Origin of the sequence: Microbacterium sp. H1-D42 (assembly GCF_022637555.1) — a bacterium.
GTDB lineage: Bacteria > Actinomycetota > Actinomycetes > Actinomycetales > Microbacteriaceae > Microbacterium.
The window spans coordinates 1,241,112-1,698,366 of the sequence record NZ_CP093342.1; the positions used below are offsets into that span (position 1 = coordinate 1,241,112).

The 457,255-nt window shown below is 67.8% G+C and carries 434 protein-coding genes, 8 tRNA genes, 3 rRNA genes, 1 other RNA gene and 1 pseudogene (2 of these 447 only partly in view); 297 read left to right on the forward strand and 150 right to left on the reverse strand.

The annotated features are described in order from the left end of the window. The 5 genes in view from MNR00_RS05860 to rdgB are tightly spaced (at most 31 nt apart) and all read left to right on the forward strand, a layout consistent with a single transcriptional unit that may run on beyond the window. Positions 1–1,023, forward strand: the 3' portion of a protein-coding gene (locus MNR00_RS05860; RefSeq protein WP_241928225.1) for a glycoside hydrolase family 3 N-terminal domain-containing protein. Its footprint begins 492 nt before the window's first position; 1,023 of the gene's 1,515 nt are visible here — the last part of the coding sequence; the start codon falls outside the window, past its left edge; the stop codon is at positions 1,021–1,023. Positions 1,024–1,054: 31 nt separating this feature from the next. Beyond that, positions 1,055–1,990 carry an N-acetylmuramic acid 6-phosphate etherase gene (gene murQ / locus MNR00_RS05865; protein ID WP_241928226.1) on the forward strand — a complete coding sequence of 312 codons (936 nt, stop codon included), beginning with the start codon at positions 1,055–1,057 and terminating at the stop codon, positions 1,988–1,990. Positions 1,991–2,020: 30 nt separating this feature from the next. Then, entirely contained in the window at positions 2,021–2,857 is an 837-nt protein-coding gene (gene murI / locus MNR00_RS05870) for a glutamate racemase (RefSeq protein WP_241928227.1), read from the forward strand. A gap of 19 nt (positions 2,858–2,876) precedes the next feature. Next, a complete protein-coding gene (gene rph, locus MNR00_RS05875) occupies positions 2,877–3,629 on the forward strand; it encodes a ribonuclease PH (RefSeq protein ID WP_241928228.1) in 753 nt (250 codons plus the stop codon). Next, a complete protein-coding gene (rdgB, locus tag MNR00_RS05880; RefSeq protein WP_241928229.1) occupies positions 3,626–4,219 on the forward strand; it encodes an RdgB/HAM1 family non-canonical purine NTP pyrophosphatase in 594 nt (197 codons plus the stop codon). The genes rph and rdgB overlap by 4 nt, the downstream gene beginning before the upstream one ends. 15 nt (positions 4,220–4,234) lie before the next feature. Here the strand turns inward: rdgB and MNR00_RS05885 are convergent, their stop codons facing one another. Continuing rightward, positions 4,235–4,939 carry a DedA family protein gene (locus tag MNR00_RS05885; RefSeq protein WP_241928230.1) on the reverse strand — a complete coding sequence of 235 codons (705 nt, stop codon included), beginning with the start codon at positions 4,937–4,939 and terminating at the stop codon, positions 4,235–4,237. A gap of 202 nt (positions 4,940–5,141) precedes the next feature. On the opposite strand from MNR00_RS05885, the gene MNR00_RS05890 reads away from it, so the two are divergent. Then, entirely contained in the window at positions 5,142–6,062 is a 921-nt protein-coding gene (locus tag MNR00_RS05890; RefSeq protein ID WP_241928231.1) for a cation diffusion facilitator family transporter, read from the forward strand. Positions 6,063–6,079: 17 nt separating this feature from the next. Next, positions 6,080–6,829, forward strand: coding sequence for a hypothetical protein (locus tag MNR00_RS05895; protein ID WP_241928232.1), 750 nt, complete (start codon positions 6,080–6,082; stop codon positions 6,827–6,829). On the opposite strand, the gene MNR00_RS05900 is transcribed toward MNR00_RS05895, so the two are convergent. Further along, positions 6,766–9,300: an ATP-dependent DNA ligase gene (locus tag MNR00_RS05900; protein ID WP_241928233.1), complete on the reverse strand. Its 2,535-nt coding sequence runs from the start codon at positions 9,298–9,300 to the stop codon at positions 6,766–6,768. The two genes, MNR00_RS05895 and MNR00_RS05900, sit on opposite strands and share 64 nt — an antisense overlap. A gap of 78 nt (positions 9,301–9,378) precedes the next feature. Between MNR00_RS05900 and MNR00_RS05905 the strand changes: the two genes are divergently transcribed. Then, positions 9,379–10,209 (forward strand): Ku protein, encoded by an 831-nt coding sequence (locus MNR00_RS05905; RefSeq protein WP_241928234.1) that lies wholly within the window; start codon positions 9,379–9,381, stop codon positions 10,207–10,209. 42 nt (positions 10,210–10,251) lie between these two features. Here MNR00_RS05905 and MNR00_RS05910 read toward each other — a convergent pair whose 3' ends face one another. Both MNR00_RS05910 and MNR00_RS05915 read right to left on the reverse strand, forming a co-directional pair. Then, positions 10,252–10,971 (reverse strand): VTT domain-containing protein, encoded by a 720-nt coding sequence (locus MNR00_RS05910; RefSeq protein ID WP_241928235.1) that lies wholly within the window; start codon positions 10,969–10,971, stop codon positions 10,252–10,254. A gap of 117 nt (positions 10,972–11,088) precedes the next feature. Further along, positions 11,089–11,170: transfer RNA gene (locus MNR00_RS05915), tRNA-Leu, on the reverse strand. 125 nt (positions 11,171–11,295) lie between these two features. Between MNR00_RS05915 and MNR00_RS05920 the strand changes: the two genes are divergently transcribed. Genes MNR00_RS05920 through MNR00_RS05950 form a run of 7 tightly spaced genes read left to right on the forward strand, consistent with a single transcriptional unit; the run spans position 11,296 to position 15,738 of the window. Beyond that, entirely contained in the window at positions 11,296–12,438 is a 1,143-nt protein-coding gene (locus MNR00_RS05920; RefSeq protein WP_241928236.1) for an ATPase, T2SS/T4P/T4SS family, read from the forward strand. After that, positions 12,435–13,292 (forward strand): type II secretion system F family protein, encoded by an 858-nt coding sequence (locus MNR00_RS05925; protein WP_241928237.1) that lies wholly within the window; start codon positions 12,435–12,437, stop codon positions 13,290–13,292. Before MNR00_RS05920 ends, MNR00_RS05925 begins: the two co-directional genes overlap by 4 nt. Beyond that, positions 13,289–14,227 (forward strand): type II secretion system F family protein, encoded by a 939-nt coding sequence (locus MNR00_RS05930; RefSeq protein ID WP_241928238.1) that lies wholly within the window; start codon positions 13,289–13,291, stop codon positions 14,225–14,227. Before MNR00_RS05925 ends, MNR00_RS05930 begins: the two co-directional genes overlap by 4 nt. A 34-nt stretch (positions 14,228–14,261) precedes the next feature. Next, the gene (locus tag MNR00_RS05935; protein WP_241928239.1) at positions 14,262–14,447 is read left to right on the forward strand and encodes a hypothetical protein; all 186 of its coding nucleotides are present in this window, start codon (positions 14,262–14,264) and stop codon (positions 14,445–14,447) included. Between the two features lie 4 nt (positions 14,448–14,451). Next, on the forward strand, positions 14,452–14,859 hold the full coding sequence (locus tag MNR00_RS05940; RefSeq protein ID WP_241928240.1) for a TadE/TadG family type IV pilus assembly protein: 408 nt from the start codon (positions 14,452–14,454) through the stop codon (positions 14,857–14,859). After that, positions 14,849–15,295 (forward strand): TadE family protein, encoded by a 447-nt coding sequence (locus MNR00_RS05945; protein WP_241928241.1) that lies wholly within the window; start codon positions 14,849–14,851, stop codon positions 15,293–15,295. Before MNR00_RS05940 ends, MNR00_RS05945 begins: the two co-directional genes overlap by 11 nt. Further along, the gene (locus MNR00_RS05950; protein ID WP_241928242.1) at positions 15,292–15,738 is read left to right on the forward strand and encodes a pilus assembly protein TadG-related protein; all 447 of its coding nucleotides are present in this window, start codon (positions 15,292–15,294) and stop codon (positions 15,736–15,738) included. The genes MNR00_RS05945 and MNR00_RS05950 overlap by 4 nt, the downstream gene beginning before the upstream one ends. Before the next feature lie 2 nt (positions 15,739–15,740). On the opposite strand, the gene MNR00_RS05955 is transcribed toward MNR00_RS05950, so the two are convergent. Continuing rightward, the gene (locus MNR00_RS05955) at positions 15,741–16,964 is read right to left on the reverse strand and encodes an MFS transporter (protein WP_241928771.1); all 1,224 of its coding nucleotides are present in this window, start codon (positions 16,962–16,964) and stop codon (positions 15,741–15,743) included. Between the two features lie 83 nt (positions 16,965–17,047). Between MNR00_RS05955 and prfB the strand changes: the two genes are divergently transcribed. Next, positions 17,048–18,157, forward strand: a complete 1,110-nt coding sequence (prfB, locus tag MNR00_RS05960) for a peptide chain release factor 2 (protein WP_241928243.1) — start codon at positions 17,048–17,050, stop codon at positions 18,155–18,157. Positions 18,158–18,229: 72 nt separating this feature from the next. Here prfB and MNR00_RS05965 read toward each other — a convergent pair whose 3' ends face one another. Continuing rightward, the gene (locus tag MNR00_RS05965) at positions 18,230–19,207 is read right to left on the reverse strand and encodes a DUF2510 domain-containing protein (RefSeq protein WP_241928244.1); all 978 of its coding nucleotides are present in this window, start codon (positions 19,205–19,207) and stop codon (positions 18,230–18,232) included. 179 nt (positions 19,208–19,386) lie between these two features. Between MNR00_RS05965 and ftsE the strand changes: the two genes are divergently transcribed. From ftsE to smpB, 3 genes are read left to right on the forward strand one after another with little or no spacing between them, the layout of a single operon-like run. Beyond that, positions 19,387–20,466 carry a cell division ATP-binding protein FtsE gene (ftsE, locus tag MNR00_RS05970; RefSeq protein ID WP_241928245.1) on the forward strand — a complete coding sequence of 360 codons (1,080 nt, stop codon included), beginning with the start codon at positions 19,387–19,389 and terminating at the stop codon, positions 20,464–20,466. After that, a complete protein-coding gene (gene ftsX, locus MNR00_RS05975; RefSeq protein WP_241928246.1) occupies positions 20,463–21,377 on the forward strand; it encodes a permease-like cell division protein FtsX in 915 nt (304 codons plus the stop codon). The genes ftsE and ftsX overlap by 4 nt, the downstream gene beginning before the upstream one ends. 52 nt (positions 21,378–21,429) lie before the next feature. Then, positions 21,430–21,906 carry an SsrA-binding protein SmpB gene (gene smpB / locus MNR00_RS05980; protein WP_241928247.1) on the forward strand — a complete coding sequence of 159 codons (477 nt, stop codon included), beginning with the start codon at positions 21,430–21,432 and terminating at the stop codon, positions 21,904–21,906. A gap of 11 nt (positions 21,907–21,917) precedes the next feature. Here smpB and MNR00_RS05985 read toward each other — a convergent pair whose 3' ends face one another. Continuing rightward, a complete protein-coding gene (locus MNR00_RS05985) occupies positions 21,918–23,450 on the reverse strand; it encodes a fatty acyl-CoA synthetase (RefSeq protein ID WP_241928248.1) in 1,533 nt (510 codons plus the stop codon). A gap of 44 nt (positions 23,451–23,494) precedes the next feature. Next, positions 23,495–25,363, reverse strand: coding sequence for a prolyl oligopeptidase family serine peptidase (locus MNR00_RS05990; RefSeq protein ID WP_241928249.1), 1,869 nt, complete (start codon positions 25,361–25,363; stop codon positions 23,495–23,497). 130 nt (positions 25,364–25,493) lie between these two features. Here MNR00_RS05990 and MNR00_RS05995 point away from each other — a divergent pair, with 130 nt between their 5' ends. After that, entirely contained in the window at positions 25,494–26,453 is a 960-nt protein-coding gene (locus MNR00_RS05995) for a methylenetetrahydrofolate reductase (RefSeq protein ID WP_241928250.1), read from the forward strand. An 8-nt stretch (positions 26,454–26,461) separates the two neighbouring features. Continuing rightward, complete coding sequence (gene metE, locus MNR00_RS06000; RefSeq protein WP_241928251.1) at positions 26,462–28,774, forward strand: 5-methyltetrahydropteroyltriglutamate--homocysteine S-methyltransferase; 2,313 nt, start codon at positions 26,462–26,464, stop codon at positions 28,772–28,774. A gap of 69 nt (positions 28,775–28,843) precedes the next feature. Here metE and lexA read toward each other — a convergent pair whose 3' ends face one another. Further along, positions 28,844–29,530, reverse strand: a complete 687-nt coding sequence (gene lexA, locus MNR00_RS06005) for a transcriptional repressor LexA (RefSeq protein ID WP_241928252.1) — start codon at positions 29,528–29,530, stop codon at positions 28,844–28,846. A gap of 320 nt (positions 29,531–29,850) precedes the next feature. Here lexA and MNR00_RS06010 point away from each other — a divergent pair, with 320 nt between their 5' ends. From MNR00_RS06010 to MNR00_RS06045, 8 genes are all read left to right on the forward strand, one after another. Next, positions 29,851–30,249 carry a LysM peptidoglycan-binding domain-containing protein gene (locus MNR00_RS06010; RefSeq protein ID WP_241928253.1) on the forward strand — a complete coding sequence of 133 codons (399 nt, stop codon included), beginning with the start codon at positions 29,851–29,853 and terminating at the stop codon, positions 30,247–30,249. A gap of 43 nt (positions 30,250–30,292) precedes the next feature. Next, positions 30,293–31,384: a histidinol-phosphate transaminase gene (locus MNR00_RS06015; protein ID WP_241928254.1), complete on the forward strand. Its 1,092-nt coding sequence runs from the start codon at positions 30,293–30,295 to the stop codon at positions 31,382–31,384. Further along, positions 31,381–32,016 carry an imidazoleglycerol-phosphate dehydratase HisB gene (gene hisB, locus MNR00_RS06020; protein ID WP_241928255.1) on the forward strand — a complete coding sequence of 212 codons (636 nt, stop codon included), beginning with the start codon at positions 31,381–31,383 and terminating at the stop codon, positions 32,014–32,016. Before MNR00_RS06015 ends, hisB begins: the two co-directional genes overlap by 4 nt. Beyond that, positions 32,013–32,645, forward strand: a complete 633-nt coding sequence (gene hisH / locus MNR00_RS06025; RefSeq protein ID WP_241928256.1) for an imidazole glycerol phosphate synthase subunit HisH — start codon at positions 32,013–32,015, stop codon at positions 32,643–32,645. The genes hisB and hisH overlap by 4 nt, the downstream gene beginning before the upstream one ends. A 112-nt stretch (positions 32,646–32,757) precedes the next feature. Next, positions 32,758–33,504, forward strand: a complete 747-nt coding sequence (priA, locus tag MNR00_RS06030; RefSeq protein ID WP_241928257.1) for a bifunctional 1-(5-phosphoribosyl)-5-((5-phosphoribosylamino)methylideneamino)imidazole-4-carboxamide isomerase/phosphoribosylanthranilate isomerase PriA — start codon at positions 32,758–32,760, stop codon at positions 33,502–33,504. Further along, a complete protein-coding gene (locus MNR00_RS06035; protein ID WP_241928258.1) occupies positions 33,491–34,294 on the forward strand; it encodes an SseB family protein in 804 nt (267 codons plus the stop codon). The genes priA and MNR00_RS06035 overlap by 14 nt, the downstream gene beginning before the upstream one ends. A gap of 45 nt (positions 34,295–34,339) precedes the next feature. After that, positions 34,340–34,756 (forward strand): hypothetical protein, encoded by a 417-nt coding sequence (locus MNR00_RS06040; RefSeq protein ID WP_241928259.1) that lies wholly within the window; start codon positions 34,340–34,342, stop codon positions 34,754–34,756. A 9-nt stretch (positions 34,757–34,765) separates the two neighbouring features. Continuing rightward, positions 34,766–35,518, forward strand: coding sequence for a DUF3626 domain-containing protein (locus tag MNR00_RS06045; RefSeq protein WP_241928260.1), 753 nt, complete (start codon positions 34,766–34,768; stop codon positions 35,516–35,518). Here MNR00_RS06045 and MNR00_RS06050 read toward each other — a convergent pair. Then, positions 35,515–35,907, reverse strand: coding sequence for a DUF1844 domain-containing protein (locus tag MNR00_RS06050; protein WP_241928261.1), 393 nt, complete (start codon positions 35,905–35,907; stop codon positions 35,515–35,517). The two genes, MNR00_RS06045 and MNR00_RS06050, sit on opposite strands and share 4 nt — an antisense overlap. 194 nt (positions 35,908–36,101) lie before the next feature. Here MNR00_RS06050 and infC point away from each other — a divergent pair, with 194 nt between their 5' ends. From infC to MNR00_RS06165, 23 genes are all read left to right on the forward strand, one after another. Continuing rightward, positions 36,102–36,770 (forward strand): translation initiation factor IF-3, encoded by a 669-nt coding sequence (gene infC / locus MNR00_RS06055; protein ID WP_241928262.1) that lies wholly within the window; start codon positions 36,102–36,104, stop codon positions 36,768–36,770. A 72-nt stretch (positions 36,771–36,842) separates the two neighbouring features. Next, on the forward strand, positions 36,843–37,040 hold the full coding sequence (gene rpmI / locus MNR00_RS06060) for a 50S ribosomal protein L35 (protein ID WP_087133207.1): 198 nt from the start codon (positions 36,843–36,845) through the stop codon (positions 37,038–37,040). 33 nt (positions 37,041–37,073) lie between these two features. Beyond that, entirely contained in the window at positions 37,074–37,460 is a 387-nt protein-coding gene (rplT, locus tag MNR00_RS06065; protein ID WP_241928263.1) for a 50S ribosomal protein L20, read from the forward strand. 91 nt (positions 37,461–37,551) lie between these two features. Then, the gene (locus MNR00_RS06070; protein ID WP_241928264.1) at positions 37,552–38,358 is read left to right on the forward strand and encodes an RNA methyltransferase; all 807 of its coding nucleotides are present in this window, start codon (positions 37,552–37,554) and stop codon (positions 38,356–38,358) included. A 93-nt stretch (positions 38,359–38,451) separates the two neighbouring features. After that, positions 38,452–39,201 carry an amino acid ABC transporter ATP-binding protein gene (locus MNR00_RS06075; protein WP_241928265.1) on the forward strand — a complete coding sequence of 250 codons (750 nt, stop codon included), beginning with the start codon at positions 38,452–38,454 and terminating at the stop codon, positions 39,199–39,201. Between the two features lie 34 nt (positions 39,202–39,235). Continuing rightward, positions 39,236–40,147, forward strand: a complete 912-nt coding sequence (locus MNR00_RS06080) for a glutamate ABC transporter substrate-binding protein (RefSeq protein WP_241928266.1) — start codon at positions 39,236–39,238, stop codon at positions 40,145–40,147. A gap of 68 nt (positions 40,148–40,215) precedes the next feature. Beyond that, positions 40,216–40,872, forward strand: a complete 657-nt coding sequence (locus MNR00_RS06085) for an amino acid ABC transporter permease (protein ID WP_241928267.1) — start codon at positions 40,216–40,218, stop codon at positions 40,870–40,872. Then, positions 40,869–41,789 (forward strand): amino acid ABC transporter permease, encoded by a 921-nt coding sequence (locus tag MNR00_RS06090; protein WP_241928268.1) that lies wholly within the window; start codon positions 40,869–40,871, stop codon positions 41,787–41,789. Before MNR00_RS06085 ends, MNR00_RS06090 begins: the two co-directional genes overlap by 4 nt. 42 nt (positions 41,790–41,831) lie before the next feature. Continuing rightward, a complete protein-coding gene (gene pheS, locus MNR00_RS06095) occupies positions 41,832–42,872 on the forward strand; it encodes a phenylalanine--tRNA ligase subunit alpha (RefSeq protein WP_241928269.1) in 1,041 nt (346 codons plus the stop codon). Beyond that, the gene (gene pheT / locus MNR00_RS06100) at positions 42,872–45,385 is read left to right on the forward strand and encodes a phenylalanine--tRNA ligase subunit beta (protein WP_241928270.1); all 2,514 of its coding nucleotides are present in this window, start codon (positions 42,872–42,874) and stop codon (positions 45,383–45,385) included. The genes pheS and pheT overlap by 1 nt, the downstream gene beginning before the upstream one ends. 42 nt (positions 45,386–45,427) lie before the next feature. Further along, positions 45,428–46,012: a pyridoxamine 5'-phosphate oxidase family protein gene (locus MNR00_RS06105; protein ID WP_241928271.1), complete on the forward strand. Its 585-nt coding sequence runs from the start codon at positions 45,428–45,430 to the stop codon at positions 46,010–46,012. Next, positions 46,009–46,437 (forward strand): cupin domain-containing protein, encoded by a 429-nt coding sequence (locus tag MNR00_RS06110; protein WP_241928272.1) that lies wholly within the window; start codon positions 46,009–46,011, stop codon positions 46,435–46,437. Before MNR00_RS06105 ends, MNR00_RS06110 begins: the two co-directional genes overlap by 4 nt. A 69-nt stretch (positions 46,438–46,506) precedes the next feature. Next, positions 46,507–47,463, forward strand: coding sequence for an NAD-dependent epimerase/dehydratase family protein (locus MNR00_RS06115; protein WP_241928273.1), 957 nt, complete (start codon positions 46,507–46,509; stop codon positions 47,461–47,463). Between the two features lie 234 nt (positions 47,464–47,697). Further along, positions 47,698–48,750 carry an N-acetyl-gamma-glutamyl-phosphate reductase gene (argC, locus tag MNR00_RS06120; RefSeq protein ID WP_241928274.1) on the forward strand — a complete coding sequence of 351 codons (1,053 nt, stop codon included), beginning with the start codon at positions 47,698–47,700 and terminating at the stop codon, positions 48,748–48,750. Continuing rightward, positions 48,747–49,904 (forward strand): bifunctional glutamate N-acetyltransferase/amino-acid acetyltransferase ArgJ, encoded by a 1,158-nt coding sequence (gene argJ, locus MNR00_RS06125; RefSeq protein ID WP_241928275.1) that lies wholly within the window; start codon positions 48,747–48,749, stop codon positions 49,902–49,904. The genes argC and argJ overlap by 4 nt, the downstream gene beginning before the upstream one ends. Then, positions 49,901–50,815, forward strand: a complete 915-nt coding sequence (gene argB / locus MNR00_RS06130; protein WP_241928276.1) for an acetylglutamate kinase — start codon at positions 49,901–49,903, stop codon at positions 50,813–50,815. Before argJ ends, argB begins: the two co-directional genes overlap by 4 nt. Further along, entirely contained in the window at positions 50,812–52,035 is a 1,224-nt protein-coding gene (locus tag MNR00_RS06135; RefSeq protein ID WP_241928277.1) for an acetylornithine transaminase, read from the forward strand. The genes argB and MNR00_RS06135 overlap by 4 nt, the downstream gene beginning before the upstream one ends. After that, positions 52,032–52,967, forward strand: a complete 936-nt coding sequence (gene argF, locus MNR00_RS06140; RefSeq protein WP_241928278.1) for an ornithine carbamoyltransferase — start codon at positions 52,032–52,034, stop codon at positions 52,965–52,967. The genes MNR00_RS06135 and argF overlap by 4 nt, the downstream gene beginning before the upstream one ends. Further along, positions 52,967–54,391 (forward strand): argininosuccinate lyase, encoded by a 1,425-nt coding sequence (argH, locus tag MNR00_RS06145; protein WP_241928772.1) that lies wholly within the window; start codon positions 52,967–52,969, stop codon positions 54,389–54,391. Before argF ends, argH begins: the two co-directional genes overlap by 1 nt. An 80-nt stretch (positions 54,392–54,471) precedes the next feature. After that, positions 54,472–55,116, forward strand: coding sequence for a SatD family protein (locus MNR00_RS06150; RefSeq protein WP_241928279.1), 645 nt, complete (start codon positions 54,472–54,474; stop codon positions 55,114–55,116). Further along, positions 55,113–55,865, forward strand: a complete 753-nt coding sequence (locus tag MNR00_RS06155; RefSeq protein WP_241928280.1) for a hypothetical protein — start codon at positions 55,113–55,115, stop codon at positions 55,863–55,865. Before MNR00_RS06150 ends, MNR00_RS06155 begins: the two co-directional genes overlap by 4 nt. A gap of 21 nt (positions 55,866–55,886) precedes the next feature. Continuing rightward, positions 55,887–57,188 carry a tyrosine--tRNA ligase gene (gene tyrS / locus MNR00_RS06160; protein ID WP_241928281.1) on the forward strand — a complete coding sequence of 434 codons (1,302 nt, stop codon included), beginning with the start codon at positions 55,887–55,889 and terminating at the stop codon, positions 57,186–57,188. Positions 57,189–57,194: 6 nt separating this feature from the next. Further along, positions 57,195–58,016 (forward strand): DUF4184 family protein, encoded by an 822-nt coding sequence (locus tag MNR00_RS06165; RefSeq protein ID WP_241928282.1) that lies wholly within the window; start codon positions 57,195–57,197, stop codon positions 58,014–58,016. 24 nt (positions 58,017–58,040) lie between these two features. Here the strand turns inward: MNR00_RS06165 and MNR00_RS06170 are convergent, their stop codons facing one another. Both MNR00_RS06170 and MNR00_RS06175 read right to left on the reverse strand, forming a co-directional pair. Further along, positions 58,041–59,279: a CoA transferase gene (locus MNR00_RS06170; protein ID WP_241928283.1), complete on the reverse strand. Its 1,239-nt coding sequence runs from the start codon at positions 59,277–59,279 to the stop codon at positions 58,041–58,043. A 2-nt stretch (positions 59,280–59,281) separates the two neighbouring features. Continuing rightward, positions 59,282–59,698 (reverse strand): hypothetical protein, encoded by a 417-nt coding sequence (locus tag MNR00_RS06175; protein ID WP_241928284.1) that lies wholly within the window; start codon positions 59,696–59,698, stop codon positions 59,282–59,284. A gap of 556 nt (positions 59,699–60,254) precedes the next feature. Here MNR00_RS06175 and MNR00_RS06180 point away from each other — a divergent pair. The 3 genes from MNR00_RS06180 to rrf all read left to right on the forward strand — a co-directional run bounded on the left by MNR00_RS06180 (position 60,255) and on the right by rrf (position 65,483). Continuing rightward, a 16S ribosomal RNA gene (locus MNR00_RS06180) occupies positions 60,255–61,783 on the forward strand. Positions 61,784–62,152: 369 nt separating this feature from the next. Beyond that, positions 62,153–65,259: ribosomal RNA gene (locus tag MNR00_RS06185) — 23S ribosomal RNA — on the forward strand. Between the two features lie 107 nt (positions 65,260–65,366). Further along, positions 65,367–65,483: ribosomal RNA gene (rrf, locus tag MNR00_RS06190) — 5S ribosomal RNA — on the forward strand. Together the 16S, 23S and 5S rRNA genes form the textbook arrangement of a ribosomal RNA operon. Positions 65,484–65,558: 75 nt before the next feature. Here rrf and MNR00_RS06195 read toward each other — a convergent pair. Continuing rightward, positions 65,559–67,184: a hypothetical protein gene (locus MNR00_RS06195; protein WP_241928285.1), complete on the reverse strand. Its 1,626-nt coding sequence runs from the start codon at positions 67,182–67,184 to the stop codon at positions 65,559–65,561. Between the two features lie 9 nt (positions 67,185–67,193). On the opposite strand from MNR00_RS06195, the gene MNR00_RS06200 reads away from it, so the two are divergent. The 18 genes from MNR00_RS06200 to MNR00_RS06285 all read left to right on the forward strand — a co-directional run bounded on the left by MNR00_RS06200 (position 67,194) and on the right by MNR00_RS06285 (position 84,532). Then, positions 67,194–67,937, forward strand: a complete 744-nt coding sequence (locus MNR00_RS06200; protein ID WP_241928286.1) for a hypothetical protein — start codon at positions 67,194–67,196, stop codon at positions 67,935–67,937. Further along, positions 67,937–68,974 carry an HAD-IIA family hydrolase gene (locus MNR00_RS06205; RefSeq protein ID WP_241928287.1) on the forward strand — a complete coding sequence of 346 codons (1,038 nt, stop codon included), beginning with the start codon at positions 67,937–67,939 and terminating at the stop codon, positions 68,972–68,974. Before MNR00_RS06200 ends, MNR00_RS06205 begins: the two co-directional genes overlap by 1 nt. Before the next feature lie 78 nt (positions 68,975–69,052). Then, the gene (locus tag MNR00_RS06210) at positions 69,053–69,229 is read left to right on the forward strand and encodes a hypothetical protein (protein ID WP_241928288.1); all 177 of its coding nucleotides are present in this window, start codon (positions 69,053–69,055) and stop codon (positions 69,227–69,229) included. Continuing rightward, a complete protein-coding gene (locus tag MNR00_RS06215; RefSeq protein WP_241928289.1) occupies positions 69,226–70,023 on the forward strand; it encodes a TlyA family RNA methyltransferase in 798 nt (265 codons plus the stop codon). The genes MNR00_RS06210 and MNR00_RS06215 overlap by 4 nt, the downstream gene beginning before the upstream one ends. After that, entirely contained in the window at positions 70,020–70,925 is a 906-nt protein-coding gene (locus tag MNR00_RS06220; protein ID WP_241928290.1) for an NAD kinase, read from the forward strand. Before MNR00_RS06215 ends, MNR00_RS06220 begins: the two co-directional genes overlap by 4 nt. Beyond that, a complete protein-coding gene (recN, locus tag MNR00_RS06225; RefSeq protein WP_241928291.1) occupies positions 70,922–72,610 on the forward strand; it encodes a DNA repair protein RecN in 1,689 nt (562 codons plus the stop codon). Before MNR00_RS06220 ends, recN begins: the two co-directional genes overlap by 4 nt. A gap of 17 nt (positions 72,611–72,627) precedes the next feature. Further along, positions 72,628–74,325, forward strand: coding sequence for a CTP synthase (locus MNR00_RS06230; protein ID WP_241928773.1), 1,698 nt, complete (start codon positions 72,628–72,630; stop codon positions 74,323–74,325). After that, positions 74,318–74,908, forward strand: coding sequence for an NUDIX hydrolase (locus MNR00_RS06235; RefSeq protein WP_241928292.1), 591 nt, complete (start codon positions 74,318–74,320; stop codon positions 74,906–74,908). Before MNR00_RS06230 ends, MNR00_RS06235 begins: the two co-directional genes overlap by 8 nt. A 3-nt stretch (positions 74,909–74,911) precedes the next feature. Continuing rightward, entirely contained in the window at positions 74,912–75,814 is a 903-nt protein-coding gene (gene xerD, locus MNR00_RS06240) for a site-specific tyrosine recombinase XerD (protein WP_241928293.1), read from the forward strand. Positions 75,815–75,981: 167 nt separating this feature from the next. Beyond that, positions 75,982–76,815: a ParA family protein gene (locus MNR00_RS06245; protein ID WP_241928774.1), complete on the forward strand. Its 834-nt coding sequence runs from the start codon at positions 75,982–75,984 to the stop codon at positions 76,813–76,815. Further along, entirely contained in the window at positions 76,799–77,632 is an 834-nt protein-coding gene (locus MNR00_RS06250; RefSeq protein ID WP_241928294.1) for a ScpA family protein, read from the forward strand. Before MNR00_RS06245 ends, MNR00_RS06250 begins: the two co-directional genes overlap by 17 nt. A gap of 10 nt (positions 77,633–77,642) precedes the next feature. Next, positions 77,643–78,245, forward strand: coding sequence for an SMC-Scp complex subunit ScpB (gene scpB, locus MNR00_RS06255; RefSeq protein WP_241928775.1), 603 nt, complete (start codon positions 77,643–77,645; stop codon positions 78,243–78,245). A gap of 26 nt (positions 78,246–78,271) precedes the next feature. Beyond that, on the forward strand, positions 78,272–79,042 hold the full coding sequence (locus tag MNR00_RS06260) for a pseudouridine synthase (RefSeq protein WP_241928776.1): 771 nt from the start codon (positions 78,272–78,274) through the stop codon (positions 79,040–79,042). Next, entirely contained in the window at positions 79,039–80,163 is a 1,125-nt protein-coding gene (locus tag MNR00_RS06265; RefSeq protein ID WP_241928295.1) for a prephenate dehydrogenase, read from the forward strand. The genes MNR00_RS06260 and MNR00_RS06265 overlap by 4 nt, the downstream gene beginning before the upstream one ends. Next, positions 80,156–80,842 carry a (d)CMP kinase gene (cmk, locus tag MNR00_RS06270; RefSeq protein WP_241928296.1) on the forward strand — a complete coding sequence of 229 codons (687 nt, stop codon included), beginning with the start codon at positions 80,156–80,158 and terminating at the stop codon, positions 80,840–80,842. The genes MNR00_RS06265 and cmk overlap by 8 nt, the downstream gene beginning before the upstream one ends. A 2-nt stretch (positions 80,843–80,844) precedes the next feature. Continuing rightward, the gene (gene der / locus MNR00_RS06275) at positions 80,845–82,365 is read left to right on the forward strand and encodes a ribosome biogenesis GTPase Der (protein WP_241928297.1); all 1,521 of its coding nucleotides are present in this window, start codon (positions 80,845–80,847) and stop codon (positions 82,363–82,365) included. A 96-nt stretch (positions 82,366–82,461) separates the two neighbouring features. Beyond that, the gene (locus MNR00_RS06280; protein WP_241928298.1) at positions 82,462–83,556 is read left to right on the forward strand and encodes a Glu/Leu/Phe/Val dehydrogenase family protein; all 1,095 of its coding nucleotides are present in this window, start codon (positions 82,462–82,464) and stop codon (positions 83,554–83,556) included. Between the two features lie 52 nt (positions 83,557–83,608). Beyond that, a complete protein-coding gene (locus MNR00_RS06285; RefSeq protein ID WP_241928299.1) occupies positions 83,609–84,532 on the forward strand; it encodes an NUDIX hydrolase in 924 nt (307 codons plus the stop codon). Positions 84,533–84,761: 229 nt separating this feature from the next. On the opposite strand, the gene MNR00_RS06290 is transcribed toward MNR00_RS06285, so the two are convergent. The 5 genes from MNR00_RS06290 to MNR00_RS06310 all read right to left on the reverse strand — a co-directional run bounded on the left by MNR00_RS06290 (position 84,762) and on the right by MNR00_RS06310 (position 89,041). Further along, positions 84,762–86,615 carry an HNH endonuclease signature motif containing protein gene (locus MNR00_RS06290; RefSeq protein WP_241928300.1) on the reverse strand — a complete coding sequence of 618 codons (1,854 nt, stop codon included), beginning with the start codon at positions 86,613–86,615 and terminating at the stop codon, positions 84,762–84,764. A 264-nt stretch (positions 86,616–86,879) separates the two neighbouring features. Continuing rightward, on the reverse strand, positions 86,880–87,260 hold the full coding sequence (locus MNR00_RS06295; RefSeq protein ID WP_241928777.1) for an RNA-binding S4 domain-containing protein: 381 nt from the start codon (positions 87,258–87,260) through the stop codon (positions 86,880–86,882). Between the two features lie 14 nt (positions 87,261–87,274). Further along, positions 87,275–87,937 carry a lysoplasmalogenase gene (locus tag MNR00_RS06300; RefSeq protein WP_241928301.1) on the reverse strand — a complete coding sequence of 221 codons (663 nt, stop codon included), beginning with the start codon at positions 87,935–87,937 and terminating at the stop codon, positions 87,275–87,277. A 38-nt stretch (positions 87,938–87,975) separates the two neighbouring features. Next, positions 87,976–88,425 carry a hypothetical protein gene (locus MNR00_RS06305; RefSeq protein WP_241928302.1) on the reverse strand — a complete coding sequence of 150 codons (450 nt, stop codon included), beginning with the start codon at positions 88,423–88,425 and terminating at the stop codon, positions 87,976–87,978. A gap of 31 nt (positions 88,426–88,456) precedes the next feature. Next, complete coding sequence (locus MNR00_RS06310) at positions 88,457–89,041, reverse strand: GNAT family N-acetyltransferase (RefSeq protein ID WP_241928303.1); 585 nt, start codon at positions 89,039–89,041, stop codon at positions 88,457–88,459. A gap of 145 nt (positions 89,042–89,186) precedes the next feature. Between MNR00_RS06310 and MNR00_RS06315 the strand changes: the two genes are divergently transcribed. Further along, a tRNA-Pro gene (locus MNR00_RS06315) sits at positions 89,187–89,260 on the forward strand. 267 nt (positions 89,261–89,527) lie between these two features. Here MNR00_RS06315 and MNR00_RS06320 read toward each other — a convergent pair. Both MNR00_RS06320 and MNR00_RS06325 read right to left on the reverse strand, forming a co-directional pair. Further along, the gene (locus MNR00_RS06320) at positions 89,528–90,001 is read right to left on the reverse strand and encodes a hypothetical protein (protein ID WP_241928304.1); all 474 of its coding nucleotides are present in this window, start codon (positions 89,999–90,001) and stop codon (positions 89,528–89,530) included. After that, positions 89,973–90,563, reverse strand: a complete 591-nt coding sequence (locus tag MNR00_RS06325) for a dihydrofolate reductase family protein (RefSeq protein ID WP_241928305.1) — start codon at positions 90,561–90,563, stop codon at positions 89,973–89,975. The genes MNR00_RS06320 and MNR00_RS06325 overlap by 29 nt, the downstream gene beginning before the upstream one ends. Before the next feature lie 399 nt (positions 90,564–90,962). On the opposite strand from MNR00_RS06325, the gene MNR00_RS06330 reads away from it, so the two are divergent. The 3 genes from MNR00_RS06330 (at position 90,963) to MNR00_RS06340 (ending at position 92,277) form a co-directional block, all read left to right on the forward strand. Next, on the forward strand, positions 90,963–91,565 hold the full coding sequence (locus MNR00_RS06330) for a VanZ family protein (protein ID WP_241928306.1): 603 nt from the start codon (positions 90,963–90,965) through the stop codon (positions 91,563–91,565). A 92-nt stretch (positions 91,566–91,657) separates the two neighbouring features. Continuing rightward, positions 91,658–92,116 carry a DUF6325 family protein gene (locus tag MNR00_RS06335; protein ID WP_241928307.1) on the forward strand — a complete coding sequence of 153 codons (459 nt, stop codon included), beginning with the start codon at positions 91,658–91,660 and terminating at the stop codon, positions 92,114–92,116. 2 nt (positions 92,117–92,118) lie between these two features. Further along, positions 92,119–92,277 carry a hypothetical protein gene (locus MNR00_RS06340; RefSeq protein WP_241928308.1) on the forward strand — a complete coding sequence of 53 codons (159 nt, stop codon included), beginning with the start codon at positions 92,119–92,121 and terminating at the stop codon, positions 92,275–92,277. A gap of 57 nt (positions 92,278–92,334) precedes the next feature. Here MNR00_RS06340 and MNR00_RS06345 read toward each other — a convergent pair whose 3' ends face one another. Beyond that, positions 92,335–93,780: a DUF1254 domain-containing protein gene (locus MNR00_RS06345; RefSeq protein ID WP_241928309.1), complete on the reverse strand. Its 1,446-nt coding sequence runs from the start codon at positions 93,778–93,780 to the stop codon at positions 92,335–92,337. A 151-nt stretch (positions 93,781–93,931) separates the two neighbouring features. On the opposite strand from MNR00_RS06345, the gene MNR00_RS06350 reads away from it, so the two are divergent. Then, positions 93,932–94,519 carry a dihydrofolate reductase family protein gene (locus tag MNR00_RS06350; protein ID WP_241928310.1) on the forward strand — a complete coding sequence of 196 codons (588 nt, stop codon included), beginning with the start codon at positions 93,932–93,934 and terminating at the stop codon, positions 94,517–94,519. A gap of 38 nt (positions 94,520–94,557) precedes the next feature. On the opposite strand, the gene MNR00_RS06355 is transcribed toward MNR00_RS06350, so the two are convergent. From MNR00_RS06355 to MNR00_RS06375, 5 genes are read right to left on the reverse strand one after another with little or no spacing between them, the layout of a single operon-like run. After that, positions 94,558–94,956, reverse strand: a complete 399-nt coding sequence (locus MNR00_RS06355) for a VOC family protein (RefSeq protein WP_241928311.1) — start codon at positions 94,954–94,956, stop codon at positions 94,558–94,560. Between the two features lie 48 nt (positions 94,957–95,004). Next, positions 95,005–96,297: a DUF1254 domain-containing protein gene (locus tag MNR00_RS06360; protein ID WP_241928312.1), complete on the reverse strand. Its 1,293-nt coding sequence runs from the start codon at positions 96,295–96,297 to the stop codon at positions 95,005–95,007. Positions 96,298–96,340: 43 nt separating this feature from the next. Next, entirely contained in the window at positions 96,341–97,369 is a 1,029-nt protein-coding gene (locus tag MNR00_RS06365; RefSeq protein ID WP_241928313.1) for a TIGR03842 family LLM class F420-dependent oxidoreductase, read from the reverse strand. A gap of 15 nt (positions 97,370–97,384) precedes the next feature. Then, a complete protein-coding gene (hydA, locus tag MNR00_RS06370) occupies positions 97,385–98,821 on the reverse strand; it encodes a dihydropyrimidinase (protein WP_241928314.1) in 1,437 nt (478 codons plus the stop codon). Beyond that, a complete protein-coding gene (locus tag MNR00_RS06375; RefSeq protein ID WP_241928315.1) occupies positions 98,818–99,666 on the reverse strand; it encodes a nitrilase-related carbon-nitrogen hydrolase in 849 nt (282 codons plus the stop codon). The genes hydA and MNR00_RS06375 overlap by 4 nt, the downstream gene beginning before the upstream one ends. A gap of 147 nt (positions 99,667–99,813) precedes the next feature. Here MNR00_RS06375 and MNR00_RS06380 point away from each other — a divergent pair, with 147 nt between their 5' ends. Further along, positions 99,814–100,179: a DUF488 family protein gene (locus MNR00_RS06380; RefSeq protein WP_241928316.1), complete on the forward strand. Its 366-nt coding sequence runs from the start codon at positions 99,814–99,816 to the stop codon at positions 100,177–100,179. On the opposite strand, the gene MNR00_RS06385 is transcribed toward MNR00_RS06380, so the two are convergent. After that, positions 100,163–100,840: a helix-turn-helix domain-containing protein gene (locus MNR00_RS06385; RefSeq protein ID WP_241928317.1), complete on the reverse strand. Its 678-nt coding sequence runs from the start codon at positions 100,838–100,840 to the stop codon at positions 100,163–100,165. The two genes, MNR00_RS06380 and MNR00_RS06385, sit on opposite strands and share 17 nt — an antisense overlap. A 133-nt stretch (positions 100,841–100,973) precedes the next feature. On the opposite strand from MNR00_RS06385, the gene MNR00_RS06390 reads away from it, so the two are divergent. Then, positions 100,974–102,194, forward strand: coding sequence for a globin domain-containing protein (locus MNR00_RS06390; RefSeq protein ID WP_241928318.1), 1,221 nt, complete (start codon positions 100,974–100,976; stop codon positions 102,192–102,194). A gap of 48 nt (positions 102,195–102,242) precedes the next feature. On the opposite strand, the gene MNR00_RS06395 is transcribed toward MNR00_RS06390, so the two are convergent. Further along, positions 102,243–102,965, reverse strand: a complete 723-nt coding sequence (locus MNR00_RS06395) for an NAD(P)-binding domain-containing protein (RefSeq protein WP_241928319.1) — start codon at positions 102,963–102,965, stop codon at positions 102,243–102,245. 60 nt (positions 102,966–103,025) lie between these two features. Between MNR00_RS06395 and MNR00_RS06400 the strand changes: the two genes are divergently transcribed. Then, positions 103,026–103,592, forward strand: coding sequence for an RNA polymerase sigma factor (locus tag MNR00_RS06400; RefSeq protein WP_241928320.1), 567 nt, complete (start codon positions 103,026–103,028; stop codon positions 103,590–103,592). Positions 103,593–103,639: 47 nt separating this feature from the next. Here MNR00_RS06400 and MNR00_RS06405 read toward each other — a convergent pair whose 3' ends face one another. The 6 genes from MNR00_RS06405 to MNR00_RS06430 all read right to left on the reverse strand — a co-directional run bounded on the left by MNR00_RS06405 (position 103,640) and on the right by MNR00_RS06430 (position 111,777). After that, positions 103,640–104,020, reverse strand: coding sequence for a nuclear transport factor 2 family protein (locus tag MNR00_RS06405; protein WP_241928321.1), 381 nt, complete (start codon positions 104,018–104,020; stop codon positions 103,640–103,642). A gap of 83 nt (positions 104,021–104,103) precedes the next feature. After that, positions 104,104–105,579, reverse strand: coding sequence for a SulP family inorganic anion transporter (locus tag MNR00_RS06410; protein WP_241928322.1), 1,476 nt, complete (start codon positions 105,577–105,579; stop codon positions 104,104–104,106). 69 nt (positions 105,580–105,648) lie between these two features. Further along, complete coding sequence (locus MNR00_RS06415) at positions 105,649–107,142, reverse strand: aldehyde dehydrogenase family protein (protein ID WP_241928323.1); 1,494 nt, start codon at positions 107,140–107,142, stop codon at positions 105,649–105,651. After that, a complete protein-coding gene (locus MNR00_RS06420; protein WP_241928324.1) occupies positions 107,139–108,500 on the reverse strand; it encodes a GH1 family beta-glucosidase in 1,362 nt (453 codons plus the stop codon). Before MNR00_RS06420 ends, MNR00_RS06415 begins: the two co-directional genes overlap by 4 nt. Beyond that, entirely contained in the window at positions 108,497–109,663 is a 1,167-nt protein-coding gene (locus tag MNR00_RS06425) for a metallophosphoesterase (RefSeq protein WP_241928325.1), read from the reverse strand. The genes MNR00_RS06420 and MNR00_RS06425 overlap by 4 nt, the downstream gene beginning before the upstream one ends. Next, entirely contained in the window at positions 109,660–111,777 is a 2,118-nt protein-coding gene (locus MNR00_RS06430) for a DUF5054 domain-containing protein (RefSeq protein WP_241928326.1), read from the reverse strand. Before MNR00_RS06430 ends, MNR00_RS06425 begins: the two co-directional genes overlap by 4 nt. A gap of 139 nt (positions 111,778–111,916) precedes the next feature. Between MNR00_RS06430 and MNR00_RS06435 the strand changes: the two genes are divergently transcribed. The 4 genes from MNR00_RS06435 (at position 111,917) to MNR00_RS06450 (ending at position 117,052) form a co-directional block, all read left to right on the forward strand. Next, complete coding sequence (locus tag MNR00_RS06435) at positions 111,917–112,858, forward strand: sugar ABC transporter permease (protein WP_241928327.1); 942 nt, start codon at positions 111,917–111,919, stop codon at positions 112,856–112,858. A 140-nt stretch (positions 112,859–112,998) separates the two neighbouring features. Further along, a complete protein-coding gene (locus MNR00_RS06440; protein WP_241928778.1) occupies positions 112,999–113,805 on the forward strand; it encodes a carbohydrate ABC transporter permease in 807 nt (268 codons plus the stop codon). A gap of 74 nt (positions 113,806–113,879) precedes the next feature. After that, complete coding sequence (locus MNR00_RS06445; protein ID WP_241928328.1) at positions 113,880–115,220, forward strand: sugar ABC transporter substrate-binding protein; 1,341 nt, start codon at positions 113,880–113,882, stop codon at positions 115,218–115,220. Positions 115,221–115,306: 86 nt separating this feature from the next. Then, positions 115,307–117,052, forward strand: coding sequence for a beta-galactosidase family protein (locus MNR00_RS06450; protein WP_241928329.1), 1,746 nt, complete (start codon positions 115,307–115,309; stop codon positions 117,050–117,052). A 28-nt stretch (positions 117,053–117,080) separates the two neighbouring features. On the opposite strand, the gene MNR00_RS06455 is transcribed toward MNR00_RS06450, so the two are convergent. Further along, positions 117,081–118,100 (reverse strand): LacI family DNA-binding transcriptional regulator, encoded by a 1,020-nt coding sequence (locus MNR00_RS06455; protein WP_241928330.1) that lies wholly within the window; start codon positions 118,098–118,100, stop codon positions 117,081–117,083. Positions 118,101–118,153: 53 nt separating this feature from the next. Here MNR00_RS06455 and MNR00_RS06460 point away from each other — a divergent pair, with 53 nt between their 5' ends. Continuing rightward, complete coding sequence (locus tag MNR00_RS06460) at positions 118,154–120,328, forward strand: alpha-galactosidase (RefSeq protein ID WP_241928331.1); 2,175 nt, start codon at positions 118,154–118,156, stop codon at positions 120,326–120,328. A 19-nt stretch (positions 120,329–120,347) separates the two neighbouring features. Here MNR00_RS06460 and MNR00_RS06465 read toward each other — a convergent pair whose 3' ends face one another. From MNR00_RS06465 to MNR00_RS06475, 3 genes are read right to left on the reverse strand one after another with little or no spacing between them, the layout of a single operon-like run. Next, entirely contained in the window at positions 120,348–120,779 is a 432-nt protein-coding gene (locus tag MNR00_RS06465; RefSeq protein WP_241928332.1) for a pyridoxamine 5'-phosphate oxidase family protein, read from the reverse strand. Between the two features lie 43 nt (positions 120,780–120,822). Next, complete coding sequence (locus MNR00_RS06470; RefSeq protein WP_241928333.1) at positions 120,823–121,278, reverse strand: pyrimidine dimer DNA glycosylase/endonuclease V; 456 nt, start codon at positions 121,276–121,278, stop codon at positions 120,823–120,825. Beyond that, positions 121,275–123,491, reverse strand: coding sequence for an MMPL family transporter (locus MNR00_RS06475; RefSeq protein WP_241928334.1), 2,217 nt, complete (start codon positions 123,489–123,491; stop codon positions 121,275–121,277). Before MNR00_RS06475 ends, MNR00_RS06470 begins: the two co-directional genes overlap by 4 nt. 107 nt (positions 123,492–123,598) lie before the next feature. Here MNR00_RS06475 and MNR00_RS06480 point away from each other — a divergent pair, with 107 nt between their 5' ends. Then, a complete protein-coding gene (locus MNR00_RS06480; RefSeq protein ID WP_241928335.1) occupies positions 123,599–124,477 on the forward strand; it encodes a GNAT family N-acetyltransferase in 879 nt (292 codons plus the stop codon). A 47-nt stretch (positions 124,478–124,524) separates the two neighbouring features. On the opposite strand, the gene MNR00_RS06485 is transcribed toward MNR00_RS06480, so the two are convergent. The 3 genes from MNR00_RS06485 to MNR00_RS06495 are packed head-to-tail and all read right to left on the reverse strand — an operon-like array spanning position 124,525 to position 130,348. Next, positions 124,525–127,992, reverse strand: a complete 3,468-nt coding sequence (locus MNR00_RS06485) for an error-prone DNA polymerase (RefSeq protein ID WP_241928336.1) — start codon at positions 127,990–127,992, stop codon at positions 124,525–124,527. Continuing rightward, positions 127,992–129,569, reverse strand: a complete 1,578-nt coding sequence (locus MNR00_RS06490) for a DNA polymerase Y family protein (RefSeq protein WP_241928337.1) — start codon at positions 129,567–129,569, stop codon at positions 127,992–127,994. The genes MNR00_RS06485 and MNR00_RS06490 overlap by 1 nt, the downstream gene beginning before the upstream one ends. After that, entirely contained in the window at positions 129,569–130,348 is a 780-nt protein-coding gene (locus tag MNR00_RS06495; protein WP_241928338.1) for a hypothetical protein, read from the reverse strand. The genes MNR00_RS06490 and MNR00_RS06495 overlap by 1 nt, the downstream gene beginning before the upstream one ends. Before the next feature lie 124 nt (positions 130,349–130,472). Here MNR00_RS06495 and MNR00_RS06500 point away from each other — a divergent pair, with 124 nt between their 5' ends. From MNR00_RS06500 to MNR00_RS06525, 6 genes are all read left to right on the forward strand, one after another. Next, positions 130,473–130,943, forward strand: a complete 471-nt coding sequence (locus MNR00_RS06500; protein WP_241928339.1) for an A24 family peptidase — start codon at positions 130,473–130,475, stop codon at positions 130,941–130,943. Between the two features lie 69 nt (positions 130,944–131,012). Beyond that, a complete protein-coding gene (locus MNR00_RS06505) occupies positions 131,013–131,228 on the forward strand; it encodes a response regulator (protein WP_241928340.1) in 216 nt (71 codons plus the stop codon). Then, complete coding sequence (locus tag MNR00_RS06510; RefSeq protein WP_241928341.1) at positions 131,218–131,850, forward strand: CYTH domain-containing protein; 633 nt, start codon at positions 131,218–131,220, stop codon at positions 131,848–131,850. The genes MNR00_RS06505 and MNR00_RS06510 overlap by 11 nt, the downstream gene beginning before the upstream one ends. Positions 131,851–131,978: 128 nt before the next feature. Further along, positions 131,979–133,142, forward strand: a complete 1,164-nt coding sequence (locus MNR00_RS06515; RefSeq protein ID WP_241928342.1) for a type III polyketide synthase — start codon at positions 131,979–131,981, stop codon at positions 133,140–133,142. After that, a complete protein-coding gene (locus tag MNR00_RS06520) occupies positions 133,132–133,857 on the forward strand; it encodes a methyltransferase domain-containing protein (RefSeq protein WP_241928343.1) in 726 nt (241 codons plus the stop codon). The genes MNR00_RS06515 and MNR00_RS06520 overlap by 11 nt, the downstream gene beginning before the upstream one ends. A 5-nt stretch (positions 133,858–133,862) precedes the next feature. After that, on the forward strand, positions 133,863–134,969 hold the full coding sequence (locus MNR00_RS06525) for an NAD(P)/FAD-dependent oxidoreductase (RefSeq protein ID WP_241928344.1): 1,107 nt from the start codon (positions 133,863–133,865) through the stop codon (positions 134,967–134,969). A 104-nt stretch (positions 134,970–135,073) separates the two neighbouring features. Here MNR00_RS06525 and lpdA read toward each other — a convergent pair whose 3' ends face one another. After that, complete coding sequence (gene lpdA, locus MNR00_RS06530) at positions 135,074–136,471, reverse strand: dihydrolipoyl dehydrogenase (RefSeq protein ID WP_241928345.1); 1,398 nt, start codon at positions 136,469–136,471, stop codon at positions 135,074–135,076. A 118-nt stretch (positions 136,472–136,589) separates the two neighbouring features. Between lpdA and MNR00_RS06535 the strand changes: the two genes are divergently transcribed. The 3 genes from MNR00_RS06535 (at position 136,590) to MNR00_RS06545 (ending at position 138,404) form a co-directional block, all read left to right on the forward strand. Continuing rightward, positions 136,590–137,072: an FHA domain-containing protein gene (locus MNR00_RS06535; RefSeq protein ID WP_241928346.1), complete on the forward strand. Its 483-nt coding sequence runs from the start codon at positions 136,590–136,592 to the stop codon at positions 137,070–137,072. After that, positions 137,072–137,761 carry a MerR family transcriptional regulator gene (locus MNR00_RS06540; RefSeq protein ID WP_241928347.1) on the forward strand — a complete coding sequence of 230 codons (690 nt, stop codon included), beginning with the start codon at positions 137,072–137,074 and terminating at the stop codon, positions 137,759–137,761. The genes MNR00_RS06535 and MNR00_RS06540 overlap by 1 nt, the downstream gene beginning before the upstream one ends. A gap of 97 nt (positions 137,762–137,858) precedes the next feature. Further along, positions 137,859–138,404: a MerR family transcriptional regulator gene (locus tag MNR00_RS06545; RefSeq protein WP_277884367.1), complete on the forward strand. Its 546-nt coding sequence runs from the start codon at positions 137,859–137,861 to the stop codon at positions 138,402–138,404. 110 nt (positions 138,405–138,514) lie between these two features. Here MNR00_RS06545 and MNR00_RS06550 read toward each other — a convergent pair whose 3' ends face one another. Further along, a complete protein-coding gene (locus MNR00_RS06550) occupies positions 138,515–139,327 on the reverse strand; it encodes a ParA family protein (RefSeq protein ID WP_241928348.1) in 813 nt (270 codons plus the stop codon). A gap of 93 nt (positions 139,328–139,420) precedes the next feature. Between MNR00_RS06550 and MNR00_RS06555 the strand changes: the two genes are divergently transcribed. From MNR00_RS06555 to MNR00_RS06565, 3 genes are read left to right on the forward strand one after another with little or no spacing between them, the layout of a single operon-like run. Continuing rightward, a complete protein-coding gene (locus MNR00_RS06555) occupies positions 139,421–142,828 on the forward strand; it encodes a pyruvate carboxylase (protein WP_241928349.1) in 3,408 nt (1,135 codons plus the stop codon). Between the two features lie 43 nt (positions 142,829–142,871). Next, on the forward strand, positions 142,872–144,875 hold the full coding sequence (locus MNR00_RS06560) for a MinD/ParA family protein (protein ID WP_241928350.1): 2,004 nt from the start codon (positions 142,872–142,874) through the stop codon (positions 144,873–144,875). Then, entirely contained in the window at positions 144,875–145,366 is a 492-nt protein-coding gene (locus tag MNR00_RS06565; protein WP_241928351.1) for a peptide deformylase, read from the forward strand. Before MNR00_RS06560 ends, MNR00_RS06565 begins: the two co-directional genes overlap by 1 nt. 97 nt (positions 145,367–145,463) lie before the next feature. Here MNR00_RS06565 and MNR00_RS06570 read toward each other — a convergent pair whose 3' ends face one another. Next, positions 145,464–147,290: an AMP-dependent synthetase/ligase gene (locus MNR00_RS06570; protein WP_241928352.1), complete on the reverse strand. Its 1,827-nt coding sequence runs from the start codon at positions 147,288–147,290 to the stop codon at positions 145,464–145,466. A gap of 116 nt (positions 147,291–147,406) precedes the next feature. On the opposite strand from MNR00_RS06570, the gene MNR00_RS06575 reads away from it, so the two are divergent. Continuing rightward, entirely contained in the window at positions 147,407–148,099 is a 693-nt protein-coding gene (locus MNR00_RS06575) for a lysophospholipid acyltransferase family protein (protein ID WP_241928780.1), read from the forward strand. A 65-nt stretch (positions 148,100–148,164) separates the two neighbouring features. Continuing rightward, on the forward strand, positions 148,165–149,502 hold the full coding sequence (locus MNR00_RS06580) for a 3-deoxy-7-phosphoheptulonate synthase class II (RefSeq protein WP_241928353.1): 1,338 nt from the start codon (positions 148,165–148,167) through the stop codon (positions 149,500–149,502). A 49-nt stretch (positions 149,503–149,551) separates the two neighbouring features. Here the strand turns inward: MNR00_RS06580 and sufU are convergent, their stop codons facing one another. The 4 genes from sufU to MNR00_RS06600 all read right to left on the reverse strand — a co-directional run bounded on the left by sufU (position 149,552) and on the right by MNR00_RS06600 (position 154,786). Next, on the reverse strand, positions 149,552–149,992 hold the full coding sequence (sufU, locus tag MNR00_RS06585) for a Fe-S cluster assembly sulfur transfer protein SufU (RefSeq protein ID WP_241928354.1): 441 nt from the start codon (positions 149,990–149,992) through the stop codon (positions 149,552–149,554). After that, positions 149,992–151,290, reverse strand: a complete 1,299-nt coding sequence (locus MNR00_RS06590) for a cysteine desulfurase (RefSeq protein ID WP_241928355.1) — start codon at positions 151,288–151,290, stop codon at positions 149,992–149,994. Before MNR00_RS06590 ends, sufU begins: the two co-directional genes overlap by 1 nt. Positions 151,291–151,348: 58 nt before the next feature. Continuing rightward, the gene (gene pknB / locus MNR00_RS06595; protein ID WP_241928356.1) at positions 151,349–153,286 is read right to left on the reverse strand and encodes a Stk1 family PASTA domain-containing Ser/Thr kinase; all 1,938 of its coding nucleotides are present in this window, start codon (positions 153,284–153,286) and stop codon (positions 151,349–151,351) included. A 99-nt stretch (positions 153,287–153,385) separates the two neighbouring features. Then, positions 153,386–154,786, reverse strand: a complete 1,401-nt coding sequence (locus MNR00_RS06600; protein WP_241928357.1) for a LysM peptidoglycan-binding domain-containing protein — start codon at positions 154,784–154,786, stop codon at positions 153,386–153,388. Between the two features lie 136 nt (positions 154,787–154,922). Here MNR00_RS06600 and MNR00_RS06605 point away from each other — a divergent pair, with 136 nt between their 5' ends. Continuing rightward, on the forward strand, positions 154,923–155,267 hold the full coding sequence (locus tag MNR00_RS06605) for an Rv2175c family DNA-binding protein (RefSeq protein ID WP_241928358.1): 345 nt from the start codon (positions 154,923–154,925) through the stop codon (positions 155,265–155,267). Positions 155,268–155,318: 51 nt separating this feature from the next. On the opposite strand, the gene MNR00_RS06610 is transcribed toward MNR00_RS06605, so the two are convergent. Continuing rightward, positions 155,319–156,389 (reverse strand): polyprenyl synthetase family protein, encoded by a 1,071-nt coding sequence (locus tag MNR00_RS06610; protein ID WP_347271927.1) that lies wholly within the window; start codon positions 156,387–156,389, stop codon positions 155,319–155,321. Positions 156,390–156,484: 95 nt separating this feature from the next. Between MNR00_RS06610 and MNR00_RS06615 the strand changes: the two genes are divergently transcribed. The 20 genes from MNR00_RS06615 to MNR00_RS06710 all read left to right on the forward strand — a co-directional run bounded on the left by MNR00_RS06615 (position 156,485) and on the right by MNR00_RS06710 (position 175,375). Beyond that, positions 156,485–156,874: a DUF3040 domain-containing protein gene (locus MNR00_RS06615; RefSeq protein ID WP_241928359.1), complete on the forward strand. Its 390-nt coding sequence runs from the start codon at positions 156,485–156,487 to the stop codon at positions 156,872–156,874. Positions 156,875–157,110: 236 nt separating this feature from the next. After that, entirely contained in the window at positions 157,111–157,542 is a 432-nt protein-coding gene (gene mraZ / locus MNR00_RS06620; RefSeq protein WP_241928360.1) for a division/cell wall cluster transcriptional repressor MraZ, read from the forward strand. Between the two features lie 96 nt (positions 157,543–157,638). After that, positions 157,639–158,577: a 16S rRNA (cytosine(1402)-N(4))-methyltransferase RsmH gene (gene rsmH, locus MNR00_RS06625; RefSeq protein WP_241928361.1), complete on the forward strand. Its 939-nt coding sequence runs from the start codon at positions 157,639–157,641 to the stop codon at positions 158,575–158,577. Beyond that, a complete protein-coding gene (locus MNR00_RS06630) occupies positions 158,574–159,143 on the forward strand; it encodes a hypothetical protein (protein ID WP_241928362.1) in 570 nt (189 codons plus the stop codon). The genes rsmH and MNR00_RS06630 overlap by 4 nt, the downstream gene beginning before the upstream one ends. A gap of 26 nt (positions 159,144–159,169) precedes the next feature. Then, a complete protein-coding gene (locus tag MNR00_RS06635) occupies positions 159,170–160,951 on the forward strand; it encodes a penicillin-binding protein 2 (protein WP_241928363.1) in 1,782 nt (593 codons plus the stop codon). A gap of 33 nt (positions 160,952–160,984) precedes the next feature. Continuing rightward, positions 160,985–162,400, forward strand: a complete 1,416-nt coding sequence (murF, locus tag MNR00_RS06640) for a UDP-N-acetylmuramoyl-tripeptide--D-alanyl-D-alanine ligase (RefSeq protein WP_241928364.1) — start codon at positions 160,985–160,987, stop codon at positions 162,398–162,400. Next, a complete protein-coding gene (gene mraY / locus MNR00_RS06645) occupies positions 162,397–163,497 on the forward strand; it encodes a phospho-N-acetylmuramoyl-pentapeptide-transferase (protein WP_241928365.1) in 1,101 nt (366 codons plus the stop codon). Before murF ends, mraY begins: the two co-directional genes overlap by 4 nt. Further along, the gene (gene murD, locus MNR00_RS06650; RefSeq protein WP_241928366.1) at positions 163,494–164,996 is read left to right on the forward strand and encodes a UDP-N-acetylmuramoyl-L-alanine--D-glutamate ligase; all 1,503 of its coding nucleotides are present in this window, start codon (positions 163,494–163,496) and stop codon (positions 164,994–164,996) included. Before mraY ends, murD begins: the two co-directional genes overlap by 4 nt. A gap of 16 nt (positions 164,997–165,012) precedes the next feature. Beyond that, positions 165,013–166,260 carry a putative peptidoglycan glycosyltransferase FtsW gene (locus MNR00_RS06655; protein ID WP_241928367.1) on the forward strand — a complete coding sequence of 416 codons (1,248 nt, stop codon included), beginning with the start codon at positions 165,013–165,015 and terminating at the stop codon, positions 166,258–166,260. After that, complete coding sequence (locus MNR00_RS06660; RefSeq protein ID WP_241928368.1) at positions 166,257–167,330, forward strand: glycosyltransferase; 1,074 nt, start codon at positions 166,257–166,259, stop codon at positions 167,328–167,330. The genes MNR00_RS06655 and MNR00_RS06660 overlap by 4 nt, the downstream gene beginning before the upstream one ends. Before the next feature lie 12 nt (positions 167,331–167,342). Continuing rightward, complete coding sequence (gene murC / locus MNR00_RS06665) at positions 167,343–168,743, forward strand: UDP-N-acetylmuramate--L-alanine ligase (RefSeq protein WP_241928369.1); 1,401 nt, start codon at positions 167,343–167,345, stop codon at positions 168,741–168,743. A gap of 1 nt (position 168,744) precedes the next feature. Beyond that, positions 168,745–169,740, forward strand: a complete 996-nt coding sequence (locus MNR00_RS06670; RefSeq protein WP_241928370.1) for an FtsQ-type POTRA domain-containing protein — start codon at positions 168,745–168,747, stop codon at positions 169,738–169,740. A 150-nt stretch (positions 169,741–169,890) separates the two neighbouring features. Continuing rightward, the gene (gene ftsZ / locus MNR00_RS06675; protein WP_241928371.1) at positions 169,891–171,027 is read left to right on the forward strand and encodes a cell division protein FtsZ; all 1,137 of its coding nucleotides are present in this window, start codon (positions 169,891–169,893) and stop codon (positions 171,025–171,027) included. Then, positions 171,024–171,701: a YggS family pyridoxal phosphate-dependent enzyme gene (locus MNR00_RS06680; RefSeq protein ID WP_241928372.1), complete on the forward strand. Its 678-nt coding sequence runs from the start codon at positions 171,024–171,026 to the stop codon at positions 171,699–171,701. Before ftsZ ends, MNR00_RS06680 begins: the two co-directional genes overlap by 4 nt. 44 nt (positions 171,702–171,745) lie before the next feature. Continuing rightward, the gene (gene sepF, locus MNR00_RS06685; protein ID WP_241928373.1) at positions 171,746–172,228 is read left to right on the forward strand and encodes a cell division protein SepF; all 483 of its coding nucleotides are present in this window, start codon (positions 171,746–171,748) and stop codon (positions 172,226–172,228) included. A 3-nt stretch (positions 172,229–172,231) separates the two neighbouring features. Next, the gene (locus MNR00_RS06690; RefSeq protein ID WP_241928374.1) at positions 172,232–172,531 is read left to right on the forward strand and encodes a YggT family protein; all 300 of its coding nucleotides are present in this window, start codon (positions 172,232–172,234) and stop codon (positions 172,529–172,531) included. A gap of 144 nt (positions 172,532–172,675) precedes the next feature. Then, the gene (locus MNR00_RS06695; protein ID WP_241928375.1) at positions 172,676–173,239 is read left to right on the forward strand and encodes a DivIVA domain-containing protein; all 564 of its coding nucleotides are present in this window, start codon (positions 172,676–172,678) and stop codon (positions 173,237–173,239) included. 94 nt (positions 173,240–173,333) lie between these two features. Continuing rightward, entirely contained in the window at positions 173,334–173,837 is a 504-nt protein-coding gene (lspA, locus tag MNR00_RS06700; protein WP_241928376.1) for a signal peptidase II, read from the forward strand. A 2-nt stretch (positions 173,838–173,839) separates the two neighbouring features. After that, positions 173,840–174,763: an RluA family pseudouridine synthase gene (locus tag MNR00_RS06705; protein WP_241928377.1), complete on the forward strand. Its 924-nt coding sequence runs from the start codon at positions 173,840–173,842 to the stop codon at positions 174,761–174,763. Positions 174,764–174,796: 33 nt separating this feature from the next. After that, positions 174,797–175,375, forward strand: coding sequence for a GNAT family N-acetyltransferase (locus MNR00_RS06710; protein ID WP_241928378.1), 579 nt, complete (start codon positions 174,797–174,799; stop codon positions 175,373–175,375). A gap of 31 nt (positions 175,376–175,406) precedes the next feature. Here the strand turns inward: MNR00_RS06710 and MNR00_RS06715 are convergent, their stop codons facing one another. Beyond that, positions 175,407–175,889 carry an NUDIX domain-containing protein gene (locus MNR00_RS06715; protein WP_241928379.1) on the reverse strand — a complete coding sequence of 161 codons (483 nt, stop codon included), beginning with the start codon at positions 175,887–175,889 and terminating at the stop codon, positions 175,407–175,409. A 70-nt stretch (positions 175,890–175,959) separates the two neighbouring features. Here MNR00_RS06715 and MNR00_RS06720 point away from each other — a divergent pair, with 70 nt between their 5' ends. The 7 genes from MNR00_RS06720 to MNR00_RS06750 all read left to right on the forward strand — a co-directional run bounded on the left by MNR00_RS06720 (position 175,960) and on the right by MNR00_RS06750 (position 185,430). Continuing rightward, positions 175,960–176,538 (forward strand): RNA polymerase sigma factor, encoded by a 579-nt coding sequence (locus MNR00_RS06720; protein WP_241928380.1) that lies wholly within the window; start codon positions 175,960–175,962, stop codon positions 176,536–176,538. A 1-nt stretch (position 176,539) separates the two neighbouring features. After that, positions 176,540–177,631, forward strand: a complete 1,092-nt coding sequence (locus MNR00_RS06725; protein ID WP_241928381.1) for a hypothetical protein — start codon at positions 176,540–176,542, stop codon at positions 177,629–177,631. A 73-nt stretch (positions 177,632–177,704) separates the two neighbouring features. Continuing rightward, positions 177,705–181,223: a DNA polymerase III subunit alpha gene (dnaE, locus tag MNR00_RS06730; protein WP_241928382.1), complete on the forward strand. Its 3,519-nt coding sequence runs from the start codon at positions 177,705–177,707 to the stop codon at positions 181,221–181,223. A 98-nt stretch (positions 181,224–181,321) separates the two neighbouring features. Further along, complete coding sequence (locus MNR00_RS06735; RefSeq protein ID WP_241928383.1) at positions 181,322–182,581, forward strand: hypothetical protein; 1,260 nt, start codon at positions 181,322–181,324, stop codon at positions 182,579–182,581. A 4-nt stretch (positions 182,582–182,585) separates the two neighbouring features. Then, positions 182,586–183,914 (forward strand): histidinol dehydrogenase, encoded by a 1,329-nt coding sequence (gene hisD, locus MNR00_RS06740; protein ID WP_241928384.1) that lies wholly within the window; start codon positions 182,586–182,588, stop codon positions 183,912–183,914. Positions 183,915–183,920: 6 nt separating this feature from the next. Beyond that, the gene (gene nrdR / locus MNR00_RS06745; protein WP_241928385.1) at positions 183,921–184,397 is read left to right on the forward strand and encodes a transcriptional regulator NrdR; all 477 of its coding nucleotides are present in this window, start codon (positions 183,921–183,923) and stop codon (positions 184,395–184,397) included. Positions 184,398–184,407: 10 nt separating this feature from the next. After that, positions 184,408–185,430: a quinone-dependent dihydroorotate dehydrogenase gene (locus tag MNR00_RS06750; protein WP_241928386.1), complete on the forward strand. Its 1,023-nt coding sequence runs from the start codon at positions 184,408–184,410 to the stop codon at positions 185,428–185,430. A 21-nt stretch (positions 185,431–185,451) separates the two neighbouring features. On the opposite strand, the gene MNR00_RS06755 is transcribed toward MNR00_RS06750, so the two are convergent. Continuing rightward, positions 185,452–186,012 (reverse strand): DUF3043 domain-containing protein, encoded by a 561-nt coding sequence (locus MNR00_RS06755; RefSeq protein WP_241928387.1) that lies wholly within the window; start codon positions 186,010–186,012, stop codon positions 185,452–185,454. A 45-nt stretch (positions 186,013–186,057) separates the two neighbouring features. Here MNR00_RS06755 and MNR00_RS06760 point away from each other — a divergent pair, with 45 nt between their 5' ends. The 5 genes from MNR00_RS06760 to MNR00_RS06780 all read left to right on the forward strand — a co-directional run bounded on the left by MNR00_RS06760 (position 186,058) and on the right by MNR00_RS06780 (position 191,090). After that, positions 186,058–187,473, forward strand: coding sequence for a dipeptidase (locus MNR00_RS06760; RefSeq protein WP_241928388.1), 1,416 nt, complete (start codon positions 186,058–186,060; stop codon positions 187,471–187,473). Positions 187,474–187,572: 99 nt separating this feature from the next. Next, entirely contained in the window at positions 187,573–187,935 is a 363-nt protein-coding gene (locus tag MNR00_RS06765; RefSeq protein WP_241928389.1) for an iron-sulfur cluster assembly accessory protein, read from the forward strand. 89 nt (positions 187,936–188,024) lie between these two features. After that, on the forward strand, positions 188,025–188,924 hold the full coding sequence (coxB, locus tag MNR00_RS06770) for a cytochrome c oxidase subunit II (RefSeq protein ID WP_241928390.1): 900 nt from the start codon (positions 188,025–188,027) through the stop codon (positions 188,922–188,924). 3 nt (positions 188,925–188,927) lie between these two features. Then, positions 188,928–190,664 carry a cytochrome c oxidase subunit I gene (ctaD, locus tag MNR00_RS06775; RefSeq protein WP_241928391.1) on the forward strand — a complete coding sequence of 579 codons (1,737 nt, stop codon included), beginning with the start codon at positions 188,928–188,930 and terminating at the stop codon, positions 190,662–190,664. Between the two features lie 3 nt (positions 190,665–190,667). After that, entirely contained in the window at positions 190,668–191,090 is a 423-nt protein-coding gene (locus tag MNR00_RS06780; RefSeq protein WP_241928392.1) for a cytochrome c oxidase subunit 4, read from the forward strand. Positions 191,091–191,158: 68 nt separating this feature from the next. Here MNR00_RS06780 and MNR00_RS06785 read toward each other — a convergent pair whose 3' ends face one another. Further along, positions 191,159–192,238, reverse strand: a complete 1,080-nt coding sequence (locus MNR00_RS06785) for a class I SAM-dependent methyltransferase (protein WP_241928393.1) — start codon at positions 192,236–192,238, stop codon at positions 191,159–191,161. Positions 192,239–192,417: 179 nt separating this feature from the next. Between MNR00_RS06785 and MNR00_RS06790 the strand changes: the two genes are divergently transcribed. Together MNR00_RS06790 and MNR00_RS06795 are read left to right on the forward strand one after the other, a co-directional pair. Continuing rightward, the gene (locus MNR00_RS06790; protein WP_241928394.1) at positions 192,418–193,992 is read left to right on the forward strand and encodes an HD domain-containing phosphohydrolase; all 1,575 of its coding nucleotides are present in this window, start codon (positions 192,418–192,420) and stop codon (positions 193,990–193,992) included. Between the two features lie 123 nt (positions 193,993–194,115). Beyond that, positions 194,116–194,859, forward strand: coding sequence for a hypothetical protein (locus MNR00_RS06795; RefSeq protein ID WP_241928395.1), 744 nt, complete (start codon positions 194,116–194,118; stop codon positions 194,857–194,859). A 6-nt stretch (positions 194,860–194,865) separates the two neighbouring features. Here the strand turns inward: MNR00_RS06795 and MNR00_RS06800 are convergent, their stop codons facing one another. From MNR00_RS06800 to MNR00_RS06820, 5 genes are all read right to left on the reverse strand, one after another. Then, positions 194,866–195,285 carry a rhodanese-like domain-containing protein gene (locus tag MNR00_RS06800; protein WP_241928396.1) on the reverse strand — a complete coding sequence of 140 codons (420 nt, stop codon included), beginning with the start codon at positions 195,283–195,285 and terminating at the stop codon, positions 194,866–194,868. Positions 195,286–195,380: 95 nt separating this feature from the next. After that, positions 195,381–197,195 (reverse strand): cytochrome bc complex cytochrome b subunit, encoded by a 1,815-nt coding sequence (locus MNR00_RS06805; protein WP_241928397.1) that lies wholly within the window; start codon positions 197,193–197,195, stop codon positions 195,381–195,383. Continuing rightward, positions 197,192–198,268, reverse strand: a complete 1,077-nt coding sequence (locus tag MNR00_RS06810; protein WP_241928398.1) for a Rieske 2Fe-2S domain-containing protein — start codon at positions 198,266–198,268, stop codon at positions 197,192–197,194. Before MNR00_RS06810 ends, MNR00_RS06805 begins: the two co-directional genes overlap by 4 nt. 36 nt (positions 198,269–198,304) lie before the next feature. Further along, a complete protein-coding gene (locus tag MNR00_RS06815; RefSeq protein WP_241928399.1) occupies positions 198,305–199,138 on the reverse strand; it encodes a c-type cytochrome in 834 nt (277 codons plus the stop codon). 20 nt (positions 199,139–199,158) lie between these two features. Continuing rightward, positions 199,159–199,716 (reverse strand): heme-copper oxidase subunit III, encoded by a 558-nt coding sequence (locus tag MNR00_RS06820; protein ID WP_347271933.1) that lies wholly within the window; start codon positions 199,714–199,716, stop codon positions 199,159–199,161. 307 nt (positions 199,717–200,023) lie between these two features. Between MNR00_RS06820 and trpD the strand changes: the two genes are divergently transcribed. Continuing rightward, the gene (gene trpD, locus MNR00_RS06825; protein WP_241928401.1) at positions 200,024–201,088 is read left to right on the forward strand and encodes an anthranilate phosphoribosyltransferase; all 1,065 of its coding nucleotides are present in this window, start codon (positions 200,024–200,026) and stop codon (positions 201,086–201,088) included. A gap of 23 nt (positions 201,089–201,111) precedes the next feature. After that, the gene (locus tag MNR00_RS06830) at positions 201,112–202,101 is read left to right on the forward strand and encodes a PHP domain-containing protein (RefSeq protein ID WP_241928402.1); all 990 of its coding nucleotides are present in this window, start codon (positions 201,112–201,114) and stop codon (positions 202,099–202,101) included. A gap of 32 nt (positions 202,102–202,133) precedes the next feature. Here the strand turns inward: MNR00_RS06830 and MNR00_RS06835 are convergent, their stop codons facing one another. Continuing rightward, complete coding sequence (locus MNR00_RS06835) at positions 202,134–203,057, reverse strand: 5'-3' exonuclease (RefSeq protein WP_241928403.1); 924 nt, start codon at positions 203,055–203,057, stop codon at positions 202,134–202,136. A 180-nt stretch (positions 203,058–203,237) separates the two neighbouring features. Between MNR00_RS06835 and rpsA the strand changes: the two genes are divergently transcribed. The 3 genes from rpsA to MNR00_RS06850 all read left to right on the forward strand — a co-directional run bounded on the left by rpsA (position 203,238) and on the right by MNR00_RS06850 (position 206,168). Next, the gene (gene rpsA, locus MNR00_RS06840; protein ID WP_241928404.1) at positions 203,238–204,692 is read left to right on the forward strand and encodes a 30S ribosomal protein S1; all 1,455 of its coding nucleotides are present in this window, start codon (positions 203,238–203,240) and stop codon (positions 204,690–204,692) included. An 85-nt stretch (positions 204,693–204,777) separates the two neighbouring features. After that, positions 204,778–205,380, forward strand: a complete 603-nt coding sequence (gene coaE, locus MNR00_RS06845) for a dephospho-CoA kinase (protein WP_241928405.1) — start codon at positions 204,778–204,780, stop codon at positions 205,378–205,380. Further along, positions 205,353–206,168 carry a GNAT family N-acetyltransferase gene (locus MNR00_RS06850; RefSeq protein ID WP_347271928.1) on the forward strand — a complete coding sequence of 272 codons (816 nt, stop codon included), beginning with the start codon at positions 205,353–205,355 and terminating at the stop codon, positions 206,166–206,168. Before coaE ends, MNR00_RS06850 begins: the two co-directional genes overlap by 28 nt. Here the strand turns inward: MNR00_RS06850 and MNR00_RS06855 are convergent. After that, positions 206,141–206,755, reverse strand: a complete 615-nt coding sequence (locus tag MNR00_RS06855) for a DUF4126 domain-containing protein (protein WP_241928406.1) — start codon at positions 206,753–206,755, stop codon at positions 206,141–206,143. The two genes, MNR00_RS06850 and MNR00_RS06855, sit on opposite strands and share 28 nt — an antisense overlap. A 48-nt stretch (positions 206,756–206,803) precedes the next feature. Here MNR00_RS06855 and uvrB point away from each other — a divergent pair, with 48 nt between their 5' ends. Both uvrB and MNR00_RS06865 read left to right on the forward strand, forming a co-directional pair. Further along, on the forward strand, positions 206,804–208,882 hold the full coding sequence (gene uvrB, locus MNR00_RS06860) for an excinuclease ABC subunit UvrB (RefSeq protein ID WP_241928407.1): 2,079 nt from the start codon (positions 206,804–206,806) through the stop codon (positions 208,880–208,882). A gap of 40 nt (positions 208,883–208,922) precedes the next feature. Continuing rightward, the gene (locus tag MNR00_RS06865; protein ID WP_241928408.1) at positions 208,923–209,276 is read left to right on the forward strand and encodes a TfoX/Sxy family protein; all 354 of its coding nucleotides are present in this window, start codon (positions 208,923–208,925) and stop codon (positions 209,274–209,276) included. Here MNR00_RS06865 and MNR00_RS06870 read toward each other — a convergent pair whose 3' ends face one another. After that, positions 209,277–209,519: a hypothetical protein gene (locus tag MNR00_RS06870; RefSeq protein WP_241928409.1), complete on the reverse strand. Its 243-nt coding sequence runs from the start codon at positions 209,517–209,519 to the stop codon at positions 209,277–209,279. Between the two features lie 44 nt (positions 209,520–209,563). Here MNR00_RS06870 and MNR00_RS06875 point away from each other — a divergent pair, with 44 nt between their 5' ends. From MNR00_RS06875 to MNR00_RS06950, 16 genes are all read left to right on the forward strand, one after another. Next, positions 209,564–210,007: a MarR family transcriptional regulator gene (locus tag MNR00_RS06875; RefSeq protein WP_241928410.1), complete on the forward strand. Its 444-nt coding sequence runs from the start codon at positions 209,564–209,566 to the stop codon at positions 210,005–210,007. Between the two features lie 57 nt (positions 210,008–210,064). Continuing rightward, positions 210,065–210,808 carry a DUF4129 domain-containing protein gene (locus MNR00_RS06880; protein ID WP_241928411.1) on the forward strand — a complete coding sequence of 248 codons (744 nt, stop codon included), beginning with the start codon at positions 210,065–210,067 and terminating at the stop codon, positions 210,806–210,808. Continuing rightward, positions 210,805–211,296: a hypothetical protein gene (locus MNR00_RS06885; protein WP_241928412.1), complete on the forward strand. Its 492-nt coding sequence runs from the start codon at positions 210,805–210,807 to the stop codon at positions 211,294–211,296. Before MNR00_RS06880 ends, MNR00_RS06885 begins: the two co-directional genes overlap by 4 nt. Continuing rightward, a complete protein-coding gene (locus MNR00_RS06890; RefSeq protein ID WP_241928413.1) occupies positions 211,293–212,258 on the forward strand; it encodes a MoxR family ATPase in 966 nt (321 codons plus the stop codon). Before MNR00_RS06885 ends, MNR00_RS06890 begins: the two co-directional genes overlap by 4 nt. Positions 212,259–212,261: 3 nt before the next feature. Continuing rightward, the gene (locus tag MNR00_RS06895) at positions 212,262–213,575 is read left to right on the forward strand and encodes a DUF58 domain-containing protein (RefSeq protein WP_241928414.1); all 1,314 of its coding nucleotides are present in this window, start codon (positions 212,262–212,264) and stop codon (positions 213,573–213,575) included. Further along, positions 213,572–214,099 (forward strand): hypothetical protein, encoded by a 528-nt coding sequence (locus tag MNR00_RS06900; protein WP_241928415.1) that lies wholly within the window; start codon positions 213,572–213,574, stop codon positions 214,097–214,099. The genes MNR00_RS06895 and MNR00_RS06900 overlap by 4 nt, the downstream gene beginning before the upstream one ends. Positions 214,100–214,154: 55 nt before the next feature. Then, entirely contained in the window at positions 214,155–217,049 is a 2,895-nt protein-coding gene (uvrA, locus tag MNR00_RS06905; protein WP_241928416.1) for an excinuclease ABC subunit UvrA, read from the forward strand. Next, positions 217,049–218,959, forward strand: coding sequence for an excinuclease ABC subunit UvrC (gene uvrC / locus MNR00_RS06910; RefSeq protein ID WP_241928417.1), 1,911 nt, complete (start codon positions 217,049–217,051; stop codon positions 218,957–218,959). Before uvrA ends, uvrC begins: the two co-directional genes overlap by 1 nt. Positions 218,960–218,987: 28 nt before the next feature. Beyond that, entirely contained in the window at positions 218,988–219,860 is an 873-nt protein-coding gene (rapZ, locus tag MNR00_RS06915) for an RNase adapter RapZ (RefSeq protein WP_241928418.1), read from the forward strand. An 88-nt stretch (positions 219,861–219,948) separates the two neighbouring features. Further along, on the forward strand, positions 219,949–220,941 hold the full coding sequence (whiA, locus tag MNR00_RS06920; protein ID WP_241928419.1) for a DNA-binding protein WhiA: 993 nt from the start codon (positions 219,949–219,951) through the stop codon (positions 220,939–220,941). 140 nt (positions 220,942–221,081) lie between these two features. Beyond that, positions 221,082–221,708: a superoxide dismutase gene (locus tag MNR00_RS06925; protein WP_241928420.1), complete on the forward strand. Its 627-nt coding sequence runs from the start codon at positions 221,082–221,084 to the stop codon at positions 221,706–221,708. 100 nt (positions 221,709–221,808) lie between these two features. Beyond that, a complete protein-coding gene (gap, locus tag MNR00_RS06930) occupies positions 221,809–222,819 on the forward strand; it encodes a type I glyceraldehyde-3-phosphate dehydrogenase (RefSeq protein ID WP_241928421.1) in 1,011 nt (336 codons plus the stop codon). 4 nt (positions 222,820–222,823) lie between these two features. Further along, complete coding sequence (locus MNR00_RS06935) at positions 222,824–224,041, forward strand: phosphoglycerate kinase (RefSeq protein WP_241928422.1); 1,218 nt, start codon at positions 222,824–222,826, stop codon at positions 224,039–224,041. After that, the gene (gene tpiA, locus MNR00_RS06940; protein ID WP_241928423.1) at positions 224,038–224,820 is read left to right on the forward strand and encodes a triose-phosphate isomerase; all 783 of its coding nucleotides are present in this window, start codon (positions 224,038–224,040) and stop codon (positions 224,818–224,820) included. Before MNR00_RS06935 ends, tpiA begins: the two co-directional genes overlap by 4 nt. 78 nt (positions 224,821–224,898) lie before the next feature. Then, positions 224,899–225,147 (forward strand): preprotein translocase subunit SecG, encoded by a 249-nt coding sequence (gene secG, locus MNR00_RS06945; protein WP_241928424.1) that lies wholly within the window; start codon positions 224,899–224,901, stop codon positions 225,145–225,147. Further along, positions 225,147–225,503, forward strand: a complete 357-nt coding sequence (locus MNR00_RS06950) for an RNA polymerase-binding protein RbpA (RefSeq protein ID WP_241928425.1) — start codon at positions 225,147–225,149, stop codon at positions 225,501–225,503. The genes secG and MNR00_RS06950 overlap by 1 nt, the downstream gene beginning before the upstream one ends. Positions 225,504–225,587: 84 nt before the next feature. On the opposite strand, the gene MNR00_RS06955 is transcribed toward MNR00_RS06950, so the two are convergent. Continuing rightward, a complete protein-coding gene (locus tag MNR00_RS06955; protein WP_241928426.1) occupies positions 225,588–226,763 on the reverse strand; it encodes a hypothetical protein in 1,176 nt (391 codons plus the stop codon). Positions 226,764–226,843: 80 nt separating this feature from the next. Then, positions 226,844–226,917: transfer RNA gene (locus tag MNR00_RS06960), tRNA-Gly, on the reverse strand. Positions 226,918–227,020: 103 nt separating this feature from the next. Between MNR00_RS06960 and MNR00_RS06965 the strand changes: the two genes are divergently transcribed. From MNR00_RS06965 to MNR00_RS07015, 11 genes are all read left to right on the forward strand, one after another. Continuing rightward, positions 227,021–227,097, forward strand: a tRNA-Pro gene (locus MNR00_RS06965). A 58-nt stretch (positions 227,098–227,155) separates the two neighbouring features. Beyond that, entirely contained in the window at positions 227,156–228,625 is a 1,470-nt protein-coding gene (tig, locus tag MNR00_RS06970) for a trigger factor (RefSeq protein WP_241928427.1), read from the forward strand. Between the two features lie 203 nt (positions 228,626–228,828). Continuing rightward, the gene (locus MNR00_RS06975; protein WP_241928428.1) at positions 228,829–229,419 is read left to right on the forward strand and encodes an ATP-dependent Clp protease proteolytic subunit; all 591 of its coding nucleotides are present in this window, start codon (positions 228,829–228,831) and stop codon (positions 229,417–229,419) included. 16 nt (positions 229,420–229,435) lie between these two features. Further along, on the forward strand, positions 229,436–230,077 hold the full coding sequence (locus MNR00_RS06980; protein ID WP_241928429.1) for an ATP-dependent Clp protease proteolytic subunit: 642 nt from the start codon (positions 229,436–229,438) through the stop codon (positions 230,075–230,077). Between the two features lie 263 nt (positions 230,078–230,340). Beyond that, positions 230,341–231,276 carry a sugar-binding domain-containing protein gene (locus MNR00_RS06985; protein ID WP_241928430.1) on the forward strand — a complete coding sequence of 312 codons (936 nt, stop codon included), beginning with the start codon at positions 230,341–230,343 and terminating at the stop codon, positions 231,274–231,276. Next, a complete protein-coding gene (gene deoC / locus MNR00_RS06990; RefSeq protein WP_241928431.1) occupies positions 231,273–232,274 on the forward strand; it encodes a deoxyribose-phosphate aldolase in 1,002 nt (333 codons plus the stop codon). Before MNR00_RS06985 ends, deoC begins: the two co-directional genes overlap by 4 nt. Before the next feature lie 9 nt (positions 232,275–232,283). Then, positions 232,284–233,726, forward strand: a complete 1,443-nt coding sequence (locus MNR00_RS06995; RefSeq protein ID WP_241928432.1) for an aldehyde dehydrogenase family protein — start codon at positions 232,284–232,286, stop codon at positions 233,724–233,726. Continuing rightward, positions 233,723–234,574 (forward strand): aldehyde dehydrogenase family protein, encoded by an 852-nt coding sequence (locus tag MNR00_RS07000; RefSeq protein WP_241928433.1) that lies wholly within the window; start codon positions 233,723–233,725, stop codon positions 234,572–234,574. The genes MNR00_RS06995 and MNR00_RS07000 overlap by 4 nt, the downstream gene beginning before the upstream one ends. Before the next feature lie 138 nt (positions 234,575–234,712). Beyond that, complete coding sequence (clpX, locus tag MNR00_RS07005; RefSeq protein WP_241928434.1) at positions 234,713–235,981, forward strand: ATP-dependent Clp protease ATP-binding subunit ClpX; 1,269 nt, start codon at positions 234,713–234,715, stop codon at positions 235,979–235,981. A gap of 5 nt (positions 235,982–235,986) precedes the next feature. Further along, positions 235,987–236,538, forward strand: coding sequence for an NUDIX hydrolase (locus tag MNR00_RS07010; protein ID WP_241928435.1), 552 nt, complete (start codon positions 235,987–235,989; stop codon positions 236,536–236,538). Positions 236,539–236,586: 48 nt separating this feature from the next. Further along, on the forward strand, positions 236,587–237,711 hold the full coding sequence (locus MNR00_RS07015; RefSeq protein ID WP_241928436.1) for an epoxide hydrolase: 1,125 nt from the start codon (positions 236,587–236,589) through the stop codon (positions 237,709–237,711). A gap of 98 nt (positions 237,712–237,809) precedes the next feature. Here the strand turns inward: MNR00_RS07015 and MNR00_RS07020 are convergent, their stop codons facing one another. Beyond that, entirely contained in the window at positions 237,810–239,864 is a 2,055-nt protein-coding gene (locus tag MNR00_RS07020) for a M3 family metallopeptidase (RefSeq protein ID WP_241928437.1), read from the reverse strand. Positions 239,865–239,892: 28 nt separating this feature from the next. Beyond that, positions 239,893–240,801 carry a LysR family transcriptional regulator gene (locus MNR00_RS07025; RefSeq protein ID WP_241928438.1) on the reverse strand — a complete coding sequence of 303 codons (909 nt, stop codon included), beginning with the start codon at positions 240,799–240,801 and terminating at the stop codon, positions 239,893–239,895. Positions 240,802–240,924: 123 nt separating this feature from the next. On the opposite strand from MNR00_RS07025, the gene tdh reads away from it, so the two are divergent. Together tdh and MNR00_RS07035 are read left to right on the forward strand one after the other, a co-directional pair. Further along, entirely contained in the window at positions 240,925–241,968 is a 1,044-nt protein-coding gene (gene tdh / locus MNR00_RS07030) for an L-threonine 3-dehydrogenase (protein ID WP_241928439.1), read from the forward strand. A 50-nt stretch (positions 241,969–242,018) separates the two neighbouring features. Then, the gene (locus tag MNR00_RS07035) at positions 242,019–243,197 is read left to right on the forward strand and encodes a glycine C-acetyltransferase (protein ID WP_241928440.1); all 1,179 of its coding nucleotides are present in this window, start codon (positions 242,019–242,021) and stop codon (positions 243,195–243,197) included. Positions 243,198–243,207: 10 nt separating this feature from the next. Here the strand turns inward: MNR00_RS07035 and MNR00_RS07040 are convergent, their stop codons facing one another. The 5 genes from MNR00_RS07040 to MNR00_RS07060 form a co-directional block, all read right to left on the reverse strand. Further along, positions 243,208–243,936 (reverse strand): polyphosphate polymerase domain-containing protein, encoded by a 729-nt coding sequence (locus tag MNR00_RS07040; RefSeq protein ID WP_241928441.1) that lies wholly within the window; start codon positions 243,934–243,936, stop codon positions 243,208–243,210. Continuing rightward, positions 243,933–244,634, reverse strand: coding sequence for a DUF4956 domain-containing protein (locus tag MNR00_RS07045; protein WP_241928442.1), 702 nt, complete (start codon positions 244,632–244,634; stop codon positions 243,933–243,935). The genes MNR00_RS07040 and MNR00_RS07045 overlap by 4 nt, the downstream gene beginning before the upstream one ends. Before the next feature lie 78 nt (positions 244,635–244,712). Then, positions 244,713–245,378 (reverse strand): response regulator transcription factor, encoded by a 666-nt coding sequence (locus MNR00_RS07050; RefSeq protein ID WP_241928443.1) that lies wholly within the window; start codon positions 245,376–245,378, stop codon positions 244,713–244,715. Continuing rightward, positions 245,375–246,790 (reverse strand): HAMP domain-containing sensor histidine kinase, encoded by a 1,416-nt coding sequence (locus MNR00_RS07055; RefSeq protein WP_241928444.1) that lies wholly within the window; start codon positions 246,788–246,790, stop codon positions 245,375–245,377. The genes MNR00_RS07050 and MNR00_RS07055 overlap by 4 nt, the downstream gene beginning before the upstream one ends. Next, positions 246,783–247,061 carry a hypothetical protein gene (locus MNR00_RS07060; protein WP_241928445.1) on the reverse strand — a complete coding sequence of 93 codons (279 nt, stop codon included), beginning with the start codon at positions 247,059–247,061 and terminating at the stop codon, positions 246,783–246,785. The genes MNR00_RS07055 and MNR00_RS07060 overlap by 8 nt, the downstream gene beginning before the upstream one ends. 131 nt (positions 247,062–247,192) lie before the next feature. Here MNR00_RS07060 and MNR00_RS07065 point away from each other — a divergent pair, with 131 nt between their 5' ends. Then, positions 247,193–247,801 (forward strand): helix-turn-helix domain-containing protein, encoded by a 609-nt coding sequence (locus tag MNR00_RS07065; RefSeq protein WP_241928446.1) that lies wholly within the window; start codon positions 247,193–247,195, stop codon positions 247,799–247,801. A 2-nt stretch (positions 247,802–247,803) separates the two neighbouring features. Next, complete coding sequence (locus MNR00_RS07070) at positions 247,804–248,025, forward strand: hypothetical protein (protein ID WP_241928447.1); 222 nt, start codon at positions 247,804–247,806, stop codon at positions 248,023–248,025. Positions 248,026–248,039: 14 nt separating this feature from the next. Here MNR00_RS07070 and MNR00_RS07075 read toward each other — a convergent pair whose 3' ends face one another. The 3 genes from MNR00_RS07075 to MNR00_RS07085 form a co-directional block, all read right to left on the reverse strand. Then, positions 248,040–248,255, reverse strand: coding sequence for a hypothetical protein (locus MNR00_RS07075; protein WP_241928448.1), 216 nt, complete (start codon positions 248,253–248,255; stop codon positions 248,040–248,042). Continuing rightward, a complete protein-coding gene (valS, locus tag MNR00_RS07080; RefSeq protein WP_241928449.1) occupies positions 248,255–250,846 on the reverse strand; it encodes a valine--tRNA ligase in 2,592 nt (863 codons plus the stop codon). Before valS ends, MNR00_RS07075 begins: the two co-directional genes overlap by 1 nt. Positions 250,847–250,969: 123 nt before the next feature. Further along, on the reverse strand, positions 250,970–251,620 hold the full coding sequence (locus MNR00_RS07085) for a pentapeptide repeat-containing protein (protein WP_241928450.1): 651 nt from the start codon (positions 251,618–251,620) through the stop codon (positions 250,970–250,972). A 113-nt stretch (positions 251,621–251,733) separates the two neighbouring features. On the opposite strand from MNR00_RS07085, the gene MNR00_RS07090 reads away from it, so the two are divergent. The 9 genes from MNR00_RS07090 (at position 251,734) to ndk (ending at position 261,372) form a co-directional block, all read left to right on the forward strand. Further along, positions 251,734–253,461 carry a carbon starvation protein A gene (locus MNR00_RS07090; protein ID WP_241928451.1) on the forward strand — a complete coding sequence of 576 codons (1,728 nt, stop codon included), beginning with the start codon at positions 251,734–251,736 and terminating at the stop codon, positions 253,459–253,461. 3 nt (positions 253,462–253,464) lie between these two features. Further along, positions 253,465–253,749, forward strand: a complete 285-nt coding sequence (locus tag MNR00_RS07095; RefSeq protein WP_241928783.1) for a cory-CC-star protein — start codon at positions 253,465–253,467, stop codon at positions 253,747–253,749. Beyond that, positions 253,740–254,708 (forward strand): ArsA family ATPase, encoded by a 969-nt coding sequence (locus MNR00_RS07100; protein ID WP_241928452.1) that lies wholly within the window; start codon positions 253,740–253,742, stop codon positions 254,706–254,708. The genes MNR00_RS07095 and MNR00_RS07100 overlap by 10 nt, the downstream gene beginning before the upstream one ends. A 31-nt stretch (positions 254,709–254,739) precedes the next feature. Continuing rightward, positions 254,740–254,889, forward strand: a complete 150-nt coding sequence (locus MNR00_RS07105) for a CopG family transcriptional regulator (RefSeq protein WP_241928453.1) — start codon at positions 254,740–254,742, stop codon at positions 254,887–254,889. Next, on the forward strand, positions 254,886–255,590 hold the full coding sequence (locus MNR00_RS07110) for a hypothetical protein (RefSeq protein ID WP_241928454.1): 705 nt from the start codon (positions 254,886–254,888) through the stop codon (positions 255,588–255,590). The genes MNR00_RS07105 and MNR00_RS07110 overlap by 4 nt, the downstream gene beginning before the upstream one ends. A 230-nt stretch (positions 255,591–255,820) precedes the next feature. Beyond that, positions 255,821–259,198: an isoleucine--tRNA ligase gene (gene ileS, locus MNR00_RS07115; RefSeq protein WP_241928455.1), complete on the forward strand. Its 3,378-nt coding sequence runs from the start codon at positions 255,821–255,823 to the stop codon at positions 259,196–259,198. After that, positions 259,195–260,547 (forward strand): folylpolyglutamate synthase/dihydrofolate synthase family protein, encoded by a 1,353-nt coding sequence (locus tag MNR00_RS07120; protein WP_241928456.1) that lies wholly within the window; start codon positions 259,195–259,197, stop codon positions 260,545–260,547. The genes ileS and MNR00_RS07120 overlap by 4 nt, the downstream gene beginning before the upstream one ends. After that, entirely contained in the window at positions 260,544–260,957 is a 414-nt protein-coding gene (locus MNR00_RS07125; RefSeq protein WP_347271929.1) for a DUF4233 domain-containing protein, read from the forward strand. Before MNR00_RS07120 ends, MNR00_RS07125 begins: the two co-directional genes overlap by 4 nt. 1 nt (position 260,958) lies before the next feature. Beyond that, positions 260,959–261,372, forward strand: coding sequence for a nucleoside-diphosphate kinase (gene ndk / locus MNR00_RS07130; RefSeq protein WP_241928458.1), 414 nt, complete (start codon positions 260,959–260,961; stop codon positions 261,370–261,372). A gap of 72 nt (positions 261,373–261,444) precedes the next feature. On the opposite strand, the gene MNR00_RS07135 is transcribed toward ndk, so the two are convergent. After that, positions 261,445–262,056 carry a vitamin K epoxide reductase family protein gene (locus MNR00_RS07135; RefSeq protein WP_241928459.1) on the reverse strand — a complete coding sequence of 204 codons (612 nt, stop codon included), beginning with the start codon at positions 262,054–262,056 and terminating at the stop codon, positions 261,445–261,447. Positions 262,057–262,341: 285 nt separating this feature from the next. Here MNR00_RS07135 and MNR00_RS07140 point away from each other — a divergent pair, with 285 nt between their 5' ends. After that, positions 262,342–264,732: an Rne/Rng family ribonuclease gene (locus MNR00_RS07140; protein WP_241928460.1), complete on the forward strand. Its 2,391-nt coding sequence runs from the start codon at positions 262,342–262,344 to the stop codon at positions 264,730–264,732. On the opposite strand, the gene MNR00_RS07145 is transcribed toward MNR00_RS07140, so the two are convergent. Next, entirely contained in the window at positions 264,688–264,963 is a 276-nt protein-coding gene (locus MNR00_RS07145) for a DUF4031 domain-containing protein (RefSeq protein WP_241928461.1), read from the reverse strand. The genes MNR00_RS07140 and MNR00_RS07145 overlap by 45 nt on opposite strands. Positions 264,964–265,177: 214 nt before the next feature. Between MNR00_RS07145 and rplU the strand changes: the two genes are divergently transcribed. The 10 genes from rplU to MNR00_RS07195 all read left to right on the forward strand — a co-directional run bounded on the left by rplU (position 265,178) and on the right by MNR00_RS07195 (position 272,135). Continuing rightward, positions 265,178–265,486 carry a 50S ribosomal protein L21 gene (rplU, locus tag MNR00_RS07150; protein ID WP_241928462.1) on the forward strand — a complete coding sequence of 103 codons (309 nt, stop codon included), beginning with the start codon at positions 265,178–265,180 and terminating at the stop codon, positions 265,484–265,486. A 20-nt stretch (positions 265,487–265,506) separates the two neighbouring features. Beyond that, a complete protein-coding gene (gene rpmA / locus MNR00_RS07155) occupies positions 265,507–265,761 on the forward strand; it encodes a 50S ribosomal protein L27 (protein ID WP_241928463.1) in 255 nt (84 codons plus the stop codon). A gap of 86 nt (positions 265,762–265,847) precedes the next feature. Further along, on the forward strand, positions 265,848–267,347 hold the full coding sequence (obgE, locus tag MNR00_RS07160) for a GTPase ObgE (RefSeq protein ID WP_241928464.1): 1,500 nt from the start codon (positions 265,848–265,850) through the stop codon (positions 267,345–267,347). Next, positions 267,344–268,132, forward strand: a complete 789-nt coding sequence (gene proB, locus MNR00_RS07165) for a glutamate 5-kinase (RefSeq protein WP_241928465.1) — start codon at positions 267,344–267,346, stop codon at positions 268,130–268,132. Before obgE ends, proB begins: the two co-directional genes overlap by 4 nt. Positions 268,133–268,196: 64 nt before the next feature. After that, complete coding sequence (locus tag MNR00_RS07170; RefSeq protein WP_241928466.1) at positions 268,197–269,483, forward strand: glutamate-5-semialdehyde dehydrogenase; 1,287 nt, start codon at positions 268,197–268,199, stop codon at positions 269,481–269,483. 49 nt (positions 269,484–269,532) lie between these two features. Continuing rightward, positions 269,533–269,745: a hypothetical protein gene (locus tag MNR00_RS07175; protein WP_241928467.1), complete on the forward strand. Its 213-nt coding sequence runs from the start codon at positions 269,533–269,535 to the stop codon at positions 269,743–269,745. A gap of 5 nt (positions 269,746–269,750) precedes the next feature. Then, entirely contained in the window at positions 269,751–270,353 is a 603-nt protein-coding gene (gene nadD, locus MNR00_RS07180) for a nicotinate-nucleotide adenylyltransferase (RefSeq protein WP_241928468.1), read from the forward strand. Next, entirely contained in the window at positions 270,350–271,573 is a 1,224-nt protein-coding gene (locus MNR00_RS07185; protein ID WP_241928469.1) for a hypothetical protein, read from the forward strand. Before nadD ends, MNR00_RS07185 begins: the two co-directional genes overlap by 4 nt. Next, positions 271,573–271,950, forward strand: a complete 378-nt coding sequence (rsfS, locus tag MNR00_RS07190) for a ribosome silencing factor (protein WP_241928470.1) — start codon at positions 271,573–271,575, stop codon at positions 271,948–271,950. Before MNR00_RS07185 ends, rsfS begins: the two co-directional genes overlap by 1 nt. Before the next feature lie 109 nt (positions 271,951–272,059). Continuing rightward, positions 272,060–272,135, forward strand: a tRNA-Ala gene (locus tag MNR00_RS07195). A 129-nt stretch (positions 272,136–272,264) separates the two neighbouring features. Here the strand turns inward: MNR00_RS07195 and MNR00_RS07200 are convergent. Then, a complete protein-coding gene (locus tag MNR00_RS07200; protein WP_241928471.1) occupies positions 272,265–273,008 on the reverse strand; it encodes an alpha/beta hydrolase in 744 nt (247 codons plus the stop codon). Next, a complete protein-coding gene (locus tag MNR00_RS07205; RefSeq protein ID WP_241928472.1) occupies positions 273,005–273,550 on the reverse strand; it encodes a PadR family transcriptional regulator in 546 nt (181 codons plus the stop codon). Before MNR00_RS07205 ends, MNR00_RS07200 begins: the two co-directional genes overlap by 4 nt. A gap of 208 nt (positions 273,551–273,758) precedes the next feature. Here MNR00_RS07205 and MNR00_RS07210 point away from each other — a divergent pair, with 208 nt between their 5' ends. The 7 genes from MNR00_RS07210 to MNR00_RS07240 all read left to right on the forward strand — a co-directional run bounded on the left by MNR00_RS07210 (position 273,759) and on the right by MNR00_RS07240 (position 283,654). After that, entirely contained in the window at positions 273,759–276,110 is a 2,352-nt protein-coding gene (locus MNR00_RS07210) for a hypothetical protein (RefSeq protein ID WP_241928473.1), read from the forward strand. After that, a complete protein-coding gene (locus MNR00_RS07215; protein WP_241928474.1) occupies positions 276,107–278,791 on the forward strand; it encodes an ABC transporter permease in 2,685 nt (894 codons plus the stop codon). Before MNR00_RS07210 ends, MNR00_RS07215 begins: the two co-directional genes overlap by 4 nt. 29 nt (positions 278,792–278,820) lie before the next feature. After that, entirely contained in the window at positions 278,821–279,810 is a 990-nt protein-coding gene (locus tag MNR00_RS07220; protein WP_241928475.1) for an ABC transporter ATP-binding protein, read from the forward strand. After that, positions 279,807–280,487 carry an ABC transporter ATP-binding protein gene (locus MNR00_RS07225; RefSeq protein WP_241928476.1) on the forward strand — a complete coding sequence of 227 codons (681 nt, stop codon included), beginning with the start codon at positions 279,807–279,809 and terminating at the stop codon, positions 280,485–280,487. Before MNR00_RS07220 ends, MNR00_RS07225 begins: the two co-directional genes overlap by 4 nt. A gap of 95 nt (positions 280,488–280,582) precedes the next feature. After that, a complete protein-coding gene (locus MNR00_RS07230) occupies positions 280,583–282,196 on the forward strand; it encodes a class I adenylate-forming enzyme family protein (RefSeq protein WP_241928477.1) in 1,614 nt (537 codons plus the stop codon). Beyond that, positions 282,193–283,110 carry a MaoC family dehydratase N-terminal domain-containing protein gene (locus MNR00_RS07235; protein ID WP_241928478.1) on the forward strand — a complete coding sequence of 306 codons (918 nt, stop codon included), beginning with the start codon at positions 282,193–282,195 and terminating at the stop codon, positions 283,108–283,110. Before MNR00_RS07230 ends, MNR00_RS07235 begins: the two co-directional genes overlap by 4 nt. A gap of 61 nt (positions 283,111–283,171) precedes the next feature. Continuing rightward, the gene (locus MNR00_RS07240) at positions 283,172–283,654 is read left to right on the forward strand and encodes a TetR/AcrR family transcriptional regulator (protein ID WP_241928479.1); all 483 of its coding nucleotides are present in this window, start codon (positions 283,172–283,174) and stop codon (positions 283,652–283,654) included. A 19-nt stretch (positions 283,655–283,673) separates the two neighbouring features. On the opposite strand, the gene MNR00_RS07245 is transcribed toward MNR00_RS07240, so the two are convergent. Further along, positions 283,674–284,825 carry a calcium:proton antiporter gene (locus tag MNR00_RS07245; RefSeq protein ID WP_241928480.1) on the reverse strand — a complete coding sequence of 384 codons (1,152 nt, stop codon included), beginning with the start codon at positions 284,823–284,825 and terminating at the stop codon, positions 283,674–283,676. Positions 284,826–284,956: 131 nt separating this feature from the next. Here MNR00_RS07245 and MNR00_RS07250 point away from each other — a divergent pair, with 131 nt between their 5' ends. Together MNR00_RS07250 and MNR00_RS07255 are read left to right on the forward strand one after the other, a co-directional pair. Next, positions 284,957–286,102 (forward strand): NAD(P)-binding domain-containing protein, encoded by a 1,146-nt coding sequence (locus MNR00_RS07250; protein WP_241928481.1) that lies wholly within the window; start codon positions 284,957–284,959, stop codon positions 286,100–286,102. 34 nt (positions 286,103–286,136) lie between these two features. Beyond that, entirely contained in the window at positions 286,137–287,294 is a 1,158-nt protein-coding gene (locus MNR00_RS07255; protein WP_241928482.1) for a glycoside hydrolase family 3 N-terminal domain-containing protein, read from the forward strand. Positions 287,295–287,311: 17 nt separating this feature from the next. On the opposite strand, the gene MNR00_RS07260 is transcribed toward MNR00_RS07255, so the two are convergent. From MNR00_RS07260 to MNR00_RS07305, 10 genes are read right to left on the reverse strand one after another with little or no spacing between them, the layout of a single operon-like run. Continuing rightward, a complete protein-coding gene (locus MNR00_RS07260) occupies positions 287,312–288,211 on the reverse strand; it encodes a helix-hairpin-helix domain-containing protein (protein ID WP_241928483.1) in 900 nt (299 codons plus the stop codon). Next, the gene (locus MNR00_RS07265; protein ID WP_241928484.1) at positions 288,208–288,753 is read right to left on the reverse strand and encodes a hypothetical protein; all 546 of its coding nucleotides are present in this window, start codon (positions 288,751–288,753) and stop codon (positions 288,208–288,210) included. Before MNR00_RS07265 ends, MNR00_RS07260 begins: the two co-directional genes overlap by 4 nt. Further along, the gene (locus MNR00_RS07270; RefSeq protein ID WP_241928485.1) at positions 288,750–289,475 is read right to left on the reverse strand and encodes a 4Fe-4S single cluster domain-containing protein; all 726 of its coding nucleotides are present in this window, start codon (positions 289,473–289,475) and stop codon (positions 288,750–288,752) included. The genes MNR00_RS07265 and MNR00_RS07270 overlap by 4 nt, the downstream gene beginning before the upstream one ends. Further along, positions 289,472–289,681 (reverse strand): DUF2997 domain-containing protein, encoded by a 210-nt coding sequence (locus MNR00_RS07275; RefSeq protein WP_241928486.1) that lies wholly within the window; start codon positions 289,679–289,681, stop codon positions 289,472–289,474. Before MNR00_RS07275 ends, MNR00_RS07270 begins: the two co-directional genes overlap by 4 nt. Positions 289,682–289,709: 28 nt before the next feature. Then, positions 289,710–291,332 carry an AAA family ATPase gene (locus MNR00_RS07280; RefSeq protein WP_241928487.1) on the reverse strand — a complete coding sequence of 541 codons (1,623 nt, stop codon included), beginning with the start codon at positions 291,330–291,332 and terminating at the stop codon, positions 289,710–289,712. A gap of 10 nt (positions 291,333–291,342) precedes the next feature. Continuing rightward, on the reverse strand, positions 291,343–292,116 hold the full coding sequence (locus MNR00_RS07285; protein WP_241928488.1) for a hypothetical protein: 774 nt from the start codon (positions 292,114–292,116) through the stop codon (positions 291,343–291,345). After that, positions 292,109–292,906 (reverse strand): hypothetical protein, encoded by a 798-nt coding sequence (locus tag MNR00_RS07290; RefSeq protein ID WP_241928489.1) that lies wholly within the window; start codon positions 292,904–292,906, stop codon positions 292,109–292,111. The genes MNR00_RS07285 and MNR00_RS07290 overlap by 8 nt, the downstream gene beginning before the upstream one ends. 36 nt (positions 292,907–292,942) lie before the next feature. Then, positions 292,943–293,815: a 3-methyladenine DNA glycosylase gene (locus MNR00_RS07295; protein WP_241928490.1), complete on the reverse strand. Its 873-nt coding sequence runs from the start codon at positions 293,813–293,815 to the stop codon at positions 292,943–292,945. Between the two features lie 7 nt (positions 293,816–293,822). Then, the gene (locus MNR00_RS07300) at positions 293,823–294,854 is read right to left on the reverse strand and encodes a phosphatase domain-containing protein (protein ID WP_241928491.1); all 1,032 of its coding nucleotides are present in this window, start codon (positions 294,852–294,854) and stop codon (positions 293,823–293,825) included. Between the two features lie 34 nt (positions 294,855–294,888). Then, on the reverse strand, positions 294,889–295,578 hold the full coding sequence (locus MNR00_RS07305; RefSeq protein WP_241928492.1) for a DedA family protein: 690 nt from the start codon (positions 295,576–295,578) through the stop codon (positions 294,889–294,891). A gap of 42 nt (positions 295,579–295,620) precedes the next feature. Here MNR00_RS07305 and pabB point away from each other — a divergent pair, with 42 nt between their 5' ends. From pabB to MNR00_RS07330, 5 genes are all read left to right on the forward strand, one after another. Further along, positions 295,621–297,024: an aminodeoxychorismate synthase component I gene (pabB, locus tag MNR00_RS07310; protein ID WP_241928493.1), complete on the forward strand. Its 1,404-nt coding sequence runs from the start codon at positions 295,621–295,623 to the stop codon at positions 297,022–297,024. A 130-nt stretch (positions 297,025–297,154) separates the two neighbouring features. Then, positions 297,155–299,647 (forward strand): leucine--tRNA ligase, encoded by a 2,493-nt coding sequence (gene leuS / locus MNR00_RS07315; protein ID WP_241928494.1) that lies wholly within the window; start codon positions 297,155–297,157, stop codon positions 299,645–299,647. Positions 299,648–299,806: 159 nt separating this feature from the next. Next, positions 299,807–300,385, forward strand: coding sequence for a ComEA family DNA-binding protein (locus MNR00_RS07320; protein WP_241928784.1), 579 nt, complete (start codon positions 299,807–299,809; stop codon positions 300,383–300,385). Beyond that, positions 300,382–302,658, forward strand: a complete 2,277-nt coding sequence (locus MNR00_RS07325) for a ComEC/Rec2 family competence protein (RefSeq protein WP_241928495.1) — start codon at positions 300,382–300,384, stop codon at positions 302,656–302,658. The genes MNR00_RS07320 and MNR00_RS07325 overlap by 4 nt, the downstream gene beginning before the upstream one ends. Then, complete coding sequence (locus MNR00_RS07330; protein WP_241928496.1) at positions 302,655–303,113, forward strand: hypothetical protein; 459 nt, start codon at positions 302,655–302,657, stop codon at positions 303,111–303,113. The genes MNR00_RS07325 and MNR00_RS07330 overlap by 4 nt, the downstream gene beginning before the upstream one ends. A 37-nt stretch (positions 303,114–303,150) precedes the next feature. On the opposite strand, the gene MNR00_RS07335 is transcribed toward MNR00_RS07330, so the two are convergent. Beyond that, the gene (locus MNR00_RS07335) at positions 303,151–304,290 is read right to left on the reverse strand and encodes a substrate-binding domain-containing protein (RefSeq protein ID WP_241928497.1); all 1,140 of its coding nucleotides are present in this window, start codon (positions 304,288–304,290) and stop codon (positions 303,151–303,153) included. A 72-nt stretch (positions 304,291–304,362) separates the two neighbouring features. On the opposite strand from MNR00_RS07335, the gene MNR00_RS07340 reads away from it, so the two are divergent. The 8 genes from MNR00_RS07340 (at position 304,363) to holA (ending at position 313,867) form a co-directional block, all read left to right on the forward strand. Next, on the forward strand, positions 304,363–305,679 hold the full coding sequence (locus tag MNR00_RS07340) for an alpha-L-fucosidase (RefSeq protein ID WP_241928498.1): 1,317 nt from the start codon (positions 304,363–304,365) through the stop codon (positions 305,677–305,679). A gap of 83 nt (positions 305,680–305,762) precedes the next feature. Then, positions 305,763–307,772 carry a hypothetical protein gene (locus tag MNR00_RS07345; protein ID WP_241928499.1) on the forward strand — a complete coding sequence of 670 codons (2,010 nt, stop codon included), beginning with the start codon at positions 305,763–305,765 and terminating at the stop codon, positions 307,770–307,772. A 55-nt stretch (positions 307,773–307,827) separates the two neighbouring features. Further along, complete coding sequence (locus MNR00_RS07350; protein WP_241928500.1) at positions 307,828–308,838, forward strand: hydroxyacid dehydrogenase; 1,011 nt, start codon at positions 307,828–307,830, stop codon at positions 308,836–308,838. Between the two features lie 55 nt (positions 308,839–308,893). Then, positions 308,894–310,192 carry an extracellular solute-binding protein gene (locus MNR00_RS07355; protein ID WP_241928501.1) on the forward strand — a complete coding sequence of 433 codons (1,299 nt, stop codon included), beginning with the start codon at positions 308,894–308,896 and terminating at the stop codon, positions 310,190–310,192. 57 nt (positions 310,193–310,249) lie between these two features. Next, complete coding sequence (locus MNR00_RS07360) at positions 310,250–311,173, forward strand: sugar ABC transporter permease (RefSeq protein ID WP_241928502.1); 924 nt, start codon at positions 310,250–310,252, stop codon at positions 311,171–311,173. A gap of 95 nt (positions 311,174–311,268) precedes the next feature. Then, positions 311,269–312,081: a carbohydrate ABC transporter permease gene (locus tag MNR00_RS07365; protein ID WP_241928785.1), complete on the forward strand. Its 813-nt coding sequence runs from the start codon at positions 311,269–311,271 to the stop codon at positions 312,079–312,081. Between the two features lie 4 nt (positions 312,082–312,085). Then, positions 312,086–312,793: a DUF624 domain-containing protein gene (locus MNR00_RS07370; RefSeq protein WP_241928503.1), complete on the forward strand. Its 708-nt coding sequence runs from the start codon at positions 312,086–312,088 to the stop codon at positions 312,791–312,793. A 21-nt stretch (positions 312,794–312,814) separates the two neighbouring features. Continuing rightward, entirely contained in the window at positions 312,815–313,867 is a 1,053-nt protein-coding gene (holA, locus tag MNR00_RS07375) for a DNA polymerase III subunit delta (protein ID WP_241928504.1), read from the forward strand. A 93-nt stretch (positions 313,868–313,960) separates the two neighbouring features. Here the strand turns inward: holA and rpsT are convergent, their stop codons facing one another. After that, the gene (gene rpsT / locus MNR00_RS07380) at positions 313,961–314,221 is read right to left on the reverse strand and encodes a 30S ribosomal protein S20 (RefSeq protein WP_241928505.1); all 261 of its coding nucleotides are present in this window, start codon (positions 314,219–314,221) and stop codon (positions 313,961–313,963) included. A gap of 247 nt (positions 314,222–314,468) precedes the next feature. Here rpsT and MNR00_RS07385 point away from each other — a divergent pair, with 247 nt between their 5' ends. Then, positions 314,469–315,713 (forward strand): MFS transporter, encoded by a 1,245-nt coding sequence (locus tag MNR00_RS07385; protein ID WP_241928506.1) that lies wholly within the window; start codon positions 314,469–314,471, stop codon positions 315,711–315,713. Here MNR00_RS07385 and MNR00_RS07390 read toward each other — a convergent pair. The 5 genes from MNR00_RS07390 to MNR00_RS07410 form a co-directional block, all read right to left on the reverse strand. Continuing rightward, entirely contained in the window at positions 315,664–316,386 is a 723-nt protein-coding gene (locus tag MNR00_RS07390) for an alpha/beta hydrolase (RefSeq protein ID WP_241928507.1), read from the reverse strand. The two genes, MNR00_RS07385 and MNR00_RS07390, sit on opposite strands and share 50 nt — an antisense overlap. Positions 316,387–316,458: 72 nt before the next feature. After that, positions 316,459–318,168 carry an ABC transporter family substrate-binding protein gene (locus MNR00_RS07395; RefSeq protein WP_241928508.1) on the reverse strand — a complete coding sequence of 570 codons (1,710 nt, stop codon included), beginning with the start codon at positions 318,166–318,168 and terminating at the stop codon, positions 316,459–316,461. Between the two features lie 151 nt (positions 318,169–318,319). Then, on the reverse strand, positions 318,320–320,290 hold the full coding sequence (locus MNR00_RS07400) for an ABC transporter ATP-binding protein (RefSeq protein WP_241928509.1): 1,971 nt from the start codon (positions 320,288–320,290) through the stop codon (positions 318,320–318,322). Continuing rightward, positions 320,287–321,219, reverse strand: coding sequence for an ABC transporter permease (locus tag MNR00_RS07405; protein WP_241928510.1), 933 nt, complete (start codon positions 321,217–321,219; stop codon positions 320,287–320,289). Before MNR00_RS07405 ends, MNR00_RS07400 begins: the two co-directional genes overlap by 4 nt. A gap of 2 nt (positions 321,220–321,221) precedes the next feature. Then, positions 321,222–322,205, reverse strand: a complete 984-nt coding sequence (locus MNR00_RS07410; protein WP_241928511.1) for an ABC transporter permease — start codon at positions 322,203–322,205, stop codon at positions 321,222–321,224. A 254-nt stretch (positions 322,206–322,459) separates the two neighbouring features. On the opposite strand from MNR00_RS07410, the gene lepA reads away from it, so the two are divergent. Genes lepA through hemW form a run of 3 tightly spaced genes read left to right on the forward strand, consistent with a single transcriptional unit; the run spans position 322,460 to position 326,270 of the window. Beyond that, positions 322,460–324,310: a translation elongation factor 4 gene (gene lepA / locus MNR00_RS07415; RefSeq protein ID WP_241928512.1), complete on the forward strand. Its 1,851-nt coding sequence runs from the start codon at positions 322,460–322,462 to the stop codon at positions 324,308–324,310. Positions 324,311–324,353: 43 nt separating this feature from the next. Then, positions 324,354–325,004 (forward strand): DUF1990 family protein, encoded by a 651-nt coding sequence (locus MNR00_RS07420; protein WP_241928513.1) that lies wholly within the window; start codon positions 324,354–324,356, stop codon positions 325,002–325,004. A 27-nt stretch (positions 325,005–325,031) separates the two neighbouring features. Then, positions 325,032–326,270 carry a radical SAM family heme chaperone HemW gene (gene hemW, locus MNR00_RS07425; protein WP_241928514.1) on the forward strand — a complete coding sequence of 413 codons (1,239 nt, stop codon included), beginning with the start codon at positions 325,032–325,034 and terminating at the stop codon, positions 326,268–326,270. A gap of 15 nt (positions 326,271–326,285) precedes the next feature. Here the strand turns inward: hemW and MNR00_RS07430 are convergent, their stop codons facing one another. Continuing rightward, entirely contained in the window at positions 326,286–327,704 is a 1,419-nt protein-coding gene (locus MNR00_RS07430; RefSeq protein WP_241928515.1) for a carboxylesterase family protein, read from the reverse strand. A 101-nt stretch (positions 327,705–327,805) separates the two neighbouring features. Between MNR00_RS07430 and hrcA the strand changes: the two genes are divergently transcribed. From hrcA to leuA, 10 genes are all read left to right on the forward strand, one after another. Beyond that, positions 327,806–328,849, forward strand: a complete 1,044-nt coding sequence (hrcA, locus tag MNR00_RS07435) for a heat-inducible transcriptional repressor HrcA (RefSeq protein WP_241928516.1) — start codon at positions 327,806–327,808, stop codon at positions 328,847–328,849. Positions 328,850–328,897: 48 nt separating this feature from the next. Then, entirely contained in the window at positions 328,898–330,010 is a 1,113-nt protein-coding gene (gene dnaJ, locus MNR00_RS07440) for a molecular chaperone DnaJ (RefSeq protein ID WP_277884368.1), read from the forward strand. Between the two features lie 64 nt (positions 330,011–330,074). Then, positions 330,075–330,803 (forward strand): 16S rRNA (uracil(1498)-N(3))-methyltransferase, encoded by a 729-nt coding sequence (locus MNR00_RS07445; RefSeq protein ID WP_241928518.1) that lies wholly within the window; start codon positions 330,075–330,077, stop codon positions 330,801–330,803. A gap of 23 nt (positions 330,804–330,826) precedes the next feature. Next, positions 330,827–331,174, forward strand: a complete 348-nt coding sequence (locus MNR00_RS07450) for an HIT domain-containing protein (RefSeq protein ID WP_241928519.1) — start codon at positions 330,827–330,829, stop codon at positions 331,172–331,174. Positions 331,175–331,241: 67 nt separating this feature from the next. Further along, positions 331,242–332,261, forward strand: coding sequence for a PhoH family protein (locus tag MNR00_RS07455; RefSeq protein WP_241928786.1), 1,020 nt, complete (start codon positions 331,242–331,244; stop codon positions 332,259–332,261). Beyond that, positions 332,255–332,716, forward strand: a complete 462-nt coding sequence (gene ybeY / locus MNR00_RS07460) for an rRNA maturation RNase YbeY (RefSeq protein ID WP_241928787.1) — start codon at positions 332,255–332,257, stop codon at positions 332,714–332,716. Before MNR00_RS07455 ends, ybeY begins: the two co-directional genes overlap by 7 nt. Continuing rightward, on the forward strand, positions 332,713–334,008 hold the full coding sequence (locus MNR00_RS07465) for a hemolysin family protein (protein WP_241928520.1): 1,296 nt from the start codon (positions 332,713–332,715) through the stop codon (positions 334,006–334,008). Before ybeY ends, MNR00_RS07465 begins: the two co-directional genes overlap by 4 nt. After that, positions 334,001–334,906: a GTPase Era gene (gene era / locus MNR00_RS07470; protein ID WP_241928521.1), complete on the forward strand. Its 906-nt coding sequence runs from the start codon at positions 334,001–334,003 to the stop codon at positions 334,904–334,906. The genes MNR00_RS07465 and era overlap by 8 nt, the downstream gene beginning before the upstream one ends. 450 nt (positions 334,907–335,356) lie before the next feature. Beyond that, positions 335,357–335,449: a hypothetical protein gene (locus tag MNR00_RS17225; RefSeq protein ID WP_347271934.1), complete on the forward strand. Its 93-nt coding sequence runs from the start codon at positions 335,357–335,359 to the stop codon at positions 335,447–335,449. A gap of 176 nt (positions 335,450–335,625) precedes the next feature. Next, the gene (gene leuA, locus MNR00_RS07480; RefSeq protein ID WP_241928523.1) at positions 335,626–337,386 is read left to right on the forward strand and encodes a 2-isopropylmalate synthase; all 1,761 of its coding nucleotides are present in this window, start codon (positions 335,626–335,628) and stop codon (positions 337,384–337,386) included. Between the two features lie 89 nt (positions 337,387–337,475). Here the strand turns inward: leuA and MNR00_RS07485 are convergent, their stop codons facing one another. Continuing rightward, positions 337,476–338,165, reverse strand: a complete 690-nt coding sequence (locus MNR00_RS07485) for a TRIC cation channel family protein (protein WP_241928524.1) — start codon at positions 338,163–338,165, stop codon at positions 337,476–337,478. A 36-nt stretch (positions 338,166–338,201) separates the two neighbouring features. On the opposite strand from MNR00_RS07485, the gene recO reads away from it, so the two are divergent. Both recO and MNR00_RS07495 read left to right on the forward strand, forming a co-directional pair. After that, entirely contained in the window at positions 338,202–338,948 is a 747-nt protein-coding gene (gene recO, locus MNR00_RS07490) for a DNA repair protein RecO (protein ID WP_241928525.1), read from the forward strand. Next, the gene (locus MNR00_RS07495; RefSeq protein ID WP_241928526.1) at positions 338,945–339,745 is read left to right on the forward strand and encodes an isoprenyl transferase; all 801 of its coding nucleotides are present in this window, start codon (positions 338,945–338,947) and stop codon (positions 339,743–339,745) included. Before recO ends, MNR00_RS07495 begins: the two co-directional genes overlap by 4 nt. On the opposite strand, the gene MNR00_RS07500 is transcribed toward MNR00_RS07495, so the two are convergent. Beyond that, positions 339,685–340,296 carry an AAA family ATPase gene (locus MNR00_RS07500; RefSeq protein ID WP_241928527.1) on the reverse strand — a complete coding sequence of 204 codons (612 nt, stop codon included), beginning with the start codon at positions 340,294–340,296 and terminating at the stop codon, positions 339,685–339,687. The genes MNR00_RS07495 and MNR00_RS07500 overlap by 61 nt on opposite strands. A gap of 53 nt (positions 340,297–340,349) precedes the next feature. Here MNR00_RS07500 and MNR00_RS07505 point away from each other — a divergent pair, with 53 nt between their 5' ends. Further along, positions 340,350–341,033 carry a DsbA family oxidoreductase gene (locus tag MNR00_RS07505; protein WP_241928528.1) on the forward strand — a complete coding sequence of 228 codons (684 nt, stop codon included), beginning with the start codon at positions 340,350–340,352 and terminating at the stop codon, positions 341,031–341,033. Positions 341,034–341,108: 75 nt separating this feature from the next. On the opposite strand, the gene MNR00_RS07510 is transcribed toward MNR00_RS07505, so the two are convergent. Then, a complete protein-coding gene (locus MNR00_RS07510) occupies positions 341,109–342,296 on the reverse strand; it encodes a metallophosphoesterase family protein (RefSeq protein ID WP_241928529.1) in 1,188 nt (395 codons plus the stop codon). Positions 342,297–342,419: 123 nt separating this feature from the next. After that, entirely contained in the window at positions 342,420–342,914 is a 495-nt protein-coding gene (locus tag MNR00_RS07515) for a glutathione peroxidase (protein ID WP_241928530.1), read from the reverse strand. Between the two features lie 59 nt (positions 342,915–342,973). Here MNR00_RS07515 and dusB point away from each other — a divergent pair, with 59 nt between their 5' ends. From dusB to MNR00_RS07540, 5 genes are all read left to right on the forward strand, one after another. Further along, a complete protein-coding gene (dusB, locus tag MNR00_RS07520) occupies positions 342,974–344,152 on the forward strand; it encodes a tRNA dihydrouridine synthase DusB (protein ID WP_241928531.1) in 1,179 nt (392 codons plus the stop codon). Beyond that, on the forward strand, positions 344,142–345,569 hold the full coding sequence (locus tag MNR00_RS07525; protein WP_241928532.1) for a deoxyguanosinetriphosphate triphosphohydrolase: 1,428 nt from the start codon (positions 344,142–344,144) through the stop codon (positions 345,567–345,569). The genes dusB and MNR00_RS07525 overlap by 11 nt, the downstream gene beginning before the upstream one ends. Next, entirely contained in the window at positions 345,569–347,425 is a 1,857-nt protein-coding gene (gene dnaG / locus MNR00_RS07530) for a DNA primase (RefSeq protein ID WP_241928533.1), read from the forward strand. The genes MNR00_RS07525 and dnaG overlap by 1 nt, the downstream gene beginning before the upstream one ends. Before the next feature lie 33 nt (positions 347,426–347,458). Beyond that, the gene (locus MNR00_RS07535) at positions 347,459–348,226 is read left to right on the forward strand and encodes an ATP-binding cassette domain-containing protein (protein WP_241928534.1); all 768 of its coding nucleotides are present in this window, start codon (positions 347,459–347,461) and stop codon (positions 348,224–348,226) included. 86 nt (positions 348,227–348,312) lie between these two features. Next, positions 348,313–348,385: transfer RNA gene (locus MNR00_RS07540), tRNA-Asn, on the forward strand. Positions 348,386–348,432: 47 nt separating this feature from the next. Here MNR00_RS07540 and MNR00_RS07545 read toward each other — a convergent pair. From MNR00_RS07545 to def, 3 genes are all read right to left on the reverse strand, one after another. Further along, positions 348,433–349,419, reverse strand: coding sequence for a diaminopimelate dehydrogenase (locus MNR00_RS07545; protein ID WP_241928535.1), 987 nt, complete (start codon positions 349,417–349,419; stop codon positions 348,433–348,435). 34 nt (positions 349,420–349,453) lie between these two features. After that, positions 349,454–349,969: a septum formation family protein gene (locus tag MNR00_RS07550; protein ID WP_241928536.1), complete on the reverse strand. Its 516-nt coding sequence runs from the start codon at positions 349,967–349,969 to the stop codon at positions 349,454–349,456. Between the two features lie 93 nt (positions 349,970–350,062). Beyond that, the gene (gene def / locus MNR00_RS07555) at positions 350,063–350,629 is read right to left on the reverse strand and encodes a peptide deformylase (protein ID WP_241928537.1); all 567 of its coding nucleotides are present in this window, start codon (positions 350,627–350,629) and stop codon (positions 350,063–350,065) included. 43 nt (positions 350,630–350,672) lie between these two features. Between def and MNR00_RS07560 the strand changes: the two genes are divergently transcribed. Beyond that, positions 350,673–351,770 (forward strand): DMT family transporter, encoded by a 1,098-nt coding sequence (locus tag MNR00_RS07560; RefSeq protein WP_241928538.1) that lies wholly within the window; start codon positions 350,673–350,675, stop codon positions 351,768–351,770. 13 nt (positions 351,771–351,783) lie between these two features. On the opposite strand, the gene pgl is transcribed toward MNR00_RS07560, so the two are convergent. The 6 genes from pgl to tkt are packed head-to-tail and all read right to left on the reverse strand — an operon-like array spanning position 351,784 to position 359,881. Next, positions 351,784–352,563 carry a 6-phosphogluconolactonase gene (gene pgl / locus MNR00_RS07565; RefSeq protein WP_241928539.1) on the reverse strand — a complete coding sequence of 260 codons (780 nt, stop codon included), beginning with the start codon at positions 352,561–352,563 and terminating at the stop codon, positions 351,784–351,786. A gap of 4 nt (positions 352,564–352,567) precedes the next feature. After that, positions 352,568–353,503 carry a glucose-6-phosphate dehydrogenase assembly protein OpcA gene (locus MNR00_RS07570; protein WP_241928540.1) on the reverse strand — a complete coding sequence of 312 codons (936 nt, stop codon included), beginning with the start codon at positions 353,501–353,503 and terminating at the stop codon, positions 352,568–352,570. Further along, complete coding sequence (gene zwf, locus MNR00_RS07575) at positions 353,500–355,044, reverse strand: glucose-6-phosphate dehydrogenase (protein ID WP_241928541.1); 1,545 nt, start codon at positions 355,042–355,044, stop codon at positions 353,500–353,502. The genes MNR00_RS07570 and zwf overlap by 4 nt, the downstream gene beginning before the upstream one ends. Positions 355,045–355,077: 33 nt before the next feature. Beyond that, positions 355,078–356,682: a glucose-6-phosphate isomerase gene (locus MNR00_RS07580; protein WP_241928542.1), complete on the reverse strand. Its 1,605-nt coding sequence runs from the start codon at positions 356,680–356,682 to the stop codon at positions 355,078–355,080. Next, positions 356,679–357,791 (reverse strand): transaldolase, encoded by a 1,113-nt coding sequence (gene tal / locus MNR00_RS07585; RefSeq protein ID WP_241928543.1) that lies wholly within the window; start codon positions 357,789–357,791, stop codon positions 356,679–356,681. Before tal ends, MNR00_RS07580 begins: the two co-directional genes overlap by 4 nt. Further along, positions 357,788–359,881, reverse strand: a complete 2,094-nt coding sequence (gene tkt / locus MNR00_RS07590; protein ID WP_241928544.1) for a transketolase — start codon at positions 359,879–359,881, stop codon at positions 357,788–357,790. Before tkt ends, tal begins: the two co-directional genes overlap by 4 nt. A gap of 274 nt (positions 359,882–360,155) precedes the next feature. Between tkt and MNR00_RS07595 the strand changes: the two genes are divergently transcribed. Next, positions 360,156–361,076, forward strand: coding sequence for a heme o synthase (locus MNR00_RS07595; protein WP_241928788.1), 921 nt, complete (start codon positions 360,156–360,158; stop codon positions 361,074–361,076). 29 nt (positions 361,077–361,105) lie between these two features. On the opposite strand, the gene MNR00_RS07600 is transcribed toward MNR00_RS07595, so the two are convergent. Both MNR00_RS07600 and MNR00_RS07605 read right to left on the reverse strand, forming a co-directional pair. Further along, positions 361,106–361,558, reverse strand: a complete 453-nt coding sequence (locus MNR00_RS07600) for a hypothetical protein (protein WP_241928545.1) — start codon at positions 361,556–361,558, stop codon at positions 361,106–361,108. 73 nt (positions 361,559–361,631) lie between these two features. After that, positions 361,632–362,753: a COX15/CtaA family protein gene (locus MNR00_RS07605; protein ID WP_241928546.1), complete on the reverse strand. Its 1,122-nt coding sequence runs from the start codon at positions 362,751–362,753 to the stop codon at positions 361,632–361,634. Positions 362,754–362,990: 237 nt separating this feature from the next. Here MNR00_RS07605 and sufB point away from each other — a divergent pair, with 237 nt between their 5' ends. Genes sufB through MNR00_RS07640 form a run of 7 tightly spaced genes read left to right on the forward strand, consistent with a single transcriptional unit; the run spans position 362,991 to position 369,624 of the window. Further along, positions 362,991–364,409 (forward strand): Fe-S cluster assembly protein SufB, encoded by a 1,419-nt coding sequence (gene sufB / locus MNR00_RS07610; protein ID WP_241928547.1) that lies wholly within the window; start codon positions 362,991–362,993, stop codon positions 364,407–364,409. Further along, positions 364,409–365,605 (forward strand): Fe-S cluster assembly protein SufD, encoded by a 1,197-nt coding sequence (sufD, locus tag MNR00_RS07615; protein WP_241928548.1) that lies wholly within the window; start codon positions 364,409–364,411, stop codon positions 365,603–365,605. The genes sufB and sufD overlap by 1 nt, the downstream gene beginning before the upstream one ends. Beyond that, on the forward strand, positions 365,602–365,928 hold the full coding sequence (locus MNR00_RS07620; RefSeq protein ID WP_241928549.1) for a non-heme iron oxygenase ferredoxin subunit: 327 nt from the start codon (positions 365,602–365,604) through the stop codon (positions 365,926–365,928). The genes sufD and MNR00_RS07620 overlap by 4 nt, the downstream gene beginning before the upstream one ends. Next, positions 365,929–366,699 carry a Fe-S cluster assembly ATPase SufC gene (gene sufC, locus MNR00_RS07625; protein WP_241928550.1) on the forward strand — a complete coding sequence of 257 codons (771 nt, stop codon included), beginning with the start codon at positions 365,929–365,931 and terminating at the stop codon, positions 366,697–366,699. It begins immediately after the preceding gene. Positions 366,700–366,708: 9 nt separating this feature from the next. Then, positions 366,709–367,038, forward strand: coding sequence for a metal-sulfur cluster assembly factor (locus tag MNR00_RS07630; protein ID WP_241928551.1), 330 nt, complete (start codon positions 366,709–366,711; stop codon positions 367,036–367,038). A gap of 19 nt (positions 367,039–367,057) precedes the next feature. Further along, positions 367,058–368,233, forward strand: coding sequence for an aminotransferase class I/II-fold pyridoxal phosphate-dependent enzyme (locus MNR00_RS07635; RefSeq protein ID WP_241928552.1), 1,176 nt, complete (start codon positions 367,058–367,060; stop codon positions 368,231–368,233). Next, positions 368,230–369,624, forward strand: coding sequence for an MFS transporter (locus tag MNR00_RS07640; RefSeq protein WP_241928553.1), 1,395 nt, complete (start codon positions 368,230–368,232; stop codon positions 369,622–369,624). The genes MNR00_RS07635 and MNR00_RS07640 overlap by 4 nt, the downstream gene beginning before the upstream one ends. Before the next feature lie 33 nt (positions 369,625–369,657). Here the strand turns inward: MNR00_RS07640 and MNR00_RS07645 are convergent, their stop codons facing one another. Continuing rightward, the gene (locus MNR00_RS07645; RefSeq protein WP_241928554.1) at positions 369,658–370,203 is read right to left on the reverse strand and encodes a TetR family transcriptional regulator; all 546 of its coding nucleotides are present in this window, start codon (positions 370,201–370,203) and stop codon (positions 369,658–369,660) included. 90 nt (positions 370,204–370,293) lie between these two features. Between MNR00_RS07645 and MNR00_RS07650 the strand changes: the two genes are divergently transcribed. From MNR00_RS07650 to MNR00_RS07660, 3 genes are read left to right on the forward strand one after another with little or no spacing between them, the layout of a single operon-like run. Continuing rightward, positions 370,294–370,887, forward strand: coding sequence for a biotin transporter BioY (locus MNR00_RS07650; RefSeq protein ID WP_241928555.1), 594 nt, complete (start codon positions 370,294–370,296; stop codon positions 370,885–370,887). Further along, positions 370,884–371,564: an ABC transporter ATP-binding protein gene (locus tag MNR00_RS07655; protein ID WP_241928556.1), complete on the forward strand. Its 681-nt coding sequence runs from the start codon at positions 370,884–370,886 to the stop codon at positions 371,562–371,564. Before MNR00_RS07650 ends, MNR00_RS07655 begins: the two co-directional genes overlap by 4 nt. Then, entirely contained in the window at positions 371,561–372,157 is a 597-nt protein-coding gene (locus tag MNR00_RS07660; RefSeq protein ID WP_241928557.1) for an energy-coupling factor transporter transmembrane protein EcfT, read from the forward strand. The genes MNR00_RS07655 and MNR00_RS07660 overlap by 4 nt, the downstream gene beginning before the upstream one ends. A 214-nt stretch (positions 372,158–372,371) precedes the next feature. Here the strand turns inward: MNR00_RS07660 and MNR00_RS07665 are convergent. From MNR00_RS07665 to MNR00_RS07680, 4 genes and pseudogenes are all read right to left on the reverse strand, one after another. After that, positions 372,372–373,358 (reverse strand): annotated as a pseudogene (locus tag MNR00_RS07665) (acyltransferase); the annotation flags it as partial. 96 nt (positions 373,359–373,454) lie between these two features. After that, positions 373,455–374,126, reverse strand: a complete 672-nt coding sequence (locus MNR00_RS07670; RefSeq protein ID WP_241928558.1) for a response regulator transcription factor — start codon at positions 374,124–374,126, stop codon at positions 373,455–373,457. Beyond that, positions 374,123–375,397, reverse strand: coding sequence for a histidine kinase (locus MNR00_RS07675; protein ID WP_241928559.1), 1,275 nt, complete (start codon positions 375,395–375,397; stop codon positions 374,123–374,125). Before MNR00_RS07675 ends, MNR00_RS07670 begins: the two co-directional genes overlap by 4 nt. Positions 375,398–375,402: 5 nt before the next feature. Then, complete coding sequence (locus MNR00_RS07680; protein WP_241928560.1) at positions 375,403–376,095, reverse strand: DedA family protein; 693 nt, start codon at positions 376,093–376,095, stop codon at positions 375,403–375,405. Between the two features lie 151 nt (positions 376,096–376,246). On the opposite strand from MNR00_RS07680, the gene MNR00_RS07685 reads away from it, so the two are divergent. Beyond that, complete coding sequence (locus MNR00_RS07685) at positions 376,247–377,845, forward strand: ABC-F family ATP-binding cassette domain-containing protein (protein WP_241928561.1); 1,599 nt, start codon at positions 376,247–376,249, stop codon at positions 377,843–377,845. A gap of 99 nt (positions 377,846–377,944) precedes the next feature. Here MNR00_RS07685 and MNR00_RS07690 read toward each other — a convergent pair whose 3' ends face one another. After that, entirely contained in the window at positions 377,945–380,260 is a 2,316-nt protein-coding gene (locus MNR00_RS07690; RefSeq protein ID WP_241928562.1) for an excinuclease ABC subunit UvrA, read from the reverse strand. Between the two features lie 284 nt (positions 380,261–380,544). On the opposite strand from MNR00_RS07690, the gene MNR00_RS07695 reads away from it, so the two are divergent. After that, on the forward strand, positions 380,545–381,282 hold the full coding sequence (locus tag MNR00_RS07695; RefSeq protein WP_241928563.1) for a WYL domain-containing protein: 738 nt from the start codon (positions 380,545–380,547) through the stop codon (positions 381,280–381,282). 23 nt (positions 381,283–381,305) lie between these two features. Here MNR00_RS07695 and MNR00_RS07700 read toward each other — a convergent pair whose 3' ends face one another. Genes MNR00_RS07700 through MNR00_RS07720 form a run of 5 tightly spaced genes read right to left on the reverse strand, consistent with a single transcriptional unit; the run spans position 381,306 to position 384,003 of the window. Beyond that, complete coding sequence (locus MNR00_RS07700; protein WP_241928564.1) at positions 381,306–381,863, reverse strand: GrpB family protein; 558 nt, start codon at positions 381,861–381,863, stop codon at positions 381,306–381,308. Next, positions 381,863–382,678 carry an SURF1 family protein gene (locus MNR00_RS07705; protein WP_241928565.1) on the reverse strand — a complete coding sequence of 272 codons (816 nt, stop codon included), beginning with the start codon at positions 382,676–382,678 and terminating at the stop codon, positions 381,863–381,865. Before MNR00_RS07705 ends, MNR00_RS07700 begins: the two co-directional genes overlap by 1 nt. After that, on the reverse strand, positions 382,675–382,872 hold the full coding sequence (locus MNR00_RS07710; protein ID WP_241928566.1) for a hypothetical protein: 198 nt from the start codon (positions 382,870–382,872) through the stop codon (positions 382,675–382,677). The genes MNR00_RS07705 and MNR00_RS07710 overlap by 4 nt, the downstream gene beginning before the upstream one ends. Beyond that, a complete protein-coding gene (locus MNR00_RS07715; RefSeq protein ID WP_347271930.1) occupies positions 382,869–383,291 on the reverse strand; it encodes a DUF3099 domain-containing protein in 423 nt (140 codons plus the stop codon). The genes MNR00_RS07710 and MNR00_RS07715 overlap by 4 nt, the downstream gene beginning before the upstream one ends. A 52-nt stretch (positions 383,292–383,343) precedes the next feature. Next, positions 383,344–384,003 carry a DUF4190 domain-containing protein gene (locus MNR00_RS07720; RefSeq protein ID WP_241928567.1) on the reverse strand — a complete coding sequence of 220 codons (660 nt, stop codon included), beginning with the start codon at positions 384,001–384,003 and terminating at the stop codon, positions 383,344–383,346. 214 nt (positions 384,004–384,217) lie between these two features. Between MNR00_RS07720 and MNR00_RS07725 the strand changes: the two genes are divergently transcribed. Next, positions 384,218–384,928, forward strand: a complete 711-nt coding sequence (locus MNR00_RS07725) for a beta-ketoacyl-ACP reductase (protein WP_241928568.1) — start codon at positions 384,218–384,220, stop codon at positions 384,926–384,928. Positions 384,929–384,963: 35 nt separating this feature from the next. On the opposite strand, the gene MNR00_RS07730 is transcribed toward MNR00_RS07725, so the two are convergent. The 3 genes from MNR00_RS07730 to glgC all read right to left on the reverse strand — a co-directional run bounded on the left by MNR00_RS07730 (position 384,964) and on the right by glgC (position 387,643). Further along, positions 384,964–385,659, reverse strand: a complete 696-nt coding sequence (locus tag MNR00_RS07730) for an alpha/beta hydrolase (RefSeq protein ID WP_241928569.1) — start codon at positions 385,657–385,659, stop codon at positions 384,964–384,966. A gap of 90 nt (positions 385,660–385,749) precedes the next feature. Further along, the gene (gene serB / locus MNR00_RS07735) at positions 385,750–386,385 is read right to left on the reverse strand and encodes a phosphoserine phosphatase SerB (RefSeq protein WP_241928570.1); all 636 of its coding nucleotides are present in this window, start codon (positions 386,383–386,385) and stop codon (positions 385,750–385,752) included. A 16-nt stretch (positions 386,386–386,401) separates the two neighbouring features. Further along, complete coding sequence (gene glgC, locus MNR00_RS07740) at positions 386,402–387,643, reverse strand: glucose-1-phosphate adenylyltransferase (protein ID WP_241928571.1); 1,242 nt, start codon at positions 387,641–387,643, stop codon at positions 386,402–386,404. A gap of 46 nt (positions 387,644–387,689) precedes the next feature. On the opposite strand from glgC, the gene glgA reads away from it, so the two are divergent. The 3 genes from glgA (at position 387,690) to MNR00_RS07755 (ending at position 390,035) form a co-directional block, all read left to right on the forward strand. After that, positions 387,690–388,874, forward strand: a complete 1,185-nt coding sequence (gene glgA, locus MNR00_RS07745) for a glycogen synthase (protein ID WP_241928572.1) — start codon at positions 387,690–387,692, stop codon at positions 388,872–388,874. 18 nt (positions 388,875–388,892) lie between these two features. Next, complete coding sequence (locus tag MNR00_RS07750; protein WP_241928573.1) at positions 388,893–389,675, forward strand: ABC transporter ATP-binding protein; 783 nt, start codon at positions 388,893–388,895, stop codon at positions 389,673–389,675. A gap of 102 nt (positions 389,676–389,777) precedes the next feature. After that, a complete protein-coding gene (locus MNR00_RS07755) occupies positions 389,778–390,035 on the forward strand; it encodes a type B 50S ribosomal protein L31 (RefSeq protein ID WP_241928574.1) in 258 nt (85 codons plus the stop codon). Positions 390,036–390,124: 89 nt separating this feature from the next. Here MNR00_RS07755 and MNR00_RS07760 read toward each other — a convergent pair whose 3' ends face one another. Next, the gene (locus tag MNR00_RS07760) at positions 390,125–390,433 is read right to left on the reverse strand and encodes a hypothetical protein (protein WP_241928575.1); all 309 of its coding nucleotides are present in this window, start codon (positions 390,431–390,433) and stop codon (positions 390,125–390,127) included. Positions 390,434–390,486: 53 nt separating this feature from the next. Beyond that, positions 390,487–391,197, reverse strand: a complete 711-nt coding sequence (locus tag MNR00_RS07765; RefSeq protein ID WP_241928576.1) for an exonuclease domain-containing protein — start codon at positions 391,195–391,197, stop codon at positions 390,487–390,489. A 74-nt stretch (positions 391,198–391,271) separates the two neighbouring features. On the opposite strand from MNR00_RS07765, the gene MNR00_RS07770 reads away from it, so the two are divergent. The 6 genes from MNR00_RS07770 (at position 391,272) to MNR00_RS07795 (ending at position 396,040) form a co-directional block, all read left to right on the forward strand. Continuing rightward, positions 391,272–391,895 (forward strand): LysE family transporter, encoded by a 624-nt coding sequence (locus MNR00_RS07770; RefSeq protein ID WP_241928577.1) that lies wholly within the window; start codon positions 391,272–391,274, stop codon positions 391,893–391,895. Between the two features lie 51 nt (positions 391,896–391,946). After that, positions 391,947–392,468 carry a peptide-methionine (S)-S-oxide reductase MsrA gene (gene msrA / locus MNR00_RS07775; RefSeq protein ID WP_241928578.1) on the forward strand — a complete coding sequence of 174 codons (522 nt, stop codon included), beginning with the start codon at positions 391,947–391,949 and terminating at the stop codon, positions 392,466–392,468. 149 nt (positions 392,469–392,617) lie between these two features. Then, positions 392,618–393,166 carry a single-stranded DNA-binding protein gene (locus tag MNR00_RS07780; RefSeq protein ID WP_241928579.1) on the forward strand — a complete coding sequence of 183 codons (549 nt, stop codon included), beginning with the start codon at positions 392,618–392,620 and terminating at the stop codon, positions 393,164–393,166. A 77-nt stretch (positions 393,167–393,243) separates the two neighbouring features. Further along, positions 393,244–393,759, forward strand: coding sequence for a hypothetical protein (locus MNR00_RS07785; protein WP_241928580.1), 516 nt, complete (start codon positions 393,244–393,246; stop codon positions 393,757–393,759). A gap of 107 nt (positions 393,760–393,866) precedes the next feature. Then, complete coding sequence (gene ettA, locus MNR00_RS07790) at positions 393,867–395,546, forward strand: energy-dependent translational throttle protein EttA (protein ID WP_241928581.1); 1,680 nt, start codon at positions 393,867–393,869, stop codon at positions 395,544–395,546. A gap of 14 nt (positions 395,547–395,560) precedes the next feature. Then, positions 395,561–396,040 carry a thioesterase family protein gene (locus tag MNR00_RS07795; RefSeq protein WP_241928582.1) on the forward strand — a complete coding sequence of 160 codons (480 nt, stop codon included), beginning with the start codon at positions 395,561–395,563 and terminating at the stop codon, positions 396,038–396,040. 15 nt (positions 396,041–396,055) lie between these two features. On the opposite strand, the gene MNR00_RS07800 is transcribed toward MNR00_RS07795, so the two are convergent. After that, entirely contained in the window at positions 396,056–396,940 is an 885-nt protein-coding gene (locus MNR00_RS07800; RefSeq protein ID WP_241928583.1) for an acyl-CoA thioesterase II, read from the reverse strand. Between the two features lie 18 nt (positions 396,941–396,958). Here MNR00_RS07800 and MNR00_RS07805 point away from each other — a divergent pair, with 18 nt between their 5' ends. Continuing rightward, complete coding sequence (locus tag MNR00_RS07805; RefSeq protein WP_241928584.1) at positions 396,959–397,621, forward strand: hypothetical protein; 663 nt, start codon at positions 396,959–396,961, stop codon at positions 397,619–397,621. A 7-nt stretch (positions 397,622–397,628) separates the two neighbouring features. Here the strand turns inward: MNR00_RS07805 and MNR00_RS07810 are convergent, their stop codons facing one another. The 4 genes from MNR00_RS07810 to pepN form a co-directional block, all read right to left on the reverse strand. Continuing rightward, entirely contained in the window at positions 397,629–399,293 is a 1,665-nt protein-coding gene (locus MNR00_RS07810) for an FAD-binding dehydrogenase (RefSeq protein ID WP_241928585.1), read from the reverse strand. Further along, positions 399,293–399,742, reverse strand: a complete 450-nt coding sequence (locus MNR00_RS07815; RefSeq protein ID WP_241928586.1) for a globin — start codon at positions 399,740–399,742, stop codon at positions 399,293–399,295. The genes MNR00_RS07810 and MNR00_RS07815 overlap by 1 nt, the downstream gene beginning before the upstream one ends. Then, complete coding sequence (locus MNR00_RS07820) at positions 399,739–400,806, reverse strand: mechanosensitive ion channel domain-containing protein (RefSeq protein WP_241928587.1); 1,068 nt, start codon at positions 400,804–400,806, stop codon at positions 399,739–399,741. Before MNR00_RS07820 ends, MNR00_RS07815 begins: the two co-directional genes overlap by 4 nt. A 72-nt stretch (positions 400,807–400,878) precedes the next feature. After that, positions 400,879–403,449, reverse strand: a complete 2,571-nt coding sequence (gene pepN, locus MNR00_RS07825; protein ID WP_241928588.1) for an aminopeptidase N — start codon at positions 403,447–403,449, stop codon at positions 400,879–400,881. Positions 403,450–403,604: 155 nt separating this feature from the next. Here pepN and MNR00_RS07830 point away from each other — a divergent pair, with 155 nt between their 5' ends. The 6 genes from MNR00_RS07830 (at position 403,605) to MNR00_RS07855 (ending at position 410,131) form a co-directional block, all read left to right on the forward strand. Next, positions 403,605–404,798, forward strand: a complete 1,194-nt coding sequence (locus MNR00_RS07830) for a ferrochelatase (RefSeq protein WP_241928589.1) — start codon at positions 403,605–403,607, stop codon at positions 404,796–404,798. A 39-nt stretch (positions 404,799–404,837) separates the two neighbouring features. Further along, positions 404,838–405,353, forward strand: coding sequence for a ribose-5-phosphate isomerase (locus MNR00_RS07835; RefSeq protein ID WP_241928590.1), 516 nt, complete (start codon positions 404,838–404,840; stop codon positions 405,351–405,353). 1 nt (position 405,354) lies between these two features. After that, positions 405,355–406,386 (forward strand): DNA-formamidopyrimidine glycosylase family protein, encoded by a 1,032-nt coding sequence (locus MNR00_RS07840; protein WP_241928591.1) that lies wholly within the window; start codon positions 405,355–405,357, stop codon positions 406,384–406,386. Positions 406,387–406,488: 102 nt separating this feature from the next. After that, entirely contained in the window at positions 406,489–407,961 is a 1,473-nt protein-coding gene (locus MNR00_RS07845) for a sodium:alanine symporter family protein (protein ID WP_241928592.1), read from the forward strand. A 44-nt stretch (positions 407,962–408,005) separates the two neighbouring features. Beyond that, positions 408,006–408,647: an FMN-binding negative transcriptional regulator gene (locus MNR00_RS07850; protein WP_241928593.1), complete on the forward strand. Its 642-nt coding sequence runs from the start codon at positions 408,006–408,008 to the stop codon at positions 408,645–408,647. After that, positions 408,644–410,131 (forward strand): amidohydrolase family protein, encoded by a 1,488-nt coding sequence (locus MNR00_RS07855; protein WP_241928594.1) that lies wholly within the window; start codon positions 408,644–408,646, stop codon positions 410,129–410,131. Before MNR00_RS07850 ends, MNR00_RS07855 begins: the two co-directional genes overlap by 4 nt. A 54-nt stretch (positions 410,132–410,185) precedes the next feature. Here MNR00_RS07855 and MNR00_RS07860 read toward each other — a convergent pair whose 3' ends face one another. Then, positions 410,186–410,671 (reverse strand): DNA starvation/stationary phase protection protein, encoded by a 486-nt coding sequence (locus MNR00_RS07860; protein WP_241928595.1) that lies wholly within the window; start codon positions 410,669–410,671, stop codon positions 410,186–410,188. A 153-nt stretch (positions 410,672–410,824) separates the two neighbouring features. Between MNR00_RS07860 and MNR00_RS07865 the strand changes: the two genes are divergently transcribed. The 4 genes from MNR00_RS07865 (at position 410,825) to MNR00_RS07880 (ending at position 412,042) form a co-directional block, all read left to right on the forward strand. Next, positions 410,825–411,364 (forward strand): gamma carbonic anhydrase family protein, encoded by a 540-nt coding sequence (locus MNR00_RS07865; protein ID WP_241928596.1) that lies wholly within the window; start codon positions 410,825–410,827, stop codon positions 411,362–411,364. Between the two features lie 28 nt (positions 411,365–411,392). Beyond that, positions 411,393–411,469, forward strand: a tRNA-Ile gene (locus MNR00_RS07870). Between the two features lie 52 nt (positions 411,470–411,521). Continuing rightward, a complete protein-coding gene (locus MNR00_RS07875; protein WP_241928597.1) occupies positions 411,522–411,812 on the forward strand; it encodes a hypothetical protein in 291 nt (96 codons plus the stop codon). Positions 411,813–411,829: 17 nt separating this feature from the next. Next, positions 411,830–412,042, forward strand: a complete 213-nt coding sequence (locus MNR00_RS07880; RefSeq protein WP_241928598.1) for a hypothetical protein — start codon at positions 411,830–411,832, stop codon at positions 412,040–412,042. An 8-nt stretch (positions 412,043–412,050) separates the two neighbouring features. Here the strand turns inward: MNR00_RS07880 and MNR00_RS07885 are convergent, their stop codons facing one another. Beyond that, positions 412,051–412,713, reverse strand: coding sequence for a Type 1 glutamine amidotransferase-like domain-containing protein (locus tag MNR00_RS07885; RefSeq protein ID WP_241928599.1), 663 nt, complete (start codon positions 412,711–412,713; stop codon positions 412,051–412,053). A 55-nt stretch (positions 412,714–412,768) separates the two neighbouring features. On the opposite strand from MNR00_RS07885, the gene MNR00_RS07890 reads away from it, so the two are divergent. Next, the gene (locus MNR00_RS07890) at positions 412,769–413,767 is read left to right on the forward strand and encodes a YihY/virulence factor BrkB family protein (RefSeq protein ID WP_241928600.1); all 999 of its coding nucleotides are present in this window, start codon (positions 412,769–412,771) and stop codon (positions 413,765–413,767) included. 34 nt (positions 413,768–413,801) lie between these two features. Here the strand turns inward: MNR00_RS07890 and MNR00_RS07895 are convergent, their stop codons facing one another. Further along, positions 413,802–415,049: an alpha/beta fold hydrolase gene (locus MNR00_RS07895; protein WP_241928601.1), complete on the reverse strand. Its 1,248-nt coding sequence runs from the start codon at positions 415,047–415,049 to the stop codon at positions 413,802–413,804. After that, on the reverse strand, positions 415,049–417,046 hold the full coding sequence (locus tag MNR00_RS07900) for a DUF262 domain-containing protein (RefSeq protein WP_241928602.1): 1,998 nt from the start codon (positions 417,044–417,046) through the stop codon (positions 415,049–415,051). The genes MNR00_RS07895 and MNR00_RS07900 overlap by 1 nt, the downstream gene beginning before the upstream one ends. A gap of 173 nt (positions 417,047–417,219) precedes the next feature. On the opposite strand from MNR00_RS07900, the gene MNR00_RS07905 reads away from it, so the two are divergent. The 3 genes from MNR00_RS07905 to MNR00_RS07915 all read left to right on the forward strand — a co-directional run bounded on the left by MNR00_RS07905 (position 417,220) and on the right by MNR00_RS07915 (position 419,854). Beyond that, complete coding sequence (locus tag MNR00_RS07905) at positions 417,220–417,993, forward strand: hypothetical protein (RefSeq protein ID WP_347271935.1); 774 nt, start codon at positions 417,220–417,222, stop codon at positions 417,991–417,993. A gap of 168 nt (positions 417,994–418,161) precedes the next feature. Beyond that, entirely contained in the window at positions 418,162–419,205 is a 1,044-nt protein-coding gene (locus MNR00_RS07910) for an NAD(P)-dependent alcohol dehydrogenase (RefSeq protein WP_241928604.1), read from the forward strand. 145 nt (positions 419,206–419,350) lie between these two features. Next, positions 419,351–419,854 carry a DUF3145 domain-containing protein gene (locus tag MNR00_RS07915; RefSeq protein ID WP_241928605.1) on the forward strand — a complete coding sequence of 168 codons (504 nt, stop codon included), beginning with the start codon at positions 419,351–419,353 and terminating at the stop codon, positions 419,852–419,854. Between the two features lie 161 nt (positions 419,855–420,015). Here the strand turns inward: MNR00_RS07915 and MNR00_RS07920 are convergent, their stop codons facing one another. From MNR00_RS07920 to aceE, 6 genes are all read right to left on the reverse strand, one after another. Beyond that, entirely contained in the window at positions 420,016–421,251 is a 1,236-nt protein-coding gene (locus MNR00_RS07920; RefSeq protein WP_241928606.1) for a beta-ketoacyl-[acyl-carrier-protein] synthase family protein, read from the reverse strand. 76 nt (positions 421,252–421,327) lie between these two features. Continuing rightward, positions 421,328–421,576, reverse strand: a complete 249-nt coding sequence (locus MNR00_RS07925; RefSeq protein ID WP_087130211.1) for an acyl carrier protein — start codon at positions 421,574–421,576, stop codon at positions 421,328–421,330. Between the two features lie 65 nt (positions 421,577–421,641). After that, positions 421,642–422,640 (reverse strand): beta-ketoacyl-ACP synthase III, encoded by a 999-nt coding sequence (locus tag MNR00_RS07930; RefSeq protein WP_241928607.1) that lies wholly within the window; start codon positions 422,638–422,640, stop codon positions 421,642–421,644. Further along, a complete protein-coding gene (locus MNR00_RS07935; protein WP_241928608.1) occupies positions 422,640–423,560 on the reverse strand; it encodes an ACP S-malonyltransferase in 921 nt (306 codons plus the stop codon). Before MNR00_RS07935 ends, MNR00_RS07930 begins: the two co-directional genes overlap by 1 nt. Before the next feature lie 124 nt (positions 423,561–423,684). Then, positions 423,685–424,875, reverse strand: coding sequence for a PucR family transcriptional regulator (locus MNR00_RS07940; protein ID WP_241928609.1), 1,191 nt, complete (start codon positions 424,873–424,875; stop codon positions 423,685–423,687). A gap of 28 nt (positions 424,876–424,903) precedes the next feature. Then, on the reverse strand, positions 424,904–427,630 hold the full coding sequence (gene aceE, locus MNR00_RS07945; protein WP_241928610.1) for a pyruvate dehydrogenase (acetyl-transferring), homodimeric type: 2,727 nt from the start codon (positions 427,628–427,630) through the stop codon (positions 424,904–424,906). A gap of 153 nt (positions 427,631–427,783) precedes the next feature. Between aceE and MNR00_RS07950 the strand changes: the two genes are divergently transcribed. Beyond that, positions 427,784–427,856 (forward strand) — tRNA-Val (locus MNR00_RS07950). On the opposite strand, the gene MNR00_RS07955 is transcribed toward MNR00_RS07950, so the two are convergent. Then, the gene (locus MNR00_RS07955) at positions 427,816–429,015 is read right to left on the reverse strand and encodes an AI-2E family transporter (RefSeq protein WP_347271936.1); all 1,200 of its coding nucleotides are present in this window, start codon (positions 429,013–429,015) and stop codon (positions 427,816–427,818) included. The two genes, MNR00_RS07950 and MNR00_RS07955, sit on opposite strands and share 41 nt — an antisense overlap. Beyond that, positions 429,012–429,845: a mechanosensitive ion channel domain-containing protein gene (locus tag MNR00_RS07960; RefSeq protein ID WP_241928611.1), complete on the reverse strand. Its 834-nt coding sequence runs from the start codon at positions 429,843–429,845 to the stop codon at positions 429,012–429,014. Before MNR00_RS07960 ends, MNR00_RS07955 begins: the two co-directional genes overlap by 4 nt. A gap of 103 nt (positions 429,846–429,948) precedes the next feature. Between MNR00_RS07960 and MNR00_RS07965 the strand changes: the two genes are divergently transcribed. The 3 genes from MNR00_RS07965 (at position 429,949) to MNR00_RS07975 (ending at position 434,334) form a co-directional block, all read left to right on the forward strand. Continuing rightward, positions 429,949–430,578, forward strand: a complete 630-nt coding sequence (locus MNR00_RS07965) for a hypothetical protein (RefSeq protein ID WP_241928612.1) — start codon at positions 429,949–429,951, stop codon at positions 430,576–430,578. A 68-nt stretch (positions 430,579–430,646) separates the two neighbouring features. Further along, positions 430,647–431,720 (forward strand): DUF998 domain-containing protein, encoded by a 1,074-nt coding sequence (locus tag MNR00_RS07970; protein WP_241928613.1) that lies wholly within the window; start codon positions 430,647–430,649, stop codon positions 431,718–431,720. Between the two features lie 160 nt (positions 431,721–431,880). Continuing rightward, on the forward strand, positions 431,881–434,334 hold the full coding sequence (locus MNR00_RS07975; RefSeq protein WP_241928614.1) for a LuxR C-terminal-related transcriptional regulator: 2,454 nt from the start codon (positions 431,881–431,883) through the stop codon (positions 434,332–434,334). A 33-nt stretch (positions 434,335–434,367) separates the two neighbouring features. On the opposite strand, the gene MNR00_RS07980 is transcribed toward MNR00_RS07975, so the two are convergent. Next, positions 434,368–434,856: a DUF6325 family protein gene (locus MNR00_RS07980; RefSeq protein ID WP_241928615.1), complete on the reverse strand. Its 489-nt coding sequence runs from the start codon at positions 434,854–434,856 to the stop codon at positions 434,368–434,370. Positions 434,857–435,019: 163 nt separating this feature from the next. On the opposite strand from MNR00_RS07980, the gene MNR00_RS07985 reads away from it, so the two are divergent. From MNR00_RS07985 to MNR00_RS08005, 5 genes are all read left to right on the forward strand, one after another. Beyond that, positions 435,020–436,669: a SulP family inorganic anion transporter gene (locus MNR00_RS07985; RefSeq protein ID WP_241928616.1), complete on the forward strand. Its 1,650-nt coding sequence runs from the start codon at positions 435,020–435,022 to the stop codon at positions 436,667–436,669. A 38-nt stretch (positions 436,670–436,707) separates the two neighbouring features. Continuing rightward, positions 436,708–437,139: a DUF6325 family protein gene (locus MNR00_RS07990; RefSeq protein WP_241928617.1), complete on the forward strand. Its 432-nt coding sequence runs from the start codon at positions 436,708–436,710 to the stop codon at positions 437,137–437,139. 1 nt (position 437,140) lies between these two features. Further along, positions 437,141–437,497, forward strand: coding sequence for an SHOCT domain-containing protein (locus MNR00_RS07995; RefSeq protein ID WP_241928618.1), 357 nt, complete (start codon positions 437,141–437,143; stop codon positions 437,495–437,497). Between the two features lie 80 nt (positions 437,498–437,577). Next, on the forward strand, positions 437,578–438,939 hold the full coding sequence (locus tag MNR00_RS08000; RefSeq protein WP_241928619.1) for a hypothetical protein: 1,362 nt from the start codon (positions 437,578–437,580) through the stop codon (positions 438,937–438,939). A gap of 17 nt (positions 438,940–438,956) precedes the next feature. Beyond that, complete coding sequence (locus MNR00_RS08005; RefSeq protein ID WP_241928620.1) at positions 438,957–439,670, forward strand: GAP family protein; 714 nt, start codon at positions 438,957–438,959, stop codon at positions 439,668–439,670. Positions 439,671–439,681: 11 nt separating this feature from the next. Here MNR00_RS08005 and MNR00_RS08010 read toward each other — a convergent pair whose 3' ends face one another. Continuing rightward, positions 439,682–440,521 carry an aldo/keto reductase gene (locus tag MNR00_RS08010; protein WP_241928621.1) on the reverse strand — a complete coding sequence of 280 codons (840 nt, stop codon included), beginning with the start codon at positions 440,519–440,521 and terminating at the stop codon, positions 439,682–439,684. Between the two features lie 79 nt (positions 440,522–440,600). Here MNR00_RS08010 and MNR00_RS08015 point away from each other — a divergent pair, with 79 nt between their 5' ends. The 4 genes from MNR00_RS08015 to rnpB all read left to right on the forward strand — a co-directional run bounded on the left by MNR00_RS08015 (position 440,601) and on the right by rnpB (position 443,943). Then, positions 440,601–441,008 (forward strand): YchJ family metal-binding protein, encoded by a 408-nt coding sequence (locus MNR00_RS08015; RefSeq protein WP_241928622.1) that lies wholly within the window; start codon positions 440,601–440,603, stop codon positions 441,006–441,008. A gap of 9 nt (positions 441,009–441,017) precedes the next feature. Then, the gene (locus MNR00_RS08020; RefSeq protein WP_241928623.1) at positions 441,018–441,749 is read left to right on the forward strand and encodes a C4-type zinc ribbon domain-containing protein; all 732 of its coding nucleotides are present in this window, start codon (positions 441,018–441,020) and stop codon (positions 441,747–441,749) included. 73 nt (positions 441,750–441,822) lie between these two features. Beyond that, positions 441,823–443,547 (forward strand): bifunctional 3'-5' exonuclease/DNA polymerase, encoded by a 1,725-nt coding sequence (locus MNR00_RS08025; RefSeq protein ID WP_241928624.1) that lies wholly within the window; start codon positions 441,823–441,825, stop codon positions 443,545–443,547. Between the two features lie 29 nt (positions 443,548–443,576). Next, positions 443,577–443,943: RNase P RNA component class A (rnpB, locus tag MNR00_RS08030), an RNA gene on the forward strand. 72 nt (positions 443,944–444,015) lie between these two features. On the opposite strand, the gene ppgK is transcribed toward rnpB, so the two are convergent. Continuing rightward, positions 444,016–444,759 carry a polyphosphate--glucose phosphotransferase gene (ppgK, locus tag MNR00_RS08035; protein ID WP_241928625.1) on the reverse strand — a complete coding sequence of 248 codons (744 nt, stop codon included), beginning with the start codon at positions 444,757–444,759 and terminating at the stop codon, positions 444,016–444,018. Between the two features lie 69 nt (positions 444,760–444,828). On the opposite strand from ppgK, the gene MNR00_RS08040 reads away from it, so the two are divergent. The 4 genes from MNR00_RS08040 to MNR00_RS08055 are packed head-to-tail and all read left to right on the forward strand — an operon-like array spanning position 444,829 to position 450,335. Then, entirely contained in the window at positions 444,829–445,044 is a 216-nt protein-coding gene (locus MNR00_RS08040) for an SPOR domain-containing protein (RefSeq protein WP_241928626.1), read from the forward strand. 2 nt (positions 445,045–445,046) lie between these two features. Continuing rightward, positions 445,047–446,384 (forward strand): glutamine synthetase family protein, encoded by a 1,338-nt coding sequence (locus MNR00_RS08045; RefSeq protein ID WP_241928627.1) that lies wholly within the window; start codon positions 445,047–445,049, stop codon positions 446,382–446,384. A gap of 8 nt (positions 446,385–446,392) precedes the next feature. Beyond that, a complete protein-coding gene (locus tag MNR00_RS08050) occupies positions 446,393–449,374 on the forward strand; it encodes a bifunctional [glutamine synthetase] adenylyltransferase/[glutamine synthetase]-adenylyl-L-tyrosine phosphorylase (RefSeq protein ID WP_241928628.1) in 2,982 nt (993 codons plus the stop codon). A gap of 25 nt (positions 449,375–449,399) precedes the next feature. Then, a complete protein-coding gene (locus MNR00_RS08055) occupies positions 449,400–450,335 on the forward strand; it encodes a diacylglycerol kinase family protein (RefSeq protein ID WP_241928629.1) in 936 nt (311 codons plus the stop codon). Positions 450,336–450,417: 82 nt separating this feature from the next. Here the strand turns inward: MNR00_RS08055 and glnA are convergent, their stop codons facing one another. After that, positions 450,418–451,842: a type I glutamate--ammonia ligase gene (gene glnA, locus MNR00_RS08060; protein WP_241928630.1), complete on the reverse strand. Its 1,425-nt coding sequence runs from the start codon at positions 451,840–451,842 to the stop codon at positions 450,418–450,420. 118 nt (positions 451,843–451,960) lie between these two features. Here glnA and MNR00_RS08065 point away from each other — a divergent pair, with 118 nt between their 5' ends. Beyond that, positions 451,961–452,377: an RDD family protein gene (locus MNR00_RS08065; RefSeq protein ID WP_241928631.1), complete on the forward strand. Its 417-nt coding sequence runs from the start codon at positions 451,961–451,963 to the stop codon at positions 452,375–452,377. Between the two features lie 3 nt (positions 452,378–452,380). Here MNR00_RS08065 and MNR00_RS08070 read toward each other — a convergent pair whose 3' ends face one another. Continuing rightward, on the reverse strand, positions 452,381–452,857 hold the full coding sequence (locus MNR00_RS08070; RefSeq protein ID WP_241928632.1) for a RimK/LysX family protein: 477 nt from the start codon (positions 452,855–452,857) through the stop codon (positions 452,381–452,383). Positions 452,858–452,882: 25 nt separating this feature from the next. On the opposite strand from MNR00_RS08070, the gene MNR00_RS08075 reads away from it, so the two are divergent. Continuing rightward, on the forward strand, positions 452,883–454,070 hold the full coding sequence (locus MNR00_RS08075) for a RimK family alpha-L-glutamate ligase (protein WP_241928633.1): 1,188 nt from the start codon (positions 452,883–452,885) through the stop codon (positions 454,068–454,070). A 63-nt stretch (positions 454,071–454,133) separates the two neighbouring features. On the opposite strand, the gene MNR00_RS08080 is transcribed toward MNR00_RS08075, so the two are convergent. Next, positions 454,134–454,844, reverse strand: a complete 711-nt coding sequence (locus tag MNR00_RS08080; RefSeq protein WP_241928634.1) for a DUF4191 domain-containing protein — start codon at positions 454,842–454,844, stop codon at positions 454,134–454,136. 125 nt (positions 454,845–454,969) lie between these two features. On the opposite strand from MNR00_RS08080, the gene MNR00_RS08085 reads away from it, so the two are divergent. Next, entirely contained in the window at positions 454,970–456,340 is a 1,371-nt protein-coding gene (locus tag MNR00_RS08085) for a hypothetical protein (protein WP_241928635.1), read from the forward strand. A gap of 6 nt (positions 456,341–456,346) precedes the next feature. On the opposite strand, the gene sucB is transcribed toward MNR00_RS08085, so the two are convergent. After that, positions 456,347–457,255: the 3' portion of a 2-oxoglutarate dehydrogenase, E2 component, dihydrolipoamide succinyltransferase gene (gene sucB / locus MNR00_RS08090; protein WP_241928636.1), read on the reverse strand. It continues 828 nt past the right edge of the window; only the last 909 of its 1,737 coding nucleotides appear in the window; the start codon falls outside the window, past its right edge; its stop codon occupies positions 456,347–456,349.

Below are 457,255 nucleotides of genomic sequence, written 5' to 3' on the forward strand. Positions count from 1 at the left end.
GCCGCCTGCGCGAAGCACTACCCCGGCCACGGCGACACCCACACCGACTCGCACCAGGACCTGCCCCGCCTCGAGCTCACCGAAGCCGAGATCGAGGGCGCCCACCTGCCGCCGTTCACCGCCGCAGTGCGGGCGGGCGTGCGCGCCATCATGACCGCCCACATCATCGCTCCGCATTGGGGTGACGCGCCGGCCACGCTTAACCCTGCGGTGCTCGGACGCCTGCGCGAGGACGGCTTCGACGGCGTCATCATCACGGATGCACTGGACATGTCGGCCATCCGCGAGCACGTCGGCATCGGCGGAGGCGCCGTGCAGGCACTCGCAGCCGGCGCCGACCTGCTCTGCATCGGCAACCCCACCAACCCCGGCGCCGCGATGCTGCCCGACCAGGACGAGCAGGACTACCTGGCGGCCCGCGACGCGATCGTCGCGGCGCTGCGCAGCGGTGAGCTCTCGCGGGAGCGCGTCGAGCAGGCAGCGGCACGAGTGGCAGCGATGTCGGATGCTGTTCGCTCGCGTCCCGCCGTGCCGGAGGTACCGTTCGACGCGGGTGCCATCGCCGACCGCGCAGTGCGCGTCGACGGCTCGTTCGCGGCATTCCGCGACGCGCCGACGACGGTGCTCGACCTGCGTCGCCCCTCGAGCCTCGCCGTCGACAGCGCCGCCGCGCACGTCGCGCTCGCACTCGCGGCGGGCGGCAAGATCGTGCGGCTCGATGCCGCGGCGGCTGCAGATGCCGAGATCGCCGACGCGGTGCGCGCGGCGACCGCGGGTGGGCCGGACGCGCAGCGCGTGATCCTCGTCGACCGGATCGATGCCGGCGCGCCGCAGAGGACGGTGCTCGAGCGCATCAGATCGATGCTTCCGGCAGACATCGCCGCGCAGGCCGTGGTCGTGAACGTGGGACTGCCCGCCGGCGTCGCCTCGTCAGATGCTGCTGGCCCTGCCATCACCTCGTCCGCCGCGAGTCTGCTTGCTGCTCGTGCGGCACGGCGCGCACTGCTGAACCCGAACCGCTGACACCGACGTCCGAACAGGAAGAAGAGCCGAAATGACCGACCGTGAAGAGCTGCGCTCCACCCTGGAGACCTTGGCCACCGAGGGCGTCGATCCCGCATTCGCCGAACTCGATCTGCTGAGTACAGCAGACCAGGTGGCGCTGATGGCCGCCCAGGGCGTTGTCGCTGCCCAGGCGGTCGCTGCCGAAGAGGCGAGCATCGCGCGAGCCGTGGACGGCATCGTCGAACGGCTGCACAGTGGCGGGCGCCTGGTCTACATCGGTGCGGGCACGGCCGGGCGCATGGGAGTGCTGGATGCCAGCGAGATCCCACCGACGTTCGGCACCGACCCGTCGCTGGTCACCGGCCTCATCGCCGGCGGCGAGTACGCCCTGCGGAATGCCATCGAGAACGCCGAGGACGATTTCGACGCGGGGGAGCAGGCCGGCCGCGCGCTCGGCCCTGATGACGCGATCGTCGGCATCTCGGCATCAGGGCGCACTCCGTACGTCACCGGCGCACTGCGGGCCGCCCGTGAGCGCGGCGCGTTCACGGTGAGCCTGGCGTGCAACCGCGACGCCGAGATCTCGGTCGGCGTCGACGTCGCCATCGAGGTGGTCGTGGGGCCAGAGGTCGTCGCAGGATCCACCCGGCTGAAGGCCGGCACGGCGCAGAAGCTCGTGCTGAACACCCTCTCGACTCTGGCGATGGTGCGGTCCGGCAAGGTGTACGGCAACCTCATGGTCGACGTGCAGTCCACCAACGAGAAGCTGCGCGTGCGCGCCGAGCGCACCGTCGTGCACGCCACCTCGTGCACCGTCGAACAGGCGGCGGCGGCCCTGGCCGCGGCGGGCGGCTCGGTGAAGCTCGCGATCGCCATCGTCGAGACCGGGGCGGATGCTGTGACCGCGCGCGCGGCGCTGGATGCGGCGGGCGGCAATCTGCGGCAGGCGCTCGCGGCAGCCCGAGCAGGCGGGCTCACGGAGTAGGCCCGGCAATACTGGGTAGGCTTGATGATCATGAACGACGCGCCCATCGGGATCTTCGACTCGGGAGTCGGCGGGCTGACGGTCGCCAGAGCGATCCGCGCTCAGCTGCCGCAGGAATCGCTCGTCTACATCGGCGACACCGCTCACTCGCCCTACGGGCCCAAGCCCATCGCCGATGTGCGCCGGTACAGCCTCGAGGTTCTCGACACTCTTGTCGACCAGGGCGTGAAGATGCTCGTGATCGCCTGCAACACAGCATCCGCCGCCGTGCTCCGCGACGCACGGGAGCGCTACGACGTTCCCGTCGTGGAAGTCATCGGGCCCGCCGTGCGCCGCGCCGTCTCGACCACGCGCAACGGACGCGTCGGAGTGATCGGCACGGTCGGCACGATCGGCTCACGCGCCTACCAGGACATGCTCGAGGTCAACGAGCGGCTGCAGGTCTTCACCGCCGCGTGCCCTCGGTTCGTCGAGTTCGTCGAAGCAGGCATCACCGGCACACCAGAAGTGCTCGCGATCGCCGAGGACTACCTCGCACCTCTCCGGCAGGCCGATGTCGACACGCTCGTGCTCGGATGCACGCACTACCCGTTCCTTCGGGGCGCGATCAGCTACGTGATGGGCGACGGCGTCGCGCTGGTCTCCAGTGACGACGAGACAGCCGCCGATGTCTACCGCCAGCTCGTGCGCGGCGATCTGCTCGCCCCGCCGGGCGCCATCGCGACCTACAAGTACGAGGCCACCGGCGCCTCGGCCGATGATTTCACCGCACTGGCGAACCGGCTGATGGGCCGCGAGGTGCGCGACGTGCAGCTCGTGCAGACCGGTGTCATCGATCTGCCCGACCTTTCACACGCCCCGTCTTGACCCCCTTCGAGAGGACACCATGACCGACATCGTCCGCGCCGACGGCCGCAGCACCGATCAGCTTCGCGAGATCAACATCGAACGCGGCTGGTCCGCACACGCCGAGGGCTCGGCGCTGATCAGCTTCGGCGGCACCAAGGTGCTGTGCACCGCGTCGTTCACCAACGGCGTGCCGCGCTGGCTGACCGGCAAGGGCAAGGGGTGGGTCACCGCCGAATACGCGATGCTGCCCCGCGCCACGAACTCGCGCAACGACCGCGAGAGCGTCAAGGGCAGGATCGGCGGACGCACGCACGAGATCTCGCGCCTGATCGGACGCGCGCTGCGCGCCGTCGTCGACACCAAGGCACTGGGTGAGAACACCATCGTCATCGACTGCGACGTGCTGCAGGCAGACGGCGGCACGCGGACCGCGGCGATCACCGGCGCGTACGTCGCCCTCGCCGACGCGATCGAATGGGGTCGCGAGAAGAAGTTCATCGGCAAGAACGCCACCCCGCTGCTCGACACCGTCGCCGCCGTCTCGGTCGGCATCATCGACGGCGAGCCCATGCTCGATCTCGCATACGTCGAGGACGTGCGCGCCGAGACCGACATGAACATCGTCGTCACCGGCCGCGGACTCTTCGTCGAGGTGCAGGGCACTGCCGAGGGCGCCCCCTTCGACAAGCGCGAGCTGGACGCCCTGACGGAACTGGGACTGAGCGGCTGCGCGACGCTGAAGGACCACCAGCTCGCCGCTCTTGCCGCAGATTCCGAGCCGCAGGGATGAAAGTCGTCCTCGCGACCCACAACCCGCACAAGGTCGTCGAGTTCCAGCAGATCGTCGCGGCGACCCGTCCCGATCTCGAAGTCGTCGGATACGACGGCCCCGAACCGGTCGAAGACGGCGTGACTTTCGCCGAGAACGCCCTGATCAAGGCGCGGGCCGCGGCTGCGCACACCGGTCTGCCCGCAGTGGCGGACGACTCCGGCATCTGCGTCGACGTGCTCGGCGGCTCGCCAGGGGTCTTCTCGGCGTACTGGGCCGGGCAGCGCAAGGATGCTGTCGCCAACCTCGAGCTGCTGCTCGATCAGCTGCACGACATCGCCGACCCGCACCGCGCGGCGCAGTTCCACTCCACGATCGCTCTGGTCACCGCAGACGGCGCCGAGCACGTGGTGCAGGGCATCTGGCCAGGGCGCCTGGCACGCGAGGCGTCGGGGGAGGGCGGCTTCGGCTACGACCCGATCTTCATCCCGGATGGCCAGGATCCAGCATCCGAGCGCACTGTCGGCGGTTTCTCGGCGGCGGAAAAGCAGTCCCAGTCGCACCGTGCGCGGGCGTTCACGGCGCTGGTGCCGCTGCTGGAGACGCTCTAGCCCTGCAGGCGCGTCCTAGCCCTGCGGATCCACGGAGTCGCCGCCCGCTGCGGCCGCTGCCTGCCTCTGGCGGCGCAGCCGCAGCAGGCGGGCGATGACGAACCACAGGATCAGCAGCGCGATGACGGCGAGCACGGCCTTGGACAGCACGCCGCTCCACTGCTCGAGCACGGGGGCGATCGCCGGGCCGAAGGCGTAGCCGAGTCCGATCCAGATGCCGTTCCAGATGCCGGATCCGAGCAGCGTGTAGCCGGTGAACTTCCAAAGCGGCATGCGCTCGATGCCTGCCGGGATCGAGATGAACGAGCGCACCAGCGGCACGCAGCGTCCCACGAGCACCGCGACGCCGCCCCAGCGCTGGAAGAACGTCTCTGCCTTGTCGAAGTCCTCGGTCTCCATCAGCGGGATGGCGCCGACCAGCCGACGCGTGCGGTCGCGGCCGAGTGCCGCACCCAGGGCGTACCAGATCCAGGCGCCGATCAGCGCGCCGGCGGTCGCGGCGAACCACGCCCACCAGAAGTTCATCCGGCCCTCGTACGCGAGGAATCCGGCACCGGGCAGGATCGCCTCGGACGGGATCGGCGGGATGAAGGTCTCGAGCAGCACGGCGACGCCGACGCCGATCTCACCGAGCGTCTGCATGAGCGAGAGCACCCAGCCGATGAAGCCCTCGTACTGCGCCGTGTCGGCGCTGGTCATCGCGAGCGCACTCGGGATCATCTGCGTCGTTCCTCCTGAATCGCGACGCAGGTGCGCGTCCCCTCAATCGTGCCATGCCGGCAAGGGCATGACCTGAGGATGCCCCGGACGCGCAAGCCAGGAGGAGGGGGGGGAAGCCGGTCGGATGCTGATGAGAATCGTTACCGTTCCCGACAGGCGCGAACCGGGCATCCGACGCTCTGTTCCGGCCTAGCCTGGAAGCATGCACGATCACGCTCCTGCCCCTGGCGGCATCCGCGGCGCCGGAAACCGGCGCCTGCTGGCGATCTCGCTCGGCATCACCGTCACGAGCATGATCGTCCAGGTGATCGGCGCCATCCTGTCGGGATCGCTCGCGCTGCTCGCTGACGCCGCGCACATGTTCACCGACTCGTCGGCGCTCGTCATCGCCCTGATCGCCAGCGCCGTCGCCGCACGGCCCGCCGATGACCGACGCACCTTCGGCTATCAGCGCGCCGAGGTGTTCGGCGCGCTGATCAACGCCATCATCCTGGTCGTGCTGATGGTGGTCGTCGCGGTGCAGGGCATCCAGCGCCTGATCACACCGGGAGAGGTCGAGGTCCAAGGCCCCCTCATGCTGGTCGTCGCGGTGATCGGCATGGTCGCCAACGGCGTCTCGATGTGGCTGCTGAGTGCCGCGCAGAAGACCAGCATCAACGTGCGCGGTGCCTACCTCGAGGTGATGGGCGACCTGATCGGGTCCGTGCTGGTGATCGTCGCGGCGATCGTGATCGTGGCGACGGGGTGGATGCCGGCGGATGCCATCGCCTCGCTGCTGATCGCGGTGATGATCCTGCCTCGGGCCATCTCGCTGCTGCGCGAAGTGTTCTCGGTGCTTGCCGAATCGGCGCCCAAGGGCATGGCGGTCAGCGACATCCGCACCCACCTGAAGATGTATGAAGGCGTCGTCGACGTGCATGACGTGCACGTGTGGCAGCTCACGCGCGGCGCCCCGGTCTTCACCGCGCACGTGGCCGTCGACCCGACGGTGTTCGCGCAGGGGCGATCGACCGAGCTGCTGCAGGAGCTGCAGTCGTGCCTGGCCGACCACTTCGACGTGGAGCACTCCACGTTCCAGCTCGAGCCCGCGGGGCAGGACGAGTGCGAGGACACCCACGCCTGACGCCGTAGGCTCGGAGGATGGCTGAAAACGCGCGACGGCTCGATCTGCGGCCGCTGCGATCAGACGCCGGCGTGCTGCTGCTGGTGCTGCTGCTGCTCGTGGATGTCATGGTGCTCGTCCTGCACCTGACGTACACGCTCTTCGGGGTGCCAGGCGGCATGCACTTCGATCTCGGCGTCGACCGCTCGTACGGCGAGTTCCTGCTCTACATCAAGTTCGGCTGGGTCGCCGTGCTCGGATTCGTGCTGGCTCGTCGACGCGGGGCGGCGATCTTCGCCGTGATCGGCGTCGTGAGCCTGGTGGTGCTGCTGGAAGATGCGCTCATCCTGCACGAGCGCATCGGGTGGGCGCTCAATCCCGTCATCCTGGACGCCGTTCCCGGGCTCGCCGGTCTCGGCATCCTGTCGGTGCAGATCGGCGAACTCGCCTGGCTGGGCGCGCTGGCCGCCGGCATCGGCATCGCGTTCCTGCTCGCGTTCCGCCGCACGCAGCCGGATGACCGTCGCGACGCGCTCAGCATCGCGGTGTTCTTCGTGCTGCTCGGGTTCTTCGCCGTCGGCGTCGACACCGTGCACAGCTTGTTCTCGCTGGGCTCGGCAGGCGACATCGTCTTCACCCTGCTCGAGGACGGCGGTGAGATCCTCGCGCTCACGCCCGCCGTGGCACTCATCTTCGCGCTCGTGCTCTCCGCCGCAGAAGAGGATCAGACGTCGATCACGACATCCTCGACGGACTTGTCCGAGCGCAGACCGCGCCAGCGGGCGTGACGCAGGATCCCGCCAGGCGACCAGTTCGCGAACTCGACCTCGCCGACGACCTCGGCACGCACCCAGAGTGCGTCGCTGCTGTCGGCGGCCGGAACACCGTGCAGCGGCGGGGCGTCCACCCGCAGCGGCTGCAGCAGTCGATCGAGGTCGCGCAGCATCCGATCGGTGAAGCCGGTGCCGACCCGCCCCACGTACCGCAGCGCGCCGTCGTCGCCCGGCACGGCGAGCAGCAGTGAGCCGATGACGCCGGTGCGGTTGCCCTGCCCTGGCCGGATGCCGACGATCACCACCTCCTGCATGCGAGTGTTCTTCAGCTTCAGCCACGACCCCGAGCGGATGCCGGGCTGGTAGGCAGAGGCCGGATCCTTCGCGACGACGCCCTCCAGGCCGTATTCGCGGCTCAGCGCGAGCGCCGTATCGAGGTCGTCGAAGACCGGTGGCACCTGCACGGGTGCATCGAGATCGGATGCCAGCTGCTCGAGCAGCTCGCGGCGCTGACGCAGTGGGAGGCCGGTGAGGTCGTGCCCGTCCAGGCGCAGCAGATCGAACAGCAGGAACACGATGGGCGTCCGCACCACCTCTCGTTCGATCTCGCGCGCCTTGGTGAGGTGCATACGATCCTGCAGACGGCTGAAGCTCGGACGGCCCTGCGCGTCGAAGGCGACGATCTCGCCGTCGACGACGGCATCGGATGCCGGGAACCCCGGCTTCCCGTCGGCGGTGAGCTCCGGGTAGCGGGCGGTGATGTCGGTGCCGCTGCGTGCGCGGAGGGTGAAGCGGCCACCGCCACGTGCCGGCCGCCCATTGCCCACCTGCCCAGTGCCGACCTGCCCATCGCCGAACTGCCACGTGCCGATCGCGCGGATGCCGTCCCACTTGATCTCGGCCCACGCGGGCGTGCTGAGCGCCCTGGCGAGACCCGGTGTGCCGGGGGAGGAGAGCATCGGGGCGATCACGGCTGCGGGTGTCATTGCGCCGCTCGGCGGTGAGGTCGCCTCCGGCCCGGTGCGCGCGGCCCGGGTGGGCGAGGGGCGTGTGGGCGCGGCCTGGGCGGGCGCAGGACGAGCATCCTTCATCCGGTGCAGCAGCCACTGCGACTTCTCGCCGTCGCCCTCGGTGCGGATCAGCGCCAGTCGCGTCGAACCGAGGCGCCCACCGGGCTGCCCCGTGAAGGTGCCTATGACCTCGTCGTCGCGCCACTTCGACAGTTCCACGGTGCCGGTGTCCCACACAGTCATGGAGCCGGCGCCGTACTCGCCACGGGGGATCTCGCCCTCGAAGGTGAGGTATTCCAGCGGGTGCGGTTCGGTCATCACGGCCAGATGGTTGCCGGTGGTCTGCTCTGGGATGCCCTTCGGCACCGCCCAGCTGATCAGCACGCCATCGCGTTCGATGCGCAGGTCGTAGTGCAGGCGGCCGGCGTGGTGCTCCTGCACGACGAAGCGGGTGACACCCGGCGTCGATGCGGATGCCGTCTGCGGCATGGGCTCCGGCGTCTTGGCGGCGTCGCGCTTGGCCAGGTACGACGACAGCGCAGCGGCCGGCGCCGGTGACGCCAGCGGCGCGAGGGGGTCGATCCCGGCATCCACCCTCTCGAGCACTTCGTGGAACTCGAGCTGGCGCAGCTGCGGGTCGGCGAGTTCCTCCCACGTGCGCGGAGCCGCCACCCACGGCCGCGCGCGGCCCCGCAGCGAGTAGGGCGCGATCGTCGTCTTCGAAGCGCTGTTCTGACTCCAGTCGATGAACACCTTGCCGCCGCGAGCGGACTTCGCCATCACGTGGGTGGCGAGATCGGGATGGTCGGCCTCGATGAGTCTGGCGAGCTCTTTCGCCACCGCCGACACGTCGTCGCTGGACTGCAGGCCGGTGCCGTCCTCGGCGGTGGGGAGCCGGGCATACAGGTGGATGCCCTTGCTGCCGCTCGTCACCGGCAGCAGCTCCAGTCCCATGCCAGAGAGGATGCCACGCGCGATGCGCGCCACCTCCGCACACTGCGCGAGATCGACGCCGGGACCTGGGTCGAGGTCGAGCACGAGCCGATCCGGCCGGCCCCGCCCGCCGGAGTGCGTGAACCGCCACTGCGGCACGTGCAGTTCCAGGGCGGCGACCTGGGCGAACCAGGCGAGAGTGGCGACATCGTCGGCGAGCGGGTACTCCTTTGGTCCGTCGGAGTGCTCGATCGGCATCCGCCGCACCCACTCCGGGGCGCCGGGTTCGAGCTGCTTCGCGAAGAAGCTCGGCTGCGGGGCATCCGCCGTTCCCACGCCCTCCACCCAGCGCTTGCGCGTCACCGGCCGCCCACGCAGATGCGGCAGCATGACGGGGGCGATCTGCGAGGCGTAGGCGATGAGCTCGCCCTTGGTCGTGCCCGTCTCCGGGTAGACGACTTTGTCGAGGTTGGTGACCCGAAGGCGACGGCCATCGACGAGCACTGTCTGCCCGCTCTGCCCTGCCTCGCCTGGAGACGCCATGACGTCAGGGTAACCGGCATGCAGACGCGCGGGCGCGAGGCTCTATGCCCGATGCCGCATCTGGTGTTCACTGGTGGCATGAGAAGCATCTGGAAGGGCGCCTTGACCTTCGGGCTCGTGAACGTGCCTGTGAAGGTGTACTCGGCGATCGAGGACCACGACGTGCCGCTGCATCAGGTGCACGATGAGGACGGCGGGCGCATCCGCTACCAGCGCACGTGCGAGGTGTGCGGCGAGACGGTCGCGTACGCGAACATCGATCGCGCATACGTGGATGACGGGCAGACGATCGTGCTCACCAAGGAGGACATCGCGGCCCTCCCGGCGGAGAAGAGTCGCGAGATCGACGTCGTCGAGTTCGTGCCGAGCGATCAGGTCGATCTGCTCACGCTCGACCGGCCGTACTATCTGGAGCCGGATTCGAAGTCGCCGAAGGCGTACGTGCTGCTGCGCAAGACGCTCGAGAGCACCGACCGCACCGCGATCGTGCGATTCACGCTGCGGCAGAAGACTCGGCTCGCGGCTCTGCGGGTGCGCGGCGACGTGCTCGTACTGCAGACGCTGCTGTGGGCGGACGAGGTGCGCGAGGCAGCCTTCCCGGCGCTGGACGAGGACGTCACGATCAGCGACAAGGAGATGGCGCTGTCGGCTGCCCTGGTGGAGAGCTACTCCAGCGACTTCGAGCCGGAATCATTCGTCGACGAGTACCAGAAGGAGCTGCGCACGCTCATCGACGCCAAGATCGAGGCCGGTGAGGGCTTCGACGTGTCGGAGACCTTCGCGGACGAGGGCGCCGAGAGCAAGGGCGGCGAGGTGATCGACCTCATGGAGGCGCTGCGCGCCAGCGTCGAGCGCACGAAGTCGCAGCGCAAGGAAGAAGAGGCCGCACGCAAGAAGGACGCCGGATAACCAGCATCCGCCCTCGGACTCAGCGCGCGACGGCGAATCGGCTCAGGAAGCCGACTCCGTAGCGGTCGGGGAGGTGGGGCACGGGCTCTCGGGCGCCGGCGCTGCCGCGGCGGCCGCAGCTTCCTTCTTCACCTTGCGCCGCTCGGCGAAGTAGTGCCAGGCCGTCACGATCAGCGTGCCGGCGACCGCTGCCAGCAGGATGAGGTCGATGTACTCGACCACGAAATCGGACACCCAGGGGATGTACGCGATCAGGTAGCCGAACATCGTGAGGCCGAAGCCCCACAGCAGCGCGCCGAGGAGGTTGTACAGCGAGTAGCGCTTCCAGGGCATGTGTCCGACGCCGGCCGCAACAGGGGCGAAGGTGCGCACGATCGGCACGAAGCGGGCGACGATGATCGTGATGCCGCCGAAGCGCTCGAAGAACGCGTTCGTGCGCTCGACGTTCTTGCGGCTGAACAGGCCGGATTCCTTGCGCTCGAACACCGCTGGTCCGCCCTTGTGGCCGATCAGATAGCCGACCTCGCCGCCGACGAACGCCGCCAGTGCGATCAGCAGCGACACCGCCCAGATGTTCAGGTGGAAGATGTCGTTGGTGTGCGTCAGCAGCCCTGAGATGATCAGCAGGGTGTCGCCGGGCAGCAGGAAGCCGATGAGCAGGCCCGTCTCGGCGAACACGATGAAGCACACCACGAGCAGTGCCCAGGGGCCCGCGGCGTCAATGATGACGGCCGGGTCGAGCCAATCCGGCAGGATGCTCATCGGTGCCTGAAGAATGGAGTGGAGCAAAGGAGGAATCCCGTCGTTCACTGTCGGCGGTATGTGCTTGTGGGTCTGTCCGGACTCGTCACAGCCCGGTGGGCCTCACTGGGCCACCCGTGCGGAAGGTGGGACTCGAACCCACACACACGAAGGCACAGGAACCTAAATCCTGCGTGTCTACCAATTCCACCACTCCCGCGCGTGAACAAGTCTACTGTTCGCGAACCTTTCGATTTCCGTTGATCTGCTGTCAATCGACGAGGCGGAATGCCTGGCTGTGGATAACTTCTGCGACGGAATTCCTGATTCTGTCAGGATGCCCGGGTGAGTCATCCGTCTCTTGTCGTCGCCGAGAGGGTGCGGCGCCGTCTGCGCCTGGAGCACACCGATCCGTCGTCGCAGCCCGAGAAGGCGCGGCGTATCGCGCAGACCGAGGTCAGGCGTCACAACGACCAGGCACTGCAGCGCGGCGAGGTCATGGTCGACGACGAGGCGGCGCTGGTGCGCGACGTGCTGGCATCCGTCTCGGGGTTCGGCGTGCTGCAGCCGCTTCTCGACGACGACACGATCGAGGAGATCTGGCTGAACGGCCCCGACCGCGTGTTCGTGGCGCGCGGCGGCACGACGGAGCGCATCGATCTGGCGCTGACCGACGCCACCGTGCGCGACCTTGTGGAGCGGATGCTGCAGTCCACCGGACGGCGGGTCGACATCAGCCAGCCGTTCGTCGACGCCTCGCTGCCGGACGGATCGCGTCTGCACGTCGCCATCGCCGATGTCGTGCGCGGATCGTGGGCCGTGAACATCCGCAAGTTCCTGCCTCAGCACCGCACCCTCGACTCGCTCGTAGAGCAAGGGGCGATGCCGGAGCGGATCGCCGAGATGCTGCACCGTGCCGTGCTCGACGGGCGCAGCATCATCATCTCGGGGGCAACGCACGCGGGCAAGACGACGCTGCTCGGAGCGCTGCTGGGCTCGGTCGCCGCGCAGCAGCGCATCATCACCGTCGAGGAGACGTTCGAGCTCGCGGTGGATGGGCCGGACGTGGTGGCGCTGCAGGGCAGGCAGGCGAGCCTGGAGGGCGCCGGCGAGATCACGCTGCGGCGCCTGGTGAAGGAGGCGCTGCGGATGCGCCCCGACCGGATCGTCGTCGGCGAGGTGCGCGACGCCGAGGCGCTCGATCTGGTGCTCGCGTTGAACACGGGAGTGCCAGGGGCCGGCACCGTGCACGCGAACTCGGCCGCAGAGGCACTGGAGAAGCTCGCGCTGCTGCCGTTGCTGGCCGGGCGCAACATCGACCGCGGCTTCATCGCCCCGGCACTGGCATCCTCCATCTCCTACGTCGTGCACTGCCGTCGCGAGGCGGACGGCGCGCGGCGGGTGACCGAGATCATCGCGCCGACCGGCGAGGTGGCAGACGGTCGGATACTCAGTCGGTCGATGTACCGGCTGGAGGAGAGCGCATGACCCTGCTCATCGGCGCGCTGCTCGGTGCGGGGCTGCTGCTGTGCGCGTCGCCGTGGCTGTGGCCGGCGCGTGCCAGGGTCGCGAAGCCCGTGCGCCACGGTCGGCTGCGCCGCCTGCTCGACGAGTCCGGACACGCGCGCACCTCCACGCGCACCCTGGTGATGGTGATGATCGCGGTCGCCGCTGTCGCTGCGTCACTGGCGTGGCTGATCACCACGTTGCCGGTGCTCGCCCTGCTCGCCGCGCTCGCCGCAGCCTCGGCACCCATCTTCTATCTGCGAGGACGCCGCCTGAGGCTGCGCAAGGCACGTCGTCAGATGTGGCCTGATGTGTGCGACCTGCTGGTCGCGGCGATCCGCGTCGGTCTGTCTCTGCCGGATGCGGTAGCGAGCCTTGCGGAGTCAGCGCCGCCGGCCGTGCGTCCCGCGTTCGCGGTGTTCGCCCGGGATCTGCGGGCAACCGGCCGCTTCGAGACGAGCCTCGATCGCCTGAAAGAGACCCTGGCTGACCCGATCGCCGATCGCATCATCGAGACGGTGCGCATGGCGCGCCAGGTGGGCGGAACGGAGCTGACCGGAGTGCTGCGGGCGCTCTCAGCCTCGGTGCGCGCTGACGCGGCGCTGCGCGGCGAGGTCGAGGCGAGGCAGTCCTGGATCCGCGGCGCCGCGGTGCTCGGCTCCGTCGCACCCTGGGTGATCCTCGCACTTCTCGCCATGCGCCCGGAGGGACGCGAGGCGTATGCGACTCCGACAGGCGTGCTGGTGATCGTGATCGGCGCGGCGGTCTCGGTGCTCGCGTACCGGATCATGCTGCGCATCGGCAGGCTTCCTGAACCCGAGCGGTGGTTCGGATGACGGGGATCACCGAGATCGCATTGGCCGTCCTGCTCGGAGGCGCATTCGCGCTCGGGCTGCTCGGCATCCTGTCCGCAGTGCCGCGCTGGGGTGCGCCGTCGCTGGAGAGGCGCATCGCGCCGTACGTGCGAGACGTCGTGCCGGACGAGCTGCTGCCGGCGGGCATCCTCCCCTCGGTCGGTGCCATGCCCGTGCGCAGCAGGCGGATGTGGGTGGGAGCGAAGGCGTGGTTCGAGCGGATGCTGGGCGGCGGCGATGCCCTGCGACTGCGCCTCGCGCAGGCGGGCAGCGCGCAGACCCCCGCGGCGTTCCGGGGGCGACAACTGGCGTGGGGGATCGCCGGGCTGGTCGGTGGCGCGCTGGTGGTCGTCGTGATCGCCGTCGCCGGCCGCATGACCCCGCCCGCCGTGCTGCTGCCAGTGCTCACCGCGGCCGGTGCCGCCGTCGGATACGACATGCAGCTCACCGCGAGAGCGAAGGCGCGCCGAGCTCGCCTCGCCGACGAGCTGCCGACCACGCTGGAGTTCCTGGCGCTGTGCCTGTCGGCGGGGGAGTCGCTGCTGGATGCCCTGCGCCGGGTGTCGGAGATCGGCACCGGCGAACTGACCGCAGAGCTGAAGCAGACCGTACTCGCCGTACACACCGGATCGCCGCTGGCCGACGCGCTCGCCGAGACGGCGACGCGTCTTCAGCTTCCGGGGCTGACGCGCGCCGTCGACCAGATCGTCGCGGCGCTCGAGCACGGCGCACCGCTGGCGGCCGTGCTGCATTCCCAGGCGTCGGATGCCAGGGAAGAAGCCAAACGCGTGCTCATCGAACAGGCCGGTCAGAAGGAGATTCTCATGCTTCTTCCGCTGGTCTTTCTCATTTTGTCCTTGTCAGTACTCTTCGCCATCTACCCCGGACTCTTCATCCTGCGGCTCGGTCTCGGCTGAGCGCGCACGTGCCGTACATCGAAAAGGAGCAGACATGTCGACGATCAGGAAGTGGCTCACCGCCGGACGGGAACTGGCCGAGGACGAGCGGGGCGATGTTCCCGGATGGGTCTTGGTGACGCTGATGACAGCCGCGCTCGTCGTCGTGATCTGGGCTGTCGCGGGCCCGGCCCTGGTCGATCTGTTCGAGCAGGCGATGTCGCGAGTATCCGGCATGTGACCCGATGCCAGTGCGCGTCCGGTCAGCACTCGCCGATGAGCGAGGTTCCAGCCCCGTCGAGTTCGTGCTCGTCGGAGCGCTGCTGACTGCGCTCACGCTGGCTGTGCTGCAGGTCGCGTTCGCGGTCTACGTGCGCAACGTCGTGCACGATGCGGCTGTGGAGGGCGCCCACTACGCGGCTCTGGCCGACACGACGCCCGACGAGGGCGCTGCGCGGACGCAGGCGGTGATCAGTCGCGCCGTCGGGCCGTCCTATGCCGAGGACGTCGCGATCGGCGAGGACGGCAGTCTCGGGCATCCGAGCGTCGTGGTGCGCGTGCGCACGACGCTGCCGGTGCTCGGCCTGATCGGCATCCCGTATGGATTGGAGGTGGAGGCGCGTGCGCCGGTGGAGTCGTTCGGTGAGGAGTGAGCTGTCAGACGAGACGGGCTCGGCGGCACTCGAGTTCATCGTCGCCGGGGTGCTGCTGCTGGTCCCCCTCGTCTACCTCGTGCTCACGCTTGGTGCGGTGCAGGAGCAGACTCTCGGCGCCGAGGCCGCTGCGCGCCACACCGCGCGGGTGATCGGGCAGGCACCGGATGCTGACAGCGCCAGCGCCTCGGGAGACGCGGTGCTCGCCAGCGTGATCCGCGAGTACGGCATGGACGCGGATGCCGTCGAGGTCGGCATCACCTGCCGCCCCGCCGGCGCGCACTGTCCTGAGGCGGGCGCCACCGTGGTCGTCACCGTGCGCACCAGCGTCTCACTGCCGTTCATGCCGCCGTTGTTCGGGCTCGATCAGGTCGCCGCGATCCCCGTCGAAGCCCAATCCGCGCAGAAGGTGTCTCGCCTGTGGGGAAGCGGATGAGCCGCCCGACAGGTCTCAGAGCGCGGGTGCGCGCGCTCGCCGCGGACGACGACGGCAGCATCCTGCCGCTGATCCTCGGATACATGCTGCTGGCGATAGCGGTCGTGTTCACGTGCGTCTGCGCCACCGACCTGTACATCGCGCAGAAGCGCCTCGACTCGCTGGCCGATGCCGCAGCTCTCGCTGGATCCGACGGGTTCGTGCTCGAGGTCGACCGCGAGGATGTGCGGGCTGAGCTGACCGACGAGGGCGTGCGGGATCAGGCGGATGCTGTGGTGTCGGCGCTCGCGCAGGGCGCGCGACTGGTGTCAGCGGGCACGCCGGACGGCGTATCCGCCAGGGTCACGGTCGCCGCAGCCTGGCATCCGCCGTTCCTGACCCCGTTCGTGCCCGACGGGGTCCCTCTCGAGGCAACAGCGACCAGCCGCACGGCGCTGCGGTGAGCTCAACCGGGGCGCTTCGGCAGGAAGCGCGGCGTCCAGCGGACGAAACCAGCCGCTCCCAGCAGCGCGACGACGCCCATCACTCCTGTGGCCAGCGGCAGCGACACGGCAGCGGTGACACCGGCCACGATCAGCGGTGCGGCGGCGCCGCCGGCATCCGTCAGCGTCCGCCACGAACCGAGGAATGCCGCCGGCTCGCGCTCGGGGGCGAGATCTGCGCCGAATGTCAGCAGGATGCCGCTGGAGAGTCCGTTCGCGACACCGAGCACCGCGGCCATCAGCGCGAACCACATCGCCGCCTGATCGAGTTCGTGCGTGAAGGAGAGCGCGATGAAGCCCGCACCCATCATCAGCATCGACGGCATCGCCGCCCAGATGCGGCCGAAGCGGTCCATCACCTGGCCGCTCGCGTAGAACAGCGCGAAGTCGATCGCACCGGTCACACCGACGACCAGGGCGATCGTGGTGGCATCCAGCCCCAGCGACACGCCCCACAGTGGCAGGATCACCTGGCGGGCCGACCGCACCGCCGACAGCGCCGACGCCGAGATGCCCAGCCGCATCAACACGGCCCGGTACGCCCACATCGTGCGGAACACGCCGCGCTGATCGAGCGTGGGGATCGATCCGGTGACCACCTCGCCGGAGTCCTCGGCCACCGCCGCGCCGGTCGGCTTCAGCAGGACAGGGTTGCTCTTCTCGGGGTCAGGGCCGAACAGCACCATGGGCACGATCACGGCGGCACATGCGAGCAGCACCCAGATGCTCGACATCTCGGTGCCGGTCAGTTGGATGAGACCCGCCGCCAGGAACGGCCCCACGAACACGCCGAAGCGGAAGCTGCCGCCCAGCAGCGACAGCGCCCTGGCGCGAAAGCGCGGGGGCACGCGGGTCGTCATGAACGCGTGCCTGGCCAGGCCGAAGGCGGCGGCGCAGAAACCGAGCAGGAACACCGCCACGGCGAACAGCGCCAGGGTCGGGGCCAGCAGCATCCCGACGCCGGCGACCAGCGAGGCGGTGCCGGCGGCCACCATCGTGAAGCGCTCACCGATCTTCGCGACCAGGGCGCCCGCAGGGATGTTGCCGAAGAGCTGACCGATGACGAGAGCGGATGTCACGAGGGCCGCCATCGAGACATCGGCGCCGAGATTGGTCGCGATCACCGGGATCAGCGGGATCACCGCGCCCTCACCGAGCGCGAAAAGCACGGTCGGCGCATAGACCATCGGCCCGAACCGCTTCAGTACACTCGCCGCGCTGTCGCTCACACGTTCACGCTAGCGCGCCCCGCGCGATAGGCTGAACCGACATGTTCGAACTCGATCTCTCCGCCGATATCCAGGCCCTGCGACAGACCTTCAGCGACATCCGCGAGGTCGTCGATGTCACCGCCCTGCGCGAAGACATCGTGCGACTCAGTGAAGAGGCCGGGGCCCCTGATCTGTGGGACGACCCCGAGCAGGCGCAGAAGGTGACCAGCGCGCTCAGCCACAAGCAGGCCGACCTGAAGCGCGTCACCGAGCTCGAGCAGCGCCTCGACGACCTCGACGTGCTCGTCGAGCTCGCCAATGAGATGCAGGATGAGGACTCCGCAGACGAGGCCCGCCGCGAGCTCGCCGCCCTCACCGGCACGATCAACCAGCTCGAGGTCCAGACGCTGATGGACGGCGAGTACGACGAGCGCAACGCCATCATCACCATCCGCTCCGGTGCCGGCGGCGACGACGCCACCGACTTCGCCGAGATGCTGATGCGCATGTACCTGCGCTGGGCCGAGAAGCACGGCTACCCGGTGAAGGTGATGGACACCTCCTATGCCGAGGGCGCCGGCATCAAGTCCGCCACCTTCGAGGTCACGGCGCCGTACGCGTTCGGCACCCTGTCGGTCGAGGCCGGCACGCACCGCCTCGCGCGCATCAGCCCCTTCGGGTCGGCGGACAAGCGGCAGACCTCGTTCGCCGCGGTCGAGGTCATTCCTCTCATGGAGGAGGCCACCGAGGTCGAGATCCCAGAGAACGACATCCGCGTCGATGTGTTCCGCTCGTCGGGCCCGGGTGGCCAGTCGGTGAACACCACCGACTCCGCTGTGCGCCTGACGCACCTTCCGACCGGCATCGTCGTCTCGATGCAGAACGAGAAGTCGCAGATCCAGAACCGTGCCGCCGCCATGCGCGTGCTGCAGACCCGACTTCTGCTGCTTCAGAAGGAAGAGGAAGCGGCGAAGAAGAAGGAGCTCGCAGGCAACATCACCGCGAGCTGGGGCGACCAGATGCGCTCGTACTTCCTCTACGGGCAGCAGCTGGTCAAGGACCTGCGCACCGGCCACGAGTCCGGCAACCCCGCCAACGTGTTCGATGGCGACCTCGATGACTTCATCTCGGCGGGCATCCGTTGGCGCAAGCGCAAGGAAGAGGACTGAGCCTCACCCGCCTTGAAACAGACTGAGGGCCCGGAAGCGAAGCTTCCGGGCCCTCAGTGCATCATGGTGTCATCACGGGGTTGCGCAGGTGGTCGCACCTTCGATGAGCTTCTCCGAGAATGCCGACAGGGCGTCTGCGTCGGTCAGCGCTTCGTCGCCGGCCGCGATCACGCTCAGCGTGTCGTCGGAGATGTCGGAGTCGACGAAGTACTGCGCGTAGCAGGTCAGCTGGTCGTCCGTCAGAGTGCCGTCCTGGCCGGTCACGCTCATGATCTCGTCGAGGCCCACGAGGACCTCATCGGCCGTCGGGCGGCCCTCGCCGGAGGGCGCCGCTGAGTCATCCGGGGTGGCGCCCTCGGAGCTCTCCGTTGACGGTGCGCTGGAGGGCAGCTCGCTGACGGCGGAGCCCACGGCGAACAGCACCGCGACGGTGAAGATGATCGTGCCGACGATGCCGCCGATGATCGAGAGGATCAGGCCGGTGATCGAGGGCCACTTCTTCGTGTTCTTCTGGAAGATCGCGATGAGCGAGACGACGAACGCCGCGAACAGCACGACGGCGCCGAAGATGAACGTGACCGGAATGCACGCGAGGATCGTTCCGAGGATCGCCAGACCGAAGCCGACGAAGCCGAGCACCGGCGTCTTCTTCGGGCCGGTGGGCGCCGGCTCAAGGTACGGCGTGCCGTACGGCGCCTCTCCGACAGCGGGCGCACCCGGGGCCTGGTAGGCACCCGGATAGGCGGCCGTCGCGTTCAGATCGGCGTATCCAGGGGCGGCCGGCGGCGCGTAGCCGGGCGCGGTGTAGTCCGACGGCGGGTACGCCGGAGTCGGGTTCTCGTCCGCTGTCGGTGCGTCGGCCTGTGCGGGCGCGGCCTGGATGTCCTCACGGAGCACGGTCGCATCCGGGTCGAAGGCGCCGGCGTCAGCATCCGGCGTCGTGGGCTGCTGCTGTCCCGACTCGGGGGCGAAGTGCTCGGTCCACTGCTCGCCGTCCCACCAGCGCTGACGTCCGGATCCGTCGTCGTACCATCCTGCAGGCGTGCTCATGGCGCCCTCCTCAAGTCTGTTGCTCCGCGGCCGGGGCCGCGAATTCCCCTCATGGCGTCGATATGCGCCCCTACGTGTATACCAGTCATGGTGCTCTGGCGTGGGGGAAGCACTGACGGATGCCACGGGGGAGTGTCGCTCGGCTGCGATTCGCTCCGCGCGCCTAGGCTCGAATGGCCATGATCCGGTTCGAAAACGTCACCAAACGCTATCGAGGCACCAAACGCCCCGCGCTGTCCGATGTCGACTTCAACGTCGATTCGGGGGAGTTCGTGTTCCTCGTCGGGGCCTCCGGCTCCGGCAAGTCCACCTGCCTGCGACTGATCCTCCGCGAAGATGTGCCGACCACCGGCCGCGTCGCCGTGCTCGGTCGAGACCTGCGCTCGCTCGCCAATCGCAAAGTGCCGTACTTCCGGCGTCAGATCGGGTCGGTGTTCCAGGACTTCCGGCTGCTGCCGTCGAAGACGGTCGCCCAGAACGTGGCCTTTTCGCTGCAGGTGATCGGCTCGTCGCGCGGGTTCATCCAGCAGGCTGTGCCCGAGGCACTCGCGCTGGTGGGTCTCGACGGCAAGGCGAAGCGGATGCCCCACGAGCTCTCCGGCGGTGAGCAGCAGCGCGTCGCGATCGCGCGCGCGATCGTGAACCGCCCCAAGGTGCTGCTGGCCGATGAGCCCACCGGAAACCTCGATCCTGCGACCTCGGTCGGCATCATGCAGCTGCTGACCCGCATCAACGCCAGTGGCACGACCATCGTGATGGCCACCCATGAGGCAGGATTCGTCGATCAGATGCAGCGCCGCGTGATCGAACTGCAGAACGGTGAGATGGTGCGAGACGAGGCGGGCGGCGGATACGGCGACACGTCCAGCATCCCCCGGCTCCTGCCCGAGGCAGTGCCGGGCGCGGCAGCCGCGGCAGCCCTGACGGCCGTGCAGGAGGTGCAGCGCGAGAGCCTGACCGGCGCCTCGCCCACCGCGTCCGCTCCCGCAGCATCCGCTCCGGCACCGGCCCCGGCCGAGAAGACCGCACCACCCGCGGACGCCGCCCCGGCGACCGAGGTCCGTCCACCAGACCCACCCGAGTCGTCTGAGATCCCCGCACCGGCCGACGTTCCGACGCCGCCCGAGGAGCGACCCTCCACCCTCGGCCCGCGCACGAACCCGATCATCATCCCCGAGGTCGACGTCGCCGAGCTCGGCATGGCCGACCGCCTCGGCCTCTCGGATGATGACGATGAGGAAGTGGGGCCGACATCATGAGATTCGGACTCATCGTCGGCGAGGCCCTCGCGGGGCTGCGTCGCAACATCTCCATGGTCATCTCCGTGGTGCTCGTCACCTTCGTCTCGCTGACCTTCGTGGGCGCAGCGATCCTGATGCAGACCCAGATCAGCACCATGCGCGCGTACTGGGGCGAGCAGGCCGAGGTCACCGTCTACATGTGCTCGCCGCTGTCTACTTCGGCGAACTGCGTGGACGGCGCGGCCACCGAGGATCAGGTGGAGAAGATCAAGAACGACCTGGCCGGCGACGCACTGTCGCCACTGATCAGCAAGGTGGCGTTCGAGAACAAGGAAGCCACCTTCAAGCTCTGGATCGAGCGCTTCGGCGAAGAGCAGGCGAACGCGTTCGGCGTCGAGAACATGGGCGAGGTCTTCCGTGTCACGCTGAAGAACCCGCAGCAGTCCGAGGTCATCAGCGAGGCGTTCTCGGGTGTCGCCGGCGTCGACGAGGTGCAGGATCAGCGCAAGCTGCTCGATCCGCTCTTCTCTGCCCTGACGGTTGCGACCTACATCGCGGTCGGCGTCGCGGCGCTCATGCTCATCGCTGCGGTGCTGCTGATCGGCACCACGATCCGCCTGTCGGCGTACGCACGCCGCAAGGAGATCGCGATCATGCGCCTGGTCGGCGCCTCGAACCGCTCGATTCAGATGCCGTTCGTTCTCGAGGGTGTGTTCGCGGCGTTCCTCGGGTCGGTCTTCGCCAGCGCGGCCGTGCTCGTCGGCGTGCATTTCGGGGTGGAGGGATATCTCGCCGAGCGAGTGCCGTTCATGCGCCCGCTGGTCGGGATGTCGGATGCTGTCTTCGTGGTCCCCGTGCTGATCGGCATCGGCGTCGTGCTCGCCGCCCTGTCTGCTGGGTTCGCGATCCGCCGCTGGCTGCGTACGTAGTCGCCGACGGGAACCTGTAGAGTTATGGGCTGTCTGTCGTCAGGAGAAGAACATGCCCAGGGAACGCGGTGAGAAGGTCGTCGCGACCAACCGTCGCGCGCGTCACGACTACAACCTCGAGAAGTCCTATGAGGCGGGCCTGGTGCTCACCGGCACCGAGGTCAAGTCGCTGCGCCAGGGTCGCGCGAACCTGAGCGACGGCTATGCCTTCATCAAGGGCGGAGAGGCGTTCCTCGACGCCGTGCACATCCCGGAGTACTCGCAGGGGCACTGGACGAACCACTCCGCCAAGCGGATCCGCAAGCTGCTGCTGCACCGCGAGGAGATCCTCAAGCTCGAGCACGCCGTCTCGGCTGGCGGCTACACGCTGGTCCCGCTGAAGCTGTACTTCTCGGACGGTCGGGCGAAGGTCGAGATCGCGCTGGCCAAGGGCAAGCGCGAGTTCGACAAGCGCCAGACGCTGCGCGAGCGGCAGGACAAGCGCGAAGCCGATCGCGCGATGCGCACCCGCAACCGGATGGGCGAGTAGCCGGCAGTAACTCAGCCGTCGCGCAGTTCCCGCTTGAGGATCTTGCCGCTCTGATTGCGCGGCAGCGCGTCGATGAACCGCACCGCCTTCGGCACCTTGAACGACGCGAGCCGGCCGCTCACGTGCACGAGCAGTTCGCCTTCTGTGACGGACTCATCCGGCTTGAGCACGACGCACGCCACAATCGCCTCGATCCACCGGTCATCTGGCACGCCGATCACGGCGGCCTCAGCGACTGCGGGGTGCGTGTAGATCGCATCCTCCACCTCGCGGGACGCCACCATGATGCCGCCCGTGTTGATCGCGTCCTTGATGCGGTCGACGACAGTCAGGTAGCCCTCTGCATCGCGGATGACGAGATCGCCCGAGTGGAACCATCCGTCGCGGAACGCCTCGGCGGTCTCCTCGGGCTTGTTCCAGTACCCCTGGGCCAATTGCGGCGAGCGGTACAGCACCTCGCCGGGCTCGCCGTCGGGCACATCGTGTCCGTGCTCATCGACCACGCGGGTCTCCACGAACAGGATCGGGCGCCCAGCCGAAGCGGGTCGATCCTCGTGATCCTCCGGACGCAGCACCGTGGCCAGCGGACCGATCTCGGACTGGCCGAAGCAGTTGTAGAAGCCGAGGGCCGGGTAGCGCTCGCGCAACCGATTCAACACGGTCACCGGCATGATCGACGCGCCGTACTGCGCCTTCACGAGCGATGACAGATCTGCGGCGTCCAGATCAGGGTGACTCGCGAGCGGCACCCACACGGTCGGCGCCAGGAACAGCGACCCGATCCGCTCCTCGGTGACGGTGCGCAGGATCCGCGCGATGTCGGGAGCGGGAAGGAGGCGGATGGTCGCGCCGATCGCGAGATAGGGGAGCATGAAGACGTGCATCGCCGCCGAGTGGTACAGCGGCATGCAGATCAGCGGCGCGTCGGCGAGCTTCTGGTCCAACGCCACGATCACCGCCGCGTACTCCGCCACGAGGGCCGCGTGCGTGAGCATGGCGCCCTTCGGCTGAGAGGTCGTCCCCGAGGTGTACAGCAGCTGCACCAGGGCGTCGCCGTCCACGTCCGCCGGCAGCTCCACCACGTCGCCGACGCTGCTGCGGGCCAGGAAGGCGTCGTCCTCGTCGCGCAGCGCCATGACGGTCTCCACGTGCGTGTCGGCGCGCACCGCGTCGAAGTGCGCGCGCAGCTGCGGATCGACCAGGGCAGCTGTGGCTCCGGACTGCTCGATGAGATACGCGAGTTCCGCGCCGTGCAGCGCATAGTTCACCGGCACGTGCACGAGCCCTGCGCGGGCGATCGCGAGGAAAGCGATGACGTACGCATCGGAGTTCGTGCCGTAGGTGACCACACGTCCACCGGCCGCGATTCCCCACCCTCGCAGCTCGGCGGCTCCCCGGGTGACGGCATCGTCGAGGTCCCGATACGTCCACTCCCGCTCCTCGAAGCGCAAGGCGATCGCGGCCGGTGTTCGCGCGGCGCTGCGCCGGAGCATCCCGTCCACTGTGTTGGTTCGCCAGGGCTGCGGAGTGGACATCGTCGTCATGACCATCACGCTAGTCGTCCAGGGCCCTGCCCGCACGCGGGCGACTACAGCTGCGGTTCGAAGCCGAAGACCCGACCGAGGAATCGCAGCTCGGTCTCCAGCGACGCGATGATCGTCTCCGCCGCGCGGAAGCCGTGTCCCTCTCCCTCGAACAGCACGTACTCGTGCGGCACACCTCGAGCGGCCAGAGCATCCCGGATCACCTCGGACTGCGCCGGCGGCACGACGCGGTCCTCGCTGCCCTGTTCCAGCAGCACCGGCACATCGATCCGATCGACGTGTGTCAGAGGGGAGCGCTCGATGTAGACCGCCTCCGCCTCGGGGAGGGGCCCTACGAGTCCGTTGAGGTAGTGGGCCTCGAAATCGTGCGTGTCGGCAGCCAGCATCCGAAGATCGGCGACGCCGTACCGCGAGATGCCAGCGCCGAACGTGCCGCCGCGGACGAGCGCGCACAGCACCGTCCATCCGCCCGCCGACCCGCCGCGGATCGCGATCCGCGCGGGGTCGGCGAGACCGGCATCCGCCATGCCCCTGGCGGCGGCGATGACGTCGTCGACGTCGACGACGCCCCACGCGCCGTCCAGCCGCTCGCGGTACGCGCGACCGTAGCCGGTCGAGCCGCCGTAGTTCACGTCGAGCACGCCGATGCCGCGGCTGGTCCAGTACGCGTAGGCGGTGGATGCTGCGCCCGAGACGTGCGAGGTCGGTCCACCGTGCACCATGACGATGTACGGCGGCAGCGCGCCCTCGGGGCCTGTCGCGTCGGGGGTCGTCGGCGGGTAGTCGAAAGCGTGCACCGGACCGTGCGGCCCGTCGAAGGTGACCGGTCGTGCGCGCGGCACCCACGCGGCCTTGGCCTCGTCGCCGCCGGTCACCGTGGTGACAGCGCCGTGGTCGACGTCGATGCACCACAGACCCGACCCCACCGTCGCACCGGCGCCCGAGATCAGCACGCGCGATCCGTGGGCATCGTCGATGCTGGTGCCGGCCGTGATCGGCAGCGTCAGCAGCTCGACCTGGCCCTCCGCGCCGATGAGGACGATCTCGTCGTCGCCGTTCGTGCGCACTGCGACGATGCGTCCGTCATGCAGCGGCTGGTACCAGCGATTGCCGAGCACCCACAGCCCGCCTCCCGTGTCGGCGTCCGCAGGTGCCACCGGCTGCGGGGAAAGCGGGTTTCGCCCGTCTGCGACGCGCACACGGTGCAGGTTCCACCGTCCGGACGGGTCGTCGAGGTACAGCAGCTCGTCTTCGCCGGCCCATTCCGGCTGCAGTGCAGCGTGCGTCGAGATCGACGCGATCTCATCGCCGTCCACGGGGGCGATGTGCAGCAGGGCCTGCTCCCATGGCATCTTGATGCCGCTCCACTGCACCCACGCGATGCGCGTGCCATCGGGGGAGAGGGCGGGGTGCGCGACGAAGCCGCTCGTCGAGATGAAGACCCGGACGGCGCTGTCGTCGTCGGCGGCGGCAGAGCCGTCGAGAGGGATCTCCACGATCGCCCTCAGATGCTGCGCGGGGCGCAGATCCTCGCGCACCGCCAGCAGCCGCCCGTGCTGCAGGCGCAGCCCACCGAACGCCGCACCCTGGGCGGTCAGCGGATCGGGAGCGCCGCCACGGGGCATCCGATACACGCGCTGGTCGTCCTTGTCGACGAAGAACAGCGTGCCGTCGGCATCTGCTGTCCACGATCCGCCGCCGTACTCATGCACGCGCGAGCGTGCGTTCCACGGCGCCGGCAGGATGACTTCGCCCGTCGAGCTGCGCACAGCGATGCGGCCGCCCTCGGATGGCACTGACTCGCCCCACCAGATCTCGTCGCCGACGAAGAGCGCGCCTTCGATGCGCGGCGAGGCCTGCGCGATCTGCGCGGCGGTGAACGGAGAGGACCACGAGCCGAACGATGACGTCATGGCATCGAGCCTAGCCAGCCGCGCCCTGTCACACGGCGTCACACAGTATGCGTCGCTGTGCTCGGCTCACCTAGCGTTCTGTAAACGCTCTCCGACCGATCGGGGGCACCGACACCGTGAGGAGAATGCCATGAGTCGCGTCCCGTTCTCCTTCGAGCTCTACCCGCCGCGCACCGATGCGAGTGCCAAGGCGCTGCACGAGACGATCGATCAGCTGGCTGCTGCCGGCCCCGACTTCCTCTCGGTCACCTACGGTGCCGGAGGCTCGACCGGCGGTCGCTCGCTCGATGTGCTGCGCTACATCCGCGCTCACACCGACACTGAGCCGCTCGCGCATCTCACCTGTGTGGGCAACACCTACGCGGGTGCCGCGCGGCTGATCCGCGAGTTCCTGGATGCCGGGGTGCGCAGCTTCCTCGCTCTGCGGGGCGACCCGCCCGCCGGCCACCAGGACGGCGAGCCGTTCCTCGGCGACCTGGAGAGCTCAGCGCAGCTCGTGCAGCTCATCGACCGGGTGCAGGCGGAACGCGCCCCATATGAGGAGTCCCCCGTTCCCGGCAACCCCGGAGCCATTCGGGTCGCACCGCGCTGCAAGGTCGACATCGCCGTCGCAGCGTTTCCCAACGGGCATCCGCGCTCCGCCTACAGCAGCCAGCACGTCGACGCGCTCCTTGCCAAGCAGGCCGCCGGCGCCACGCTCGCGATCACGCAGCTGTTCTTCCACCCCGACCACTACCTGGCGTTCGTCGAGCGCGCCCGCCGCGCCGGCGTCACGATCCCGATCCTTCCCGGCATCATGCCGATCACCTCGCCCACCCGCCTCACCCGTGTGCTCGAGCTCACCGGCGAGGAGCTGCCGAGCGAGCTCGCGATCGCGCTCGAGATCGAGCCGACCGCCGAGGGGCGCCGTCAGATCGGCATCCGCTGGGCATCCGATCTCGTCCGCGCCGTCGTCGACGGCGGTGCGCCCGGCGTGCACCTCTACGCCTTCAACCAGCACGAGACCGTGCTGGACGTCCTCCGCTCGTCGGGTGTGATCCCCGAGGATCAGCGCTCCGCAACCCCACAGCTCTCCGCAACAACGAAGTAAGGAATCTCATGACCGCTTTCCCCGCCGGGACGATCCTCGGCTACCCGCGCATCGGACGTCGTCGCGAGCTGAAGAAGGCCGTCGAGTCCTTCTGGGCCGGTCGCATCGATCAGGCAGAGCTGGAGAGCACCGCCGCTGCGCTGCGCGCGGCGACCCGAGTGCGCCTGGCGTCGCTGGGTCTCGGCAGCGAGGACTCCGCCATCCCGGAGTCGTTCTCGTTCTACGACCAGGTGCTCGACGCTGCTGTGACCGTCGGCGCGATCCCGGCACGCTTCGAGGACCTGCGCGAGGCCGACGGCACGATCGGGCTGCCGGCGTACTTCACGATCGCCCGCGGAGAGGGCGACCGTGCAGCATCCGAGATGACGAAGTGGTTCGACTCGAACTACCACTACCTCGTGCCAGAGATCGGACCCGAGACGAATTTCTCGCTGTCGAACGACAGCATCGTGCGCCAGGTGCGCGAGGCGGCAGCCGGCGGCTTCCGCACCCGCCCCGTCATCGTCGGGCCCGTCACGCTGCTCGCGCTGGCGAAGGCGTCGGATGCTGCGCCAGAGGGCTACGACCCGCTCACGCGTCTGGATGATGTGCTGCCGGTGTACGTCGAGCTGCTGTCGCAGCTGAAGGCAGCCGGTGCCGAGTGGGTGCAGCTGGATGAGCCGGCACTGGTCAGCGAGTCGCTGCCGGTCGACACCGCGACGCTGGCGGGTGCTGCGGCCCGCGCTCTCGCCGTGCTCGGCGGCGCCTCGGAGCGCCCGTCGATCCTGGTGGCCGCACCCTACGCCGCTCTCGGCGACACGCTCGCCGTTCTGGCCGCAGCTCCCATCGAGGCGATCGCGATCGACCTGGTGCGCGGCGATGTTCCTGCCGCGCTTCCGGCGCTGGGCGACAAGGTGCTCGTCGGCGGTGTGATCGACGGTCACAACATCTGGCGCGGCGACCTTGACGGCGCTTTCGACAAGCTCGAGGCGCTGCGGGCTCTTGGAGCCACCTCGGTGGCGGCGTCGACCTCGACCTCGCTGCTGCACGTGCCGCACGATGTCGCCGAGGAGACGCTGCTCGATCCTCGTCTCGTGTCGTGGCTGGCGTTCGCCGACCAGAAGGTCGGCCAGGTCGTGACGCTCGCAGCGGGACTCGCGCAGGGGCGGGATGCCATCGCTGCCGAGCTCGCCGAGGCATCCGCTGCGCTGACGGATCGTCAGGACGCCCCCGGCGTCCGTGACGGCGCCGTGCGCGGTCGCGAGGTGGCGGACGCCGACTTCTCGCGCGTCGCGTACGAGGAGCGCGAGAGCGCACAGCAGGCGCTGGACCTGCCCGCGCTGCCGCTCACGACCATCGGGTCGTTCCCGCAGACCGGCGACATCCGCCGCGCCCGCGCTCAGTTCCTGCGTGGCGAGCTGCCAGCCGAGGACTACGACGTGTTCCTCAAGCGCGAGATCGATCAGGTCGTCGCGCTGCAGGAGGACCTCGGCCTCGACGTGCTGGTGCATGGCGAGCCGGAGCGCAACGACATGGTGCAGTACTTCGCCGAGAACCTCGACGGGTTCGCCGTCACGCAGCACGGCTGGGTGCAGTCCTACGGCTCGCGCGCCACTCGGCCCTCGATCCTGTGGGGCGATGTGTCGCGTCCGGCGCCCATCACGATCTCCTGGGCTGGCTATTCGCAGTCGCTGAGCGTCAAGCACGTCAAGGGCATGCTGACCGGCCCCGTGACGATCCTGGCCTGGTCGTTCGTGCGTGACGACCAGCCCCTCGGCGAGACCGCGAACCAGGTCGCCCTGGCACTGCGCGATGAGATCGCCGACCTCGAGCAGGCCGGCATCGCCATCATCCAGGTCGACGAGCCGGCGCTGCGCGAGCTGCTGCCGCTGAAGACGGCCGACCAGGCCGCCTACCTGGACTGGTCGGTGGGATCGTTCCGCCTCGCCACCGGCGGCGCGGCGGCTGCCACGCAGATCCACACGCACCTCTGCTATTCGGAGTTCGGCGTCGTGATCGACGCGATTCGCGCGCTGGACGCCGACGTCACCTCGATCGAGGCGGCCCGCAGCCGCATGGCCGTCGTCGGCGACATCGCGGAGTACGGCTTCGACCACGGCATCGGCCCCGGCGTGTACGACATCCACTCGCCCCGTGTGCCGAGCATCGACGAGATCGAGGTGCTGCTGCGCCGTGCCGTCGACGCCCTGCCGATGCGCCAGCTGTGGGTCAACCCGGACTGCGGTCTGAAGACCCGCGGCTATGACGAGACCGTCGCCTCGCTGCGCAACATCGTCGAGGCCACCCGTCGCGTGCGCGAGGACGTGGCTGTCGCCGTCTGACTCACGAGTCGATGAGAAATGCCCCCGCCGGTTCAGACCGGCGGGGGCATTTCCGCGTTCTGGCTGTTGTCAGACGGCGCGCAGCACCGCGACGACCTTGCCGAGCACGACGGCGTCATCGCCGAGGATCGGCTCGAAAGCCGAGTTGCGTGGGAGCAGCCAGGTGTGGCCGTCGCGCCGGCGGAACGTCTTCACCGTGGCCTCGCCGTCGATCATCGCTGCGACGATCTCACCGTTCTCGGCGTTGTTCTGCGTGCGCACGACGACCCAGTCGCCGTCGCAGATGGCCGCGTCGATCATCGACTCGCCGCTGACCTTCAGCATGAAGAGGTCGCCCTTGCCGACCAGCTGACGCGGCAGCGGGAAGATCTCCTCCACCTGCTGGTCGGCGGTGATCGGCACGCCTGCGGCGATCTGCCCCACGAGTGGCACGAGTGCGGCGTCGCCAACGGACGGCGCCGTGTCTGCCGGATTCTCGGTGCCTGAGCCGGGCAGGTCGATCAGCACTTCCATCGCCCTGGTCTTGCCAGGGTCCCGGCGCAGGTAGCCGCTGAGCTCGAGCTGGCCGAGCTGATGCGTGACGCTGGACAGCGACTTCAAGCCGACGGCATCGCCGATCTCGCGCATGCTCGGCGGGTAGCCGTGCCGAGCGATCGACGTCTGAATCACCTCGAGGATGGCCATCTGCTTCGCGCTCAGGCTCTTGCGTCGACGTGTACGCGGAGCCTCGGATGCGGGGGCGGTGTTGTCGCTCATCGGTGCTCCTTCATACCTTCCTGCCCGGTGCGGATCCGCGTGGTCGCGGGCATCCGGTTCGAATGTCGGTGGCCCATGATGGGCTGTCCATATCGAAACCGTATCCGAGATACAGGTGAAAACGGAAGATCTGTTCGAGCGTGTCGAAGAATCAGGTGATCCGGTTTCGAAGAATTCTTGACAGATGTTCGAGTTCGAAGATACATTCGGTACGTAGCTTCGCATCCGGCCTCCCCGGCCGGATGCCGGATGCGAAAGCTATGACACTTCGGCCCAGAACACCGCCAGTGCAGAACAGCGGCAGAGCAGAGGAGCATCACATGAGCACGATCGGAATCTCGGCACCCATGACCACGCAGGTCGCGGTGTACCCGATCCGGCCTGTGAACGTGCCGGCTGTGAAGGCGACCCGCCTGCGGCTGACCACGCGTGGACGTCGCGTCCTCCTCGCGATCGCCGCGCTCCCGATCGTGATCGGCATCGCCGTCTCGGTGATCGCCGGTGGGTCCGCCCTCGCCTCCGGTGCGCAGGCGGCACCGGTCTCGTTCGAGACGGTGACCGTGCTGCCAGGCGACACGCTCTGGTCGATCGCCGCCGAGGTCGCACCTGAAGCGGACCCGCGTGTCGTCATCGAAGACGTCAAGCGCCTGAACAACCTCAGCTCCGGACTGATTCAGGTCGGCTCCGATATCGCGATCCCGGTCGCGTACGCCAACTGACCCGACCGTCACGAAGCCGCCGAAGGCGGGTGCTCGCCCTACGATGGGAAGGGTGACCTCCCTCGATGAGCTGCCCCTCCGCGATGATCTTCGCGGGCTCACTCCCTACGGCGCTCCGCAGGCCCCTCTGCCCGTCGCGCTGAACGTGAACGAGAACACTCATCCGGTTCCGGATGAGGTCGCCAGCGACATCCTCGACGACATCGCTCTCGCTCTGCGCGACGTCAACCGATACCCGGACCGCGAGTTCACGACGCTTCGCGAGGGATTCGCCGACTACCTCGGTCATGGCCTCACCGCCGAGCAGATCTGGGCCGGCAACGGCTCCAACGAGGTGCTGCAGCACATCATGCAGGCGTTCGCGGGTCCTGGGCGCACGGTGTTCGGATTCGCGCCGACGTACTCGATGTACCCGCTTATCGCCCAGGGCACCGGTGCACGCTGGGTCGCCGGCACGCGGGATGACGACTACACGCTCACCCCGCAGGATGCCGCCGCTCAGGTCGCCGCCGCCGACCCTGACGTCGTGCTGCTGTGCGCGCCCAACAATCCGACGGGCACGCCGCTCGGGCTCGACGTGATCGCCGCGGTGTACGAAGCAGCACGCGGTGTGGTGATCGTCGACGAGGCGTACTTCGAGTTCGCTCCACGCGACGCCGTCTCGGCGGTCACGGTGCTGCACGGCCGCCCGCGACTGGCGATCTCGCGCACCATGAGCAAGGCCTTCGCCTTCGCGGGTGCCAGGGTGGGATACCTCGCGGCCGACCCGGCATTCATCGACGCGCTGCGCCTCGTGCGCCTGCCCTACCACCTCAGCGCCCTGACCCAGGCGGCCGCCGTCGCGGCACTGCGCAACGCCGAGACCATGCTGCGCATGGTCGACGAGATCGTCGAGCAGCGCGATCGCATCTCCGCGACGCTGGAAGCGCTCGGCTACCTGCCGCACGAATCGTGGTCGAACTTCGTGCTGTTCGGCGGCGTCGATGACCCGCAGGCACTCTGGCGAGCCCTGTACGAGCGCGGAGTCCTCATCCGCGATGTCGGCATCCCCGGTCACCTCCGCGTCTCGGCGGGCACTGAGGCCGAGACCACTGCCTTTCTGGAAGCACTCGCGTCGATAGGATCACCCTCATGAGCGACCTCCGCCCCGTCAAGGGCAACGCACAGCACTCTCGGACTGCAAAGCGCACGCGCAGCACGTCGGAATCGACGGTCGAGGTCGAGGTGAACCTCGACGGCACCGGCCGCAGCGACATCGACACCTCCGTGCCGTTCTTCGACCACATGCTCACGGCCTTCGCGAAGCACTCGCTCACCGACCTCACCGTTCGCGCGAACGGTGACACCCAGATCGACGCGCACCACACCGTCGAGGACATCTCGATCGTGCTCGGACAGGCGATCCGTGAGGCTTTGGGCGACAAGGCCGGCATCTCCCGCTACGGCGATGCGCTCGTGCCGTTGGACGAAGCACTCGCGCAGGCGGTCGTCGACATCTCGGGGCGTCCGTTCCTGGTGCACGACGGCGAGCCTGCCGGTTTCGAATTCCACCTCATCGGCGGGCACTTCACCGGCTCGCTGGTGCGTCACGTCTTCGAGGCGATCACGTTCAACGCTGGGCTCACCGTGCACGTCCGGGTTCTCGGGGGTCGCGATCCGCACCACATCGCCGAGGCCGAGTTCAAGGCGTTCGCGCGTGCGTTCCGTCAGGCCAAGGCTGCCGACCCCCTGGTCGAGGGCATCCCGTCCACGAAGGGCGCGCTGTGAGCACTGCGCACGTCGCGGTCTTCGACTACGAGTCGGGCAACGTCCACTCCGCCGTCAAGGCGCTGGTCGCGGCCGGAGCCGACGTGGAGCTGACCCGTGATCGCGACCGGGCACTCGCCGCCGACGGTCTCGTGGTGCCGGGCGTCGGCGCATTCGCGGCCGTCCATGAGGCGTTGCGCGCCCATGGTGGCGATGAGATCATCGACCGGCGACTGGCCGGCGGGCGTCCCGTGCTGGGCATCTGCGTCGGCATGCAGGTGATGTTCGAGCGCGGCTTGGAGCGAGGGCAGAACACCGAGGGACTGGGGGAGTGGCCGGGCACGGTCACCGAGCTCGAAGCCCCGGTGCTGCCGCACATGGGCTGGAACACGGTCGAGCCTGGCGAAGGATCTGTGCTGTTCCGCGGCCTCGAGCACGAGCGCTTCTACTTCGTGCACTCGTTCGCCGCGAAGGAATGGGAGCTGGACGTGATCCCGCCGTTCCCGAAGCCTGCGGTCACGTACGCCACACACGGCGAGAGGTTCATCGCCGCCGTCGAGAACGGTCCGCTCTCCGCCACCCAGTTCCACCCCGAGAAGTCCGGCGATGCTGGCATCCGACTGCTGCGCAACTGGGTCGAATCCCTCTGACGCTGCAACAGGGTTTGAGGACTGCGCCGCCGCCGACTACTCTCAACTCTCGTGCCACTGTGGCCGCTCTCGTGCCCATCCGGGCCCACATACCCCCTTCTCCAAGGACGTCATGAACGATTTCGCACAGTCACCTTCTCTGATCCTGCTGCCTGCCGTGGACGTCGCGGGCGGAAAGGCGGTGCGACTCACCCAGGGCGAGGCGGGCACCGAGACCAACTACGGCGACCCTGTTGACGCGGCGGGTGAGTTCGTCGACGCCGGAGCGCAGTGGATCCACCTCGTCGATCTCGATGCGGCGTTCGGTCGCGGCAGCAATTCGGCGATCCTGCGCAAGGTCATCAAGCAGTACCGCGGAGTGAACGTCGAGGTCTCCGGTGGCATCCGCGACGACGCCAGCCTCGAGGCGGCCCTCGAGTCGGGCGCATCCCGCATCAACCTCGGCACCGCGGCCCTCGAGAACCCCGAGTGGGCGGCGGATGTGATCAGCCGCTACGGCGAGGCGATCGCCGTCGGACTCGATGTGCGCGGCACGACCCTCGCGGCTCGTGGCTGGACCGAAGAGGGCGGCGACATCTGGGAGGTGCTGGAGCGCCTCGAAGAGGCCGGCTGCAGCCGCTACGTCGTCACTGACGTCACCAAGGACGGCACGCTGCGCGGCCCGAACCTCGACCTGCTGCGCGAGATCACCTCGCGCACGCCCAAGCCTGTGATCGCCTCCGGCGGCGTGGCCACGCTGGACGACATCGCGGCGCTGCGCGAGCTGGTGCCGCTCGGCGTCGAGGGTGCCATCGTCGGCAAGGCGCTCTACGCCGGACAGTTCACGCTGGCCGAGGCACTGGACGTTGCAGGGGACTGAGGACATCAGCGCGCACGACGACGCCCACCACGCCAACACGGGCGACTCAGCCGGCGTCCCATGGGAGGGGCGCAGCTTCGAGCCGAACGCGAACGCTTCGGATGACGGCTCGGCCGACCCTGCCCTGCTGGCGGCGCTGCTGCGCTTCCGCGCCGGCGACGGGTCTCAGGCCGAGGTCGTCGAGGCGTTCCGCAGTGCCCGCGTACTGGTGCCGCTGGTCGCCGAGAAGGGCGATGAGGGCATCGGCCCCACCGGCTTGAAGGTCGACAAGACGCAGGAGCTGTCGATCGTCACGGTCGCAGCCCCGGACGGACGGCGAGTGCAGCCGGTGTTCTCGTCGGTCGACACGATGCGGCGATGGGATCCGCTGGCGCGCCCGATCCCGGTCGAAGCCGTGCGCGTGGCGCTGTCGGCGTCGAGCGAGGAGACCGACCTGATCGTGCTGGATCCGGCATCCGACACCGAGTTCGTGCTGCGTCGCCCTGCGGTGTGGGCGATCGCACAGGACCAGGCTTGGGAGCCGAGCTTCCTCTCGCCCGAGGTCTTCGCGGCGCTGCGCGAGAGCATCGCGCACGAGCTGGCCGTGATCGACGTGGTGGTCGCGGCGGGGGATTCGGATGCCCGCATGCGCGGTCCCGAGCTGATCGTCACTCTGGAGCTCATCGACGGCCTCGAGCGCGCGACGCTGGATGCTGTGCTCGCGCGCCTCGCGCAGCGCTGGTCGGCTGATGATCGCATGGCCGTGCTCGTGGACTCGCTGACCGTGAAGCTCACCCGCTCCGAGGGCTGATCGCCCCGCACTTCACGCACGTCACGGGCCAGATAGGGTCGGGGCATGCGCAGATTCGTCGCGGTGCTCGGACTCGCTGCTGCGGGGATGCTGGTGACGTCGTGCGGTGCGGATCCGATGATCGATGGCGACGTGTGCCCGGCGATCGGCTACATCACCGTCCTCGAGGTGGACGCCGGAGCGATTCCGGCTGCTGCCTGGGTGCAGCTCTGCGACGGGGCGGTCTGCTCGCCGGATCCCGGCAAGGCGACGGGGACCGCCGAGCAGATCGGGGCCGTCGAACGGAACGGCGTCTGGACGTTCTCATTCCACGGACGTGCACCGGTCGAGACCGCGAACATCCGCGTCACGGACGATAGGGGTGCGCTCCTCGACGAATCGGAGCACGACATCGACTGGATCCACTCCACGGCCCGCTGCGGCGGCCCGTCGACCGCGGATCCCGTGGTGCTGACCCCCTAGGCTCGAGGGATGCTGCCGTCGGTCGCGCTCCACTTCCATCCGGATTGGCCCTTCCAGGATCGGACGGTCATCGAGGCGATGGCGGATGCCGGCCGATATCGCTCGCAGTTCGAGACAGGCACCTCGAACGGGGGCCTGACCGCGCAGGCGGGCGGCGATCGCTGGCAGTGGGAGAGTCGTCTTTTCGGTGGGCGGTACGACGGCGGCCCGAAAGCGGAGCGACCGCTGTACGGGGCGCTCCGGCTGGATGACCCGTACGGTCCTGCGACGCGGTTCGGGTCAGCGCATCTGCGGCTTCGTCCCGAAGTCACCGCTCGCACGACGTTCTGCTATCCGGACTCGGTGTTCGAGCCGGACGGTGTCGTCGAGATCGTCGGCGCGGACGCGCTCGTGGAGCGGATGCTGGCTGACCGATTCGATCTGCTGGACCGCTACGTCGAGGCGCACGTGCACGGAGGCATCCGCTTCGCGGAGGATATCGACGCCATCGTGCTTGACCCGTGCTTCGCAGGCACGTCCATCGAGCGAGCAGCTGCACGGCTGGGCTGCGCAGTCGAGTTCCACCCCGGGTTCCGGGTCGTCACGGAGCTGCTGGATGACGACTATCGGGGTGTCGCGCCTGCCGAGCTGGCGCGATCATTGGCATCCGATCTCGCGCCCGACGTGATCGGCGAGGCCGCGCGCTCAGCACGGCACGATCCTCAGACTCTCAAACGGGTCTGGCACCTGCTGGCGCGCTTCGGCCGCGTGATCGACGCCTAGTTGACCGGGCCGGTCCACTTCTCGCCTGGGCCCTTGCCGATCGGGTCGGGGATGGGGGAGGCCTCGCGGAACGCGAGCTGCAGCGAACGCAGTCCGTCGCGCAGCGGGCTGGCGTGCGCGCTGCTGACCTCAGGGGCTCCGGCCGTGATGAGACCCGCCAGGGCGTTGATCAGCTTGCGCGCCTCGTCGAGGTCGAGCTGGTTCTCGGGGTCGTCGGCGAGTCCGAGCTTGACGGCGGCCGCGCTCATCAGATGAACGGCGGTCGTGGTGATCACTTCGACGGCCGGCACATCGGCGATGTCGCGTGTCGCCGCGGTCGCGGCCTCTTCCTGCCGCGCCCAGTTCTCGTGGCGGTCGTCATGGCGGTGGTCGTCGGCAGGAATCGTCACTTCGGCATGCTTTCTGTTAGACTTCTGCGGGCTCCGGAGTGTCATGCTCCGGAACGAAAGAGGATTCAATCCCACCCGCGCTTGCCGTTCAAGGCTACCGGGTTCTGCGCCCCGCCGGCTTCCGGTGGAATGGGTGCAACAAGCCGGTGCTTCCAATGCGTCGGCGGGTGGGGAGAACTCCGACTTCGCTCGGGATGCCGACAGCATTCCGATGGCCGAAATCCACGTCTAAGGAGCTCCGCATCAGCGATCCCCGTACCAATGAGCGCATCCGCGTCCCCGAGGTCCGCCTCGTCGGCCCCGCGGGTGAGCAGATCGGTGTTGTCCGCATCGAGGCAGCGCTGCGTCTGGCCCAGGAAGCCGATCTCGACCTCGTCGAGGTGGCACCCAACTCCAAGCCGCCCGTGGTCAAGATCATGGACTACGGCAAGTTCAAGTACGAGGCCGCGCAGAAGGCGAAGGAAGCACGTCGCAACCAGGCGAACACCATCCTCAAGGAGGTGCGCTTCCGCCTGAAGATCGAGGCTCACGACTACACGACCAAGCTCAAGCGCGCCGAGGGCTTCCTCAAGGCCGGTGACAAGGTCAAGGCCATGATCCTGTTCCGCGGTCGCGAGCAGTCGCGTCCCGAGCAGGGCGTTCGCCTGCTGCGCAAGTTCGCCGAGGACGTCGCCGAGTTCGGCACTGTCGAGTCGAACCCGACGATCGACGGACGCAACATGGTCATGGTCGTCGCTCCGCTCAAGAACAAGTCCGAGGCCAAGGCTGAGCAGAACGCTGTGCGCTCTGCGAACAAGCAGGCTGCGCGCGACGCGAAGTCCACGTCGACCGACGCCGAGTCGAACGACGAATCCGCCGCATAGCGGCCCCCAGTCTCCCGCTCCCGAGCGGGTACCCACCGTCGCCCGCCAGGGCGCCACACGAAGGAAGAGAAGATGCCGAAGCAGAAGACCCACTCGGGTGCGAAGAAGCGCTTCAAGATCACCGGCAGCGGAAAGCTGAAGAAGCAGCAGGCCGGTATGCGCCACAACCTCGAGCACAAGTCGAGCCGTCGCACGCGCCGCCTGAACCAGGACCAGGTCCTCTCGAAGGCCGACACCAAGGTCGCCAACAAGCTTCTCGGCCGCGGCTGAGCCCGACGCAAGCACGAATAGGAATACACGAAAATGGCTAGAGTCAAGCGCGCGGTAAACGCGCACAAGAAGCGTCGCGTCATCCTGGAACGCGCCTCGGGTTACCGTGGCCAGCGTTCGCGCCTGTACCGCAAGGCGAAGGAGCAGGTCACCCACTCGCTCGTCTACGCGTACCGTGACCGTCGCAAGCGCAAGGGCGACTTCCGTCGTCTGTGGATCCAGCGCATCAACGCCGCTGCCCGCCAGAACGGCATCACGTACAACCGCTTCATGCAGGGCCTCGGCCTCGCCGGCGTGCAGGTCGACCGCCGCATGCTCGCCGAGCTCGCCGTGACCGACGCCGGTGCGTTCGCGTCGCTGGTCGAGACCGCGAAGAAGGCTCTTCCCTCGGACGTCAACGCTCCGAAGGCCGCTGCCTGATCTTCTGCTGATCACAGACGGGCGTCTCCCTCCGGGGAGGCGCCCGTTTCGCGTTCCGGAAGCACGCGGGTGACGCCGATAGACTGACCTCGTGCTGGAGAATCCTCGCTCGCCCCGTGTCCGTGCCGTCGCCAAGCTGTCCAAGCGCAGCGCGAGGGTCGAGACCGGTCTGTTCCTGCTCGAAGGTCCCCAGGCGGTCCGTGAGGCGCTGCGGTATCTGCCGGAGGCCATCGAAGAGCTGTACGCGACCCCCACGACGTGGGAGCGCTACGCCGACATCCGTGATTTCGCCGCCTCCGTCGACCTCGAGGTCGAGTTCGTGACGGAGGACGTGCTCGCCGCGATGGCCGACACTGTCACCCCGCAGGGACTGATCGCCGTCGCCAGGCAGACGCCGACCGCGGTGAAGGACATCTTCGCGGCATCCCCCCGCCTCATCGCGATCTGCGAAGAGGTGCGCGACCCAGGCAACCTCGGCACGATCATCCGCGCCGCGGATGCGTCGGGGGCGGATGCTGTCGTGCTGACCGGCCGCACGGTCGATCCTTACAACCCCAAGGTGGTGCGCTCCACGACCGGATCGCTGTTCCACCTGCCGATCTCGGTCGGCGGCGACCTCGACGACGTCATCACCCGTGCGCACGCGGCCGGACTCCAGGTGGTCGCCGCCGATGTGAAGGGTGACGACCTGCTGGCGGCGCGCGCAGAAGGTGCGCTCGCCCGCCCCACCGCTTGGCTGTTCGGAAACGAGGCCAGGGGTCTCGAGCCCGAAGCGCTCGAGCTTGCCGACCGCGCGCTCAGGCTGCCGATCTTCGGGCGCGCAGAGTCGCTGAACCTCGCGACGGCCGCGAGCGTGTGCCTGTACGAGAGCGCATTCGCGCAGCGCGCCGACGCCTGAGCCTGTGCCGTCGTCGGTCCGGCACGGTCACGAATCGGTAAAGTCCCCGGCGCGCCCGCATGCCTGACGCCTGTCGGCTCTACAGTTGACGACATGGCAGAGAGCACTGACGCCCTCGTGGTGGTCGACAACGTCCAGAAGCACTACGGAGATTTCCAGGCGCTGAAAGACATCAACCTCACCGTCAAGAAGGGTGAGGTCGTCGTCGTCATCGGGCCCTCCGGTTCCGGAAAGTCCACGCTCTGCCGCACGATCAATCGACTCGAGACGATCACGAGCGGCGAGATCCGCATCGACGGCAAGACACTGCCCGCTGAGGGCAAGGGGCTGGCCAACCTCCGTGCCGAGGTCGGCATGGTCTTCCAGTCCTTCAACCTCTTCGCCCATCTGACGATCCTTGAGAACGTCACTCTCGGCCCGATCAAGGTGCGTGGGCTGAAGAAGGCGGATGCTGAGAAGGAGGCCATGGCGCTCCTGGAGCGCGTGGGAGTCGCTCAGCAGGCATCCAAGCTCCCCGCTCAGCTCTCGGGCGGACAGCAGCAGCGCGTCGCCATCGCGCGTGCCCTCGCCATGCGCCCGAAGGTGATGCTCTTCGACGAGCCGACCAGCGCCCTTGACCCCGAGATGATCAACGAGGTCCTCGATGTGATGGTCGGTCTCGCGAAAGAGGGCATGACGATGATCGTCGTCACGCACGAGATGGGCTTCGCACGCAAGGCAGCGAACCGCGTGGTCTTCATGGCCGACGGCCAGATCGTCGAAGAGGCGACCCCAGAGGAGTTCTTCACCAATCCGAAGAGCAACCGCGCCAAGGACTTCCTCTCGAAGCTCCTCACCCACTGATTTTCCCTTCCCACATCCCCAAAAGGAGACGAACATGCGACGTACACGCACACTGGCAGGCCTCGGCATCGCAACCGTGGCGCTGCTCGCACTGACCGCCTGCAACAGCGGCACCCCCTCCGACCCCGGCGGCGACGCCGGCGGTGATGACTCGAGCGGCTCGTCGACTCCGTGGACGGTCGCCAAGGACGTCAAGCTCGACGGCAGCCCCACGTTCGATGCCATGAAGGAGCGCGACGGCGTGGTCATCGGCGTCAAGGAGGACCAGCCTGGTCTCGGCTACCTCGACGTGACCACCGGTGAGCGCACTGGCTTCGACGTCGACATCGCCCGCTGGATCGCCGCATCGCTCGGTTTCGACGAGAAGCAGATCGAGTTCAAGCCGATCGCGTCGGCGAACCGCGAGCAGTCGATCGTGAACGGTGACATCGACTACTACGTCGGCACCTACTCGATCAATGACAAGCGCAAGGAGCAGATCGACTTCGCTGGTCCCTACTTCATCACCGGTCAGGGTCTTCTGGTCGCGAAGGACGCGCCTGAGGCCGACAAGCTCGAGGACTTCAACGGCAAGACCGTCTGCTCGGCCACCGGCTCCACGCCGATCCAGAACATCAAGGCGAACTTCCCCGAGATCAAGACGCAGGAGTACGACCTGTACTCGGCCTGTGTCGAGGACCTGATCAGCGGCAAGGTCGACGCGGTCACCACCGACCAGGCGATCCTGATCGGCTACGCGGCCCAGTACCCTGACGACGTCAAGGTGACCGGCGGTCTGTTCACCGAAGAGCGCTACGGCGTCGGCCTGCCCAAGGGCGATGACGCGCTGCGCGCCCACATCAACACCCTGTTCACCGACGGCGGCGACATCTGGCAGCAGATCTTCGACAACAACCTCGGCGACTCGGGGATCAAGGTCGAGCAGCCCGCGGTCGACGCGTACTGAGTGACATGTGCGGGGGTGGGCGTCCGGCCTGCCCCCGCACCCATCATCCGACGGAGGAATGAGACGACGTGGACGTCATCTTCGGCAACCTCGACCTGTGGAGCGAGGCGCTCACCAACACGCTGATGGTCTTCGTGTTCGGCGGCATCATCGCACTGGTGCTCGGCATCATCGTCGGCGCCATGCGCGTCTCGCCGGTGCCCATCGCCCGTGCGGTCGGCACCGTCTACGTCAACCTCGTGCGCAACACCCCGCTCACGCTGGTCTTCTTCTTCTTCGTCTTCGGCTACCCCCAACTCGGGCTGCCGGACATGTCGAACACCGTCCTCGGCATCCTCGCGATCGGCATCTACACCGCGACCTACGTCGCTGAGGTGCTGCGGGCCGGCATCAACACCGTGCCAGTCGGCCAGGCCGAGGCCGCCCGCGCGATCGGCCTGCCGTTCGGGCAGGTCATGACGCTGATCATCATGCCGCAGGCGTTCCGATCCGTCGTGCCTCCGATGATGAGCGTGTTCATCGCGCTGCTGAAGAACACGACGGTCGCCGCAGGCTTCGCGATCTCCGAGCTCGCGGCACTGCGCGCAACGATCAACGATGCCCCTGGCCGCCCAGGCAACCCGATGGAGGTCCTGCTCTGGGTCGCGGTCGTCTTCGTCGCCCTGGTGCTGCTGATGAGCTGGGGCCAGCGAACGCTCGAGAACAAGTGGAGGATCGCGCGATGACTTCCGTCCTGTACGACGTCCCAGGGCCCCGCGCGATCGCGCGCAACCGGATCCTCGCCGTGATCACCGTGGTGCTGGTCGTCGCCGTGATCGGCTTCATGGTCTACCGGCTGTGGGAGTCCGGCCAGTTCGAGGCCTCGAAGTGGCGCGTGTTCACCTTCACTGCCGTGTGGATGGGCATTCTCAAGGCACTGGGCAACACACTGGCCGCCTTCGCGCTGGCCGCCGTTCTCAGCATCGTGCTCGGTCTCGTGCTGGCCGTCGGTCGGCTCTCCGACCACGCCTGGGTGCGCATCCCCGTCACCTGGATCACCGAGTTGCTGCGCGCGATCCCCGTGCTCGTGCTGATGATGCTGCTGTACTACGGCCTGCCGGTCGTCGGGGTCAGGATGGATCCCTACTGGGCAGTCGTGCTCGCACTGATGGCGTACAACGGCTCTGTGCTCGCCGAGGTCTTCCGTGCCGGCATCGAGGCGCTGCCGAGCGGCCAGAAGGAGGCCGGCTACGCGATCGGTCTGCGCAAGAACGGCGTCATGCGCCTCATCCTCTTCCCGCAGGCGGTCCGCGCGATGCTGCCCGTCATCGTCGCCCAACTCGTGGTGACCATGAAGGACACCGCACTCGGCTTCATCATCACCTACCCAGAGCTGCTGTACTACGCCAAGCTGCTCAGCTCGCAGCAGGGCCGGCCGATCCTGCAGTCCGCTTTCGTCATCGGCGGCATCTACATCGTGATGTGTCTGATCCTGTCGGGCATCGCGAAGTGGATCGAGGTCAAGACCCGCCACTCCGCGAAGCTGACGGCCTACACGGCGGCCGGCGGCGAGGCAGATCCGAGGATCCACGAGGGCTCCACGGTCACCGAGGTGATCGCGGCGCAGAAGTCGCTAGGCAAGTTCGATTCCCAGGGGATGTGATCAGGCGGGGCGGGTCATCCCGCCCCGGTAGACTCTCATCTCGTGTCTGACGTTCCCGAAATCACTCCAGAAGCGGTCGAGGCCGCAGTCGTCGCGGCGCTGGCCGCGATCACTGCATCGGCCGACACCGCGCAGCTGAAGGCCGCCCGCGCCGAGCACGTGGCAGAGGGCTCGCCCCTCGCCGTGCTGAACGCGTCGATGCGCCAGGTCGCCCCCGAGCACAAGGCCGCGTTCGGCAAGCTCATCGGGCAGGGGAGAGGCCGCGTGACGCAGGCACTCGCCGCCAAGGAGGCCGAGCTCGCCGAAGCCGAGACCGCAGCGCGACTCGAGGCGGAGCGGGTCGACATCACGGCGCTCGCATCGCGCTCGCGCGTCGGCGCCAGGCATCCGCTCCCGCTCCTGCAGGAGCAGATCAGCGACATCTTCGTCGGCATGGGCTGGGAGATCGCAGAGGGACCGGAGCTCGAGCACGAGTGGTTCAACTTCGATGCCCTGAACTTCGACGAGGACCACCCGGCGCGTCAGGAGCAAGACACCTTCTACGTCGACCCCACCTCGCGCCACCTCGTGATGCGCACGCACACCAGCCCCGTGCAGGTGCGCTCGATGCTCGACCGTGAGGTGCCGATCTACGTGCTGTGTCCCGGCCGGGTCTACCGCACCGACGAGTTCGATGCGACGCACCTGCCGGTGTTCACCCAGGTCGAGGGCCTGGTCGTCGACAAGGGCATCACGATGGCCCACCTGAAGGGAACGCTCGACCACCTCGCGCGCCAGCTCTTCGGCTCCGAGGCCAAGACGCGCCTGCGGACCAACTACTTCCCGTTCACCGAGCCCTCCGCGGAGTTCGATCTGTGGCATCCGACCTTCAAGGGCGGCGCGCAGTGGATCGAATGGGGCGGCTGCGGCATGGTCAATCCCAACGTGCTTCGGGCGGCGGGCATCGACCCCGAGGTGTACAGCGGGTTCGCCTTCGGCATCGGCGTCGAGCGCGCCCTGATGTTCCGCAGCGATGTGAAGGACATGCGCGACATGGCCGAGGGTGATGTGCGCTTCAGCGAGCAGTTCGGGATGGTGGTGTGATGCGCGTTCCGCTTTCGTGGCTGCGTGAATACGTCGAGGTGGCCGCAGACGCCACTCCGGAGGACGTTCTCGCGTCGTTCGTGTCGGTCGGCTTCGAAGAGGAGGACATCCACCGCTTCGAGATCACTGGCCCGGTCGTGGTCGGTCAGGTGCTCTCCATCGAGCCCGAGCCGCAGAAGAACGGCAAGACGATCAACTGGTGCCAGGTCGATGTCGGCGCAGCGAACGGCGGCGTGCGAGGCATCGTCTGCGGTGCGCACAACTTCGTCGTCGGCGACAAGGTCGTGGTCTCCCTGCCGGGGGCTGTGCTGCCCGGCCCGTTCCCGATCGCGGCACGCAAGACGTACGGTCACGTCTCGGACGGCATGATCGCCTCGGCCCGCGAGCTCGGCCTCGGCGACGAGCATGACGGAATCATCGTGCTCTCGACGCTGGGTCTTGACCCTGAGGTCGGATCGGATGCCATCGAGCTGCTGCACCTGGACGACATCGCCGTCGAGGTGAACGTCACCCCTGATCGCGGCTACGCGTTCTCGCTGCGCGGGCTCGCGCGCGAGTACTCGCACGCCACGGGTGCGGCCTTCCGCGACCCCGCCGAGCGCGATTTCGCCGAGCTTCAGCCGGGTTCCGGCTTCTCGATCAGCGTCGATGACCGCAGCCCGATCCGCGGCAACATCGGTGCGCGCGAGTTCGTCGCCCGCGTGGTCCGCGGCGTCGACCCGTCCCGCCAGACTCCGCCGTGGATGATCGCGCGGCTGGCACTCGCCGGGATGCGCTCGCTCGGCGTTCTCATCGACATCACCAACTACGTCATGCTTGAGCTCGGCAACCCCGTGCACGGCTACGATCTCGACAAGCTCAACGGCGGCATCGTCGTGCGGCGCGCGAACGAAGGCGAGCGGATGACGACGCTCGATGGTCAGGATCGAGCCCTGCACACCGATGACCTGCTCATCACCGACGGCTCGGGTGCGATCGGACTGGCCGGCGTCATGGGCGGCGGCACCACCGAGATGAGCGACACGACCCGCAATGTGCTGGTCGAGGCGGCCAGCTTCGACCCGATCACGATCGCGCGCTCCGCACGTCGGCACAAGCTGCCGAGCGAAGCGTCCAAGCGCTTCGAGCGCGGCACCGACCCGCTGATCCCCTTCGTCGCGGCACGCCGCGTGGCCGACCTGATGGTAGAGCTCGCCGGTGGCACGCTGACCGATGAGGGCGGCGCGCTGTACGCCGACGTCGAGATCGCCGGCATCGACCTGCCGCGTGGCTTCACGCAGGGCGTCATCGGCGTGGACTACACCGACGACGAGGTCGTCGGTGCGCTGCAGACGATCGGTGCCGAAGTCGACGCCGCTGCTGATGGCGACGGTGGCTGGCTCGTCATCCCGCCGAGCTGGCGCCCCGACCTCACCGACAAGTGGACTCTTGTCGAAGAGGTGGCTCGCATCCACGGACTCGACCGCATCCCGTCGGTGCTGCCGACTCCGCCGTCCGGCCGTGGATACACGGCGCTGCAGCAGGGGCGCAAGCGCGTGGCGGATGCCCTCGCAGCTTCCGGCCTCGTCGAGACGCCGTCCTTCCCGTTCACATCCGAGGAGCTCAACGACCTGCACGGCTCCGCGTCGGGTGAGCACCTGCCCAGCATCCGCCTGGCGAACGCGCTTGACGGACAGGCGCCGTTCCTGCGCCGCTCGCTGCTGCCCGCCCTGGTGCAGACCGCGCACCGCAACATCTCCCGCGGTCTGGTCGACCTCGGCGTCTTCGAGATCGGCTCGGTCTTCACCCCAGAGCCCGGCGTCGAGTACGGCACCGACTTCATCCCGCCCCTAGGGCAGCGCCCGAGCGACGAGACGCTTGCCGAACTGAACGCGGCGATCCCGCCGCAGCCGCGTCACGTGGCCGTGCTGCTCGCCGGCAACATCACGCCGCGCCAGCCGGGTCGCTCCGCGGAGCACGTCGACCTGTCGGACGCTCTGGATGCGGTTCGAGTGATCGGCGTCGCCGCCGGCGCCGCGATCGACGTGACGCAGACGCAGCGTGCGGCCCTGCACCCGGGACGCGCCGGTTCGCTGAGCGTGCGCGGTGAGCAGATCGGATTCGTCGGCGAACTGCACCCGCAGGTCTCGGCAGACGCCGACCTTCTTGGCCGCGTGATCGTCGTCGAGCTCGACCTCGACCGCCTGCTGACGCTGGCGGGGGAGCGTGTCGTCGCCGAATCGCTGTCGACGTTCCCTGCGGCCACGCAGGACGTCTCGCTCGTCGTCGGCGTCGAGGTCCCGGCATCCGAGGTCCGCGCCGCTCTGATCGAGGGTGCAGGAGACCTGCTCGAATCGGCTCGACTCGTCGACGACTACCGCGGCGAAGGTCTGGACGAGGGCAAGAAGAGCCTCAGCTACGCGCTGCGATTCCGGGCATCCGATCGCACCCTCACGGCCGCAGAGGCGACCGAGGCGAAGCTCGCCGGTGTCGCCGTCGCGACCGAGCGCTTCGGCGCCGGCATCCGCGACTGAGCGCACGCCGGGTCATGGGAACGGGCCACTAGGCTCGTTCCCATGACCGACGGCGCCTGGTTGCGTTCCCTGCCGAGTCTGGCCGGCGTCGCGCCGGCATTCGATCCGGTTGGCCTCCCGGCCGATCCCGTCGCGCTGTTCGACGCGTGGCTCGCGGATGCTGTCGCGCTCGGCGTCCCCGAACCGCACGCCATGACCTTGGCGACGGTCGATGCGGACGGGGTTCCGGATGCCCGCACGCTGATCCTCAAGGGCGTCAGCGAACGGGGCTGGGCGTTCGCGGGCCATCGCACTTCTGCCAAAGGGCGACAGCTCGCGGCGAACCCCGCCGCCGCGCTGAGCTTCTGGTGGCAGCCGATCGTGCGCGCCGTCCGGGTGCGCGGGCGTGTCGAGCCGGCATCCGACGCCGAGAGCGCGGCCGATCTCGCGGCGCGCTCCGCCGCGGCCCGCTCGGGGATCGAGCCTGGGGAGTGGATGCTGTGGCGTGTCGTCCCGGAGCGGGTGGAGTTCTGGCAGGGCAGGCCGGACCGTGACCACGTGCGGGTCGTGTACCGCCGTGACGTGGACGGCTGGAACCATGACGTGCTGCGGGCGGAGTCCGCGGCCGAGGAGGAGGCACGACGATGAGCGACTACCAGGTGACCCGGATCGGCGCGCCGGAGCAGTGGCGCGACTTCCACGGCGGTTTCGATGAGACCCGCGCGCGCGACGGTCGGCGCGTCATCGACCACGAGCTGACCATGCAGTACATCGGGATGACGGCGAACGCGCTGGTGCCAGGCGAGGAGGCCGGGTACTGGCACGTGCACGAGAAGATCGAGGAGATGTACGTCTTCCTCGCCGGTCGTGGCCAGATGGGCCTGGATGACGACGTCGTGGATGTCGAGGCCGGCACCGTCGTGCGCGTCGGGCAAGGCGTCTGGCGCACCTGGCGTGCGGCACCGGACAGCCAAAGCGAGCTGCGCTGGCTGTGCATCCGCGCCGGCGGTGAGCAACTGCCGCACATGCCGGACGACAGCAGGCGCGGCCCCGATCGCCCGATGCCCTGGTGAGACGCCGCGGCGCTCCGCCGTCAGCGGAATCGCTTGCGCGCCGCGCCGGATGCCGATGGCATTGATCTCATGACTCAGGTGCTCGTGCTCGGCGGAACAGGGTGGCTCTCGGGACGGATCGCGCGGCGCTGGCGCGATGCCGGCGCCCAGGTCACATGCCTGGCGCGGGGAGAGCGACCGTCCCCGAACGGCACGCTGCTGCTGCGCGGCGATCGCGATGACACGCAGGTCTTCGATGACCTGCGCCTCAGGCAGTGGGATGAGGTCGTCGACGTCTCATCACGGGCTGACCATGTGCAGGCCGCGGTCGCCGCCCTCGGGCCGGTCGCCGGCCGCTGGACGTACATCTCGTCGCTGTCGGTGTACTCCGACGACGTCACGGTCGGCGGTGACGAGTCCGCACCGCGTCATGCGCCGGCGCAGCCGGGCGATGAGTACGAGTACGGCGCGCAGAAGGTCGCTGCCGAAGACGCCGTGCAGACACTCGGCGACCGCGCGGCGATCATCCGGCCAGGGCTGATCGTCGGTGCGGGCGACGGCAGTGACCGATTCGGCTACTGGGCGGCGGCGTTCGCGCGCGCAGGGGATGGGCCAGTGCTGCTGCCGCCGACGGAGGGCGCGTCCACGCAGGTGATCGACGTCGAGGACGTCGCGGACTTCGCGCTGATCGCACCTGCCGGCCGCGCCGTGAACGCCATCGGCGACCAGCATCCGCTCGGCGAGGTGCTGCAGGCCATCCGCACTGCCGCCGGGCACACCGGCGAGGTCGTCACCGTCAGCGCCGAGCGGCTGCTCGAGCAGGACGTCAACCACTGGATGGGGGAGCGGTCTCTGCCGCTCTGGCTGCCAGACGACATGCCCGGCTTCATGACCCACAGCAACGCCGCGTACCGCGCAGCGGGCGGAGAGCTGCGCCCGCTCGAGGACACGATCGCCGACGTGCTCGCCGACGAGCGGGAGCGCGGCGTCGATCGCGAGCGTCGGTCGGGACTGAGCCGCGCAGAGGAACTCGCGCTGCTGGGCTGACCATCCTCGATTTGCGGATGCCGGCGGCGAGCCGATAACCTCGCGGCATGCCTTCGGCCCAGCACCTGCTCTCGACGCGCGCTCCGCGTGTCGCTGTGCTGCGCCGACGCCGCGCCGGCCGCCGACTCTAGGCGACCCCGCGCAGCCTGTGCCGTCGTGGCATGAGGTCGGATGCCGGGTCGCCGCCCCGGCCAGGCCCGTCATCGGGCGCACACCGACCGTTAAGGTAGAAGCATGACGTATACCGTCGCCGTCTCCGGCGCATCCGGCTATGCGGGGGGCGAGATCCTGCGGCTCCTCGCAGCCCATCCGGACATCGACATCCGCACAGTGACCGCGCACTCGACCGCCGGCCAGCTGCTCGCAGAGCACCAGCCGCACCTGCGCTCGCTTGCACACCTCGAACTGCAGCCCACCACTCCCGAGATCCTCGCGGGGCACGACATCGTCTTCCTCGCACTGCCGCACGGCCAATCGGGGAAGTACACCGATGCGCTCGGCGACACCCCGCTCGTCATCGACGCGGGTGCGGATCACCGCCTCACCTCACAGGACGCCTGGGATGCCTTCTACGGCGGCCACTTCCACGAGCCATGGGCGTACGGCGTCCCGGAGCTGCTCGTGAACGGCGGCAAGCAGCGCGACAGCCTGCGCGGCGCGACCCGCATCGCGGCCCCTGGATGCAACGCGTCGACGGTCAGCCTGAGCCTGGCCCCCGGCGTCGCGGCCGGAGTCATCGACCCGTCCGACATCGTCACGATGCTGGCCGTCGGGCCCTCCGGCGCGGGCAAGAGCCTCAAGCCGCACCTGCTCGGCAGCGAACTCCTCGGCACCGCCAATCCGTATGCGGTCGGCGGCACGCACCGGCACATCCCTGAGATCCGGCAGGCGCTCGCCGCGGCCGGCGGAGTGCCGGCCGATGGCATCCGCATCTCCTTCACTCCAGTGCTCGTGCCGATGGCGCGGGGCATCCTCGCCACCTCCACCGCACCGATCGCGGAGGGCATCACCGACGCCCAGATCCGTGATGCCTGGCAGAGCGCCTACGGCGACGAGAAGTTCGTGCAGCTGCTGCCCGAGGGGTCGTACCCCCGCACCGCAGACGTGCTCGGCGCCAACACCGCACTGCTGGGCCTCGCGATCGATCGCGAGGCGAACCGCGTCACGGTCGTCACGGCGGTCGACAACCTCGTCAAGGGCACTGCCGGTGCCGCCATCCAGTCCATGAACCTCGCGCTCGGCCTTCCAGAGGACCGCGCACTCACTGTGAACGGAGTAGCGCCGTGAGCGTCACCGCACCCCAGGGCTTCGAGGCGGCAGGCGTCGCTGCGGGGCTGAAGTCCACCGGCAAGCCCGATGTCGCCGTCGTCGTCAACCGCGGCCCCCGCAAGGTCGGTGCGGCCGTCTTCACCACGAACCGCGCCAAGGCGAATCCGATCCTGTGGTCGGAGAAGGTGATCGCTGATCGCGTCGTCGAGGCGATCGTGCTGAACTCCGGCGGTGCGAACTGCTTCACCGGCTCGTTCGGGTTCCAGACCAGCCACCTCACCGCCGAGAAGGCGGCCGAACTGCTGCAGGTCAGTGCCGGCGACGTGCTCGTCTGCTCCACCGGCCTGATCGGCACCGGCGACGAGGTGTTCCGCGGCAAGGTGCTCGACGGCGTCGAGCGCGGCATCGCAGCGCTCAGCGCCGAAGGCGGGCAGTCAGCAGCCGAGGCGATCATGACGACAGACACCGTCGCGAAGACGGCCACGGTCGCGCGAGACGGATGGACGATCGGCGGCATGGCCAAGGGCGCAGGCATGCTCGCGCCAGGCCTGGCGACGATGCTCGTCGTGCTCACCACCGATGCGGATCTCGACGCGGCGGAAGCGGATGCTGTGCTGCGCCGCGCCACCGGCGTCACCTTCGACCGGCTCGACTCCGACGGATGCATGTCGACGAACGATCAGGTCACACTGCTCGCGAACGGTGCCAGTGGCATCCGTCCCGACCTGGACGACTTCGCCGCCGCTCTCACCGCGCTCAGCCGCGAGCTCGCCGAGAAGCTGCAGCAGGACGCCGAGGGCGCAAGCCACGACATCACCATCGAGGTGAAGAACGCCGCGACCGAGATCGATGCGGTCGAGGTGGGACGCTCTGTCGCGCGGAACAACCTGTTCAAGGCCGCCATCTTCGGCAACGACCCGAACTGGGGCCGCGTGCTCGCGGCGATCGGCACCACCACGGCCGAGTTCGACCCCTACGACGTCGACGTGTCGATGAACGGCGTGCGCGTGTGCAGCGCCGGCGGCCCAGACCGTCCCCGCGAAGAAGTCGACCTCACCCCGCGCGCGACGCACCTCGAGATCGACCTGAAGTCCGGCGACGCGACCGCCACGATCCTCACCAACGACCTGACCCACGACTACGTGCACGAGAACAGCGCCTACGCCTCATGACAGACCTTCAGGACACCGCCCCAGAGGAAGCCGCCGACAAGGCAGCCACCCTCATCGAATCGCTGCCTTGGCTGAAGAGGTTCCGCGACCAGATCGTCGTCGTCAAGTACGGCGGCAACGCGATGGTGAGCGACGAGCTACAGGAGGCCTTCGCACAGGACATCGCCTACCTGCGCTACGTCGGCGTGCAGCCAGTGGTCGTGCACGGCGGCGGCCCGCAGATCTCCAACATGCTCGACCGCCTCGCGATCCCCAGTGAGTTCAAGGGCGGTTATCGGGTCACCAACACCGAGGCGATCAGCGTCGTGCGCATGGTGCTCACCGGGCAGGTCAACCCGACCCTGGTGGCGAAGATCAACTCGCACGGTCCGATCGCGACCGGCCTGAGCGGCGAGGACGCCGGCCTGTTCGGCGGCCGCCGTCGCGGCGTGGTCATCGACGGCGAAGAGGTCGATCTCGGCCGGGTGGGCGACGTCGTACAGGTCGATCCGACCCCGGTGGTCGATCACCTGGCAGCAGGACGCATCCCCGTGGTCTCGTCGATCGCGCCCGACCTGGATCATCCAGGTCAGTCGCTGAACGTCAACGCGGATGCCGCCGCGGCAGCATTGGCGATCGCACTCGGCGCCCGCAAGCTGGTCATCCTCACCGATGTCGCCGGCCTCTATGCGGACTGGCCGAACCGCGACTCACTGGTCTCGCACATCACGTCGACGGATCTCACGCAGATGCTGCCGAAGCTGGAATCGGGCATGATCCCGAAGATGCGCGCGTGCCTCGACGCCGTCGAGGGCGGAGTGGATGCTGCCGCCATCATCGACGGGCGAGTGCCGCACTCGGTGCTCGTCGAACTGTTCACCAGCAAGGGAATCGGCACGGAAGTCGTCGCCGGAGGGGCGGTCACCGCATGACGAACTGGAATGACGACGCCTCGCGCGACCTGATGAGCCTCGGCGGGCGGCTCGCGCTGCTCACGCACGGTGAGGGCTCGTGGGTCTGGGATGCCGATGAGAACCGCTACCTGGACTTCCTCGGCGGCATCGCCGTGAACTGTCTCGGGCATGCGCACCCCGTGTTCGTCGAGGCCGTCTCGACGCAGGCAGCCACCCTCTCGCACGTGTCGAACTACTTCGCCACCCCCGCGCAGCTCGAGATCGCCGCGCGGCTGAAGCGCCTGGCCGGCACCGGTGAGAAGGGCCGCGTGTTCCTCGCGAACTCGGGCACCGAGGCGAACGAGATGGCGATCAAGCTCGCCCGTCTGCACGGCGCCCGGTTCGCCGAGGCGGATGGGGCCGGCCGCACCCGCATCCTCGTCGTGGAAGGCGCCTTCCACGGCCGCACCATGGGCGCGCTGTCGCTCACGCCGAAGGCGGCTTATCGCGACCCGTTCCTGCCGGCCGTGCCGGATGTCGTCACCGTCGAGCGCTCACTCGAGAGCCTCGAGGCCGCCTTCGCCGAGGGTGGCATCGCCGCGATGATCGTCGAGCCGATCCAGGGTGAGGCCGGTGTCGTCGAGCTGCCAGAAGGCTTCCTCGCACGAGCGCGGGCACTGACGACCGAGAACGACGCGCTGCTCATCCTCGACGAGGTGCAGACCGGCTCAGGGCGCACCGGCGAGTGGTTCGCGTTCCAGCGCGAGGGCGTGATCCCTGATGCCGTCACGCTCGCCAAGAGCATCGGCGCCGGCTTCCCGCTCGGAGCCCTGATCACCTTCGCCGGTGCGAGTGACCTGTTCTACCCCGGCACGCACAACTCGACGTTCGGAGGCAACCCACTGGCCAGTGCGGTGGCCAACGCCGTCCTCGGCTTCATCGAGGACGAGCACGTGCTCGACAACGTCAATGCCCGCGGCGCCGAGCTGCGCGCCGGCGTCGAGGGCCTGCCACTGGTCACCGGCACAACCGGGGCGGGTCTGCTCATCGGCATCCGACTGTCTGCGCCCGTCGCCGCCGAGGTGAGGGCGGCCGCCCACGAACGCGGCCTCATCATCAACGCGCCCACCACCGATGTCATCCGCATCGCCCCCGCCTACACGATCGGCGACGCCGAGGTGGCGGAGTTCCTCACCCTGTTCGGCGCGGCGCTTGCCGACGTCGCCGCATCCGCTTCCACTCAGGAGAACCACGCATGACCCGCCACCTGCTTCGCGACGACGATCTGACCCGTGCCGAGCAGACCGAGATCCTCGATCTCGCGCTCGAGCTGAAGAAGGACCGCTGGGCCAACAAGGCTCTCGCAGGCCCGCAGACCGTCGCGGTGATCTTCGACAAGTCCTCCACCCGCACGCGGGTCTCGTTCGCCGTCGGCATCGCCGACCTCGGCGGCTCGCCACTGATCATCTCGACCGCCAACAGCCAGCTCGGCGGCAAGGAGACCCCCTCCGACACCGCCCGCGTGCTGGAGCGCCAGGTCGCCGCGATCGTCTGGCGCACATACGCGCAGTCGGGTATCGAGGAGATGGCGCGCGGCACTCGGGTGCCGGTCATCAATGCGCTCTCGGATGACTTCCATCCGTGCCAGCTGCTCGCCGACCTGCTCACGATCCGTGAGCACAAGGGCGAACTCGCCGGGCTCACTCTGACCTTCTTCGGCGACGGCCGCAGCAACATGGCGCACTCGTACCTGCTCGCCGGTGTCACCGCCGGGATGCACGTGCGCATCACCTCGCCTGCGGCCTACGCACCGCGCCCCGACGTCGTCGCCGCCGCCGAGGTGCGCGCAGCCGAGACCGGTGGATCGGTCACCCTGCTCAGCGACCCGCGCGAGGCGGCGCTCGGCGCTGACGTCGTCGTCACCGACACGTGGGTGTCGATGGGCAAGGAGGAGGAGAAGATCGTCCGCCTGCGCGAACTCGGCGGATACAAGGTCACCACCGAGATCATGTCGCTGGCCGACCCCGATGCGATCTTCATCCACTGCCTTCCCGCCGACCGCGGCTACGAGGTCGACTCCGAGGTCATCGATGGTCCGCAGAGCGTGGTCTGGGACGAGGCCGAGAACCGACTGCACGCGCAGAAGGCGCTGCTGGTCTGGCTGCTCGACAAGCAGGAGCAGGACGCATGATGGCTGACGCACACGGCACGAACGAGGGTGCTCTCTGGGGCGCCCGCTTCGCCGGAGGGCCCTCGCCCGAACTCGCCGAGCTGAGTCGCTCCACGCATTTCGACTGGATCCTCGCGCCCTACGACATCGCGGGCTCGCATGCGCACGCCACGGCCCTGGAGGCTGCCGGGTATCTGCAGGCCGACGAGGCCCGCATCATGCACGAGGGGCTCGACGCGCTCGCCGCGAAGTACGCCGAAGGCACCCTGCTGCCCGACCCGGGTGATGAGGACGTGCACGGTGCCCTCGAGAAGGCGCTCATCGCCGAGGTCGGTGCTGAGGTGGGCGGGCGCCTGCGCGCCGGCCGCAGCCGCAATGACCAGATCGCCACGCTCGTGCGGATGTATCTCATCGACCACGCGCGTGTGATCGCCCGCGACCTGCTGCGCGTGATCGATGCACTCGTCGCACAGGCCGAGGCGCATCCGGATGCCATCCTGCCTGGGCGCACCCATCTGCAGCACGCACAGCCGGTGCTGCTCGCCCACCACCTGCAGGCACACGCCTGGCCGCTGGTGCGCGAACTCGAGCGTCTCGTCGACTGGCGTGTCCGCGCCGGTGTCTCGCCGTACGGCGGGGGAGCGCTGGCCGGCTCCACGCTCGGGCTCGACCCGGCGCTGGTCGCCCGCGAACTGGGCCTCGACCGCCCGGCCGAGAACTCGCTCGATGGCACCTCGGCCCGCGACGTGGTCGCGGAGTTCGCGTTCATCGCGGCGATGACTGGCATTGATCTGTCCCGGCTCAGCGAGGAGATCATCCTCTGGAACACGCGTGAGTTCGGCTTCGTCACACTGGATGACGCGTACTCGACGGGGTCGAGCATCATGCCGCAGAAGAAGAACCCCGATATCGCCGAGCTCGCACGCGGCAAGTCCGGGCGACTCATCGGCAACCTGTCGGGGCTCCTGGCGACGCTCAAGGGGCTGCCGCTCGCGTACAACCGCGATCTGCAGGAGGACAAGGAGCCGGTCTTCGACTCGGTGCAGACTCTCGAGGTGGTGCTGCCGGCGTTCGCGGGCATGATCGCCACGCTGCGCTTCGACACCGCGCGGATGGCCGAACTCGCACCGCAGGGCTTTTCGCTCGCGACCGACGTCGCCGAGTGGCTCGTCAAGCAGCGCGTGCCGTTCCGGGATGCGCACGAGATCTCCGGTGCGCTGGTGCGCGCCTGCGAGGAGCGCGGCATGGGCCTCGAGGATGCTGATGATGAGCTGCTGGCATCCGTGTCGCCGCATCTGACTCCCGAGGTGCGCGGAGTGCTCTCGATCGAGGGGTCGGTCGCGTCGCGTGCCGGCGTCGGAGGCACCGCTCCGGTGCGGGTGGGGGAGCAGCGCGCCGAGCTGGTCGCGCGGGCGCAGGCCGCCGCGCACGCGCTCGGGCTCTGAGCCCACGCAGACTCCTCGAATATTCGAGGTTTATAACCATATAACGCATATTTTGTGAGTATGCGTGCTATGGTCACCCCATGGTCATTGCAGTGATCGCCGACATCATCGGCTCCCGCAGGCTGGATGATCGGGCAGCCGCGCAGCGGGTGTTCGACGAGACGATCGCGCGCACAGAACGCGCGCACCCGTTCGCCGAGCAGCCGCTGCGGCCGACAGTGGGCGATGAGCAGCAGGGCGTCTACCGCACGCTCGATGATGCGCTCGTCGCTCTGCTGCTGCTGCAACTCGCCCTGCCGGACGGGATCGAGTTTCGGTTCGGGCTGGGCATCGGCGGCATCCGCGCCATCGAGTCCGAGCATCGCCAGCTCTCCGACGGGCCGGGGTGGTGGGCCGCGCGCGACGCGATCGAGCAGGTGCACGCCCGGCAGCAGCGCGCCGTGCCGACGGCGCGCACCTGGATTGTCGGTGCTCCCGAGCAGACTGAGGTCATGGACACCGTGATCCGGGCATCCAATGCCTATCTGCTCGCGCGCGACGAGATCATCGTGCGCATGACCGAACGCGAGCGGCGCCTCGCGTTCGGGCGCATCGACGGCATCTCGCAGGCGGCCCTCGCGAAGCAGGAGGGCATCACCCAGCCATCGGTGTCGAAGGCGCTGCGCACGTCCGGTGCCGCGGCCCTCATCGAGGGACTGGCGCTGCTGCGAGGGGTGGGCGCATGATCCTCACGGCCTTCACACTCATCGGGATCGGCGCCGGTGACCTGCTGCGCCGCTTCGTCCAGCGCCGGGCCGCCCGCCTCGCGCTACTGGCACTGCTGGCCGTGGCCATCGTCGCAATCGGGGTGCTCAGCGACTCGGTGGGTCCAGCGCTGATCGCCATCGTGCTCGCCGCCGGGTGGATGTGGACCATGCCGCTGGATGCCACCGGCAGGGCGTCCTTCTGGCCCGCGGTGCTGCTCGCCGCCGTCGTCGCCGCGACGACCGCCCTGATGCCGGCCAGGACCGACCCCGGCCTGATCGGCGATTTCTGGAACCTGCCGGCGCCTGGTGGGCAGCAGGTCGCCTTCGACGTGGCGATGCTCGCCTTGGGGACGATGCTGTTCGTCGCCGAATCCGCGAACCTCGTCGTGCGGGCAGCGCTTGATCGCGAGGGCGCCTGGCGCCCAGCCGATCAAGGGGGAGCGCTGCGCGGCGGGCAGCTGCGTCAGCCGCAGCAGAGTGCCAACGGGTTCAAGGGCGGGCGACTCATCGGCCCGCTGGAGCGGATGCTGGTGGTGGCGCTCACCCTGGCATCCGCTTACTCGCTGCTGGCAGCGATGCTCGCGGCGAAGGGCATCGTGCGCTTCCCGGAAATATCCAAGGATGGCGAGACCGGGGCGCGAGCGGAGTACTTCCTCGTCGGCAGTCTGGTCAGCTGGGTCACCGCCCTCGCCTCCGCGCTGCTGCTGTGGTGGGCTGCTCGGGTCTGAGGCGCTGATAGCCTGGTGCGCGTGTCTGAAACCGCTCTGACGACTGCGCCCGTGGCGCTCGACCCGACGTTCGAGAACGTGTGGGACGAGCTGGTCTGGCGTGGCCTCGTCCACGTGTCCACCGATCAGGAGGCGCTGCGCGCCCTTCTCGCCGGGGATCCGATCACGTATTACTGCGGCTTCGACCCGACCGCTCCCAGCCTGCACCTCGGCAACCTGGTGCAGCTGCTGACTCTGCGTCGCATCCAGCTCGCCGGTCACAAGCCGCTGGGCCTCGTCGGCGGCTCGACCGGACTCATCGGCGACCCCCGACCGACCGCCGAGCGCACGCTGAACACTCCGGAGACCGTTGCGGAGTGGGTGGGTCGCCTGCGTGCCCAGGTCGAGCGATTCCTCAGCTTCGACGGTGACAACGCCGCGCGCATCGTCAACAACCTCGACTGGACGGCTCCGATGAGCGCCATCGAGTTCCTGCGCGAGATCGGCAAGCACTACCGCGTCGGCACGATGCTGAAGAAGGATGCTGTCGCCGCCCGGCTGAACTCGGATGCCGGCATCAGCTACACCGAGTTCAGTTACCAGATCCTGCAGGGGATGGACTACCTCGAGCTGTTCCGCCAGTACGACTGCGTGCTGCAGACCGGTGGAAGCGACCAGTGGGGCAACCTCACCAGCGGCACCGACCTGATCCACCGCGTCGAAGGGGCCTCCGCGCACGCGATCGGCACTCCGCTGATCACGAACAGCGACGGGACCAAGTTCGGCAAGAGCGAGGGCAACGCGATCTGGCTCGATGCCGACATGTGCAGTCCGTACCGCATGTACCAGTTCTGGCTCAGCACGACGGACGGTGATGTGATCGACCGGCTCAAGGTCTTCACGTTCCTCAGCCGCGCCGAGATCGAAGAGTACGCGGCGCTGGTCGAGGCGGAGCCGTTCCGTCGCGCCGCGCAGAAGCGGCTCGCGCTCGAGGTCGTCGCCACCGTGCACGGGGCGGATGCCACGGCGGCCGTCATCGCAGCATCCGACGCTCTGTTCGGGCAGGGCGACCTGTCCTCACTCGATGCGACCACGCTGCGCACCGCACTCGACGAGCTGCCGAACGCGACTGTGCAGCCGGGGACGCCTGTCGTCGACGCACTCGTCGCCACGGGACTCGTCTCGAGTGCCTCCGAGGCGCGACGTGCGATCTCGCAGGGCGGCGTCACGCTGGACGGCGAGCGGGTGGCCGATGACAGCGCGACGGTGCAGGGCTCGCTGCCCGGCGGCGTCTCCGTGCTGCGCCGCGGCAAGAAGACGCTCGCAGGCGTGTTCATCGGCTGAGCCGTCGTGCCCTTCACTCCGAGCCACGCCGTCATCGCGCTGCCCTTCGTGCGCACGCCGCTGGTGCCGGCGGCGATCGCGATCGGTGCGATGACGCCGGACCTGCCACTGTTCCTTCGGGGTGCGGGGCTGCCATACGGTTTCACCCACTCACCGGCCAATATCGTCTGGACGACGCTGGTCGCGTTCGTGCTGTTCCTGATCTGGCGGGTGGTGCTGCGTCCTGGGCTCGTCGCGCTGGCGCCGGAATTCGTGGCGTCGCGACTACCCGAACAGTGGCGGACAACAGGCAAGGCAGCGGTGTCGGATGCCATCGGTTCGCGCGACCGGCCGAGCTATCCGCTGCTGCTGGCGCTCTCGCTGATGATCGGCGTGCTGTCGCACATCGTCTGGGACATGTTCACGCATGAGGGGCGCTGGGGAGTCGTGTCGCTCCCGGTGCTCGACGAGATGTGGGGTCCGCTGCTCGGGTACAAGTGGCTGCAGTACGGCTCGAGCGTGGTGGGGATGCTGATCCTCGGCGTCTACGCGCTGCTGTGGCTGCGGCGCCGTCCCGTGCAGCCGCGTTCACGGCTTCTGCCCGCGTGGGTGGGGTGGGTCTGGCTGGCCACCCTTCCGGTGGTGCTGATCACGGCCTGGATGATCGGCCTCGCCGCATACGGTCCGATCACGCCGGGATTCACTCTGCAGCATCTCGCATATCGCACCCTGCCGCTGGCATCCGGGCTGTGGGGTGCGCTCACGGTGCTGCTCTGCGTGGTCATCGTGCTGCTGCCGCGGCGGACTTCTGCCGTCGAAGTGGAAGACTCCCGCTCCTACGCGCGTTGAATCGCGGCTTCCATCCCCTGCGGGTCACCAGACGGGCAGGTCAGAGCCCCAGACCCGTGGCGGCTCGAAGTGCGTGGGGCCGCCGGGCCAGCTCACCGCGGGGGCGACAGTCGTGATCGTCTGACCGCCGACCTCGAACGATTGCGTCGCGGGGTCGGACGGCGGATCGCCGACCTCCCGCTGTTCGCTCGCGCGGGGCATCCCGAGCAGTTCTGCGGCGATCCGCCGCAGCGAGGTGCGCACGACCCACGTTCCTCCGTCGCCCTCTCGACGCCGCAGGGCGTCGACGATGCCGGCCGCGAGCAGGTACCCGGCCGAATGATCAAGGCCCTGCGCGGGTAGGGCACCCGGGGTCTCGCCGCCGTCTGGCGACTCGAGCCAGGCGATGCCCGACTCCGCCTGCACCAGGCTGTCGAATCCTCGGGGTGAGTGCCCGCCTGGCCAGGCGGACAGCTGTGCGATGACCAGGTGCGGATGCCGCGCGGCGAGCTGCCCCGGGGACAGGCCGAGCCGACTCAGGCCGTCCGCGCGATACCCGAGCACGACGACATCGGCCCCGGCGAGAAGTCCCTCGAAACGTTCCGGCTCGGACGCGATGTCGAGCAGCGCCGTGCGCTTGCCATGACCGGTGTCGAAGTGCTGCCAGGCGAACTCGGGGCGCTGCGGCGGGTCGATCCGCAGCACGTCCGCTCCGGCGAAGGCGAGAGTGCGTGTGGCGACGGGCCCCGCGATCACCCTGGTGAGGTCGAGAACGCGCACGCCTTCGAGTGGGCGAGCGGCCGTCCCGTGGGGGAGAGCGCGAGGCGCCGCGTCGCCGGCGCGCTCGACCTCGACGATCGGATGCTGGCGCAGCGCTTCGTCGTATGCGGGATCCTGCTGCCGCACCGGCACGCAGAGCCCACCGGCCCTGGAGATCGAGCTGACCGCATCGCTCACGGTCATCGTGTTGAGACGTGCCAGGACGTCCGCCGATGTGCTGCCGTCTGGCAGCTCGAGGCCGAGGTGCAGGGCGGCGGCATGATGCGGGTAGTTGCCGTGCGTGCGCACCCAGCCGTCAGAGGTCTGCCAGAACCCGGAGAGCGGCGCCCACACCTCGGGCGCCTCGCCGTCGATGAGCAGGTGCCGGTCGCTGCGATAGGCGGCAGCGATGCGGAGGGGATCGGGGGCTGAGCCGCCGCTGCCGGCGATGGCTCTGCCTGCGGCGACCACGCTGTCCAAGGCGAGGGGGCCGACCGGCAGGTGCGACGGGAGGGGGACGGGCATGATCATGAGGATCCCACTCTGCCGAGCGCACGCCATGCCTGCGCACGCACGCGCTCGACCGGATCATCCACCAGGCCGTCGACCACGCCGTCCGGATCGTCGAGTCGATGCGCGGCGATCACCTTCAGCGCCATCTCGCGCACACGCCACTCCTCGTCGCCCGTGGCTCCGAGCACGACCTGCGGGCGAGCCGGCCCGAGGTGCAGCAGCGCGCGGGCTCCCCACACCCGCACCCAGTACGACGGCCAACCGGGTGTGCCGCGCAACCACGCGATGTCCGGATAGCGCCGATCCATGTCACCAGCCCTGCCGGCGAGCAGTTCCTCCGCCCACTCGACGACGGCATCGCGACCGAAGACCTCGGCTGCGTGCGTCGCGCTGTCGCGTGGTGAAAGACGACGATCGGGGAGGGGGTACATGGTCGCGATCGTACGCTTCCGGCGCCTCCCGCGCAGGAAACCGTGCCTGACCAGCGCAGAAGGCCCACAGAGAGCCTTACGACACGCCCGGGATGACGGGGTGATTTGCCGGATCCCCGGGATCCGCGTAACTTGTTACTTGTTCGCCCCACAGGGTAGAGCGGAAGGCCGGAAGGCCTGGCTCCCCTCAAGCGGTGAACAACTCCTCTTCTTCTTCCACCGGCGGCAACGTTGGTGTAGGGTAGAGGTTCCGGCTCCGGCCTGGCTGGTCAACAGCCCCCGGAACGTCCGGTATGATTGTGAAGTTGCCCTGCGCTTCTTGCCTTTGTTGGTGGGTGTGCGGGTGCGTCCGATCCTTGAGAACTCAACAGCGTGCACTTGTCAAATGCCAAATAACCTCGACTCCAACTTTTGTTGGGGTGAGATTCCTTTGGATCAAAGTCCAGGCCTTTTTGGTCTGGCGTATGGATGATGTCAGCAATGATTGAACCATTTTGGTCATGATTGAACTCGCTGCCTTCTCGCCTTTTTCCGGTGGGTTGGTATGCATTCGTTTTTTACGGAGAGTTTGATCCTGGCTCAGGATGAACGCTGGCGGCGTGCTTAACACATGCAAGTCGAACGATGAACCTGGGAGCTTGCTTCTGGGGGATTAGTGGCGAACGGGTGAGTAACACGTGAGCAACCTGCCCCTGACTCTGGGATAAGCGCTGGAAACGGCGTCTAATACTGGATACGAGACGGAACCGCATGGTTACCGTTTGGAAAGATTTTTCGGTTGGGGATGGGCTCGCGGCCTATCAGCTTGTTGGTGAGGTAATGGCTCACCAAGGCGTCGACGGGTAGCCGGCCTGAGAGGGTGACCGGCCACACTGGGACTGAGACACGGCCCAGACTCCTACGGGAGGCAGCAGTGGGGAATATTGCACAATGGGCGGAAGCCTGATGCAGCAACGCCGCGTGAGGGATGACGGCCTTCGGGTTGTAAACCTCTTTTAGCAGGGAAGAAGCGAAAGTGACGGTACCTGCAGAAAAAGCACCGGCTAACTACGTGCCAGCAGCCGCGGTAATACGTAGGGTGCAAGCGTTATCCGGAATTATTGGGCGTAAAGAGCTCGTAGGCGGTCTGTCGCGTCTGCTGTGAAATTCCGAGGCTCAACCTCGGGCTTGCAGTGGGTACGGGCAGACTAGAGTGCGGTAGGGGAGATTGGAATTCCTGGTGTAGCGGTGGAATGCGCAGATATCAGGAGGAACACCGATGGCGAAGGCAGATCTCTGGGCCGTAACTGACGCTGAGGAGCGAAAGGGTGGGGAGCAAACAGGCTTAGATACCCTGGTAGTCCACCCCGTAAACGTTGGGAACTAGTTGTGGGGTCCTTTCCACGGATTCCGTGACGCAGCTAACGCATTAAGTTCCCCGCCTGGGGAGTACGGCCGCAAGGCTAAAACTCAAAGGAATTGACGGGGACCCGCACAAGCGGCGGAGCATGCGGATTAATTCGATGCAACGCGAAGAACCTTACCAAGGCTTGACATACACGAGAACGGGCCAGAAATGGTCAACTCTTTGGACACTCGTGAACAGGTGGTGCATGGTTGTCGTCAGCTCGTGTCGTGAGATGTTGGGTTAAGTCCCGCAACGAGCGCAACCCTCGTTCTATGTTGCCAGCACGTAATGGTGGGAACTCATGGGATACTGCCGGGGTCAACTCGGAGGAAGGTGGGGATGACGTCAAATCATCATGCCCCTTATGTCTTGGGCTTCACGCATGCTACAATGGCCGGTACAATGGGCTGCGATACCGTAAGGTGGAGCGAATCCCAAAAAGCCGGTCCCAGTTCGGATTGAGGTCTGCAACTCGACCTCATGAAGTCGGAGTCGCTAGTAATCGCAGATCAGCAACGCTGCGGTGAATACGTTCCCGGGTCTTGTACACACCGCCCGTCAAGTCATGAAAGTCGGTAACACCTGAAGCCGGTGGCCTAACCCCTTGTGGGAGGGAGCTGTCGAAGGTGGGATCGGTAATTAGGACTAAGTCGTAACAAGGTAGCCGTACCGGAAGGTGCGGCTGGATCACCTCCTTTCTAAGGAGCATCTGGCACCCCTTGGGTGTCCAGGCACCAGATCAGAACGAATGTTTCTGCTGGTAGCTCATGGGTGGAACATTTGACATGCTGTCAGCGCGTCTGGCTTCATTTAGTACGGTCTTCGGATCTGGAACGGTGGGGTTGGTGAGCGGGGCAGCTGCACGCTGTTGGGTCCTGAGGGACCGGGCCGGCTTGCTTCTTTCGGGAAGTTGGGTCGTTCTGAACCTCATGGCCCCTTTCGTCGTTTGCCTTGTTTGGCTGCGGGGTTGGGGGACCGCCCGTACTTTGAGAACTACACAGTGGACGCGAGCATCTTAAAGAAATACCGGGTCAACGCTTTTCCTGGCGTTGATCCATCTCATGTGATTTCAAGTCTTTAAGAGCAAACGGTGGATGCCTTGGCATCTGGAGCCGAAGAAGGACGTAGCAATCTGCGATAAGCCTCGGGGAGTGGATAAGCACACTTTGATCCGAGGGTGTCCGAATGGGGAAACCCCGCCAGGCGTTTGTGCGACCTGGTGACTCCCGCCTGAATATATAGGGCGGGTAGAGGGAACGTGGGGAAGTGAAACATCTCAGTACCCACAGGAAGAGAAAACAACATGTGATTCCGTGAGTAGTGGCGAGCGAAAGCGGATGAGGCTAAACCGGGTGTGTGTGATAGCCGGCAGGCGTTGCATGCCCGGGGTTGCGGGACTTTTCTGGACACTCTGCCGAGTGTTCGACGTGATGTGACGGTATAGACGAATGGTCTTGAAAGGCCAGCCATAGTGGGTGCCAGCCCCGTAGTTGAAATGCCGCTCGCAGCGTGAAGAGTATCCCAAGTAGCACGGGGCCCGAGAAATCCCGTGTGAATCTGTCAGGACCACCTGATAAGCCTAAATACTCCCAGATGACCGATAGCGGACAAGTACCGTGAGGGAAAGGTGAAAAGTACCCCGGGAGGGGAGTGAAATAGTACCTGAAACCGTTTGCTTACAAACCGTTGGAGCCTCCTTAGTAGGGGTGACAGCGTGCCTTTTGAAGAATGAGCCTGCGAGTTAGTGATATGTGGCGAGGTTAACCCGTGTGGGGTAGCCGTAGCGAAAGCGAGTCTGAATAGGGCGATTCAGTCGCATGTCCTAGACCCGAAGCGAAGTGATCTATCCATGGCCAGGCTGAAGCACGTGTAAGAGCGTGTGGAGGGCCGAACCCACTTAGGTTGAAAACTGAGGGGATGAGCTGTGGATAGGGGTGAAAGGCCAATCAAACTTCGTGATAGCTGGTTCTCTCCGAAATGCATTTAGGTGCAGCGTTGCGTGTTTCTTGCCGGAGGTAGAGCTACTGGATGGCCGATGGGCCTCAACAGGTTACTGACGTCAGCCAAACTCCGAATGCCGGTAAGTGAGAGCGCAGCAGTGAGACTGTGGGGGATAAGCTTCATAGTCGAGAGGGAAACAACCCAGACCACCATCTAAGGTCCCAAAGCGCGTGCTAAGTGGAAAAGGATGTGGAGTTGCTTAGACAACCAGGAGGTTGGCTTAGAAGCAGCCACCCTTGAAAGAGTGCGTAATAGCTCACTGGTCAAGTGATTCCGCGCCGACAATGTAACGGGGCTCAAGCACGCCACCGAAGTTGTGGCATTGACATTTTTGGTAGGCCTTCGTGGTCCAGCCGTGTTGATGGGTAGGAGAGCGTCGTGTGGCGAGTGAAGCGGCGGTGTGAACCAGCCGTGGACGCTACACGAGTGAGAATGCAGGCATGAGTAGCGAAAGACGTGTGAGAAACACGTCCTCCGGAAGACCAAGGGTTCCAGGGTCAAGCTAATCTTCCCTGGGTAAGTCGGGACCTAAGGCGAGGCCGACAGGCGTAGTCGATGGACAACGGGTTGATATTCCCGTACCGGCGAAGAACCGCCCAAGCTAATCCAGTAGTGCTAAGTATCTGAATCCTCATGACCGGATCCTTCGGGTGATGGCGTGAGGCCTAGCGTACGACCCCATTCTGGTGCGGTTAGCGTATTAACAGGTGTGACGCAGGAAGGTAGCCCAGCCAGGCGATGGTTGTCCTGGTGCAAGTGCGTAGGCCGAACGGTAGGCAAATCCGCCGTTCACGTAGGCTGAGACACGATGCGAATGAAAAGTGGGTGATCCTATGCTGCCAAGAAAAGCATCGACGCGAGGTTCAAGCCGCCCGTACCCCAAACCGACTCAGGTGGTCAGGTAGAGAATACCAAGGAGATCGAGAGAATCGTGGTTAAGGAACTCGGCAAAATGCCCCCGTAACTTCGGGAGAAGGGGGGCCATCCGCTTATACCGCCTTGCGCGGGAAAGGGTGTGGTGGCCGCAGAGACTAGTGGGTAGCGACTGTTTACTAAAAACACAGGTCCGTGCGAAGACGCAAGTCGATGTATACGGACTGACGCCTGCCCGGTGCTGGAAGGTTAAGAGGACCGGTTAGCCGCAAGGCGAAGCTGAGAATTTAAGCCCCAGTAAACGGCGGTGGTAACTATAACCATCCTAAGGTAGCGAAATTCCTTGTCGGGTAAGTTCCGACCTGCACGAATGGCGTAACGACTTCCCAACTGTCTCAACCGCGAACTCGGCGAAATTGCATTACGAGTAAAGATGCTCGTTACGCGCAGCAGGACGGAAAGACCCCGTGACCTTTACTACAGCTTGGTATTGGTGTTCGGTGTGGCTTGTGTAGGATAGGTGGGAGACTTTGAAGCCATGACGCCAGTTATGGTGGAGTCATTGTTGAAATACCACTCTGGTCATATTGGATATCTAACTTCGAACCGTGATCCGGTTCAGGGACAGTGCCTGGTGGGTAGTTTAACTGGGGCGGTTGCCTCCCAAAAAGTAACGGAGGCGCCCAAAGGTTCCCTCAACCTGGTTGGTAATCAGGTGGCGAGTGTAAGTGCACAAGGGAGCTTGACTGTGAGACTGACAGGTCGAGCAGGGACGAAAGTCGGGACTAGTGATCCGGCAGTGGCTTGTGGAAGCGCTGTCGCTCAACGGATAAAAGGTACCTCGGGGATAACAGGCTGATCTTGCCCAAGAGTCCATATCGACGGCATGGTTTGGCACCTCGATGTCGGCTCGTCGCATCCTGGGGCTGGAGTAGGTCCCAAGGGTTGGGCTGTTCGCCCATTAAAGCGGTACGCGAGCTGGGTTTAGAACGTCGTGAGACAGTTCGGTCCCTATCCGCTGCGCGCGTAGGAAGTTTGAGAGGATCTGACCCTAGTACGAGAGGACCGGGTTGGACGAACCTCTGGTGTGCCAGTTGTTCCGCCAGGAGCACCGCTGGTTAGCTACGTTCGGGATGGATAACCGCTGAAAGCATCTAAGCGGGAAGCCGGCCTCAAGATGAGACTTCCATCACCTTCGGGTGGAGAGGCTCCCAGCCAGACGACTGGGTTGATAGGCCAGATGTGGAAGTGCGGCAACGCATGCAGCTGACTGGTACTAATAAGCCGATGACTTGATAACACTCTCTTTCTGCGAGATGAACGCGTCCACTTTGTGGTTCTCGACGTACGGTCGGAACCAAACAACACATCACTAACGTGTGTGTTGCCGATACATGTCAATAGTGTTACGGCGGCCATAGCGTGAGGGAAACGCCCGGTCACATTCCGAACCCGGAAGCTAAGCCTCACAGCGCCGATGGTACTGCAGGGGGGACCCTGTGGGAGAGTAGGACACCGCCGGACTTCTTCTAAGTAAAATGGCCACCCAAAGCTGGGTGGCCATTTTGCGTTTTACAGCATCAACAGGGAGTCAGAATGTCAGATGAGCAGCGAGACCGCCGGAACGACGGCGACGGCGCGCACAAGGGACGTTCGGGCTCCGACCGCAAGCCGCGCTACAGTGACTCTTCGTCGCGTGGCCAGCGACGCGACGACAACCAGCGCCCCTCGGGTGACCGCTCTGGTGAACGGCGTCCATACGGGGACCGGAACCAGGGTGGCGAGCGCCGTTCGTACGGTGACCGCAGCCAGTCCGGTGACCGCCGGCCATACGGCGATCGGAACCAGGGCGGCGAGCGTCGCTCCTATGGCGACCGCCCGCAGGGTGATCGTAACCAGTCTGGCGAGCGTCGCCCCTATGGTGACCGTAGCCAGGGTGGCGAGCGTCGCTCCTATGGTGACCGTCCCCAGGGCGATCGTCCGTACCGTGGTGACCGCCCGCAGGACGACCGCAACCAGTCCAGTGAGCGTCGCCCGTATGGTGACCGCAACCAGTCCGGTGACCGCCGGCCATACGGCGATCGGAACCAGGGTGGTGACCGTCGCTCCTATGGTGACCGTAGCCAGGGTGGCGAGCGTCGCTCCTATGGTGACCGTCCGCAGGGCGATCGTCCGCACCGTGGTGACCGCCCGCAGGGCGACCGCAACCAGTCCGGTGAGCGTCGCCCGTATGGCGACCGCAATCAGGGTGGCGAGCGTCGCTCCTATGGTGACCGTCCGCAGGGCGATCGTCCGCACCGTGGTGACCGCCCGCAGGGCGACCGCAACCAGTCCGGTGAGCGTCGCCCGTATGGCGACCGCAATCAGGGTGGCGAGCGTCGCTCCTATGGTGACCGCCCGCAGGGTGATCGCCAGCAGTCTGGTGACCGTCGCCCTTATGGTGATCGGAACCAGGGTGGCGAGCGTCGTCCCTATGGTGACCGCCCGCAGGGTGATCGCCAGCAGTCTGGTGACCGTCGCCCTTATGGTGATCGGAACCAGGGTGGCGAGCGTCGCCCCTATGGTGACCGCCCGCAAGGCGACCGCAACCAGTCCGGTGACCGTCGTCCCTATGGCGATCGTCCGCAGGGCGAACGTCGCCCGTACAACGACCGGAACCAGGGTGGAGAACGTCGTCCCTATGGCGATCGTCCGCAGGGCGATCGTGCCCAGGGCGAGCGTCGCCCCTACAACGACCGGAACCAGGGTGGCGAGCGCCGCTCGTACGGTGACCGTCCCCAGGGGGACCGCCCGTACCGCGGAGACCGCCCGGCCGGTGACCGGAATCACTCTGGTGAGCGTCGTCCGTACAACGACCGCAACCAGGGCGGAGAGCGCCGCTCCTACGGCGACCGTCCGCAGGGTGAGCGTCGCTCCTATGGTGACCGCGATCAGGGTGGCGAGCGTCGCTCCTACGGCGACCGCAACCGGGACGAGCGCGGTGGCGGCGAGCGGCCGTCCTACCGGGATCGCCCGCGTGGCGGCGTCGAGCGCACGTTCAACGAGTTCGCACCGGTGCGTGAGCGCGTCCCTGAGCCGCCGCTGCCCGAGGAGATCACCGCACGTGACCTTCACCCAGCCGCACGCAACGAGCTGAAGACCCTCAGCAAGGAGAACGCCGAGCAGGTGGCTCGTCACCTCGCCATGGTCGCGCAGCTCATCGACGACGAGCCCGAACGAGCTCACGAGCACGCCTTGGCTGCGTCTCGTCGTGCCGGCCGTGTCGCTGTCGTGCGTGAGACGCTCGCGATCACTGCCTACGCCGTCGAGGACTTCTCGCTGGCGCTGCGGGAGCTGCGCACATACCGCCGCATCTCCGGCAAGGACGACCAGATCGCACTGATCGTGGACAGCGAGCGCGGCGTCGGCCGCCCGGATCGCGCCCTCGAGGAGGGCCGTACTGTCGATCGCGCAGCGCTCGAGCCCGCCGTTCGTGTGGCACTGGCGATCGCCATGTCCGGTGCACGCCTCGACCGAGGCGAGACCGAGCTGGCTCTCGGCGAGCTCGAGATCCCGGAGCTCGACCCCGATCGCGCCTTCGAGTGGAGCCCCGCGCTGTTCGCGGCTCGCTCCGCGGTGCTCGACGACCTCGGCCGCGCCGAGGAAGCCGCATTCTGGGCTCAGCGTGCTGATGTCGCGGCATCTGCTCTCGGCCTCGACGGTCAGTTCGATGAGATCTACGTCGAAGACGGGCTCGTCGAGGACTACGAGACGTACGATGACGAGTCTGATGACGCGGACGCTGACGCGGACGCTGACGCTGACGCTGACGACGAGTCTGACCCTGACGACGCTGACGATGACGACGCCGACGACGCTGACGCCGACAACGCCGACGCTGACGACGCCGACAACTCCGACGCCACTGACAACGCCGACGACTCCGAGCAGGACCAGAACCCTCAGAACTCTCAGGACACCGAGGACACCGAGCGCTGATGGCACTGTTCCGCCGCGCGAAGCAGGCATCCACCCCGCTGACTGACCGCGACGCTCTGCTCGCCGACCTCGACGGCGTCGTGTATGCGGGCCCCAGTGCACTGCCGTACGCGATCGAGAACCTCAACCGCGCCGGCGAGTCGATGCGGTTGGGCTACATCACCAACAACGCTTCGCGCACTGATGCCGATGTCGCCGCACACCTCACGGACCTCGGTCTGAGCGTTGCGCCCGATGACGTCGTCACCAGCCCGCAGGCGGCGATGCGACTGCTCACCACCATGGTGCCGGCTCCAGCGACGATCCTGATCGTCGGGGGAGAGGGGCTCGTCGTCGAGGCGGAGAAGGCCGGCTACACGGTCACCCGCAGCGCAGAGGATTCCCCCGCAGCTGTCGTGCAGGGCTTCGCACCCGAAGTCGCGTGGACGGACCTCGCCGAGGCCGCCTTCGCGCTGAAGCTGCCGGAGGAAGAGGGCGGGATTCCCTGGATCTCGACCAACACCGACTGGACGATCCCTCGCGAGCGCGGCGTCGCCCCCGGAAACGGCACGCTCGTCTCCGCGGTGCACACCGCGATCGGGCGGCTCTCCACCGTGGCCGGCAAGCCCGAGAAGCCGATCTTCGAAGAGGCCGTGGCCCGCTTCGAAGCGCAGCGCCCGCTGTTCCTCGGCGATCGGCTCGACACCGATATCGCCGGCTCGGTCAGCGCCGGCATCGATTCGGCGCTGGTGCTGACCGGCATCGACCGCCCGAAGCACGTGCTGGCCGCCCCACAGGGCTCGCGTCCCGACTACATCCTCGCCGACCTGCGCGACCTGCATGAGTCGTATCCGGTCACGTCCGAGCAGGACGGCGTGTTCACGGTGAACGGCGCGTCGGTGCAGGTGGTGGATGCTGACGTGCAGATCCTCGCGGAGGGCGACGCCCAGATCGATCTGCTCCGCGCCGGTGCCGCCGCGATCTGGGCGACCGGCCGGGCGATCTACGCCTTTCGGGTTCCCGAGCTGCTGTACGCAGACCCGTTCCACCGGCCCTGACCGCTTTCGAACGCGCGCCTTTCCACAGACCCCGGGCGTCGCCGCTCGGTGCGCACGACCCCGGGATACAGTGGTCGGATGGAGCATCCGCGAGACGAGCCGACTGACGCGCTCTGGAGTCGCCTGCGTCTGATCGAGGGCCAGCCGCTCGCCGATCGGGCCGAAGCGTACGGCTCACTGCACGATGAACTGATGAAGCGTCTCGAGAGCGCCCCGCGCGGCGATGCCCGCGACGCGGCCCCTGGTCCGCGATGACCCGGCTCGATGCGGCCCTCGCGGCGCGTGGCCTCGCTCGGTCGCGCACCCACGCCGCGATCCTGATCGCCGACGGACTCGTGAGCGTCGACGGCCGTGCGGTCATCAAGCCCTCCACCCCGGTCACAGACGCCACCGTGATCGCGGTCGACGGCGGAGACCACTACGTCAGCCGCGGCGCCCACAAGCTGATCGCCGCACTCGACGGGTTCGGCGTGCCGGTCGAAGGGCGCCTCGCGCTCGACATGGGCGCGTCCACCGGCGGCTTCACCCAGGTGCTGCTGGAGCGCGGCGCGCGCCGCGTGCTCGCAGTCGACGTCGGTCACGATCAGCTGGCCCCGCAACTGGCATCCGACCCCGCCGTCGTCGCGGTCGAAGGATTCAACGTCCGCCACATGACGGCGCGCACGCTGTCCGAGGCCACCGGCGAGGCCACAAGGCCCGACCTCGTCGTCGGCGACCTGTCATTCATCTCGCTCGCGCTCGTCCTGCCTGCCGTCGCCGAGACCGCCGCACCGCACTCCGACATCCTGCTGCTGGTCAAGCCGCAGTTCGAGGTGGGCCGCACCGCCGTCAAGGGCGGTCTGGTCACCAGCCCCGTCGCACGCATCGATGCCGTCGAACGCATCCTGTGGCGCGCCCACGACTCCGGACTGGGCACCCTCGGCATCCTGCCGTCACCGCTGCTCGGCACGCACGGCAACGCCGAGTACCTGGTGCACCTGGCACCCGGCCGTGGCACGGATCCGTCAGAATGGACGGACCAGATCGCACACGTGGCAGGAGGACGATGAACGAGCGCCGCATCCTGGTCGTCGCCCACGCCCAGCGGGAGGACACCGTCGCCGCGGCTCTGCGCGTCATCGACGCGCTGCGCGACGCCGGAGCGACCCCCGTGCTCGCGAGCCCCGACCGTGCAGAACTGGCCGAGGTCGACCCGCGCTTCGCCGACGTCGCGCTGCTTGGTCACGACGTCGCCGAAGACGACCTCGAGCTGGCCATCGTGCTCGGCGGCGACGGCACGATCCTGCGTGCCGCCGAACTGGTGCGAGAGTCCGGCGCCCCGGTGCTCGGCATCAACATGGGCCATGTCGGGTTCCTCGCCGAGATCGACCGGGATGACATGGATGCCGCCGTGCGCCGCGTCATCGACCGCGACTACGAGGTCGAGGAGCGTCTCGCGCTGTCTGTGCGCGTGAAGGATGCCGATGGCTCGGTCGTCTACGAGACATGGGCGCTCAACGAGGCCACGGTCGAGAAGGCCAGTCGTGAGCGGATGATCGAGGTGGTCATCGAGATCGATGGCCGTCCGCTGTCGAGCTTCGGCTGCGATGGCATGGTCGTGTCCACTCCCACCGGGTCCACGGCCTACAACTTCTCTGCCGGCGGTCCGGTGATCTGGCCCACCGTCGAGGCGATCGCCGTGGTGCCGCTGTCGGCGCACGCGCTGTTCGCGAAGCCTCTGGTGGTGGGACCTGAGGCGTCCGTCGCCATCGAGATGCTCGATCGCACCGACGGCATGGGCATCCTGTGGTGCGACGGGCGCCGCTCGCACGACCTGCCCCGCGGAGCCCGCGTCGTCGTGCGCCGCTCCGCACAGCCCGTGCGGCTCGCACGACTGCATCCCACCGCCTTCACCAACCGTCTGGTGCGCAAGTTCCAACTGCCCGTCGCCGGCTGGCGGGGCGCCTCATGATCGACGAGATGCGCATCCGCGGACTCGGCGTCATCGACGATGCCGTGCTGCCACTGGGCCCCGGATTCACCGCCGTCACCGGCGAGACGGGCGCAGGCAAGACCATGGTCGTCACGGGGCTCGGCCTGCTGCTCGGCGCCCGCGCCGACACTTCAGCGATCCGGGCAGGCGCGGCACAGGCATCCGTCGCCGGGGTCTGGATGGTGCCGAAGACCGGAGCCGTCGCCGACATCGTCACCGACGCCGGCGGCGAACTCGAACCGGCGGGCGACGCCGCCGAATTGTACGTCTCGCGCACGCTCAGCGCCGAGGGTCGCAGTCGCGCCAGTGTCGGCGGCCGCCCGGCGCCCGCCGCCGTGCTCGCCGCCCTCGCCGAGGAACTCGTCGTCGTGCACGGGCAGTCAGAGCAGCTGCGGCTGCGCTCGGCCGTCGCGCAGCGCGACGCCCTCGACCGCTTCGGTGGGCAGCGCATCGGCGACGCCGTGACGCGATACTCGGAGTGCTTCCGCGCATGGCGCGAGTTGGATGCCGAGATCACCGAACTCACCGAGAACCGTGACCGTCGTGCCGCGGAAGCCGCCCAGCTGCGCGAGCAGCTCGCCGAGATCGAACAGCTCGAGCCGGATGCCGGTGAGGACGTCGCGCTGAACGAGCGCGCCGAGCGGCTGGCGAACGCCGAGGAGCTGCGCCTGGCAGCATCCGTCGCCCGCTCCGCGCTCTCCAGCGAAGACGACGAGCCCGACGTGTCCGGCCTGCTGGCCGAAGCCCGCCGTTCCCTGGAGCGCGGCGCGGACCCTCAGCTGGCTGGGATCGCGGAGACCCTCACCGACCTCGGCTATCGCGCTGCCGACCTCGCGCTGCAGCTGTCCGGCTACCTGGCCGACCTCGACGAATCCGGCCCGCACGAACTCGCCGCGGTCGAGGAGCGCCGCGCCGCGATCGGCGGGCTCATCCGTCAGCACGGATCGCTCGACGCGGCGCTGGAGATCTGGCGCACAGGTTCGCTGCGTCTGGCCGAACTCGACGACGACGGTGACCGCATCGAACGGCTCACCGCCGAGGCCGAGCGCGCCCGCGGCGAGCTCGACTCGGCAGCAGATGAGCTGACCGCGACGCGCACCGAGGCCGCCGGCCGGCTCTCCGAAGCCGTGACGGAAGAGCTGCACGCCCTCGCGATGCCCGATGCCCGCTTCGAGGTCAGGGTGTCGCCAGGAGCGGAGTCCAGCCACGGCCGCGACGACGTCGCCCTGCTGCTCGCGCCGCACCCGGGTGCCGAGCCGCGCTCGGTCTCGCGCGGTGCGTCGGGCGGTGAGCTGTCGCGCGTGATGCTCGCGATCGAGGTGGTCATCGCCGGCACTGATCCTGTGCCGACGTTCGTCTTCGACGAGGTGGATGCCGGGATCGGCGGCGCCGCTGCGATCGAGGTCGGCCGCAGGCTGGCGCAGCTGGCTCGCACGTCGCAGGTGATCGCGGTCACCCACCTCGCTCAGGTCGCGGCCTTCGCGACCAATCACCTCTCGGTCGTGAAGTCCAACGACGGGGCAGTGACCGCATCCAGCGTGTCGCGGCTGTCGGGGGAGGAACGCGAGGCCGAGATGGCCAGACTGCTCTCCGGGCTCGCTGATTCCGACGCCGCACTCAGCCACGCCCGAGAGCTGCTCAGCCTCGGCACCAGCACGAACTGATAGGATCGAAGCCCGTGATGAACTCTTCTGCAGCGGGACCCGAGAACGACACCACATCCACCACGAAGCACATCTTCGTGACAGGCGGTGTCGTTTCGTCTTTGGGTAAGGGACTCACCGCCGCCAGCCTCGGAAACCTGCTCACTGCGCGCGGTCTGCGCGTGGTCATGCAGAAGCTGGACCCGTATCTGAACGTGGACCCAGGCACCATGAACCCGTTCGAGCACGGCGAGGTCTTCGTCACCGATGACGGCGCCGAGACCGACCTCGACATCGGCCACTACGAGCGCTTCCTCGACATCAACCTGACGCAGTCGGCCAACGTCACCACCGGCCAGATCTACTCGCAGGTGATCGCGCGTGAGCGCCGCGGCGACTACCTCGGCGCCACCGTGCAGGTCATCCCGCACATCACCGACGAGATCAAGCGCCGCATGCGCCTGCAGGCCACCGAAGAGCCCCGCCCCGACGTCATCATCACCGAGGTCGGCGGCACGGTCGGTGACATCGAGTCGCAGCCGTTCCTCGAGGCCGCGCGTCAGCTGCGCCACGAGCTCGGCCGCGACAGCGTGTTCTTCGTGCACGTTTCGCTGGTGCCGTTCATGGGCGCCTCCGGCGAGCAGAAGACCAAGCCGACGCAGCACTCGGTCGCCGCCCTCCGTCAGGTCGGCATCCAGCCGGACGCGCTGGTGCTGCGCAGCGACCGTCCGGTGAGCGTCAGCAACCGCAACAAGATCGCGCTGATGTGCGACGTCGACAACGAGGGCGTCATCAACACCGTCGACCTGCCCAGCATCTACGACATCCCGTCGACGCTGAACGAGCAGGGTCTCGACTCGTACATCATCCGCCGCCTCGGCCTTGACCAGAAGGCCGGCGAGGTCGACTGGACCCGCTGGAACCAGGTGCTGCACGCCGTGCACAACCCCAAGCACGAGGTCACCATCGGTCTGGTCGGCAAGTACATCGACCTGCCTGATGCCTACCTGTCGGTGACGGAAGCGCTCAAGGCCGGCGGTTTCGCGCAGGAGACGAAGGTAGGCGTCCGCTGGGTGCCGTCGGACTCGTGCGAGACGCCGGAGGGCGCAGCCAAGGCCCTCGGCGACCTCGACGCGATCTGCGTGCCAGGTGGGTTCGGCATCCGCGGCATCGAGGGCAAGGTCGGTGCACTGCGCTTCGCCCGTGAGCAGGGCATCCCGGCCCTCGGCCTGTGCCTCGGTCTGCAGATGATGGTCGTCGAGTACGCCCGCCACGTCGCCGGCATCACCGGCGCCTCGTCGACAGAGTTCGACCCCGAGACCCCCGAGCCCGTCATCGCGACGATGGCGGAGCAGGTCGAGATCCTCGAAGGCGGAGACCTCGGCGGCACCATGCGCCTCGGCCTGTACGAGGCCGCGCTGGCAGAGGGATCCCTTGCTCGTGAGCTGTACGGCTCGGCGACGGCATCCGAGCGTCACCGGCACCGCTACGAGGTCAACAACGCCTACCGCGCGCGCCTTTCGGATGCAGGCTTGGTGTTCTCCGGACTGAACCCCGACCTCGATCTCGTCGAGTACGTCGAGCTGCCGACCGATGTGCACCCGTTCTACATCGCCACCCAGGCGCACCCCGAGCTGCGCTCGCGCCCGACGGCACCGCACCCGCTGTTCCGCGGACTGGTCGGGGCCGCCATCGAGCGGCACCGCGCCAGCGAGCTGTTCAGCGAAGATGACTGATCAGGTGTTGCGCGACGAGCCGTTCCAGCCCAAGGTCATCGACAGCGACCTCGTCTACCAGGGCCGGGTGTGGGACGTGCGGTCCGACCGGGTGGCCTATGGCGACGGCGAGATCGTGCGCCAGTACGTCGCGCACACCGGTGCGGTCGCGATCGTCGCGCTCGACGATCAGGACCGCGTCCTGCTGATCCAGCAGTACCGGCATCCGATCCGCCACCGCGACTGGGAGCTGCCGGCGGGACTGCTCGACGTGCCGGGGGAGGAGCCTCTCCTCGCCGCGCAGCGAGAGCTCGCCGAAGAGGCCGACGTCACCGCCGCGCACTGGGAGCACCTGGTGTCGTCGTGGACGACACCGGGCGGCAACGACGAGATGATCCACGTCTTCCTCGCCACCGGCCTCTCGCCCGCGGAGACCGCGCATGCTCGCGAGGACGAAGAGGCCGACATCCGCGTCGAGTGGGTGCCGCTGAGCGAGGCGGCGGATGCTGTGCTCGCCGGCCGCATGCACAACGGCATCCTCTCGATCGGCGTGCTCGCGGCGGAACGGCGCCTGCGCGCCCAGGGCCTTCTCGAACAGGGCTGACACATGCAGCTCGGTCGGGCGCTGGACGAGTATCTGCGGCACGTGACGATCGAGCGCGGCCTGTCGGAGCACACCATCGCCGCGTACCGCCGCGACCTGAACGGGTATCTCGCGTGGCTCGATGCGCGCGGGATCCTGACGACGGATGCTGTCACCGCGACCACCGTGACGGAGTTCATCGCCGAGCGGTCCGGCGCCGAACCGCCTCCAGCTGCGACGAGCCTCGCCCGTCTGCAGTCGGCCGTGCGCGGCTGGCACCGATTCCTCGTGAGGGAGGGCATCGAGCAGGACGACCCGTCGGCACGGCTGCGTCCGCCGAAGACCCCGCAGCGACTGCCGAAGGCCCTGACGATCGATCAGGTGGAGCGATTGCTGGCCGCGCCGTCTGCCGACGAGCCCATCGGCATCCGCGATCGCGCACTGCTCGAGCTGCTCTACGCCACCGGCGCCCGCGTCTCGGAGGTCGTCTCGCTGGATGTGGACGACCTCTCCTACGGCGATGTGCTGCGGCTGCGCGGCAAGGGCGACAAGGAGCGCATCGTGCCGGTGGGTTCGTACGCCCGTGCCGCCGTCGACGCGTATCTCACCCGCGTGCGGCCAGGGCTGGCGGCCAAGGGGAGGGCCACCGCGACGCTGTTCCTCGGCGCCCGAGGCGCCCCGCTGTCACGGCAGAGCGCCTGGCTGGTGATCAGAGAGGCCGCAGAGAAGGTCCAGATCACCGTGGATGTCTCACCGCACACGCTGCGGCACTCGTTCGCGACGCACCTGCTGCAGGGCGGTGCCGACGTGCGCGTCGTGCAGGAGCTGCTGGGGCACGCGTCGGTGGCCACGACGCAGATCTACACGCACGTGTCGGTCGACACCCTGCGCGACATCTACGCCACCTCGCATCCTCGAGCCCGCTGAGCGCTGTTGAGCGCCCGCTGACGGCCCACTGACCGGCGCCTGCCGCGCGCCGGGCAACCCCGCACGCAGCGTGCCGCTACAATCGAGCAAGCATGGAAAGGGCGGATACGGTGACGGAGAAGGCGACGAAGTCCAGGTCGAAGACGGCCAAGGGCGACGACACCCCGATGGGGCCGACCGGTCGTCCCTATCGAGGATTCCCGACACCACCCCCTCTCGAGTCGCATGGTCCGGCGCGCATCATCGCGCTGTGCAACCAGAAGGGCGGGGTCGGCAAGACGACCACCGCGATCAACCTGGCGGCGGCCCTGGCCGAATACGGACGCAAGGTGCTTGCTGTCGACTTCGACCCGCAGGGTGCCCTGTCGGCCGGCCTCGGCATCCCGACGCACGACGTCCCCACGGTGTACGACCTGCTGCTGGACACCAAGCGCGACGCCAGAGGCGTGATCGTGCACTCCGCCGTCGAGAACCTCGACGTGCTTCCGGCCAACATCGATCTCTCGGCCGCTGAGGTGCACCTCGTCAACGAGGTCGCTCGCGAGACGATCCTCTCGCGCGTGCTGCGTCAGGTCGCGGGCGATTACGACGTGATCCTGATCGACTGCCAGCCCTCACTCGGCCTGCTCACCGTGAACGCGCTGACCGCCGCGCACGGCGTCGTCATCCCGCTGGAGTGCGAGTTCTTCGCGCTCCGAGGCGTGGCGCTGCTGATCGAGACGATCGACAAGGTGCGCGACCGACTGAACCCGTCCATCACGATGGATGGCCTGCTCGCGACGATGTACGACCCGCGCACGCTGCACTCCCGCGAGGTGCTCGAGCGCGTCGTCGAGGCGTTCGGCGACGACGTGCTGGAGACCGTGATCGGCCGCACCGTGAAGTTCCCCGATGCGTCGGTGTCTGGGGTGCCCATCACCGAGTTCGCGCCAGAGCACGCCGCAGCCCAGGCGTACCTGCGTCTGGCGCGGGAGCTGGTCGCCCGTGGCGCCGTCGCCTGAGGACGTCCCGACCATCGAGCCGGCCACGGAGCCCGAAACCGGGTTCCGCATCTCGCTGTCGAACTTCGACGGCCCGTTCGACCTGCTGCTGAACCTGATCTCCAAGCACGAGCTCGACATCACAGAGGTGTCGCTGAGCCGCGTCACCAACGAGTTCATCACCTACCTGAAGGAGCTCGACGGCGACGAAGAGCTCGATCAGGCATCGGAGTTCCTGGTGGTCGCGGCGACCCTGCTGGACATGAAGGTGGCGGGGCTGCTCCCGCAGGGCGAGCTGGTGGATGCTGAATCCGTCGCCCTGCTCGAGGCACGCGACCTGCTGTTCGCACGTCTGCTGCAGTACCGCGCGTTCAAGGAGGTCTCCGCGTGGTTCGCGCGCAGCCTGCAGCGCGAGGACCGCCGCCACGTGCGGGCCGTGCCCCTGGACGAGAAGCACCGCAGCAAGACCCCTGAGCTGGTGTGGACACTCAGCGTGGACGACTTCGCAGCGCTGGCGATGCTCGCGTTCGCGCCGAAGGAGATCCCGACCGTCGGCCTCGACCACCTGCATGCGCCCTTGGTGAGCATCCGGGAGCAGGCGGCGGTCGTCGTCACCCTGCTGCGCAGCGCGGAGTCGCTCAGCTTCCGCGAGCTCGTCTCCGGCATCCGAGAGCCGGGCATCGTCGTCGCGCGGTTCATCTCGGTGCTCGAGCTGTACCGGCACGCAGCCCTCTCGTTCGAGCAGCTCGAGCCGCTCGGCGAGCTGACCCTGCGGTGGTCGGCGGAGAGCTGGTCGGACGAGCAGCTGGCGACCCTGGGAGCCGACTATGACCGCTGAAGGAAATCAGATGGAGAACGAGATCGACGTCGACCCGGCGGCCGAGGCAGAGATCGACACACCCCTCGCCGAGCGCGTCGAGGCGATGCTGTTGATCGTCGACGAGCCGATCGCGCTCGTCGCGCTGGCCGCGGCCGTGCACGCGCCGGTGCCGGCCGTGCGTCAGACGCTGGAGACGCTCGTCGAGGACTACGACGGGCGAGGCAGGGGACCGCGGCGCGGTTTCGAGCTGCGTGAGGTCGGCGGCGGCTGGCGACTCTATGTGCGCGAGGACCACGACGATCTGATCGCCGACTTCATCGGCGGACAGGCCCCCGCACGCCTCTCTCAGGCCGCTTTGGAGACCCTCGCCGTCATCGCCTACAAGCAGCCAGTGACCCGCGGGCAGGTGGCATCCATCCGCGCGGTGAACGTCGACTCCGTCGTGCGCACGCTGCTCGCCAGGGGGCTGATCACCGAGCTGTTCGCCGACTCCGAGACCGGCGCGATCAATTACGGCACCACCGACGACCTGCTCGGACACCTCGGCATCAACTCGATCGACGAACTGCCGCCGATCTCACCCCTGCTCGACGATGGCGCCGACGGATTCGACGAAGGAGCACTGCGATGACTGAGCCGACCCGGAATGAGCCGACCATGAACGGCGAGAACCAAGAGCGTCTGCCCGATGGCATTCGATTGCAGAAAGCGCTCGGCAATGCCGGCGTCGCTTCGCGTCGCGTGATCGAGAACTACATCGTCGAGGGACGCATCCGCGTCAACGGAGTCGTCGTCACCGAGCTCGGGCGACGCATCGATCCGGAGCACGACCTGATCGATGTCGACGGCGCGGCGGTGCAGCTCGACGTGTCGAAGCGATACGTCATGCTCAACAAGCCCACCGGCGTCGTCAGCACCATGAAGGACGAGAACGGGCGCCCCGACCTGCGGCAGTTCACGAAGGACTGGGAGGAGCGGCTGTACAATGTCGGGCGGCTCGATGCCGAGACCAGCGGCCTGCTGATCCTCACCAACGACGGCGACCTCGCGCACGTGCTCGCGCACCCCTCGTTCGGCGTAACCAAGGTGTACATCGCGAAGGTCGACGGCCTCGTCACCGCGCAGACGATCTCGACGCTCACCAAGGGGATCGAGCTCGAGGACGGACCGATCAAGGCCGACAAGGCGCGGCTGCTCGATGCGTCCCGCGGGTCCAGCCTTGTCGAGCTCACTCTGCACTCCGGACGCAACCGCATCGTGCGGCGGATGATGGCCGCTGTCGGTCATCCGGTCGATGAGCTGGTGCGACGCCAGTTCGGTCCGCTGCACCTGGGAACGCTCCCGGTCGGGAAGACCCGCGAACTGACTAAAATCGAACTTGGCGCGCTGCTGACTCTGTCGCGCCAGGAACCCGGGGAGAACGAGTGAGCGATTCCGCTGGCGTGCGTGCGACGCAAGTCGCTGCGCGACTCTCGGGGACCGTTCGCGTCGTGGGCGCGGGGCTGCTGGGGGCGAGCATCGGACACGCCCTTCGCGCGAAGGGCGTCGACGTGGTGCTCGCCGACGCCTCGCCGTCGCAGCTGCGTCTCGCGATCGACTACGGCGCCGGGCGCGCCGCGCGCGAAGACGACAGCCCCGCGCTGATCGTGGTCGCTGTTCCGCCTGATGTCACGGCCGACGTCATCCAGGCCGAGCTCGCAGCGCATGCGGATGCTGTCGTCACCGACGTTGCCAGCGTGAAGCTGCAGCCCTTCGACGAACTGCGTCGCCGCGGTGTCGACCTGGCCCGCTACATCGGCTCGCACCCGCTCGCCGGACGTGAGCGGGGAGGTGCGATCTCGGCCCGCGCCGACCTGTTCGTCGGTCGTCCGTGGGTGGTCTGCCGTGATGGCGAGACCAGGGCATCCGACCTCGCCCTTGTCGAGGCGCTCGCCCTCGATGTCGGCGCGATGCCGCTGGAGATGACGCCGGAAGAGCACGACCGCTCGGTCGCGCTGACCTCGCACGTGCCGCAGGTGGTGGCGAGTCTGCTCGCCGCCCGCCTCGCGGATGCGGAGGAGGGGGCGCTGCGGCTCGCCGGTCAGGGCGTGCGTGACACCACGCGCATCGCTGCGTCTGCTCCCGAGCTGTGGGTGCAGATCCTCGGTGCGAATGCCGAGCCGGTCGTCGAGGTGCTCGACGCGCTGGCCGCAGACCTGAAGAGCGTGTCTGACGCGCTGCGCGCGCCGGATGCGCCCGGTGCCAGGCGCGTGGTGGCGGATGCCATCCGGCAGGGCAATGATGGGGTCGAGAGACTGCCCGGCAAGCACGGTCAGAACAAGCGCTTCGAGACACTGGTCGTCATGGTCGACGACACCGCCGGTCAGCTGGGGCGCCTGTTCGGCGAACTCGGCGAGCTGGAGGTCAACGTGGAGGATCTGCGTCTGGAGCACTCTCCTGGCGCCCAGTTCGGTCTGGCCGAGATCAGCGTGGCACCGGCCGCGCTGCGCGGTGCGATCGAAGGACTTCAGGAACGCGGCTGGCGGATTGCAGGCAACACCAATGACTAGTGCGCAGAAATTCATCGCGATCGACGGGCCGGCGGGCTCTGGCAAGTCCAGCGTCTCGAAGGAGATCGCACGTCGGCGCGGCTACGGCTACCTCGACACGGGAGCGGCGTACCGGGCCCTTGCCTGGCACGTGCTCGAGCGCGGAGCGGACACGGCCGACGCCGCTGCTGTGCGCTCGGCGGCATCCGACTTCCCCTTCACTCAGTCCCTCGACCCGGACGACCGGCGCGTGCGCGTCGGCGAGGTCGACGTGACCGACGCGATCCGCAACCCGCGCGTCTCTGCGGCCGTGAGCGGCGTCGCTCGCGTGCCCGAGGTGCGGGTGCAGGTCAACGAGATGTTCCGGCGGATCGTCGCGGAGGCCGAATACCCGGCCGTCGTCGTCGAGGGCCGCGACATCACCACCGTCGTTGCACCGGATGCCCCGGTGCGCATTCTGCTGACCGCTGCCCCCGAGGTGCGTGCCGCGCGCCGCGCGGGCGAACTGGCCGGCGAGAACGCCGCTGTCGTCGCCGAAGCGCTGCACAAGCGCGACGCGTCGGACAGCAGCGTCGTCGACTTCCTCAACGCCGCCCCCGGCGTGGATGTCGTCGACTCCACACAACTCGACTTCACGCAGACCATGGACGCCGTGCTCACGGTGATCGATCGGTCACGCGACGCTGATACAGGAGCATGAACATGGCCGACGAAGAATACGAAGGCACCCCAGACCAGCTGGCTGAGAAGCTGGCAGAGATCGACGAGCACGAAGCCGAGCAGCGCTCCGACGCCATGCGCGCGACGCTCACCGACTACGAACTCGACGACGAAGACGCCGATCTGCTGGCGGGCCTCGCCCTCGGCGAGGACGCGATCCAGTACTCGCCGGCGCTGCCGGTGGTGGCGATCGTCGGTCGGCCGAACGTCGGCAAGTCGGCGCTGGTGAACCGCATCCTCGGTCGCCGTGAAGCGGTTGTGGAGGACACCCCTGGCGTCACGCGTGACCGCGTCACGTACAAGGCCGAGTGGATGGACCGGCGGTTCTCGCTGGTCGACACCGGCGGGTGGGAGCCGGATGCCAAGGGCATCGACCGCTCGGTCGCCGCTCAGGCGGAGGTCGCCATCGACCTGTCTGACCTGGTGCTGTTCGTGGTGGATGCGAAGGTCGGCGCCACGTCGACCGATGAGCACGTCGTGCGGCTGCTTCGCAAGAGCGGCAAGCCGGTCTTCCTCGTCGCGAACAAGATCGACGACGCCCGTCAGGAGCCAGAGGCTGCGGCGCTGTGGAACCTCGGACTCGGCGAGCCCTACCCGATCTCGGCCATCCACGGGCGCGGCGTCGCCGACCTGCTGGACATGATCATGGAGAAGCTGCCCGAGGTCTCGGCTGTCGCCAAGGCCGAGATCGGCGGTCCGCGCCGCGTGGCCATCCTCGGGCGTCCGAACGTCGGCAAGTCCTCGCTGCTGAACAAGGCCGCCGGCGAGGAGCGCGTCGTCGTCAACGAGCTGGCCGGCACCACGCGCGACCCTGTTGACGAGATCGTCGAGATGGGCGGCAAGATGTGGCGGCTGGTCGACACCGCCGGCATCCGACGTCGCGTGCACCTGCAGCAGGGCGCCGACTTCTATGCGTCGCTTCGCACCTCTGCCGCGCTGGAGAAGGCCGAGGTCGCCGTCGTCGTGCTCGATGTGAGCCAGTCGATCAGCGTGCAGGACCTGAACATCATCGACATGGTGCTCGAATCGGGTCGCGCGCTCGTACTCGCGTTCAACAAGTGGGACCGCCTGTTCGACGAGGACATGGAGAACGCCGACCGCCGTCGCTACCTCGAGCGTGAGATCGAGCAGGACCTCGCGCACGTCGCATGGGCTCCGCGCGTGAACATCTCGGCGAAGACCGGTCGTCACCTCGAGAAGCTCGTGCCGGCACTGGAGCTCGCGCTGCGCAACTGGGATCGCCGCATCCCGACCGGCAAGTTCAACGCGTTCATCACCGAGCTGGTCGCGGCGCACCCGCACCCGCTGCGTGGTGGCAAGCAGCCGCGCATCCTGTTCGGCACGCAGGCGACGACGCGCCCGCCGACATTCGTGCTGTTCACGACCGGATTCCTCGACCCTGGCTACCGCCGGTACGTGCAGCGTCGCCTGCGCGAACTGTACGACTTCCAGGGGACGCCGATCGTCATCAACATGCGCGTGCGGGAGCGGCGCAAGCGTTAGCATCCGACGCGTTTCGCTGGGATGATGGGAGGCAGAGGCCGCAACCCTGCGGTCTCTGCCGCACAGCCCACAAGGCCCGCGTGAAACGAGGATGCGATGACGCACACCCTGCCCCTGCCGGAGTTTACCCACGAGCGCGTGGAGGTGATCACCGGGCGGAGGAGCGGACTGTTCATCGCGGTGGCCCTGCATTCGTCGGTGCTGGGATCTGCCCTCGGCGGCGCGCGACTGTGGACGTACCCGCACTGGAGCGACGCTCTCGGCGACGCGCTGCGCCTGTCGGCGGCGATGACGCTGAAGAACGCCGCGGCCGGCCTCGACGCGGGTGGCGGCAAGGCGGTGATCTGCCTGCCTCCCGGCACGGTGTTGGATGCTGAGCAGCGCCGCGCGGCGTTCCTCGACCTCGGCGACGCGGTGGAGATGCTGGGCGGCCTGTACCGCACGGCGGAGGACGTCGGATCGACGACCGACGACATGCTCACGGTGAGTGAGCGCACGCAGCACGTCGTCGGGCTGCCCTCGACTGTCGGCGGCTCCGGCGAGCCGGCTGGGCCGACGAGCCTCGGCGTGCACGCGTCGCTGCAGGCGGTGCTTGAGCGGGTGTTCGGATCGTCGGATGCCCGTGGCCGCCACATCATCATCTCCGGCCTCGGACAGGTGGGCGGGCGTCTGGCCTCTCGCCTCGCTGACGAGGGAGCGCGTCTGACCGTCACCGACATCAACCCCGCCCGGCGCGAGTTCGCCGAGTCGATCGGTGCGACCTGGGTCGAGCCGGGGACGGAGCACCTGCTCGCCGGTGACGTGTTCGTGCCGGCCGGCATCGGCGGGATCCTGAGCGATGAGGTCATCGACGCGCTGGACGTGCGGGCGGTCTGCGGCCCGGCGAACAACCCGCTGGCCTCGCGGGCGGGCGCCGACCGTCTGGCGGATCGCGGGATTCTGTACGCGCCGGACTTCGTGGTCAACGCCGGTGGCGTGATCTACCTCGACCTTGAGGCGAAGCAGATCGGCACGAGCGACGAGATCATGGCGCGCGTGGCGGGGATCGGTGACACGGTGCGGACGATCCTCGATGACGCTTCTGCGCGCGGCGTGACGCCGCTGCAGGCGGCTGAGGAGCTCGCGGCGTCGCGTCTGCGTGCCGGAGCTGCTGTCGGAGTCGGTGTCGGAGTTGGTATCGGAGTTCGCTGACTCGCACTGATCGTGGACGCCCGAGGGCGGCGCGGCGTGGAAAGCTGGAGGGGTGAGCATCATCCCTCCCCGTCCTGGTGAACCGCGCCGCCCTCAGGGCCCGCGCAACAGCGGAGATGCCTGGGTCGTCTCGGAGTCCGGCGACAAGTACTGGGGACGCTACGGCGCCGCCGGGCTGCTCGCGGTGGATGCCGTACGCGGCGTGCTGCTGCAGCATCGCGTGGAGTGGAGCCACCACGGCGGAACCTGGGGTCTGCCCGGTGGGGCACTGCACGAGGGTGAGTCATCGCAGGACGGTGCGCTGCGCGAGGCGCAGGAGGAGGCTGGGGTGCCGGACGGCGCCGTGCGGCCGCGGTTCTCAAGGGTGCTGGATCTGAAGATCTGGTCGTACACGACCGTCGTCGCCGATGTGGTGTCACCCTTCGAACCGGTGATCAGTGACCCGGAGAGTCTGGCGCTCGAGTGGGTGCCGGTGGACGAGGTCGGTTCGCGCCCGCTGCATCCTGGCTTCGGGGCGGCGTGGCCGATGCTGAGATCGCTGCTCTCGGTGCGTCCCGCCGTGGTGGTGGACGCCGCGAACGTCGTGGGTTCTGTGCCCGACGGCTGGTGGAAGGATCGCGCCGGAGCTGCGGCGCGTCTGCATGCGCGGCTGTCGGCGTGGGAAGCGCGGGGAGTGGCTGCTGCCGATCTCGGGCTGAGCGGGTCCTCGGGTGCGGTCCGATGGTTCCCCGAGGTGACGATGGTCGTCGAGGGCGCAGCGAAGGCGATGTCGGATGCTGGCGAGGTGCAGGTGGTTCGCGCCCCCGCACATGGCGATGATGCGATCGCCGATGAAGCCCGACGCCTCGTCGAGCATGGTGCAGCGGTGACCGTTGTGACGAGCGACCGCGGACTGCAGGCGCGGATCGAGAAGATCGGCGCCCGTCGCGCGTCGTCCGGCTGGCTGTTGAAGGAGCTCGAGGCGAGCAACGACTGACGACGTCGGCGGTTCGCGCGGGCCTTCGTGGTGACGGGTGTCATTTTCGCGGTGACGGGCGGTCCTTCGTGGTCACGGGGGTCATTTTCGCGGTGACGGGCGGTCCTTCGTGGTCACGGGCGTCCCTTCGCGGTGACGATTGGCCTTTCGCGGTGACGGTTGGCCTTTCGCGGTGACGGGTGGCCCATCGTGGTGACGGGTGCCGCTGTCGTCGGAAGTTCGACCTGGTTCAGAAGGGCGCGTCGGATCGCGGTGGTTGTCCCATGGCCGGGGTGTGCCAGGTGTAGCGGTCTGTCGCTGCCGGGACTCCGGATGGCACGAACATGACGCGTCGGGGTGGAGCATCGCTGTAGGTGCGTCCGTTGGGGGCCGTCCAGGTGATGTCGGAGTTAGGCAACTGCGTTGCGGTCCAGCGGTGCTCGTCTGAGATGTCGGGGTGTTTGAGGGCGTGGTGGGTCTTGCAGAGGTGGGCGAGGTTGTCGATGTATGTGGGTCCGCCGAGGGCGTGGTCGTGGGTGTGGTCGATCTCGGTGCGGTGGACGGGCATGCGGCAGCCGGGGAAGCGGCAGTGCTGGTCGCGGGCGCGGAGGTAGCGTTTCATGCCGGCGGTGGGGGTGTAGGTGTCGGTTTCGGTGACCATGCCGGTGGGGTCGAGGAAGAGTCGGGTCCAGCCGTTGTTCATGCCGGCGAGTTGCCGTGCGATGTCGGGGTGGAGTTCGCCGTGTCCGTCGAGTTGGGCGGGGTGGTTGTCGGTGCCGGTGAGGGTGTTTGCGGCGATGGTGACTTGGATGGTGGCGGTGATGTTCTCCAGACCCGTGCCGTGGATCTGTGAAGGGTCGGCGCAGAGCAGTAGGTCGGTGAGCAAGTCGGTGCGGATCTGATCCAATGTGCGGGCATCGGCGGGGATCTGGATGATGTCAGGTGGGGTGGTGATCATCTTCTCGACCCAGTCCCAATACGCGTCGGGGTCGTCTCGGTATGGATCGTTGTCTGGTGGTACCCAGATGCCGTCGTGGAAGTACCCGTTGCGGTGGTCGTTGTCGTGGTCGTAGTCGTCGTCGAACGGATCCCGGGTGAACGTGTCATCGTCGCCGAAGATCACCTGCCCGGTGGTCGCCGTGTCGTCGGTGGCGTTCGCGTCGTCGTGGTCGTCGGCTGCGTGGCTGTTGGCCTCGCCGGTCGCTTCGCTGCGAGCCTCGGAACCGTCGTCTGTTGCGGGACTGTCAGGGTCGTCGGAAGGGCTGCCCGTGGTGGTGTCGCCTAGGGACTGCTCGTCCGGCTGCTCATCGGGGTGCTTGTCGTCGGGCAGTCCCGCGCCATCGTGGTCGGGGTGGTCGTAGTCCGGGTCGTGGTAGTCGGGGTTGCCGTGGAGCATCTCTTCAAGTGCGTCTTCGTCGACGGGGAGTGTGGGTTCACGGTCTTCAGGGTGCTGCTTCTGATGCCTGGCCATCTGCGTGAGGCGGTCCAGGATGGCCAGGGCGAGGTGTTCGGGCAGGAGGATCTGCAGCAGCGCCATTCCGTCACCGACGGACTTCACGGTGACAGTGCGCTCGTGGGTTGCGCGTTCGTGCTTCTCGTTGATCGTCAGCCCGGCCAATGCCGCCGCGACTTCCCGAACGTGTGCGCGCGTGCGGGCGGGAGCCTCGGCCTCGGCGAACACGACCGCGGCAGCTTGGTAGAGGTCGAGGGTGTCGGGGGTGAGGGTGCCGGCGGCGATGGCCTCGTGAACGGGGGAGGCGGCGAGCAAGATCTCCCGCACATGTGCGGCCGTGATCCTGCCTGTTTCGAACGAGTCCCGCAACAGAGCGTACTGGTCGGTGGCCAGCCATTGCGCGTCGCCGAAGAGACGCTCCGCTGTGCCTTGGGCGATACGGCCTGCGGCTGAGTACTCCGCGACCATTGACCGCCAGATCGCCTCCCGATGGTGAGGCTGTTCTTTCGCATCCTCTTCCATCAGCACAGCCCGCCGTGCCAGTAGCACGGCGGCGCGGGCTTCTGCCCGGTTGATCTCCGCCCGCACCGCGACCCACTCATCCAGCAGTGCGTTCTGCTGATCGAGGCGGTCGAGGTAGGGGGTGGACATGCTTCAATTGTAGAACAAATGTTCGAGACTCGCAAGGGTTGATTCGAAATTGTTGCGGCTGAGTGTCGGCCTAATGTCTGGGAATTGGCGGTTCTGGGACTTCGGCTCGCTGACGCTCGCTCAGCCCGTTTCGACTCACCTGCGGCTCGCTCAACGACCGGGGGAGAGGGCGGCTCGCGGCTCGGTCGGCGCCCAGCGGTGAGCGGCTCGGTCGACGACCCGGGCGCGAGCAGTTCGGTCGTGACCCGCGAGCGTCGACCGGCGTCAGTCGTCGTAGGGGTCCCGGCCGCGCAGCTTGTCGATGTCGCGGCGCTCGCGCTTCGTCGGACGGCCGGCGCCGCGGTCACGCACAGCCAGCATCGCCGACGGTTCGCGCACCGGAGTGCGATCCTCGTACGCCGTCACAGCGACGGGAGCCCCGACCCGCTTCGCGAGCGTCTTGCGCACCACCAGGATCCTGTCGAAGCCCGAAATCCGCACGCGCACCTCATCGCCTGGCTTCACGGACTGCGCAGCCTTGGTCCGCTCGCCGTTAACCCGTACATGCCCCGCACGGCATGCAGTCGTCGCCGCCGAACGCGTCTTGTAGACGCGGATCGCCCAGAGCCAACTGTCCACGCGGACCGGCTTCACAGCATCCGGCATTCCAGCATCCGACATCACTCGCCACCCTTTCGCAACGCGCGGATCGCGCCGGCGATGATCAGACCCTGGCCGAGTGTGTACGTGAGCATGACCGCCGGGCTGGTCCACGCCGGCGTGCCCTCGAGGAACAGGCGGAACGCGAGGATCGAATCACTCAGCAGGAAGAACGCCCCGCCCCACGCGATCACCGGGTTGCCGCGCGCCGACGTCGCGGCGGTGCCGGCGAGCACCAGGCCGTACGCGGCGACGGCGAAGAACAGTCCGCCGGTGTGCGGGCCGAGGAACACCAGCATCGCGACCCACCATGCGGCGTAGATGAGCGCCCACCACGGCATCCGGCGCACCGGCGTGTACCGCAGGAACAGCACGATGTATGCGATGTGCGCGATGCCGAAGAAGAGCAGCATGAGCGGCAGCTCCGGGCCGCCCGGGAAGAACGTGCCGGCGCCGTCTCCGAGCCACGAGAAGAGCAGCGCCGCCAGCAGCAGGACGACCGTGACCCGTGGACGCAGTCGCGGAGCCGCGGCGAGCACCGGCACCGCGAGCAGTGGCATGAGAGTCAGCTTCGTCGGCCCGGCGAGCGGGCTGTTCAGAGCGAGAGTGGCGACGTGGACGATCGCGAGGACGACGTACGGAACCCAGACTGCAACGTCGAGGGGGCGGATGCTGCGCAGCATCCCTCCATCGTATTCAAGTGGGCAACATATTCAGCCGATCACGACTCGACGGTGACCTCGACGACGTTGCTGTCGGGGTCGAGGTGGGCGGCGGGCCAGTATCCGTCGGGGAAGTGCTGTCCGCACGCGTCGGTGAAATGCAGCACCGTTCCATCGGCCGTCGCCTCGATGACGTCGAGCAGTAGGTCAGTGGCGCCGTCGTCGAGCTCGGCGCGAGACGGCTCGCCGTCGCTGAAGTGGGTGAAGATGGCATCCGATGCACTCCGTCGGATGCTGTCGATCTCGGCGACCACGGCGCGGACGCGGGGGAGCAGTGCCTGCACGGCGTCGGCGTCGGCGCCGTCGATCACCAGCTCGACTTCGCGGTCGTCGATGTGGATGCTGCTCGCATACCAGTCGTGGATGACCGTATCGCCGTCGAGCGTCGACTCGGCGCGGGCGAGACGGCCGAGGTCCGGGTCGTCGATGATCGGGTTGGCGGTGCTCATAGCGTCACCGTAGCGCGCGGATGCTGTGTGATCAGGCGCTGAGTGGGCGCGTCACGAGGACGCGTCCTCCTGAGATCGCCGGGCCCTGCTCGAAGTCGGCGGCGAGGAACGTGGAGAGCGCGCCGTGGAACATGTCGTTGGAGCGGTGGGAACCGTGGGAGTTGTCGACCGGGTAGGCCTCGATGATCCGCGCGCCGCCGGCGCGGGCGTAGTCGATCGCCTGCTTCAGCAGAGTCGCGTTGAGTCCCTTGCCCCGGTGATCCCGGCGCACCACGAAGCACGTGACCGACCAGACCGTGTCGTCGTCGAGCGGTTCGGCAGTGGCCTCGGTGATCGACTTCGTGTGCAGGATGCGCAATTGAGTGGTGCGTGGTCCGATGCGGATCCATCCGGCGGCTTCGCCGTCGACGTACGCGACGAGTCCCGGCGGGGGACCGACGGCGATCTCGTCGTGCAGCATGTCGCGCCGCTGCTCGACTGTCGTCGTCTGCCAGTCCTTGTTGCGTACGACCGGCCAGATGCATTGGCAGCTGCGCCCGTCGCCGCCTCCCGAGAGGGAGTGCTGCACGTCGTCCCACCGACTGATGGTGGCTTGTTCGGTCGTGATCGTCGCCATGGGCGGCAACGCTACGCCGGGGTTCGGACATCGGCAACGTTTTTGGCTGTGGGCGCTCGACGCCACGCCCGGATTCGACGGTTCGCGAGCCTCGTTCGCGTCGGCTAGGATGGTGGAGTTGCCTGCGCGAAAGCGCGGACTGCCACGGGCTGTGGCGCAGCTTGGTAGCGCACTTGACTGGGGGTCAAGGGGTCGCAGGTTCAAATCCTGTCAGCCCGACGTAGATGTAGAAGAAGGGCCTGCTGGATCCGCAAGGATCGAGCAGGCCCTGTTCTACATCTACTCGCGTTCGAAGGGGGCCCCGCGGCGGCGAGAACCGCGTGCCGTTGTTCTCGCCGACGCAACCCGCGCTCGCAACGCGCGGCGCTTGGAGGGTGCCGTAGGGTCGCAGCGGTGTCGCCGACCAGGTGCGTAACGATGCCGCTTGCGACCGAAATCGGCGAACAACCCACTCGGTTCGCCGAGCGCCAACAACAGCTCATCAACTCACGAGCACCGAAGATCAGACCAGACCTCAATCACGCGTTCGGTGTCGGGGTAGCCGCCGGCGTCAAGTTCGTTGCGTACGTGCTCTCGAACAACCTCGATGTACGCCTGCCCCTCGAGGCGATCTTCGGGAACCTCGGCGCCCTCTGACTGCGAGTCGACCAGCAGCGCCTGCCACTCGGCATTGCTCTCGGGCGTTACGTCCGCCTCCGCCAAAGATGCTTCGGCGATATCGGACGCCTGCTCCGGAACGCTGTCGCCCGGGGAGCCCAACCACCACTGCGCGGTGCACTCGCCGTATGACGTGGTGAAGGTGTCTTCGCGATCGGGCGCGCCTCGGAGGGCGCTGCACCCACTCAGCGCGATCGCACCGGCAATCAGCGTGGCGGTCAGGGCGAGCGAGTTCGTCTTCACAGTCGACAGCGTAGTGTCGCTCGCCGCGCTCTCATTCGGCCGGCCGGCCAGAACCCTCACCCCGACCCTTCGGCCGATACGTTCTGCCGAAGCTGCGCCGGTTGGCCTCATCGATCTCGACCAGCTCCCAGTCGACGCGCCGGCCACCGGGCACGTCGAAGATCCTGATCCCGTCGCCGAGGAACACGGGCGCGACGAAGACCTGCAGCTCGTCGATGAGGTCGTGCTCGAGCGCCTGTCGAGCGATGTCGGCGCTGATGATCTGGATATCCCGGTCACCGGCGATCTGCTGGGCGCGGTCGATCGCCTCGCTGATGGAGCAGTTCAGGGCGGTCACCGTCGGATCATCGGCGAGTTCCTCCGGGCGATGCGTCAGGATGAACTCGGTGCCCGACCACGCACCGCCATACGCTTCAGAAGTCATCTCGTCGCGCTCGTCGCGCTGGGCGAGAGCCGCGTCGTACCCGTCGCGGCCCGAGATGATGACGGCGACCTTCGACGCCATGAGCTCCGTGGTTCCCTCGGCGTTGGGCTCCGCAGCCGCAAGCCACGACATGTCATGTCCTGGTCCTGCGATGAACCCATCGATCGACGCGGTGAATCCCCAGGCGACTTTGCCCATGACGACGCTCCTCACTGGTGCGGCTGCTCGTGATCTGTCAGCAACCATCGTTTCATGCTCGATCGGACCGCGCGCGGTGCCTCTTGGCGAGGCCCCGGTCGACGAGCACGGCGGCCACCGCGCTGACCACCGCGACGACGGGGATCAGGTAGGCGAAAACGATGATCAACGCCGCCGCCGAGTACTGGCGGGCTGTCAGCGAAGGCGACGCCCCACAACAGCTGATGCCCGAGCGCGAGGAAGACCCCGTACAGATGCCGATCACCAAGGATTGAACCGTCCCAGAGTCTGTGCCGCGACGTCGCCGTCCAGCAGTGGCGCGACGTTCTTCCATTCCAGGACCGGCCGGCCGTCGCGATCCATACGCTCACGCAACATCACCGGTGATGGACTGGCAGGATGAGCAACATCACACAGCCGGGGGAGAAGATGCCAAGAGAAGGCGCCGTCGTCACGGAGCCGACTGAACGCAGGGCACCTTTCGCGCTGGGCATCCTGTTCGCCGTCTATCTCGCGCTGCTCGCCTGGACCATCCTGTTCAAACTCGAAGTCCCCTACATCGGCGCGGGCGGACTCCGCCACGTCAAATGGGTGCCTTTCGCCGCCGACGATTGGTACGCAGCCAGTAAACCGCTTGAAGTCGGGGCGAACGTCCTTCTCTTCCTGCCCTTCGGCATGTATCTCGGGCTGCTGTGGCCGACTCGGACGGTGTGGAAGCACGTCGCGACGCTCGCCGGGGCGAGCATGCTGCTGGAGGGCCTGCAGTACCTGCTCATCGTCGGCAGCTCCGATGTCACCGACGTCATCGCCAATACGGTCGGAGGCGCCACCGGACTTCTCGTGGTCGCGCTGTGGGGGCGCCGATCCGAGGCAGGAGCCCGCGTGCTGAAGCGGGTCTGCATGGTCGGGACTGGGCTTGCCGTGGTGATCTGCCTGGCGTTCTTCTTCTCGCCGCTGCACTACGCGCAGCGCGACGTGACGCTCGACCAGGTCGTGGACTGAGGTTCACCCAGAACGCACGACGTGCCGGCACCAGCAATCCCGCACTCTGGAGACAGACCGCGATTGCGATCAGAGCACAGAAGGGGTGAGCAATGACCGAACAGTCACTTGATGAGCTGGGGCCGGTGGATTTCGTGATCATCGAGTTCCCGGCCGGTCAGTCGAATTTCTCGGGGGAGATGGCCGAAGAGCTGGTCAGACTGGTTGACGCCGGCACCATCCGGCTGATCGACGTACTGATACTGCAGAAGTCCGAGGACGGCACGATCGATGCGCTGGAGCTCTCCGACGCCGAGGATCTCGGGCCACTCGCGGACCTCGAGGCCGAACTGGCCGAGCTGCTGGCCGAGGACGACATCGAGAATCTCGCAGCAGCGATGGAACCGGGTAGCGTCGCGGGCGTCGTCGTCTACGAGAACCTGTGGGCGGCGCCCTTCGCGTCAGCTGCACGCCGGGCAGGCGGTCGGCTCATCGCAGATGGCCGCATTCCCATGCAGGACATCATCGCCTCGCTCGAGGCGGATGCTGAATTCGAGAAGGTAGGAGACTGAACATGCTTCGACCAGCACGCATCGGACGAGTCGGCGTCGTGCGCGCCCCCGTGGCGAGGGCCGCCGTCGTCGCCTCTGCCGTCACACCGGGGCGAGCACCAGTGGCCCGCACCGCTGTCGTCGCCGCGGCCGTCACCCCCGGCCGTCGTCGCCGGATCTGACACCGGCGACAACCCCAGTGGGAGCGGCCTCCGTGAAGGAGCCCGCGCCCACTGCCGTCATGCCTGTTCGCGAACGATCTCGGGCAGCTGCCAGGTCATGTCGAACCACGATTCCAGCGGTCCGTACAGCCGCAGCAGCGGCCACCACGACTTGCCAGGGAGCGTAGGGATCCAGTTGGATTCCTTGCCCTCGGGGGCGCTCGGTCCGAACCAGATCACGAACGAGCCGTCCGCCTCGATCTGCAGCTCCTCGGCGTGGCTCGCCACAGCCGGATACGGTGCGGACTGCAGCAGCGATCGGGTCTGCGTGTCGTAGATGTCGATCGCCCAGAAATTCTTCGCGGGCGGGTTCGGGGGAATCCGCAGCGAATACGTCTCGCCCCCGTCGAGGAGCGCGCCGTGGGAGTCTTCCGCCGTGTACAGGTACGCCGAACCGGCTCCGACCTGCGCGTGTGCCATCGCGGGTGTGATGACGGTGGCGGCGTAGTGGAAGAGGGTGCGCGCATTGAGATTACGGGCACCGTCGTTCAGGAACTCGTAACTGCCGCCCACGAAGCCGTTCTTCCACGAAGATCCCTCCCAGCGGAAGGACTCGGCGTCTCGTGCCGAGTAGAGGGTGGCTCGCGCCATCGCGGCGCCGATGCGGGCGGCATCGTCGAGGATGCCACGACGACGCGCATCCGGGGCGAACGGATGCCCGTGGACGATCCCGAGTGCGGCGAGGGTGCCGGCCCGCTCAGGATCGAGAGCTTCGGCCGGCTCCTCCGCGACGAGCTGCGCGATCTCCTCGAAGAACGAGAAGTCATTCGAATGCACGGTGTTGAACGACTGCTCGCCGATGTTCACGAAAGTGTTCTCGGGCACAGCATCCGCATCACTGAGCCGGTAGATGCGCGCCTGCTTGATCGCCGGGACGCCACCCAGGGCGCGGATCACGACGAAATTCGTGAAGGTCGAGCACTCGTAGGTGTAGTAGCCGTCGGGTCGCTCGCCCTCGTACCCAGGAGGAAGGTACAGGAACTTGCCCCCCGCACCCTTGTCGGGCCCCGCGATACCCATATCGGCGACGTAGCGGAACCAGAAGTCGTCGACGACGCCGAGCGCCTGCGCGGGCACTTCGATGACCGTCGGCCCCCACGCCCTCAGATCGAGGAACGTGACCCCGTACGTGGTCTCGGTGTTCGGCGTGAGAAAGATGGGAGTGGAGCTGCAGCGCGGATCCGTATATGCGATCTTGTCGGGCGAATCGACGCCGACAGAGCGCAGCCCACGCCGCATGGCGACAAGCGATGCCCCCGGGACGGTGTTCAGGAACGCCGTGATGCCCCGAACCAGATCGAGGCTGTCGAAGATCGGCCCGACCGATTCGGGCATCGGCACCCCGTCGAAGAACCGGAACTCGCCGAACGGTGTCGGCAATCTGTCAGGAGTGGAGATGTGGGCCACCTCCGCGGCGAGCTCTTCATCCGTCAATCCCAGTGCTGTCGTGCTGTTGGTCGCCATCGTCTTCCCCTCATCGGTCGATACGCTCGCGAGTGTGTCAGACCGCCGGGGGTGAGGGCATCACGCAGATCGGACGAGAAGCCGCCTCGCTGGGAGCCAGCCCACGTAGCCTGAACTCGGAAACCGTTGCAAGCCACTGAAAGGTCGTGCCATGGGACGCATCGTCGTCGTCAACTTCACCAGCCTGGATGGAGTCATCCAATCGCCACTGTTCGCGGACGAGGATCGCGAAGGCGGCTTCGAGCACGGGGGATGGGTGCCCCCGTACAGCGACGACGTTGTCAACGCCTTCATGCAACAGGCGACCGTCAGCGCGTCTGGGATGCTGCTCGGGCGCCGCTCGTACGAGATCCTTCGGGACGCCTGGTCTGATGCCGACGACGCTGAGCCTGCGATCGCCGCCATGAACAACATGCCGAAGTACGTGGCGGCGTCCGCGCCGGTGGAGCTCACCTGGCCGAACTCGAGCGTCATCAGCAGCGATGTGCGTGGAGCCGTCGGGGCACTGAGAGAGCGCGGTGACGGCGACATCGTCATCTTCGGATCCGGCGGGCTGGTACGCGCCCTCGCCGAGCACGACCTCGTCGATGAATACCGACTGCTGCTCTTTCCTCTCGTTCTCGGGCGCGGGAAGCGGATGTTCGACGCCGATGCGCGATTCGCCGATTTCTCGCTCACGGACACCGTCGTCGCGCCGAGCGGCGTCGTGATCTTGACGTACGCGCGCTCGCGCGACTGACCTGTGCTACCCGCAGCATTCATTCACTGCGGTCGTTCTCACCCCATGGCTTCCATGACAGCCAGCACGTTGCCAGCCGGATCCATGAACCAGGCGATGCTCGGACCGCCGTCGGGGCCGCTGCGCGCAATGCCCTTCTCATCGGTGTCGAGGTCAGGGTCGGTGTAGATCTTGGTGACCACGCCGCGGGCATTGAGATCGTCGACCGCGGCTTCGACATCCGGAACGCTGAAATTCAGGATCGTGAAGCTCGCCGGCGTGTGATCCGGCTTGGCGTAGACGAAGATCGAGCCGCCCTGAGGAAGGTGGATGTCAAGGAACCCCATCGGGTTGGTCGAGACCACCATTCCGAGCGTCTCACCATAGAAGGCGCGCGCCGCGTCGATGTCGTCGACGCTGAAACTGCTGAAGGTCTGAGTCGAGTAGAAGGAGGACATGCAGACAATGATCCGCCCCGGAACGTCGGCCGTCCAGGGGTATTCGCGTCAGCTGCGGACGATCGCCGGAACTGTGTACGTCTGGTCAAGCACCGCCTGCGCGGGCTCGTACATGCGCAGGATCGGCCGGAAGGCGCCGACAGGCGTCGGAAGCCAGTTCGCCCTCGCCCGCTCGTCGCTGGGCTCGTCGTGCGACATCGTGATGATGAGCGAACCGTCGGATTCATATCGGATGCCAGGAGTGCGGTCTCCGATGGAGTAGCGATCGGCGGTGTTCGGCACGAGGTAGTAGTCGGGCACGTCGTACATGGTCAGTGACCAGAACGCGCCGACCGGCGGGGTGGGGCTCAGGTGCAGCGTGTACGTCTCGGCTCCGGTGAGCTGGTCGCCCTGGTCGTCGATGTACGTCGCGATGTACGCGGCCTCGAAAGCCTGGTTGCCCCACAGACCGCCGAGCGCGGCACCTGCACGCTGCACGATGCGTCGCTGAGGGTCGGAGATGGTGAACGCCGGATCATCGATCGAGCCGACCTCGAAGTAGTCGAGGTTGTAGTCGAACGAGTGATAGGTCAGGTTCCAGCCGTTCACGAGCGCGTTGCCGCCGCCCGATGTGACGATCGCCTCCAGGGTGTCCTTGCCTGCCGTGTAGCCGGCCTCAAGGTCTGCCGTGTCATCGGCCAGGTGGGCGAGCGTCGCGGCATGGACCGCCGCGTCGCGCGGCGCCGGCGGGAACTCCTCGCTCCACGCGCGGTACTTCGCCCAGAACGTCGCAGCCTCCGTCCCGGCATCCGCCGGCTCAGCCAGGCCCTGCGGCACAGCATCCGGATCAAGCGGCGTCAGCGTCGTCGCATCCTGCAGCGCGTGGACCGCCTCGAGGTCGTCGTCGCCGCTCACCGCCCAGCGACCCACGATCGAGGCGACGCGGGTCGGCACCCGCACGACCAGCGCATCCTCAGGGGCCTCGCCGTCCCAGTAGTGCGGCACCAGCAGGAACCGTCCGGCGCCGGTGCCGGTCGCACGGTGCCCGATGTACGCGAAGTTGTCGGTCCACGCGCTGACGAACTGCAGCACGTAGTACCTGCCCTCGGTCGCCGGCACCGTGAGCAGGAGCGGCCCGACGCTCATGTCGAGCTGCGCCATCGAGTACACGGTGTCGTTGTTGATCGTGACGAACTTGTCTTCGGGGCCGGCCAGGGTGCGCGCATGGCTGAGCGTGTTCCATGGGGCGGCGGGGTTCTGACCGACGCCCGTCGTGACGTACCGCGTCACCTGGTCGAGGTTGAAGACGAGCGGGAAACCGTAGAGGTAGGCGGTGACGAGGTCGTCCTGCGTGGTGGTCATGTCATGATTCTGGCAGTCCCGGCGGCGACGCAAGGCGCTCGGCTCACCTCTTCGCGGTGACGTGCTCGCGCAGCGCAGGGATCACCGTCTCGCCGTACACGCGCAGCGTCTCCTCCTTCGAGTCGTGCTGCAGGTACCCGGCGAACTGCGTGACCCCCAGATCCTTCAGCTGCTTGAGCTTCGCGATGTGCTCGTCCGCGGTGCCGAGCACGCAGAAGCGGTCGACGATCTCGTCCGGCACGAAGTCGACGTGGTCGTTCTCAGCCCGCCCGTGCGTGTTGTAGTCGTAGCCGGTGCGCCCGGCGATGTACGAAGTCAGTGCCTCTGGCACGACCCCCGAATCGGCGTCCCCGTTGCCGTACTTCGCGACGATGTCGGCGACGTGGTTGCCGACCATGCCGCCGAACCACCGGCACTGCTCGCGCATGTGCGCCACATCATCGCCGATGTACATCGGCGCCGCCACGCAGAACGACAGGGCCTCAGGATCCCGGCCGGCCGCTGCGGCAGCATCCTTCACCGCCTTGATCATCCACGCCGCGATGTCGACATCCGCCAGCTGCAGGATGAACCCGTCGCCGACCTCGCCTGCCAGCTTCAATGCCAGCGGACCGTATGCGGCGACCCACACCTCCAGCGACGACCCCTGGCTCCACGGGAACTGCAGGGTCGTGCCGTTGTACTCGACCGCGCGCGAATTGCCGAGCTCGCGGATCACGTGGATCGCGTCGCGCAGCTCGCGCAGCGTGGTCGGCTTGCCGCCGGTCACGCGCACGGCCGAGTCGCCGCGGCCGATCCCGCAGACCGTGCGGTTTCCGTACATCTCGTTGAGCGTCGCGAAGACGGATGCTGTCACCGTCCAGTCCCGCGTCGCGGGGTTCGTCACGAACGGGCCGACACTCACCCGATTCGTGTTCGCGAGGATCGCCGAGTGGATGACGTACGGCTCCTCCCACAGCAGGTGCGAGTCGAACGTCCACACGTGACCGAAGCCGTGCGCCTCGGCCAGCTGGGCCAGCTGCACGACGCGTGCTGCCGGCGGATTGGTCTGCAGAACGATGCCGAAGTCCATGTCACACCACCCCGCTCACACCAGGTACTGCGACAGGCCGCGCTTGACGAACCGCCCATCGCCCGGACGTCCGCGGTACTCGCCGCCGTCGACGATGACCCGGCCGCGCGAGATGACGGTGTCGACGTGCCCGTCGACCTCGAACCCCTCCCACGCCGAGTAGTCCATGTTCATGTGGTGGGTCTTGTCGAGCCCGATGGACGTGTGCCCGTTCGGGTCGTAGACGACGATGTCAGCATCCGCCCCAGGCTGGATCACGCCCTTTCGCCCGTACAGGCCGAACATCCGCGCCGGAGTCGTGCTGGTCAGCTCGACCCAGCGCTCCAGCGTCAAGTGCCCGGCGACCACCCCCTGATACATCAGGTTCATGCGGTGCTCGATCGACCCCATCCCGTTCGGGATGGCACGGAAGTCCGAGCGGCCGAGCTCTTTCTGATCCTTCATGCAGAACGGGCAGTGATCAGTCGACACCATCTGCAGGTCGTTGGTGCGCAGCGCCCGCCACATGTGATCCTGGTGGCCCTCGGCGCGCGAGCGCAGGGGAGTGGAGCACACCCACTTCGCGCCCTCGAAGGCTCCCCACTCGTCGCTCGTCGCCCCGAGCTGATCCTCCAGCGACAGGTACAGGTACTGCGGGCACGTCTCGCCGAAGACGTTCTTGCCGCGGTCGCGGGCGGTCGCGATCTGCTCCACGGCCTGCTTGGCGCTGACGTGCACGACGTACAGCGGGGCGCCGGCGACATCGGCCAGCATGATCGCCCTGTGCGTCGCCTCCTCTTCCATCTGCCACGCCCTGGCGATGCCGTGGTAGTACGGATCGGTCTTTCCCTGCGCGACCAGCTGCGCGGCGAGCACATCGATCGCGGGCCCGTTCTCGGCGTGCATCATCGTCATGAGGCCGGTGTCGGCAGAGACCTGCATAGCCTTGAGCACCTGCGCGTCATCGGAGTAGAACACGCCTGGATAGGCCATGAACAGCTTGAAGCTCGACACCCCCTCATCCAGCAGCCCGCGCATCGCGGCGAGCGAGTCATCGTCGACCCCGCCGATGATCTGATGGAAGCCGTAGTCGACCGCGCAGTTGCCTCCGGCGCGCTCGTGCCACTCGGCGAGGCTGTCCTGCACGCGCTCGCCCTGCCGCTGCACGACGAAGTCGATGATCGAGGTGGTGCCGCCCCAGGCCGCAGCGCGGGTGCCGGTCTCGAACGTGTCGGATGCCTCGGTGCCGCCGAACGGCATCTCCATGTGCGTGTGCGCATCGATCCCGCCGGGGATCACGTACTTGCCTGTCGCGTCGATGACGGTGTCGACGGTCGCCTTCAGGTCGCTGCCGAGCAGCTGCGAGCCAGGTTCCAGCACGGCGACGATCCGCTCGCCGTCGATGAGCACATCCGCCGGTGCACGGCCCGTGGCCCCGACGACCGTGCCGCCGGTGATCAGAGTGGTGGTCATGGCTCGACGATCCCTCCGTAGCTGTCCGGTCGGCGATCGCGGAAGAACTGCCAGTCGTCGCGCATCTGCTGCACCATGTCCATGTCGAGGTCGCGCAGCAGCACCTCCTCATGCGTGTCGCTGCCGCGCTCGCCGACGAAGTTGCCGCGCGGATCGATCACCTGGCTGGTGCCGTAGAAGCTCACGGCGTCCTCGCCGTACTCGTTGTCCTCGCGGCCGACGCGGTTCGGCTGCAGCACGAAGTAGCCATTGGCGACCGCAGCCGCAGGGCCCTCGACCTCCCACAGCCGGTTGCTGAGCCCTGGCTTGGTGGCGTTCGGGTTGAACACCATGTGCGCATCGTTCAGCCCCAGTTCGCGCCACCCTTCTGGGAAGTGCCGGTCATAGCAGATGTACATGCCGACCCGACCGACCGCGGTCTCCCAGACGGGGTAACCGAGGTTGCCGGGACGGAAGTAGAACTTCTCCCAGAACTTCTCGAGGTGCGGCAGATGGTGCTTGCGGTAGATGCCGAGGATGCTGCCGTCAGCATCCACCAGCACGGAGGTGTTGTAGTAGACGCCGGTCTGGGCCTCTTCGTAGATGGGCAGCACCATCACCATGCCGAGCTCTTTCGCGACCGACCGGAAGCGCTGCACGATCGGGCCGTCGGCGGCCTCGGCGAAGCGGTAATACTTCTGATCCTGCGTGATGCCGAAGTAGGGGCCGTAGAAGAGCTCCTGGAAGCTCATCACCTGCGCCCCGCCCGCTGCCGCATCGCGCGCGAACTGCTCATGCTTGTCGAGCATCGACTGCTTGTCACCGGTCCAGGTGGTCTGGCTGATGGCCGCTTTCACCGTCGTCATGGTCTCTCCGTCACGTCCTCGTGCCTGTTCAGCCCCGATAAGGGGCTTGTGTCCGGACACTAGAGCAGAGTCGTGAAAGGGGCAAGGGGTGCGCACCCGGAGCCCCTGCTCACGGCCGGGAGTAGCCTCGGTGCCAGGGAGGGACATATGACCGAATCCGAGGTTCAGGTGCGCCGCATCTACGACGCACCTGAGCGATCAGATGGCGCTCGCGTGCTGGTGGACCGGCTGTGGCCCCGCGGAATGAGCAAGGACAGCGCCGAGCTGACCGAGTGGTGCAAGGACATCGCCCCCTCGACCGAGCTGCGCAAGTGGTACGCACACGACCCCGAGAAGTTCGACGAGTTCGCCGCGCGCTATCGGGACGAGCTGCACGCCTCGCCGGCGGCGGAGGCCCTGGCGCACCTGCGCGCGCTCGTGTCCGACGGCGCCGTGACGCTGCTGACGGCGGCGAAGCGCGCAGACATCAGCGAGGCGACCGTTCTGCAGGAGCTGCTCACCGCGCCTGAGTGAGCACGAGCCGGCAGGTGTGCTCGGTGACGAACGGCTCGAGCGTCCGCACCCGCAGCGGCCCACCGCTCTGCCGAAGCACATCCTTCACTAGGCGCGCGTGCACACCGCACACGAGCGCCTTGTCGTCGTCGATCATCTCGTGATACCGGCACGGCGCCAGCTCGAACGTCAGTGTGCGCTCGTCGACGGTGGGGTCGAGCCCGGCGTCGTCGAGGTGCTCATAGAGCACGTCGAGCTGCCGCACCGCCGCCTCGTCCATCGGCACCGGGGCGGCGGCAGCCGCTGGAGCATGCGGCGAGGCGTGCCGTGAGGCGTGCCGTGAAGCATCGGCTGCGGCATCCGTCGCGGTGATCGTGCGCAGCATCCGACCGCGCATGCTCGCGCCGGCCACCCGCGCCTCGGCGACATCGCTGGTGTCGGCGTCGTTCACCGGGTGGAACACGATCGGCGGGCGCCCTCGTACGCCGACCTGCACCGTCTCGCTGCGGATGAGTCCCTCGTTCTCGAGCACGCGAAGGTGGTCGCGGACGGTGTTCAGCGGAATGCCGCACTCGTCGGCGAGTTCTGCCGCCCGGCGACCAGGCACACGCTGGATCGCCTGCAGCAGCTGCAGGCGGCGGGGCTGGGTCAACCCGCGGAAGTCGTGGGCACGGCGCGGCATGCCATGAGTGTAAGCAACCCGCAGGGGCCGGGGAACCTCCGGCAACCGGATAAAACCGGTGGAACGCGAGGCGCGGAATATCGGCTCAGGCCATGCTGGTGCACGCCAGACCGGCGCCAGAAGGGAAGTCCAGATGAAGCTCTCACCGGAGTCCGAAGCCATCGTCCGTGCCACCGCGGGCGTGGTCGCCGAGAACGCCGAGGCGATCACGAAGGTCTTCTACCCGGCGATGTTCGCCGCCCATCCCGAACTGCTGAACGTCTTCAACCGCGCCAATCAGGCCGTCGGCGAGCAGCCCAAGGCGCTCGCCGCATCGGTCGTCGCCTTCGCCGTGCAGCTGATCGACCCTGATGCCCCTGACTTCACGCCCGTGATGCGCCGCATCGCCCACAAGCACGTCTCGCTCGGCATTCAGGCCAGGCAGTACACGATCGTCGGACGCCACCTGCTCGACGCCGTCGGCACGGTGCTCGGCGATGCTGTCACCCCCGAAGTGCGCGCCGCATGGGACGAGGTGTACTGGCTGTTCGGCACCTCGCTGATCGCCGAGGAGGGCAAGCTGTACGCCGAGGGCGGCACCGATCCAGACGAGCCGTGGCGGCAGTACCGCGTCGTCGAGCGGCTCGAGGAGTCCGGCGAGGCGTTCTCGCTGGTGCTCGCGCCGGTGAGCGGCTCCGCCCCCGCGCATCACACCGGGCAATACGTCGCCATCGCCGTCGACCTGCCGGATGGCACGCGCCAGCCGCGGCAGTACACGATCTCGTCAGGCCCTCGCGGTGACTCGCTGCGGGTCACCGTCAAGCGCGTGTTCGGCGTCGGCGGCGCCCCCGACGGGCAGGTGTCGACCTGGCTGCACGAGAACGCCGAACCGGGCACGCTGCTGGATGTCTCGCAGCCGGCAGGCGACGTGGTGCTGGACGGCGGCGAGAACCCACTGGTGCTGGTCTCGGCCGGCATCGGCATCACCCCTGTCGCGGCGATCCTCGAGGATCTGTCGCGGCGCCAGCCGCAGCGCACTGTGCGACTGTTCCACGCCGACCGCACCCACGACACGCACGCGCTGTACGCCTCGCTGCGTCGCCAGGTGCTGGCGATGGATGACGCACGGGCACAGAACTGGTACGAATCGGATGCTGCGCAGGCACCGACCCTGCACCCGGCGCTGCCCGGCTACATGAACCTAGACGGCGTGGATCTACCCGAAGACGCCACCGTGTTCATGTGCGGCCCGCTGCCGTTCATGCAGTCCGCCCGCCGTGCGCTGATCGCCCGTGGCATACCCAGCGAGCGCATCCACTACGAGGTCTTCGGCCCTGACCTGTGGGCGCAGCAGCCCGACGCCGCAGCAGCCTGATCCCGGCGCGATGCCCCGGCCCCACGACGGTGCCGGGGCATCGCCCTGTCAGGAGTCGTTGTCGGCCGTCGTCTCGAACAGGTGCCCGCCGCGTGCCCGTGCCACGACGATGCCGCGCTGCGAGGTCGGGAACCGGTCGAGCATGGCGCGCAGCTCGTCGGCGTCGACGTCGGCGCCGAACGCCTCCGCTCCCGGTTCGAGCATGATCCCGGATGCCAGGAGGCCGGCGATCACGGGGTCGAAGCCCAGGGCGTCGACGAGTGCGGCGACCACCGCGAGATCCTCCGCCGCATCGCCCGCGATCGCGATCGCCTTGCGGTCAGGGGAGCCGGCAGGGTGTGCCTCGTCCTCAAGATCCTGGTACCCCATGTGGCCGAGGCCCTTCACGACCCGCGAGCGCGCCAGATGCTGTTGCACGAGCTCGCTGGTGGAGGTGCGCGGGTCGTCGAGATCGGGGCGTGCACCGTCGGCACCCCACCAGTAGTTCATGGCGTCGATGACCAGCCGGCCCGCCAGGGCGTCGGCCGGCAGCTCGCGGTACCGGCCCAGGGGGAGCGCCAGCACGATGGCATCCGATTCTGCGATGACGGATGCCGGCGCTGCCGCCTCAGCGCCGATCGCGGCCATCGGGCGAGCGATCAGCGTGGCGTCGCGCGACGTCGCGACCAGCACTCGCAACCCGGCGTCGGCAGCCAGTCGAGCCAGCACAGTCCCGAGGCGCCCTGCGCCGAGGATGCCGAGCGTGCGGATGGCCGGTGCGTGTCGTTCCACGCCGCCATCGTATGGGTTCCGCGGCGGAATGATCCGGCGCCGGCGCACGTTCGCCATCCCATGAGCTCATCGCGCGTCCTCGTCGAATCAGACGCCGTCCCGCCAGGGGATGGCGCCGCGCAGCGCGCGACGTTCCGAGACATGATCGCCTCCGATCCGCAGCGCCTGCGTCGACGCAGCATCTCACTGGGGGTGTCGCCGAGCGATGCCGACGACGTCGCGCAGAATGCCCTGTTGCGGGCGTGGCGCTCGATCGAGCAGCTGGAGACGCCAGGGGCCGGCGCGATGTGCTCGTGGCTCGACACAATCGCCCGCAACGCCGCGAACGACCTGGCGCGATCGCACGCCCGTCGACCGGCGGATGCCCTGGATGACGATGTCGCCGATGACACGAGCGTGGCGGAGGAGGTCGAGATGCGGCGGATCCTGGACGGCGCGCTGCAGGCGATCCAGGCGCTTCCAGCCGGTCTGCGCGAGCCGCTGCTGTTGAGCGTGGTCGACGGTCTCTCGACCGCTGAGATCGCCGACCGACTGGATGCGACACCCGCGGCGGTGCGCCAGCGGATCAGCAGGGCACGGAAGTCGCTCGACGTGTGCCGGCGATCAGGGATGTCCGAGCAGGCCTGAACCGCCGCTGCTGCGAGCGGCCAGGCCCGATCGGTGTGCCGTGCGGCTCAGGCGGTGCCGAACGGGTTGTCGATGACGTAGCGCCAGCCGTGCTCGTCGTCGCGGATGGCGACATCGGCGGTGGTGCCGGCGAGCGCGATCTGAGACCCGTCGGGGCCGGTGCCGGTGATGGTCCAGTCGGCGATCGCGAGGCCCGTGTCGCCGGTCTGGAAGACGTGGCGGACGGTCATCGTGATGGGCAGGTTCAGCGACAGGAACTGCGTGAGCGCTCCGCGCACCGCCTCGTCGCCCTGGACGGGCTGACCCGGTGCCGGCACGAAGACGACATCGGCGACGTTGAGCGCCATCAGACCGTCGAGATCGCGGGCGTTGAATCGATCGGCGAATGCGAGGTTGAGCTCGTTGAGTTCGGTGACGTTGTTCGACATGTGCTTCCTTCACTGTGGTGGGTGACCGTCGTGCGACCCTTCACAGAGAAAGACGCCCGCTCACGCGAAGTGTGACAAATCCGTCAGCCCAGATTTCCGGTGAGCCTGCCGTGGAATCGCGTCGAATGGTCATCGAGCCCTGAGAACTGCACCTCGATGCCGTGGTCGGCGTACTTCGCCTGCACCGAATCGAGGGCGGCGACGGTCGAGGCATCCCAGATCTGCGCCGCCGAGAAATCGACGGTGACGGACGCCGGGTCGTCGGCGTAGGCGAACTGCTCGACCAGATCGTTGCTGCTGCCGAAGAACAGCGGCCCGCGCACGGTGTAGACGACGGCGTCGCCTTCGACGGTGCGTGTGAGCGTGCGCCCGACCGTGACCACGTGCGCGACTCGTCGCGCGAAGAGCACCATCGCGAGCAGCACTCCCACTGCGACGCCGATCGCGAGGTTGCCGGTTGCCACGACGACCACCACGGTGACGACCATGACGGCCGTCTCGGACAGCGGCATCCGCTTGAGCGTCGACGGGCGGATGCTGTGCAGATTGATCGTCGAGACGGCGACCACCATCATCACGGCGGCAAGGGCCACCATCGGGATCTGCTCCATGACGTCGCTGAGCACGGTGACGAGCGTGAGCAGGAAGAGTCCGGCGACGAAGGTGGAGATGCGCGTGCGCGCCCTGCCCAGCTTCACGTTCACCACGGTCTGCCCGATCATCGCGCAGCCGGCAATGCCGCCCCAGAATCCGGCGAGGATGTTCGCCACTCCCAGCGCCCAGGACTCGCGGCCCTTATGCGAGCGCGTGTCGGTCAGGTCGTCGACGAGCTTCGCCGTGAGCAGCGTCTCCATGAGTCCGACGAAGGCGACGCTCAGCGCCGTCGGGCCGATGATGCCGAGCGTCTCGAGGTTCAGTGGCACGAGCAGGGGCGTGAGGCCGGGCAGCCCACCGGACACGGCGCCCTGATCGCCGACGGTAGGCACCGCCAGATGGGCGATCATCGTGATCGCTGTCACCACGACGATGGCCACCAGCGGAGCGGGCACGGCCTTGGTGAGCCGCGGCAGCCCGATCACGATCAGCAGGGTGAGCGCGAACAGTGGGTAGACCAGCCACGGCACGCCGAGCAGATGCGGAACCTGAGCTGCGAAGATCAGGATGCCCAGCGCGTTGACGAAGCCGATCATGACGGAACGCGGGATGAACCGCATCACGCGGGCCAGCCCCGTCACGCCGAACAGGATCTGCACGATGCCGGCAAGCACGACGGTGGGCAGCAGATACTCGGCTCCGTGCTCGCGCACCATCGGCGCGACCACCAGCGCCACCGCGCCGGCGGCCGCCGTGATCATGGCGGGTCGGCCGCCGAGGATCGACATCGAGATGGCGAGCACGACCGAGGCGATCAGGCTCACCTTCGGATCGACGCCGGCGATCACCGAGAACGAGATCACCTCGGGAATCAGCGCCAGAGTCGTGACGATGCCGGCCAGCACCTCAGTGGTCAGCAGCCGTGGCCGGCGGAGGGCCTGCAGAGTCGTGGGGGATGCGGTCACCGATCCACCCTATGGGAGCGCTGCCCAGGGTGGTGTCCCGTGCCGGCCCCTGGGCTCAGGCAGGCACTGTCACCCGCCGGCGCCGCGGAAGTCGATCCAGCTCGTCTTGGTCGTGGTGTACTGCGTGAGCGCCTGCACCCCCTTGTCGCGTCCGCTGCCGGTTCCCTTGACGCCGCCGAACGGCCGGTCGATGCCGAGGGCGTTGAAGTCATTGGCCCACACGATGCCGGCGTGCATCTCGCGGGTCATGCGGTGCGCGCGCCCGAGGCTGCCTGTCCACACCGAGGCCGCCAGCCCGTAGACGGTGTCGTTCGCCAGATGCAGCGCCTCGGCCTCATCACGGAACGTCGAGATCGTCAGCACCGGCCCGAAGACCTCCTGCTGCGCGATGGGCGACGCGTTGTCGACGTGGTCGACGATCGTCGGCGGCAGGTAGAAGCCACCGCGCACGGGTTCGACCGGCTCTCCGCCGGTGAGCAGGTCGCCAGAGCGGTTGGCGGTGAGCGTCGCGAGGATCCCGTCCAGCTGCGCCCGTGAGGCGATCGCGCCCATCTTCGTCGCCTCTGACAGCGGGTCGGCCGGCACCCAGGCTGCCGCGGCGGCCAGCACCTTCTCGACGACCTGATCGTGCACGCCCTCCTGCACGAGCAGGCGCGAGCCCGCCGTGCAGGCCTGGCCGGCGTTGTAGAGGATGCTGGCGGCGACCGTCTCGGCCAGCCGGTCGAGATCCTCCACATCCTCGAAGACCACCTGCGGCGACTTGCCACCTGCCTCGATCGCGACGGCCTTGCCGTTCGACGATGCGGCGTTCACCGCCACGCGTCGCCCGACGGCCGTCGAGCCGGTGAAGGTGACCTTGTCGACATCGGGATGCTGCGCCAGCGCCGCCCCGACCGTGGCGCCGCGCCCCGGTACGACGTTGAAGACGCCGTCCGGGATGCCGGCCTCGGCGGCCAGCCGCGCCAGGATCAGCGCAGGCAGCGTGGACAGCTCCGAGGGCTTGAGCACCACCGAGTTGCCGGTGGCCAGTGCCGGCGCGAACTTCCACGCGGCGATGATGATCGAGAAGTTCCACGGCACGATCGCCGCGATCACGCCCATCGGCTCCCTGGTCACCGTGAGCAGGGCGTGCTCTGGCGAGGGCAGCACCTCGTCGTGAACCTTGTCGATGGCATCCGCATACCAGCGGATGGCCTCGGCCGTCTCGTCCACCTCGGCGGTGAGCATCTGGGTGATGGGCTTGCCGACATCCAGGCTTTCGGCCAGGGCGAGCTCGTCCCGACTCTGCAGCACGAGTGCGGCGAACCGGCGCATGATCTCTGCACGTGCGCGCGGCTCGAGACGCCGCCAGCGGCCGTCGTCGAACGCCTTCCTGGCTGCGGCGACCGCAGCATCCGCAGCGGGTGCGCCCCCGTCCTCGAGTCTGGCGATCACCGCGCCGTCGCGCGGCGAGATGGTCTCGAACGCAGTCGCGCCGGCGATGGCGGTGAACGCGCCATCGATGAAGGCGCTGGTCTCGGGCATCCATCGCTCTGCCCTTGCCGGCCACGCAGCTGCGCTCATGCGTCTGCTCCTCTCACGAGATCCCGGTACCACTGGAACGACGCCTTCCTCGTTCGGGTCTGCGTCGCAAAATCGACGTGGACGATGCCGAAGCGCTGCGTGTACCCGGCCGCCCACTCGAAGTTGTCCATCAGCGACCACAGGTAATAACCGCGCACATCCACACCCGCATCGATCGCCTGCGCTGTCGCTGCCAAATGTTGCTGGATGTACGACAGGCGCTCTGGGTCGTCGCACACGCCGTCCCGCACGACATCGACGAACGCCGCGCCGTTCTCGGTGATCTCGATCGGCGGCACGGCGTCGCCGTAGCGGGCCTTCAGGCCGGTCAGCAGATCACGCAGCGCATCCGGGACGATCGGCCAGTCGAAGCCGGTGCGCTCGGCACTCACGCCACCGGCCCCGTCTTCGAACTGGCCGAGCGCGAACGGGAACGCGCCGTGCGGTGTCGGGATCGGGGGAGAGGGGCGGTAGAAGTTCACGCCGAGCACATCGATCGGCTGCGCGATGATCTGCAGGTCTCCATCGCGCACGAAGCGGTCGATCGGCGCGAAGTCGGCGATCTCGGCCGGGTACTCGCCGCGCAGCAGTGGGTCGGTGAACAGGTGGTTCACCCAGGCATCCCACTGCGGTCCGAGCGCCGAGTGCTCGAGGGCAGGGCGAGCCGGGGAGTAGTAGTTCGCGATGCCGATGGCAGCGTCCGTCTCGGCGCGCAGCGCCTGCACGCTCAGGCCGTGACCGAGCAGCAGATGGTGGGCGACCTGCGCGGCACCTGTCCCGAGCCGCAGGCCGGGCGCGTGCACGGCATGGATGTGCCCGTGCGACATGTGGTTGTACGGCTCATTGAGCGTGATCCAGGTGTCGACGCCGTCGATCTCGCGGGCGGCCACCGCCGCGAACTCGGCGAGTCGGTGCGCGGCGTCGCGGGTGGTCCAGCCGCCGCGGTCCTGCAGGCGCTGCGGCAGATCCCAGTGGAACACCGTCGCCATCGGGGCGATGTTCCGCTCGCGCAGTCCGTCGACGAGCCGGCGGTAGAAGTCGACTCCGGCGCGGTTCACGGTGGCGTCGTCGCCGGAGAGGATGCGGGTCCACGAGAGCGAGAACCGGTAGGCCTGCGCGCCGAGATCAGCCAGCAGATCGAGGTCCTCGTCCAGGCGGTGATAGTGATCGCAGGCGAGGTCGGCGGTGTGCCCGTCGCGGATCGCGCCAGGCAGCGTGCTGAACGTGTCCCAGATGCTCGGGGTGCGGCCGTCCGCCGTGAGCGCCCCCTCGATCTGGAATGCGGCTGTGGCGGTGCCGAATCGGAAATCGGCAGGGAAGTCGGATCGTCGCGGGACGGGTGTGTGCGGTTTGGTCACAGTGCGTCCTTCTCGGTCGGCGAGGTGGTGGCGATCGGAGAAGTGGTGGCGATCGGGGCGAGCCGCGTGTCGAACACGACAGTGCCGTCGAGGTGCCGGGTGGTGAGGACGAGCTCGCCGTCGCCGGTGCTGATCTCGGTCCAGGTCGCGGCCTCGGCGTTCTTCGGCGATGGGTGGGGCCCGCCTGCCACGAGCTGCGCGTACGGGAACTCGGCTGTGGCTTCGAGGAACGCCGGCTCATGAGTGTGGCCCGAGATGACCAGCTGGGCGCCCCACTCGGCGAGCGCGTCGTGCCAGGCGTCGCGGCTCATCCGGCTGAACCAGTCGTAGCCGCCGCGGTCGTAGTCGGCCGGCGTCTCGTCGATCCACCGCAGCGGGATGTGGCAGAACACGATCCGGTACGGCGCATCACGGATCTCGGGGCGGGCGGTCGCGTCGCGCAGCCACTCCGCCTGCTCGGCACGCAGCGGCTCGAACGCGACCCTGCCCTTGAAGGTGGGGTGGTCGTCGGGCTTGTCCTCGCCGGTGTGCAACTGCACGAAGGCGACGGGGCCGATGCGCGCGGCCGAGTACGGTCGCTGCTCCGGCATCGCGACGTACTCTGCGAGCTGGTACGCCCACGTGCCCCGCACGTCATGGTTGCCGAGCACGATCGACAGCGGACGGCCATCGCTGATGTCGAGTCCCTCCGGAGCCAGCACCGTGCGGGTGAAGGCGTCCTCCTTCTTCCAGTCGTTGCAGAGGTCGCCATTCCACAGCAGCATGTCGACGGGCGGGGTCACCTCGTCGAGCTTCCGCAGCGTCGCACCTCGTTCGTGCGTGTCGTTCCACACCGCGATGTGCGCGCCGTCGGCATCCGGGTCCAGCGTGCGCACCTGCTTCCACTCGCTCTCGTGACGCGCGGAGGGGCCGGCGATCGCCTCGGTGACGGCGCGGAATCGGATGCTGTCGCCGGCGGCGAAGCCGCCGAGCCTGACCCGAAGCACGCGATCGCTCTGGGGGGTCAGGCCGAAGGCATCCGCTCGCGCCACGCCGCTCGCATCGCCACTGTGCCATTCGATCCACCCGCGACTGAGACGCTCCACGCCCCAGACGATCTCGAAGCCGTCAGCGCGGGGCGCCATCACGACGGGTGGGCTGGTCACAGGCTTCTTGCGGGTCATCGGCGATCCTTTTCAGTGGGGGAGACGGGGGAGAGGTCGAGCGTGAAGCGGTACCGCAGGTCGTCATCGAACCACATGCGGAAGTTCGTGCCCCACATGTTGTTGTGCAGGTTCACGAACAGCCCGTCGTCCGGTTCGGCGATGAGGTTCTCGAAGCGGAACAGGCGCGGCGCGCCCACGGCGACGAGCGGGGCATCCCGGGTGTGCAGGGCGAAGCCCGTGCTGTGCGTCAGGGCTGAGACGGCGTGCAGGCTGCGGTTGCCGTTGCGGACGACCCGCTGCGGGTCGACAGGGGTGCCGAGCTTGTGCATCCGCCAGTCGCCCTCACCGGTGCGCGGCCGGAATCCGAACCAGCTGGCTTCGGGCAGGCGCGAGGCATCGCGGCCGGTCACGTCGAGGACGACCTCGATGCGACCTGTGCCTGTGGAATCGGTGGCTGTGAAGCAGTACTCGATGCGGAGGTTCCTGGGAGCGCCCCACAACGAGCTGGCAGCATCGGGCATCGTCAGCCGCACCTCGACGATCGCCTCGCCGTCGACGTCGCGGCGGGAGATCGATGCGAGCTGCGGTTCGAACACCTGCGCTGGTTGGGTCTCGGCGATCGCTAGCCCAGGCTTGGTCTGGTCTGGCACTGCCCAGAACGCCGTCTCGTCGAACCGGCGCACGTACTGCTGCACCCAGAGCTGCTCATCGTGCTCGTCGAAGGTCTGGTACCGGAAGGCGCCCAACCGATGGTCATCATCCGCCCAGTCGGCGCCGCTGTCGTCGATCAGCGAGACGATCGCGCCATCGGAGCCGAAGCGCACGCGCCAGGGGCCGAGCTCGTGCACGGCGGCCGGGTCGAGAGGAGTCGCGTAGAGCGGCGTCGCGCCGTCATCGGCGGTGGATGCCGGGAGCAGCTCCGCCAAGGCAGCCGCGGCAGCCTTCGCGCGAGACGGCTCGAGGGCAGCGACGGCCCGGTCGATGTAGGACCGCTGCTCCGCCCAGGAGGACTCGAACTGCGAATAGCTCAGCTCGTGGGACGGGTGCTCGCTGTACGCCCATGCATAGATGTCGAACTCGGCGGGGTTCAGCGCCGGGTCGATGACATCGCGCCGGCGGGCGGCGGTGAAATCGTGCTTGGCGTAGTTCACGTAGTCGGGCAGCCAGGTCTTCAGATCCTGCCCCCAGGTGTGCTCGGCGACGAGCAGGAGTGCATCGCCGAAGCCGATCGCCTCGTCACTGCGCGGGTCGAGCTCGCGGGCGGCGATCCAGTCGGCGCGCAGCGCCAGCAGCCGCTTGAGCTGTGCGGTCAGCAGCGGGTCGCTGCCCACCCCGTGGATCCACGAGTCCGCGATCTCGTCGGTGAGCACGGGGAGGGTGTCGCGGTAGCGCAGCACGGCGCCGGCGAAGTCGTCGAGAGTGGATGCCACGATCCGGGCATCCGGATGCGCCTCGGCCAGCTGCGCGAACAGGTCTTCGACGTCTTCGGCGCTGGGAGGGCCCATGTTGTCGCCGGTGTGCGCGAGGTGCAGGGCGTCGGTGCCGCCTGGCGCGATCGCCAGCTCGAGACCCTCTGCGCCGTAGCCGTGCGAGTAGTTCACGACGACCTCGCTGCCGTCAGGCGCGACCCAGCGGAAGAACTCCGGCACCTCGGGCACGGCAGAGGCGCCGTTGACGCCGAGATGCAGGTACTCGACGCCGGCGGATGCCAGTGCCGGCACGATCCCGATGGTGTGGCCAGGCACGTCCGTCATCTTGGCTGCCACGGTGCGCACGCCGAACCGCTCGTCAAGACGGTGCGAGATCGCGAGGCCGTGGTCGAACAGCGAGCGGTCCATCACCTCACAGTGCAGGGTCATCGGCAGGGCGTGCCAGCGCACGTGCCCGGCGCGGATCGCCGCCTCGACCTGTGCTCTGGCATCCTCGTCGCTCGATTGCAGCGCCTCGTGGATGAGCCATGAGCCGGTGGTCCACACGAAGCGCGCCAGGCCACCGCGACGCTGCAGCTCTTCAGCCAGGGCGATCGCCCCAGGCAGATACGAGGTGAGGTACCGCTCGGTGACCCTGGTCGCGAGGTCGGTGAAGCCGATGTCGAGGTGAGTCTTGAAGACGACGTGGATCGTCGAGATCATGCGGTGGCTCCTTTGCCAGGGCGGCGCAGATGGGCTGTCAGGATTAATGCCAAACGGCGCTTGCTTTTGGTTTACGTAAACATTACGCTGATCTCGATCGAGTTGGCAACGTAAACATTCACGAGGAAGTGACGTCGTTATGACGCAGATGGCAATAGCTGCCCCCAGACCAAGACGGCGGATCCGCCGTGACTGGGCGGGATGGATCTTCGTCGGGCCGTTCATGGCGGTGTTCGCCCTCGTGCTCATCGCGCCGCTGATCTACGCGATCTACCTCAGCCTGTGGCGCGAGACGCTGATCGGCGGAGTCTCGTTCGTCGGGCTGGAGAATTATGTCAAGGCGCTGGAGGACCCGAAGTTCTGGGAGGCGCTGGCCAGGGTCACGGTCTTCCTGCTGATCCAGGTGCCGATCATGCTGGCGATCGCGCTGTTCGCCGCCCTCGCCCTGGACAGTGCGCGGCTGCGCTGGGTGCCGCTGTTCCGGCTCTCGATCTTCCTGCCCTACGCGGTGCCCGGCGTCGTCGCCGTGATGATCTGGGGATACATGTACGGGGCGCAGTTCGGCCTCGTCGCCGACATCAACAACTGGCTCGGCATCAAGATCCCCGAGCCCCTGTCGAGCAGCTGGATCATGGTCGCGATCGGCAACATCGTCACCTGGGAGTTCGTCGGCTACAACATGCTCGTCTTCTACGCGGGGCTGAAGGCCATCCCGCAGGAGCTGTACGAAGCAGCCGAGATCGATGGGGCAGGGGCCATCCGCACCATCTTCAGCATCAAGCTTCCCGGTATCCGCGGAGCGATGATCATCGCGACGCTCTTCTCGATCATCGGCAGCTTCCAGCTGTTCAACGAGCCGCAGATGCTGGCCTCGCTGGTGCCGAACCAGATCTCCAGCTACTTCACCCCGAACATCTACGCCTTCAACCTGTCGTTCTCGGGCTCGATGTTCAACTACGCCGCGGCCATCGCGATCCTCTCCGGCATCATCACCATGGTCGTCGCCTTCATCGCGCAGAACCCCGAGGGGCTGTTCACCCGCAAGCGCAAGGCGAACTCGCTCGAGGAGGAGCAGGCATGACCGCCACCGAACTACTGGTCACCCCCGGCCGCCGCCGCCCCAGCAAGCTCGCCAGCGGCTGGTTCTCAGCGGAGCACCCCCCGCGCCGCAAGCGCGGCGGGTCGCGCTACAGGCCGGCATCCATCCCGGTCACGATCGCCATGGTCGCGATGCTGCTCTACGCACTGCTGCCGCTGTTCTGGCTGCTGGTGAACGCGAGCAAGTCCCGCGATCACCTGTACAACTCGTTCGCACTCTGGTTCGCAGGCGACTTCGCCCTGTTCGAGAACATCTACCGCGTGTTCACGTTCAACGACGGGATCTTCCTGCGCTGGTTCGGGAACACCGTTCTCTACGTCGTGGTCGGCGGTGGCGGTGCCGCGCTGTTGGCAACCCTCGCCGGATACGGCCTCGCGAAGTACCGATTCCCCGGCCGACGGGCGGTGCTCGCCGTCATCCTCGGCGCGATCGCCATTCCCGGCTCAGCGCTCGCCGTGCCGCAGTTCCTGATGTTCAGCGGACTCGGACTCACCAACACCCCGGCAGCGGTGATCATCCCGTCGCTGATCAGCGCCTTCGGTCTCTACCTGATCTGGGTCTACGCGGCCGAGGCCGTGCCCGACGAGATGATCGAGGCCGCACGGCTCGACGGTGCCAGCGAGCTGCGCATCTTCATGTCGATCTCGTTCCGCCAGCTGATGCCGGCCGTGATCACCGTGCTGATGTTCTCGCTCGTCGCCACCTGGAACAACTACTTCCTGCCGCTGATCATGCTCAGCGACCCGGCCTGGTATCCGCTCCCCGTCGGTTTGAACCAGTGGGCATCCGCGGCGAGCTCCATCGGCGGCAACGCGATCCCCGAGCTGGTGATCACCGGATCGCTGCTCACGGTCATCCCGATCGCAGGCGCCTTCCTCTACCTGCAGCGCTACTGGCAGTCCGGCCTGACCGCCGGAAGCGTCAAGTAGGCCACCCGCACCCTGTCCATCCCGTACCCGAACACCCATCACGCACCATCACACACAATGCGAAAGGCAGAACAATGACGTACTCACGCAGCAACACGAAGAGGGCACTGGCCGCCATCGGCGCCGGCGCACTTCTGATCGGCGCACTCTCCGCCTGCACGCCAGGCGGATCCGGCGACGGCGACAAGCCGTCCTCCGGCGGCACCCAGGCAGACATCGACGCCGCGCTCGAGAAGGGCGGCACTCTCACCTGGTGGACGTGGGGCGACGAGGCGCAGCTGCAGGCGGACGCCTTCACCAAGGAGCACCCGAACGTCAAGTTCGACATCGTCATGATGGACAACCCCGGCGCCGTGGTCACCAAGGTCCAGAACGCCGTCAAGGCGGGCAAGGGCGCACCGGACCTCATCCCCGTCGAATACCAGACGGTCCCGCAGCTCGCCATGGGCGGCGCCCTCGCCGACATGAGCGACTGGGGCCTCGGCGACTACGCCGACGAGTTCATCGCCTCGTCGTGGGAGGGCATGCAGTTCCAGGGCAAGCAGACCGGCATCCCGCTGGACTCGGGTCCCATGGTGCTCATCTACAACAAGGACCTGTTCGACGCGGCCGGGATCAGCGCTCCGCCGAAGACCTGGGACGAGTACTCGGCCGCAGCTGCCGCCATCCACGCCCACGACCCCGAGGCCTACCTCGCCAACAGCGGTGACGCCGGCTTCATGACGAGCATGTTCTGGGCCGCAGGCGGCCAGCCGTTCAAGACCGAGGGCGAGAACGTCACGATCGACGTCGAGGAGCCGAAGACCAAGCAGTTCATCGACTTCTGGTCTGACGAGCTCGCATCCGGCAACTACTCGTCGCTGTCGACCTGGTCGGACGAGTGGAGCAAGGCGCTCACGCAGGGCAAGCTCGGCTCGCTGCTGATGGGCGGCTGGATGATCAGCGGCATGGACGACTACAGCACCGGCAACTGGCGCGTCGCCCAGATCCCGTCCTTCGACGGCAGCGCCATGTCGGCGATGAACGGCGGCAGTGGCCTCGCGGTGAGCGAGCAGAGCGAGAACAAGGCTCTTGCCGCCGCGGTCCTGCAGTTCATGGCAACAGGTGAGGGCCGCACGATCCAGAACACCAACGGCTTCCCCGGCACCACCGCGATCATGGACGACCCGGCCTGGCTCGACGTCGAGTTCCCCGCCTACGACGGCCAGAAGGCCAACCAGGAGGGCAAGCTCTCGTCCGAGAACGTCGTCGCGGGCTGGCAGTACCTGCCCTTCCAGGGCTACGCCAATGACATCTTCGCCGACACCGCGGGCAAGGCGATCGCCGATGGCACCAGCCTGAGCGACGGTCTGCTGGCCTGGCAGGACGACCTGGTCGCCTACGGCAACGAGCAGGGCTTCAGCGTCAACAAGTGATCACACGGCAGTAAGACGCGGGGGTCTGCAATCCTGCAGGCCCTCGCGGTCGTACCACCGGCTTCTTCTCTCAGATCAGGATGTTCATGACCACGTTCGCCATCGGTGACGATGACTTTCTCCTCGACGGTGCGCCGCACCGGATCCTCTCCGGCGCACTGCACTACTTCCGAGTGCACCCTGACCTGTGGGCGGACCGGATCCACAAGGCCCGACTGATGGGGCTGAACACCATCGAGACCTACGTCGCGTGGAACGAGCACGCACCGAAGCGGGGCGAGTTTCGCACCGACAACGCACTCGACCTGGCCCGCTTCCTCGACCTCGTACAGGCCGAGGGCATGCACGCGATCGTGCGCCCGGGCCCCTACATCTGCGCCGAGTGGACCGAGGGCGGCCTGCCGGCCTGGCTGCTCGCAGAGCATTCGCACGTGCTGCGCCGCAGCGACCCCGGGTACCTCGCCGCCGTCGAGGAGTACCTCGAAGCGGTCTACGAGATCGTCGCCCCGCGACAGATCCACCGCGGCGGCTCGGTCATCCTCGTGCAGATCGAGAACGAGTACGGCGCGTACGGCGCTGACAAGGACTACCTGCGCTCGCTCGTCGACATCACCCGTCGCGCCGGCATCGACGTGCCGCTGACGACGGTCGACCAGCCACTGGGCACCATGCTGCAGGACGGCAGCCTCGACGAGCTGCACCGCACCGGCTCGTTCGGCTCTCGGGTTCCAGAGCGCCTGGCCACTCTGCGCGAGCACCAGCCCACAGGACCGCTGATGTGCTCGGAGTTCTGGTGCGGATGGTTCGACAGCTGGGGCGAGCCGCACAACACGACCTCAGCCGCTGCAGCGGCAGCCGAGCTGGACGCGCTGCTGGCCGCTGGGGCCTCGGTGAACATCTACATGTTCCACGGCGGCACGAACTTCGGCTTCACCTCCGGCGCCAACGACAAGGGCATCTACCGTCCGATCACGACGTCGTACGACTACGACGCACCGCTGGCCGAGGACGGCACGCCGACCGCGAAGTACCGCGCATTCCGCGAGGTGATCTCGAAGTACGCCCCGGTGCCTGACGAGTATCCCGCCGAGCGAGCGGATGCCCCTGCCTTGACCGTCGCGCTGGATCACACCGTGCCGCTGAGCGACCTCGACCTCGTGCAGGCGTCCACCTTCGGCAGCCTGCCGGATGCCGCGCAGTTCGGCTTCCCCCGCGGGTTCTCGCACTACGGCATCCCCGTCTCGCACGGCGGTCTGCTCGCCTTCGCCGAGGTGCGCGACCGGGCGCACGTCTTCCTCGACGGCGTGCGCGTGGGCGTCATCGACCGCGAGCAGGGCGAGCGGGTCATCGCGATCCCCGCCACCGGGGGAGAGCTCTGCGTTCTCGTGGAGCACCTCGGCGGCGTCAACTACGGACCGCGCCTCGGCGAGGTCAAGGGGCTCATCGGCCCTGCCACGCTCGACGGAGTGGTGCTCGAGGGCTGGCTGGCAGGGCCCCTCGACCTCGACCTCGACACCGTGCGGGCAGCCCTGCAGTTCGCCCCTGCGGTGGGCGCACCTGTAGCCGGTCCCGTGTTCGCCAGCGGTGCGTTCGGCCTGGATGAGCCGGCGGACCTGCACCTGCGGATCGGCGACTGGGGCTCCGGCGTCGTGTGGGTGAACGGCTTCAACCTCGGACGGCACTGGAGCCGTGGACCGCAGCGCACCCTGTACGTACCAGGACCCATCCTGCGGGCGGGGCAGAACGAGATCATCGTGCTCGAGCTCGCCGGCATGCCATCGGCTGTCGCGGAGTTCGTCGCGCGGCCCGACCTCGGCCCGGATGAGCGCTGACGACGTGCGCGATCCAGGTCACAGGCACTCAGCGGTGCGGCACAGGCCCCGTGCTGTCGCGCACGACGAGCCGGGTGGGCACCAGATGCTTCTTGCCGGTGTCGGGTTCGCCGTCGATGAGGGCGAGCAGCTCGGCGGTCGCCAGCCTGCCGACCTCGTCCAGATGCTGGTGCACGGTCGTCAGCGCCGGCCAGAACGTGGCGGCGCCCTCGGTGTCATCGAAGCCGATCACGCTGATGTCCTCTGGAATCCGCAGACCCCGGTCGTGGATCGCCTTCATCACACCGAGGGCCATCTGATCGTTCGCCGCGAAGACAGCAGTGGGCAATGGGTCGGACTGCAGGATGCGGTGGCCGATCTCGACGGCCGATGCCGCCGACCAGTCGCCGAACAGCACGGGGCGCGCGGTCACCTGCCCCTCGGCCTGCAGGCGCCGGTAGACGTCGGCGCGATTGTGGGCGGGATACGACAGGTCAGGACCTGCGACATGTACGATGTCGCGATGCCCGAGGTCGAGCAGGTGCTGCAGTGCGATGCGGGCGCCCTGCTCCTGGTCGGTTCCCGCAAGCGTGTAGGGCAGGCGCGTGTCCGAGTCGATGACGACCAGGGGCAGCCCCGCAGCCATGGTCAGGTCGTCGAGCGGTCCGACCTCGGAGGACATCACCAGGATGATGCCGTCGACGGCCTGCTCCTCGAGGCGCCCGAACGCGCCGGCGACGCCGCTCGGGGTGGCGTCGGCGATCGGCAGCAGCGTGGTGGTGCAGCCGGCCGCCTCGGCCGCCTGTGCGACACCGTCGAGCGCCCTGTCGTTGCCGAAGTTGGTGAGGTTGAACGTGACGAATCCGATGCTGCGGAATCGGCCCGACTTCAGGTTGCGGGCGGCGCTGTTGGGCCGGTAGCCGAGCTCCTTCATCGACGCCAGCACCCGCTGCCTGGTGAGGGCATGAACATTCGGGTTGTCATTCGCCACGCGCGACACGGTCTGCGCCGACACTCCAGCGTGGGCTGCCACGTCGATGATCGACGGGCGCGTCTTCTTCCTCGGCATATTCATGGCAACGTAAACAGTATCCGAACGACCTCTGGAGAGGAATCCCCCCGATGAGTACTGCCACCGATTTCGGCCTCGCCCTGCACAGCGGCGGCGTGTCGTTGGTGCTCGACTTCCGAGGCGGGCACCTGCCCACCGTGCTGCACTGGGGTGCGGCCGTCGGAGAGATCACCTCTGACGATCTCGCAGCCCTGGTGAGCAGCCGGGTGCCCCCGCTCGGCGCGAGCGAGCCCGACGAGCCTGTGGCGGCGTCTGTGCTGCCCGAGCACACCCTCGGCTGGCAGGGGCGCCCCGGCATCAGCGGCTCCAGAGCCGGTCGCGCGTGGTCGCCGGAGTTCCTGGTGGACGAAGTGAGCATCGACGGCGCACGTCTCGATGGGCCGAGCGGCATCCGCAACCATGGCCACGGGGTCGTCGTCGTGCGCGCGGCCGATGCGGTTACCGCGCTGGGGCTCGAGATCACGATCGAGCTCACGGAGGCGGGCGTGGTGCGGATGCGCGCCGACCTGCACAACCGCGCAGACGACGAGTACCAGCTCGACGAGCTGCTGCTGTGCTTGCCGGTGCCGCTGCAGGCCGAGGAGCTGCTCGACTTCGGCGGTCGCTGGGGTCGTGAGCGCGCGCCGCAGCGGCACCGCGTCACGCAGGGTACTCACCGCCGCGAGGGCCGACGCGGGCGTACCGGCCTCGACGCCGCGACGATCCTGTCGGCGGGCGTGCCGGGCTTCGGCTTCGCCGCCGGCGAGGTCTGGGGCGTGCACACGGCGTGGTCCGGCAACCACGTGCATCAGCTGGAGCGCATGCTGTCCGGCATCCAGCTCCTCGGCGGCGGCGAGCTGCTGCTGCCTGGCGAGATGCGGCTGGCGCCGGATGCCCACTACCGCAGCCCCTGGGTGTACGGGTTCTACGGTGACGGTCTCGACGCCGCTGCGCGGCGCGCGCATCGGATGCTGCGGGCGCGCCCCCAGCATCCGACCAGGCCCCGCCCGATCACCCTCAACACCTGGGAGGCGGTCTACTTCGACCACGACGAGAAGGCACTCACCGATCTGGCCGATCTTGCCGCCGATATCGGCGTCGAGCGCTTCGTGCTCGACGACGGCTGGTTCGGCGCGCGCCGCGGCGACACGGCGGGTCTCGGCGACTGGACCGTCTCGAAGGACGCCTGGCCGCACGGGCTCGGCCCGCTCATCCAGCACGTCCGCGGCCTCGGCATGGAGTTCGGGCTGTGGGTCGAGCCCGAGATGGTCAATGTCGACTCCGACCTCGCGCGAGCGCATCCGGACTGGATCATGACCGCCCGCGACCGGCTGCCGATCGAAGCCCGCAATCAGCAGGTGCTCGACATGGCCAACCCGGATTGCTACGCGCACATCCGCGACGCGATGCTCACGCTGCTGGATGAGAACGACATCGCGTACCTGAAGTGGGACCACAACCGCGACCTCGTGGATGCCGGAACAGGGGCATCCCACACCCCGGGCGTGCACGGGCAGACCGAGGCGTATTACCGCCTCGTCGCCGAGCTGAAGGCGCACCAGCCTGGGCTGGAGATCGAGGCGTGCTCGTCGGGCGGCGGGCGCGTCGACCTCGGCGCGCTGGAGCACTCCGACCGGATCTGGGTCTCGGACAACAACGACCCAGTGGACCGCACCGAGATCAACCTGTGGACCAGCCAGCTGGTCGCGCCAGAGCTGATGGGCACGCACATCAGCTCGCAGGTCTCGCACACCACCGGCCGTGTCCACTCGCTGTCGTTCCGCTCCGCCACGGCGCTGTTCGGGCACCTCGGCATCGAGATCGATCTGCGGACGGCGGCGCCGGAGGAACTCGACGAGCTGCGCGCCTGGGTGGGTCTGCACCGCGAACTGCGCGACCTGCTGCACGGCGGCGACCTGGTGCGCCTCGACCATCCCGATCCGTCGATCGTGCTGCACGGCGTCGTCGCGCCCGACCAGTCGAGCGCCCTGTACTCGTTCACGTCGCTCGCCCGCTCGCCGCTCGCCAACAGCGGACGGGTGCGGCTGCCGGGGCTCGCGGCTGGTCGCCGCTATGCCGTGCGGCCGGAGTACTTCGGCGGGCCGGTGCCCGACAGCATCCTGCCGTCGTGGTGGGACGAAGGGGTCGAGCTCGACGGCGGGCTGCTTGGCACCGTCGGGCTGATGCCGCCGGCGCTGCCGCCGGAGCAGGCGGTGGTGCTGCGGGTGACCGCCATCGAGGCCTGACGGATCGAGGCCAGACGGGTCAGGGCGTCGACCAGTCGGCCTCTGTGACGTGCGGTGGGTGCGCGGCCGCGTCGTACACGCGCACCCAGTGCACGTCGACGGCGAGGAGCGCGAATCCGGCATCCAACGCCCTCGAACCGGGGAAGCGCTGGCTGTACGCCTCACCGAGCCGCCAGCGCTCCTCGTCCCGCGTCACGCGGGCGGTGCCCTCGAGCTGCACGGTGGTGTCCGCACCGGTCACGGCGACGGCGATCCGCGGATTCCGGGTGATGTTGCCGACCTTGCGCGAGTCGTCCTTGGCGTCGAACATCAGCACGCCGTCGTCGCCGGCGTGGATGCCGACGTATGCGGCCTGCGGCCCGCCGTCCTCTCCGACCGTGGCGACGACGCCCGATCCGCACACGCGGATGAAGTGCGCCACAGCGGCGCGGTCGACGGCATCGATGCTCATGTTCTGAAGGTACGCGCGCGCGGGGTCGGCCGCGACCCGGACTTCACGACGACGGAGCGGCAGGAAGTGGAGCTGCGCGTTCCCATGCGGCGGCGCCGCCGGGGACGACCCGGAACAGCGGATGCGCTGTCGGCGACGTCAGCGCCCACTCGGTGGCACGCTCCGGACTTCGAGCCTCGAGTTTGACTCCCAGATGCGCCCACTCCAGGGCGAGCTGTCCGTCGGTGACGGCGATCGTCCCGATCGCAGGGGCTGGGGCGATGATGCGAGTCCGGTCGAAACGGTATCCGCGGGCATCCGCCTCATCGGCGACTCCGGCCAGGTAGGCGCCGACGGCCGCAAGCGGATCGGCGGGGTCGCGGAACCTCTCCAGCTGCGGATGATGGGTGTACCCGCGCGTGCGTCCGGCCAGCACTGCCTGGGCGAGCAGCGCCTCCCGCCAGCACGCCACGAGTCCGGCACGATCCAGATGACGCGGATGCAGCGACCACAGCCTCACGGTGTCTGCGCCGTGTCGTCGTGTGCGTCGAGCGCGCGATCCTGCTGAGGTGTGCGTGACAGCTTCGACGGCCACCAGATCCGTCGGCCGATGTCGTAGGTGAGCGCGGGCACCAGCAGCGAGCGCACCACGAAGGTGTCCAGCAGCACGCCGAACGAGACGATGAACGCGATCTGCACGAGGAACAGGATCGGGATCACCGACAGTGCGGCGAACGTGGCCGCCAGCACGAGACCCGCCGAGGTGATCACACCCCCGGTGAGCGCGAGCCCGCGCAGGATGCCCTCTCTGGTGCCGTGCCGCTGCGATTCCTCTCGCACGCGAGTCATCAGGAAGATGTTGTAGTCGATGCCGAGCGCTACCAGGAAGACGAAGCCGTACAGCGGCACGGCGGGGTCGGCGCCGGGGAAGTCGAACACGCCGTTGAACACCAGGGCGGCGACACCGACCGCTGACCCGAACGACAGCACGGTGGTGAGGATCAGCAGCACCGGGGCGAGGATCGCTCGCAGCAGCAGCATGAGGATGAGCAGGATCACCACGAGGATGACCGGGATGATGAGGTTGCGGTCGTGGATCGACGCGATGTTCGTGTCGAGCGAGGTCGCGGTCACCCCTCCCACCAGCGCCTTCATCGGGTCGAGTTCGGCGCGCAGATCGATGACGGTCTGCTCCGCCGCGGCGGAATCGGCGGCAACCGTGAGGGTGCCCTGCAGCAGCACACGGCCGTCTGCGACGGTCGGCTCCGGTGCCGGTGTGCCAGGAGGGCCGAACGCCTGCACACCGTCGGAGGTGATCGGGGCGGTGCCGGAGGGGGAGTCGGATGCTGTCACCGACACCCCGTCGATGCCCTCGTCTGCGAGCAGCACGTCGGCGGCATCCTGCATCTGTTCCTCGTCGACGAGGACGTACACCGGGCTGCCGGAGCCGCCGGGGAAGTGCTCGCCGAGAACCTGCTGGCCGTCGCGCGCCTCGGAGGCCCCGAGTACCAGGTCGGACTGCGGCACGCCGCTGGCATCGAGCTGGGTCACGCCGAGAGCGGCGATCGCCAGCACGACGGTCGTGGTGATCCAGATCAGCCGGGGGCGGCGGCGGATGAGGCGCGCCAGGCGAGCCCACAGGCCCGACCCGTCGAGCGGGTTCTCATCATCCGCGTGGTGCGGGTCGAACCGCGGACGCCGCGGCCAGAACGCCGCGCGGCCGAACAGGCCCAGCAGCGCAGGCAGCAGCGTGAGGGCCGCGAGCATGGCGAACACGATCCCGATGGCGGCAACAGGGCCCAGCGTGCTGTTCGATTTCAGATCGCTCAGCAGCAGGCACAGCAGACCGGCGATCACGGTGCCGCCCGAGGCGAGGATCGGCTCGAAGGAACCCCGCCACGCCAGACGCAGCGCCGCCCACTTGTCATCTGTCGCGCGCAGTTCATCCCTGAACCTGGCGACGAGCAGAAGGGAGTAGTCGGTGGCGGCACCGATCACCAGGATGAACAGGATGCCCTGGGTCTGCCCGCTCAGCAGCAGGATGCCGAACTTCGCCGCCCACCACACCACGAGCAGCGCGACGCACAGCGCGAACAGGCTGGTGCTCAGCACGACGATCGGCAGCAGCAGCGACCGGTACACGATGATCAGGATCACGAAGACCGCCAGCAGGGCGACCAGCAGCAGGATGCCGTCGATGCCGGAGAAGCCGGCGATGAGGTCTGCGGTGAAGCCGGCTGGGCCGGTGATGTACACCGTGACCCCGTCGGGCACAGCCTTGTTCAGATCGGCGGAGAGACCGGCTGCGATGTCACCGACTTCGGCATCAGCCTCGATCGGCACGAATGCCTGTGCGGCGAGGCCGTCGTCGGAGACGAGCACCGGCGAGACGTCCTTCTGCACACCCTCAGCGCCGGTCGCGTCGTCGAGCGCGTCGGTGAGCTGCTGCTGCAGATCGTCGTCGATCGCCGTGTCCGATTCGAAGACGACCACGGCAGGGAGGGTGTCGGACCCGAGGAAGTCGCCAAGGGCGTTCTGCACCTCGGTGGCGGGCGCGGAATCGGGCAGGTACGCCGTGCGCTCGTTCGAGGAGACCTCATCGACCTTGCCGAACAGCGGCCCGCCGAGCGCGGCGCCGGCCAGCCAGAGCAGAATCACGACTCCCGAGAGGATGCCACGCAGCAGCCTGCGAGGTCTGGGGTGCGCCTGCCTGAGCTCAGCCCTCGTCGTCATGCGCTTCCCCTCGTCGTCTGGCGCTTCCCCGCTGGCCACGCTACACGGCGGGCGCGACGAGTCTTGCGCTGACGGGGCGATCTCGGCGCCGCCCCTACAGTGAGGTGATGGACATGATCTGGCGGATGACAGAGTCGGAGCCCGAACGCGGCGAGCGGATCGCGCGCGCCAGGGACCGGGTCTGGGCGAAGCGGCACCAGGCTGAGAAGACCGAGACGGCTCCGGTCACGATCGAAGACGGAGAGCTCTGGATCGGTGAGGATGCTGACGGGCGCGAGGTCATCGCACTCTGGGTGCGGCACGAGGGGCCGCACTCGTTCCTCGCCGACGTCCACGCCCCGCAGCTGGGCGCCGATGAACTCTGGTCGGCGGTCAGCGCACTCGCCGCAGCCGAGAAGTGGCCACGGGTGACGTTCAGCGCGTTTCTGGGCGATGACTCCGCGGCGGCGCTCGCCGTGGCATCCGACGCGAGCCGCATCGCCACGAAGATGCAGCGCGAGACGTCAGACGCACCGATGCCGCAGGGTGTCGCGACCATGCCGATGACGGAGGGCGAGTACGCCGGCTACGCGGCGCGCAGCGACCGCAGCTATGCGGAGGAGCTGCTCGCCAGTGGATCCGTCGCCGACATGGATGCGGCGCTCGCCGAGGCCGCGGCTGCGATGGGGAGACTGCTGCCGGACGGCCTGCAGACCCCCGATCAGCGACTGTGGACCGTGCGCGATCCAGAGGATGAGACGGTCGGGATCCTCTGGGTGCACCTGCAGGCCGAACGCGCGTTCATCTACGACATCGAGATGCGCGAGGAGGCCCGCGGCCGTGGGTACGGCACCCAGGCGCTGCGCGCTGCTGCCGCTCACGCCAGGGAGGCGGGGCGGGAGCTGATCGCCCTGAACGTCTTCGGGCAGAACGAGGGTGCCCGCCGGCTGTACACGCGCGAGGGATACGTCGCGACCGAGATCATCTGGACGGTGACGTGCGACTGAGCTGAGCGGATTGTCCTGCCGAGCGGCCGCGCTGCCGCGCTGCCTGGTCAGCGGAAGTCCCGCGAGCGGTGGGTTACGCCGGTGCGCAGATCCTCGAAGGCATCGGCCAGCACATTCACGACGCCCTCGGTGGAGCGCTCCAGGATGCCCCGCACGATCAGCGCGGGCGAGTCGCGCGCCACCCGGCGATAGCGGTTCCACACGCCAACCGAGCACACCACGTTCACCAGCCCCTGCTCGTCCTCGAGGTTGAGGAACGTGATGCCACTCGCCGTCGCCGGGCGCTGTCGGTGCGTGACCAGCCCGGCGACCTCGATGCGGCGCCCCTCTTCATGCGCGCGCAGCTGATCAGAGGACAGCACACCTCGGTCGTGCAGCGCCGCGCGGAAGTGCGCCATCGGATGGTCATCGGTCGAGATGCCGGTGGCCCACAGGTCGGCGGCCAGCCGCTCGTGGCTGGTCTGATCGGCGAACAGCGGCGGCTGCACGGCCATGGTCGTGCCTGGCAGGAACCTGGCGCGATCCTCGGCGGCCGCACCTGCCGTCCAGATCGCCTCGCGCCGGCTGATGCCGAGACAGTCGAAGGCCCCGGCGGTGGCCAGCGCCTCCAGCTGCGCGGCCGTGGCATCCGTCCGCCGCACCAGATCGTGCAGATCCAGGAACGGACCGTGCTGCTCGCGCGCGGCGACGATGCGCTCCGCCAGCGCCGTGCCGATGCCTCGCACGCCAGACAGCCCCAGCCGCACGGCGAACCGTCCGTCGCGGCGATGCGCTGCCGACTCATCCGGCGCGTTCCGGTCGAAGGGGAGCGGATGCAGGGGATCGGCGCTGTGCAGGGGATCAGCGCTGTGCAGGCAGGACTCCCGCCCGGTGGGGCCGTCTCCGGTGGCATCCGATTCGACGGCAGCAGAGTCGGTCGCAGCAGAGAGCCTCTCCAGCCCATCCATCGCCGCCGAGGCGTGCAGATCGGGGCGCAGCACCCGCACGCCGTGCCGACGGGCATCCGAGGTCAGCGACGACGCCGAGTAGAACCCCATCGGCTGGGCCCGAAGAAGGCCGGCCAGGAACGCCGCGGGGTAGTGCAGCTTCACCCACGAGCTGGCGTAGACCAGCAGTGCGAACGACAGCGAGTGCGACTCGGCGAAGCCGAAGCTCGAGAACGCCTGGATCTGCGCGTAGATGCGGTCGGCGGCTTCGCCGACCAGTCCCTTCTCAGCCATGCCGCGGTACAGCGAATCCCGGATGCGGTCGATCTTCTCCAGACCCCGCTTCGAGCCCATCGCCCGGCGCAGCAGGTCGGCCTCATCGGCCGTGCAGTCGCCGAGCACGGTCGCCATCTGGATCAGCTGCTCCTGGAAGACGGGGATGCCGAGGGTGCGCCGCAGCACCGGCTCGAGCGCCGGATGCGCGTACGTGACCTTCTCGCTCCCGAGCTTGCGGCGCACGAAGGGGTGCACGGCACCACCCTGGATGGGACCGGGACGGATCAGCGCGATCTGGATCGCCAGCTCGTAGAACTCCCGTGGCTGCAGCCTTGGCAGCAGCCCCATCTGCGCGCGCGACTCCACCTGGAACACCCCGATCGAGTCGGCCCGACACAGCATGTCGTACACCGCCGGCTCCTCCTTGGGCAGGGTCTGCAGCGTCCAGCGCTCGCCGGTCGTCTCGGCGATGATCGTGAAGCTGTGCTGCAGCGCCGACAGCATCCCCAGCCCGAGCAGATCGAACTTCACCAGTCCCATCCACGCGGCATCGTCCTTGTCCCACTGGATCACCGTGCGGTTCGCCATGCGGGCGTTCTCGACGGGCACCACCTCGCCCACCGGGCGGGCGGTGAGCACCATGCCGCCGGAGTGGATGCCGAGGTGCCGTGGCGCCTTCAGCAGCTCACCCGCGTAGCTGAGCACATCGGCGGGGATGTCGGTGTCAGGCGACGCCTCGATGCCGGCGCTCCAGCCGTCGACCTGCTTCGACCAGGCGTCCTGCTGCCCTGGAGAGTGTCCCAGTGCCCGCGCCATGTCGCGCACCGCGTTCTTCGGTCGGTACTGGATCACGTTCGCCACCTGCGCTGCGCGCTCGCGCCCGTACCGCTGGTACACCCACTGGATGATCTCCTCGCGGCGCCCGGAGTCGAAGTCCACGTCGATGTCGGGCTCCTCCTCGCGGGTGGTCGCGAGGAACCGTTCGAAGGGCAGCCGATACAGGATCGGATCGACCGCGGTGATGCCGAGCAGGTAGCAGACCGCGCTCGCCGCAGCCGAACCGCGACCCTGGCAGAGGATGCCGCGACGCTTCGCCTCATCGACGATCTCGTGCACGATGAGGAAGTAGCCGGGGAAGTCCTTCTCCTCGATGACGTTCAGCTCGCGCTCGATCCTCGCCCGTCCCTCGGCGTCGAGATGCGGGTACCTGTGCGGCACCGCAGCCCACACCAGTGCGCGCAGGTGGCTCATGGTGGTGTGTCCTTCCGGCACAGGGGTCTGCGGCAGCGCGGGGCGGGCCCTGCGCAGCGGGAAGGCGCACTCCGCGGCGATCCGCAGGCCGTGCTCGATCGCTCCGGGGTAGCGGCGGAAGCGACGGGTCATCTCGGCGCCGCTGCGCAGATGGGCGCTGCCGTGCGCCGGCAGCCAGCCGTCCAGCTCGTCCATGCTGCGGGTGGCGCGCACCGCGGCCACCGCTTCGGCGAGCCCCGCCCGCTCAGGGGCGGCGTAGTGCACGTTGTTCGTGGCCAGCACAGGCAGATGCAGCCCGTTCGCGAGCTCGGCGAGGGTGTCGTTGCGGCGCGTGTCGAGCGGATCGCCGTGGTCGATGAGCTCGACGGCGATGTGCTCCTGGCCGAACAGGTCGACCAGCCGCCGCAGCGGCGTCTCGGCATCACCCCTGGCGAGTCCTCGGCGCACCCCGCCCTTGCGGCAGCCGGTGAGGATCGTCCAGTGCCCGCCTGCGCTTTCGACCAGATCATCGAGGTCGTACAGCGGCCTGCCCTTCTCACCGCCGCGCAGCTGCGCCCTGGTGATCGCCCCCGACAGCCGGTGATAGCCCTCGACTCCGCGGGCCAGCACCAGCAGGTGATCGCCCACAGGGTCGGGGACCCCGTTCTGCGGGGCCGGCAGGTCGAGCGACAGCTCGGCGCCGAACACGGTCTGCACCCCGGTGAGCTCGGCGGCTTCGGCGAAGCGCGCAGCCCCGTAGAACCCGTCATGGTCGGTGATCGCCAGGGCGGTCAGCCCCAGCACCTCCGCCTCGGCGAGCAGGTCGTCGGGCGAGGAAGCGCCGTCGAGGAACGAGTACGAGCTGTGCGCGTGCAGCTCGGCGTACGGCACGGCATCCTGAGGTCGCGTGCGCGGCGGCGGAACCGCAGGAGGGCGGTGCCTGCTCAGCGGTCCTGGGTCTGCCCGCTTCGGGGAGGGCTCGGCGGAGGCCGGTGCCTGCCCTTCTGCAGGGTCGCGCGTCGGCGCGCTGAGCGTGCGCTCGAGCTCTGCCCAGGAGAGTCTCGGATTGTTCCAGCCGGCCATCAGCGGTACCTCCCCTCTGCCCACCACTGGCCATCTGCGCAGAACACCAGCCAGGCACGCTGCCTGGCATCCAGCAGCTGGAAGCGGTGCCCGCTGCGAGCGCGCTCGCCGTCCCAGCGATGTTCATGCAGCGGCCATGGGCCCGCCCAGGCGACGATCTCGGCGCCGTCGATCAGGGCAGGCGGAGCAGGCAGCTCACCGCGGTCGTCGACCTCGACCGGCCCGCCTGCGGCATCGGCGACCGTGATCGGATGCAGCGGCGAGAACACCTCGGCGGGCAGCGGACCGGGCAGAGCACCCGGCCAGGGGCGCGCCGCGTCGCGCTCGACCACCGACCGCTCACCCCAGGGGGTCAGCACCTGTCGGTCAGCCAGCATCCGCCCACCAGACACCGCAGCGGTGACCACCCCGCGATGGCCGAGCAGTGTCTGCACGCGCGAGACGGCGTGGTGCAGGCGCTCATCGGTGCCGGAGCCGAAGAGGCCGATCTGATGGTGGGCCGCGTCGTCGACCGCCACCGGGGCGATCCGCACGAGCACGATCCCGCGGAAGGAGTGCGCGGCATCAGCATCCGCCGCGTCGTGCCCAGCGGCTCCTGCTGATGCCGGATTGCGCTCGACGAGCGTCTCGAGCTGCCAGCGCACCCGGTCGACGAGATCGCTCGCATCGAAGCAGGTCGGATGCAGCCAGGAGCGCGAGGAGACGCCGCCGTCGTCATCGGTGAGATCGATGCGCACCTCGGTGCACACCAGCGAGGCATCGGCGAGGCCGAGCAGCACAGCATCCGCCGTCTGACGCACGGCGAACGCGATCTGATCCGACTGGCCAAGCGGACTCTCGAACTCGACCTCGCGCACCAGCTCAGGGTCGGGGGGACGCGGCGACAGCGGTCGGGAGTCGGCGCCGCGGGCCAGCGCATGCAGGCGGGCACCCTGCTCGCCGAGTCGGTCGCGCACCGCGACGACATCCAGGGCGGCGAACTCGCCGAGGGTGGAGATGCCGAGCCGGTGCAGGAGCCCGGCCAGATCGTCATCGCCGAGCACCGGCACCGGCAGAGGGGAGAGGAAGGCCTGGGACTCACCCGGCGGCACGACCTGCCAGGTGCGATCGCCTGTGGCCGCGGCCCGCGCCGCCAGTTCGGCGGTGAAGGCGCCGTCGGCGACGCCGATGCGCACCTCGGGGTAGCCCGCCTCGGCCAGCAGCGTCAGCAGTGCGGAGGCCGCCTCGCCCTCCCCGCCGTGATAGCGCGAGACGCCGCGCGAGCGGAGGGCGGCGAGCCCTGGACGCAACAGGTGCACCCCTGGCGCGTGCTCCTCGATCAGTCGCAGCACCGGAAGGAAGGCGCGCTCTTCCGTGGCGGGGTCGTGCGGCAGCATCCGCAGTGCGGGGGAGCGGCCCTGGGCGAGCCTGCGGCGCTGACCGACCCGCACGCCCTGCGCGCGGGCTGACGCGGTGCAGGCCACGATGGTGTTGCCGTGCACGAGTGCGGTGGGTGGATGCGGGGGTGCGGCGCCGAGCACCGCGCGCAGTGGCCAATCAGGGAACCACAGCGCGTGCATCCGGAGCGGAGCGTCCATCAGGCCACCGCCCAACTCGGATGCGTCGGCAGCTCGGCGGCGATCGGCAGCGCTGTCACGGGCGCAGATCCGGAAACGGGCGCGGCCGCAGGCACAGGTGCGGACACAGGCACAGCCTCGACGCCGCCCAGACTGCCGGGCAGGCGCACCTGCAGGCTCTGCGGGCGCGGGGAGGAGCGGGTCTGCGCCATCACCGTCACCGTGCGATCCGACAGCAGTCCCCAGCCCTCGCCGATGCCCTCCCACTGCGGATCGTGCAGACTGATCATCCCCTCGCTCTGCGGCCACTGCGCGGTGCTCAGCAGTGTGCATCCGCGATCGCGCAGCCGGGCGGCCAGCCGGGCAGCATCCTGATCGCGCACCGTCGTGCCAGGGCTCATCGCGATCAGCGGCACCACCTCGGCCAGCGCCGAGACGACCGCCAGCCACCTCTCACCGGGGGAGGGCACCAGGATGAGCCGCGACAGGTCGATGCCGAACGCCGCCGCCGCCTCCAGCCCCAGCGTCGGCATGCCGACCGCCGCGACCCAGCTGCCACGACGGGAGACGGCGCTCATCAGCGCGAAGATCAGACTCGGCGACGGCGACACCGAGTAGACCGTGCCGGTCTGCAGACCCTGCTCCGGAAGGAGCGTCTGCAGTGCAGCATCCACCGGAAGCACCGCGTCGTCACTGCGCCGCCGCTGCATCCGCCCGATCTCGCGGCGCAGGCGGAGCACCTCTCCCGCTCGCCGATCGGCGGAGGAGAGGATCGGCGTCGCGATCGCTCCATCAAGCATAGAACCATCCTCGAAGAGATATTCGAACAGTGCAAGTCCACTTCGTACGATAGTTCGCACATCTGACATTGGAGTTGTCCACAGCCCGCCCCGCGGGAAGGGCAGAATCGCCTACCCTGCGAGGGTGTCCTTCCACTCCGTCGCCGTGCTGCTCGCGCACCTCGCGCTCCTCGGCATCGGAGTGTGGCTGATCATCATCGACGCTCGGACGCACCGTCTGCCGAACCGCATCGTGCTGCCGACCCTCGGTGCGCTGGTGCTGCTCGTCATCATCGAGGCGCTCGCGACGGGGGACGGGGCTCGGCTGCCGCGCTCGCTGCTCGGCGGGCTCGCACTGTGCGCCCTCTACACCGTCATGCACCTGGCCTCGAGGCAGGGCATGGGCGGGGGAGACGTGAAGCTCGCAGCGGTGATCGGCCTGGTGCTCGCCTGGCACGGCTGGCAGACCCTGGTGCTGGGAGCTGCCGCCGCGTTCCTGCTCGGCGCGCTCTATGCGATCGCGCTCATGCTGCTTCGTCGAGCGAACCGGCGCACCCGCATCGCCTTCGGCCCGTGGATGATCCTCGGCGCCGCCCTCGCCATCGGAGTGGCCTGATCCCTGGCCCCGCTGACATCAGCATCCGATTTCCGCACCGATGCCCGAACGCGGCGCTATGGTGAGCACATGGCACTTGCGCGACTTCACGGCGGCCCGCTCGACGGGCAGATCATTCCGCTCGACGACGTCGAGCGCGAGACCCTGATCGTCCCCTACAGCGAGACGCAGGTGACCTACCGGCGTGAGGGCGAGGCGACAAGGACGGGCTCCGATGACGGCCCCACCGAGGTCGCATTCTGGTTCGTCGAGTCCAGTGACGACATCGTCCCCAGTGACGACTGACCCGCAGCGCACCTTCGAGGTCGAGCGCAAGTACGACGCCGACGCCGACACGACGCTGCCGACGTGGGATGACCTGCCAGGCGTGAGCGCGGTGAGCGCAGGCGAACTGCGCGAGTTGGATGCCAGGTACTTCGACACCGCCGATCACGCACTCGCGCAGCACGGCGTCGCCCTGCGCCGCCGCACCGGAGGACCGGACGCCGGCTGGCACATCAAGGGCCCGCGTCAGGGTGACGGTCGCCTCGAACTCGGCTGGCCGCTGGACGAGGACGGTCGGATGCCCGAAGCCGTCGCCGCCGTCGTCGCGCAGTGGACCGATGCGCCGCTGCTGCCTCTGGCCCGCATCGAGAACTCGCGCACGGCGTTCCACCTGTTCCATGGCGACCAGGTGCTCGCCGAGTTCGTGGACGACCACGTGCGCGCCACCGACCTGCGCTCGGGAAGCCCGAGCAGTGGCACCCGTCGCGAATGGCGGGAGTGGGAGATGGAGCTGGGGCCGGCGGCACCGGCATCCGACGCGGATCGCGAAGCGTTCTTCGCCGCCGTGGAGCGCGCCGTGCTGGCAGCGGGTGGACGCCAGCCGTCGTCGGGGTCGAAGCTCGCCAGGGCACTGGGCCTGTAGAAGAGCACTGGGCCTGTAGAAGGGCACTGGGCCTGTAGAAGGGCACTGGGCCTGTAGAAGGCGACGGCACATCACGGGGCCGCGCGCAAGCCCTTTGCCGTCGGAAGGCGACATGCTTCAGTGGGGCCATGAGTCATCCGGTCCAACTCCGCTCCCTCCAGACGATGGTTCCCGAGGTGCCGCTCGATCAGGGGGCGGTGCGAGACGTGTTCGCCGCGCAGCCCGAGATCTCCCGCCTCGCCAGACGGCTGGTATCGGCCTCGTTCGACGGATCGGGGATCGACACCAGGCACACTGTGCTCGCCGAACTCGATCTCGGCGCCGAGGCTCCGACACAGGAGTACTACGACCGCGAGTCCGGGAATCTTCTCGTCCCGAGCACCAGGACGCGCAACGAGACGTACATCCGGGAAGCGGATCGGCTGTTCGTGGAGACGGCGAGGCGCGCGCTCGATGCGGATCCCGACATCACAGCATCCGACATCACGCACGTCGTCACCGTCTCGTGCACCGGATTCCATGCTCCGGGTCCCGACTATGCGATCGTGCGCGGACTTGGTCTGTCGGATGCCGTGCAGCGGTACCACCTCGGATTCATGGGCTGCTATGCGGCGATGCCCGCGCTGCGCGCCGCGATGCAGTTCTGCCTGGCTGATCCCGCTGCGGTCGTGCTGGTGGTGAGCGTGGAGCTGTGCACGCTGCATCTGCGCTCGTCCAGCGACCCAGACACGATCATCGCGTCGTCGCTGTTCTCGGACGGCGCGGCCGCGGCGCTGGTGACCGCTCGCACCTTCGGCGCGCCCGTTCCGGCCTTCTCGCTCGACGGGTTCCACACGGCGATCGTGCCAGAGGGGGAGCAGGACATGGCCTGGACGATCGGCGACCGGGGCTTCGAGATGGTGCTCTCCACGGCCGTTCCCCAGCTGATCGGCGAGAGCATCGAACAGGCGCTGCGACCGCTCTGGGCGTCGGACGACGCACTCCCCGAAGTGCTCGAGGTCGAGCGGATCGGCGAGACGGTGCAGCACTGGGCGATCCACCCCGGCGGGCGCAGCATTCTCGACCGGGTGCAGGATCGCCTGCACCTCAGCGATGCGCAGCTGCACCCGGCGCGGGAGGTGCTGCGCACCTGCGGCAACATGTCCAGCGCCACGGTGCTCTTCGTGCTGCAGCGCATCCTGAACGACCCGGACGCGAACGCCGGGGAGCGCGTGACCGCCATGGCGTTCGGGCCGGGGCTGACCGCAGAGAGTGCGATGCTCACCGTGATCGGCGGACGGGATGGTCGCTGACCTGCGCACGCGCGCCGTCGATGCGAGCGAGCAGATGGATGCTCCCGATGCCGACTCGCGGATGCTGGCGCGCACCTACGCGCAGTTCGGTGCGGTCAACACGATCGTCTCCGGGGCCGGCGACGTGTACCGCCGCCATGTGCGCCCCCGGGCGTCGCGTCAGTCGGCACGGCAGACGCTGCGCGTGCTCGACATCGGCTGCGGCGGCGGCGATCAGACGCGCGCGGTCGCCCGACGACTGCAGCGGGACGGATACCGGGCGCAGGTCACCGGGATCGACATCGAGCAGCGGGCGATCGACTGGTCCTCCCGTGCGGACGACGAGGGGCTGGTGCGCTGGCGCTGCGCGTCGAGCACAGACCTCGTGCACGAGGGGGAGCCCTTCGATGTCGTGCTCTCGAATCATGTTCTGCATCATCTGACCGCGCACGAGCTGACACGGCTGCTGGCCGACTCGCGCCGCCTGGCACGCGAGGGTGGCGTCGTCGTGCACAGCGACATCGCGCGCAGTCGCGCCGCCTACCTGCTCTTCGCCGTCGCGACCTGGCCGTTCGCCGGCTCGCTGCTGGCCGATTCGTTCATCCGTGCGGACGGGCTCACCAGCATCCGTCGCTCGTACACGCGTGGCGAACTGGCCGCCGTCGTGCCAGACGGGTGGCACGTCGAGCAGCGGATGCCCGCGCGTCTGCTGCTGAACTGGAGTGAGACAGGGTGAGTCCGATGGCATCCGCTGAGGTGATCATCGCTGGCGCCGGGCCGGTCGGCATGCTGCTCGGATGCCTGCTGGCCGAGCGCGGAGTCGCCGTGATGATCTGCGAGCGTCGTGCCGGTGTTGACGGGCGCACCCGCGCGATCGGAGTGCATCCGCCCGGCCTCGCGGCCTTGGATGCAGCCGGTGTCGGCGAGAGCGTGCGCAGCGAGGCCGTGGCGCTGGAGCGCGGCGAGGTGCACGCGCAGGGGCGCATGCTGACATCGATCGCCTTCCCCGCGCAGCGCGGTGTGCTGATCCTGCCGCAGCGGCGCACGGATGCGATCCTGCGTGAGCGGCTGCAGGCTCTTCATGTTCCGCTGCGCAGCGGATGCGAGGTCGTCGCTGTGCGGCAGGACGAGTCGGGGGTGACAGCGCTCGTGCGATCCGAGGGGCAGGAGCGGGCGGCGACCGCGTCCTTCCTGGTCGTCGCGGATGGGGTGCACAGTGGCCTGCGCGATGCGCTCGGGATCCGGTGGCGCCGATCTCGTGGCGAGGCGCGCTACTCGATGCTCGATGCGCCGGAATCCGATGACGACCCCGTCGCGCGGCTGTACTGCGAACCCGAAGGGCTGGTGGAGTCCTTTCCTCTGCCGCACGGACGCCGGAGGTGGGTGGTTCGACACGCGCCAGAGGCGGGAGCCATGACCGCTGAGCAGTTCGCCGCCGCGATCCGCGTGCGCACAGGCATCCGGATCCCGGCGGGGGAGCCCACGGCATTCGTGGCATCGCAGCACCGCGCAGAGCGCGTGGTCGACGGCCGGATCATCCTGCTTGGCGATGCCGCGCACGAGATCAGCCCGATCGGCGGACAGGGGATGAATCTCGGATGGGCGGATGCACTGCGGCTGACGGATGCCCTGATCGGTGCTGCCGGTGAGCGTGGTGATCTCGCCGCGTTCGGCAGGCGGTCCGTCCGCGCCGCCGACGATGTGCAGCGCCGCGCGTCGTTCTACATGTCGATGGGTGCCCCGGTCGGCGCCGGTCGTCAGCGCGCCCGCGAGCTCCTCATCCGGACGCTCGGCATCCCGCCTCTGCATTCCGCAGCTACCGCACTGGTGACCATGCGCGGGATCTGACGGGCGTCGTACCGCCCCGGCAGCGAGGGCCCCGCGCAACGCGAAGGCCCCCGTTCGTGGTGCACCCGGCAGGGGCGACGAACGAGGGCCTCGACGAAGGGGTGTCACATGTTGATCATGTGACCGGCGAGGCCGTGGAAGGCCTCCTGCAGCGCCTCCGAAAGCGTCGGGTGGGTGTGCACGTTGCGGGCGGCCTCGAGAGCGGTGAGGTCCCACTTCTGCGCGAGGGTCAGCTCGGGCAGCAGCTCTGAGACGTCGGGGCCGATCAGATGACCGCCGATGAGCTCGAGGTGCTCGGCGTCGGCGATCAGCTTGACGAAGCCGACCGGCTCGCCGAGGCCGTTGGCCTTGCCGTTGGCGCTGAACGGGAACTTCGCGACCTTGATCTCGCGACCCTCGGCGCGGGCCTGCTCCTCGGTGAGTCCGAAGCTGGCGACCTGCGGCTGGCAGAACGTCGCACGCGGCATCATCCGGTAGTCGCCCAGAGTCATCGTCTCGGCCTTGCCGATGGTCTCGGCGGCCACGACCGCCTGCGCCTCTGCGACGTGCGCGAGTTGCAGCTTGGCGGTGACGTCGCCGATGGCGTAGATGCCCTCGACGTTGGTGCGCATGTGGTCGTCGATGTCGATCGCACCGCGCTCGGTGAGGGCGACGCCGGTGTTCTCCAGGCCGTAGCCGTTCACGTTCGGCGCGAAGCCGACCGACATGAGCACCTTGCCGGCGGTGATCTCGCCCGGCTGGCCATCACGGGTCTCGTACGTGACGACGACCTCGGAGCCGTTGTCGGTGACGGTCTTCACCGCGGTCGACGTGAGGATGTCGATGCCGAGCTTCTTGTACTGCTTCTGGATCTCCTTCGAGACCTCGACGTCCTCGTTGGGGAGGGCGCGGTCGAGGAACTCGACGATGGTGACCTTGACGCCGTAGTTGGCCAGCACGTAGCCGAACTCCATGCCGATCGCTCCGGCGCCGACGATGACGATCGACTCTGGCAGGTCGCGGGTGAGGATCTGCTCCTCGAAGGTCACGACGTTGTCGCTGAGCTGCACACCAGGCAGCAGGCGCACGGTCGAGCCGGTGGCGATGATGGCGTTGTCGAAGGTGACCTCTTCGGTCGTGCCGTCGGCCTTGGCGACCGAGATCGCCTTCGGTCCGGTGAAGGTGCCGCGGCCGTCGTACTCGGTGACCTTGTTCTTCTTCATCAGGAAGTGGATGCCCTTGACGTGGGTGTCCGCGACCTTGCGGCTGCGGTCGAACGCCGCGCCGAAGTCGAAGTGCACGTCACCCGAGATGCCGAAGAACTCGGCCTTGTGGGTGAAGGTGTGCGCGATCTCCGCGTTCTTCAGGAGTGACTTGGAGGGGATGCATCCCACGTTGAGGCAGATGCCGCCCCAGTACTTCTCCTCGATGATCGCGGTGGATAGTCCGAGCTGGGCGCTGCGGACGGCGGCGACGTACCCGCCGGGGCCCGCGCCGAGGATGACGACGTCGTAATGTGGCATGTTCTCAGCCTATCCCGGCACCGCGGGTCGCGAGGCTGGATGCGATGCGAAAGCGCAGAAGGCACTCCCGGGCGGGCTTGCGCATCCGATAGGCTGGTGAGCCAGGGGAGGGAGAACCGTGACAGATGACAGCACGATCGGCGCCGGAGGCGCGATCCACCGCAGCGGTGAGCAGCGCCACGATGTGACCCAGACGTTCGGCCACGAGTCGGATCTCTCCTTCGTGCCTTTCGGGGCCGACCTGACCGAAGTCGAAGCGGCGGCGATCTCCGCTCTGCCGGCCGGATCCGCGCTGCTGCTGGTGCGCGCAGGCGCCTTGGCCGGTGCGCGCTACCTGCTCGACGCCGATGTGACGACGGTCGGGCGTCACCCCGAGGCCGACATCTTCTTCGACGACGTGACCGTCTCGCGGCGTCACGCCGAGATCACCCGCGCCGGATCGGTGTTCGAGATCGTCGATCAGCGCTCGCTCAACGGCACCTACGTGAACGGTGAGCGCGTCGACCGCAGCGAACTCGCCAACGGATTCGAACTGCGGATCGGCAAGTTCCGGATGAATTTCTTCGCCTCACCTGCCGACCTCGCGACGGCGAACGACTGATGGCGGCGGCCGGCGCCGCCCGAGAGCGCTCTGCGCCCACGGGCCTTCTCAGCATCGGCCAGGTTCTGGCTCGCCTCACCCCCGAGTTCCCCCAGCTCACTTCGAGCAAGCTCCGCTTCCTCGAAGTGCAGGGAATCGTCTCGCCATCGCGGACGGAGTCCGGGTACCGCAAGTTCTCGGCGGCCGACGTCGAGCGGCTGCGCGCGGCCCTGACGCTGCAGCGCGATCACTACCTTCCGCTCAGTGTCATCAGGGAGCAGCTCGAGGCTGCCGACGCCAGTGGTGAGGGGCACGCCGTCATCGCTCCGCCGTCGATCTCGACGCCCATCCGCCGTCACCGGCGCGACGATCTGCTGCTGCGCACCGGAGCCACACCGCAGCTGCTGAACGACGCCATCAGCGCAGGGCTCATCCACGCCGCCGAGTCGTACAGCGATCAGGTCTCCGCGCTGCTGTCCGGACTGGTCACGCTCGCGCGGCACGGCATCGAGCCGCGGCACCTGCGCAGCATGCGCCAGAACGCCGAGCGCGAGGCGGCGCTGATCGAGTCGGCGCTGGCCACGCTGCTGCGACGCACGGATGCCGCTTCGCGTGGTCGCGCGGCCGAACTCGCGCCCGAGCTCGCCACGCACATCGACGAAGTGCGCCGACTGCTGGTGAAGCAGTCGATCGAGCGAGTCATTTCGTAACGAACGGATTGCGACACACCTTCGCTGTGCGTCGGATGTGATTGCCGGAGCGGGGGGTCTGCTCTAGCGTTGAAGTAGTCGATCGGGAGGGGACAAGATGGATGCGAATGGACTTGCGGGTGATCCGCGGTTCGTGAGTGAACTCCTCTTCACCGACGGGCTTCCCGCCATGGATGATGAGGTCGGCTATCGCGGTGCGGTCGCCGCGAGGGCGGCGGGGATCACCTATCGCCAGCTCGACTACTGGGCCCGCACGGAACTGGTCGTCCCGACCGTCCGCGGTGCGAGTGGATCCGGCTCGCAGCGTCTCTACGGGTTCCGCGACATCCTCGTGCTCAAGCTCGTCAAGCGCCTGCTCGACACCGGCATCTCGCTGCAGCAGATCCGCACCGCCGTCGAGCAGCTTCGGGTCGCCGGCATCCGCGATCTCGCCGGCACGACGCTCATGAGCGACGGCGCATCGGTCTACCTCTGCACGTCGAACGACGAGGTCATCGACCTCGTCAGCCGCGGTCAGGGCGTCTTCGGCATCGCGGTTGGCAAGGTGCTGCGTGAAGTCGAGTCCACCCTGGTGGAGTTCGACCCCACTGCGCCCGACCCGGTTGACGAGCTCGCCGCGCGTCGCGGCAAGCGCACGGCCTAGAAGCCGCCTGAACACTCAGGCCCACTGACACGATCAGGCCCACTGACACGAAGAGAGCCGCACCCGAGGGTGCGGCTCTCTTGTGCGTGAGTCTGGTGTGCTGCGACCGATCAGGCCTGCGGGCCCGCTTCTGGTACCGACACGCGGCCGGCGCGCACGATGCGGTCCAGCAGCGAGTCGAAGTCGGCAGCAAGCTCCTGCGCCGATTCGCCTGGCCAGATGTGCAGCGGCTTCGCCGCGCCCTGAGCCTGCTGCAGCGACGTGCGCTCCGGCAGCTGCGGGCTCAGCACGAGGGGGCCGAACATGTCGCGCAGCTCCTTGATGCGGAACTGGTGCTCGATGGACTGCGGGCGCACGCGGTTCACGACGATGCCGAGAGGCTGCAGACGGGGGGAGAGACCGCGACGGATCTCCTCGATGGCGCGCAGCGCGCGGTCGGCGGCTGCGACCGAGAACAGGCCGGGCTCGGTGACGACCATCACGCGGTCGCTGGCGGCCCACGCGGTGCGCGTCAGGGCGTTCAGCGACGGGGCGCAGTCGATCAGCACGAGGTCGTACTCGCCCTCGACAGTGGCCAACGCCTCTTCCAGCTTCCACACGTCGCGCACGCTGGGGTGCGGGCCGTCGAAGTTGATCGCGGACGGGCTGCCGATGAGCACATCGATTGTCCCTGGATGCACCTTGGCCCACCCGCTGCTGGTGATCGCCTGACGGACGACCTTCTCCTTGGGGTTGGCCAGGACGTCGGCGATGTTGAGTCGCCCGGCGATCTGGATGTCCATGCCGGTGGAGACATCGGACTGCGGGTCGAGGTCGACGACGAGGGTCCGGATGCCGCGGGCGAAGGCCGCCGAAGCGAGACCGAGGGTCACCGTGGTCTTTCCGACGCCTCCCTTGAGGGAGCTGACGCTGAGTACGTGCACGAGCTACACGTTACCGTGCCCTAGTCTGGGGGGACACTCAGCCCCCGCCCAGCGCGCACATATCTGCGTGCTTCGACCTCTCCAGAGGTGTGCATGTTTCAGAAGATCCTGGTGGCCAATCGCGGTGAGATCGCCATTCGCGCTTTCCGTGCCGCGTATGAGGTCGGCGCCCGTACCGTCGCCGTCTTCCCTTGGGAGGACAGGGGTTCGCTGCATCGCCTGAAGGCCGATGAAGCCTACGAGATCGGCGAGCGCGGCCATCCTGTGCAGGCCTACCTGGACGTCGACGAGATCATCAAGGTCGCGCTCGACGCCGGCGCAGATGCGATCTATCCCGGATACGGATTCCTCTCTGAGAACCCCGAACTGGCAGAGAAGGCCGCGGCTGCCGGCATCACGTTCATCGGTCCGCCCGCCTCGGTGCTCGAGATGGCAGGCAACAAGGTTGAGGCGAAGCGTCACGCGATCGACGCCGGTGTGCCGGTGCTGCGCTCGACTGAGGCATCCGATGACATCGACGCTCTGGTCGCGCAGTCCGACGAGATCGGCTTCCCGCTGTTCGCCAAGGCCGTCGCCGGCGGCGGCGGACGCGGCATGCGCCGCGTCGCGAGCAAGGGCGAGCTGGCGCCGGCGCTGGCCGAGGCGATGCGCGAGGCCGGAGCCGCGTTCGGCGACGCCCGCATGTTCCTCGAGCAGGCCGTGCTGCGGCCGCGCCACATCGAAGTGCAGATCCTCGCCGACGGGCAGGGCGACACCGTGCACCTGTTCGAACGCGACTGCTCGGTGCAGCGACGCCACCAGAAGGTGATCGAGATCGCACCGGCGCCGAATCTCGACGACGGCATCCGCGCCGATCTGCACCGCCACGCCATCGCGTTCGCCAGGTCGATCGGATACCAGAACGCCGGCACCGTCGAGTTCCTGCTCGAGACCACCGGTCCTCGCACCGGCGAGATCGTCTTCATCGAGATGAACCCGCGCATCCAGGTGGAGCACACCGTCACCGAGGAGGTGACAGACGTCGACCTCGTTCGTGCGCAGATGCAGATCGCGGATGGCGCCACGCTCGCCGACCTGCGCCTGGAGCAGGACGACATCCGCCTGCGGGGCGCCGCTCTGCAGTGCCGCATCACGACCGAGGATCCGACACAGGGCTTCCGTCCGGACACGGGCAAGATCACCACCTACCGGTCGCCTGGCGGCGCGGGCATCCGGCTCGACGGCGGCACCACAGCCGCCGGTGCGCAGATCAGCCCCTACTTCGACTCGATGCTCTCCAAGCTCACCTGCCGCGGTCGGTCCTTCGAGAGCGCCGTCTCCCGTGCGCGGCGCGCCCTTGCCGAGTTCCGCATCCGCGGCGTGTCGACGAACATCCCGTTCCTGCAGGCGGTGCTCGACGATGAGGCGTTCGCCGCCGGCGATCTGTCGACGTCGTTCATCGACGAGCGCCCAGAGCTGCTCCGAGGACGCGTGTCGAAGGACCGCGGGTCGAAGATCCTGAACTGGCTCGTCGACGTCACCGTCAACAAGCCGCACGGTGAGAACCCGCAGGTGACGCCGCCCGCCCAGAAGCTGCCGGCACTCGACCTGAGCGCGCCGGCTCCGGCCGGAACCAGGCAGCAGCTGCAGCAGCTCGGCCCGGCGGGCTTCGCCGCGGCGCTGCGCGCCCAGCATCCACTCGCCGTCACCGAGACGACGTTCCGCGACGCGCACCAGTCCCTGCTGGCGACGCGCGTGCGCACGCGCGACCTGGTCGCCGTGGCCCCCTACGTTGCGCGGATGACGCCGCAGCTGCTGTCGGTGGAGGCATGGGGTGGGGCGACCTATGACGTCGCGCTGCGCTTCCTCGGCGAGGATCCCTGGGAGCGCCTGGCAGCGCTGCGCGAGGCGCTGCCGAACATCAACATCCAGATGCTGCTTCGTGGTCGCAACACGGTCGGCTACACGCCGTACCCGACCGAGGTGACGGATGCCTTCGTGCGCGAGGCCGCAGCGACGGGCGTCGACATCTTCCGCATCTTCGACGCGCTCAACGACGTGTCGCAGATGCGTCCAGCGATCGACGCCGTGCTGAACACCGGCACCGCTGTCGCCGAGGGGGCGCTGTGCTACACCGGCGACCTGCTGAACCCCGCCGAAGAGCTGTACACGCTGGACTACTACCTGCGTCTGGCCGAGCAGATCGTCGACGCCGGTGCGCACGTGATCGGCATCAAGGACATGGCGGGGCTGCTGCGCCCCGCGGCTGCCGCGAAGCTCGTCACCGCCCTGCGCGAGCGCTTTGACCAGCCGGTGCACGTGCACACGCACGACACCGCCGGCGGGCAGCTCGCGACACTGCTGGCGGCGAGTGACGCCGGGGCGGATGCTGTCGACGTGGCGTCCGCGCCGATGTCCGGCACCACCAGCCAGCCCTCGCTGTCGGCCCTGATCGCCGCCCTCGCGCACACCGAGCGCGACACCGGGCTCAGCCTGCAGGCAGCATCCGACCTCGAGCCGTACTGGGAGGCCACCCGCCACCTGTACCGACCGTTCGAGTCGGGGCTCCCCGGTCCCACCGGGCGCGTCTACCACCACGAGATCCCGGGCGGTCAGCTTTCGAACCTGCGCCAGCAGGCGATCGCTCTCGGGCTCGCGGATGACTTCGAGCTCATCGAGGACATGTATGCCGCCGCCGACAGCATCCTCGGCCGAGTGCCGAAGGTGACCCCGTCATCGAAGGTCGTCGGCGACCTGGCCCTGCACCTCGCAGCGGTCAAGGCCGACCCGGCGGACTTCGAGGCCAACCCCGAGAAGTACGACATCCCGGATTCGGTCGTCGGCTTCATGTCCGGCGAGCTGGGCGATCTGCCCGGCGGCTGGCCTGAGCCCTTCCGCAGCAAGGTGCTCGCCGGGCGCTCGGCGAAGGTCGGCATCACGCCGATCACCGATGCGCAGCAAGCGGCTCTTGACGGCACCTCGGCCGAGCGGCGCGGCATGCTGAACGAGATGCTCTTCCCCGCTCCGACCAAGACCTTCCGGCAGAACCGCGAGGAGTACGGCGACCTCTCGGCGCTCGACACCGGCGACTACCTGTACGGACTGGTGCCCGGTGCCGAGCATGCCGTCGACATCGAGCGCGGAGTGCGCCTGTACGTCGGGCTCGAGGCGATCGGCGCCGCCGATCCGAAGGGCATGCGCACGGTGATGACCACCCTGAACGGCCAGCTGCGCCCCGTCTCGGTGCGTGACCGCTCTGTGGCAGTCGAATCGCGCGAGGCTGAGAAGGCCGACACCTCCAAGCCCGGCCAGATCGCAGCTCCCTTCTCGGGCGCTGTGACGCTGAAGGTCGAGGAGGGGGCCGTCGTCCGCGCGGGCGATGCGGTCGCGTCGATTGAGGCCATGAAGATGGAAGCGGCGATCACGACGCCAGTCGGCGGGGTCGTCGAGCGGGTGACCGTCGGTCAGACGCAGCAGGTGGATGCGGGCGATCTTTTGCTCGTGATCCGCCCGGAGCACTAATCTGGGGCGGGCGCGTGTCTGCGCGCAAGCTTGGAGCTGAACCGTGACCGTTAAGAAGAGCGACGATCCTGAACAGGACGACTCGCTGGGAGTGCTCGATGACACCCCGTCGTCGGACACCACCGGAATCGGCCTGCACGGTGGCACCGCCCACGTGAACGTCGCGATGCCGACCGGCGCCGATGATGACGATCTCGTCGATGACGAGACCGTCGACGGCGAGCTCGGTTCGTCGCAGGTCGTGTCCGACCTGATCCTCGACACCTCGGCCGTCGCCGATGCCGATGTCATCGCGCGCATCGAGCAGGCGTCGCCCGAGATCATCATCGAGCTGCCCGCCGACAAGCTGCCGCCCGCAGTCGAAACGCCCGCGGACAGTTCGACGGACACCGACACGATCGAAGCGGTCGCACAGGATGAGGCCGAGATCGAGGAAGGCCCGGCGATCACGTCGGAGATCATCCTCGAGACGGAGGATCTCGCGATCGAGGACCTCGCTGACGAAGACCTCGAGGTCGAGGACGCCATGGTCGAGGATGCCGAGATCTCGGATGTCGAGACGGTGGATTCCGAGGCTGAGGTTGAGGTCGCCGAGCCTGAGGCTCTGGAGCCTGAGTCCGAGGCTGTCGAGACGGAGCCCGCAGAGGCGGCCGACACGGAGCCGGTCGCGGAGGACTTCACCGAAGCGCACGCGGCCGAGGTGGCGGATGCTGAGACGCCGGCCGGCCGCGAGGATTCGGATGCGCCGTCAGGGGCATCCGATCCCGCCTCCGAACTCGATGCCGGCGAGCTGTCGCGCCTCGAGTCGGTCGTGGCCGCTGCCAAGGCGCAGCTGCGCGACGCGATGGCACCGGTGCCCCCGAAGAAGCCTGAGGTGGCCTCGCAGAAGAACCAGAGCTCGGAGCAGAACAAGAGCTCTGAGCAGAGCAACGGCTCAGAGGACGCGACCGAGGTCGCAGAGGAGAGCACTCCAGTGGTGAACGAAGACCGCGCGCCGGCGGCGCGCACCGCAGCCGAGGTCGCGCGCACCCGCGACGAGTCCCCGCGCCAGGTCGCCGAGGTCTCGCTGACCTCCAAGCGCCTGGACGACCTGGGAGAGGCAGGGCGGGAGACCGCTGATCTGCTCACCGCCGATCGTCTGCTCGAGCCGTCGCGGCTCGCGAGGCCCGAACCTGAGGGCACCTGGAGCCACCTGCTCTACTCGATCACCGGCGGACGTGTGAACGTGGGCGACAGTCGCAAGGCGCGCGAGCGCAAGCAGCTGAACGCCCGCATCGCGGCACCCATGGCGGGCACGGCGCGGTTCGTGCCTGTGCTCTCGCGCAAGGGCGGCGTCGGCAAGACCACCGTCACGGCGCTGCTGGGCATGGCGCTCGCAGATGCTCGTGACGATCGAGTGATCGCCGTCGATGCGAACCCTGATCGGGGCACGCTCGCCGAACGCGTGGTCGGCTCCGCGACGAAGTCCGTGCGCGACATGGTGCGCGCTCAGCACGACATCCGGGGCTTCCACGACATCTCAGCCATCGTGGCGCGCGATCACACCCGCCTCGACGTGCTGGCATCTGATGCCGATCCGCGCGTGTCCGAGGCTTTCGGCGACGCCGACTACCGTGACGTGGCCGCTGTCGCGGCGCAGTACTACTCGCTGGTGCTGACCGACTCGGGCACTGGCATCGTGCACTCCGTCATGGGGGCGACGCTGGATCTCGCCGATCAGATCGTCATCGTCTCAGGGCTCAGTGTCGACGAGGCGCGGCTGGCGTCCGAGACGCTGACGTGGCTCGAGACCAACGGGTATGCAGAACTGGCGCGCCAGGCCATCGTCGTGCTGAACCAGTCCACGCCCGGTGCGCCCCTGGTGCGGCTCAGCGAACTGGAATCGCACTTCTCCACCCGCGCCAAGCACGTGATGCGCATCCCGTACGACACGCAGATCGCCGGCGGTGGGGCCATCGAGTTCGCCAGCCTGCAGCCCGCCACGAGGCAAGCGGCCCGCGAACTCGCGGCCATCCTCGTCGAGGGTCTGCGCGCGCAGGCCGCCTGATGACGGTCCGCGAGATCCGCCTGTACGGCGATCCGGTGCTGCGCACGGTCAGCACGCCCGTCGACGAGATCGACGACGGGGTGCGCGCACTGATCGCCGACCTCGTCGACACCGTCGAGCTGCCGGGCAGAGCCGGTGTGGCAGCCAACCAGATCGGCTTCGCCGTTCGAGCCTTCAGCTACAACATCGACGGTGACATCGGGTACGTCATCAACCCTGTGCTCACCGAGGTGCGCGGCGACCCGGTGCCCACCGGCGAAGGGTGCCTGTCGGTGCCCGGGCTGTGGCACGACACCCCACGGCATCCGTGGGCCCGCGTCGAAGGCATCGACCTGGACGGCGCTCCGGTCGTGCTCGAGGGGGAGGGGCTGCTCGCCCAGGCGCTGCAGCACGAGACCGATCATCTGGACGGCAAGGTCTACCTGAACCGTCTGGAGGGTGAGACGCGCAAGCTCGCCATGCGACAGGTGCGTGAGAGCGACTGGTTCTGAAACACTCTGACAGATGTGAAAACACTCTGACATATGAGAACGGCCCCCGCGGATGCGGGGGCCGTTCTCATATGTCAGTCACTCAGCTGTCGAGCGCTCAGCCGAGGGGAGTGGTGGTCGTGCGCACCGGCTCGTCGTAGATCTCGGAGATGTCGGCGGCGAAGTCCTCGAGGATGACGTTGCGCTTGATCGACATCTTCGGGGTGAGGTGTCCGCTGGCCTCGGTCCACTCGGTGGGAAGGATGGTGAACTTGCGGACGGACTCCGCGCGCGACACCGTCTTGTTGGCCCGGTCGATCGCCCGCTGCACTTCGTCGCGCACGGTGGCGTTGCGGCTGGCCTCAGTCAGGGACATGTCGGCGGGCAGGCCGTTGTTCGCCAGCCACGCAGGCAGCATCTCTGGATCGAGAGTCACCAGTGCCGAGATGAACGGCTTCTTGTCGCCGAGCACGACGACCTGGCTCACGATCGGGTTCGAGCGGATCGGGTCCTCGAGCGCCGCAGGGGAGACGTTCTTACCACCCGCGGTGACGATGATCTCCTTCTTGCGGCCAGTGATGGTCAAGAAGCCTTCGGAGTCGAAGCTGCCGAGGTCGCCGGTGCGGAACCACTCGCCGTCGAACGCCGCAGCCGTCGCCTCGGGGTTGTTCCAGTACTCCTTGAACACGTTGACGCCCTTGACCTCGATCTCGCCATCCTCGGCGAGTCGCACGCCCACGCCGGGGAGTGCAGGGCCGACCGTGCCGATCTTCGACTTGTCGGCGAGGTTCACTGTCGCGGGAGCTGTCGTCTCGGTCAGTCCGTAGCCCTCGAGGATCACGACGCCGAGGCTGTGGAAGAAGTGGCCGAGGCGTGCGCCGAGAGGCGCAGAGCCCGACACCGCGTAGGCGACGTTGCCGCCCATGGCCTCCCGGAGCTTGCTGTAGACCAGCTTGTCGAACAGGGCGAACTTCAGCCGCAGGCCGAACGGCACCTTCTTGCCTTCTTCGACCAGCGTCGAGTGTTCGATCGCCGCAGCTGCTGCAGCGCGGAAGATCTTGCCCTTGCCGCCGGCTTCTGCCTTCTGCTCAGCCGAGTTGTAGACCTTCTCGAACACCCGGGGGACGGCGAGCAGGAACGTGGGCTTGAAGGAGCCGAGCGCGGGCAGCAACTGGCTGGTGTCCGGCTGGTGGCCGGTGCGCACGCCGGAGTGGATCGCGAGGATCGAGATGAAGCGCGCGAACACATGGGCGGTGGTGATGAACAGCAGGGTTGACGCACCAGGCGCCGAGACCACGGCATCCAGCGCCTTGGCGGAGTTCCGCGACAGTTCGACGAAGTTGCTGTGCGTGAGCACGCATCCCTTCGGGCGACCAGTGGAACCGGAGGTGTAGATGAGGGTGGCGATGTCGGAGCCGACGGCGAGCTGGCGGCGCCGCTCGATCTCAGCATCCTCGACATCCGCGCCCTGAGCGGTGAGCGTGTCGATGGCGCCGAGGTGCAGCTGCCAGATGTGCTTCACCAGTGGAAGATCGCCGCGCACCTCGTCGGCGCGGGCGAAGTGGTCGGGCGACTCGACGATCAGCGCGGTCGCGCCGGAGTCCTCCATGATCCACTGGATCTGCGTCGGGGAGCTGGTCTCGTAGATCGGCACCATCACAGCGCCGGCGTAGAACAGCGCGAAGTCGACGAGGCTCCACTCATACGTGGTGCGGGCGATGAAGCCGACCTTCTCGCCGGGCTGCACGCCGGCCGCAGTGAACCCCTTGGCCAGGGCGATGACGGCGGTCTCGAAGTCCTTCGCCGACACGTCGCGCCAGCCGGCGCCGTCTGGCACGCCGAACAGGGCGAGATCGGGGGTCTTCTGCACGCGCTGCACGAGCAGATCGGCGACGTTCCCCTCGGGGTCGGCGGGGACGATCGCGGGGACTTCGAACTGGGCCACGGCAGCTCCTTCGGTACCGGTAGGACGGGTATCCCTCCGAGTCTATGTCATGGAATCGAGTCGCAGTACATGTGGAACTCGGTCGCTAGGGGGCTGCAGGGATAGACTGCGTGACGATGTTCTACTGGCTGATGAAGTATGTCGCGATCGGTCCACTGGTCAAGGCGATCTTCCGACCCTGGGTGACGGGGCAGGATCATATCCCCACCACCGGTGCGGCGATTCTGGCGAGCAATCATCTCTCGTTCGCCGACTCCATCTTCCTGCCCCTGCTGATCGAGCGGCCGATGTCGTTCCTCGCCAAGAGTGACTACTTCACCGGGCGGGGGTTGAAAGGCTGGGCGACCAGGGTCTTCATGAAGGGCACGGGGCAGATCCCGATCGATCGCTCCGGAGGCAAGGCGTCTGAGGCGTCGCTGAACACCGGGCTGCAGATCCTCGGACGCGGCGACCTGCTCGGAATCTATCCGGAGGGCACCCGCAGCCCTGACGGTCGGCTCTACCGCGGCCGCACCGGCATCGCGCGGATGGCGCTCGAGGCCAGGGTGCCGGTGATACCCGTGGTGATGGTCGACACCGACACCGCCATGCCGATCGGCAAGCGCATCCCGAACGTGATGCGGGTCGGCATCGTCTTCGGAGAGCCGCTCGACTTCTCGCGCTACGCAGGCATGGAGAACGATCGGTACATCCTGCGCGCCGTCACCGACGAGATCATGATTGCGCTGCAGCGCCTGGGGGCGCAGCGGTACGACGATGTGTATGCGTCGACGGTGAAGGATCGCCTGCCCGCGGCATCCGACCGCTGATCGGACGCGTGGCGTCCGTCGTCACAGGGCATCGGGGGCTGTGCCCCGACGACTAAGCTGGAGCGATGCTTCCCTCGCACTCTGGCCTCGACGTGTGGCGCACTCTTCCGATCAAGCAGCAGCCGCAGTGGCCGGACGCCGAGCACGTCGCCGACGTCTCGTCGCAGCTCGCTGCGCTGCCGCCGCTGGTGTTCGCCGGCGAGGTCGACAATCTGCGCGCGCGGCTCGCTCGCGCAGCATCCGGCAACGCGTTCCTGCTGCAGGGCGGCGACTGCGCCGAGACCTTCGCCGGCGCGACCGCCGACCAGATCCGCAACCGCATCAAGACGGTGCTGCAGATGGCGGTCGTGCTGACCTACGGCGCATCGATGCCGGTGGTGAAGATGGGCCGCATGGCCGGGCAGTTCGCCAAGCCCCGCTCCAGCGACTCCGAGACCCGCGGTGACGTGACGCTGCCCGCCTACCGCGGTGACATCGTGAACGGCTACGACTTCACGGAGAAGTCGCGCACGGCCGACCCCGGCAGGCTGCTGCAGGGCTACCACATGGCGGCATCGACGCTGAACCTCATCCGCGCCTTCACCCAGGGTGGCTTCGCCGACCTGCGCGAGGTGCACTCGTGGAACAAGGGCTTCGCGCAGAACCCGGCCAACCAGCGCTACGAGCGCATGGCGGCCGAGATCGACCGCGCCATCAAGTTCATGGAGGCGGCAGGCGCCGACTTCGAGGAACTCAAGCGGGTGGAGTTCTTCACCGGCCACGAGGGCCTGCTGATGGACTACGAGAGCCCGATGACGCGCATCGACTCTCGGACCGACACGCCATACAACACCGCCGCCCACTTCCTCTGGATCGGTGAGCGCACGCGCGAGCTCGACGGCGCACACGTCGACTACTTCTCGCGCATCCGCAACCCCATCGGCGTCAAGCTCGGTCCCACCACGACGCCCGAGACGGCGCTGGCGCTGATCGACAAGCTCGACCCGAACCGCGAGCCCGGCCGCCTGACCTTCATCACCCGCATGGGGGCGGGCAAGATCCGCGACGCGCTGCCGCCGCTGCTGGAGGCCGTCAAGGACTCCGGAGCGACGCCGCTGTGGGTCACCGACCCGATGCACGGCAACGGCATCACCACCCCGAGCGGCTACAAGACCCGTCGCTTCGACGACGTGGTCGACGAGGTGCGCGGCTTCTTCGAGGCGCACCGCGCCGTCGGCACCTTCCCCGGCGGCATCCACGTCGAGCTCACCGGTGACGACGTCACCGAGTGCCTCGGCGGATCGGAGCAGATCGACGAGGCCGGCCTCGCGACGCGCTACGAGAGCCTGTGCGACCCGCGCCTCAACCACATGCAGAGCCTCGAGCTGGCATTCCTCGTGGCGGAGGAATTGGAGAAGCGCTAGTTTCGATACTTCCAGCTTGGCCGGTTCGGTCCGGCCGCGCGGGAGTTCATTAGAGCTTGCGCAGGGCGTCCTCAGCGGCGACCCAGGCCAGCATCGCGCACTTCACCCTGGCGACGTACTTCGAGACGCCGCCGAGTGCTGCGGCGTCGCCGAGCAGCTCAGGGTCCGGCTCGATCTTCCCGCGCGAGCGCATCGCCTCGCGGAACACGGCGATGCGGTGCTCGACATCGGCCACAGGCAGTCCTTCCACGAGCTCGGCGAACAGCGACGCGGACGCCTGTGAGATCGCGCAGCCGTGTCCCTCCCAGGCCACGGCCTCGATCGTGCCGTCGGGAGCCGCGTGCATCTGCAGCGTGATCTCGTCGCCGCAGGTCGGGTTCAGCTGGTGCGACTGCGATGGGACCGCATCGCGCAGACCGAAGCCGTGCGGCGTGCGGGAGTGATCGAGGATCAGCTCCTGATAGAGCCCCTGCAGATCTGACGAGGTCATCAGGCCCTCCTGAAGAAGTCGATGGTGCGGGCGACACCGTCGATCGCAGCATCCACCTCGTCCCTGGTGGTGTAGAGATAGGTGCTGATCCGCGTCGACGCGGTGACGCCGAGGCGGCGATGAAGCGGTTGAGCGCAGTGGTGCCCTACGCGCACGGCGATGCCGGCGTCGTCGAGGAACTGTCCGACGTCGTGGGAGTGGATGCCCGTGACATCGAAACTGGCAAGACCCACTCGGGGCAGGCCGATCCCGGCGCCGAGCACCCGAACGCCATCGATCGCCGACAGCCGGTCGACCAGGTGCGCGCCGAGCTCGGCCTCGTGAGCTGCGATCCTGGGCATCCCGACGTTCTGCAGGTAGCGCACGGCCGCGGCCAGCGCGACCGCCTGCGACACCTTCTGGGTGCCGGCCTCGAAGCGCTGCGGCGGCGGCAGGTACTCCGCTTCGGTGGTCGTGACGGTGGTGATCATCGACCCGCCGGTGAGGAACGGCGGCATGATCTCGAGCAGCTCGCGGCGACCGTACAATGCGCCGATGCCGGTGGGGCCGAGCATCTTGTGGCCGGAGAGCACAGCGAAGTCGACGTCGAGAGCGCGCACGTCGAGCGGCAGGTGCGGGGCGGACTGGCAGGCGTCGAGCAGCACCAGCGCGCCGACCTCGCGCGCGAGCGCCACGATCTTCTCGACGGGGTTGATCACGCCGAGCACGTTGGACACGTGGGTCACAGCGACGAGGCGGGCGCGGGGCCCGATCAGCTCGGCTGCGACGTCGAGACGCAGTGCGCCGTCGTCATCGAGCGGGATCACCCGCAGTGTCGCGCCGGTGCGGGCGGCGAGCTCCTGCCAGGGGATCAGATTGGCGTGATGCTCCATCTCGGTGGTGACGATCTCGTCGCCGGGGCCGAGGCGCAGCCGGTCGGCCTCCGGCCCGCCACGGCCTGCCGAGGCGTTCGAGAGCGAGTACGCGACGAGGTTCACTGCCTCGGTGGCGTTCGAGGTCCAGACGATCTCGTCATCGTCGGCGCCGATGAAGCCCGCCAGCGCCGACCGCGCGTCCTCGAAGACCTCGGTCGCCTCGCCGGCGAGCGTGTGGGCTCCGCGGTGCACGGCGGCGTTCATCGTCGTCGCGAAATCACGCTCCGCATCGAGCACGGCGAACGGACGCTGCGAGGTCGCCCCGGAGTCGAGATAGACGAGGGGATGCCCGTTCACCTGCGTCTGCAGGATGGGGAAGTCCTCGCGCAGGCGGAGGATCTCCGCCTCGCTCAGGGAAGCCGGGGTCACGGCAGCGGTTGTCATGCTTCTAGCCTCTCATCCGGCGGGAGGTCCGGATTCGGGTGGGCCTGGGAAAAAGTGGTCAGCCGCTGAGCTGGATCGTGAGCTTGACCTTGCCGCCGCGCGGCAGGGTTCCGTCGGCAGGGTCCTGCCCGATCACGGTCATCGTGTCGCTGAGGCCAGGCAGATCGCCCCATCCTGGGTAGTCAGCGGTGAGTCCGACCTCCTCGATCTTCGTCTTGGCTTCGTTGAGCGACATGCCGACGACCTGCGGCACGTCGATGGGCTGCGGTCCCTTCGAGACGGTGAGTGTGATCGCGTCGCCGGGGCGCCAGCTCCCGCCGCCTGGGCGCTCCGTGCTCTGGCTGATGACGCTGCCCTTCTCGACTGTCTCGCTCCAGTCCTCTGGCTTCTCCTCCGCGACGTTCAGGCCGACGTCCTTGAGCGCCTTCTCAGCCTTCTTGAGTGATTCACCGGTGACGTCGGGAACCGGCCCGAGCGACATCTGGATGAGGGCGGTGTCGTCCTCGAAGACGTCGCACCCGGTGCCGCACGGGTAGTTCTCGTCGCTGCCGCGCGGGGTGATCCGCACGTTCAGCACGAGGTCTCTGTCGAGATCGGCGAAGTAGCTCTGGGTCTCATCCTCGACGTTGACATTGTTCGCCGTCAGGATGTCCCGCACCTCCTGCTCGGTCTTCCCACCCAAGTGCTCGAGCGTGTGCTGCGCGGGCCCTGTCGACACCATGAGGGTGACGGTGCTGTCCTGCTCGACGCGCTCTCCGGCTGCCGGCGTCGACTCGATGACGTCGCCCTTGTCGACGTCGACTGATGCCTTCTCGCTCTTCTTCGGGACGAGGCCTTCCGCGGTGATCGCGGCGGCCGCCTTCTCGTAGGTAAGTCCCGAGACGGATGGCACTGAGATCAGCGAGCCAGGCCCCGACCCGAACCACCAGCCGACACCGCCAGCGATGACCGCGAGCAGCAGCACGAGGGAGAGCAGCAGTGCGCCGCGCGCGCGACGACGCGAGGTGCGCTTGCGGAGGCGGGTGGCGTTGTCGGCGCCGACTGCGGCATCCTCGGTGTGCTCGGCGGTCACGATCCCGGGGAGGATCTTGGTCACGGCGCCGGAGTCGGAGTGGCGCGTCTGCACCGCCGTCGCGGTGACGACGGGCGCTACGCCGAGGTCTCGCTCGATCTCGCGCAGGCGCTCGAGCATCGCCCCGGCATCCAGCGGGCGCTCCTCTGGCGACTTCTCGGTGGCCCACAGCACCAGCTCGTCGAGCGGCTCGGGCACACCTGGATTGCGGATGCTCGGTCGTGGCACCTGCTCGGTGGCGTGCTGGAAGGCGATCTGCATCGGCTGCTCGCCCTTGTACGGCTGCTCGCCGACGAGCATCTCGTACAACATGATGCCCAGCGCATAGATGTCGCTGCGGGCGTCTGCGGTGCCACGGGTGACGAGCTCAGGGGCGAGGTAGGCGATCGTGCCAAGCAGCTGCGCACCGGTCGCGGTGTTCGCCGTGGTGGCTCGCGCCAGCCCGAAGTCGCCGATCTTGATCCGCCCATCCTCGGCCAGCAGCACGTTCTCCGGCTTGACGTCGCGGTGCACGATGCCTGCGGCATGTGCGGCGGCGAGGCCGGACAGGATCGCGTCCATGATCGTGATGGTCTGCGTGATCGTCAGGCGCTTCTGCTCGCGCATCAGCTCGCGCAGCGTGATGCCCGGCAGGTACTCCATCACCAGGTAGGCCAGCTCGCCGTCCTGCCCCTGGTCGAAGACGTTGACCACATGCGGATCTGCGAGACGCGCTGCCGCGCGTGCCTCTTGGATGAAGCGAGTCTGGAACGCCGAGTCATCGCTGAGGTGCGCGTGCATCACCTTGAGGGCGATGCGCCGCTCCAGGCGCATGTCGGTGGCGACGTAGACCGTTGCCATGCCGCCCCGCGCGATACGGGCTCGCACCCGGTATCGACCGTCGACAAGCCGCCCGATGAGAGGGTCGGCCTGCGGAGTGCTCACAGGGAAAGTCTATGAAGAACCGGCTGTGAGGCCGGGCAACGGCGCACCTCTGAGAGGTTTCGATCCGGTGACGATGGGGATGTCATCGGCGTGTCGTGCTCAGAGGGTCGCGAGCCAGCGCTGCGCCTGCTGCTCCCACTGGCCGTAGCGATCGGGATAGGCGGAGATCTGCACGGCCTGAGCCGCGCCGGTGAAGGACATGCTCTGCCAGCCCGCGATGTCGAGCAGGCCGCGCGTGGTGCGGCCGTTGGGATCCTTGGCTCCGCCGTAGAAGAGTCGGATGCTGCGATCGGCGTCCGTGAGCTGAGCGGCGGTGCCCCAGCCCTGGCTCGGCCGCTGCTGGAACAGTCCGACCGAATCGCGGTCGCCGTGGTCGAGGTTGCGCATGGAGGATTCCACCATCGCAGTGGCGAGGGCGATCGCGATGCCGCGATCGGACACGCCGAGCTCTCGACCGATGCGGATGATGTGCACGGCGTGCGCCTTCTGCGTCGCATCCAGCGATGCGAACCGCTGTGACGATTCCGGTGCGGTCAGTCGAAGCGTCTGTCCGGGGTAGATGATGCTTCCGCTGCTGAGCCCGTTGGCGCTCAGCAGCACGCTCACCGTGGTGCCGTACTTCGTCGCGATCCCGAACAGCGTGTCGCCGGCCGCCACCTTGTGCGTCTTCGGCTTCGCGGCAGGTGCTGCCGGAGCGGTGGACGGCTTCGAGGCGGGGGCCGCGGACTTTCCACCGACTCGCAGCTTCTGTCCTGGGTAGATCACCGCCGAGCTCTTCAGCCCATTGGCGGCGATGATGGCAGCGACAGAGGTCTTGTACTTCGTGGCGATGCCGTAGACGGTCTCACCCCGTACGACCGTGTGCGTCGCACCGGATGCCGGTGTCGTCGACGGTCTGGTCGCGGGTGCACTCGGCTTGGAGGCCGGTACGGACGCGTTTCCGTCGAGACGCAGTTTCTGGCCGGGGTAGATCGTCGCGGCTCCGCTCAGTCCGTTTGCGGCGGTGATGGCGGCGACGGAGGTCTTGTACTTCTTGGCGATCCCGTAGACGGTGTCGCCGCGAACGACGGTGTGCGTCCGAGCGGAAGTGGGGGTGGCTGCCGGCCTGGCAGGGGGCGCGGAGGCGGATGCCGCGGACAGTCGCAGCTTCTGACCGGGGTAGATCACCGATCGCCAGGTCAACTCGTTCCATGCGAGCACGTCGGCCGTGCGCAGTCCGTGCCGTGCGGCGATCGCGCCGACGGTGTCGCCGGCCCTGACCGTATAGGTCTGCACACGGGTGGCGGCGGCGGCGCGGATGGTGCCGACGGGCTTCGCCGAGGTCGGAACGGCCAGACGATGCAGTTCTCCGGTCTTGGCGGCGGCGTTCGCCGGCGTCTCCGCCTCGGCCGGTGCGACGGTCAGTACGGCGGCCAGAGTGCCGACGACGGCAGCCGGTGCAGCGAGTCGCACCGAGTGGGCGTGCATACGTGTGCTGGCACGGGTCGAGCGAGTGCGCATATCAATCATTCCCCCTGATTCACTGAAGACACGCTGACACGGTTGTATACCGTTGTCAACTGAAGTGGCAGATGTGACGGAAGTTGTTCATGAGGATCGACAAATTGCGCACCGCCGGGGATGAGATAGTGGAGGGGTGTCTGAGACTGCCCCTGATTCCACCGCCTGGCTGACGATCCCCGACCTCGTCGAGGCGCTCGGCGAGACGCCCGGTCGCGTACGTCGACTGATCGATGAGCGCTACCTGATCGGGTCGCGCCGCAACGGCGCCTTCGCAGTGCCGGCGGTGTTCATCGTGGACGGGCACCCGCTTCCGTCTCTGCGCGGCACGGTGATCGTGCTGCACGACGCCGCCTTCTCGGATGACGAGATCATCGACTGGATGCTGGCCGAGGAGGAGTCCCTTGGCCGATCGCCGATCGCGGCGCTGCTCGCCGGACACAAGAGTGAGGTCCGGCGCGTCGCACGCGCCCTCGCGTAAGCCCTCGGCGCCCGAGTCCTCGAAGCCTGAGTTCTCGGAGCCTCTGCGTGCTCAGGCGGATCGAGCGATGGCTGCTGCTGCCAGCTCGCCAAGGGCTGCCTCGGCCTGCCGGTCGAGGTCTGCTGTCTTCAGTGCGCGCTCGGCCTCGGCGGTGTAGCCGTCGATCATCGTCTCCACGTGCGCCAGCGCCCCGCTTGATCGGATCATGTGCTGCAGGGTCTCGACCTCATCGGGGGAGAGGTCCTGGTCGCCGATCCCGGCATCCAAGCGGCGTCGCTCCTCAGTGGAGAGGCGCTCGCGCGCGACCGCGATCAGTGCTGTGCGCTTGCCCTCCCGAAGATCATCGCCTGCCGGCTTGCCGGTGAGCGCCGAGTCGCCGAACACTCCGAGCACGTCGTCACGCAACTGGAACGCCATGCCAACCGGGTGTCCGAATGCGCGCAGCTCCGACAGCGCACGATCGTCGGCGCCGCCGAGTGTGGCCCCGAGCACGATCGGCTCCTCGACGCTGTAGCGGGCCGACTTCAGCGATGCGACGCGCAGCGCGCGCTCGAGCAGGACTGCGGGCGGGCTGACGCTCCACGCCGATTCCTCGGTGATGTCGAGCATCTGCCCGACCGTGACGTCCCGGCGCATCCGCGCGTACTCGGCGCGGGTTGCCGCCGCGTGCGGGTGGGCACCCAGCGACTCCTCCAGCAGATCGTCGCTCCAGGCGACGAGCAGATCGCCGAGCAGCACGGCCGAGGATCGACCGAACGCCGCGGCGTCACCATGCCAGCCCGCCCGGCGATGGGCGGCCTCCAGGGCGCGGTGCGAGGCGGGCCTGCCGCGGCGGGTGTCGGAGTTGTCGATCAGATCGTCGTGCACCAGCGCGGCCGATTGGAAGACCTCAAGCGCGGCGGCGAGACCCCAGAGCGGGTCTCCTGCAGGAGAGTCGGATGCTGCCAGCCAGCCGGCGTGGCAGAAGCGGGCACGCAGTCGCTTTCCGCCCTCCAGAGTGTCGGCAGCGGCGTCGAGGAACAGCACGGCATCAGGGCCGTACTCGGCGCTGCGTGACCGGATCTCGGCGAGGAACAGGTCGAGGCGTGCGGCGACGGCGTCGATCACGAACGAAGAGGACACGATTCCCAGCCTAGATGCAGAAATCCGCACCTGCCTGGCTAGCCGACCGCCCCGCACGCGGGTAGACTGATGGCACCGAACCGAGGGGGTTGGACATGCCTCTTTCCGAACAAGAGCAGCGCATGCTCGATGAGATGGAACGTCATCTCCTGCAGCACGACGCAGACGTGGTCAGCGCGCCGTCAGGCGACCGTGCGCTGAGCTATCGAAACCTGGTCTATGGGGCCGTGCTGCTGCTCGTCGGCGTCGGCGGTCTCGTGGCAGCTGTCGCCCTCGGCTCAGTGCTGGGGCCCGTTGGCAGCATCATCATCGGCGTCGTCGCATTCCTTGCGATGCTCGGTGGAGTGATCCTCGCCTTCACACCGGTCAAGCGGCCGACCGAGGGGGTCCCGACGGACTCCTCGCCGCGAAGCGGCAAGCCCCGCGACGCCTCCTTCATGGATCGGATGAACGACCGGTGGGATCGACGTCAGGAAGAACGCTGATCTGACCTGCTGACTGAGCCCGGATGCTGTGCATCCGGGCTTTTTCGTTGTCGCTGACTTTTTCCTCCACTTGCCCTCCACCTTCCGCCACCCCGTGATTCCCCGTGATCACGGGGTTTTTCGTGCGCTTTCCGGGAGGTCGCTGAGAAACCCGAGGAATCTGCACCTAAAAGTGGAGTGAAGTGGAGTAAAGTGGTGCGCACCTCGGTTGGCCGGACCTAGGGGGGTGATGACCGGTGCTTTTGGGGACGCATACGCCAAAGCTGGACGACAAGGGACGGGTCATCCTGCCCGCCAAGTTCCGCGAGGACCTGGCCGGCGGCATCGTCGTCACGAGAGGGCAGGAGCGCTGCCTGTACGTGTTCAGCACGGCCGAGTTCGAGTCCCTGCACGAGCGCATCCGACAGGCACCGCTCAGCAACAAGCAGGCGCGGGACTTCCTGCGCATGTTCCTCTCCGGCGCGAGCGCCGAGATGCCAGACAGCCAGAACCGGATCACCCTTCCTGCGCACCTGCGTCAGTACGCGGGGCTGGAGAAGGAACTGGTGGTCACGGGGGTCGGCGCACACGCCGAGATCTGGAACGCCTCTGCATGGAACGCCTACCTGGAGAGCAACGAAGAGTCTTACGCCGATCTGGAACAGGAGGTGATTCCCGGATTGTTCTGACCACGGCTGTGATGCCTCGCCGCTCCGCCCCGACACACTTCCCCGGTGCCGGGTCGAGCGGAGAGGAATCAGAGCCGGAGGTCAGGGGGGAAGATCATGAGCATTCGCGACATTCACACACCGGTGCTCCTCGAGCGCTGCATCGAGCTGCTCGCACCAGCGCTGCAGCACGACGGCGCCGTCCTCGTCGACGCGACACTGGGCATGGGCGGGCACTCCGAGGCGTTCCTCGAGCGCTTCGCGAACATCCGCCTGATCGGGCTCGACCGCGACACTGACGCGCTGCGCATCGCGGGGGAGCGCCTTGCTCCGTTCGGCGACCGCGTCACGCTCGTGCACACGGTCTACGACGAGATCGGGCTGCATGCGCAGGGAGCATCCGCCGTCCTGTTCGACCTCGGCGTCTCCTCACTGCAGCTCGACGAGGCAGAGCGCGGCTTCGCGTACTCGAAGGACGCACCTCTGGACATGCGCATGGACCAGACGAAGGGGCGCACGGCGGCGACGATCATCGCCGAGTACAGCGAAGGGCAGCTGCGCCGCATCTTCGAGCGCTTTGGTGAGGAGAAACTCGCCGGCCGGTACGCCCGCTTCATCGTGCAGGCCCGCGCGGAGCATCCGATCGTCCGCTCCGGAGAACTCGTCGACCTTCTCATCGAGGCCACTCCGGCAGCGGCAAAGCGCGCCGGTCACCCCGCGAAGCGGGTGTTCCAGGCACTGCGGATCGAGGTCAACTCTGAGCTGAGCGTCCTGGCGGACGCGATCCCATCTGCGATGGACGCACTCGCCGTCGGCGGACGAATCGCCGTGATGTCGTATCAGTCTCTGGAGGATCGCCTCGTGAAGCAGGCGTTCGCTGCGGCATCCGCCTCCACGGCCCCTGCGGGGCTTCCGGTCGAGCTGCCGGAGCACGCACCGCGCTTCAAGGTGCTCACCAAGGGCGCCGAGCTCGCCGACGACGAGGAGCGCGCCCGCAACCCGCGTGCCATCCCGGTGCGATTGCGCGCCGCAGAGAAGCTGAGGGAGACGGCATGAGCCTGCAGCCGGCGCGCGTCCAGCCCGCCCCGACTCCGCGCTCCACCCCGCCGCGGCGCCTGCGTCCGGTGGCTGCTCCGTCGCCGAAGCGGCGGCCCAAGCTCGCCTACGCGGCTCTCGCCGTCGGCGGTGCGCTGGCGATCGGGATCGCCCAGATGGGCGTCTCGTTCGCGACCACGCAGGACGCCTTCGTGCTCGCGCAGCTGAGCAGTCAGCAGCATGATCTCGGACTTGAGAAGCAGGCACTGCACGAGACGATCGTCGGGCTGAGTTCACCGCAGTCCCTGGCGGCCAAGGCCGATTCGCTCGGCCTCGTGGTCGCAGGGTCCGCGTCCTACCTGCGACTCAGCGACGGCACGGTGCTCGGGGCCGGTGACGGCGCCGACTGGGCATCCACCGTCAACCCCAACGGCGCGACGTCGGTCGGCAACGCCCTGCTCGCGCCGCCGCCGAAGAAGACCCCGGAGCAGACCAGCACCCCGGCCGACGACCTCGGCGCCACCGACGCGCAGCCGGCCCTGCCGCCCACGGTCACCGACGGCCTGCCTTCGCCGACCACCCGATAGACCCGACAGCCGGACGGAGAAGACGAATGACGACACGAGCCACGCGAGGATCCCGCCGACGCACCGTCGTCGCCCTTGCCGTTATCCTCGCCGTCCTGGGGGCCTTCGTCTTCCGCCTGGTGGACATTCAGATCGTGCACGCCGACGACCACATCGCTGAGGGCGTCAACGACGGCAACCTGGGCACCACGAAGACCATCGAGGGCGCCAGAGGTGACATCGTCGACGAGCACGGCACGGTGCTGGCCTCCAGCGTGCTCGTCTACGACGCGGAGCTGTCGCCGCTCGTGATCACCACGCTCGAGAAGGCCAAGAAGAAGCCCAAGATCCCTTGGGCGCAGGCGAGCGAGCAGATAGCGCAGAGCATCGGCTCGAGTGGTGACGACCTCCGCGCAGCAGTGGACGAGAAGCTCGCGCAGGATCCGAAGTCGCAGTATCTTCCCCTGGCCGAAGGGCTGAACACCGATCAGTACCTTGAGCTGAGTGAGCTCGACCTCGCGTACCTGCACCTGCGACCCCGTTCGGTGCGGGTGTATCCCAACGGTGCGGTCGCGGGCAGCGCCGTCGGCTTCCTCAACGGGGCCGGCGACCCGCAGTACGGCATCGAGAAGATGCAGAACAAGTGCCTCGCGGCGAAGAACGGCGAGGTGACCTATCTGCGCGGGCAGGGCGGCGTGAAGATTCCGGGCAGTGAGCGCATCACCCCGGCGGTCGAGGGCGGCACTGTGCAGCTGACGATCGACAGCGACCTGAACTGGTACCTGCAGCAGATGATCGCCGAAGAGGCCAAGAAGCAGGGCGCCAAGGCCGGGTCGGTGACGGTCGTCGAGGTGGCGACGGGCAAGATCCGCGCGATGGCGGAGTACCCGACGGTCGACCCCAACGACATCGACGCCGTCAACCAGAAGTACTGGATGTCGCAGATCTTCGCCGACGCCTATGAGCCGGGCTCGACCTTCAAGCCCATCACCGCCGCGTCCGTGCTCAATGAGGGAGCCGCCACGCCGCTGACCTCGGTGAGCGCGCCCTCGCGTGAGCACTTCCCGAACGGGGCAGAGGTCAACGATCCCTTCTCGCACCCGGTGTACCAGTACACCTTCGCGGGTGCGCTGATCGACTCGTCGAACGTGTCGCTGTCGAAGTTCGGCACCAAGATCCCGCCGACCGTCCGCTACGACTACCTGAAGAAGTTCGGGGTCGGCAGCCCGACCGGCGTCGGATTCCCCGCCGAGCAGACCGGTGAGATCCACGACTCGAAGACCTGGGACAACCAGACCCTGTACACGACCACGTTCGGACAGGCGTTCACCGTCACCCCCGCGCAGATCGCTGGCGCGTATCAGGCGCTCGCGAACGACGGCGACAAGATCCCGCTCTCGCTGGTGGAGTCGTGCACGCTGCCGGACGGCACCGTGGTCAAGCCCGACGCGCCGAAGGGCGAGCAGATCGTGACGGAGAAGACCGCCAAGGAGGTGCGGCGGATGCTGGAGAACGTCGCCGTCCAGGGCGGCCTCGCCGACGCCGTCGAGGTTCCCGGCTACCGCATCGGGATGAAGACGGGCACGGCGCAGAAGCCGGATGGCAAGGGCGGGTACAAGTCCGGCATCTACTTCACGAACATGGCCGGCATCGCCCCCATCGAGGATCCCCAGTACGTAGTGCTGGTGACCCTGGACGAGCCGACTAAGATTAGGAGTTCCGCGGCCACCGCCGCCGCCTTCCAGAAGGCGATGACCCAGGTGCTGAAGACGTATCGGGTCGCGCCCTCGTCGCAGCCGATGGATGAGCTGCTTCCCAAATTCGACTAGCCGGCGACCTGCCGCCGCGCATGGAGATGGCACATGATCGCCCTGTCGCTCGCTGAGATCGCTGAGATCCTGCATGGAGAGCTGCGCCTGTCCGGCGCGGACACTCCGAGCACCGTCGTATCCGGCACCGTCGACACCGATTCCCGCGAGATGACGAAGGGCTCGATCTTCGTCGCGAAGCCCGGTGACGTCACAGACGGGCACCGCTTCGTCGGGGCGGCTGCCGAAGCCGGCGCGGTGCTGGCGATCGTGGAGCGCCCGGTCGACGAGGTGGCGATCACTCAGATCGTCGTGCCCGATGCGGTCGAAGCCCTCGCCGATCTCGCCCGCGAGGTCGTGACGCGCGTGCGCGCAGTGGGCGACCTGAGGATCGTCGGCATCACGGGGTCGAACGGCAAGACCACGACGAAGAACTTCCTGGCCCGCATCCTGTCCGATGAGGGCGAGACGGTGGCGCCGGTGCGCTCGTACAACAACGAGGTCGGCGCGCCGCTGACGATGCTGCGGGTCACCCCCAGCACGCGGTTCCTGGTCAGCGAGTTCGGCGCCGCAGGCGCGGGGAGCATCGCGCGCCTTGCAGGTCTCGTCACGCCGGACGTCTCGGTCGTGCTCATGGTCGGGCTGGCCCACGCCGGCGGCTTCGGCGGGATCGAGGAGACCGCGAAGGCCAAGGCCGAGCTGGTCGCCGCGGCGCGCCCAGAGGGCACAGCCGTGCTGAACACCGACGATCCGCGGGTGTGGGCGATGCGCGAACTCGCCGAGGAGCGCGGCATGAGCGTGATCGGGTTCGGCCAGAACCCGGATGCCGCCGTGCGCGCTGAGGCGCTCGAGGTGACAGCATCCGGCACCACCTGCGTCATCGTGGCAGAGGGCGTGCGCACGCCGCTGCGGCTGCAGGTGCTCGGCGCGCACCACGTGAGCAACGCGCTGGCCGCCATCGCGGCAGCCGGCGTGCTCGGCGTTCCGGCGCCGGCGGCGATCGCCAGGCTCGAGTCCGTCGAGATCGCCGAGCGCTGGCGCATGCAGCCGATGGGGGGCGAGCGCGTGCGCATCATCAACGACGCGTACAACGCCAGCCCCGATTCGATGGCTGCGGCGCTGCGCACCCTCGCGCAGATCACCGGCCCTGACGAGCGCACCGTCGCCGTGCTCGGAGCGATGAGCGAACTCGGCGAGACCGCCGGTGAGGAGCACGACCGGATCGGTCTGCTCGCGGTGCGGCTGAACATCCAGCGGATCGTCGTCGTCGGACCAGAAGCCCGCCGACTGTACCTCGCCGCCGTCGGCGAGGGCTCGTGGGACAGCGAAGCGGTGCACCTGCCGGATCAGGACGCCGCGTTCGAATATCTGAAGACCGAGCTGCGCGAAGGCGATCGCGTGCTCGTGAAATCATCCAATTCCGTGGGGCTCCGGCATCTCGGCGATCGTCTGGGAGAATTGTTCTCGTGAGGTCCTTGCTCATGGCGACGGCGATTTCGCTCGCCTTCACACTCTTCCTTACCCCCGTCTTCCTGAAGCTGTTCCGCAGGATCGGCTGGGGGCAGGTCATCCGCACCCCGGACGACATCGCGAACCCCAATCACGAGGCCAAGCGCGGCACGCCGACGATGGGCGGCGTGATCTTCATCCTCGGCACCATCGTCGGCTACTTCGCCGGCACGCTCTTCGGCGGCACCACGCCCGCACTGTCGGCGATCCTCGTGCTCTGGCTGATGGTCGGCTTCGGAGCGGTCGGGTTCATCGACGACTACATGAAGGTGCGCAGCCAGCGCAGTCTCGGACTGTCCGGCTGGCGCAAGATCGTCGGTCAGCTGCTCGTGCTGATCCCGTTCGGCGTCGTCGCCCTCAACTTCCCCAACCGTCTCGGCCAGTACCCGGCCAGCGGCTACGTCTCGCTGTTCCGCGACATCCCATGGCTGAACCTCTTCGCGTTCGGTGCCGTGCTCGGGTGGATCCTGTACCTCATCTGGATCTCGATCATCGGCGTCGCGACGTCGAACAGCGTGAACCTCACCGATGGACTCGACGGCCTGGCGGCCGGAGCCGGCGTGTTCGTGGTCGGCGCGTACAGCCTGATCGCGTTCTGGCAGTTCAAGCAGTCCTGCGTCGGCGAGGCCATGGCATTGGCCGGATGCTACGAAGTGCGCGAACCGCTCAACCTGGCCACGGTGTCCGCGGCCTTCGCGGGAGGTCTGATCGGCTTCCTGTGGTGGAACGCCCCCAAGGCGAAGGTCTTCATGGGCGATGTCGGCTCGATGGCGATCGGCGGCGTCATCACGGCGATGGCGATCCTGACGCGCACCGAGCTGCTGCTGCTGGTGATCGCCGGCATCTTCGTGCTCTCGTCCGGCTCGGTGATCCTGCAGCGCGCCTACTTCAAGATCACCCGCGGCAAGCGGCTGTTCCTGATGAGCCCGTTCCATCACCATCTCGAGATGCGCGGCTGGGCAGAGGTCACGATCGTCGTGCGACTGTGGATCATCGCCGGGCTCCTGGCCGTGTCGGCCGTCGGCCTGTTCTACGTGGATTGGCTGATCCAGGTATGAGCGCGCGACTGGACGGCCTCACCAGCTGGCATGCCGACTGGTCGGGGCTGCGGGTCGCCGTCCTCGGCCTCTCCGTCACTGGGTTCTCGGTCGCCGACACGCTCACCGAACTCGGGGCCGACGTGCTCGTGCTGTCGGAGACCGCATCCGAGGAGTACGCGAGCCTGGTGCCGGTCATCGGCGCCCGGCTGGAGCTCGGCGCACTGGACGAGGTGCCGCAGACGCTGCGCGAGTTCGACCCCGAGGTGGTCATCGCATCCCCTGGCTTCGCACCATCGCATCCGATCATCCAGTGGACGCAGCAGAGCGGCATCGCCCTGTGGGGCGATGTGGAGCTGGCCTGGCGCGTGCGCGACAAGGTCGTGCGCGCCGACGGCACCCCCGCCGAGTGGATGCTGATCACCGGGACGAACGGCAAGACCACGACGACCCAGCTCACGGCCACGCTGCTGAACGCCGGCGGGCTGCGCGCGGCCCCCTGCGGCAACATCGGCGTGCCCGTGCTCGACGCGGTGCGCGACCCGAGCGGATTCGACGTGCTCGTCGTCGAGCTCTCCAGCCACCAGCTCTGGTACATCGGTCAGTCGGAGCCCGCGGGCCAGCTGGTTCCGTATGCCGCCACGTGCCTGAACCTCGCCGACGACCATCTCGTCTGGCACGGCAGCGCCGATGCCTATCGGGCGGCGAAGGCCTTCGTGTACCGCAACACCAGGGTCGCCTGCGTCTACAACAAGGCGGATGCCGCCACCCAGCAGATGGTCGAGGAGGCCGACGTCGTCGAGGGCGCCCGCGCCATCGGCTTCGACCTCGGCACCCCGGGACCGAGCGATCTGGGCGTTGTCGATGGCATCCTCGTCGATCGGGCCTTCCACGACGACCGTCGCAACAGCGCGATCGAGCTGACGACGGTCGAAGAACTGCACGCGGTCGGACTGTCCGCCCCCCACATCGTGCAGAACATCCTCGCGGCCGCAGCACTGGCGCGGTCGCTCGGGGTCGGGCCCGAGGTGATCCACGACGCGCTGCAGGCGTTCACCCTGGACGCGCATCGCATCCAGCTGATCGCCGCGCACCGGGGCATCCGATGGATCGACGACTCGAAGGCGACCAACCCGCACGCGGCAGCCTCGTCGCTTCGGGCCTACCCCGGTGCGGTCTGGGTCGTCGGCGGCGACCTCAAGGGCGTCGACCTCTCCGATCTCATCGGCGGCGCGGGAGCGACCGCCGCCGCTGCCATCCTCATCGGAATCGATCGAGAACCGCTTCTGACGGCGTTCCGACGACACGCGTCGCACGTGCCCGTGTTCGAGGTCATCCCCGGTGACACTGGAGAGGTCATGGATCGCGTCGTGGAACTGGCGACGGGAATCGTCGATGGCGAGGGGACGGTTCTGCTGGCCCCGGCCGCGGCCTCCTTCGACCAGTTCACCAGCTACGCGGACCGAGGAGAGCGCTTCGCGCAGGCGGTGCGCGCATGGATCGAGCGGGCCGAATCGTAGGCGAAGGAGGGGGCGGATGACGCAGACAGCTCGCCCACCCCACTCCGAGACCGCCTCCCGCACAGCAGGTCGGGGGCTCGCAGCCCGAGTGCACCTCGGCAGGCTCTTCACGCCGCCCTCGACCGAATTCGTGATGATCGCCTCGACGGCGACGCTGCTGACGCTGTTCGGCCTGGTGATGATCTTCTCCGCCACAAGCGCGAACCCGACCTCACCTTTCGACGAGGCGCTCAAGCAGGGCCTGTTCGCCCTCATCGGCATCCCTCTGATGCTGCTCGTGAGCCGGCTGCCGGTGGCCTTCTTCGGAAAGATCGCGTGGCCGGCGCTGATCGGCGCCACGGCGCTGCAGCTGCTCATCTTCGTGCCAGGGTTGCGGGTGTCCTCAGACGGCAATACGAACTGGATCAAGATCGCCGGCTTCCAGATGCAGCCGAGTGAGTTCCTCAAACTCGCCCTGGTGCTGTGGATCGCCTTCGTGCTGCTGCGCAAGCAGGCGCGCCTCGGCATCTGGCATCACGTGTTCATCCCGGTCGTGCCGGTATCGCTCCTGGTGATCGCCACCGTGATCGGCGGCAACGACCTCGGCACCGCGATGGTGCTCGTGCTGGCCGTGCTCGGCTGCCTGTTCTTCTCGGGCGTGAAGCTGCGTCTGTTCATCCTGCCGCTGCTCGTCGGCATCGTCGGCGTGCTGTTCTACGCGCTCTCCAGCGACAACCGCATGAAGCGGATCCTCTCAGCCCTCAACCCCGAGTCGTGCGATATCACCGACGAGTGCTATCAGCCCGCCCACGGCGTGTGGGGCATGGCCAACGGCGGCATCTTCGGGGTCGGCCTCGGCAACTCCCAGGAGAAGTACGGCTGGCTGCCGGCCGCCGCGAACGACTACATCTTCGCCATCGTGGGTGAGGAGCTCGGGCTGATCGGCTGTCTGCTGGTGCTGGCGCTGTTCGGCATCTTCACCGTCGGGGCGTTCCACATCATCCGCAAGACCAACGACCCATTCATCCGCGTCGCCACCGGCGGCATCGTCGTCTGGATCATCGGCCAGGCGCTGATCAACATCGGTGTCGTGCTGCGCGTGTTCCCCGTGATGGGCGTGCCGCTGCCGTTCATGTCGCAGGGCGGAACGGCGCTGCTCTCGGTGCTGATGGCATGCGGAGTGCTGCTCGCCTTCGCCCGCACCATGCCGGCGCCAGGGCAGGCCGCGGCAGGGCGATCGTCGGCCGATCGCACCCCACGCGGACGGGGTAAAGTCGCCAGGTGACCACGTACCTTCTCGCCGGCGGGGGCACCGCCGGCCATGTCAACCCCCTGCTCGCGGTGGCCGATCTGCTGCGCGAGCGCGACGGCGCCGACGTCCTCGTGCTCGGCACCAAGGAGGGACTGGAGTCCCGACTGGTGCCCGAGCGCGGCTATGAGCTGCTGATCGTCGACAAGGTGCCGTTCCCGCGTCGCCCGAACAGGGCCGCAGCCGCATTCCCGGCGCGCTTCCAGCGTGCTGTGAAGCAGGTGCGCGCCCACATCCGAGAGCACGGCGTCGATGTGGTCGTCGGGTTCGGGGGCTATGCCGCCGCGCCCGCCTACGTCGCCGCACGTCGCGAGAAGGTGCCTTTCGTGGTGCACGAGGCCAACGCCAAGCCGGGGCTTGCGAACGTGCTCGGCGCCCGCCGCGCGGCCGGTGTCGGCGTCGCCTTCGCCGGCACCCCGCTCAAGCGCGGTGAGGTCGTCGGCATGCCGCTGCGCCGCGAGGTCGTCGACCTCGACCGGGCCGCAGCGCGTGCCGAGGCCGCGGCCGAGTTCGGGCTCGACCCTGACAAGCCGGTGCTGCTGGTGTTCGGCGGATCGCTCGGCGCGCTGCGATTGAACACGGCCTTCGCCGACGCCTGGCGCGACGTGCTCGCTTCTGGATGGCAGCTGCTGCACGCCACCGGTGAGCGCAGCGACCTGGTCGACCCAGGTGCGGCCGGCTACACGCAGCTCCGCTACATCGACCGCATGGACCTGGCGTTCGCCCTCGCCGATCTGATCGTGTCGCGTTCGGGGTCGGCGACCGTCAGCGAGGTCAGCGCGCTGGGCATTCCAGCCGTGTACGTGCCGTACGCCGTCGGCAACGGCGAGCAGCGTCTCAATGCCGCATCTGCGGTGACGGCGGGAGCGGCGCTGCTGCTGGACGACGCGACATTCGACGGCGACGCGGTGCGCTCCGAGATCGTTCCGCTGCTCTCGGATGCCAGGAGGCTGGCGGCGATGGCGGACAGCGCGCAGCACGTCGGATCGCGCACAGGCGCTGAGGACCTCGTCGCGCTGATCGATCGGGCGCTGGCAGAAAAGTAGACTGAGAACGACATGATCAGACCCGACCTCACCCTCCCCATTCCCGAGACCATCACCTCTGCCCACTTCATCGGCATCGGCGGCTCTGGCATGAGCGGCCTCGCCCGCATGTTCCTCGATGCGGGCATCCGCGTCTCCGGCTCGGACCGTGCCGACAGCGACAATCTGCGCGCCCTCGCCGAGGCGGGCGCGACCGTCTACGTCGGGCACGACGCCGCGCACCTCGGCGATGCCGACACCGTGATCCACACCGGCGCGATCTGGCCGGAGAACCCCGAGTTCGTCACGGCGAAGCAGCGCGGTCTGCACGTCATCCATCGATCGCAGGCGCTGTACTGGCTGATCGGCGACCGCCGGCTGGTGTCGGTCGCAGGGGCCCACGGCAAGACGAGCTCGACGGGCATGCTGATCACCGCGCTGCAGGCGCTCGGCGCTGACCCGAGTTTCGTCAACGGCGGCGTGATCGAGCAGCTCGGCGCATCCAGCGCCTCGGGTTCCGATGACCTGTTCGTCATCGAGGCCGACGAGTCGGACGGCACGTTCCTGCTGTACGACACCGCCATCGCGCTGATCACCAACGTCGACCCTGACCACCTCGACTTCTTCAGCTCGGAGGACGCGTTCTACGACGCCTTCGTGCGCTTCGGCGACGAGGCGGGCGAGGCGGTCGTCATCTCCAGTGACGATCCAGGTGCCCAGCGCGTTCACGCGAGTCTGCGTCATGAGCACATCGTGACGTTCGGACAGGCGCCGGATGCTGATGTGCGCCTGTCGGACATCGACACGACCGGCGGTGTCGCGGCGACCGTGACGCACGGTGAGGAGTCGGCGCGGATGCAGCTGGTCGTGCCAGGCGCACACAACGCCGTCAACGCCACCGGCGTGGTCGCGGTGCTGCTGACGCTCGGCTACGGGCTGGCCGATGCCGTGCGCGCTGTCGAGGGCTTCGCGGGCACCGTGCGTCGCCTCGAGCTGCACGGCGAGGCGCGAGGCGTGCACGTGTACGACGACTACTCGCATCACCCCACCGAGGTTCGCGCCGCGCTCGAGGCGATGCGCGGTGTGGCCGGCGGCGGACGGGTCATCGCGATCCAGCAGCCGCACACCTACTCGCGCACGCAGCAGATGTACCGCGAATTCGCCGAGGTGCTCGAGGAGCTCGCCGACCACACGGTCATGCTCGACGTGTACGGGGCCCGAGAGGACCCTGTGCCCGGTGTCACCGGCGAGCTGGTCAGCCGAGCATTCGCCGACCCCGCTCACGTGCACTACGTTCCGGACTGGCAGGCGGCGGCCGACTACACAGCGAAGGTCGCCCGTGACGGCGACTACGTGGTGACGCTCGGCTGCGGCAACGTCTACCAGATCATCCCGCAGGTGCTCGACTCCCTTCGGCGCACGCCCGAGGCCTGATATGCGACGCCCGGCACCGCTCCCGGCTTCGGCGGACGAGCCTGCGCGCGGCGCGCACCGTGAGCGCGTCGCCGACGAGCGCGCGGACGCGCGACTGTCGGCGGAGTCGCCGTCGGATGCCGGCGCCGGCGCGGCGTGGTCACTGGAGCGTGAAGACCTGCGGGTGTCCGATGCCGCCACGGCGGTGATCGACGATGCTGAGCTGCGCGGCTCTGAAGTGCACGCCGATGAACCCGGCCCGACCCTGCGCGGCAGTGACATCTGGCGCGCCGCCAGGGCACGGCGCAGGGCGCTGCGCGCCGAGATCCGCCGCTTCACGCAGCGGTCGAGGCGACGGCGGATCATCCTGTGGGGATCGATCGGGGCAGTCGTCGCGCTGGTGCTCGGCAGCATCATCGCGGCGTACAGCCCGCTGTTCGCCGTGCGTGAGATCACGGTCGCCGGGGCCGAGACGGTCGATCCGGTCGCCGTGCAGCAGGCGCTGGCGGGGCAGATCGGCTCGCCCTTGGCGCTGGTGGATGCCAGTGCCGTCAAGTCCGCTTTGACCGAGTTCCCCATGATCGAGACTTACGCCCTCGAGGCGCGCCCTCCGCACGAACTGCTCGTGCGCATCGTGGAGCGCACCCCCATCGGCGTGATCGAATCCGACGCCGGCTTCTCGCTGGTCGACGCCGCAGGCGTCGTGCTGTCGACCACCCCGGAGCCGCCGAAGGGACAGGCTGTGCTGGAGGTCTCCGGCGGCATCGACTCGCCGGCATTTCGCAGTGCAGGTCTCGTGATGCGGTCGCTGCCGGCCGACATCCGCGGCACGGTGACCGAGGTGCGCGCGTCTTCCGGCGACGACGTGACGCTGAAGCTGCAGGACGGCAAGACCATCGTGTGGGGGAGCGACAAGGACTCGGTGCGCAAGGCCGAAGTGCTCGTGCGACTCATCGCCGCATCTCCGAACTCCTCGGTCTTCGACGTCTCCTCGCCGACTGTTCCGGTCGTCGGCTGAGAGATCACCGCGACACGCCGTGTCGCTGCGCCCGCGTGCGACGCTTGCGCATACCGTCGATCTCGAGAACGCAATACCGGGAAACAGTTTAACCCTCTCGTTGAGGTTTAAGGTCTATCCCACGTCAGGCTCGAATAACGGAGGCCGGCCATGAGCCAGAACCAGAACTACCTCGCCGTGATCAAGGTCGTCGGCGTCGGCGGTGGCGGCGTCAACGCCGTCAACCGGATGATCGATCTCGGGCTCCGCGGAGTCGAGTTCATCGCCGTCAACACCGATGCGCAGGCGCTGCTGATGAGCGACGCCGACATCAAGCTCGACGTCGGGCGCGAACTGACGAGGGGGCTCGGCGCCGGAGCCGATCCCGAGGTGGGCCGCCGCGCGGCAGAAGACCACGCCGAAGAGATCGAGCAGGCGCTCACCGGCGCCGACATGGTCTTCGTCACCGCCGGTGAAGGCGGCGGAACCGGCACCGGAGGAGCCCCCGTCGTCGCGCGCATCGCGAAGTCGATCGGCGCGCTGACCATCGGCGTCGTCACCAAGCCGTTCTCGTTCGAGGGTCGTCGTCGCCAGAGTCAGGCCGAGGCCGGCGTCGCGAAGCTGAAGGAAGAAGTCGACACGCTCATCGTGGTGCCGAACGATCGGCTTCTCGAGATCAGCGACCGCGGCATCTCGATGATCGAGGCGTTCGCCACGGCCGACCAGGTGCTGCTCGCCGGTGTGCAGGGCATCACCGACCTCATCACCACCCCCGGCCTGATCAACCTCGACTTCGCCGACGTGAAGTCGGTCATGCAGGGCGCTGGCTCCGCGCTCATGGGCATCGGATCGGCGCGCGGCGCGGATCGCGCCATCAAGGCAGCCGAACTCGCCGTCGAGTCGCCGCTGCTGGAGGCATCGATCGAAGGTGCGCACGGCGTGCTGCTGTCGATCCAGGGTGGATCGAACCTCGGAATCTTCGAGATCCACGACGCGGCGGACCTCGTCAAGGAGGCCGCGCACCCCGAGGCCAACATCATCTTCGGAACGGTCATCGACGACACTCTCGGCGACGAGGTGCGGGTCACCGTGATCGCAGCCGGCTTCGACGGCGGAGAGCCGACGACACGACTCGAGCCGATGGTCGTCGAGCGCCCGGCGGCGGCATCGCTGCCAGAGGTGCGCCTCGACGAGACCGAGGATGCGACGCCCGAGGCCGCGCGTCCCGTCGCCTCCGCCCCCGTCGCCTCGAGCATCGAGCCTGCCTTCTCTGACGACGAGATCGACATCCCCGAGTTCCTCAAGTGACTCTCGCAGCGCGGCTGTCGGCGATCGATGAGCAGATCGCCGACGCCGCGCGCCGCTCAGAGCGCGACCCGGGTGAGATCACGCGAATCGTCGTGACGAAGTTCCATCCGGCCGAGCTCGTCCGAGAGTTGCACCAGCTCGGCGTCACCGACGTCGGCGAGAACCGGCAGCAGGAGCTCACCGCCAAGCGCGAAGCCGTCCCTGATCTCGACCTGCGGTGGCACTTCATCGGTCAGGCGCAGTCGAACAAGGCCGGCGCCATCCGCCGGGCATCCGATTTCGTGCACTCGGTCGACCGCGTGCGCATCGCAGACGGACTTCACCGTGCGGGTGGGGACGGGTCGGTGCTGGACGTACTCGTGCAGGTCAACCTCACCGACGACGCCGCACGCGGCGGCACCGCCGCTGCTGAGGCGGAGCGGCTCGCCGAGCACATCCTGGGTCTCGACTCGCTTCGGCTGCGCGGCGTGATGGCCGTCGCTCCGCTCGACGAGGAACCCGCCGCCGCATTCGCGCGGCTGCGCTCCGTCGCAGACGGCATTCGCGCTCTGGCGCCGGATGCCACCTGGATCTCCGCCGGGATGACCGGCGATTTCGTCGAGGCGATCGATGCGGGTGCGACACACCTGCGGATCGGCTCGGCAATCACCGGACCCCGCCCCGACCGGGGTTAACCTTGCAACCAGACCAGCCCGCACCGTTCGAACCGGAGGACAACATGGGTAACCCGCTGAAGAAGACCATGGTGTATCTCGGCCTCGCCGACGAGGAAGAGGTCTACGAGGATCAGGCTGCGCAGGCGCCCGTCCGCGCAACGCGCGAACGTGAGCGCGAGCGCGAGCGCGACCGGGAAGAGCCGGCACCGGCCCCTGTCACGCCCCTGCGCCGACCGACCGCGGTGCGTCAGCCCGCCGCCGGCGTGGTCAACGAGATCCTCACGGTGCACCCCAAGCAGTATCGCGACGCGCAGGTCATCGCAGAGAACTTCCGTGACGGAATTCCTGTGATCATCAACCTGTCGCAGATGAGCGACGCCGACGCGCGTCGCCTCATCGACTTCGCGAGTGGACTGTCGCTGGGGCTGTACGGACGCATCGAGCGCGTCACGAGCAAGGTCTTCCTGCTGTCTCCTGAGAACATCGCGATCTCAGGGCAGGGCGGGATTGCGCAGGCGGAGTCCGCCTCGTTCGATCACGCCTGATCCGTGGGAACCGTTCTCAGCATCATCGGCGGCATCGTCGACCTGGTGCTGACGCTGTACGTGCTGGTGCTCATCGTCCGATTGGTGCTGGATTACATCCCGCTGTTCAAGAGGAACTGGCGTCCGAAGGGCGCTGGGCTGATCGCCGCCGAGGTCGTCTACACCATCACTGACCCGCCGATCCGATTCTTCCGAAAGCTCGTGCCACCGCTGCGGATCGGCACGATAGCGCTCGACTTCGGCTTCACCCTGACCATGATCGCCGTGCTGATCCTGATGGCGATCGTGCGGGCGCTGACCTGAGCATGTGCCGGGTAGTCGCGTCGCGTCACCCAGACAGGGGGGCTATGCTTGGCTCCCAGGCGCGCCCCTCAGGGGGCACGTCAAAGAACCACCGCGCCGGCTCTCAACGACTGGCAGAAGTACTCATCGAAAGAGGAGCCACACATGGCACTGACCCCGGATGATGTCGTCCACAAGGAGTTCCAGCACGTCCGATTCAAGGACGGCTTCGACCCCGAAGAAGTCGACGACTACCTCGACGAGATCGTCGTTGAGTGGCGCAAGGCACTTGAAGAGAACAACGACCTGAAGGCCAAGCTGGCTGCCTTCGAGTCGGGCGCGGCCGCTCCGGCAGCCCCGGCTGCTGCGGCTCCCATCGCCCCTTCCGTCGCAGGTGCCACCGCGACCGGCACCTCTGCCGGCATCATCGAGCTGGCACAGCGTCTGCACGACGAGCACATCGCCGAGGGCGAGGCCACGCGCCACCAGCTCATCGCCGATGCCGAGGCCGAGGTCTCGCGCATCCGCACCGACGCCGAGATGAAGCAGCGCGAGGCGACCGCACGTCTCGAGCGCGAGCGCAACACGCTCGAGGGTCGGATCACCGAGCTCCGCGAGTTCGAGCGCGACTACCGCGGCAAGCTGCGCGCGATGATCGAGGGACAGCTGCGCGACCTCGACCAGAAGTCGGCTTCCAACTCCACGCCCGTCTCCGCCATCGGCCTGTAGGTCTCTCTTGGCAGGACGTCGTCCCATTTCTCGGTCGGCGGCCGGTGCGATCGTCGCGATTCTCGCGGCCCTCGTACTGGCCGCCGATCAGTTTGTGAAGTACCTCACGGTGCAGAACCTCGTCGAGCGCGAGCGGGTGCCGGTTCTCGGCGACTTCTTCGAGCTCATCTACGTGCGCAACCCCGGCGCTGCCTTCTCGCTTGGCGAGGACTTCACCTGGATCTTCACCATCGCGCTGACTGCGGTGGCCGTGATCATCGTGTGGAAGGCGTTCGGCCTGCAGTCGCGACTCTGGGCCGTCGTACTCGGACTGCTGCTCGGCGGCGTGCTCGGCAACCTGACAGACCGCATGTTCCGCGCGCCCGGCTTCCCCGTCGGCGAAGTGGTCGACATGATCTCGATGCCGTGGATGATGCCCGCGATCTTCAACGTCGCCGACATCTTCATCGTCAGCGGAATGATCTCGGTCGCGCTGCTGGTGGTGCTCGGGCTGCGCTTCGACGGCACTCGCGAGCGTGACCACGAGCGCGCGGCCGCTGAAGCCGCCGCAGCGAAGGCCGATGCCGACGGTTCTGCGTCGGCAGCATCCGAGAGCTGATCGTGCAGTCTCGCAGCCTGCCCGTCCCCGACGGACTCGACGGCACGCGCGTCGATGCGGCGCTCGCGAAGATGCTGGGCTTCTCGCGGACGTTCGCGGCCGACGTCGCCGAGGCCGGGGGCGTGACCCTGGACGGTGCGACAGTGGGCAAGTCCGACCGACTGCGTGGCGGCGGATGGCTCGAGGTGAGCTGGACCCCCAAGGAGGAGCCGCGCATCGTGCCGATCGCGGTGCCCGAGCTCGGCATCGTGCACGACGATGACGACATCGTCGTGGTCGACAAGCCGACCGGAGTGGCTGCGCACCCCTCAGTGGGCTGGGAGGGACCGACCGTCATCGGAGCCCTCGCCGCGGCCGGGTTCCGCATCGCGACCAGTGGCGCTGCCGAGCGGCAGGGCGTCGTGCACCGACTGGATGTCGGCACGAGCGGGCTGATGGTGGTCGCCAAGACCGAGTCGGCGTACACGGCGCTCAAGCGCGCCTTCAAGGAGCGCACGGTCGAGAAGATCTACCATGCGGTCGTGCAGGGGCATCCGGATCCGCTGGTCGGCACCATCGACGCTCCGATCGGGCGGCATCCGAACCACTCCTGGAAGTTCGCCGTCGTCGCCGACGGCAAACCGTCGATCACGCACTACGAGACGCTGGAGGCGTTCCCCGGCGCCTCCCTGCTCGAGATCCATCTCGAGACCGGACGCACGCACCAGATCCGGGTGCACATGGCCGCGCACCGGCATCCGTGCGTCGGCGACCCGCTGTACGGCGCCGACCCGACGCTGTCTGCGCGGCTCGGCCTGACCAGGCAGTGGCTGCACGCGCACCAGCTCGCTTTCACTCACCCGGCGACGGGGGAGTGGGTGCAGTTCGAATCCCCGTACCCGGAGGACTTCCAGCACGCCCTGCGGGTGCTGGACCCAGGGCGCTGAGCGGATGTCGGATGCCGGTGGCAGACTGCGACCATGAGCATGCGGGTGCGACCGGCCACTGAGTTCGACGACGTCGCTGCGCTGGTCGGGCCGAAGAAGCCGACCTCCAACGTGTGCTTCTGTCTGAGCTACCGGATCGGCAGCAAAGAGAACCTCGCCCTGCGAGGCGAGGCGAGGGCAGAGCGCGTTCGCGAGCTGTGCGCGCACGATCCCGCCCCCGGAGTGATCGCCTACAGCGACGGCGAGCCGGTCGGCTGGGCGGCCGTGCACCCGCGGCGCGACACGAGCTTCGCCCGCAACCGGCTGATTCCACACGTCGACGACCTCGACGTGTGGTCGCTGTGGTGCTTCCGCGTGCGGCCGGGGCACCGCAAACAGGGCATCATGCACACGCTCATCGACGGTGCGGTGGAGCACGCGCGTCGCAGCGGGGCACCCGCGATCGAAGGGTATCCCGTCGACAACGGCGGTGACAGGGTCAACCTGACCATGGCGTACGTCGGCACTCGCGCGCTGTTCGAGGGCGCCGGCTTCGAGATGGCAGCCGAGACCGGTTCGGTGCTCGACGGGCATCCGCGGGTGCTGATGCGGCTCGACCTGCGCACGTCCTGAGTCGCTGCCGAGCGGCGTGCCGGCGCGGCGATCAGCGCGGCGCGCGGCCGCCGCGGAAGTGCGCCGGGTCGTCCTCCGCCATCGCCAGTGCGATCTTGCGCACGTGCGAATCGTCGAGGTCTCCCATCGCTGCGAGGTCGTAGAAGCCGACTTCGGTCAGCTCGCCGTCGGCCGGGTACGGCTCGCCGGACACCCAGGAGCAGCGGAACACGATGTCGAGGTAGTCGACCTGATCGCCGTTCGCGTAGGTGACACGCGGCAGCTGATGCACAAGGGCCAGCCGATCGACCGAGACGACGACGCCGGCCTCCTCCAGACACTCGCGCGCTGCGGCATCCGCCGGCTCCTCACCCGGTTCGACGATGCCGGCGATCGTCTGCCACGCGCCGTTGTCAGCGCGCTTGCCCAGCAGCACCTTCTCATCGCGGAACACGACCGCAGTGGCGCCGATGAGCGAGAGCGGTTCATTGCCGATGTGCTCGCGCAGCGCGATCACGAAGTCAGGGGTTGCCATGCCCACCAGCGTATCGGCGACGGATGAGAGGATTCGTGAACCGTTTCCGCGCGGGGAGGCAATACCCATCGTGAGCACAGACAGCGAGATCATCGAACGGTCGCTGGCGGACCCCGAGGCCTTCTCAGGGATCTTCGAGCGGTACATTCGGCCCGTCGGCGCATACATCCGTCGCCGGGTGGGGGCGGATGCCGTGGAGGATGCCCTCAGCGAGACGTTCCTGGTGGCCTTCCGGCGCCGCTCGTCGTTCGACAGGGACGTCGACTCCGCGCTGCCGTGGCTGCTGGGGATCGCAACGCGCATCGTGAAGCGACACCGCGCCGACGAGGCGCGCCACTGGCGTTCGTTCCAGGCCGTGTCCGGGGCGGCGCAGCCCGGTGACGCCGGGCACAGTGCCGCAGACGATCGGATGGATGCCGATGCCGCGCTGCGCGCCCTGGCACCGCGGATCGCCGCGCTGCCGGCTCGGGATCGGGACACCCTGATGCTGTACGCGTGGGCGGATCTGACCTACGAGCAGATCGCAGTGGCGCTGCGCGTTCCCGTCGGCACCGTGCGGTCACGACTGAACCGCGTGCGTCGCAAGCTCGCACCACAGGGTTCGCGTTCCGCGGCCCGACTGACCTGGATGGCGAAGGAGGAGAGCTGACATGGACGTCTTGGAGATCGTGCGCCGTGCGGCGCCGCAGGCGGAGATCGACGACGCGACGGTCGCGGCGACCCGGCACCGCGTGATGAGTGAGATCAGGGGAGTCACGCAGGGCGGCAAGCGGCCCAGGCGCGCGCGCCTGCTGGGCTGGTCGGCTGGTGTGGTCGGTGCAGGGGCCGCCGCGGCCATCGGCGCCGTGGTGATCACCAACCTGATTCCGGTGGATCCGGGCACGCCTGGAGTTCCTCCCGGCCTGCTGCCGGCGCCGGCATCCGCCTCTGAGGTGCTCGAGCGCGCGGCTGACCGCACTGCGGAAGGCGACGCCCTCGTGCCCCAGACGGGACAGTACCTGCGTATCGACGAGACGACGACGCTGCTGCAGTTCGCCATCCCCGACGCCGCGACCGGGGAGCTCATGCCGATGGGCAACCGCGAGAACGCCGAGGCCGCATTCACCACTGAGCGGACGACCGCGCTCTACGTGCCGGCGAATCGGGAAGACGAATGGGTCTGGGACCTGAGCGAGCCGTGGACGGTCGGCGACATGTGGGGCGAACGCGCCTCCGAAGCGGCGCGAGTGTGGCAGCGACTGGAGCAGAACCCCGGCGACACACCGCCGGTGTGGCGTCTGCCTGGCGGGCGCGATCCGCAGAACCCCGAGAACCCGGACGCCACCCTCGACGGGCGCGAGGAATTCGCCGACATGCCGCGCGAGCCGCAGGAACTGCTGGACTGGTTCCGGGAGCGCAGCGGGCAGACCGGAGCTGCGGCGGACGCCGCTGCCGTATGGGCCATGACCAGCACTCTCAGCACTGCGCTTGCCCCCGCCGAACTGCGGGCGGCGATGTTCCAGGCTCTCGCGCTGGTCGACGGCGTCCAGGTCGAGGACCCCGCCGCAGATCTGGCGACATTCACCTTCTCGGCATCCGGCGGCGATTGGGTGCGCACCACGACCTTCACACTCGACACCGAGCGCTCCCTCATCACCGAACTGAGTGATGTCTCGCTCCCGGCAGGCGATTCGATCGTTCCGGCGGAGGTTCCGGACGAGCACCGCGTCGTGCGGGTGACGGTCGTCGACGAAGCTCCGTAGGGGACGGCATCCGCTCGGTCGCCTACCCGCGGCATCCGACTTCGAGGTCGGATGCCGCGGGTAGGCTCGAAGCATGGCATCCGACTCCTTCGTGCACCTGCACGTTCACAGCGAATACTCCATGCTGGACGGCGCCGCGAAGCTCACCGCGATGACCAAAGCGGCCGCCGACTACGGCATGCCTGCGATCGCCGTCACCGACCACGGCAACACCTTCGCCGCCTTCGAGTTCTACAACGCCGCGAAGGCCGCGGGGATCAAGCCGATCATCGGTCTCGAGGCGTACGTGACGCCTGGCACGCACCGCTCGGACAAGTCCAGGGTGGCGTGGGGATCGCCAGATCAGAAGAGCGACGATGTCTCGGGTTCTGGTGCCTACACGCACACCACCCTGTGGGCTGAGAGCACTGCCGGAATGCACAACCTGTTCCGGCTCAGCTCGCTCTCCAGCATCGAGGGCTACTACTTCAAGCCGCGCATGGACCGCGAGCTGCTGCAGACCTACGGCAAGGGCCTGATCGCGACCACCGGATGCCCCTCGGGCGAGATCCAGACGCGGCTGCGCCTTGGGCAGTACGACGCGGCGCGGGCTGCCGCCGCGGAGTTCCAGGACATCTACGGCAAGGACAACTACTTCGTCGAGATCATGGATCACGGTCTCGACATCGAGCGCCGGGTCATCTCCGACCTGCTGCGCATCTCGAAGGACCTGAGCATCCCGCTGGTCGCCACCAACGACTCGCACTACACGCACCAGCACGAGGCCGACGCCCATGAGGCGCTGCTGTGCGTGCAGTCCGGCTCGACGATGGACGACCCGAACCGATTCAAGTTCAACGGCGACGGCTACTACGTCAAGACGGCGCAGGAGATGCGCCAGATGTTCCGCGATCATCCAGAGGCGTGCGACAACACGCTGCTGATCGCCGAACGGTGCGAGGTCGAATTCGACACCTCGGCCAACTACATGCCGCGCTTCCCCGTGCCAGAGGGCGAAACCGAGGAGAGCTGGCTGGTCAAGGAGGTCGAATCAGGGCTGCACTACCGCTACCCGAGCGGCATTCCAGACAAGGTGCGCCAGCGCGCCGAGTACGAGACCGGCGTCATCCTGCAGATGGGCTTCCCCGGATACTTCCTGGTCGTCGCCGACTTCATCAACTGGGCCAAAGACAACGGAATCCGCGTCGGGCCCGGCCGTGGATCCGGTGCCGGTTCCATGGTCGCCTACGCCATGAAGATCACCGACCTCGACCCGATCGAGCACGGTCTCATCTTCGAGCGGTTCCTGAATCCGGATCGCGTGTCGATGCCCGACTTCGACGTCGACTTCGATGATCGCCGCCGCGGCGAGGTGATCGAGTACGTCACCGAGAAGTACGGCTCCGAGCGCGTCGCGCAGATCGTCACCTACGGCACCATCAAGTCGAAGCAAGCGCTGAAGGACGCCGGGCGCGTGCTGGGCTTCCCCTTCAGCATGGGTGACCGTCTCACCAAGGCGATGCCGCCGCCCGTGATGGGCAAGGACATGCCGCTCAGCGGCATGTACGACAAGGATCACTCGCGCTACAAGGAGGCCAGCGAGTTCCGTGCGCTGATCGACACCGACCCCGAGGCGAAGACCGTCTTCGAGCGCGCGCTGGGGCTCGAGGGGCTGAAGCGGCAGTGGGGGGTCCACGCCGCCGGTGTGATCATGTCGTCGCACCCCCTGCTGGACATCATCCCGATCATGAAGCGCGAGCAGGACGGCCAGATCGTCACGCAGTTCGACTACCCGTCGTGCGAGTCGCTCGGCCTGATCAAGATGGACTTCCTCGGGCTGCGCAACCTCACGATCATCTCGGACGCCCTCGACAACATCCGGCTGAACCGGGGCGAGGAACTCGACCTCGAGCACCTCGCACTGGACGATCGCGGCGCGTACGAGCTGCTGATCCGCGGTGACTCGCTCGGGGTGTTCCAGCTCGACGGCGGCCCGATGCGCGCGCTGATGCGGCTGATGAAGCCCGACAGCTTCGAAGACATCTCGGCGCTCATCGCGCTGTACCGACCGGGCCCGATGGGCGCGAACTCGCACACCAACTACGCGCTGCGCAAGAACGGTCAGCAGCCGATCACGCCCATCCACCCCGAGTTCGCCGAGTCGCTCGCCGACATCCTCGAGGAGTCATACGGTCTGATCATCTACCAGGAGCAGGTGATGGCGATCGCGCAGCGGGTGGCCGGGTTCTCGCTCGGTCAAGCCGACATCCTGCGTCGCGCGATGGGCAAGAAGAAGAAGTCCGAGCTCGACAAGCAGTTCGAGGGCTTCCAGGCCGGAATGCACGCCAACGGCTACTCCGACGGCGCCGTGAACGCCCTCTGGGAGATCCTGCTGCCGTTCTCTGACTACGCGTTCAACAAAGCGCACTCCGCCGCCTACGGCGTGGTCTCGTACTGGACGGCCTACCTCAAGGCGCACTATCCCGCCGAGTACATGGCAGCCCTCCTCACCAGCGTCGGCGACTCGAAGGACAAGATGGCGCTGTACCTGAACGAGTGCCGCCGCATGGGCATCAGGGTGATGCCACCCGACGTTTCCGAGTCGATCAACTTCTTCGCTGCAGTAGGCGAGGACATCCGCTTCGGACTCGGCGCTGTGCGCAACGTCGGCAGCAACGTCGTCGACGGGATCGTCGCTGCACGCAAGGAAGGCGAGTACACCTCGTTCCACGACTTCCTGAACAGGGTGCCCCTGCACGTCGCGAACAAGCGCACGGTCGAATCGCTGATCAAGGCCGGTGCCTTCGACTCGATGGGCGACACCCGCCGCGCACTGATGGAGGTCCACGAGGACGCCACCGAGGCGGCCGTCGACCGCAAGCGCAACGAGGCACAGGGCGCCATCGGCTTCGACTTCGACAGTCTGTACGACGAGATGGAAGAGGCGCCGCCGGCGAAGGTGCCCGATCGTCCCGAGTGGATCAAGAAGGACAAGCTCGCATTCGAGCGCGAGATGCTCGGACTGTACGTCTCGGATCACCCCCTGGCAGGTCTCGAGGTGCCGCTGGCGAAGCACGCCTCGATCTCGATCAACGGGCTGCTCACCTCGGAAGACCTGCAGGACGGCGATCAGGTCACTGTCGCCGGCCTTGTCACCAGCGTGCAGCACCGCGTGGCGAAGGCCAGCGGCAATCCGTACGGCATGATCACCGTCGAGGACTTCAACGGCGAGGTGACGGTCATGTTCATGGGCAAGACCTACACCGAGTTCCAGCACACCCTGCAGCAGGATGCGATCCTCGCTGTGCGCGGGCGCGTCTCGCGGCGCGACGACGGCCTCAACCTGCATGCCCAGTCGGCATTCGCGCCTGACGTCGGCTCGTTCGACGCCGCAGGGCCCCTCTCGCTGCTGGTTGCCGAGCAGCGTGCCACAGAGCGGGTCATGAACGACCTGGCCGAGGTGCTGCGCCGTCACGCCGGAGACACCGAGGTGATGCTGCGGGTGCACCGCGGCGGCTCGGCGAAGGTCTTCGAAGTGCCCATGCCCGTGAAGGTCTCGGCCGACCTGTTCGGCGACCTGAAGTCGCTGCTCGGCCCCACCTGCCTGGGGTGACGCGCCGAGACGGCACGACTTCTCAGGGGTTCCGTCCGGCTGACATGGGTAGGATCGGGACTCGCGCGCGAACGCACAGCATCGAAAGGATCCGCTTGATGAGCTTCGAGAACGCGAACGGCTTCCCCGAAGAGCGGCGCACAGGCGCGCCCTCGTCAGAACACGCGGGAGAGGAACTGGGCTGGCTGAGCACTGTCGGCGCAGGTCACGACCCGCGCGTCGATGAGAGTTCGTCCAGACGGGACGCAGACGCCGCCGTGCTGTACGAAGATCAGGTGCAGCCCGAGACGGGCATCCTCGGCTTCACTCTGCGTGAGCTCCTGATGGTCGGGGCCTGGCTGGTGGCCTTCGCCGTCTCCTTCTTCCCGCTCAGCGTCATCGGCGGGTCGATCTGGACGAACGGCATCGGCTGGATCCTTGCGATCGGACTGCCCACGATCGCCGTGTTCCTCGTCGTGCTGCGCAGGTTCTCGCCCGACGGCATCCGCCGCGTGGGTTCGCTCGGCATCGACCAGTTCGCGTCCGTCGCCGCCTCGGTCGCAGCGGTCGCATGGGCGCAGCTGCTCTGGTCGCAGATCGCGGCAACCATGCACAGCGGCCTGTACGTCGTCGGCTGGGTTGTGATCGTCGCGCAGCTAGCGACCCTCGCATTGGTCGCCACCACGGTCGCTGCACCGCTGATCCCCAGGCTGCGTGAGGATTTCGAGGGTCGCATGGAGACGCTCGCGCACCGCAACGCGAACCCGGTGCGACCGGTGGTCGCGCGGCCGCGCGCTGAGCGGGTCGCCGCGGCCCCCATGCTCCAGAGCGACGACGCCTCGGCATCGGAGACAACCGACGCACCAGCGGCTGACAGCGAAGCGACGGGCAGCGGAGCGACGGATGCCGGAGCGACGGATGTCGTGCAGGAGCCGGTGCCGGTGGTCGCCCCCGCGGTGGTCGCCGACATCGCACCGCTGGAGATACCGCAGGCGCACGAGCCCGAGCCCGAGCCCGAGAAGGACCACTACACGGATCCGGTCGGCGTCCTGCAGGACATCTTCGCGTCGGATGACGATGCGACTGCGCAGCTGCCGGTGATCGCTGAGTCCCAGGCGTCCTCCGCTCCCGCCATGGGGGAGGACCAGGCGGACGTCGGGCTGCGGCGCAGTGCGCGCGCGGACGTGAGCACGGATCCGTTCTGGGTGCTCGCCATGACCGATCGCGACGTCTACGACGAGCACGGCCAGGCGCTGTTCCGCATCGGCCCGACCGCGTGGACTCTGGTCATCGAGGATCGTGGTGGCGCGTACGTCGTGCGTCACGAGGACGGTCGCATCGGATACCTCCACGACATCACCGACATCACGAAGGGCTGAGTGCGTGCGCACCATCGATCTGCGCGGGCGTCGTCTGACACCCGCTGACATGCTTGCTGTCGTCCCGCGAGCGGCCCAGGCGCGTGCGGAAGCACTGCAGACCGCGGCCCGCATCGTCGAGGACGTGCGCACAGACGGCGTCGCCGCGCTGCGCGCGCAGGCCGAGCGCTTCGACCGGGTGAGCGGCCACGCATTGCGTGTACCGGCTGAGCACATCGCCGAAGCCGCAGCCTCCGTGGATCCAGCCGTGCGCGAAGCCCTAGAGACCGCGATCGGCCGGGTTCGCCAGGCCTCGGCCGCTCAGGTGCCCGCATCGCAGACCACCGCGATCGGGCCGGGTGCTCGCATCACCCAGCGCTGGCAGCCGGTCACCCGCGCCGGCGTCTACATTCCAGGGGGCAAGGCGCCGCTGGCATCCAGCGTCGTCATGAACGTCGTCCCCGCTCAGGTCGCCGGCGTGCGCTCGATCGCCCTCGCCTCGCCTCCCCAGGCCGGTCACGACGGGCGGGTGCACCCCACCATCCTGGCGGCGGCAGCCCTGCTGGGCATCGACGAGGTCTACGCCATCGGCGGCGCAGGCGCCATCGGCGCGCTCGCGTACGGGGTCGCCGAGCTCGACCTCGATCCGGTGGACGTCGTGACCGGACCCGGCAACAACTATGTGGCCTCGGCCAAGCGCGCTGTCGCCGGCGTGGTCGGCACCGATTCCGAGGCCGGTGCGACCGAGATCCTCATCGTGGCGGATGCCGGCGCTGACGCGCGATTCATCGCGGCGGACCTCATCAGCCAGGCCGAGCACGACGAGCAGGCCTCGGCGGTGCTCGTCACCGACGATCACATGCTCGCCGAGCGGGTCGCCGCCGAGGTGGCGGCGCAGGCAGCATCCACCACCCACGCCGAGCGCGTCGCCGCAGCCCTGTCAGGCCCGCAGTCCGCGATCGTGCTGGTCGATGACCGCGCGATGGCCGAGGCGTTCAGCAACGCGTACGCCCCCGAGCACCTCGAACTGCACCTCGCCGATGCGTCCACCGCAGCGGCACGCTTCACGAACGCCGGCGCCGTCTTCGTCGGAGACCAGACCCCGGTGAGCCTCGGCGACTACATGGCGGGCAGCAATCACGTGCTCCCCACCGGCGGACAGGCGCGTTACGCGCCCGGACTCGGTGCATACACGTTCCTGCGCCCGCAGCAGGTCATCGAGTACGACCACGCGGCGCTCGCGCAGGTGCGCAGCGGCGTCGTCGCCCTGGCAGCCGCGGAGCTGCTGCCAGGGCACGGGGATGCCGTCGAGGCGCGATTCGCGGGACCGGACGCAGCCGAGCGGGTACGCTGAGGGATCATGCACTGCCCGTTCTGTCGTCATCCGGATTCCCGCGTCATCGACTCGCGCACCAGCGATGACGGACTCTCGATCCGCCGTCGGCGGCAGTGCCCCGAATGCGGTGGTCGGTTCTCGACCACCGAGACGGCGAGTCTGGTGGTCGTCAAGCGCTCCGGTGTCATCGAGCCGTTCAGTCGGGACAAGGTGATCACCGGCGTGCGCAAGGCCTGCCAGGGACGACCTGTCACCGAGGGAGACCTCGCGGTGCTCGCGCAGAAGGTCGAGGAGGCAGTGCGCCAGACCGGCGTGTCGCAGCTCGATCCGAACGAGATCGGTCTCGCCATCCTCGGACCGCTGCGCGAACTCGACGAGGTCGCGTTCCTGCGCTTCGCCAGCGTCTACCAGGAGTTCGACTCGCTCGAGGATTTCGAAGCGGCCATCAGTGAGCTGCGCGCAGACCACGCCGCGGCAGGATCGGACTCCGCCGACCGGTAGCCTGGCAGTGATGTATTCACTGCTCTTCCGCCACGTCCTGACGCGCTTCGATCCGGAGTTCGCCCACCACGCCGCCATGGCGGTCATCCGCGTGCTCGGCGCGCGGCCGTTCTCCTGGGCGACGCGCGCCATCACCGCGCCCTCGCCGGAACAGCAGGTGCACGCCCTCGGGCTGACCTTCCCGTCTGCGTTCGGCGTCGCCGCCGGATTCGACAAGAACGCCGTCGGCGTCCGGGGCCTTGACGCACTGGGTTTCGGTCATATCGAGATCGGCACGGTCACCGCCATCCCGCAGGAGGGGAATCCGAAGCCGCGCCTGTTCCGGCTGGTGCCCGACCGCGCCGTGATCAATCGGATGGGCTTCAACAATGCAGGGGCGGATGCTGCTGCCGACCGGCTGCGCGGGCTGCGCCGTCGGGCGCCGCGCGCCGTGATCGGTGCGAACATCGGCAAGAGCCGTGTGGTCGCCGTCGAGGACGCGATCGACGACTATGTCGCCTCGGCTGTGAAGCTCGCCCCGCTCGCCGACTATCTCGCCGTGAACGTCTCGTCACCGAATACGCCAGGTCTGCGCGGACTGCAGGCCGTCGAGACGCTCGCCCCGCTGCTGCGCGCGGTGAAGGCTGCCGCGGGCGCGACACCGCTGCTGGTGAAGATCGCGCCGGATCTTCCGGACGACGAGATCGGCGCCATCGCCCGATTGGCTGTGGATGAGGGACTGGCCGGCATCATCGCGCACAACACCACGATCGCGCGCGACGGGCTGCGCACGGACGCCGCCGTCGTCGAAGCGGCCGGTGCCGGCGGATTGTCCGGTGCGCCACTGAAGGAGCGCTCGCTGGAGGTGCTGGCCGTCGTCAAGGACGCCGTGCCTGCGGACTTCTGCGTGATCGCCGTCGGGGGAGTGGAGACCGCTGAAGACGTGCAGCAGCGCCTGGATGCCGGTGCGACGCTCGTGCAGGGCTATACGGCGTTCCTGTACCGCGGTCCGCTGTGGGCGCGTCAGATCAACCGCGGGATGCGGGCGCGCTGAGCGCCCGCACACCACGCAGGATCATTCCGGGTACTGACCGCGCTTGACCTGCGGCTTCGGCAGGCGCATGAAGCGCATCTGCAGTGCGCGCATGGCCGCGTACCAGCCGAGGCCCTTCTCGCGACGCTCCGCACCGAACTTGGCGTCGATCTTGCGCTTGACACGGAAGTTCAGAAGAACCATGTCGCCGATCGCGAGCAGCATGTAGCCCCACAGGCCGACCATCGCGTACAGCTGCACCGCGGGGATCGGAGTCAGGTTGAGCAGGATGACCAGCAGCATCGCCGCCATCAGCCACTCTGAGATGTGCCAGCCGGCATCCACGTAATCGCGGACCCAGCGCCGCTGCGGCCCCTTGTCGCGGGCGGGCAGGTACTTGTCCTCGCCGTTCTCCATGCCGACGCGGGCACGATCGCGGCGGGCCTGCAGGTCGGCCTTGGCGGCGGCGCGGGCCTCCTTGGTGTTGGCGACCAGCGGGCGGCGGTTCGCGGCCTCGCGCTCGGCGCGCGTCGGCGTCGCGCGACCCTTGCCCGCAGCGGGCGTCTCAGGGGCGTCGTCGTTGGCGGGAGTGGAGTTGGGCACGTTCGACCTCAGTTCGGAATTCGGGTTCCCCTTAAGATTACTCGCATGACCTCGCCTGCACCTTCGAGCCTTCCCACAACAGAAGCCGCCATCCTCGAGGCGGTCGCCCTCGGCATCCCCGCAGCCCTCTCCGATCTCGGTGCGCTGGTGCGCATCCCCGGCATCGCGTGGCCGGCGTTCGACCAGACGCAGCTCGAGCGCAGCGCGGATGCTGTCGCTGAGCTGGCCCGCGAAACCGGCGTCTTCGACGAGGTGCGCGTCCTGCGCGCGCATGTCGACGACACCGAAGAGCTCGGCCAGCCCGCTGTGCTCGCCACACGAGTCGCCAAGGGCGGCAAGCCGACGATCCTGCTCTATGCGCACCACGACGTGCAGCCGCCGGGAGACGACGAGCTGTGGCAGACGCCGCCGTTCGAGCCGACCGTGCGCGACGGGCGCCTGTACGGGCGTGGTGCCGCTGACGACAAGGCGGGCATCATGGCGCACATCGCGGCGCTGCGCGCGGCCGCCGAAGTGCTGGGCGACGACTTCGACCTCGGCGTCTCACTGTTCATCGAGGGCGAAGAGGAGTACGGCTCGCGATCGTTCGCGCGCTTCCTGCGCGACAATGCCGATGCGCTGCGCGCGGACGCCATCGTCGTCGCCGACTCAGGCAACCTCGACTCCCACACACCGGGGCTGACCGTCTCGCTGCGCGGCAACGCCCGGTTCACACTGACGGTGCGCACCCTGGAACACGCCTCGCACTCCGGCATGTTCGGTGGAGCGGTGCCGGATGCCATGATGGCCGCGGTCACGCTGCTGGCGACCCTGTGGGACGCGGACGGCGCCGTCGCCGTGCAAGGAATGACCGCACGCGAGGGCGACACGCCGGCGTACTCGGAGGAGACCCTGCGCGGCGAGACCGGTCTGCTGGAGGGCGTCTCTCCCATCGGCCGTGACGACATCCTGGGGCGGATCTGGAACAAGCCGTCCATCACGATCACCGGCATCGATGCGACCAGCGTCGCCCAGGCGTCGAACACGCTGCTGCCAGAGGTGAGCGTGGTCATCAGCGCCCGCGTCGCGCCTGGCCAGCACGCCAAGGATGCCTTCGCGGCCGTCGAGGCACACCTGCGCGCGCACGCTCCGTTCGGGGCGGAATTGACCTTCACCGATGTCGATCTGGGTGACGGCTTCCTCGTCGACACCTCGGGGTGGGCGGTCGAGCTGACCCGCGGAGCGATGGCCGACGGGTACGGCGTGGACGCGGTCGACCTGGGGGTGGGCGGGTCCATCCCGTTCATCGCGGATCTCGTCCGGGAGTTCCCGGGTGCGCAGATCCTCGTCACCGGGGTCGAGGACCCGCACTCCAGGGCGCACAGCCCGAACGAATCCCTGCATCTCGAGACGTTCCGCAACGCGGTGCGCACCGAAGCGCTGCTGCTGGCGCGCATGAACGCCCACGACGCGGCATCCTGATACGTCCGGTGGTGCGCGGACGGTCCGCCCGTCCGCGCACGACCGGCGGTAGGATCGAGCGTGAGCAGCAGTCCGTGCTGCACGTTGCAAGGAGCTGAGATGAGCGACACCACACTGACCCCTGAGACCACCGCCGCACACGGCGTGTCCCTCACGGCCACTGCCGCGCAGAAGGTGAAGAGCCTTCTCGAGCAGGAGGGCCGCGATGACCTCCGCCTGCGCGTCGCCGTGCAGCCGGGCGGATGCTCCGGCCTGATCTACCAGCTCTACTTCGACGAGCGCTACCTCGAGGGCGACGAGACGGTCGACTTCGACGGCGTCGAGGTCATCATCGACAACATGAGCGTCCCGTACCTCGACGGCGCGTCGATCGACTTCAAGGACACGATCTCCGAGCAGGGTTTCACGATCGACAATCCCCAGGCCGCAGGCAGTTGTGCCTGTGGTGACAGCTTCCACTGACCCGATTCAACCTGCGTGGTTGGCATGAATCGGGTGTGAGGTTGCCCTAGACTTGGGTTTGCTCCTGTCCGAGATCTGAAAGGTGCATCGTGCCCTCGAAACGCCGCCTTCGTTGGGCCGCACTCCCGCTGGGAGTAGCGGCAGCTGTGGTCCTGGCGGGATGTACTCCCACCGAACTCCATGGGTTCCTCCCAGGCTTCGTCGCAGACGGCACGCCGGCCACGAACCAGACGGACCGCGTCGCCGGTCTCTGGGTCACGTCGTGGATCGTGCTTCTGATCGTCGGCCTGATCACCTGGGGGCTGATGGGCTGGGCGCTCGTCATGTACCGCCGCCGCAAGGGCCAGACCGGCCTGCCGGTGCAGCTGCGGTACAACATGCCGATCGAGATCCTCTACACGGTGATCCCGCTGATCCTCGTGCTCGCGATGTTCTTCTTCACGGCTCGCGACCAGACCGAGATCGAGACGCAGTGGGACGACCCCGACGTCGAGATCAGCGCGATCGCCAAGCAGTGGGCATGGGACTTCCAGTACGACGGCGAAGCGGAGGACAACTCCGACGCCGTGTGGACCATGGGTGTTCAGGCGCAGGCCGATGACAAGGGTGACATCGACCGCGAGTCGCTGCCGACCCTGGTTCTGCCCGTCGACAAGAAGGTCAAGATCGACCTGCAGTCGCGTGATGTCATCCACTCGTTCTGGATCATCGACTTCCTGTACAAGAAGGACATGTACATCGGGAAGGACAATTCCTGGTCGTTCATCCCGACGCGCGTCGGTGAATTCGACGGCAAGTGCGCCGAGCTCTGCGGCGAGTACCACTCGATGATGCTCTTCAACGTGAAGGTTGTCGAGCAGGACGAGTACGACGCCTACCTCGAGTCTCTGCGCGAGAAGGGCAACACGGGCGACATCACCGACGCCTACGATCGACTCAGCAATCTCCCCGGCACCGGCGCAAGCACGGGCGCTGAGGAAGAGGAGTAAGCCATGACCACCACAGCTGAACCCACCACTGCGCAGGGTGCTCGCCCGAACACGCTGCCGCCGCGTCAGGCCGCACTTCTCTCCTCCACTCGCGTGGAGCAGAAGGGCAACATCGTCGTCAAGTGGCTGACCTCCACCGACCACAAGACGATCGGGTACATGTACCTGATCGCCTCGGTGCTGTTCTTCCTGCTCGGCGGCGTGATGGCGCTCATCATCCGCGCGGAGCTGTTCGCGCCTGGCATGCAGATCGTGCCGACGAAGGAGCAGTACAACCAGCTGTTCACGATGCACGGCACGATCATGCTGCTGATGTTCGCGACGCCGCTGTTCGCCGGATTCGCGAACGCGATCCTGCCGCTGCAGATCGGCGCGCCCGACGTGGCGTTCCCGCGTCTGAACGCGTTCGCATTCTGGCTGTTCACGTTCGGCTCGATCATGGCCGTGGCCGGCTTCCTCACCCCGCAGGGTGCCGCCTCGTTCGGATGGTTCGCCTATCAGCCGCTGGCCAACGCGTCGTTCTCTCCTGGCGTCGGCGGAAACCTGTGGATGCTGGGTCTCGGCATGTCCGGTTTCGGCACGATCCTCGGTGCGGTGAACTTCATCACGACCGTGATCACGATGCGCGCACCCGGCATGACGATGTGGCGCATGCCGATCTTCTCCTGGAACACGCTGATCACCAGCCTGCTGATCCTGATGGCGTTCCCTGTGCTCGCCGCGGCGATCCTGGCCGCTGCCGCTGACCGCATCCTGGGTGCGCACATCTACGACGTCGCCAACGGCGGTGTGCTGCTCTGGCAGCACCTGTTCTGGTTCTTCGGACACCCTGAGGTCTACATCATCGCGCTGCCGTTCTTCGGCATCGTCTCCGAGATCTTCCCGGTGTTCAGTCGCAAGCCGATCTTCGGATACAAGACCCTCGTCTACGCGACGATCTCGATCGCCGCACTGTCCGTGGCCGTGTGGGCGCACCACATGTACGTCACCGGTGGAGTGCTGCTGCCGTTCTTCTCGCTGATGACCATGCTGATCGCCGTGCCGACAGGTGTGAAGATCTTCAACTGGATCGGCACGATGTGGCGAGGATCTCTGACCTTCGAGACGCCGATGGTGTTCTCGCTCGGCTTCCTGGTGTCGTTCGTCTTCGGTGGTCTCACCGGCGTGATCCTCGCATCGCCGCCGCTCGACTTCCACATCAGTGACACCTACTTCGTCGTCGCGCACTTCCACTACGTCGTGTTCGGCACCGTGGTGTTCGCCATGTTCGCCGGCTTCTACTTCTGGTGGCCGAAGTGGACGGGTCGCATGCTCAACGAGCGTCTCGGCTACATCCACTTCTGGATGCTGTTCATCGGCTTCCACATGACCTTCCTCGTCCAGCACTGGCTGGGTGTCGACGGCATGCCGCGTCGCTACGCCGACTACTCGACGTACGACAACTGGGAGTGGGGCAACCAGGTCTCCACATTCGGTGCGATCCTGCTCGGCGCCTCGATGCTGCCGTTCTTCCTGAACGTGTGGATCACGGCCCGCAAGGCGCCCAAGGTCACCGTCGATGACCCGTGGGGTTATGGTGCATCGCTCGAGTGGGCGACGTCCTGCCCGCCGCCGCGCCACAACTTCACGTCGATCCCGCGCATCCGCAGCGAGCGTCCCGCGTTCGATCTGAACCACCCCGAGGCAGCCGAGCACCCGGTGGCAGCACCTGCCGGTGCCGCAGCAGGAGAGGCCAAGTAAGACATGCGCAGCAATATCGTCCTCTGGTGGATCATCACGGTCTTCTTCGTGATCGCATCCGCGGTCTACACCATCTGGAGCCTGGTCGACCCGTTCCACGGCTACGTCGAGTGGGTCGGCACGATTGCCCTGCTTTTCGTGGCTCTGATGGGCGCCATGATCGCCATCTACCTGCGTAAGACGCACCGTGCGCAGGGTGGTGAGCTGCCCGAGGACGTCCTGACCTCGGACATCGACGACGGTGACCCCGAGTTGGGCGAGTTCAGCCCGTGGTCCTGGTGGCCGATCGTGCTCGCCGGGTCGGCGATGGTGTTCCTCATGGGCCTCGCGGTCGGACACTTCCTGCTCCCGATCGGTCTGGCACTCTTCGTCGTCGCGATCGTCGGCTGGGTGTACGAGTACTACCGCGGAAACTTCGCGCGCTGATCTGAGATTCTAAGAAGACCCCCGCAGCCTCGGCTGCGGGGGTCTTCTGTCTGTGGCGGTGCTCGCTGTCAGACGGTGACCTCGAATACGTTGTGGAACGGTGTCTGCGCTGCGATGCGGAAGCCGCTGAACCCCGCAGCCTCGGTGATCTCCCGAATGCGGGTGGGACCGGCCTGAGTGCCCAGTGCGGCCCGCCCCCGCTGGGCGAGGGACGACGGGGTGCAGAGCAGAGTGCTGAAGCCGTAGTAGGCGCGTCCGACCGGATTCAGGTTGTCCTCTACGTGGTCGCCGGCTGCAGGTTCGACGATCAGCCAGGTGCCGTCGTCGGCCACGGCCCGGCGCGCCGCGCGTGCCGCAGCCGCCGGGTCGCCCATGTCGTGCAGGGCGTCGAAGGTGGTGATCAGGTTGTAGGGGCCGTCTGCGCCCTCATCGGCGTTCGCGACCCGGAACTCGACGCGGTCGGAGACGCCGGCGATCCGGGCGCGATCGCGCGCGGCATCGACGGACTCCGCATGGAAGTCGGTCCCGACGAACCGGGATGCCGGAAACGCCCGCGCCATCAGGATCGTCGCCGCCCCGTACCCGCAGCCGACATCGATGACGCGTGCTCCGGCGTGCAGCCGGGCCACGACCCCGCTCAGCGCCGGGAGCCAGTCCGTCACGAGGTGCGCCGAGTAGGAGGGCAGGAAGAACCGCTCGCAGCCCTCGTGCACGTCTGTGTTTCGCTCGTCCCAGCCGTATGCGCCATCGTCTGAGGCCGCCTCGATCACCGTGGGCGCTCCGCGCAGGGTGCCGAAGGCGATCTGGAACAGTCCGGGCAGAAAGACCGGACTGGCCTCGTCAGTCAACGCGACAGCCTGTTCGGGCGGCAGCGTGTACCGGGTGCTCTCCGGGTCGTAGAGCACGTACTCGCCGGCGGCCTGCGCATTCAGCCACTCGCGGGTCAGGTGGAGTTCCGAGCCGCTCCGGGCAGCGAGCTCCGCGGCGGTGGCCGGGCCGTACTGCGCGAGGGCGCGGTACCAGCCCAGTCGGTCACCCATCACCACCAGTGCGGTGTTCATGGTCGCTCCGATCTCGCCGACGGCACGGAAGACGAACTGCATCAGTCTGTCCTGGTCGACGGGAGTCGTCTGCTCAACTGTGGTCATGATCGATTCCTCTCCTACGCGGCGTGCGGATGGAACTTCGCCGGTGAGATGAGCATGCGCTCCGTGGCCGGGCGTCCACATGGGGCACAGGCCCCATCTTCGAACGGTCTCTGTTCCGCACAGCCCAGTTGCTGAGAGAATGGAGCCGGCTCCGGGGTGACCGGGGTTCGGGGTCATCGATGGAGATCGAGTCGACGGGTGCGCAGTCCCAGCCGCGACGGGCCGAAGTGCTCGCCGCGATCTCGACTGCGATCGATCTCGGTCTCGGCCAGCCCATGGACCACATGCTCCGATCGGCCCTGATCGCGACGCGGCTCGCAGATCGACTCGGCCTGAGCGCCGACGAGCGCGCGGCGACCTACTACGCGACGCTGGTGTCGTGGATCGGCTGCCATGCCGACTCCCACGAGTACGCCGGCATCTTCGGTGACGACATCGCCGTACGCGCGGTCAGCTACTCGGTGGATTGGGCGGGGCTTCCGTTCGCCGGCCTGCTGATGCGTCAGGTGGGACGGGGCAGGCCCGCTCCCGAGCGCGCGCTGGCGGTCGCGAAGCTCTTCGCCCGATCTGGCCGCGACTTGGTCGGGATGATGCGCTCGCACTGCGCATCGGCCACCGCGCTGGCGTCGGAGATGGGCCTGTCCGACAGGGTCGGCACGGCCCTGCAGTACACCTTCGAACGCTGGGACGGCCGTGGAGCCCCGCACGGGGCGCGCGGCGAGCAGCTGGCGATCGAGATGCGGGTGGCGCAGCTCGCCGACGTCGCGGAGGTCTGGCTGCGGCTGTGGGGTGAGGACGCGTGCCGCGAGATGGTCCGTGAGCGACGCGGGCGCCAGTTCGACCCCGAGGTCGCGGATGCCTTCCTCGGGGAGGTGTGGTCGGGGATGCTGGAACTCGAGGACGTATGGTCGGCAGCTCTTGCTGAGGCGCCGGACGATGATCGGGTACTTGGGCCCGAGGAGCTCCACCGGCTGGTTGTGGCGGCAGGCGACTTCGCGGATGCGAAGTGCCCGTTCACTCTCGGTCACTCACGCGGGGTGGCCGGGCTCGCCGCGGCGGCGGGGGAGACCCTCGGCTTGGATCCGGTGTCGATCGGCCGGCTGCGTCGCGCCGGGCATCTGCACGATCTCGGCCGCATCGGGGTGAGCAACGCGGTGTGGGAGAAGAGCGCGCCGCTGTCGGGATCGGACTGGGAACGGGTGCGACTCTATCCCTACCTCACCGAGCGGGTGCTCCGGCGCGTCGGCGGCCTGGGCGCGGAGGCGACGCTCGCCGCGTCGCACCGCGAGCGTCTCGATGGCAGCGGGTATCCGCTTGGTCTGCGGGCTGTCGACCTGAGTCCAGCGCAGCGCCTGCTCGCGGCGGCCGACTGCGCGCACACCTGGCGCGAAGCGCGTCCCCATCGCGCCGCGCGTGCCGATGCGGACGTCGTACGGGGTCTCCGTGAGCAGGCTCGCGAGGGCCGCCTCGATCCAGAGGCGGTGGATGCTGTCATCGCCGCGCTCGGGCAGCCGGTCTCCGGACGCCCCGCCTGGCCTGACGGCCTCACTACCAGGGAGGTCGAGGTGCTCCGGCTGGTGGCGCGAGCATCGTCGAATCGTGAGATCGCGGCGGAGCTCGTCGTGGCCGAGAAGACGGTGCGCAATCACATCGAGCACATCTACGCCAAGCTGGGCGTGTCGAATCGGGTCAGTGCGGGGCTCTACGCCTCGGCACACGGCCTCGCGCAGGAGTTTCCACACCCCCGCGGCTGAGGGTCGGCGCACCGGGAGCGCAGAGATGAGGCGGTCGCCCCATGTGCCGCCTCGGTGTGCTCAGCGACACTGTGGCAAGGCGGCTCATTCGATGACCGCCTCATCGCAGGGAAGGTGAGAAGGATGACATCCACACCACGGGCAGCGGTCAGAGCTCTGGAACTCGACCCGCAGCTCCCACCGGGGGATGACGAGCGATTCGTCGGATTCGGCGTGATGGGGCTTCCGTTTCGCAGCGGCTGGTGTCTGGCGCTGCGAAGCTGGGCCGCGACGACGATCGGACCGCCGTACCGGGCCGTGTACGTGCAGAACCCCGCGGGGGAATGGACGATCCAGACCGAGGCTCCGCCCGATCAGAGCTGTCCCCGCTACCTGTCTGCAGCAGCGACCGAGATCCCCAGTCCGAAGCCGATCGACGTGACCTGGCTCGACGCGCACACGCTGCAGGTGCGATTGGGCGATGAGCTGGACTGGACGATGAGCCTCGGCGACAAGCCGGCCACGAGAATTCTGCGCGCTGTCTCGAGCGTCGTACCGGATGCCTGGTGGGCCAGCAACGCGGTCCTCGCGGGCATGGGCGCGACGGCGGGACCGATGCTGAACGCCGGGCGCGTGCGGCTGCAAGGTGAAGTGCCGAACCGGCAGTGGTTTCAGGCTGCTCCGAACCTGGTCTGGCCGATCCGGTCGGCGTCGGCGCGCTGGCGCGGAACGGATCTCGGAGAGATCGGCCGACGGCATCCGCAGTCCCACCTGGCCGACCTCTGGCTGCCGCAGCAGGGTCTGTTCTACGTGGGTTCGGCCGTGTTCGAGCGTCTCGATCCGACGCGCCACGTGCGCCCAGCCCTCACCGGCCTCGGGAGCCGATGATCGACGTCAGGCGCGGGTGCGCACGCGGGGCACGCCGGTGCGCGGATCGATGGGACGACGGTGGACGCCGTCGTGATCCTCGATGGGATAGCCCTCGCGCACCCAGTACTCGAACCCGCCGATCAACTCGCGCACCGAGTATCCGAGCTTCGCGAATTCGAGGGCTCCCTTCGCCCCCGCGTTGCAGCCAGGGCTCCAGCAGTACACGACCACCTCAGCATCCACTGGGATCTCCTGCGGCGCGCGCTCGGCGATCTCGCGATAGTGCATGTGCACGGCGCCACGGATGCGTCCCTGCGCCCACGCCTCGTCGGATCGCACGTCGATGACCACGATCTGCTCGCCTGCCTTCTGTGCGGCGTACAGGTCGCTTCCATCGGTCTCGTAGGCGAGCTTGGCGGCGAAGAACTCCTGGCGATCGATCATGCCTTCAGGCTACGCCGCAGCATCCGCCGCCCCGCGTTGTATGACGAAGGGCCCCGTCCAGATGGACGGGGCCCTTCGTGTGGGGGAGCGGCGAGTTACTCGCCGTCCTCAGACTTCTTCTTGCGCGGACGCTTTGCCGGTTCCGTGGCGATCACAGAGCTCGGCGTGTTCGGCGTCTCACCGATGCTGGGATCGGCCGGCTCGATCTGGTCCTCGGAGGTGACGCCTGCGCGCTGGTGCGCACCGGCGATCTCCTCGGCCTCGATCTCGTCATTGTGCGCCAGCGTGTGCTGCTGGTGCGCATCGGCCTCGTCGATCTCTGCCTGGGTGAGCGGCAGCAGACGGTCCTCGAAGAACCAGCGGGACATCGCCGAGCGCAGGTTCTGCGTCCACGAGATGCGGCCCTTGGCGTTGGGACGCACCACGAGCGGCTCGTAGACCTCGTAATCGATGAGCTTCCAGCGGTCGTACACATCGACCGGCTGGTGAACCTCGACGTACTCGCCGCCGGGAAGCCGCACGATGCGACCGGACTCGTAGCCGTGCAGCACGATCTCGCGGTCCTTCTTCTGCAGCGCGATGCAGATGCGCTTCGTGATGAAGTACCCGAGCACCGGACCGACGAACAGCAGCGCCTGGAGAGCGTGGATGACGCCCTCCATCGTGAGCATGAAGTGCGTCGCGATGAGGTCGGACGACGCTGCTGCCCACAGCACGGCGTAGAAGGTGACGCCGGCAGCGCCGATGGCGGTGCGGGTCGGGGCGTTGCGCGGACGGTCGGCGATGTGGTGCTCGCGCTTGTCGCCGGTGACCCACGCCTCGATGAAGGGGTAGAGCGCGACGACGACGATGAACAGACCGAGGACGGCCACAGGGATCAGGATTCCGAACGACCAGGTGTGATCGAGGAAAACGACATCCATGTGCGGCGGGGCCAGGCGCAGAGCACCGTCGGCGAAGCCGATGTACCAGTCCGGCTGAGTTCCGGCCGAGATGGGTGATGGGTCGTAAGGACCGTACTCCCAGAACGGCAGGATCTGGAAGAACGAGGCGATCAACACGATCACGCCGAAGACGATGAAGAAGAAGCCACCCATCTTGGACATGTACACCGGCATCATCGGGTAGCCGACGACGTTGTCGTTCGTGCGGGCGGGCCCGGCGAACTGGGTGTGCTTGTTGATGACCATCAGCATCAGGTGCAGCACCAGCATGCCGATCAGGATCAGCGGCAGCAGCAGGATGTGCAGCGTGTACAGGCGGCCGACGATGTCGTTGCCGGGGAACTCACCGCCGAAGAGCAGGAACGATGTCCAGGTTCCGATCAGCGGGAGGCCCTTGATCATGCCGTCGATGATGCGCAGGCCGTTGCCCGAGAGCAGGTCGTCGGGGAGCGAGTAGCCGGTGAAGCCCTCGGCCAGAGCGAGGATGAACAGCACGTAGCCGATCACCCAGTTCAGCTCGCGCGGCTTGCGGAACGCGCCGGTGAAGAACACGCGGAGCATGTGGATGCCGATGCCGGCGATGAAGACGAGTGCTGCCCAGTGGTGGATCTGGCGAACCAGGAGACCACCGCGGACATCCCACGAGATGGTCAGAGCCGACTCGAAAGCGGCCGACATCTCCACACCGCGCATCGGCGCGTACGCACCGGTGTAGTGCGTGGGAACCATGGATGCCTGGAAGAAGAACGTGAGGAAGGTTCCTGACAGGAACACCGCCACGAAGCTCCACAGCGCGATCTCACCCAGCATGAACGACCAGTGGTCGGGGAAGATCTTGCGACCGAGCTCCTTCACGAAGCCGGAGAGGCTGGTGCGCTCGTCGATGTAGTTCGCCGTCGCTCCGATGAAGCGTCCGCCGAGCGGCTTCTGCTGCTTGGTGTCCTCTTTAAGAGTTGCGGTACTCAATGACGCTCCCAGAAGCTCGGGCCGACAGGTTCGTGGAAATCGCTCTGCGCGACGAGGTAGCCCTCGTCGTCGACAGCGATGGGCAGCTGCGGCAGCGGACGCGCAGCCGGGCCGAAGATGACCTTGGCGTGCTCGGTCACGTCGAACTGCGACTGGTGGCACGGGCACAGCAGGTGGTGGGTCTGCTGCTCGTACAGTGCAACAGGGCATCCGACGTGCGTGCAGACCTTCGAGTAAGCGACGATGCCGTCGTACGACCAGTCCTTGCGGTCCTCGGCTTCCTTGAGCTGCTCTGGACGCAGACGCATCAGCAGGACGATGGCCTTGGCCTTCTCCTCGAGGTAGCCGTCGCTGTGTCCGAGCTCCTTGAGGGGCTCAGGGATCACGTGGAAGGCCGAGCCGACCGTGACATCGGCGGCGCGGATGGGCGTGCCCTCCGGGTCGCGGGCCAGGCGCATGCCCTTGTCCCACATCGTGTGGCTGAGCAGCACGACGGGCTCACCGGCGACGGGGTTCTCGGGGGTGTTGAACGGGGCGAGACCGCGGAACAGCGTGATGCCGGGCACGACCGAGGCGACGACGGCGACGATCAGCGAGTTGCGGATCATCTTGCGACGGCCGAAGCCGGAGTCCTCGTTGGCGTCGGCGAAGGCCTGGATCGATGCCTCGCGCGTCGTGTCGCGACCACGGGTGGGGTGACGGTACTCGATGTACTCCTTGTCGGACATCAGAGCCTTCGACCAGTGGATCGCGCCGATGCCGATGGCCAGCAGCGCGAGGGCGATGCCGATGCCGATGTACATGTTGTTCTGCCGGATATCGATCGGCAGTCCGCTCTCGATCGGGAACAGCATGTAGGCGGCGACCGCCCAGATGCTGCCCGCGAGCGACAGGTAGAAGAGCGTGTAAACCGTGCGCTCCGCCGTCTTCTCGATCCGCGGGTCCTTGTCGGTCATCCGCTCACGATGCTGGGGCAGACCCGGATTCTGCGCAGGATCGCTGACTGCGACGCCCAGCCCCGGTGAGGGCTGGTAGGCCCTGTCCAGAGCCTTCGTGTCGTCGTCGTGTGCCATGGTGCTCCTCGTACGTAACTCTTCGATGAAAGTGCGTCAGTTGGACTTCGCCGTGATCCACACGGTGAGGGCGACGAGCGCGCCGATTCCGAAGATCCAGATGAACAGGCCCTCGGAGACCGGCCCAAGCGAACCGAGCGTGAAGCCGCCGATCGGGACGGTGTTCTGCTGCCAGACGAGCGCGGCGATGACATCGCGCTTGTCCTCGGTGCTGAGGTTCATGTCGCCGAAGACGGGCATGTTCTGCGGACCGGTGACCATGGCCGCGTAGATGTGCAGTGCGCTGGTCGAGGTCAGCGCGGGGGCGTACTTGCCCTCGGTGAGCGCACCACCGGCGGCGGCGACGTTGTGGCACATGGCGCAGTTGATGCGGAACAGCTCCGCACCGTGGGCGATGTCGACCTCGTCCTTGGCGTTCTCCGGGTTCGCCTCGCCGGCGGTCACCCAGTCCTCGGGGTATTCCGGTCCAGGGGCGACGGACTGCACGTAGGCGGCCATCGCGCGGATCTGCGCCTCGGTGAACTGCGCCGGCTTCTGCGGAGCCTGCGGCCCCTGCATCTGCAGTGGCATGCGGCCGGTGGCCAGCTGGAACTCGACGGACAGCTCGCCGACGCCGATCAGGCTCGGGCCTTCCTCTGTTCCCTCGAGGTTCATGCCGTGGCAGGTGGCGCAGTTCGCGGTGAACAGCTTCTGGCCGTCTTCGACGGTCAGCTCAGTCGATGCGGCGGTCTGCGCGTCGGTGGTGGATGCCATCGCTGCTGATGCACCGGCGTAGACGCCTCCGGTGAGCAGCAGTCCGGCGCCGATCAGGGCAGCAGCGGCGAGTGGGCTGCGACGACCGCGCGAGCGGTGCTTCTTCTCTCGTGCCATTTCGAAAAATCGCTCCGCTCTTATTTCAGGAAGTAGATGACGAAGAACAGGGCCACCCAGACGACGTCGACGAAGTGCCAGTAGTACGACACGACGATCGAGGAGGTCGCCTCCTTGTGGCCGAAGTTCTTGACCGCGTACGCGCGCCCGATCACGAGCACGAAGGCGATGAGGCCACCCGTGACGTGCAGGGCGTGGAAGCCGGTGGTGATGTAGAACGCCGAGGCGTAGGAGTTCGCGCTGATCGGCAGACCCTCGGCGACGAGCTGGGCGTACTCCCAGACCTGGCCGCTGACGAAGATCGCACCGAGGGCGAAGGTGAGCCAGAACCACTCGACCATGCCCCAGCCGAACAGGCGACGGCGGCCGGCCAGGTTCAGCTGGCCCTTGGCGATGCGGTACGGCTGCAGGTCCTCTGCGGCGAACACGCCCATCTGGCATGTGAACGACGATGCGACGAGGATCGCGGTGTTCACCGCGGCGAACGTCACGTTCAGGAGTTCGGTCTCCTCTGCCCACATTGCGGGGGAGGTGCTGCGCAGGGTGAAGTAGATCGCGAAGAGTCCCGCGAAGAACATCACTTCACTGCCGAGCCACACGATGGTGCCGACAGCGACCGGATTGGGGCGCTTGATGGTTCTTGCCGCCGGGGCATACGTCGCTGAGGTGGTCACCCGTCCATTATGGCCGATTCTTCGCCGCGATTCTTGCACCTGGGTGACCTGTTTCGCTGTTCCAGCACTTAGGGGAACCTAAGAAGATCCTGCGAATCCGCCTGATTTAGCTGGGAATCCCCAGATGGCGCGCCAGTCCCCAGACCATCGCGTCTCGTCGGTCGCGTCATATCGAAACGCCAACTTTCCACACGCCGTTAGGATCGCAGGCATGGCTGACTCCCTCACCTGGCCCGATCTGCTCACCACGCTGCTGCAGCGACGCGACCTCAGTGTGTGGGAGTCGACGTGGGCGATGCGCCAGGTGATGCAGGGCAAGGTGTCCGACGCCCAGCTGGCCGGCTTCCTGATCGCGCTGCGCGCGAAGGGCGAGACGATCGACGAGGTGGTCGGCTTCCGTGATGCCATCCTCGAGGCGGCGGTGCCGCTGCCCGTGTCGTCCGACGTGCTCGACATCGTCGGCACCGGCGGGGACCGCGTCGGCACGGTCAACGTCTCGACGACTGCGGCAGTGATCGTCGGCTCCATCGGCGTTCCCGTCGTCAAGCACGGCAACAGGGCGGCGAGTTCGTCCTCTGGGGCCTCCGACGTGCTCGCGGCTCTCGGGCTTGACATCTCCCTTGACCCTCAGCGCGTGGCATCCGTTCTGGAACGCACCGGCATCACCTTCGCGTGGGCCGCGGCATTCCACCCCGGCTTCAAGCACGCCTCTGGTGCTCGCGCGGCCCTCGCGGTGCCGACCGTCTTCAACATGCTCGGTCCGCTGTGCAACCCGGCGCGCGCCGAGGCCAATGCCGTCGGCGTGGCCCAGATCGATCGGGTGCCGCTGATCACCGGCGTCTTCCGCACACGCGGCGCCACAGCGCTGGTCTTCCGCGGCGACGACGGACTGGACGAGCTCACCACGACGGGGCACAGCAGGATCTGGGAGGTCGCCCGCGGCGACATCCACGAGCACGATCTGGATCCGCGCGACATCGGCATCCCGCTGGCTGATCTGTCTGACCTGCTGGGCGGTTCGCCGGAGCACAACGCGGCCATCCTGCGTCGCACGCTGGGGGGTGAGTCCGGAGCTGTCAGGGACATCGTGCTGCTGAACGCCGCCGCAGGGATCGTCGCCTACGAGCTCTCCCACGACTCGACGCTCACCCAGGTGCCGATCGTCGAGCGCCTGCGAGACGGATACGCGCGTGCCGCGGCCGCCGTGGACGACGGTCGCGCTGCGGCGAAGCTCGAGGAGTGGATCACGGTGACGCGGGAGTCGCAGCCGATCTGATCGGCGCCGGACAGGAGCAAGTGATGGATGCCGTCGAAGCACTTCTTGAGATCGCGACGCTCCTGGAGCGCGAGCGCGCATCCCGCTACCGCGCCAAGGCATTCCGGCAGGCGGCCGATGTGCTCGCCGGCCTTCCTGCCGACGTGCGCGACGACCCGACCAGGCTGCGGGCGCAGAAAGGGATCGGCGCATCCACGTTCGAGGTGATCCGGCAGGCTCAGCGGGGCGACACTCCTGATTACCTCGTCGAGCTGCGCGGGGTCGTGGAGCCGGAGCTGCGTTCCGCTCTGCGCGCGCAGCTGCGGGGTGACCTGCACAGTCACACCGATTGGTCCGACGGCACGACGTCAATCGAGACCATGGTGGCGGCAGCCCGCGCGCTTGGTCACGAGTACCTGGCGATCACCGACCATTCCCCGCGCCTGCGGGTGGCGCGCGGTCTCTCGGCCGAGCGGCTGCGCGAGCAGCTTCCGCTGGTGCGCGCGCAGTCCGGTTACGGCCTGACGGTGCTCGCCGGCATCGAGGTCGACATCCTCGAAGACGGCGCTCTCGACCAGACGCCGGAGCTGCTCGGCGAACTCGACATCGTCGTGGCCTCCGTCCACTCGAAGCTGCGCATGGAATCCGGGCCGATGACGCGGCGGATGCTGGCGGCCGTCGCGGACCCGCACGTGAACGTGCTGGGGCACTGCACCGGTCGGCTCGTGCAGGGGGAGCGGGGGACGCGTCCGCAATCCGAGTTCGACGCGCGAGCGGTGTTCGCCGCCTGCGCCGAGCACGGCGTCGCCGTGGAGATCAACTCGCGTCCTGAGCGTCAGGACCCGCCCGACGACCTGATCGCGATCGCGCTCGAAGAGGGATGCCTGTTCTCGATCGACTCGGACGCGCACGCCCCTGGGCAGCTCTCACTCCTCGACCACGGCGCGCAGCGCGCCGAAGCCGCAGGCGTGCCCGCTGAGCGCATCGTGACGACGTGGGGGCTGGAGCGGCTGCGGGCGTGGGCTGCCGGCTGAGCAGGGCCGCTGGGGTGGACAGCTGAGTCGGTTCAGCTGACGGACGCTATGGCGCTGAGGGCGCGGGTCATCGAACCGCCGAGGTTCCACTTCTCTGCGAGGGCTTCGGCAGCATCTGTCTCGGCCGGGTCGAGGGGGCGCAGTCGCGTGCCCGGCGCTGCGATCTCGAGCGCGGTCGCGACGCGCACCACGGTGGGCGCGACGTCGAGGTAGCCGGCGGCTGCCTCGAAGCGGGCGGATGCTGACGCGCTGAGCTCGCCGTCGGCCACCGCCGCGCGGATGCCGGCGAGGTCGCCGTAGGTCTGCAGCAGCGTCGCCGCGCTCTTCTCTCCGACGCCCTTCACTCCGGGCAGCCCGTCTGACGCATCGCCCCGCATCGTCGCGAAGTCCGCGTACTGCGACGGCAGGACGCCGTACTTCGCGACGAGGGTCGCGTCGGTGATGATCTCGAGATTGCTCATGCCGCGCGCCGTGTAGATGATGCGCACGTCGCGGGCGTCGTCGACGAGCTGGAAGAGGTCGCGGTCGCCGGTGACGATGTCGACGGGGATCGTCGATCTGGTCGCCAGGGTGCCGATGACGTCATCTGCCTCGTGCTCGGCCACGCCGATGATCGGGATGCCGAGCGCGCCGAGCGCCTCGCGGATCAGCGGGATCTGCTGCTCCAGCGGATCGGGCACCTCTTCGACGTCGGGTCCAGCCGGCACGGCCTCGACCACGCGGTGCGCCTTGTAGCTCGGGATCAGATCGACCCGCCACTGCGGACGCCAGTCGTCGTCCCAGCAGGCGATCACCTGAGTCGGCTGATACAGCGTGACGAGCTTCGCCACGATGTCGAGAAGTCCACGCACGGCGTTCACCGAAGTGCCGTCCGGCGCCTTCACCTTGTCCGGCACTCCGAAGAAGGCTCGGAAGTACAGCGAGGCGGTGTCGAGAAGCATCAGTCGGTCCGTCACGGGATCAGCCTAGAACAGGGGGAGCGCGACGCGCCCTGGTTCTGATAATCTGAAGTGTCACCTGTGGCAGGCACCCGCGTGCCCGCGTGACATCGCAATCCAACATCCAACCGCTTCGAGCTCCATGCTGGCATGCCGAGCCTCGGGCCTGACTATCCATTCACAAGGACAACCCACTACATGACTAGCGCAACGACCGCCCCGGCCACCAAGCAGGTCGCGATCAACGACATCGGATCTGCCGAGGACTTCCTGGCCGCGGTCGAACTGACCATCAAGTCTTTCAACGACGGCGACATCATCGAGGGGACGATCGTCAAGATCGACCGCGATGAGGTTCTGCTCGACGTCGGTTTCAAGACCGAGGGTGTCATCCCCTCCCGTGAACTCTCCATCAAGCACGATGTCGACCCCAACGAGGTCGTCGCCGTCGGCGACCAGGTCGAGGCCCTCGTTCTCCAGAAGGAGGACAAGGAAGGCCGGCTGATCCTCTCCAAGAAGCGTGCGCAGTACGAGCGCGCCTGGGGAGACGTCGAGAAGATCAAGGAGAACGACGGCGTCGTCACCGGCACCGTCATCGAGGTCGTCAAGGGTGGCCTCATCGTCGACATCGGCCTGCGTGGCTTCCTGCCCGCATCGCTCATCGAGCTGCGCCGCGTCCGCGACCTCACCCCGTACCTCGGTCAGGAGATCGAGGCCAAGATCCTCGAGCTCGACAAGAACCGCAACAACGTGGTGCTCAGCCGCCGCGCGCTGCTCGAGCAGACGCAGTCGGAGTCGCGCACCACGTTCCTGAACAACCTTCACAAGGGTCAGGTCCGCAAGGGTGTCGTGTCGTCGATCGTCAACTTCGGTGCGTTCGTCGACCTGGGTGGCGTGGACGGCCTCGTGCACGTCTCCGAGCTGTCCTGGAAGCACATCGAGCACGCCTCTGAGGTCGTCGAGGTCGGCCAGGAGGTCACCGTCGAGATCCTTGAGGTGGACCTGGACCGCGAGCGCGTCTCCCTGTCGCTGAAGGCGACGCAGGAGGACCCGTGGCAGGTCTTTGCCCGCACCCACGCGATCGGCCAGATCGCACCGGGCAAGGTCACCAAGCTCGTTCCGTTCGGTGCGTTCGTCCGTGTTGCGGATGGCATCGAGGGCCTCGTGCACATCTCCGAGCTCTCCAGCAAGCACGTCGAGCTGGCTGAGCAGGTCGTTTCGGTCGGCGAAGAGGTCTTCGTCAAGGTCATCGACATCGACCTGGAGCGTCGTCGCATCTCGCTGTCGCTCAAGCAGGCCAACGAGTCGGTCGACCCGCACGGCACCGAGTTCGACCCGGCCCTGTACGGCATGCTCGCCGAGTACGACGAGAACGGCGAGTACAAGTACCCGGAGGGCTTCGACGCCGAGACCGGTGCGTGGAAGGACGGCTTCGACACTCAGCGCGAGGCTTGGGAGCAGGAGTACGCTGCCGCCCAGGTTCGCTGGGAGGCTCACAAGGCTGCTGTCCTCAAGGCCGCCGAGGAAGAGGCTGCTGCCGGCGACGACTTCGCCGCTGCGCAGACCTTCACCAGCGACTCCGGCGCCGGCACGCTTGCTGACGACGAGGCTCTCGCGGCTCTGCGCGAGAAGCTCTCGGGCGGCAACAGCTGATCCAGCGCTCACCGCTGAGAACGGGCCGTCACTCACCTTCGGGTGGGTGGCGGCCCGTTCCGCATCCGGATGGAAGAATGAGCGGATGCCACTCATCGCACTGACCGGCGGCATCGCGTCGGGCAAATCGACCATCGCCCGCCGGCTCGCGGAGCTCGGTGCCGTCATCGTCGACGCCGATCAGATCGTGCGCGATGTGCAGGGGCCGGGATCGCCCGTGTTGGATGCCATCGCCGACGCATTCGGCGCGCAGATGCTGCTCGAGGACGGCGCGCTCGATCGCGCGGCACTCGGTACCAGGGTGTTCGGCGATGACGCCGCGCTGAAGCAGCTGAACGGCATCGTGCATCCCGCCGTCCGTGCGGAGTCGGCCAGGCAGTTCGCTGCCGCTTTCGCCGCCGATCCGAATGCCGTCGTCGTGTACGACGTGCCGCTGCTGGTCGAGGCGCGTGCGGATGACCCCTGGGACCTCATCGTCGTGGCGGACGCCCCGGCCGAGGTGCGCCAGCAGCGGCTCGTCGAGCTGCGGGGGATGGATGCCGAGGCCGCCCGCGCCCGCATCGCATCGCAGGTGTCGGATGCTGCGCGCCGCGAGATCGCCGATGTGGTCATCGACACGGCGGGCACGCTCGACGCGACGGTCGCGCAGACCGACGCGCTGTGGCGAACGCTGACGGCCACCGCATGATCGCCGAGTATCTCGCCGCCTATGACCGCCAGCTGCGAGGGGACGTGGAACTCGCCGGTGCGCACGACACAGCGTCGCTCGGGCCGCTCCGCGTCGCGGTCTTTCCCGGTGGCCAGGGCTTCATCGGCTATCAGCATCTCGGCGGAGCCGATGCCGATGGCGTCCGAGGCCTCGTCGACGCCGCACTCGCGCATTTCGCCTCTCTTCCCGGCATCCGATCGATCGAATGGAAGACCAGGGCCCACGACCACGCACCGGGACTGCATGACGCGCTGATCGCATGCGGATTCGTTCCGGAGGATGCCGAATCGATCATGATCGGGGAGGCGTCGCTGCTCGTGCAGGAGGTCGCCCTGCCGGACGGTGTGACGCTGCGCCGAGCACGCTCAGACGACGAGGTGATCGCCATGGAGCGGATGCACGGCATCGTCTTCGGTCATCGCGAGTGGCACGCCCGCGCGGACGAGATGATTCGGCGGCTCGCCGAGGACGAATCCATGGAGCTGTGGACGGCGGTCGTCGACGACGAGGTAGTCAGCGCCGGACGCCTCGAGCCCGTCGTCGGAACGGAATTCGCCGGGCTGTGGGGTGGTGCCACCCTGCCGCAGTGGCGGGGACGTGGCATCTACCGGGCGCTCACCGCGCAGCGCGCAATGGCGGCACTCGCCGGCGGCAAGACCTACCTGCAGTCCGACTCCACCGAGTTCTCCCGCCCGATCCTGGCCCGGGCCGGACTGGTGAAGGTCTCCACGACGACTCCCTACGTCTGGACCTCGCCGGTCTGCTGAGAGCGCTCGCTGCGCCGCCGTGCGCGCCGGCGGGTCATGACTACCGCCGCGATGACCAGGCCGACGAGCAGCAGCAGGGCGACGACGGGGAGGATGATCGCCGCGGCGGCCAGCGCGAAGGACGCGCCGTCCTCTGCTGTGCTGAGCACGGGAGCCGCAAGGCCGCCGCTGACGGTGTTCGCTGCCACGCGACCCGCGGCCTTCACCACGTGCACGACCAGGGCGATGATGATGCCGACGACGATCGGGATCCAGGTGTGGTCGGAGAAGAATGCGGACGGATCGTCGACCGCGACCGTCTGCGCACTGGTGCCGGCGCCGAAGGCGATGCCGCCAGCCGCCGGACGGATGACCGTCTGCACCACGTCGTTGATCGAGTCCAGCGCGGGGATCTTGTCCGCGACGATCTCCAGCACGAGCAGAGCGCCGATGATCCACAGGGCGATGTCGCTCGAGAGCCATGACCAGCCGGCCGGCAGCACGACGGCGGGGAGCAGTCGATCGGAGAGACCGAGCAGGAACAGCGGCATCCAGGCGTTGAGGCCCGCCGATGCTGCGAGGCTGCTGCCGATGATGAACTCGATCACGCGTTCACTCTAGGGCGCAACGTCGGTGACCCCTCGTAGGCTGGAGGGATGCAACCCACGCGCAGCGTCCGTCCCTTCGAGGTGGTCAGCGAGTACATGCCGGCCGGTGACCAGCCGCAGGCGATCGCCGAGCTCGCCGCACGCATCAACGCGGGCGAGACCGACGTCGTCCTGCTCGGTGCGACAGGAACCGGCAAATCCGCGACCACCGCCTGGCTCATCGAGCAGGTGCAGCGACCGACCCTCGTGATGGCGCACAACAAGACGCTCGCAGCGCAGCTCGCGAATGAGTTCCGCGAGCTCATGCCGAACAATGCGATCGAGTACTTCGTCTCGTACTACGACTATTACCAGCCCGAGGCGTACGTTCCGCAGACCGATACCTTCATCGAGAAGGACTCCTCGATCAACGCCGAGGTGGAGCGCCTTCGACACTCCACGACCAACTCGCTGCTGAGCCGCCGCGACGTGGTCGTGGTCTCGACAGTGTCGTGCATCTACGGTCTCGGCGCCCCCGAAGAGTACCTGCGTGCGATGGTGGCGCTGCAGGTGGGGGAGCGCTACGACCGCGATGCCCTGATCCGACAGTTCATCTCGATGCAGTACAACCGCAACGACGTCGACTTCTCGCGCGGCAACTTCCGCGTGCGGGGCGACACGATCGAGATCATCCCGGTGTACGAAGAGAGCGCGATCCGCATCGAGCTCTTCGGCGACGAGATCGAGGCGCTGTACTCGCTGCACCCGCTCACTGGCGAGGTGATCGCCAAGCTCGACGCCGTGCCGATCTTCCCCGCGTCACACTATGTCGCCGGCACGGATGTCATCCAGCGCGCCATCGGCACGATCGAGGCAGAGCTCGAGGGTCGTCTTGCCGAGCTGGAGCGCCAGGGAAAGCTGCTCGAGGCGCAGCGGCTGCGCATGCGCACCACATTCGATCTCGAGATGCTCCAGCAGCTGGGGTTCTGCAGCGGCATCGAGAACTACTCCCGTCATCTCGACGGACGTGAAGCCGGCGAGCCGCCGCACACGCTGCTGGACTTCTTCCCCGACGACTTCCTGCTGGTGATCGACGAGTCGCACGTGACCGTGCCGCAGATCGGGGCGATGTACGAGGGTGATGCCTCGCGCAAGCGCACACTGGTCGAGCACGGCTTCCGGCTGCCGAGCGCGATGGACAACCGGCCCCTCCGGTTCGACGAGTTCAAGAATCGCATCGGCCAGACCGTGTACCTCTCCGCGACGCCGGGCAAATACGAGATGGGGATCGCCGACGGCGTGGTCGAGCAGATCATCCGCCCCACCGGGCTCGTCGACCCCCACATCGTCGTCAAGCCGTCGAAGGGGCAGATCGACGATCTGCTCGAGGAGATCCGGATCCGGGTCGAGCGCGACGAGCGCGTTCTGGTCACCACCCTCACCAAGAAGATGGCCGAGGAGCTGACGGACTTCCTCGGCGAGCACGGCGTGCGGGTGCGGTATCTGCACTCCGACGTCGACACGCTGCGGCGCGTCGAGCTTCTCACCGAGCTGCGAGCCGGCGTGTACGACGTGCTGGTGGGCATCAACCTGCTGCGCGAGGGCCTTGACCTTCCTGAGGTTTCGCTTGTCGCCATCCTGGATGCCGACAAGGAGGGCTTCCTGCGCTCAGGCACGTCGCTCATCCAGACCATCGGGCGCGCGGCGCGCAACGTCTCGGGTGAAGTGCACATGTACGCCGACAACATGACCGACTCGATGGCGAAGGCCATCGAGGAGACCGATCGTCGCCGCGAGAAGCAGGTCGCGTACAACACGGCCAACGGCATCGATCCGCAACCCCTGCGCAAGCGGATCGCGGACATCACCGAGGTGCTGGCCCGCGAGGCAGCGGACACCGCCGACATGCGGGCGGGGCGCGGCAAGGCGGGCAAGAGCGGCAAGGGCAAGTCGCCGACACCGAACCTGCGGCGCACCGGGATCGCCGCTGAAGGGGCGCAGCAGCTCGAGGACACGATCACCGATCTGTCCGATCAGATGCTCGCCGCTGCCGCGGAGCTGAAGTTCGAGCTCGCCGCGCGCCTGCGCGACGAGGTGCAGGACCTCAAGAAGGAGCTGCGGGCCATGGAAAGGGCTGGGCACGCGTGACGAGATCGACTTCGCGGCGCGAGGCGGGAGATGACGGCTGATGGATGACGCGGGGATCGAACTCGCGGATCGGGTGCGCGCCCTGCTGATCGGGGAGCCGACGCTCGAGGAGAAGCGCATGTTCGGCACCCGCGCGTTCCTCGTCAACGGACGCATCCTCGTCGGCGCGCGCGGCGGCGGAACGCTGCTGGTGCGGCTCACCGACGAGCACGGTGCGGCGCTGCTGATCGAACCGGGGGTGCAGGTGGCGCTGATGGGTGCGCGCACGATGGGCACGCGCTGGCTGGATGTGGATGCCGGGGTGATCGAGGATGATGACGCGCTGATCGGCTGGATCGATGCGGCCCGCGAGGACAACGCCGCGGAGGGCGCGTCTCACGGAAGCGACGCCTGATCAGGGGCAGTACATCAGCGGCTTCGGACCGCTCCGGTCGATCGAGTGCAGGTTCATCGCCTTGCCGCACAGCGGGCAGGCCCGTTCCGCGCGCTCTTCAGCGCTGGGTGGCAGCGTGGACTCGTACGGTCCCACCGAGGCAGGCCCCGCGAATTTGATCAGATTGGTGTTGAACCATGCGTAGAGGCCACCGGCCTCGCGGATGCGGGTGCGCAGGGGAATGTGGTTCGGATCCTTCGCCATGATCATTAGTGTACTAACTATTTGTACATGAATATAATCGAGACATGACCACCGACGACGAGCTGCTCCTCCTGCAGAATCAGCTGTGCTTCGCGATGGTGACCGCAGCGCGGAACGTGGTGGCGATCTACCGCCCGATCCTCGAGCCGCTTGGCCTCACACATCCGCAGTACCTCGTGATGCTCGCACTCTGGGAACGCGCACCCCGGTCGCTCAACGATCTCGCCAGAGAGCTGGCCCTCGAACCGGCGAGCGCCTCACCGCTGGTCAAGCGACTCGAGAAGGATGGGCTGGTCGAGCGCACGCGCAGCACCGAGGATGAGCGCCGGCTCGACATCGGTCTCACCGCCGCGGGCATCGCGCTTCGTGAGCGGGCCCTGGACGTGCCCCGTGCGGTGATGGCGAAGGTCGGCGCCGACATCCCATCCGTGACAGCTCTGCGCGAGGCGTTGAAGCCGTTCGCGGGCCCCGCCCCCGTGGAACGCTGACCCGCACCGCCACCCTCGGCGGTCTCGACGGCGTGGCGCCTCCCTTAGGCTGTCAGCATGTCCGTCGATGTTGACCAGAACACCTCTGCGCCAGCATCCCCCCTCCCGGCTCCGGCGAGGCGGTGGGCGGTTCCGCTCGGCGTGATACTCCTCTTCATCATCGCGATGCTCGCCGCTGCGGTGGCAGGGCACCCGACTTTCACTCCGACCGGTTCGGGTCCACGGCCGCTCCCGATCTCCAGTGAGCATCAGACCCTGCCGCCGATGGCCAGCGGTCAGCCGAAACCGCAGCAGGGCGACGACACGATCCTGTTGATCCTCAGCATCCTGCTGCTGCTGTTCGTGCTCGCAGTGGTGATCACCGCGATCGTCCTGATCATCCGGGCGATCCTGCTGTACTGGCACGAGCGTCCGCTGCGCCGCCGCGACGCCGAGAACGCGGACGTCGATGGGCAGGCCGGCGTCGTAGCCGAGCCCGCGCCGGACGAGCCCACCGTGCGGCGCGGGATCGAAGCCGCCCGCGCGGCGATCGCCGCGCATCCGGATCCCACTGATGCGATCATCGCAGCCTGGATCGGACTGGAGCAGACAGCGGCCGACTCCGGGGTAGGGCGAGGTGCGAGTGAGACCCCAGCGGAGTTCACCCTGCGGATCCTGCTGCGCCGCCCCGGCATCGACGGCTCCGCCCGCGCCCTGCTGCGCCTGTATGAGGGCGTGCGCTTCGGAGGGCACACCGCAGACGAGACGATGCGTGCGCACGCCGCACGCGCCCTCGCCGAGATCGAGGAGGGCTGGCGGTGAGGCTGCTGGGAAGGATCGCGGTACCCCTCGGGCTCGGCGCGATCAGCATCCCCGTGCTGATCGCGCTCGGCGTGCAGGCCGAGTTCGCATGGGCGTGGGGCGCACTTCTCGCGGCCGTCGTCGTGATGTTCCAGCTGCGGATGCCGGATGACCCCCGCCTGGACGCGCCTGGCCGCAAGGACGAGCGGTCGTACGTCGGCTCCGACGTCTCCCGCCTGGCATGGGCGATCAACCTCAGCAGCGACTCCGTCAGCGAGGCCGTGACCCGTCGTGTGCGAGCGACGCTGCGCAGACGTCTCGCGCGACGGGGGATCGACCTCGACGACGAGGCACAGGCGGCCGCTGTCGAACAGCAGCTCGGCACGGGTCTCTGGGCCCGGCTGAACGGCCGCCGCACCAGCATCCAGGACATCCGCGACGCGCTCGCCGCTGCCGAAAGACTTGCCCCGTCAGAGACTGACGCGTTCCAGAGGGAGACCAGATCATGAACTTCGACGACATCGCCGAGACCGGGCGACGCATCCGCGGCGCGGTGGCCACCGTGGTGGTCGGCATGGACGACCCGCTCGAGATCGCGCTCGCGACGATCCTCGCCGGCGGGCATGTGCTCTTCGAGGATGTTCCAGGGCTCGGCAAGACTCTGGCGGCTCGCAGCCTGGCATCCGCCCTCGGCCTGTCGTTCCGCCGCCTGCAGTGCACGCCGGACATGCTCCCTGGCGACGTGACAGGGTCGTACGTCTACGCGCCGGACACCGGCGAGTTCGTGTTCCGCCCAGGGCCCATCTTCACCGGGCTGCTGCTCGCCGACGAGATCAACCGCACCACGCCGAAGACGCAGTCGGCGATGCTCGAGGCGATGGCAGAGCGACAGGTCACCGTCGAGGGCAACAGCTTCCCCCTGGAGGCGCCGTTCCATGTGATCGCCACAGCCAATCCCATCGAGTACGAGGGTACCTATGCGCTGCCGGAGGCGCAGCTGGACCGCTTCATGGTGCGACTGTCGGTGGGCTATCTCGACCAGCGTGGCGAGACAGAGGTGCTGCTCGGTCGGGTGCGCCGCCAGCAGGAGGCGACGCACGTCGATCCGGTGCTGGCCCCTGGCGAGCTGGCCCTGTTGCAGCAGGCGGTGGAGCAGATCCATGTCGACCCTGACGTCGCCGCCTATTGTGTGGCGCTGGCCGTAGCCACCCGCAGTGCGCAGCACGTGGCCGTCGGCGCGTCGCCTCGCGGTTCGCAGGCGCTGCTGCTGGTCGGTCGCGCCCTCGCCGCGCTCGACGGGCGCGACTACCTGCGCCCCGATGACGTCAAGCGCATCGCCGTCTCGGTGCTCGCGCACCGGCTCACGCTCACCCCGCAGGCCTGGGCACAGGGCATCGACCCGGCAGACGTGGTCCGCGCGCTCGTGAACACGGTGGCTGTGCCGCCGAGCATCGCCGCCGCGAGGGCGTGAGTGGTGGCATCCGACACTGCGTCGTCGCATCGGGGACAGGGACCGTGGCATCGGCGACCCAGCCCTGCGCTCTTCTTCGCCCTGATCGGCGTGGTCGGTGCGCTCGTGCTCGGCACCGTGCTGTCGCGTCCTGACATCATCGCCGTGGCGCTGCCACTGGCGCTGTGGTCGGCGCATGCGCTGCGGGTGCGGCTGGCTGATGCTGGGATCGACGTGCGGATCGAGCAGAGATCGGATGCTGAGGATGGCCACCTGCATGATGACATCGTCGTGACGACGGATGCGGAGATGGTCGAGCTCGCCGTCATCCAAGCGGAGCGGACGCGACGACGGCTCTTCGTCCCTGGCGTCGCGCGGGTGCGGGCGAACGCGCGGGCGATCCATTCCGGGCCGCTGCGCACGCTGGAGGTCGCCGCGCGGCCGATGGATGCCGACGCCGGCCTGCTCGGTGAACCGCAACCCGGTGTGTCCGTGACCAGAGCCGTGCCGCCGCTGGTGCGCCGCCTGCCGCGCACGCCCCTTGCACCACGGCTCACCGGGCTGCATGGCGGGCACGAGGGCATCCGCCCCGGCCAGGGCGGCGACTTCCGTGACATCCATCCCTTCGCGCCGGGCGACGAGCTGCGCCGCGTCGACTGGAAGGCGACTGCGCGCGCGGCCCGAAGGCCGGGCGAGCTGCTCATCAGGCGCACGAACTCGCTCAGCGATGCCTCCGCGGTCATAGTGATGGACACGGCCGATGATCTCGGGGCTGTCGTCGCCACCTGGGGCATGATCGATCTCGAGCGCAGCGGCGTGACCTCGCTGGATCATGCGCGCAGCGCCGCGCGATCGATCGCCGAGGCCACCATCGGCCAGGGTGACCGCGTCGCGTTCCACACGCTTGCGCAGGGCGGCAGGACGGTGCGCAGCGGCGGCGGCAGCCGACACCTGGCGCGACTGGTCGCCGAGATCGCCGCGAGCGGCCCAGCCGGCGACGATTCCCGGTTCCGGCGCACGCCACCGGTGCCGCAGGGGTCGATCATCTACGTGCTCTCGACGTTCTTCGACGGCGCAGCGGCTGAGATCGCACTGCGCTGGCGTGCGAGTGGTCACCGGGTGGTCGCCGTCGACATCCTGCCCGAGCTCGACCGTCATCGGCTCAGCGAGGAGCGCAGGCTCGCCCTGCAGGTGCTGCTGCTCGAGCGCCAGGACATGCTGCAGGGACTCGCGGAGTCCGGGGTCGAAGGGGTGCGCTGGGCGGACGACCCTGACGGAGCGCTGGCGGTGCTCGCCCGCATGGGCGCACACGCCATGGTGAGCGGAGCACGGCGATGACCCGCGGTGACCGGCTGTCTATCGGCGCGAGCATCCCTGGCTTCAGCCTGCCGGTGCTGGCGGTGCTCACCGCGGTCGGCGGCGCGATGCTGCTCGGTGTGCAGGGCGGGTGGCTCATCGCCATCGCCGTCATCGCCGTGATCGGGGTGATCCTGCCACAGGTCGGCGGGCTGTGGATGGCGGCCGGTGGTCTCATCATCGCGCTCGCGCTCGCACCACCTGATCCGGCGCGCACCGCCGTTGCCATTGCCGCCGTGCACCTGCTGCAGGTGCTGGGTTCGCTGTCGCTCACCATCCCGCTGCGCGCGCGCGTCGCGCTGCGGGCGCTGGCGCCGACCGGCATCCGCTTCGTCATCGTGCAGGCGATCGCGCAGGGCATCGCCCTCGCCGTCGGGATGCTTCCGCAGGTCGGGGCGCTGCCGCTGGCCGTCGTCGGGGGAGGGCTGGCGGTGCTGGTGCTGGTGGCCGGTGGAATCCACATGCTGCGCATGCGCCGCCAGGCGGCGTACCGCGTGCGGCCATGAGCACTGACTACTGGTCCTGAGTCCTGGTGTCGGTGGCCCCTCTTAGACTTGTCGGGTGCCCATTGTTCCCGTCCTTCCCTCTGCAAAGCTCAGTGTCCGCGGTGCCCGCGTGCACAACCTCAAGAACGTCGACATCGACATCCCCCGCGATTCGCTCGTGGTGTTCACCGGCCTGTCGGGCTCGGGTAAGTCGAGTCTCGCGTTCGACACGATCTTCGCCGAGGGGCAGCGCCGCTACGTCGAATCGCTGAGCGCCTACGCGCGCCAGTTCCTCGGCCAGGTCGATCGACCCGACGTCGATTTCATCGAGGGGCTGAGCCCCGCGGTCTCGATCGACCAGAAGTCGACCAACCGCAACCCGCGCTCGACGGTCGGCACGATCACCGAGATCCACGACTACATGCGTCTGCTGTGGGCGCGCATCGGCATCCCGCACTGCCCCGAATGCGGTGAGCGGATCCAGCGACAGACCGTGCAGCAGATCGCCGACCAGCTGATGGAGCTGCCGGAGCGCACTCGCTACCAGGTCGTCGCCCCTGTGGTCACGCAGAAGAAGGGCGAGTTCGTCGACCTCTTCAAAGAGCTCGGCGCCAAGGGGTACTCGCGGGCCATCGTGGATGGCGAGCTCATCCAGCTCGCCGAGCCGCCCAAGCTGAAGAAGAGCTACAAGCACGACATCGCCGTCGTGGTCGACCGGCTCGTGGCATCCGACGACATCCTCGGACGCGTCACCGACTCCGTCGAGACGGCGCTGGGCCTTGCAGGCGGCGTCGTGCAGGTCAACTTCGTCGACGAAGAGGGGGATGCTGCGTGGCAGTCGTTCTCCGAGAAGCTGGCGTGCCCCAACGGCCATCCGATCACGCTCACCGAGATCGAGCCGCGCACCTTCTCGTTCAACGCTCCCTTCGGCGCCTGCCCGGCCTGCTCAGGACTGGGCACGCGCATGTCGGTCGACGTCGACCTCATGCTCGGCGATGAGGACCTCTCGATCCGCGAAGGCGTCATCCTGCCGTGGACGACGCAGGGCAAGGGGCTGTTCCAGTACTACGAGCGACTGCTCGAGGGACTGGCGCAGGATCTGGACTTCTCGCTCGACACGCCTTGGAGTCAACTGCACTCCGACGTGCGCGAGGCCGTGCTTCGCGGCGACAACTTCAAGGTCAGCGTCAAGTGGAAGAACCGCTACGGGCGTGAGATGCGCTACACCTCTGGCTTCGAGGGCGTCGTGCCCTACATCGAGCGCCAGTACCTGCAGGCCGAGTCCGACACGCAGCGCGGTCGGTGGGGCGAGTACCTGCGCGAGGTGCCGTGCCCGGTCTGCGACGGCGCGAGGCTCAAGCCGGAGGTGCTGGCGGTCAAGGTGCACGGGCACTCGATCGCAGAGGTCTCGTCTCTCAGCCTCGCCGATGCCAGCACCTTCATGCACACCCTCGAACTGACCGACCGCGAAGCGAAGATCGCAGCTCAAGTGCTGCGTGAGATCCGGCTGCGGCTCGAATTCTTGCTGCAGGTCGGGCTCGCCTACCTCAATCTCGGACGCTCGGCAGGCTCGCTGTCGGGTGGCGAGGCGCAGCGCATCCGGCTCGCAACCCAGATCGGATCCGGTCTCACCGGCGTGCTGTACGTGCTCGACGAGCCGTCGATCGGTCTGCACCAGCGAGACAACCGGCGACTCATCGAGACACTGCTCAAGCTGCGCGACCTCGGCAACACGCTGATCGTCGTCGAGCACGATGAGGAGACCATCGAATCGGCCGACTGGATCGTCGACATCGGCCCCGGCGCCGGCGTCAACGGCGGAGCGGTCGTGCACTCCGGCCCGTATGCAGCCCTGCTCGAGGAGGCCGACTCGGTCACCGGCGACTACCTGGCCGGGCGGCGTGAGATCCCGACGCCGAGCAAGCGCCGCAAGATCGACAAGAAGCGGATGCTGAGCGTCGTCGGCGCCAGGGCGAACAACCTCAAGAACGTCACCGCCGATTTCCCTCTCGGTGTGCTCACTGCGGTGACCGGCGTGAGCGGGTCGGGCAAGTCGTCGCTGGTGAACGACATCCTCTACCAGGTGCTCGCGGGCCGGCTCAACGGCGCGCGCACCGTGCCCGGCAAGCACACCCGCGTCACCGGACTCGACAACCTCGACAAGGTGGTGCACGTCGATCAGGCGCCGATCGGCCGCACGCCGCGCTCGAACCCGGCGACCTACACCGGAGTGTTCGACCGCATCCGCACCCTGTTCAGCGAGACCCCTGAGGCGAAGGTGCGCGGCTACCTGCCCGGCAGGTTCAGCTTCAACGTCAAGGGCGGGCGCTGCGACGCTTGCTCGGGCGATGGCACGATCAAGATCGAGATGAACTTCCTGCCCGACGTGTACGTCGACTGCGAGGTCTGCCACGGCAAGCGGTACAACCGCGACACCCTCGCCGTGCACTACAAGGGCAAGAACATCGCCGAGGTGCTTGAGATGCCGATCGCCGAGGCTGCGGAGTTCTTCGAGCCGATCCAGGCGATCCACCGGTACATGAAGACGCTGGTGGACGTCGGCCTCGGGTACGTGCGACTCGGCCAGGCGGCGACAACGCTCTCCGGCGGTGAGGCGCAGCGCGTCAAGCTCGCCACCGAACTGCAGCGCCGCAGCAACGGCCGCAGCATCTACGTTCTCGACGAGCCGACCACCGGCCTGCACTTCGAGGACGTGCGCAAGCTGCTCGAGGTGCTGAACGGACTGGTCGACAAGGGCAACACGGTGATCGTGATCGAGCACAACCTCGACGTCATCAAGTCGGCCGACTGGGTGATCGATCTGGGCCCGGAGGGCGGTTCCGGCGGCGGGGAGATCCTCGCCACCGGCACTCCGGAGCAGATCGCTCGAGTGGAGCAGAGCCACACCGGCCGGTTCCTCGCCGAGATCCTCGACGGCCGGGGAGCAGCCGCGATCCGCAAGGCGGGCTGATGGCCGACGTCCTGCCCTACAAGCCGCGGGCGGGGGAGATCCCGACCGACCCCGGCGTCTACCGCTTCCGCGACGCCGAGGGGCGGGTGCTGTACGTCGGCAAGGCGAAGAACCTGCGTCAGCGACTGTCGAACTACTTCGCCCCGCTGCGGACGCTGCACGAGCGCACCAGGCGGATGGTGACGACGGCGACATCCGTGGAATGGACGGTCGTCGCCACCGACGTGGATTCACTGCAGCTCGAGTACATGTGGATCAAGGAGTTCGATCCGCCGTTCAACGTGCGCTACAAGGACGACAAGTCCTACCCGTTCATGGCGATCACCCTCGCCGATGAGGCGCCGAGGGTGATGGTCACCCGCAACCACAAGATCCCAGGGGCACGGTACTTCGGCCCGTACCCGAAGGTGTGGGCGGTTCACGAGACCATCGATCTGATGATCAAGGCGTTCCCGATCCGCACCTGCAGCGACGCCAGCTACCGCCGCGCGATGCAGACGGGGCGGCCCTGCTTTCCAGGGCAGATCGGCAAGTGCGGCGGTCCGTGCTCGATGACGGTCACGATCGAGGAGCATCGTGCGGTGGTCGACGACTTCGTCGCCTTCATGGCCGGCGGTGATGAGCGCTTCACCCGAGACCTCACGAAGCGCATGCACGCGGCTTCAGCAGCCATGGATTACGAGGCCGCCGCGAAGTACCGGGACAAGCTGTCGGCGATCGACGCCGTGCTCGGCAAGAGCGCCCTCGTGCTGCCCGCCGATGAGGACGCCGACCTGTTCGGCGTCGCCGAGGATGAGCTGTCGGCGGCAGTGCACCAGTTCGTGATCCGCGGTGGGCGTGTTCGCGGAGTGCGCTCGCTCGCCGTCGACAAGGAGCTCGACATCTCGAGCGGTGATCTCGTCGATCAGGTGCTGCAGCGCATGTACGGCGACGGCGTCGACATTCCGCGGCGCGTGCTCGTGCCCACCCTGCCAGACGATGCCACAGAACTCGAGCAGTGGCTGCGGGACCGTCGCGGCCGCAAGGTCGAGATCGCCGTCGCCCAGCGCGGACAGCGGGCCGAGCTCATGCGCACCGCGACGCTGAACGCACAGCAGGCGCTGCTGCGGCACAAGACCAGACGCACGAGCGACTACGTTGCACGCACTCAGGCCCTCACCGACCTGCAGGAGGCACTCGGCATGGACGAGGCACCCCTGCGCATCGAGTGCTTCGACATCTCGCATCTCGGCGGCACGAACGTCGTCGCGTCGATGGTCGTCTTCGAGGACGGCCTGCCACGCAAGGACCAGTACCGGTCCTTCAACATCGCCGAGACCACCGACGACACCGACTCGATGTATCAGGTGCTCATGCGCCGCCTGGCGCGTGTCGATTCAGCCCCTGAGCCGGACGTCGAGGCCGAGGCGCTGTCCGACGAGGGGGAGCAGCAGGTGCAGCGGCGCAAGCCGCGGTTCGCCTACCGTCCTCAGCTGCTGGTCGTGGACGGCGGCCAGCCACAGGTCCAGGCTGCTGCGCGTGCCCTGCGTGACAGCGGGCGCACCGATATCGCGCTGTGCGGGATCGCCAAGCGGCTGGAGGAGATCTGGGTGCCGGACGATGATTTTCCGGTGATCCTGCCCCGCACCAGCGAGGCGCTGTACCTGATCCAACGGCTGCGCGATGAGGCGCACCGCTTCGCGATCACACATCAGCGTCGCCGTCGGCGCCGCGACATCCAGTCCGTTCTCAGCGAGATCCCCGGGCTCGGGGCCGCGCGCATCAAGGCGCTGCTCACGCATTTCGGATCGGTGGCGAAGCTTCGCGCTGCCGAGCCCGAGCAGATCGAGCAGGTCTCGGGCATCGGTCCGGCGCTCGCCGCTGTCATCCATGCGCATCTGGCCGGTGAGCGCGGCGCCCTGACTCGCTAGGCTGGTGAACGGGGAAGGGAGCCCGTACATGACGACCCAGCAAGAGGGTGAGTTCCTGATCGTCACCGGCATGTCGGGCGCCGGTCGCACGACAGCCGCGAACGCACTGGAGGATCTCGGCTGGTACGTCGTAGACAACCTGCCGCCGCAGATCCTTCGACCGCTGCTCGAACTCACCGACATGGGGGCGGGCAACCTGCCCAAGGTCGCCGCCGTCGTCGACGTACGCGGTCGCGGACTGTTCGACGACTTCCCCGGAGTCGCGCGGGCCCTGCGTGCGCGCGGAGGCGTCAAGGTGCTCTACCTCGACGCATCGGACGACGTGCTCGTGCGCCGTTTCGAGTCGGTCCGCCGTCCGCACCCGCTGCAGGCGGACGGGACGCTGCTCGACGGCATCCGCACCGAGCGCGCCCGCCTCGGGCCGATCCGCGAAGCCGCGGACATGCTCATCGACACGTCGGCACTGAACATCCACCAGCTCGCGATGCAGGTATCTGAGATGTTCGCTGAGGAGGGGGCTGCGCGGCACCGTGTCACGCTGCTCAGCTTCGGCTTCAAGTACGGTCTGCCGACCGACGTCGACCACGTCGCCGACATGCGCTTCCTGCCGAACCCGTTCTGGCAGGAGGAGCTGCGGGCGCATACCGGCAAGGATGCGGATGTGCGCGACTACGTGCTCTCGCGCCCAGGGGCGGCCGAGTTCCTCGACGCCTACGAGCAGACGCTGCGCCCGGTGCTGGAGGGATACCAGCGCGAGAACAAGACCCATTCGACGATCGCCATCGGGTGCACGGGCGGGAAGCACCGATCCGTGGCGATGTCCGAAGAGCTCGCCAGGCGGCTCACCGGCACTCCCGGTGTCGCCGTGAACGTGCGGCATCGTGATCTGGGACGGGAATGAGCGCCCGCATCGGCCAGTGTGACCACTCACGGCCTTGTAGGCTTGACGTTTGCGTCGCGATCCGACGCGTGGATCGTGAAGGAGTCCCGTGGCACTAACCACCGACGTCAAGGCTGAGCTCGTCAGCGTTCGCAACGCACCCCCGACGGTGCGCGTCGCGGAAGTGACGACCATTCTGCGCTTCGCCGGTGGGCTGCACTCCATCGCGGGTCGCGTCGCCGTCGAGGCCGAGGTGGATGCGGAGACCCTGGCCAAGCGGGTCAGTCGCGATCTCGCCGAGATCTACGGAGTCCGTCCGGAGATTGCGCAGGTCAAGTCCAGCACCGCACAGGTGGGTAACGCATCCGACGGCGCCCGCTGGGCTGTGCGCGTGATCGCCGCTGGCGAGACCCTGGCCAGGCAGACCGGACTTCTCGATGCACGTCGTCGGCCTGTGCGAGGCCTGCCCAACCGCCTCACCACCGGGTCACCTGAGGAACTCGCCGGCATCTGGCGCGGTGCGTTCCTCGCCGCCGGGTCGCTGAGCGAGCCCGGCCGCTCAGCCATGCTCGAGGTGTCGTGCCCTTCAGGTGAGGCGGCCATGGCGCTGGTCGGCGCCGCACACCGCCTCGGCGTCACAGCCAAGGCGCGCGAGGTGCGCGGTCTCCCGCGCGTCGTCGTGCGCGAAGGCGAGGCGATCCAGAAGATCCTCACGGTGATGGGTGCGCGTCGCACCGCGGTCGCGTGGGAGGAGATGCGCCAGCGCCGCGAGGTGCGGGCCGGCGTCAACCGTCTTGTGAACTTCGACGATGCGAACCTGCGCCGCTCCGCGCAGGCCGCCGTCGCCGCCTGCGCGCGAGTCGAGCGCGCACTGGAGATCCTCGGCGACGAGGTGCCGGAGCACCTGCGCACTGCCGGAAGTCTGCGCCTGGCGCACCGCGACGCGAGCCTGGATGAACTCGGTCACCACGCCGAGCCGCCGCTGACCAAGGACGCGGTCGCCGGACGCATCCGCCGACTGCTGGCGATGGCCGACAAGCGCGCGCAGCAGGACGGCATCCCCGGCACCGAGGCCGCAGTGCCCGTCGGACTCGACGACTAGCCTCGACGGTTCTGCGGGAAGGATCCCGTCGCGCCGGGCGTTGCCGTCAGTAGGATGAGAAACGTCTGCTCTGTGATGCACTTCGGCACCGCAGGGGCTCGGTAAGCGCCGCGGCGCGGCGCGGATTGGATGAAATCGACATGGCGACTTACACGCTTCCGGACCTTCCCTACGACTTCGCGGCACTCGAGCCGCACATCAGCGGCAAGATCATGGAACTTCACCATGACAAGCACCACGCCGCCTACGTCGCCGGTGCCAACGCGGCGCTCGACGCCCTCGCCGAGGCGCGTGACAGCGGCAACCTCGCGAACGTCAACAAGCTCGAGAAGGATTTGGCGTTCAACCTCGGCGGCCACGTCAACCACTCGATCTTCTGGACCAACCTGTCGCCGGAGGGCGGCGGACAGCCCGAGGGCGAGCTGAAGGCCGCCATCGACGAGTACTTCGGCTCGTTCGAGAAGTTCCAGGCGCACTTCGCTGCAGCTGCGGCAGGCATCCAGGGCTCCGGCTGGGCCGTGCTCAGCTGGGACCCGATCGGCGCGCGCCTGATCATCCAGCAGATGTTCGACCAGCACTCGAACACCGCGATGGGAACCGTCCCGCTGTTCCAGCTCGACATGTGGGAGCACGCCTTCTACCTCGACTACCTGAATGTGAAGGCCGACTACATCAAGGCCGCCTGGAACATCGCCAACTGGCAGAACGTCGCGCAGCGCTTTGAAACAGCGCGTGAGAAGACCTCCGGACTGCTGGTACTGTCGTAAAAGATGGGCGTCCTGATGGGCGAAATGCCCGTCAGGACGCCGTTGTCCGCGTTATCTGCGAATTTTGCGCATTTCCTTGATTAAGAACCAGGAGACTTTCGTGTCTGTCAAGATCGGTATCAACGGCTTCGGCCGCATCGGACGAAACTTCCTTCGTGCGGCTCTCGCACAGAACGCGGACCTCGAGATCGTCGCGGTCAACGACCTCACCGATAATGCGGCTCTCGCGCACCTGCTGAAGTACGACTCGGTCGGCGGCCCGCTCGGCGTCGAGGTCTCGCACGAGGGCGACGTCATCACCGTCGGTGGCAAGGCCATCAAGGTCTTCGAAGAGCGCGACCCCGCAGCCCTTCCGTGGGGCGAGCTCGGCGTCGACATCGTGATCGAGTCGACCGGGCGCTTCACCAAGGCATCGGATGCCGGCAAGCACATCGCGGGTGGCGCGAAGAAGGTCATCATCTCGGCACCCGGCACGGACGTCGACGGCACCTTCGTCGTCGGTGTGAACGAGGACTCGTACGACGCTGCGAACCACAACATCATCTCGAACGCCTCGTGCACCACGAACTGCCTCGCCCCGCTGGCGAAGGTGTTCAACGACAAGTTCGGCATCCAGCGCGGCTTCATGATGACCGCGCACGCATACACCGCCGACCAGAACCTCCAGGACGGCCCGCACAGCGACCTGCGTCGCGCCCGCGCCGCAGCCATCAACATCGTTCCCGCGTCGACCGGCGCAGCCAAGGCGATCGGCCTCGTTCTGCCCGAGCTCAACGGCAAGCTCAGCGGCTCCTCGTACCGCGTCCCCGTTCCCACCGGCTCGATCGTCGACCTCACGATCGTCTCCGATCGCGATGACCTCACGGTCGAGGAGATCAACGCCGCGTACCGCGAGGCCGCTGCAGAGGGACGCCTGGACGGCATCCTGCAGTACACCGAGGACCCCATCGTCTCGAGCGACATCCAGCTCAACCCGCACTCGTCGATCTTCGACGCCGAGCTGACCAACGTCAGCGGCAACCTCGTCAAGGTGTCGAGCTGGTACGACAACGAGTGGGGCTACTCGAACCGTCTGGTCGACCTGACCGAGTACGTCGCCGAGCGTCTCTGAGCCTATGGCCCTGCGCACCCTCGACTCTCTCGGGTCGCTCCAAGGCAAGCGCGTCATCGTCCGCTGTGATCTCAACGTCCCGCTGCGGGACGGGGAGATCACGGACGATGGTCGCGTCCGCGCTTCGCTGCCGACCCTCCGGGCCCTGATCGGCGCGGGAGCACGTGTGATCGTGTGCTCGCACCTGGGCCGTCCCGACGGCGCACCCGATCCGCAGTACAGCCTCGAACCGGTCGCGAAGCGCCTGGCAGAGCTGCTCGAATCGCCTGTCGCGTTCGCGACCGACACCGTCGGCGCATCGGCGCAGGAAGCCGTGTCGGCACTCCAGGACGGCGACGTCGTCGTGCTCGAGAACCTGCGGTTCAACGCAGGGGAGACCGCCAAGGACGACGCCACCCGTCGTGCATTCGCCACTGAGCTCGCCGCACTCGGCGACGCGATGGTGTCGGACGGCTTCGGGGTCGTGCATCGCAAACAGGCGAGCGTCTACGACCTCGCCGAGCTGCTGCCCTCTGCCGCCGGACTCCTCATCGCGACGGAGCTCGACGTTCTCGATCGCCTGACCGAGAATCCGCAGCGCCCGTACACCGTGGTGCTCGGCGGGTCGAAGGTCAGCGACAAGCTGGGCGTCATCTCGCACCTGCTGCCGCGGGTCGATCGTCTTCTCATCGGCGGCGGGATGCTGTTCACCTTCCTCGCAGCGCAGGGTCATGCCGTGGCATCCAGCCTGCTCGAGAAGGACCAGCTCGAGACGGTGCGCGGGTACATCGCCGACGCTGAGAAGCGCGGCGTCGAGCTCGTGCTCCCGACCGACGTCGTCGTCGCCTCCGGTTTCGCGGCTGACGCCGCACACGAGATCGTCGCGGCGGATGCCATCGAGGAGAGCTCTTTCGGGGCATCCGGCATCGGTCTGGACATCGGTCCGGACACGGCAGTGGCCTTCGCGGACGCCGTGCGCGGCTCGAGGACCGTGTTCTGGAACGGCCCGATGGGCGTGTTCGAGTTCGCGGCGTTCGCTGCCGGCACCAAGGCCGTCGCCGAGGCGCTCACCGAGGTCGATGGCCTCAGCGTGGTCGGCGGTGGCGACTCGGCCGCTGCCGTGCGACAGCTCGGCTTCGATGACGATCAGTTCGGACACATCTCGACGGGCGGAGGCGCCAGCCTCGAGTTCCTCGAGGGCAAGAAGCTCCCAGGCCTGGAGGTACTCGGATGGCAATCATGAAGCGCACCCCGCTGATCGCGGGGAACTGGAAGATGAACCTCGACCACCTGCAGGCGGTCGCGACTGTGCAGAAGCTGCACTGGACGCTGAAGGATGCCGGGCACCAGGGTGACACGGTCGAGGTGGCCGTGTTCCCGCCGTTCACCGACATCCGCAGCGTGCAGACGCTGATCGACGCGGACAAGATCCCCTTCGCGCTCGGCGCGCAGGACGTCTCGGCACATGACTCGGGCGCGTACACCGGCGAGGTCTCCGGTGCGTTCCTGTCGAAGCTCGGGGTCGGCTACGTGATCATTGGTCACTCGGAGCGTCGTGAGTACCACAGCGAGAGCGACGAACTGGTGGGCGCCAAGGTCAAGGCGGCGCTGAAGCACGGCCTCGTGCCGGTGATCTGCGTCGGCGAGAGCGCCGAGGACCTTGAGAAGTTCGGCGCCAGCGCCGTGCCAGCAGGGCAGCTCGAGAAGGCGCTCGACGGCGTGCCGGCATCCGCCGACATCGTCGTCGCCTACGAGCCGGTGTGGGCGATCGGCTCCGGCCAGGCGGCCACTCCCGCTCAGGCGCAGGAAGTCTGCGCCGCGCTGCGAGGTGTGATCGGTCGTGTCCTCGACGAGGATGCCGCGGCACGCACGCGCGTGCTGTACGGCGGATCGGTGAAGTCGAGCAACATCGCGAGCTTCCTGCGCGAACCCGATATCGACGGCGCTCTGGTGGGCGGTGCGAGCCTCGTCGTGGACGAATTCGCTGCGATCGTCCGCTTCGAGAAGCACGTCGGCGTGTGAGGCGGACGAGGTGCGTGAGCGCCTCGTCCTATAATTGACCGCTAGGTGGGTCGACCGGCCCCCGTGAAAGGCTTCTTCGTGCTGGTACTCGAGTTCGTGCTGCAGGTGCTGATGGGCATCACCAGTGTTCTGCTGACGCTCCTCATCCTTCTCCACAAGGGTCGCGGTGGCGGCCTGTCCGACATGTTCGGCGGCGGTATGTCCGCGGCCGTCGGGTCCTCGGGTCTTGCTGAGCGGAACCTCAACCGGTTCACGGTCGTGCTCGCGCTGGTGTGGTTCGTGTCCATCGTGGCCCTCGGGCTCATCACGAAGTTCCAGGTGATCTGATGGCCACCGGTGGCAACGCGATCCGCGGCACGCGGGTCGGATCCGGCCCGATGGGCGAACAGGACCACGGCTATCACGCCGACCGCATCGCGGTGTCCTACTGGGATGGCCTCGGCAACGAGACGATCCGCTACTTCGCTGCAGGACTGCCTGACGAAGAGATCCCGGACACGATCGATCACCCGCAGAGCGGACTTCCCGCGGGGCGCGACCAGAAGAACCCGCCGGCCCTCACCAAGGCCGAGCCGTACAAGACGCACCTCGCATACGTGAAGGAGCGTCGCACCGACGAAGAGGCCGAACAGCTTCTCGAGGATGCGCTCACGCAGCTGCGCGAGCGTCGCGGCGGCAAGTGACGGTCTGACCGCACACACACGACGAAATACGACCTCCGGGACCTCGAGTCCCGGAGGTTGTCTCGTTCTCGCGCGACCTCGGCGTCATCGGCAGGATGCCGCGGCTGCCTGCATGTCCTTCGAGGGAACGCCGTACTCATCGGCGCCGGACTCGTACGCGGAGTAGCCCCAGCTCATCGCCCAGGCCGTCGCCCACTGCTCGTTGGCCGGTTGGCGCTCCCAGTCGAACTTCTCGTAGCACTTCGCTGAGATCGAATGACCGACCTCGTGGGCGACGAGCGAGCGCATCCGATCGCTCGGCCAGTACCTGGCGACTGAGTTCGTGAGCGTGATGTGCGACGTGCCGCCGTCTTCGCTGTCCCACGTCGCCGTACCGGCAGCGGAGTCGCCGGCCCCCTGCCCGAGCAGGCTCTCGGTCCAGACGAACTCCAGGAGCACGCCACCGGAGAGTGAGCGGGCGTACGTCTCGGCCTTGCGGCGTGCATCGAAGAGCGGTCCCGCCTTGGCCGCGCGCTCCGCCTTCGCAGAGGCCTGCACGGCGATCACCGCCTTGTCGAGCTCGAGAAGCATGTCGGATGCGCCCTCATTGAAGCGCGATTCCTGTTGGACGCTGTCCGCCGCCTTGCGCAGGGCGATGACGGGCGCGAAGCGCGCCTCCACCGTCGCGGCCTCGATCGCCGGGACGGCCTCGTTCGCGGAGCGGAGTATCCCAGTGCCCAACTCGGTCAGATCCTTCGTCGTGCCGCTCAGCGATCGAGCCGCCGACTCCTGGGCGTCGGTGCGGTCATCGAGCGCGGCTGTGCCCTCGCGCAGGTCGGATGCCGCGGGGAAGAGCTCCCACGCGGGCAGTGGCTTCGCGTTCGGCGTCGAAGGGGCAGTGAGTCCGATTGCCGCTGCGTCGTCGCGTTCCTGCGCCAGCCCCGCGGCTGCCTCGCCGAGCGCCTTGCGGTCTGCGTCGCTGAGGAGTTCGGGTGACGTGACGCCGTCCACCGCTATCGCGGCGTCGGTGATGCCGCCTGCGTAGTCCATCGTCTCGGACAGCGTGAGTGTGGCGGGCTCGGCCGCCTCACGGGACTGCAGGAATGCCGCCTCGGCATCGTCGTAGTCGAGGTTCGCCCACAGCTGCACGCCGCCGCAGACGAGACCTGCCAGCACGACTGCGCCGGTCGCCCAGATCCACCCTCGGCGACGGCGACGTCTGACCGGCGCGGGAGACTCGGTCTCGTATGCGACCGGCTGCTCCGGCGTCGTGTCCTCCATGCGCAGATCATCGCATAAGCCGCAGGGCGACACGCACGGAATGAACAAGGCCCCCGCCGTCTGGCGAGGGCCTTGCAAGGTGGAGGGGCTGACGAGAATCGAACTCGCATCATCTGTTTGGAAGACAGAGGCTTTACCACTAAGCTACAGCCCCGCGAACGCTCCGCTGAGTGGGGCGCCTCGTAAAGCATAGCGGACAGATCCGGTTCTCCCGTCCGTTAGACTCGTGGAGGCCGTTCCCGTGCGCGGGTTCAAGCCGGGGCGTAGCTCAGCTTGGTAGAGCGCCCGCTTTGGGAGCGGGAGGTCGCAGGTTCAAATCCTGTCGCCCCGACCACGGCATCCGACTTCACGACCGCGCCGTTCGTGCGGAAACCACAAGGAGAAACACCAGCATGGCCAACAGCACCGTCGAGAAGCTTTCCCCGACTCGGGTCAAGCTCACCATCACGGTCACCCCCGAGGACCTGAAGCCCAGCATCGCGCACGCCTACGAGCACATCGCTCAGGACGTGCAGATCCCCGGCTTCCGCAAGGGCAAGGTTCCGGCTCCGATCATCGACCAGCGCGTCGGCCGTGGTGCGGTCATCGAGCACGCCGTCAACGAGGCGCTCGACCGCTTCTTCCGTGAGGCCGCTGCCGAGCACAACGTGCGTGTCGTCGGTCGCCCCGCTGCCGACATCACCCAGTGGCCGAACGAGAAGGACTTCTCCGGCGATCTGCTCGTCGACGTCGAGGTCGACGTGCGCCCCGACATCGAGCTGCCGAACCTCGCAGACGTCACCATCACTGTCGACGCGCTCGCCGCAGACGACGCCGCCCTGGACGCAGAGCTCGACGAGCTGCGCGCCCGCTTCGGCACCCTGATCCCCGTTGACCGTCCGGCCGCGAACGGCGACTTCGTCGAGCTCGACCTCGTCGCCAGCATCGACGGCACCGAGATCGACCGCGCTGACGGCGTCTCGTACGAGATCGGCTCCGGCCAGCTGCTCGAGGGAATCGATGAGGCCCTCGACTCGCTCACCGCAGGCGAGGAGACCACGTTCCGCTCGACGCTCGTCGGCGGTGACCACGCCGGTGAGGACGCCGAGGTGGCCGTCACGCTGAAGGCTGTCAAGGAGCGCGAGCTTCCTGAGGCCGACGACGACTTCGCGCAGATGGCATCCGAGTTCGACACGATCGCCGAGCTGCGCGACAGCCTCGTCGAGCGCGTCGCCCAGCAGGGTGTCTTCACGCAGGGCGCTGCTGCGCGCGACCAGCTCATCGAGACGCTGCTCGAGCAGGTCGAGATCCCGGTCCCGCCGCAGCTCATCGAGGACGAGGTGCACAACCACCTCGAGTCCGAGAACCGTCTCGAGGACGACGAGCACCGTGCCGAGGTCACCGAGGCGAGCGAGAAGCAGTTCCGCACGCAGGTGCTGCTCGACGCCATCGCCGAGGATGCCAACGTGCAGGTCTCGCAGGAGGAGCTCAGCCAGTACCTCATCCAGTCGGCAGCGCAGTACGGCATGCAGCCGCAGGAGTTCGTCGAGGCACTGCAGGGTGCCGGCCAGCTGCAGTCGCTCGTCGGTGAGGTCGCCCGCAACAAGGCCCTCGCCGCCACGCTCGGCAAGGTGGCCATCGTCGACAGCAACGGCAAGGCCGTCGACCTGTCGGAGTTCATCGGCGACGCCGAGGACGAGGACGCCTCCGCCGAGGACGAGGACGCCTCCGCCGAGGAGGCCCCGGTCGAGGAGAAGCCGGCCAAGAAGGCTCCGGCCAAGAAGGCCGCCGCCAAGAAGGACGCCGACGCGGAGGGCGAGAAGAAGCCCGCCGCGAAGAAGGCTCCGGCGAAGAAGAAGGCTACGGGCGAAGCGGCGCACTGAGCGAGCGAAGCGAGTCGAAGCGAAGGACGACGCCGACAAGGCCGAGTGATCGACGCTCATTGACAAGGGGGCGGATGCTGCGGCATCCGCCCCTTCGTCGTCTCCGCACCCCGCCACGCTGATATGCCTACGGCGAACACGGGCGAAGCGCGATCCGCCCGCCGGTAGATTCGAATCACCGAAACACGGAAACAGGAGCTGACATGGCTGAACCACTGATGGCGACAAGCGTCTTCGACAGGCTGCTGAAGGATCGCATCATCTGGCTGGGCTCTGAGGTGCGCGATGAGAACGCGAATGAGATCTGCGCGAAGATCCTCCTTCTCGCCGCCGAGGATCCCGAGAAGGACATCTACCTCTACATCAACTCGCCCGGTGGCTCGATCACCGCGGGCATGGCGATCTACGACACCATGCAGTTCGTCCCGAACGACATCGTCACGGTGGGCATCGGCATGGCGGCCTCGATGGGGCAGCTGCTGCTGACCAGCGGCACCAAGGGCAAGCGCTACATCACCCCGAACGCCCGCGTTCTGCTGCACCAGCCGCATGGTGGCTTCGGCGGCACGTCGAGCGACATCCAGACCCAGGCCCAGCTCATCCTCTCGATGAAGCGCCGCCTCGCCGAGATCACGGCGGGCCAGACCGGCAAGACGGTCGAGCAGATCAACGAGGACGGCGACCGGGACCGCTGGTTCACGGCCGATGAGGCCCTCGAGTACGGATTCGTCGACCACATCCGCGAGCACGCCAGTGACGTGCACGGCGGCGGCGGCACCGGCGCGGACAAGTAAAGGCAGGAAGACACCTATGTACACCCCCACGTTCCGCGCCGCCGGCAACCTGCCCTCCAGCCGCTACGTGCTGCCGCAGTTCGAGGAGCGCACGGCATACGGCTTCAAGCGTCAGGACCCGTACAACAAGCTGTTCGAAGACCGCGTGATCTTCCTCGGCGTGCAGGTCGATGATGCGTCCGCCGACGATGTCATGGCTCAGCTGCTCGTGCTCGAGAGCCAGGACGCCGAGCGCGACATCACCATGTACATCAACTCGCCCGGTGGCTCGTTCACGGCGATGACGGCGATCTACGACACCATGCAGTACGTGGCGCCGCACATCCAGACCGTCGTGCTCGGCCAGGCGGCGTCCGCGGCGTCCGTGCTGCTCGCCGCTGGCGCACCGGGCAAGCGTCTCGCACTGCCCAACGCCCGCGTGCTCATGCACCAGCCGGCGATGGGTGAGGCCGGCCAGGGTCAGGCATCCGATATCGAGATCCAGGCCGCTGAGATCCTGCGCATGCGCACCTGGCTCGAAGAGACCATGGCCCGGCACACGGGCCAGGCGGTCGAGAAGGTCCACAAGGACATCGACCGCGACAAGATCCTCTCGGCGCAGGAAGCGCTCGAGTACGGTGTCGTCGATCAGGTGCTCACCTCGCGCAAGCGCGGCTGACACTGCGCGTCAGAAGGCGGTCCGGCATCTGCCGGGCCGCCTTCTGCGTGCGCGCCTGCGGCGGGAATGTGCGCCTGGCGCGGAAGGATCAATGTCATACGCCCGCGGGAGGCGTACATTCCCGCGCAAAGCGCCCGCCGCAAACCTGATGCGCGTCGCGTATGACCAACGGATGCGCAGCGCGCCAGAATCCACTGCTCATATGAGCAGAATCGTGCGCGAACGTCGGTTCCCTTCTAAGCTGGATGCGAGAGGAGGATGCCATGGACGACGATCTGCTGATGGTGCGCGTAGCCGAGCTCTCATACGACGAGAACAAGACGCAGGACGAGATCGGCGCCCTTCTCGACATCTCCCGCTGGAAGGTCGGCCGTCTGCTCGTGCAGGCCCGCGAGCGCGGCATCGTGCGCATCGAGATCGTGCACCCTCGCGCCCGCCGGCTCGGCCTCGAACGAGCGCTCACCGAGCGCTATGGCCTGAAGGATGCCGTCGTCGTGCCCGCATCCGATGAGCCTGACCTGCTGCTCGACCGCGTCGCCGCGGCGGCCGCTGACCTGCTCACGGCGCTGCGCCCGGTTCCTCGGGTGCTCGCCGTCAGCTGGGGGCGCACACTCACCGCCGTCGCCGACGCGCTGCCGAAGGGCTGGACCACCGGTGTCACCGTCGTGCAGGCCAACGGGGGAGTGAGCCTGAACCGCCGTTCCGGCGGTGCGGCATCGGTCGCCGTCACCATGGCCGAGCGGGGCGGCGGGCAGGCCGTGCTGCTGCCCAGTCCCGCGATCCTGGAACGCATCGAGACCAAGCAGGCCATCGAGGCTGACCGCACCATCGCTGCCATCCTCGACCAGGCTGCGCACGCGAACACCTTCCTGTTCACCGCGGGCCCGTGCGATCCAGCATCCGCCCACGTCGAGAACGGCTACCTCAGCACTGCCGACATCACCGAGCTCGCCGGACGCGGAGCGGTCGGCGACGTGCTCGGCCGCTACATCGACGCCGATGGCAACATCGTCGACCCGCAACTCGACGCCCGCACCGTCGGCGTCGCCCTTGACCAGGTGCGATTCGCACCTCGATCGATCTTCGTCACCGCCGGCGCCCCCAAGCACGACATCGCGCGTACAGTCGTCAGCAACGGGCTGTGCAGCGTCGTGGTGACAGACGAATCCACAGCACAAGCACTCTTGGAGGAGATGTGACGACCACAGAACTGGCCCGCCGCACGGCGGTGGATGTGCTCGGCGGTGACCCCGACGACCAGACCCTGCGACGCTTCCTGCACGGCCTTCCCGGCGTCGACGCCGTCGGACTCGAGCAGCGCGCCGCCGGTCTCGGCACCCGCTCGATCAAGACCACGTCGAAGGCCTGGGCACTCGACAAGATCATCTCGCTCATCGACCTGACCACGCTCGAGGGTGCGGACACGGCGGGCAAGGTGCGATCGCTGGTGGCGAAGGCGAAGACCCCGGATGCCAGTGACCAGAGCACCCCGCTGGTCGCAGCCGTCTGCGTGTACGGCGACATGGTCGGCCACGCCGTCGAGGCGCTCGGCGCTCTGCACGGCGACCCCGACGACGGGCGCATCTCAGTTGCCGCCGTCGCGACTGCGTTCCCATCGGGGCGTGCATCGCTCGAGATCAAGCTGGCCGACACCGCGGATGCTGTCGCCGCCGGCGCCGACGAGATCGACATGGTCATCGACCGCGGAGCCTTCCTGGAGGGGCGCTACGGACTGGTCTTCGATCAGATCGCCCAGGTGAAGGAGGCCTGCCGCCGCGAGGACGGCACCTACGCTTCGCTGAAGGTCATCATGGAGACCGGCGAGCTGAACACCTACGACAACATCAAGCGCGCATCGTGGCTGTCGATCCTCGCCGGCGGTGACTTCATCAAGACGTCCACCGGCAAGGTGCAGCCTGCAGCGACCCTGCCGACCACGCTGCTGATGCTCGAGACCGTGCGCGACTGGCATCGTGCGACAGGGGAGAAGATCGGCGTGAAGCCGGCCGGTGGCATCCGAACCTCCAAGGACGCCATCAAGTACCTGGTCACCGTCGCCGAGACGACGGGCGAGGAATGGCTGCAGCCGCACCTGTTCCGCTTCGGCGCATCGAGCCTGCTCAACGACGTGCTGCTGCAGCGCCAGAAGATCACCACCGGCCACTACTCCGGCCCCGACTACGTCACGATCGACTGAGGACCCGATATGTCATTCCTGGAATATGCTCCGGCACCGGAGTCGAAGGCGATCCTGAATCTCAAGGACAGCTACGGGCTGTTCATCGACGGGGAGTTCGTCGACGGGACGGGATCCAGCTTCCACACCATCTCGCCGGCTGACGAGAGCAGCATCGCCGAGATCGCGTCCGCCTCGGACGAGGACATCGACCGCGCCGTCACTGCGGCCCGCCGCGCGCACGACAAGGTGTGGTCGAAGATGAGCGGCCGCGACCGCGGCAAGTACCTGTTCCGCATCGCGCGACTGGTGCAGGAACGCGCCCGTGAGCTGGCCGTGGCCGAGAGCCTCGACAACGGCAAGCCCATCAAGGAGAGCCGCGACGTGGATGTGCCACTGGTGGCATCCTGGTTCTTCTACTACGCGGGGTGGGCCGACAAGCTCGACTACGCCGGCCTCGGAGCGAACCCGCGCGCCCTGGGAGTTGCCGGACAGATCATCCCCTGGAACTTCCCGCTGCTCATGCTGGCGTGGAAGATCGCCCCGGCTCTGGCAGCAGGCAACACGGTGGTGCTCAAGCCCGCCGAGACCACTCCGCTGACGGCACTGATCTTCGCCGAGATCGTGCAGCAGTCTGGCCTCCCCGCCGGTGTCGTGAACATCGTCACCGGCGCCGGTGCCACCGGGGCCACTCTGGTGCGACATGCTGATGTCGACAAGGTCGCCTTCACCGGCTCCACCGGCGTCGGCCGCAACATCGCCAAGGCGATCGCCGGCACCGACAAGCGGGTGACGCTCGAACTGGGCGGCAAGGCGGCGAACATCGTCTTCGATGACGCGCCCATCGACCAGGCTGTCGAGGGCATCGTCAACGGCATCTTCTTCAACCAGGGGCACGTGTGCTGCGCGGGCAGCCGCCTGCTGGTGCAGGAGTCGATCCACGACGAGGTCATCGATCGGCTCAAGCACCGCCTGTCGACACTGCGACTTGGCGACCCGCTCGACAAGAACACCGACATCGGAGCGATCAACTCGGCGGCGCAGCTGGAGCGCATCCGCGAACTGAGCGACATCGGCGAGGCCGAGGGCGCCGAGCGCTGGACAGCCGACTGCGTGATCCCCGACAAGGGCTTCTGGTTCGCACCGACGATCTTCACCGGCGTCGAGGCCTCGCACCGCATCGCCCGCGATGAGGTCTTCGGGCCGGTGCTGTCGGTGCTCACCTTCCGCACCCCCGCAGAGGCCATCGCCAAGGCCAACAACACCCCGTACGGCCTGTCGGCCGGCATCTGGAGCGACAAGGGTTCGCGGATCCTCGCCGTCGCCGATCGGCTGCGCGCCGGTGTGGTGTGGGCGAACACGTTCAACCGTTTCGACCCGTCGAGTCCGTTCGGCGGCTACAAGGAATCCGGCTACGGCCGGGAGGGCGGCCGCCACGGCCTGACCGCGTACCTCAAGGGAGCATCGGCATGAGCAAGCGACTGACTGTTCCGAAGACGTACAAGCTCGCCATCGGCGGGGCCTTCCCGCGCAGCGAGTCCGGCCGCACCTACGAGGTCGTCTCGGCGAAGGGCGCGTTCCTGGCGAACGCCGCGAAGGCATCGCGGAAGGATGCCAGGGATGCCGTCGTCGCTGCGCGCAGCGGCGTGAAGGGCTGGTCCGGCGCCACCGCGTACAACCGCGGACAGGTGCTGTACCGAGTCGCCGAGATCCTCGAGGGGCGGCGCGCCCAGTTCGTCGACGAGATCGTCGACCAGGAAGGCGTCTCGGCCGCCCTCGCCGGCGCGCAGGTGGATGCTGCCATCGATCTGTGGGTCTGGTACGCGGGCTGGTGCGACAAGTACGCGCAGGTCGCCGGCAACGCGAACCCGGTCTCCGGCCCGTACTTCAACATCTCGGTGCCGGAGCCGACGGGGGTCGTCGCGACGGTCGCGCCGCAGGATTCCGCGCTGCTGGGTCTCGTGTCCGCGGTCGCCCCGGCCCTGGTCATGGGCAACACGGTCGTCGTGATCGCCAGCGAGCAGTTCCCGCTCTCGGCGATCAGCTTCGCCGAAGTGCTCGCCACCAGCGATGTGCCTGGCGGAGTGGTCAACGTGCTCACCGGCTCGCCCGCCGAGATCGCTCCGTGGCTGGCATCCCACGCCGACGTCAACGCACTCGACCTCACCGGTGCCGGCGGCCTCGATTGGGTCGACCTCGAGATCGCTGCCGCCGACACGCTCAAGCGGGTGCTGCGCCCCGGTTCGACGGAACCGAGCCTCGACCGCATCACCGCGTTCACCGAGACCAAGACCGTCTGGCACACCAAGTCCATGGTGTGAGCTGGCAGCTGAGGAGGGTCCGGGGCGCGCATCGGCGCGTTTCGGACCCTTCTTTTGTCTGCGCGCCAATCCGCCCCGGTGTCCGTGCGTGCGGTTAGGCTCGAATGACGATCTCTTGATCCCCCGAGGAGGACGCAGATGGCTCGCATCGGTGAAAGCGCTGACCTGTTCAAGTGCTCATTCTGTGGAAAGAGCCAGAAGCAGGTGCAGCAGCTCATCGCCGGCCCTGGCGTGTACATCTGCGATGAGTGCGTCGAGCTGTGCAACGAGATCATCGAAGAGCGCATGGCCGAGGCGGGCACCGGTCCCGTCGCCGACTTCGATCTGCCCAAGCCGCGCGAGATCTTCTCGTTCCTCGAGGAGTACGTGGTCGGACAGGACCCAGCCAAGCGCGCGCTGGCCGTCGCGGTGTACAACCACTACAAGCGCGTGCGCGCCCGTGGCACCCTGCAGCCGGCCGAGCAGAAGGCCGAAGAGATCGAGGTCGCCAAGAGCAACATCCTCATGCTCGGCCCGACCGGCTGCGGCAAGACATATCTCGCCCAGACCCTCGCCAAGCGGCTCAACGTGCCTTTCGCGGTGGCCGACGCCACGGCGCTCACCGAGGCCGGCTATGTCGGAGAAGACGTCGAGAACATCCTGCTGAAGCTGCTGCAGGCTGCCGACTACGACACCAAGCGCGCCGAGACCGGCATCATCTACATCGACGAGATCGACAAGATCGCCCGCAAGGCCGAGAACCCGTCGATCACCCGTGATGTATCAGGCGAGGGCGTGCAGCAGGCGCTGCTCAAGATCCTCGAGGGCACTGTCGCCTCGGTTCCGCCGCAGGGCGGGCGCAAGCACCCGCATCAGGAATTCCTGCAGGTCGACACCACCAACGTGCTCTTCATCGTCGCCGGCGCCTTCGCGGGGCTCGAGGAGATCATCTCGTCGCGTGTCGGCAAGCACGGCGTCGGCTTCGGCGCCCCGCTGCACGACAAGGGCAAGGACCTCGATCTGTTCAGCGAGGTGCTTCCCGAGGACCTGCACAAGTTCGGCCTGATCCCTGAGTTCATCGGCCGCCTGCCCGTCGTCACCTCGGTGTCGCCGCTGGATCAGGAAGCGCTGATCGAGATCCTCACCGGCCCGCGCAACGCCCTGGTCAAGCAGTACCAGCGCATGTTCGAGCTCGATGGCGTGCAGCTCGAGTTCGACGACGACGCGCTGCGCTCGATCGCCGACCTCGCCGTGCTCCGCAAGACCGGTGCCCGTGGCCTCCGCGCGATCCTCGAAGAGGTGCTCGGCCCGATCATGTTCGAGATCCCCTCGGCGGAGGACGTCTCGAAGGTGGTCGTCACCAAGGCAGCCGTCGAAGAAGGCGCCCCTCCCACTGTGGTTATGTCGCGCAAGCGCAAGAGCGCCTGAGCCCAGTGGTGGGCGGCCGACCGACCCCATGGCAGGTCGTCAGCAGCGAGCAGATCGTCAAGGACCGCTGGATCAGCTTGCGCGCCGATACCTGCGTTGATGGCGAGGGGCGCACCATCAGCCCCTACTACGTGCTCGATCCGTCGGATTGGATCACGGTGGTCGCCCTCGACGAAGCGGGCCGGGTGATCGCGGTCGAGGAGTACCGGCACGGCGCCGGTATCGTCGCGATCGGGCTCGTGGGCGGTGCGGTCGATGACGGCGAGGATCCGAAGGATGCTGCGCTTCGCGAGCTGCGCGAGGAGACCGGCTACGCCGCCGCAGAGATCATCGACCTCGGCTCGACCTGGGCGAACTGGGGCAATCACACCAACCGATCGCATCATTTCCTCGCCCGCGGATGCCGGCGTGTCACCGAGCAGTCACTCGACGACACTGAGGCGATCGCCGTGCACGTTACATCACTCGACAGCCTCGGCGAGAGCCTGGGGCAGAGCTACCACCTGCTGACTTGGCTGAAAGCGAGCCAGTGGCTGCGCGCGGAGCAGGCCGGCTGATCCGCGTCAGCGGGACTGGATGTCCGAGGTCAGGAGTACGGTCGCGCCATGCGACCGTTCCAGATCTCCGTACCTGATGACGTGCTGGATGACCTGCGGGAGCGATTGAGTCGCACCCGATCGCTGCCCGATTCACCCCGCCGACCCGCAACCGGCATGACCTCGGCATTTCTCGGCGAGCTGGTCGGAACGTGGAAGGAGCTCGACTGGCGCGCACGAGAAGCCTGGCTCAACCAGCATCCGCAGTTCATCGCCGATGTGCGGGGCACTGGCATCCACTTCGCACACCTTCCGTCCGCGCGCGCAGACGCACCTGCGCTGTTGGTCATGCACGGCTGGCCGCATACGTTCGCACTGCAACTCGATTTCGCGCGCCTACTGCCTGACTTCCACGTCGTGGTGCCGAGCCTGCCTGGCTTCGCCTTCTCGGAGCCCTATGACGGCACCTTGACCGAGACCGTGATGGCCGAGCTCATGCACGCGCTGATGACCGAGGTGCTCGGCTATGAGCGATTCATCACGTATGGCGAGGACGTCTCGGCGAACGTCAGCGATCTGATCGCGGCGACCCATCCGGAATCCGTGTCGGGAATCCTCGCCACTCACGCCCATTTCGGCACCGACCAGGAGCGATCGCTTCTCGATGACCCCGCGGCACGGGCGTTCTTCGACCGGCTCGCGGCCGGCGGCGGCCCTGACGGCGCATACGGTCACGTGCAGGGGACTCGACCCGACACGCTCGCTGCGGCGCTGAACGATTCGCCCGCAGGTCTGCTCGCGTGGATCGGCGAGAAGCTCGTCGAGTGGAGCGACACCCCCGCGTCGCAGCCGAACCTGCTCGAGCACCACATCTCGCGCGAGCGCATCCTCACCGAGGCGATGATCTACTGGGTGACGCAGAGCATCGCCACATCCTTCCGGCCGTACTTCGACGGGGGAGAGCAGACGTCGATTCCGCCCGTCGAGGTGCCGGCGGCCGTCGCGATCCAACGCCATGAGCATGACTATCCTGAGTCGGTCGCGCGCAGCTTCTACCGCGACGTGCGCTCGTTCGAGCGGATGCCGGAGGGCGGACATTTCGCCGTGGCCGAAGTGCCGCAGGCCATGGCGGACCGCATGCGATGGTTCGCGACGGATCTCGGATTGCTGCCACATTCTCGGAGAAGGGCATAGCTTCGGAGGAATCAGCGCGATTCCTCCGAGGTCATGCCATTCTCCGGAGATCTGCCGCGCAGGACGGGCCGAACCCCAGCCCTCAGGCGCCCCGGCTCTCAGGCATCCAGCCCGCGGCGCTTCAGCAGCGGTGCGATCTCGGCATCCCGCCCACGGAAGTCACGATAGGCCTCCAACGGGTCCTTCGAACCGCCGACTCCCAGCAGACGCTGTCGGAACCGGTCGCCGTTCTTGCGTGTGAGACCGCCATTCGAGCGGAACCACTCCACGGTGTCGGCGTCGAGCACCTCGCTCCAGATGTACGAGTAGTACCCGGCGCTGTATCCGCCCGAGAACACGTGCGCGAAGTACGTCGACGAGTAGCGGGTCGGCACGACCGGGTTCAGCAGGCCGACATCAGCCAGCGCAGCCTGCTCGAACGCCGCCACGTCATCGACCTCGTCGCCTTCGCGCAGCCGGTGCCAGGCCTGATCGAGCCACGCGGCCGCGAGGTACTCGCTGGTGGCGTGCCCCTGGTCGAACGTTCCCGTCGCGCGCAGACGCTTGACGATGGCCGGATCCAGCGGCTCGCCGGTCTCGTGGTGACGTGCGTAATTGCTGAGCACGTCGTCCCACAGGATCCACATCTCATTGACCTGGCTGGGGAACTCCACGAAGTCGCGGAAGACGTTCGTACCCGAGAAGTGCGGGTAGGCGACGCGCGCGAACAGTCCGTGCAGGGCGTGCCCGAACTCGTGGAACAGGGTCGTGACCTCGTCGAGCGTCAGCAGGGTGGGCTGTCCATCGCCGGGCTGTGACACGTTGAGGTTGTTCGCGACGACCGGCAGAGTGCCGCGCAACGCGGATTCGCTGACGATGGGGTTCATCCATGCGCCGCCGCGCTTGGAGTCGCGGGTGTACAGGTCGAGCACGTACAGGCCCACGGCCGAGCCGTCCTCGTCGTGGATCTCGAAGACGCGCGCGCCAGGGTGGTACGTGGGCAGATCGGTGCGCTCGGCGAATCGGATGCCGTACAGCTGCGTCGCGGCGAAGAACACGCCGTCCTGCAGCACCCGCTCCGCCTCGAAGTACGGGCGCATGGCCGCGGTGTCGATGTCGTAGCGGGCCTGACGCACCTTCTCGGTGTAGAACGCCCAGTCATGCGCTTCGACAGGGAACGGCTCAGCCTCGGTCGTGTCGATGATCTGCTGCAGGGCCTCCCGCTCGCGCTCGGCGTTGCGCGCAGCCGGGACTGCGAGCTCGCGCAGCATCCGCTCGACGACCTCCGGCGATCCCGCCGTCTCGTCGGCGGTGACGTACGCGGCGTGCGAGTCGTAGCCGAGCAGCGCAGCGCGCTCGGCGCGCAGCGTGACGATCTCGGTGAGCGCGGCGCGGTTGTCGTGCTCGTCGCCGCGCGACGCGCGGGAGAGCGACGCCGCCATGATGCGGCGGCGGCTCTCGCGCACCGTGAGCGAGGCGAGGTACGGATGCCCGCTGAACAGCGGCAGAGAGACGAGGAACTTCCCGCCCAGACCACGATCGGCCGCAGCGCGGGCCGTCGCGCTGAGCTCGCCCTCCGACAGCCCGTCGAGCTCGGCGGCGTCATCGAAGACCACCGCCAGCTCGTTCGTGTCGCCGAGGAGGTTCTTCTCGAAGGTCGTGCTGAGCGTCGACAGGCGCTGGTTCAGTTCGGTGAGTCGTGCCTTGGCTTCGTCGTCCAGTGCCGCGCCGGCGTGCGTCATCTCGCGGAAGTGCCGCTGCACGAGGTAGCGCTGCTCGTCGGTGAGGTCGGAGCGCTCGTCGAGCCGGTCGTGCACCTGCGACACGCGCCAGTACAGCTGGCCGTCGAGCAGGATGGCGTCCTGGTGCGCGGCCATGAGCGGCGCCAGCTCTTCGTCGATCGCCTGGATATCGGGCGTGGCATCTGCGGAGCTCACGGTGTAGAACGCGTGCGCCACGCGGTCGAGCAGCTCTCCGCTGCGCTCCAGGGCCTCGATCGTGTTCTCGAAAGTGGGCATCGACCGCACCATCGTCATCGCACGCACTTCGGCCAGCTGCTCGGCGAATCCCTCTCGGAATGCCGGCAGGTAGTGCTCAGGACGGATGGTCGCGTAATCCGGCAGCCCGTAGGGGAGCGCGGAAGGGACGAGCAGCGGGTTCGTGGCCTCGGTCATGGGATCGAGCCTACGGCCCCGCGGATCGTCACTCGCTCAGCCGCGCCATCACACGCTGCAGGCCCTCCACCACGACGCGCACGCTGCGACGGCGCAGCGTCTCGGGCCTGGCGAGCACGTCGATCATGCGATGGTTGCCGACGCCGTGCAGCGGCAGGCGCACGATGTCGCTGTCGTCGACACTGCGCGACGTGTACCGCGGCAGCATCCCGATCGCATCCCCGGCCGCGACCACGGCGGCGACCGCGCCGTAGTCGTTGATGCGGTGCTGCACCTGGGGCGCGACATTGGCCACTGCCGCGATCGCCTTGAGCACGTCATCGGGGGAGTACCCGACACGGCTGGTCACCCAGCGCTCGCCGGCAACGTCGGCGGGCGTCAGCGACGTGCGCTGCGCCAACGGGTGGGTCGTCGCCACCGCGACGTCGAGCGGCTCGCGCACGAGAGTGAGAGCGCGGATGCCCTGCACCGGCCACGGCGGCGAATGCTCCATCCGGTGTGCAAGAACCAGGTCGTACCGCGCGGTCAGGGCGGGGAACTCGCTCTGGGCGACATCCTCGTCGGTCAACTGCACGGTAGGGGTGGCCGCGGTGGCGGCCAGATCGCGCAGCAGCGGCCCGAACAGGGCCTGCCCGACGCTGTGGAAGCCGCTCACGCTCACGGTGCCGGTGCTTTCGTGCTCGAACTCGTCGAGCGCGTTCCGGGCCGCCGCCATGGCATCGATCGCCTCCGCGCCGGCGGCGGCAAGCACGTGACCAGCGGCCGTGAGGGCGAGCGTGCGGCCCTCCTTGCGAGTGAGTGGGGTGCGGAAGCCGCGCTGCAGCGCGGCCAGCTGCTGCGAGACGGCTGAGGGCGTCACGCGCAGCGCATCGGCGACCGCCGTGACGCTGCCGAGAGTGCCCAGCTCGCGCAAGATCTGCAACTGATGAAGTTCCACCGATTCAGTTTAGGTGTCGCTTAATCAACCGTGCAGTAGGTGGTGATTGCTCTTCAGGGTTCGGGGGAGTGGGATCGAAGTATGAAGGCACGATCGTGAAGTTATGGGCATGAGGGCACTGGCATGAAGGCACTGTTCAAGAGCGGTCCGCACGCGGGTCTCGAGATGGTCGACCGTCCGGACCCTGTTGCCGGCACGGGTGAGGTCATCATCCGCGTGCTGCGCACCGGCATCTGCGGAACCGATCTGCACATCCGGCGTTGGGACGAGTGGGCAGCATCCGCCATCAACACCCCGCTCATCCCCGGTCACGAGTTCTACGGCGAGGTCGTCGAGGTCGGGCCGCTCGTGCACGACATCGCCGTCGGCGACCGGGTCTCAGGGGAGGGGCACATCGTCTGCGGAACCTGCCGCAACTGCCGTGCAGGACGCCGGCAGATGTGCATCCGCACCATCGGCCTCGGCCTGCAGCGCGACGGCGCGTTCGCGGAATACCTCTCGCTGCCGGCGACCAACGTCTGGGTGCACCACGAGGACGTCACCCCCGAGCTCGGCGCGATCTTCGACCCGCTCGGCAACGCCGTGCACACAGCCCTCACCTACCGCGTCGTGGGCGAGGATGTGCTGGTCACCGGATGCGGCCCGATCGGCCTCATGTCGATCGCCGTCGCCCGCCACGCCGGAGCCCGCTACATCGTCGCCACCGATGTGAGCGCGCCCCGACTCGAGATGGCGGGCCTGATGGGCGCCGACGAGGTCGTCGATGTCTCTCAGCACGACATCCGCGAGGCGCAGAAGGGTCTTGGCATGCGCGAGGGCTTCGACATCGGCTTCGAGATGAGCGGCGCCCCCTCGGCGCTTCCGGCCATGATCGACAACATGAAGCACGGCGGGCAGATCGCGATGCTCGGCCTGCCCAGCAGCGGCTTCGACATCGACTGGGGCAAGCTGGTCACGCACATGCTGACCATCAAGGGCATCTACGGGCGTGAGATGTTCGAGACGTGGAACGCGATGGGCGCCATGCTGCACACCAGCGCCACCCTGCGCGACGCGATCAGTCGCGTCATCGCCGACTGCATCCCTGCCCGCGACTGGGAGCGCGGCTTCGCCGCCGCCGAGTCTGCGGGCACAGGCAAGATCATCCTCGACTGGACCGAGCTGTAGAGAAATCCGAGCTGTAGAGAAACCCGAGCTGTAGAGAAAGCGGAACTGTGATGTACACGAGCTTCAAGAACCACCTCCAAGGCGAACTGGCCGGGATCGAGGCAGCCGGACTCACCAAGCGCGAGCGCGGCATCGCAGGGCCGCAGCAGGCCGAGATCACCACCGGCGGCATGCAGGTGCTGAACTTCTGCGCCAACAATTACCTGGGCCTCGCCGACGATCCCCGCATCCTCGCGGCCGCCAAGGGAGCCCTCGATGAGTGGGGCTACGGGATGGCCAGCGTGCGCTTCATCTGCGGCACCCAGGATCAGCACCTCGACCTCGAGCGTCGCCTGGCCGCGTTCCTCGGCACCGATGACGCGATCCTGTACTCGTCGTGCTTCGACGCCAACGGCGGGGTGTTCGAGACGCTGTTCTCTGCGGAGGACGCCATCATCTCGGACGAACTCAACCACGCGTCGATCATCGATGGCATCCGACTCTCGAAAGCCCGCCGGTTGCGCTACCGCAACCGGGACATGGCTGATCTCGAAGAGCAGTTGAAGGCGGCGTCGGATGCCCGTTTCCGCGTCGTCGTGACCGATGGCGTCTTCTCGATGGACGGCTACATCGCCCCGCTGCAGGAGATCTGCGATCTGGCGGAACGCTACGACGCGCTCGTGTTCGTCGACGACTCGCACGCAGTCGGCTTCGTCGGCGAGAACGGTCGCGGCACGCCAGAGCTGTGCGGCGTCTCGGACCGCGTCGACATCTACACCGGCACCTTCGGGAAGGCCCTCGGCGGGGCATCCGGCGGGTACGTTGCCGCCCACGCCGACATCGTCGCTCTGCTGCGCCAGCGTTCGCGTCCGTACCTGTTCTCGAACACGCTGGCTCCGTCGATCGTGGCCGGCACGCTGACCGCGCTCGACCTGGTCGAGGGCTCGGCCGACCTGCGCGCCCGCCTGCGGGAGAACGCCGCACTGTTCCGTCGCCGGATGACGGAGGAGGGCTTCGAGCTGCTGCCGGGGGAGCACCCGATCGTTCCGGTGATGTTCGGAGATGCCGCGCTGACCGCCCGCATGGCTGACGAGATGCAGAAGCAGGGTGTGTACGTGACGGCCTTCAGCTTCCCCGTGGTGCCTCGTGGGCTCGCGCGCATCCGCGTGCAGCTGTCGGCGGCGCACACGCGGGACCAGGTGGAGCGCTGCGTGGCCGCATTCGTCGCGGCTCGGGATGCCGTGAGCTGAGGCATACCAGTCACGCGCCCCAGTACCGGCGCCGGATCCGTCCCCAGTCATTGCCGGGGAGCTGCGGATACAGCAGTGAAGCCGCGAGGCAGTACTTGCTGACCGAGTGAGGGCGGATGCCGCTGTGCACCAGCAGGCGATCCAGCGCCCCCATCCCGTCGGCCGACTTGGTCTCCACGAGCACCTCAGCAGGCCCCGGGATCCGCTTTGCGCCGAAGACGCTGTCGAGATCCTGGTCGATGGTGATGCGATGGTCACCGTCGGTGAGGGTGGTGCGTCGGTAGTCGGTCTCGAGCACCGGCCGCAGACGGGTCGCATCCATGCCGATGAGCGGACCGACGTAGGCGTGTCCGTCATGGTCCAGCAGGCCCAGGCGAGAGGGATCGTGCATCTGGCGCTGTTTCACCGTCATGCCGCGCAGCCCCTTGGACTTGACCTCCAGACGGCAGTCGCCGGAATCGACGTACAGCCGGGTGCGCACCTTGAATCGGTGCCGACGGCGCTGCACGTGCTGTCGGAAGAACGCGAAGTCCGGAGTGTCCAGGTAGACCGTCCGGTATCGGAACGTGCGCGTCTCGCCGATCTGCAGCACCCGCAGCCCATCGGGCAGCAGCCGGGTGAGCATGTCGCGCGGGATGAAGTACTTGCGGTCGATGCGGCTCATCAGCGCCGCTGACTCGTCCAACTCCGGCAGGGAGATGGGTGGCAGCTCCCTCACCAGCTGCGCCAGCGCACTCATACCGACACGTGCGGTCGAGCGGCAGCGGGGTTCGCCTCGGCGTGCTGCGCCGACACACCGGCACCCGAGGGGAAAGGCGCCGGTGCCGTCGACACGACGCGAGCCGGCACTGCCTGCTGTACGGCGATCGGGTCCGCTGCCGCGGGGCGCGCGGATCGCGCCACCTGGTAGCGGGCGTCGACGACGGTGATCTCGCGCACCAGATCGAGCTCGAGCACCTCGAAGCGGACGGACGTGGCGTTGAACGTGTCGCGCAGCACCTGCTCGAGCTCGACCTCGTCGAGATACGCGCGATCCAGGGTCACCGTGCGGCGGCGCGATCGGCGTGCGGTCCACCGGCTGTCGACGATGAACATCGCCAGCACGATCACGGCTGCGAGCGCTGGTGCTGCCCACACCGGGGTAGGGCGCAAGCCCGTGAGCAGGCCGAGCACGAGCGAGACGAAGTAGTAGGCGATCTCCTGCTGCGTGATCTGGTCGGAGCGCAGCCGGATGATCGACAGGATGCCGAACAGGCCGATGCCCAGGCCGATGCCGACCTCGACCGAGCTGAGGGCCACGGTGACCGCGAACACCCCGATGTTCAAGGCGATGTACGACAGCAGCAGGTCGCGGCGGCGGTGCCGGCGGAAGTAGAGCACGTAGGCCAGCAGGGTGATGGCGACGAGATCGGTGATGATGGCGATGGCCAGAGACATGTGATCCTCCTCAGATCGACGATGATCTCCACGATTCCGGTCGCGGTCGCAGGGAGGATGAGGCGCAGATGAGAGAGTTCACATGTTGGTTCGCAGCCGGTAGCCGGCGCCGCGGACGGTTTCGAAGCGCTCGGCGCCGAGCTTGCTGCGCAGGTAGCGGATGTAGACGTCGACCACGTTGGATCCGGGATCGAAGTCGAAATCCCAGACGCGGCTCAGCAGCTGCTGTCGGGTGAGCACCTCGTCGGGATGGCGCAGGAACGTCTCCAGCAGGGTGAACTCGCGCGTGGTCAGCTCGATGTCGAGCTCGTCGACGCGTGCCCGCCGCGTGCGCAGGTCCAGGCTCAGGTCTCCGGCTTTGAGCACGGTCGACTCCGTCGCGGACGGCGTGGTGAGTCGCAGGCGGATGCGTGCCAGCAGCTCATCGAACGCGAAGGGCTTGTGCATGTAGTCGTCCGCGCCGCCGGACAGGCCCGCGACGGTGTCCTCCACGGCATCCCTGGCGGTGAGGATGATGATCGGGATCTCCACCCGCTCCGCACGCAGGCGGCGCAGCACGCTGAACCCGTCGAGCCCTGGCAGGCCGATGTCGAGGATCATCAGGTCGAACTCTCCGCTGCGGGCGAAGGCGACCGCATCGCTGCCGTTGTCGACCGTCTCGGAGCGGAAGCCGTTGGCCCGCAGCCCCTTGACGATGAAGGAGGCGATGCGCTCCTCATCCTCGGCGAGCAGGATGCGGTTCATGGAGACTCCTTGTGGGTGGGCGCAGGCAGGTCGAGCGTGAAGGTCGCACCATGACCCGGTCGTGAGTCGACACGGACCGTGCCGCCGTGCGCCTCGGCGATGCGGGCGACGATGGCCAGTCCGAGGCCGCTCCCGGGGCGCCGCTCTCCGGATGATCCGCGGGTGAATCGTTCGAAGATGTGGGGCTGTTCGGCGTGGGGCACTCCCACTCCTCCGTCGCGCACCCACAGCAGCAGGTGGTCGTGCTCGATGCGTCCGCCGATCGCGATGGGATCTCCATCGGACGTGTGGGCGACGGCGTTCGCGATGAGCTGCAGCAGAGCCTGAGTGAGGCGTTGCCCATCGGCCTGCACGAGCCCTTCGGGGATCTCATCGATCGACCAGGTGCGTGCGGCCAGAGCAGACCCCTTTGCGAGTGTCTCCACGACCAGATCGGCCACGTCCACGGTATCGATCAGCAGGAAATCGGGTCGCTCGGCGCGGGCCAGCAGGATCAGGTCGTCGACGAGTCGCGACATCCTCTGCAGTTCGTCATCGACCAGCCGCAGGGTCTGCTCCCGATCGGCGGCGTCGTAGCCCATCAGCTCGAGGTGTCCGCGGATGACGGTGATGGGCGTGCGCAGCTCATGGCCGGCATCGTCGAGGAACCTGCGCTGGCCGTCGAAGGCGGACTGCACTCGATCGAGCATCCCGTTGAAGGTCACGGCCAGCTGAGCCACGTCGTCGGTGCCGACGACGTCGATTCGCCGGTCGAGATCGCTGCCGTCGATTCCGGCCGCAGTCTCCTGAACCTCGCGGATCGGGGTGAGCGCGCGACCCGCGACGAACCAGCCGGCGGCGCCGGCCAGGATCAAGGAGAAGACGGCGGCGACGGACATCGTGATGATCGTCGAATGCACCTCCTGCTCCTCGGGCTCGAGGAATTCCACGACGATCAGCGAACCGGTCGTCGAGTCGCCGGTGAACGCGACGGGCATGGCTGCGTACATCGCCGAGCCTGCTGATGTCGCCACCCGGCCCGACTTCGGCGCGTCCAGTGCGCTCACGCCGGTGATGAACTCCTCGTCCACGTCAAGACGAGCCGGAGGCGTGTCGGCGCTGCGGCGGTCGGCCCTGCCGTGTACGACGCTGAAATAGGTCTCGTCCTGCTCGGGGACGTTGTGCGACAGATAGGCGGTCAGCAGCTGCTGGGGGTCGGTGAACCCGTTGCCCGTGCTCGGGTCGACGCCGGTCGCGAAGGCCCGCAGCTTCTCTGCTTCATGTTCGAGTTCGGTGACGGCGTTGGCTTCGACACGCGACATCAGCACCCGTCCGGTGGCGAGCACGATCACGCCGAGGGCGAGAGCGACGACCAGGAGCGTCCAGGCGAGGATGCGCGTGCGCACGGTAATGCCGCGGCGACGCTCAGTCATCGTCGTCCCTCTCGTCGCCGTCCAGTTCGTCGTCGTCATCGCCGGCCGGAGACGGTGGGGCTGGTGGGACCACCGTGGCCTCGCCGGGAGTGGGCTCTGGAGTGGGTTCGGGAGCCGGGGGAGTGGGCGGCTTCTCCACCACATGCGGGGTGACGGTGACGACGGGGCCGAGGTCCGGAGCAGGCGGCACCAGCACTGCATCGGCGGCCCACCAAGCCCCTACCAGCAGTGCGGTACCCACGGGCACCGCGACGAAGGCCCAGCGTCTCATGGCACCAGTCTTGCTGAGATCGCGCGCGGATAACGCCAGATGAGAGGGTTCTCACCATCGGCGAGGCGTGCAGACAAACTTTTGCAAAGAATTGCTTGCAAAGAAGTCTTTGCAAGAGTATCTTTGCATGCATGACGAACAACGAGCAGGGACGCACCCTCGACGCAGGCGCACTGAAGGCTCTCGCGCACCCGCTGCGGGTGCGCATCTACGACCTGCTCAGTGAGCGGGGTGCCCAGACGGCCAGTTCGCTCGCGACGCTGATCGGCGAGACCTCCGGGTCGACCAGCTATCACCTGCGTGCCCTCGCCGCACACGATCTGATCCGCGAGGTGCCGGGAAAGGGCACAGGGCGGGAGCGCTGGTGGGAACGTCCGAAGGGTCGCATCAACCTGCCGGGACCCGACGAGAGCATGTCGCCGGCGAACCGCTCAGCGGCCCAGATCGTCACCGCGGAGTTCTTCCGTCTGCGCCACCAGACGCTGATGGACTACCTCAACCGACCCGCCGACGAGCAGTCGGAGGAGTGGAAGGACGCCGGGCTCGTCATGACGACGATGCTCGATCTCACCCCTGAGCAGATGACCGAGCTCAAGGACCAGCTCAGCGCGGTGGTGGATGCCGCGGTCGAGCGCTACAGCGGCCAGGAGGGCCGCTCCGACACCAGGCGCGTCTCGCTGCGTGCCGAGATCTTCGATCTTCCCGCGGCGAGCAGCCGCGGCCTCGCACCCAAGGAGTGATCATGACCGCTGCAACACTTCACCTCGTCGCCCCGACCCGCCTCGAGCGCGGCCTCCAGGGCATCGCCGCTTCGCTGAGCAGCTACGTGGATTCCCGCATCGCCGCTCGCGCCGAGCGTCGCGAGATCGCCCTGGACCTGCTGCGCGAGCAGCACGCCCGCAGGCACGACCCTCGGGCCCTCGACATCGCGCTGCTGTCGATCGGCTCGCGCCCGCGTCCCTGACGCAGAGGCCGGGATCAGTCCTGGAACGGACGTGCGATGACGTCGCCGGATGCTGTCAGCAGGACTTCCCAGCCCGCATCGAGCTCGGCGATCGGACGGCCCTCCAGCCAGGTGAGCGTCCAGTACCCGGTCAGGCCCTGTGCCTCGACCTCTGCGATCGCGGGGCGCAGTTCAGCGGGCACGGATGCCGGCGGCTGTGTGCCCGTGGCCCAGCGCGTTCCGAGCTGCATCACGCCTCCACCGGGGCGAGCACGATGTCCGTGACGGTCAGCTCATCAGCATCCGCGAACGACAGCTCGGCGATCCGACCCACGGCGCGCAGGTCGTCGGCGGCAGCCCGCAGCGCCGCCACCTTCGCGGCCGGGGCCGCGATCGTCGCGCTGGTCACCGGGGTCTTCTGCGAGGCCTTGGCCTCGGTCTTCGCTCGGCGGATGCCGATCAGCGCCTCGCTGGCGGCGGTGAGTACCGCGGTGTCACCGTCGATACCAAGTGGCGCGGGCCAGGCAGCCGTGTGGATCGAGCCCTCCTCGAACCACGACCACGCCTCTTCGGTCGCGAACGACACGATCGGGGCGAGCAGGCGCAGCAGCGTCGACAGCGCCAGGCGCAGCGCGAGGGCGGCGGATGCCTGGCCCACGTCGGTCTGGTCGTAGGCGCGTTCCTTGACGAGCTCGAGGTAGTCGTCGCAGAACGTCCAGAAGAACGCCTCGGTGATCTCCAGCGCCTTGGCCTGGTCGTAGTTCTCGTACGCCGAAGTCGCGTCGCGCACCACAGCATCCAGCGTCGTCAGCATCGATGCGTCCAGCGCGTGCGTGACCTGCGCCCCTTCGGGGACGGGGAAGGACAGCACGAACTTCGCCGCATTGAGGATCTTGATCGCCAGACGGCGGCCGATCTTCACCTGTGTGGGGTTCTGCGGATCGAAGGCGGCGTCCATGCCGAGGCGGCTCGACGCCGACCAGTACCGCACCGCGTCCGAGCCGTGCTTGTCGAGGATGTCGGCCGGGGTGACGACGTTGCCCTTCGACTTCGACATCTTCTTGCGGTCGGGGTCGACGATGAAGCCGCTGATCGCGGCGTTGCGCCACGGAGAGCGGTGATCCTCGAGAGTGGAGCGCAGCATGGTCGAGAACAGCCAGGTGCGGATGATGTCCTGACCCTGCGGGCGCAGGTCGAACGGCGCCACGGCGTTCCAGAGCTCTTCGTCGCGCTCCCAGCCGCCGGCGAGCTGCGGGGTCAGCGATGAGGTCGCCCACGTGTCGAAGATGTCGGCCTCGGCGTCGAATCCGCCCGGCACGCCGCGCTGATCGGCCGTGTAGCCGACCGGCACGTCGCTGGTCGGATCGATCGGCAGCAGGTCGTGTGCCGGAGTGATCACGCGGTCGTAATCGCGCTCGCCGTTCTCGTCGAGGCCGTACCAGATCGGGATCGGCACGCCGAAGAAGCGCTGGCGCGAGACCAGCCAGTCGCCGGTCAGGCCACCCACCCAGTTCTCGTAGCGCACGCGCATGAAGTCGGGGTGCCAGGCGAGCTGCTTGCCGTTCTCGATGAGGGTGTCGCGCAGCTCGGCGTCACGGGCGCCGTTGCGCACGTACCACTGGCGCGTCGACACGATCTCGAGCGGACGGTCGCCCTTCTCGAAGAACTTCACCGCGTGGCTGAAGGGCTTGCCCACGGCCGTCATGTCGCCGGTCTCCTGCAGCTTCTCGACGATGGCCTTGCGTGCACTGAACACAGTCTTCCCGCCGATGTTCTCGGCGTACCAGGCGCTCGCGTCGGCGTCGCCCACCGACGCCGGGGCATCCGGCAGGAAGCGGCCGTCGAGGCCGATCGTCGTCATGTTCGGCAGCGATTCGCCCGCGGTGGTGCGCAGCTCGCGCCACCACACGATGTCGGTCACGTCACCGAAGGTGCAGACCATCGCGGCTCCGGTGCCCTTGTCCGCCAGGGCGAGGTGGTGGCCGTGGATCTCGATCTCGGCATCGAAGAACGGCGTGCGCACCTTCGTGCCGATCAGGTGTTTGTGCGGACCCTCGGGGTGGGTCACGATCGCGATGCACGCCGGCAGCAGCTCGGGGCGCGTCGTGTCGACGGCGATCGAGCCCGAGCCGTCAGCGAAGGGGAATTCGATGGTGTGGTAAGCGGCCTGCTGCTCGCGGTCCTCGAGCTCGGCCTGCGCGATCGCCGAGCGGAAGTCGATGTCCCACAGCGTCGGCGCCAGGGACTGGTAGGCCTCGCCGCGCTCCAGGTTGCGCAGGAACGCGAGCTGGCTCTGCCGGATCGTGTCGTCCGAGATGGTGCGGTACGTCTGGGTCCAGTCGACACTCAGACCGAGCTGGCGAAACAGCGCCTCGAACTGCTTCTCGTCCTCGACGGTGAGCTTCTCGCACAGCTCGATGAAGTTGCGGCGGCTCACTGGCAGCTGGTCGGCCGCGCGGGAGGACTTGTTGTCGCCACCCTCGAACGGGGGAGTGAAGTCGGGGTCGTAGGGCAGCGAGGGGTCGCAGCGCACGCCGTAGTAGTTCTGCACGCGACGCTCGGTGGGAAGGCCGTTGTCGTCCCAGCCCATCGGGTAGAACACGTTCTTGCCGCGCATGCGCTCGAAGCGCGCCTTGATGTCGGTGTGCGTGTATGAGAACACGTGGCCGATGTGCAGGCTGCCCGACGCCGTCGGCGGGGGCGTGTCGATCGAGTAGACGCTGTCGCGGCCGGATGCGCTCGCGCCGGCGCGGTCGAAGCGGAACGTGCCCTGCTCGGACCAGTTCTCACCCCACTTCGCTTCGAGGCCTTCGAGTGCGGGCTTGTCGGGAATGCTGGACATGGAGGTCTCCTCGAGCGATGTGTGCGGCACTGTGTGAGCGTGCCTGAGTGTGGGTTGTCCGCCCAGTCTACCGGGGTGCGTGCGAGCGGGGCGGATGCCGGGGCCGGGTGGAGTGCAGGCCGTTCAGTCGCGCAGTCGGATGCCGAGGCCGGCCGCCATGACCGGTGCGAGCAGCTGCACCTGGAACGGCGACATGGTCACCCCTCGCAGGCTGTTCACGTCGAGGAAGGCGTCTGCATCGAGGCCGCGCAGATCGACGTGCGCAGCGCGCATCCCGCGGGGGTCGACCTCGTCGGCGCGGCAGTTCTCGAAGCGCACCCTGGTGAGCTCCGCCTGCGGGACGTCGAGGCTGTGCAGCGTGCAGCCGGTGACGAGGATGTCCTCGCCGCGAGCGCCGCCGAGCGTGAGGTAGTCGACGCGGACATCTGTCAGCTCGAGTTCGGCGACGCGTGCACTGCTCAGATCGAGCGTTCCGATCCGGCCGCCGACGATCCGCAGACGACGCACGGTGGCATCCCGCATCGTGAGCGAGGCGATGCGCGGCGCGCTCATCTCGACATCGAGCAGCGTCGCGCCGGTCAGGTCGACGCCCTCCGCGTCGGCCGTGATCCGACACTGCTCGAGCGAGGAATGCGCCAGATCGACGTCGCCGCGCAGGGGAACCTCTGCCGCGAGCAGATCGGCGGCACGTCTGGGAACAGCGGGGCTGAGGACGTCGGGCAGGTCGGGTGGGGAGACACGGGGAGCGATCAGCGAGTCAGTCGAGCGAGCCATCCCGCGAGACTATGCCCGGCCACCGACGCTCGAGTATCAGCATTCTCCCAGGCTTGCTACGTTGGAGGAGGCGGTTCACGACGACGTCACCGCTGGAAAGGAACAACACTCCTATGTCCCCTGTCCTTCTGATGTTGATCGGGCTGGCCATCTTCGCCGCCGGATACGTCTTCTACTCCCGTTATCTGGGGAAGAGCATCTTCCGCCTGGACCGCGCGTTCAAGACCCCGGCGCATGAACTGAACGACGGCGTCGACTACGTGCCGACCAACAAGTTCATCCTGTGGGGTCACCACTTCACGTCCGTGGCCGGTGCGGCGCCCATCGTCGGGCCCGCGATCGCCGTGATCTGGGGATGGCTGCCAGCATTCCTGTGGGTCACCATCGGGACGGTGTTCTTCGCCGGCATGCACGATCTCGGTGCCCTGTGGGCGTCCAACCGCAACAAGGGCCGCTCGATCGGCGCGCTGTCGGAGCGCTACATCGGCAAGCGCGGCGCGAGCCTGTTCCTTGTCGTCATCTTCCTGCTGCTGCTGATGGTCATCGCGGCGTTCGCCGTCGTGATCAAGAACCTGTTGATCAGCACTCCTACGGCAGTCATCCCCACGTGGGGTGCGATCGTCGTCGCGCTGCTGGTCGGCGTGGCGGTGTACCGCTTGCGCTGGAACCTGATTCCGGTCACCATCGTCGGCGTCGTCGCTCTCTACTCGCTGATCGTGCTCGGCGACAGGGTGCCGGTCGTCCTCCCCGATGACTTCCTCGGCATGGGGCCGGCGACCTTCTGGATTCTCGCCCTGTTCGTATACGGTGCGATTGCTTCGCTGCTGCCCGTGTGGGTGCTGCTGCAGCCGCGTGACTATATCAACGGCGTGCAGCTGTTCGTCGGCCTCATCCTGCTGTTCGGCTCGGTGCTCACAGCCACGCTGTTCTCGGCGGAAGGACTGCATATCGTGGCGCCGGCCATCAACACGGCCGTGCCGGAGGGCACGCCCAGCATGGTGCCGCTGCTGTTCGTGACCATCGCGTGCGGTGCAATCTCGGGATTCCACGGCATGGTCTCGTCAGGAACCAGCTCGAAGCAGCTCGACAAGGAGACGGATGCCCGCTTCGTCGGCTACTTCGGCGCCGTCGGCGAGGGCCTGCTCTCGCTGGGAACCATCCTCGCCGTCATTGCCGGCTTCCGCACGGTCGCCGAGTGGAACGAGGTCTACAGTGCCTTCGGGGCTGGCGGTGTGACCGCGTTCGTCAACGGCGGTGGGGCGATCATGGAGGCCGGTCTCGGACTGCCGGCGTCGCTGAGCGCCACGGTGCTCGCCACGATGGCCGTGCTCTTCGCGGCGACCACGATGGACACCGGCATGCGTCTGCTGCGCTTCGTCGTGCAGGAGATCGGCGTGTCGATGAAGGTGCGCATCACCAAGGTGCCCGCGACGATCATCGTCGTCGTGGTGGGCCTCGGCCTGACGTTCTCGCAGGGGCTCGGCGGCGACGGCGGCCTGCGCATCTGGCCGCTGTTCGGCACGACGAATCAGTTGATGGCGGCTCTGACGCTGTCGATCATCGCCGTGATGCTGATCCGCAAGCGGCGCAACCCGCTGCCGGCGCTGCTGCCGCTGGTGTTCGTCTTCGTGCTTTCGTTCTGGGCGGCCATCGAGCAGCTTGCGGCATTCGCCAACCCGGCGCAGCCGGACTGGCTGTTGCTGGTGCTCGACATCATCATCATCGCCTCCAGCGTGTGGGTGGCGATCGAGGCGGCGATTGCGATGCGCAAGGCGGCCAACGACCCGCCAGAGCTCGAGCATGAGGATGCTGAGCTGCAGGCGGTGCGCGAAGAGGTCTGAGTGATTTTCGACCCTGAGGCGGTCCAGCGTCTAAGACGACGCTGGACCGCCATCCGGCAGGGGCTCGCGGAGTACTACGCGGGCCCCTACCGGCAGACCCTCGCGCGTGAGCGGCGCGATGAGGACGACCTGTTCGCACTGATCGTCCTCGGCGAGGCGCTCGGCGTGCCCGATCCGGCTGCCTACTACAGCGCTGAGCTGATGCCGCTGCTGGCCACCGACTTTCACGACTGGCATCGCCGCATGGGCATGCCTCGATCACCCCTGGACCACGTCTCATGCTGCTAGAGGACCTCGACCGTCGGATGCTGTTCATCGGCGGCAAAGGAGGGGTGGGCAAGACCTCACTGGCATCCGCTGTCGCTCTCGCCCGTGCCCGGGCTGGTGAGCGTGTGCTGGTCGTCTCGACCGACCCCGCCCACAACCTCGGTCACCTGTGGCAACGGCACGTCGGCGACCAGCCTGTGCGGCTCGCCACGTTCGACGACGGTGCACTCGATGGTGTCGAGATCGACCCGCAAGCCACGATCGAGCGGCATCTGGCATCCGTCGAGCAGACCATGATGCGGCTGCTGCCCGAACAGCAGCACGGCGCCGCGCGGGCGCACCTTGAGCGTGCGCGCGAAGCCCCGGGCAGTCACGAATCGGCTGTGTTGGAGCGCATCGCCGAACTGGCGGAGCTCGGGCAGACGGACTACGACGCCGTGATCTTCGACACCGCGCCCTCAGGGCACACGCTGCGCCTGCTGGCCCTGCCTGGCCAGCTGGCGGGATGGACGGAGACGCTGCTGCGCAACCGCGACCGTTCCGAGCGATTCTCGGCGGCGATGCGCGGCCTGACCGGACGGGATGACCCCGAGGGCACGAGTGAAGCCGAGCTGCGACGCACCCTGCAACGGCGACGCGATCGCTTCGACGCCCTGCAGAAGGCGATCGGCGATTCGCAGCGCACTGGTTTCGTCGTGGTGTTCACCGCCGAGGCGCTGCCCGTGGCCGAGACCCTCGATGTGGTCGACAGTCTGCGCGCGATGCATGTCGAGGTGGCGGCGCTGATCGCGAACCGACGCTCGCCCGCAGATGCCGGCGAGCTGCTGCGCACTCGCCGAATGGGCGAGGACGCGCACCTCGCTCGCGTCCGTGAGCGGGTGCCGGACGTGATGATCCTCGAAGTGCCGCTGGTGCCGGGGGAGCTGACCGGCTCGGATGCCATCGCACACGTCGCCGATCTGCTCGAGGCGGCCGGCTGACACCTCACGACTACGCTGATAGATTGCTAGCATGCAAGACTCGCCGAAAGCGCAGTTCAACGTCTACCTGCCACAGGATCTCGTACGTGCGGTGAAGCACCGCGCGATCGACGAGGGCTCCAGCCTTTCCGCTCTGGTCGAACGCGCGCTGCGCGAGTACCTGGACGGAGTGGACTCGTGACAGTCACGGTGCAGCAGATCGTCTACGCACGCGACGAACCTCGCTGGTATGCGCTCGCCGCAGTCCTCGGGCTGGTGGCGCCGTTTCCGCCTGAGGCCGGCTGGGCGGAGTTCGACGGCGGGGGAGTGCTCGCCATCCACGCCGAGACGCCGGAGTACGCCGACGGCACGACCGACCTACACCTGCTGGTCGACGATCTCGACACCGCTCAGCGCGCTCTCGCCGGCCGCGACGCGCAGCGCACGCACCTGGACGGCGTCGGCGACATCCTGGTCGTCCGCGCGGCGTCCGGCGTGACGATCAGTGCGTCGGCGGGAGCGCGTGCGACCAGTGGCGATGTGTCGGTGCAGCCGATCTGGTTCCAAGACCACATCGCCGAGGCCAGGGGAATCCTCGAGGCGTTCGGGCTGCAGGCCGATCTGGCCGCGGATCGCGGCGGCTGGGTCGAACTGCAGGCAGAAGGCGGCGGCGCGGTGGGCGTGCACTCGGCATCCGGCCGTGACACCGGAAGCGGCGCAGGCATCGGACTCAGCTTCCTCGCTCGAGGGGATCTCGACGCATTCGCCGAGCGGCTCTCGGATGCCGGCTTCTCAGCATCCGTCGTCGATGAGGCCTACGCGCGCACGATCCGCATCGACGACCCCGAGGTCTGGATCAACGGAGTTCAGGACGACCTGTACGGCTACCACCGCGCGGACTGATCGCTCTGCCGTAGACTGGCCCGACAAGCTTTGATCCGGCCATCACCGGGGAGCTCTCGGAAGAACGCTTCTGCGGAGGCAAGTAGAACCGAGCGGGGCAGGCCCGTCATGGCCGCAGTGAGAGAGGTTCCCGGTCAACAGGCCGAGAGCACGTGAGGTGGTACCGCGGTCCGCGCGTCAGCACGGGTCGTCCTCGCAGCAGCATCCGACACGATCACTGCGAGACGAACATGACCTACCCGCGCTCAGGCACCGCCTTCGGCCCCGCCGCCGTCACTCCGAGCCCTCGGTTCCCCGAGATCGAGCAGGAAGTGCTCGAGTTCTGGAAGAACGACGACACGTTCCGCGCGTCGATCGCGCAGCGCGACGGCGCCGACGAATGGGTCTTCTACGACGGCCCGCCGTTCGCCAACGGCCTGCCGCACTACGGGCACCTGCTCACCGGCTACGCCAAGGACGTCTTCCCGCGGTTCCAGACCATGCTCGGCAAGAAGGTCGACCGCGTGTTCGGATGGGACACGCACGGTCTGCCGGCAGAGCTCGAGGCCATGAAGCAGCTCGGCATCACCGAGAAGAGCGAGATCGAGGCCATGGGCATCGACGTGTTCAATGGCAAGGCGAAGAGCTCGGTGCTCGCGTACACCCGCGAGTGGGAGGACTACGTCACACGCCAGGCACGCTGGGTCGACTTCGAGCGCGGCTACAAGACGCTCGACCTCGGTTACATGGAGAGCGTGCTGTGGGCGTTCAAGACGCTCTACGACAAGGGTCTCGCCTACGAGGGCTACCGTGTGCTGCCGTACTGCTGGCGTGACGAGACCCCGCTCAGTGCCCACGAGCTGCGCATGGACGACGACGTCTACCAGGACCGTCAGGATCCATCGGTCACCGTCACGTTCCCGCTGACAGGTGCCAAGGCCGAAGCGCTCGGTCTCACGGCCGTGCGCGCCCTCGCCTGGACGACCACGCCGTGGACCCTGCCGACCAACCTCGCCCTCGTCGTCGGACCCGACATCGACTACGTCGTGCTTCCGGCAGGCCCGAACGGCGCCGCCGACATCGTCGCCGGCGATGATGTCGCCGAGAGCGCAGCGCACCGCTACCTGCTGGCTCGCGACCTGGTCGGCGGCTACGCCAAGGACCTCGGCTACGAGTCGGCGGATGACGCGCTCGCCGCCGTCGAGGCGACGCACCGCGGCGCGGCGCTCGAGGACGTCCACTACGACCGCCTGTTCGACTACTACGCCGACACCGAGACCTGGGGCACCGAGAGCGCCTGGCGCATCCTCGTTGACGACTACGTCACCACCACCGACGGCACCGGCATCGTCCACCAGGCCCCGGCCTACGGTGAGGACGACCAGCGGGTCACAGGCGCCGCAGGCATCCCGACGATCATCTCGCTCGATGACGGCGGACGCTTCCTCTCGGCCGTGTCGGACGTTGCCGGCGAGCTGTGGATGGATGCCAACACTCCGCTGATCCGGCTGCTGCGCGCCGCGGGTCGGATGCTGCGCGAGCAGAGCTACGTGCACTCGTACCCGCACTGCTGGCGCTGCCGCAACCCTCTGATCTACAAGGCCGTGTCGAGCTGGTTCATCAGGGTCACCGACATCAAGGACGACATGCTCGCGAACAACGAGCAGATCACCTGGGTGCCCGAGAACGTCAAGCACGGCCAGTTCGGCAAGTGGCTCGAGGGCGCGCGCGACTGGTCGATCAGCCGCAACCGGTACTGGGGCTCGCCGATCCCGATCTGGAAGAGCGATGACCCCGAGTACCCGCGCGTCGATGCGTACGGGTCACTCGAAGACCTCGAGCGCGACTTCGGCACGCTGCCGCGCAACCCCGAGGGTGAGGTCGATCTGCACCGCCCCTACATCGACGACCTGACGCGCCCGAACCCCGACGATCCCACCGGCAAGAGCATGATGCGCCGCATCGAGGACGTGTTCGACGTGTGGTTCGACTCCGGATCGATGCCGTACGCGCAGGTGCACTACCCATTCGAGAACCACGACTGGTTCGACGCGCACGCGCCTGCGGACTTCATCGTGGAGTACATCGGGCAGACCCGCGGCTGGTTCTACGTGATGCACGTGCTCTCGACCGCCCTGTTCGACCGCCCCGCCTTCACCGGCGTGAGCTGCCACGGCATCGTGCTCGGCTCAGACGGGTACAAGATGTCGAAGTCGCTGCGCAACTACCCGGACGTCAGCGAGGTGCTCGACCGCGACGGGTCGGATGCCATGCGCTGGTTCCTCATGTCGAGCTCGGTGCTCCGCGGCGGCAACCTCGCCGTGACAGAGGAGGGCATCCGCGCCGGCGTGCGGGAGTTCCTGCTGCCACTGTGGAGCTCGTGGTACTTCTTCGCGACCTACGCGAATGCCGCATCCGCCGATGGCTACGAGGCGACCTGGCGCACGGACTCGACCGATGTGCTCGACCGCTACATCCTGGCGCGTCTGGGCGACCTCGTCCGCGACGTGCGGGTCGACCTCGAGGGACTCGACTCCACGACGGCATCCGCGCGTCTGCGCGAGTTCGCCGAGGTGCTGACCAACTGGTACATCCGCCGCTCGCGCGACCGGTTCTGGGAGGGCAGCTCCACCGAGGCGTTCGACACGCTCTACACCGTGCTCGAGACGCTCACCCGGGTGGCCGCGCCCCTGGTGCCGCTGATCAGCGAGCGCATCTGGCAGGGCCTCACCGGCGGACGCAGCGTGCACCTGACCGACTGGCCCGATGCCGACGCATTCCCGACCGCCGACGATGTGCGCGACGCCATGGATGCTGTCCGCGAGCTCTCCAGCGTGGGCAACGCGCTGCGCAAGAAGGAGAAGCTGCGCGTGCGCCTGCCGCTGGCTCGGCTCACGGTGGTGTCGCCCCTCGCTGCGGATCTCGCCCAGTTCGAGGGCATCCTTCGCGACGAGCTGAACGTCAAGGCTGTCGAGCTCGTGCAGCAGGGGGAGAGCACCGCCGTCGACTACGGCATCAGCCACCGTCTGAGCGTGAACGCCCGTGCTGCGGGCCCGCGTTTGGGCAAGGAGGTGCAGAAGGTCATCCGCGCCGCCAAGGAGGGCTTCTGGACCGAAGAGGCAGGCGTCGTGACGGCCGACGGCATCACCCTGGAGCCGCACGAGTACGAGCTGGTGCTTGAGACCTCTGGTCGCCCCGAGGGCGAGGCGCTGGCCATCGTGCCCTCAGGCGGATTCGTGCTGCTCGACACGGCGACCACGCCCGAGCTCGAGGCCGAGGGTCTGGCCCGCGACGTGATCCGCGCTGTGCAGGACACACGCAAGAAGGCCGGCTTCGACGTCAGCGACCGCATCCGGCTCGACCTGCTGTTCAGCTCGGCCGAGGACGCCGACGCAGTCGCGGCAGCCTTCGAGACGGCCGGCGTCGCCGAGGAGACACTCGCCACCGAGCACCGTCTGCAGGTGATCGGCCGCGAGGTGCAGCTGCCCGCTGACGCGCCTGGAGAGGTCTGGCATCCGATCGCATTCGGGGTGGCACCCGAGCACGTCGAATTCGTCGCACCGGGCACCTACGCGAACGGCGGCGGCTTCTACGTCGCCGTCAGCCGTGACGAGAGGAACGCAGCATGAACGACACGCAGCGCGCTGACGCCGTCTACGAGAAGCTGATGGAGCGGGCGGGGGAGCGGTGGGTGCAGCCCCGCAAGGAGCGCGTCGCGCGCATCCTGACCCTGCTGGATGACCCGCAGCGCACCTACCGGGTCGTGCACATCACCGGCACGAACGGCAAGACGTCGACCGCCCGGATGATCGAGAGCCTGCTGCGGGCGCACGGCCTGCGCACCGGCCTGTTCACGAGTCCGCACCTGAAGCGCTTCACGGAGCGCATCATGATCGACGGCGAGCCGATCGCCGACGGCTCGATCGCCGACGCCTGGGACGAGATCGAGCCGTTCATCGGCATCGTCGACGCCGAACTCGAGGGCGCGGGGGACGCACCGCTCACCTTCTTCGAGCTGCTCACCGTGCTCGCCTTCGTGGCAGCATCCGATGCCCCCGTCGACGTCCTCGTGCTCGAGGTCGGCATGGGCGGGTCGTGGGACTCGACCAACACCGCCGACGGTGACGTCGCGGTCTTCGCGCCGATCGACCTGGATCACGCCGACCGACTGGGAGAGACGATCGCCGAGATCGCCGAGGTCAAGGCCGGCATCATCAAGGACGGTGCCGCGGTCGTCTCGGCTGAGCAGTCGGCCGAGGTCGCAGATGTGCTGCGTCGCGTCGCCGCTGAGCGGGGCGCGACCATCGCGTTCGAGGGCGACAGTTTCGGCCTCGCCGCGCAGAAGCTTGCGGTCGGAGGGCAGCTGCTGACGATCAAGGGCCTTGCCGGCGACTACGCCGACGAGTACCTGCCGCTGTACGGCGCGCACCAGGGGCACAACGCGGCGCTCGCCGTCGCTGCTGTCGAGTCGCTGATCGGCGGCGCCACCCAGCGCATCGCCGCAGACATCCTGACCGATGGTCTGCAGGGCGCCACCTCGCCGGGTCGCCTGCAGCTGGTCGGCATCGCGCCGACCGTGGTGGTGGATGCTGCGCACAACCCGCATGGCGCCGCCGCGCTCGCACGCTCGCTCGACGACAGCTTCGACTTCGACGAGTGGGGGCTCGTGCTCGGCGTCTTCGCCGACAAGGACGCCGCCGGCATCATCGATCAGCTGCTGCCGGCAGTGACGGAGGTCTTCGCGACCTCGCCCGACTCCGACCGGGCCAGTGACGCCGATGCGATCGCCGACCTCGTCGAAGAGCGCGATCGCCGCGCGAGCGTGCACCCGACGCTGGCTGAGGCCGCAGATGCCGCACGTGAATGGGCGGCATCCGGTGAACGCCGTGCCGTCGTCATCGCCGGATCCATCGTGCTCGCCGGTGAGGCGCTGCTGCTGTCAGAAGCCGACGACTGGAAGTCGGGGTGGCGCGCATGAGTGCCGACACGGCAGGACCTCGCCGACAGCGCGCACCGCGGACACTCGCTCAGAAACTCGGCTCGATCGTGCTGGGCTCCGAGGCGCTGGTCGTGGTGCTCGCCGGTCTCACCGTGTTCGGCCTTCGGGCGCTGCCCGAGGGCATCGCCCCGTGGTGGGCGATCGTGGGCGGTCTCGTGCTGGCCGTCGCGTTCGTCGTGGTCGCAGGCTCCATCACGAAGCCCTGGGCGATCGCCGCAGGATGGACGCTGCAGGGTGCGGTCGCCCTCGGCGCGTTCCTGGAACCCGCCATCCTGATCGTCGCCCTGATTTTCGGTGGCATGTGGGCGTATGCGACGATCGGTGGGGCCCGCATCGACCGACAAGGTCCGGCGGGGCCGCCGGCAGAACCTCACACAGAGAGCGAATGACATGGCCACTGAAGAAACCCTGATCCTCGTCAAGCCCGACGGCGTCGCACGCGGTCTCACGGGCACGATCCTCGCCCGCATCGAGGCCAAGGGCTACGCGCTCGTCGACCTGCGTCTGGTCGAGCCCGACCGTGACCGCCTCGCGGCGCACTACGCCGAGCACGAGGGAAAGCCGTTCTACGAGCCGCTGCTCGAGTTCATGATGTCCGGCCCGTCTGTGGCGATCCGCGTCGCCGGCAACCGCGTCATCGAGGGCTTCCGCTCGCTCGCAGGCACGACCGACCCGACCTCGGCCGCCCCGGGCACGATCCGCGGCGACCTCGGCCGCGACTGGGGTCTGGCCGTGCAGCAGAACCTCGTGCACGGCTCCGACAGCCCGGAGTCCGCAGCGCGCGAGCTCAACATCTGGTTCTGACTGAACACACGAAGAAGGGGACGTCCGGATGGACGTCCCCTTCTTCGTTGCTTCAAGGGTTTCAGTGGTCGGTCAGAACACCATTCCGGCGACCTCGCCGAGCAGGTCGAGGCCCGCCAGCTGCGCCATCGCGACGATGATCGCGTAGGCGAGGATCGTCGCCAGGGGCACCCAGGCCATCATCCGGTCCGCGCGTGCGCGGGCGGTCGCCGAGGTCGTGAGAGTGCCGTTTCTCACCAGGTGCACCCCGGTGGCGAAGAACGTCGGGATCGTCACCGCCCATGTCGCCATGCACCAGGGGCACAGCACTGCGAGCACGAAGATGCTCTGGAAGATCAACCAGCACACGAACGCGAAGGCGGCAGTCACCCCGAGCCCGAAGAGCGCCCAGAACCAGCGCGGGAACTTCACCGCGCCGACCACGGCGACACCGACGACCAGTACGGCCATCCATCCGGTGAGGCCGAGGATCGGGTTCGAGAAGCCGAACACCTCGCCCTGCCACGAGCCGAGGTTCTTGTCGCACTGCAGCATGACGCTGACGTAGCAGCTCGTCTGCGAACCGGGGTTCTCGAGCAGGAAGAACTTCTCGAGCGTGAGCTGGAAGGCGGCCCACCACCCCAGAACGCTTGCGATGATGAGCCAGATTCCGTAGCCGAGATATCGGGGACGCTGCGTGGTCATGGCGTGATTATCCCAGCGTCGCCTATGGGTGAGCGCCACATGGGCCCGCGCGCGGTCGTGTCGGAGCCTCTCGAAGAGGCCGGATGCCACGTGCGCGCCTGCGAGGTGCGATAATGGCTCAGGACGAGGTCGCGAGCAGTCGCGACCGAATCGACAAGACTTCGGGGTCAAATGCCCCACGCGGTCCGGCCACAGTGCGGATCGCAGCCGATTGAGTTCGCGGCGCAGTTCGCCGCACGAGTTTTCGCGGAGCACGCAATTGCCCGCGCAGGGAGCAAGCCAGAGATGGCCGACGAGAATGATGACAAGACCACCCCTACCCTCGACACGACGCCGGCGCAGCCGGTAGTCGAGAGCGCCGCGGCGCTCGACGAGGTGGAATCGGATGCTGCCCCGCAGACCGCCGAGACCGTGACGTCGACGGAGCCAGAGGCTTCAGGGGAGCCTGAGGCACCTGACGAGCCCGTGCTCGCCACGGAGCCCGAGGTGCCCGTCGAACCCGAGGTCGCCCCGGCGGCCGAGGTCGTCGTGCCAGAGCCTGAGGTCCTTGCAGAGCCTGAGGCCGAGCCGCAGGCACTCACCGCCGTGAGTCTTGGCCTGCTGCCTGAGGTCTTCATCTCGAAGGTCTCCACGCAGCTGCACTTCCACGCACCGGTGCTCAGCGCACTGCCGGCCCGCCCGCAGCACGACGACGACGATGATGACGATGACGACGACCGCGGTTCCGCAGCGTCGCGTCGTGGTCGTGGTCGTCGGCGAGGGTCGGACGGCGATGATATGCAGGACGAGCCGCGCCACCGTCAGCGCGCAGTCGAGTACATCACCGAGCCGAAGGCGATCAAGGGCTCCACGCGCCTGGAGGCCAAGAAGCAGCGCCGTCGTGACGGCCGCGATGCCGGTCGCCGGCGTGCAGTCGTCACCGAGGCCGAGTTCCTCGCCCGTCGTGAGTCCGTCGATCGCATGATGGTCGTTCGGGCCAAGAACGGCCGCACCCAGATCGGTGTGCTCGAGGACAACGTGCTCGTCGAGCACTACGTCGCCCGCAACCAGGACGCATCGCTGATCGGCAACGTCTACCTCGGCCGCGTGCAGAACGTGCTGCCGAGCATGGAGGCTGCCTTCGTCGACATCGGCCGCGGCCGCAACGCCGTGCTGTACTCCGGCGAGGTCGACTGGGAGGGCGTGACGACGGGAAACCAGCCGCGCCGCATCGAGCTCGCGCTCAAGCCAGGCGATCGCGTGCTCGTGCAGGTCACGAAGGACCCTGTGGGCCACAAGGGCGCCCGTCTGACCAGCCAGATCTCCCTCCCTGGTCGCTACCTGGTGTACGTGCCGGGTGGGTCGATGAACGGCATCTCCCGCAAGCTGCCCGACAACGAGCGCGCCCGCCTCAAGCGCATCCTCAAGGAGGTGCTTCCGGAGTCGTCCGGCGTCATCGTGCGCACCGCCGCCGAGGGCGCCACCGAAGAGCAGCTGACCCGCGACGTGCAGCGTCTCACCTCGCAGTGGGAGCACATCCAGAAGCAGGTCGCTTCGCAGCAGGCCCCCGCGCTGCTGCACGCTGAGCCCGACCTTCTGGTCAAGATCGTCCGCGATGTGTTCAACGAGGACTTCACCCGGATGACCATCCAGGGTGACGACGCGCAGCACACCATCCGCGCCTACCTCGAGAGCGTCGCCCCTGACCTGCTCGAGCGGGTCGAGACGTACACCGACGACGTCGACCCCTTCGACGCCTACCGCATCACCGAGCAGATCGAGAAGGCTCTCGACCGCAAGGTGTGGCTGCCCTCCGGCGGTTCGCTCGTCATCGACCGCACTGAGGCGATGACCGTCGTCGACGTCAACACCGGAAAGTTCGTTGGCTCGGGGGGAAACCTCGAGGAGACCGTCACCAAGAACAACCTGGAAGCGGCTGAGGAGATCGTCCGCCAGCTTCGGCTGCGTGACATCGGCGGCATCATCGTCGTCGACTTCATCGACATGGTGCTCGAGTCCAACCGCGACCTCGTGCTGCGCCGGCTCGTCGAGTGCCTGAGCCGTGACCGCACGAAGCATCAGGTCGCCGAGGTCACATCGCTCGGCCTCGTGCAGATGACCCGCAAGAAGCTCGGCCTCGGTCTGCTCGAGACCTTCAGCGAGGCGTGCGAGGTATGTGCAGGGCGTGGCGTGATCGTGCACCACGACCCGGTCGTCAAGCACCGCAGCGGAAGCGCCAACACGACGCAGGGGCGCCGCTCGCGCGGCAGCTCATCGCAGTCACAGCAGCAGCAGGCGCCGTCGGCGCCAGCTCAGCAGGCCGGCGCGAACGGCGGCACGCACAGCATCACCGAAGGCGCGAAATCGGCCCTCGCTGCGATCGCGGCATCGACCATCGCCCCGGCGCCCGATGCCGTGACGGAGACGCCATCGGATGTCCCCGTGGTCCCGGCGGCATCCGATCGGCCGAAGAAGTCGCGCAAGAAGCGCGGCGGCGACCGCAAGGCGCCGCGGAGCGAGGCTGAGCAACTGCTCGACTCCGTGCTCGATGCTCTTCCAGAGCCCAAGGCACCCGGTCAGGGGCGCAACCGCCGTCGCGTCACCACAGCGATGCTGACCCCGAACGCGTCCGACCAGGCGAGTTCGGGCGGCTCAGCCCAGACCGCGCCGGTCTCTGGATCGGATTCGCAGGCCTGATCCGATCAGCCGCCGTGTGAGCTCCTTGCCGCCGACCTTCTCGGCACCGGCGGCGAGGAGCCGCGGCACGGCGTCTGCCGGCACGTCGTAGTGGTCGAGGTCGAAGGCTCGCCTGGGGATGTCCTGTGCGGCGGCGAACGCGTGCAGCTCGTCCAGGCTCGCGTCGCTGACCAGGTGCGCCCAAAGGCGCCCGTGGGCCGGCCATAGTGGGTCATCGACGAGAATGGTCATGTGGTGAGCCTATGCTTCGGACACACCTCGGCGCTGACTTTGCGGCATCGGCCAGCATCCGGTAAAGTTGTCCTTTGGTGCGAGACCCCTGTCGGCTTTTTACGGTTGCAGGATAAGTCTTGCGTCCGCACCCGTCGCCAGGGCGACGAACGCAAGCAACAGTCTTCCCGTGAGATTCCCGGAGCGATCCGCTCCCCAACGAAACAGGTATGAAGTGGTTTACGCAGTAGTGCGCGCCGGTGGACGGCAGGAGAAGGTCGAGGTCGGCACGATCGTTCAGCTCGACCGTGTCAAGGCTGCCTCGGGCGCCAAGATCGAGCTGGCCGCTGTGCTGCTCGTCGACGGCGCTACGGTGACCACCGACGCCGACAAGCTGGCCAAGGTCAAGGTGACCGCTGAGGTCATCGGCAACCTCCGCGGCCCGAAGATCGTCATCCAGAAGTTCAAGAACAAGACCGGCTACAAGAAGCGCCAGGGCCACCGTCAGGACCTCACGCGCGTCAAGATCACCGGCATCAAGTAAGCACGGGAGAGGCTTAGGACATGGCACATAAGAAAGGCGCGAGCTCGACCCGTAACGGTCGTGACTCCAACGCACAGCGACTTGGTGTGAAGCGCTTCGGCGGTCAGACCGTCAACGCCGGCGAGATCATCGTCCGCCAGCGCGGCACCCACTTCCACCCCGGCGCGAACGTCGGCCGTGGGGGCGACGACACGCTGTTCGCTCTCGAAGCGGGCGCAGTGCAGTTCGGCACGAAGGGTGGCCGCAAGGTCGTCAACATCGTCGCTGCCGCGTAAGCACAGCAGACTTCACGGACGGGGCGGGCTTCGGCTCGCCCTTTCCGCGTATAACCACGTTCGATTTCGACCGGAGGACGAGAGACATGGTCACGTTCGTAGACACCGTCACCCTGCATCTGCGGGCAGGTAAGGGCGGCAACGGCTGCGTCTCGGTCCGCCGCGAGAAGTTCAAGCCGCTCGGCGGCCCAGATGGCGGCAACGGCGGCGACGGTGGCGACATCGTCCTCGTCGGCGACCCTCAGGTCACCACGCTGCTGTCGTACCACCACTCGCCGCATCGCAACGGCGGCAACGGCGCATTCGGCGCCGGCGACCTGCGCTCCGGCGCCGCGGGCGAGACGCTCGAGCTGCCGGTGCCGCTCGGCACGGTGGTGAAGTCGGTCGAGGGCGAAGTCCTGCACGACATGGTCACGCCGGGCGAGCGCTTCGTTGTCGCTGCCGGAGGCCGTGGTGGCCTCGGCAACGCGGCACTGGCCTCTCCCAAGCGGAAGGCGCCGGGCTTCGCGCTCCTCGGAACGCCCGGTCACGAGGGCTCCGTCATCCTCGAGCTCAAGACCGTCGCCGATGTGGCACTGGTCGGCTACCCGTCGGCAGGCAAGTCCAGCCTGATCGCCGCGATGTCGGCGGCTCGGCCGAAGATCGCCGACTACCCGTTCACCACGCTGCACCCCAACCTCGGCGTCGTTCAGGCGGGGGACAGCCGGTACACCGTCGCCGACGTGCCAGGGCTCATCGAGGGTGCCAGCGAGGGCAAGGGCCTCGGCCTCGAGTTCCTGCGGCACGTCGAGCGCTGCACGGCGCTGCTGCATGTGCTGGACTGCGCCACGCTCGAGCCGGGACGCGACCCGCTGTCCGATCTCGATGTCATCCTCGCCGAGCTCGCGGCGTACGAGGTGCCCGAGGGACAGAAGCCCCTTCTGGAGCGCCCGCAGCTGATCGCGCTGAACAAGATCGACGTGCCAGAGGCCCGCGACCTCGCAGAGATGGTGCGCCCCGACCTCGAGGCACGCGGGTTCCGCGTCTTCGAGATCTCCACGGTTTCGCACGAAGGGCTCCGCCCGCTCAGCTTCGCGCTGGCCGAGATCGTCGACCAGCACCGTGCTGAGGCTGCCATCGAGGTTCCGGCCGAGCGCGTTGTCATCCGCCCCCGGGGATCTCGGGCCGAGTTCGAGATCAAGGTCGAGGGCGGCACGTACGGCAACCTCTACCGCGTGCTCGGCGAGAAGCCGGTGCGCTGGGTGCAGCAGACCGACTTCCAGAACGAAGAGGCCGTCGGCTACCTCGGCGACCGCCTCGAGGTACTCGGCGTCGAGCTCGCGCTGTTCAAGGCCGGTGCCACTCCCGGTTCCACCGTCGTCATCGGCACCGGTGACAACAGCGTGGTCTTCGACTGGGAGCCGTCCATCGCCTCCACCGCAGAGCTGATGTCGGCGCCGCGAGGCACCGACCTGCGCATCGGCGGCAGTAGCCGTCGCACCACCAATGAGCGACGCGAGAAGTACCACGAGCGGATGGATGCCAAGGCGGCAGCCCGCGCAGAGCTGGAGACCCAGCGTCTGGCCTCCCGCGAGGGTGAGGAATGACGGCGAAGACCCGTGCAGATCTCGCATCTGCCACGCGCATCGTCGTCAAGGTCGGATCCTCCTCGATCAGCGGAGAGGCCTCCTGGCGGATCCCGATGATCGTGCAGGCGCTGACCGCCGCGCACCGCCGCGGCGCCGAGGTCATCCTGGTCTCCTCCGGAGCCATCGCCACTGGCATCCCGTTCCTCGCCCTCGACGCGCGACCCACCGACCTGGCGACGCAGCAGGCGGCGGCAGCAGTGGGACAGAACGTGCTCGTCTTCCGCTACCAGGAGGCGCTGCGTCCGTTCGGCATCGTCGCAGGACAGGTGCTGCTGACCACCGGCGATCTCGAGAATCCGACCTCGCGCAGCAACGCCAGGCGTGCCATGGACCGTCTGCTTTCTCTGCGCATCCTGCCGATCGTCAATGAGAACGACACCGTCGCGACGCAGGAGATCCGCTTCGGCGACAACGACCGCCTGGCCGCCCTTGTCGCGCAGCTCGTCAACGCCGATGCGCTCGTGCTGCTCAGTGACGTCGATTCGCTTTACACCAAGCCGCCGACCGACCCGGATGCCCGTCCGATCGACACCATCGCGGCCGACTCGGACCTCGCCGGTCTGGAATTCGGCGCCGCCGTCGTGAACAGCGTCGGCACCGGGGGAGCGGCAACCAAGGTCTCGGCCGCCCGCTTGGCCGCGGCCTCCGGGATCGGCGTGCTCGTCACGAGCGCCGACCTGGTCGGAAAGGCCCTCGAGGGCGCCCCGATCGGCACCTGGTTCGACCCGGCCATCGCCGGCTGACCCCGCCGCAGCGGACCGCGGTCACACGGCCTCGACGCGCCCACGGCGTCGATACACTGACCGAATGAGCACTTCGACCGCCGCCGACCTCGTGGACCCCTCTGCGGATTCCGCCCAGAGCCGCCTAGCCCTGGCGAAGGACGCATCGCGATCGATCGCGCGTCTGACCAGCAGCGAGAAAGCACGGGCGCTCGAGTCGATCGCCAAGGCGATCGAGGCCGGTGCGGAGCGGATCATCGCGGCCAACGCGCTCGACATCGACCACGGGCGTCAGAGCGGGATCGGCGATGCGCTCATCGATCGACTGCGCCTTGACGAGCAGCGGGTGGCGTGGCTGGCATCCGCCGTGCGTGACATCGCCTCACTGCCCGACCCGATCGGGCAGGTCATCGGCGGACATCGGATGCCCAATGGCGTGGCGCTGCAGCAGGTGCGCGTGCCGTTCGGGGTGATCGGCGCCATCTACGAAGCCCGCCCGAACGTGACCGTCGACATCGCATCCCTCGCCCTACGGGCAGGTAACGCCGTCGTGCTGCGCGGGGGCAGCGCCGCTCGCGAGTCGAACACCGTGCTCGTCCAGACGATGCGCGCAGCGCTGGCGGCGGTGGGGATCGATCCAGAGGCCATCCAGACCGTCGACGACTTCGGACGTGATGGCGCGAAGGCGATGATGCACGGTCGTGGATACGTCGATGTGCTGGTGCCGCGCGGCAGCGCTGCCCTGATCGAGACGGTCGTCACCGAGTCGACTGTGCCTGTCATCGAGACCGGCGCCGGCGTCGTGCACATCGTGCTCGACGAGTCTGCGCCGATGGACTGGTCCCGCGACATCGTCGTGAACGCCAAGGTGCAGCGTCCGAGCGTGTGCAACGCCGTCGAGACGGTGCTGGTGCTTCGCCAGGCGGCTCCGCAGTTGATCCCAGTGGTCGCGAGCGCACTGCAGAGCGAGGGGGTGGCCATCCATGGCGATGACATGGTCGCCGGCCTCGTCTCCAACGTCATCCCTGCCACTGAAGAGGACTGGGCGACGGAGTATCTGGGGCTGGAAGTGGCGATCAAGGTCGTCGACACGCTGGATGACGCGCTGGCGCACATCCGCAGGTACAGCACTGGTCACACCGAATCGATCATCACCACGGATGCGCGCAACGCCGAGCGCTTCCTCGCCGAGGTGGACTCGGCAGTCGTGATGGTCAACGCCTCCACCCGCTTCACAGACGGCGCCGAGTTCGGCTTCGGCGCAGAGGTGGGCATCTCGACACAGAAGCTGCACGCCCGTGGGCCCATGGGACTCGCGGAGCTGACCAGCACGAAATGGCTGGCGCGCGGGTCGGGTCAGACGCGTGGCTGAGGACTAGAATGGACAGGCGTTTGCTTGTCAGGTCAGAAATGGAGTCAGGATGAACCTCGTCGCTCAGATCGCGATGGCTGCAGCCGAGGCGGAGCATCACGGAAACGTGCCCGCCGAAACCTTCATCTTCGGGGTGCTCGCGGCACTGGTCTTCGGAGCGATGGCTCTCGTGGCACTGTCGTACCGGCACGTGGCCAACCGCCATTCGGCCAAGGCCGAGGCGTACGCCGAAAAGCACGGCAAGGACGGCCACGGCCACTAGGACCCATGCACGACTCCACTGCTCGGGCACCGCGCATCGGCGTGATGGGTGGCACTTTCGACCCCATCCATCACGGACACCTGGTGGCGGCGAGCGAAGTGGCGCACTCCTTCGACCTCGATGAAGTCGTGTTCGTGCCCACCGGTGAGCCTTGGCAGAAGCATGATGTGTCACCCAGCGAGCACCGCTATCTGATGACGGTGATCGCGACAGCATCCAACCCCAGCTTCACAGTGAGCCGCGTCGATGTCGATCGAAAAGGTCCCACCTACACGATCGACACGCTGCGTGATCTGAAGCGCGAACGGCCCGATGCAGAGCTGTTCTTCATCACCGGTGCAGATGCCGTAGCGCAGATTCTCAGTTGGAGGGACCATGATGAACTGTGGGACCTCGCCCACTTCGTCGCGGTCTCCCGACCCGGACATGTGCTGAGCACTGATGGTTTGCCCACGGAAAACGTGAGTCAACTGGAGGTGCCGGCCCTGTCGATCTCGTCGACCGCGTGCCGTGAGCGAGTGGCCGACGGCCAACCCGTGTGGTACCTGGTACCGGACGGAGTGGTCCAGTACATCGCGAAGCATCACCTGTATCGGAGTAGGACATGAGCACATCGGACCAGGACGGACACGCACGGCTCACGCGCAAGCAGCTGCGCGAGATCCGTCTGACCGGTTCGACGCCGGTCATCACCGACGAAGAGGCCGCCAGGGCGGCCGCGACGCCGGCGCAGCCTGCCGTCGTTCCGACGCCGCCCGCACCGGAGCCGTCTGCACCAGTGGCGTCTGCACCAGTGGCGTCTGCGCCTGAGCCGTCCGCGCCTGAGCCGGAGTCGTCCGTGCCGCTGACTCGTCGCGAGATGCGCGAACAGGAGCGCGTCCGCACCGACTCGGTGCCTGTGCAGGAAGCCCCCGCCCCGCAGCCATCCGCTCCCGCAGTGCACCAGCCGGTCGTGGAAGCGGCACCCGCGATGGTCTCGGGTGTTCCCGCATTCGCACCGGCACGACCGCCGATGCCGGCGCCGCACCTGGAGACACCCCCGGTCGCCCTGCCTGATGCGCAGCCTGCGGTCGCCCCGAGCGACGAGCGACTGTCGCTGAAGGATCTCTTCGAATCGCGCGCCGCTGGTTCTGGGCTCACGGTGTCGGCGACCCCGGCCACCGGATCCGCGCCCCAGACGCCGACGACTCCCGCCAAGCCGGTCGTCCGCGAGGCGCCCGCCACCCCCACTCTCATCCCGGTCACGCACTCGGCCCCTGCGGCCCCCGCCGTGCCTGTGGCTCCCATCATGCCGGAACCTGCCCCTGTCGCAGCTCCCGCCGCTGACACCGACCGGCCCATGGTCGGCGCCGCCTTCGGGCTCGGAGTGAAGAGCACCGAGCACGCCAAGCGCCCTGCCGCGTTCGACGACCTCATCGATGGCGACTCGACCGGTTCGCACAGGGCGCAGAGCGCCCTGATCTTCACGCCGTCTCCCGGCGTCGGATCGCTTTCGGGTCCGATCGCCTCCACAGGCGAGATGCTGATCACCGGCACGTACACGCTGCCGGAAGGGCTCGGATCGCAGGGACACGCTCTCGGCACCACAGACGGCAAGGAAGCTGACGCCGTGCTCATCGACGGTGAGCTCGCCCCGGCATCCTCTCCCACGCCGATCGCAGCCAGTTCTGCGGTCGCGACCTCAAAGCCCGCCGGCGAGGTAATCCGCCCGCCGGCACCTGATAAGAGCAACAAGCTCATGCTCACTCTGGCGATCGTCGCCGGCGGACTCGCGCTCGCGCTGGCCGCCGCTCTGATCATCGCCGCCACCACTGGAGTCTTCGGTTGATGCAAGCCCCACAATCCGCTGTCGAGATGCTACAGATCGCCGCCGACGCGGCGGTTTCCAAGGGCGGTGAGGATCTCGTCGCGCTCGATGTGTCCGGTCCGCTGCCGCTCGTCGACATCTTCCTGCTGGTCACCGGAAACAGCGAGCGCAACGTCGCCGCGATCGCCGATGAGATCGAGGACAAGCTCGTCGAGTCCGGCCACAAGCGCGTGCGCCGCGAAGGTCGCGCCGAGGCGCGCTGGGTGCTGCTCGACTTCGGCGACCTGATCGTGCACGTGTTCCACTCCGAGGAGCGCGTCTACTACGGTCTCGAGCGACTCTGGAAGGACTGCCCGGCGGTCCCGATCGAGCTCGCACAGCCCGTCACGGGGGAGTAGCGGGTTCCCGCCGCAGGCGACACTCCCGGCCTGCGGCGGCGATTCGCGAGCGATCCGTCGTCCGTAGTATGCTGATCTGGTTGCCGAGACTTCGGTCCCTGCAGCAGATGGGCCTGTGGCGCAGCTGGTAGCGCACCTGCATGGCATGCAGGGGGTCAGGGGTTCGAGTCCCCTCAGGTCCACCAGATCAGAAATCCCGCGAGAGATCGCGGGATTTCTTCGTTTCCGGTTGCGTATGGTCCCCGCGCTGGGTGCCCGCCTTCGGCTCGGTCGTGCCCCTGGGATTGGTGGGGAAGTCGGTGCATGATTCCTCGTCAGGGCGCCTTCGGCGGGAGCGGGAGCAGGGCGGGATGCGCGGTGCGCTCGTCGAGCCAGGTGCGGAGGATGCGGTTGAAGAGCGCTGGATCCTCTCCGTTCCACGCATGGTGCATGCCGGGAGCGAGCCCGATCGTCGCGTCCGGACGAACCGCACGGATCGCCTCGAGGCAGTCGTGGAAATACTGCATCTCCTGCTCGCCCGCGATCGCCATGAGCGGAGCGGCGATATCTTCCAACGATGTCACTCCACCGGGGTAGACCTCGCTCAACTGTTCAGCCAGCTTCGCACGGGAGATCGGCGGGCAGTTCGCCACGAACCGATTCGCGTCCTCTCCCTCCAACCCGAACTGCTTCGCCATCCCCGCCCAGAAGAAGCGCCGGTTCCAGAGGACGAGCGGCAGCCAGTTCATCAGGCGCATCGACTGCCGGTATGGAAGCACCGACGCTCCGGTGACGAACACACTCGCCACATGATGCGGATGGCGGGCGGCAAGGTGCAGAGCGGTGATCCCGCCGAGCGACAGCCCGACGACGTCGACGGGCACTCCGGACTGCCCCTCGATGAAGGCCGCCAGGTGGTCGGTCACCGCATCGAAGTCGCCCCAGGGCTCGTCCCGTTGCGACAGATATCCGGGCAGGTCGGGAGCGAGGGTGAGCCGATCGTCGAATGCCGGCAACTGAGCGTCCCAGCTCCAGCCCCCGACGGTGCCGCCGTGAAGGAACAGGACCGGGCGCGTCACGAGCCCTTCTCCGCCCTGATGCCGGATCGGAGCGCATCGAGCCATTCGAGGTGATCGTCATGCTCGCGCAGGCCCTGGCTCAGAGTCATGGAACGCAACCACCCCGAGCGGTCGGAACCCGGGTCCGGATGCGGGGTCTCTGCACGGATGGCACTGAGCGCGGCCCGAGCGACCATGACCTCCGCCGCGCGAGAATCGATCAACGCGGACAGCTCGTCGTCATCCAGCTGTCCGGCGAAAAACAACCGGGCGATGAAGGCGTCGCGGGGTGCCTGCCGCTCCGGCGAGGCGACGAGCCACACCCGCAGCGCCTCTCGTCCCTGGTCGGTGATGTGGTGGACGATGCGGTCAGGGGCACTCGTTCCTGCCACGACCTCGATGCGGGCAAGGCCCTTCTCGACCAGTCTCGCGAGCGTCCGATAGATCTGCGCCTTGTCGGCATGCCAGAAGTATGCCGCTGACGTCCCGAAGGCGCGCATGAGGTCGTAACCGGTCATCGGCTGAACGGCGAGGAAGCCGAGGATGATGCGGGACAGTGTCATGACATCAGTGAAGCACCCCCTAGGGGACTAGTCAACTAGGGTGCTTCCGTATCCCCTGCGTGCTCCCGGGATTTCTTCGTTCCGAGTGCGTATGGTCCCCGCGCCGCGTGCCAGTCGTCAGACCGAAGAGGGAGTTGCGACCGCGCTCATACAGGGCAAAGATGTTCAACAGTGCGTGCGCCGAACGGCGGGCACCGGACGAGGACCAATGACGTTTGCAGCGAGGCGCGCCGCCGACCATGTCGGCAGGCTTTCGCTCCTCGCACTCGTCGTCACACTCGTCGTGGTCGGCATCGGCGGAATCGACGCTTTCGCCGATCGGATGCTGACAACCGGGGCCTCGCGCATTCTCACCGACGCCGAACCGTCCGCCCGCACTGCGCGCGTCGTGGCGGTCGAGGCGCCGGACGCCGCCGCCCAGGACACCGCGGTCCGTGATGCCATCGACACGTCCTTCAGCGGCACCGACGTCACCGTGTCCCGCCAGGCGGAGGTCGAGACGGGGCTGCGTCTGCAGGCCGACCAGCCTCTCAGCATCCGACTGCTCGACGATGCCCGCGTGCCGACGCTCGCCGCACTCACCGACGGCGAGTGGCCGCACTCGCCGAATCAGATCGCGCTGCCCGATGCCGCGGCGGAGCGACTGAGTCTCGATATCGGCGACACCGTCACGCTCGAACGCGACGGCACCGTCCTCACGCTCGTCGGCATCTGGGCCGCTGACGATCCGATCGACCCGGCCTGGCACGGCGATCCGTCCGTCATCTCCGGCGAGAACAAGGGCGCGATCGGGCCCGCCGTCGTCGCCGAAGGCGCATTGCAGAACCTGCCAAGCACCCCGACCATCACCTGGGAGATCGCACCGGTCGTCACGCAGCTCGCCGACATCCCTGCGCTGCAGAACGCCCTGACGACGCTTCGCGGTCTGCGCGACGCCGTCGATCCGCAGCGGCAGCGCAACATCCGCATTCTCGGTGAGCTGGGTGACACGCTGCAGCGTCAGTCGGCCGCGGTCACCGCCACACAGGGACTGCTCGTCGCGCCGCAGGTCATCATCGGGCTCCTCGGTGCCCTCGTGCTCGGCATCGTGCTCGCCACGTTGACGATGGCTCGGGGTGAGGAACTCGCGCTGCTGCGGGCCCGCGGCGCGTCAGGACGGCGACTTGCCGGCGGAGCCGCCGTCGAGGCCGTCATCTTCACCGCGGCAGGCGGCCTGCTCGCGCTCGCGATCCTCGCGCTGGTCGTCGAGATCACGACAGCCGCACTGCTGACCGCCGCCGGGGCAATCGCGTTCGCCGCCGCGGCCGCCGTCACGCTCACCGTGCGCCGCGCGGTTCGGGCCGACATCGTGCGTTCGGAGGATCTGCGCAGCGACGCAGGGGTGCGCACGCTCCCGACGCTGCTCGTGCCAGCCGGAATCGCCGTGGGACTGGCTGCGCTGTCGACCTGGCAGCTGTTCGCGACCGGGACCGTCGTGCGCGAGGACGGCACGAGTGAACCGCTCGCCGCCGCCGCACCGGCGCTGCTGCTCGTCGCCGCCTGCGCGCTGGTGCCCGTGGTCGCCGGCCCCCTTGCCGCGCTCTTCGACCGACTTCTGCGCCGCGCTCGTGGCATCGCACCGATCCTGCCGCTCCGGCAGATCAGCCGACGGATGGGCAGCGTGGCGATCGCGATCCTCGCCCTCGCCCTCGCATCCTCCTCCGTCGCGCTGGCCATCGCTGCGCCTGCGGCGGCAGACTCCGCAGAGCAGCACACGCGAACGGCACTGCTCGGCGGAGACGTCAGGATGGTCGCCGGCGACGGGCTGGATACGACCGGCGCCGTCGCTGCGACGTGGGACGGCGTGTCCGAAGCCGACGAGATGCTCCGCACGCCGCTCAAAGTGGCATCCGACGCCGTCGTGCTGGTCGCGGGGCCCGCTGATGTGCTGCCGCTCCCCGACGCGGCCCCTGAGGACTCGGGCAGAGCAGTCCGCGCTGTCGTCACGCAGAGTTTCGCCGACCGCTTCGGCGCCGAGGAGGGCACCGTGTTCAGCACCAGCGTCCGCTCGGTGGCAGCGCCCGTGGCCTTCGAAGTGGCGGGAATCGTGGGCACGCTGCCCGGTGTCGGCGACGGCTTCGGGGTGGCAACGAGCCCCGAGGCACTGCATGCTGCCGGCGTGGACCTCGCGGCGAACGAACTGTGGCTGCGCACCAGCACGCCAGAGGCGACGGCCGCGCAGCTGCGCGCCGACGCGACGCATCCGGTCAGCATCCTCACCGCCGCGCAGGTGAGCGCCGCGCCCGTCACCTCCACGGCCCCCGTGCTGCTGTCCGCGGGGGCGCTCGTGGCCGCTGCACTGGGCGTCATCGGATTCTTCGCCGCCCTCTCAGCCGCAGCACGCGCTCGGCGCAACGAGCCGCTGGTGCTGCGCGCGCTCGGTATGCGACCATCTCGTCAGCGCACGCTGCGAGCAGGAGAGACCGTGGGGGTCGCGATCTACGCCGTGCTTGCCGGAGCAGCTCTCGGCGTCGCGGTTGCGCTGGCTGTGCTGCCCATCATCCTGGCGGTCGGGTCATGAGCGGTCGTCTCGCGCTGCTCACCCGGGGAGCGCTAACCTCGCCGACACTGTCGGCGTTCCTCATCATCGTGATCGCGGCGCTGTCGTATCTCGGCGTCGCAGCCCCCGCTCTGATCGCCGACGGACGCACGGCCACGATCCAGCGGGCAGTCGAATCCCTGCCGCCGCTTGCGCAATGGCCATCCGCGACGACGCCAGGCCTGCCGGCGTTCGGCAACTCGTCAGACGGCGAGCAGGGGGTGTGGGGCACGGCCCTGGATGCGCTGGAGCGGAAGCGGCAGGAGCAGCCAGAGCCGCTGCGCAGTCAGCTGAGCACACCGCGCCTGATGATGATGATCGATCCTGCTGCGACCATCGACAACGATCCCGACCGCACTGAGCCCGTGCCGAACAACAAGGTCGGGCTCGTGTCCACCCCAGGACTCCTCGAGCGCGCGGAGGTGGTCGCGGGCAGGCTGCCGCGGCTCACCGATCCCGCCGACGGCGTCGAGATCGTTCTCACCGAGGGTGTCGCCGCGCAGCTGGGCTGGCCGGTCGGCACGGAGCGCAGCTCGGGCACGCTGACGCTCACGCTCACGGGACTCGTCGATCCGCCGGCAGACGATGCCGGCGACTGGACGTTCGTCCCCGGCGCCGTCGATCCTCTCGTCGAGGTGCTGCCGAGCGGAGACCGCGTCCTCGTCGTCGCCGCCTTCATGCACGTCGACGAGGCGGCAGGGATGATCGATCAGCTGCCCGACTTCAAGACGACGGCGTGGATGCCGTTCGACAGCTCAGCCGTCGACGAGAGCACGGCCGAGCAGACGGCGGCCCAGCTGCGACTGTTCGCCGCCGATCCCGTGCGCATCCCGATGTACGCACCGGGCTTCAACGATCGCGGACTGCAGTTCAGCTCGTCCCTCCCTGCGACCATCGACGAAGGCGTCGTTCGAGGTGAGGCGATGACGGCCGTGGTCACCGTCGCCGCTGTCGGACCCGTCGCCGTCGCGCTGGTCGTGCTCGCGCTCGTGAGCCGTCTGATCGCGGTACGACGTGTGGCAACGAGCCGGGTATTGCGGGCGCGCGGCGCCTCCACGGCTCGTCTGATCGCGCTGCTGGGTGGCGAGGGCGCGGTGTTGGGAGTGCTCGGCGCATCGATCGGTGCCGGCATCGCCGCACTCGCACACGGGTGGTCGGGTTGGTGGGTGCTGCTCGTGCCAGGAGCGCTGGCCGCTGTGCCCGCCCTCGCACTGCCATGGGGCGCGCTGACAGAGGCAGAGCGTCGCGGACGCCACGACCTCGGCGAGAAATCTCGCGCAGGATCGATGTCGGGGATGCTGCAGATCCTCATCCTCGTGGTGACGGGGCTGTTCGCCGTTCTGGTCGTGGCGCGGGAGGGTGCAGGAGGCGTCGATCCGCTGCTGCTCGCCCTGCCGGTGCTGTTGGGAGCCGCCGGCAGCATCCTCACCCTGCGTCTGCTGCCGGTGCTGCTGCTGTTCGCCGAGCGCCGCGGTCGTCGTCGCACCTCGCTCTCGGCCCTGCTCGGCCCGGCGCGCGCGCGGCGGGGTGCTGTGGCGCGGACCGCACCGGTGCTGGCCGTCGTGATCGGAGTGGCCGTCACCGTGTTCTCGGTCGCGTTCGCGGCCACCGTCTCGGCAGGCATCGCCCGCTCTGCTGCGATGGTCGTCGGCGCGGATGTGCGGGTCGTGGCGGCCCACATCACGGATGAGGCAGCGCAGCGGGTCGCCGCGCTGGATGGCGTGGCGGCGTCGGCGGCGCTGCGCAGTGACGCTGCCGTGTCGGCATCCGTCGGCACGCAGACTGTGCGAACGCGCGTCTACACGATCGACCGTGACGACTTCACGGCCGTGCAGCGCGATTCCGTCACGGCGATTCCGCTCCCCGAAGCTCTGACCAGCACCTCAGACGGTGCCGTCCCAGTCGTCGCGTCTGAACGACTGCTCGACAGGCTCGGCATCGATGATCCGGATGACGCGCAGATCGAGATCTCGGGACACCCCGTGCGCGTCGTCGCGACGACGTCGTCGCTGGTGCCGTTCGGCACTGCTGAGCAGTGGGTGATCGTCGACAGTGCGAACGCCGCGGCACTGGGCCAGCGCGGCTCCGGTGCGCCGCAGCTGTATCTTGCCGTGACCCCGGGATCGGACCCGGATGCTGTCGGTGCGGCCGCCGTCGAATCGCTGGGCGGCGATGCCACGTACGAGACTCCGGCTGGGGTCGCCGCGGTGCGCGCGGAGGATCCCGGCTTCGACGCGGTGCGGTCGGCTCTGCTGGCGGCAAGCGGCATCGTGGCGGTGCTGCTGGTCGTGGCGGTGATCGCGATGCTGCTGCTGAGCGCCCCATCGCGTGCGCGGATGCTCGCGATGCTGCGCACACTCGGCTACCGACATCGCGCCGGCCGGTTGGTGACCTGGGAGGTGGCGCCGGCGCTGCTGCTCGCGCTGCCCTTCGGAGTGGGGGCCGGGATCGGATTGGCCTGGCTGGTGATCCCGCAATTGGATCTGCGCGGCTTCGTCGGCGGGACGGCACAGCCGGCCGTGCAGCTCGGTGGTGTCTGGGTCGTCGCGATCGTGGTCGGTTTCGGGGTCGTGGTCTCCGTGGCCGTGGCCGCGGCGGCCGTGCTGGCGTCGCGACTCGGGGCAGCGGACGCGATCCGTGCTGACGACGAGCTGGGGCTGTGACAGCAGTGGGATCAGAGAGGATGGGTGCTATGGCGGACGGGACGATCGTGTGCGAGGGGCTCGTGCGGATCTTCACCGCGCAGGGCGTCGAAGTGCAGGCGCTGCAGGGGCTGGACCTGCGGATGGCGACGGGAGAGATGGTCGCTCTGGTCGGGGCCTCAGGATCCGGCAAGAGCACGCTGCTCGGGATCCTCGCAGGACTCGATCAGCCCACCGCCGGGTCGGCCCGCGTCGCTGGGCACGATCTGGTGACGATGAAGGGCGCTGAACGGCTGGAGTACCGTCGCCACAGCGTCGGGTTCATCTGGCAGCAGTCCGCGCGCAACCTGCTCCCGTATCTCTCGGCCAGCGAGAACATCGCGATGGTGCACGAAGTCGCGGGCGTCGTCCCGCGCGCCGAGCGGTCGACGGTCTCCGCCGAGCTGCTGGGAGTGCTCGGTGTGGCCGAGGTCGCCGACCGGCGTCCGGCCGCGATGTCTGGCGGACAGCGGCAGCGTGTCGCGATCGCGGTCGCCCTCGCGAACCGACCGCGCGTCCTGCTCGCGGATGAGCCGACCGGAGAGCTCGACGAGCTGACCAGTGCCGAAGTGCTCGCCGCCATGGAGACCGTGAACCGCGAACGCGGCGTGACCACGCTCATCGTCACGCACGACGCCGGCGTCACCGAGCACGTCGAGCGCACCGTGCGCATTCGCGACGGCCGCACGTCCACCGAGACCCTGCGCCGTGCCGGTACCGACCACGAGGGCCGAGCAGTGCGCACCGCCCAGGAATACGCCGTGCTCGATCGGGCGGGCCGCATGCAGCTGCCGGCCGACTTCGTCTCGGCTCTCGAACTGCGCGAACGCGTGCAGCTCTCGCTCGAACCCGACCATGTGCGGGTCGCGCCAGGGCAGACGCGCAGGGCACAGCCTGGGGCCGGCGCCGAGCCGGAGCGGGAGCGCGCTGGCGCGTCGGATGCTGATGCCCCGCGCACCCCGCCTGACGATCCCGCTGATTCGACGGAGGTGGCCCCGTGAGCGCTGTGCTGAGAGCTGAATCGCTGTCGCGGGTCTTCCCGAGCCCCACCGGCGATGTCGTCGCGGTGCGCGAGGCGGAGCTGACAGTGGAGGCCGGTGAGCTGGTCGTGGTGGCCGGACGGTCGGGGGCGGGCAAGTCCACGCTGCTGACGATGCTCGGGGGATTGGATCGTCCCACCGGCGGGAGGGTGCTCATCGACGGCACCGACCTCGCCGACCCGACGACCGACCTCTCCGCGCTGCTCGGATCGCGCGTCGCTTCGATCTTCCAGAATGCCGGTCTTATCCCGGTGCTCTCTGCGGCCGAGAATGTCGAGGTGCCGCTGCGCATCCGCCGCGTCGACCCCGACGAGCGCGACCGTCGCGTCGTCGAGGCGCTCACCGATGTAGGGCTGGAGGATGCGGCCAGGCAGCGGCCAGGCGAGCTTTCGGGCGGGCAGCAGCAGCGTGTCGGCATCGCCCGCGCACTCGTGATGGCGCCGGGGATCCTGCTCGCGGACGAGCCCACAGGACAGCTGGACAGCGAGACGGGGGCGCAGATCATGAACCTGATCGCGCGTCTCGTGCACGAGCGCGGCACGGCGGCAGTCGTCGCGACACACGACCCCGCGATGCTCGAGCGCGCGGATCGCGTGTTCGACCTGCACGACGGAGTGCTGCGCCTGCGTCAGGGCTGAGCCACTCCGCACCATCGTCATGGCCCGCTGACTTCTCTCACCCACTCTTGCCCCGTGCGAATCCGTGCGCGCGCGTAGCGATAACATCGTTACGATTGATCGTTTCTGGACGGCAGAGAGGCCGGAAAATGAGTGAGCGCACCATGACGTGGCAGTCGACCTACCACTGGGCAGAGCAGAAGCCGGATGCGGAGGCGCTGGTGTCGGCGGAGCAACGCCTCACCTGGGCGCAGACGAAGCAGGCGGTCGACAGATTCGCTGCCTCCCTGTGGGCCCAAGGCGTGCGCAAGGGCGATCGGATCGCGATGATGTCGGCCGCACGGCCCGAGTTCCTGATCGCGATGATGGCCACGAACCGTGTCGGTGGGATCTGGCTGGGCATCAATCCGAAGATGACCGAGAGCGAGATCCAGTACCTGCTCGAAGACAGCACGCCATCTGTCCTGATCGCTGCGCGCATGTTCGCAGGCAGTGACCAGGCCGAGAAGATCCGCAGCATCCGAGGCATGAGCGCTTCGCTGAAGCACGTCTTCACCATCGGTGAGGCATTCGACGACGCGATCAGCTACGACGCCGCGACCTCCGACAGCGTCGACCCATCGGCGCTGGATGCCCTGCCACCCGTCTCTGAAGACGACGATGCTGTGATCCTGTACACCTCGGGATCGACGGGAAAGCCCAAGGGCGTAGTGCACACGCACAAGAGCCTTGTCACCAACGCTGCCATGGAGTGCGAACTCTTCCCCATCCAGGGGCACTCCCGACTGCTTCTGCATTTTCCGATCAATCATGTGGCTGCGGTCGTCGAGTTCGGACTCGCGGCGATCCATGGTGGAGCCTGCCTCGTCTTCATGGAGAGCTTTGATCCGGTCGCCTGCTTGAAGATGATCGAGACCGAGCGCATCACGATGGTCGGCCAGATTCCGGCGATGTTCCTGCTTCAGTTCCGAACCGCGGAGTTCAGCCAGACAGACTTCAGCAGCGTCGAGCGCTTCATCTGGGCGGGGGCCGCTGCGCCGCGCCTGATGATCGACATCCTCGGCGAAATCGCGGCAAAGGTCGGCGCCCGCCTCGTCACCGGCTACGGCAGCACCGAGACCGCAGGCTTTGTCACCTACACCACGCAAGACGAGACGGTCGACCGGCTGGCTCGATCTGCCGGCAAGATGGCCCCGGGGTGGGAAATGCGCATCGATGCACCCGTCAGCGCACGCGGTGACTCGCCGATCGGCGAGGTGCTGGTACGCGGTGACTTCCTCTTCGACCGGTACTGGCAGAACGATGAGGCCACCCGTAACGCAATCGACGCAGATGGCTGGTTCCACACCTCAGATGTCGGCTACCTCGACGAGCGCGGCTACCTGTACCTCACCGGGCGCAGCAGCGACATGTACAAGAGCGGGGGCGAGAACATCTTCCCGCGCGAGGTCGAGGAAGTACTCGAGACCGATGAAGGCGTGCTGATGTCGGCGGTCGTTCCGGTACCCGACGACATCTTCCAAGAGATCGGCTGGGCCTACGTCATGCCGAAGGGCGACCGTCAGTTGGTGGAAGCCGAACTGCGGGCGCACTGCGTCGCGCACCTGGCGAACTACAAGGTGCCGAAGCGCATCTTCGTGCTTCCGATGCTCCCGATGCTCCCCAACGGCAAGATCGACAAGAAGTCGTTGCAGGCCCAAGCCCTCGCGACACTCGAGGCTGCACAATGAATGACATCAGCTTGGACTGGCTGGGCGTGCGCACGACGCCGTTCCAGCACCTGGTCGGCGAACGCCAGTTGATGAACTTCGCAGCGGCCGTGCAATCGACTCGACACGCGTTCTATGACGACCGTGCCGCCGACGGTCTGGCTGCATTCCCCACTTTCAGCTCGTACTATTCCTGGCGCGCGGTGGCTCAGCTCTGGGAGCAGCTGCGCGAGCTGGGTGCCAGTGACCGGGTGATGAACCAGCAGGTCCACTACCGCTCGGTGATCACCAACCATCGCGAGTTCGTGGCGGGCGAGACCGTGACCGTCGTCGCTGAGGTGACCGGACTTCGGCAGCACAAGGCTGGCACGCTGTTGGCCACGACAGTGGACATGAGGGCGGCGGACGGCACTCTGATCTGCCAGGAGCTCGCTGAGGGGATGCTCCGCGGCATCGAGTCTCCTGCCGGTGCGCACCAGTTCGCCCGCGCAGCAGCGCCGACGTTGGCAGGTCCAGCGAAGCGGAACCTGGATGTGCGCATCCAGGTCGGGCCGCTGCTCGCGCATCAGTACGATGCAGGCGCAGACATCCACTTTCCCATCCACACCTCGGCCCGGGCCGCTCACGACGCAGGCCTGCCCGGCATCATCGTTCAGGGCTCGGCGACACTGGGGATCTGCGTCGACAACGTTCTTGACTGGCTCCTGCCATCAGCAGACCGTGCATTCGTATCTCAGGTCGAAGGGTCGTTCGGCACCTTCCTGCGGCCGGGAACCGACGTCCAGCTGCGCGCAGAAGCGAGCGCGTGGAACGATGGCATGGCAGAGGTGGTGTTCTCGCTGTTCTCGCAGGATGAAAAGGAGATCATCAGAAATGGGTACATCGCAGTCACTGCCGCCGGCGCTGGCAGATCGATTGGTTCCGGCCGTTCTTGACCTGTTCTCCGCACAGGATTTTCATCTGGTCAACGTCCGAGAAATCTACAAAGAATCCGGTGTGAGTCCCAGCACCATCTACCGCTACTTCGACACCAAGGAAGACCTCGTCTTCTACGTTCTCAGCGAGAAGATGAAGGAGATCGCGGTTGAAGTCCGCGACCAGATTCAAGGCGTGGACGACACTCGAGAGATGATGCGTCGCGTGTTCTGGGGGACGCTGGACTACTACGATCGCAATCCCGGCGTGGCAGTCACGGCGTTCATCACGATTCCGCTGCGCAGTTGGATGCGATCGACCTCCTACACCGAGACCGCCCGCGACGTGAACGACATCATCGGCCACGTGTACGCGCACGGCATGGCGCACGGTGACATCGACCCTGCGATCCGCGCAGACGACATCACCGATCAGTACTTCATGAACTGCTACCGGCAGATCCACACCTGGCACTTCCACGGAATGCAGAAGAGCTTGACCTCTCAGGTGGATCGATTCTTCCCCCTCGTCTGGAAGGTCATGTCCCGCTGCGAACCGTCGTGAGTCGAGCCTTCGGAACTCCCTATGCGAACACCGCGATGCCGTAGATCACGAACAGCATCAGGTGCGCGGCGCCGTGCAGGGCGCTCACGCGCTTGCCGGCGAACGTCGCGAACGTCAGCAGCAGCGTCAGCGCCAGCAGCGTCAAGGACGTGGGACTCTCACCGAGGATGATCGGCTGGCCGGTCAGCATCCCGATCGTCAGCACGGCGGGGATCGTCAGGCCGACGGTCGAGACCAGCGCGCCGTGACACAGGTTGCTCACGCGCTGCAGCTCACCCGTGTACGCGGCGCGGATCGTCGTGATCGTCTCGGGCAGGAAGACGATCATCGCGATGAGCACTCCAGACAGCGCCACGGGGGCGCCCATGCGCCCGAGGGCGTCGTCGAGAAGCGTGGCCATGTCGTGCGAGAGCAGCACGATCGGTGTGACCGTGGCGACCAGAAGTGCGGTGCGGGCGATGATCTCGGCGCGGTGCTGCACGAGCACCTGACGGACATCAGCGCGCGGTTCCGCTGCGGATGACGTGACGGGGACGACCTCCTGGAAGTCCTCCCGCTGTGCCCCCATCTGTCGGATCAGGAAGAACACGTACAGCAGCACCGTCAACACGCTGATCGCGATCGCCTGGCCGGTCGTGTACGACCCTTCTACGCCGATCAGCGCGGGGAACGCGAATGCGGTCGCCAGCAGCACGACCAGCAGCGCCAGATACGTGAATACGCCGGTGGTGTTGGCGCGCAGCGCCCTGTGCCGCAGACTGCCGACGATCAGCGCCACGCCGATGACCAGATTCAGGATGATCATCGACACGGCCATCACTGAATCGCGCGCGATCGTGGGATGCTCGCCGGGCCCCAGCAGCACCGCCGAGATGAGGATCACCTCGATCAGCACGATCGACAGCGTCAGCACCAGCGTGCCGTACGGGTCGCCAAGTCGTCGCGCCAGGTGCTCGGCCTCGGTGACCACGCCGAACGCGCTCACCGTGATGACGGCGACGATCGCCAGCAGCACGAGCCACAGCACTGGTGTCGACAGGGGGCCTTCGAGCAGCGGTGCCAGCGCCATGAGAGCGGCGAACGAGCCCCAGCCGAGCACCAGACGGAAGATCGCCGTCGGCGTCAGCACGGTGCGAAGGAGAGAGGATGCGCGAAGCGCGGATGCAGGCATAAGGGGAACCGGTTCTGCGGGGTCGTCCCTGCTCGTGACTCACCCTCGGGTCGTCCCGCGGGCCACTTTCACACCAGCCTAGCAACGCCTCACGAGGAACATCCTGGGCAGTGCCGACGTTCACACACACTGTGAGCATCCACTCCAGCATCGTGATCGGCGCCGGCCAAGCCGGACTCTCGGCCTCGTATCACCTCAGCCGTCTGGGCATCGATCATGTCGTTCTCGACGCCGATGAACGTCCCGGCGGTGCGTGGCAGCACCGCTGGGACGCCCTCACCATGAACGATGTGCACCGCGTTGCGGAGCTCCCGGGCGAGCAGGCACCCGCGCTGTCGACGGCGAGGGCCAACCAGATCGTGCCCGCCTACTTCGCCGACTACGAGCGGCGTCACGATCTGCCGGTGGTCCGTCCGGTCGCCGTGCGCACGGTTTCGAACAGCGGTGACGACGACAGCATCCTCGTCGTCCGCTCGGATGCCGGCGAATGGCGCACCCGCACACTGGTGAACGCGACCGGCACCTGGACCAAGCCGTTCCTGCCGCATTACCCCGGCATGGAGCTGTTCCTCGGTGAGCAGCTGCACACCGTCGACTACCCGGGTCCGGAGCACTTCCGCGGCAAGCGGGTGCTCATCGTCGGCGGAGGCGCCTCGGCGGTGCAGTTCCTCGGCGCACTCGCCACTATCACCGACACGATCTGGGTCACGCGCCGCCCGCCGGTCTGGCGCACCGATGACTTCACCCCAGAGGCTGGGGCCGCCTCCGTCGCCCTCGTCGAGCAGCGCGTAGCGCAGGGACTGCCGCCGGAGAGCGTCGTGAGCGTCACTGGCCTGATGCTGCGTCCCCAGGAGCGCGAGGCCGAGCGCCTCGGCGCCTATGCCTCGCGTCGAGAGATGTTCCAGAGCATCGAACCCGATGGTGTGCGCTGGGCGGACGGCAGCTTCGAGCCTGTCGATGTGATCCTCTGGGCGACCGGCTTCCGCCCGGCGATCACGCACCTGTCTCCGCTGCACCTGCGCAGCCCGCAGGGCGGCATCCAGCTCGATCGCGGCGGACGCGGGACGACAGCCGTCGCCGACCCGCGCATCCAGCTCGTCGGGTACGGACCTTCCGCCAGCACCATCGGCGCGAACCGCGCCGGTCGCACGGCGGCGACGGGCGTACAGCGGTACCTCACAGCGCGCGCCAGGACGGCGCGAGCGATGTCGGATGCTGCAGGGCGCGACGCCACGATGCGGGCAGCCGACATCGCACTGGTCGGCATTGCTCGCTGAGAGCGTGCGCATCTTCGCGGAGTAGCCTGGTGCCATGAGTCGCCGAACCCTCCGGGCAGCGGCGACCGCACTTCTCGCAGCCGTCGCACTGGTCGCATGCGCACCGCCGGCGACCTCGCCCCAGTCGTCACCTGCCGCGACCGCGAGCACCTCCACGCCGACGCCGACACCCACACCGGATCCGGTCGAGACGGCCGTCGATCGGATGAGCACCGCCGAGCAGGCAGCCAGCGTGGTGATGGGGCATGTGCCTGGCACCGATCCTGTCGTGCTGGCGCAGTACATGGCGTCGGGGCTCGGCGGCTTCATCCTGATGGGCGACAACATCATAGGAGGGCCAGAGAACGTGCGCGCCGTCACCGGCGCGCTGACGATCGACCCGAATCTGCCTCCGCTGATCGCCATCGATCAGGAGGGCGGGGTCGTATCGCGGCTGCCCTGGGATGATCTGCCGGCCGGACGCGGCCTGCAGAGTTCGGATGCCGCCGCAGTGCAGTCAGCGTTCCGCGCACGCGCTGATCTGGTCGCCGCGGTCGGCGCGAACGTGAACTTCGGCGTCATCGCCGACGTGCCCATGGGACCGTCGTCGTTCATCGCCTCGCGTGCGCTGGGCACCGACCCGGACTCAGCCGCGATGCGCGTGCGTGCGGCCGTGCAGGGTGAGAAGGGCATCGTCTTGTCGACGCTCAAGCACTTCCCCGATCACGGCGCCGCGGCGGGTGACTCGCATCACCTCATTCCGACCACCGACGTCTCACTGACCCAGTGGCGCTCAGCAGATGCCGTGCCGTTCATCGCCGGCATCGACGCCGGCGCAGAGGTGCTCATGTTCGGACACCTCGCATACACCGCCGTCGATGCGGCGCCCGCCTCGCTGTCCGCACGCTGGCACGAGATCGCCCGTGACGACCTGGGCTTCGACGGTCTGATGATCACCGACGACCTCGGCATGCTCAGCGCATCGGAGAACCCGGCATATGCCGACCCGGTGAAGAACGCGGTCGACGCGCTGGTCACCGGCAACGACATGGTGCTCATGATCGCCGGCGCCACATCGGCGACGGCACCGGCCATCGTCGCCGGGATCGTCACCGCCGTCGGTGACGGGCGACTCCCCGCCGCCAGGCTGAGGGATGCCGCCGAGCACGTGATGACGCTGCGCATGCAGCTCGCCGACGCGGCGAACGGATAGCAGTCGACGATGTGCCGTCAGTAGTCGACGCGACGACCGAACTGACGAGGGCCGCGGGGCGGCCGCGAGCACACCGCGGCATCCCGCAGCCGGACCAGCTCATGCGGCTGCACGCCCGCGGCGGTCGCGAAGGCGTCCAGCGAGGCGAACCCGCCCTGCGCGGTGCGCTGCTTCACCAGCTTGCGCGCCTGCCGGGCAGTGATCCCTGGCAGCCCGGCCAGAGCGTCAGCATCCGCTGTGTTCACATCCACTGGCTCTGCGGCCTCGTCCGTCGCCTGTGCGGGGGCATCGAAGAACTCGGCGCTGGAGGCGCCGGCGCGCGCCGCCAGCTGATCGGCCTCGGTCGGACCCGTCTGCGCGGCGCGAGCCGTCTGTGCTTGCGCGGTGTCTGTCGTCGAACGATTCGATGAGCGGGCGCTGCGGGATCCACCGCGACGACCGGAAGCCTGGCGGCGCTCGTCCTGCTGGCGAGCGGTTTCGCGCGCTGTCGCCTCGGTGCGCGCCTCGTCGGCCGCAGTCCTGGCGTTCTGCCTGGCCTTCGCGCGCCGTGCGGCTCGCGTCTCACCCGACGACGCCGCGGATGACGACACGGCGGACGTGCTGCCGCCTGCTCGGCGTTCCCACATCGCGCGCAGCCAGCCGGGGTTGGCCATCAGCGCCAGCACCATCCCGGCGATGTACACGAGTGCTGCCAGCAACGGCTGCCACTGGCCCCAGATCGGCAGGTGCACCAGGATCGCCAGCACACCGAGCACGACACCGGTGATCGTCCACCGCAGCATCCGCCCGACGATCCCGATGATCAGAAAACCCAGCCACGAGAGATACGAACCGGGGATGAACGCCGAGATCATCCAGGTGCTCATGCCGAGCATCCAGCCGATCGTGGGCCCCTCGGCGGTGCGCGCGGTGCTCACGAGCGACCGTCGCGCACGCTGAGCACCATGGTCACGCTGTCGTCCTCCTGACGCGACTCCGAGACCAGCTCGAATCCGGCGTCATCAGCGCGGGTGCGGATGCGGGCGGCGACCTCCTGCTGCACGCGGCGGGCGTAGGCGGTGTCGATCCGCGTCATGAGCGCGGTCGCGTCGCCGACATCAGCGTCGCGTCCGTCGGCGCCGGCGACGTGCGCGGTCCAGATGCCGTCCGCATCGCGCGTCATCCGCAGCGACAGATCGTCCACCACGGCGGTGAGTTCGCCGTCGACGGTGCCGACCGAGGTCGCCCCGAGGTCGTGCAGGGCGGATGCCAGCAGGTCGGCGTTCTTCATGCGGGTCTGCACCTGCACCGGCGTGGCATGCTCATCTGCCGTTGCCGGCCGAGCAGGGGCGCCCTTGCCCGGCTTCGCGGCACGGGTGTTCTCAGCACCGGACTGCGACTGCACACCTGCTGCGCCGATGCCGCCGACGATGCCGGCGACAGCGAGGGCAGCGGGGATGAGGAGTAGAGAGACGCTCATGCGACACGCTCCTGGGGTCGGTCGGCGCGCACGCCGAGGTCGTCGAAAAGCGCGGAGAGCGCGGCATCGGATGCCCAGCCGTTGACACTCACGAGTCCGTCAGGGCCGATGCGCACCTCTAAGGTGTCCCGACGCCCATCGGACGCGATGCGCCGCACTTCGTCGGCATGCGCCGGGGTGAGGGCTCTGATGCCCTGGTTCGTGGAGCCGATCCACGGGCGTCGAGTGTCGGGATGCTCGCGCAGGTACGGGCCGTCGCACAGCAGATCGGTGGCGTCGAGCAGAGCGGCGATGTCGGCACGGTCGGCTGACCACCGCTCGAGGTCCGGCAGCGTGTGCCCGCTGAACGCCATCACCGTCATCCCCGCGTCACGGAATGCGTGAGCGATCGGTGCGAGGGCGGCAGCCTGCTCGAACGGCTCTCCACCGAGCAGCGTTATTCCGGTCGCACCTGCCGCGCGGGCGGTGTCGACCCACTCGGCTGCCACCGTGACCGGATCGGAGAGCACGCCACCGCGTGTCGCCCAGAGCTGGGGGTTGAAGCATTCGGGGCAGTGCACTCGGCAGCCCTGCACCCACAGCGCGGCGCGACGACCAGGGCCCTCCGCCTCGGTGGCAGGCAGGAACCGCGACCAGCGCAGCGGACCCGCCGCTGGCGCCGGTTCGACGGTGCCCAGCAGCGTGGGCACCTCGACACCGGGGGACTGCGCGTGCACGATCATCCGGTGCGATCCTCGTCACGCAGATCATTGGCTGCGGTCGCGGCGACGCCGGCGTAGTCAGCCGTGTACGACGACGAGGTCGTGGTGGCGTCGAGCAGGTCCTCGAGTGCGGAGATGTACGCGAGGCACTCGTCTCCGGTCATCCCCAGTGTCTCGGCGGCCACCGAGCCGTCCGGGCGAAGATTCACGATCAGCTGCTTCTGCATGCTCTGCTCCTGTGCGATCCGGAACGTGTCAGTAGTCCACCGTACGGCCGCCACGGCGCGCCGACAGCACACCGGCCGACTCTCGCGTGCCGGACTCGGTGGCGTCGAGGTCTTCGGTTCCGGTGGCGCGCACCGCGCGCTCGGCAGCCCACTCACGGATGCCGCTGACCTCCTCGGCCTGCGTGACGGCCAGCGGGATCGTCGAGTCGACCACCTGCTCGAGCATCGCGCGATCCACCGGACGCCCCGCACTGTACCCCTCGAAAAGGGCCGAGACGACGGCCTGCTCGATCTCTGCACCCGAATGGTTCTCGGTGCGCCGGACGAGGTCGTCGATCACAGCCTCGTCTGCGGCGAGCGCCGCGAGGCCGTTGGCATCGGATGCCTGTGCGCTCAGCTGCAGTCGCCAGATCACCTCGCGCTCAGCGGCCGTCGGCAGGTCGACGAAGAAGATCTCATCGAATCGTCCCTTGCGCAGGAACTCCGGTGGGAGGGCGTCGATGTTGTTCGCCGTGGCGACGACGAAGACCGGACGCTTCTTCTCCTGCATCCACGTCAGGAATGTGCCGAACACCCGCGCCGAGGTGCCGGAGTCGCCGCCTCCGGTGGTGTTCGAGAAGCCCTTCTCGATCTCATCCACCCAGAGGATGCACGGGGCGACGGCCTCGGCAGTGGCGATCGCGGTGCGCAGGTTCTGCTCGCTGGAGCCGACCAGACCCGAGAACACCCGTCCGATGTCGAGCCGCAGCAGCGGCAGACCCCACGATGCCGCGGTCGCCTTGGCGGTCAGCGACTTCCCACAGCCGGGAACGCCGGTGATCAGCACACCCTTCGGATCGGGCAGCCCGTACTGCTTGGCCCCGGCCATCCACGAGCCGTTGCGGCGCGAGAGCCAGCGCTTCATGTTGTTCAGGCCGCCGACGTCGTCGAGGTCGATGTCGGAGCTCATGAATTCGAGCAGCCCCGACTTGCGGACGATCTGCGCCTTCTCATCGAGCACCACCGGCACGTCACCCGCGCCCAGCGTGCCGTCATTGACCATCGCGCGGGCGAACGCGTTCTCCGCCTCGGCCATCGACAGTCCGAGTGCGGCATGCACCAGCTGCTCGCGGGCCGCGTCGTCGGCGTCGACGCGAATGCGACCGGGGCCGGAGGAGTTGCGTTCGATCATGGTGTCCAGCAGCTCGCGGATCTCCTCCGTCGACGGCAGCGGGAACTCCAGCAGGTGCGTGAGCTCGTTCAGCTCTGCGGGGATCGTGCGCACTGGCGAGATCAGCACGAGCACTCGCGATGCGTCGCCATGCCGGAAGTCCAGTGCGGTCTCTCGGGCGGTGCGGACGACCAGTGGCTCGCCCTGACGGTGCTCCGAGCCGAAATACGCGTGCAGGTCGCAGAAGATGAACACCCCGGCATCCTGCAGACCGGCGATGTGCGACAGCGCCCTGGCCGGGTTGGCCGTGTTGGTGATGCTCTTGCCCTCGGGGTCAATCAGACCCAGGGCGCTGGTCCAGGTCCAGACCGGACGAGGATGCCGCTGCGCGGAGGCGGCCAGTGAGATCGCCTCGATGGCGCGCACCTCCTCGCCGGTCTCGAGGTACAGCAGCGGCAGACGGGCCTTGAAGGCCTCATCGAGCGTCTCAGCGAAAGTCATGCCATCTCTCTCATTCGTCCACGGTGACGGACCATTCGCCGCCGCTCGATTCGATCCGGAACAGCACGGTGCCTGGCACCGGCCAGGATGTGCGGGTGGTGAAGTCATCGACGTCGTTCACGTGCGGATCGCCCCGGTACTCGAACTCGGGGGAGAACGCGGTGACCCGCAGGTACCCCGAGCCTGTGTGCGTGAACCGGGCGCTGAGGGCATCTCCTCGGTAGGAGAGCATCTCATCACCTGAGCCCTCGGCGGCACCGTCGATCACGGGGGTGGAGCGCACCGGCTCGGCCAGCACCTGCCATTCGTTGTCAATGGCGGCGAACCACAGCCGACTGTCGGTCAGCGCCGGGGTCGCGTAGACGACGTCCTCGCTGTCCCACAGGGCCGACAGGGATGCGAGACCGTCACGCTCCGGGTACTCGCCCGCAGCCCCTGGCGTCTGGTAGACGCTGATGTAGTCGTTGCCGTAGTGGTCCGTGGCGTCGTGGGATTCCGGGCGGCGCAGCAGGAGCGGATCGGAGTCCTTGTCGAAGGTCATCCAGCCGCCCTGTCGGTCGCCGGCGATGACGCCGTCTTCCAGCGTCAGCTCCAGCGGGTTGTCCTCGTAGTACGGGTTGACGCGCTCGCCGTAGCCGCCACCGCCGTCCCCGATCAGCACGCCGTCGCCCATCAGTGTGATGTTGGGCACGACGAAGAAGGCGGCGATCATGACGCCGACTGCGCCGAAGATCCAGGTGTAGCGCGAGAACGTGCGGATGCGGCCCACTGCCGGATCACTCATCGGCGGCTCCAGTCGGAGTCGGAGTCGATGTCGGTGTGGCGCTCGACTGCGGCGCCGGCTCGTAGAACTCGATCGTCCAGCTGGAGTCGCCCGAGGAGTCGACGGTGAAGACCGCGCTGTTGGTGTTGGGCCAGGCGATGCTCTGCGATCCGTCTTCGAACCAGGGGTAGTTGTCTTCGACGCCCTGCTCGGTGACGATGTCGATGGTGGTGTGGCCGCTGACGGTCACTCGGGCCGCCGTCGCGGGACCGGCGTAGAGGAAGGTGCGCGACGAGGTCCCCGACACCGTGCCGGAGACCGTCTCGATGCCTGCGGGCTTGATGCGCACGGTCCAAGGATCGTCGGTGCGCGTACGCGGCCACAGGGTCATCTCCGCCGCAGAGGGGATCAGATAGTCGCCCACATCGCTGTAGCTGTAGAACGACACCGCCTCTTCGCTCTCGCCAGCGGCCCCAGGGGTGAGGAAGTAGTCGGAGAACTCGGAATCGTCGAGGAACGCCAAGGCGAGCGGCGCGCCGGGAGTCAGTCCGGTCAGCGGGATGTACTGCTGCCCGCGGCCACTCCAGGTCTCGCCGTCAGCGGTGGCCGCGATCGGAGCGGGATTCTCCCACGGGTAGTAGTAATCGTCCGAGGTGGTGGTCCGGCCGGAATCCGGGGTGGCGCTGCCACCATTGGCGAAGGTGACGATGCCGATGATCAGGATGAGGATCAGGCCGAACACGGTCACGACGCCATTGAAACTGCGCAGGCGCATGCGGGCGTGCGCGCTCGCGTCTCCGGTCCGGCTCACTCGGGCATCCCTCCGCGTACCACCCTAGTGGGCGGATCAGACGGCACTGGAAGAGCCCAGCCAGGCTTCCAACAGCGCTCGCCGCAGCAGTGCGCCGTGCTCGGCGAAGCCGCGCTGCCGGCGCACGTACTCGGCCTTGCCCTCTGCTGTCTCGATCGGCACCGGTTGCACGCCCCAGTCCGAAAGGTCGTAGGGGGCGGCTTCCATGTCGAGCACGCGGATGTCTCGCGCCAGTTCGAACGTGTCCAGCAGCAGCTCGCCGGGGATGAGCGGGCCGAGCTTGACCGCCCACTTGTAGAGGTCCATGCCGGCATGCAGACAGCCGGGCTGTTCCAGATCGGGCTGTGACGCGCGGGTCAGCGCGAGCCGGTTGCGCGGCACGGCGTCATCGGCGAAGAAGCGGAACGCGTCGAAATGGGTGCAGCGCAGCTCGTTCGCCTCGACGACGGCGTCGGTGCCTGCCTGTCCGAGCCGCAGTGGAATCGGATGCCGGTGCTCGTCCTCGCGGTAGACCATCGCCCACTCGTGCAGGCCGAAGCACCCGAACTGCGCCGGGCGTGATGCGGTGCGCCGCAGCATCTGCTCGACGAGGTCGGCGAGCTGGGGCTTCTCAGCGCGGAATGCGGTCGCGTCGGGCGTGACCTCGCCGGACTCGGCGCCGGGGGAGTACCAGCGCCATTCCGCGCGCTCACCGGCATCTCGCAGCGTCACGCCGGCCCCTGGGTGCCAGCGACGCAGCTGCGCCGGCTTGTAGGCGTAATAGGTGAACAGGAAGTCGTAGACAGGATGCTTCTCGCCCCGTTGCGCGCGCTCGCGATGCGCGGCTGTGAGGGCATCCGCGCGTTCTGCATGTGCTCTCTCGCGGACGGTCCAGTCCGCGTGATCGAGTCGCTCGCCGGTCAGGATCACCGTGAGCTCACTTCGGGTTGTCGAGCAGGCCGACCTCGCCGAGCTGTTCGCGCAGCCCTGCGCCGTCTTCGGCGCTCACCCAGGGGGCCTCGTCCGGCTGGTGCAGCACGGTCGCGGCACGGCCGCCCGCCAGCACCGCCTCGGCGGGCAGCAGACGACGGATGGCGACACCGGCCACCGAGTCGGGGTGCTCACGCTGGAACTGCGCGTAGATGCCCTCGTCGTGCTGTCCGTCATCGCCGATGAGCAGCCACTTCACTTCGGGGAACTCTGCCGCGAGGCGCCGCAGATTCGTGTCCTTGTGCTCGCGACCGCTGCGGAACCAGCGGTCGTGCGTCGGACCCCAGTCGGTGAGCAGCATCGCTCCGGCAGGGAACAGGTGGCGGCTGAGGAACCGACGCAGCGTGGGGGCGACGTTCCAAGCACCCGTGGACAGATAGATCACCGGGGCGCCGGGGTGATCGCGGCGCAGCTGTTCGAGCAGCACCGCCATGCCTGGCACGGGAGTGCGGGCGTGCTCGTTGACCACGAACGAGTTCCAGGCGGCGACGAAGGGCCGAGGAAGGGCGGTCACCATCACGGTGTCGTCGACGTCGCAGATGACGCCGAAGCGGATGTCGTCGGCGACGACGAACACGGTCGCCTCCACCGGCTCCTGCCCCTCCACCGACATCGTGAACGTCTGCCAGCCGGGCTCGAGGTCGGCTTCGAGCACAGTGTCGATCACGCCGCCGCGATCAGCGATGACGTCGTGGCTGCGGCCGCCGATGTCGACGCGCACTGATGCGAAGCTGACGGGGATGCTGGCGAACGAGCGCCAGCCGCGCACGCCGACCCCTTCACCGCGGGCGCGCCGGGGCACTGGCGGCACGATGAGCACCCGGCCGACGACGCGAACCCAGCCGGATCCTCCATAGCCGGGGAACGGAACCGGGGTCGCCGAACGGCCACGCTTGCGAGCACGGCGTTCGCGCCAGACGTGGAGGCGGTGTTCGAGGCGGGCGAACCAATGGATCTTGGCCGCGGAGGCGGGTGACATCGCCCCCTAGTCTTTCACGGTTCCGGGTCAGGGTTCACGGTTCTGTCGGCGGCTCGCTCGAAGAACCGCTGCCGTTGGCATCCACATCGCGGGCCATGTGCCGCGCCTCGACGCGCGACAGAACCTTCTTGCCGATCACCACGGCGATCAGCAGTGCGATGATGATCGCGACGAAGATATATCCGGCATTGTGCACGCGGGACGCCAGCTCGTCGTAGTTTCCCGCCGCGGTCGCGGCGACGCCGACGTAGATCGACGTCCACAGCACGCAGGCCGGCAGCGTCCAGGCGATGAAGCGGCGATAGGCGTACCCGCTCATGCCGACCGTCAGCGGCACCAGCGAGTGCAGCACCGGCAGGAAGCGCGAGAGGAAGATCGCGACGCCACCTCGCCGCAGCAGGTAGCGCTCGGCCCGCAGCCAGTGGTCCTCGCCGATGCGCCTGCCCAGCCAGGAGTGCCGGATGTGCGGCCCCGCCCAGCGCCCGAGCCAGAACCCGATGGACTCGCCGATCAGCGCGCCGACGATCACCGTCACGCCGAGGGCGATGCCCTCGACCCACGAGGTCACGCCAATCGATGCGACCAGCACGATCGTGTCGCCGGGCACGATGAGTCCGATCAGGATGCTCGTCTCGAGCATGACGGCGACGCCGGCCAGCACGGTGCGCAGCACAGGATCGACCGACTGCACCATCTCGATGGCCCACAGCACGAAGTCGTTCACCCCACGAGCGTAGAACGTGCAACAGCGCCATACGCTGTGAACGTGCCTCTACCGAATCCGCTGATCGCGAAGCAGCTGCCGTCGTCACTGCCCGGTGACGTCGAATCGCTGTTCGTGCGGCTGTTCGGCGACTCGGACGCGGCCTTCTGGCTGGATGCCGGCGCGGATGCCACTCGCGGCTGGAGCGTCCTCGGCACCGGCCGCATCGAGAATGACCCTGCAGCAGTGCGGTCGGTGCGCCTGAGCGCGCCCACTGGGGACAGCGAGCCCAGTTCACACAGTGACGGCGGTGCGGCGTCGGAGTCTCTGGTGCCGTTCGATGGTGGCTGGGTGGGCTGGATGCCCTATGAGTCGGGTGCCGCCGCGTGCGGGGCGCCCGTGGCAGCATCCGATGAGGCACCCACCTGGATCGCGGTGACCCACGCCGTCGCGGTCGACCATGTCGGCGGTCGCATCGTCGCGCTCGCCGCGGCCGACGAGATCGACGACTGGGTGCGTGCGGTGCAGGAGAAGGTCTCGCAGGATGCTCTCGGCGCCGGCATCCAAGATCCGCCCGCGGCGACGTCGGATGCTGTCGCGAAGGTGACCGCCGATGCCCGCCACGGCGTCGCGGAGTACTCCGCGCTGATCGAGAAGTGCCGCGCGGCGATCGAGCGCGGCGACGCGTACCAGCTGTGCCTCACGACGCGATTCACCGCGCCGCGGCCCGCTGACCCGTTCGCCGTCTACCGCCGCCTGCGGGCGGCGACGCCGGCGCATCACGGCGGATATGTGCGAGTGGGGGAGCGGCACCTGCTCAGTGCGAGCCCCGAGCAGTTTCTCGCCGTCTCAGACGGCACGATCTCGACCAGCCCGATCAAGGGCACCCGGCCGCGTGGCGCGACCGAGGACGCCGACACGCAGCTTGCCGAAGAGCTGCAATCGGATGTCAAGGAGCGCGCCGAGAACGTCATGATCGTCGATCTGATGCGCAACGACCTGTCGCATGTCGGCGTGCCGGGCAGTGTGCGGGTGGAGCGGCTCTGGCAGGTCGAGACGTACCCGGCCGTGCACCAGCTGGTCAGCACCGTCAGCGCACAGCTGCGAGACGGCGTCACGTTCGGCGATCTCTGCGATGCCGCCTTCCCCGCCGGCAGTATGACCGGCGCGCCCAAGCTGTCGGCGATGACGATCCTGCACGAGCTGGAGCGCGGCCCAAGGGGCGTGTACGCCGGGTGCTTCGGGCACGTCGGGCTGGACGGTCGGGTGGATCTCGCGATGGTGATCCGCTCGATCGTCGTCACCGCGGATGCGGCGGTTGTGGGCGCAGGCGGCGGGATCACCTGGCTCTCACAGGCCGCAGCCGAGACGGCGGAGGTATCGACGAAGGCCCGCGCTCCGCTGGCGGCGCTGGGGGCGGAGCTGCCAGGCGAATGGGCTGAGCTTCTGGGCTGGCTGCTGGGCTGAGGACTGGGCGGGGAGGTCGGCAAGACGCGATAACCTGGAAGAGCCTGATTTCCGGGCCGTCCCGCATCGTCAGATTGGTCGTTCCTTGTCCGAGCATTCGTCCGAATCACACGCCGACTCCACTGAGGCGATGTCTGCGCATGACATCCAGCAGAAGTGGCAGCAGTACTGGGCCGAGAACGAGACGTTCCTCGCCGGCGGCGCCGATGACGACCGCCCGCGCAAGTACATCCTCGGGATGTTCCCGTACCCGTCGGGCGATCTGCACATGGGACACGCGATCAACTATCTGTACCCCGACATCGTGGCCCGCTACTGGCGGCACCGCGGGCACAACGTGCTCAACCCGATCGGCTGGGACTCCTTCGGCCTGCCCGCCGAGAACGCGGCGATCAAGCGCGGCGCTGACCCGCGCGAGTGGACCTACAAGAACATCGAGCAGCACAAGGCCGGCTTCCGCGCGTACGGCGCTTCGTACGACTGGTCGCGCGTGCTGCACACCTCCGACCCCGAGTACTACCGATGGAACCAGTGGCTGTTCCTGAAGCTGTACGAGCGCGGTCTGGCGTACCGCAAGAAGAGCGCCGTCAACTGGTGCCCGAACGACCAGACGGTGCTGGCGAACGAGCAGGTCGTCGACGGCCGATGCGAGCGCTGTGGCGCCGAGGTCGTGAAGAAGAAGCTCACGCAGTGGTACTTCAAGATCACCGACTACGCCGACCGTCTGCTCGATGACCTGGACGGCCTGGAGGGTCACTGGCCGCACAAGGTGCTGCAGATGCAGCGCAACTGGATCGGCCGCTCCACCGGTGCCGACGTCGACTTCCACATCGAAGGGCGCGACGAGCCCGTCACGGTGTTCTCGACCCGTCCCGACACGCTGCACGGTGCGACGTTCTTCGTGATGGCGCCCGACTCCGATCTGGCTGCCGAGTTGGCGGCCGGGGCATCAGCGGAGGTGCGCACGCGCTTCCAGGACTACCTCGAGGCGGTGCAGAAGCAGACCGAGATCGAGCGGCAGTCCACCGACCGCCCGAAGACCGGTGTCTTCATGGAGCGCTACGCGATCAACCCCGTCAACGGCGAGCGGCTGCCCATCTGGGCTGCTGACTACGTGCTGGCGGACTACGGCCACGGAGCGGTGATGGCCGTGCCGGCGCACGACCAGCGCGACCTCGACTTCGCCCGCGCGTTCGGCCTGCCGATCCGCATCGTCGTCGACACGACCGTGCCTGGTGGCGCCAACGAGGGCGGCGACCTTGCTGAGCTCGACCCCGCCGTCACCGGCACCGCGCTGGTGGGCAACGGCCGGATGACCGCATCCGGAGAACTGGACGGGCTCGAGAAGGTCGATGCGATCGCCCGCACGATCGAGAAGATGGTCGCCGAGGGCAACGGCCGGGCCGCGAAGAACTTCCGCCTGCGGGACTGGCTGATCTCGCGTCAGCGCTTCTGGGGCACGCCGATCCCGATGCTGCACCTGCAGGACGGCGAGGTCGTCCCGGTGCCCGAGGACCGTCTGCCGGTGCGCCTGCCGAGTGTCGAGGGGCTGGATCTGCGTCCCAAGGGCGCGTCCCCGCTCGGGGCCGCCGAGTCGTGGGTGCGCACGGTCGATCCCGCCTCCGGCGAGCCGGCGCTGCGCGACCCCGACACGATGGACACCTTCGTCGACAGCTCGTGGTACTTCCTGCGCTTCCTGTCGCCGAACAGCGACCAGTTCGCCTTCGATCCCGCCGAGGCCAAGCGCTGGGCGCCGGTCGACGGCTACTTCGGCGGCGTCGAGCATGCGATCCTGCACCTGCTGTACGCGCGCTTCATCACCAAGGTGCTGTTCGACCTTGGTCTGATCGACTTCGAAGAGCCTTTCTCCAACCTGGTGAACCAGGGAATGGTGATCCTCGACGGCGCCAAGATGTCGAAGAGCAAGGGCAACCTGGTCGAGTTCTCCGACCAGCTCACGCAGTACGGTGCAGACGCGCTGCGGCTGGGGCTGGCGTTCGCCGGTCCCGTCGAAGACGACAAGGAATGGTCCGGCGTATCGATGGGCGGTGCGCAGAAGTTCCTCTCCCGCGCGCTGCGCGTCGCGGATGAGGTCTCGTCGGCGGCCGGATCGGATGCTGCGGCCGGCGATGTCAGCCTGCGTCGGATCACCCACCACCTGCTCGCGGATGCCCCAGGGCTGGTCGAGCACACCAAGTTCAACGTGCTCGTCGCGCGCCTCATGGAGCTCGTCAACGGCATCCGGAAGGCGATCGACGGTGCCGCAAGTGCCGGCGACCCTGCCGTGCGCGAAGCGGCCGAGGTGCTGGCGATGCTGCTCGAGCCGATCGCCCCGCACACGGCCGAGGAGCTGTGGGCCAGGCTCGGCCACGAGCCCTCGGTCAGCGCCGCCCAGTGGCCGGACGCTGATCCGGCGCTGCTGGTCGAGGACACCGTGACGACCGCCGTGCAGGTGAACGGCAAGGTGCGCGCGACCATCGACGTGCCGGCCGACATCTCCGAGGCCGACCTCGAGGCGACGGCGCGTGCCGACGAGAAGGTGCAGCGTGCGCTGGAGGGCAAGGAGATCGTGCGCGTCATCGTGCGCGCTCCGAAGATCGTGAACTTCGCCGTCAAGGGCTGAGAACCCGGCGTCGCTCGCTGTGCACATCCTGATGTGAGCGACGTGTTGTCCACACCTTCCGGGATCCAGGCGCCTCGACGGTGGTCATCCGTCTAGCGTGACGGAGTGCCACCTTCCGACCCGTCAGACCAGGATGCGCGGTCTCGTCCGCGCTTGAGGATGGGCATCGGGGTCGCAGTGACCCTCGGGCTGGTGGTGCTCTCGGCGGCCGTGGGCTGGGGCATCCTGCGTGGCCAGGCCGTGCCGCTGGAGAGCATCCCGGCAGGCGGGGCGACGTCGGCACCATCTGACGAGATGAGCGTCAGCGGCAGCACGGGCCTGTACGTACACGTTCTGGGCGAGGTGACCCACCCTGGGCTGTACATCCTCGACGCCGACGCCAGGCTCGTCGACGCGCTGGCTGCCGCTGGCGGCACGCTGCAGAATGCCGATCTGCAGGCCGTCAACCTCGCCCGTCCGCTCAGCGACGGCGAACAGATCATCGTGCCGGCCGTCGGGGCGGAGCCGTCAGGTGGCGCGGCCGCACCAGGTGGGCCCGGCGCCGACGGCAAGATCGACCTGAACACCGCTGATCAGGCCGCGCTTGAGACTCTGCCCAGGATCGGTCCAGCCCTCGCACAGCGCATTCTCGACTGGCGTGAGGAGAACGGCCGGTTCCGCTCGGTCGACGATCTGCTGGCCGTGCCAGGCATCGGCGACAAGCTGCTCGCCGGGGTGCGCGAGAAGGTGCGGGTATGAGCGACCTGCGCACCAGTCTGCTCGCGACCGTGCTGTGGGTGGCAGCGCTGGCGCTGGTCTTCCTGCCGCAATGGGCTCTGCCGGCGGCCGCCGCCTTCGCGGGGGCCGCGATCATCGCGACCGCGATGCTGATCGCACGGCGTCGCCGCGGTCTGGGCCTGATCGTGCTGATCCTGCTGTGCTGTGCCGGCGTGGCGGCGACGGTGGCCGGCGCGCAGCCGCAGCGGGACGTGCTCGCCCGCGATGACGGCCACGTCGTCGAGGCGCTGGTCGAAGTGTCCTCGTCAGCCTCGGTCGGCTCGGACGGGCGACTGTGGTTCGACGCGCAGACGCTCGCGATCGGCCCGCCGGGGAACCTTCGGCAGGTTTCGGCCCCCGTGCGCGTCGGCGTTGAGCCGATGGACGGAGTCGACCTCGGGGCGCGCGTGCGGGTGACGGGGCAGGCGAAGACGACGGATGCCGGAGAACGCGCGGCTCTGGTGCTGTTCGGATCCCGAGCAGAGGTCGCGCAGCCGGCCTCGGGGATCTTCGCGATCGCCGCCGGCACCCGTGCGGACTTCATCGCCCGCGCCACGCGCCTTCCCGAACCAGGGGCCGGACTGCTTCCCGGACTCGCCGTGGGCGACACCCGTGCGGTCTCACCCGAACTGAGCGCGGCGATGCTCGCATCAGGGCTCAGCCACCTGACCGCCGTCTCCGGGGCGAACTGCGCGATCGTGGTCGCGGCGGTGTTCTGGCTGGTCTCGCTGCTCGGCGGTGGCCGCGCACTGCGCGTGACCCTGTCGCTGCTCGCGCTCGGGGCGTTCGTCGTGCTGGTCACGCCAGAGCCCAGCGTGGTGCGCGCATCGGTGATGGCGGCGCTCGCGATGCTCACCGTGCTGCTCGGGCGGCCGAGCGCGGGCTTGGCGATGCTGTCGCTTGCCGTGTGCGGGCTGCTGGTGGGCGATCCGTGGCTCGCCGCGACGCCGGGCTTCGCCCTGTCAGCGGCCGCGACGGCGGCGCTGCTCGTGCTGTCGCGCCCGCTGCTCCGCGGTCTCGGAAGGTGGATGCCGGAGCCGCTCGCCCTGGCGCTGTCCGTACCGCTCGCCGCGCAGGTCGTGTGCGGCCCGATCGTGGCGCTGTTCTCCGACCAGCAGTCGATCGTGGGGGTGGTCGCGAATCTGCTCGCCGCGCCAGCAGCGCCCATCGCGACCGTCATCGGGCTCCTCGCGTGCCTCACAGCTCCGCTGCCGCTGCTGGCAGACCTGTTCGCCGCCGCCGCGTGGCTGCCGGCGGCGTGGATCGAGACCACGGCGACGGTGAGCGCTGGCCTGCCCGGCGCGACCGTGTTGGTGGTCGCCGGACCGCTCGCCGCCGTGGTCGTCGCCGGGCTGAGCGCAGCCGTGACCGTCCTGCTCGCTCGACCGCGGTGGCCGAGGGTGCGGATGATCTCCGGGTTGGTCGTGGTCGTCGCGCTCGGCATCGCCGGCGGTCGGATGCTGCTCGCCGGCCCACTGGCGCCGATGACCTCACCGGAGGGCTGGAGCATCGCCGCGTGCGATGTCGGCCAAGGTGACGCGGTGCTGGTCCGATCGGGAGACCGCACCGCACTCATCGACACCGGCCCCGAGCCGGACGCCCTGCAGGAATGCCTCGCGAAGACGGCGACCTCGCACATCGACCTGCTGGTGCTCACCCATTTCGATCTCGACCACGTCGGCGGCACCGCCGCGGTGATGGGAAGGGTCGGCACGGTGCTGCACGGCCCGCCAGCAGAGCCGGACGATGAGCGGATGCTGCAGCAGCTGGCATCCGAGGGAGCCCGCCTGGTGCAGGGATCGGTCGGCGTGCACGGCATGCTCGGCGAGGCGGACTGGCAGGTGCTGTGGCCGCCGCCCGACTCCGCCGCGTTCCCCGCAGGAAACGACGCCAGCGTCGTCATCGAGATCTCCGGCGGCGACGTGCCTCGGATGCTGATGCTCGGCGACCTGTCGGCCGCACCGCAGCGCCAGCTGCTCTCCAGAGGGCACCTTGGCCAGTACGACGTCGTCAAAGTCGCCCACCACGGCAGCCTTGACCAGGAGCCGGCGCTGTACGAGGCGGTGCGGGCCCGTGTCGGGCTGATCGGCGTCGGCGCGGACAACGACTACGGGCATCCGCGCGCAGAGACGCTGCGCCTGTTGCAGACGACGGGAACTCGCGTGCTGCGCACGGATCTGCGCGGACTCGTGCTGCTGGGGGAGCAGGGCGACCGCATCACCATCCGCACCGAGAGAGAAGGAGAACCGGGATGAAGAAGAATCTGATGGCGATGCTGTCGATCGCCGGGTTGATAGCGCTGCTGAGCGGGTGCACACCGGTGCAGAGACTCGACTCCGCCGAATCGCGCGTCGATGCGGTCTACGACGAAATGACCCTGATCGCGGAAGCGGTCTCGCTGCTCGACCCCACCGCGATCGAGCAGCTGCAATGCGCGGAGCCGCGGCTGATCGAGCTGCCGGAGCCGCCGGCTCCGGATACCCCGCCGCCGCTGATCGAAGTCGATGGGGTCGAGCCACTGGACCTCTCCGGCTCGAACTTCACCGATCCGGACCCTGGTGCGCAGTTCTATCTCGCTTCGCTGAGGGCGAGTGGCAGCGCATCCGAACGCGATCCGCTGCCCATGCCTGACGTCATCGTGCGCGTTGATGACAGCGAGGCATGTCTGTGGGCGATGGCGCCGCCGTTCGTCGTGCAGATGGGGCTGTGACTGGCCGGAATCCGTGTGATCCGTACGCCGGGCAGCACTACGACGCGTGCGGAGGACCCGACGAATTGCGCACGATCAACTCGGGCTGCGCGAGCACGCGTTCGATCGGCCTGGTTCGTTCAGCCAACCGGGCGAGCGCCATCTCTACCGCCAGCCTGCCGATATGCGGTTTCGGCGGGCGCAGCGCGGTCAAGGGGAGCTGCGCGCCGGCCGCCACCTCGTCATCGTACGAGATCAGCGCAAGCTCACCCGGAATGGCGATACCCGAATCGAGGCAGTGATTGGTCAGGTCGATCGCCTCTGGATCCGAGTGCACGATCAATGCTGTCGTGCCGTCTGACCGGCATCCGTCGACGATCTCGGCCAAGGGGTTCGCCTTCGACCCGCCATCTGTGGATTCCAGCGTGTACTCCCGCCCACCGGCCGGATCCAACCCCAGTTCGCGGATCGCGTTCTGCCAGCCGCTGCGCAGCGCGAGTCCGGTCGGCGACATCGGAGGAAGGACCAGACCGATGCGCTGGTGCCCCTGCGCATACAGATGGTGGACGGCGAGCATCGCTCCAAAGCTGTGATCGGTGGCAACCGACGACAGTCGGGTCAGCCCCAAGCTCATCGGTGCCGCACGCTCGGCGAGAACCACCGGCAGCGGAAGATCGTCGAGCCAGGTGAGGAGCCCGGCCCCTGCAGCTCCCTCTGTATCCGGGGCAACGATCAGAGCATCCACCGTGCCTGATCCCACCAGAGCGTCGAGCTGGCGGTGCTGCTCGGCGGCGTCGTAGGAGGCCCCGCGCAGCACCAGCTGAGTCTGCGCCGCCGCAGCAGCCGTCCGCGCTCCGGCGATGATCGCGGGCCAGTAATAGGCCAAGGTCGGAATGACCATCCCGACGCGGAATCGCGGAGGAGCGTCAGGACCGCCCCGACTGGTGACTGTGCGGTCGAGATCACTGCGAACCGTCGCGCCGCCGTGCACCCGGGAGATCAGCCCCTGATGTGACAGCGCGCCCAGATCGCGTCGGATCGTGACATCGGTCACCTGGAACAGCGCCGCGAGTTCCAACACGGTCACCTGTCCGTTCGACCGGACGAGATCGAGGATCTGCTCCCTGCGACGGAGCGCGAAGTGCGTGGTTTGGGGGTCCATGCGGTAAATCATACACATACGAACATGCTCGTTCATGATCAGTCGTGAATTGGTGCGAAACGGAAGTTAGGTTTGAAGCGTTCAAGGGAGAGAGTCGGGATGCAGGACATGACGTCGGACGACGCAGCGGTGCTCGATGCTGGATGGTTCACGGAGGCGCGCTTCGGCATGTTCATCCACTTCGGGGCTTACGCGGTTCTGGGGCGCGACGCCTGGGTTCGCTCCCGTGAGCAGCTCACGATCGAGCAGTATCAGGCCGCCGTCGACGCATTCCAGCCGGAGAACTTCGACCCAGAGGCCTGGGCGGACGCCGCGGCGGCCGCTGGGGTGCGGTACGCCGTCATGACGGCGAAGCACCACGACGGCTTCTGCCTTTTCGACACCGGAACAACCACCTATTCGACCTTGCACAACGGGTACGGTCGTGACCTGGTCGCGGAGTTCCTGGCGGCATTCCGCGCCCGCGGGATCAAGGTCGGGCTGTATTACTCGCTGCTGGACTGGCACCACCCCGATTACCCCTCCGTCCACGACGAGAACCACCCGCATCGTGGCGACGCTGTCAACGGAAACCCGGATGCCGTGCTCTCACGCTACGTCGCCTACATGCACGAGCAGGTCCGCGAACTCGTCACTCGCTATGGGGTGCTGGACACGCTGTTCTTCGACTTCTCGTATCAGGACCTTGTCGGACAGGCCTGGGGTGGGGAGGAGCTGGTGGCGATGGTGCGGAGCCATCAGCCGCAGATCCTCATCAACAACCGATTGGATGCCGGGGCCGGTGGCTATGGCACCATCCTCGACGAGGAGCCGGCGCCGTGGGCCGGCGACTACGCCAGCCCCGAGTCACTGCTGCCCGCGGGCCCGGTGCACAACGCAGGAGGCATCGCCGTGCCCTGGGAAGCCGCGCTCCCGCACAACAACCACTGGGGCTGGTTCGAGGGTGACACGTCGTTCAAGTCGGCGCACTTGGTGATCCGCACGCTGGTGCAGGCCGTCAGCAAGGGCGGCAATGTCCTGCTCAACGTCGGTCCCCAGCCCGACGGCGCCTTCCCCGCCGAGGCGATCGAGATTTTCGCTCAGGTGGGGGACTGGCTGGAGCGCAACGGCGACTCCATCTACGGCGCTGCGCCCGCGACCCTTCCCAAGCCCGAATGGGGCTACTACACCCAGCGCGGCGATGTCGTGTTCGCGCACGTACTCGAAGCGCCTATCGGACCACTCGCCTTGAGCGGCATTCCCGCCCAGCGTGTCAGACGGATGTGGGATGTCTCGACGGGTGCGGAGAGGCCTCGACTGCTCACCTGGGTGACCGCGCCCTACCCCGACACAGTGTTCGTCGCCTTCGGCCCGGAGCACACGTACACCTACCCGCTTCCGGATGACGTCGACACCGTCATCGCCATCGAGCTCACTCCCGCCTGACCCAGCCCGCGACGCACATCGTCCGATGTGCCGTTCTCATGATCCGCGCATCGACCGATGTGCGACTACACAACGAGGTGAACATGACCAAGCTGCCCCCCATCGACCGTCGAACCCTGCTGCAACTCGGCGGCGTCGGGCTCGGAACCGCCCTCAGCGCCGGTGTCGGCCTGAACGCATCCGGCCTGCCTCTGCGCCCAGGCGCGCACGCACCACAGATCGACATCACTGACCTCGGCCCAGGAGTACGCGCGTACAGCCTCGCCGGCGCCGTGAACGTGGGGAACACGATTTATATCGCGTCCCGCAACATCGAGCCGATGCAGGTGATCGGGTACAACCTCGACAGCCGGTCGGTGACCAGCGTCACGCCCTGTCAGAGCAAGGTGAGCCAGGCGCTCACCGCAAGCCTCGACGGTCGATACGTCTATGTGGGTGTCGATCCGAAGAGCACGGCAGGGGCCGCCAACCTGTTCCGTCTTGATGTGTCGCAGCCGGGCAGCCCTCGCGAGGACGTCGCGAGGATTGAGGGATTCAACCCGCTGCACATGACCACGGCACCCGACGGGGTGGTCTTCATGGTCGGGCAGGGTGACATGGGGGTGCACCAGTACGACCCGGCGGCCAACGAGGTCAGCGTCCTCGCGACTCCCGACCCAGGCGCACAATGGGGACGCACCGTCGCTGCGTCGGAATCGACCGTGTACATCGGATACCGCGGTCGAGGCGAAGGCGGAGTCGGCAGTGCAGCCAAGCTCTTCGCTGTCGACCGCGAGACAGGGCAGTCCACCTCGATCCTTCCCGCAGAGTTCCAAGCGGCGATCGAACTCCGTGATCTCGCCGTCATCGGCGAGACACTGGTCGCAGTCGGTGGAACGGCCGTCGGTGTCGGAATCGCCTTCATCGACCGAAACGATCCGACTCAGTACACGATCGCCCAGACCGAGGGCAGTCTCGCCAAGCTCCCACTGGAGCACGAGGGCAAGTTCTACTTCACGGGAGGCAAGAGCGTCCTCGAGTACGACCCCGCAGCCGACAGCTTCCGCCACATCACGCCGACCACAGGAGCGCTCGGCGAGATGTGGGATCTGTTCGTCCGGGACGGACGACTTGTGATCACTTCGGGGTTCGGACTGGTCTTCGAGATCGACATCCGCACCGGCGAGACGATCACGCATGATCTGGTCGACGCCGGTGCGCCCGCCGATGCGCAGCTGGCGATGTCAGTTACCGCATCCTCACGTTTCGTCTACGTCGGTGGGAACAACGCGATCTCGCGTCACGATGTGCGAAGCGGGGAGGTCGTCACACTGTACGCGCCCGGCGAGGCGAAGGACGCCGCCATCGTCGACGGCAAGCTGTTCACAGGGCAGTACAGCGGCGTCGGCATCCTCCGGTACGACCCGGACACGGACGGGCAGTGGCCGGTGGTCGCTGCTCTGCTCCCGTCTGGTCAGAACCGTCCGCAGGACGTGCAATGGGACCGCCGTCATCGCCGCATGTTCGTCGGCAGCCAGTCGGACACGGCTCAGGGTGGCGCACTGATGTCGTTCGACCCGCGGACCGACAAGCTCGAGACCGAGGTGATGAACCCCTTCGGCGACCTGCAGTTCGTCCGACAGCTGTACATCGATGGCAACATCGCATACCTCGGCGGCCAGCTGCAGAGCGGCGACCCCGCTGGCACCATCATCGCCTGGGATCTGCGAAGCCGACGGGAGATGTGGCGCATCGCGCCGGAGTTCACCCAGCGCGGCGTCACTGGGCTGGCCGTACACGGCAGACACCTCTATGTGATGGCGTACGCCGGCAACTTCGGCGTCGTCGACCTGCGCACGCGCAAGACGGTGCACGCAGCCGCTCACAACAAGCACGTGCCCGGGTGGGGGACCTTCGTGAAGCACAGGGGTCAGGTGTACGGGGCATCCGCGACCACGTTCTACCGCTTCGACAAGCACTCCTTCGCTCTGGAGCCGCTCGTCGAGGACCTCGGCGGTGAGTGGTACGGCATGCCGCGCGTCTCCGTTGACGAGCGCGGACGCTTCTACGCGATCCGGAAGCGCAACCTCATTCGCATCGACGTGCGCCACTAGGCGCCCACGCTCCACGACCTTCGACGACCCCGACACGATTCAGGATGGATGTGCTGTGAAAGACAACCCGAGCACGCTGCTGGTGATGGCGCCCGCCACGTATCGCCAGCAGTTCGGCCGCACCGAGCTGGACAGGCTTGGCACCATGGCCACGCTCGGCGATCCGATCTGCGTCGAATCGCTTGCTGAGGTCTCCGCGGAGCGGCTCGCTCACACGGAGGTGCTCCTGACCTCTTGGGGCTGCCCGCGGGTGACGGGTGAGCACCTGGATCGGATGCCTCGGCTCGGTGCGATCATCCATGCGGCCGGCAGCACACGCCACCTCGTGCCAGACACCGTCTACGACAGGGGCATCGTGGTGTCCTCCGCGGCCGCGGCGAATGCGGTCCCGGTCGCGGAGTACACCCTCGCTGCCATCATCTTCGCCGGAAAACGGGCTCTGCCATTGGCCGCTGGGCGCCCGGCCGGACCGACCGCATGGACCACCACCAATGAAGGCAGCGCGCTGTCCAACCTCGGGCGGACCATCGGCATCGTCGGGTTCTCGCAGATCGGGCGCAAGGTGCTCGAACTGCTCAGCGTGCTCGATCATGGCCCGGTGCTGGTGGCCGACCCGTTCGCAGACGCGGACGCGGTGCGGTCAGCCGGCGGTCTGCTGGTGTCATTGGAGGAGGTGCTTCGACGCGCCGAGATCCTGTCGCTGCACGCACCGCTGCTTCCCACGACCGTCGGGATGATCGGCGCCGCACAGCTCGCCCTGCTGCCGGACGGTGCCACCCTGATCAACACAGCCAGGGGGGGAATCGTCGATCATGACGCCCTCCTGGCGGAGTGCGGGAGTGGTCGGCTCGACGCCATCCTGGATGTCACTGAGCCCGAACCGCTGCCGCACGAGCATCCACTGCGTGCGCTTGCCAACGTCACCATCACACCGCACCTGGCGGGCGCGCTCGGAACCGAGACGCGCAGACTGACGCATCACGCACTGGACGCGCTGTCCGCGTATGGCGCCGGTGCGGATCTCCCCGGTGCGATCGATGCGGCGCGGAGTCTGCTCATCGCCTGAACCCACCAATACCAGCACGACAGAAACCCGGCAACGGGCCCCGAGAGGAAACCACATGAGAAAGTCAACTATCACCGGCGCGGCTCTCATCGCTGCGAGCGCCATGGTGCTCAGCGCGTGCAGCGGCGGAACCACATCTGGCAGTGCGAAGGACGGCCCGGTCACGTTGACCGTCGCGGGCTGGAGCCTGGCGAGCTCCCCAGAGCTTCAGACTCTCGCCGACGCATTTCAGGCTGAGAACGAGGACATCACCGTCGAACTCGTCGAATACGACGCCGCGAACTACGACACGCAGATCGTCGCCGATCTCGCTGCGGGAACGGCGCCGGATCTTTACCCGATCAAGACGATCTCGCAGTTCCCCGTCTTCCAGAACGGCGGTCAGCTGCTGGATGTGAGCGACGTCGCTGCCGACGTCGATGAGGGCGTCGAGAGCATCGATGAGTTCACCGTCGACGGCGTCACCTACGCCGTTCCCTATCGCCAGGACGTCTTCTACTTGTACTACAACAAGGATCTGTTCGACGCGGCGGGCATCGACTACCCGAACGGCGAGTGGACGTGGGAGCAGTACGAGAAGACCGCCATCGATCTCACCGCGGCGCTCAAGGCGGACGGGAACAAGGCGAAAGGCACGTATCAGCACTCCTGGCAGTCCTTCCCGCAGGCCTTCGCGAACGCGCAGGCTCAGCCGGACGGTGCTTTCCTCGCAGGCGACTGGGAGTACCTGGTCGACTACTACGAGCGGGCCGTTCGACTGCAGGACGCCGGCGCGCAGGAGACCTACGGCACCGTCACCACCAACTCCCTCACCTATCAGGGACAGTTCGGCACGCAGCAGTCGGCGATGATGCTGATGGGCTCCTGGTACGCCGCGACGCTGCTCACCCAGCGTGACTCCGGTGACGCCGAGGAATTCGAGTGGAGCTTCGCGCCCGCGCCACAGGTCGATTCCACCACCGTCGACAAGCCCGTCACGACAGGGACCCCGACACCGATCGGGATCAATGCGGCAATCGACGAGGGCGAAGTCGAAGCTGCGAAGAAGTTCCTGACCTTCCTCGGCTCGGAAGAGGCCGCACTGGTTCTCGCCGACCTCGGCGCCAAGCCGTCGGTGAACACCGAGAAGGTCGCTGACGCTCTCTTCGCTCGGGAGGGAATGCCGCAGGACGAGCTCGCGCGGTTCGCAGCCACGAACTACGTGACCAGCATCGAGGCGCCGCTCTCGCAGAAGACCCCAGCGCTGCAGGCGATCCTGGCCGAGGCGCACTCGGCGATCATGTCCGGAAGCGTCACACCCGAGGACGGGATCGAGAAGGCGATGACCCGGGCCGCTGCGGAAGTCCTGAACTGATCCTGCACCGGTCCGGCCCCCTTGGGCCGGACCGGTCCGCTCCTTGAAAGGAAATCCGTGACCACTGAATCCAGCCTCGACACCCGTGAGAGGTCTGCGCGCCGGCGGGGGAGCCTCAGTCGACGCAACGCGCTGATCGGCTGGACCTTCGTCCTTCCGAACTTCCTGGGATTCGCGCTGATGACGCTCATCCCGGTTCTGGTCCTGTTCTATCTCGGCTTCAGCAGCTGGAACGCCTTCGGCACCCCCGAGTTCGTCGGCCTGGCGAACTTCGAGAAGCTGCTCCGAGACACCACATTCCACACTGCGCTGTTCAACACGGGGTACTACGCGGCGTTCCATATTCCGCTCACGCTGGCGGTATCGCTGGGCCTCGCGCTGCTGTTGAACCGCAAGATCCGCGGTGCTGCATTCTTCCGCACTGTGGCGTTCTTCCCCTACATCACGTCCATCGTCGCCATCGCGGTCGTCTGGAACATGCTGTTCTCGCCTGAAGCAGGACCGATCAACCAGTTGCTGAGCGCGCTGGGGGTGGCCGAACCTCCCGGCTGGACGAGCTCCACTGACTGGGCGATGCCCGCGGTGATCATCGTCGGCACGTGGCGGGACATGGGGTACTACATGCTTCTGTTCCTCGCTGGGCTCCAGACTGTGCCGGGCGAACTCTACGAGGCGGCCCGCATGGATGGGACGAACGCGCTCCAGCGCTTCTGGCATGTCACACTCCCGTGCCTGCGCCCCACCACCTTCTTCGTGACCGTGATGCTGACGATCGCGAGCTTCAAGATCTTCGACCTCATTCTGGTGATGACCAACGGCGGGCCGGGTACGTCGACTCTCGTGCTCTCGCAGTACATCTACCGGAAGGGCTTCGTCGAGAACGATTTCGGATACGCATCTGCAGTGGCCATGGTGCTGTTCGGCATCTGCATCACTGTCACCGTCGTGCAATTCCTACTCAACAAGCGGAGAGAACGATGACGACCACACTCACGCTCGATCGACCGACGATCGAGGACGCGGCCGTGCCGCCGACGCGGACACCCCGGCGGCCGCGACGACGGTGGGGAAAGCACATGTGGCGGACCACAGTGCTGTACGTCGTCCTGATCGCCGCCGCTGCTGCCATCATGCTGCCCTTCGTCTGGATGCTCGTGTCTTCGCTGAAGACGAGCAACCAGGTCTTCACTGTCCCCGTCCAGTGGATCCCGGACCCGATCGTCTGGCAGAACTACCTGGACATCTGGGCGAAGTCCGACATGTCGACGTGGCTGGGGAACACCCTTCTGCTGAGCGTGACTGTCACGTGCATCCAGGTGCTCACAGGGAGTTTCGCCGCGTACGGCTTCGCGAAGACCAGGTTCCCTGGGCGCGATGTGCTGTTCCTCGTCTACATCGGAACGATCGCCGTGCCCTGGCAGGCGTACATGATCCCGCAGTTCATGCTGATGTCGAAGCTCGGTCTGTCCAACACGCTGTGGTCGATCATCGTGCTGCAGGCGTTCAGCGCTTTCGGGGTGTTCCTGATGAAGCAGTTCTATGAATCGATCCCGGACGATCTCGTCGAGGCGGCCCGGATCGACGGCCTGTCTGAGTACGGAATCTGGAGACGAATCGTCCTCCCGCTGTCCGGCCCCGCGATCGCGACGCTTGTCCTGCTCACCTTCGTCAACGTCTGGAACGACTACCTCGGGCCGCTGATCTACCTGCGTGACTCCGCCATCTGGACGATTCAGATCGGTCTGAAGTCCTTCGTGTCGCAGTACAACGCCGAATACGCGTTGATCATGACGGGTTCGGTCCTGTCGGTCCTTCCGATCGCATTGATCTTCCTGCTGGGTCAGCGCTACTTCGTGGAGGGCATCGCGACGACGGGTCTGAAGGGCTAGCGCCATGAGACCGGTCAACGGTGGTGCACGACCCGCGCGCCAGGCACGGGTCTCAGCCGAAATGTGGAGCACGCTGTTCGGCCTCGCATACCTGGTGATGATGACGAACCTCATGCTGATCGTCGGTACCCTGCCGCTGCTCGCACTGCTGATCACGACGGATCCGCGTCGATCGTGGCCGGCTCTCGCGCTGGCCGCTGTAATTGCCGCGCCTGCTCTCACCGCAGCATTCAGTGTGTTCCATGCGCACCAGGTCGAGCGCTCATCACAGGTCGCGATCCAGTTCTGGCGGGGTTGGCGACGGCATCTGTGGCGATCCCTCGCCGCCGGAGCCGTCGTGGTGGCAGGCGCGGTGATGATCGGTGCCGATCTCGTGTTCCTGGCGGGGAGTGCGGCCGGGGCCATCTTGTCGCCGGTGCTGGTGATCACTTTCGTCGTCATGGTGGTCACCGCGCTGCTCGTGCTGGTGGCGGGCGTGGAACGCCCCGATGCGCGGCTGCGCGACGTGATCAAGGCGAGCGCGTACCTGGGGGTGCGTCGCTGGCATCTGACGCTCTTCACGTTGGGGGTGCTGCTCGCGCTGGGGCTTCTGCTCACCGTGAGTCCTGCGATCGCTCTCGGAGTGGCTGCCGCACCTCTGCTCTACGCCGTGTGGGGAAACTGCAGGTACACGCTGCGCCCCGTGCTGCATCCGGTCGCAGCGGTGTCCTGACCCGCCGGTAGGCTGAATGACATGCCTGCCGCCCGTACCTCTGCTCGAAGCTCCGGTGCGCGCGGAGGCGCAGCCAAGGGTCCCAAGATTCCGCAGGTGTCATGGCGCGAACCGCGTCCGGCGCCGATCGTGCTCGTGTCCGGCCCCGAGGATGTGCTCGCTGAGCGGGCGATCGCCGGCGTCCGGGAATATCTGCGGGCCGAGGATGCCGAACTCGAGGTGACCGACCTTCGGGCCGACGACTACGAGGCCGGAACGCTGTTCGCCGTCACGTCGCCATCGCTCTTCGGCGAACCCCGCCTGGTCCGCGTGACGGGGGTGGAGAAGTGCTCTGACGCCTTCCTGCAGGAGGCACTCAAGTACATCGAGCACCCCCAGGAGGGTGCGACGGTCGTGCTGCGGCACTCGAGCGGCATCCGCGGCAAGAAGCTGCTCGACGGCATCCGCTCCGGCATAGGCGAGGGCATCGAGATCCCGTGTGCGGCCGTCAAACGCGACAGCGACAGGGTCGACTTCGCCGCGGGGGAGTTCAAAGCCGCGCGAAAGCGCATCCAGCCCAGTGCGCTGCGCTCGCTGGTCTCGGCGTTCGCCGACGATCTCACCGAACTCGCCGCGGCGTGCCAGCAGCTCATCGGCGATGTCGAGGGAGACATCACCGACGACGTGATCGCCAAGTACTACGGTGGTCGAGTCGAGGTCTCGGCGTTCGTGGTCGCCGACACCGCGATCGCCGGTCGCTACGGCGAAGCGCTCGTGGCGCTGCGGCACGCCCTGGCATCCGGGGCTGACCCCGTGCCGATGGTCGCCGCGTTCGCGATGAAACTGCGCACGATGGCCCGCGTCGCCGGCAACCGCGAGCCGAGTCGTCAGCTCGCGCAGCGCCTTGGCATGAAGGACTGGCAGATTGACCGCGCGCGTCGCGACCTGACCGGCTGGAATGAGCGGTCGCTGGGCCTTGCCATCCAGGCCACCGCTCGCGCCGACGCCGAGGTGAAGGGTGCCTCCCGCGATCCGGTCTTCGCCTTGGAGCGCATGGTGGCTGTCATCGCCACCCGCCAGCCCTACGGCGCCTGACCCGTCGACACACTCAGGATTCCACGCTCGACAGGTGGGCAACGAAGAAGGCCCGCCCCGGAACGGGGCGGGCCTTCGAAGAAGTGCTGCGGCTCAGAGAGCGGCGACCTGCTTGGCGATGGCCGACTTGCGGTTGCTCGCCTGGTTCTTGTGCACGACGCCCTTGCTGACGGCCTTGTCGAGCTTGACGGAAGCGACCTTGAGGGCGGCCTCAGCGGCCTCCTTGTCGCCGGCCACGACAGCCTCGCGCGTCTTGCGGACGACGGTCTTCAGCTCGCTCTTGACGGAGCGGTTGCGCTCCTGAGCCTTCAGGTTGGTCTTGTTGCGCTTGATCTGCGACTTGATGTTTGCCACGTGTGGACGCTTTCTGTCTGGATATTGATCGGAATGCTGCAGACGAGAGAGGGCGTCATACAGCGGTCGTGAGGGCGAACCCACAACGCAAGCCAAGAGTCAATGTTACCAGCACTCCGGCCTGCCGTATGCCACCGCGGCCTTTGGGTGGCATACGCGCCGTGATTCGTGACATTGAGTCGCGCAAAAGCTGGAACTGGGTGCAGAATCGACATTACCCGAACGACGACGACGTCACAGGAGCACAATGACTTCGAACCACACCACCCACCGCGTCGGCGCGGGGTGGATGACCCTCTTCACCCTCGCCTGGCTGGCCATCTGGACGGTCACACTCACTCCGGTCCAATTGCTGCTGCCGCTGCAGCTGGATTCGCCCGAGGGGGATTGGATCCTCGGGGTGGTGTACTCCGGACTCGTCCTCGGCATCGGAGGACTCGCCGGGGTCATCGCCGGCCCCGCGGCCGGTGCGCTCTCCGACCGCTCGCGCGGCGGACGCGGCCGCCGGCGCCCCTGGGCGCTGATGGGCGTGTGGTCGACCGCGATCTTCCTGGTGCTGACCGGCTACGCCGAAGGCCCCTGGCTGGTGGGTGCGTGCTGGATCGGCGTCTCGATCGGCACCGCCGTGGCATCCGCCGCCTTCACCGCTCTCATCGCTGATCAGCTGCCTGCGTCACAACGCGGAGCAGGTTCATCGGTGATCAGCTCGAGCCAGGCCGTGGGCATCGTGCTCGGTGTGGGACTCGTGGTGCTGCTCGGCCTCAGCGTCGTCGCCGGCTATCTGCTGCTGGCTGCCGTCATCGCGATCGTCGGAACCGCCGCGGCGGTACTGCTGCCGGATCCACCGGCCACAGCCGCCGACCTGCCGCAGCGTGACAGCACACGCCCCCGGCTGGCGTCTCTGCGCGACCGCGACTTCTCGTGGATGCTGGGCGGGCGTCTGGTCGCCAACATCGGCAACGCACTCGGCACGGCACTGTTCCTGTTCTTCCTGCTGCACGGCCTCGGTCAGCCGAACGCCGCGGCGCAGGACAACCTGCTGCTGCTGATCGTCATCTACACGGTCTTCGTCGTGCTGGCCTCGGTGCTCGTGGGCATGATCTCCGACCGTTCCGGCCACCGGCGCCTGCTCGCAGTGCTCGCCACATTCGTGCAGGCGCTTTCGGGGCTCGTCGTCGTGCTCATGCCGACGTTCGAGATGACCATGGTCGCCGCCGCCCTCATGGGCATCGGCTACGGCGCCTTCTCGACGGCCGGCCTCGCGTTCGCCACCGACCTGCTTCCCGACGAGCAGGACCATGCGCGCGACCTCGGCATCGTCAACGTCACCGCCTCGCTCGGACAGCTGATCGGTCCGATGCTCGGTGCGCTGCTGGTGGCGCTGGTCGGCGGGTTCTGGCTGGTGTTCCTGATGGCGGCGATCCTGTCGGTCGTCGGTGGGCTCATGACCGCTCGTGCACGACAGCCAGAGCCAGCTGCAGTACAGCGTTGAACACCTGCGGCCGCATGGCGGTCACCAGATGCGAGGTGCGCGGAACCACGATGAGCTCGGCCTCCGGCGCCAGGCGGGTGAACAGCGTCTCCTGCATGCGCAGCTGATCGAACTGTCCGTTCACGAACCAGAGTGGAACGTGGATGCGTGGCACGGCGTTCAGGAGGTCGAGTGATTCCAGGCTCTTCAGCGCGACGTCCTGCGCATCGAGGGCGTAGCCACCCGCGGCGAAGTCGAGCCGCGTCGCCTGCGGGATCGTGGCGTTGAGCAGCTGCTCCGACAGCCACAGGCCCCGATCCGGGAGGCTGTCGAGTGTGCCCGCGAGCGTCCGGTAAGTGCGCAGCGCCGCGCCGCGGGGGAGGGCGGTGCAGGATGCGGCGATCAGGCCCGCCACCGGCGGCGGTTCTTCGGCCCCGGTGTACTGCAGCGTGAGCAGGCCGCCCATCGAGTGGCCGACCAGCAGCACCGGGCCGCGCGTGGCAGCATCCCGCACGGCGTCGTCGATCGTCCCCAGCGCGGCGTCCAGCGTGAACTGCTCGGCCATGCGCGCACCGTGGCCGGGCAGATCGATCGCGAGAGCCGGGACGTCTCGCTCAGCGAGCCACTCGAGCTGAGAGCGCCACATCGTGGCCGAAGTGCGGATGCCATGGACGAGGACGACCTGTGTAGTCACCCCACCAGCATAGAAAGGCGGGGCCGGTGGATGAACCACCGACCCCGCCTCAGAGTGTGAAGCAGCTAGTGCTTACTTCTCCCAGCCGACGTTCTCGACCGGCTGAACACCGAACAGGTCAAGACCCACGTAGGGCTCGGGGGTCAGGTTGGCCAGACCCTCCTTGACAGCGGAGATCGACGGGCCGTTGTACAGCGGGATCAGGCCCCAGTCGGCGAAGATCTCGGCCTCGAGCTTCATAGCGGCCGCGGTCTGCTTCTCGGGGTCGGCGATCGACTCGACCTCGTCCTTGATGCGCTTGTCCATCTCAGGCGTCTGCACGCCGGAGAGGTTCAGGCCCATGTCCTGGCAGTAGAGCTGGCAGAACCAGGCTGCACCGAACGGGTCAGACGAGGTGAAGCGCAGACCGGCGACATCCCAGTTCTTCGAGTTGTAGTCCTCGGCGAACTTGTTCGACGGACGCACATCGACCTTGACGTCGATGCCGACAGCCTTCTCCATGGTCTGGAGCGACTGCGCCAGAGCCTTCTGGGTCGGGTCGTCGCTGAAGATCGGGTACACGACAGACAGCTTGACGCCGTCCTTCTCGCGGATGCCGTCTTCACCCTCGGTCCAGCCGGCCTCATCGAGCAGGCTCTTCGCCTTCTCGACGTCGAACTTGTAGCCGGCTTCTTCGAGCGCGTTGCTGTAGCCCGGCTGGAACGAGAACAGCGTCAGCGAGCCCGCGGGGTCCTCGGTGTAGTCGAGGCCGTTCCACGCGATCTTCTTCTGCTGCTCGATGTCGATGGCCATGAAGAACGCCTGACGCACCTTGACATCAGCGAACTGCGGCTTGTCGGCATCGACCTCGAGGATCGTGTTCGCGGTCTGCTGGGCACGGTGGATCGTGATGCCCTTCATGTCGGCGACCTGGGCCAGGCGGTCCTTCGTGCCGACGCCGACCTGGTCGATCTCGCCGTTCTTGAACGCGTTGATCGAGGCCTGCGAGTCCATGCCGGTGAAGGTGACCTCGTCAAGCATGGGCTTGTCGCCCCACCACTTGTCGTTCGGCTTGAAGGAGATGAAGTCCTTGTTGGCGTCGAACGTGTCGACCGTGTACGGACCGGCGCCCCACTCAGCGTGCGGGTTGTCGATCATCGCGGTGTTGAACTTGTCCGGGTCGGCCAGAGCCGGGTGGATGACGCCCGTGAGGAACGGCATCTTCGGCCAGGCGAACTCGCTCTTGAAGGTGACGATGGCGGTCTTGGGGGTGTCGCCCTGCTCGACCTTCTCGATCTCCTTGTAGCCGTCGGTCGCGTTCGGGACGAAGCCCTCGTCGATCGAGCGGTTGGCCTTCCAGGTGGCGTCGATGGCGGTCCAGTCCATCGGGGTGCCGTCGTTCCAGGTCGCCTTGTCCGTGAAGGTGAAGGTGATCTGCGTCTTGCCGTCGACCGTCTCGGTCTTCCACTCGTCGAGGTACGCGTCGTGCTTGTACGGCGTTCCGTCCGGCTTCATCAGCAGGATCTGGGGCATGTACCACGCGGCAAGCGTTGCCGTGCTGGCGCTCGCGTCACCGTTGAACGAGTTGAGCTGCTCCGGGATCTCGGCGATCGGGAAGTTGACCTTCCCGCCCTCCTTGAGGTTTTCGCGCGGCTGCGGGTTGTAGTCCGCCGCCGAGGTCTCGGCGGGCTTGTCGCCGCCATCGCCCTTGTCTCCGGAACCGGAGTCAGTGGCGCAACCTGCGAGAACGAGTGCGAGGGCTCCGCTGATCGCGAGTGCCCCCATCAGCTTGTGCTGCTTCATGGTGCTCCTTTCGCCTTTCGGCGTGTCATAAAAGGGAGGATAGTTCGCGTTCCGCACAATCACGGCTCGCGAGAGTGAATCATGGCTAACTGTTATGGGACGGTGACCCGGCGTTATACAACAGTGACCGAGCGTTATCCGACGGTGATGGTCAGACCGTCGCGGGCTTCGTCGACATGGTCTCCGGATCGAACACGACCCGTTGGCGGGTGCGCTCGATGTCGGGGTCAGGAACGGGGATCGCCGACAGCAGCGCCTGCGTGTACGGGTGCTGAGGGTTGTCGAACACCTGGTCGACGTCACCGTGCTCCACGAACTCGCCGAGGTACATCACCGCGACGCGGTCCGCGATGTGGCGGATGACCGAGAGGTCATGGGCCACGAACAGGTACGAGAGCCCGAGCTTGACCTTCAGCTCGTCGAGCAGGTTGATCACGCCGGCCTGGATCGAGACGTCCAGCGCCGAGACGGGCTCGTCGAGCACGACGATCTTCGGGTTGGTCGACAATGCGCGTGCGATGCCGATGCGCTGGCGCTGGCCGCCCGAGAACGCGCCGGGGAAGCGGTCGCGGTGCGCGGGGTTGAGCCCGACGAGGTCCATCAGCTCCTGAACACGGTCGAGCACCTCCTCCTTCGGCAGCCCGATCGCGCGCATCGGCTCTGCGATGACGTCGGTGACGGTCATGCGGGGGTCGAGTGCGCCCATCGGGTCCTGGAAGACGATCTGGATGTCGCGGCGGAGCTTGCGCTCCAGCTTGCGGTCGGTTAGCCCGTTGACACTGGTGCCGGCGATTATGATGTCGCCCTCGTCCTGCTTGACGAAGTCCATGATCTGCAGCAGGGTCGTCGTCTTTCCCGAGCCCGACTCGCCGACGATCGCCATCGTCTCGCCCTCGCGCACATCGAAGCTGATGCCCTTGACAGCGTGCACCTCGCCGACCTTGCGCTTGAAGAACGCGCCCTTGGTCAGCGGGAAGGTCTTGACCATGTTGCGCACTTCCAGCGTCACCGGGCGCTCCTCGCGCGGGGTGCGCGTGAGGTCGCTCTCAGGCACTGGTTCGACGGGGTACACCGGCAGGCCGCCGATGAAGCCGTCGTTGTCGATCTCATCCGCCCGGATGCACGCAGCCAGGTGCGGCTCTCCGCTGCCGGTCGCCACGGGCACCAGGTCGGGTTCGCGCGTGTGGCACGCGGCCACCGCGATCGGGCAGCGCGCGGCGAACGGGCACGCGTCGGGCAGATCGATCAGCAGGGGCGGATTGCCCTTGATCGGAACCAGCGGCTCCTTCTCGGCCTTGTCGACGCGGGGGATCGCTCCGAGCAGACCGATCGAGTAGGGCATCCGCGTGCTGTGGAACAGCTCGTGCGCCGGCGCGTGCTCGACGGGCTTGCCGGCGTACATCACCATCACATCGTCCGCGGTGCGCGCGACCACGCCCATGTCGTGCGTGATCATGATCACGGCGGCGCCGGATTCGTCCTGCGCCTTCTCGATCAGATCGAGGATCTGAGCCTGGATCGTCACGTCGAGTGCAGTCGTGGGCTCATCGCAGATGATCAGTCGCGGGTTGTTCGCCATCGCGATGGCGATGACCACACGCTGCCGCATTCCGCCGGAGAACTCGTGCGGGAACGACTTCATCCGCTTCTCGGGGCTGCTGATGCCGACCAGCGTGAGCAGCTCGAGCGAGCGGTTCCACGCCTCCTGCTTCGACAGGCCACGGTGTGCGGTGAGTGCCTCGATCAGCTGGTCGCCGATCGTGTACACGGGCGTCAGGGACGTCAGAGGGTCCTGGAAGACCATGGCCATGCCATTGCCGCGGATGACCGACATCTGCTTGTCGCTCTTGCCGAGCAGCTCCTGGCCCTCGAACTGGATGGAACCCGAGACGCGCGCGTTCTCGTCGAGCAGGCCCATGATGGCCAGCGACGTGACGGACTTGCCCGAACCCGATTCGCCGACGATGCCGAGGGTCTTACCGGCTTCGAGATCGAACGAGACGCCACGGACAGCATCCACTCGGCCCGCCTCGGACGCGAAGCTGACGGTGAGATCGCGCACGGAGAGGACGGTGCCTGCGGGCTTGGTGCCGGCTGAAGTACTGCTTGCTGTGGTGCTCATGCGCGGCCTCCCGCTGACGAGGTGGGATCGAGTGCGTCGCGCAGACCGTCGGCGATGAGCGCCATCGACACGGTCAGCAGCGTCAGGGCTGCGGCGGGGAAGTAGAACAGCCACGGTGCACTGGTCACGCTGGCCGCACCCTCGCCGATCAGGGAGCCGAGGGACACATCGGGGATCTTCACACCCATGCCGATGAACGACAGGCCGGTCTCGGTTCCGACGGCCGCGACGACACCCAGGGTGAAGTTGATGACCAGCAGCGAGCCGATGTTCGGCAGCAGGTGGCGGATCACGATGCGCATGCCGGGCACGCCCATGTAGCGCGCGGCATCGATGTACTCGCGCTCGCGCAGCGACAGGGCCATGGTCCAGATCACGCGCGCAGGGAAGAACCAGCCTGTGAAGACAAGCGCGAGCGAGATGACGCGCCAGTCGCCGCCAGAGTCGTTCGAGACCAGGGCGAGGATGAGGAAGGTCGGCACCACCATGAAGAAGTGGATGATCACCAGGGTGACGCGCTCGATGCGACCGCCGAAGTACGCCGCAGCCGTGCCGACGATGGCCGAGATGGCGGTGACGCCGAACGAGACGATGAGGGCGATCATCAGCGAGCGCTGCAGGCCGACGAAGGTCTGCGTGAACGTGTCATTGCCCGAGGCGTTCGTGCCGAACCAGTGTTCGGCCGACGGGCCGGTGGAGAGGTTCAGGAAGTCCATGTCAGACACGCCGTACGGCGACACCAGCGGCACGATGATGGAGCACAGGGCGAGGACGACGAAGATCACGATGCCGCCGACGGCGGGCTTGTTGCGCATGAACCGGCGCGTGTAGAGCGTCCACTTGGACAGCTGCTTCGTCGGGATGCGCTCTGCGGTCGTGTCAGGCCCCACAGGCGGCTGCACGGTGGGATCGATCATGTTGGTGCTCATACTCAGCTCACCCTCACTCGCGGGTCGAGAACCACGACGGCGATGTCGGCGAGGATCGCGCCGATGGCGGTTAGTGCGGCGCCGAATGCGGCGACGGCGACCACGCCGTGCACGTCGTTGTTGTTGATGGTGGTCAGGAAGTAGCGGCCCATGCCCTGCCAGGCGAAGATCGTCTCGGTCAGGATTCCGCCGGTGAAGATCGCGGGGATCGAGAAGGCGACCTGGGTGGCCACCGGGATGAGCGAGGTGCGCAGCGCGTGCTTGCGCACCGCCTGCGGCTTCGTCAGACCCTTCGCGCGGGCCGTGCGCACGTAGTCGGCGTTGATGTTGTCGAGCAGCAGGGACCGCTGCAGGAAATGCGTGCCGGCGTAGCTGATCAGCACCAGTGCGATCGTCGGCAGCACGAGGTGCTGCAGCGTGTCGATCAGCACGGGGAAGAAGCCCGTGACGCCCTCACTTGAAGAGCCGGTGACGTAGAAGACGCGCGTGCCGACCCAGTTGTTGAAGTTGATCGCCAGGATCACGATGGCCAGTCCCGCCACGATGATGTTGATGTTCATCGTCACGATCGACACGGCCTGCCAGACGCGGTCACCGAGCTTGTACTGACGCGAGGCCGTGTACGTGCCGATCCAGATGCCGAGGATCGTGGCGATGACGGTCGCCCCGAGCACCAGTTCGGCGCTGACCCACATCCGGTAGGCGATCTCGCTGTTCACCGAACCGCCGGTCGGGCTCATGCCCCAGTCCCACCGGAAGATGATTCCCGAGAACCAGGTCCACCACCGTTCGATCAGCGGAGTCGTCTCGCTGAGGTTTCGCGGACCGAGCAGGCCTTCGATCTGCTCGGGGGTGAGTGGTGGCTTTCGGCCGACGTAGTTGCTACGCGGATCGAGGAAGGACCAGGCCAAGAAATAGGTGACGTTGGTCGCGACCACGATCATGAGCAGCCAGCCGAGTGCCCGGCGCACGAGATACTTGATCAAGGTGTTGATTCTTTCTCTTTTACAGCCATGCGCGGGATCTCCGACGCAACGCTGAGTCGGGAAGTCATTCAAGCATGCATCCTGCGCCCGGCGCACGTCGACAGCACCGGAGGCCGTGACGGAGTGGATCGCCTGGCAGTCGGGGAATACTGCACGGGCAACTTCGCGAGACTATCATCGGTCTCCACGAATGGGGGATTAGGCGAGCCTGAACGTAGACTTGCCTGAACCCTTTCGGACGCACCAAGGACCACATGTCACCCCGCGCTCTCACTCCTCTGTCTCCCGCCGCGACTCCGGCAACGCAGATCCGCAATTTCTGCATCATCGCCCACATCGATCACGGCAAGTCGACCCTCGCCGACCGCATGCTGCAGGTCACGGGATCGGTAGCGGATCGTGACATGCGCGCGCAGTACCTGGACAGGATGGACATCGAGCGCGAGCGCGGCATCACCATCAAGAGCCAGGCCGTGCGGATGCCGTGGTCCGACGCCGACGGCACCTATGCCCTCAACATGATCGACACTCCTGGTCACGTGGACTTCACCTACGAGGTGTCGCGCTCGCTCGCCGCCTGCGAGGGGGCGATCCTGCTCGTCGACGCAGCCCAGGGCATCGAGGCGCAGACCCTTGCGAACCTGTATCTCGCACTCGAGAACGATCTGCACATCATTCCGGTGCTGAACAAGATCGATCTGCCGGCCGCCGACCCCGAGAAGTATGCGAAGGAGCTCGCCGACCTCATCGGCGGCAAGCCCGAGGACGTGCTGCGGGTCTCGGGCAAGACCGGGCTCGGCGTCGAAGAGCTGCTCGACCGCATCGTGCAGCAGATCCCCGCTCCTGTCGGCGATCCAGAGGCGCCGGCGCGGGCGATGATCTTCGACTCGGTGTACGACACCTACCGCGGCGTCGTGACGTACGTGCGCATGGTCGATGGCAGACTCACCCCGCGTGAGCGAGTGCAGATGATGTCGACCAAGGCCACCCACGAACTGCTCGAGATCGGTGTCTCCAGCCCCGAGCCGATCCCGTCGGACGGGCTCGGCGTCGGCGAGGTGGGCTACCTCATCACCGGTGTGAAGGATGTGCGCCTGTCGAAGGTCGGCGACACGATCACAAGCGCCCGTGCCGCAGCATCCGAAGCCCTTCCCGGCTACACCGATCCGAAGCCGATGGTGTTCTCGGGCATCTATCCGATCGACGGCAGCGACTACGGCGACCTGCGTGAGGCGCTCGACAAACTGAAACTGTCCGACGCCTCGCTCCAGTACGAGCCCGAGACGTCGGTCGCCCTCGGCTTCGGCTTCCGCTGCGGCTTCCTCGGTCTGCTGCACCTCGAGATCATCACCGAGCGGCTGTCGCGCGAGTTCGGCCTCGACCTCATCACGACGGCACCCAGCGTGATCTATGAGGTCACCACCGACACCGGCGAGACGGTCATCGTTACGAACCCGAGCGAGTACCCTGACGGACGCGTGGCGAGTGTTGCCGAGCCCATGGTCAAGGCGGCGATCCTGCTGCCCAAGGACTATGTCGGCACCGTGATGGAACTGTGCCAGTCGCGGCGCGGATCGCTGCTCGGCATGGAGTACTTCAGCGAGGAGCGCGTGGAGCTGCGCTACATGATGCCGCTCGGCGAGATCGTGTTCGACTTCTTCGACCACCTCAAGTCGAAGACTCAGGGGTACGCCTCGCTGGACTACGAGCCCGCTGGGGTGCAGACCGCGGATCTGGTGAAGGTCGACGTGCTGCTCCAGGGAGACAAGGTCGACGCGTTCAGCGCCATCGTGCACCGCGAGAAGGCATACGCGTACGGCACGCTGATGACCGAGAGATTGCGCAAGCTCATCCCGCGACAGAACTTCGAGGTGCCGATCCAGGCCGCCATCGGCGCCCGGATCATCGCCCGCGAGACCATCCGCGCGCTCCGCAAGGACGTGCTCGCCAAGTGCTACGGCGGCGACATCAGCCGTAAGCGCAAGCTGCTTGAGAAGCAGAAGGAGGGCAAGAAGCGCATGAAGATGGTCGGCCGCGTCGAGGTGCCACAGGAGGCGTTCATCGCCGCCCTGTCCGGTGACGTCGAAAGCAAGGACAAGAAGTAAGGAGCGGGCGATCACCCAGGTTCGTCTGGGTAGGCTGGAAATCATGCGTCGCGGGACATTCCGAGAAGGCACGGTCGACTATGCAGCGGTCGGGGCCACCCATGCCCCCGATCTGATGCAGTATCCACCGGAGCGCAGCGTGCCCGCCGAGGAGTCCTGGCGGATCGGGAGCGGCGAGGACCGGTTCCGCTCGGCCGCAGAGGCACTGCTCTCCTGGACAGCCCAGCGCGCCGCTGGGCTCGAGCTCTCGGACGTCCGTCCGGCATCCGGCGAGGCGTACACCGGCATCAGCTTCGATGCCGAGGGGGCCCCCATCGTCCCGAACCGCAGTCAGCCGGAGCAGCGCTTCGACGCCGAGGGCACGCCGTTCGCTGCGCCCGGCATGACACTGAAGCTGCGAGGTCGCGTGAAAGGCCTGCGCGCTGATGCTGAACTGCGCGTCATCTCAGTGACGGAGGAGCGCCGCCGCGTCGGCTTCGTGCTGGGCACCGTCGGCGGTTCTGTCGTCAGCGGCGAGGAGTCGTTCGACGTCGACTGGCACGAGGGCACCGATGAGGTGTGGTTCACCGTGCGCGCCTTCGACGCGCCCGCATCGGTCTTCTACCGCGTGCCCGGCATGGTGCGCCGCCGGCGCAAGGAGCTGTTCGCCCGCTACCTTCGGGCCATCTCGCCGCTGTACGCGACGCCCATCTGATGGCGCTGAACTGATGGCGCTGAACTGATGGCAGGGCCCCTTCCGCTGGGTGATCCGGCACCCGCCGACGGTCGCTTCCCTGAAGACGTCCGCATCGATCCGCTCGTACCGTTCTCGGCGTATCTGCACGTGCCGTTCTGCCGGGTGCGGTGCGGCTACTGCGACTTCAACACGTACACGTCCACTGAGCTGGGTGGTGCGCGTCAGGATCAGTACGCCGACACTCTGATCCGCGAGATCGCGCTGGCGCGCGAGGTGCTCGGCGCGACCGGCGTGGTGCGCCCGATGGACACCGTCTTCTTCGGCGGCGGCACGCCGACGCTGCTCCCTCCTGGGGACCTCGCCCGGATGCTGCGCGCAGCCGTGGATGCCTTCGGAATCAGGGAGGGGGCAGAGGTCACCGTCGAGGCGAACCCAGACACCGTGACGCCCGAGGTGGTGCGGACGCTGGTGGATGCTGGTGTGAACCGCCTGTCGATCGGCATGCAGTCGGCTGTGCCGCATGTGCTCGCAGCCCTCGACCGCACCCATCGTCCCGAGAACGTCAGCACGGCCGTGCAGGCCGCACGGGATGCGGGTCTGGATGTCAGCCTGGACCTGATCTACGGAGCGCCAGGCGAGACGCTCGACGACTGGCGGCAGTCGCTGGAGTCCGCCCTCGACCTCGGCCCCGATCACATCTCGGCATACGCGCTGATCATCGAAGACGGCACCAAGCTTGCCCGGCAGATCCGTCGCGGCGAAGTCCCGGCCCCGGATGACGACCTGCAGGCCGACATGTACGAACTGGCCGATGAGCGCCTCGCAGCTGCCGGCTTCGACTGGTACGAGGTGAGCAATTGGGCCAAGGGACCAGGCGCTGGCACGAATTCCGTGCATGCGTCGCGGCACAACCTGGCCTACTGGCGCGGTTCGGACTGGTGGGGCTTCGGCCCTGGGGCGCACAGTCATGTGGCCGGCCTGCGCTGGTGGAACGTCAAGCACCCCGCTGCCTACGCGCAGCGGCTGAGCCTGGACGAGTCGCCGGCGGCCGGACGCGAGCAGCCGGACCTCGAGGCCCGCACGCTCGAGCGCGTGCTGCTGCGCAGTCGCCTCGCGGAGGGGCTGCCGATCGCCGAGATCGCCGAGCCTCACCGCGAGCGGGTCGCGGAGCTGATCTCCGACGGCCTCGTCGATCCGGCATCCGCCCTGCGCGAGCGGCGCGTGCGGCTGACCCTGCGCGGGCGGCTGATGGCGGATGCTGTGGTGCGTGCCCTGACGGAGTGAGCCGCAGCGTGCCGATCAGCCCGGCAGCAGGTCCAGGCCCTCTGTCCGTCGCTGTGGCATGGTGACGCTCTGGGCGGACAGCACGCGGGTGCTGCGTTCGGGCCCGTACGGTGCCCAGCCGGGGTCGCCGTTCTTGATGAACGCGATCCACGCGTCACGCATCTCATCGGCAAGCTGCTGCGGCGCATCGCCTCCCGCCATGCGCTGCGCATCTGCCGACGCGAGCTGATCGAACACGAACCCCAGTTCGAGTGCGTGGGCGGCGCGCAGATCGCGCACAGGGCTCGGCCAGGCGAACTCGTACACGTAGGTCGGCGCCTTCCGCGCCCTGGCGGCGCGCGTCAGCGGGGCACGCAGCAGCAGGTCGGTCGCCAGCTGACCGTAGATCTCTCCGGTCGAGGCTCCCGGGAACGCCGTGCGATACGCCTCGACGGCGCGACGAGGTATGCGCAGCACGAGTCGGGCCAGCAGCAGGTTCCACTCGCTGAGCCCGTCCAGCTGCTCGGGAGTGAACCACAACCGGTACTCGTCGGTGTTGCTGCCGATCAGCAGGGGCACGTCGACGTCGCCGAGCACTTCGTGCGGCGAGCGAGGCAGGGTCTGCGGATCGATCGCGAACTGGAAGCCAGGCGCGCCGTCGAGAGGTGACGATCCGGCGGAGTGGGTGCGGCGCGCCTCCAACAGCTGATCCGGTGCGACCGAGGCGAACGAGTCCCGTTCCGTGCGGACGCCGAGCAGCTTCGCGAGCTGCGCGGTGACGCGCCCTGCCTTCTTGCGCGGCTGGGCCTGCAGCGGCCCGGACTCGATGATGGCGCGGGCGATCAGCGGTCGGGAATCATCGAGAGCGAGGAGCCCTGCCACCAGCGCCCCGCCGGCCGACTCGCCCATCACCGTGATCTGCGCCGGATCACCGCCGAACGCGGCGATCTCGCGGTGCACCCACGCCAGTGCGGCGGCGGCATCGAGCAGACCGAGGTTGGTCGGTGCGTCGGACAGCACCGAGAAGCCCTCTGAGCCCAGCCGGTAGTTGACCGACGCGAAGACGATCCCGGCGCGGGCGAACACCGCGCCGTCGTACAGGGGAATCGCCGCGGTGCCGCGTTCGAGCGCTCCGCCGTGCAGCCACAGCACCACGGGCGCATGCTCTGCCCCTGGGGGAGCCCAGACATTCGCCGTCAGCACGTCCTCGCCGTCGATGATGACCGAACCGAGCAGTTCGCCGATGGGCCCGGCGTAGGGGAGCTGCGGTGAGGTCGCTCCGAATTCCGTGGTGTCCCGCACACCGTCCCACGCCGCGGCCGGCTGCGGGGCGCGGAACCGGTTCGCATCGAACGGCGGTGCGGCATAGGGGATGCCGAGGAAACGGTGGACTCCGTCGGCAGCGGTGCCGCGGACGGACCCTGCCGTGAGGGTGGCGGTCGGGGCGGCGCTCATGAGCGTCATCCTAGGGTGAAGGCGGGTCGTCTTCGGCAGGCGTCCGGCTGAGCGGGGTAGGATTGGCACTCGGAAGGTTCGAGTGCCAGCGGGGAGGGAACATGGTCACAGAGCGTGGACTTGAGGTTCTCCGCGCGATCGTGCAGGACTACGTCGAGACGCACGAGCCCGTCGGAAGCAAGTCGATCGTCGATCGCCACTCGTTCGGCGTGTCGGCCGCGACCATCCGCAACGACATGGCGCTGCTCGAGGATGAAGACCTCATCGTCGCCCCACACACCTCGTCCGGACGTGTGCCCACAGACAAGGGCTACCGCGTCTTCGTGAACCATCTTGCGCAGCTGCGGCCGCTCTCCACAGGACAGCGCAGTGCGATCGAGTCGTTCCTCGGCGCGCCGAGCGACCTCGACGACCTGATGGCCCGCACGGTGCGCGTGCTCACTCAGCTGACCGGTCAGGTGGCACTCGCGCAGTACCCGTCATTCGCGCGGGCGAGCATCACGCACGTCGAGCTGGTCGCGCTCGCGCCGAATCGGATGCTGGTGGTGCTGGTCACCGATGCCGGCGGCGTCTCGCAGCGCATCGCGCCGCTGCCGATCGACCTCGACGAGACGGATCTCGCGGTACTCCGCGCCCAGCTGCTCTCGCTGATCTCCGGCCGGGCCGTGGGTGAGGCGACGGAGCGGATGCTGTCGCTCGCCGAACCGGAGGCAGGATCGCCGGCTGCCAGACTGCACCCGGCCCTGCACGCCCTGGCCGCGGTGATCTCCGAGGAACTCGCCGAGTTCCGGCAGGAGCGCCTGGTGATGGCCGGAGCTGCCACGCTCGCGCGTCGCGAGCAGGACTTCCGCGGCAGCATCCATCCCCTCCTCGAGGCGATCGAGGAGCAGGTGACCCTGCTGCGCCTGATGAGCGAGATGGTGACCGACGAGCACGGCCTCGCCACCAGCATCGGCACAGAGAACGCATCGTTCGGTCTCGGTGAGGCCTCGATCGTGGCCAGCAACTACGCCGCCCCCGGCGGCACCGCACGCGTCGGGGTCATGGGCCCCACGCGCATGGACTACTCGAGCAATCTCGCTGCAGCGCGGGCCGTGGCCCGCTATCTGTCGCGCATGCTCGAAGAGGACGACGCCGCCCGCTGACCCGGCGGCTGCACATATCGATACGCACGCACACGCAGAAAGGTGATCGTGGCGGACCATTACGAAGTTCTCGGGGTGTCCCGAGACGCGTCCCAGGACGAGATCAAGAAGGCCTACCGCAAGCTGGCGCGCCAGCTGCATCCGGATGTGAATCCGGGGGAGGACGCCTCCGAGCGGTTCAAGCTCGTCACGCACGCCTATGACGTGCTCAGCGACGAGGATTCCCGCCGGCGCTACGACATGGGCGGCGACGCGAACGGCAACGGCGGCTTCGGAGGCTTCGGCGGTTTCGGCGACATCTTCGAGACCTTCTTCGGCGCGGCCGGCGGCGGACGGGGCGCACGACCGCGTTCGCGGCGCGAGCGCGGCCAGGATGCCCTGGTGCGCATCGACCTCGATCTCGGCGACGTGATCTTCGGCGTGCACCGTGACATCGAGGTCGACACGGCCGTGCTGTGCGAGACCTGCGAGGGCAGCTGCTGCCAGCCAGGCACGTCGCCCGTCACCTGCGACGTCTGCGGCGGCACCGGCCACGTGCAGCGACAGGTGCGCAGCCTGCTCGGCAACGTGGTGACGACCCAGCCGTGCGGCAGCTGCGAGGGCTTCGGCACGACCATCCCGTACCCGTGCGCTACGTGCGCCGGTCAGGGGCGGGTGCGCTCGCGTCGCACTGTCGCGCTCGACATTCCGGCCGGCGTCGAGACCGGGCTGCGCCTGCAGCTGCCCGGCTCCGGTGAGGTCGGCCGGGCCGGTGGCCCGAACGGCGACCTGTACGTCGAGGTGGCGGTGGCGCAGCATCCGGTGTTCAGCCGCGAAGGCGACGATCTGCTCGCCACCCTCGAGGTCTCGATGTCGGATGCCATCCTCGGCACCACGACGACGATCGACGGACTCGACGGCCCAGTCGATCTCGAGGTGCGCGCCGGACTGCAGTCCGGCGATGTGCTGACCATCGGCGGGCGCGGGATCACGCCGCTGCGGGGCAGCCAGCGCGGCGACCTGCGGGTGGGCGTGCAGGTGCTGACCCCGACCAGGCTCGATACGGCTCAGCGCCGTCTCATCGAGGACTTCGCCAAGAAGACCAAGGCGCCGGCTCCGAAGCTCGCGCAGTTCCAGCAGGGGCTGTTCTCGAAGCTGCGCGACCGATTCCGCAGCCACTGAGACAGCACACGCACAGTACACGCACTGAGACAGAGCACCGTCAACCCACGACGAACGGATCGCCATGGCCCTGCACTTCATCGTCCCCACCTGCTCCGACGTCGGTGAGGGCGAGCTGCTCACTCTCACCGGAGCCGAGGCAAAGCACGCCTCCGTCGTGCGGCGCGTTCGCGTCGGCGAGTCGGTGACGATCGGCGACGGTTCCGGCGTGTGGCTGGAGGGGGCGGTCGAAGACGTATCGGCTGCGCAGGTCACGGTGCGGGTCACCGCCCGCGCCATGCAGGAGCAGCCGCAGTCGCGGATCGTCCTCGCCCAGGCCCTCGCGAAGGGTGATCGCGACGAGCTGGCCGTGCAGGCCGCGTGTGAGCTTGGTGCCGACGAGATCATCCCGTGGCAGGCCGCCCGCAGCGTCTCGCGCTGGGAGGGGCCCAAGGCGGCGAAGGGGCGCGAGCGCTGGGCGACCATCGTGCGCGAGGCCGCCAAGCAGGCGCACCGCGCCTGGGTGCCAGCTGTGGCAGAGGTGAACAGCACCGCGCAGCTCGCCGCGCGAGCGGGCACGCATCGGATGCTGGTGCTCGATCCGAGCGCACAGACTCCGCTGACGAGCATCCGACCCGACGACCGCGACATTCTGCTCGTGGTCGGTCCAGAGGGCGGCGTGAGCCCAGAGGAGCTGTCGCGGTTCACCGATGCCGGCGCCGAGCTCGTCCGCCTCGGCGACACGGTGCTGCGCACCTCGACGGCTGGGCCTGCGGCGATCGCCGTGCTCTCGGCGGCACTCGGGCGCTGGTGACGCTCGACAACTAGACTGGGATCATGACCGAACCCTCGATCTTCACGCGCATTCTGAACGGGGAGATCCCCGGCGACTTCGTCGCCCGCACCGAACGGGTCTTCGCGATCCGCGACATCAATCCACAGGCCGACCTGCACGTGCTCGTCATCCCTGTGACGGAGCAGTACGGTGACGTCACCGAGCTCGCCGCCGGCGACCCCGGACTCATGGCCGAGATGGTCGCTGTCGCTAAGCAGATCGCCGATGAGCACGCGAATGGCGAGTACCGACTGATCTTCAACAACGGCGCAACCGCAGGGCAGTCGGTCTTCCACGTGCACGCACACGTGCTCGGCAACATCGAGGAGGGCAAGCTCGTTGGCTTCTGACGAACCGACACCGCAGTTCCCCGCCCAGCCGGAGCACACCGAGCGCATCTTCGTCGACGGTGTCGCCATGGTGCAGCTGCTCGGCCCGCAGGACCGTCTGCTGCGCATGCTCGAGAAGCAGCATCCGACGGTGCAGGTGATGGTGCGGGGCAACGAGATCATGCTCGGCGGCACGCGCGACGACGTCACCGCCGCCAAGCGGCTCGTCGACGAGCTCATCGAGATGACCCGCTCCGGCCACGATCTCGCTCCTAGCGATGTGGAGCACTCCGCGCGCATCCTTCGCCGTGAGGACGGACCGCGCCCGAGCGAAGTGCTCGGCGAGGCGATCCTCTCCACTCGCGGCAGGGTGATCCGTCCGAAGACGCTGGGACAGAAGGAGTACGTCGACGCGATCGAGCGGAACACGATCGTCTTCGGCATCGGGCCCGCCGGCACCGGCAAGACGTACCTGGCGATGGCCAAGGCCGTGCAGGCATTGCAGCGCAAGGAGGTCGAGCGGATCATCCTCACCCGCCCTGCCGTCGAGGCGGGGGAGCGGCTGGGGTTCCTGCCCGGCTCGCTCAACGACAAGATCGACCCGTACCTCCGTCCGCTGTACGACGCGCTCAACGAGATGATGGACCCCGAGATCGTGCCGCGGCTGATGACCACCGGTACGATCGAGGTCGCCCCGCTCGCCTACATGCGCGGGAGGACGCTGAACAACTCGTTCGTCGTGCTCGATGAGGCGCAGAACACCACGCCAGAGCAGATGAAGATGTTCCTGACCAGGCTCGGGTTCGGCACCAAGATGGTCGTCACCGGTGACATCACCCAGGTCGACCTGCCCACCGGGGCATCCGGTCTTCGTCTGGTGACCAGGGTGCTGAAGGATATCGACGACATCCACTTCACCCGTCTCACGAGCGACGACGTCGTGCGGCACTCGCTGGTCGGGCGCATCGTCGACGCGTACAGCGAGTATGACGAGCAGCGCACCGCAGCCCGTCACGAGCGCGAGCAGGCGCACCAGTTCGCGAATCGCGCCGACCGCCGCGGTGGCGCACCGCGCGACCGACAGCCCAGACGAGGACACTCATCATGATTGAGATCAACAACGAGTCCGCGATCGAGATCGATGAGACCGTGCTGCAGCGGCTCACCGACTTCAACCTCGCGCAGCTGAACGTCAGCCCCGACGCCGAAGTGGCCATCGTGCTCGTGGATGAGGGCGCCATGGAATCGCTGCACGTGCAGTGGATGGACGAGCCTGGTCCCACCGACGTGCTCAGCTTCCCGATGGACGAGCTGCGCCCCGGCACACCAGACCACCCGACCGAGGCCGGGCTGCTCGGCGACATCGTGCTGTGCCCGCAGGTCGCCGAGGCCCAGGCGCAGACCGCAGGTCACACGCTGATGGACGAGCTGATCCTGCTCACCACGCACGGGCTGCTGCACCTGCTGGGCTTCGACCACGCCGAACCCGACGAGGAGCGTGAGATGTTCGGGCTGCAGAAGTCGCTGATCGAGGGATTCGCGCAGGTCGAACGCCGACGATGACCCCGGCGATACTTCTCGCGGCGGCCGTGCTGCTGGTCGCCTTCGGCGGCTTGATGGCGGCCGTCGACGCCGCCTTCTCGGTCAGCTCCACCTCGGATCTCGAGGCGATGGCATCCGAGGGTCGCAACGCGGCCGCACTGCAGCGCATCGCCGAGGACCCCGCCCCGCATGTGAACGCCGTCGCGTTCATGCGCGTGCTGGCCGAGACGACAGCCGCGGTGCTGGTCACGGTCGCCCTGGACTCACTGCTCCCCAGCATCTGGTGGGCCATGCTCGCCGCTGCCGTGCTGATGACCGGCATCACGTTCGTGCTGGTCGGCGCCAGCCCGCGGTCGTTCGGTCGCCTGCACGCCGCGCGGATGCTGCGCAGCTGGGCACCGGTCGTGCGCGGCATGCGCATTCTGCTCGGCCCGCTCGCGCAGGCGCTGGTGAACGCCGGACAGCGTGTGACTCCTGGGGCCGGGCGCAGCTCGTTCGCCTCGGAGGAGCAGCTGCTCAGCATGGTCGACGAAGCCGCCTCGAACGCGCTGATCGAGGCCGATGACCGCGACCTGATCCACTCGGTGTTCGACTTCACCGATCAGTTCGTCCGTGCCGTGATGGTGCCGCGCACCGAGATGATGACGGTGGATGCTGCCGCGACGACGACCGAGGCGATGGACCTGTTCCTTCGGACGGGCGTATCGCGCATGCCCGTCGTCGACGGCGACGCCGACGACGTGGTGGGCGTGCTGTATCTGAAGGATCTCGTGCAGTTCGCGTATCGCGATGAGAGCGCCTGGCGCGGCAGGCCGGTGCGCCCGATCGCACGGCCGCCGGTGTTCGTGCCCGAGTCGATGCGCGCCGAGTCGCTGCTGCAGCAGATGAAGCGCGACGCCGTGCACGTGTGCATGGTGATCGATGAGCACGGCGGGATCTCGGGCCTGGTCACACTGGAAGACCTGATCGAAGAGCTCGTCGGCGAGATCGCTGACGAGTACGACAGAGGTCCCGCGGAGTTCGTGGACCTCGGCGACGGACGGTACAAGGTGAACGCGCGCCTTCCGGTCGAGGATGTCGGCGATCTGTTCGGGCTGGAGCTCGACGATGAGGATGTCGACTCGATCGGGGGACTGCTGGGCAAGGCGCTCGGGCAGATCCCGCAGCCGGGGGCGACGGCGACGGTGGAGGGTCTCGTGCTCACCGGCGGCGCGTCGCGCGGTCGCGGTCGCGGCATCGCGACGGTGTTCGTGGAGCGTGCACCCTTCACAATGGAGATCGACGATCGCGACGGAGGACAACGGGATGACTGAAGACAACGAGAAGACGCGCAGCGGCTTCGTGACGTTCGTGGGCCGACCGAACGTCGGCAAGTCCACACTCACGAACGCGCTGGTGGGCGAGAAGATCGCGATCACCAGCGAGAAGCCGCAGACCACGCGGCGGGCGATCCGGGGCATCCTCAATCGCCCCGACGGGCAGCTGGTGATCGTCGACACCCCTGGCATCCACAAGCCGCGCACCCTCCTCGGCGAGCGGCTCAACCATCTCGTCGAGCAGGTGCTCGGTGACGTCGACGTGATCGGCTTCTGCGTGCCGGCGACCGAGAAGGTCGGCCCTGGCGACCGCCGTATCGCGGCGTCGCTGGACGGCTATGGGCGCGCGAAGAAGGTCGCGATCGTCACCAAGACGGACGCCGCTGACAAGGACTCCATCATGGAGCGACTCATGGAGGTGGACTCGCTGCGCGAGGATTGGGCGGCTGTCATCCCGCTCTCTGCGCTGACTCGTGATCAGCTCGACGTGCTGGCCGACCAGATGCTGCAGCTGATGCCGATCGGCCCTCGGCTGTACGAGGATGGCGTGGTCACCGACGAGTCCGATGAGGACCGCATCGCCGAGATGATCCGCGAGGCGGCGCTTGAGGGCGTGCGCGACGAGCTGCCGCACTCCATCGCCGTGGTGATCGACGACGTCGCCCCTCGCGAGGACAGCGATCTGACGGATGTCTATGCGTCGATCGTCGTCGAGCGAGACAGCCAGAAGGCGATCATCATCGGGCACAAGGGCTCGCGCCTGCGTGATGTCGGAGCCCGTGCGCGCGCAGGCATCGAAGAGCTGCTCGGCACGCGGGTGTTCCTCAAGCTGCACGTCAAGGTCGCCAAGGAATGGCAGCGCGACCCGAAGCAGCTCGGCCGTCTCGGGTTCTGACTCGGGAGTCTGAAATGGCCTCGCGCTGGGGGCGACACAGTGAGGATCGCCGGATGACTGGCAGTTCGAGGCGTACGACGCGCCGAGTCCTGGTCCGGGTGAGGTCACCATTCAGGTGCGCGCCGGCCGAGATGCTGCACGTCGTCAGCGCCGAGCCGGGCGAAACGCTGCTGCTGCACGGCGCCTCCGGTGCCGTCGGCGTGAGCGTTCTGCAGCAGGCCGCGCTGCGCGGCATCCGCGTCATCGGCACCGCCAGCCGGGCGCGCTTCGAGGTGGTGCGCAGTTTCGGCGGCATCCCGGTCGAGTACGGCGAGGGGTTGGATGCCAGGGTCGCCGCGGTACTGGCATCCGAGGACGTCTCGGGGATCGATGCCCGACAGTGCGCGGTTCCGCGACGAGGTCCGTCCGCGCCTCGTCGACCTCGCGGAGAATGGGCGACTTGTCGTGCCGATGGCGGGGGAGTACCCGCTGGATCAGGCGCCGGAGGCCCTCCGGGTTCTCGCGCACGGGCATCCCGGCGGGAAGATCGGGCTCATCCCGTGACGCCGCGGACCTCGCTGTGGTGAGCAATGTGCTCAGTCGGGTGTTACGATCGACCCATGCCTCTGGGCGGTCTGCTTCTTCTTAGCTGCCGCGGCGAGTCCTGATCTGACAGGCCCTCTCGTCGCGGCGTTCGTGTTGGCCTGACACACAACTCTTGACGAAGAAGAAGCCACATCATGAAGAACACCCAGAAGCCCTCCTCGATGCCGGTGCACAAGTACCGTCCGTTCCACGAGCAGATCGTCTTCGATCTGCCCGATCGCACCTGGCCGTCCAAGCGCATCACCGAGGCGCCGCGCTGGTGCGCTGTCGACCTGCGTGACGGCAACCAGGCCCTGATCGATCCGATGTCCCCCGAGCGCAAGCGCGTGATGTTCGAGCTGCTCGTGGGCATGGGCTACAAGGAGATCGAGGTCGGGTTCCCCTCGGCGAGCCAGACCGATTTCGATTTCGTCCGTCAGCTGATCGAAGAGGACCTGATCCCGGACGACGTGACGATCCAGGTGCTGACGCAGGCGCGCGAGCACCTGATCGCCCGCACCTACGAGTCGATCGTCGGTGCCAAGCAGGCCATCGTGCACTTCTACAACTCCACCAGCGTGCTGCAGCGCGAGGTCGTCTTCCGCTCCGACCGTGAGGGCGTCAAGCAGATCGCACTCGAGGGTGCGCGGCTGTGCAAACAGTACGAGAAGACGGTGCCAGACACCGATGTCTACTACGAGTACTCGCCCGAGAGCTACACCGGCACCGAACTGGAGTACGCCGTCGAGGTGTGCAACGAGGTGCTCGAGATCCTGCAGCCCACGCCCGACCGCAAGGTGATCATCAACCTGCCTGCCACGGTCGAGATGGCGACCCCCAACGTGTACGCCGACTCGATCGAGTGGATGCACCGTCGCCTGGCGCACCGCGAGAACGTCATTCTGTCGCTGCACCCGCACAACGACCGCGGCACTGCTGTGGCCGCTGCGGAGCTGGGCTACCTGGCCGGCGCCGACCGCATCGAGGGATGCCTGTTCGGCAACGGCGAGCGCACCGGCAACGTCGACCTGGTGGCGCTGGGCATCAACATGTTCACGCAGGGCATCGACCCGCAGATCGACTTCAGCGACGTCGACCAGGTCAAGCGCACCGTCGAGTACTGCAACCAGCTGCCGGTGCCAGAGCGCAGCCCGTGGGCAGGCGACCTGGTCTTCACCGCATTCAGCGGCTCGCACCAGGACGCCATCAAGAAGGGCTTCGAGGCGATGGCCGCCGAAGCCGAGGCCAAGGGCGTCACGGTCGATGAGATCGAATGGGCCGTGCCCTACCTGCCGGTCGACCCGAAGGACCTGGGGCGCTCGTACGAGGCGGTCATCCGCGTGAACTCGCAGTCCGGCAAGGGCGGGGTCGCATACCTGCTGAAGGCCGACCACTCGCTGGATCTGCCGCGCAAGCTGCAGATCGAGTTCTCCGGCGTCGTGCAGGCGAAGACCGACGCCGAGGGTGGCGAGGTCACCAGCGAGCAGATCTGGTCGATCTTCAATGACGAGTACCTGCCGGCTGATGACCACGCCGACAAGTGGGGACGCTTCGAGCTGCTGGGCACGCAGACCCGCAGCGACATGTCGGGCGAGGTCTCGCTCGACGTGGTCATCCGCGATGGCGATGAATCGGTCGCCACGGCCGGCACCGGCAACGGGCCGATCGCGGCGTTCATCGAGATCCTGCGCGAACGCGGCTTCGACATCTCGCTCTACGACTACGTCGAGCACACAATGTCCAGCGGCGGCGATGCGCAGGCTGCGGCCTATGTCGAGCTGCAGGTCGACGACCAGCGCCTGTGGGGCGTTGGCATCGACGGTGACATCTCGACCGCATCGCTCAAGGCGATCGTCTCGTGTGTGAACCGCTCGATCCGCACCCGCGAGGCCGCCGGCGAGCTCGCCGCGGTCTGATCACGACCGCCTCCCGCTCCCCGATGGGTTTCTGTCGCCTGATCGCTCGATAGGCGACAGAAACCCATACGGGAGCGATGTGCTTCGGCTCAGGGCTGCTTGATGATCGGGATCATGCCGGTCTCAGCGGCGACCTTGCGGCGGTACAGGCGGCGCTGCTCCGGCAGCGACACGTCGAGCACTACCGAGAGCACCCGGATCACGGCCGTCACGACGATGCCGATCACCGCGGCGAGAGTGATGTTCATGCCGAAGGCGTGCACGACCACGATGAACGTGCAGCCGACCCCCGCCGCGACGGCGTACAGCGAGCCCACGTGCATGATCGCCACCGGCAGTCCCATCAGCATGTCGCGCAGCACGCCGCCGCCGACGGCCGCGCAGACGCCGATGAAGACGGCAGGGACGATCGGGACGCCGAAGGCGATGGCCTTGCTCACGCCGAACGCCCCGAACATGCCGATCACGATGGCGTCGAGCACGACGATGAAGGTGTTGATCCGGTTGAACACCCCGGCGAGCAGCATCCCGAACAGCGCGGCACCGGCGGCGGTCACCAGATACCAGTTGTTCTGCAGCGTCGCCGGCGGCAGCCCGAGCATGAGGTCGCGGATGAGGCCGCCACCCATTCCGATCATGATGCCGATGATCGCCACACCCAGCCAGTCGAGGCGGCGCTGCCCCTGAAAGCCGGAGGCGAACATCGCGCCCTGGATGCCGCCGAGCCCTACGCCCAGCAGATCTGCCCACAGCGGGATGATGAAGGTCGGTTCGGTCACCCGTCCATTGTCCCCTGGTCGAGGGATAATCATTGAGTGCCCACCTATCGAGACGAAGCGGTGATCCTGCGCACCCACAAGCTGGGTGAAGCGGACCGCATCGTCACGATGCTCTCGCGACGCAACGGCAAGATCCGAGCCGTGGCCAAAGGTGTGCGGCGCACCTCGTCGAAGTTCGGCTCGCGGCTCGAGCCGTTCATGGTCGCCGACGTGCAGCTGTACCAGGGACGCTCGCTCGACATCGTGCAGCAGGCCGAATCGCTGGGCGCGTACGGCGCCGACATCGCCGTCGACTACGAGCGCTTCACGGCGGCCAGCGCCATGGTCGAGACCGCCGACCGTCTCAACGAGGCTGAGGCCACGTCGGAGCAGTACCTGCTGCTGGTGGGCGGGCTGCGCTCGCTCTCCCGCGGTGAGCATGCCGCGCGCAGCATCCTCGACTCCTATCTGCTGCGCGTGATGGCGCTCTCCGGCTGGGCTCCCGCCCTCGATGACTGTGCGCGCTGCGCGGCGTCGGGCCCGCATGCATACTTCGGCGCTCCGCTGGGCGGCTCGGTGTGCGACTCCTGCGCCCCGGCCGGCAGCCCGCGCATCGCGGCATCCTCCCTCGCCCTGCTGCGCGCGCTGATGGGCGGCGATTGGGTGACGATCGACGCCGCATCCCACCGCGACCTGAGCGCGGCATCCGGCGTCGTCGCCGCCTACGCGCAGTTCCACCTCGAACGGGGCATCCGCTCACTCGAGCACGTGACCGACCCGCAGCCCTTCCAAGGAGTCAGGTGACCAAGCCGTACACGCACAAGGACGCCGTGCCGTTCCGCCCCCTCGACTGGACGGGCAAGACGCCACCGCAGTTCCCCGCAGTGCCGAACCACGTCGCTATCGTCATGGACGGCAACGGCCGCTGGGCGAACCGCCGGGGTCTCAGCCGGATCGAGGGGCACAAGGCCGGTGAGGAGGTGCTACTCGACGTCGTCGCCGGCGCCATCCAGGCCGGCGTCAAGCATCTCTCGGTGTACGCCTTCTCGACCGAGAACTGGGCACGGTCACCCGAAGAGGTGCGGTTCCTGATGGGCTACAACCGCGACGTGCTGCACCGCCGCCGCGACCAGCTCAATGAGTGGGGTGTGCGGGTGCGCTGGGCCGGCCGCAAACCGCGGCTGTGGGGCTCCGTGATCAAAGAGCTGCAGTTCGCCGAGCAGCTCACCCGTGACAACGACGTGCTCACGCTGACGATGTGCGTCAACTACGGCGGACGTGTCGAGCTGGTCGACGCCATGCGTGCCATGGCCGAAGACGTCAAGGCAGGGCGCCTGCGGCCAAGCGCCATCACCGAGAAGCAGATCCGCAAGCACCTCTACGTGCCGGACATGCCCGACGTCGACCTGTTCCTTCGGAGCTCGGGCGAGCAGCGCACCTCGAACTTCCTGCTCTGGCAGTCGGCCTACGCCGAGATGGTCTTTCTCGACACGCTGTGGCCGGACTTCTCACGCGAAGAGCTCTGGCGCTCGATCGGCATCTACCTCGACCGTGACCGTCGCTTCGGCGGCGCGGTGGACACCCCAGACGCCGCCAGCTGAGCCAGCCACCGCTCCGCCTCGCGCGGATGCCCGAAGCGCACGATGGTCAGGTTCGGAAAGCGCGCTTCGTAGGCGGGCATCCGATCGCGCCACACGTCGAGCGTCTGCTGCTGCCAGCGCAGCACGTTGTCCTCGGGTGCGGTGGTGACGGCCAGGCGCCACAGCGTCGGTTCGCGGTTGCCGTTCCACAGCTCGCGGCGAAGGATGCTGCGACCGAGCGTCCTGCGCCACAGCCGCGCACGCACGACGCGGTCGGGATAGTCCAGCCACAGGCACAGCTGCGCGCGGGGCGGCAGCACCTCGTCGACGCCCTTCGACTTGTACTGCCACTCGCTGATCCAGCGGTCGGTCGCGGCGAACGCGCGCACGTCGTCCAGGAACGTCGGGCGGGGCGTCCAGTCAGGCCCGTGATGCAGCGCATCCAGCTCGTAGCGCGGCAGGTCCAGCATCCGGCCCACACGCGCGGCGAACGTCGTCTTGCCCGACCCTGAGACACCGGCGACCAGCACGCGCTGCGGCAGGCGGGGGAGAGGATCGGATGCTGACAGCACCCGTCGATGCTAACAACGGAATACACCGGGCATACATGCGGTTGGATGAGAGTGTGAGCGAACCCATCTCCATTGACATCTGGTCCGACATCGCCTGCCCCTGGTGCTACATCGGCAAGCGCAATCTCGAGAAGGGGCTCGAAGCGACAGCATCCGACGAGGACGCACCGCAGGTGAAGGTGACCTTCCACTCGTTCGAGCTCTCGCCCGACACACCCGTCGACTTCGACGGCGACGAGATCGACTTCCTCGCCGGTCACAAGGGCATGGCGCGCGATCAGGTCGAGCAGATGCTCAGCCACGTCACGGGCGTCGCGGCGCAGGCCGGCCTGGAGTACAACTTCGACAAGCTGCAGCACACCAACACTGTCAAGGCGCACGAGCTGCTGCACTTCGCGAAGGCGAAGGGGCGCCAGCACGAGATGGAGGAGCGCCTGATGTCGGCGTACTTCACCGAGGGCAAGCACGTCGGCCGGGTCGATGACCTCGTCGCCCTCGCGGTCGAGGTCGGTTTGGATGCTGACGAAGCGCGCTCCGCGCTGGAGACGAACGAGTACCTCGACGCCGTGCGCGCCGATCAGGCGCAGGCCCGCGCCTACGGCATCAACGGCGTGCCGTTCTTCGTGATCGACGGCAAGTACGGTGTGAGCGGCGCCCAGCCCGCTGAGGCATTCGAGAACGTCATCCGCGACGTGTGGTCGCAGCGCGGCGAGTCCGCCGAGGAAGCCGCCAGCTGAGCCGCACCGCATCGCGTGGAATACAGAATGCCCGGACCGTCCAGACGGTCCGGGCATTCTGCGATCCGGCGCAGGTCAGGCGCGCTCCTGCTTGGGGGCCAGCGGCAGCGGCTCCATCGGCTGGTCGTTCGCCGTCAGATCGATGCCGAGGTCCCGTGCGTAGACGACGCGCGTCTCGATCGACACGTCCTCGCCGCTCTCGGTGAGTTCGAACACGCGGCCACCGCGCATGCGGTTGCGCCCGGCGCCGGGCAGCCCGTATGCCCCGAAGCCCGTGCCCGGTGCGTAGCCGAGCTTCACGCCGTAGTAGTCGCCGACGTAGTCGTTGATGTGATCGTGACCGACGAAGACGCCCTTCACATCACCGCGTTCCAGGATCGCATTGAACATGCCCGAGTTGAACGGCCCTGGGCACTCGGCCTCGTTGCGCTCTCCGACGATCCCGTGACGCGTCTTGCCGCGGGCCGCATCCGCAGGGGTGCGGGTGTCGACGCCGCCCCACCACATGAAGCGGTGCTCCCACAGCGCGATGTGGATGAACATGAGTCCAGGCACCTTGCGACCCAGGTGCTGCTCGAGCCGCTGGGACTGCTCGCGGTACCAGGCGACCTGATCCATGCGAATCCAGTCCCAGGTCGGGTATCCGGCGAAGTTCTGGCCGTTGATCGCCGACGGCGCGTACCGTCCCGAGTCGATCAGCCACAGCGAGAACGCAGCACGGTTCTTCTTCGCCGATGAGCCGATCTGCACGATGGTGTTGCTGGTGCCGGTGACTCCGCGCACGTTCTCCGCGTTCATGTTGAAGTCGTACGAGCGGTAGATCGCGAGCATGCCGGCTTCATCGACACCCGACTGCGAGAGGGAGTCCTCATCGTGGTTGCCGTAGGTCACCGCCCACGGGATGCCACGGGACTCCATCGGCCACACCACGTTGTTGATCGCCTGCTTGACGGCGAGCCGCGTCTCGCAGCCGCCCGTGATCACATCGCCGTTGATCACCACGAAGTCCGGCTTCTCCTGGTCGAGGGTCTTCTCGATGAGCTCGACCGTCCGCCGGTCGGTGCGCTCGTCGTCCTGGGTGTCGTTGAACTGCACGACCTTGAACGGACGGTCGCCCGGAAACTGCAGGCGCGGCGCCTTCGGGCCGGGCTGCCCCGATACAGGGCTGGCGGGCGACACCGGGGCCGCCTGCGCCGCTCCCATCGGCAGCGCGGCGCCGACAGCGCCGAGTGCTCCTGCGGTGATCATGGTGCGGCGGCTCATTGAAAAACGGTCGGGCATGTTCCTGGTCTCCTCGTGATCTCGGCGGTATCGCCGAGGTGACGGTAGGAGGTCAAGATGACGCGGCGTGGATCTGCAGGTGAACGCGGCGGGAGCGGCAGATTCTCAGCGGGTGAGCGCAGCCTCGATGGCCGAGACGATCTCGGGGGAGTCCGGCTTCTGCTTGGGGCGGAAGCGCTGCACCGAGCCGTCCGCGCCGACCAGGAACTTCTCGAAGTTCCATTCCACGCGGCCCGCCGAGCCCTTGGCATCCGGCGTCTGCTTCAGCGCCTTGAACAGGTCGGTCGCCTTCTTGCCGTTGACCTTGACCTTGTCGTTCACGGGGAAGGTGACCCCATAGGTGGTCGAGCAGAAGTCGAGGATCTGATCCATCGAGCCCGGCTCCTGACCCATGAACTGGTTGCAGGGGAAGCCGAGAACGGTGAAGCCGCGGTCGCCGTACTCCCGCTGCAGCTGCTCGAGCTGTTCGTACTGCGGGGTGAGCCCGCACTTCGAGGCGACGTTGACGATGAGCACCACCTCGGCGTCCAGGCTGTCGATGGTCTGCTCGGCTCCGGCCGCATCGAGGAAGGGGATCTGGCGCACGGGAAGGTCGGTCATATCCACAGCCTAAGTCGGTACAGCCCACGCCCGGCGCAGTCTGGGAGAATGGACAGGATATGACTGTCGTTACCGCCTCTGCCGCTGTGAATACGGCGCCCGCCCTGCGCATCGGACCGATCGAACTCGACGTGCCGGTCGTCCTTGCACCCATGGCGGGGATCACGAACACCGCCTTCCGGCGACTGTGCCGCGAGTACGGCGCCGGCCTGTACGTCAGCGAGATGATCACCTCGCGCGCTCTCGTGGAGCGCAACGCCATCACGATGCGGCTGATCCAGCATCATGAGTCCGAGACACCGCGCTCGATCCAGCTGTACGGCGTCGACCCCGCGACCATCGCCGAGGCCGTGCGCATCATCGTCGCAGAGGACCGCGCCGACCACATCGACCTGAACTTCGGATGCCCGGTGCCGAAGGTCACGCGCAAGGGCGGCGGCGCCGCCCTGCCGTGGAAGACCTCGCTGTTCGCCGACATCGTCGACCGTGCCGTGAAGGCCGCCGGTGACGTGCCGCTGACCGTCAAGATGCGCAAGGGCATCAACGACGATCACCTCACCTTCCTCGACGCCGGACGCGCGGCGGAGGATGCCGGGGCGGCCGCCATCGCGCTGCACGCCCGCACCGCGTCGCAGTACTACTCGGGACACGCCGACTGGAACGCGATCGGCGAGCTGAAGCAGGCGATCACCAGCATCCCCGTCCTCGGCAACGGCGACATCTGGGCGGCGGAGGACGCCGTGCGGATGCTGGCCGAGACCGGCGCCGATGGCGTCGTCGTCGGGCGAGGATGCCTGGGGCGCCCCTGGCTGTTCGGCGAACTCGCCAATGCACTTGGCCCCGCGGACGCCCCCGCGGCGCCGACGGTGGATGCCACGCTGCAGTTCGTCGCGGCGGCGTTCCGGCGCCACGCCGAGCTGCTGGTGGAGTTCTTCGAGGACGAGGACCGTGGATGCAAAGACATCCGCAAGCACGTCTCCTGGTACTTCAAGGGCTATCCGGTCGGCGGCGAGCTGCGGTCGGCTCTGACCAAGGCATCCACGCTGCAGGAGATCGACGATCTGCTCGGCACTCTCGGCGACGCACCCTACCCCGGCATCGGCGCCGAGGGGCAGCGCGGTCGCGCAGGCTCTCCCAAGCGCACGGCACTGCCTGAAGGCTGGCTGGACTCCCGCGAGATCGGCGAGGGCGTGGGCGACATGATGCGCGGTGCGGAGACTGAGAACGATGGCGGCTGAGCCTGTGCTTTCCACAGACGGGTCCGGTTCGACCTTTGTCGCAGGGTACGACGCCCACGACGCGGAGCGCTTCTTCGCCGAGACCCACCGCTCCGAGCGCGACGACTTCTCGCGCGACCGCGCGCGAGTGCTGCACTCGGCCGGCCTGCGCCGTCTGGCCGCGAAGACGCAGGTGCTGAGCCCCGCGAGCACCGCCGACTTCGCCCGCAACAGACTGACCCATTCGCTGGAAGTGGCACAGGTCGGGCGCGAGCTCGCCAGTGCCCTCGGCGTCTCCGCCGACGTGGTCGACACCGCCTGCTTGAGTCACGATCTCGGGCATCCGCCGTTCGGACACAACGGTGAGCGCGCCCTGAACGACTGGGCAGAGGACATCGGCGGCTTCGAGGGCAATGCGCAGTCACTGCGCATCCTCACCCGCCTCGAGGCGAAGGTGCTCGATGATGATGAGCACTCGGTCGGCCTGAACCTCACCCGCGCCACCCTGGATGCCACGTGCAAGTACCCGTGGACCGTCGACAACCCCGTGCCCGATCCTGGTGGACGGTTGAAGTTCGGCGTCTATCCGGACGATGAGGCGGTCTTCCGCTGGATGCGTGACGGAGCTCCAGGGCGCCTGCGCTGCATCGAGGCCGAGATCATGGATCTCTCCGACGACATCGCCTACTCGGTGCACGACTTCGAGGACGCCATCGTGAACGGCTACGTCGATGTCGCGCAGCTGTCGGACCCGGTGGAGCACCACCCGCTCGTCGGGCGCATCCAGCAGTGGGTCGGCTACGACTTCACCCGCGAAGAGCTGGCCGACGCCCTGTACCGGCTGACCCGTCAGCCGATGTGGCTGAAGTCGTTCGACCGCTCGCGGCGGGATCTCGCGAAGCTGAAGAACCTGACCAGCGACATGATCGGGCGCTTCGCCCGAGCCTCGGTCGCCGCGACCCGCGAAGCCTATCCGGGCGAGACCCTCGCCCGGTACAGTGCACACGTGGTGGTGCCAAGGGTCGTCGAGGCGGAGATCGCCGTGCTCAAGGGCATCATGGGCCAGGCGATCGTGACGCTGGATGCCCGTCGCGGCGTGTACAAGGAGCAGCGTCGGGTGCTGCGGCGCCTCGCCGACGCGCTGTGGTCGACCGATGCGCTGTGGTCGGCGGGCGCAGACGTGCTCGAGCCGGCTTTCTCGGCGGACTTCCTCGCGGCGACTTCGGATGCTGCCCGCGCGCGCGTCGTGGTGGACCAGGTCGCCAGCCTGACCGACCAGACCGCTGTCGACTGGCACAACCGCCTGGTCGGCGAGATCGATCCCGCTGAGGTCGGAATCTGGTCGCCACGCCACGCCAGGCCCGGTGCGCGTCGGCACGGACAGCCGCACGCCGAACCGCACACCCACTCCCAGGCGGTCGTAGAAGGGTCGCGCTGATGCCCCGCATCCTGCAGGCCGATGTCGAAGAGGTCAAGTCGCGCACGAACATCGCCGACATCGTCGGCGAGCGGGTCGCGCTGAAGTCCGCCGGGGTCGGCTCGATGAAGGGGCTGTGCCCGTTCCACGACGAGAAGAGCCCCAGCTTTCACGTGCGCCCGCAGGTCGGCTACTACCACTGCTTCGGCTGCGGGGCATCCGGTGATGTGTACTCGTTCCTGCGCGAGATGGACCACGTCAGCTTCACCGAGGCCGTCGAGCGCCTCGCCGGCCGCGTCGGCTACACCCTGCACTATGAAGACGGCGGGGCGGCTCCGGAGACCAGCGGTCGCAGTCGTCTGTATGCCGCCAACACGGCCGCCGGCGAGTACTTCCGCACGCAGCTGCTCAGCCCGGAGGCCGAGAGCGCCAGGCGCTTCCTGGGCGAGCGCGGCTTCGACGCCGGTGCGGCAGCGCACTTCGGCGTCGGCTATGCCCCCCGTGGCTGGGAGAATATGACCAAGGCCCTCACCGCCCAGGGCTTCACCCGCGATGAGCTCACCGCGGCTGGACTCGTCTCGGCCGGCCAGCGCGGCGTGTACGACCGGTTCCGAGGGCGTGTCGTCTGGCCGATCCGCGATGTCACAGGGCAGACCATCGGCTTCGGTGCCCGCAAGCTCTACGAGGACGATCAGGGCCCGAAGTACCTGAACACCCCCGAGACGCCGATCTACAAGAAGGCGCAGGTGCTCTACGGTCTCGATCTCGCCAAGCGCGACATCGCCCGCGGCGACCCGCGCCGGGTGGTCGTGGTCGAGGGGTACACGGATGTGATGGCATGCCACCTCGCCGGTGTCACCACGGCGATCGCGACCTGTGGCACGGCGTTCGGTGCCGAGCACATCAAGGTGCTGCGCCGGGTGATGGGCGACGATTCCGCTGCCGGTGAGGTCGTGTTCACCTTCGACGGCGACGAGGCGGGCCAGAAGGCGGCGCTGCGCGCGTTCTCAGAGGACTCCCGCTTCACCGCGCAGACCTTCGTCGCCGTTGCTCCGGACGGCCTCGATCCCTGCGACATGCGTCTGCAGCGAGGGGACGCCGCTGTGCGCGGGCTGATGGATGCCAAGGTGCCGATGTTCGAGTTCGCGATCGATCGCAAACTCGCCGGCTACGACCTGTCGACCGTCGAGGGGCAGGTGGGTGCGCTGCGCGCCGCTGCCCCGATCGTGGCGGCGATCCGTGACGAGCTGCTGCGGCCCGGTTACGAACGCGTGCTGGCGAGGCGGCTGGGAATGGACCCGACGGCGGTGCGCCAGCAGGTACAGCGCGAGATGCGCGGTTCGCGAGAGCAGCAGCATCCGACCGCTGAGCCTGAACCACGCACATCGGGTGAGGCGGAAGGTCTTGCGCCGGTGCGTCTGCGCGACCTGCCGCGCACGGCTGAGGTCGCGCTCGAGCGGGATGCGCTCATGGGCGTGCTGCAGTACGGGCATCGCATCGACGAGGCGCTGCTGACGCGGGCGCTGTCCGAGCCGTTCCGGAACCCCGCGCTGGACGCGGTGCGCGAGTCGGTGGCATCCATCGCCGATCGCACCCGCGTCGGGTGGGCGACGACGGCCGCCGATGCGGTGCGCGAACCGTACCGGTCGCTCGCCGGCGAACTGCTCATGATGCCGTTCCCCGCCAGGGATGAGGCGGGCGCTCTGGCCTCGGCCACCGACATGTGCCGGCGTCTGATCCTGCGCAGCATCGAGCGCGAGAAGCACGAGCTGCTGGGGGCGGTGCAGCGCGTTCCCGCCGACTCCGAAGGTGGTCGTGCGCTGCGCATGAAGCTGCGGGACGTCGACGCGGAGCGGATGCGTTTCGTCGAATCGTGAGCGTTCGCGCCGCGGAGCGGGCAGGATGGAGATATGCCTGCCGCCAACGACGCCGCGATCGACTGCCATGACCTCGTCATCGACAGGCTCGGGCATGGTGGGGTCACCCGCGCTGTCGACGGCGTGACGTTCATGGTGCACCCCGGCGAGCTCATGTGCATCGGCGGGCCGACCGGGGCGGGCAAGTCCTCACTCGTCACGGCGCTGGCCGGCATTGGCGACAGTTCGCTGAAGGTCGCCGGGGGTCGTGCCGAGGTGTGCGGAGTGAATGTGCGTCGTCCAGGGCGCAAGCGCCGGATGCTGACTGCCCTGACGGGCTATGTGCCCCAGGGGGCCGGCGCGTCGCTTCCGCCGAGGCTCACGGTGGGGGAAGTGATCTCAGAGCCGATCACGTCCCGCGAGAAGAAGGTCAACACGCGCGCCCTCGCCATGCGCGTCGCCGCCCTGCTGGACGAACTGCACCTGCCGCTCGGTGCTGCCACGAAGTTCCCGTATGAGCTCAGCGCGGGAATGCGACAGCGCGTCGCCATCGCCAGGGGGCTCATGCTCGAGCCGCACCTGCTGATCGCCGATGAGCCGCTGTCGAACCTCGACCTCGAAGTGCGACCGGTCGTGTTCGACGCCATCACCCGGCGTCGCACCGAGCGCTCGATGGCGGCGCTGCTGGTGACCAACGACGCCGATTTCATCCGCGAGCTCGATGCCGAGACGCTCATGCTGCGCGCCGGTCACGTCGTGGCCAGGGGCGTCGGGCGAAACCTGCTCTGGGCGCCCGGCGCAGAGGTCGATTCGACTCGCTGAGGGCGCCACGCCCGGGCGGTCGCCCGTGTTCGGAGCAGGCGCCGGAGTTTGCTAAGCTGGACGGGTTGCCCGCTCAGCGCGCACATTCCCCTGTAGCTCAATTGGCAGAGCAGCCGACTGTTAATCGGCAGGTTGTTGGTTCGAGTCCAACCGGGGGAGCACCACCCGAAGAAGCCCCGCCCCTGTGGCGGGGCTTCTTCGTTGTGTCAGAGGAGTTCGGCGCGCAGCTGCTCCGGAGATTTCGGCGAGAGCAGCCCCGGTGCGATGTCGAACGGGGTCTTCGCGCCGTGGTCGCCGGATGCCGACAAGCGCGCCGCCGCGCGGGCGTACGCGACCAGCACGCTCGCCGTGAACTCGGGGTTGGATTCGAGCGCGAGCTGGAACTCCACCGTCTGGCTGACCGCATTCGAGGTCGTGCCGCTGCGGATGACGAAGCCGCCATGTGGGACCCCGGCGTGATCGCGGGCGAGTTCATCGGCTGTGATGAATTTCACGGTGGTGTCGTAGGGCTCGAAGTAGTCGGGCATCGTCACGATCGCCTCGCGGACAGCATCCGCATCCGCGCCCTCCTCGAGCACCACGAAGCACTCTCGGGTGTGCTTCTCGCGGGTGCTCAGCTCGGGTCGCTCACCGGCGCGGACGCGCGCGACGGCATCCTCTGACGGAATCGTGTACTGCACGCCGCTCGCCACACCAGGCACGCGTCGGATGGCGTCGGAGTGCCCCTGGCTGAGGCCACGGCCCCAGAACGTGTAGGTCTCGCCCTGCGGCAGGATCGACTCGCCGTACAGGCGCTGCAGTGAGAACAGCCCGGGATCCCAGCCCGTGGAGATGATGGCGGTCGTCCCAGCGGCGCGAGCCGCAGCGTCGACGGCGGCGAAGTGCTCGGGGATCCGCGCGTGCGTGTCGAAGCTGTCGACGACGCTGAAGGCGGATGCCAGCGCCGGCGTCTGCACGGGCAGATCACTCTTCGAACCGCCGCACAGGATCAGCACGTCGATCGCATCCCGCAGGCCGGCGAGGTCGTCGATGTGCCGCACGGAGACGTTCCGGTCGACTGTCGTCACCGATGCCGGCTCGCGTCGCGTGAACACACCGCTCAGTGTCATGTCGGGATTCAGCGCGAGTGCGTGCTCGACGCCCCTGCCGAGGTTGCCGTAGCCGACGATTCCGATGCGAATCCGATTGCCCATGATCACTCCCTGTTCGTACAGCTGCCTGCGCCGTTCAGCGCTTGGCGCCCTTCATCGATCCCTCGAGCTGATCGCCCGCCGCATCCACGATGATGCACTGCACGAGGCGGTCGTCCAGCTCGGTCCAGGTCAACTGGGTCGGTTCGAGCCAGCGGATGTCGAGGGTCGACTCCTCGAACATCGTCCCGACGTACTCGTCGAAGGCAGGGATGCACTTTTCCCCCACAGCGGCCTCGATCTGCTCGCTGCTCGGGAGCTCATCACCCTCGAGATCGAACTCGAAGTACACCTCCTCATCGTGCGGTTCCTCGCACGGCACGACGTCGGTGGCCTGCACCTCGCCGTCGGCGTCGGTCATCTTGCAGTCGCCGACCTTGAGGCTGAAGATGTCGATGTTGTCCTTCTCGGTGACGTTGCCTGATTGATCGCGCTGGGCATCGCCGCCGCCGCCGAGCAGCATGGAGGTCGCCAGGCTGCATCCGCTCAATGTGGTGGCGAGGATGAGGGCGGCGGCCACGGCAGTTGCCCGGTGGGCTCGGCGGAAGGTCATTGATGCTCCTGGGTGCGTGTGAAAGGTGCGGAGAGTCCGCACCGCTGAACAGTACTGATCAGAGCCGACGACGAACAACTCGACGCGCGTGGATCAGCCTTCGAGATCGTCGACGCCGGGCATCCAACTGTGACCGCCGCGTACCCAGCCGCGCTTGCGCGCGATCTTCTGCGCGGTCTTCCAGTCGCTGTCCGAGAGACGGTCGACGTACAGGATGCCGTCGAGATGGTCGAACTCGTGCTGCATGATGCGTGCACGCCAGCCATCGACCTCGATGTGCACATGCTCGCCCTTGAGATCGGTGCCGGTGACCATGACCCGGTCCGACCGGCGCAGCGGGAATCGCTCTCCGGGGAATGAAAGGCAGCCTTCGGACTCCTCATCCGGGTCAGGCGAGCCCGGATCCGGGGGCGTCATCCACAGCACCGGGTTGATGATGACCCCGCGCCACGGCCGCTCCTCGTCATCGACGTAGGAGTACACGTACATGCGCAGTGCGACGCCCACCTGAGGAGCCGCGAGCCCCACGCCGGGGGCGAGATCCATCGTCTCGAACATGTCGACGACGAGTGTGCGGATCTCGTCGGTCACCTCGGTCACCTCACTCGCGGGGGAGTGCAGAACGGGGTCGCCCATGATGCGAATCGGAAGAACAGCCACGCCACAACCCTAATGGCAGGACCACGCCGGGTAAGGTGGGACAGTGCAACCAGGGGTGGAGCTTGCGGCCGATGTCAGCGATCAGCTGGTCGGCGTCTTCGCCAATCCGGGGCTGCTGCTCGGGATCCCGCTCGCCCTCGCCGGTGCGGTCTTCATGTCGCTCGGCGCGCAGTACCAGCACCGTGGCGTCGAGAAGGTAGAGCGCATCACCGGCGTGGAGGGCACCACAGGGCTCAGCGGTGCGCAGCTCAAAGCACTGCTGACCCGGCCGTCCTGGCTGATCGGCACGCTCATGCTCGGTCTTGCGATCGTCTGCCAGCTCAGCGCGATCGCGATCGCCCCGCTGATCGTCGTGCAGCCGCTCGGCGCGGTGGCGCTGGTGATCACGACCCTGCTCAACGCCCGGATCTCAGGACATACGCCGACCAAGAAGTCGGTCATCTCGATCGCCGCCTGCATCGGCGGCATCTTCCTGTTCGTCACGTTCGCGGCTCTGTACGCCACTGAGCGGCCGATCAGCGACCAGGACCTGTACATGATCCTGACGATCCTGCTGCTGGTCATCATCGCGTTCGGCGTCTGCTGGCTGTTCCTCCGCCACCGCATGCGGGCGATGTTCTACGTGACCGGCGCCGGCATCCTCTATGGATTCGTCGCCACGCTCGCGAAGGCCATCATCAGCCGCATCCAGGCGCAGAACTTCGACTGGCTCACCGTCGTCTGCCTGATCGCGCTTCTGGCGGCGGGTGGTGTCGGCGCCTACTTCGTGCAGACGGCGTACAGCTCAGGACCGCCCGACCTGGTCATCGCCGGTCTCACCGTCATCGATCCGATCGTCGCCGTGCTCATCGGCGCGCTGGTGCTCGGCGAGGCCGACAATGCGCCGCTCTGGGTGCTCATCATGTTCGGCGTCGCCGGTGCGATCGCCGTGTGGGGCGTCTTCGGCCTGGCCCGCTACCACCCGCAGGTGCTCAGTGAGAGCCAGGAACTGCGGCTTCAGCGCGGCAGCGACAGCGAGTCCGCGGCCGAATCGGCCGGTGACAGCGAGACGAGCGCTCCCGCGCCATGGTGGCGGGACGACGCGGCAGCCGACCCACAGACCGGCTCAGAAACCAAGCAGGACCCACCGCCTGCTCAGTAGGCGCGGTGACGGCTCAGTAGTCGCGGTCGATGAGGTCGGGGGAGACCTCACCCGCGGCAGCTTCGTCCACGAAGAACACGGTGCGGCGACGCCCCTTCGCTCCCGCCGCTGGCACGCTGTGATAGCTGGCCCCCGCCAGTGCGAGGCCGAGGGCCGACGCCTTGTCGGCACCGGTGAGCACCAGCCACACCCGCTTCGAGGCGTTCAGCACAGGACGGGTCAGCGTGACGCGCTCAGGGGGAGGCTTCGGCGCATTGCGGACGGCCAGCACTGCGGCATCCGTCACAGTGACCTCGGCGCGATCAGGGAACAGCGAGGCGATGTGCCCGTCTGGGCCGACCCCGAGGAAGCACACGGCGAAAGACGGCCATGCCTCGCTCTTCGTGCCGTAGCGGGCGAGTTCATCGGCGTAGGCGGCCGCGGCCTCGTCGAGGCTCAGACCGTCGGAGGGCGCAGCGACCTCGTGGATGTTCTCGGCAGGCACGGGGATGTGATCGAGCAGGGCGTTGCGCGACTGCAGCGAGTTGCGGTCGGCGCTGTCGCGTTCGACGAAGCGCTCATCGCCCCACCAGAAGTGCACAAGCGACCAGTCGACGTCGGCGATGCGCTCATCACCGGCTACGGCAGAGAGCACCGCCCCGCCCATCGATCCGCCGGTCAGACAGACATGCGCGAAGCGGCCGTTCCGTGTCCGTGTGGCGATCCTCGACAGGAAGCGATCGGCGACACGCGCAGCCAGAGCTGCCGGTGTGGGCTCGACCACGACGCTCTTCGTCGTCCCCTGCACCTTCATCCGATCATTCCCCTCGCTCGGGCGGACCGAGGCGCGACCAGCCCTCGGTGATGACTCGACCGTAGAGCAGATCGGCGTCCAGGCGGCGCAACTCCTCGGCGAGGCACTCGCGCAGCGTGCGCCGCGGCAGGTGCAGCTCATGATCGGGCTGACCGGGCTGGGTCAGGATCGCGACGGCCGGCGACGGCCGCTCCAGCAGGATGTCTCCGTCGGCACGCGTCAGACGCACCGACTTGATGCCCTCCTGCCACTCCTCCGGGTCCTCGTACGACCAGCTGACCGGCACCTTCAGTGCCATCTGCAGCCAGGCCGCGAGAAGGGCGGTGGAGGGCGACGCTGCGGCTCCTCGCACCTCGGCGGCGGTGATCGTCTCGAACGGCGGCTGGTCGAGCACGGCCGCGAGCTGCTCGCGCCAGTGGGTCAGCCGCGTCCAGGCGAGATCCGTGTCTCCTGGGACGTGGGTGCGTGCCAGCAGTGACAGGCGGTCGCGCACATCGGTGGTCATGGCGGCGTCGGTGATCCGTCGCTGCGCCATACGTCCGAGCGGTGAGGCGGCAGCATCCGTCGGCGCCTCATCCGGCCACCAGGCGACCACAGGGGCGTCGGGAAGCAGCAGTCCCGTCACAAGGCTCTCGGCGTTGCTTGCGGCGTCGCCGTAGGCGCGCAGCACGACCACCTCGCTCGCGCCGGCGTCGCCGCCGACTCGGATCTGCGCATCGAGACGGGCGTCGCCCTCGCCGGTGGTGAGCACGATGACCCGCATCGGATGCTCACGCGAGGCGTCATTAGCGGCATCGATCGCCGCTTCGGCCACACCGTTGCGGGCGGCGATGATCAGCGTGAGAACACGTCCGAGGGCGACTGCGCCGCCCTCTTCGCGCACGTTCACCAGCTGCTTGGCGACCTGGCTGACCGTGGTGTCGGAAAGGTCGATGATCACGGGCGTCTCCAGACTCGTCCGTCGCGGGCTAGAAGGTCATCGGCGGACGCCGGACCCCACGAACCAGGGGCGTACTGCTCCGGCTGCGTGTCGAGGCTCGCCCAGTACTGCTCGATCGGGTCGAGGATCTTCCACGACAGCTCGACCTCTTCGTGACGGGGGAACAGCGGCGGGTCGCCCAGCAGCACGTCGAGGATCAGACGCTCGTACGCCTCAGGGCTGGCCTCGGTGAAGGCATGCCCGTAGCCGAAGTCCATCGTGACGTCGCGCACCTGGGTGCCGGCGCCAGGCACCTTCGAGCCGAACCGGATGGTGACGCCCTCGTTCGGCTGCACGCGGATCACGAGCGCGTTCTGCCCGAGTTCCGAGGTGCGGCCGAGCAGGTGCTGAGGCGCGCGCTTGAAGACCACGGCGATCTCGGTGACCCTACGCCCCAGCCGCTTGCCGGTGCGAAGGTAGAAGGGCACCCCGGCCCAGCGGCGCGTGGCGATCTCGAGCTTGAGGGCCGCGTACGTCTCGGTGTTCGACTGCGGGTTCATGCCCTCCTCTTCGAGGAAACCGAGCACCTTCTCGCCGCCCTGCCAGCCACCGGCGTACTGTCCGCGCGCGGCTGCGCGCGACAGATCGGCCGGCAGCTGCACCGCTTCGAGCACCTTCTCCTTCTCGGCGCGCAGATGTTCGGCTGACAGGCTGATCGGCTCTTCCATCGCGGTGAGTGCCAGCAGCTGCAGCAGGTGGTTCTGGATGACGTCGCGGGCTGCGCCGATGCCGTCGTAGTACCCGGCGCGACCGCCGACGCCGATGTCCTCGGCCATCGTGATCTGCACATGGTCGATGTGGTTGCGATTCCAGATCGGCTCGTACAGCTCGTTCGCGAAGCGCAGTGCCAGGATGTTCTGCACCGTCTCCTTGCCGAGGTAGTGGTCGATGCGGAAGATCGAGTCGGCGGGGAAGGCGACCTCGAGGGCCGCGTTCAGCGCACGTGCCGACTCCAGGTCATCGCCGAACGGCTTCTCGATCACGACGCGCCGCCAGCAGGTGTCGTCGTCGTTCTTCTCTCCGACCAGTCCGGATTCCTTGAGCTGTCGTGCGACAGTGGGGAAGTCCTTCGGGGGGATCGAGAGGTAGAACGCGTGGTTGCCCATCGTGCCGCGTTCGACGTCGAGCTTCTCGACCGTCTCGCGCAGGCGCCGGAACGAGTCGGGGTCGTCGAACGTGCCCTGCACGAAGCGGATGCCCTGCAGCAGCTGCTGCCAGGTCTCCTCGCGGAACTCGGTGCGGGCGTGCTGCTTCACCGCCTCGTAGACGACCTGGGCGAAGTCCTGGTCCTCCCAGTCACGGCGGGCGAACCCCACCAGGGCGAACCCCGGTGGCAGCAGCCCTCGATTGGCCAGGTCGTACACGGCCGGCATGAGCTTCTTGCGGGACAGGTCGCCGGTCACACCGAAGATCACCAGGGCGCTGGGTCCTGCGATGCGACTCAGCCGGCGATCATCGGCGTCGCGGAGCGGATTGTGTCCGCGAGAGATGGGGACAGTCATCAGTGGGGGATATCTCCAGGTGATCGGGAGGGTTTACTGGGCTGCTTCGAACAGCGCCAGGATGTCGTCCGCGGCATCGGTGATGGTCAGTGAGACGACCGGACGGCCGTGCTCTGCGAGGACGGCAGCATCGCCGGCGGCCTGCGCGGCGATGAGCTGCCCGAAGGTGAACGGACGTCCGGGAATCTCGAGGTCGACGTCGGTGCGCTCCAGGATCTGCAGGAACACTCCCTGCGCTGGACCGCCCTTGTGATACTGGCCGGTCGAATGCAGGAAGCGCGGACCCCACCCGAAGGTCGCGGGGCGCCCCGAGTCGGCGGCGACCATCTCACGCAGCCCCTGCAGCTGCGACATGGTGGTGCGGTCGACGTAGGCCTGCACCGAGACGTAGCCGTCATCGTCGAGCCGCGCCCAGAGAGCATCCATGACGCCCTCGATCGTGCCGGACTCGGTCAGTGCCGCATCGGATGCCCGCACCTCGATGCCGTCCTGCACGAAGGCCGGCGCGGTGGTCTCGGGACGGGCATCGAGAAGTCCTCGGGCGGCGAGCTTCGCCGACTCGACATCCGGCTGGTCGAACGGGTTGATGCCGAGCAGGTGCCCGGCGATCGCCGTCGCGTACTCCCAGAGCAGGAACTGCGCGCCGAGGGTGCCGCTGACCAGGATCTCACCAGGGTGCCGCTCGGACAGATGGAACTCATTTGCGTCATCGACCAGCCGCACGATCTGCAGGTCGTCCGGTCGTGCTTCCAGCTCCGGCGACACGGTGAGCAGCACGACCGGCAGAATGCCGGTGCCGCCCTTGCCGGTGGATTCTGCGATGAGCTGCTCGATCCAGTCTGGCAGCCCCTCGATGTGCGTGCCGTCGCTGACGAGGCCCAGCTTGTCGCGGCGGGGTGCGATGCCGGTGATCGCGGCGGCCAGGCGCAGTGCCGGGTTGTCCGCGGTGTCGATGGCGAACTGCAGCATCGAGGCCTCGGCCTCATCGAGCATCTCGGCGATGTCGACACCGGCAAGACCCGAGGGAACGAGTCCGAACGCGGTCAGCGCCGAGTAGCGCCCGCCGACGTTCGGGTCGGCGTTGAACACGCGGTATCCCGCTGCGCGGGCTGAGACGTCCAACGGCGAACCGGGGTCGGTGACGACGACGATGCGCCCGACCGGGTCGATCCCGAGGTCGCTGAACGCGGCCTCGAACGCGCGGCGCTGCGAATCTGTCTCGACCGTCGATCCGGACTTCGACGAGACGACGAGCACTGTGTCGCTCAGGTCATCGTCGATGGCGTCCAGCACCTGCGCGGGTGCGGTCGAATCCAGGATCGCGAGTCGCGCCCCTGCCGTGTTCGCGATCACCTCTGGAGCGAGCGACGAGCCGCCCATCCCCGCAAGCACGACACGGGTGACGCCCTGAGACGCGAGCTCCTCGCGAAGCGCGATGATCTCAGGCACCAGCGGACGCGAGTTCGAGACGGCCTCCACCCAGCCGAGCCGGACGGAGGCCTCAGCCTCAGCATCCGCCCCCCACAGGTCCGTATCGCCCGCCGTGAGGCGGGACGCGACCAGGTTCGCGACGAGACCCGGAACAAGTTCGTCGATGGCGACCTTCGCCGCCCCCGAGACATGCACCGAGACGGTCATCGCGCGGCTTCCAGGCCCTCGGTGACCTGCGTCAGCAGGCCGTGCCAGGAGTCGATGAACTTCGCGACGCCCTCGTCCTCGAGCACCTGGGTGACGTCGTCGAAGTCGATGCCGACGGACTTCAGTCCTGCGAACACCTCACGCGATTCGTCATAGGTGCCGGTGATCGTGTCGCCGGCGACGACGCCATGATCGAAGGTCGCCTCCAGCGTCTTCTCCGGCATGGTGTTCACGACGCCGGGTGCGACGAGCTCGGTCACGTAGAGGGTGTCGGGCAGGTTCGGGTCCTTGACCCCGGTCGACGCCCACAGCGGACGCTGCAGGTTGGCGCCCTGCGCGACGAGGTCCTGTGCGCGCTTGTCGGCGAACTTCTGCTCGAACAGCTCGTAGGCCAGGCGCGCGTTGGCCAGGCCTGCTTTGCTCTTGAGGGCGACGGCCTCGTCGGTGCCGATGGCCTCGAGGCGCTTGTCGGTCTCGGTGTCGACGCGCGAGACGAAGAACGACGCCACCGAGTGGATGCCCGACAGGTCGATGCCTGCGGCGTGTGCCTGCTCGAGGCCGGCGAGGTAGGCATCGATGACCTCGGCGTGGCGCTCGAGGCTGAAGATCAGCGTGACGTTGACGCTGATGCCCGCGGCGATGGTCTCGGTGATGGCGGGAAGGCCGGCCTTGGTGGCGGGGATCTTCACCAGCAGGTTCGGGCGGTCGACTGCGCTCCACAGCTGCTTCGCCTGCGCGACGGTTCCTGCCGTGTCGTGCGCGAGATCGGGGGAGACCTCGATCGAGACACGGCCGTCGACGTGGTTCGTGGCCTCCCAGATCGGGCGGAACACGTCGAGCGCCTCGCGGACGTCCTGCGTCGTGGCCGCGAACACGGCCTCTTCTGCGGATGCCCCTGAGGCGGCGAGCTCGTGCACCTGAGCGTCGTAGGAAGTGTCGCTGTCATCGCTCATCGCGTTCGCGAAGATCGTCGGGTTCGTGGTGACGCCGACGACGTTTCGCGTGTCGATGAGTTCCTGCAGGTTGCCGGACTCGATGCGGGTGCGGGAGAGGTCGTCAAGCCAGATGCTGACGCCGGCTGCGGACAGCTGTGCGGTGGGGGTGCTCATGCGTTCTCCTCGATGGTCTCGCGTGCCGCCGCGACGACGGCCTCGGCGGTGATGCCGAACTTCTGGAACAGGGTCTTGTAGTCGGCGGAGGCGCCGAAGTGGTCGATGCCGACCGAGCGTCCGCGGTCGCCGACGATGCCGCGCCAGCCGACGACCGAGCCCGCCTCGACCGAGACGCGGGCGGTGACGGATGCCGGAAGCACGGATTCGCGGTACGCCTCGTCCTGCTCGGCGAACCACTCGAGCGAAGGCGCCGACACGACGCGCGCCGCCACGCCCTCGGCCGCGAGAGTCTCGCGCGCCTCGACGGCGAGCTGCACCTCGGAGCCGGTGGCGATCAGGATCACGTCCGGCGTGCCGCCGGCGTCGGCGAGCACGTACGCACCCTTTGCCGTGTTGGCGGCCGAGGCGAAGACATCACCGGATGCCGCGCCATCGCCGCGCGCGAACACCGGGATGTTCTGGCGGGTGAGGGCGATGCCGGTGGGGCCGCCGTGACGGCTCAGGATCTCGAGCCACGCGGCTGCCGTCTCATTGGCATCCGCCGGGCGCACCACCGTGAAGTTCGGGATCAGCCGCAGGGATGCCAGCTGCTCGACCGGCTGGTGCGTCGGGCCGTCCTCGCCGAGAGCGACAGAGTCGTGCGTCCAGACGAAGATGCTGGGGATGTCCATCAGCGCTGCCAGGCGCACGGCTGGGCGCATGTAGTCGCTGAAGATGAGGAACGTGCCGCCGAAGGCGCGCGTCGGGCCGTGCAGCGTGATGCCGTTGAGGATCGCGCCCATCGCGTGCTCGCGGATGCCGAAGTGCAGCACCCGACCATACGGGCTGCCCTTCCAGTCGTGCGTCGACCATTCCGCGGGAATGAACGAGGCTGCGCCGTCGATCGTGGTGTTGTTGGATCCGGCGAGGTCGGCCGATCCTCCCCACAGCTCTGGCATCTCGGCGGCGAGGGCGTTGAGCACCTTGCCCGATGCCGCGCGGGTGGAGACGTCCTTGCCGGCGTCGAACGTCGGCAGCGCGCCTTCGATGCCTGCGGGCAGTGCCTGCGCCTCGAGGCGGTCGAGGAGCGCCTTGCGCTCGGGGTTGGCCGCAGCCCAGGCGTCGAACGACTTCTGCCACTCGGCGCGGGCGTCCGCGGCGCGAGCGCCCAGCTCGCGGGTGCGCTCGATGACGGCATCCTCGACGACGAACGACTGCTCGGGGTCGAATCCGAGCACCTTCTTGGTGGCGGCGACCTCGTCAGCGCCCAGGGCGTTGCCGTGCACCTTCTCGGTGCCGGACATGGTCGGCGCCGGCCATCCGATGATCGTCTTCAGGATGATCATCGTCGGCTTGGTCGTCTCGGCCCTGCCCTGGGCGATCGCGTCGTCGAGTTCCTGCACGTCTTCGACGTACTGGCCGGTGCGGCGCCAATCGACCTCGAGCACCTGCCAGCCGTACGCCTCGTAGCGCGCCCGCACGTCCTCGGTGAAGGCGACGTCGGTGTCACCCTCGATCGAGATCTGGTTGGAGTCGTAGATGGCGATCAGGTTGCCGAGCTTCTGATGGCCCGCCAGCGACGAGGCCTCGCTGGTGACGCCCTCCTGCAGGTCGCCGTCACCGGCGATCACGTACACGAAGTGGTCGAACGGGCTCGCGCCTGCGGCGGCCTCAGGATCGAACAGGCCGCGCTCGTAGCGCGCGGCGTAGGCGAAGCCGACGGCCGAGGCGAGGCCCTGGCCGAGCGGGCCGGTGGTGATCTCGACGCCCTTGGTGTGACCGTACTCGGGGTGGCCGGGGGTCTTGGATCCCCAGGTGCGCAGCGATTCGAGGTCTTCGAGCTCGAGTCCGAAGCCACCGAGGTACAACTGTACGTACTGGGTGAGCGACGAGTGACCCACCGAGAGCACGAACCGGTCGCGTCCGAGCCAGTCCGTGTCAGTGGGGTCGTGTCGCATGACGCGCTGATAGAGCAGGTACGCGGCCGGGGCGAGGCTCATCGCCGTACCGGGGTGGCCGTTGCCGACCTTCTGCACGGCGTCCGCCGCAAGCACACGGGCGGTGTCCACCGCGCGCCGGTCGATCTCGTCCCACTGCAGTTCTGTCACGGCCATACTCCTTCTGACACTGGCGAAGGCTCCCGCATTCCTGCGCGTCCGCGTCGTCACGGAGGGAATGGTGCACAGGGCGGGTGCGCGAATCGTTTTCAGCATACCGGCGCGGTGGGCGCGGCACTGGCTTGTTGCACGCGATTTCCCTACCCATGGTAAACGCTTACCCGGCGCTGGGCTCGAGTAGAGAAGCGGCGTCGTCTGCGGAGCGGTGCGACACGCCGGGTGGCATAGACTGAAGAGAGTTTGCCTACGCACGCAGAAGGAGGCGATCGCGATCTCGACGACATCGCAGACCACCGGGACCACACACTCGGTCGGCCAGAAGATCCGCGGTTACATCGCTCTCACGAAGCCAAGGGTGATGGAGCTGCTGCTCGTCTCCACCGTTCCGGTCATGTTCCTCGCCGCCGGTGGACTGCCGAACCTCTGGCTCGTGCTCGCCACTGTCATCGGCGGAGCGATGAGCGCAGCATCCGCCGCCTCGTTCAACATGTACCTCGACCGCGACATCGACGTGCACATGAAGCGCACGGTCAATCGTCCGCTCGTGACCGGTGAGGTCTCGCCGCGGGGTGCGCTGGTCTTCTCGTGGACGCTCGCCGTCATCTCGACGATCTGGCTGTATCTGACGACCAACTGGCTGACGGCAGCGCTCTCGGTGACGGCCATCTTCTTCTACGTCGTGATCTACACGATGATCCTCAAGCGGCGCACCGAGCAGAACATCATCTGGGGTGGCATCGCCGGCTGCTTCCCGGTGCTGATCGGCTGGACCGCCGTCACCGGATCGCTCGCGTGGCCGCCGTTCGTGCTGTTCGTGCTGATCTTCCTGTGGACCCCGCCGCACTACTGGCCGCTGTCGATGAAGTACAAGGACGACTACGACGACGTCGATGTGCCGATGCTCGGCGTGACCCGCGGTGCTTCGCAGGTCGGCCTGCAGATCATCCTCTACGCGTGGGCGACCGTCGCCTGCTCGCTGCTGCTCGTGCCGGTGGCGCACATGGGCCTGGTCTACACCGTCTCGGCGCTGGTCTTCGGCGGCTGGTTCATCTATGAGTCGCACCGCCTCTACAACCGTGCCGTGCACGGCGGCGAGGCTCGTCCGATGCGCGTGTTCCACGCCTCGATCACGTACCTCACCCTGCTGTTCGTGTCGGTCGCGATCGACCCGCTGCTTCCGTTCTGAGCGGGTCGATCGCGCTGATCACACGCTGATCAGCGAGTGATCGAGGGCTCACGCTCCGCAGGATCGGATGCGTCAGCATCCGACTCCTCGGCGGCGTCAGCATCCGACTTCTCGGAATCTTCGACCGGCGTCGTGGTCTCTGGTGCGGTGAATTCGGTCGCATCGACCTCGTCCGCCTGCACGTCGGGCAGCGCGGCGGAGCCCGCTGCGCCGGCCTTGGCGGGCAGCAGCGCCTTCACGGCGCCCAGCACGAGCGAGAGCAGGATGCCGAGCAGACCCGCACCGAGAAGTGCGGCACCGAAGACGACCATGGCCTGACCGACGTACACATCGACGTTGGTCGCCGTGCCGTCGAGCAAGCGACTCGTCATGGACGTCACCTGGTTCGTGACGAGCCATCCGCCGATTCCGGTGAGGCCGAGCGACATGAGGAGCAGGAGCCAGAACGGTGTACTCCGCGTGAGTGCGTTGGTGTTCTTCATGCCGCCCAGCCTGACCGACCTGCTGGTGCGTCACACGTGTGCGCGCTATGCGTGGGCTGAGTGAGTAGAGACTTCACTCGGCGCTGGGAGTGCTCCGCTTCATCTTCAGGACGACCACGGTGTACGTGGCGGCGGCGAGGGCAGCAAGCACCATGTGGATGCCGACCAGCAGCGCCGGAAGACCGTCGCGCGCCTGCCAGACCCCGATCAGCACCTGCGCGCCGATGGCGACGATCAGCACGAGAAGCCAGTTGCGAACCGGCAGACGCAGGATCCACGCCGATGCCGCCAGCACCAGGACCAGGCCGGTGAGGATGTAGCCCGGCCAGGAGTGCACGTGGGCGAGCACAGAGGCGTCGAAGCCGTCGCGGATCACGTTCGCATCGCCCGAGTGCGGGCCGGATCCGGTGGTCAGCACGCCGAAGGTGATCGTCAGCACGAGCGCGAGGCCCGTGACATGCGTGAGGATCGCGAACCACTTCGGAACGGCGCGCTCACGGGGTCCCGGAACTTCGTGCATCCGCACCAGATACGCGGCGGTCACGCACACCAGCGCGAGCGAGGCGACGTAGTGGAAGCCGACGATGAACGGGTTGAGTCCGGTGAGCACGGTGATGCCGCCGACGAACGCCTGCGCGATGACGCCGATCAGCGCGATCCACGCCAGGGTCGGCAGATCCTTGCGGCCCGAGATCGTCCGAAGCGACTGCATGGCGGCGACGATCGTCACCAGCAGGAGAGCGGCCGAGGCGAAGGGGAAGGGCTCTGCCCCGGTCAGCTTCGCGATCACGAAGACGATCACAGCGGCTCCGAGGCCGATGCCGGCGAACTTCAGCGCGGTGTTGAAAGCCAGGCGACCGCCGATGATGTGCAGCGTGAACAGCAGCACGACGATCGCGAGGATGCCGACGACACCCGTGATCGTGCGATTGCCGAACTCGATGATGCCGTGGATGCCCTGTTCGGGCGTCGGCACGAGGGATTCCGGCGTGCAGAGCGGCCATTCCGAGCATCCGAGGCCCGACCCGGTCAGGCGCACAGCGCCGCCTGTGCCGATGATGAACACCTCGAAGATGAACGAAAGCCACGCGAACACGCGAACGCGCGCATCGACCTCGGTGGGCATCCAGGCGAAGAAGCGGTCTCGCCAGCCAGTGGGAGCGGAAGTCGTCTCGGGCGCGACGATGTCAGTCATGGAGCCTCCGGTTCGCCATGGGACGCAACGGGCTCGGCCCGTCTGCCAGGGGGAACCTGTAGAATCGGATTGTTGTGACGGGCGCGCGCAGTGCGTCGTCCACCACTGACAGTTTAGGCGCGTGTTGCGCGCCAGGATGAGGGCCCATCAGCGGCATCCGATCTCTGCACACTCGACGGAGATCAGGTATGCCGGGGCGGATGACACCGTCTGGGCCCATGTTGAGGAGAGTGAGTCATGTCGGATGTGCTGATCGACCGCCCGGAACTTGATGGTCTGGGGGTGTACGAGTTCGGCTGGCACGACCCCGATGCGGCCGGCGCCAGCGCCCGGCGAGGCATCTCCGAGGCGGTCGTGCGCGATATCTCGGGTCTGAAGAGCGAACCCGAGTGGATGCTGAAGACCCGACTGAAGGGCTATCAGCTTTTCGGTCGCAAGCCGATGCCGACGTGGGGCGCCGACCTCAGCGGAATCGACTTCGATCACATCAAGTACTTCGTCCGCTCCACCGAGAAGCAGGCGCAGTCGTGGGAAGACCTTCCCGATGACATCAAGAACACCTATGAGCGACTGGGCATCCCCGAGGCCGAGCGCCAGCGCCTCGTCGCCGGCGTCGCTGCGCAGTACGAGTCCGAGGTGGTGTACCACCAGATCCGCGAGGACCTCGAGGAGCAGGGTGTCATCTTCATGGACACCGACACTGCGCTGCGTGAGCACCCGGAGTTCTTCGAGGAGTACTTCGGCACTGTCATCCCCCCTGGCGACAACAAGTTCGCCGCACTGAACACGGCTGTGTGGTCGGGCGGATCGTTCGTGTACGTGCCCAAGGGCGTGCACGTCGAGATCCCGCTGCAGGCGTACTTCCGCATCAACACCGAGAACATGGGCCAGTTCGAGCGGACCCTGATCATCGCCGACGAAGACAGCTACGTGCACTACATCGAGGGCTGCACGGCGCCGATCTACAAGTCCGACTCGCTGCACTCGGCAGTAGTCGAGATCATCGTGAAGAAGAACGCCCGCGTTCGCTACACGACGATCCAGAACTGGTCGAACAACGTCTACAACCTGGTCACCAAGCGCGCCGTGGCGCACGAGGGCGCGACCATGGAGTGGGTCGACGGCAACATCGGCTCCAAAGTGACGATGAAGTACCCGTCGATCTACCTGATGGGCGAGCGCGCCAAGGGCGAGACCCTGTCGGTGGCCTTCGCGGGTCCGGGTCAGCACCAGGATGCCGGCGCGAAGATGGTGCACATGGCGCCGTACACGCAGTCGTCGATCGTCTCGAAGTCGATCGCCCGTGGCGGTGGCCGCTCCGCCTACCGCGGCGAGGTCCGTGTGGATCCGTCCGCGCACCACTCCGCCAACTCGGTGGTCTGCGACGCGCTGCTGGTCGACACCCAGTCCCGCTCCGACACGTATCCGTCGATCGACATCCGCGTCGACGACGTGCAGCTGGGTCACGAGGCCACCGTCTCGAAGGTCAGCGCCGAGCAGCTCTTCTACCTGCAGTCGCGCGGCATCGCCGAGACCGAGGCCATGGCCATGATCGTGCGCGGGTTCATCGAGCCGATCGCACGCGAGCTGCCGATGGAATACGCGATGGAACTGAACAAGCTCATCGAGATGGGCATGGAAGGATCGGTCGGCTGATGACGGCCCCCACACAGGCGCCCGAGCTGGCGCCGCAGACGAACGCGCACATCGACCCCGCCGCACAGGTCGCCGATGCCGGCTTCGTGCCGGTGCAGACCCGCTCTGAGCGGCCGCGGTCCTTCGACCCCGACGACTTCGGAGCTCCCACCGGCCGCGAGGTCAACTGGAAGCACACCCCCGTCGCGCAGCTGAAGTCGCTGTTCGAGACGGGCGGCGCGAGCGACGGCGTCACCTACACGGTCAGCCACGACCAGTACATCCGCCCGGCTCTCGCGCACGGTGCGGCGCCGCGTGGCGAGTTCTTCGTCCCCGAGGATGTCGTCTCCGCCGTGGCGTGGCAGGGATCGTCGGATGCCATGCACCTCAGCATCCCCAGTGATGAAGAGGTCGCGGAGCCGATCGTCGTGCAGATCGACGGCAACGGCGGCCGCGCCGACGCCCATCTCGTGATCGAGGCAGGGCGCCACAGCGTCGCGACCGTCGTGCTGCGGCACACCGGCACCGCGCAGTATGCGCAGAACGTCGAGATCATCGTCCGAGACGGCGCGAAGCTCAAGCTCGTCACTCTGCAGCAGTGGGAGGACGACGCGATCCACGCGTCCGCCCACCAGGCGCGGGTGGACCGCGACGCGGAGTTCACCCACATCGTCGTCAGCCTCGGCGGCGGCATCGTGCGAGTGAACCCGAACGTCGAGCTTGCGGGCACCGGCTCGCACGGCTACCTGTACGGCCTGTCGTTCGCTGACTCCGGACAGCACTTCGAGAGCCAGGTCTACCTGCACCACAAGGGTGCGCACACCACCGGCGACGTTCTCTACAAGGGCGCGCTCAACGGTGCCAGCGCGCACAGCGTGTGGATCGGCGACGTGCTGATCGGACCGGATGCCACCGGCACCGATTCGTACGAGGCCAACCGCAACCTGGTGCTCACCGAGGGCGCCCGCGCGGACTCGATCCCGAACCTCGAGATCCAGACCGGCGACATCGCCGGCGCCGGCCATGCCAGCGCCACGGGGCGCTTCGACGACGAGCAGCTGTTCTACCTGCAGGCTCGAGGCATCACCGAAGAAGAGGCCCGCCGCCTTGTCGTGCTCGGCTTCCTCGTCGAGGTCATCCAGCGCATCGGCATCCCATCGCTGCAGGACGAGCTGCTTGCCGCGGTCGAAGCCGAGATCGCGGCGGTGGATGCATGAGCGCGCAGCGCGCATGCAGCGCCAGCGAGCTCGAGCAGGATTCTCCGCTGCGTGTCGAGATCGACGGTGTCGCCATCGCGATCGTGAAGGACGCGGATGACGAGATCCACGCGATCGGCGACCGCTGCACCCACGGCGACATCTCGCTCGCAGAGGGCTTCGTCGAAGGCAAGACGCTGGAATGCTGGGCGCACGGCTCGGCGTTCTCGCTCGAGACCGGCCAGCCCCTCAACCTCCCCGCCTACGAGCCCGTCCCCGTCTACGTCGTCACGATCGACGGCGACGATGTGCTCATCGACCCCACTGTCATTAAGGAAGTCTGAATGTCTGTTCTCGAGATCCGCGACCTGCACGTAACGGTCGAGACCGATCAGGGCACGACGCCGATCCTCAACGGGATCGACCTCACCATCAACACCGGTGAGACGCACGCCATCATGGGCCCCAACGGCTCGGGCAAGTCGACCCTGGCCTACACGATCGCCGGTCACCCGAAGTACACCGTCACGCAGGGCACCATCACGTTCGACGGCCAGGACGTGCTGTCCATGTCCGTCGACGAGCGCGCCCGCGCCGGCCTGTTCCTGGCGATGCAGTACCCGGTGGAGATCCCCGGCGTCACCGTCACGAACTTCCTGCGCACCGCGAAGACCGCGATCGACGGCGAAGCACCCTCGATCCGGCAGTGGACGAAGGACGTCAAGGGCGCTATGACGAACCTGCGCATGGACCCGAAGTTCGCTCAGCGCAACGTCAACGAGGGCTTCTCCGGTGGCGAGAAGAAGCGCCACGAGATCATGCAGCTCGAGGTGCTCAAGCCGAAGTTCGCCGTGCTCGACGAGACCGACTCCGGCCTCGACGTCGACGCGCTGAAGATCGTCTCGGAGGGCGTCAACCGCGCCAAGGAGGCCACCAACCTCGGTGTGCTGCTGATCACGCACTACACGCGCATCCTGCGGTACATCCGTCCGCAGTTCGTGCACGTGATCGTCGCGGGCAAGATCGTCGAAGAGGGCGGCGCCGAGCTGGCAGACCGTCTCGAGGAAGAGGGCTACGACCGCTTCATCGACCCTGCAGCCCCGATCGAAGCGTAGGCTGAGGGCATGACCGCGACGCTCACACCCGAGAAGTTCGACGAGGTCACCGAGGCTCTGAAGGACGTCATGGATCCCGAGCTCGGGATCAATGTCGTCGACCTCGGACTGATCTACGACCTCTCGTGGGACGATGACAACGACGCGCTGGTGATCCACATGACGCTGACCAGCGCCGGATGCCCGCTGACCGACGTGCTCGAAGAGCAGACCGCGCAGGCACTCGACGAGGTCGTGCAGCAGTTCCGCATCAACTGGGTGTGGATGCCGCCGTGGGGCCCAGAGCGCATCACCGACGACGGGCGCGACATGATGCGCGCTCTCGGTTTCGCCATCTGACACCAGCCCGGAGGACACGATGGCCGTTGCTGTCACGGCTCTGACCCTGGCGGAGCTTCGGCAGCGGACCAGCGAGAAGTGGCGGGAGTACCCCGAAGAGGTGCTCCCGCTCTTCGTCGCTGAGACCGACTTCCCGCTCGCGCCGGCCATCACTCATGCTCTCGAGCGCGCCGTGCGCGACGGCGACACCGGGTACGTGGCGTCGCACACGCCGCTCGCGTCCGCCTACGCTGCGTTCGCGGAGCGGCGCTTCGGCTGGCGGCCCGACCCTGCTGGCATGCGCAGCACCGCTGACGTCAGCATGGGGATCGTCGAGATCCTGCGCAGGGTGATCGCCCCCGGCGACGGTGTCATCGTGAACCCGCCGGTGTACCCGCCGTTCTTCGACCTGGTGGACGAGGCGGGTGGCGTGCCGGTGCGAGTGCCGCTGCGCGACACCGGCGAAGGCTGGCAGCTCGACCTCGACGGCATCGCCGCGGCGCTGCAGTCCGGCGCCAGAGCGGTGCTGCTGTGCAACCCGCACAATCCGACCGGAACAGTGCACTCAGCCGAGTCGCTGCGGGCACTGGCAGAGCTTGCGGCGCAGTACGGCGCGACGGTCGTGTCCGACGAGATCCACGCGCCGCTGACGCAGCCGGATGCGCGCTTCACGCCCTTCCTGTCGGCCGGCACCGCCGCGGAACAGGTCGGCTTCGCGGTGGTGAGCGCCAGCAAGGCCTTCAACCTGGCGGGTCTGAAGTGCGCGCTGATGGTCGGGGCGAGCGCCCAGGCCCAGCACGTGCTGCGGGATCTGCCGGTCGAGGTCGAATGGCGCACCGGGCAGTTCGGCATGCTCGCGGCTGTCGCCGCGTTCGCACCCGAGAGCGACGAGTGGCTCGACGGACTGCTGCTGACGCTGGATGCGAACAGGCGACTGCTTGCGGATCTTCTCGCGGTGCACCTTCCGGGAACGCGATATCGGATGCCCGCGGCCGGCTACCTGGCCTGGATCGACTTCAGCGATCTCGGCTGGGGCGAGAACCCGTCGCGGCGAATCTTGCGCGACGCGAAGGTCGCGCTGCATTTCGGCCCGGCCTTCGGGGCCGAAGGCGCCGGGCATGTTCGCCTGAACTTCGGGACCAGCCCCGAGATCATCACCCAAGCGGTCGCGCGCATCGCCGCGCTGCGCACTGCGCACGCCGAGTCAACGGAGTGAGCGCCGGGGCATCCGAGACGATCTGGGACCGCACCAGACTCGGCATCACCATCGGATCGGTCGTCCTGATCTTCCTCGCGGCGATCGAAGCGCTGGCGGTGACCACGGTCATGCCTGTCGTCAGCGCCGATCTGCACGGTGAGGCCCTGTACGGCCTCGCCTTCTCAGGGACACTGGCCACGAGCGTCATCGGCATGGTCGCCGCCGGCACCTGGAGTGATCGCAGCGGACCGCGCGCGCCGCTGTACACGGCGGTGGCGCTGTTCGCCGTCGGTCTGCTGGTCTCGGGGCTCGCTCCCGACATGTACACCTTCATCCTCGGTCGGCTGATCCAGGGGCTCGGTGTCGGCGGCCAGACGGTCGCCCTCTACGTCGTCGTCGCCAGGGTGTATCCATCGCACCTGCACGGACGGATCTTCGCGGCGTACGCCGCGGCCTGGGTGGTGCCGTCGATGATCGGGCCGTTCCTCGCCGGGGTCGTCACGGAGTTCCTGCACTGGCGGTGGACGTTCCTCGGCGTGGCGGTGCTGATCGTCGCGGCGTTCCTGCTGGTGATGCAGCGACTGAGCGATGTCTCACTCGACAGCGATGCCGATGGCACACCGGCGCCTCCCGATGCGGCCGGCGACGGCGGGGGAGCAGGCACCCGCTTCGCCACGCGCATGCTGCTGGCCGTGGTCGTCGCGGTGTGCGCGGTCGGCGTCGGGGTCGCGGCGGATCTGCCTCCGGTCGCCGGCGGCCCGCTCGCCGTGGCCGGAACCGCGGTGATCGGCATCGCTCTGCTTCCGCTGGTGCCGAAGGGCACACTGCGGGCGGCCCCCGGCCTGCCGAGTGTGGTGCTCACGCGGGGACTGATCGCCGGCGCGTTCTTCGCCGCCGAGGCGTTCATTCCCAAGCTGCTGATGGACGATTACGGGTTCACGCCCTCGATCGCGGGGCTCGCCCTCACCGTCTCCGCCCTCGGCTGGTCGGGGGCGTCGGCCGTGCAGGGTCGCTACGGCGATCGCCTGGGCAGCAGGCGGATCATGCTCATCACCTTCACGCTCGTGATGGTCGCACTCGTCTGCGTGCTGCTCGTCATCGCCGTCTGGCGCGCGCCGTGGTTGATCGTGATCGGCTGGGGCTTCGCGGGGGCGGGGATGGGGCTGCTCTACCCCTGGCTCACCGTGCTCACGCTCGCGTACTCGACGCCCCGCAATGAGGGCTTCAACTCCTCGGCGCTGTCGATCTCGGACGCCACCGGCTCGGCACTCGCCGTCGCGATCGCCGGCCTCGGCTTCATCGCGCTGCCGCTGCTCGGCTCCGGATTCGTGACCGTGTACCTGGTCGCTGCGGTGCTGCTGCTGCTCGCGCTGGTGCCGGGTCTGCGGATGGGTGCAGGGCGACGCTGACATCGACCGCGGTCGTGCGCACCGGCGTGGGTGCTACCGCGTTGCACCGATCCCGGCGAGAGCGCTGATTCCAGCGTCGAACACCGCATCCGAGTGGACCGTCGGATCATCAGCATCCGATTCCACCGCGCCGATGCTCTGCGCATGCATGCGCTGCTGCAGCAGCGTCGCGTGCCCGAGGATGAACTCGAACGCGGCGTCCGCACGCACGTCGTGATCGGGCAGTGCACCCAGCGCGGCCGAGAGCGCCCGCTGGGCGCGCGGCGTGCCCAGACGCAGCGCGTAGGTGCTCATGACCACCTCCGCACCGTCGCGATAGGTCAGCAGGGCGTCGAGCACTGCATGCGCCACGCGCATCGGATCGGCGGAGGAGTCCGGCTCTGGAACCGCGGCCAGGATGCGATCGGCGACGCCCGCCAACAGGACCTGCTTGTTGGGAAAATGCCAATACAGCGCGCTTGGCTGCACCTCGAGCTCGGTCGCGATCCTGCGCATGGACAGGTCGGGAAGGCCGACGTCATCGAGCAGTCGCAATGCGCAGTCGATCACACTGTGACGATCGTGACGTGAAGGAGCCATGCGAGCAGTATATAGTGAACACCGTTCAGGTGAACGGTGTTCAGGTAGCGCCGGTTCCGATCCCCCGGACTCGTCCACGAAAGGACCCCCATGGCTGACTCACGTCGCCCGCTCAGCGCAGACCTCGCCCGCATCGCCCTCTTCGCGGCGCTCATCGTCGTGCTCGGCACAGTGCTGGTGCCGCTGCCCAGCGGCGTTCCGATCACCGGGCAGACGCTCGGCGTCATGCTCGCAGGCCTCGTGCTGGGGGCGCGCCGCGCGCCGCTGGCGATCCTTATCGTGCTCGCTCTCGCGGCCATCGGCCTTCCGGTGCTCGCCGGCGGCCGAGGCGGACTCGGCGTCTTTGTGGGCCCGACTGCCGGATACATGCTGGGCTGGGTCGTCGGATCGATCGTGATCGGCGCCATCGCACACAGCGGGCGGTTCACCTGGTGGCGGGCAGGGCTCGCCACGATCGTCGGCGGCATCCTCGTGGTCTACCTCTTCGGCATCCCGGTGCAGGCATGGGTGACGGGAGTTCCGCTGGATCTCACGGCGCTCTCCAGCCTCGCGTTCCTGCCGGGCGATCTGATCAAGGCCGCCATCGCCACGGTGCTCGCCGTGGCGCTGCGCCGTGCCTACCCGCGGGCCTTCCCCGAGGCCGTGACCCGCTCCGCGACCCCGGCGGCCTCGATCGCGCAGTGACCGAGCCTCAGATCGTGCTCGATGGCGTGGAATACACCGTCGACGGTGCGCGAATCCTGCACGACGTGTCGCTGCGCATCACCGCTCGACGCACCGCGGTGATCGGTGCCAACGGCTCAGGCAAGTCGACCTTCGCGCGAATGCTGAACGCGCTGCGCCTGCCGACGGCCGGGTCGATGCGGGTGCTCGGCCTTGATCCGAGGTCGGATGCTGCGAAGCTGCGCTCCAGGGTGGGATTCGTCTTCACCAACCCCGAGGCGCAGATCCTCATGCCGACGCCGGCCGAGGACCTCGCCCTTTCGCTGGGCGCGGTGCCGAAGCAGGACCGGGCGGCCCGGATCGAGCAGCTGCTCGACCAGTACGGCCTGCAGGGGCGTGGCGATCAGCCGGCATCCGATCTGTCCGGCGGGCAGCGGCAGCTGCTCGCAATCGCCGCCGTGCTCGCGACTGAGCCGGACCTCGTCGTGGCTGATGAGCCGACCACGCTGCTCGACCTGCACAACTCCCGCAGGATCGGCGATCTGCTGCTTGGGCTCGACGCGCCGGTCGTCCTCGTGACACACGACCTCGAGCTCGCCGCCCGGTGCGATGAGGTCGTGCTGTTCGCGGGCGGCACGGTGCACGCGGTCGGCGATCCCGCCGAGGTCATCGAACGCTACCGGCGGATGCCGGCATGATCTCGCTGTACCGACCGGGCACCGGCATCCTGCATCGGATGCCGGCGGGCGCGAAGCTGCTGGGGCTGGCCATCGTGGCTCTGCTCGTCTCGCTGCTTCCGCTCGGCCTGATCGGCACCGCCGTGCTGCTTGCCGTCGTCTCGGCGCTGTATCCGCTGTGCGGGCTCGGCTGGCGGGCGCTGGCGCTGGCCTGGTGGCGACTGCGCTGGCTGGTGCTCGTGCTGGGTGGGGCGCTGTGGCTGTTCGTCAGCGCCGAGGATGCGGTGCAGAACACCGGACGGGTGGTGGCGCTGATCCTGCTGGCCGAGCTGATCACGCGCACCACTCGAATGGGTGACCTGCTCGATGTGCTGCAGCGGGTGCTGCGCCCCCTGCGGTTCATCGGCGTGGAGCCTGCGACGGCGGCGCTGGCGATCTCACTGACGATCGCGATGATCCCAGTACTGGTCGGATTCGCGCAGCAGGTGCGCGACGCCCAGCGCGCCCGCGGCGTGCGGCTGGGACCGCGAGTCGCCTTGCCGCTGCTGGTGCTGACGATGAAACATGCGGACGACGTCGGCGATGCTCTTGCGGCGCGTGGGCTCGCCCGCTGAGCGCGACGATCCACAAGACGGTCGCGATGGCGGCGGTGAGCGGCGACGCACCGGCTGCCAGCAGCACCAGCACACCGACCTGGGCGAGCAGTATTCTGAGGGCGGCATATGACCGCGGCCCGTTTCCTGTCGGCGGGCGCTTCGCCTCGATCCGCGTGAGCGGAAGGCTCAGCAGCGCGGTGAGACCGAGGGCGACGGCGAGCCAGAGCGGTCGCGTCTGCCACCACTCGGCGCTCCCCGGCGCCGGCAGCACCGCCCCGGTCGACCACGCGAACAAGGCGAGGAGCCCGGCGAGCAGCAGCAGCACCGGCATGTGCCACAGGTAGACGGTCATCGTGCGGCGCGACACGAATGCCGTGAAGGCCGCCGGTCGTGCACGGTCGGCGAAAGCGGCGATGCGGGTGCGGAACAGCGAGAACAGCGCGGTGTGGGCGACCCCGACCAGCAGCAGGGCTGTGGTGGGCGGATTGAGGTTCGCGATCAGATCGGGTGAGTGCACACCGAGGGCGAACGATGCCGCCAGCAATGCCGCAGAGCCGATGGCACCGGCGATTCTGACGCGTCGGCTGAGGGCGTCGATGCGGCCATCCGCGAGGAAGAACCCGAGTTGCTGCAGCGTCAGCCAGACGAAGGCGAGATTGATGAAGCCGATGGCATCCGCACCCGTGATGATGCGGGCGACGTCCACCACGACGGATATCACAGCAAGGCCAGTCAAGGTGGCGATCGGATGCCGCTCGTGCAGGCGCGCCAGCGCGGGCAGCAGTGCCTGGCACAGCAGGAACACGCCGAGGAACCACAGTGGCTGCCCGAAACGGTACCCGGCGATGTCCACCAGCTCAGCGGGCACGCCCGCCTGATTGAGCACGAACAGCAGCACGCCCACCGTGCCGACGACCACCGTGGCAGGGAGCAGCAGGCGGTGCAGGCGTTCGACCGCGAAGCCGGCGGAGGTCGTGCCGCTGCGCCGGAGTGCGGTGATCCCGGCGAACCCGCCGATCACGAAGAACAGCGGCATCACCTGCAGCAGCCAGCTGACCGGAGTCAGCCACCAGCCGCTCTCCCCGGCGTTCTCGAACACGGGGCCCTCGGCGGTGACGGTGACTCCCACCATCAGCGCATGCAGCGCGATCACGCACAGCACGCACAGTGCGCGGATGAGATCGACCGCGCTGTCGCGGCCGGTAGAGATGGCGGGCATGGAGGCCTCCTGGTCGGTGTCGCCAGAAGGCTATGGACGCGGTGCCGGCCTGCACATCACCCGGTGGGACCGCGCTGCCTCATACCGCGGAGCCAGTCAGCCGGCGGGCTCGACCAGACCCGCGTCGTACGCGAGGATCACCGCCTGCACACGGTCACGCAATGCGAGTTTCTGGAACACCTTGCCGACGTGCGTCTTCACCGTCTGCTCGGCGATGAAGAGCTCGGCCGCGATCTCGGAGTTCGATCGCCCGCGTCCGATCAGCGCCAGCACCTCGCGCTCCCGGTCCGTCAGCTCGGCGAGTGCGGGCTTCGCAGTGGCCGGCCGCGGGCGCCGTGCGCTGAAGTGCTCGATCATCCGACGCGTGACGCTCGGCGCCAGCAGCGCATCCCCGGCGGCGATGACGCGCACTGCCTGCACGAGTTCCTCCGGTAGCGCATCCTTGAGCAGGAAGCCGCTGGCACCCGCTTCCAGAGCGTCGTACACGTAGTCGTCGATGTCGAACGTCGTGAGCATCAGGATGCGCGGTACGCGGGCTGCCGGAAAGCTCGGTCCGAGGATGCGGCGCGTCGCCGCGATCCCGTCGAGTTCGGGCATCCGCACGTCCATCAGCACCACGTCGGGTTCGAGCCGCGCGGCCATCGCCACCGCCTCGGCGCCGTTCGCCGCTTGACCGGCCACCTCGATGCCGTCGTGGGCGTCGAGCAGCGCGGCGAAGCCTGCGCGCACCATGCCCTGGTCGTCGGCGATGAGAACGCGGATGGTCACGGGGCCTCCTTGGTTTCGGGAGTGTCAGGGGTGTCGGGAGTGTCAGGCGTGTCGGGGGAGTCGGACGTCTCGAAGGGCAGTCGGGCATCGACGAGCCAGCCGCCGTCGGCTGTCGCGGATGCCTGCACCGAGCCGCTGAGCATCGCCGCGCGCTCGCGCATGCCGCGCAGTCCGTGACCGGGTTCGGAACGCGCCTGGGTCGGCGCAGCCTGTGGAGCGGTCGTCGCGGCATTGCGGACGCGGACGCGCACGGCGCGATCGTCTGCGTCCAGCGAAACGGCGATCGGTGCGCCGGGGGAGTGACGCAGCGCATTGCTCAGCGCCTCCTGCACGATCCGGAACGCGGCGAGGTCGACCGCCATCGGAACCTCCGACGCATCGGTCCGCTGCTCGAGCGCCACCTCCGCACCGGACCGTCGGATGCTGTCGATCAGCGCTGGGATATCGGCGAGTCCCTGCTGCGGCGCGAGCTCTGCCGCGCCGTCCTCGGTGCGCAGGACGCCAAGCAGCCTGCGCATCTCGGTGAGCGATGTGCGCGCTGTCGCGGCGATGCTGTCGAACTCCGCCGCGGCCTCGTCAGAGAGTCCGTCGACCCGGTAGCGGGCTGTCGCCGCCTGCACCTGGATCACCGACATGCTGTGCGCCACGACGTCGTGCAGGTCACGGGCGATGCGGGTGCGCTCCTCGATGAGCAGCCTCCGCTCCTGCTCGGCCGCCGACACCGCGCGCTCCCGGTCGAGTTCGGCGCCGACGCGCATGCGGCCGGCCAGCAGCAGCGAGATGACATACACGCCGATGGTGAGGGAGGCGCCCACGATGAGGTCAGCGGAGATCGCGGCCGCGGCATCCGCATCCCCGATGACGTCTGGGCGCAGCATCACCACGATCAGCGAGCCGGCCAGGCCGAGCCCGAGGGGTATGGCGCCGTGCTTCGGGCCGTGCACGACGGTGGCGACACCGACGATGAGCAGGAAGGCCAGCATCGCCGGCACCGACCACGGCCATGGCGCGTGCTCGGCGACTGTCGGCGAGACCAGCAGACCCAGCAGGACCATGGCCAGCGCGCTCGCCCCCGTCGCCAGACGGGGATGGGTGAGCATCAGCAGGGGAGCACCGCACAGTGCGGCAGCGAGCAGGAACGACAGGGCGACCGCCGTGCCGTACACCGAGGTCTGCAGCGGCACCAGCACCGAGAACAGCGTCACGCAGGCCGCGGCGATCGTGAGGAGGACGATCTGCCGACGTGTCGGCATGCGAAGGCGACGGGGCATACCCGTCATCCTGCCAGCCGCACAGTGTCATCCTGCGGCTCCGGCACGGCGCGGTCCGCCCAGAGCTCGTCATCGGGGTCCGCGTTCGCGGCGCTGCGACGAGCGAGGATCCGACGACGCAGGGCGGCGGCGCGATCGACGACGATGCCGATGAGCAGGGCGATCACGATGCCGATCACAGCCGCCAGCAGGGGCTGCTCCTGTGCCCAGGAACCTGCAAGCAGTCCCACCGACACGCTGAAGATGCTCCAGCACAGTCCGGACAGCACAGACAGCGGCGCGAACCGCCGCCACGAGAAGCCACTTGCGCCTGCCGCCATGTTCACCGCCACACGCCCGACCGGAACGTACCTGGCGCCGAGGATGAGTGCGGCGCCCGAGCGGTCCAGCGTGCGCCGCGCGTAGGCGAACGTCGCCGCCACCCGCGGTCTGCGCATCCAGCGGAATCGCGCTGTGCCAACTCGGCGGCCGATGAGGAATGCGATGTTGTCGCCAAGCGCTGCCGCTACGGCGGCGATCACGCACATCAGCAGCACCGCCGGCCAGTTCGACATGGTCAACACTGCGGCAGCCGCGACCAGCACTGTCTCGCTCGGCACGGGTGGGAAGAAGCCGTCGATGACCGTCACCGCGAACAGGACGATGTACAGCCACGGTGATGCCACCGCCTGCAGGATGAGCTCGTTGATCAGGTCCACTCCAGCACGCTACGTTCGAGGCGCAGGGGGACACATCGGTCTGCAGTAGCATCCGCATCACTCTCTGGGGTGATTCTGCGCGTGCCGCGCCGGATATACTGGGAGGCTGGTCCATCGACCGCCCTCCACCTCAACGAACGGACTTTCCGCTGTGCTTGCCGTGCACGAACTCGAGATCCGCGTCGGAGCCCGCGTGCTCATGTCCGACGTGTCGTTCCGCGTCGCCGCTGGCGACAAGATCGGGCTCGTCGGCCGCAACGGCGCCGGCAAGACCACGTTGACCAAGGTGCTCGCAGGCGACCTTCTCGCCTCCGATGGCAAGGTCACCCGCTCCGGTGAACTGGGCTACCTGCCGCAGGACCCGCGCACCGGCGACCCCGAGATGCTCGCGCGAACGCGCATCCTCGACGCCCGAGGCCTCGGGTCGATCCAGCTGACGATGTCGCAGGCATCGCACGACATGGCGTCGGATGATCCGAAGATCGCCGAGCGGGCGATGCGCAAGTTCGCCAACGCCACCGAGCGCTTCGAAGGACTCGGCGGATACGCGGCCGAGGCCGAAGCGGCGTCGATCGCGAACAACCTCTCGCTGCCAGACCGCATTCTCGATCAGCCCCTGAGCACGCTCTCGGGCGGCCAGCGCCGCCGCATCGAGCTGGCGCGCATCCTGTTCTCCGACGCCGACACCATGATCCTCGACGAGCCGACCAACCACCTCGACGCCGACAGCGTCGTGTGGCTGCGCGAGTTCCTGAAGGGCTACAAGGGTGGCCTGATCGTGATCAGCCACGATGTGGAGCTGGTCGGCGAGACCGTCAACCGGGTGTTCTACCTGGATGCGAACCGGCAGAACATCGACATCTACAACATGAACTGGAAGAACTACCTGCGTCAGCGGGTGGCCGACGAGGAGCGCCGCAAGAAGGAGCGCTCCAACGCCGAGAAGAAGGCGACGCAGCTGCAGATGCAGGCCGCCAGGTTCGGTGCGAAGGCCTCCAAGGCGGCGGCCGCGCACCAGATGGTCGCGCGCGCCGAGAAGCTGCTGGCCGGACTCGATGACGTGCGCCAGGTCGACAAGGTGGCGAAGCTGCGCTTCCCGAAGCCGGCACCCTGCGGAAAGACTCCGCTGATGGCATCCGGCCTGTCGAAGTCGTACGGCTCTCTGGAGATCTTCACCGATGTCGACCTCGCGATCGACCGCGGGTCGAAGGTCGTCGTGCTCGGGCTGAACGGCGCCGGAAAGACGACGCTGCTGCGGCTGCTCGCCGGCGTCGACAAGCCCGACACCGGGCAGCTCGAGCCGGGGCACGGCCTGAAGATCGGCTACTACGCGCAGGAGCACGAGAACCTGGACGTCGACCGTTCGGTGCTGCAGAACATGGTGTCCGCGGCGCCGCACATCACCGAGACCGAGGCTCGAAGGGTGCTCGGGTCGTTCCTGTTCACCGGTGATGACGTGCTCAAGCCCGCGGGCGTGCTCTCTGGCGGCGAGAAGACCCGTCTGTCGCTCGCGACGCTCGTCGTGTCGTCGGCGAACATGCTGCTGCTCGATGAGCCCACGAACAACCTCGATCCGGCATCTCGTGAGGAGATCCTCGACGCGCTGGCGCACTACGAGGGCGCTGTAGTGCTCGTGTCTCACGACCCCGGTGCGGTCGCATCGCTGAACCCCGAGCGCGTGCTGATCCTGCCCGACGGCGTCGAGGACATCTGGAGCAAGGAGTACCAGGACCTCATCGAGCTCGCATAGCCGAGGTTCTGTAAACGCACCTACCTCTCACACGAGTCTGGCCAGGGTCGGTCGTGATGGCGACCAAGTCATCAGCTGACACCGCAGCCGCAAGGACCGTCATCCTCGCTTCGAGGTGCTCATTGTGGGGTGAGCCGGCAGCAGATACTTCCCCGTAATTGAACCGCTTGCGGAGAGCAGGCCCTGTGGGGGGCCGTGGTAGACGACGGTGCCTCCTTGTTCCCCTGCACCGGGGCCGATGTCGATGATGTAGTCCGCGTGAGCAACGACCCGTTGGTTGTGCTCGACAACGGTGATGGTGGCTCCGTCGTCTACGAGCCGGTCGAAGAGTCGGAGCAGTCTGTCGGTGTCGGAGCCATGGAGTCCGGCGGTCGGTTCGTCGAGCACGAGCCGCAATCTCGAGGGTTCAGGACTGTCGCTCAGACGCTTGGCGAGCAGGAGTCGCTGGCGTTCGCCTCCGGATAGTGTGTTCGTCGCTTGTCCGATGCTGAGGTACCCCAGCCCGACGTCTTCCAGCCATTCCAGCGGTGTCGTGATGTCGCGGACAGAGCGGAACAGATCGAGGGACTGGGAGGCGTTCATTGTGAGGACGTCTGCAATCGAGTGCCCCTTGAACCTGGCGGAGAGCGCCTGAGGATTGAACCTGGTTCCGCTGCACGCCTCGCAGGGTGTGTCCACGTCATCGAGAAACGCGAGGTCGGTGGTGATCAGGCCTTTGCCCTTGCAGACCGGACAGGCACCTTTCGCGTTGGGGCTGAACCACGACGGTGCCATATGGTTGGCGCGAGCGAACTCACGTCGAACAGGGTCGGCGATTCCCAGCACGGTGGCGGAGGTCGACCGGCTCCCGCCACGGAGCGGTTCTTGGCCGATGACGACAAACTGCGGGTGTTGAGCTGGGAGGACTTCGGCGGCGAGGGTGCTCTTCCCGGAACCCGCGACGCCGGTCACCACGGTGAGGACTTCGAGCGGGATATCAACGGTGATGTCATGAAGGTTGTGGGCTGTGGCATGTTCGACTGTCACCGACTTCGTCGGGGTCCGCGGGTTGAGGTTGAGACGAATCTGCTCTCGCAGCATCCGACCGGTCGCTGTGTCCGTGGCGGCCAGGTCGTCGGGTGTCCCCTCGAACTCGATGCGACCGCCGTTCGTCCCTGCCCCTGGCCCCAGGTCGATGACGTGATCGGCGGCAGCGATCACCGTAGGGTGGTGTTCCACGACGAGGACGGTGTTGTGGGCGTCACGAAGATCTGCCAGGAGCCTGAGCAGCCGGTGAACATCGTGTGGATGGAGGCCGACGCTGGGCTCGTCGAAGATGTAGCAGACGTCGCTCAAGGCGCTGCCGAGATGCCTGACGATCTTCACCCGTTGTGCTTCGCCGCCGGAAAGCGTTGTCGAGTGCCTGTCCAAGCTCAGGTATCCCAATCCCACGGCGTCCAATGATCCCAATCGTTCGCTGATCGCTCTGAGGACCGGACTCACACCCGAGTCGTGGACACTGTGCACCAGGTCCCGCAGTTCGCTGACCGGTAGTGCGGACCAGTCAGCAATCGACAGACCGCCTATGAGACTGGAGCGAGCGGCCTGGTTCAAGCGGGCCCCGTGGCACTCGGGACAGGACTGGCGAGTGACGACTCTTGCCAGGCCCGCTCGTTCTTCGTCGGTCAACCGCGAGGGCGTCTTGCGCAGGTAGCTGTTGCGCAGCCTGGGAATCACTCCATCGAAGTTGCTCGACTTCGGGTATTTGGGGCCTGGGGATCTCAGACGGAGATTCTCCGCGAACAGGAGACTGTCGAGCACGTCGTCGGGCAACTCGGATAAGGGCGTCTCGGGATCGGCAATGCCGGAATGCACCATTCGAGACCACCGATAGGTGCCCGGCTCAAACGCCGGGAAACGAATCGCACCCTGATTCAAGCTCAGCCGCATGTCGAGCAACTGCGCGAGATCGATGTCGTCAACCGTGCCCAACCCCTCGCATCTCGGACACATCCCGGATGGGTCGTTGAACGAGTACGCCGGCGAATAGCCGGCGCGGGGCTCGCCGATACGAGAGAAGAGCATCCGCAGCAATGGTGAGATGTCACTCGCGGTGCCAACGGTCGATCTCGCATTGCCCGTGAAAGGGCGCTGATCCACGACAGTTGTGAACATGAGACCGTCGATGCGGTCGACGTCAGCTCGACCGCTGGACGGCAGACGGTTTCGCACAAACAGCGGGTACGACTCCGCTGCCAAGCGGGTGGCGTCCGCGGCGATGGTGCCGAAGGCGAGAGATGACTTCCCTGACCCTGAGACCCCGGTGAAGGCGGTTATCTGATGTTTCGGCACCCGAACCGACACCTCTTTGAGATTGTTGGTCCTCGCTTGCTCGACACTGATCCACGCAGCGCGATCCCCACTCATCGTCGTCATGCTCCAACGCTACGATCAGTAGTGGCCAGATAGTGACCGCAACCTGTTCGGCAGGAGGAGAAGCAAAGATGAGGACGCCACGCGAGCGGATGCTGCGCCTACTCTCGTTGCTGCAGAGCGGACGCCAATGGACAGCGCCCGACCTGTCCAGGGCGACAGAGAGCGCTCCCCGAACACTGCGACGAGACATCGAGTTCCTCCGAAACCTCGGGTATCCCGTCCAGAGCAGTCGCGGTCCCGGCGGTCACTACCAACTCGTAGCAGGCCGAGCACTCCCGCCACTCATGCTCGAAGACGACGAAGCGATCGCGACGGTTCTGAGTCTGAAATTGGCAGCCAGCGGAGCAACGGTCGGCGAGGAGACCATGACTTCTTCGGAGCGAGCCGAAGCAAAGATCCAGCGCATCCTGCCGCCCAGACTCAGGCGCACCGTCGACGCCATCATCTCGACGACGGACATATCCAGCACAGCCGGAGCGCTTCCCGAGACAGGAACGGCGAAAACGGTCGCTGAGGCAATCACAACCCGCCGAGTCCTGAGCTTCGACTATGCCAAAACGTCCCACGCCACACAGCGTGGGGTGGAGCCGGCACGTCTGGTCCGGCTCCAACAACGCTGGTATCTCTTCTCATGGGATCGCGACCGCAGCGACTGGCGTGCCTTCCGACTCGACCGAATGAGCAACGTACTTATGGGCGTCGAGCGCTTCCAGCCACGCCCGCTGCCTGCCGACGACCTCCCCGCATACCTTCACACACGCTTCCAAGGCGTCCCCGAACGCACCATAGTCCTCACCCTCTACGACACTGCAGAACATGCGGCTGACCGCCTTTACCGCATCGACGGCACGATCGAACCCATCAGCGAACGGAAGTGCCGCTACACGGCCCACGTCGACTCGTACGAATGGCTGGCCCTCTCGCTGACACTCACCGACATCGAGTTCACGATCGAATCACCGGACGACTTCCGCGACTACCTCGCTCATCACGCAAGCAGAATGCTCCGCGGAACCAGATAGCCGAACTCGATGCGTGGGCGCGTTCAGCGTCGGTCGAGGATGAACGACTCCTTGCCGGCGATGTACGCCAGGCGATCGTCGGGATGCTGCGTCGCGAGGCTCTGCTTGAGCACGCCGTAGGCGTCTCGGTCGTCCGGATGCGCGCGCAGGTGGTCGCGGAATGCGAGATAATCGCGCCACCCCTGTGATCCGAGCTCGAGCACATGCACATTCAGCAGCCGGATCATCGGCTCCAGCTCGTAGCCGTACATGCGGTCGGGGCGGACATCGTTCGCGTCGCCGCGCAGCAGCATCCCGAGTCCGCCGAGCCAATCATCCAGTGAGCCGAGTCGGGAGCCCGGTCGCACTCCGATGCCCACGTCCATGATCGGCTTCGCGGCAAGGCCAGGCACGGAGGTCGATCCGATGTGCTCGATCACGGCGACCGAGTCGGGAGCAGTGGATGCCAGGACCTCATGCACGTCGTGGAATGCCTGCGCCCAGGTATCCGAAGCCGGAGCAAGGCCGACCACACCGCGCCGCAGGCCGAGCCCGGCGGCGCTGAAGGCGGCAGCGAGCTGCCGCGACGCGTCGGCAGCCATCAGCCGTGCACGGAGTCGAGCAGGGCGTCCTCGTCGTCGGCGTCCCGGTCTCGGCGTCGCTTCGGCTCCTGCTTGGGGATCTCGCCCGCGTCCTCGCGGGCCTTCACGATCTCGGTGCGGATGATGTAGCCGATGAACGCGAAGCCCATGATCGCGAACAGGATCCACTGGATCGCGTACGACAGGTGGGGACCGGGGTCCTCGGTCGGCTTGTCGAAGCCGGGTAGGGTGGTCGCGGACGCCGGATCCTCGGAGACCAGCTGGCCGTAGGCGCCGGTGATGAGGTCGGGGTTCACCCGTTCCGCGACGGTCGGCAGGTTGATGGTCGGCACCTGGCCCTCGGGGGCGCCACGACCGGACGCCGGCAGAGCCTCGCCAGGGCGCAGCCGCACGACCACGGTGGTCTCGCCCGACGGGGGAGCCGGCACGGCAGACGGGCTGGAGTCCTCGGCCGGTCGCACCCAGCCGCGGTTGACCAGCAGCACCTGCCCCGAAACATCCTGGAACGGCACCAGCACCTCGAAAGCGCTCGTCCCGCCGTGCGGGCGGTTGCGCGCCAGCAGCTGCTGGTCGGAGAGGTACTCGCCGTGCAGTTCGACGGGACGCCACTCATCCGCGGGCGTGAGCCGGCCGTCCGCGCCGACGAGATCAGCGAGCGGAACTGGCTGGGCGTCGTAGTTGTTCTCGACGAGGGCGATCTGGGTCGCTCGCGACTCGTTGCGGTCGAACTGCCACTGCGACAGGAAGACGCAGGCGATGGCGAAGGCGATCGCGACCAGCACATAGGCGCCCCAGCGAAGGAGTGTCTGCTTCACTCGGGCAACCCCTCCTTGACCTCGACAGGAAAATCTCTGGCCTTCAGATACTCGCTGAGGAACCCGACGTGCTCATCGCACGCGAGCCAGATCTTGCGTCGATCGACGTCGTGGATGCGAGGGTTGCGCCACACGATGTGATGCGTGGCGGTCTCGCGGCACGCCGCCCGAGCGCACTCGAACTCGGCAGTCATCGTGCATCGCCCTTCGGCGCATCGCTGCCACCCTCGACGTCTGGAGCATCCTGCCCGGATGCGTCCTTCTGCTCGGATGCTTCGTTCTGCTCGCGGATCGTGAACACGCCCGAGATCTCCTCAACACCGGGATCCGCGGCAGTCGGTGTCATCTCGATCTGCATGACGGGCGACTCCACATTGGACGGAGTGCTGTCCTCACCGGCGTTGGCGTAGACGACCGCGACGTACGGCAGGAAGATGGCTGCGGCGGCGAACACCCAGGTCCACCAGCCGATCGGCTGCACCAGCGCCATGGCCAGGAAGCAGACCGTGCGAATCCCCATCGTGAGCGCATAACGGCGCACACGATGCGTCGCCTCTTCCTGCGGGGACTTCGGCAGGGAGGTGACGGAGGGGGCATGTCCGACGTGTTTCACAGTGCATCCAGCCTACGCCGCGCGGACGGCGTCGGATGCCGAAGCTCGGCCCTCAGCTCATGAATGACGGGTCCGACATGAACCCGCCGAACAGGACGATGCCGACCAGCAGGGCGATGAGTCCGAGCGCGCTGAGCACGATGGGGATGTAGCCGAGTATGAGGCCGGTGAGCGCCATGCCCGATCCGGTCATCTGCGGGTTTCGCCGCAGCTGCGAACGCGCGATGTGACCCATGATCACGGCTGCGATCGGCAGAGCCACCGGAAGGAAGAACACGAAGATGAACGGGCTTGCGAAGATGCCGACTATTCCGCAGATCAGCGACGCGACGGCGAGCCCGTTGGTCGGGCGCACGGGTGCATACGGCGTGCCGGCGTAGCCATAGGCCGTGGGCTGGGCGTATCCGGGTTGCACATAGCCGGGTTGGGCATACGTGGGTTGCGGGTAGCCGGGCTGCACATAGCCGGGCTGCACATTGAGAGCCTGGCCATACGGCGCCTGGCCGAGCTGAGCCTGGCCGTATTGGGTTTGGCTGTGCGGAGCCTGGCCATACGGGGACTGGCCGTATGGCGGCTGCACCGCCGGCGGGGCAGGCGGTGGAAGGTACTGCGGGGGAGCGTAGGGAGTCAGGGGCAGGGTCGGGATCGCGTCCTCGTTCCCCTGGTCGCCGTACCGGGGTCCGTACCCCTGGCCATCGTTCTGGTCGCTCACTGCGTTCCCCTCTGCACTCCACCTGAACATTCGCAGTCCGCGACGGGCATGTCAAACAGACGGGCATGTCAAACAGACGGGCCCGTCAAGCACGCGCGCCCGTCAAACACGCGCGCCCGTCAAACACGCGCGCCCCTCGCATGCGCGGCGCGGTCGGACACGCAGCCGTCGGTAGGATGGCCTGCGTCCGTTCACCCCAGTCAGGAGCCCGAACATGAGCGCTGGTCGCGTCGTCCTCGTCACCGGTGGTAACCGCGGCATCGGCCGCGCCATCGCCGAACGCTTCGTCCGCGACGGCTACCGCGTCGCGGTGACCGCACGCAGCGGCGAGGGCCCTGAAGGCACGTTCACGGTCCGCGCCGACGTGACGGATGCCGCCCAGGTCGACGCCGCGTTCACCGAGGTCGAGCAGGAGCTCGGACCGGTCGAGATCGTCGTCGCGAACGCCGGCATCACCAAGGACACCCTGTTGATGCGCATGAGCGAGGAAGACTTCGACAGCGTCGTCTCGACGAACCTCGGCGGCTCGTTCCGCGTCGTCAAGCGAGCGTCGAAGGGAATGCTGCGTGCCCGCTTCGGTCGCGTGATCCTCATCTCCAGCGTCGTGGGCCTGTACGGCTCGGCCGGGCAGGTCAACTACGCAGCGTCCAAGAGCGCACTGGTCGGCTTCGCCCGCTCGCTGACCCGCGAGCTCGGCGGCCGCGGCATCACCGCGAACGTCGTGGCCCCCGGATTCATCGAGACCGACATGACGGCGGAGCTTCCAGAGGAGACGCAGAAGCAGTACAAGGCCAGCATCCCCGCGGGCCGCTTCGCGACGCCCGACGAGGTCGCGGGAGCGGTCGTGTGGCTCGCGGGCGACGACGCCGGGTACATCTCCGGCGCCGTCATCCCCGTCGACGGCGGGCTCGGCATGGGGCACTGATCCCGACCTGCTGAGCGCGACCTGCTGAATGCGGTCTACTGATCCACCGCGACCACGAGCAGTTCGGCGAGCCTCTCGGGCACGGTGAACTGCGGCCAGTGGCCAGACCCGATCTTCACGACCTCGGCGCGGGCGATCGACCTGTATTCCTCGCCGTACGGACCCCAGTCGTCCACCTCGGCGTCGACCTGCGCCTGATCGTACGACCCCATCAACATCGTCACCGGGACGCCGTGTCGGCTCTCCCTGGTGAGTGAGATCGGGTCGGTCGGCACCCGCGCCGGCACGCTGTGCGTCAGCGGCAGCGTGCGAGCGCGCGTCTCGGCATCGATGTCGTAGACGTCCTCGTCGGGGAAGAATTTCCAGCCGGGGAACGGCACGACACCGTCGACCAGGGGGAAATCGCTGATGCCGCGCCCTGGTGCGGGTGGGATGGTGTCGACGAACACGACCCTTCGCACACGCTCAGGGCGGGCATCCGCCGCGCCCCAGACGACGTTTCCACCGCCGGAATGGCCGACCAGCACGACCGGTTCTTCGGCCTCGTCGATCCGCTGCACGACGGTGTCGATCCAGTCCGACATGCCGATGTCGGCGGATTCTGCGGCCGGTGCGCCCACTCCGGGCATCGTCAGGGCGAGCGGCCGGTGTCCTGCAGCGCGCAGCGCATGCAGCACCGGATCCCAAGAGGACGCGTCGAGCCAGAGGCCGGGAACGAGGATGATGTCCATGCCCCGACGATAATCAGGGTGTCCGACATCCGCCAGAGCGTCTGCCCCAGACGTCAGGGCGCCCCTAACAGGAACCTGCATCGCTGCGACTCACGGCAGCAGCGCGATGACCTCGGAGAGATCCTGCGGGCCGATGACGACGGCCGCGGCTGCCCGCACCGCCGGCTTCGCATTGAACGCGATGCCGAGCCCGGCGGCAGCCATCATCTTCAGGTCGTTGGCGCCATCGCCGATCGCGATCGTGGCGCGCGGGGCGATGCCCAGCTCGGCCGCCCAGTCCCGCAGCGATGAGGCCTTCGCGGCAGCATCCACGATCTCACCGTCCACGACACCCGAGAGAACGCCGTCCTCGGCTGCGAGACGGTTCGCGCGCCAGCGATCCACGCCGAGCCCGGGGGCGATCTCGTCGAGGATCTCGTGGAATCCTCCGGACACGACGCCCACGACACCGCCGCGTGCGTGCACGGCCGTCGTGAGCTCGCGCACACCAGGCGTCGGCTCGATGCGTGCGAGGACGCGCGCGAACGCATCCACCGGCACGCCCTTCAACTGCTCGACCCGCGAACGCAGGCTCGTCGAGAAGTCGACCTCGCCGCGCATGGCCGCCTCGGTCGCCGCCTGCACCTCGGCTCGACGACCGGCCTCGTCGGCGATCAACTCGATCACCTCGTTGCGGATGAGCGTGGAATCGGCATCGAGGACGACGAGGAAGCGCGCGGCAGTCACCCGTCGAGCGTACCGGTCAGCGCGCGACGCGCAGTCCCTTGCCGACCACCGTGATCCCCGAGTCGGTCACCGTGAATCCGCGCTCGAGGTCGCGTTCCCGATCGACGCCCACCGTCGCGCCGTCCTCGAGCACGACGTTCTTGTCGAGCACAGCACGGTGCACCCGCGCACCCAGTCCGATCACCACCTGATCGAGCAGCACCGAGTCGGTGATGGTCGAGCCGCCGAGGGCGACACCGCCGACCCCGACGACGCTGCGCTCGAGGTGCGTGCCCGAGAGCACAGAGCCCGCGGCCACGACCGAGTCGATCGCGTTGCCGATCCTGCCCACGGCGTCGCGCACGAACTTGGCTGGCGGCGTGTTCACGCTCTGCGTGCGGATGGGCCAGGCGGTGTTGTAGAGGTTGAAGATCGGCAGCGTCGAGATGAGATCCATGTGCGCGTCGAAGTACGAGTCGATGGTTCCCACGTCGCGCCAGTACGAGCGGTCGCGTGGCGATGAACCAGGCACATCGTTCTGCTTCATGTCGTAGTAGCCCGCCTCGCCGCGCTCGACGAAATACGGGATGATGTCGCCGCCCATGTCGTGTCCGGAGGTGGCTGATTCACCATCCGCCTCCACTGCGGCGATGAGTGCGTCCGTGTCGAAGACGTAGTTGCCCATCGACACCAGCACCTCGTTCGGCGAGTCCGCGAGCCCGGTGGGGTCGGTGGGCTTCTCGAGGAAGTCGCGGATGCGCCCGGACTGCTCATCGGCGTCGATGACGCCGAACTGCGAAGCGAGGGCGAGTGGCTGTCGGATGCCCGCGACCGTCGCCGCGGCACCGGAGGCGATATGCGCGTCGACCATCTGCTGGAAGTCCATCCGATAGACGTGATCGGCGCCGATCACCACGACGATGTCGGGCTTCTCATCGTTGATGAGGTTCAGGCTCTGCAGGATCGCATCCGCCGAACCTGAGAACCAGCGCTTGCCGAGGCGCTGCTGCGCGGGAACAGACGTCACGTACGAATCCAACAGGGACGACATACGCCAGGTCTGCGAGATGTGCCGGTCGAGACTGTGCGACTTGTACTGGGTCAGCACGACCAGCTGCCGCAGGCCTGAGTTGATCAAGTTCGACACGGCGAAATCGATGAGCCGGTACTGTCCGCCGAACGGGACCGCGGGTTTCGCCCGATCCGCCGTCAGGGGCATCAGTCGCTTGCCCTCGCCGCCGGCGAGGATGATCCCGAAAACCTTCTTGGGTGCCGACATGGCTCCACCATAGAGCGCTCAGCGGTCGTTGTACTACCGTGCAGACATGCGCGTCGACATCATCACCAAGGAGTACCCGCCGGAGATCTACGGAGGAGCCGGCGTCCACGTCGCCGAACTCGTCGCGGCGCTGCGACGAAGCATCGACGTGCAGGTGCGGGCGTTCGGGGCGGAACGCGGCGAACCGGGTACGCACGCCTATCGCACACCCGCCGAACTGGTAGCGGCCAACCCCGCCGTGCAGACACTCGGCACCGATCTGGCGATGGTCGGCGACATCGCCGGGGCGGACGTCGTGCACAGCCACACCTGGTACGCGAACTTCGCCGGGCACATCGCCTCTCAGCTGCACGGCATTCCGCATGTGCTGACCGCGCACAGCCTCGAGCCGCTGCGGCCCTGGAAGGCCGAGCAGCTCGGGGGAGGCTACGCCGTCTCGAGCGGGATCGAGAAGCTCGCCTACGAGAACGCCGCCGCGATCGTCGCCGTCAGTGCTGGGATGCGAAGGGACATCCTGCGCAGCTACCCGCAGGTCGATCCGGATCGCGTGCGAGTGATCCACAACGGCATCGACGTCGAGCGGTGGCGGCCGGTCGAGAACCCCGAGTTCCTGCGGAGCATCGGGATGGATCCTGCGCGCCCGTCCGTCGTGTTCGTCGGACGGATCACCCGGCAGAAGGGACTGCCGTATCTGCTGCGCGCCGCACAGCTGCTGCCACCCGACGTGCAGCTGGTGCTGTGCGCCGGCGCGCCGGACACCCCAGAGATCATGGCCGAGGTGCAGCAGGGGGTGCGGCTGCTGCAGCAGAGCCGCGATGGCGTGATCTGGATCGAGCGGATGCTGCCGCGTGACGAGCTGTCAGCCATACTCGCCGCCGCGACCACGTTCGTCTGCCCGTCGATCTACGAGCCGCTCGGCATCGTGAACCTCGAGGCGATGGCCTGCGGCGCCGCTGTCGTCGGAACGGCGACCGGTGGGATCCCCGAGGTCGTCGATGACGGCGTCACCGGGCGGCTCGTCCCGATCGAACAGGTGCAGGACGGCACCGGCACTCCCGTCGATCCCGACGCCTACGTCGCCGACCTCGCGAACGCCCTGACCGAGGTCACCGGAGATCCGGCGCGGGCAGCCGAGTACGGCGCGGCCGGACGTGAGCGTGCCCGCACGCAGTTCAGCTGGTCGGCGATCGCCGACACCACGCGCGCGCTGTACGAGGAGCTGCCCGCCTGAGCCGATAGGCTGGACGACATGTCGAGCGCTCTGGAATTCACCGATGTCGTCGTGCGCCGTGAAGGGCGGAACATCGTCGATCACGTGACCTGGGAGGTCTCGGACGATCAGCGTTGGGTCGTGCTCGGACCGAACGGCGCAGGCAAGACCACGCTGCTGCAGCTGGCGGACACCCTCATGCACCCGACCTCGGGAAGCGTGACGATCCTCGAGGAGACGCTCGGGCGCACCGACGTGTTCGAACTTCGTCCGCGGATCGGTTTCGCCTCATCGGCGATGGCCCGTCGGATCCCGCGCGACGAGACGGTGCTGAACACGGTGATGACGGCCGCCTACTCGGTGATGGGCCGTTGGAACGAGGCCTACGAGGGCATCGACGAGCGCCGCGCACGCCGCGTGCTGGCCGACTGGCGCCTCGAGCACCTTGCCGAGCGGCTGTTCGGCACGCTCAGCGACGGTGAGCAGAAGCGGGTGCAGATCGCCCGCGCCGTGATGACCGATCCCGAGCTGCTTCTGCTCGACGAGCCGACAGCCAGCCTCGACCTCGGCTCGCGCGAAGAGCTGCTGCACCTGCTCAGTGGCTACGCGGCATCGCCGATGACCCCGGCGATGATCATGGTCACCCACCACGTGGAGGAGATCCCGGTCGGCTTCACGCACGTGATGCTGATGCGCGACGGCGGCGTCGTCGCGCAGGGGCCGATCGCCGAGACGCTGACGGCGGATGCCCTGACCGAGGCGTTCGGAATGCCGATCGCGCTGACCTCGGACGGCGGCCGCTATGCCGCGCGCGCGGCCTGATCACGAGCCTCGGCGAAGGACTGCTAGAATAGACCCTCGGTGCGCTCGCACTACAGACTTCCCTGCCCCTGGCACAATCCAGGGCACCACGTAAGGAATCCCATGAAGACTGACATCCACCCCGAGTACCAGGCCGTCGTGTTCCGCGACCTCGGCTCCGGCGAGACCTTCCTCACCCGTTCGACCGTCGGCAGTGACAAGACGATCGAGCTGGACGGCGTGGAGTACCCCGTCATCGACGTCGAGATCTCCTCGGCCTCGCACCCGTTCTACACGGGCAAGCAGCGCATCATGGACTCGGCCGGTCGCGTCGAGAAGTTCAACCAGCGCTTCAAGGGCTTCGGCGGCTCTTCCAAGTAAGTCGCCCACCGAGAAGACCCCGCTTCGGCGGGGTCTTCTTCATTTCCGCACGCGGTCCGAAGCTGATTCCTGTCGGGTCTGATGCCGACTCAGAGGTCGATGCGGATGCGATCCGCGTCGATGGTCCATGGCGGATCGCCTGGCGCCGGCGCAGGAGCCGTGCGCTTGGTCTGACGATCCCGTTCCACGGCGGCCTCGTGCGCGGTGGGGGAGAAGACAGCATCCAGGCCGCTTGAGAAGCCGCCGGCAAGGCCGCCACCGCCTGCGACGTACTTCTGCTCCAGCGGTTTGTCGGCGTAGAGCGTGATCAGCCCCATCACGCCGAGCACCACCGGCACCGCGATCAGCAGGGCGATCGTGCCCCAGCCGAGCACAGCGTCCAGGATGTCGGCGTCCATGAACCCAGGTTACGCCTGCGGATGCCCGTGCGCCCCGCCAGCCGAGCAGACAGTCAGCTGCTGCGCACCGGCCAGCTGCCGTCCAGCGCTTCGTCTGGCTCGAGGCGGCCGACCTTGATGAAGTACTCGGTGAGACTCGCCGCCTGGTCGCGCGCCCAGCCGATCTGCTGCGTGTGCAGTTCGAAGGCGCTCTCCGGCAGCGGGAACTCCTTCGCCAGGGCCAGGGCGACACGCCCCGCGGCGATGGCATCGGCGGCGGCCTCGTGGGCAGCATCCAACGGCACTGCGTAGTGCTCGGCGACGACCGACAGCGTCCGCTTGCCGCGGCGGTAGCGGTCGTGCGCCTTGTCGATCACCAGGGGGTCGATGACCGGCTGGGGTGCCGCCAGCTCGGGCAGTCCGTGCCGGCGCGCCTCATGCGCGAGCAGCGAGAAGTCGTACGAGGCGTTGTATGCCACGATCGGCATACTCTGCGAGAACAGCATGGCCAGCGCCTCGGAGACCTCCGCGACGACCTCACGGGCCGGACGCCCGTGTGCTCTGGCGTGCTCGGTGGACACCCCGTGCACGGCGGCTGCGCCGTCGGGGATCGGGATGCCGGGATCCGCCAGCCAGTCGCGCGCAGCGATCTCGCGTCCGTGCCGATCGAGAACGCCGACGTGTGCAGTGACGATGCGATCCTGCGTGACATCGACGCCCGTCGTCTCGAGGTCGAACACGCCCACGCGGGTGAGCCAGGTCGGGAGTGGCGTCGCGGTGGTCATGTCTTCACGGTAGGTGAGGGCACCGACGTTGCCTCGATTCCACGCCGAGGTCCTTGGATCCCTACACTGTGCTGGTGACGTGGACCGTTTGGCTCTCGCTGCTGGCAGCGTGTGTGGTGATCAGCTTCACTCCGGGAGCCGGGGCGATCAATACGATGAGCAATGCCCTCAATCAAGGCTGGCGCAGGTCGTTCTGGGGTGTGCTCGGGCAGCAGGCGGCGCTGATCGTGCACGTCGTGATCGTCGCCGCAGGTGTCGGACTGCTGGTCTCGCAGTCACCGATCCTGTTCGAGATCATCCGGTACGCCGGCGTCGCATACCTGGTCTATCTCGGCATCCAACTCATCATCGCGCGGCCGCAGGCCGTGGCCGACGCCGACGCACCGCTTCCCAGGGAGCACGCCTGGTCGATCTTCCGCCGCGGATTCTGGGTGAACCTGCTCAACCCGAAGGCGATCGTGTTCTTCCTCGCCTTCGTGCCGCAGTTCATCCGACTCGACAGCGACCCGCTGCCGCAGTACGTCATCCTGATCACGACCGTGATGGTCGTCGATGTGATCGTGATGTGGTTCTTCTTCGCGGCCGCAGCAAAGCCCTTCCGCCGCTACACGCGCAGTGTGCGCGGGCAGCGCGTGATGAACACCGTCTTCGGACTGCTGTTCGTCGCCGTGGCTGGGCTGCTGCTGTTCGTGCACTGACCGCGGGTGCGCGCGGAGCCGCCCTGCCGCTGAGGGCGTAGCGTGGAGCACATGGAAACCTTCGTGCTCGCCGGTGGATGCTTCTGGTGCCTCGACGCCGCCTATCGTCCGCTTCGCGGTGTTCAGTCCGTCGTCTCGGGGTACATCGGCGGCACCACGTCCGCGCCCACCTATGAGCAGGTGTGCACCGGCACCACCGGGCACGCCGAGGCCGTCAAGGTCACGTTCGACCCCGAGGTCATCCCGGCGGATGTGATCCTCGACGCGTTCTTCACGATGCATGACCCCCGCCAGCTGAACCGCCAGGGCAATGACATCGGCACGCAGTATCGCAGCGCCATGTTCCCGGCTGATGAGGCACAGCGCGAGCTGTTCGAGACGGCGCGAACGCGCGCGGGCTCGCTGTGGGACGGCGAGCCGGTGACCACCATCGAGCCGCTGGGCGAGTTCTTCGACGCGGAGGACTATCACCAGGACTTCTTCGCCAAGAACCCCACGCAGGGGTACTGCCTCGCCGTGGCCGTGCCGAAGGTGAACAAGGTGCGCGCGCACTTCTCGGAATACCTGCGCTGATCTGCATGCCTGCGCTGAGCATTCGCTCTGCACCGGTCCCTGATTGAGGCGAGTTCTCCACCGTCCCCGGGAATCGTGCCGTGGATGTCGGATGCCACGATGCACGCTTTGTTCAGCCGGGCTTCGTCCCGGATGACAGAGGAGCAGAAATGGCGATGAAGAATGCCATCGTGACCATCACCGGGAACATCGGCAACGATCCGACCTACAACACCACCAGGACCGGCGATGCCGTCGTGAACTTCCGCGTCGGGTCGTCCAGCGGCCACTGGAACCGCAGCACCGGCGCATGGGTCGATGACGGGACGAGCTGGTTCGCCGTCTCGGCCTTCCGCAATCTCGCCGAGCACGCGAAGGGATCACTGCATCGCGGCGACCCGGTGATCCTCACCGGAGCGCTCAAGGTGAAGGAGTGGGAGAACGACGGTCGCAAGGGCACCAGCGCCGACATCGTGGCAGACGCGATCGGACACGACCTCAGCCAGGGCACCAGCGCATTCGTCCGACGCCCCAAGCCGACGACGACCGTCGAACGCGCACCAGCCGTGGTCGGCGAGCGCGATGACGCGCCGGGGTACGAAACGCAGCCGACAGCTCAGACCGACGAGTGGGAGGCCCACGGCATGAACGTGTCGGATGCCGTGCGCGGGGAGTCCGGTGAGCAGGACTCCGCCGAACAGGAGCCTGCCTTCGCGTAGGCGGGCGACGGCGCGACGGCGCGGCGGTGAGAACCGGGTGGCGGATGACCCGAGCGAATCCGCTTAGACTTCTGAGCGTGCTCCGAGGGTCATCCGCTTCCGCCGTTCGCGCGCAGCGCGGGGCCCTGTTCCTGGTCGGCGCAGCGATCATCTGCGGTGTCCTGACAGGGTGCACTGCGGCGGACGATCCCGCCGACCCGGCACCGCGCCCCGCGAGTCCCACCGCGTCCGCCTCCAGCCCGCCTGACGCGCAGGAGCCGCAGCTGGTCCCCGACGGAACCGCGGCAGACAATCTGCCGCTGTTCGCGCAGATCACCGCGCAGGTGTGGGGGAGCGAGCAGCGCGGCTCAGGCCGCGCATACGTCGATGCCCTCACAGCGGCCGGGTTCGACCGCGATCGGATGCAGGTGACCGAAGACCTCAGCACGGTCGGCAACCCGGCGGAGAGCCTGCAGTTCTCGGTCGCGTGGGGCGACGCCGAGTGTCTCATCGGCCAAGTGGGGCCCTCCACCGGCGACCCTGTGACCAGCGTCATGCCGCAGCTCGCCGAGGGGCGCTGCCTGGTCGGCAGCACGCGACCGATCGACTGGTGAATCAGGGCCCGTCCGGGCGTGCGGCCACGTGGAAGCCGGGTAGGCTGGAGAGTCGGTTCCCCCGGGGACCTGTTCCGCGTGCCTGCTGACAGAAGGAGAGCTGCTTCGTGGCCGAGTACATCTATTCCATGGTGCGAGCCCGCAAGGCGGTGGGCGACAAGCTCATCCTGGATGACGTCACCATGGCGTTCCTGCCCGGAGCGAAGATCGGCATGGTTGGCCCCAACGGTGCCGGCAAGTCGACGATCCTCAAGATCATGGCCGGTCTCGACACGCCGTCCAATGGCGAGGCGAAGCTGAGCCCCGGCTTCACGGTCGGCATCCTGATGCAGGAGCCTGAGCTCGACGAGACGAAGACGGTCCTGGAGAACATCCAGGACGGCGTGGCGATCAAGGCCAAGGTCGACCGGTTCAACGAGATTTCGGCGGAGATGGCCGACCCCGACGCGGACTTCGACACCCTGCTCGCCGAGATGGGCGTGCTGCAGGAGGAGATCGACGCCGCAGATGGCTGGGACCTCGACTCGCAGCTCGAGCAGGCGATGGATGCCCTGCGCACCCCGCCGGCGGATGCCGAGGTCGCTCCGCTCTCGGGTGGTGAGAAGCGCCGCGTCGCGCTGGCGAAGCTGCTGCTGCAGAAGCCCGACCTGCTGCTCCTGGATGAGCCCACCAACCACCTCGACGCCGAGAGCGTGCTCTGGCTCGAGCAGCACCTGAAGGACTACAAGGGCGCTGTCATCGCCGTCACACACGACCGGTACTTCCTCGACAACGTCGCGGAGTGGATCGCCGAGGTCGACCGCGGTCGCCTGATCGGCTACGAGGGCAACTATTCGACCTACCTCGAGAAGAAGGCCGAGCGACTCGACGTCCAGGGCAAGAAGGACGCCAAGCTCGCCAAACGCCTCAAGGACGAACTCGAGTGGGTCCGCTCCAGCGCGAAGGGCCGACAGACCAAGTCGAAGGCCCGACTGGCCCGCTACGAGGAGATGGCCGCCGAGGCCGAGCGCACCCGCAAGTTGGACTTCGAAGAGATCCAGATCCCCGCAGGCCCCCGCCTCGGCAGCGTCGTCATCGAGGCGAAGAAGCTGCAGAAGGGCTTCGGCGATCGGATGCTGATCGACGGCTTGAGCTTCAGCCTGCCACCCAACGGCATCGTCGGCGTCATCGGCCCGAACGGCGTCGGAAAGACCACGCTGTTCAAGACGATCGTCGGGCTCGAGCCCCTCGACGGCGGCGATCTCAAGATCGGCGAGACGGTCAAGATCAGCTACGTCGACCAGTCCCGCGCGAACATCGACCCGAACAAGACGCTGTGGGAGGTCGTCTCCGACGGGCTCGACTTCATCACCGTCGGCAAGATCGAGATCCCCTCGCGCGCCTACGTGTCGAAGTTCGGCTTCAAGGGGCCGGACCAGCAGAAGAAGGCCGGCATCCTCTCCGGTGGTGAGCGCAACCGCCTCAACCTGGCGCTGACGCTCAAGGAGGGCGGCAACCTGCTGCTCCTCGACGAGCCGACCAACGACCTCGACGTCGAGACCCTCAGCTCGCTCGAGAACGCGCTGCTGGAGTTCCCTGGCTGCGCCGTGGTCATCACGCACGACCGGTGGTTCCTCGACCGCATCGCAACCCACATCCTGGCCTACGAGGGCACGGACGAGAACCCGTCGCAGTGGCACTGGTTCGAGGGCAACTTCGAGGCGTACGAGGCGAACAAGATCGAGCGCATGGGCCCTGAGGCTGCTCGCCCGCACCGCACCGCGCACCGCAAGCTGACGCGCGACTGAGGCAGTCTGCCAGCATGACAGCGGGTCAGAGGCTGCACATCCCCATCCATCTGCGATGGGGTGACCTCGACGCGTTCAACCACGTCAACAACACCTCGATGCTGAAGCTTCTCGAAGAGGCGCGCGTGCGCGCCTTCTGGAAGCCGAACCCGGACGAGCAGGCGCCGGCGACGGCAGTCCTGCCGTCCGGGATCGAGCACGGCATGCTGACGCTGATCGCCCGTCAGGAGATCGAGTACGTCGCCCCGGTGCCCTACCAGCGGGGGCCGCTTGATGTCGAGATGTGGTTCGGCAAGATCGGCGGCTCGAGTGTCGACGTCTGCTACGAGGTCTACAACGAGCGCGATGGCGCGGGCCGAGTGCTGTACGCGCGCTCGACCGCGGTGATCGTGCTGGTGGATGCCGTCACCGGCCGACCGATGAGGATCGCACCAGAGATGCGTGCGGTCTGGGAGCCGTTCCTCGGCGAGCCGATCCGCTACCAGCACCGCTGACAGCGGGTGCGGAGGTCAGTCCTGCGGCACCCGCACCATGACCTCCTGCGCCACGCTGGCCAGCAGCTCGGAGTCACGGCTGTAGATGCGGCCGTTGGCCAGGCCGCGGCCACCACGGGCGTTCGGGGATTCCTGCACGTACAGCATCCACTCGTCGGCGCGGCCGAAGCGGTGCCACCACATGGCGTGATCGAGACTGGCGACCTTCAGACCAGGAGTGCCCCACGCGACGCCGTGACGCCGCAGGATGGACTCCTGGATGGAGGTGTCGCTGAGGTACGCGAGCGCCGCGCGATGCAGCCTCGGGTCGTCCGGCAGCGGGGCGCGCAGCCGCATCCAGACGGCCTGGTGCGCGACCTGCTCGCCGGAGACCTCGAAGAACAGCGGTCCGTCGACATGTCGGATGTCGGCGGGACGATCGGCGAACAGCCGCGCGGTCTCCGGATCGACTGCCTCGAGGATCACGTCATCGGGGACGACGTCCTCCGGCGCCGGAATGCCCTCAGGCAGCGGCTGAGCGTGCTCGACGCCTGGAGCCTCGTCCTGGAACGACGCGATCATCGAGAAGATCGGCACGCCGTTCTGGAACGCCTGGACGCGGCGGGTAGAGAACGATCGCCCGTCGTGGATGCGGTCGACCGAGAACGTGATGCCCTGGTCGGCGTCCCCAGGGCGCAGGAAGTAGCCGTGCATCGAGTGCGCCACCCGCTCCTCCGGCAGGGTGCGCTCAGCGGCGATCAGGCACTGCGCGAGCACCTGGCCGCCGTACACCCGGCCGGTCACCATCGGATGGGAGACGCCGGTGAAGATGTCCTCGGTGGTGCGCGCCTCGGACGAAGAGAGGTCGAGTACCGTCAGCAGGGTCTGCACGGATCGGCGGGCGCGCTCGTCGTCGGTCATCCGACTAGTTTAGAAGGAGTGACCAGACCTCTCGTTCTTGCCGACGCCCAGACCGCCCGCGACGTCCTGACCTTCGCGGGTCGCGCGGGAACCGCATCGTCCGAGGGCGTGCGCCTGCAGGGGGCGGGAGGGATGCTGGTGCTCACCGCAGCGGCGCTCGCACCGCAGGGCCTGTTCGACCACACACCGACCGTGCTCGCGATGCGGATCGTGCACGCCGATCCAGAACTGCGCTGCGACATCGTGGTGGACGAGCTCACCGCCGGGGCAGCGCCGACAGAGCTCACGCTGCCCGACACCGGCCGTGCGCCGGCCTGGGCCGGGGTCTCGCCACCCCGCGACGGCTGGGAGCTGGTCGCGGAGCTGCCGGCGCAGATCATCGCAGAGCGTGCCCAGTGGGGCATCTCTGCGGTCGCGCACGGCAGCCCTGATGGGGCGGGAGAAGAGGCTGTCCGGGCGCTGCGCGCGCAGATCTGGGGCGAGCCCGACGAGGCATTGCTCGGCCTGCCGCGCGGTGTCGCGTTCGCAGCGCACGCGTTCGGGTTCATATCGGGCTCAGAGCAGGTGCGCATCACCCAGTCGGGCCGCTGGACGCGGCTCGCCTTCGCCCGTGGACACGTGCTCAGCCGAGGACCGGCCGTGACGGGGCTCACGGCGGTGCGGACCACGGGCGGCCAGTAGCCGTGGATCAGCCGTGAGCCGCCGCGCGCCCTGCCTGACGGCCGGAGAACAGGCATCCGCCGAGGAAGGTTCCCTCCAGTGCACGGTAGCCGTGCACGCCGCCACCGCCGAAGCCGCTGGCCTCACCGGCCGCGTACAGCCCGGGGATCGGCTCCCCTGACGCCGAGAGCGCACGCCCCTCCAGATCAGTCTGGATGCCCCCGAGCGACTTGCGCGTCAGCACGTGCAGCTTCACCGCGACCATCGGGCCCGCCGCAGGGTCCTGCAGCCGGTGCGGCGCAGCGGTGCGGATCAGCTTGTCGCCGCGATACCCGCGCATCGAGCGCAGCATGGCGATCTGAGCGTCCTTGGTGAAGTCGTTGTCCATCTCGCGGTCGCGCGCGACGACCTCCTGTCGCACGCGGTCGATGTCGAGCAGCTCGCCGCCCGGCATCGCCTGCATCTGCGTGAGCAGGGTCTCCAGATCGTTCTCCACGACGAAGTCCGCCCCCTCGTCGAGGAACGCCTGCACCGGCCCGGTCGGACCCTTCGCGAGACGCGACTTCACCAGCAGCCCCACGTCCTTGCCAGTCAGGTCGGGGTTCTGCTCGCTGCCGGAGAGCGCGAACTCCTTCTCGACGATCTTCAGCGACGTGATGAACCACGAGTGGTCGTGCCCAGTGGTCCGCAGGTGCGCCAGCGTGCCCAGCGTGTCGAAACCCGGGTAGAGCGGCACGGGCAGCCGCGTGCCGGTGGCATCCAGCCACAGGGACGACGGTCCCGGCAGGATCCGGATGCCGTGGTCGGGCCAGACCGGGTCCCAGTTGCCGATGCCCTCGACATAGTGCCACATCCGGTCGCCGTTGATGAGGTTCGCACCGGCTGCCTCGGAGACGCCGTGCATCGAGCCGTCGACGTATGCGGGAACACCGGTGAGCATGTGCGCCGGGGGAGTGCCGAGGCGCTCCGGCCACGCGGCGCGGACCAGGCCGTGGTTGCCGCCGATGCCGCCGGAAGCGACGATCGTGGCATCCGCTCGGATCGCGAACTCGCCCACCTCCGCACGGGAGGATGAGACGCCACGCGGGGTATCGCTGTCGGCAAGCACCGCACCGCGCGCGCCGACCACGGCGCCGTTCTCGAGCAGCAGCTCGGAGACCTTGTGCCGCGCCAGGATCGTGACGCGTCCGTCTGCCTCGCCGGCTTCCACGGCGGCCGCGAACGGGGCGACGATGCCCGGGCCGGTGCCCCACGTGATGTGAAAGCGCGGCACCGAGTTGCCTGGCCCGATGGCGCCGCTGCCGCCGCGCTCGGCCCAGCCGACGACGGGGAAGAACCCGACCCCGCGCTCACGCAGCCAGCTGCGCTTCTCACCGGCGGCGAACTGCAGATACGCCTCGGCCCACCGTCGTGGCCACTCGTCCTCATCGCGGTCGAATCCCGCATTGCCGAACCAATCCTGCGTGGCCAGCTCCAGCGAGTCGCGGATGCCCATGCGGCGCTGTTCGGGGGAGTCGATCAGGAACAGCCCGCCGAACGACCACCACGCCTGACCGCCGAGGTTGGTCCGCGGCTCCTGATCGATGATCGTCACCTGTCGGCCTGCTGCCAGGGCCTCGGTGGCGGCGACGAGACCTGCCAGCCCCCATCCGATCACAAGAACATCCGTGGCGGGGGAACTGGGGGTGGTCATCATTCGGTCTCCGTCGACTCCGTGGGTATGTGATGCTCGAGCGTGGTGCGGCCGTTCGGGACACGGCCGATGCCCGAAGGCTCGAACGTGTTCACCATGGCATAAGCAGCGCGTTCCAGGTAGTCCCAGAGCGTGGCTTCGTGCAGAGGCGACAACTTCACCTCGTCCAGGGCCGTCCTCATGTGTGCAAGCCACCGATCACGGGCATCCGGATCGACATGGAAGGCGACGTGCCGCATGCGCAGCCGCGGGTGCCCGCGCTGCTCACCGTAGGTGGTCGGACCGCCCCAGTACTGCACCAGGAACATCGTGAGCCGCTCGGCGGCCGGGCCCAGATCCTCTTCCGGATACATGGGCTTCAGCACCGGGTCGAGTGCGACCTCGCGGTAGAACACGTCGACGATGCGCTGGAACGTGTCGTAGCCGCCGACCTCGTCGTAGAACGTCACTTCTGCTCGCCTTCCTCATCGCCGGTCTTCTTGCGTCGCCAGATGCCGCGGTCGGGAACCGCCGGCACTCCGGTGACGGCATTGGGGCGCGTGATCGGCGGGTTGGCGCCGCGCACCCGTCGAGCGCCGTCCATGCCTGTGACGGTCACAGCGTGCATGCTCGGCACCAGGATGTCGTTCTCGAGCAGAGCGGCGCGCAGACGGCGGCGCAGCTCCTGCGAGACGTCGTCCCTCGCATTGGCGCGGGTCTTCATCACGACGCGCACGAGCAGGGCGTCCCCGTCGATCGACTCCAGACCCCAGACCTCGGGCATCTGGATGACGCGAGTGCGCCATTTCGGATCCTTGGCCAGGCTCTGGGCGGTGGTGAGCATGGTCTTCTCGACCAGGTCGAGGTCGGCATCGGGCGCGACGCCGAGGTCGATGATGGCTCGGGCCCATCCCTGCGACATGTTGCCGATGCGAGTGACCTCGCCGTTGCGCACGTACCAGAGGGTGCCGTTCACGTCGCGCACCTGTGTGATGCGCACGCTGACGTACTCCACGACGCCGGATGCCAGGCCGAGGTCGACGACGTCGCCGATGCCGATCTGGTCCTCGGCGACGATGAACATGCCGTTGAGGACGTCCTTGACGATGTTCTGCGCGCCGAAGCCGAGACCAGCGCCGACTGCGGCGGTGATGAGCGTGAGCGAACCGAGGATCTTGTCGTCGATGGTCGTGATGATCAGGATCAGGGCGACGATGACCAGCGTCACGTTGACGATGTTCTGCAGGATCGTGCCGAGGGTGCGCGTGCGCTGCACGAGGCGCATGTCGGCCAGCGGCGAGCGCTCCAGCGCGACGGTGTCGGCGACGTCGGCCTTGCTCTTGGCATTGTCGACGATGCGGTGGACGACGCGGCGGATGACGAGGCGCAGCAGGAACGAGAGCACGACGCACACCGCGATGATGATCGCGATGTTCAGCAGCTTGCCCCCGATCGCGGTCAGGACCGCGAGGAACTTCTCCCAGATCGTGGGGTCGTCGGTGGCCGCAGCGGCGGCGTGGAAGAGGGAAGTCATCCCCTCGATTCTACTGATGAGGTCTCTCCGCACGCTGGGTGCGGAGAGACCTCATCAGGGTTGCGCTGCGGATCAGTCGTCGGCGTCGCGGGACTGCGCTGCGAGCGCGCGCTCGACGTCGGCGAGGTTCTCGTGCACCAGGCGGCGCAGCGCGGGTGCTGCATCCTGGTGTTGCGAGAGCCAGCTGCGGGTGGCATCGCGCAGCTCGACGTTGGCCAGCGAGCGCGGGTACAGGCCCACGATCAGGTAGTCGGCGATCTGGTAGGTGCGCCCTTCCCAGATCGGCAGCAGCATGTCGAAGTACGGCTGGATGAACTCACCGAGCACGTCGACGCCAGACGGATGCACGAAGCCGGCCGCCGTGGAGCGGACGATCGTGTTCGGCTGATCGCTGTGGTCGATCAGCGAGGCCCACGCGGCTGCCTTCGCGGCGGCAGTCGGCAGGGCGGCGCGTGCCTGTGCGGCGAGCTCGGCGTCCTTCGAGGTGTTGGCCGCAGCGAGCGCTGCGTCGATGGTCAGCGCGTCCGTCGCGCCGGCGGCCGCGAGGCCGATCAGCAGCTGCCAGGACAGGTCGGCGTCGATCTCGAGACCAGAGAGCACGTCCTCGCCGGACCGCAGGCGGCCGATGATGCCGGCGTGCTCGCTGGTCGTGATCGAGTTCGCGAACGCCATCACCAACTGCAGCTGGCTGTCGCTGCCAGAATCGGCCTGCTGGGCGAGCGCCCACAGTCCGTCGGCGATCTTCTCGCGTGCGGCGTCGCGAGTGCTCGGGGTGACGTAGACGTTCGCCGCGAGCTGCAGCTGCCCGAGGGTGGTGCGCACGGTGGTCGACTCGGTCTCATGGCCGATGTTGCCGAGCACCAGATCGATGTAGTCGCTCGCAGCGGTCTCGGCGTCGCGGGTCTGGTCCCAGGCCGCTCCCCATACCAGCGAGCGTGCCAGCGGGTCACTGATGTCGGAGAGATGCTCGATCGCCGTCGCCAGGGACTGCTCGTCGAGACGGATCTTCGCGTACGCCAGGTCGTTGTCGTTCAGCAGCACCATGGCGGGCCGCTGACGGCCCTGCAGCTCGGGGATCTCGGTGCGGTCGCCGTCGATGTCGACCTCGACGTAGTGCGTGCGCACGAGTGCGTCGCCCTCGAGGTCGTAGAAGCCGATGCCAAGGCGGTGCGGACGGATCGTCGGGTAGTCCGCGGGGGCGGTCTGCGTCACCGCGAACCTGGTGATCGTGCCTGCGGCGTCTTCGGCGATCACGGGGCTGAGTGTGTTCACACCGGCCGTCTCGAGCCACTTCTTCGCCCAGGTGTGCAGGTCGCGGCCGCTGGTGGCCTCGAGCTCGACGAGCAGGTCGCTCAGCTCGGTGTTGCCCCAGGAGTGCTTCTGGAAGTACTGCGACACTCCGGCGAAGAACTCGTCGATGCCCACCCAAGCGGTGAGCTGCTTGAGCACAGAGCCGCCCTTGGCGTAGGTGATGCCGTCGAAGTTGACCAGCACGTCCTGCAGGTCGTTGATCTCGGCGACGATCGGGTGCGTCGAGGGGAGCTGATCCTGGCGGTACGCCCAGGTCTTCTCCATCGCGTTGAACGTGGTCCAGGCGTGGGTCCACTCGGTGGCCTCAGCGGTGGCGATCGTGGATGCCCACTCGGCGAACGACTCGTTCAGCCACAGGTCGTTCCACCACTTCATGGTGACGAGATCGCCGAACCACATGTGCGCCAGCTCGTGCAGGATCGTCACGACGCGACGCTCCTTCACAGCATCCGTCACCTTGCTGCGGAACACATACGTCTCGGTGAAGGTCACCGCTCCGGCGTTCTCCATGGCGCCTGCGTTGAACTCCGGCACGAACAGCTGGTCGTACTTCTCGAACGGGTAGGCCACGCCGAACTTCGACTCGAAGTACTCGAAGCCCTGGCGGGTCTTGTCGAAGATGTAGTCGGCGTCGAGGTGCTGCCAGAGGCTCTTGCGACCGTACACACCGAGGGGGATGACCTTGCCGGACGAGCTGGTGAGCTCAGAGAACGTGGCCTCGTACGGACCCGCGACGAGCGCGGTGATGTACGACGAGATCCGCGGGGTGGGCTCGAAGCCCCAGGTCGCCACCTGCTGGCTCCCGGAGTCCGTCGAGGGGTCGTGCACGATCGGCTCGGGAGTGGGCGAGTTCGACACGACCTTCCACGCCGCGGGCGCGGTGACGGTGAACTGGAACGTCGCCTTCAGATCTGGCTGCTCGAACACCGCGAACACGCGACGCGAGTCAGGAACCTCGAACTGCGAGTAGAGGTAGACCTCGTCATCGACGGGGTCGACGAAGCGGTGCAGACCCTCGCCGGTGTTGGTGTACAGGCAGTCCGCGTCGACGATCAGCACGTTCTCGGCCTGCAGACCGCCGAGTGTGATGCGGGAGTCCGCGAATACTTCGCTCGGGTCGATCTGTTCACCGTTGAGGGTGATCTCGCGGACCTCCTTCGCGATCAGATCGATGAAGGTGAAGCTTCCGGGCGTCGCGGTGAAGCGCACGACGCTGCGTGACCCGAACACCTCCGCGCCCTTGGTGAGGTCGAGTGAGACCTCATAGGACTGCGTGTCGATGACGGCACGGCGCTCCTGCGCTTCGGTACGAGTGAGGTTTTCTCCAGGCACAGCTGATTTCTCCCATTGGTGGAGGGGATGTCGGCGTGCGTCGACGCGGCTGGCGCCGACGGCAACCATGACAGCCTACGCCAGGCGCGCATGAGCGCGAACGACGCGGCGCCATTTCAGATGTCTTGCGCCGGTTCATAGGAGCAGGTGGGAGCATGGCGGCCGTGACTCCCACAGAATCGGATGCCGTCCCTCATGCGTCCCCGGCTGCGGCCGCAGGCGCCAAGCACATCGAACAACCCGTCGCCTACGACGCGATCCTGCTGGCCGGATTCGGCGGCCCGGAGGGACAGGATGATGTCATCCCGTTCCTGCGCAACGTGACGCGCGGACGAGGCATCCCCGACGACCGGCTCGAAGCGGTCGCACACCACTACCGGGCCTTCGGCGGCATCAGCCCGATCAACGCGCAGAACCGAGCACTGAAGGCAGCGCTCGAGGCCGAGTTCGCCGCGCGCTCGATCGACCTGCCCGTCTACTGGGGCAACCGCAACTGGGCGCCGTACCTCGAAGAGGCCGTCGCCGAGGCGGCAGGCAATGACCACACCAGGTTGCTGGCCTTCGCGACGAGCGCCTACAGCTCGTTCTCGAGCTGTAGGCAGTATCGCGAGGACTTCTCCCGGATCCTGGACGGCACCGAGTACGACGGTGTCGTCACGATCGACAAGATCCGGCCGTTCTTCGACCACCCCGGTTTCGTGCAGGCATTCGTCGAGGGCGTCGACGACGCCGTGCGCGAGCGGCTCGATGCGGACGTGTCGGCGGATGCCATCACCGTGCTGTTCTCCACCCACAGCATCCCGATCGACGACGCGAAGCGCTCAGGACCGCGCGATGTCGACTGGGGTGACGGCGGGGCGTACGCCGCGCAGCACGAGGCCGTCGCCGCATGGGTGATGGATCAGGTCGCGCGGTTGACGCCGAGCGCGGCGGATGTGCCGTGGGAGCTCGTCTACCAGTCCCGTTCAGGGCCGCCGTCGCAGCCCTGGCTCGAACCGGATGTCTGCGATGTGATCAGCGAGCTGCCGGCACGTGGTCGGCAGGCAGTCATCGTGGTCCCGCTCGGATTCATGAGTGACCACATGGAGGTGCTCTGGGACCTGGACACCGAGGCGAAGGAAGCCGCCGACGAGGCCGGGCTGCTGTTCGCCCGCACGCCGACACCTGGCGTGTCGGCGGCGTTCGTCGCCGGCATCGTGGACCTCGTCCAGGAGCGCTTGGAGGGGCGCCCGGCATCCGACCGCGCACACGTCACCGCGCTGGGGCCGGCTTTCGACGTCTGCCGTCCTGGTTGCTGCGAGAACGTGCGCGCAGGGTTCAAGCCGGCCGCCGCCGGACTCGCTCCCTGACCCGTCGTCCGGCGCGTCTGCGCGAATAGGATGGGTGCCATGCGCATCCACATCGCCACCGACCATGCAGGCCTCGACTTCTCCACGCGCCTGCAGGAGCATCTGCGCGGAGCAGGGCATGAAGTGATCGACCACGGTCCCGTCGAGTACGACGCGCTGGACGACTACCCCGCCTTCTGCATCCGCGCCGCTCAGGGAGTGATCGCGGATCAGACGGCGGGCGTCGAGGCACTCGGCGTCGTGTTCGGCGGCTCTGGCAACGGCGAGCAGATCGCGGCCAACAAGGTCGACGGCATCCGCGCGGCGCTGGTGTGGAACCTGTCCACGGCAGAACTCGCTCGCGAGCACAATGACGCCAACGTGATCTCGATCGGCGCACGCCAGCACTCGTTCGAAGAGGTCACGAGCTTCATCGACCAATTCATCGCGACGCCTTTCAGCGATGAGGAGCGACACGTGCGGCGGATCCGACAGATCGCCGACTTCGAGAAGGACGGGTCGCTGCTTCCCGACCCGCGTCTGGGAGAGGCCGGCTCCGCCGACGGGCGGGCCTGACATGCCCGAGGGGCATTCCGTCCACCGCATCGCACGGCAGTTCGCGCGCAACTTCGTGGATCACCCGGTATCGGCATCGAGCCCGCAGGGGCGGTTCGCCGAGGGCGCGGCCGTGCTCGACGGCAGAGAGATGCTGCAGGCGATGGCGGTCGGCAAGCAGATGTTCCTGGAGTTCGACGACGCCGTCTGGCTGCGCGTGCACCTCGGTCTCTACGGGGCGTGGGACTTCGCGGGCGAGATCGTCGCCGACGCCACGATCGCCTCGGCCAACGGCCGGATGGGACAGACGAATCAGCGCGGCACCGACCTCGAAGCCGGCACCGATCTCGCCGCCGGCGAGTCCGGCGAGGCGATCTTCGACGACGCGGGGGAGAACTCGCTGCGCTCCATCGGAGCGCCGCGCAAGGCCCGCGTGCACGTGCGGATGTCCGAGCAGACCAAGGGGCTGGCGGACGACGGCGATGAGTGGCCCCCGCCGGTCATCGGCCAGGTGCGCCTGCGTCTGCTCAGCGAGACCACCTGCGCCGACCTGCGCGGACCGACTGCGTGCGCGCTGCAGAACACCGAGGAGATGCTCGCGACCGTGGCGAAACTCGGCCCGGACCCCCTCGTCGGGGACCCCGCCGAGGGTGAGGAGCGCTTCGTGCGCACCGTGCGTCGCAAGCCGACTCCGATCGCCCTGCTGCTGATGGATCAGGCCGTCGTCAGCGGGATCGGCAACGTCTATCGGGCGGAGATGCTGTTCCGCGCGCGCCTCGAGCCGCATACGCCCGGGCGTGATGTTCCCGAAGAACTCGTGCGCGAGCTGTGGCGCGACTGGGTGCGTCTGCTGTCGATCGGCGTCGAGACCGGCCAGATGATGACGATGGACGGACTCACCGGCGACGACTACCGCGCAGCGATGGCGAGCCGCGACGACAGGCACTGGGTCTACCACCGCGCCGGGCTGCCGTGCCGGGTGTGCGGCACCGAGATCGCCCTCGAGGAGATCGGCGCGCGCAAGCTGTACTGGTGCCCCTCCTGCCAGCGCTGACACGCCTCTGATCTGGGCGAATCCCCGTTCGCTGCCGGAACCTGACCGCTTGCTGTGAATAGGATGGCGGGGTCCGTCCGCAACGAAGCGTCAGGAGAACTCATGGATTTGACGGCCGTCGAAGGCTTCCTCAATTGGCTCAGTGGCATTGTCTGGGGGCCGTTCCTGCTCATCCCGCTGCTGCTCGGCACCGGGCTCTACCTCACGATCCGACTCGGTGGAATCCAGTTCCTGCGCCTCGGCGCAGCCCTCCGTCTCGGACTGTTCACCCGCAAGGACCCGGGTTCTGACGGCGACATCTCGCAGTTCCAGGCGCTGACCACGGCGCTTGCAGCCACGGTCGGCACCGGGAACATCGTCGGTGTCGCCACCGCCATCGGCATCGGCGGACCCGGCGCGCTGTTCTGGATGTGGATCACCGGGCTGCTCGGCATGGCATCCAAGTACTCCGAAGCGTTCCTGGGCGTGCGCTATCGCGTCACGGACTCCGCTGGCGAGAAGAACGGCGGACCGCAGTACTACCTCGAACGCGGCATCCCGAACAAGTTCGGAAAGTTCCTCGCGATCTTCTTCGCCATCGCCGCCGTCATCGCCTGCTTCGGCATCGGCAACATGACCCAGGGCAACTCGATCGCGTCGAACATGGAGAACAGCTTCAGTGTGCCGACGTGGGTGACAGGCATCGTGCTGACGGTGTTCGCGATCACCGTGCTCGTCGGCGGCATCAAGTCGATCGGCCGTGTCACCGCCGGTCTCGTGCCGGTCATGATCATCTTCTACGTGCTCGGCGCGATCTACATCCTCATCGCCAACATCGGCGGCGTGCCGGCGGCGTTCGCCGAGATCTTCACCGATGCGTTCACCGGCACCAGCGCCGTGGGCGGATTCGCCGGGTCGGCGATCATCATCGCCGTGCAGTACGGCGTCGCGCGCGGCATCTTCTCGAACGAGTCGGGCATGGGCTCGGCGGCCATCGCCGCCGCTGCGGCGAAGACCAGCCACCCGGTGCGTCAGGGGCTCGTGTCGATGACGCAGACCTTCATCGACACGATCATCGTCGTCACCTGCACAGGGCTCGTCATCATCACGACCGGCGTGTGGAAGATGACCGATCCCGAGACGGGTGAGCAGATCAGCCCGGCGCTGATGACCGGAGAGGCGTTCTCGCACGGGCTGCCGGGGGAGTGGGGTCACTACATCGTGACCATAGGCCTCGTCCTGTTCGCCGGATCCACGATCCTCGGCTGGTCGTACTACGGCGAGCGCAGCATCGAGCGCCTGCTCGGCCGGCGGGCGGTGATGCCGTTCCGCATCGTCTTCTCGCTGGTCGTCTTCATCGGATGCACAGTGCAGCTCGGCGTGGTGTGGGCATTCTCGGACGTGATGAACGGCCTCATGGCGCTGCCGAACCTCATCGGTCTGCTCGTGTTGTCGGGTCTCGTCGCCCGAGAGACGAAGAAGTACCTCGACAACGACCCGAAACTGCTTGCGACACCAGAGCAGGTCGACGCATTCATGGCCGGGGACAAGGCCTTCGAGAGCTGGAAGACGCAGGCGATCCCGGTCGTCAAGTAACCGCTCCGCGGCCCGCTCGGTCGGGTCGGTCTTAGGCTGGGATGGTGCGCCAGAACCCCAGCTTCGCGATGACCGACCCGACCGAGCTTCGCCGCGTGATCGAGCAGAATCCGTGGGCGACGCTCGTCAGCGACGCGACCGACGGTCTGGTCGCCTCGCACTACGTGGTCCTGCTCGACGACGAGCGTGACGACCTGACCGTCGTCGGCCACGTCGGCCGACCGGATGATCTCGTGCACGACCTGGGTAACCGTGAGCTGCTGATCTCGTTCCAGGGCCCGCACGGCTACATCTCGCCTGGCTGGTACGGCGACGTCGCGGCTGTACCGACCTGGAACTATGTGTCGGTGCATCTGACCGGGGTTCCTGAGATCCTCTCAGCAGAGGAGAACCTGCGGGTGCTGGGGCGGATGGTCGACATCTTCGAGAATCGGATGCCGAGTCCTCGTGGCATGTGGACGCTGCCGAACGACGAGGCGTTCGTGCAGCGCATGGCGGCCGGGACCATCGGGTTCCGACTCACTCCGACGAAGATCGTCGCCAAGCGCAAGCTCAGCCAGAACAAGCCGATCGACACCGTCGAAGACGTGCTCCTGGCGCTGGAGGGCAGTGGCGAGTACGCGAACGCCGAGCTGGCAGCAGAGATGCGCCGCGCGCACGAGGTGCGCAAGGAACGTCAGGCGTGACGGCCCGAGGCGACCACGTCGACTTCGTCCGTGGTGTGCGACTGACCGGGCCCGCGGGCGTGCCGTTCGGCGAGGAGCCCGTCGACCTCGTCATCGAGAGCGGCCGGATCGCGGACATCGCCCCGACCGGCGTTCTGCCTGCTCGAGGCGTGGTGCTGCAGGGGGAGGGCGGCCGCGTGATCCCAGGCCTCTGGGATCATCACGTGCACACCGTGCAATGGGCGCTGAACGCCGAGCGCGTGCAGCTCGGCGAGGTGCACAGGGCCGCCGAGGCGGCCGCGCTGATGGCATCCTCGGCTGCCTTGCCGGACGGCCGCGTGATCGGCGTCGGCATGCGCGATGCGCTCTGGCCGGACGAGCCGGCGCTTGCGGCCCTCGACGCCGCCTGCGGCGACCGCCCGGCGTACGTCATCAACATGGATGTGCACAGCGTGTGGCTGAACTCGGCGGCGTTCCGGCGCGAGGGCTTCGCGCCGACGGCCGACGGGGTGCTCCGCGAGGAGGACGCCTTCGAGATCTCGAGGCGGCTCAACACCGCAGACGACACGATGGCGGATGCTGCCGTGCGCCGCGGCGGTGAGAGGGCGGCTGCGCGCGGCATCACCGGGATCGTCGATTTCGAGATGGCCTGGAACGCGGCATCCTGGCAGCGGAGGTCGGATGCAGGCTTCGACGCGCACCGGGTGGAGTTCGCGTTCTACGCCGCGAACCTCGCGCGCGCGATCGATGAGGGCATGCGCACGGGGGAGTCGCTGGCGGGAACCGCGGAGCTGGTGCGCGTCGGCGCCCTCAAGCTCATCACCGACGGATCACTCGGCACCCGCACCGCCGCCTGCTCGCATGCGTACGGGGATGATCCGTCGAATTTCGGCGTCTTCACCATCGAACCCGACGAGCTGCGCGACTACCTCACCACCGCGACCGGAGCCGGGCTCGACGTGGCCGTGCACGCCATCGGAGATCGTGCCGTGGCATCCGCCCTCGACGCCTTCACCTACACGCAGGCTCGAGGCACGATCGAGCACGCCCAGCTGGTGCGTCACGCCGATCTGGCGCGCTTCGCGCGGCTCGGCGTCGCGGCGAGCGTGCAGCCGGAGCACGCTGTCGACGACCGTGACCTGGTGGGCACTCTGTGGCAGCACCAGCAGGCGATCAGCCACCCTGTCGAGTCGCTGCTCGCCGCCGGCATTCCGGTGCGGTTCGGATCGGATGCCCCTGTGGCGCCGCTCGATCCGTGGCTGACGATCGCTGCGGCCGTGCACCGCACGGGGGATGATCGCGCGCCGTGGCACCCGGAGGAGCGCGTGTCGGTGGACGCGGCGCTGCGCGCCAGCAGTCATCGCGGCGGTACCGAGCTGGAACTCGGCGGCATCGCCGACCTCGTGCTGTGCGGCGCCGACCCGCTCACCGCCGGCCGCGAAGACCTGCGTCGGATGCCCGTCACGGCCACTCTGCTCGGCGGGCGCCTCACACACCTCGCCTGAGACGACAGATGCCCGCACCCCGAGGGGTGCGGGCATCTCGACGTGCGGGCCGGATCAGGCCGCGATGTGCGAGATCAGGAACCAGCGGTCCTTCTCGAGGCCGCGCTGGATCTCGATCGCCACATCCTGGCTGGTCAGGTCGACCTCATCGAGGCCCTCGACCGCTGCCTTGATGTCGATGAGTGCGGCATCGATGTCGGCGATGACGGCACGCACCAGGTCATCCGAAGCCGTGAAGCCGGCCGGCACCTGGGTTGCGGCCGCCTTGGCGGCGACGGTCTGGACGCGGGCATCGATCGGCAGGCCGAGGGCGACGATGCGCTCCGCGGCAGTGTCGGCGAAGTCCATCGCGTGGGCGACGAGAGTGTCGAGGAACTCGTGCACGCCGACGAAGTTCGCGCCGCGCACGTGCCAGTGCGCCTGCTTGCCGTTGACGACGAGCGCCTGCATGCTGTGCACGATCGGCGAGAGGAACTGCGCTGCGGCTGCGGCAACGGTCGGGTCGACGGCGGTGCTGGGGATGGTCTGCGCCTTGCTCATGAAGTACCTCCGGAAGTTATCGCGTGGCCGACATCGCGGCCTCATTGACTACAACGGTACTCACCTCACACCATTCCGCAAGCAAGCGAAGGCAACGCTTACATGGGCGGTTCCGCCGCGGAATCACGCGGAAGTGAGGGTAGTCTCACCTACATGACCACCGCCTCTTCATCATCCGTCATCGCGCTCCCAGGCAAGGCGCCACTCATAGCCGGCGACGCTTTCGTCGCGGACGGCGCCCGCATCGTCGGTGCCGTCACCATCGGTGCGGGGGCGAGCGTCTGGTACAACGCCGTGCTCCGCGCCGATTCGGCAGCCATCACGGTCGGTGCGGGCAGCAACGTGCAGGACAACGTCTCGGTGCACGTCGACAGCGGGCATCCAGCGGTCATCGGCGAGAGCGTCTCGATCGGCCACAACGCGGTCGTGCACGGCTGCACGATCGGCGACGGCTCGCTTGTCGGAATGGGCGCCGTCGTGCTCAGCGGTGCCGTCATCGGCCGCGGATGCCTGATCGCCGGCGGTGCGGTGGTGCTGGGCGGCATGGAGGTGCCGGATGGCTCGCTGGTCGCCGGGGTCCCGGCGAAGGTGAGGCGGGCCCTCACCGACGAAGAGCGCGCCGGGCTGATCCGCAACGCCGAGATCTACCTCGAGCACACCGCCACCCACGCGGCAGCGGCAACGCAGAACTGATCTGGGGCACCGCTAGGCTGGAACCCTCGGGGCGGTGGCCAAGCTGGTCAAGGCAGTGGGCTCATAACCCAACGATCGCGGGTTCAAGTCCCGCCCGCCCCACCAAGACAGCTGCTTGGCGACGTCTTCGAGATCGTCGCCTAGTAGTGTGCGCAACATGGGAACCCTCGAATACAACAGCGCCCGCCCGCCGATCAAGGTGGACGATGCGACTCTCGCGCACGTGAAGATCGTGATCGGGACGAAGCTCCGCCGCCAGGAGAGCTTCATGATGACGTGGCTGACGGAGAAGACGCCTGCCGGTCGCATCACCATCTGGATGCACCCGGCCATTCCGCTGGTCATGGAGTTCGACGATCAGGAGATGCCCAAGATCGACGAGAGCAAGGTCGTGCAGATGATGGAACATCTCAACGCCCGCGGGGAGCTGGTGCTGGACCTCACGTGACCGACCTACCATCAGGTGTGATCGATTTCGTTCCTGGAACGCGCGTCGTCGTGCGCTACCTCCTGCCGACGGGGCAGGCGACGGACGCCCTCGGCATGCTGTTGGGGGCGGATGAGCGCTCGCTCACGGTCGACGGCAAGCGCGGCGTCGTGACCATCGACCGCACGACGATCGTCGCGGCGAAACAGGTGCCGCCCGCTCCGGAGCCCCGCCGCCGAGGGGCAGACTGACCGCTCCATCAGTCGTCGAGACGTCGCCACTCGCCTTCAGAGATGACGTTGACTCGTTTCCCCTCGACGGCGATGGCGGACTGATCGTCGAGGGCATAGCAGGGCCCGCCGATTTCACGTGCCCACCGCTCTGCTTCGGGAAAGGTGTTGTCGGGGAACACCCCGATGTGCGGGAAGATCGAGAAGTCGACGAGACCGAGCACGGTGTCATCGACCGCCCCCTGCCACCTTACGAAGTCGTCGCCGATGCGCGGTGTCATGACCATGCTGCCGGCGCTCACGCCGACCCACACGGTGTCATCGAGCTCGGGGATCAGCCCGGCCAGCCCCGATTCCCGCATCCAGTGGCACAGGTAGGTGGCGTCGCCGCCGTCGACCAACAGCGCGTCAGCGTCCCGCACCCAGGGGATCCAGCGCTCGGCGCCGATCGATGACAGCGCCGTCAGTTCGAGCATCCCCACCGACTTCCAGCCCAGAGCGGTCATCCCACCCCACGGCGGGATGCCGGCCACCGTGCCGCGGGCCGAGAGCGGCCCGCACATCGGGTGGCCCCATTGTGCTGTCGGCACGACCAGTGCGTTCGCGTCGGCGACGGGCTTGCCGAGCATTCGCTCCAGTTCTTCCTGGATGCTGGTATTCGTCACTCCACCTGATGTGAGCAGCAGCTTCATGTCTGAATTCCTAGTTCGTAGCGGACCGGAGCGCAAGCCGGGCCAGACTGGAGCCATGGGGACGGACTCACCGACGAACACCGAAGCCACGCACCGCGACCAGGGCGCGCTCGTGCTGCGGCGCGTGGCACGCGGCTTCTTCCGAACCTCGTCGCCCGATGCGGCGGCGAGTCTGACGTTCTACACCGTGCTGGCGCTGATCCCCGCCCTGATTGCGGCCTTCTCGCTGATCGGCATCGTGGGGGAGAAGAAGGACGCGGTGCGCGCAGTACTGGACATCGCCAAGGATGTGCTCCCACCGGACGTGCTGGAGGGTGTGGGTGGCGCGATCGAGCAGGTCGCCGCGGCCGCCGGGGCCGGGTGGGTGCTCGTGGCATCGCTGGCGATCGCACTGTGGTCGGTCGCGCGTTACGTCACCGGGCTCGGCCGTGCCGTCAACCGCATCTACGGCGTACCGGAGGGGCGGATGCTGTGGAAGGCGAAGCCCGTGCACCTGCTCGTCACCCTCGCCGTCTTCGCACTGACTGCGGTCGCCGTCGTGATCGCCGCACTCAGCAGGCCGCTGGCGCAATCGGTCGGCGCCGCGGTCGGCGCGGGCGAGGTCGCACTCACGATCTGGCGCGTCGTCCGCTGGCCGGCGCTGCTGTTCGTCGTCATCCTCGTCGTGGCGGTGCTGTACTACTTCGCCCCGAACGTCGCGCACCCGCACTTCCGTCTGGTCAGCGTCGGCGCCATCATCGCCGTGGCGCTGTTCGCGCTGGCATCCGTCGGCTTCGCGGCGTACGTTCGCAACTTCGCGGACTACGACCGGCTCTACGGCTCGTTCGCAGGCATCATGATCTTCCTGGTGTGGCTCTGGATCGGGAACATGGCACTCCTGCTCGGCGCGCTGTTCGACGCCGAGCTCGAGCGCATCCGAGAACTCCGTGCCGGCATGCCCGCCGAACGGGATCTGCAGGTGGAGCTGCGAGACACGTCGCGCGTGGAGCGGAACGCCCGCAACGATGCCGCGGATGAGCGGGCGGCCCGCCGATTCAGGCGGTCTCGCCGCTGACGAACCCGCCTCAGTCGGCCATCTGCGGTTCGCGTCAGCGCACCGAGCGACTGTCGGCGATATCGAACAGCCGCTGCAGCACTGGGCCCGCGCGCAGGCCGTTGTGCTCGTGCTCGTTGGTGACCCACGGATGCACGCCGGGCAACAGCTGCGCGGTCTCCATCGAGAACTCGTACGGCACGTATGCGTCGTTCAGGTAGACCGCGGCGGCGCCGGTGACACCGGAAGCGGCGATGGCCTCGGCATCGTAGATCTTCGGCCACTCGTGCTCGGCGAGGATCATCGCCACCTCCCGCCACGGTTGGAACGCCGGCACGGTCTGGGTCCAGTCCGAGCGGATGTGCTCGCCGGTGAACAGCGTCGGGTCCGCGTCGAAGGCTGCCGGCGTCATGCGCTCCGCCGACCAGCGGGTCGCCTGACCAGACGCATAGCTCGACTCGTGGAAAACGAAGTACAGCGGGTTGCGGCCGTCGTAGGGCATCGCCGCCTGCAGGTCGTAGCGGAACGCATTCGTGCGGGGATCCAGCTCCAGCAGCGACCACAGCGTCTGCCATCCGTCGTTGGTGCCAAGTGCCGAGCCGGCGGAGCGCAGCCGCGAGACCGAGACGACCTCGCCGTCAGGCAGCACGATCTCGCCTGCCTCAGCCATCTCGACGAGCGCGCGCATCCGCTCGCGGTGCTCTGGGAAGCGCCGATAGTAGCGCTCGGATGCTGACTGCATCTTGTCATAGCAGAGCGCGTACACCTCGTCGGGGTGACGGTCGACGGTGCTGAGACCGCCGGTGATGAACACGCGGTCGAGTGACGACGCATCGGTCGTCAGGTAGGCGAGCGTCGTGAACCCGCCGAAAGACTGGCCGAGCAGATTCCATGTCGGGGCGCCGAGCTCGACGCGCAGGGCCTCGGCATCCCGCACGATCGAGTCCGCGCGCAGGTGCGTGAGGTACTCGGCTGCGGCCTCTGCGCCGAGGGTCAGCAGATCGTCGCTGACGGGAGTCGAGCGGCCGGTGCCGCGCTGGTCGAGCATGACGACGCGGTAGTGCTCCAGGGCCGTGTCCAACCACATCGGCGAGGTCGGCGAGTGGAACGCGCGTGGCGCCTCGTGACCAGGACCGCCCTGCAAGAAGACCAGATAGGGCAGATCCTCGCCGCCACGGCGGGAGATCACGGCGGCGAAGATCTCGATGGTGCGGTCATCGGCAGCATCCGACCACACCAGCGGCACCGTCAGACGGTGCTCGACCACGGTCAGGTCCTGCATCCGGCGAACAACAGCGGTCATCACATCACGTTCCCTATGTAGGAGTACTTGACGAACACCTCGGCGGCGATGCCGGACTCTTCCAGCACGCCCTGCAGGGCCGTCATCATGTAGTTCGAGTCCCAGCCCATGTAGAGGAAGTGCGACTCATCGAGGGCATCCCAGTGCCCCTTCCACGCCATCTCCTCGTAGATCGGACCACCGTGCTTCGCACTGTACGCCAGAGCGGACGCGCGGTCATCCGTCCAGGCGCGGCGGAAGATCCGGTTGAACAGGGCTCTGACGTCCTTGATCTCCCAGTGCTCGCCGCGGTACTCGCAGTAGTCGAACTCGCGGTCCCAGCCGACCGGCCAGCCGCGACGGCGCACGGCGTCGAGCACCGGCGTGAGCCCATCGTCATCGATCTCGGGCAGCGCAGGGCGAGCCCAGATGCGCACGAACTGCTCGGTGAGCCGTACGGTGCGTGCCGCGATCGCGGCCGTGTTCCACACCGCGATGTCGGCGAGATCGCGTGTGGCAGGCACCGCGCTGCGGGCGTAGGCGTCATCGCGCTTGACCGGGAAGGATGCCCCGAAGACGCGTTCGGTGAGACGCTGCTCCAGCAGGGTGAGGTTGCCGAGGGTCGGGGCCAGCGCACGGTGGCTGTTCTGCTCATCGTCGCTGTACTCCTTCCACAGCCTGACACCGTCGCCACTCCAGGAATCCGCGGGCACAGCGGGGACGATGCTCTCCACGTCGAAAGCGTCGGCGTCTCTGACGTCTTCGATGCGGCTGAGCACGTACACGGGGTGGGGGAGCTCGCCGTACTTCAGCACAGCGCTCACCCGCTCATCGGACGGCGTGATGCGGGCCACCGCTCGCATCAGCGCCTCGCGGCTCTCCTGACGCGCGCGGCACAGCCTGGCGACGAGGCGGTCGGTGGGAAGCCCGACCACGGCACGGCGCAGGAACATCGCCTGCGCCCACTCCATCACCTCGATCAGCTCTGCCCGGCTGATCGCACCGCGGCGGTGGTCGCCGTAGGCGCTCATCACGAGTGGGTAGGTGGCGCGTCCGAAGGTGTTCAGATGCTCGAGGTGGCGCCGGATCTCAGCATCCGACTCGCCCTGCGGATTCAACAGGATTCCGTAGATCTCGGCATATTCACGCCAGACGGCGGCGTCAGCTCGCAGTTTGTCGACGTCGAGCCGCGGGAATGAGCCGCGGAACGCGGCGTACACGCCGTGCTCGCCGGCGGCGTCGATCTCGCGGCCGAGCATCATCACCAGGTAGTGCCGCCAGAACGCGCCGATGGCCTCGCCGGTGGCGCGTTCGATGGGCAACCAGAACTTCTCCTCGATGCGCAGCTGCTCGGCGTGCGAGAGCCCCATCAGGATGTAGTTGTGGATCAGCTCGTGATCGCGCAGCGGCTGGCCCGTGGAGTTCAGGCTCTCGAAGATCTGCTGCGCGTTGGCCGCAGCGCCCAGCGTGATCGAGACGTGCTCGAGCTTCTGCAGCCCGCGCCAAACGGCCGCGGCCTCGTCGGCATGCACCTGACTGCGGAAGAACGCGTAGTTGTCGTCGAAGCGCGACTCGCGGTCGGCGTCGTCCCGACGGTCGAGCACAACCGACTCGTACAGGTCGGCCCAGGCGTGGTGCGGGCGCAGCTTGGTGCGGCCAGGGTCGTCGGCGCGCACGAGCACGCGCTCCAGCTCGGATGCCATCGCCGGATCGCTCTCGCGCACGGCGTGGTGCAGAGCGGCGATCAGCAGCATGACCGTTGTGATCCGCTGCTGGCCATCGATCAGGATCAGGTCGCCGCCCTCGGCATCCCTGCCCGAGAGGATCGAGCCGATGAAGTGCCGATGCGCGTCGTCCTCACCGGCGACGGCCCGCACATCCGAGAGCAGCTTCTCGCATCCGCCGATATCCCACCGGTACTGGCGCTGATACACCGGCACGACGATGTTCGTCGTGGGGGCGGCGAGCCATTCGATGGTGCCGGTTGCGGTCGCTTCGACATTGGTCGCCGTTGCCATGACTGCGTGATTCCTCCGTGCGGCGGGAAGACGTGAGCCGCCGGGACGAGTCTAGTCGCGGGCTGTTTTTATCCGGTCGAGCTCTGGGGAGTGTTCAGGGGTCGGAGGTAGGCTTGCCTAAGTAGGACCTGTTAAAACGTGCTGGTCCGCTACGAAAGGACATGATTCAGATCATGGGATACATCAAGTCTGCGGCACTCGAAGACAAGGGTTTCGTCATTCTCGACAGCTACGGCGGAGAGATGGACCCTGCGGAATGGCTCGACATCGAGTATGTCGACTGGAAGTCCTCGGGTGACACGCGCTTCTCGCCGCTGGCGAGCGCCAAGGGTGAGATCGAGTGCAACGGCTTCTGGAACCACAAGCCGCCGCGCACCGACAAGGACGGCGTCTGGATCGACTCGCAGACCGCTCTCGCGCCGACGCTGACCGCGCGCGCGAAGGAGCCGGGTGCAAACGTCGGTCGCTGCCGTGTCATCGAGCTGCAGCCCACGCCCTACGGCGAGTGCCTGTACAACCTGCACCAGGATGACAACAACCGTCTGAACCCCGACGGCACCGGCTGGGTCGTTCGCGGATTCTTCAACCTCACCGACGACAAGGACAGCTACTTCGTCCTTCGTGAGAACCGCACCGACCCGAGTATCGAGTACCGCATCGCCCTGCCGGCCGGCGCGCAGCTGATCGTCGACACGCAGCGTCTGTGGCACGCCACGACCCACAACGGCACCGACCCGCGCTACTGCCTGATCACGTCGTGGACCTCTGGCCCCGAGCTCGACGCCTACATCGCGAAGTACAACGGCACCGACCAGCACGAGCAGGTCGAGGTCGCTCAGGACGTGCTCGAAGCCGGCTACGCCGAGCAGGCCCGCAAGGATGCTGCTCGCGACGCCTACTACGCCGCGAAGGGTCAGCAGGCGAAGCTCGCCATGAGCGAGGCCTGAGCCCCCCTCGCCCCGTTCAGCGACGGCCTCGATCCTCGGATCGGGGCCGTCGCTTTTTCCCGGCGCTCACCGCACGGATGGGCGTTGCGATCACTACGATCGAAGTGAGTACAGCCTCGCTCGGAGCGCGGTGCACGCGCGTCGAGGCTGCTCGCTGAGGAGGAGCTCATGAGAGCCGTGCGATTCACCGCCTGGAAGACCTTCCCCACGATCGAGGATGTCGAGCGGCCAGTGCCGGGCCCAGGCGAAGTGCTGCTGAAGATCGCCGGAGCGGGCGCATGCCACTCGGATGTCGCGATCTTCGAGCAATTCGACGAGAGCATGGGGGCGCAGCTCGCGCCCTCGTACACCCTCGGACACGAGAACGCCGGGTGGATCGAGGAGCTCGGCGAGGGTGTGACGGGCTTCGAGAAGGGCGACGCGTACCTCGTCTACGGTCCGATCGGCTGTGGGCGCTGTCCAGCCTGCTCCCGCGGGCAGGACACCTACTGCCACAATGCCGCGACCCAGCCGTATCTCGCGACCGGCCTCGGCCGAGACGGCGGCATGGCCGAGTACATGACCGTCCCGGCACGCAACCTGGTCCCCTTGGGCGATGCCGATCCGGTCGATGCGGCTCCGCTCTCAGATGCGGGTCTCACCCCCTACCACGCGATCAAGCTCGCACTGCCGAAGCTGGCTGGCGGAGGCAAGACCGCACTGGTCATCGGCCTCGGCGGCCTCGGCCAGCTCGCCGTGCAGATCCTGCGGACGCTCACCGGAGCCACCGTGATCGCCACGGACATGAAGGCCGAGGCGATGGCCGAGGCCGAGCGGGCAGGAGCGTTGACGGTGCCCGGCGGCGACGATCAGGTCGAGCGCATTCGCGAGTTGACGGGCGGGCAGGGTGTGGACGCCGTGTTCGACTTCGTGGGCATCACACCGACGATCAAGACCGCACAGCAGGTGGTGCGACGCCAGGGCCGGATCACGGTCGTCGGCGTCGCCGGCGGGCCGACGCAGTGGGACTTCTACTCCAACCCGTACGAGGCCGAGCTCACCAACACGTACTGGGGCACCATCGAGGAGCTGCACGAGGTGGCGGCGCTGTATCGCAGCGGGCAGATCACGCCGAGCGTGGTGCGGTACTCGATGGACGATGCCCTTCAGGCCTACCACGACCTGCACGACGGCAAGCTCTCCGGTCGTGCGGTCGTGACGCCGCACAGCTGAGCACTCGTCCGAGAACGGGAGTCCGGGGGAATCACACGCTTGTGATTCCCCCGGATCTGGGTGATAATCGCCGTATAACCGCATAGTTCGCCGAATCTTCGGATCAGGTCGTAGGGGAAGACGTACCTGATGAAACGGAGAGATCATGGCGACGGGATACGCACGCGGAGTGGTGTACATCCACTCCGCTCCACGCGCGCTCTGCCCGCACCTGGAATGGGCGGTAGGACGCGCCATAGGTCGTGCCGTCAACTTCGACTGGAGCGACCAGCCTGTGCAGCAGGGAACACGCCGCGCGGAGTTCTCCTGGGACGCACCGGCCGGCACCGGCGCCGCGCTGGCGACGGCGATCCGCGGATGGGAGCATCTGCGCTTCGAGGTCGCTGAGGATCCGACGCCCGGCACCGAAGGCGGCCGCTGGCTGCACACGCCCGACCTCGGCATCCACTATGCGCAGACCGACTCGGCAGGCAACATCGTCGTCGGCGAGGATCGCATCCGCTATGCGATGGAGATCGCCGCCGGCAGCGCACTCGAGCTGCAGCGCGAACTCGATGTCGCACTCGGCTCGGCCTGGGACGAAGAGCTCGAGCCGTTCCGGCACGCCGGTGACGACGCACGCGTCGTCTGGCTGCACAAGGTCGGGTAGCGGGCCGGTCGGGAGTCGACCACCGAGACGTGCGGAGGAGGCGCGAGTACCGGAAGCCGGTGAGCATCTCCTGGAGGCCGAGAAGGCGAATCCTCCGCAACACGACCGAAGCCCCCTGCGGGGAAGCAGGGGGCTTCAGTCATGCCAGGGGCACGAACGGCTCAGACGCTGCGGAAGGCCACGACGGCGTTGTGGCCGCCGAAGCCGAACGAGTTGCTGATGGCCAGCAGGTCGCCGTCGCCGAGGGGCTGCGACTCGCCCGACAGCTTGAACGGCACGGCGGGGTCGGGCTCGGTCATGTTGATGGTCGGCGGTGCCACGCGGTCGCGCAGCGCGAGCACCGTGTAGACCGCCTCGAGTGCGCCGGTGCCGCCCAGCAGGTGTCCGGTGGATGCCTTGGTGGCAGAGACCGGGATGCTGTCGATGCGGGCGCCGAAGACGCGCTTCAGCGCCTCGTACTCGTTGGGGTCGCCCACCGGTGTCGACGTGGCGTGCGCATTGATGTGCGACACCTCGTCGGCTGTGGCGCCGGCCTGCTCCAGAGCGAGTTCGACGGCGCGTGCAGCGCCGGTGCCCTCGGGGTCGTTGCCGGTGATGTGGTACGAATCGGCGGTGACGCCGCCGCCCACGAGGTAGGCGTAGATCTTCGCGCCGCGGGTCTTGGCGTGCTCCTCGGTCTCGAGCACGAGGGCAGCACCGCCCTCGCCCATGACGAAGCCGTCGCGGTCGATCGCCCCGGGGCGTGATGCCGTCGCCGGGTCGTCGTTGCGGCGCGAGAGCGCCTGGGCCGAGGCGAATGACGCCATCGTGATGGGGTGGATGGCGGATTCAGCGCCACCGGCGATGACCATATCGGCCAGGCCGTCCTGCAGATGCTCGTAGGCGTTGGCGATGGACTCGGTGCTCGAGGCGCAGGCGCTGACCACGGTGCGTGCGAAGGCCTTCGCATTGAACTGCAGCGAGAGGTTGCCCGCTCCCGCGTTCGGCATGAGCATCGGCACCGTCAGCGGCATGACGCGGCGCGGGCCCTTCTCGCGCAGGGTGTCCCAGGCATCCAGCAGCGTCCACACGCCGCCGATGCCGGTCGCCCAGTCGATGCCGAGACGCTCGGGCGCGATGTCGGGTGCCCCGGCGTCCTCCCAGGCCTCGCGAGCCGCGATGAGGGCGAACTGGGTCGAAGGGTCGAGCCGCTTCGCCTCGTGACGGGGCAGCACCTCCTCGGGACGGACAGAGGCCTCGGCAGCGAAGTGCACGGGGATCTGATACTTCTCGATCCACTCGTGCGTCAGCGTGCGCGTACCGGACTGGCCGGCGAGCAGGTTCGCCCAGTTCTCGGGGGCTGTGCCGCCCAGGGCGGACGTGGCGCCGATGCCGGTGACGACGATGCGCTTGGTCATGAATGGTCCTTCAGGGGGAGAGGGCAGGGAAGGAGGATGCCACGCCCCGTCGGTGCGGGGGTGGCATCCACGGGGGTCACTCCTGGCCGGCGACGATGAAGTTGACGGCGTCGGCGACGGTCTTGAGGTTCTTGACCTCGTCGTCGGGGATCGTCACGCCGAACTTCTCCTCGGCGTTGACGACGATCGTCATCATCGAGATCGAGTCGATGTCGAGGTCGTCGGTGAACGACTTCTCCATCGCGACCTCGGATGCGTCGATGCCGGTCTCGTCGGTGACCAGCTCAGCAAGGCCTGCGAGGACCTCGTCGTTGGTGAGAGCCATGTTGTTTCCTCTTTCTCGGAATGGTTACGGAACCGGTGAACAGTCTAGGGAAAAGGCGCCCCCGTTCAGGGGAGCACCACCACCTGCGCGCCGAAGACGAGCCCCGCCCCGAAGCCGATCTGCAGCGCCAGACCACCACTGAGCTCGGGGTGCTCTTCGAGCAGGCGGTGGGTGGCGAGCGGGATCGAGGCGGCCGACGTGTTGCCTGTGGTCTCGATGTCGCGGGCGATGACGGTCGTCTCGGGGAGCTTCAGCTGCTTGGCAAACTCCTCGATGATGCGCATGTTCGCCTGGTGCGGGATGAAGGCGGCGAGATCGGATGCCTCGATGCCGGCCTTCTCGAGCGCTTCGCGTGCGACCTTCGCCATGTCCCAGACGGCCCAGCGGAACACGCGCGGACCCTCCTGGCGCAGGGTCGGCCATGGCGCCTTGCCGTCGCGGAAGTCGACGAGCGTGTGGTTCATCCCGACCAGGTCGGCCTTCGAGCCGTCGGAGCCCCACACGGTGGCGGAGATGCCCGGTGTCTCGCTCGGACCGACCACGACGGCGCCCGCGCCATCGCCGAGCAGGAACGAGATGCTGCGATCGGTGGGATCGACGACGTCGGAGAGCTTCTCTGCGCCGACGACCACTGCGTGGCGGGCCGCACCTGCGCGGATGAGCGCATCAGCCTGCGCGACGGCGTAGGCGTATCCGGCGCACGCGGCGTTCATGTCGTATGCAGCGGCCGGGTTGGCGCCGATGCGGTCCGCGACGATGGCCGCAACCGAGGGGGTCTGCTTGGGGTTGCTGATCGTCGCGACGATGACCAGATCGATCTCAGCCGGGTCGACCCCGGAGCGCTGCACGGCTTCGGCCGCAGCGTCGGTGGAGAGCTCGATCACCGTGGTCTCCGGCACCGCACGGGCGCGGGTGATGATCCCCGTGCGCTGGCGGATCCACTCGTCACTGGAATCGATCGGGCCGACGAGGTCCTCGTTCGGCACGGCGTTCTCTCCCCGGGCGGCGCCCACGGAGTAGATGCGGGTGTACGCGGGACCGGTTGCCTGCTTCAGCGTGGCCATTATGCGGCTGCTCCGTTCAGCAGCGCAGCGGCCGCATCGAGGTCTTCGGGGGTCTTCACTGCGACGTTCGGCACGCCGCGCAGTCCGCGCTTGGCGAGGCCCACCAGAGCACCGGCCGGCGCCACTTCGATGAAGCCGGTGATGCCGGCGGCGGTGAACGATGACATGCACAGATCCCAGCGCACCGGCGACGAGACCTGCGTGACGATGCGGTCGAGGGCATCCTGCCCATCGGTGACGACCGCGCCGTCGCGGTTCGACCACAGCGTGTGGGTGGGATCCTGATGCTCGACCTCGGCGACCGCTGCGCGCAGGGTCTCCACAGCCGGAGCCATGTACGAGGTGTGGAAGGCGCCTGCCACCTGCAGCGGCATCACGCGCACGCCGCGCGGCGAGCTCTCGGCGAGCCTGGCCAGGTTCTCCAGCGTGCCGGCGGCGACGATCTGCCCGGCGACGTTGTAGTTGGCTGGAGTGAGGTCGAGCTCTGCCAGCAGCGCGAGCACCTCATCGGCGTCGCCGCCGAGCACGGCGCTCATGCCGGTGGGAGTCTGTGCGGCAGCATCCGCCATCGCCCGACCGCGGATGCCGACCAGCTGCATCGCGTCCTCAGAGCTGATGACGCCGGCGCTGCTCAGCGCCGCGAGCTCGCCGACCGAGTGGCCGGCCACGCCATCCGCGCTGCGCCCGGCGCGCTGCACGAGGTGCGCCATCGCGATCAGCGACGCGGCCACGATCAGCGGCTGCGCGATGCGGGTGTCGCGGATCGTGTCGGCATCGGACTGGGTGCCGTGCTTGACGAGATCGACCTCGGCGGCCTCCGAGTACGCGGCGACCTGCTCGGCGACTCCCTCGAGCTCGAGCCAGGGTGCGAGGAATCCGGGGGTCTGTGAGCCCTGTCCAGGGCAGGCGGCGACGATCACCTGTCCAGTCTGCCAACGAATCGGCAGAAGCGGTGGATGAACCATCACAAGAATGAAGGAATCCATTGTGCGTGGCGCACAGTGCTCCACACCGTGAGCCGACGCGGGAGGGTCGCGGAGCTGATCAGCGGCGTCGCGGAGCCGGCCGCCGTCGGGCGGAGTCGACTGCGCCGATCGAGCCGAGGATCAGCGCAGTCTGCAGGATCAGCGCCTCACGCGGGCCGGTGGCATCCCAGCCGATCACCTCGGTGACCCGCTTCAGCCGGTAGCGCACGGTGTTCGGGTGCACGAACAGCTCACGGGCGGTGGCTTCGAGGGAGCGCCCGTTGTCGAGATAGCTCCACAGCGTGGTGACCAGGTCGGGCGAGTGCGCCTGCAGCGGGCGAAAGATCCGCTCGATGAGGGTCTGCTTCGCAAGGCTGTCGCCGGCAAGGGCGCGCTCTGGCAGCAGGTCGTCCGCCTCGACAGGTCGGGGTGCGCCGCGCCAGGCCCTGGCGACGGCGAAGCCGGCGAGTGCGGCACGCGCACTCTGTCCGGCGTCCACCAGCGCTTCGACAGGCGGACCGAGCACGACGTAGCCGGGGCCGAACGACGGCTCCAGGCGCTGTGCGATCTCGCTGAACGGCAGTTCGTCCTCGATCACTTCCTTGCCAGGCACTCGGGCCCGGCCGATGACGAGCACGAGGCGGGAGCCCTGCACGCCGATGAGCACATCGACAGCGAGGCGGCGGGCCGTACGGCGCACCAGGTCCACATCGAACTGCGGGGGAGTCGTGCCGACGATCACGCTCACCTCGCCGTGACCGTGCCATCCGAGGGCGGCGATCCGACTGGGCAGCTCCTCGTCGGCCTCACCCGTGAGGATGGAGTCGACCACGAGGGCCTCGAGCCTGGCATCCCACAGTCCGCGCGCCTCAGCGGCGCGGGCGTACACGTCGGCCGATGCGAACGCGACGTCCCTTGAATACAGCAGGATCGCCTCGCGCAGGTCCTCGCCGCGCCCTGCGACGCGCTCCTCCGTCACCTCGACGGTGACGCGGATCAGCTGCAGCGTCTGCTGCAGGCTGACGCTGCGCAGGAGTTCGCGCGGTGCCGAGGCGAAGATGTCGGCCGCGATCCACGGCGTCGACGTCGGATCCTCGTACCACTGGATGAAAGAGGTGATGCCGGCCTGGGCCACCAGCCCGACCGCAGAGCGGCGGGCTGGTGGCATGTCGGCGTACCAGGGAAGAGTGTCCTCGAGTCGCTTGATGGTGATCGTGGCGATGTCGCCCGAGATCTTTCGCAGCCAGGCGAGCGTGGCGGCCTTGTCCATGGCCGACTTCGAGGATCCGGTCACTGGCTCAGCTCTCGCCGCCTGCGTTCCCGCTGGTTCCCGCGTTCACTTCGTGCAGGCGGTACTTCGCGATGGCCTGTCCGACGAGCGCGCGGTCGACCTTGCCCTCGTCGGCGAGTGCCTGCAGTGCACGCACCACCATCGACGGGCCGTCGATCTTGAAGAAGCGACGTGCGGCGGCGCGGGTGTCCGAGAAGCCGAAGTCGTCGGCACCCAGCGTGTAGTAGCGGTTCGGCACCCACTGGCGGATCTGGTCCTGCACTGCGTGCATGAAGTCGCTGACCGCGATCACCGGGCCCTCGGCACCCTGCAGCTTCTGCGTGAGGTACGCGGTGCGCGGCGCCTCGTCCGGGTGCAGGAAGTTGTGCTCATCAGCGGCCAGGCCGTCGCGGCGCAGCTCGCCCCACGATGTGACCGACCACACGTCTGCCACGACGCCCCAGTCCTGCTTGAGCAGCTGCTGCGCCTCCAGAGCCCACGGCACGCCGACACCGGACGCGAACAGCTGGGTGCGGGGTCCGTCGCCTTCGCCTGCGGCGATGCGGTGGATGCCGTGGACGATGCCGTCCACGTCGACATCCTCCGGCTCGGCCGGCTGCACGAGCGGCTCGTTGTAGACGGTCATGTAGTACATGACGTTCGGGTCGGGGTGGTTGCCGCCGTACATGCGGTCGAGACCGGAGCGGACGATGTGCGCGATCTCATACCCGTAGGCCGGGTCGTACGACACGGTCGCGGGGTTGGTGGATGCCAGCAGCAGCGAGTGTCCGTCGGCGTGCTGCAGGCCTTCACCTGCGAGCGTGGTGCGCCCGGCGGTGGCGCCGATGATGAAGCCGCGCGCCATCTGGTCGCCGGCTGCCCACTGGGCGTCTCCGGTGCGCTGGAACCCGAACATCGAGTAGAAGATGTAGATCGGGATCAGCGGCTCGCCGTGCGTCGCGTACGACGTGCCGGCGGCCGTGAACGCAGCCACAGCACCGGCCTCGTTGATGCCGACGTGCACGATCTGCCCCTGCGGGCTCTCCTTGTACGCGAGCAGCAGCTCCCGGTCGACCGAGGTGTACTGCTGGCCGTTCGGGTTGTAGATCTTCGCGGTCGGGAAGTACGCGTCGATGCCGAAGGTGCGTGCCTCATCGGGGATGATCGGCACGATGCGGTGGCCGAAGTCCTTCGACCGCAGCAGGTCCTTGAGCAGTCGGACGAACGCCATGGTCGTGGCGATCTCCTGCGTGCCTGAGCCCTTCTTGGGAAGCGCGTACGCGGCATCCCCAGGGAGCGAGATCGGCACGTGCGTGGTGCGGCGCTCCGGCAGGAAGCCGCCCAGGTTCTTGCGGCGCTCGAGCATGTACTGGATCGTCTCGTCCTGCGCACCGGGGTTGTAGTACGGCGGCAGGTACGGGTTCTCCTCGAGCTGCGCATCCGTCACCGGGATGTGCATGGTGTCGCGGAACGTCTTCAGGTTGTCCAGCGTCATCTTCTTCATCTGGTGGGTCGCGTTGCGGCCCTCGAAGTGCGGTCCGAGGCCGTAGCCCTTGACGGTCTTCGCGAGGATGACGGTGGGCTGGCCCTTGTGCGCGAGCGCGGCCTTGTAGGCGGCGAAGACCTTGCGGTAGTCGTGACCGCCGCGGCGCAGCTGCCAGATGTCGTCGTCGCTGAGGTCCTTGACCAGGGCAGCGGCGCGCTCGTCCTTGCCGAAGAAGTGCTCGCGCACGTATGCGCCGGACTCGGCCTTGTAGGTCTGGTAGTCGCCGTCGGGCGTGGAGTTCATGATGTTCAGCAGCGCGCCCTCACTGTCCTGGGCGAGCAGGTCATCCCACTCACGACCCCAGACGACCTTGATGACGTTCCAGCCGGCACCGCGGAAGAAGGACTCCAGTTCCTGGATGATCTTGCCGTTGCCGCGGACAGGGCCATCCAGACGCTGTAGGTTGCAGTTGATCACGAAAGTGAGGTTGTCGAGACCCTCATTGGCGGCGACCTGCAGCTGCCCGCGGCTCTCGATCTCATCCATCTCGCCGTCGCCGAGGAAAGCCCACACGTGCGAGGCGGAGGTGTCCTTGATGCCGCGGTTCTCGAGGTAGCGGTTCGACATCGCCTGGTAGATCGCGTTGATCGGGCCGAGGCCCATCGACACGGTCGGGAACTGCCAGTACTCCGGCATCAGACGCGGGTGCGGGTACGAGGGCAGGGCGTGCGGCGCACGCGACTTCTCCTGACGGAAGCCGTCCATCTGCTCTTCGCTCAGACGTCCCTCGAGGAACGAGCGGGCGTAGATGCCGGGGGAGGCGTGGCCCTGGACGAAGATCTGGTCGCCGCCGCCTTCGGCATCCGCGCCGCGGAAGAAGTGGTTGAAGCCGACTTCGTACAGCGAGGCGGACGACGCGTAGGTCGAGATGTGACCGCCGACGCCGATGCCGGGGCGCTGGGCGCGGTGCACGGTGACCGCCGCGTTCCAGCGGATCCAGCTGCGGTAACGGCGCTCGAGGTCTTCATCGCCGGGGAACTCGGGCTCATTCTCGGGCGCGATGGTGTTGATGTAGTCCGTGGTCGGAACCATCGGCACGCCGAGGTGCAGCTCCTTCGAGCGCTTGAGCAGGCTGAGCATGATCTCGCGGCCGCGGCCGTGGCCCTTGGCATCCACCAGCTCATCGAGTGACTGCTGCCACTCGCCGGTCTCCTCCGGGTCGCTGTCCAGTGGGGCCTGAGAGTATGGATCCTGATCGTGGACGGTCACCGTGGAGCCTTTCGTCGATCTGGCAGGTCGTGCCAAGGAAACGGGAAGCGACGCGGGCAGCCTTGTCGGCTCGGCACAACGCGCGCTGTCTTCACCCTATATCCGTTCGCGGGTCTGATGACGCACTCGCGGCCCGTTAGAATGGGCGGCTGAGGGCCTTTAGCTCAGCTGGTAGAGCGCCACGTTTACACCGTGGATGTCGTCGGTTCGATCCCGGCAGGGCCCACTCCATCATCCGGATCCGTCTGCGTCGATTCCGAGGCGGATTCCGGCCCGCCATCGGGGCTGTCCTCCTGCTCGGGCACCGCATCGCGGTCGCCGGACAGCCATCGCAGCCAGGTCGACTGCGGGTCGGCTTCGAACAGCAGCATCCGAGTGAACAGCGTGAGCGGGATCGACAGGATCGCGCCGAGCGGACCGATGATGAACGTCCAGAAGACGACCGAGAAGAACGTGATGGTCAGACTGAGACCGACGGCGTCGCTGACGAACTTGGGCTGGATGAGCACCTGCAGCGTCACGTTCACGACGCAGTAGATCGCCACGACCCCGAGCATCAGCGGCCAGCCGCCCACCAGGAACGCGAGGATCGCGGGCGGGACGAGGCCGACGATGAAGCCGATGTTCGGGATGAAGTTCGTCACGAAGGCGAGCACGGCCCACACCACGGGCGCAGGCACCCCGAGCCACCACAAGGCAAGTCCATCGATGATCGCCACGATCGCACCGAACGACGCGTTGACGACGTAATAGCGACGGGTGCCGGAGGTGAGGTTCGAGATGCGACTCATCGTCGCGCCTTTCACGGCTCCGAACAGGCGAGGGGCGTCACGGTATCTGGCGCCGTCGACGGCCATCATGATCACGTACGCGCAGACGAAGAACAGCGCTGTGGCCACACCGAGCATCGTGCTCCACACGCTGCCCGCGATGCTCAGCAGCGTCTTCGGATCGAGCAGCGAGGCGGCGGCGTCTGCTGCGCCCTCGTCGAGTCCGGCCGACTGCAGCCAGGCCATCAGGTCCGTCAGGGGCTGTGGCAGACCGGCACTGGCGAAACTCTCGATCAGCTTGACGAACTGTGCACCTGCGATCCAGAGCAGCACGCCCATCGCTGCGAGGATCAGGTACGAGAGCACGATCACCGCAGTCGATGCCGTCCACCGCGGCCAGCCACGGCGCTCCAGGGGCCGGCGGATCGGCTCGCAGATGATCACGATCACCAGGGCCAGCGCCAGCGGCGTGAGCAGGTCCTGCGCGAGATGCACGCCCAGGAGCGTCACCGTCGCCGCGGCAAGAGTGAGCAGCACCCTCAGCGCAGGGGCGGTCGCGGGCAGCGGCGAGGTGTTCGACGTGGTGGTCACCCCGTCAGAGTAACGCCCAGTCACACGGCATCCGGAGTGACGAGCGGGGGAGCGACCGCCTCGCTGGTGACGACGCTCACCAGATCTCCCTCTGCCAGTGCATCGGCGACGCCGCGCACGACATCAGAGGTGATGCCTGCGCCGTGCAGCGGGTGATGCCAGAACTGCACCGTCAGCATCCAACGTAGTTCGGAGACGCCGGTCAGCAGCACATTCGGCTGCTCACGGGTGTGCACACCCTCTGCTGTCAGCACCGCCTGCACCACGCGCTCGATGACGTCGTCGAGGGCGATGCCGTCTCGTCTCTTGATCCGCAGACGCAGGTCGCTGCGCCGCGCGCCGTGTCGGGAGTCGTTGACGAGCAACCCTGACATCAGCATGGCGTGCGGGACGTGCACCGTCCTGCCGTCGGTGGTGAGGATGATCGCGGAGCGACCATTGAGTTCGTGCACCACCCCGGTGATGACGCCATCCAAGCCCTCCACGGTGATCTGCTCGCCGAGCTTGACCGACTGGCGCGACTGGATGAGAACCCCGGCGGCGAAGTTGTCTGCCACTCCGCGCATCACGAGAACCAGGATCAGGACGGCGATGAGGGTCATCGCCAGCAGCGGCTGCACGTTCGCGCCGAGGAAGGCGAGCGCCACACCGATGCCGCCGAGCAGGATCAGGTACTGCGCGAACCGGGCGGCGAGCTGCACGACGGAATCGGAGATCCCCGGCGTGCGCTTGGCCAGCTTGAGGATGCCGCTGCGCACCAGCCGCGATGCGATCCAACCGATGATCACCGCGAGGATCGCGAACACGATCTGCGAGGCCGTCAGACCTGTTGGAAACAGTGCGCTCAAGTCCATGTCTCCCAGCTTGCGCGGTGCCGCACGCCCGCTGCGGAGGGAGTCACCCGCCCCGGGTGATCGGTCGGGTGTGCGAACCACCGACCGCGTCGACAATGTCGGCATGGACGATTTCCCTGTCTCGCGCCGACGGCGCTTCGGGCGGATACTCGATGTCACGACCGTGGTCGTGCTGTCGATCACCGCCGTGCTGACGGCATGGTGCGGGTTCGAGGCCTCGAAGTGGGGCGGCGAGATGTCGATCGCCTTCAGCCAGGCCTCGTCCGCCCGCGTGCAGGCTGCCGCCGCCGCGTCGGAGGCGCAGGCGGCGCGGCAGTACGATCTGACGATCTACACGCAATGGGTGCTGGCCGAGCACAGCGGCGATGCGAGTCTGATGCGCTTCATAGAGGAGCGGTTCTCTCCGCAGTTCACAGTCGCGTTCGACGCCTGGCGCAAGAGTGATCGTGATGCGCTCGGGCCCGCGGCGATGAAGGAGTACGTACTGCCCGGCGCCGTCGAGGCCAAGGAGCTGAGCGCACGGGCTGACGCCAAGTTCAGCGACGCCCTGGCTTTCAACCAGCGTGGTGACAACTACTCGCTGATGACGGTCCTGTTCGCTCTGGTGCTGTTCTTCGCGGCGCTGTCGCAGTCCCAGAAGGTCGAGTGGCGACGGTGGACGTTCCTCATTCTCGGCCTGCTTCTGGGCATCGTCGGCGTCGCATTCGTGTCGACTTTTCCGATCAAGATCTGACACCTCACCTCGCCCGAAAGAGATGATGCATCGTCGTGCGCGGACCAGACGATGTCCAGAATGTGGGCATGCCGTCCAGTACTGCGCGATCAGACCTGCTCACCGCCGCCCGCTCGAGCGCGAATGAGGGCACCCGTGAGCGCGCCCGCGAGGCAATAGGGCTGCAGATCTCGATTTTCGCCTTCATCCTGGTCGCGCTCGTGGCCGTGCCGGTGTTCGGGTTCCGACCCGGGCCGATCTCGGGCCCGGACTCCGTCGGCCAGTACGCGGCCATCGCGGCGGCCGTGACGGCCGCCGTCGTATTCGTACTGGGGCGCATCGTCGCCGCCGATCCGCATCGCGAGCGCCCGCTGGGCGTGCTGGACATCATCGACATCGCCGCGTTCGCCTTCGCGCATGCCGTGATCGCGCTGCTGGGCTGGACGCTGATGGCGGTGATCCTCGAGGCGGGGCTGATCGGTGCAGAGGTGTTCCCGATCCCTGTGCTCCTCCTCTCTGGCGCTGCCGCGGCCCTGACTGCGTACGTCGTCTACGCCTCGGCGACGCACCTCGACCTGCAGCTGCTGGCCATCGTGCTCGCGACCTTCCTCATCGTCGGCGTGCTGGCGAGCATGCTCACAGCCAGCGACCCATCCTGGTGGAAGGACAACCTGAGTGCGCTCGGCATGACCGATGACCTCTCGGCGCGAACCTTCAACCTGACGCTGATCGTGGCGGGCATCCTCGTGACGACACTCGCCCGCTACGCGACCAAGGCGATCCCCGGTGTGCATCCGCGCGGCGTCGTCGCGGTGCGCACCTGCCTGATCATCGTCGGCATCTTCCTCGGCATGGTCGGACTGTTCCCGGTCGACCAGCACTTCGCGCTGCACACCGGTGTCGCGTCCGGCATGGCCGTCGCCTTCGGAGTGCTGGTGATCGCGCTGCGCTGGTGGCTGCCAGGGCTCTCGCGCACCTTCCTGCTGCTCGGGTACCTCTTCGTCGCCGTCATCGTCGTGCTGAGCATCCTCTTCGCAGTGCAGTACTACACGCTGACCGCCGTGGAGCTCATCGCAGGTACATTGGTCTTCACCTGGATCATCCTGTTCATCCGCACCGTCGATGCGCTCACCCAGGATGTCGCCGCGGTCGACCCGGAGTGAAGCGGGGTCACATCGTCACCGTGCGTGTCATTGCCTGGGCACAGCATCCGGTTCCCGCTAGGTTGTTGACATGGCGCCTCCCCTGCGTCCGACGAGATCGGGACCCATCGCGCGATTCAGTTCGCCTTCTGAACGGCCGGCAGACCTGCCGCGGCCGCGGGTGGTCGACACGATCCGAGCGGCGCTCGACGACCGCGCGTACTGCATCGTCAGCGCACCCAGCGGATACGGCAAAACCACGGCGGTGGCCGAGTGGGCGGCGGGGCCGGTCGAGCTCGCCTGGCTGACGCTGAACGCACTGGACTCCGATCCGCGTCGGCTCGCGCGCGGTGTCATGGAGGCGCTCGTGATCGGTGCGGAACTGGGCGGTCGCCCACTGGCACTGCCGGTGGCACGGTCCGATCCGCGCCGGGCGTACGCTGCGATCATTGATGCGCTGGACGACTGGGCCGGGACGCTGCACCTCGTCGTCGATGATGCGCACCGCGCCGGCGAGCACTGGCGTGACGGCCTGCTGGGGATGCTGCTCGATCAGATGCCAGACAACCTCCGCGTCGTGCTCATCGGCACCACGCTGCTTGAGATCACCTCATCGCGCGAACGTCTCACCGATCCCGGCGCATTCCTCGGTGCGGACCTGCTCAGATTCACCGTCGAGGAGGTCGCCGCACTGCACGCCCCAGAGCCGATCGCGCTCGATCCGAAGGCGATTCTCGAAGAGACTCAGGGGTGGCCGATCGCCGTGAAGATGGTGATGATCGGCGGCGTGCGGCCGGTGTCAGAAGCGGCCAGCGCCTCCGCCTTCCTCACAGACTATGTGCGTGATCACGTGCTGGGCGCGCTGCCTGACGAGATGGCGCAGTTCGTACTCGACGCGAGCGTGTGTGCTGAACTCGACGCCGAACTGGCCATCGCCGTCACCCAGCGGCCGGACGCAGGGTGGATGCTCGACGAGTGCGTTCGACTCGGCATGTTCCTCGACCGATTCAGCTCAGAGCAGGGTTCGAGCTACCGATGGCATGCGTCCTTCGCCAGGACCTGCGATGTGATCCGGGGCGCGGATCCTGTGCGCGCAGCGGAATCTCACCGGCGTGCGGCAGCCCACCTGCGAGACGAAGCCCCCATCGCATCGATAGCGCATTCGCTGCGGGCAGGCGACGTGGACGGCGCGCGCGATACCCTGGCGCGCCGGTGGCTCGGCCTGCTGATGCGCGGTTCTGCTGTCGAAGTGGACAGCATCGTCACTGAACTGCTCAGGCGTGCTCCGGAGGATCCCGAACTGCTGCTGATACGTGCGAGCGCCACTGACGCGCTCGGCGAGCACCATCTGGCGCGCGATCTGCTGCACCGTGCAGAGGTGCTCGTCCTGAGATCCGACCCCTCGCCGCACGCCCTGGTGCTCGACATCGCCCGCCTCATGATCTGCGACGATCAGGAGCAGGTGGGGCGCGCCAGCGCCAGGGTGCACGAGCGGATCATCGTCGCAGAAGGCGGAGTGCTCGTCGATCATGCGGCCGTGAACCATCTGCTCGGGTGGGCCGAGATCCAGTTTCCGACGAACCCGGCACTTCCGGCCGAGAGATTCGCCGCGGCATCGCGCGAGCTGCGGCTCGCTGATGATGAAGAGCAGTGGATGCGCGCGGTCGGTCATCTGGCGTTCGGCCGAGTGTGGGCGGGGCGGTTCCGTGAAGCGACTGCCGAGCTCGCAGAGGTCGGTGGTTCGGCCGACCCCTCTGTGAGTGCGGAGCAGGCGGGCAGCAGTGCCGTCCTCGCCGCTGGTCTGATCGCCCACTGGTCGGCGGATGCTCTTGGCGCCTCCCGCGCCTTCGCGTCGATCCTGAACGGCAGCGGGTCCGACGCCTCGACCAACGCCGTGGCAAGGATGATGATCGCCTATGCGGCCGCCGAGGGCGGAGATCTCGCGGCTTGTCGTCGCGCGGCGATCGGGGTGCAGGATATGCCCGTAGAGACCATGCACGGCATCGCCTGGGGCGTGTGCCGCGAATCGGCGATCGCCGTGCTCGAAGAGGCGATCGGCAATCAGGAGCGAGCGCTGCGGATCGCCAGGAAGCATCTGCATCGTGCTGATCTGCCCATCATCGCGGTGTCGCTGGCGGGCGTTCTGCGCCGCGCGGGGGAGTACAGCGAGGCACTCGTGCAGCTGAGGTCGCTTCGAGCGTTCGCAGAGGTGTCCTATGTGAAGTCGCCGACGCTGATCACAGCGGCAGTGCTTCGGCGGCATCAAGGAGACCACACCGCGGCACACGACCTGTGTGAGGCGGCACTCGCCGTCGCCGTGCCCGAGGGCATCCGACTGCCGTTCGGACCTCGCGAGATCGCCGTGCGACGACTGCTCAGCGAGCACGTGCATCACGGCACGCAGTTCGAGGACTTCATCGGAGAATGTCTCGCATCTGATGCGGCCGGATCGCTGGCCACGGTGCTGTCCGAGCGCGAGCAGCAGGTTTTCCGTCAGCTGCAGACGTCACGCACGCTGCCGGAGATCGCCCACGAGCTCGGTGTGTCGATCAACACGGTGAAGACTCACCAGCGCTCGATCTACCGCAAGCTCGATGTCTCCTCCCGCCGTGAGGCAGTGCGCACCACCGTGTGACGTGTGCCGCTGCACTGTCGTGACTGTCTGTGCTCATGGTCGGGCGGTGTCATGAACTGCAGGGTAGGTCATGGTGCAGCGACGTCGGATGCGGTGTGGACGTGTGACCGGCACAGCCTCTGCGGATTGCCAGATGGCATTCGCCACGGACGCGGGCACGCGGCGTACTTCGATGATGCGGTCGTGAAGCAGCGGCAGAGCCGACGCGGCGCCTGCGGCCGCACTGTGCTCGACGAGGATGATCGCGGCACTCGCGCCGATGTCGAGGTGCGCCGTGAGTCCGGCGGCATCCTCGACTCCGATCAGGCCCGGGGTGCGGAGCGTGATGCCGGCAAGTGCGAGCTCGGAGACGTCGATCTCGGTGAGGGAACCCCGCCGCGCCGCGCGCCGCGTCACGACGATCACGTCCAGCAGCCGCACCACATTCACATCCCCGGCGGCCGGTAGAGCCTCCAACAGCGCGGAGCCGATGCGTTCGCGGTCCAGATGCACCAGCAGCAGGCTCGCATCGCCCAGTTGCATGCCCCCACCTCCGCTCTCGGTACCGACCCGGCGATCATGACACCGACCGCGATCGATCACACGCCCGCGCTCACCCGCCGCGGGTGAGCGCGGGCGTGCGCAGGAGAAGGACGGTGCAAGCATGAGGACACATCGTCCCGCAGGGGCGGCAGGAGGTGGCGAGGTGCAGAGACCTCTGGTCGGGCTCACACGACAGAATCTGGTACGCGAACTGCTGGCCGGTGTCACGCTGCTCGCGATCGCGATCCCGCTCAATATCGGCTACGCCCAGATCGCCGGGCTGCCGGCCACGGCAGGACTCTACGCACTGATCCTTCCCACTGTCGTGTACGCACTGGTGGTGTCGTCTCGGCAGGTGGTGGCATCGCCTGACGCCGCCGCGGCGGCACTCGTGGCCGCGTCGATCGGCGGCCTCGCCGCCGCCGGATCCGAGGATTACGCCACCCTGGCGCTCGCACAGGCCATCATCTGCGGTGTCCTGTTCATCCTGCTGTCGGTGTTCAAGCTCGGCTTTCTGGCGAACTTCCTGTCGAAGCCGATCCTCATCGGATTCGTCGGCGGCCTCGCGCTGGACATCCTGGTCTCGCAAGTCGCGAAGATGCTCGGCGTCAAGATCGACTCCGGCGGAGAATTCGTGGAGAAGCTCGGCGGGCTGATCGGCGGACTGGGCACGACCAACCTGTGGTCGCTGGCGATCTCGGTCGCCTCGATCACCACCCTGCTGCTCGGCAAGCGACTGCTGGGGATGGTGCCGTGGGCGCTGGTCGTCATGGTGGCGGCCACCGTGTTCGTGCTCGTGGCCGATCTCGGCGACAGCGGCGTCGCCGTGCTCGGTGAAGTGCCGGCAGGACCCCCGCAGCTCACCTGGCCGATGCTGGACTGGCATACCTGGCTCCTCCTGATCCCCTCCGCGATCGCGCTGACCATGGTGACGACGGCGGAGGGCCTGCTGGTCTCGCGCTCATACGGTGAGAAGCGCCACTACCCGACCAGGCCGAACCGCGACCTCCTGGCCTTCGGTGTCGCGAACATCGCGGCCGGTGCGCAGGGCAGCTTCGCAGTCGGGTCTTCGACGAGCCGCACCGCAGCCATGGACCAGGCAGGGTCCCGCACCCAGCTGCCCTCGCTCGTGCTCGCGGCGGGCACACTGCTGCTCCTGCTGTTCGGCACGGCGCTGCTGGAAGACATCCCGTCGCCTGCCATCGGCGCGATCGTCGGGGTGGCGATCCTGCCGCTGCTCGGCTTCCGCGAGTTCGCCGCCCTGTGGCGCATGGACCGGTTCGAGTTCGTCATCGGCGCGGTGTGCTTCCTGGTCACCCTTTTCGTCGGATCGATCCCCGGCATCCTCGTCGCCTTCGTCCTGGCGCTCATCAACATCGCCAAGCGCGCGTCGACCCCTGCGATCGATGTTCTCGCCGAGAACGATCTGCCGACCGCCTCCCTGCTGGACGAAGCACCGCAGGGCGCGATGACTGCGCCGGGCGTCGTCGTGGTGCGAATGGCGGCGCCGCTGTTCTTCGCGAACGGTGATGCGTTCGCGTCCGCCGTCCGCACCGCCGTGCGGGCCCCTGGCGCAGGCGCAGTCAAGCACGTCGTGATCGATATGGAGGCGGTGACGGATGCTGATGTCACCGCGGCCGAGTCGTTCGAGGGCCTCACCTCATGGTTGAAGACGGAGGGCGTGACGCTGTCGTTCAGCCGCCTGCGCGCGCCGGCGCGCCCACGACTCGAGCGCCTGGGGATCCTCGACGGACAGCAGGTGTTCGACACCAATCGCGCAGCCCTGGACCGACTGAGGGCAGATCACGTCTGAACACGACACACACGGAACAGAATGAAAGGAGAAACCACATGATCGATTTTCGCTACGGGCCCGTCGAGTTCTATCTCGTCGGATTCGAAGGGGACGGTCCGGATCCCGCCACCTTCCAGGCGCTCGGTGATCTGATCGCGAACGGGACGGTGCGTCTGCTGGACTTCGTGCTCGTCTCGAGGTCCGCTGAAGGCGAGCTCGAAGTCCTCGACGTGGACCTCGAGCAGAACGGCCTCCTCGGCGATGCGGTGCCCCTCGCAGATGGCCTCGCCGGTGAGGAGGACATCGCCATGCTCGCCGAGCACGTCCCGGCAGGGACGACGGCTGCGATCGTCGTGCTCGAACTGGCATTCGCACGCGAGCTGGCACAGAAGATGACAGCGGCGGGTGGTGAGGTGCTGCGCACGGAGCGCGTGCCTGCTCCCGTCGTGAACGCCATGATGGACATCCTTGAGCAGGAAGGTGAGTGAGATGCCACTGAGGAGAATGGGTCGCCCCGGGCTGATCGGCCTGGCAGCGAGGACGGCCGTCGTGGCCGGCACCGCCAGCGCCGTGCAGGGTGGCGCTGCACGGCGGCAGCAGCAGCAGGCGCAGCAGCAGCAGTATGAGGCCGCCGCTCAGCAGGCGCAGATCGATGCCGCTGCGCAACAGGCGGCAGCGCAGTATGCACCGGCACCGGCGCAGTACGAAGCCGCGCCGGCCGCGCCTGTTGCACCGTCCTCCGGTGATGACATGATCGCGAAGCTGCAGCAGCTGAGCAGTCTGCACGACGCGGGGGTGCTCTCCGACGCGGAGTTCGCTGCCGCGAAGGCGAAGCTGCTGGGCTGACGAAATGCACACGAGGTCAGCCGCGGTGCTGCCGCGGCTGACCTCGCCGTACTGAGCTGTTTGACCAGAGGGAAGAGCACATGGGCGAGTTGGACGATCTGAAGGCCAGAGTTGCAGAGCTCGAGCAGGAGAATCAGACGCTGCGCAAGCCGCGCCGCAGGCCCGCTGCGACGAGCGTCGTGGCGGCGATCGCGCTCGTGCTCGCGATCCTGCTCGCGCCGGTGGCGACACTGGGCACGTGGGCGCGGCTGCAGCTCGTCGACACCGATCGATTCGTCGCGACGTTCGCTCCACTGGCATCCGACCCCGACGTGCAGGACTTCATCGCGGATCAGGTCAATGCCGCGATCGATGAACAGGTCGACCTGGACGCCGTGGTCGGCGAGCTCTTCGACGGACTCCGCAGCCTGGACCTGCCGCCACGAGCCGAATCGGCGCTCGGGCTGCTCGAAGCGCCCGCAGCGCGCGGTGCGGCCTCGCTCATCGACGGCGTCGTGCATGACCTCGTGGCATCCGATCAGTTCGCCGAGATCTGGACGCAGTCCCTGCGCTTCACGCATGAGCGTGCCACGGCGATCATCCAGGATCAGCCCGGTACGGCGCTGCAGTTGGCGGACGACGGCGTGCTGTCGGTCGATCTCGGTCTGATCGTGAAGCAGGTCAAGCAGACGCTGACGGAGCGCGGTATCGGGATCGCCGACATGATCCCTGCGATCGAGAAGACGGTCCCGATCGCTCAGGCAGACGCTCTCGCCCTGATCCGCACCGTGTACTCGGTGGCGGTGACCGGCGGCTATTGGCTGCCCTGGGTCGTTCTCGGGCTGCTGGTGGCGGGGGTGCTGCTGGCCAAGAACCGCACGCGGGCGCTGTTCTGGAGCGGCACAGGGTTCGCGGTCGTCTTCCTGCTGGCCGCGGCCGGTGTGAGCATCGGACGGGGCTTCTTCATCAGGGCGGTGAGTCCCGAGACGATGTCGGTCGGAGCGGCCGAGGCGCTCTTCGACGGCTTGACGGTGCTTATGCGCTCGACCATCATGGCGCTGGCCTTCTTGGGCGTGATCGTCGCGATCTGGGCCTGGTTCGCCGGGTCCCGACGGTCTGCCGTCGCCACCCGAGGGCTGTTCCGCAGCGGCTTCGACGCGGCCCGAGGATCCGCAGAACGGCATGGGCTCTCGACGGGGAGATTCGGCGCGGTCGTCGAGCGGTATCACGGGGCGATCCTCATCGCCGGGATCGTGGTGGCGCTGATCGTGCTGCTGATGACGCGTCCGATCGCGTTCAGCACCGTGCTGTGGGTGACCTTCGGCTTCGTCATCTTCGTCGTCCTCGTCGAACTGCTCCGCCGGCCTGAACCGGCAGAGCAGGGGCCAGAAGACCAGGATGAGCGCATCGAGCCCGCCTCCGAGCAGGAATCGGAGCTCGTCTCCGGCACCGACGCGCCCTGACAACGACGGAGTGACTCATGGTCGGTGCGGTGTGGCAGCTGCTGCCGGTGGCCCTCGGGGTGATGGCGAGCCCGCTGGCTGTGCTCGGGCTCGTCGGCATCCTGCTCTCCAGCCATGCCCGTCGCAACGGCACGGCCTATCTGCTCGGATGGGTCATCGCGACGACTGCGCTGCTCGCGGCCGGCGTCGCCCTCTTCGCGGCGGCCGATGCGGTCGATGGCCGTCAGGTGGCCGCTTGGGTGCCGATCACGCATGCGGTGATCGGGGCTGTCTGCGTCCTCGGCGCGGTCTGGATCTTCGCCAGGGCGCGCGGCGTGGCCGCTCGCGTCGCCGCCGCGCGGACGCCGGCCGAGCTCGCGGCGGCGGCCCCGCAGCTGCCTGGTCTGGTGCGCGGGGTCGCGCAGTTCACGCCGGTGCGGTCACTGTTTCTCGGGCTGGGCATCTTCATGAACCCGATGAACATCTCGCTCGTCGTCGCCGCCGCGCTCGAGATCGCGCATGCGACAGCGTTGACCTGGGAGCGCACGTCACTCGGCGTCGGCTTCGTCGTCGCGGCAGCGGCCCCTGTGGCCATTCCCGTGCTGATCGTGCTGGTGCGCGGCAAGCGCGCCGATCCGATGCTGCGCGGGCTGAGGGCGTGGATGCTGAAGCACAATGGATCGCTGAGTGCGGGCATCCTGATGCTGGTGGGAATCCTGCAGCTCATCAAGGCCTTGCAGATCTGGTTCTGAATCCCCGCCGCTCAGGACTCCTCGTGCGTCGCAGGATCCCCGTCGAAGAGCCGACCGTCAGGTCGGCCCAGAGCCGTGATCGCCTCGACCTCGGCTGGATCGAGCACGATCGACGCCGCAATGAGGTTCGCCCGCTGATGCGCGACTGACGAGGCCTTGGGGATCGACACGGTGCCGCGCGCCACGTGCCAGGCGATCACGGCCTGCACGGGGGTGATGCCGTGGGCGGCCGCGATCTCGATGATCACTGGCTCATCGAGCACCGCTCTGGCTCGGCCGAGAGGACTCCACGCCTCGGTGAGGATGCCGCGCTCGGCGTGTACTGCGATGGCCTCGGCCTGTGGGAAGTAGGGGTGCACCTCGATCTGATTGACGACGGGGCGGACGCCTGATTCGGCTTCGATGCGGTCGAGGTGCGCCGGCAGGAAGTTCGATACGCCGATCTGGCGCACGGTCCCGCGTTCCTGCGCCTCGATGAGCGCCCGCCATGCCTCGGCGTAGAGACCGACGCTCGGGTTCGGCCAGTGGATCAGGTGCAGGCCCGTGGCATCCACGCCGAGCCGGTAGCGGCTCTCTTCGATGCTGGTGCGCGCTTTGGCGCTCGCGTGATGGCGCCCAGGGAGCTTGGTGGTCACGATGATCTCACTGCGATCCACACCGGATGCGACGATCCCCGCACCGACCGCGCCCTCGTTCTCGTAGTTGAACGCGGTGTCAACGAGCCGGTAGCCGAGTTCGATGCCTGCGGCTACCGCGGCCGCCCCCTCCTCACCGTTCAATCGGTACGTGCCGAGGCCGATCGCGGGCAGGCGGAAGCCGTTGTGCGCGGTGAGATAGGGGGTCTCTGTCATGGCTGCTCCTCCGGTCGCCGTCAAACCAGCCTATGGCGCGACCGCACAGTCGGGCAGAACGGGATGCCACGATGGTCACATGACGACATCCGTTCCGCCCGCCGACACCGCGCGCTGCCCCTGCACCAGCGGCGAGGTGTTCGGCTCGTGCTGTGGGCCGGTGATCGCCACGGGAAGAGCGCCCACTGCGGTGCGGCTGATGCGCTCCCGCTTCACGGCCTTCGCCATCGGCGACGCCGACCATCTGCTGCGCAGCTGGCATCCATCCACCCGCCCCGTCGATCTCGACCTGGATGAGGGCGTGCACTGGTTGCGTCTGGACATCCTCGACCAACAGGGCGGCGGCCCGTTCGACGATGAGGGCGTCGTCGAGTTCGAGGCGTTCTACCGCCAGGACGGCACGCGCGGATCGATGCGGGAGCGCAGTCGGTTCGTTCGCGAGGACAAGACGTGGTTCTACGTCGACGGCACGTCTCACAGCAGATAGGTTTGAGGTGTGAAGGCCACCCCCGAGAACCAGCGCACACTGCTCGACATCGCCGATCTGGATCGTCGGATCACTCAGACGGAGCGGGCGCGCACGAAGCCGGCGCAGGGGGCGCGCATCAATGAGCTCGCAGCCCTCCGCCAGCGGCAGCTCGGCGAACTGACGACGCTGACCGGCGTACTCGATGACGCCAAGGCCGAGCTCTCCCGTCTCGAGTCCGATGTCGCCCTCGCCGCGCAGCGTCGCGATAAGGACGCCGAGCGCCTGGCCGTGGCGACAGACCCCAAGCAGGCACAGGCCCTCGAGAACGAGATCGAGAGTCTCGGACGCCGCATCAGCATGCTCGAAGACAGTGAACTCGACGTGATGGGTGGCGTCGAAGAGGCGCAGACCGCGGTCGACGCGCAGCAGGCTCTCATTGACCAGACCCAGGCCGAAGGAGCGGGGCTCACTGCCGCCGCGAAGGCCGACATCGCCGCCGCCACCACCGAGGGCGAGCACCTCGCACGCGATCGCGCTGCGCTGGCAGCATCCGTCGCAGCCGATCTGCTGGCGGAGTACGAGCGGCGCGCGAGTCGAGGCATCGGCGTCGGACTGCTGCGTCGCGGCATCTGCGAGGGATGCCAGATGGTGCTCGCCGGAACCGACATGAACGATGTGCGCCGTGCTGCGCCGGACGATGTGCTCTCGTGCCCGGAGTGCGGCGCGATCCTGGTGCGCACCGACGAGTCAGGGCTGTGACGACGAGAGTCGACTCGCCCGCAGCCCGGGCGTGAGAATCGCAGCGTCGGATGCTGGTGGTAGACCGGACGGTGTGAGCAGATCCGCGGCGCCGCCGCACGCGATCGTCGGCAGGGCTCCAGAAGGCGACGCCTGGCTGATCGCACTCGTCGCTGCTGGTGACACCGACACCGCCGCGACCGCGGAGCCGGTTCGGGTCGCCGACGCCGATCTGATCGAGCATGTGCGCGCCGTCGAGGGCGCCCACACACCACGCTGGACCGTGCGCACTCTGCGCACCTTCTCGCCGCCGCTGCTGGCCGCGGGCATCCGACTGCGCCGAGCACACGACCTCGTGCTCTGTCATGCGATCCTCCGTGACTCGGCGGCGCTCGTGCCGCCCCTGCCGGCATCGGAGCGGTGGACCCGCGCCGACCCGCTGGAGGGCTCCGCCGAGCCTGGGCTGTTCGACATGGGCAACACAGCAGCGCACGGCGATGACTTCGACGACGTCCTCGGCCAGTGGCGAGAGCAGCTGGCAGCGCTGGAGCGCGCCCCCGACGGCAGGCTCGCGCTGCTGTGCGCAGCGGAGTCCACCGGCGCCCTGATCGCCGAGGAGATGACGGCCGCAGGGCTGCCGTGGAGCACCGCCGCGCATCAGGCCATCCTGGTCGAGCAGCTCGGGCCCCGCCCGCTGCGAGGAGGGCGGCCCGCGCGCATGGCGCAGCTGGCGGTGCGCATCGGCGACGCGCTCGAGGACGACACAGTGAGTCCCGACAGTCCGCCTCGACTGCTGCGTGCGCTGCACAGGGCCGGCGTGTTCGTGGAGTCCACGTCGAAGTGGGAGCTCTCCGAGATCGATCATCCGGTCGTCGAGCCGCTGCTGGAGTACAAGCGGCTCGCGCGATTATTCACGGCGAACGGCTGGACGTGGCTGGACGACTGGGTGCGCGATGACCGGTTCCGGCCGATCTACCTGACTGGCGGCGTGGTCACCGGGCGCTGGGCGTCATCCGGCGGGGGAGCGCTGCAGATCCCGCGGCAGCTGCGCCGCGCCGTGCGCGCGGATCCGGGCTGGACGCTCGTCGACGCGGACGTCGCGCAGCTCGAGCCGCGCGTGCTCGCCGCGATGTCGCATGATTCCGCGATGGCGGACGCTGCGCGCGGGCGGGACCTGTACGAAGGCGTCGTGCGGTCCGGTGCGGTCGGATCGCGCGAAGAGGCGAAGTACGCCGTGCTCGGCGCCATGTACGGCGCCACGACGGGGGAGAGCGGCCGGCTCGTGCCGCGGCTGCGCACCGTGTTCCCCAAGGCGATGAACCTTGTCGACGCGGCAGCGCGCACCGGCGAGCAGGGCGGTGTCGTCAGCACGCTGCTCGGACGCAGCTCACCGCGCCCCGACGATGCATGGACGCAGACGCAGTCGAGGGCGAGTGGACCGGATGCCGGCGGTGCTGATGAATCGCGCGCACGCAGCCGTGCACGTGATCGAGGTCGCTTCACACGCAACTTCGTCGTGCAGGGGACGGCCGCGGAATGGGCGCTGCTCTGGCTCGCCGAGATCAGACATCGGCTGATGGCCCTGCCGCCGGCATCCGAACCGGCCACCGCCTCTGGGCCGGTGTTCGCCGATCAGGCGCACCTCGCGCTCTTCCTGCATGACGAGGTGATCGTGCACTGTCCGGCCGATCAGGCCGAAGCGGTCGCAGACGCGGTGCGGGCGGCGGCTGCTGCCGCCACGGCGCGTCTGTTCCCTGGATTCCCGATCGACGTGCCGCTGGTTGTCAACGTGAGCCAGGACGCCGGCAAGCACGCCTAGCGCGAGCACGCGTAGAATCATGGGGCGAGTGGGTCGGCCGGACGGCCGCGTGGCGCGAGAGCGCACCGAGGAACGTCCGGGCTCCACAGGGCAGGGCGGTGGGTAACACCCACCCGGAGCGATCCGCGAGAAAGTGCCACAGAGAGAAGACCGCCGTCGCCCCTCGGGGAGGCGGTAAGGGTGAAAGGGTGGTGTAAGAGACCACCGGGGGACATGGTGACATGTCCCGCCAGGTAAACCTCGCCCGGAGCAAGACCAGACAGAGGGCGTCGACGCGGCTCGCCGAGTCCTCGGGTAGGTTGCTGGAACGACACGGCAACGTGTCGTCGAGAGAGATGGCCGTCAAGGGAGCGAAGTACTCCTGAACAGAACCCGGCGTACAGGCCGGCCCACTCGCCCCTGCATATGACAGAGGCCCGATCACCATCACGGTGATCGGGCCTCTGTCGTAAGGATCTGGTTGGGTGCTCAGCCTGCGGCGAGCGAGGCCGCTCCGATGATGCCGGACGCGTTGCGGTGCACCGCTGCCACGATCGGTGTGCGCAGGTCCAGCAGCGGCAGGAACTTCTCGGGGTGCTTCGAGACGCCGCCGCCCACGACGAACAGGTCGGGGCTGAACAGGAACTCGACGTGGCGGTAGAACTCCTGCAGACGCGCCGACCAGTCCTCCCAGGACAGGCTCTCGCGCTCCATGGCGGAGTACGCCGTCCACTTCTCGATCGACTCGCCCTCGCGGTTGAGGTGTCCGAGCTCGGTGTTCGGGATCAGCACGCCGTTGTACAGGAATGCCGAGCCGATGCCGGTGCCGAGCGTCGTCATGATCGTCAGGCCACGGGCATCCCGCGCCGCGCCGTGGTGCGCCTCGGCGACGCCGGCGGCGTCTGCGTCGTTGACGAACGTGATGTCACGGCCGAGGCCGTTCTCGAAGAACTTCTCGGCTTCGAAGTCGACCCAGTCCTTCGAGATGTTCGCGGCCGAGAGCGTCTTTCCGTACTTGACGATCGCGGGGAAGGCGACGCCGAGCGGCAGCTTGGAGTCGGTCACACCGAGCGTGTCGAGCACCTCGCGGACGGTCTCGACGACATCGCCGGGGTGCGCACCCTGCGGGGTGGGAACCCGCACGCGGTCGGAATCCAATGTGCCGGTCTGCAGGTTGACGATGCCCGCCTTGATTCCGGTGCCGCCGATGTCTACGCCGATTGCCTGTGCCATGTCCAATAGCCTAGCGATCCACTGGTCTGCGATTAGGATCGTGACAGGATTCCCGACGAAGGAGCTGGCATGACCGACGGCGATGAGAAGTACTGGTACAACCTCAGGACGGGCGATGTCGAGTTCGGCATGCAGTCGGCATCTGTCGATCGCGTCGGGCCCTTCGACACCGCGGCTGAGGCGTCGCGCGCCCCCGAGATCATGCGCGAGCGCTCCAACGCGTGGGCCGAGGAAGAAGCCGCCGAGTCGGGCTGGGACGCCTCCGGTCCCGCAGCCGGAGAGTGAGCGTGGACAAGCAGCGTGACTTCGTCCTGCGCACCATCGAGGAGCGCGGCGTCAAGTTCGTGCGGCTGTGGTTCACCGATGTCATCGGCACGCTGAAATCCGTCGCCATCGCGCCCGCCGAGGTCGAGGGGGCGTTCGCCGAGGGCATCGGCTTCGACGGCTCGGCCATCGAGGGCCTGACCCGCACGTTCGAATCCGACCTGCTCGCGCAGCCCGATCCGGCGACGTTCCAGACCCTGCCGTGGCGGGGCGATGTCGACCCGACGGCGCGCATGTTCTGCGACCTCACCACACCGGACGGGCGACCGGCGGTGTCGGACCCGCGCAACGTGCTGCGCCGATCGCTGGCGAAGGCGGCGGATGCCGGATTCACCTTCTACACGCATCCCGAGATCGAGTTCTACCTGTTGAAGTCCTCCGAGCTGGGACCGAACGGCCCCGTTCCGGTCGACAACGCGGGCTACTTCGACAACGTCCCCGGCGGGACGGCGCACGACTTCCGTCGCAGCGCGGTGCGGATGCTGGAAGACCTCGGCATCTCGGTGGAGTACAGCCATCACGAGGGCGGGCCAGGACAGAACGAGATCGATCTGCGCTACGCGGACGCGCTGACGACCGCTGACAACATCATGACGTTCCGCACCGTGGTCAAGGAGGTGGCGATCGAGCAGGGCGTCTACGCGACGTTCATGCCGAAGCCGCTGAACGACCACCCCGGCAGCGGCATGCACACGCACCTCTCGCTGTTCGAGGGTGACGCGAATGCGTTCTACGAGCCGGGGGCCGAGTACCAGCTCTCGCTCACCGGTCGCCGCTTCATCGCGGGACTGCTGCGCCACGCGAACGAGATCGCAGCAGTGACGAACCAGTTCGTCAACTCGTACAAGCGCCTGTGGGGCGGTGACGAAGCACCCAGCTTCGTCACCTGGGGTCACGCCAACCGCTCCGCCCTCGTGCGTGTGCCGATGTACAAGCCCAACAAGGCGCAGTCGACCCGCGTCGAGTACCGCGGCCTGGATTCTGCGGCGAACCCGTACCTCGCCTACGCGCTGATGCTGGCCGCCGGTCTCAAGGGCATCGAAGAGGAGTACGAGCTGCCGCCGGAGGCGGAGGACAACGTCTGGTCGCTCAGCGACTCCGAGCGCCGCGCACTCGGGTACGCGCCGCTGCCGGCCAGCCTCGATCATGCGCTGGAGTACATGCAGGACTCCGAGCTGGTCGCCGAGACCCTTGGCGAGCAGGTGTTCAACTACGTGCTGCTCAACAAGCGCAAGGAGTGGGAGGCGTACCGCGGTCAGGTCACGCCGTTCGAGCTCAAGAGCAACCTCGGGCTGCTCTAGGAGAGTCCATGGCGCGACCTGATGCGTCCGTCTCGCTGTCGGCGCTCGCGAGGCTGGGCTTCGTCGAGCTGACGGCGGCGTCGGCCGACCTCAGCGAACTGGCCGAGCTCACCGGCATGGAGCGCGCGGAGCTGGCCGAGGGCATGTCGGCGGCGGATCCGGATGCGGCGGTGCACGGCCTGCTGCGGGTCGCCCGCCGCGATGCGGATCGTGCGCGACGGGTGCTGTCGGACGCTGACGCCAGGACCGCCGCGTGGCGATTGTTCGGCGTCTCGACCGGTCTCGCGGGATTCTTCGAGCGGCATCCGGGCCGGCTCGACCCGGAGACGCTGCTGCGCACCGACCTTCCGACCGCTGCCGAGCTCGAGACGCGGATGCTGGCGGCGGTCGGCGCGGACGGTGACCGCTTCGCGCGCGCGAGCGATCCGACCACCCGGCTCCGAGTCGAGTACCGTCAGTGCCTCGCCGAGATCGCCGCTGCGGATCTGGCATCCGATGATCCGCTGCACGTGATCGCCGATGTGTCAGCATCCCTCGCCGACGCCGCCGGGGCCGCGCTGGAAGCGGCCATCGCCGTCGCGCGCACGACAGTGATGGATGCCGGGCATGCCGGCACAGCGGCTGAGATTGCCGCGACCCGCCTGGCGATCATCGCGATGGGCAAAGCCGGTGCGCGCGAGCTGAACTATCTCAGCGACGTCGACGTCATCTTCGTCGGCGGGACCGCCGACGAGCAGATCGTGACGGAGGCGCGCGCGGTCGACATCGCCACACGACTGGCGCAGGAGACCATGCGCGCACTGTCGGCGTTCGGCATCGAGCCGCCACTGTGGGAGGTGGATGCCGCCCTGCGCCCCGAGGGCAAGCAGGGAGCGCTGGTGCGTTCGCTGGGCTCTCATCTGGCCTACTACGACCGCTGGGCGAAGAGCTGGGAGTTCCAGGCACTCTTGAAGGCACGGGCGATCGCGGGCGACGCGGAGCTCGGCGCGGAGTACATCTCCGCCGTGCAGCCGAAGGTGTGGTCCAGCGCCGAGCGGGCGGACTTCGTCGAGAGCGTGCAGGGCATGCGCGAGCGCGTCACAGAGCACATCCCGCCCGAAGAGGTTCCGTATCAGCTGAAGCTCGGTCCTGGCGGGCTGCGCGACATCGAGTTCACCGTCCAGCTGCTGCAGCTGGTGCACGGACTGAGCGACCAGACCCTGCGCACCCGCGGCACGCTCGAGTCACTGGACGCACTGGTCGAGGGCGGGTACATCGGGCGCGCTGAAGCTGCGGCCTTCGGCGAGGAGTACCGCGTGCTGCGACTGCTCGAGCACCGGCTGCAGCTGCGTGAGCTGACCCGCACGCATCTGCTGCCGAGCGACGACGTCGGCATGAGACGGCTGGCTCGCGCGACCGGGCTGGCAGACAGTGCGTCCGGACTTCAGCGGGTCTGGGACGACGTGCGACGCGACGTGCGCGAGCAGCACGTGCGGCTGTTCTACCGTCCGCTGCTCGCCGCCGTCGCTTCGCTGCCGGCGGAGGAGCGGATGCTGTCGCCGGAGCAGGCGGGGTCGCGCCTTGCGGCCATCGGATTCCGCGACCCGGCCGGTGCGCTGCGCCACATCGCCGCACTCACCGCCGGCATCAGCCGCAAGGCCGCGATTCAGAAGCACCTGATGCCCGTCATGCTGCGCTGGTTCGCCGATGGCACCGACCCGGACTACGGGCTCGTCGCGTTCCGCCGGATCAGCGAACGGCTCGGCGACACGCACTGGTTCCTGCGGATGCTGCGGGACTCGGCCGGCGCCGCAGAGCGTCTGACGCGCGTGCTGTCATCTTCACGGTACGTCGGCGAGCTGATGGAGTGGATACCGGAGTCCGTGGCCTGGCTCGACAGCGGAGCTTCTCTGCGGCCGCGGGGCTGGACGGCGCTGGATGACGAGGCGCGGGCGATCCAGACCAGACACGCGACCACGCAGGGGGCGCTGAAATCGGTGCGTGCGCTGCGCAGACGGGAGCTGCTGCGCACGGCGATGGGGGCCGTGCTCGACCAGATCAGCATCGACGAGGTCGCCAGGGCGCTCACTGAGATCACCGAGGCGACGATCCAGGCGGCGCTGCGGGCCGTACGGCGAGAGGTCGTGCCGCCTGAGGACGACGCGATGGACTTCTCGATCATCGGGATGGGCCGGTTCGGCGGGGCGGAGCTCGGCTTCGGATCGGATGCCGACGTGCTGTTCATCTACGAGGCGAACGGCGTCGACCCGCAGCGCGCACAGCAATACGCATCGAAGATCGTGGCGGGGCTGCGCGAGCATCTCACCGACCACCGTCTGCCACTCGACCTGGACGCCGATCTGCGCCCGGAGGGCCGCAACGGGCCCATCGTGCGCACCTTCGACGCGTATGAGCAGTACTACCGGCGCTGGTCGCTGTCGTGGGAGGCTCAGGCGCTGCTGCGGGCCCGAGGCGTCGCCGGCAGCGCGAAGCTCATCGCCAGGTTCACGGAGCTCGCCGACAGCATCCGATACCCGGACGAGGTCTCTGTGCAGGACCTTCGGGAGATCAAGCGGATCAAGGCGCGCGTCGAGGGCGAGCGGCTGCCGCAGGGGGCAGATCCGCGCCGGCACCTGAAACTCGGCCCCGGAACTCTGAGCGATGTGGAGTGGATGGTGCAGCTGCTGCAGCTGCAGCACGGGCACCGGGTGCCCGACCTGCGCACCACCTCGACGCTGCAGGCACTGGACGCGGCGGTGCTCGCGGAGCTCTTCCCTGCCGCTGATGCAGAGCGTCTGCGCGAAGCGTGGGTGCTCGCCAGTCGACTCCGCTCCGCGATGACGCTGCTCACCGGGCAGACCAGGGATGTGCTCCCAGGCGAAGTCCGCGAACTCGACGGCGTCGGCCGGATCCTGGGATATCCTGACCGCTCCGCCACCGTGCTCGACGAGGAGTACCTGCGGGTCACCCGCAGGGCGCGGAGAGTGTTCGAGAAGCACTTCTACGGCTGAGCGCCGTCGGATAGAGGGGGACAGCATGGCACGGCGAATGGGGATCATCTGGAATCCGACCAAGACCGCGGAGGAGGCGCTGCGCGAGGCAGTGGATGCCGCCTTCGCAGAAGATGTCGAGGTGCGCTACTGGGAGACCAGTGCCGACGATCCGGGGCACGCGATGGCTGCCGAGGCCGTGGATGCCGGATGTGAGATCGTCATCGCGGTCGGAGGGGACGGCACGGTGCGGACCGTAGCCGAGGTGATCGCGAGGGCGGGGGAGCACGCGCCCGCGCTGGGGATCGTGCCGCAGGGCACGGGAAACCTGCTCGCCCGCAATCTCGGCATCCCCTTGGGCAGCATCCCGAAGGCGCTGGAGATGATCGCGGCCGGAGGTGAGCGCCGCATCGACATGGGGTGGACGAAGGCTGATGAGGAGTCCACCGAGACCGGATTCCTGGTGATGGTGGGCTTCGGTCTCGACGCACACATGCTCGCCGAGACCGATGACGAGCTGAAGGACAAAGCCGGCTGGCTCGCGTACGTCGAGGCCATTGGGCGGGCCGTCTCAGCCGCCGAGACGGTCGAGTTCACGATCTCGCTCGATGGGGGCGACGAGCAGACCCTGAGCGGACACACGCTGCTGGTCGGCAACTGCGGCGCCATCCAGGGCGGGGTGACGCTGCTGCCTGATGCGGTCCCCGACGATGGGCGCCTTGACCTGCTGCTGGTCAGCGCTGACAACGTCGCGCAATGGGCGCAGACCCTGCGCACGATCGTCTGGGACAACGGCATCCGTCGTCTGCTCGGCGGTTCCGACGACACGGTCAGCACGGACGCCGCGCAGCACCTCACCGGCGAGAGCATCGAGGTCTCACTGCCCGAGGCCGTCGCGTTCGAGATCGACGGCGAAGAGGCCGGCGAGGTCTCGAGCCTGCACGTGCGCGTGCAGCCCGCCGCGCTGCGCGTGCTCTGCTGAAACGCGAGAAACCACTTCCTGCACGAGAAACACGCGCAGACGTGGATTCTCGTACGGGAAGTGGTTTCTCAGCGGGCGAGGGTCAGACCCCGTAGTACAGCTCGAACTCGTAGGGGTGCGGGCGCTGCGCCATCGGCAGGATCTCGTTGTTGTACTTGTAGTCGATCCAGGTGTCGATGAGCTCCTTGGTGAACACGCCGCCCTCGAGCAGGAAGTCGTGGTCGCCCCGAAGAGCCTCGAGCGAGTCCAGCAGCGAGTTCGGCACCTGCGGGATGTTCGCGGCCTCCTCGGGGGGCAGCTCGTACAGGTCCTTGTCGATCGGCTCCATCGGCTCGATGCGGTTGCGGATGCCGTCAAGGCCGGCCATCAGCTGCGCAGCGAACGCGAGGTACGGGTTGCCGGAGGCGTCAGGCACGCGGAACTCGATGCGCTTGGCCTTGGGGTTCGAACCGGTCAGCGGGATGCGGATCGCGGCGGAGCGGTTGCCGGCGGAGTACGCCAGGTTCACCGGAGCCTCGAAGTGCTTCACCAGGCGGTGGTAGCTGTTCAGGGTCGGGTTGGTGAAGGCCAGCACGGCGTGCGCGTGCTTGAGCAGGCCGCCGATGTACCAGCGCGCGATGTCGCTGAGCTGCCCGTAGCCGTTCTCGTCGAAGAACAGCGGCTTGCCGTCGAGCCACAGCGACTGGTGCGTGTGCATTCCAGAGCCGTTGTCGCCGAACAGCGGCTTCGGCATGAACGTGACCGTCTTGCCCCACTCCTCGGCGGTGTTCTTGACGATGTACTTGAACTTCAGGATGTCGTCCGCCGAGTGCACCATGGTGTCGAAGCGGTAGTTGATCTCCTGCTGACCGGCGGTGCCGACCTCGTGGTGCGAGCGCTCCAGCTGGAAGCCGGCGTCGATCAGACGCAGCGTCATGTCGTCGCGCAGGTCCGCGGTCTTGTCGACCGGTGCGACGGGGAAGTATCCGCCCTTGAACGGGGTCTTGTTGCCGAGGTTGCCGCCCTCTTCCTCGCGGCCGGAGTTCCACGCGGCCTCTTCGGAGTCGACCTTGTAGAAGCTCTCGCCCGAGGTGACCGAGTAGCGCACGTCGTCGAAGATGTAGAACTCGGCCTCTGGGGCGAAGAACGCGGTGTCGGCGATGCCGGTGGAGGTGAGGTACTGCTCGGCCTTCTTCGCGACCTGACGCGGGTCCTTGGCGTAGATCTCACCCGTGCGCGGGTTGTAGATGTCGAACACCATGACGAGGGTGCTCGCCTCGCGGAACGGGTCCACGTAGGCCGTCGTCACGTCGGGGATCAACTGCATGTCCGACTCGTGGATGCTGGCGAAGCCGCGGATCGAGGAGCCGTCGAAGAGCTGTCCGTCGCGGAAGAAGTCCTCATCGACCGTGGAGGCCGGAATGTTGAAGTGCTGCTGCACTCCCGGGAGGTCGGTGAAGCGGATGTCGAGGAACTTGACGTCGTTCTCCTCGATATAGCGGATGACCTCTGCGGGTTCTGTGAACATGTGCGACTCCTCGTCGGGTATCGGTCCCTTGCAACCTTACGCAGGTTATGCGGACGGCGTTTCTCGGGGGTGTCTGCCGTGTTTCGAGCATGTTACGAGCTCTCGGTAGGCTGGGAGGGTGAACGAATACCCCGGCGAACGCCTTGGACTGCCCGAAACCGGGCCCCGCAGCATTGCCCGTCTCGGACGCCGGATCGGTGCTCTGGCAATCGACTACCTGGCAGCCACGATCATCGCCGTCGGGTTCTTCGGGTACGACCAGTTCGCCCTCCCGAGCGAGGCGGGGCTCACGCAGTTCGCCCCGATGATGGTGTTCGCCGTGCTGCAGATCCTGTTCATCCCCACGGCCGGCGGCAGCCCTGGACATCGCATCCTCGGCATGCGCGTCGTGCGTCTCGGAGGCGGCTGGGTGGGGCTGTGGCGCCCGATCGTGCGCACGCTGCTGCTGGTGTTCGTCATCCCCGCCGTGATCTTCGATGCCGACCAGCGCGGCCTGCACGACAAGCTCGCCGGCACGGTGCTCATCCGAGCCTGAGCTTCAGAGCCCGCGGTTGCGCTGGCGTGTCTCGCGTGGCGCGCGTCCGCCGAGGTAGGAGCGGGCCGGGTCCACGATGTACCCGCGCCTGAGCGCCTCGCGCCCGATCAGCATCCGAAAACCCATCTCATCGCGATTGGTCAAAGTGACCTCGGCGTCGACATCCGCGCCCACCAGCCTCAGTCGCAGGACGACGACGACACGGTTCTCGGCGTGCCCAGATGAGCTGCGCACGGCACGCCGGTCATGCACCGGGGCTTCGTGCACGACGGCATCCGCTGCGCTCTCCTGCCACGGATGCACACTGAACCGCACCCAGTCCTCGCCATCGCGGTCGAACTCGACCACGTCGAAGGCGTGCAGCGACGACGTGCGCGCGCCTGTGTCGATCTTGGCCTTGATCCACTCGACGCCCAGATCAGGCAGGCCGACCCACTCGCGCCAGCCCGTCGTCGTGTTTGAATGAGAGGACCGTTTCACCTCTACATCCTGGCAGGAAACATCCGTGAAGATCGCCGTCCTCTCGCGAGCCCCGCAGTCATACTCCACGCAGCGCCTTCGGGCCGCCGCCCAACAGCGTGGACACAACGTCAAAGTGCTCAACACGCTGCGCTTCGCGATCGATCTGACGGCCGATGCCCCCGACCTGTTCTTCCGCGGCAAGCAGCTCAGCGACTACGACGCGATCCTGCCCCGCATCGGCAACTCGATCACCTACTTCGGCACAGCCGTGGTGCGCCAGTTCGAGCAGATGGACGTCTACACGCCGAACACGGCCAACGGCATCTCGAGCGCGCGCGACAAGCTGCGGGCGAACCAGATCCTCTCAAGGCACAACATCGCCATGCCGCCCACGGCGTTCGTGCGCAATCGCGCCGACGTGCGTCCCGCCATCGAGCGCGTCGGCGGAGCCCCGGTCGTCATCAAGCTGCTGGAGGGGACGCAGGGGATCGGCGTGATCCTCGCCCCGCAGGTGAAGGTGGCCGAGGCGATCATCGAGACGCTGCACTCCACCAAGCAGAACGTGCTGATCCAGAAGTTCATCGCAGAGAGCCGAGGCCGCGACATCCGCGCTCTCGTGGTCGGCGACCGTGTCGTCGCGGCCATGCGACGGGTCGCGGACGGCGACGAGTTCCGCTCGAACGTGCACCGCGGCGGCCGCGTCGAGCCGGTGTCCCTCGACCCGATCTACGAGCAGACGGCCGTGCGCTCCGCCCAGATCATGGGGCTTCGCGTCGCCGGTGTCGACATGCTCGAGAGCGACGACGGCCCGCTGGTGATGGAGGTCAATTCGTCGCCGGGGCTGCAGGGCATCGAGTCGGCCACCAACCTCGACGTCGCCGGTGCGATCATCGACTACATCGCGAACCAGGTCGCGTTCCCCGACATCGACATCCGCCAGCGGCTGAGCGTCTCGACCGGCTACGGCGTAGCAGAGCTGCTGATCCACTCCGGTGCGGAGCAGGTCGGCAAAGAGTTGGGCGACCTCGGCCTGTGGGACCGCGACATCACCGTGCTGACCCTGCACCGCGGCGTCAGCGTCATCCCGAACCCGCGCAAGCACGTCGTGCTCGAGGCGGAGGACCGACTGCTGTGCTTCGGCAAGCTCGAGGAGATGCGCTCGATGATCCCCGAGAAGAAGCGCCGCCGACCGCGTGTGCGCCGGCTGCCGAAGGAGCCGTTGGGGGAATGACGGACACAAGAGCGGCCCCGTGCGACATGCACGGGGCCGTTCTCGATGTCGGATGCTGTGGACTCAGCGCGGACGCTGCGACCGGACCTTCGTGGGGTCGATGCCCTTCGGGATCGGCAGCGAGGACAGCGACTGCGACACGGATTCGATGCGACGGATCACGGCGGCCATGGTGGCCTTGTCGATCGTCTTCGGGATCTTCTTGATCGTCTTCGCCAGATCGGCGATCGCGACGTCCTCGGGGCCGTGGCCGACGTAGAGGACAGTCACCGGCACGCCGTTGGCTACGCGCTGCGACTTCTGCCGCTCGTCGTTGACCAGACGCGTGAGGCGCCCGCGGGTGCCCTCGCCGACGATGACGATGCCGCCGCGGCCGATCGCGCGGTAGACCGCTTCCTGCGTCTTGGGGTTGATGCCGACGGGGGTGTCGGATGCCTGCCACCGGCGACCGAGGCTGGTGCTGAGCACGTGGCCGGTTGCCCCTGGCATTCCGTCGATCTTCTGGTACATCGCGCTGGTCGACAGACGCGTCATCAGGAACATCGCACCGAGGATGCCGAGCATCAGACCGGTGATGCCCCACAGCACGAGCGAGAGCACCGCGCCGCCGCCGATGAGGTAGCCGAGGATGAGGCCGATGAGCACGCCGCCGATGAGGATCGCGATCTGCGCCCAGGGAAGCCAGCCGTAGATGTCCCGAGTGAATCGGAACAGTGAACGCATCTGGGAGAAGAAGCCCTGACGCTTCTCGGGTTCGGGAGCACGCTTTGCCATGAGCACCAGCCTACCGAGTGATCGCCCTCCTGTTGTCCTGCACAGCTCGCAGATGGGTGGGAGTTCTGCACAGTTCGTGGGATCGGGCGGGGGAGGGAGAGGCCAAGTGGGGTCTCATGGATGCCATGGACGACGCTGCAGGCCTGATCCCTGATGCTCACCGATCCGTGCGGTGGCTCGATGCGCAGGATTCCGCGTTCGCTGGCGAGCTCGTCACGGACGGTGCACAGCTGAGGGTGCGGGTGGATGCCGACCGGGTGTCGGACGCGCTGTGGACATTTGCGGGCGCAGGGCACGTTGCCGGCGTCCGCGACGTCGTGCGGCGAGTCGGAGGGCAGGACGCCCTGCTGCCGTGGTGCGCCGACACCGTCGATGCGTTCCTCGGCCGGCGTGCAGCCGCGGAGCGCCCGCTCGCGGCCGGCGAGATGGTCACCCTCGTCGGCAGTCTGCTGCGCGGCATCGCCGAGACCGCAGAGCACGGAGTGGCCACCGTGGCCGGACGCTGGTGGCTCGCGGACGACGGGCGTCCGCTGTTCGCGCCTGGTGAGGGCAGCGACTGCGCTGCGGCCGCGGCGGTGATCATCCAAGGCGTGCGGGAGGCGTGTGCGGATCGTGCGATGGAGCGCACGCTGGGGGAGATCCTGCGGGGAGTCCATGATCGACGGGTGGTCGTGCGCGAGATCAGCCGGTGGGAGGCGGAGCTGACCGAGCTGGCGGCCCCGCGCGCACTGGATCGCGAGATCTACCCGCCCGAGCGCGTGAGCGCGATCCCCCTGCACCAGGCGCACTTGCCGCAGGAGGCCAGTCGGGACAGCAGGCTGCGCAGCCTGCTGCTGGCGGCGCGCGCGCACTGGGACCGGCTGCGTGACTGGCTGCGGGAGCGGTGGCCGCGGCGCGTCCCGCGATCCCCGGAGGGGACAGCTTCCGAGCGCGGCCGCGGGCGGATGCTGCTGATCGGCGCCGCCGTCGCCGGTGTGGTCCTGCTCGGCGGGCTGCTCTGGCCCACCGGCGGCGAAGACACGTCGGCGACTGCCGCCGCGCGGCGGACCGAGCAGCCGTCGGAGCAGCCGTCGGCGCCGACTCCGACGAAGCCGGAATCATCAGCATCCGCCACGTCGACGCCTGCCACCTCTGCTCCGGCATCCGATGCTGGAGACGCACCGCGTTCCCGGGGAGCCCAGCCGAACGCCGACGCGCCGGTCGAGCAGCAGGCCACAGCGCTGCTGCGGCGAATCGCGGCATGCGCGGAGTCAGGCGACGCGCGCTGTGAGGGCGCGGTGGTGGAAGGTGCCGCGAAGAGCGTTCTGGATCGGCTGTCGGGGGCGGATGGCTCGCGTGCGGTCACCCCGATCGAGGACTACGGCGACATCGCGGTCGTGCGGCTCGGCGCGGCAGGCGAGCTGGGCGAGCAGATGCTCGTGATCGTGCGGCAGAAAGACGGATGGCTGGTCCGCGACGTGTATGACGTCGCCGACCAGCCATCCGGTGCGGGCTGAGTGGACTCAGATCCCGAGGTTCGCGTCGAAGCTCGTGTTCTCCAGGCGGTTCTTGACCGCGCCGAGGAAGCGCGCAGCGTCTGCGCCGTCGACGATCCGGTGATCGTACGAGATCGCCAGGTACACGTACGAGCGCACGGCGATCGCGTCAACGCCGTCGACCGTCACGACGCCGGGGCGCTTGAAGACGACGCCGGTGCCGAGGATCGCGGACTGCGGCAGGAACACCAGCGGGGTGTCGAACAGCGCGCCGCGCGAGCCGGTGTTGGTGACGGTGAACGTGCCGCCGGCCAGCTCGTCGGGCTTCAGCTTGTTGTCACGAGTGCGGGCCGCGAGGTCAGCGATCTCGTGCGCCAGCTGTGCCAGGTTCTTCGTCGCCGCATCGCGCACCACGGGGGTGAGCAGACCGCGCTCGGTGTCCACGGCGATCGAGATGTTCTCGGACGCCGGGTAGACGATCTGGTCGCCGTCAACGGTCGCATTGATGATCGGGAACGCCTGCAGCGCCTCAGCCGCAGCCAGGGTGAAGAACGGCAGGAACGAGAGCTTGTCGCCCGTCTTCTGCTGGAACTCGTTCTTCTTCGCGTTGCGGTACGCGGCCAGCGCGGTCACATCGACCTCGACGAAGGTCGTCAGCTGCGCGGTCTGCTGCATCGAGGCGACAGCGCGCTCCGAGACGACCTTGCGCAGGCGCGACATCGCCTGGGTGGTGCCGCGCAGCGGCGAGACCTCGAGCGGTGCGGCAGCAGCCTGCGCGGGAGCAGCGGCCGGAGCCTGTGCCTTCGCCTCGGCGGCCTTGAGCACATCCTCCTTGCGGATGCGTCCGCCGACGCCGGTGCCGGTGACGGTCGCCAGGTCGACGCCCTGCTGGCTGGCAAGGCGGCGCACGAGCGGCGTCACGTACAGCGAGTCGGA

Coding starts and splice junctions, on each gene's coding strand:
- MNR00_RS06950 (WP_241928425.1), top strand. CDS start 225,147: ATGGCCACCGGTGGCAACGCGATCCGCGGCACGCGGGTCGGATCCGGC.
- MNR00_RS07455 (WP_241928786.1), top strand. CDS start 331,242: ATGGTGCAGCTGCTCGGCCCGCAGGACCGTCTGCTGCGCATGCTCGAG.
- MNR00_RS06365 (WP_241928313.1), bottom strand. CDS start 97,369: ATGGACTTCGGCATCGTTCTGCAGACCAATCCGCCGGCAGCACGCGTC.
- MNR00_RS07650 (WP_241928555.1), top strand. CDS start 370,294: ATGGCTGACTCACGTCGCCCGCTCAGCGCAGACCTCGCCCGCATCGCC.
- MNR00_RS07990 (WP_241928617.1), top strand. CDS start 436,708: ATGATCGATTTTCGCTACGGGCCCGTCGAGTTCTATCTCGTCGGATTC.
- MNR00_RS06635 (WP_241928363.1), top strand. CDS start 159,170: ATGACGACACGAGCCACGCGAGGATCCCGCCGACGCACCGTCGTCGCC.
- MNR00_RS06235 (WP_241928292.1), top strand. CDS start 74,318: ATGACTGATCAGGTGTTGCGCGACGAGCCGTTCCAGCCCAAGGTCATC.
- MNR00_RS06780 (WP_241928392.1), top strand. CDS start 190,668: ATGCGCAGCAATATCGTCCTCTGGTGGATCATCACGGTCTTCTTCGTG.
- rplT (WP_241928263.1), top strand. CDS start 37,074: ATGGCTAGAGTCAAGCGCGCGGTAAACGCGCACAAGAAGCGTCGCGTC.
- holA (WP_241928504.1), top strand. CDS start 312,815: ATGCCTGCCGCCCGTACCTCTGCTCGAAGCTCCGGTGCGCGCGGAGGC.
- MNR00_RS07400 (WP_241928509.1), bottom strand. CDS start 320,290: ATGAGCACCACAGCAAGCAGTACTTCAGCCGGCACCAAGCCCGCAGGC.
- recN (WP_241928291.1), top strand. CDS start 70,922: ATGATCGACGAGATGCGCATCCGCGGACTCGGCGTCATCGACGATGCC.
- infC (WP_241928262.1), top strand. CDS start 36,102: ATGCCGACAGCATTCCGATGGCCGAAATCCACGTCTAAGGAGCTCCGC.
- MNR00_RS06490 (WP_241928337.1), bottom strand. CDS start 129,569: ATGGACGCTCCGCTCCGGATGCACGCGCTGTGGTTCCCTGATTGGCCA.
- MNR00_RS07820 (WP_241928587.1), bottom strand. CDS start 400,806: ATGACTTCCCTCTTCCACGCCGCCGCTGCGGCCACCGACGACCCCACG.
- MNR00_RS05910 (WP_241928235.1), bottom strand. CDS start 10,971: ATGAGCATCCTGCCGGATTGGCTCGACCCGGCCGTCATCATTGACGCC.
- MNR00_RS07580 (WP_241928542.1), bottom strand. CDS start 356,682: ATGACCGTCTCGGTGCATGTCTCGGGGGCGGCGAAGGTCGCCATCGAC.
- MNR00_RS08015 (WP_241928622.1), top strand. CDS start 440,601: ATGACGACATCCGTTCCGCCCGCCGACACCGCGCGCTGCCCCTGCACC.
- MNR00_RS06045 (WP_241928260.1), top strand. CDS start 34,766: ATGCTGCCGTCGGTCGCGCTCCACTTCCATCCGGATTGGCCCTTCCAG.
- MNR00_RS07355 (WP_241928501.1), top strand. CDS start 308,894: ATGAGAAAGTCAACTATCACCGGCGCGGCTCTCATCGCTGCGAGCGCC.
- MNR00_RS06260 (WP_241928776.1), top strand. CDS start 78,272: ATGAACGGCGAGAACCAAGAGCGTCTGCCCGATGGCATTCGATTGCAG.
- ftsZ (WP_241928371.1), top strand. CDS start 169,891: ATGAGCCAGAACCAGAACTACCTCGCCGTGATCAAGGTCGTCGGCGTC.
- MNR00_RS06820 (WP_347271933.1), bottom strand. CDS start 199,716: ATGTTCTTCGCGGGACTCTTCGCGATCTACTTCACCCTGCGCAGCACC.
- MNR00_RS07780 (WP_241928579.1), top strand. CDS start 392,618: ATGGCGATGAAGAATGCCATCGTGACCATCACCGGGAACATCGGCAAC.
- MNR00_RS06135 (WP_241928277.1), top strand. CDS start 50,812: ATGACGAACTGGAATGACGACGCCTCGCGCGACCTGATGAGCCTCGGC.
- MNR00_RS06080 (WP_241928266.1), top strand. CDS start 39,236: ATGCGACGTACACGCACACTGGCAGGCCTCGGCATCGCAACCGTGGCG.
- MNR00_RS07835 (WP_241928590.1), top strand. CDS start 404,838: ATGCGCATCCACATCGCCACCGACCATGCAGGCCTCGACTTCTCCACG.
- metE (WP_241928251.1), top strand. CDS start 26,462: ATGACCGCTTTCCCCGCCGGGACGATCCTCGGCTACCCGCGCATCGGA.
- hemW (WP_241928514.1), top strand. CDS start 325,032: ATGGCAGGGCCCCTTCCGCTGGGTGATCCGGCACCCGCCGACGGTCGC.
- MNR00_RS06875 (WP_241928410.1), top strand. CDS start 209,564: ATGACCACCGACGACGAGCTGCTCCTCCTGCAGAATCAGCTGTGCTTC.
- MNR00_RS06520 (WP_241928343.1), top strand. CDS start 133,132: ATGGTCGCTGACCTGCGCACGCGCGCCGTCGATGCGAGCGAGCAGATG.
- era (WP_241928521.1), top strand. CDS start 334,001: ATGACTGAAGACAACGAGAAGACGCGCAGCGGCTTCGTGACGTTCGTG.
- MNR00_RS07070 (WP_241928447.1), top strand. CDS start 247,804: ATGACCGCTGCAACACTTCACCTCGTCGCCCCGACCCGCCTCGAGCGC.
- MNR00_RS07605 (WP_241928546.1), bottom strand. CDS start 362,753: ATGACTGACATCGTCGCGCCCGAGACGACTTCCGCTCCCACTGGCTGG.
- MNR00_RS06480 (WP_241928335.1), top strand. CDS start 123,599: ATGGACATGATCTGGCGGATGACAGAGTCGGAGCCCGAACGCGGCGAG.
- MNR00_RS05900 (WP_241928233.1), bottom strand. CDS start 9,300: ATGGCGTCTCCAGGCGAGGCAGGGCAGAGCGGGCAGACAGTGCTCGTC.
- MNR00_RS07120 (WP_241928456.1), top strand. CDS start 259,195: ATGAACGACACGCAGCGCGCTGACGCCGTCTACGAGAAGCTGATGGAG.
- MNR00_RS07960 (WP_241928611.1), bottom strand. CDS start 429,845: ATGGACTTGAGCGCACTGTTTCCAACAGGTCTGACGGCCTCGCAGATC.
- MNR00_RS06815 (WP_241928399.1), bottom strand. CDS start 199,138: ATGGCACGAGAGAAGAAGCACCGCTCGCGCGGTCGTCGCAGCCCACTC.
- tig (WP_241928427.1), top strand. CDS start 227,156: ATGGCCAACAGCACCGTCGAGAAGCTTTCCCCGACTCGGGTCAAGCTC.
- rdgB (WP_241928229.1), top strand. CDS start 3,626: ATGAAAGTCGTCCTCGCGACCCACAACCCGCACAAGGTCGTCGAGTTC.
- MNR00_RS06110 (WP_241928272.1), top strand. CDS start 46,009: ATGAGCGACTACCAGGTGACCCGGATCGGCGCGCCGGAGCAGTGGCGC.
- MNR00_RS07140 (WP_241928460.1), top strand. CDS start 262,342: ATGGCCGACGAGAATGATGACAAGACCACCCCTACCCTCGACACGACG.
- MNR00_RS07725 (WP_241928568.1), top strand. CDS start 384,218: ATGAGCGCTGGTCGCGTCGTCCTCGTCACCGGTGGTAACCGCGGCATC.
- MNR00_RS06090 (WP_241928268.1), top strand. CDS start 40,869: ATGACTTCCGTCCTGTACGACGTCCCAGGGCCCCGCGCGATCGCGCGC.
- rpmI (WP_087133207.1), top strand. CDS start 36,843: ATGCCGAAGCAGAAGACCCACTCGGGTGCGAAGAAGCGCTTCAAGATC.
- argF (WP_241928278.1), top strand. CDS start 52,032: ATGACCCGCCACCTGCTTCGCGACGACGATCTGACCCGTGCCGAGCAG.
- MNR00_RS05995 (WP_241928250.1), top strand. CDS start 25,494: ATGAGTCGCGTCCCGTTCTCCTTCGAGCTCTACCCGCCGCGCACCGAT.
- MNR00_RS06540 (WP_241928347.1), top strand. CDS start 137,072: ATGGCGGCGGCCGGCGCCGCCCGAGAGCGCTCTGCGCCCACGGGCCTT.
- MNR00_RS06415 (WP_241928323.1), bottom strand. CDS start 107,142: ATGAGCGCAGCTGCGTGGCCGGCAAGGGCAGAGCGATGGATGCCCGAG.
- MNR00_RS06785 (WP_241928393.1), bottom strand. CDS start 192,238: ATGACCACAGTTGAGCAGACGACTCCCGTCGACCAGGACAGACTGATG.
- MNR00_RS06450 (WP_241928329.1), top strand. CDS start 115,307: ATGACCACGTTCGCCATCGGTGACGATGACTTTCTCCTCGACGGTGCG.
- MNR00_RS07710 (WP_241928566.1), bottom strand. CDS start 382,872: ATGACTGCCGAGTTCGAGTGCGCTCGGGCGGCGTGCCGCGAGACCGCC.
- smpB (WP_241928247.1), top strand. CDS start 21,430: ATGCCCAGGGAACGCGGTGAGAAGGTCGTCGCGACCAACCGTCGCGCG.
- MNR00_RS07210 (WP_241928473.1), top strand. CDS start 273,759: ATGACGTTTGCAGCGAGGCGCGCCGCCGACCATGTCGGCAGGCTTTCG.
- ndk (WP_241928458.1), top strand. CDS start 260,959: ATGGCCACTGAAGAAACCCTGATCCTCGTCAAGCCCGACGGCGTCGCA.
- MNR00_RS06435 (WP_241928327.1), top strand. CDS start 111,917: ATGACGCAGATGGCAATAGCTGCCCCCAGACCAAGACGGCGGATCCGC.
- murF (WP_241928364.1), top strand. CDS start 160,985: ATGATCGCCCTGTCGCTCGCTGAGATCGCTGAGATCCTGCATGGAGAG.
- MNR00_RS06900 (WP_241928415.1), top strand. CDS start 213,572: ATGACCCGCGGTGACCGGCTGTCTATCGGCGCGAGCATCCCTGGCTTC.
- lexA (WP_241928252.1), bottom strand. CDS start 29,530: ATGAGCGACAACACCGCCCCCGCATCCGAGGCTCCGCGTACACGTCGA.
- ppgK (WP_241928625.1), bottom strand. CDS start 444,759: ATGGCACAGGCAATCGGCGTAGACATCGGCGGCACCGGAATCAAGGCG.
- murI (WP_241928227.1), top strand. CDS start 2,021: ATGAACGACGCGCCCATCGGGATCTTCGACTCGGGAGTCGGCGGGCTG.
- MNR00_RS07205 (WP_241928472.1), bottom strand. CDS start 273,550: ATGACACTGTCCCGCATCATCCTCGGCTTCCTCGCCGTTCAGCCGATG.
- MNR00_RS07330 (WP_241928496.1), top strand. CDS start 302,655: ATGAAGAAGAATCTGATGGCGATGCTGTCGATCGCCGGGTTGATAGCG.
- rsmH (WP_241928361.1), top strand. CDS start 157,639: ATGAGCATTCGCGACATTCACACACCGGTGCTCCTCGAGCGCTGCATC.
- MNR00_RS06590 (WP_241928355.1), bottom strand. CDS start 151,290: ATGACAACCGCTGCCGTGACCCCGGCTTCCCTGAGCGAGGCGGAGATC.
- MNR00_RS07535 (WP_241928534.1), top strand. CDS start 347,459: ATGCCTGCCGCCAACGACGCCGCGATCGACTGCCATGACCTCGTCATC.
- proB (WP_241928465.1), top strand. CDS start 267,344: ATGACGGCGAAGACCCGTGCAGATCTCGCATCTGCCACGCGCATCGTC.
- MNR00_RS07930 (WP_241928607.1), bottom strand. CDS start 422,640: ATGGCCACGCTGAAGCAGGCAACCGGTCCCGCGTACACCCGCATCTAC.
- MNR00_RS06995 (WP_241928432.1), top strand. CDS start 232,284: ATGTCATTCCTGGAATATGCTCCGGCACCGGAGTCGAAGGCGATCCTG.
- MNR00_RS05935 (WP_241928239.1), top strand. CDS start 14,262: ATGTCGACGATCAGGAAGTGGCTCACCGCCGGACGGGAACTGGCCGAG.
- MNR00_RS06205 (WP_241928287.1), top strand. CDS start 67,937: ATGGCACTGTTCCGCCGCGCGAAGCAGGCATCCACCCCGCTGACTGAC.
- MNR00_RS07510 (WP_241928529.1), bottom strand. CDS start 342,296: ATGAGCCGCCGCACCATGATCACCGCAGGAGCACTCGGCGCTGTCGGC.
- sufB (WP_241928547.1), top strand. CDS start 362,991: ATGTCGGATGTGCTGATCGACCGCCCGGAACTTGATGGTCTGGGGGTG.
- MNR00_RS06615 (WP_241928359.1), top strand. CDS start 156,485: ATGCCTCTTTCCGAACAAGAGCAGCGCATGCTCGATGAGATGGAACGT.
- MNR00_RS06985 (WP_241928430.1), top strand. CDS start 230,341: ATGGACGACGATCTGCTGATGGTGCGCGTAGCCGAGCTCTCATACGAC.
- MNR00_RS06105 (WP_241928271.1), top strand. CDS start 45,428: ATGACCGACGGCGCCTGGTTGCGTTCCCTGCCGAGTCTGGCCGGCGTC.
- MNR00_RS08080 (WP_241928634.1), bottom strand. CDS start 454,844: ATGGCAAAGCGTGCTCCCGAACCCGAGAAGCGTCAGGGCTTCTTCTCC.
- MNR00_RS06880 (WP_241928411.1), top strand. CDS start 210,065: ATGTCCGTCGATGTTGACCAGAACACCTCTGCGCCAGCATCCCCCCTC.
- MNR00_RS08005 (WP_241928620.1), top strand. CDS start 438,957: ATGGTCGGTGCGGTGTGGCAGCTGCTGCCGGTGGCCCTCGGGGTGATG.
- MNR00_RS06295 (WP_241928777.1), bottom strand. CDS start 87,260: ATGCCGGATGCTGTGAAGCCGGTCCGCGTGGACAGTTGGCTCTGGGCG.
- MNR00_RS06575 (WP_241928780.1), top strand. CDS start 147,407: ATGTTCTACTGGCTGATGAAGTATGTCGCGATCGGTCCACTGGTCAAG.
- MNR00_RS07885 (WP_241928599.1), bottom strand. CDS start 412,713: ATGAAGCTGCTGCTCACATCAGGTGGAGTGACGAATACCAGCATCCAG.
- MNR00_RS07695 (WP_241928563.1), top strand. CDS start 380,545: ATGCTCGAAGACGACGAAGCGATCGCGACGGTTCTGAGTCTGAAATTG.
- MNR00_RS07285 (WP_241928488.1), bottom strand. CDS start 292,116: ATGAGTGATCCGGCAGTGGGCCGCATCCGCACGTTCTCGCGCTACACC.
- MNR00_RS06400 (WP_241928320.1), top strand. CDS start 103,026: ATGAGCTCATCGCGCGTCCTCGTCGAATCAGACGCCGTCCCGCCAGGG.
- MNR00_RS06870 (WP_241928409.1), bottom strand. CDS start 209,519: ATGGCGAAGGATCCGAACCACATTCCCCTGCGCACCCGCATCCGCGAG.
- MNR00_RS06455 (WP_241928330.1), bottom strand. CDS start 118,100: ATGCCGAGGAAGAAGACGCGCCCGTCGATCATCGACGTGGCAGCCCAC.
- argB (WP_241928276.1), top strand. CDS start 49,901: ATGACAGACCTTCAGGACACCGCCCCAGAGGAAGCCGCCGACAAGGCA.
- MNR00_RS07840 (WP_241928591.1), top strand. CDS start 405,355: ATGCCCGAGGGGCATTCCGTCCACCGCATCGCACGGCAGTTCGCGCGC.
- MNR00_RS07320 (WP_241928784.1), top strand. CDS start 299,807: ATGGGCATCGGGGTCGCAGTGACCCTCGGGCTGGTGGTGCTCTCGGCG.
- MNR00_RS08000 (WP_241928619.1), top strand. CDS start 437,578: ATGGGCGAGTTGGACGATCTGAAGGCCAGAGTTGCAGAGCTCGAGCAG.
- MNR00_RS06385 (WP_241928317.1), bottom strand. CDS start 100,840: ATGCCGCGCCGTGCCCACGACTTCCGCGGGTTGACCCAGCCCCGCCGC.
- MNR00_RS07385 (WP_241928506.1), top strand. CDS start 314,469: ATGACTTCGAACCACACCACCCACCGCGTCGGCGCGGGGTGGATGACC.
- leuA (WP_241928523.1), top strand. CDS start 335,626: ATGAAGAACACCCAGAAGCCCTCCTCGATGCCGGTGCACAAGTACCGT.
- MNR00_RS07255 (WP_241928482.1), top strand. CDS start 286,137: ATGAGTCGCCGAACCCTCCGGGCAGCGGCGACCGCACTTCTCGCAGCC.
- MNR00_RS17225 (WP_347271934.1), top strand. CDS start 335,357: ATGGCGGGGGAGTACCCGCTGGATCAGGCGCCGGAGGCCCTCCGGGTT.
- MNR00_RS07340 (WP_241928498.1), top strand. CDS start 304,363: ATGACGTCGGACGACGCAGCGGTGCTCGATGCTGGATGGTTCACGGAG.
- hydA (WP_241928314.1), bottom strand. CDS start 98,821: ATGACCACCACTCTGATCACCGGCGGCACGGTCGTCGGGGCCACGGGC.
- nrdR (WP_241928385.1), top strand. CDS start 183,921: ATGCACTGCCCGTTCTGTCGTCATCCGGATTCCCGCGTCATCGACTCG.
- MNR00_RS08055 (WP_241928629.1), top strand. CDS start 449,400: ATGGCACGGCGAATGGGGATCATCTGGAATCCGACCAAGACCGCGGAG.
- MNR00_RS05895 (WP_241928232.1), top strand. CDS start 6,080: ATGGCTGAAAACGCGCGACGGCTCGATCTGCGGCCGCTGCGATCAGAC.
- MNR00_RS07045 (WP_241928442.1), bottom strand. CDS start 244,634: ATGTCTCTGGCCATCGCCATCATCACCGATCTCGTCGCCATCACCCTG.
- valS (WP_241928449.1), bottom strand. CDS start 250,846: ATGTCCAGCATTCCCGACAAGCCCGCACTCGAAGGCCTCGAAGCGAAG.
- MNR00_RS07265 (WP_241928484.1), bottom strand. CDS start 288,753: ATGAGCGTCTCTCTACTCCTCATCCCCGCTGCCCTCGCTGTCGCCGGC.
- MNR00_RS06955 (WP_241928426.1), bottom strand. CDS start 226,763: ATGGAGGACACGACGCCGGAGCAGCCGGTCGCATACGAGACCGAGTCT.
- MNR00_RS07830 (WP_241928589.1), top strand. CDS start 403,605: ATGGCGGCCGTGACTCCCACAGAATCGGATGCCGTCCCTCATGCGTCC.
- MNR00_RS07910 (WP_241928604.1), top strand. CDS start 418,162: ATGAGAGCCGTGCGATTCACCGCCTGGAAGACCTTCCCCACGATCGAG.
- lepA (WP_241928512.1), top strand. CDS start 322,460: ATGTCACCCCGCGCTCTCACTCCTCTGTCTCCCGCCGCGACTCCGGCA.
- tal (WP_241928543.1), bottom strand. CDS start 357,791: ATGAGCACCCCCACCGCACAGCTGTCCGCAGCCGGCGTCAGCATCTGG.
- MNR00_RS07100 (WP_241928452.1), top strand. CDS start 253,740: ATGCTGCTAGAGGACCTCGACCGTCGGATGCTGTTCATCGGCGGCAAA.
- MNR00_RS07420 (WP_241928513.1), top strand. CDS start 324,354: ATGCGTCGCGGGACATTCCGAGAAGGCACGGTCGACTATGCAGCGGTC.
- MNR00_RS07525 (WP_241928532.1), top strand. CDS start 344,142: ATGGCGGCTGAGCCTGTGCTTTCCACAGACGGGTCCGGTTCGACCTTT.
- leuS (WP_241928494.1), top strand. CDS start 297,155: ATGTCTGCGCATGACATCCAGCAGAAGTGGCAGCAGTACTGGGCCGAG.
- MNR00_RS07730 (WP_241928569.1), bottom strand. CDS start 385,659: ATGGACATCATCCTCGTTCCCGGCCTCTGGCTCGACGCGTCCTCTTGG.
- MNR00_RS07280 (WP_241928487.1), bottom strand. CDS start 291,332: ATGACTTTCGCTGAGACGCTCGATGAGGCCTTCAAGGCCCGTCTGCCG.
- MNR00_RS06505 (WP_241928340.1), top strand. CDS start 131,013: ATGGCACTTGCGCGACTTCACGGCGGCCCGCTCGACGGGCAGATCATT.
- ctaD (WP_241928391.1), top strand. CDS start 188,928: ATGACCACCACAGCTGAACCCACCACTGCGCAGGGTGCTCGCCCGAAC.
- MNR00_RS07675 (WP_241928559.1), bottom strand. CDS start 375,397: ATGCCCCGTCGCCTTCGCATGCCGACACGTCGGCAGATCGTCCTCCTC.
- MNR00_RS05950 (WP_241928242.1), top strand. CDS start 15,292: ATGAGCCGCCCGACAGGTCTCAGAGCGCGGGTGCGCGCGCTCGCCGCG.
- MNR00_RS07035 (WP_241928440.1), top strand. CDS start 242,019: ATGTACACGAGCTTCAAGAACCACCTCCAAGGCGAACTGGCCGGGATC.
- pgl (WP_241928539.1), bottom strand. CDS start 352,563: ATGAAGGTGCAGGGGACGACGAAGAGCGTCGTGGTCGAGCCCACACCG.
- MNR00_RS07750 (WP_241928573.1), top strand. CDS start 388,893: ATGTCGAGCGCTCTGGAATTCACCGATGTCGTCGTGCGCCGTGAAGGG.
- MNR00_RS06290 (WP_241928300.1), bottom strand. CDS start 86,615: ATGTCCACCCCCTACCTCGACCGCCTCGATCAGCAGAACGCACTGCTG.
- clpX (WP_241928434.1), top strand. CDS start 234,713: ATGGCTCGCATCGGTGAAAGCGCTGACCTGTTCAAGTGCTCATTCTGT.
- MNR00_RS06405 (WP_241928321.1), bottom strand. CDS start 104,020: ATGTCGAACAACGTCACCGAACTCAACGAGCTCAACCTCGCATTCGCC.
- MNR00_RS07020 (WP_241928437.1), bottom strand. CDS start 239,864: ATGACCGAGGCCACGAACCCGCTGCTCGTCCCTTCCGCGCTCCCCTAC.
- MNR00_RS07890 (WP_241928600.1), top strand. CDS start 412,769: ATGGGGACGGACTCACCGACGAACACCGAAGCCACGCACCGCGACCAG.
- MNR00_RS06495 (WP_241928338.1), bottom strand. CDS start 130,348: ATGCTTGATGGAGCGATCGCGACGCCGATCCTCTCCTCCGCCGATCGG.
- MNR00_RS06380 (WP_241928316.1), top strand. CDS start 99,814: ATGACCGAATCCGAGGTTCAGGTGCGCCGCATCTACGACGCACCTGAG.
- rapZ (WP_241928418.1), top strand. CDS start 218,988: ATGACGACCCAGCAAGAGGGTGAGTTCCTGATCGTCACCGGCATGTCG.
- MNR00_RS06220 (WP_241928290.1), top strand. CDS start 70,020: ATGAACGAGCGCCGCATCCTGGTCGTCGCCCACGCCCAGCGGGAGGAC.
- MNR00_RS07065 (WP_241928446.1), top strand. CDS start 247,193: ATGACGAACAACGAGCAGGGACGCACCCTCGACGCAGGCGCACTGAAG.
- MNR00_RS07600 (WP_241928545.1), bottom strand. CDS start 361,558: ATGAAGAACACCAACGCACTCACGCGGAGTACACCGTTCTGGCTCCTG.
- MNR00_RS07040 (WP_241928441.1), bottom strand. CDS start 243,936: ATGAGTGCGCTGGCGCAGCTGGTGAGGGAGCTGCCACCCATCTCCCTG.
- cmk (WP_241928296.1), top strand. CDS start 80,156: ATGACTAGTGCGCAGAAATTCATCGCGATCGACGGGCCGGCGGGCTCT.
- murQ (WP_241928226.1), top strand. CDS start 1,055: ATGACCGACCGTGAAGAGCTGCGCTCCACCCTGGAGACCTTGGCCACC.
- MNR00_RS06230 (WP_241928773.1), top strand. CDS start 72,628: ATGAACTCTTCTGCAGCGGGACCCGAGAACGACACCACATCCACCACG.
- MNR00_RS06890 (WP_241928413.1), top strand. CDS start 211,293: ATGAACTTCGACGACATCGCCGAGACCGGGCGACGCATCCGCGGCGCG.
- MNR00_RS08040 (WP_241928626.1), top strand. CDS start 444,829: ATGACCGACGGCGATGAGAAGTACTGGTACAACCTCAGGACGGGCGAT.
- MNR00_RS07760 (WP_241928575.1), bottom strand. CDS start 390,433: ATGGACGCCGACATCCTGGACGCTGTGCTCGGCTGGGGCACGATCGCC.
- MNR00_RS06390 (WP_241928318.1), top strand. CDS start 100,974: ATGAAGCTCTCACCGGAGTCCGAAGCCATCGTCCGTGCCACCGCGGGC.
- MNR00_RS07545 (WP_241928535.1), bottom strand. CDS start 349,419: ATGGGCAATCGGATTCGCATCGGAATCGTCGGCTACGGCAACCTCGGC.
- MNR00_RS07795 (WP_241928582.1), top strand. CDS start 395,561: ATGACAGCGGGTCAGAGGCTGCACATCCCCATCCATCTGCGATGGGGT.
- rpmA (WP_241928463.1), top strand. CDS start 265,507: ATGGCACATAAGAAAGGCGCGAGCTCGACCCGTAACGGTCGTGACTCC.
- MNR00_RS06975 (WP_241928428.1), top strand. CDS start 228,829: ATGGCTGAACCACTGATGGCGACAAGCGTCTTCGACAGGCTGCTGAAG.
- MNR00_RS07905 (WP_347271935.1), top strand. CDS start 417,220: ATGGGATACATCAAGTCTGCGGCACTCGAAGACAAGGGTTTCGTCATT.
- MNR00_RS06865 (WP_241928408.1), top strand. CDS start 208,923: ATGGATGACGCGGGGATCGAACTCGCGGATCGGGTGCGCGCCCTGCTG.
- glnA (WP_241928630.1), bottom strand. CDS start 451,842: ATGTTCACAGAACCCGCAGAGGTCATCCGCTATATCGAGGAGAACGAC.
- hrcA (WP_241928516.1), top strand. CDS start 327,806: ATGGTCACAGAGCGTGGACTTGAGGTTCTCCGCGCGATCGTGCAGGAC.
- MNR00_RS06710 (WP_241928378.1), top strand. CDS start 174,797: ATGAGCATGCGGGTGCGACCGGCCACTGAGTTCGACGACGTCGCTGCG.
- MNR00_RS07055 (WP_241928444.1), bottom strand. CDS start 246,790: ATGACTGAGCGTCGCCGCGGCATTACCGTGCGCACGCGCATCCTCGCC.
- murC (WP_241928369.1), top strand. CDS start 167,343: ATGATCAGACCCGACCTCACCCTCCCCATTCCCGAGACCATCACCTCT.
- scpB (WP_241928775.1), top strand. CDS start 77,643: ATGGAGAACGAGATCGACGTCGACCCGGCGGCCGAGGCAGAGATCGAC.
- MNR00_RS06355 (WP_241928311.1), bottom strand. CDS start 94,956: ATGTCCTCCTTCTACTCGACTCAGACCTTCAGCAGTTTCAGCGTCGAC.
- MNR00_RS07635 (WP_241928552.1), top strand. CDS start 367,058: ATGGCCGTTGCTGTCACGGCTCTGACCCTGGCGGAGCTTCGGCAGCGG.
- prfB (WP_241928243.1), top strand. CDS start 17,048: ATGTTCGAACTCGATCTCTCCGCCGATATCCAGGCCCTGCGACAGACC.
- MNR00_RS06555 (WP_241928349.1), top strand. CDS start 139,421: ATGTTTCAGAAGATCCTGGTGGCCAATCGCGGTGAGATCGCCATTCGC.
- MNR00_RS06115 (WP_241928273.1), top strand. CDS start 46,507: ATGACTCAGGTGCTCGTGCTCGGCGGAACAGGGTGGCTCTCGGGACGG.
- MNR00_RS05925 (WP_241928237.1), top strand. CDS start 12,435: ATGACCCTGCTCATCGGCGCGCTGCTCGGTGCGGGGCTGCTGCTGTGC.
- MNR00_RS06545 (WP_277884367.1), top strand. CDS start 137,859: ATGGATGCGAATGGACTTGCGGGTGATCCGCGGTTCGTGAGTGAACTC.
- MNR00_RS07645 (WP_241928554.1), bottom strand. CDS start 370,203: ATGGCTCCTTCACGTCACGATCGTCACAGTGTGATCGACTGCGCATTG.
- MNR00_RS06350 (WP_241928310.1), top strand. CDS start 93,932: ATGGGACGCATCGTCGTCGTCAACTTCACCAGCCTGGATGGAGTCATC.
- MNR00_RS07175 (WP_241928467.1), top strand. CDS start 269,533: ATGAACCTCGTCGCTCAGATCGCGATGGCTGCAGCCGAGGCGGAGCAT.
- MNR00_RS06175 (WP_241928284.1), bottom strand. CDS start 59,698: ATGTACCCCCTCCCCGATCGTCGTCTTTCACCACGCGACAGCGCGACG.
- MNR00_RS08010 (WP_241928621.1), bottom strand. CDS start 440,521: ATGACAGAGACCCCCTATCTCACCGCGCACAACGGCTTCCGCCTGCCC.
- MNR00_RS06810 (WP_241928398.1), bottom strand. CDS start 198,268: ATGGCACACGACGACGACACGAAGGCTCTGGACAGGGCCTACCAGCCC.
- MNR00_RS07090 (WP_241928451.1), top strand. CDS start 251,734: ATGTCCCCTGTCCTTCTGATGTTGATCGGGCTGGCCATCTTCGCCGCC.
- tdh (WP_241928439.1), top strand. CDS start 240,925: ATGAAGGCACTGTTCAAGAGCGGTCCGCACGCGGGTCTCGAGATGGTC.
- MNR00_RS07395 (WP_241928508.1), bottom strand. CDS start 318,168: ATGAAGCAGCACAAGCTGATGGGGGCACTCGCGATCAGCGGAGCCCTC.
- MNR00_RS06715 (WP_241928379.1), bottom strand. CDS start 175,889: ATGGCAACCCCTGACTTCGTGATCGCGCTGCGCGAGCACATCGGCAAT.
- dusB (WP_241928531.1), top strand. CDS start 342,974: ATGACTGTCGTTACCGCCTCTGCCGCTGTGAATACGGCGCCCGCCCTG.
- sufC (WP_241928550.1), top strand. CDS start 365,929: ATGTCTGTTCTCGAGATCCGCGACCTGCACGTAACGGTCGAGACCGAT.
- MNR00_RS07915 (WP_241928605.1), top strand. CDS start 419,351: ATGGCGACGGGATACGCACGCGGAGTGGTGTACATCCACTCCGCTCCA.
- MNR00_RS07220 (WP_241928475.1), top strand. CDS start 278,821: ATGGCGGACGGGACGATCGTGTGCGAGGGGCTCGTGCGGATCTTCACC.
- hisB (WP_241928255.1), top strand. CDS start 31,381: ATGAGCGACCTCCGCCCCGTCAAGGGCAACGCACAGCACTCTCGGACT.
- MNR00_RS07515 (WP_241928530.1), bottom strand. CDS start 342,914: ATGACCGACCTTCCCGTGCGCCAGATCCCCTTCCTCGATGCGGCCGGA.
- trpD (WP_241928401.1), top strand. CDS start 200,024: ATGGCTGACTCCCTCACCTGGCCCGATCTGCTCACCACGCTGCTGCAG.
- glgC (WP_241928571.1), bottom strand. CDS start 387,643: ATGTCGGCACCCAAGAAGGTTTTCGGGATCATCCTCGCCGGCGGCGAG.
- MNR00_RS07015 (WP_241928436.1), top strand. CDS start 236,587: ATGCGACCGTTCCAGATCTCCGTACCTGATGACGTGCTGGATGACCTG.
- rpsA (WP_241928404.1), top strand. CDS start 203,238: ATGACTAGCGCAACGACCGCCCCGGCCACCAAGCAGGTCGCGATCAAC.
- MNR00_RS07170 (WP_241928466.1), top strand. CDS start 268,197: ATGAGCACTTCGACCGCCGCCGACCTCGTGGACCCCTCTGCGGATTCC.
- MNR00_RS06440 (WP_241928778.1), top strand. CDS start 112,999: ATGGTCGCGATGCTGCTCTACGCACTGCTGCCGCTGTTCTGGCTGCTG.
- der (WP_241928297.1), top strand. CDS start 80,845: ATGGCCGACGAAGAATACGAAGGCACCCCAGACCAGCTGGCTGAGAAG.
- MNR00_RS07465 (WP_241928520.1), top strand. CDS start 332,713: ATGACCCCGGCGATACTTCTCGCGGCGGCCGTGCTGCTGGTCGCCTTC.
- MNR00_RS06360 (WP_241928312.1), bottom strand. CDS start 96,297: ATGACCACCACGCAGGACGACCTCGTCACCGCCTACCTCTACGGTTTC.
- MNR00_RS07325 (WP_241928495.1), top strand. CDS start 300,382: ATGAGCGACCTGCGCACCAGTCTGCTCGCGACCGTGCTGTGGGTGGCA.
- MNR00_RS06300 (WP_241928301.1), bottom strand. CDS start 87,937: ATGCTGCGCAGCATCCGCCCCCTCGACGTTGCAGTCTGGGTTCCGTAC.
- lpdA (WP_241928345.1), bottom strand. CDS start 136,471: ATGCCACATTACGACGTCGTCATCCTCGGCGCGGGCCCCGGCGGGTAC.
- MNR00_RS07920 (WP_241928606.1), bottom strand. CDS start 421,251: ATGACCAAGCGCATCGTCGTCACCGGCATCGGCGCCACGTCCGCCCTG.
- MNR00_RS07550 (WP_241928536.1), bottom strand. CDS start 349,969: ATGACCTTCCGCCGAGCCCACCGGGCAACTGCCGTGGCCGCCGCCCTC.
- MNR00_RS06790 (WP_241928394.1), top strand. CDS start 192,418: ATGGAGATCGAGTCGACGGGTGCGCAGTCCCAGCCGCGACGGGCCGAA.
- MNR00_RS06325 (WP_241928305.1), bottom strand. CDS start 90,563: ATGGGCAAAGTCGCCTGGGGATTCACCGCGTCGATCGATGGGTTCATC.
- sepF (WP_241928373.1), top strand. CDS start 171,746: ATGGGTAACCCGCTGAAGAAGACCATGGTGTATCTCGGCCTCGCCGAC.
- coaE (WP_241928405.1), top strand. CDS start 204,778: ATGCCACTCATCGCACTGACCGGCGGCATCGCGTCGGGCAAATCGACC.
- MNR00_RS05890 (WP_241928231.1), top strand. CDS start 5,142: ATGCACGATCACGCTCCTGCCCCTGGCGGCATCCGCGGCGCCGGAAAC.
- MNR00_RS08050 (WP_241928628.1), top strand. CDS start 446,393: ATGGCGCGACCTGATGCGTCCGTCTCGCTGTCGGCGCTCGCGAGGCTG.
- tpiA (WP_241928423.1), top strand. CDS start 224,038: ATGAAGCGCACCCCGCTGATCGCGGGGAACTGGAAGATGAACCTCGAC.
- priA (WP_241928257.1), top strand. CDS start 32,758: ATGAACGATTTCGCACAGTCACCTTCTCTGATCCTGCTGCCTGCCGTG.
- nadD (WP_241928468.1), top strand. CDS start 269,751: ATGCACGACTCCACTGCTCGGGCACCGCGCATCGGCGTGATGGGTGGC.
- MNR00_RS07895 (WP_241928601.1), bottom strand. CDS start 415,049: ATGACCGCTGTTGTTCGCCGGATGCAGGACCTGACCGTGGTCGAGCAC.
- MNR00_RS07085 (WP_241928450.1), bottom strand. CDS start 251,620: ATGGCTCGCTCGACTGACTCGCTGATCGCTCCCCGTGTCTCCCCACCC.
- zwf (WP_241928541.1), bottom strand. CDS start 355,044: ATGACTGTCCCCATCTCTCGCGGACACAATCCGCTCCGCGACGCCGAT.
- MNR00_RS06760 (WP_241928388.1), top strand. CDS start 186,058: ATGACCTCGCCTGCACCTTCGAGCCTTCCCACAACAGAAGCCGCCATC.
- MNR00_RS07145 (WP_241928461.1), bottom strand. CDS start 264,963: ATGACCATTCTCGTCGATGACCCACTATGGCCGGCCCACGGGCGCCTT.
- MNR00_RS07345 (WP_241928499.1), top strand. CDS start 305,763: ATGACCAAGCTGCCCCCCATCGACCGTCGAACCCTGCTGCAACTCGGC.
- dnaE (WP_241928382.1), top strand. CDS start 177,705: ATGGCATCCGACTCCTTCGTGCACCTGCACGTTCACAGCGAATACTCC.
- MNR00_RS07660 (WP_241928557.1), top strand. CDS start 371,561: ATGATCTCGCTGTACCGACCGGGCACCGGCATCCTGCATCGGATGCCG.
- MNR00_RS06425 (WP_241928325.1), bottom strand. CDS start 109,663: ATGACCCGCAAGAAGCCTGTGACCAGCCCACCCGTCGTGATGGCGCCC.
- MNR00_RS07105 (WP_241928453.1), top strand. CDS start 254,740: ATGCAAGACTCGCCGAAAGCGCAGTTCAACGTCTACCTGCCACAGGAT.
- uvrB (WP_241928407.1), top strand. CDS start 206,804: ATGCAACCCACGCGCAGCGTCCGTCCCTTCGAGGTGGTCAGCGAGTAC.
- MNR00_RS05885 (WP_241928230.1), bottom strand. CDS start 4,939: ATGATCCCGAGTGCGCTCGCGATGACCAGCGCCGACACGGCGCAGTAC.
- MNR00_RS06485 (WP_241928336.1), bottom strand. CDS start 127,992: ATGGCCGGCTGGAACAATCCGAGACTCTCCTGGGCAGAGCTCGAGCGC.
- MNR00_RS06015 (WP_241928254.1), top strand. CDS start 30,293: ATGGGAAGGGTGACCTCCCTCGATGAGCTGCCCCTCCGCGATGATCTT.
- MNR00_RS06375 (WP_241928315.1), bottom strand. CDS start 99,666: ATGACGACGGTGAAAGCGGCCATCAGCCAGACCACCTGGACCGGTGAC.
- MNR00_RS07620 (WP_241928549.1), top strand. CDS start 365,602: ATGAGCGCGCAGCGCGCATGCAGCGCCAGCGAGCTCGAGCAGGATTCT.
- MNR00_RS05955 (WP_241928771.1), bottom strand. CDS start 16,964: ATGGTCTATGCGCCGACCGTGCTTTTCGCGCTCGGTGAGGGCGCGGTG.
- MNR00_RS07925 (WP_087130211.1), bottom strand. CDS start 421,576: ATGGCTCTCACCAACGACGAGGTCCTCGCAGGCCTTGCTGAGCTGGTC.
- MNR00_RS07450 (WP_241928519.1), top strand. CDS start 330,827: ATGACCGAACCCTCGATCTTCACGCGCATTCTGAACGGGGAGATCCCC.
- MNR00_RS06655 (WP_241928367.1), top strand. CDS start 165,013: ATGACGCAGACAGCTCGCCCACCCCACTCCGAGACCGCCTCCCGCACA.
- MNR00_RS06475 (WP_241928334.1), bottom strand. CDS start 123,491: ATGACGACGAGGGCTGAGCTCAGGCAGGCGCACCCCAGACCTCGCAGG.
- MNR00_RS06630 (WP_241928362.1), top strand. CDS start 158,574: ATGAGCCTGCAGCCGGCGCGCGTCCAGCCCGCCCCGACTCCGCGCTCC.
- MNR00_RS06465 (WP_241928332.1), bottom strand. CDS start 120,779: ATGAGCATCGATGCCGTCGACCGCGCCGCTGTGGCGCACTTCATCCGC.
- MNR00_RS06445 (WP_241928328.1), top strand. CDS start 113,880: ATGACGTACTCACGCAGCAACACGAAGAGGGCACTGGCCGCCATCGGC.
- MNR00_RS07075 (WP_241928448.1), bottom strand. CDS start 248,255: ATGCAGCTCGGAACGCGCTGGGCCACGGGCACACAGCCGCCGGCATCC.
- rsfS (WP_241928470.1), top strand. CDS start 271,573: ATGCAAGCCCCACAATCCGCTGTCGAGATGCTACAGATCGCCGCCGAC.
- rph (WP_241928228.1), top strand. CDS start 2,877: ATGACCGACATCGTCCGCGCCGACGGCCGCAGCACCGATCAGCTTCGC.
- MNR00_RS05965 (WP_241928244.1), bottom strand. CDS start 19,207: ATGAGCACGCCTGCAGGATGGTACGACGACGGATCCGGACGTCAGCGC.
- msrA (WP_241928578.1), top strand. CDS start 391,947: ATGGAAACCTTCGTGCTCGCCGGTGGATGCTTCTGGTGCCTCGACGCC.
- MNR00_RS07965 (WP_241928612.1), top strand. CDS start 429,949: ATGGACGATTTCCCTGTCTCGCGCCGACGGCGCTTCGGGCGGATACTC.
- MNR00_RS07270 (WP_241928485.1), bottom strand. CDS start 289,475: ATGATCGTGCACGCGCAGTCCCCCGGTGTCGAGGTGCCCACGCTGCTG.
- MNR00_RS07335 (WP_241928497.1), bottom strand. CDS start 304,290: ATGAACGAGCATGTTCGTATGTGTATGATTTACCGCATGGACCCCCAA.
- MNR00_RS07865 (WP_241928596.1), top strand. CDS start 410,825: ATGACCACCGCCTCTTCATCATCCGTCATCGCGCTCCCAGGCAAGGCG.
- sufD (WP_241928548.1), top strand. CDS start 364,409: ATGACGGCCCCCACACAGGCGCCCGAGCTGGCGCCGCAGACGAACGCG.
- MNR00_RS06170 (WP_241928283.1), bottom strand. CDS start 59,279: ATGCCCGTCCCCCTCCCGTCGCACCTGCCGGTCGGCCCCCTCGCCTTG.
- obgE (WP_241928464.1), top strand. CDS start 265,848: ATGGTCACGTTCGTAGACACCGTCACCCTGCATCTGCGGGCAGGTAAG.
- MNR00_RS06525 (WP_241928344.1), top strand. CDS start 133,863: ATGGCATCCGCTGAGGTGATCATCGCTGGCGCCGGGCCGGTCGGCATG.
- argH (WP_241928772.1), top strand. CDS start 52,967: ATGGCTGACGCACACGGCACGAACGAGGGTGCTCTCTGGGGCGCCCGC.
- MNR00_RS06155 (WP_241928280.1), top strand. CDS start 55,113: ATGATCCTCACGGCCTTCACACTCATCGGGATCGGCGCCGGTGACCTG.
- xerD (WP_241928293.1), top strand. CDS start 74,912: ATGCAGCTCGGTCGGGCGCTGGACGAGTATCTGCGGCACGTGACGATC.
- MNR00_RS07430 (WP_241928515.1), bottom strand. CDS start 327,704: ATGAGCGCCGCCCCGACCGCCACCCTCACGGCAGGGTCCGTCCGCGGC.
- MNR00_RS06515 (WP_241928342.1), top strand. CDS start 131,979: ATGAGTCATCCGGTCCAACTCCGCTCCCTCCAGACGATGGTTCCCGAG.
- MNR00_RS07690 (WP_241928562.1), bottom strand. CDS start 380,260: ATGACGACGATGAGTGGGGATCGCGCTGCGTGGATCAGTGTCGAGCAA.
- MNR00_RS06010 (WP_241928253.1), top strand. CDS start 29,851: ATGAGCACGATCGGAATCTCGGCACCCATGACCACGCAGGTCGCGGTG.
- MNR00_RS07405 (WP_241928510.1), bottom strand. CDS start 321,219: ATGAGCACCAACATGATCGATCCCACCGTGCAGCCGCCTGTGGGGCCT.
- MNR00_RS06245 (WP_241928774.1), top strand. CDS start 75,982: ATGGGGCCGACCGGTCGTCCCTATCGAGGATTCCCGACACCACCCCCT.
- MNR00_RS07365 (WP_241928785.1), top strand. CDS start 311,269: ATGTGGCGGACCACAGTGCTGTACGTCGTCCTGATCGCCGCCGCTGCT.
- MNR00_RS06935 (WP_241928422.1), top strand. CDS start 222,824: ATGGCCCTGCGCACCCTCGACTCTCTCGGGTCGCTCCAAGGCAAGCGC.
- MNR00_RS07995 (WP_241928618.1), top strand. CDS start 437,141: ATGCCACTGAGGAGAATGGGTCGCCCCGGGCTGATCGGCCTGGCAGCG.
- MNR00_RS06280 (WP_241928298.1), top strand. CDS start 82,462: ATGACGCACACCCTGCCCCTGCCGGAGTTTACCCACGAGCGCGTGGAG.
- MNR00_RS07125 (WP_347271929.1), top strand. CDS start 260,544: ATGAGTGCCGACACGGCAGGACCTCGCCGACAGCGCGCACCGCGGACA.
- murD (WP_241928366.1), top strand. CDS start 163,494: ATGAGCGCGCGACTGGACGGCCTCACCAGCTGGCATGCCGACTGGTCG.
- MNR00_RS07630 (WP_241928551.1), top strand. CDS start 366,709: ATGACCGCGACGCTCACACCCGAGAAGTTCGACGAGGTCACCGAGGCT.
- MNR00_RS06830 (WP_241928402.1), top strand. CDS start 201,112: ATGGATGCCGTCGAAGCACTTCTTGAGATCGCGACGCTCCTGGAGCGC.
- uvrC (WP_241928417.1), top strand. CDS start 217,049: ATGGCCGACGTCCTGCCCTACAAGCCGCGGGCGGGGGAGATCCCGACC.
- MNR00_RS07050 (WP_241928443.1), bottom strand. CDS start 245,378: ATGAACCGCATCCTGCTCGCCGAGGATGAGGAGCGCATCGCCTCCTTC.
- pheT (WP_241928270.1), top strand. CDS start 42,872: ATGCGCGTTCCGCTTTCGTGGCTGCGTGAATACGTCGAGGTGGCCGCA.
- argC (WP_241928274.1), top strand. CDS start 47,698: ATGACGTATACCGTCGCCGTCTCCGGCGCATCCGGCTATGCGGGGGGC.
- MNR00_RS07860 (WP_241928595.1), bottom strand. CDS start 410,671: ATGAGCAAGGCGCAGACCATCCCCAGCACCGCCGTCGACCCGACCGTT.
- MNR00_RS06430 (WP_241928326.1), bottom strand. CDS start 111,777: ATGATCTCGACGATCCACGTCGTCTTCAAGACTCACCTCGACATCGGC.
- MNR00_RS07235 (WP_241928478.1), top strand. CDS start 282,193: ATGAATGACATCAGCTTGGACTGGCTGGGCGTGCGCACGACGCCGTTC.
- MNR00_RS06075 (WP_241928265.1), top strand. CDS start 38,452: ATGGCAGAGAGCACTGACGCCCTCGTGGTGGTCGACAACGTCCAGAAG.
- MNR00_RS08085 (WP_241928635.1), top strand. CDS start 454,970: ATGGACGACGCTGCAGGCCTGATCCCTGATGCTCACCGATCCGTGCGG.
- MNR00_RS06150 (WP_241928279.1), top strand. CDS start 54,472: ATGGTCATTGCAGTGATCGCCGACATCATCGGCTCCCGCAGGCTGGAT.
- MNR00_RS06305 (WP_241928302.1), bottom strand. CDS start 88,425: ATGAGCACCGCCAACCCGATCATCGACGACCCGGACCTCGGCCGTCTC.
- MNR00_RS06725 (WP_241928381.1), top strand. CDS start 176,540: ATGGACGTCTTGGAGATCGTGCGCCGTGCGGCGCCGCAGGCGGAGATC.
- MNR00_RS06340 (WP_241928308.1), top strand. CDS start 92,119: ATGCTTCGACCAGCACGCATCGGACGAGTCGGCGTCGTGCGCGCCCCC.
- MNR00_RS07445 (WP_241928518.1), top strand. CDS start 330,075: ATGGCCCTGCACTTCATCGTCCCCACCTGCTCCGACGTCGGTGAGGGC.
- MNR00_RS07810 (WP_241928585.1), bottom strand. CDS start 399,293: ATGACCACCCCCAGTTCCCCCGCCACGGATGTTCTTGTGATCGGATGG.
- MNR00_RS07800 (WP_241928583.1), bottom strand. CDS start 396,940: ATGACCGACGACGAGCGCGCCCGCCGATCCGTGCAGACCCTGCTGACG.
- MNR00_RS06795 (WP_241928395.1), top strand. CDS start 194,116: ATGACATCCACACCACGGGCAGCGGTCAGAGCTCTGGAACTCGACCCG.
- MNR00_RS06215 (WP_241928289.1), top strand. CDS start 69,226: ATGACCCGGCTCGATGCGGCCCTCGCGGCGCGTGGCCTCGCTCGGTCG.
- MNR00_RS06460 (WP_241928331.1), top strand. CDS start 118,154: ATGAGTACTGCCACCGATTTCGGCCTCGCCCTGCACAGCGGCGGCGTG.
- MNR00_RS07875 (WP_241928597.1), top strand. CDS start 411,522: ATGGGAACCCTCGAATACAACAGCGCCCGCCCGCCGATCAAGGTGGAC.
- MNR00_RS06565 (WP_241928351.1), top strand. CDS start 144,875: ATGACGGTCCGCGAGATCCGCCTGTACGGCGATCCGGTGCTGCGCACG.
- MNR00_RS06800 (WP_241928396.1), bottom strand. CDS start 195,285: ATGATCGATCGCCAGGAGTTCTTCGCCGCCAAGCTCGCCTACGAGACC.
- MNR00_RS06335 (WP_241928307.1), top strand. CDS start 91,658: ATGACCGAACAGTCACTTGATGAGCTGGGGCCGGTGGATTTCGTGATC.
- MNR00_RS07700 (WP_241928564.1), bottom strand. CDS start 381,863: ATGGCTGCCGACGCGTCGCGGCAGCTCGCTGCCGCCTTCAGCGCCGCC.
- MNR00_RS07300 (WP_241928491.1), bottom strand. CDS start 294,854: ATGTCACCCGCCTCCGCGGCCAAGATCCATTGGTTCGCCCGCCTCGAA.
- MNR00_RS05930 (WP_241928238.1), top strand. CDS start 13,289: ATGACGGGGATCACCGAGATCGCATTGGCCGTCCTGCTCGGAGGCGCA.
- MNR00_RS06330 (WP_241928306.1), top strand. CDS start 90,963: ATGAGCAACATCACACAGCCGGGGGAGAAGATGCCAAGAGAAGGCGCC.
- MNR00_RS06310 (WP_241928303.1), bottom strand. CDS start 89,041: ATGGCGACGATCACGACCGAACAAGCCACCATCAGTCGGTGGGACGAC.
- MNR00_RS07215 (WP_241928474.1), top strand. CDS start 276,107: ATGAGCGGTCGTCTCGCGCTGCTCACCCGGGGAGCGCTAACCTCGCCG.
- ftsX (WP_241928246.1), top strand. CDS start 20,463: ATGAGATTCGGACTCATCGTCGGCGAGGCCCTCGCGGGGCTGCGTCGC.
- MNR00_RS07185 (WP_241928469.1), top strand. CDS start 270,350: ATGAGCACATCGGACCAGGACGGACACGCACGGCTCACGCGCAAGCAG.
- ftsE (WP_241928245.1), top strand. CDS start 19,387: ATGATCCGGTTCGAAAACGTCACCAAACGCTATCGAGGCACCAAACGC.
- MNR00_RS06040 (WP_241928259.1), top strand. CDS start 34,340: ATGCGCAGATTCGTCGCGGTGCTCGGACTCGCTGCTGCGGGGATGCTG.
- MNR00_RS05985 (WP_241928248.1), bottom strand. CDS start 23,450: ATGACGACGATGTCCACTCCGCAGCCCTGGCGAACCAACACAGTGGAC.
- MNR00_RS07245 (WP_241928480.1), bottom strand. CDS start 284,825: ATGCCTGCATCCGCGCTTCGCGCATCCTCTCTCCTTCGCACCGTGCTG.
- MNR00_RS06345 (WP_241928309.1), bottom strand. CDS start 93,780: ATGGCGACCAACAGCACGACAGCACTGGGATTGACGGATGAAGAGCTC.
- MNR00_RS07765 (WP_241928576.1), bottom strand. CDS start 391,197: ATGACCACCGCGACGCCACTCCCGACCTGGCTCACCCGCGTGGGCGTG.
- glgA (WP_241928572.1), top strand. CDS start 387,690: ATGCGCGTCGACATCATCACCAAGGAGTACCCGCCGGAGATCTACGGA.
- dnaG (WP_241928533.1), top strand. CDS start 345,569: ATGCCCCGCATCCTGCAGGCCGATGTCGAAGAGGTCAAGTCGCGCACG.
- MNR00_RS05940 (WP_241928240.1), top strand. CDS start 14,452: ATGCCAGTGCGCGTCCGGTCAGCACTCGCCGATGAGCGAGGTTCCAGC.
- MNR00_RS07970 (WP_241928613.1), top strand. CDS start 430,647: ATGCCGTCCAGTACTGCGCGATCAGACCTGCTCACCGCCGCCCGCTCG.
- MNR00_RS06580 (WP_241928353.1), top strand. CDS start 148,165: ATGCTTCCCTCGCACTCTGGCCTCGACGTGTGGCGCACTCTTCCGATC.
- MNR00_RS07900 (WP_241928602.1), bottom strand. CDS start 417,046: ATGGCAACGGCGACCAATGTCGAAGCGACCGCAACCGGCACCATCGAA.
- MNR00_RS07755 (WP_241928574.1), top strand. CDS start 389,778: ATGAAGACTGACATCCACCCCGAGTACCAGGCCGTCGTGTTCCGCGAC.
- MNR00_RS06670 (WP_241928370.1), top strand. CDS start 168,745: ATGCGACGCCCGGCACCGCTCCCGGCTTCGGCGGACGAGCCTGCGCGC.
- MNR00_RS06765 (WP_241928389.1), top strand. CDS start 187,573: ATGAGCGACACCACACTGACCCCTGAGACCACCGCCGCACACGGCGTG.
- MNR00_RS07060 (WP_241928445.1), bottom strand. CDS start 247,061: ATGAGACGCTGGGCCTTCGTCGCGGTGCCCGTGGGTACCGCACTGCTG.
- MNR00_RS07940 (WP_241928609.1), bottom strand. CDS start 424,875: ATGGACAAGGCCGCCACGCTCGCCTGGCTGCGAAAGATCTCGGGCGAC.
- MNR00_RS06600 (WP_241928357.1), bottom strand. CDS start 154,786: ATGCGCACTCGCTCGACCCGTGCCAGCACACGTATGCACGCCCACTCG.
- MNR00_RS06750 (WP_241928386.1), top strand. CDS start 184,408: ATGTATTCACTGCTCTTCCGCCACGTCCTGACGCGCTTCGATCCGGAG.
- MNR00_RS07275 (WP_241928486.1), bottom strand. CDS start 289,681: ATGCAGAAGCAGCTGATCGTGAATCTTCGCCCGGACGGCTCGGTGGCC.
- MNR00_RS06735 (WP_241928383.1), top strand. CDS start 181,322: ATGAGCTTCGAGAACGCGAACGGCTTCCCCGAAGAGCGGCGCACAGGC.
- MNR00_RS07370 (WP_241928503.1), top strand. CDS start 312,086: ATGAGACCGGTCAACGGTGGTGCACGACCCGCGCGCCAGGCACGGGTC.
- MNR00_RS07000 (WP_241928433.1), top strand. CDS start 233,723: ATGAGCAAGCGACTGACTGTTCCGAAGACGTACAAGCTCGCCATCGGC.
- MNR00_RS07980 (WP_241928615.1), bottom strand. CDS start 434,856: ATGCAACTGGGCGATGCGAGCCTGCTGCTGGTGCATCTGGACCGCGAA.
- MNR00_RS06925 (WP_241928420.1), top strand. CDS start 221,082: ATGGCGACTTACACGCTTCCGGACCTTCCCTACGACTTCGCGGCACTC.
- MNR00_RS06695 (WP_241928375.1), top strand. CDS start 172,676: ATGGCACTGACCCCGGATGATGTCGTCCACAAGGAGTTCCAGCACGTC.
- MNR00_RS06210 (WP_241928288.1), top strand. CDS start 69,053: ATGGAGCATCCGCGAGACGAGCCGACTGACGCGCTCTGGAGTCGCCTG.
- MNR00_RS05905 (WP_241928234.1), top strand. CDS start 9,379: ATGAGAAGCATCTGGAAGGGCGCCTTGACCTTCGGGCTCGTGAACGTG.
- MNR00_RS07135 (WP_241928459.1), bottom strand. CDS start 262,056: ATGACCACGCAGCGTCCCCGATATCTCGGCTACGGAATCTGGCTCATC.
- MNR00_RS07845 (WP_241928592.1), top strand. CDS start 406,489: ATGGATTTGACGGCCGTCGAAGGCTTCCTCAATTGGCTCAGTGGCATT.
- MNR00_RS05990 (WP_241928249.1), bottom strand. CDS start 25,363: ATGACGTCATCGTTCGGCTCGTGGTCCTCTCCGTTCACCGCCGCGCAG.
- MNR00_RS06980 (WP_241928429.1), top strand. CDS start 229,436: ATGTACACCCCCACGTTCCGCGCCGCCGGCAACCTGCCCTCCAGCCGC.
- ileS (WP_241928455.1), top strand. CDS start 255,821: ATGACCTACCCGCGCTCAGGCACCGCCTTCGGCCCCGCCGCCGTCACT.
- sufU (WP_241928354.1), bottom strand. CDS start 149,992: ATGACCTCGTCAGATCTGCAGGGGCTCTATCAGGAGCTGATCCTCGAT.